General features: G+C 66.0%; 324 protein-coding genes, 5 tRNA genes, 4 pseudogenes, 3 riboswitches and 1 other annotated feature (1 of these 337 only partly in view). Of the genes and pseudogenes, 160 read left to right on the forward strand and 173 right to left on the reverse strand.

Going from position 1 to position 410135, the window contains the following annotated elements:
• A protein-coding gene (locus tag U1737_RS01810; protein WP_332795364.1) for an adenosylcobalamin-dependent ribonucleoside-diphosphate reductase crosses the window boundary here: on the reverse strand, nucleotides 1–879 show its start. The gene continues 1461 nt to the left of window position 1, outside the view; the window shows 879 of its 2340 coding nt (coding positions 1–879); the start codon lies at nucleotides 877–879; its stop codon lies off the left edge, out of view.
• Nucleotides 880–1214: 335 nt separating this feature from the next.
• On the opposite strand from U1737_RS01810, the gene U1737_RS01815 reads away from it, so the two are divergent.
• Entirely contained in the window at nucleotides 1215–2213 is a 999-nt protein-coding gene (locus U1737_RS01815) for a LacI family DNA-binding transcriptional regulator (RefSeq protein ID WP_332795365.1), read from the forward strand.
• Here the strand turns inward: U1737_RS01815 and U1737_RS01820 are convergent.
• The 3 genes from U1737_RS01820 to U1737_RS01830 all read right to left on the reverse strand — a co-directional run bounded on the left by U1737_RS01820 (nucleotide 2173) and on the right by U1737_RS01830 (nucleotide 6887).
• A complete protein-coding gene (locus tag U1737_RS01820; RefSeq protein ID WP_443027074.1) occupies nucleotides 2173–3318 on the reverse strand; it encodes an MFS transporter in 1146 nt (381 codons plus the stop codon). The two genes, U1737_RS01815 and U1737_RS01820, sit on opposite strands and share 41 nt — an antisense overlap.
• 89 nt (nucleotides 3319–3407) lie before the next feature.
• Nucleotides 3408–5699, reverse strand: a complete 2292-nt coding sequence (locus U1737_RS01825) for a TonB-dependent receptor (RefSeq protein WP_332795367.1) — start codon at nucleotides 5697–5699, stop codon at nucleotides 3408–3410.
• Nucleotides 5700–5798: 99 nt separating this feature from the next.
• Nucleotides 5799–6887: a Gfo/Idh/MocA family protein gene (locus U1737_RS01830; protein WP_332795368.1), complete on the reverse strand. Its 1089-nt coding sequence runs from the start codon at nucleotides 6885–6887 to the stop codon at nucleotides 5799–5801.
• 104 nt (nucleotides 6888–6991) lie between these two features.
• Between U1737_RS01830 and U1737_RS01835 the strand changes: the two genes are divergently transcribed.
• Nucleotides 6992–7822 carry an aldo/keto reductase gene (locus U1737_RS01835; RefSeq protein ID WP_332795369.1) on the forward strand — a complete coding sequence of 277 codons (831 nt, stop codon included), beginning with the start codon at nucleotides 6992–6994 and terminating at the stop codon, nucleotides 7820–7822.
• Nucleotides 7819–8892, forward strand: coding sequence for an LLM class flavin-dependent oxidoreductase (locus U1737_RS01840; RefSeq protein WP_332795370.1), 1074 nt, complete (start codon nucleotides 7819–7821; stop codon nucleotides 8890–8892). Before U1737_RS01835 ends, U1737_RS01840 begins: the two co-directional genes overlap by 4 nt.
• A 90-nt stretch (nucleotides 8893–8982) precedes the next feature.
• On the opposite strand, the gene U1737_RS01845 is transcribed toward U1737_RS01840, so the two are convergent.
• Complete coding sequence (locus U1737_RS01845; protein ID WP_332795633.1) at nucleotides 8983–10017, reverse strand: aldo/keto reductase; 1035 nt, start codon at nucleotides 10015–10017, stop codon at nucleotides 8983–8985.
• 86 nt (nucleotides 10018–10103) lie between these two features.
• Between U1737_RS01845 and U1737_RS01850 the strand changes: the two genes are divergently transcribed.
• Nucleotides 10104–11012: a LysR substrate-binding domain-containing protein gene (locus U1737_RS01850; RefSeq protein WP_332795371.1), complete on the forward strand. Its 909-nt coding sequence runs from the start codon at nucleotides 10104–10106 to the stop codon at nucleotides 11010–11012.
• Nucleotides 11013–11095: 83 nt separating this feature from the next.
• On the opposite strand, the gene U1737_RS01855 is transcribed toward U1737_RS01850, so the two are convergent.
• From U1737_RS01855 to U1737_RS01885, 7 genes are all read right to left on the reverse strand, one after another.
• A complete protein-coding gene (locus U1737_RS01855; RefSeq protein ID WP_332795372.1) occupies nucleotides 11096–12379 on the reverse strand; it encodes a DEAD/DEAH box helicase in 1284 nt (427 codons plus the stop codon).
• Nucleotides 12380–12560: 181 nt separating this feature from the next.
• Nucleotides 12561–13946, reverse strand: coding sequence for a M20/M25/M40 family metallo-hydrolase (locus U1737_RS01860; protein WP_332795373.1), 1386 nt, complete (start codon nucleotides 13944–13946; stop codon nucleotides 12561–12563).
• A gap of 63 nt (nucleotides 13947–14009) precedes the next feature.
• A complete protein-coding gene (locus U1737_RS01865) occupies nucleotides 14010–16547 on the reverse strand; it encodes a TonB-dependent receptor (RefSeq protein ID WP_332795374.1) in 2538 nt (845 codons plus the stop codon).
• A gap of 128 nt (nucleotides 16548–16675) precedes the next feature.
• A complete protein-coding gene (locus tag U1737_RS01870; protein ID WP_332795375.1) occupies nucleotides 16676–18241 on the reverse strand; it encodes a tetratricopeptide repeat-containing sulfotransferase family protein in 1566 nt (521 codons plus the stop codon).
• 80 nt (nucleotides 18242–18321) lie between these two features.
• The gene (locus U1737_RS01875) at nucleotides 18322–19521 is read right to left on the reverse strand and encodes an AMP-binding protein (protein ID WP_332795376.1); all 1200 of its coding nucleotides are present in this window, start codon (nucleotides 19519–19521) and stop codon (nucleotides 18322–18324) included.
• On the reverse strand, nucleotides 19518–20807 hold the full coding sequence (locus U1737_RS01880; RefSeq protein ID WP_332795377.1) for a sensor domain-containing diguanylate cyclase: 1290 nt from the start codon (nucleotides 20805–20807) through the stop codon (nucleotides 19518–19520). Before U1737_RS01880 ends, U1737_RS01875 begins: the two co-directional genes overlap by 4 nt.
• Nucleotides 20808–20817: 10 nt before the next feature.
• Entirely contained in the window at nucleotides 20818–21132 is a 315-nt protein-coding gene (locus U1737_RS01885; protein ID WP_332795378.1) for a phosphonate transporter, read from the reverse strand.
• 376 nt (nucleotides 21133–21508) lie between these two features.
• Between U1737_RS01885 and U1737_RS01890 the strand changes: the two genes are divergently transcribed.
• Together U1737_RS01890 and U1737_RS01895 are read left to right on the forward strand one after the other, a co-directional pair.
• Nucleotides 21509–23191 carry a chloride channel protein gene (locus U1737_RS01890; RefSeq protein ID WP_443027075.1) on the forward strand — a complete coding sequence of 561 codons (1683 nt, stop codon included), beginning with the start codon at nucleotides 21509–21511 and terminating at the stop codon, nucleotides 23189–23191.
• Between the two features lie 82 nt (nucleotides 23192–23273).
• Entirely contained in the window at nucleotides 23274–24632 is a 1359-nt protein-coding gene (locus U1737_RS01895) for a chloride channel protein (protein ID WP_332795380.1), read from the forward strand.
• A gap of 13 nt (nucleotides 24633–24645) precedes the next feature.
• On the opposite strand, the gene U1737_RS01900 is transcribed toward U1737_RS01895, so the two are convergent.
• Entirely contained in the window at nucleotides 24646–25554 is a 909-nt protein-coding gene (locus U1737_RS01900; protein WP_248520871.1) for a LysR family transcriptional regulator, read from the reverse strand.
• A 108-nt stretch (nucleotides 25555–25662) separates the two neighbouring features.
• On the opposite strand from U1737_RS01900, the gene U1737_RS01905 reads away from it, so the two are divergent.
• The 4 genes from U1737_RS01905 (at nucleotide 25663) to U1737_RS01920 (ending at nucleotide 30323) form a co-directional block, all read left to right on the forward strand.
• Nucleotides 25663–26868, forward strand: a complete 1206-nt coding sequence (locus U1737_RS01905; protein ID WP_332795381.1) for an MFS transporter — start codon at nucleotides 25663–25665, stop codon at nucleotides 26866–26868.
• Nucleotides 26868–27845 carry a TIGR03571 family LLM class oxidoreductase gene (locus U1737_RS01910; protein ID WP_332795382.1) on the forward strand — a complete coding sequence of 326 codons (978 nt, stop codon included), beginning with the start codon at nucleotides 26868–26870 and terminating at the stop codon, nucleotides 27843–27845. The genes U1737_RS01905 and U1737_RS01910 overlap by 1 nt, the downstream gene beginning before the upstream one ends.
• Before the next feature lie 26 nt (nucleotides 27846–27871).
• The gene (locus U1737_RS01915; RefSeq protein WP_248520868.1) at nucleotides 27872–28789 is read left to right on the forward strand and encodes an EthD domain-containing protein; all 918 of its coding nucleotides are present in this window, start codon (nucleotides 27872–27874) and stop codon (nucleotides 28787–28789) included.
• A 256-nt stretch (nucleotides 28790–29045) separates the two neighbouring features.
• The gene (locus tag U1737_RS01920) at nucleotides 29046–30323 is read left to right on the forward strand and encodes a histidine-type phosphatase (protein WP_332795383.1); all 1278 of its coding nucleotides are present in this window, start codon (nucleotides 29046–29048) and stop codon (nucleotides 30321–30323) included.
• Between the two features lie 133 nt (nucleotides 30324–30456).
• Here U1737_RS01920 and U1737_RS01925 read toward each other — a convergent pair whose 3' ends face one another.
• From U1737_RS01925 to U1737_RS02005, 17 genes are all read right to left on the reverse strand, one after another.
• Complete coding sequence (locus U1737_RS01925; RefSeq protein ID WP_332795384.1) at nucleotides 30457–33165, reverse strand: TonB-dependent receptor plug domain-containing protein; 2709 nt, start codon at nucleotides 33163–33165, stop codon at nucleotides 30457–30459.
• A 687-nt stretch (nucleotides 33166–33852) separates the two neighbouring features.
• On the reverse strand, nucleotides 33853–35289 hold the full coding sequence (locus tag U1737_RS01930) for an NAD-dependent succinate-semialdehyde dehydrogenase (protein WP_332795385.1): 1437 nt from the start codon (nucleotides 35287–35289) through the stop codon (nucleotides 33853–33855).
• Nucleotides 35290–35472: 183 nt separating this feature from the next.
• Nucleotides 35473–35946 (reverse strand): nuclear transport factor 2 family protein, encoded by a 474-nt coding sequence (locus U1737_RS01935; protein ID WP_332795386.1) that lies wholly within the window; start codon nucleotides 35944–35946, stop codon nucleotides 35473–35475.
• 82 nt (nucleotides 35947–36028) lie between these two features.
• On the reverse strand, nucleotides 36029–36739 hold the full coding sequence (locus U1737_RS01940; RefSeq protein WP_332795387.1) for a PIG-L deacetylase family protein: 711 nt from the start codon (nucleotides 36737–36739) through the stop codon (nucleotides 36029–36031).
• Between the two features lie 7 nt (nucleotides 36740–36746).
• Nucleotides 36747–37907 carry a glycosyltransferase family 4 protein gene (locus tag U1737_RS01945; protein WP_332795388.1) on the reverse strand — a complete coding sequence of 387 codons (1161 nt, stop codon included), beginning with the start codon at nucleotides 37905–37907 and terminating at the stop codon, nucleotides 36747–36749.
• 47 nt (nucleotides 37908–37954) lie between these two features.
• Nucleotides 37955–38782 carry a sugar phosphate isomerase/epimerase family protein gene (locus U1737_RS01950; protein WP_332795389.1) on the reverse strand — a complete coding sequence of 276 codons (828 nt, stop codon included), beginning with the start codon at nucleotides 38780–38782 and terminating at the stop codon, nucleotides 37955–37957.
• On the reverse strand, nucleotides 38779–40299 hold the full coding sequence (locus U1737_RS01955) for a YcaO-like family protein (RefSeq protein WP_332795390.1): 1521 nt from the start codon (nucleotides 40297–40299) through the stop codon (nucleotides 38779–38781). Before U1737_RS01955 ends, U1737_RS01950 begins: the two co-directional genes overlap by 4 nt.
• Nucleotides 40296–41111 (reverse strand): MBL fold metallo-hydrolase, encoded by an 816-nt coding sequence (locus U1737_RS01960; protein WP_332795391.1) that lies wholly within the window; start codon nucleotides 41109–41111, stop codon nucleotides 40296–40298. The genes U1737_RS01955 and U1737_RS01960 overlap by 4 nt, the downstream gene beginning before the upstream one ends.
• Complete coding sequence (locus U1737_RS01965) at nucleotides 41102–42097, reverse strand: Gfo/Idh/MocA family protein (protein WP_332795634.1); 996 nt, start codon at nucleotides 42095–42097, stop codon at nucleotides 41102–41104. The genes U1737_RS01960 and U1737_RS01965 overlap by 10 nt, the downstream gene beginning before the upstream one ends.
• A 2-nt stretch (nucleotides 42098–42099) precedes the next feature.
• Nucleotides 42100–43194, reverse strand: a complete 1095-nt coding sequence (locus U1737_RS01970; protein WP_332795392.1) for a class I SAM-dependent methyltransferase — start codon at nucleotides 43192–43194, stop codon at nucleotides 42100–42102.
• Nucleotides 43191–44084 carry a hypothetical protein gene (locus U1737_RS01975; RefSeq protein ID WP_332795393.1) on the reverse strand — a complete coding sequence of 298 codons (894 nt, stop codon included), beginning with the start codon at nucleotides 44082–44084 and terminating at the stop codon, nucleotides 43191–43193. The genes U1737_RS01970 and U1737_RS01975 overlap by 4 nt, the downstream gene beginning before the upstream one ends.
• The gene (locus U1737_RS01980) at nucleotides 44081–45259 is read right to left on the reverse strand and encodes an inositol-3-phosphate synthase (protein ID WP_248520856.1); all 1179 of its coding nucleotides are present in this window, start codon (nucleotides 45257–45259) and stop codon (nucleotides 44081–44083) included. Before U1737_RS01980 ends, U1737_RS01975 begins: the two co-directional genes overlap by 4 nt.
• Before the next feature lie 346 nt (nucleotides 45260–45605).
• Nucleotides 45606–45890 carry a hypothetical protein gene (locus U1737_RS01985; protein ID WP_248520855.1) on the reverse strand — a complete coding sequence of 95 codons (285 nt, stop codon included), beginning with the start codon at nucleotides 45888–45890 and terminating at the stop codon, nucleotides 45606–45608.
• Nucleotides 45887–46426, reverse strand: a complete 540-nt coding sequence (locus U1737_RS01990) for a metallophosphoesterase family protein (protein WP_248520854.1) — start codon at nucleotides 46424–46426, stop codon at nucleotides 45887–45889. The genes U1737_RS01985 and U1737_RS01990 overlap by 4 nt, the downstream gene beginning before the upstream one ends.
• A gap of 7 nt (nucleotides 46427–46433) precedes the next feature.
• Nucleotides 46434–47264 carry an aldo/keto reductase gene (locus tag U1737_RS01995; protein ID WP_332795394.1) on the reverse strand — a complete coding sequence of 277 codons (831 nt, stop codon included), beginning with the start codon at nucleotides 47262–47264 and terminating at the stop codon, nucleotides 46434–46436.
• 122 nt (nucleotides 47265–47386) lie between these two features.
• On the reverse strand, nucleotides 47387–49723 hold the full coding sequence (locus tag U1737_RS02000; protein ID WP_332795395.1) for a GH92 family glycosyl hydrolase: 2337 nt from the start codon (nucleotides 49721–49723) through the stop codon (nucleotides 47387–47389).
• Between the two features lie 84 nt (nucleotides 49724–49807).
• Nucleotides 49808–50815 carry a LacI family DNA-binding transcriptional regulator gene (locus tag U1737_RS02005; protein WP_332795396.1) on the reverse strand — a complete coding sequence of 336 codons (1008 nt, stop codon included), beginning with the start codon at nucleotides 50813–50815 and terminating at the stop codon, nucleotides 49808–49810.
• A 125-nt stretch (nucleotides 50816–50940) separates the two neighbouring features.
• Between U1737_RS02005 and U1737_RS02010 the strand changes: the two genes are divergently transcribed.
• The 9 genes from U1737_RS02010 (at nucleotide 50941) to U1737_RS02050 (ending at nucleotide 59725) form a co-directional block, all read left to right on the forward strand.
• On the forward strand, nucleotides 50941–52179 hold the full coding sequence (locus U1737_RS02010; RefSeq protein ID WP_332795397.1) for an MFS transporter: 1239 nt from the start codon (nucleotides 50941–50943) through the stop codon (nucleotides 52177–52179).
• Nucleotides 52176–53240 carry a sugar phosphate isomerase/epimerase family protein gene (locus tag U1737_RS02015; protein WP_332795398.1) on the forward strand — a complete coding sequence of 355 codons (1065 nt, stop codon included), beginning with the start codon at nucleotides 52176–52178 and terminating at the stop codon, nucleotides 53238–53240. Before U1737_RS02010 ends, U1737_RS02015 begins: the two co-directional genes overlap by 4 nt.
• Nucleotides 53237–54382: a Gfo/Idh/MocA family protein gene (locus U1737_RS02020; RefSeq protein WP_332795399.1), complete on the forward strand. Its 1146-nt coding sequence runs from the start codon at nucleotides 53237–53239 to the stop codon at nucleotides 54380–54382. The genes U1737_RS02015 and U1737_RS02020 overlap by 4 nt, the downstream gene beginning before the upstream one ends.
• Complete coding sequence (locus tag U1737_RS02025) at nucleotides 54379–54765, forward strand: c-type cytochrome (RefSeq protein WP_248520848.1); 387 nt, start codon at nucleotides 54379–54381, stop codon at nucleotides 54763–54765. The genes U1737_RS02020 and U1737_RS02025 overlap by 4 nt, the downstream gene beginning before the upstream one ends.
• Before the next feature lie 13 nt (nucleotides 54766–54778).
• Complete coding sequence (locus tag U1737_RS02030; RefSeq protein ID WP_248520847.1) at nucleotides 54779–55702, forward strand: hydroxypyruvate isomerase family protein; 924 nt, start codon at nucleotides 54779–54781, stop codon at nucleotides 55700–55702.
• 70 nt (nucleotides 55703–55772) lie between these two features.
• The gene (locus U1737_RS02035) at nucleotides 55773–56588 is read left to right on the forward strand and encodes a 3-keto-disaccharide hydrolase (RefSeq protein ID WP_332795635.1); all 816 of its coding nucleotides are present in this window, start codon (nucleotides 55773–55775) and stop codon (nucleotides 56586–56588) included.
• Nucleotides 56585–57166, forward strand: coding sequence for a gluconate 2-dehydrogenase subunit 3 family protein (locus U1737_RS02040; protein WP_332795400.1), 582 nt, complete (start codon nucleotides 56585–56587; stop codon nucleotides 57164–57166). The genes U1737_RS02035 and U1737_RS02040 overlap by 4 nt, the downstream gene beginning before the upstream one ends.
• On the forward strand, nucleotides 57163–57996 hold the full coding sequence (locus U1737_RS02045) for a sugar phosphate isomerase/epimerase family protein (RefSeq protein ID WP_187503239.1): 834 nt from the start codon (nucleotides 57163–57165) through the stop codon (nucleotides 57994–57996). The genes U1737_RS02040 and U1737_RS02045 overlap by 4 nt, the downstream gene beginning before the upstream one ends.
• Nucleotides 57997–58048: 52 nt before the next feature.
• The gene (locus U1737_RS02050) at nucleotides 58049–59725 is read left to right on the forward strand and encodes a GMC family oxidoreductase (RefSeq protein WP_332795401.1); all 1677 of its coding nucleotides are present in this window, start codon (nucleotides 58049–58051) and stop codon (nucleotides 59723–59725) included.
• Nucleotides 59726–59755: 30 nt separating this feature from the next.
• On the opposite strand, the gene U1737_RS02055 is transcribed toward U1737_RS02050, so the two are convergent.
• The 5 genes from U1737_RS02055 to U1737_RS02075 all read right to left on the reverse strand — a co-directional run bounded on the left by U1737_RS02055 (nucleotide 59756) and on the right by U1737_RS02075 (nucleotide 65495).
• The gene (locus U1737_RS02055; protein ID WP_332795402.1) at nucleotides 59756–60589 is read right to left on the reverse strand and encodes an NHL repeat-containing protein; all 834 of its coding nucleotides are present in this window, start codon (nucleotides 60587–60589) and stop codon (nucleotides 59756–59758) included.
• 427 nt (nucleotides 60590–61016) lie between these two features.
• Complete coding sequence (locus tag U1737_RS02060) at nucleotides 61017–61520, reverse strand: YciE/YciF ferroxidase family protein (protein ID WP_332795403.1); 504 nt, start codon at nucleotides 61518–61520, stop codon at nucleotides 61017–61019.
• Between the two features lie 330 nt (nucleotides 61521–61850).
• Entirely contained in the window at nucleotides 61851–62054 is a 204-nt protein-coding gene (locus tag U1737_RS02065) for a hypothetical protein (protein WP_332795404.1), read from the reverse strand.
• Between the two features lie 72 nt (nucleotides 62055–62126).
• On the reverse strand, nucleotides 62127–63299 hold the full coding sequence (locus U1737_RS02070; protein WP_332795405.1) for a zinc-dependent alcohol dehydrogenase: 1173 nt from the start codon (nucleotides 63297–63299) through the stop codon (nucleotides 62127–62129).
• Nucleotides 63300–64019: 720 nt separating this feature from the next.
• On the reverse strand, nucleotides 64020–65495 hold the full coding sequence (locus U1737_RS02075; RefSeq protein ID WP_332795406.1) for a PAS domain S-box protein: 1476 nt from the start codon (nucleotides 65493–65495) through the stop codon (nucleotides 64020–64022).
• A 170-nt stretch (nucleotides 65496–65665) separates the two neighbouring features.
• Here U1737_RS02075 and U1737_RS02080 point away from each other — a divergent pair, with 170 nt between their 5' ends.
• A complete protein-coding gene (locus U1737_RS02080) occupies nucleotides 65666–65935 on the forward strand; it encodes a GlsB/YeaQ/YmgE family stress response membrane protein (RefSeq protein ID WP_093400148.1) in 270 nt (89 codons plus the stop codon).
• 136 nt (nucleotides 65936–66071) lie between these two features.
• Nucleotides 66072–67883 (forward strand): DUF885 domain-containing protein, encoded by a 1812-nt coding sequence (locus tag U1737_RS02085; RefSeq protein WP_332795407.1) that lies wholly within the window; start codon nucleotides 66072–66074, stop codon nucleotides 67881–67883.
• 27 nt (nucleotides 67884–67910) lie between these two features.
• Here U1737_RS02085 and U1737_RS02090 read toward each other — a convergent pair whose 3' ends face one another.
• A complete protein-coding gene (locus U1737_RS02090; protein ID WP_332795408.1) occupies nucleotides 67911–68792 on the reverse strand; it encodes a polysaccharide deacetylase family protein in 882 nt (293 codons plus the stop codon).
• Between the two features lie 205 nt (nucleotides 68793–68997).
• On the opposite strand from U1737_RS02090, the pseudogene U1737_RS02095 reads away from it, so the two are divergent.
• From U1737_RS02095 to U1737_RS02110, 4 genes and pseudogenes are all read left to right on the forward strand, one after another.
• Nucleotides 68998–71229: pseudogene (locus U1737_RS02095) on the forward strand (TonB-dependent siderophore receptor).
• A gap of 22 nt (nucleotides 71230–71251) precedes the next feature.
• The gene (locus tag U1737_RS02100; protein WP_332795409.1) at nucleotides 71252–71566 is read left to right on the forward strand and encodes a hypothetical protein; all 315 of its coding nucleotides are present in this window, start codon (nucleotides 71252–71254) and stop codon (nucleotides 71564–71566) included.
• The gene (locus U1737_RS02105) at nucleotides 71563–73155 is read left to right on the forward strand and encodes a PepSY-associated TM helix domain-containing protein (protein ID WP_332795410.1); all 1593 of its coding nucleotides are present in this window, start codon (nucleotides 71563–71565) and stop codon (nucleotides 73153–73155) included. Before U1737_RS02100 ends, U1737_RS02105 begins: the two co-directional genes overlap by 4 nt.
• Before the next feature lie 31 nt (nucleotides 73156–73186).
• Nucleotides 73187–73471 carry a DUF3325 domain-containing protein gene (locus U1737_RS02110; RefSeq protein WP_248521459.1) on the forward strand — a complete coding sequence of 95 codons (285 nt, stop codon included), beginning with the start codon at nucleotides 73187–73189 and terminating at the stop codon, nucleotides 73469–73471.
• Between the two features lie 73 nt (nucleotides 73472–73544).
• Here U1737_RS02110 and U1737_RS02115 read toward each other — a convergent pair whose 3' ends face one another.
• The 6 genes from U1737_RS02115 to U1737_RS02140 all read right to left on the reverse strand — a co-directional run bounded on the left by U1737_RS02115 (nucleotide 73545) and on the right by U1737_RS02140 (nucleotide 81280).
• Nucleotides 73545–73991, reverse strand: a complete 447-nt coding sequence (locus U1737_RS02115; RefSeq protein ID WP_248520833.1) for a ferritin-like domain-containing protein — start codon at nucleotides 73989–73991, stop codon at nucleotides 73545–73547.
• Nucleotides 73992–74099: 108 nt separating this feature from the next.
• Nucleotides 74100–75587: a deoxyribodipyrimidine photo-lyase gene (locus U1737_RS02120; protein WP_332795411.1), complete on the reverse strand. Its 1488-nt coding sequence runs from the start codon at nucleotides 75585–75587 to the stop codon at nucleotides 74100–74102.
• Between the two features lie 108 nt (nucleotides 75588–75695).
• Nucleotides 75696–77027 (reverse strand): OmpP1/FadL family transporter, encoded by a 1332-nt coding sequence (locus U1737_RS02125; RefSeq protein ID WP_332795412.1) that lies wholly within the window; start codon nucleotides 77025–77027, stop codon nucleotides 75696–75698.
• 62 nt (nucleotides 77028–77089) lie between these two features.
• Complete coding sequence (locus U1737_RS02130) at nucleotides 77090–77500, reverse strand: DUF2147 domain-containing protein (protein WP_332795413.1); 411 nt, start codon at nucleotides 77498–77500, stop codon at nucleotides 77090–77092.
• A 325-nt stretch (nucleotides 77501–77825) separates the two neighbouring features.
• On the reverse strand, nucleotides 77826–80144 hold the full coding sequence (locus tag U1737_RS02135) for a 3-hydroxyacyl-CoA dehydrogenase/enoyl-CoA hydratase family protein (RefSeq protein WP_332795636.1): 2319 nt from the start codon (nucleotides 80142–80144) through the stop codon (nucleotides 77826–77828).
• Nucleotides 80144–81280 carry a thiolase family protein gene (locus U1737_RS02140; protein WP_332795414.1) on the reverse strand — a complete coding sequence of 379 codons (1137 nt, stop codon included), beginning with the start codon at nucleotides 81278–81280 and terminating at the stop codon, nucleotides 80144–80146. The genes U1737_RS02135 and U1737_RS02140 overlap by 1 nt, the downstream gene beginning before the upstream one ends.
• Before the next feature lie 131 nt (nucleotides 81281–81411).
• Here U1737_RS02140 and U1737_RS02145 point away from each other — a divergent pair, with 131 nt between their 5' ends.
• Both U1737_RS02145 and U1737_RS02150 read left to right on the forward strand, forming a co-directional pair.
• A complete protein-coding gene (locus U1737_RS02145) occupies nucleotides 81412–83097 on the forward strand; it encodes a long-chain-fatty-acid--CoA ligase (RefSeq protein WP_332795415.1) in 1686 nt (561 codons plus the stop codon).
• Complete coding sequence (locus U1737_RS02150) at nucleotides 83094–83486, forward strand: MerR family transcriptional regulator (protein ID WP_121885031.1); 393 nt, start codon at nucleotides 83094–83096, stop codon at nucleotides 83484–83486. Before U1737_RS02145 ends, U1737_RS02150 begins: the two co-directional genes overlap by 4 nt.
• Nucleotides 83487–83820: 334 nt before the next feature.
• Here the strand turns inward: U1737_RS02150 and U1737_RS02155 are convergent, their stop codons facing one another.
• Both U1737_RS02155 and U1737_RS02160 read right to left on the reverse strand, forming a co-directional pair.
• Nucleotides 83821–86295: a PhoX family protein gene (locus U1737_RS02155; protein ID WP_332795416.1), complete on the reverse strand. Its 2475-nt coding sequence runs from the start codon at nucleotides 86293–86295 to the stop codon at nucleotides 83821–83823.
• 49 nt (nucleotides 86296–86344) lie between these two features.
• On the reverse strand, nucleotides 86345–88732 hold the full coding sequence (locus U1737_RS02160; RefSeq protein ID WP_332795417.1) for a TonB-dependent receptor: 2388 nt from the start codon (nucleotides 88730–88732) through the stop codon (nucleotides 86345–86347).
• Nucleotides 88733–88901: 169 nt separating this feature from the next.
• On the opposite strand from U1737_RS02160, the gene U1737_RS02165 reads away from it, so the two are divergent.
• Nucleotides 88902–90581 carry an alkaline phosphatase D family protein gene (locus U1737_RS02165; protein WP_332795418.1) on the forward strand — a complete coding sequence of 560 codons (1680 nt, stop codon included), beginning with the start codon at nucleotides 88902–88904 and terminating at the stop codon, nucleotides 90579–90581.
• 275 nt (nucleotides 90582–90856) lie between these two features.
• Here the strand turns inward: U1737_RS02165 and U1737_RS02170 are convergent.
• Nucleotides 90857–90933 (reverse strand) — tRNA-Pro (locus U1737_RS02170).
• A gap of 303 nt (nucleotides 90934–91236) precedes the next feature.
• Here U1737_RS02170 and U1737_RS02175 point away from each other — a divergent pair.
• The 11 genes from U1737_RS02175 to U1737_RS02225 all read left to right on the forward strand — a co-directional run bounded on the left by U1737_RS02175 (nucleotide 91237) and on the right by U1737_RS02225 (nucleotide 104290).
• Nucleotides 91237–91521 carry a hypothetical protein gene (locus tag U1737_RS02175; RefSeq protein WP_332795419.1) on the forward strand — a complete coding sequence of 95 codons (285 nt, stop codon included), beginning with the start codon at nucleotides 91237–91239 and terminating at the stop codon, nucleotides 91519–91521.
• Nucleotides 91522–91525: 4 nt separating this feature from the next.
• Nucleotides 91526–92671, forward strand: coding sequence for a 2,5-dihydroxypyridine 5,6-dioxygenase NicX family protein (locus U1737_RS02180; protein ID WP_332795420.1), 1146 nt, complete (start codon nucleotides 91526–91528; stop codon nucleotides 92669–92671).
• Nucleotides 92668–93426: a class I SAM-dependent methyltransferase gene (locus U1737_RS02185; protein WP_332795421.1), complete on the forward strand. Its 759-nt coding sequence runs from the start codon at nucleotides 92668–92670 to the stop codon at nucleotides 93424–93426. Before U1737_RS02180 ends, U1737_RS02185 begins: the two co-directional genes overlap by 4 nt.
• A 56-nt stretch (nucleotides 93427–93482) precedes the next feature.
• Nucleotides 93483–95303, forward strand: coding sequence for a translation elongation factor 4 (gene lepA / locus U1737_RS02190; protein WP_332795422.1), 1821 nt, complete (start codon nucleotides 93483–93485; stop codon nucleotides 95301–95303).
• Nucleotides 95304–95445: 142 nt separating this feature from the next.
• Nucleotides 95446–95634, forward strand: coding sequence for a type II toxin-antitoxin system RelB family antitoxin (relB, locus tag U1737_RS02195; RefSeq protein WP_332795423.1), 189 nt, complete (start codon nucleotides 95446–95448; stop codon nucleotides 95632–95634).
• A gap of 2 nt (nucleotides 95635–95636) precedes the next feature.
• Nucleotides 95637–95903, forward strand: a complete 267-nt coding sequence (locus tag U1737_RS02200; protein WP_332795637.1) for a type II toxin-antitoxin system RelE/ParE family toxin — start codon at nucleotides 95637–95639, stop codon at nucleotides 95901–95903.
• Between the two features lie 213 nt (nucleotides 95904–96116).
• Nucleotides 96117–98399 carry a TonB-dependent receptor gene (locus U1737_RS02205; RefSeq protein WP_332795638.1) on the forward strand — a complete coding sequence of 761 codons (2283 nt, stop codon included), beginning with the start codon at nucleotides 96117–96119 and terminating at the stop codon, nucleotides 98397–98399.
• Between the two features lie 308 nt (nucleotides 98400–98707).
• Nucleotides 98708–102076, forward strand: a complete 3369-nt coding sequence (locus U1737_RS02210; protein ID WP_332795424.1) for a polysaccharide deacetylase family protein — start codon at nucleotides 98708–98710, stop codon at nucleotides 102074–102076.
• A gap of 182 nt (nucleotides 102077–102258) precedes the next feature.
• Nucleotides 102259–103011 carry a molybdate ABC transporter substrate-binding protein gene (gene modA / locus U1737_RS02215; RefSeq protein WP_332795425.1) on the forward strand — a complete coding sequence of 251 codons (753 nt, stop codon included), beginning with the start codon at nucleotides 102259–102261 and terminating at the stop codon, nucleotides 103009–103011.
• Nucleotides 103012–103701, forward strand: coding sequence for a molybdate ABC transporter permease subunit (modB, locus tag U1737_RS02220; protein ID WP_332795426.1), 690 nt, complete (start codon nucleotides 103012–103014; stop codon nucleotides 103699–103701).
• The gene (locus U1737_RS02225) at nucleotides 103691–104290 is read left to right on the forward strand and encodes an ATP-binding cassette domain-containing protein (RefSeq protein WP_332795427.1); all 600 of its coding nucleotides are present in this window, start codon (nucleotides 103691–103693) and stop codon (nucleotides 104288–104290) included. The genes modB and U1737_RS02225 overlap by 11 nt, the downstream gene beginning before the upstream one ends.
• A gap of 4 nt (nucleotides 104291–104294) precedes the next feature.
• On the opposite strand, the gene htpG is transcribed toward U1737_RS02225, so the two are convergent.
• Nucleotides 104295–106217: a molecular chaperone HtpG gene (gene htpG, locus U1737_RS02230; RefSeq protein ID WP_332795428.1), complete on the reverse strand. Its 1923-nt coding sequence runs from the start codon at nucleotides 106215–106217 to the stop codon at nucleotides 104295–104297.
• Nucleotides 106218–106393: 176 nt separating this feature from the next.
• On the opposite strand from htpG, the gene U1737_RS02235 reads away from it, so the two are divergent.
• Nucleotides 106394–107521, forward strand: a complete 1128-nt coding sequence (locus U1737_RS02235; protein WP_332795429.1) for a nucleoside hydrolase — start codon at nucleotides 106394–106396, stop codon at nucleotides 107519–107521.
• 175 nt (nucleotides 107522–107696) lie between these two features.
• Nucleotides 107697–109979, forward strand: a complete 2283-nt coding sequence (locus U1737_RS02240; protein ID WP_332795430.1) for a TonB-dependent receptor — start codon at nucleotides 107697–107699, stop codon at nucleotides 109977–109979.
• A 134-nt stretch (nucleotides 109980–110113) separates the two neighbouring features.
• On the opposite strand, the gene cobF is transcribed toward U1737_RS02240, so the two are convergent.
• The 6 genes from cobF to cbiE are packed head-to-tail and all read right to left on the reverse strand — an operon-like array spanning nucleotide 110114 to nucleotide 115247.
• The gene (cobF, locus tag U1737_RS02245) at nucleotides 110114–110875 is read right to left on the reverse strand and encodes a precorrin-6A synthase (deacetylating) (RefSeq protein WP_332795431.1); all 762 of its coding nucleotides are present in this window, start codon (nucleotides 110873–110875) and stop codon (nucleotides 110114–110116) included.
• Nucleotides 110872–111591, reverse strand: a complete 720-nt coding sequence (gene cobA, locus U1737_RS02250; protein ID WP_332795432.1) for a uroporphyrinogen-III C-methyltransferase — start codon at nucleotides 111589–111591, stop codon at nucleotides 110872–110874. The genes cobF and cobA overlap by 4 nt, the downstream gene beginning before the upstream one ends.
• The gene (locus U1737_RS02255) at nucleotides 111588–112895 is read right to left on the reverse strand and encodes a cobyrinic acid a,c-diamide synthase CobB (protein ID WP_332795433.1); all 1308 of its coding nucleotides are present in this window, start codon (nucleotides 112893–112895) and stop codon (nucleotides 111588–111590) included. Before U1737_RS02255 ends, cobA begins: the two co-directional genes overlap by 4 nt.
• Nucleotides 112892–113677: a precorrin-4 C(11)-methyltransferase gene (gene cobM, locus U1737_RS02260; RefSeq protein WP_332795434.1), complete on the reverse strand. Its 786-nt coding sequence runs from the start codon at nucleotides 113675–113677 to the stop codon at nucleotides 112892–112894. The genes U1737_RS02255 and cobM overlap by 4 nt, the downstream gene beginning before the upstream one ends.
• Nucleotides 113674–114051, reverse strand: a complete 378-nt coding sequence (locus U1737_RS02265; protein WP_332795435.1) for a cobalamin biosynthesis protein — start codon at nucleotides 114049–114051, stop codon at nucleotides 113674–113676. Before U1737_RS02265 ends, cobM begins: the two co-directional genes overlap by 4 nt.
• Entirely contained in the window at nucleotides 114048–115247 is a 1200-nt protein-coding gene (gene cbiE, locus U1737_RS02270; RefSeq protein ID WP_332795436.1) for a precorrin-6y C5,15-methyltransferase (decarboxylating) subunit CbiE, read from the reverse strand. The genes U1737_RS02265 and cbiE overlap by 4 nt, the downstream gene beginning before the upstream one ends.
• Here cbiE and U1737_RS02275 point away from each other — a divergent pair.
• Nucleotides 115246–115995, forward strand: coding sequence for a cobalt-precorrin-6A reductase (locus U1737_RS02275; protein ID WP_332795437.1), 750 nt, complete (start codon nucleotides 115246–115248; stop codon nucleotides 115993–115995). The two genes, cbiE and U1737_RS02275, sit on opposite strands and share 2 nt — an antisense overlap.
• On the opposite strand, the gene cobJ is transcribed toward U1737_RS02275, so the two are convergent.
• From cobJ to U1737_RS02325, 10 genes are all read right to left on the reverse strand, one after another.
• Nucleotides 115971–116720: a precorrin-3B C(17)-methyltransferase gene (cobJ, locus tag U1737_RS02280; protein WP_332795438.1), complete on the reverse strand. Its 750-nt coding sequence runs from the start codon at nucleotides 116718–116720 to the stop codon at nucleotides 115971–115973. The two genes, U1737_RS02275 and cobJ, sit on opposite strands and share 25 nt — an antisense overlap.
• A complete protein-coding gene (gene cobI / locus U1737_RS02285; protein WP_332795439.1) occupies nucleotides 116717–117454 on the reverse strand; it encodes a precorrin-2 C(20)-methyltransferase in 738 nt (245 codons plus the stop codon). Before cobI ends, cobJ begins: the two co-directional genes overlap by 4 nt.
• Nucleotides 117451–118080, reverse strand: a complete 630-nt coding sequence (locus U1737_RS02290) for a precorrin-8X methylmutase (protein WP_332795440.1) — start codon at nucleotides 118078–118080, stop codon at nucleotides 117451–117453. Before U1737_RS02290 ends, cobI begins: the two co-directional genes overlap by 4 nt.
• The gene (gene cobG, locus U1737_RS02295) at nucleotides 118081–119226 is read right to left on the reverse strand and encodes a precorrin-3B synthase (RefSeq protein ID WP_332795441.1); all 1146 of its coding nucleotides are present in this window, start codon (nucleotides 119224–119226) and stop codon (nucleotides 118081–118083) included.
• The gene (gene cobN, locus U1737_RS02300) at nucleotides 119223–122456 is read right to left on the reverse strand and encodes a cobaltochelatase subunit CobN (RefSeq protein WP_332795442.1); all 3234 of its coding nucleotides are present in this window, start codon (nucleotides 122454–122456) and stop codon (nucleotides 119223–119225) included. Before cobN ends, cobG begins: the two co-directional genes overlap by 4 nt.
• A gap of 8 nt (nucleotides 122457–122464) precedes the next feature.
• Complete coding sequence (gene cobW / locus U1737_RS02305) at nucleotides 122465–123502, reverse strand: cobalamin biosynthesis protein CobW (protein ID WP_332795443.1); 1038 nt, start codon at nucleotides 123500–123502, stop codon at nucleotides 122465–122467.
• Nucleotides 123503–123607: 105 nt separating this feature from the next.
• A riboswitch (cobalamin riboswitch) is annotated at nucleotides 123608–123824 on the reverse strand.
• Nucleotides 123825–123995: 171 nt separating this feature from the next.
• Nucleotides 123996–125045 (reverse strand): HoxN/HupN/NixA family nickel/cobalt transporter, encoded by a 1050-nt coding sequence (locus U1737_RS02310; protein WP_443027065.1) that lies wholly within the window; start codon nucleotides 125043–125045, stop codon nucleotides 123996–123998.
• 182 nt (nucleotides 125046–125227) lie between these two features.
• Nucleotides 125228–125446: riboswitch (cobalamin riboswitch) on the reverse strand.
• Nucleotides 125447–125476: 30 nt separating this feature from the next.
• Nucleotides 125477–126613: a PepSY-associated TM helix domain-containing protein gene (locus U1737_RS02315; protein ID WP_332795444.1), complete on the reverse strand. Its 1137-nt coding sequence runs from the start codon at nucleotides 126611–126613 to the stop codon at nucleotides 125477–125479.
• Nucleotides 126613–128667 (reverse strand): TonB-dependent receptor, encoded by a 2055-nt coding sequence (locus tag U1737_RS02320; protein ID WP_332795445.1) that lies wholly within the window; start codon nucleotides 128665–128667, stop codon nucleotides 126613–126615. The genes U1737_RS02315 and U1737_RS02320 overlap by 1 nt, the downstream gene beginning before the upstream one ends.
• An 87-nt stretch (nucleotides 128668–128754) precedes the next feature.
• Complete coding sequence (locus U1737_RS02325; RefSeq protein WP_248520797.1) at nucleotides 128755–129216, reverse strand: hypothetical protein; 462 nt, start codon at nucleotides 129214–129216, stop codon at nucleotides 128755–128757.
• Between the two features lie 179 nt (nucleotides 129217–129395).
• Here U1737_RS02325 and U1737_RS02330 point away from each other — a divergent pair, with 179 nt between their 5' ends.
• Nucleotides 129396–131462 (forward strand): catalase, encoded by a 2067-nt coding sequence (locus U1737_RS02330; RefSeq protein WP_332795446.1) that lies wholly within the window; start codon nucleotides 129396–129398, stop codon nucleotides 131460–131462.
• A gap of 372 nt (nucleotides 131463–131834) precedes the next feature.
• Complete coding sequence (locus U1737_RS02335) at nucleotides 131835–135149, forward strand: PAS-domain containing protein (RefSeq protein ID WP_332795447.1); 3315 nt, start codon at nucleotides 131835–131837, stop codon at nucleotides 135147–135149.
• A gap of 254 nt (nucleotides 135150–135403) precedes the next feature.
• On the opposite strand, the gene U1737_RS02340 is transcribed toward U1737_RS02335, so the two are convergent.
• Complete coding sequence (locus U1737_RS02340) at nucleotides 135404–136027, reverse strand: response regulator transcription factor (protein WP_332795448.1); 624 nt, start codon at nucleotides 136025–136027, stop codon at nucleotides 135404–135406.
• Complete coding sequence (gene acs, locus U1737_RS02345) at nucleotides 136024–137979, reverse strand: acetate--CoA ligase (RefSeq protein ID WP_332795449.1); 1956 nt, start codon at nucleotides 137977–137979, stop codon at nucleotides 136024–136026. The genes U1737_RS02340 and acs overlap by 4 nt, the downstream gene beginning before the upstream one ends.
• Nucleotides 137980–138133: 154 nt before the next feature.
• Between acs and U1737_RS02350 the strand changes: the two genes are divergently transcribed.
• Nucleotides 138134–139597 (forward strand): DcaP family trimeric outer membrane transporter, encoded by a 1464-nt coding sequence (locus tag U1737_RS02350; protein WP_332795450.1) that lies wholly within the window; start codon nucleotides 138134–138136, stop codon nucleotides 139595–139597.
• Between the two features lie 49 nt (nucleotides 139598–139646).
• Nucleotides 139647–141314 (forward strand): MFS transporter, encoded by a 1668-nt coding sequence (locus tag U1737_RS02355; RefSeq protein ID WP_332795451.1) that lies wholly within the window; start codon nucleotides 139647–139649, stop codon nucleotides 141312–141314.
• Between the two features lie 72 nt (nucleotides 141315–141386).
• On the opposite strand, the gene U1737_RS02360 is transcribed toward U1737_RS02355, so the two are convergent.
• The 3 genes from U1737_RS02360 to U1737_RS02370 are packed head-to-tail and all read right to left on the reverse strand — an operon-like array spanning nucleotide 141387 to nucleotide 145905.
• On the reverse strand, nucleotides 141387–142919 hold the full coding sequence (locus U1737_RS02360; RefSeq protein WP_332795452.1) for a tryptophan halogenase family protein: 1533 nt from the start codon (nucleotides 142917–142919) through the stop codon (nucleotides 141387–141389).
• Nucleotides 142916–144388 carry a tryptophan 7-halogenase gene (locus U1737_RS02365; RefSeq protein WP_332795453.1) on the reverse strand — a complete coding sequence of 491 codons (1473 nt, stop codon included), beginning with the start codon at nucleotides 144386–144388 and terminating at the stop codon, nucleotides 142916–142918. The genes U1737_RS02360 and U1737_RS02365 overlap by 4 nt, the downstream gene beginning before the upstream one ends.
• Entirely contained in the window at nucleotides 144385–145905 is a 1521-nt protein-coding gene (locus tag U1737_RS02370; RefSeq protein WP_332795454.1) for a tryptophan halogenase family protein, read from the reverse strand. The genes U1737_RS02365 and U1737_RS02370 overlap by 4 nt, the downstream gene beginning before the upstream one ends.
• A gap of 265 nt (nucleotides 145906–146170) precedes the next feature.
• Here U1737_RS02370 and U1737_RS02375 point away from each other — a divergent pair, with 265 nt between their 5' ends.
• The gene (locus U1737_RS02375; protein ID WP_332795455.1) at nucleotides 146171–149587 is read left to right on the forward strand and encodes a TonB-dependent receptor; all 3417 of its coding nucleotides are present in this window, start codon (nucleotides 146171–146173) and stop codon (nucleotides 149585–149587) included.
• 37 nt (nucleotides 149588–149624) lie between these two features.
• On the forward strand, nucleotides 149625–150641 hold the full coding sequence (locus U1737_RS02380; protein ID WP_332795456.1) for a cupin-like domain-containing protein: 1017 nt from the start codon (nucleotides 149625–149627) through the stop codon (nucleotides 150639–150641).
• 82 nt (nucleotides 150642–150723) lie between these two features.
• Here the strand turns inward: U1737_RS02380 and U1737_RS02385 are convergent, their stop codons facing one another.
• The 5 genes from U1737_RS02385 to U1737_RS02405 form a co-directional block, all read right to left on the reverse strand.
• Nucleotides 150724–152565, reverse strand: a complete 1842-nt coding sequence (locus U1737_RS02385; protein WP_332795457.1) for a glycoside hydrolase family 9 protein — start codon at nucleotides 152563–152565, stop codon at nucleotides 150724–150726.
• Nucleotides 152562–155111: a glycoside hydrolase family 3 protein gene (locus U1737_RS02390; protein ID WP_332795458.1), complete on the reverse strand. Its 2550-nt coding sequence runs from the start codon at nucleotides 155109–155111 to the stop codon at nucleotides 152562–152564. Before U1737_RS02390 ends, U1737_RS02385 begins: the two co-directional genes overlap by 4 nt.
• Before the next feature lie 87 nt (nucleotides 155112–155198).
• Nucleotides 155199–156314, reverse strand: a complete 1116-nt coding sequence (locus U1737_RS02395) for an SGNH/GDSL hydrolase family protein (protein WP_332795459.1) — start codon at nucleotides 156312–156314, stop codon at nucleotides 155199–155201.
• A complete protein-coding gene (locus tag U1737_RS02400) occupies nucleotides 156293–157300 on the reverse strand; it encodes a glycosyl hydrolase (protein WP_332795460.1) in 1008 nt (335 codons plus the stop codon). Before U1737_RS02400 ends, U1737_RS02395 begins: the two co-directional genes overlap by 22 nt.
• A complete protein-coding gene (locus tag U1737_RS02405) occupies nucleotides 157300–158652 on the reverse strand; it encodes a glycoside hydrolase 5 family protein (RefSeq protein ID WP_332795461.1) in 1353 nt (450 codons plus the stop codon). The genes U1737_RS02400 and U1737_RS02405 overlap by 1 nt, the downstream gene beginning before the upstream one ends.
• A 391-nt stretch (nucleotides 158653–159043) precedes the next feature.
• Between U1737_RS02405 and U1737_RS02410 the strand changes: the two genes are divergently transcribed.
• Nucleotides 159044–160087: a rod shape-determining protein gene (locus U1737_RS02410; protein ID WP_332795462.1), complete on the forward strand. Its 1044-nt coding sequence runs from the start codon at nucleotides 159044–159046 to the stop codon at nucleotides 160085–160087.
• Nucleotides 160088–160152: 65 nt separating this feature from the next.
• On the opposite strand, the gene U1737_RS02415 is transcribed toward U1737_RS02410, so the two are convergent.
• Nucleotides 160153–160626 (reverse strand): Lrp/AsnC family transcriptional regulator, encoded by a 474-nt coding sequence (locus U1737_RS02415; RefSeq protein ID WP_248520779.1) that lies wholly within the window; start codon nucleotides 160624–160626, stop codon nucleotides 160153–160155.
• A 117-nt stretch (nucleotides 160627–160743) separates the two neighbouring features.
• On the opposite strand from U1737_RS02415, the gene putA reads away from it, so the two are divergent.
• On the forward strand, nucleotides 160744–164352 hold the full coding sequence (gene putA, locus U1737_RS02420) for a trifunctional transcriptional regulator/proline dehydrogenase/L-glutamate gamma-semialdehyde dehydrogenase (RefSeq protein WP_332795463.1): 3609 nt from the start codon (nucleotides 160744–160746) through the stop codon (nucleotides 164350–164352).
• Nucleotides 164353–164415: 63 nt separating this feature from the next.
• Nucleotides 164416–166029 carry a M28 family peptidase gene (locus U1737_RS02425; RefSeq protein WP_332795464.1) on the forward strand — a complete coding sequence of 538 codons (1614 nt, stop codon included), beginning with the start codon at nucleotides 164416–164418 and terminating at the stop codon, nucleotides 166027–166029.
• A 30-nt stretch (nucleotides 166030–166059) separates the two neighbouring features.
• Here the strand turns inward: U1737_RS02425 and U1737_RS02430 are convergent, their stop codons facing one another.
• Both U1737_RS02430 and U1737_RS02435 read right to left on the reverse strand, forming a co-directional pair.
• Nucleotides 166060–166938, reverse strand: coding sequence for an exonuclease domain-containing protein (locus tag U1737_RS02430; RefSeq protein ID WP_332795465.1), 879 nt, complete (start codon nucleotides 166936–166938; stop codon nucleotides 166060–166062).
• A gap of 153 nt (nucleotides 166939–167091) precedes the next feature.
• Complete coding sequence (locus U1737_RS02435) at nucleotides 167092–167352, reverse strand: DksA/TraR family C4-type zinc finger protein (protein WP_332795466.1); 261 nt, start codon at nucleotides 167350–167352, stop codon at nucleotides 167092–167094.
• Nucleotides 167353–167499: 147 nt separating this feature from the next.
• Here U1737_RS02435 and U1737_RS02440 point away from each other — a divergent pair, with 147 nt between their 5' ends.
• The 3 genes from U1737_RS02440 (at nucleotide 167500) to U1737_RS02450 (ending at nucleotide 171740) form a co-directional block, all read left to right on the forward strand.
• Nucleotides 167500–168309, forward strand: a complete 810-nt coding sequence (locus tag U1737_RS02440) for a class I SAM-dependent methyltransferase (protein WP_332795467.1) — start codon at nucleotides 167500–167502, stop codon at nucleotides 168307–168309.
• An 82-nt stretch (nucleotides 168310–168391) separates the two neighbouring features.
• A complete protein-coding gene (locus U1737_RS02445) occupies nucleotides 168392–170206 on the forward strand; it encodes a DUF885 domain-containing protein (protein ID WP_443027076.1) in 1815 nt (604 codons plus the stop codon).
• A 301-nt stretch (nucleotides 170207–170507) separates the two neighbouring features.
• Nucleotides 170508–171740, forward strand: a complete 1233-nt coding sequence (locus tag U1737_RS02450) for an ROK family transcriptional regulator (RefSeq protein WP_332795469.1) — start codon at nucleotides 170508–170510, stop codon at nucleotides 171738–171740.
• Here the strand turns inward: U1737_RS02450 and U1737_RS02455 are convergent, their stop codons facing one another.
• From U1737_RS02455 to U1737_RS02470, 4 genes are read right to left on the reverse strand one after another with little or no spacing between them, the layout of a single operon-like run.
• Nucleotides 171741–173237: a carboxylesterase/lipase family protein gene (locus tag U1737_RS02455; protein ID WP_332795470.1), complete on the reverse strand. Its 1497-nt coding sequence runs from the start codon at nucleotides 173235–173237 to the stop codon at nucleotides 171741–171743.
• Entirely contained in the window at nucleotides 173234–173983 is a 750-nt protein-coding gene (locus U1737_RS02460; protein WP_332795471.1) for an SGNH/GDSL hydrolase family protein, read from the reverse strand. Before U1737_RS02460 ends, U1737_RS02455 begins: the two co-directional genes overlap by 4 nt.
• A complete protein-coding gene (locus U1737_RS02465) occupies nucleotides 173980–175935 on the reverse strand; it encodes a glycoside hydrolase family 97 protein (RefSeq protein WP_332795472.1) in 1956 nt (651 codons plus the stop codon). The genes U1737_RS02460 and U1737_RS02465 overlap by 4 nt, the downstream gene beginning before the upstream one ends.
• Nucleotides 175932–179345 carry a glycosyl hydrolase 2 galactose-binding domain-containing protein gene (locus U1737_RS02470; RefSeq protein ID WP_332795473.1) on the reverse strand — a complete coding sequence of 1138 codons (3414 nt, stop codon included), beginning with the start codon at nucleotides 179343–179345 and terminating at the stop codon, nucleotides 175932–175934. The genes U1737_RS02465 and U1737_RS02470 overlap by 4 nt, the downstream gene beginning before the upstream one ends.
• A 197-nt stretch (nucleotides 179346–179542) precedes the next feature.
• Between U1737_RS02470 and U1737_RS02475 the strand changes: the two genes are divergently transcribed.
• The 6 genes from U1737_RS02475 to U1737_RS02500 all read left to right on the forward strand — a co-directional run bounded on the left by U1737_RS02475 (nucleotide 179543) and on the right by U1737_RS02500 (nucleotide 187745).
• Nucleotides 179543–180307: an SDR family NAD(P)-dependent oxidoreductase gene (locus U1737_RS02475; RefSeq protein ID WP_332795474.1), complete on the forward strand. Its 765-nt coding sequence runs from the start codon at nucleotides 179543–179545 to the stop codon at nucleotides 180305–180307.
• A gap of 4 nt (nucleotides 180308–180311) precedes the next feature.
• Complete coding sequence (locus tag U1737_RS02480; RefSeq protein ID WP_332795475.1) at nucleotides 180312–181205, forward strand: glycoside hydrolase family 130 protein; 894 nt, start codon at nucleotides 180312–180314, stop codon at nucleotides 181203–181205.
• Between the two features lie 148 nt (nucleotides 181206–181353).
• Nucleotides 181354–182571: a metallophosphoesterase gene (locus U1737_RS02485; RefSeq protein ID WP_332795476.1), complete on the forward strand. Its 1218-nt coding sequence runs from the start codon at nucleotides 181354–181356 to the stop codon at nucleotides 182569–182571.
• 70 nt (nucleotides 182572–182641) lie between these two features.
• The gene (locus U1737_RS02490; RefSeq protein ID WP_248520764.1) at nucleotides 182642–184777 is read left to right on the forward strand and encodes a M3 family metallopeptidase; all 2136 of its coding nucleotides are present in this window, start codon (nucleotides 182642–182644) and stop codon (nucleotides 184775–184777) included.
• The gene (locus tag U1737_RS02495) at nucleotides 184777–186678 is read left to right on the forward strand and encodes a S9 family peptidase (protein WP_332795477.1); all 1902 of its coding nucleotides are present in this window, start codon (nucleotides 184777–184779) and stop codon (nucleotides 186676–186678) included. Before U1737_RS02490 ends, U1737_RS02495 begins: the two co-directional genes overlap by 1 nt.
• A gap of 59 nt (nucleotides 186679–186737) precedes the next feature.
• Nucleotides 186738–187745 carry a zinc-dependent alcohol dehydrogenase family protein gene (locus U1737_RS02500; protein ID WP_332795478.1) on the forward strand — a complete coding sequence of 336 codons (1008 nt, stop codon included), beginning with the start codon at nucleotides 186738–186740 and terminating at the stop codon, nucleotides 187743–187745.
• Nucleotides 187746–187803: 58 nt separating this feature from the next.
• Here U1737_RS02500 and U1737_RS02505 read toward each other — a convergent pair.
• Nucleotides 187804–187880, reverse strand: a tRNA-Pro gene (locus tag U1737_RS02505).
• Nucleotides 187881–188057: 177 nt separating this feature from the next.
• Between U1737_RS02505 and U1737_RS02510 the strand changes: the two genes are divergently transcribed.
• The 6 genes from U1737_RS02510 to U1737_RS02535 all read left to right on the forward strand — a co-directional run bounded on the left by U1737_RS02510 (nucleotide 188058) and on the right by U1737_RS02535 (nucleotide 194529).
• Complete coding sequence (locus tag U1737_RS02510; RefSeq protein ID WP_332795640.1) at nucleotides 188058–189104, forward strand: lytic murein transglycosylase; 1047 nt, start codon at nucleotides 188058–188060, stop codon at nucleotides 189102–189104.
• A 102-nt stretch (nucleotides 189105–189206) separates the two neighbouring features.
• Nucleotides 189207–190370, forward strand: coding sequence for a D-alanyl-D-alanine carboxypeptidase family protein (locus U1737_RS02515; RefSeq protein ID WP_332795479.1), 1164 nt, complete (start codon nucleotides 189207–189209; stop codon nucleotides 190368–190370).
• A 28-nt stretch (nucleotides 190371–190398) separates the two neighbouring features.
• Complete coding sequence (locus U1737_RS02520; RefSeq protein ID WP_248520760.1) at nucleotides 190399–191376, forward strand: DNA polymerase III delta subunit-related protein; 978 nt, start codon at nucleotides 190399–190401, stop codon at nucleotides 191374–191376.
• A 50-nt stretch (nucleotides 191377–191426) separates the two neighbouring features.
• Nucleotides 191427–192974 carry a methionine--tRNA ligase gene (gene metG, locus U1737_RS02525; protein ID WP_332795480.1) on the forward strand — a complete coding sequence of 516 codons (1548 nt, stop codon included), beginning with the start codon at nucleotides 191427–191429 and terminating at the stop codon, nucleotides 192972–192974.
• Nucleotides 192974–193768, forward strand: a complete 795-nt coding sequence (locus tag U1737_RS02530; protein WP_248520758.1) for a TatD family hydrolase — start codon at nucleotides 192974–192976, stop codon at nucleotides 193766–193768. The genes metG and U1737_RS02530 overlap by 1 nt, the downstream gene beginning before the upstream one ends.
• Nucleotides 193765–194529 (forward strand): MBL fold metallo-hydrolase, encoded by a 765-nt coding sequence (locus U1737_RS02535; RefSeq protein ID WP_332795481.1) that lies wholly within the window; start codon nucleotides 193765–193767, stop codon nucleotides 194527–194529. The genes U1737_RS02530 and U1737_RS02535 overlap by 4 nt, the downstream gene beginning before the upstream one ends.
• A gap of 25 nt (nucleotides 194530–194554) precedes the next feature.
• Here U1737_RS02535 and U1737_RS02540 read toward each other — a convergent pair.
• A pseudogene (locus U1737_RS02540) lies at nucleotides 194555–196965 on the reverse strand (TonB-dependent receptor).
• Nucleotides 196966–197292: 327 nt separating this feature from the next.
• Between U1737_RS02540 and U1737_RS02545 the strand changes: the two are divergent.
• Together U1737_RS02545 and U1737_RS02550 are read left to right on the forward strand one after the other, a co-directional pair.
• Nucleotides 197293–198162, forward strand: coding sequence for a thiamine pyrophosphate-binding protein (locus U1737_RS02545; protein WP_332795482.1), 870 nt, complete (start codon nucleotides 197293–197295; stop codon nucleotides 198160–198162).
• 87 nt (nucleotides 198163–198249) lie between these two features.
• The gene (locus tag U1737_RS02550; RefSeq protein ID WP_332795483.1) at nucleotides 198250–199032 is read left to right on the forward strand and encodes a thiamine pyrophosphate-dependent enzyme; all 783 of its coding nucleotides are present in this window, start codon (nucleotides 198250–198252) and stop codon (nucleotides 199030–199032) included.
• A 50-nt stretch (nucleotides 199033–199082) separates the two neighbouring features.
• Here U1737_RS02550 and U1737_RS02555 read toward each other — a convergent pair whose 3' ends face one another.
• Together U1737_RS02555 and U1737_RS02560 are read right to left on the reverse strand one after the other, a co-directional pair.
• Nucleotides 199083–199586, reverse strand: a complete 504-nt coding sequence (locus U1737_RS02555; protein WP_332795641.1) for a Ros/MucR family transcriptional regulator — start codon at nucleotides 199584–199586, stop codon at nucleotides 199083–199085.
• A 151-nt stretch (nucleotides 199587–199737) separates the two neighbouring features.
• Nucleotides 199738–199941: a DUF5818 domain-containing protein gene (locus U1737_RS02560; protein WP_248520754.1), complete on the reverse strand. Its 204-nt coding sequence runs from the start codon at nucleotides 199939–199941 to the stop codon at nucleotides 199738–199740.
• A 111-nt stretch (nucleotides 199942–200052) separates the two neighbouring features.
• Between U1737_RS02560 and U1737_RS02565 the strand changes: the two genes are divergently transcribed.
• Complete coding sequence (locus tag U1737_RS02565; RefSeq protein WP_332795484.1) at nucleotides 200053–200694, forward strand: glutathione S-transferase; 642 nt, start codon at nucleotides 200053–200055, stop codon at nucleotides 200692–200694.
• An 8-nt stretch (nucleotides 200695–200702) separates the two neighbouring features.
• Here U1737_RS02565 and U1737_RS02570 read toward each other — a convergent pair.
• A tRNA-Ser gene (locus U1737_RS02570) sits at nucleotides 200703–200792 on the reverse strand.
• Nucleotides 200793–200918: 126 nt separating this feature from the next.
• On the opposite strand from U1737_RS02570, the gene U1737_RS02575 reads away from it, so the two are divergent.
• The 4 genes from U1737_RS02575 to U1737_RS02590 all read left to right on the forward strand — a co-directional run bounded on the left by U1737_RS02575 (nucleotide 200919) and on the right by U1737_RS02590 (nucleotide 204753).
• A complete protein-coding gene (locus U1737_RS02575; RefSeq protein WP_248520752.1) occupies nucleotides 200919–201185 on the forward strand; it encodes a hypothetical protein in 267 nt (88 codons plus the stop codon).
• Between the two features lie 116 nt (nucleotides 201186–201301).
• Nucleotides 201302–202093 carry a glucose 1-dehydrogenase gene (locus U1737_RS02580; protein WP_332795485.1) on the forward strand — a complete coding sequence of 264 codons (792 nt, stop codon included), beginning with the start codon at nucleotides 201302–201304 and terminating at the stop codon, nucleotides 202091–202093.
• Nucleotides 202086–203921 carry a glycoside hydrolase family 15 protein gene (locus U1737_RS02585; protein ID WP_332795486.1) on the forward strand — a complete coding sequence of 612 codons (1836 nt, stop codon included), beginning with the start codon at nucleotides 202086–202088 and terminating at the stop codon, nucleotides 203919–203921. Before U1737_RS02580 ends, U1737_RS02585 begins: the two co-directional genes overlap by 8 nt.
• Nucleotides 203922–203949: 28 nt before the next feature.
• On the forward strand, nucleotides 203950–204753 hold the full coding sequence (locus U1737_RS02590) for an SDR family NAD(P)-dependent oxidoreductase (protein ID WP_248520749.1): 804 nt from the start codon (nucleotides 203950–203952) through the stop codon (nucleotides 204751–204753).
• A gap of 114 nt (nucleotides 204754–204867) precedes the next feature.
• Here the strand turns inward: U1737_RS02590 and U1737_RS02595 are convergent, their stop codons facing one another.
• On the reverse strand, nucleotides 204868–205971 hold the full coding sequence (locus U1737_RS02595; protein ID WP_332795487.1) for an NADH:flavin oxidoreductase/NADH oxidase: 1104 nt from the start codon (nucleotides 205969–205971) through the stop codon (nucleotides 204868–204870).
• Between the two features lie 184 nt (nucleotides 205972–206155).
• On the opposite strand from U1737_RS02595, the gene glgX reads away from it, so the two are divergent.
• The 4 genes from glgX to treY are packed head-to-tail and all read left to right on the forward strand — an operon-like array spanning nucleotide 206156 to nucleotide 214381.
• The gene (glgX, locus tag U1737_RS02600; RefSeq protein WP_332795488.1) at nucleotides 206156–208258 is read left to right on the forward strand and encodes a glycogen debranching protein GlgX; all 2103 of its coding nucleotides are present in this window, start codon (nucleotides 206156–206158) and stop codon (nucleotides 208256–208258) included.
• On the forward strand, nucleotides 208255–209961 hold the full coding sequence (gene treZ, locus U1737_RS02605) for a malto-oligosyltrehalose trehalohydrolase (protein WP_332795489.1): 1707 nt from the start codon (nucleotides 208255–208257) through the stop codon (nucleotides 209959–209961). Before glgX ends, treZ begins: the two co-directional genes overlap by 4 nt.
• Nucleotides 209958–211946, forward strand: coding sequence for a 4-alpha-glucanotransferase (gene malQ / locus U1737_RS02610; RefSeq protein ID WP_332795490.1), 1989 nt, complete (start codon nucleotides 209958–209960; stop codon nucleotides 211944–211946). Before treZ ends, malQ begins: the two co-directional genes overlap by 4 nt.
• Nucleotides 211943–214381, forward strand: coding sequence for a malto-oligosyltrehalose synthase (gene treY / locus U1737_RS02615; RefSeq protein WP_332795491.1), 2439 nt, complete (start codon nucleotides 211943–211945; stop codon nucleotides 214379–214381). The genes malQ and treY overlap by 4 nt, the downstream gene beginning before the upstream one ends.
• Nucleotides 214382–214385: 4 nt before the next feature.
• On the opposite strand, the gene U1737_RS02620 is transcribed toward treY, so the two are convergent.
• From U1737_RS02620 to aroQ, 12 genes are all read right to left on the reverse strand, one after another.
• Complete coding sequence (locus U1737_RS02620; protein WP_332795492.1) at nucleotides 214386–215414, reverse strand: c-type cytochrome; 1029 nt, start codon at nucleotides 215412–215414, stop codon at nucleotides 214386–214388.
• Nucleotides 215411–216031 carry a cytochrome c oxidase assembly protein gene (locus U1737_RS02625; protein WP_332795493.1) on the reverse strand — a complete coding sequence of 207 codons (621 nt, stop codon included), beginning with the start codon at nucleotides 216029–216031 and terminating at the stop codon, nucleotides 215411–215413. The genes U1737_RS02620 and U1737_RS02625 overlap by 4 nt, the downstream gene beginning before the upstream one ends.
• Nucleotides 216028–216411 carry a hypothetical protein gene (locus U1737_RS02630; protein WP_248520741.1) on the reverse strand — a complete coding sequence of 128 codons (384 nt, stop codon included), beginning with the start codon at nucleotides 216409–216411 and terminating at the stop codon, nucleotides 216028–216030. Before U1737_RS02630 ends, U1737_RS02625 begins: the two co-directional genes overlap by 4 nt.
• Nucleotides 216408–218954 (reverse strand): cytochrome c oxidase subunit I, encoded by a 2547-nt coding sequence (gene ctaD, locus U1737_RS02635; RefSeq protein WP_332795494.1) that lies wholly within the window; start codon nucleotides 218952–218954, stop codon nucleotides 216408–216410. Before ctaD ends, U1737_RS02630 begins: the two co-directional genes overlap by 4 nt.
• Entirely contained in the window at nucleotides 218951–219919 is a 969-nt protein-coding gene (locus U1737_RS02640) for a cytochrome c oxidase subunit II (RefSeq protein ID WP_248521451.1), read from the reverse strand. The genes ctaD and U1737_RS02640 overlap by 4 nt, the downstream gene beginning before the upstream one ends.
• A gap of 190 nt (nucleotides 219920–220109) precedes the next feature.
• Entirely contained in the window at nucleotides 220110–221705 is a 1596-nt protein-coding gene (locus tag U1737_RS02645) for an isocitrate lyase (protein ID WP_332795495.1), read from the reverse strand.
• A 297-nt stretch (nucleotides 221706–222002) separates the two neighbouring features.
• A complete protein-coding gene (gene glnA / locus U1737_RS02650) occupies nucleotides 222003–223415 on the reverse strand; it encodes a type I glutamate--ammonia ligase (RefSeq protein ID WP_248520738.1) in 1413 nt (470 codons plus the stop codon).
• A gap of 144 nt (nucleotides 223416–223559) precedes the next feature.
• Complete coding sequence (locus U1737_RS02655; protein ID WP_055875939.1) at nucleotides 223560–223898, reverse strand: P-II family nitrogen regulator; 339 nt, start codon at nucleotides 223896–223898, stop codon at nucleotides 223560–223562.
• A 184-nt stretch (nucleotides 223899–224082) separates the two neighbouring features.
• Entirely contained in the window at nucleotides 224083–224418 is a 336-nt protein-coding gene (locus U1737_RS02660; RefSeq protein WP_332795496.1) for an arsenate reductase family protein, read from the reverse strand.
• Nucleotides 224419–224624: 206 nt separating this feature from the next.
• The gene (gene accC, locus U1737_RS02665) at nucleotides 224625–225977 is read right to left on the reverse strand and encodes an acetyl-CoA carboxylase biotin carboxylase subunit (protein ID WP_332795497.1); all 1353 of its coding nucleotides are present in this window, start codon (nucleotides 225975–225977) and stop codon (nucleotides 224625–224627) included.
• Entirely contained in the window at nucleotides 225977–226462 is a 486-nt protein-coding gene (gene accB, locus U1737_RS02670; protein ID WP_332795498.1) for an acetyl-CoA carboxylase biotin carboxyl carrier protein, read from the reverse strand. Before accB ends, accC begins: the two co-directional genes overlap by 1 nt.
• A 14-nt stretch (nucleotides 226463–226476) precedes the next feature.
• Nucleotides 226477–226911 carry a type II 3-dehydroquinate dehydratase gene (gene aroQ / locus U1737_RS02675; protein WP_332795499.1) on the reverse strand — a complete coding sequence of 145 codons (435 nt, stop codon included), beginning with the start codon at nucleotides 226909–226911 and terminating at the stop codon, nucleotides 226477–226479.
• A gap of 122 nt (nucleotides 226912–227033) precedes the next feature.
• Between aroQ and thiS the strand changes: the two genes are divergently transcribed.
• The 3 genes from thiS (at nucleotide 227034) to U1737_RS02690 (ending at nucleotide 229244) form a co-directional block, all read left to right on the forward strand.
• Complete coding sequence (thiS, locus tag U1737_RS02680) at nucleotides 227034–228026, forward strand: sulfur carrier protein ThiS (RefSeq protein ID WP_332795500.1); 993 nt, start codon at nucleotides 227034–227036, stop codon at nucleotides 228024–228026.
• A 124-nt stretch (nucleotides 228027–228150) separates the two neighbouring features.
• Nucleotides 228151–228333, forward strand: a complete 183-nt coding sequence (locus U1737_RS02685; protein WP_056050734.1) for a CsbD family protein — start codon at nucleotides 228151–228153, stop codon at nucleotides 228331–228333.
• Between the two features lie 257 nt (nucleotides 228334–228590).
• A complete protein-coding gene (locus U1737_RS02690; protein WP_248520732.1) occupies nucleotides 228591–229244 on the forward strand; it encodes an HAD-IA family hydrolase in 654 nt (217 codons plus the stop codon).
• Nucleotides 229245–229384: 140 nt separating this feature from the next.
• On the opposite strand, the gene U1737_RS02695 is transcribed toward U1737_RS02690, so the two are convergent.
• Complete coding sequence (locus tag U1737_RS02695; protein WP_248520731.1) at nucleotides 229385–231055, reverse strand: formate--tetrahydrofolate ligase; 1671 nt, start codon at nucleotides 231053–231055, stop codon at nucleotides 229385–229387.
• An 83-nt stretch (nucleotides 231056–231138) separates the two neighbouring features.
• Between U1737_RS02695 and U1737_RS02700 the strand changes: the two genes are divergently transcribed.
• A complete protein-coding gene (locus U1737_RS02700) occupies nucleotides 231139–232356 on the forward strand; it encodes an MFS transporter (RefSeq protein WP_332795501.1) in 1218 nt (405 codons plus the stop codon).
• Here U1737_RS02700 and U1737_RS02705 read toward each other — a convergent pair.
• From U1737_RS02705 to U1737_RS02735, 7 genes and pseudogenes are all read right to left on the reverse strand, one after another.
• On the reverse strand, nucleotides 232332–233405 hold the full coding sequence (locus U1737_RS02705; protein ID WP_248520729.1) for a lipocalin-like domain-containing protein: 1074 nt from the start codon (nucleotides 233403–233405) through the stop codon (nucleotides 232332–232334). The two genes, U1737_RS02700 and U1737_RS02705, sit on opposite strands and share 25 nt — an antisense overlap.
• Complete coding sequence (locus tag U1737_RS02710; RefSeq protein ID WP_332795502.1) at nucleotides 233405–235912, reverse strand: FtsX-like permease family protein; 2508 nt, start codon at nucleotides 235910–235912, stop codon at nucleotides 233405–233407. The genes U1737_RS02705 and U1737_RS02710 overlap by 1 nt, the downstream gene beginning before the upstream one ends.
• Nucleotides 235909–236586: an ABC transporter ATP-binding protein gene (locus tag U1737_RS02715; protein ID WP_332795503.1), complete on the reverse strand. Its 678-nt coding sequence runs from the start codon at nucleotides 236584–236586 to the stop codon at nucleotides 235909–235911. The genes U1737_RS02710 and U1737_RS02715 overlap by 4 nt, the downstream gene beginning before the upstream one ends.
• A gap of 186 nt (nucleotides 236587–236772) precedes the next feature.
• Nucleotides 236773–237540: pseudogene (gene arsH / locus U1737_RS02720) on the reverse strand (arsenical resistance protein ArsH).
• A 37-nt stretch (nucleotides 237541–237577) separates the two neighbouring features.
• Nucleotides 237578–238864 carry an arsenic transporter gene (locus U1737_RS02725; RefSeq protein ID WP_332795504.1) on the reverse strand — a complete coding sequence of 429 codons (1287 nt, stop codon included), beginning with the start codon at nucleotides 238862–238864 and terminating at the stop codon, nucleotides 237578–237580.
• On the reverse strand, nucleotides 238864–239307 hold the full coding sequence (gene arsC, locus U1737_RS02730) for an arsenate reductase (glutaredoxin) (RefSeq protein ID WP_332795505.1): 444 nt from the start codon (nucleotides 239305–239307) through the stop codon (nucleotides 238864–238866). The genes U1737_RS02725 and arsC overlap by 1 nt, the downstream gene beginning before the upstream one ends.
• Before the next feature lie 34 nt (nucleotides 239308–239341).
• Entirely contained in the window at nucleotides 239342–239674 is a 333-nt protein-coding gene (locus tag U1737_RS02735; protein WP_332795506.1) for an ArsR/SmtB family transcription factor, read from the reverse strand.
• An 85-nt stretch (nucleotides 239675–239759) separates the two neighbouring features.
• Here U1737_RS02735 and mazG point away from each other — a divergent pair, with 85 nt between their 5' ends.
• Nucleotides 239760–240494 (forward strand): nucleoside triphosphate pyrophosphohydrolase, encoded by a 735-nt coding sequence (gene mazG / locus U1737_RS02740; RefSeq protein ID WP_332795507.1) that lies wholly within the window; start codon nucleotides 239760–239762, stop codon nucleotides 240492–240494.
• On the opposite strand, the gene hflX is transcribed toward mazG, so the two are convergent.
• The 7 genes from hflX to dusB form a co-directional block, all read right to left on the reverse strand.
• Nucleotides 240475–241767: a GTPase HflX gene (gene hflX, locus U1737_RS02745; protein WP_332795508.1), complete on the reverse strand. Its 1293-nt coding sequence runs from the start codon at nucleotides 241765–241767 to the stop codon at nucleotides 240475–240477. The two genes, mazG and hflX, sit on opposite strands and share 20 nt — an antisense overlap.
• Nucleotides 241764–242339 (reverse strand): RNA chaperone Hfq, encoded by a 576-nt coding sequence (gene hfq / locus U1737_RS02750; RefSeq protein WP_443027077.1) that lies wholly within the window; start codon nucleotides 242337–242339, stop codon nucleotides 241764–241766. Before hfq ends, hflX begins: the two co-directional genes overlap by 4 nt.
• Nucleotides 242340–242427: 88 nt before the next feature.
• Nucleotides 242428–243804, reverse strand: a complete 1377-nt coding sequence (gene ntrX / locus U1737_RS02755; protein WP_248520720.1) for a nitrogen assimilation response regulator NtrX — start codon at nucleotides 243802–243804, stop codon at nucleotides 242428–242430.
• Nucleotides 243805–243808: 4 nt separating this feature from the next.
• Nucleotides 243809–246079, reverse strand: coding sequence for a sensor histidine kinase (locus tag U1737_RS02760; protein WP_332795510.1), 2271 nt, complete (start codon nucleotides 246077–246079; stop codon nucleotides 243809–243811).
• A gap of 52 nt (nucleotides 246080–246131) precedes the next feature.
• Complete coding sequence (gene ntrC, locus U1737_RS02765; protein WP_332795511.1) at nucleotides 246132–247586, reverse strand: nitrogen regulation protein NR(I); 1455 nt, start codon at nucleotides 247584–247586, stop codon at nucleotides 246132–246134.
• Nucleotides 247583–248653, reverse strand: coding sequence for a two-component system sensor histidine kinase NtrB (locus U1737_RS02770; protein WP_332795512.1), 1071 nt, complete (start codon nucleotides 248651–248653; stop codon nucleotides 247583–247585). The genes ntrC and U1737_RS02770 overlap by 4 nt, the downstream gene beginning before the upstream one ends.
• Nucleotides 248634–249632: a tRNA dihydrouridine synthase DusB gene (gene dusB / locus U1737_RS02775; protein ID WP_332795513.1), complete on the reverse strand. Its 999-nt coding sequence runs from the start codon at nucleotides 249630–249632 to the stop codon at nucleotides 248634–248636. Before dusB ends, U1737_RS02770 begins: the two co-directional genes overlap by 20 nt.
• An 89-nt stretch (nucleotides 249633–249721) precedes the next feature.
• On the opposite strand from dusB, the gene U1737_RS02780 reads away from it, so the two are divergent.
• From U1737_RS02780 to U1737_RS02790, 3 genes are read left to right on the forward strand one after another with little or no spacing between them, the layout of a single operon-like run.
• Nucleotides 249722–250873, forward strand: coding sequence for a bifunctional 2-C-methyl-D-erythritol 4-phosphate cytidylyltransferase/2-C-methyl-D-erythritol 2,4-cyclodiphosphate synthase (locus U1737_RS02780; RefSeq protein WP_332795514.1), 1152 nt, complete (start codon nucleotides 249722–249724; stop codon nucleotides 250871–250873).
• Nucleotides 250870–251406 (forward strand): hypothetical protein, encoded by a 537-nt coding sequence (locus U1737_RS02785; protein WP_332795515.1) that lies wholly within the window; start codon nucleotides 250870–250872, stop codon nucleotides 251404–251406. Before U1737_RS02780 ends, U1737_RS02785 begins: the two co-directional genes overlap by 4 nt.
• Nucleotides 251406–251951 (forward strand): CinA family protein, encoded by a 546-nt coding sequence (locus U1737_RS02790; RefSeq protein WP_332795516.1) that lies wholly within the window; start codon nucleotides 251406–251408, stop codon nucleotides 251949–251951. The genes U1737_RS02785 and U1737_RS02790 overlap by 1 nt, the downstream gene beginning before the upstream one ends.
• Here the strand turns inward: U1737_RS02790 and U1737_RS02795 are convergent.
• Both U1737_RS02795 and lipA read right to left on the reverse strand, forming a co-directional pair.
• The gene (locus U1737_RS02795; RefSeq protein WP_332795517.1) at nucleotides 251867–252370 is read right to left on the reverse strand and encodes a type II toxin-antitoxin system RatA family toxin; all 504 of its coding nucleotides are present in this window, start codon (nucleotides 252368–252370) and stop codon (nucleotides 251867–251869) included. The two genes, U1737_RS02790 and U1737_RS02795, sit on opposite strands and share 85 nt — an antisense overlap.
• Nucleotides 252370–253293, reverse strand: a complete 924-nt coding sequence (gene lipA / locus U1737_RS02800; RefSeq protein WP_192144670.1) for a lipoyl synthase — start codon at nucleotides 253291–253293, stop codon at nucleotides 252370–252372. The genes U1737_RS02795 and lipA overlap by 1 nt, the downstream gene beginning before the upstream one ends.
• A gap of 174 nt (nucleotides 253294–253467) precedes the next feature.
• Here lipA and U1737_RS02805 point away from each other — a divergent pair, with 174 nt between their 5' ends.
• The gene (locus U1737_RS02805) at nucleotides 253468–254109 is read left to right on the forward strand and encodes a carbonic anhydrase (protein WP_248521447.1); all 642 of its coding nucleotides are present in this window, start codon (nucleotides 253468–253470) and stop codon (nucleotides 254107–254109) included.
• Nucleotides 254110–254113: 4 nt separating this feature from the next.
• On the opposite strand, the gene U1737_RS02810 is transcribed toward U1737_RS02805, so the two are convergent.
• Both U1737_RS02810 and aspS read right to left on the reverse strand, forming a co-directional pair.
• Nucleotides 254114–254890 (reverse strand): polyphosphate kinase 2 family protein, encoded by a 777-nt coding sequence (locus U1737_RS02810; protein WP_332795518.1) that lies wholly within the window; start codon nucleotides 254888–254890, stop codon nucleotides 254114–254116.
• A gap of 26 nt (nucleotides 254891–254916) precedes the next feature.
• The gene (aspS, locus tag U1737_RS02815; protein WP_332795519.1) at nucleotides 254917–256740 is read right to left on the reverse strand and encodes an aspartate--tRNA ligase; all 1824 of its coding nucleotides are present in this window, start codon (nucleotides 256738–256740) and stop codon (nucleotides 254917–254919) included.
• 171 nt (nucleotides 256741–256911) lie between these two features.
• On the opposite strand from aspS, the gene rnd reads away from it, so the two are divergent.
• Nucleotides 256912–258087: a ribonuclease D gene (gene rnd, locus U1737_RS02820; protein ID WP_332795520.1), complete on the forward strand. Its 1176-nt coding sequence runs from the start codon at nucleotides 256912–256914 to the stop codon at nucleotides 258085–258087.
• The gene (locus U1737_RS02825; RefSeq protein WP_332795521.1) at nucleotides 258084–258380 is read left to right on the forward strand and encodes an I78 family peptidase inhibitor; all 297 of its coding nucleotides are present in this window, start codon (nucleotides 258084–258086) and stop codon (nucleotides 258378–258380) included. Before rnd ends, U1737_RS02825 begins: the two co-directional genes overlap by 4 nt.
• Before the next feature lie 113 nt (nucleotides 258381–258493).
• On the opposite strand, the gene U1737_RS02830 is transcribed toward U1737_RS02825, so the two are convergent.
• From U1737_RS02830 to U1737_RS02845, 4 genes are read right to left on the reverse strand one after another with little or no spacing between them, the layout of a single operon-like run.
• Nucleotides 258494–260005 (reverse strand): Ppx/GppA phosphatase family protein, encoded by a 1512-nt coding sequence (locus U1737_RS02830; RefSeq protein ID WP_332795522.1) that lies wholly within the window; start codon nucleotides 260003–260005, stop codon nucleotides 258494–258496.
• Nucleotides 260002–262167: an RNA degradosome polyphosphate kinase gene (locus U1737_RS02835; protein ID WP_332795523.1), complete on the reverse strand. Its 2166-nt coding sequence runs from the start codon at nucleotides 262165–262167 to the stop codon at nucleotides 260002–260004. The genes U1737_RS02830 and U1737_RS02835 overlap by 4 nt, the downstream gene beginning before the upstream one ends.
• A 16-nt stretch (nucleotides 262168–262183) precedes the next feature.
• On the reverse strand, nucleotides 262184–262828 hold the full coding sequence (locus U1737_RS02840; RefSeq protein ID WP_332795524.1) for a P-loop NTPase family protein: 645 nt from the start codon (nucleotides 262826–262828) through the stop codon (nucleotides 262184–262186).
• An 11-nt stretch (nucleotides 262829–262839) separates the two neighbouring features.
• Entirely contained in the window at nucleotides 262840–264084 is a 1245-nt protein-coding gene (locus U1737_RS02845; RefSeq protein ID WP_332795525.1) for a heavy-metal-associated domain-containing protein, read from the reverse strand.
• 64 nt (nucleotides 264085–264148) lie between these two features.
• On the opposite strand from U1737_RS02845, the gene purM reads away from it, so the two are divergent.
• Genes purM through U1737_RS02865 form a run of 4 tightly spaced genes read left to right on the forward strand, consistent with a single transcriptional unit; the run spans nucleotide 264149 to nucleotide 266796 of the window.
• The gene (gene purM, locus U1737_RS02850; RefSeq protein WP_332795526.1) at nucleotides 264149–265264 is read left to right on the forward strand and encodes a phosphoribosylformylglycinamidine cyclo-ligase; all 1116 of its coding nucleotides are present in this window, start codon (nucleotides 264149–264151) and stop codon (nucleotides 265262–265264) included.
• Nucleotides 265257–265829: a phosphoribosylglycinamide formyltransferase gene (gene purN / locus U1737_RS02855; RefSeq protein ID WP_332795527.1), complete on the forward strand. Its 573-nt coding sequence runs from the start codon at nucleotides 265257–265259 to the stop codon at nucleotides 265827–265829. The genes purM and purN overlap by 8 nt, the downstream gene beginning before the upstream one ends.
• Nucleotides 265826–266191, forward strand: a complete 366-nt coding sequence (locus U1737_RS02860; RefSeq protein ID WP_332795528.1) for an MmcQ/YjbR family DNA-binding protein — start codon at nucleotides 265826–265828, stop codon at nucleotides 266189–266191. Before purN ends, U1737_RS02860 begins: the two co-directional genes overlap by 4 nt.
• Nucleotides 266188–266796: a hypothetical protein gene (locus tag U1737_RS02865; protein ID WP_332795529.1), complete on the forward strand. Its 609-nt coding sequence runs from the start codon at nucleotides 266188–266190 to the stop codon at nucleotides 266794–266796. Before U1737_RS02860 ends, U1737_RS02865 begins: the two co-directional genes overlap by 4 nt.
• 165 nt (nucleotides 266797–266961) lie before the next feature.
• Here U1737_RS02865 and U1737_RS02870 read toward each other — a convergent pair whose 3' ends face one another.
• The 4 genes from U1737_RS02870 to U1737_RS02885 form a co-directional block, all read right to left on the reverse strand.
• Entirely contained in the window at nucleotides 266962–267480 is a 519-nt protein-coding gene (locus tag U1737_RS02870) for a GNAT family N-acetyltransferase (protein WP_332795530.1), read from the reverse strand.
• Nucleotides 267480–267902, reverse strand: coding sequence for a nucleoside-diphosphate kinase (ndk, locus tag U1737_RS02875; RefSeq protein ID WP_332795642.1), 423 nt, complete (start codon nucleotides 267900–267902; stop codon nucleotides 267480–267482). The genes U1737_RS02870 and ndk overlap by 1 nt, the downstream gene beginning before the upstream one ends.
• 73 nt (nucleotides 267903–267975) lie before the next feature.
• Entirely contained in the window at nucleotides 267976–268422 is a 447-nt protein-coding gene (locus tag U1737_RS02880) for a DNA polymerase III subunit chi (protein ID WP_332795531.1), read from the reverse strand.
• A gap of 171 nt (nucleotides 268423–268593) precedes the next feature.
• Nucleotides 268594–270069, reverse strand: a complete 1476-nt coding sequence (locus tag U1737_RS02885; RefSeq protein ID WP_332795532.1) for a leucyl aminopeptidase — start codon at nucleotides 270067–270069, stop codon at nucleotides 268594–268596.
• A gap of 216 nt (nucleotides 270070–270285) precedes the next feature.
• On the opposite strand from U1737_RS02885, the gene U1737_RS02890 reads away from it, so the two are divergent.
• The 4 genes from U1737_RS02890 (at nucleotide 270286) to rsmA (ending at nucleotide 275913) form a co-directional block, all read left to right on the forward strand.
• Nucleotides 270286–272553: an LPS-assembly protein LptD gene (locus U1737_RS02890; RefSeq protein ID WP_443027066.1), complete on the forward strand. Its 2268-nt coding sequence runs from the start codon at nucleotides 270286–270288 to the stop codon at nucleotides 272551–272553.
• 82 nt (nucleotides 272554–272635) lie between these two features.
• Nucleotides 272636–274057 carry a peptidylprolyl isomerase gene (locus tag U1737_RS02895; RefSeq protein WP_443027067.1) on the forward strand — a complete coding sequence of 474 codons (1422 nt, stop codon included), beginning with the start codon at nucleotides 272636–272638 and terminating at the stop codon, nucleotides 274055–274057.
• A 21-nt stretch (nucleotides 274058–274078) separates the two neighbouring features.
• Nucleotides 274079–275089 carry a 4-hydroxythreonine-4-phosphate dehydrogenase PdxA gene (gene pdxA / locus U1737_RS02900; RefSeq protein WP_332795535.1) on the forward strand — a complete coding sequence of 337 codons (1011 nt, stop codon included), beginning with the start codon at nucleotides 274079–274081 and terminating at the stop codon, nucleotides 275087–275089.
• A complete protein-coding gene (gene rsmA, locus U1737_RS02905; RefSeq protein WP_332795536.1) occupies nucleotides 275086–275913 on the forward strand; it encodes a 16S rRNA (adenine(1518)-N(6)/adenine(1519)-N(6))-dimethyltransferase RsmA in 828 nt (275 codons plus the stop codon). The genes pdxA and rsmA overlap by 4 nt, the downstream gene beginning before the upstream one ends.
• Nucleotides 275914–276061: 148 nt before the next feature.
• Here the strand turns inward: rsmA and U1737_RS02910 are convergent, their stop codons facing one another.
• The 3 genes from U1737_RS02910 to guaB form a co-directional block, all read right to left on the reverse strand.
• Nucleotides 276062–276562: a tetratricopeptide repeat protein gene (locus tag U1737_RS02910; RefSeq protein ID WP_248520692.1), complete on the reverse strand. Its 501-nt coding sequence runs from the start codon at nucleotides 276560–276562 to the stop codon at nucleotides 276062–276064.
• 31 nt (nucleotides 276563–276593) lie between these two features.
• Nucleotides 276594–277781, reverse strand: a complete 1188-nt coding sequence (locus U1737_RS02915) for an RsmB/NOP family class I SAM-dependent RNA methyltransferase (protein ID WP_332795537.1) — start codon at nucleotides 277779–277781, stop codon at nucleotides 276594–276596.
• 404 nt (nucleotides 277782–278185) lie between these two features.
• On the reverse strand, nucleotides 278186–279643 hold the full coding sequence (gene guaB, locus U1737_RS02920) for an IMP dehydrogenase (protein WP_332795538.1): 1458 nt from the start codon (nucleotides 279641–279643) through the stop codon (nucleotides 278186–278188).
• Nucleotides 279644–279763: 120 nt separating this feature from the next.
• On the opposite strand from guaB, the gene U1737_RS02925 reads away from it, so the two are divergent.
• Nucleotides 279764–280750, forward strand: coding sequence for an SPFH domain-containing protein (locus U1737_RS02925; protein ID WP_332795539.1), 987 nt, complete (start codon nucleotides 279764–279766; stop codon nucleotides 280748–280750).
• Nucleotides 280750–281199, forward strand: coding sequence for an NfeD family protein (locus tag U1737_RS02930; RefSeq protein WP_248520688.1), 450 nt, complete (start codon nucleotides 280750–280752; stop codon nucleotides 281197–281199). The genes U1737_RS02925 and U1737_RS02930 overlap by 1 nt, the downstream gene beginning before the upstream one ends.
• Before the next feature lie 171 nt (nucleotides 281200–281370).
• On the opposite strand, the gene U1737_RS02935 is transcribed toward U1737_RS02930, so the two are convergent.
• On the reverse strand, nucleotides 281371–282981 hold the full coding sequence (locus U1737_RS02935; protein WP_332795540.1) for a phosphoenolpyruvate carboxykinase: 1611 nt from the start codon (nucleotides 282979–282981) through the stop codon (nucleotides 281371–281373).
• A gap of 178 nt (nucleotides 282982–283159) precedes the next feature.
• Here U1737_RS02935 and U1737_RS02940 point away from each other — a divergent pair, with 178 nt between their 5' ends.
• The 9 genes from U1737_RS02940 (at nucleotide 283160) to U1737_RS02980 (ending at nucleotide 290358) form a co-directional block, all read left to right on the forward strand.
• On the forward strand, nucleotides 283160–283867 hold the full coding sequence (locus tag U1737_RS02940) for a response regulator transcription factor (RefSeq protein WP_187504848.1): 708 nt from the start codon (nucleotides 283160–283162) through the stop codon (nucleotides 283865–283867).
• Nucleotides 283836–285419, forward strand: coding sequence for a sensor histidine kinase (locus U1737_RS02945; RefSeq protein ID WP_332795541.1), 1584 nt, complete (start codon nucleotides 283836–283838; stop codon nucleotides 285417–285419). Before U1737_RS02940 ends, U1737_RS02945 begins: the two co-directional genes overlap by 32 nt.
• Nucleotides 285420–285428: 9 nt before the next feature.
• Complete coding sequence (locus U1737_RS02950; RefSeq protein WP_332795542.1) at nucleotides 285429–285860, forward strand: HPr kinase/phosphorylase; 432 nt, start codon at nucleotides 285429–285431, stop codon at nucleotides 285858–285860.
• Entirely contained in the window at nucleotides 285857–286771 is a 915-nt protein-coding gene (gene rapZ / locus U1737_RS02955) for an RNase adapter RapZ (protein WP_248520684.1), read from the forward strand. Before U1737_RS02950 ends, rapZ begins: the two co-directional genes overlap by 4 nt.
• Nucleotides 286772–286786: 15 nt before the next feature.
• Nucleotides 286787–287194: a PTS sugar transporter subunit IIA gene (locus tag U1737_RS02960; RefSeq protein WP_056058662.1), complete on the forward strand. Its 408-nt coding sequence runs from the start codon at nucleotides 286787–286789 to the stop codon at nucleotides 287192–287194.
• Nucleotides 287191–287466: an HPr family phosphocarrier protein gene (locus U1737_RS02965; RefSeq protein WP_248520683.1), complete on the forward strand. Its 276-nt coding sequence runs from the start codon at nucleotides 287191–287193 to the stop codon at nucleotides 287464–287466. Before U1737_RS02960 ends, U1737_RS02965 begins: the two co-directional genes overlap by 4 nt.
• 107 nt (nucleotides 287467–287573) lie before the next feature.
• Nucleotides 287574–288383 carry a TrmH family RNA methyltransferase gene (locus tag U1737_RS02970; protein ID WP_332795543.1) on the forward strand — a complete coding sequence of 270 codons (810 nt, stop codon included), beginning with the start codon at nucleotides 287574–287576 and terminating at the stop codon, nucleotides 288381–288383.
• A gap of 150 nt (nucleotides 288384–288533) precedes the next feature.
• Nucleotides 288534–290012, forward strand: coding sequence for a L,D-transpeptidase family protein (locus U1737_RS02975; protein ID WP_443027078.1), 1479 nt, complete (start codon nucleotides 288534–288536; stop codon nucleotides 290010–290012).
• A 10-nt stretch (nucleotides 290013–290022) separates the two neighbouring features.
• Entirely contained in the window at nucleotides 290023–290358 is a 336-nt protein-coding gene (locus tag U1737_RS02980; protein WP_332795544.1) for a hypothetical protein, read from the forward strand.
• Nucleotides 290359–290501: 143 nt separating this feature from the next.
• Here U1737_RS02980 and U1737_RS02985 read toward each other — a convergent pair whose 3' ends face one another.
• The 5 genes from U1737_RS02985 to U1737_RS03005 all read right to left on the reverse strand — a co-directional run bounded on the left by U1737_RS02985 (nucleotide 290502) and on the right by U1737_RS03005 (nucleotide 296440).
• The gene (locus tag U1737_RS02985) at nucleotides 290502–291227 is read right to left on the reverse strand and encodes a 3'(2'),5'-bisphosphate nucleotidase CysQ (protein ID WP_443027079.1); all 726 of its coding nucleotides are present in this window, start codon (nucleotides 291225–291227) and stop codon (nucleotides 290502–290504) included.
• 5 nt (nucleotides 291228–291232) lie between these two features.
• Nucleotides 291233–293146 carry a sulfate adenylyltransferase subunit CysN gene (gene cysN / locus U1737_RS02990; RefSeq protein WP_332795546.1) on the reverse strand — a complete coding sequence of 638 codons (1914 nt, stop codon included), beginning with the start codon at nucleotides 293144–293146 and terminating at the stop codon, nucleotides 291233–291235.
• On the reverse strand, nucleotides 293146–294072 hold the full coding sequence (gene cysD / locus U1737_RS02995; protein WP_332795547.1) for a sulfate adenylyltransferase subunit CysD: 927 nt from the start codon (nucleotides 294070–294072) through the stop codon (nucleotides 293146–293148). The genes cysN and cysD overlap by 1 nt, the downstream gene beginning before the upstream one ends.
• 70 nt (nucleotides 294073–294142) lie before the next feature.
• Nucleotides 294143–295621 carry a SulP family inorganic anion transporter gene (locus U1737_RS03000; protein ID WP_332795548.1) on the reverse strand — a complete coding sequence of 493 codons (1479 nt, stop codon included), beginning with the start codon at nucleotides 295619–295621 and terminating at the stop codon, nucleotides 294143–294145.
• A gap of 68 nt (nucleotides 295622–295689) precedes the next feature.
• Nucleotides 295690–295745 (reverse strand) — a sequence feature (sul1 is cis-regulatory element that is thought to sense ions involved in sulfur or methionine metabolism; They are found in Alphaproteobacteria).
• Between the two features lie 245 nt (nucleotides 295746–295990).
• A complete protein-coding gene (locus U1737_RS03005; RefSeq protein ID WP_332795549.1) occupies nucleotides 295991–296440 on the reverse strand; it encodes a DUF488 domain-containing protein in 450 nt (149 codons plus the stop codon).
• Between the two features lie 73 nt (nucleotides 296441–296513).
• On the opposite strand from U1737_RS03005, the gene trmFO reads away from it, so the two are divergent.
• A complete protein-coding gene (gene trmFO / locus U1737_RS03010; RefSeq protein ID WP_332795644.1) occupies nucleotides 296514–297881 on the forward strand; it encodes a methylenetetrahydrofolate--tRNA-(uracil(54)-C(5))-methyltransferase (FADH(2)-oxidizing) TrmFO in 1368 nt (455 codons plus the stop codon).
• Here the strand turns inward: trmFO and U1737_RS03015 are convergent.
• Both U1737_RS03015 and U1737_RS03020 read right to left on the reverse strand, forming a co-directional pair.
• Nucleotides 297817–298317, reverse strand: coding sequence for an EF-hand domain-containing protein (locus U1737_RS03015; protein ID WP_443027068.1), 501 nt, complete (start codon nucleotides 298315–298317; stop codon nucleotides 297817–297819). The two genes, trmFO and U1737_RS03015, sit on opposite strands and share 65 nt — an antisense overlap.
• A 36-nt stretch (nucleotides 298318–298353) precedes the next feature.
• On the reverse strand, nucleotides 298354–299046 hold the full coding sequence (locus U1737_RS03020) for a squalene/phytoene synthase family protein (RefSeq protein WP_332795550.1): 693 nt from the start codon (nucleotides 299044–299046) through the stop codon (nucleotides 298354–298356).
• Nucleotides 299047–299151: 105 nt separating this feature from the next.
• Here U1737_RS03020 and U1737_RS03025 point away from each other — a divergent pair, with 105 nt between their 5' ends.
• The 3 genes from U1737_RS03025 to U1737_RS03035 are packed head-to-tail and all read left to right on the forward strand — an operon-like array spanning nucleotide 299152 to nucleotide 302206.
• Nucleotides 299152–300951, forward strand: a complete 1800-nt coding sequence (locus U1737_RS03025; RefSeq protein WP_248520674.1) for a TadE/TadG family type IV pilus assembly protein — start codon at nucleotides 299152–299154, stop codon at nucleotides 300949–300951.
• Nucleotides 300948–301562 carry a TadE/TadG family type IV pilus assembly protein gene (locus U1737_RS03030; RefSeq protein WP_248520673.1) on the forward strand — a complete coding sequence of 205 codons (615 nt, stop codon included), beginning with the start codon at nucleotides 300948–300950 and terminating at the stop codon, nucleotides 301560–301562. Before U1737_RS03025 ends, U1737_RS03030 begins: the two co-directional genes overlap by 4 nt.
• Nucleotides 301559–302206 carry a TadE/TadG family type IV pilus assembly protein gene (locus U1737_RS03035; RefSeq protein ID WP_332795551.1) on the forward strand — a complete coding sequence of 216 codons (648 nt, stop codon included), beginning with the start codon at nucleotides 301559–301561 and terminating at the stop codon, nucleotides 302204–302206. The genes U1737_RS03030 and U1737_RS03035 overlap by 4 nt, the downstream gene beginning before the upstream one ends.
• A 48-nt stretch (nucleotides 302207–302254) precedes the next feature.
• Here U1737_RS03035 and U1737_RS03040 read toward each other — a convergent pair whose 3' ends face one another.
• Together U1737_RS03040 and pdhA are read right to left on the reverse strand one after the other, a co-directional pair.
• Nucleotides 302255–303682 carry a pyruvate dehydrogenase complex E1 component subunit beta gene (locus tag U1737_RS03040; protein ID WP_332795552.1) on the reverse strand — a complete coding sequence of 476 codons (1428 nt, stop codon included), beginning with the start codon at nucleotides 303680–303682 and terminating at the stop codon, nucleotides 302255–302257.
• Nucleotides 303682–304734, reverse strand: coding sequence for a pyruvate dehydrogenase (acetyl-transferring) E1 component subunit alpha (gene pdhA, locus U1737_RS03045; RefSeq protein WP_332795553.1), 1053 nt, complete (start codon nucleotides 304732–304734; stop codon nucleotides 303682–303684). Before pdhA ends, U1737_RS03040 begins: the two co-directional genes overlap by 1 nt.
• Nucleotides 304735–305103: 369 nt before the next feature.
• On the opposite strand from pdhA, the gene U1737_RS03050 reads away from it, so the two are divergent.
• The 3 genes from U1737_RS03050 to U1737_RS03060 are packed head-to-tail and all read left to right on the forward strand — an operon-like array spanning nucleotide 305104 to nucleotide 308683.
• Nucleotides 305104–306456, forward strand: coding sequence for an MFS transporter (locus U1737_RS03050; protein ID WP_332795554.1), 1353 nt, complete (start codon nucleotides 305104–305106; stop codon nucleotides 306454–306456).
• Nucleotides 306453–307373, forward strand: a complete 921-nt coding sequence (gene cysK, locus U1737_RS03055; RefSeq protein WP_248520669.1) for a cysteine synthase A — start codon at nucleotides 306453–306455, stop codon at nucleotides 307371–307373. Before U1737_RS03050 ends, cysK begins: the two co-directional genes overlap by 4 nt.
• Nucleotides 307370–308683: a cell wall hydrolase gene (locus tag U1737_RS03060; RefSeq protein WP_332795555.1), complete on the forward strand. Its 1314-nt coding sequence runs from the start codon at nucleotides 307370–307372 to the stop codon at nucleotides 308681–308683. The genes cysK and U1737_RS03060 overlap by 4 nt, the downstream gene beginning before the upstream one ends.
• Nucleotides 308684–308812: 129 nt before the next feature.
• On the opposite strand, the gene U1737_RS03065 is transcribed toward U1737_RS03060, so the two are convergent.
• The 4 genes from U1737_RS03065 to hisI are packed head-to-tail and all read right to left on the reverse strand — an operon-like array spanning nucleotide 308813 to nucleotide 311945.
• Nucleotides 308813–310615 (reverse strand): acyl-CoA dehydrogenase C-terminal domain-containing protein, encoded by a 1803-nt coding sequence (locus U1737_RS03065; RefSeq protein WP_332795556.1) that lies wholly within the window; start codon nucleotides 310613–310615, stop codon nucleotides 308813–308815.
• Nucleotides 310616–310618: 3 nt separating this feature from the next.
• Nucleotides 310619–311068, reverse strand: a complete 450-nt coding sequence (locus U1737_RS03070; RefSeq protein WP_248520666.1) for a MerR family transcriptional regulator — start codon at nucleotides 311066–311068, stop codon at nucleotides 310619–310621.
• Between the two features lie 32 nt (nucleotides 311069–311100).
• Nucleotides 311101–311586: a hypothetical protein gene (locus U1737_RS03075; protein ID WP_332795557.1), complete on the reverse strand. Its 486-nt coding sequence runs from the start codon at nucleotides 311584–311586 to the stop codon at nucleotides 311101–311103.
• The gene (gene hisI / locus U1737_RS03080) at nucleotides 311583–311945 is read right to left on the reverse strand and encodes a phosphoribosyl-AMP cyclohydrolase (RefSeq protein WP_248520664.1); all 363 of its coding nucleotides are present in this window, start codon (nucleotides 311943–311945) and stop codon (nucleotides 311583–311585) included. The genes U1737_RS03075 and hisI overlap by 4 nt, the downstream gene beginning before the upstream one ends.
• 120 nt (nucleotides 311946–312065) lie before the next feature.
• On the opposite strand from hisI, the gene purF reads away from it, so the two are divergent.
• Both purF and U1737_RS03090 read left to right on the forward strand, forming a co-directional pair.
• Nucleotides 312066–313523 carry an amidophosphoribosyltransferase gene (purF, locus tag U1737_RS03085; RefSeq protein ID WP_332795558.1) on the forward strand — a complete coding sequence of 486 codons (1458 nt, stop codon included), beginning with the start codon at nucleotides 312066–312068 and terminating at the stop codon, nucleotides 313521–313523.
• A 16-nt stretch (nucleotides 313524–313539) separates the two neighbouring features.
• On the forward strand, nucleotides 313540–314250 hold the full coding sequence (locus U1737_RS03090) for an SDR family NAD(P)-dependent oxidoreductase (protein ID WP_332795559.1): 711 nt from the start codon (nucleotides 313540–313542) through the stop codon (nucleotides 314248–314250).
• 130 nt (nucleotides 314251–314380) lie between these two features.
• Here the strand turns inward: U1737_RS03090 and U1737_RS03095 are convergent, their stop codons facing one another.
• The 3 genes from U1737_RS03095 to U1737_RS03105 all read right to left on the reverse strand — a co-directional run bounded on the left by U1737_RS03095 (nucleotide 314381) and on the right by U1737_RS03105 (nucleotide 318120).
• On the reverse strand, nucleotides 314381–315625 hold the full coding sequence (locus U1737_RS03095; protein ID WP_332795560.1) for a class I SAM-dependent methyltransferase: 1245 nt from the start codon (nucleotides 315623–315625) through the stop codon (nucleotides 314381–314383).
• 195 nt (nucleotides 315626–315820) lie between these two features.
• The gene (locus U1737_RS03100; protein ID WP_248520660.1) at nucleotides 315821–317182 is read right to left on the reverse strand and encodes a cryptochrome/photolyase family protein; all 1362 of its coding nucleotides are present in this window, start codon (nucleotides 317180–317182) and stop codon (nucleotides 315821–315823) included.
• Nucleotides 317179–318120, reverse strand: a complete 942-nt coding sequence (locus U1737_RS03105; protein WP_248520659.1) for a histone deacetylase family protein — start codon at nucleotides 318118–318120, stop codon at nucleotides 317179–317181. Before U1737_RS03105 ends, U1737_RS03100 begins: the two co-directional genes overlap by 4 nt.
• Before the next feature lie 74 nt (nucleotides 318121–318194).
• On the opposite strand from U1737_RS03105, the gene U1737_RS03110 reads away from it, so the two are divergent.
• The 6 genes from U1737_RS03110 (at nucleotide 318195) to U1737_RS03135 (ending at nucleotide 323423) form a co-directional block, all read left to right on the forward strand.
• Nucleotides 318195–318689: an RNA pyrophosphohydrolase gene (locus tag U1737_RS03110; RefSeq protein WP_332795561.1), complete on the forward strand. Its 495-nt coding sequence runs from the start codon at nucleotides 318195–318197 to the stop codon at nucleotides 318687–318689.
• A gap of 33 nt (nucleotides 318690–318722) precedes the next feature.
• Nucleotides 318723–319631, forward strand: a complete 909-nt coding sequence (locus U1737_RS03115) for a DUF481 domain-containing protein (protein WP_332795562.1) — start codon at nucleotides 318723–318725, stop codon at nucleotides 319629–319631.
• Nucleotides 319632–319671: 40 nt separating this feature from the next.
• Nucleotides 319672–320877, forward strand: a complete 1206-nt coding sequence (locus tag U1737_RS03120) for a hydrolase (RefSeq protein ID WP_332795563.1) — start codon at nucleotides 319672–319674, stop codon at nucleotides 320875–320877.
• Nucleotides 320874–321890, forward strand: coding sequence for an arginine N-succinyltransferase (locus U1737_RS03125; RefSeq protein WP_332795564.1), 1017 nt, complete (start codon nucleotides 320874–320876; stop codon nucleotides 321888–321890). Before U1737_RS03120 ends, U1737_RS03125 begins: the two co-directional genes overlap by 4 nt.
• Nucleotides 321887–323128, forward strand: coding sequence for an N-succinylarginine dihydrolase (locus U1737_RS03130; RefSeq protein WP_332795565.1), 1242 nt, complete (start codon nucleotides 321887–321889; stop codon nucleotides 323126–323128). The genes U1737_RS03125 and U1737_RS03130 overlap by 4 nt, the downstream gene beginning before the upstream one ends.
• Before the next feature lie 76 nt (nucleotides 323129–323204).
• Entirely contained in the window at nucleotides 323205–323423 is a 219-nt protein-coding gene (locus U1737_RS03135; protein WP_248520653.1) for a hypothetical protein, read from the forward strand.
• Nucleotides 323424–323426: 3 nt separating this feature from the next.
• On the opposite strand, the gene U1737_RS03140 is transcribed toward U1737_RS03135, so the two are convergent.
• The 3 genes from U1737_RS03140 to cobU all read right to left on the reverse strand — a co-directional run bounded on the left by U1737_RS03140 (nucleotide 323427) and on the right by cobU (nucleotide 325344).
• Nucleotides 323427–324179 (reverse strand): Crp/Fnr family transcriptional regulator, encoded by a 753-nt coding sequence (locus U1737_RS03140; RefSeq protein WP_248520652.1) that lies wholly within the window; start codon nucleotides 324177–324179, stop codon nucleotides 323427–323429.
• 282 nt (nucleotides 324180–324461) lie between these two features.
• A complete protein-coding gene (locus U1737_RS03145; RefSeq protein WP_248520651.1) occupies nucleotides 324462–324641 on the reverse strand; it encodes a hypothetical protein in 180 nt (59 codons plus the stop codon).
• Nucleotides 324642–324786: 145 nt separating this feature from the next.
• Nucleotides 324787–325344: a bifunctional adenosylcobinamide kinase/adenosylcobinamide-phosphate guanylyltransferase gene (gene cobU / locus U1737_RS03150; RefSeq protein WP_332795566.1), complete on the reverse strand. Its 558-nt coding sequence runs from the start codon at nucleotides 325342–325344 to the stop codon at nucleotides 324787–324789.
• 72 nt (nucleotides 325345–325416) lie between these two features.
• Between cobU and U1737_RS03155 the strand changes: the two genes are divergently transcribed.
• Genes U1737_RS03155 through U1737_RS03165 form a run of 3 tightly spaced genes read left to right on the forward strand, consistent with a single transcriptional unit; the run spans nucleotide 325417 to nucleotide 328779 of the window.
• A complete protein-coding gene (locus U1737_RS03155) occupies nucleotides 325417–326391 on the forward strand; it encodes an aminotransferase class I/II-fold pyridoxal phosphate-dependent enzyme (protein ID WP_332795567.1) in 975 nt (324 codons plus the stop codon).
• Nucleotides 326384–327322 carry an adenosylcobinamide-phosphate synthase CbiB gene (gene cbiB, locus U1737_RS03160; protein WP_332795568.1) on the forward strand — a complete coding sequence of 313 codons (939 nt, stop codon included), beginning with the start codon at nucleotides 326384–326386 and terminating at the stop codon, nucleotides 327320–327322. Before U1737_RS03155 ends, cbiB begins: the two co-directional genes overlap by 8 nt.
• Nucleotides 327310–328779: a cobyric acid synthase gene (locus U1737_RS03165; protein WP_332795569.1), complete on the forward strand. Its 1470-nt coding sequence runs from the start codon at nucleotides 327310–327312 to the stop codon at nucleotides 328777–328779. The genes cbiB and U1737_RS03165 overlap by 13 nt, the downstream gene beginning before the upstream one ends.
• Here the strand turns inward: U1737_RS03165 and cobS are convergent.
• The 5 genes from cobS to cobO all read right to left on the reverse strand — a co-directional run bounded on the left by cobS (nucleotide 328744) and on the right by cobO (nucleotide 332616).
• A complete protein-coding gene (gene cobS / locus U1737_RS03170; RefSeq protein WP_332795570.1) occupies nucleotides 328744–329457 on the reverse strand; it encodes an adenosylcobinamide-GDP ribazoletransferase in 714 nt (237 codons plus the stop codon). The two genes, U1737_RS03165 and cobS, sit on opposite strands and share 36 nt — an antisense overlap.
• The gene (locus U1737_RS03175) at nucleotides 329454–330011 is read right to left on the reverse strand and encodes a histidine phosphatase family protein (protein ID WP_443027069.1); all 558 of its coding nucleotides are present in this window, start codon (nucleotides 330009–330011) and stop codon (nucleotides 329454–329456) included. The genes cobS and U1737_RS03175 overlap by 4 nt, the downstream gene beginning before the upstream one ends.
• 8 nt (nucleotides 330012–330019) lie before the next feature.
• Entirely contained in the window at nucleotides 330020–331033 is a 1014-nt protein-coding gene (cobT, locus tag U1737_RS03180; protein ID WP_332795572.1) for a nicotinate-nucleotide--dimethylbenzimidazole phosphoribosyltransferase, read from the reverse strand.
• Nucleotides 331030–331437, reverse strand: coding sequence for a DUF1636 domain-containing protein (locus U1737_RS03185; RefSeq protein WP_248520643.1), 408 nt, complete (start codon nucleotides 331435–331437; stop codon nucleotides 331030–331032). The genes cobT and U1737_RS03185 overlap by 4 nt, the downstream gene beginning before the upstream one ends.
• Nucleotides 331438–331609: 172 nt before the next feature.
• Nucleotides 331610–331804, reverse strand: a riboswitch (cobalamin riboswitch).
• A gap of 206 nt (nucleotides 331805–332010) precedes the next feature.
• Nucleotides 332011–332616: a cob(I)yrinic acid a,c-diamide adenosyltransferase gene (gene cobO / locus U1737_RS03190; RefSeq protein ID WP_332795573.1), complete on the reverse strand. Its 606-nt coding sequence runs from the start codon at nucleotides 332614–332616 to the stop codon at nucleotides 332011–332013.
• Nucleotides 332617–332670: 54 nt separating this feature from the next.
• On the opposite strand from cobO, the gene U1737_RS03195 reads away from it, so the two are divergent.
• A complete protein-coding gene (locus U1737_RS03195; protein ID WP_332795574.1) occupies nucleotides 332671–334287 on the forward strand; it encodes an NAD(P)/FAD-dependent oxidoreductase in 1617 nt (538 codons plus the stop codon).
• 160 nt (nucleotides 334288–334447) lie between these two features.
• Here U1737_RS03195 and U1737_RS03200 read toward each other — a convergent pair whose 3' ends face one another.
• From U1737_RS03200 to U1737_RS03245, 10 genes are all read right to left on the reverse strand, one after another.
• On the reverse strand, nucleotides 334448–335119 hold the full coding sequence (locus tag U1737_RS03200; protein WP_332795575.1) for a peptidylprolyl isomerase: 672 nt from the start codon (nucleotides 335117–335119) through the stop codon (nucleotides 334448–334450).
• A gap of 246 nt (nucleotides 335120–335365) precedes the next feature.
• Complete coding sequence (locus tag U1737_RS03205; RefSeq protein ID WP_332795646.1) at nucleotides 335366–335599, reverse strand: UBP-type zinc finger domain-containing protein; 234 nt, start codon at nucleotides 335597–335599, stop codon at nucleotides 335366–335368.
• A gap of 68 nt (nucleotides 335600–335667) precedes the next feature.
• Nucleotides 335668–337332, reverse strand: coding sequence for an FAD-dependent oxidoreductase (locus U1737_RS03210; RefSeq protein WP_332795576.1), 1665 nt, complete (start codon nucleotides 337330–337332; stop codon nucleotides 335668–335670).
• Nucleotides 337329–338711 (reverse strand): FAD-containing oxidoreductase, encoded by a 1383-nt coding sequence (locus U1737_RS03215; protein ID WP_332795577.1) that lies wholly within the window; start codon nucleotides 338709–338711, stop codon nucleotides 337329–337331. Before U1737_RS03215 ends, U1737_RS03210 begins: the two co-directional genes overlap by 4 nt.
• The gene (locus U1737_RS03220) at nucleotides 338708–339163 is read right to left on the reverse strand and encodes a DUF4126 family protein (protein ID WP_332795578.1); all 456 of its coding nucleotides are present in this window, start codon (nucleotides 339161–339163) and stop codon (nucleotides 338708–338710) included. The genes U1737_RS03215 and U1737_RS03220 overlap by 4 nt, the downstream gene beginning before the upstream one ends.
• A 322-nt stretch (nucleotides 339164–339485) precedes the next feature.
• Complete coding sequence (locus U1737_RS03225; protein ID WP_332795579.1) at nucleotides 339486–340469, reverse strand: DUF2891 domain-containing protein; 984 nt, start codon at nucleotides 340467–340469, stop codon at nucleotides 339486–339488.
• Nucleotides 340466–344008, reverse strand: a complete 3543-nt coding sequence (locus U1737_RS03230; protein ID WP_332795580.1) for a hydantoinase B/oxoprolinase family protein — start codon at nucleotides 344006–344008, stop codon at nucleotides 340466–340468. Before U1737_RS03230 ends, U1737_RS03225 begins: the two co-directional genes overlap by 4 nt.
• 7 nt (nucleotides 344009–344015) lie before the next feature.
• Nucleotides 344016–345077, reverse strand: a complete 1062-nt coding sequence (locus U1737_RS03235) for a PLP-dependent cysteine synthase family protein (protein WP_332795581.1) — start codon at nucleotides 345075–345077, stop codon at nucleotides 344016–344018.
• The gene (locus tag U1737_RS03240; protein WP_332795582.1) at nucleotides 345074–347110 is read right to left on the reverse strand and encodes a M3 family metallopeptidase; all 2037 of its coding nucleotides are present in this window, start codon (nucleotides 347108–347110) and stop codon (nucleotides 345074–345076) included. The genes U1737_RS03235 and U1737_RS03240 overlap by 4 nt, the downstream gene beginning before the upstream one ends.
• A 10-nt stretch (nucleotides 347111–347120) precedes the next feature.
• Entirely contained in the window at nucleotides 347121–348527 is a 1407-nt protein-coding gene (locus U1737_RS03245; RefSeq protein ID WP_332795583.1) for an L-serine ammonia-lyase, read from the reverse strand.
• 254 nt (nucleotides 348528–348781) lie between these two features.
• Here U1737_RS03245 and purC point away from each other — a divergent pair, with 254 nt between their 5' ends.
• From purC to purQ, 3 genes are read left to right on the forward strand one after another with little or no spacing between them, the layout of a single operon-like run.
• Entirely contained in the window at nucleotides 348782–349561 is a 780-nt protein-coding gene (purC, locus tag U1737_RS03250; protein ID WP_055876188.1) for a phosphoribosylaminoimidazolesuccinocarboxamide synthase, read from the forward strand.
• Nucleotides 349562–349792, forward strand: a complete 231-nt coding sequence (gene purS, locus U1737_RS03255) for a phosphoribosylformylglycinamidine synthase subunit PurS (RefSeq protein WP_248520631.1) — start codon at nucleotides 349562–349564, stop codon at nucleotides 349790–349792.
• Nucleotides 349789–350457 carry a phosphoribosylformylglycinamidine synthase subunit PurQ gene (purQ, locus tag U1737_RS03260; RefSeq protein WP_248520630.1) on the forward strand — a complete coding sequence of 223 codons (669 nt, stop codon included), beginning with the start codon at nucleotides 349789–349791 and terminating at the stop codon, nucleotides 350455–350457. Before purS ends, purQ begins: the two co-directional genes overlap by 4 nt.
• 117 nt (nucleotides 350458–350574) lie before the next feature.
• Here the strand turns inward: purQ and U1737_RS03265 are convergent, their stop codons facing one another.
• Nucleotides 350575–351330, reverse strand: coding sequence for a queuosine precursor transporter (locus U1737_RS03265; protein WP_248520629.1), 756 nt, complete (start codon nucleotides 351328–351330; stop codon nucleotides 350575–350577).
• A gap of 61 nt (nucleotides 351331–351391) precedes the next feature.
• On the opposite strand from U1737_RS03265, the gene U1737_RS03270 reads away from it, so the two are divergent.
• The 6 genes from U1737_RS03270 (at nucleotide 351392) to U1737_RS03295 (ending at nucleotide 355159) form a co-directional block, all read left to right on the forward strand.
• Nucleotides 351392–351468: transfer RNA gene (locus U1737_RS03270), tRNA-Arg, on the forward strand.
• A 168-nt stretch (nucleotides 351469–351636) separates the two neighbouring features.
• Complete coding sequence (locus U1737_RS03275) at nucleotides 351637–351804, forward strand: hypothetical protein (protein WP_248520628.1); 168 nt, start codon at nucleotides 351637–351639, stop codon at nucleotides 351802–351804.
• A 265-nt stretch (nucleotides 351805–352069) separates the two neighbouring features.
• Complete coding sequence (locus U1737_RS03280) at nucleotides 352070–352435, forward strand: CsbD family protein (RefSeq protein WP_332795584.1); 366 nt, start codon at nucleotides 352070–352072, stop codon at nucleotides 352433–352435.
• A 52-nt stretch (nucleotides 352436–352487) separates the two neighbouring features.
• Entirely contained in the window at nucleotides 352488–353966 is a 1479-nt protein-coding gene (locus tag U1737_RS03285; RefSeq protein ID WP_332795585.1) for a PAS domain S-box protein, read from the forward strand.
• Nucleotides 353963–354244 (forward strand): hypothetical protein, encoded by a 282-nt coding sequence (locus U1737_RS03290; protein ID WP_332795586.1) that lies wholly within the window; start codon nucleotides 353963–353965, stop codon nucleotides 354242–354244. The genes U1737_RS03285 and U1737_RS03290 overlap by 4 nt, the downstream gene beginning before the upstream one ends.
• A gap of 36 nt (nucleotides 354245–354280) precedes the next feature.
• Nucleotides 354281–355159, forward strand: coding sequence for a hypothetical protein (locus tag U1737_RS03295; protein ID WP_332795587.1), 879 nt, complete (start codon nucleotides 354281–354283; stop codon nucleotides 355157–355159).
• Nucleotides 355160–355312: 153 nt separating this feature from the next.
• Here the strand turns inward: U1737_RS03295 and mqo are convergent, their stop codons facing one another.
• From mqo to U1737_RS03315, 4 genes are all read right to left on the reverse strand, one after another.
• Entirely contained in the window at nucleotides 355313–357052 is a 1740-nt protein-coding gene (mqo, locus tag U1737_RS03300; protein ID WP_332795588.1) for a malate dehydrogenase (quinone), read from the reverse strand.
• Between the two features lie 483 nt (nucleotides 357053–357535).
• The gene (locus tag U1737_RS03305) at nucleotides 357536–359170 is read right to left on the reverse strand and encodes a DUF5597 domain-containing protein (RefSeq protein WP_248521440.1); all 1635 of its coding nucleotides are present in this window, start codon (nucleotides 359168–359170) and stop codon (nucleotides 357536–357538) included.
• Nucleotides 359171–359291: 121 nt separating this feature from the next.
• Nucleotides 359292–362216 carry a beta-galactosidase GalA gene (gene galA, locus U1737_RS03310; protein WP_332795589.1) on the reverse strand — a complete coding sequence of 975 codons (2925 nt, stop codon included), beginning with the start codon at nucleotides 362214–362216 and terminating at the stop codon, nucleotides 359292–359294.
• Nucleotides 362217–362373: 157 nt separating this feature from the next.
• Nucleotides 362374–365181 (reverse strand): TonB-dependent receptor, encoded by a 2808-nt coding sequence (locus U1737_RS03315; protein WP_332795590.1) that lies wholly within the window; start codon nucleotides 365179–365181, stop codon nucleotides 362374–362376.
• Nucleotides 365182–365571: 390 nt separating this feature from the next.
• On the opposite strand from U1737_RS03315, the gene U1737_RS03320 reads away from it, so the two are divergent.
• The 5 genes from U1737_RS03320 to U1737_RS03340 all read left to right on the forward strand — a co-directional run bounded on the left by U1737_RS03320 (nucleotide 365572) and on the right by U1737_RS03340 (nucleotide 374279).
• Nucleotides 365572–367131 (forward strand): alpha-L-fucosidase, encoded by a 1560-nt coding sequence (locus U1737_RS03320; protein ID WP_332795591.1) that lies wholly within the window; start codon nucleotides 365572–365574, stop codon nucleotides 367129–367131.
• A gap of 60 nt (nucleotides 367132–367191) precedes the next feature.
• Nucleotides 367192–369267 carry a beta-galactosidase gene (locus U1737_RS03325; protein ID WP_332795592.1) on the forward strand — a complete coding sequence of 692 codons (2076 nt, stop codon included), beginning with the start codon at nucleotides 367192–367194 and terminating at the stop codon, nucleotides 369265–369267.
• A 265-nt stretch (nucleotides 369268–369532) separates the two neighbouring features.
• A complete protein-coding gene (locus U1737_RS03330) occupies nucleotides 369533–371848 on the forward strand; it encodes a glycoside hydrolase family 31 protein (protein WP_332795647.1) in 2316 nt (771 codons plus the stop codon).
• Nucleotides 371848–372645 (forward strand): SGNH/GDSL hydrolase family protein, encoded by a 798-nt coding sequence (locus U1737_RS03335; RefSeq protein WP_332795593.1) that lies wholly within the window; start codon nucleotides 371848–371850, stop codon nucleotides 372643–372645. The genes U1737_RS03330 and U1737_RS03335 overlap by 1 nt, the downstream gene beginning before the upstream one ends.
• Before the next feature lie 2 nt (nucleotides 372646–372647).
• Nucleotides 372648–374279: an alpha-L-fucosidase gene (locus U1737_RS03340; protein ID WP_332795648.1), complete on the forward strand. Its 1632-nt coding sequence runs from the start codon at nucleotides 372648–372650 to the stop codon at nucleotides 374277–374279.
• Nucleotides 374280–374349: 70 nt separating this feature from the next.
• Here the strand turns inward: U1737_RS03340 and U1737_RS03345 are convergent, their stop codons facing one another.
• Together U1737_RS03345 and U1737_RS03350 are read right to left on the reverse strand one after the other, a co-directional pair.
• The gene (locus tag U1737_RS03345) at nucleotides 374350–375108 is read right to left on the reverse strand and encodes a FadR/GntR family transcriptional regulator (RefSeq protein ID WP_332795594.1); all 759 of its coding nucleotides are present in this window, start codon (nucleotides 375106–375108) and stop codon (nucleotides 374350–374352) included.
• 254 nt (nucleotides 375109–375362) lie between these two features.
• Nucleotides 375363–378119, reverse strand: a complete 2757-nt coding sequence (locus U1737_RS03350; protein ID WP_332795595.1) for a hybrid sensor histidine kinase/response regulator — start codon at nucleotides 378117–378119, stop codon at nucleotides 375363–375365.
• 292 nt (nucleotides 378120–378411) lie between these two features.
• Here U1737_RS03350 and U1737_RS03355 point away from each other — a divergent pair, with 292 nt between their 5' ends.
• Nucleotides 378412–378975, forward strand: a complete 564-nt coding sequence (locus U1737_RS03355) for a GNAT family N-acetyltransferase (protein ID WP_248520614.1) — start codon at nucleotides 378412–378414, stop codon at nucleotides 378973–378975.
• A 33-nt stretch (nucleotides 378976–379008) separates the two neighbouring features.
• Here the strand turns inward: U1737_RS03355 and U1737_RS03360 are convergent, their stop codons facing one another.
• Both U1737_RS03360 and U1737_RS03365 read right to left on the reverse strand, forming a co-directional pair.
• Complete coding sequence (locus U1737_RS03360; protein WP_332795596.1) at nucleotides 379009–381636, reverse strand: cation-translocating P-type ATPase; 2628 nt, start codon at nucleotides 381634–381636, stop codon at nucleotides 379009–379011.
• The gene (locus U1737_RS03365) at nucleotides 381633–382574 is read right to left on the reverse strand and encodes a L,D-transpeptidase (protein ID WP_332795597.1); all 942 of its coding nucleotides are present in this window, start codon (nucleotides 382572–382574) and stop codon (nucleotides 381633–381635) included. Before U1737_RS03365 ends, U1737_RS03360 begins: the two co-directional genes overlap by 4 nt.
• Before the next feature lie 213 nt (nucleotides 382575–382787).
• Here U1737_RS03365 and U1737_RS03370 point away from each other — a divergent pair, with 213 nt between their 5' ends.
• The 3 genes from U1737_RS03370 to U1737_RS03380 all read left to right on the forward strand — a co-directional run bounded on the left by U1737_RS03370 (nucleotide 382788) and on the right by U1737_RS03380 (nucleotide 383985).
• Nucleotides 382788–383288, forward strand: coding sequence for a peptide-methionine (S)-S-oxide reductase (locus tag U1737_RS03370; RefSeq protein ID WP_332795598.1), 501 nt, complete (start codon nucleotides 382788–382790; stop codon nucleotides 383286–383288).
• Nucleotides 383289–383413: 125 nt separating this feature from the next.
• On the forward strand, nucleotides 383414–383662 hold the full coding sequence (locus tag U1737_RS03375) for a hypothetical protein (protein ID WP_332795599.1): 249 nt from the start codon (nucleotides 383414–383416) through the stop codon (nucleotides 383660–383662).
• A 101-nt stretch (nucleotides 383663–383763) separates the two neighbouring features.
• The gene (locus U1737_RS03380) at nucleotides 383764–383985 is read left to right on the forward strand and encodes a hypothetical protein (protein ID WP_248520609.1); all 222 of its coding nucleotides are present in this window, start codon (nucleotides 383764–383766) and stop codon (nucleotides 383983–383985) included.
• 101 nt (nucleotides 383986–384086) lie between these two features.
• Here the strand turns inward: U1737_RS03380 and U1737_RS03385 are convergent, their stop codons facing one another.
• The gene (locus tag U1737_RS03385; RefSeq protein WP_332795600.1) at nucleotides 384087–384887 is read right to left on the reverse strand and encodes a transglutaminase family protein; all 801 of its coding nucleotides are present in this window, start codon (nucleotides 384885–384887) and stop codon (nucleotides 384087–384089) included.
• Nucleotides 384888–385373: 486 nt separating this feature from the next.
• Here U1737_RS03385 and U1737_RS03390 point away from each other — a divergent pair, with 486 nt between their 5' ends.
• The 5 genes from U1737_RS03390 (at nucleotide 385374) to U1737_RS03410 (ending at nucleotide 395807) form a co-directional block, all read left to right on the forward strand.
• On the forward strand, nucleotides 385374–386363 hold the full coding sequence (locus U1737_RS03390; protein ID WP_332795601.1) for an SDR family oxidoreductase: 990 nt from the start codon (nucleotides 385374–385376) through the stop codon (nucleotides 386361–386363).
• A 193-nt stretch (nucleotides 386364–386556) separates the two neighbouring features.
• The gene (locus U1737_RS03395) at nucleotides 386557–389004 is read left to right on the forward strand and encodes a S9 family peptidase (protein WP_332795602.1); all 2448 of its coding nucleotides are present in this window, start codon (nucleotides 386557–386559) and stop codon (nucleotides 389002–389004) included.
• A 283-nt stretch (nucleotides 389005–389287) separates the two neighbouring features.
• Complete coding sequence (locus U1737_RS03400) at nucleotides 389288–390841, forward strand: aldehyde dehydrogenase (NADP(+)) (protein WP_332795603.1); 1554 nt, start codon at nucleotides 389288–389290, stop codon at nucleotides 390839–390841.
• Between the two features lie 244 nt (nucleotides 390842–391085).
• Entirely contained in the window at nucleotides 391086–394229 is a 3144-nt protein-coding gene (locus U1737_RS03405) for a PAS domain-containing protein (protein ID WP_332795604.1), read from the forward strand.
• Between the two features lie 231 nt (nucleotides 394230–394460).
• Complete coding sequence (locus tag U1737_RS03410; RefSeq protein ID WP_248520603.1) at nucleotides 394461–395807, forward strand: ABC1 kinase family protein; 1347 nt, start codon at nucleotides 394461–394463, stop codon at nucleotides 395805–395807.
• 7 nt (nucleotides 395808–395814) lie between these two features.
• On the opposite strand, the gene U1737_RS03415 is transcribed toward U1737_RS03410, so the two are convergent.
• Nucleotides 395815–398073, reverse strand: a complete 2259-nt coding sequence (locus U1737_RS03415) for a hybrid sensor histidine kinase/response regulator (protein WP_332795605.1) — start codon at nucleotides 398071–398073, stop codon at nucleotides 395815–395817.
• A 317-nt stretch (nucleotides 398074–398390) separates the two neighbouring features.
• Here U1737_RS03415 and U1737_RS03420 point away from each other — a divergent pair, with 317 nt between their 5' ends.
• The 11 genes and pseudogenes from U1737_RS03420 to U1737_RS03470 form a co-directional block, all read left to right on the forward strand.
• Nucleotides 398391–399299: an ABC transporter ATP-binding protein gene (locus U1737_RS03420; protein ID WP_332795606.1), complete on the forward strand. Its 909-nt coding sequence runs from the start codon at nucleotides 398391–398393 to the stop codon at nucleotides 399297–399299.
• A complete protein-coding gene (locus tag U1737_RS03425) occupies nucleotides 399299–402889 on the forward strand; it encodes an ABC transporter permease/M1 family aminopeptidase (RefSeq protein WP_332795607.1) in 3591 nt (1196 codons plus the stop codon). Before U1737_RS03420 ends, U1737_RS03425 begins: the two co-directional genes overlap by 1 nt.
• A gap of 91 nt (nucleotides 402890–402980) precedes the next feature.
• Nucleotides 402981–403919 carry a D-2-hydroxyacid dehydrogenase gene (locus U1737_RS03430; protein WP_332795608.1) on the forward strand — a complete coding sequence of 313 codons (939 nt, stop codon included), beginning with the start codon at nucleotides 402981–402983 and terminating at the stop codon, nucleotides 403917–403919.
• 428 nt (nucleotides 403920–404347) lie between these two features.
• On the forward strand, nucleotides 404348–405721 hold the full coding sequence (locus U1737_RS03435; RefSeq protein ID WP_132741841.1) for a class II 3-deoxy-7-phosphoheptulonate synthase: 1374 nt from the start codon (nucleotides 404348–404350) through the stop codon (nucleotides 405719–405721).
• Nucleotides 405722–405804: 83 nt separating this feature from the next.
• Nucleotides 405805–405879: transfer RNA gene (locus tag U1737_RS03440), tRNA-Glu, on the forward strand.
• 86 nt (nucleotides 405880–405965) lie between these two features.
• Nucleotides 405966–407798 (forward strand): DUF6538 domain-containing protein, encoded by a 1833-nt coding sequence (locus U1737_RS03445; RefSeq protein ID WP_332795609.1) that lies wholly within the window; start codon nucleotides 405966–405968, stop codon nucleotides 407796–407798.
• Nucleotides 407795–408040 carry a hypothetical protein gene (locus tag U1737_RS03450; RefSeq protein WP_332795610.1) on the forward strand — a complete coding sequence of 82 codons (246 nt, stop codon included), beginning with the start codon at nucleotides 407795–407797 and terminating at the stop codon, nucleotides 408038–408040. Before U1737_RS03445 ends, U1737_RS03450 begins: the two co-directional genes overlap by 4 nt.
• A gap of 127 nt (nucleotides 408041–408167) precedes the next feature.
• Nucleotides 408168–408518, forward strand: a complete 351-nt coding sequence (locus U1737_RS03455; RefSeq protein ID WP_332795611.1) for a hypothetical protein — start codon at nucleotides 408168–408170, stop codon at nucleotides 408516–408518.
• Nucleotides 408519–408709: 191 nt separating this feature from the next.
• Nucleotides 408710–408955 (forward strand): annotated as a pseudogene (locus U1737_RS03460) (transposase); the annotation flags it as partial.
• A gap of 247 nt (nucleotides 408956–409202) precedes the next feature.
• Nucleotides 409203–409601 (forward strand): VOC family protein, encoded by a 399-nt coding sequence (locus U1737_RS03465; protein ID WP_332795612.1) that lies wholly within the window; start codon nucleotides 409203–409205, stop codon nucleotides 409599–409601.
• 169 nt (nucleotides 409602–409770) lie between these two features.
• Nucleotides 409771–410135: transposase (locus U1737_RS03470; RefSeq protein ID WP_332795649.1), on the forward strand; the 365-nt coding region annotated here is incomplete at its 3' end.

Below are 410135 nucleotides of genomic sequence, written 5' to 3' on the forward strand. Positions count from 1 at the left end.
GCCGCATGGGTTGGTGGCGGCGATCGTTTCGCAATAGTTCAGGTTGTTCAGCTTGTTGACGCGGTCGATGAAGATCACGCCGGGCTCGGCATAGTCATAGGTCGTCCGCGTGATCAGGTCGAACAACTCGGCGGCGGGCAACCGGCGATAGACGTACCAGGGACGGCCGACCTTTTCACCGACCGTGACATGCTCGCCGTCCGCGCGCGGCACGTGGAAGCCCAGATCCCAGTCCGAGCCAGCCTCCAGCGCCGCCATGAAGTCGTCGGTAACCGTGACCGAGACGTTGAAGTTCTTGAGAAAATCCTTGCGCGTCTTGGCGGCAATGAACGCCAGCACGTCGGGATGCCAGATTGGGAGCACACCCATCATCGCACCACGGCGCGATCCGCTCGACCGGATCGTGACGCACATGCCGTCCCACATCGCCATGAACGGGATCACGCCCGACGAAATCGATCCGGTCCTGCCGACCACGGCACCGTCCGGTCGTAGCGTGCCGAAGTCCATGCCGATGCCGCCGCCCTGCTGCTGCGTGAAGGCTGCGACGTTCAGCGCCGGCATGATCCCGACGCCCTCCAGTCCGGGCTCGCTATCCATCGAATCCTGGATGGTCGGGCTGACGAAGCAGTTGATCCACGTCACGCGCTTGGTCGTTCCGGCGCCGGCGAAAATGCGTCCGCCCGGCACCCAGTCGCGTGCCTCGAGGGCGGCAAGCGCCTCGGCTGCGTGAGCCGGATCATCATTGGCGTAGACCCCGCCGACGACGCGAGCGAACGTATCGGACGGCGTCGCCTCGCTTGCGTGACGGTATTTCTCGCGCCAGATGTGGACGGTGACAGGCTGGTCGAGCGGGCCCATTGCAGTATCGGAAGTCATAGACGAACCTCAAGTAACTATACGGGCCAGCGTTCGAAATCGCCCATTGTCGGAGCGGAAATGGCCTCCGGCCCGCTATGGGTCGCTGTGGTTGAAAGCGCAATATATAGTGTGATTGCTTTGTAACCTGCGCTATCGGTTGACTATGATCCGCTTGATCTCCGGCTGTCCCAGTTTGCCGGCCTAAGCGAAATATGCCCGACACTGGCCGGAAAATACATTTCAGGACGTGCATCGGGGTATGGCGATATTGGCATTACGTCGTCGCGGCGCCCAAGTAGGGGGACTGAGATGCGGGCGACGAGAGGGAACGTGTGCGGGCAACGATAAACGACGTGTCGCGGCTTGCCGGCGTTTCGATCAAGACGGTCTCGCGTGTGCTCAACAACGAGCCTCGTGTTTCGGAGGCGACGCGGGCGCGGGTAACGGCGGCGTTCGCGACGCTCAAATACCGGCCGAACATGGCCGCGCGGACGCTGGCGGGGCATCGCAGCTTCCAGATCGCGCTCGCCTGCGACAATCCCAGCCCCTATTACGTGTATGAGATGCAGTCCGGCATCCGCGACCGCTGTCTGCTCGACGGCGTGCGGATGATCGCGCAGCCCTACGACCATGACTCCGACCGGTTGATCGACGATATCGAGAGCCTGATCGACGGATCGGGTGTCGACGGACTGATCCTGACGCCACCGGCGACCGACTATCCCGAAATATTGGCGCTGATGGCGTGCCGAAAAATGCGGTTCGTCCGCGTCTCGCCAGGGACCGACCTAGATCTCACCGCATCGGTGTTCATCGACAATATCGGTGCTGCGACCGTGATGACGCGGCATCTGCTGACACTCGGCCACCGCCGCATCGGCTTCGTCTCGGGGCATGCGAGCTATGCGACCAGCGTGCAGCGACTTGCCGGATATCGCGCCGCGCTCGACGAAGCCGAGATCGCGTTCGATCCCGTCCTGGTACGGCCCGGCGACTATGACTTCGCATCGGGTGCCGACGCGGCCGAGGCGCTGCTGGCGCTCCGCCTGCCGCCGACCGCGATCTTCGCCTCGAACGACGACAGGGCAGCAGGCGTGCTCAGCGTCGCGCACCGCCGAGGGCTGTCGGTGCCGGCCGACCTGTCGATCGCCGGCTTTGGCGACGACGCGATCTCGCGGTTCGTGTGGCCCGCGCTGACGACGATCCGCCAGCCCACGCGGGAGCTCGGCTACAAGGCGGCCGACCTCTTGCTCGCCGCGGAGTTCGCCGTGAAGCGGATCGAAGTCCCGTTCGAACTGATCCGCCGCGACTCTACCGGGCCGGTTCGATCCGCGGGACGAGCAGCTGGATGAACCCCAGCGCCAGCAAATAGCTGCATGCACAGATCGCCAGCATCGGCGCATAACCGAAGCCGTGGCCGAGCGACCAGGCGGACAACTGGATCATGCCGATCGATCCCATGTTGCCGCAGAACGCCGCGATCCCGATCGTCGACCCGACCGACCGCGCGGGCATGACGTCGGTGGTCAGTGCAAAGACGTTGGTCGAAAACCCCTGATGCGCGAACAGCCCGAGGCCGAGCACCAACGCCGCGGTCCAAGGGCTTTGCAGCGACAACACGATCGGCACCGGTAGGATGAGCAGCGCATACAAGAGTAGCGTGGATTTCCGCGCACGGTCGAGGCTCCAGCCGCGCGCCATCAACCGCGTCGGCAACCAACCGCCGGTCAGCGCGCCGCACGCCGCGAGCGCATAGACGAGCGCGACGGGGAGCCCGACCTGACCCTGCGGCAGTCCGAACAGCCGGTGGAACAGATCGGGCAGCCATGAGAGCATGAAGAACCAGACCTGATCCGACAGCACTTTGGCGACTGCGATGGCGAGCGTCCGGCGATCCTTGAACAGGTCGATCCAGCGGATCGGCGCGGGGCCACCGGTCTCGGCGATCGCGGCGGGCATCTTGAACGCGAACCACGCGACGACCCACACCAGCCCGAGGCCGCCGGCGACGAGGAACGCCGCGCGCCAGCCGAACGCGATCGCCAGCGCCGGGATGACGAGCGGGGTGATGACCGCACCGACATTGGGCGCGGTGTTGCCGATCCCCAGCGCGATCGAGCGGTCCTTGGGACCGAAATAGGTCGCAGCGGATTTCACCGCGGCGGGCGTGCCGATCGACTCCGCCGCACCCAGCACGACGCGCGCGCCGATGAACCCGCTCACGCCGGACACGAATGCGTGCGCCATGCCTGCGAGGCTCCATACGAAGACCCCCGCCGCGAAGCCGATCCTCAGGCCGACCCGGTCGATAAACCATCCGGTCCCGAGAAACGCGACCGCGGCGGCGAACTGGAACGCCGACGCCATGTTGCCGTAATCCTGATCGGACCAGGCAAATTCCTGTTCCAGCGTCGGCTTTAGCAACGCCAGCATCTGCCGGTCGACGTAGTTCAGCATGATCGCAAAGAACACGAGCGCAACGACCACCCAGCGCGCCTTGGACTGGGCGGGGAAGGGGCCCGGCGATGGGCTCTGTACCGGATCCGTCAAAAGTTCAGCCTTGCGGTGATGCCGGCGTAGCGATCCGCCTCGCGCGGGATGATGTAGCGATAGGCGCCACCGGGCCCGCCGCTGGTGATTGCCGAGGCGAAACTGGTGTCGAGCAGGTTCTTCACTTGGAGCACGACCCTGAAGGCGTCCTTCGCGTCGATGATGCCCGCCGAGAGATCGAGCAGGCCGTATGCCTTGATCGTGGTCGCATCGCGGATCGCGGCGCTCGCGTCGAACTGGGAAATCTGGCTGGACTGGTATGAGCCTTGCGCGCCGACCGTGAAGTCGATGCTGCCGCCGGTGCGGATGCGATAGTCGCCGCCGAGCGATCCCTTCCACCGCGGCGCATAGCCGAGTTGCGTACCTGCGGGTACGACGCCGGTGGTCGAGCCGTTGGTCGGGATCTTGAACTGATCGACATGCGCGTCGGTATAGGCGAGGCCGCCCGAGATGTTGAGATCGCGGACCGGACGGTAGAGCAGGTCGAGTTCGCCGCCGCGTGTCGAGATGTCGCCCGCGTTGGTGAAGCGGGTGACGAGCACGCCCGCGACTACGTCGGGGTTGTTGGCCTGGAAGTTGTGGTATTTGGCGTAATAGGCGGCGAGGTTGATCACCAGCTTGCCGCCGAACAGCGTGTTCTTCAGGCCGATTTCATAGCTGTCGGCGGTCTCCGGATCGATCACGTTGGTGCCGGTCGCGCCGAGATTGTAGAAGATGTTGAACGCCGGCCCCTTATAGCCGCGCGAATAGGTCGCGTAGGCGGTCGATTGCGGTGCCAGGTCGAATTGCAGCCCGCCCTTGCCCGACCAGTTGGTGTTGGTGGTCTTGCCGGCGAACGGCCCGAAGCTGGGGTTGATACCTGGCCCGGCGAGCGTGGTGACGCGGCTGTGGAATACGTCGAGCTGGTCGCTCGTATAGCGGACGCCGGCGATCGCGCGGAACCGATCGGTCAGGTTGAAGACGCCCTGGCCGAAGAATGCGAGGTTCTTGAAGGTCGAGCCGAACACCGCGGTGCCGGTCGGCCGGGTCACCGTCGTGCCTGCGGTCGAGCAGGGGGTGAGCACGGTCGGCGTCGGCGTGGCGGTGCAGACGATGTCGTCGCGGCGGAACGTCCGCTCGGTTTCCGCGCGCGAGTAGAATGCGCCGACCACGTAGCTGAAGAACTGGTTCGACGGCGACGCGATCCGGACTTCCTGCGTGAAGGTGTTGCTGACCTGCGGCCCGAAATCATGGAGCTGGTTAGCACCGACATACGCGGTCGGCAGCCAGTCGCCGTCGCGGATCTCGGTATTGTCGTATTCGCGGTAGGAGCCGATGTACGTCACCGTCTGCGTGCCGAGCGTCGCGTCCGCCTGCAGCGAAACGCCCCAGCTCTTCTCGTCGGTATGCGTGATCAGGTCCTGGTTGACGGTGCGTGACTTGTTGCCGTTGCGGTCGGGCAGGACGCTGGCGGTGAGGCCCGTGGTCGGCGTGGTGCCGATGACCTCGGCGCAGCAATCGTCGTTGCTTCGGCGATAGTCGCCGATCAGCGTGAAGGTCAGGTCGGGGGTGGCGTCAGCGACGACCATGCCGCGAAAGCCGTAATGCTCGTACCCGTTCACGCGCCGGTTATCGTGCGCGATGTTGCGGATGTTGCCGGCGTAATTGCCGTAGAAGCCGGTGAAGCGGCTCTTGATCGTCTCGCTCAACGGAATGTCGAGCGAGGCGCGCGTGCGATATTCGTTGCCGTTGCCGGTGAAGAACGAGCCCTCGACCGAGCCGGCGAACACGTTGCCGGGACGCTGGGTGACGATGTTGATGACGCCGGCGCTCGTGTTCTTGCCGAACAGCGTACCCTGCGGTCCGCGCAGGACTTCGATCCGGTCGATGTCGATCAGGTCGCTGAACGCTTCGCCGGCGCGGCTGTAGACGACGCCGTCGACGACGGTGGAGATCGACGGTTCGCCCGCCACCGAGAAGGTCGAGGTGCCGACGCCGCGCAGGAACAGCGACTGGTTGATCGTCGTGCCCGATTTGCGGAAGTTGAGCGTCGGTACGAGGTACTGCGCACCTTCGAGGTTCACCGCACCCTGCGCGGCGATCTGCGCGCCCGAAATCACCGACACCGCGACCGGCACATCCTGCAGACGCTCAGAGCGTTTCTGCGCGGTGACGACGATTTCGCCTGGCACGGACGCATCGGGCGCGCTCGGGGCGGTGGCCTCCGGCTGTGCTGCGTCCTGAGCCCAAGCCGGTGCGCTCAACCCTGCGGCCAAGGCCACCCCCGACAGCAACCAATGCGTTTTCATGCGCGTCCCCTCCACAATTCCTACTTCAACGGTAGGTTAAACAGTGTCCTGCGCTGTCATACACGATTTCGCCTTGGGGCGCGCCAAGTATGGCTTCATTCAGAACCCCAGTTCGGTCATTTCTACCACGCGCTTCGTACACGCGCTGATCTCGGCGGCGGTGCCGATCGCGACCGCCATGAGCCCATCGCGAGCGCTGACCTCCACGCCGATTTCGCCGCGCACCGCAGCGATGAACTTCTGGTGCTGATAGAAGGTCGAGCCGTGATGGCTGCCGGCATCGAGCGCAGTCCGGTCGACCTCGATCACCTGCCGCTCGACCTGTTTCGGGTTGAGGAAGCCGGTGCGCGGGCTGAACACCAGCGCGCCCTCGGGGATCAGCACGTCGAGCCGGGCTGCGTCGCCGACCGCGGTGATCTCCTCCTGGTTCTCGGCGCCGTCCGCGAACATCGACAGGTCGAGCATCGCCCGCACGCCGTTGGCGAAATCCACCGTCGTATAACTGTTGTCGATGATGTCGGGCCGTTCGCCGTCATAGCGTTCGTCGACATGGTTCACGTCCATCGCGCCCGAACAATAGACGCGGACCGGTTCCGATCGGACGATCAGCCGCATCAGGTCGAAGAAGTGGCAGCATTTCTCGACCATCGTCCCGCCGGTGTTGCGGCTGAAGCGGTTCCAGTCACCGACCTTGGGCAGGAACGGGAAGCGGTGTTCGCGGATCGACAGCATTCGCAGCGCGCCGATCCGGCCGCCATGCACTTGTTCGATGAACGCTGCGGCGGGCGGCATGTAGCGATATTCCATCGCGGTCCAGAACGGCCGCGTCATCTGCGCAGCACGATCGACGACCCAGCGCGCGTCCTCCAACGTCGTCGCCAACGGCTTTTCGCAGAGGATCGCGACGTCCGCATCGAACAGCGGCGCCAGCACGTCGCGGTGCGTGTAGTTGGGGCTCGCGACGATCACCGCATCGACCAGCCCGCTGCGCGCGAGCGCCGCCGCATCGGCAAATTCCCGCACGCCGTCGCCGCGCGCACCCAGCGCGTCGCGCGCCCAGCCGAGCGAAATGCTCACCGGATCGGCGATCGCGGTCACCACCGCGCCAGGGGTGACCGCCAGGTTCTGGAGATGCTCGACCCCCATCATGCCGGTCCCGACCAAACCATAACGTACTTGCTCGACCAAGCGTATTACCCCTATTCGTGACAGCGATGTCGCACCTTGATCCTACACCCAAAGCCATTCCCCTCGGCAACAGCGGAATCCTTGTCAGCCCGATAGCCTGGGGCATGTGGCGGTTCGCCGGAGTCGGCGTCGCCGAAGGACGCGCGCTGATCGAGGCGGCGTTCGAGGCGGGCGTCACTCTGTTCGACACCGCCGACATCTATGGTTTCGATGGCGCCGGCGGGTTTGGCGATGCGGAGGTGCTGCTCGGCCACATCTTCGCGGACTCGCCCGGCCTGCGCGAGCGGATGATCCTCTCGACCAAGGGCGGCATCCTCCCGCCGCTGCCGTATGATTCGAGCCCGGCCTATCTGGCGAAGGCGCTCGATGCCTCGCTGACCCGGCTCGGGGTCGACCAGGTCGACCTCTACCAGATCCATCGCCCCGACATCCTCACGCACCCGCAGGAAGCGGCGCGCGCGCTCGAGGATATGGTAACGGCGGGTAAGGTGCGCGCGGTCGGCGTATCGAACTACACGCCCGCGCAGGCACAGGCGCTGGCATCATTCCTGACCATCCCGCTCGTCAGCCACCAGCCGGAATTCTCGCCGCTCCACCTCGAACCGCTCGAAAACGGGCTGTTCGACCAGGCGATGGAGCGCGACATGGCGGTGCTCGCTTGGTCGCCGCTCGGTGGTGGTCGGCTCGGCGTGCCCGCCGACGCGCGCAGCGCAGCGGTGGCGGCGGCGCTCGATCGCAAGGCCGCCGAAACCGGCGCGAGCCGGTCGGCTGCCGCGTATAGCTGGATCATGGCGCATCCGGTCCGCGCGATCCCGATCGTCGGCACGCAGAACCCGGCGCGGATCGCCGAACTGGCGCAGGCCTTCGCGATCACCTGGACCCGGCAGGACTGGTACGATGTCCTGATCGCGGCGCGCGGCGAGGCGCTGCCGTGACCAGATCCTGCGAAGTCAGCTGGTTCTCGGCGCTCTGCGACGACGACTACGAGTTTCTCGGCGTGCCCGATCCCCGGCTGCAATCGACGTGGGAGCATTGCCGCGACATCGTCCTCCAGGTGGAGACCGGCGGGTACGACAACATCCTGCTTCCCTCGGGCTATGCGCTAGGGCTCGACACGACCGCGTTCGCCGCAGCGATCGCGCCGATGCTCCGGCGGCTGGCACTGTTGATGGCGGTACGCGTCGGCGAAAGCTGGCCGCCGCAACTCGCGCGCCAGATCGCGACGATCGACCGGATGCTCGGCGGGCGGCTCAACATCAACATCATTTCGTCCGACCTCCCCGGCGAGACGCTGGCGTCCGGCCCGCGCTATGCCCGCACGGTCGAGCTGATGCGGATTCTGAAGACGCTGCTGAACGGCGGGCCGCTCGATCACGACGGCGAGTTCTGGAAGCTGAAGCTCGACCCGCCGCGGATCGGCACCGTCTCGGGCAAGGCGCCGTTGCTGTATTTCGGCGGGCTGTCGCCGGATGCGCGCGAGGCGGCGGCGAAGGAGTGCGACGTCTACCTGATGTGGCCCGACACGCGCGAGAAGGTCGCGGAGATCATCGCCGACATGACCGCACGCGCCGCCCGCCACGGCCGCACGCTGCGCTTCGGCTACCGCGCGCACGTCATCGTCCGCGAGACCGAGGACGAGGCGCGGGTGTACGCCGATCGCCTGCTCTCGAAGCTCGATGCCGAACAGGGCGCGGCGATCCGTGCAAAGTCGCTGGATTCGGGGTCTGCCGGCGTCGCCGCGCAGGCGGCACTTCGCGAGGGCGCATCGGCCGATGGCTATGCCGAGGACAATCTATGGACCGGCATCGGCCGCGCGCGATCGGGGTGCGGCGCGGCGATCGTCGGCGATCCCGATCAGGTGCTCGCCAAGCTCGCCATGTACCAGGACATGGGCATCGAGGCGTTCATCCTCTCGGGCTATCCGCACGCCGCGGAAGCCGACCTGTTCGCGCGTCACGTCCTGCCCCGGATGACGCACGCGCTCCTGTCTCCTTCGCGCAGGTAATCGGCGCGTCGACCGTCGAAGCCTGACCATCCAGGCAGGCCGTCACGGACAGGGCCAGCAGGCCGGGATTGAGTTTCATGATGGCGCTCCTCAAACCAGCGCGGGGTTCAGGCGGGCGAAGCCCTCCTGCTGCCGGTACGGCGTGTGCGGGTAGGGGGGCAGGACATCGCTGGCGGCATCGAGCGTGGCGACCTGATCCGCCGACAGCGCCCAACCGACCGCTCCGAGATTGTCACGCAACTGCTCTTCGGTGCGTGCGCCGATGATGACCGACGCCACGGTCGGACGCCGCAACAACCAGTTGATCGCGACCTGCGGCACGGTCTTGGCGGTGTCCGCTGCAACCGCCTCGAGCGCATCGATCACGCGGTACAGATGGTCGGTCTCGACCGGCGGCGCGAATTGCTCGGTATCGTGGAGGCGGCTGCCTGCGGGGATCGGCCGATCCCGCCCGATCCTGCCCGTCAGTCGGCCCCAGCCGAGCGGACTCCACACCAGCGCGCCGAGACCCTGGTCGGCCCCAAGCGGCATCAGATCGGCTTCATAGGCGCGGCCGATCAGCGAGTAATAGACCTGATGCGCGACGAGACGCGGCCAGCCGTACCGGTCGGCAATCGCCTGCGCCTTCATCACCTGCCAGCCCGGATAGTTGGAAACCCCCGCGTAGCGCACCTTGCCGGCGGCGATCAGTGTATCGAGCGTCCCCATCAGCTCCTCGGCCGGGGTGGACGCATCATAGGCGTGAACCTGCAGGATATCGACATGATCGGTGCCGAGACGTCGCAGCGACGCCTCGACCGCACGGATCAGACGCGCGCGGGACGTGCCCCAGTCGCCGGGCCCATCGCCCATCGGCAGTCCGGTCTTGGTCGACACGAGCACCTGATCGCGCCGACCCTTGATCGCAGCACCGAGTACCGTTTCCGACGCGCCGTTCGAATAGACGTCGGCGGTGTCGAACAAAGTGACGCCGGCGTCGAGGCAGATGTCGACCATGCGGCGTGCTTCCGTCTCGTCGCTGTGTCCCCAGGCGCCGAACAACGGCCCGGATCCGCCAAAAGTGGCCGTTCCGAAGCTGAGGGCCGGGACGCGAAGTCCCGAGGATCCCAATTGCCGATAGTCCATATCCATATCCCCGCTATTAACCTGATGCATAGATGGGTGGATCGAGGCGGCGCGATTAGCAGCCGCGTGCGCGAAGGATTTGTGAGATGAACGCAAAGATGGGTCTGGGGACTGATCGGGCGCGCGCGCTCGAACTGTTCGCGACGGTGATGCGCGAGGGCAGTTTCTCCGGCGCAGGCCGGGTGCTGGGGCTGACGCCATCGGCGGTCGCCCGGTCGCTCGATCGGATCGAGGCGCGTCTCGGGGTACGGCTGCTGCTCCGCTCCACCCGCGCGTTGACGGTAACCGCGGAAGGGCAGGCCTATCTGCAGATGGCCCGCCGGATCCTAGCCGATCTCGACGATGCCGAGCAACAGATCGCCGACCAGGGCGCACCGCGTGGACGGCTGCGGATCAGCGCTGCGCTGTCGCACGGGCGGTTGTGCATCGTGCCGCTACTCGGCGAATTCGCGCGGCTTTACCCGCATATTCTGGTGGACTTCGCGTTGACCGACACGATCGTCGACGTCGCCGCCGGCCAGGCGGACGTGGCGATCCGGTTCGGGCCGCTCGGTGACAGCCTGTTGACCGCGCGCAAGCTCGGGGAAAGCAGGCGGGTGATCGTCGCTGCGCCCGACTATCTGGCGAGATGCGGCACGCCGATGCGGGCCGAGGATCTGCACGCGCATAATTGCCTCAACTTCAACTTCCGCCGGGTCGAACCGGTCTGGCCGTTCCGCGTCGAGGGACGCGACGTCACCCTGTCGGTGAAGGGCAATATCGAAGCGAACAACGGCGAAACGCTCGGCCAGCTTGCCGCGGCGGGCGTCGGCATCGCGCGGGTCGGCGCGTTCAGCGTCGTCGACGATATCGCCGCTGGTCGGCTGATCGCCGTGTTGGAGGACTTGAACCCCGGCGATGTCGAGCTGATCCATGCGGTGTTCGTCGGCGGTGCCAACACGCCCGCGCGCGTCCGCGTGTTCGTAGATTTCCTCGCCGCCCGCCTCGCTCGATGAGCAGGGCCTGGTTGGGGCCGACGCACCGTGGTTGACCAAGGGGTGACCTAGCCTTTCACTCCGCCACCCCGTCCGACGTCGGTTCAGGCCGCCTGTGCGGCCATGCGCGCGGCGATCTTCTCTTCCTCGGTCCAGACCTTCCGCTCGCGCGGTGCCTTGGCCGGCTTGACCTGCTTGACCGGGCCGCCGCCCAGCACGGGCGCACGCTTGGTCGAGTGGCGCGCCACTTCGCAATGCCATTCATGATCGTCCTGCACGGTCAGCGTGCGACCGATCTCGCGCTCGACGTCGTGTAGCCATGCGCGCTGCTCGGCATCGCACAGCGTGATCGCAAAGCCGCTGCGGCCGGCGCGACCGGTGCGGCCGATCCGGTGGACATAGCTCTCGGGCAGGCTCGGCAAATCGTGGTTGAAGACGTGGGTGACGGTATCGACGTCGATGCCGCGCGCGGCGATATCGGTCGCGACCAGCACCTGCACGGTACCTGCCCGGAACGCGTCGAGTGCACGCTCGCGCTGGCCCTGCGACTTGTTCCCATGCAGCGCCTCCGCGGTGATCCCCGCCTCGCCGATGAACGCGCACACGTCGTTGGCGATGTTCTTCTGCAGTGTGAACACCACTGCCTGGCCCATGTTGGGCGTCTTGAGCAACGCGAGCAACGCCGCCTTCTTGTCGGCGGCGTCGAGGAACATCACCGACTGGTCGATCCGGTCGACGGTGGTCGATGGCGGTGCGATCTCGACCTTGGCGGGATCGCGCAACAGGCTCTCGGCCAGCGCGGCGATCGACTTCGGCATCGTCGCCGAGAACAGCAGGGTGTGCCGGTCCGTCGGCAGCGTCGCGACGAGCCGCTCGATCGGCTTGGCAAAACCCATGTCGAGCATCTGGTCCGCTTCATCTAACACCAGTGCTTCGAGCTGCGACAGGTCGCAAACGCCTTGATCGACCAGGTCGAGCAGGCGTCCCGGCGCGGCGACGATGATGTCGACGCCGGTTTCCAGCGCCTTGACCTGGTGGAACTGGCTGACGCCGCCGAAGATCGTCATCACGCTCGGCTTGAGATGCCGACCGAAGCTCTCGAAGCCGGCGGCGATCTGCGACACCAGCTCGCGTGTCGGCGCTAGGACGAGGATGCGCGCGCCGCCCTTGGGCGCCGGTCGCGGATCGGCGGCGAGGCGGTGGAGCAGCGGCAGCGCGAACGCCGCGGTCTTGCCGGTCCCGGTCTGCGCCATGCCGAGCATGTCGCGCCCCTGCAGCAGCATCGGAATCGATTGCGCCTGGATAGGGGTAGGGCTCACATAGCCTTCCTCCGCTAGCGCCTGCAGCAAAAACGGCGAGAGAGAGAGATCGGCAAAGGTCATGGTCATGGTAACGCGGCGCCTCCGGCGCTGGGCAAGCTGCGCCAAAGGGCTTAGCGTAGGGTGAGCGCGGGCAGCTAGAAGTGATGCTGCACTGCGTCAATGTAGAAAGCCGGGCGTCGGCATTTAATGCCCGGCTTCCCTCCCAATGTGGTGACGTCGCGAGAGGACCGCGCACCCTGTCAGCGCGCTACTGCGTCAGATCGGTCAGCAGCGAGCGGTAATAGGAGATCGCCAGCGGGATATTGTCGATCGGCGTACGCTCGTTCAGGCCGTGGCTGAAGTCGTCGGATTGCTTGATGAAGGTCGGGCTGACGCCGTAGCTCGGCACGCCGACCGAGCGATACCACATGGAATCGCTCGCGCCCGCCGACATGCTCGGGAAGATCGGCACGCCGGGACGGATCGCGCCCATCGCCTTCTTCACCGCACCGGTCAGGTCGGCGCGCAGCGGCGAGGCGTCGGTCGGGTTCGATCCTTCGGTAACGTCGCTGAACTTGACGCCGGGGTCCGCGGCGACCCTGGCGAGTTCGGCCATCACGGTCGCGGGCTTCACGCCGGGAAAGATCCGGCAGTTGATGTTGGCGGTGGCACGCTGCGGCAGCGCGTTGAGCGCATGCCCGCCGTTGATCATCGATGTGACGCAGGTCGTGCCGATCTGGCCGACATAGCCCGGGTTGGCGGCAAGCGTCTCGATCGCCTTCTGGTCCTTGGGATTGGCGGCGAAGGCGCGCATCGCCGCGCCGATCTCGGGCGTCTGGCGCGGTGCGACACCCTCGAAATAGCCCTTGGTGATCGGCGACAGCTGCGGTGTGAAGCGATAGTCGCCGATCCTGACCAGTGCTGCGGCAAGCTGGTTGATCGCGTTCACCTTCCGCGGCGCGGACGAGTGACCGCCGGCGCTGGTGGTTTCGAGCTGGAAGTCGGCATAGGTCTTCTCGGCCGCGCCGATCGTGAAATACTCGGCCTTGCCGTCTTCGCCGTACAGCCCGCCGCCACCATCGATGTTGAGCGCCATCTCGGCGGTCTTGAGCTGGTCGGCGAGCAGCGACGACGTCTTCATGACGGTTTCCTCGTCGCCCGACAGCGCGAGGACGATGCCGCGCTTGGGCGTGTACCCCGTCTTCTTCATGTCGAGCAGCGTGGCGATCGCGAGCGCGGCATCGAGCTTCATGTCGGTCGCGCCGCGGCCGTAGAGATAGCCGTTCTCGACCACCGGCGTGAACGGATCGCGTTCCCAGTCGGCGGGCTTGGCCTCGACGACGTCGATATGGCCGGAGAGGACGATCGGCTTCAACGCCGCGTCGCTGCCCTTCCACGTCGCGACCAGATAGGCGGTGTCGTCGACCGGCGTGACCGTCACGTCGCTCGCCGCAAAGCCGCCGCCGACCAGCACCGACTTCAGATATGCGGCGAGCTGCGGTGTCTGGTTGCCGGGACCGCGGACGCTGCGAAACGCGATCATCTTCTTGGCGATCTCGAGCCCGTTGGTCGCGGCGGTCTGCGCCTGAGCCGAGGCGGGCAGGGCGGTCATCACGGCGGTGCAGGCCAGGAGAAGCTTGAGCTTGGACGTCATCATCATCTTTCTTCGGAGAAAACTATCCTCCCCCTGGCGGGAGAGGATCGAAACGAGCCAGTCTTAGAATTTCGCCCCCGCTCGTAATCCGATCGTCCGGGGCGTGCTGGTGACGATGTAGGTGCGCTGCGAACACGTCCCGCATTGCTGGAACCGCGACAATTGCGCGCGTTCGTCCCATAGGTTCTGGACGAACAACTCGAGCGTATAGCCCGACAAGTCCGCGCCGATCGAGGCATTGGCGGTCGTGTAGGCCTTGAGCCGGCCAAAGCTCGCCGCCTGCGCGAGGCGGATATCCGCCGCCGCCGAACTCTGGTGCGCGACCAGCCCCTGAATATACGCCTTGGCCGTGCCGACCGGCACGCTGTAGCGCGCCGTCCCGCTCGCCTTGAAGCGCGGGGTGATCGGCAGGCGCGTACCCTTCGGCGCGAGCACGTCTGTGCCGTCGCCGCTACAGATCTGCGTCGCGCACAGGTCGTTGCGGGTCTTGGCATCGGTGTAGGATGCCGCCGCGGTCAGCGATAATCCGCCCGTCGAGATGTTCGCATCCGCCTCCACGCCCCTGATCCGCGCATTTGGCCCGTTCTGGATGATCGTGAAGCTGTTCAGCCCGAGGAACGAAAACTGGAACTTGTCCCACGCCTGTTGATAGATCGAGGCGTTGAGCCGCAGCCGATCGAACAGCGTGGTCTTCAGGCCGAGCTCGTAATTGGTCAGGAAATCCGCATCATACGGCGCGACGTCGCCGCGCCGGTTGATCCCGCCCGGCCGGAAACCCCGCGAGAAGGTGGCATAGGCGAGCACCGTGTCGGTGGGCTTGAACGTCAGGTTGAAGCGGTAGGTCGCGCCTTGTCCCTGCGTGCGCTTCGGGACCAACCCGGTGGTCGTGTAGGTCGCCAGATTGGTACAGGGCGATCCCGAAACCGCTGCGGGCAGCAACGCGGACGTATCGCCGCCGTTCAGATAGGCTTCGCGCAAGGTCTGGCCGTTCGCCAGATAACAGCCCGCAACGCCGGTCTGGCTGCTGCCCGCGGCGTTGAACGGCGTCGCGGTGTAGGGCCGGCCATCGTCGGGATCGACCGCGGGATTACGCCCGAACCCGTAGAAGCCGATCAGCGAATTGTCGTAGATATAGGCGCGGCCGCCCGCCGTCGCGGTCAGGTTCGGCAGGATGTCGAAGCTCGCCTCGCCGAACATCGCGTAATCCGTGTCGACGCGCTTCTGCTTGGTCAGCCACAAGGTGCCCGGCGAGCCGTTGACCGACACCGCGGTGCCGAGATTGGCGATCTGGTAGTCCTGGAAGATCGCGTTGGTCTGGCGCTGGTAGAAGGCACCGGCGACGAACCGGAACCGGTCCTCGACCGGCGACGCGACGCGCAGTTCCTGGCTGGTCTTCTTGAAATGGTCGGTGCCGATGATCTTCTGCCGCGGATCGATCGTCCGGCCCGCATTGTCCTGGTAATAGAAATAGCCGGCGAGACCCCCGACCGAGGAATAGGCCGAGTCATACGCCTCGGCATAATCGGTGTAATCGCTCGACGTGTACGTCTTGCGGTCGAGATACGCGCCGGCATAGGTGACGTCCCAATTGCCGACCTTGCCCTCGATCGTCAGCGCGCCCTGGATGAAGCGGTCCTTGCGGAATTCTGGGAAGAAATGCTGGACCTGGAGGTCGCCGACCTTGGGATCGTAGCCATAGGTGCCGTTGTTGCGCTGTTCCTGGTAGAGGATTGTCGGCGTGACGGTCCAGTTGCTGTCGAGGTCGACCTTCAGCGCCGCGCGGCCGCCATAGGTCTCGGTATCGTTGTAGTTCTTCTTCACGAACGCGGCATTGTCGACGACCACGCCGCCATTCGCCGAGGTGCACGAGGTCGCGGTCGGCTCAGGCAGATAGCTGCGACACCCGGCGACGTTGTCGATGAACCCCGCGTCGCGCTGATAGAAACCGACCACGCGCAGTGCCGCGGACTGCGACAGCGGCATGTTGAGCATGCCCTCGATCTTGCTGCCGATCCCGCCCGACTTGACGCTGTTCACCTGGCCATCGACGCGTCCGTAAAAGTCGCTCGTGTCGGGCTTGTTGGTGATGATCCGGATCGTGCCTGCTTCGGACGACGCGCCGTACAGCGTGCCCTGTGGCCCGGCCAGACTCTCGATCCGGGCGATGTCGTAGACATGGACGTCGAGCGTGCCGCCGATCGTCGTCACGGGCTGTTCGTCGAGATAGGTGCCGACCGACGGCAGCGGCCCGGAGTGGTTGCCGTCGCCGCCCGACGCGACACCGCGCATATAGACGACCGTCGAGCCCGGCTGCGTCGTCTGGAACGACACCGACGGCAACAGCTGGGTATATTGGTTGAAGTTCGAGATGTTCAGGTCGTCGAGCCGCTTGGTGCCGATCGCCTGGATGCTGATCGGGACGTTCTGGATATTCTGGTCGCGCTTCTGCGCGGTGACGACGATGTCGCCCTCATATTCGCCGGCCTGTGGCGCGGTCGCGTCCGGTGCTGCGGTTGCTACGGTTTGCGCAAACGCGGGAACGGCAACTGCCGACGACGCCAAGAGCGACGCGATCCACACGCGACGATCGAATATATGCATGCTGTTGCCCCCAACGACGAATTCTGTCCGCAGAGTGTGTTGCGGCGCAACAAACGTCAAACGATGCTTCGGGCGTTGGAGATTTTTGTGACGCATCCGTGACGTTTTCGCCACGGGTCAGCGGGTGGTCAGGGGGTGGCGGACAGTCCCAGGGCCGATCGCAGCGGTCCGAGCCACTGGTCATAGGGACGCCACGCATCGACTCCGTCGCGATTGATCGGCCGGCGGACCTGTTCGGAACTTGCGGTGCGGACCGCGCGCTCAGTCTCGTGGAAGGCGAGGCAGGCGGGCTCGAAATCCAGTCCGCAGGCCGCGAGCAACGCGCGGACTTCTGCCTCGGTATTATCGAGCAAAGCCTCGTGATCGACGCGATGGACGCGGCCCGGCAACACCGTGTCGACATGCGTCATCAGCCGGACATAGTCACGATAATAGCGGCCGACATCGTCGAGCGAATAGCTGAACGTCTGCCCCCGCGCGTAATGCTGCTTGAAGTTCGAAAAACAGCAATCGAGCGGATCGCGGCGCGCATCGATGATCCGCGCGTTGGGCAAGACGAGGTGGATCAGCGCGATATGCGCCCAGTTGTTGGGCAGCTTGTCGATGAAGAACGGGCGATCGGTGCGCCGCTGGATCGCGGCACGACGCAGATAGTCCTCGCCGATGTCGCGCAACGCGTCGGCAGATAGCGCCTCCAGGCCGTGCGGATAGTTGGCGATGCGACGCGCCAGCGCCGGCATGTCGGGCAGTTCGGTAGTCCCCTCGACCAAGCTGTGGCTGGCGAGGATCTGTTCGATCAGCGTCGAGCCTGCGCGCGGCATGCCGAGCACGAAGATTGGGTCTGGGGCGTCGCAGCCTTGGCCACGGCGCGTGTTCAGGAAATCGGGCGTCAGCAGCGTGATGCTGCGGTCGACGAAGGCGGTGGTCTCGTCGGCGTCGTAGACGATGCGCGTGCGGCGCAGCGCGTTGCCGGCCGCGTAATGCGCGAACGACCGCGCCGGATCGCGGCGGTCCTCAAACGCCTTGCCAAGCGCGAAGTCGAGGTGGAACCGGTCCTCGTCGTCCAGGTCGTCGCGTGCGAGGGCGGCCTTCATCGCCGCGATATCATTCTCGTCGAAACGCACCGTCTTGAGGTTGGCGAGGCTCCACCAGGCATCGCCCAGCGTCGGCAACAGCGACAGCGCGCGGCGATACGCGGCGATGCCGTCGTCGCGACGGCCGACGGTCTTGAGCATATGCCCATAGCTCAGCCACACGCGCGGCTGGCCCGGTGCGTCGCGCAGCACCTTTTCGTACAGCGCGATCGCGTCCTCGAACCCACCCAAACGGCCGAGTGCGGCGGCCTTCAGATTGGCGTGGCCGGGATTGTCCGGCTCGTCGGCGATCACCGCATCGAGCAACGTCAATGCCTCGGGCGCGCGGTTCTGGCGATACAGCACGAGCGCGAGGTTCGCGCGCGCCGCGGTAAAGCCCGGCGCTAGCTCGACCGCGCGCCGCAGCAACGCCTCCGCATCGCCGTACCGCCCGATCCGCCCGGCCAGTTCGGCCAGCATTCGGATCGCGCGCGCGTCGAACGGGTCCTGCTTGAGATACGCCTTGAGCAGCGGCTCGGCGACGTGAAGCTGGTTGTCGTGCAACGCCAGCGCGGCCTGCATGAGATCGTTCGGCCAGCGCGGGGTCGGAAGGGAAGCCATCGCCCCGGACAGTCGCGGCGCGACGGGTTGACGTCAAGCAGTCGTGATCCGGTTTCAACGTCGAGACCGGGGCGATCGGGTTATGTCCAGTCGCACAGCTTTCCCATCGCATCGCGCGGCAACGCAGGTCCGAACCGGATGGTCTTTGGCCGCTCGGGGCTAGCCAGCCGCTCCGCGATCGCCTGTTCGATCGACGCCGAGAGTTTTTCACGATCACGATCGTCGTGCGGGACGACGAAGGCCTTGAGCCGCCCGTCGATGTGCAATCGCACCGCGGCGTCGGCCACGCCATCGATGGTCCGCAGCAGATCGGCGATGCGCATGGGCCAGACATTGTTGCCACCGACCTGCACGGCGCCGTCGCGCCGACCGATCGGGCGCAGGCTGCGCTCACCGATCCGCTCGATATGATCGGGCAGATCGTATCGACCACCGCGATCGTCGCCGAGCTGCCACGCATCGTTCGCGTCATCGTGTCCGGACGGTACCAACTGCCACCGAGGCAAGAGCGCATACGCGGTCGCCGGCAGGTCGCGCATGGCAATGCCGCTCGTCTCCGAGGAGCCGTAGATATCCACCAGCCGGGCCAACCCGGCCGCGAGCAGGTCGGCCGCAAGCCGGCCGTCGAGCGGTCCGGCCGAGCTCACCCCGACGACGTCTGCGGGCAGGGCGCGTGTCAGGCGCAGGATCGCCCGCCACTGGTCCGGGACCGCGACGACAAGATCGCCCGCGATCAGGTCGAGCGGCGTCCCGAGGGCCCGGGCCACGACCGGCACGCCCAGCGCGGCCGGCAGCAACGCCGTCCAGATGATCCCGTACAGGTGATGCGCGGGGACCAGCGCCACGACGCGGCGACGGTCGGAAAACTGCGTCGCCAGGAACGCCGCCTCGCCCAGAAGGTCGGCGATCGCATGGCTGCAAGGCTTGGGACTGCCGGTCGAGCCGGACGTTCGCACCGTCATCCGGCCGTCGCCGGAAGCCTGTCCGCGCATGATCCAGTCGATCCAGTCGCCGACCGTGCATGGCGGCTCCCGCCCGAGCAGCGCGTCGTCCAGGCAGAACGTCTCCGCCAGGGTGCCGAGCGCACCCAATTGCTCCATCGAATCGAGTCCCAGCCCATCGTCGCCAATCGCCAGCACGTCGGACCAGTCGTTCGGTTCGGCGAGCGTTTGCCCGTTCCCGCGCCATCGCCGTACCTCCGCCGCGACGACGGCACAGGCAATTCTTCGGGAAGCGGCGCGCGACACGTCGGCGTCGCCAGACGGGGCGGCGGTGGTCACGCTGCGCGGGCAGCGGACCGATAGACCCGATTGCGTCCTTCGCGCTTGGCGGCATAGAGCCGCTTGTCGGCCAGCGCGATAAGCGCATCGATCGATCCGCCCGCTTCATCGAGGGTCGCGCAGCCGAGGCTTGCGGTCACCTTGAGTGGCCCACGCGGTGTTTCGAGTTGCATGGCGGCGATCGCCTTGCGCATGTCGTCGGCCAATCCGATCGCCTGATCGTGATCGAAGCGCGGCAGCAGCACCCCGAACTCCTCGCCACCCAGCCGCGCGAAGATGCCGCGCGGCGGTAGCAGCGCGATGCAAACCTCGGCGACGCGGCGGAGCAGGACGTCGCCGACCGGATGGCCATGCGTGTCGTTGACCGCCTTGAAATGATCGAGGTCGAGGACGATCAGCGACAGCGCATGCCGCAATTCGCGCCAGTGCGTCTGTTCGCGCTCGAGGTTCTGGCTGAAATGGCGGCGGTTCGACGCGCCGGTCAGGTAGTCGATGGTTAACAGGCGGCGCATGTCCTCGGCGGCCGCCTCGCGCCGCGGCACGTCGCGCAGCACGACCGAGAAACCGGTCAAACCGGGGCCATCGCCGTCGGATCGCGCGACGACGAGGCGCTGGCACCAATAGCGTCCGCCCTCGGCGCGCTGCTGCCACCCTTCCTGGAGGTGCCAGCCGTCCCGCGCGGCAATTTCCATCTGTTCGTCGAGCTGCAGGTCGCCGCCCGACGTGTCGGCCTCCAGCACGTCCGCCAGGTTGTGTCCCGTCACGGCAGCGCAATCGTGACCGGTCTGTTTCGTGAAACAGGCATTGGCCGACGCGATCCTGCCATCGGGCGTGATCGCGAGTGCGGCGTATTCATTGACCCCGTCCAGCAGCGTCGCGAACCAGGTATCCGCCTGGCGCAGCCGGACCTCCTGGACGACCTGCTGGCTGATATCGGCCAGCGTCACCATCAGGCGATCGGCGCCCAGCTTCACGAGCGTACACGCGAGCACCTTCGGTGCCTGCGCGCGCCGGCCCTGGCCCAGGTCGACGAAGATGCGATGCCCGTCGCAGATCTTGCCGGTCGCCGGCGCATAGTCCTCGACGATGCTCCGCAGTTCGGGAGCGTGTTGTTCGAGCGCGATGAACAGGTTGCCGGCATCGCGCGGCCCGGCGAGCGGCAGCAGATGCTGCATGGCGTGCGGGTTCATCAACGCGATGTCGCCGGCCAGATTGCATTCGATCAACCCGACGGGGCAGGCATACAGGAATTCCAGGAGCTGTTCTTCGCTCGACTTGTCGGTCATCGCCGCACCCTCATCGTTCGATCAGGATGTAGCGGCGTGGCATCTCGGCCTGCGCGAGCAGCCGCAGGCGAACCCTGGTCGGGCGCATCCGCAAGGTCAGCACATAGGGCACGATGTCGTCGATCTCGGGCTCGTCGTCGAACCGCTGCGCGACCATGAAGTTGTTCATGCACTGCGCGACGGCGTCGAAGAACGGCACGCCCATGACGGTCGCCGGGTCCAGCCCCGACATCCGCGCCTCCGTCGCATTGTAGGTCTGCACGATGGTGTCCGCCCCGAAGCCGACGACCCCGAACGGCAGTGCGTCGCGGTCTTCGTCGCGCATCGATTCGAGATCGTTCAGTGAAACGGCTTCAAAACTCGCAGGTGTCGACACGCGGTATAGCTCCCTTGGTCGTCGCATGATGCCCGAGGACCGTTAAACTTCGACTAAGACCATTGCCGCCCGCCTGACGAATCGGCCTGCCTCCTATGCGCCCCCATACGGCGCGCCTCGGCCCGGCCGAGCGACCATGTAACGCCGTTTCTGCTCGAACCGAGCGACCTTGCTCGGGCCGAACGATAGTACCGATAATATCGCTGTGTAGTCCGATCCTCGGGCGGTAGGACGCCGGCATCCCCCGCTGAGGCGATCGAACGTGCAAGTCCTTGTCCTGCTCAAATGACTTCGTCGCCGCGTCCGCGCGAGCGAGGCTGCGTTCATCGTTCTGGCGACGCTCGTCGGGGCGGCGGCGGGCCTGCTCAGCGTGGCGCAAGGCGCGGTTGCACGGACGCTGCAACACGACCTGTTCGGCCTGTCGTCGGCAGACCGTCTCAGCGCGTTGCCGTCGTTGCCGCCCGCGTCGCTCGTCGTGCTGCCGATCGGCGGGATCGTCCTTGCCGCATTCACCTGGGCGACCCGCGCCCGCAAACGCCGCATGCTCGATGCGGTCGAGGCCAACGCGCTCCACGGCGGCCGGATGTCGGTGCCGGACAGTCTCGTCATCTCCGGGCAAACGATGGTGTCGAACGGTTTCGGCGCTTCCGTCGGGCTGGAGGCGGCCTATGCGCAACTCGGCGGCGCGATCGGCTCGGTTGCGGGGGCCGTATTCAACCTGCGACGTGCGGACCTGCGCAATCTCGTCGGGGCTGGCACGGGGGCGGCGATCGCGGCGGCGTTCGGCGCGCCGCTTGCCGGGGCGTTCTATGCGTTCGAAATCGTCATCGGCGCCTATACGCCCGCCGCGCTGGCCCCGGTCGTTGCGGCGGCGCTCGCCGGCACGCTGGTCGCGCACCAGCTCGGGATCCAGCCCTATGTGATCGATGCCGTGTCGACGATGCCGATGGAGGCACATCATTATCTGAACTATCTGATCTACGCCGGTCTCGGCGCGCTCTGTGCGGGAATCGGGATTGCTTTGATGCGCGCGGTCGCGCTGGTCGAGATGGGCACGCGCCGCGCCAGGCTGCCGGAATGGGCCCGTCCGGCGATCGGCGGCCTGTTGCTGATCCCCGTCGCGCTAATCTCGCCGCAGGTCCTGTCGGCTGGGCATGGCGCGCTTCACGCCGATCTTGCCATCGGCGCACCACTGGCCTTCATCGCGACGATATTCCTGGCGAAGTGCGCGGCGTCGATCGTGTCGCTGGGTTTCGGCTTTCGCGGTGGACTGTTCTTCGCCTCGCTGTTCCTCGGCACGCTCGTCGGCCATATGTTCGCCGGCGGTCTGGAAGCGATCTTCGGCCAGACCGTGATCGATCCGCGCAACGCCGCCCTGGTCGGAATGGCGGCCCTGGCAGTCGCGGTGGTCGGCGGTCCCATGACGATGGCCATGCTCGTATTGGAGGCCACGCATGATTTCGCATTGACCGGCGCAGTGCTGGCGGCCGCCTTGGTCTCGTCGACGATCGTCCGCGAAACATTCGGCTACAGCTTCTCGACCTGGCGCCTTCATCTCCGGGGTGAGACCATCAAGAGCGCGCGCGATGTAGGCTGGGTCAAGACGCTCACCGCCGGCCGAATGATGCGACGCGAAACGAAGGCGCTGCCCGCGACGACGACGATCGCGGAGTTTCGGCGGCGCGTACCGCTCGGCGCGACCAGCCGGACCGTGCTGATCGATACGGACGACCGCTACGCCGGTATCGTCCAGACGCCGACCGCCTATGCCGAGGGACTCGAGCTGACGGCGCCCGTCGGCCAGCTTGCGGTCAATGGCGATGCGGCGCTGTCGCCGACGATGGACATCGCCGAGATCATGCGTCGCTTCGACGCGTCGGGCGCAGACGAGCTCGCCGTGCTCGACGACGATCGTGGCGTGCTGGGAATCCTGTCGGAGTCCTTCGTCCGCCGCCGCTATGCCGAAGAATTGGAGAAGGCGCAGCGCGACCTGTTCGGCGAACGGTGAGGTCGCCTCGCGCTGGATCGCCTTTCGGCACGCTTCGGGGTTTCGGGGTGACGCCGCCGGCTTCGTAATCTAGGTCGGTGTCATGGCTGCGTTCTTCGATCGTCTGATGCCGGCAAAGCGCTGGACTCCGTCACGCTATCGCGCGCTGCTTCTGGCACGTGGCCCTCGATCGGTGCAATTTCGGACGCGCGCCGCCATTCTCGTCGGGGCGATCCTCGTCGGTATCGTCGCGACGCTGTTCGCCGAGGTCGCGGACCGGGCGGCGGAGGCGTTCGCCGGCTTTGCCCGGATCTGGCGCTGGCTGCCGCTGCTGACGACCCCGTTGACGTTCATGGTCCTGGTCTGGCTCACGCGGCGATACGCACCGTTCGCGCGCGGTTCGGGTATCCCGCAGGTCATCGCCGCGCAGGCCGATCCGAACGCCGCAACCCGCACGCTCATCTCGCTGCGCACGGTCGCGGCCAAGGCGGTGCTGACGATCGGTGCGGTGCTGGGCGGCGCTTCGGTCGGTCGCGAAGGACCGACCGTCCAGCTTGCCGCTTCGGTGATGGGGCTTACGCACCGCCTCCTGCGCGTGCCATTGCGTGGCGGCGTGCTGATCGCCGGCGGTGCGGCAGGCGTTGCCGCCGCCTTCAATACGCCGCTTGCCGGGCTGATGTTCGCGATCGAGGAACTGGCGTCGGCGTATGAACAGCGGGTCACGCTGCTGGTGCTCGCCGCGATCGTGATCGCCGGGATGGTCGCGCAGTCCGTGCAGGGCGATTATATCTATTTCGGTGCGATCGGCGCGCACATGCCGTTGCTGTCGGCGCTGCTGGTCGCGCCGGTCGCGGGGATCGTCGGTGGCATGGCGGGCGGGCTGTTCTCGCGCATGCTGCTGGCCATGGCACTCGGACGCAACCGCGTGACGCAGTGGACCCGTGCCAATCCGATCAAGTTCGCGGGCGGCTGCGGGATGGTGGTCGCGGTTCTCGGCACGGCCACCGGGTTGACCTGGGGTACCGGCTATTCCGCGGCGCGCGCGATGATCGTCGGGGTCGATGCCCCCTTATGGTTCGGGCCGGCCAAGTTCCTGGCGACGGCCGCGACCGCGGTCGCAGGACTGCCGGGCGGGATCTTCGCGCCATCGCTCGCAGTCGGTGCAGGCGTCGGCAATCTGCTGCGGCAGGTGTTCCCCGGCGAGCCGGCGAGCGCGATCGTCATCCTCGGCATGGTCGCGTATTTCGCAGGCGTCGTCCGCGCGCCGCTGACCGCGGTCATCATCCTGTCAGAGACGACCGCGAGCCGGGGGCTGATGCTGCCGATGTTCGCGACCGCGTTCATCGCCGACGCCGCCAGCCAGTGGGTCTGCCGCGAGAAACTCTATCACGGACTGTCCAGGACGTTCGCCGTCCCGCCCGCCAACTCGCCGGTTATCCCGCCCGTCACCCCGGCGCGCTGACCGCCGCCGCCGGTCACTCGATCCGCAATCCCTCGGTCAGCGCTTCGAGCAGCGCGTCGACCTTGGGCGTAAGCTGGCGGCTTCTGCGCCAGACCAGATGCAGCGGTAGGCCGACCGTCGCCAGTTCCGGGAGGACCTCGACAAGCTCGCCGCGCTCGAGTTCGTCCTTGATCAGCCACGTCGCGAGCTGCGCGATCCCGAACCCGGCTTTTACCGCGCCGACCTGCGCTTCGGCGCTGCCGAGGACGATGCGGGCTTCCATCGGGTATTCCTCGATGCGCCCGGCGTCGCGCGCGAACCGCCAATTGGCCGTGCTGCCATCGCCGCGGCCGTAGAGGATGGAGTCGAACGCCGCGAGCGCATCGGCATTCGCAGGCATGCCCCGCCGCTCCAGATAGGCAGGGGCGGCGCAGATGATGACGCGCTCGCTGCCGAGGTAGCGGTGACCGAGATTGTCCGGCCAGGGTTCCCCCGCGCCGATCCGGATCGCGACGTCGACGCCCTCCTCGACGATGTCGATCTTGCGGTCGGTGAAGGTGATGCTCGGGCGCAGATTCGGGTGGCGTTCGGCAAAGGCGAGCAACAGCGGCATCGCCTGCATCCGCCCGAACGCGATCGGCACGTCGACCTTCAACCGCCCGACGATCTCCGATCGATGCGCTGCAAGCACCGCCTCGGCATCGGCAAGCTCGCCGAGCACCCGCACGCATGTTTCGTAGAAAGCGGCACCGACGTCGGTCAGCGTCAGGCGGCGGGTCGTGCGCTCGAACAGCCGACTGCCCAGCCGCGCCTCGAGCCGCGCGACACTCTTGCTGACCGCCGAATTGGTCAGGTTCAGCCGCGCCCCGGCGGCGGTAAAGCTGCCCGCATCGGCGGTGCAGACAAAGGCTTCGATACCCTTGAGACGTTCCGACGGGATCATGGCAGTGCATCCATTATGGAATAATTGTCGCTCTATGCACGAATTAATGCCGCACGACGTGCGTTTTCGTCGCGCGTAGAGAGGGCGCCATTCAGGAGTCCTTTGCCAATGTCGTCCCCCAGCCATCCTATCCACGCCGCCCCGCCGGGCACCAAGTCGGCGGGGCATGGCTTAGCCGTGCTGTTGCTGGCGATCTCCGCGTTCGTGATCGTCACCACCGAGTTCATCATCGTCGGACTGTTGCCGAGCCTCGCGCGCGATCTTGGCATCTCGATCACCGTCGCGGGGCAGCTCGTCACGCTGTTCGCCTTCACGGTCATGCTCGCAGGGCCGTTCCTGACCGCGATGCTCTCGCACTTCGAGCGCAAGCGACTGTTCGTCGTGATCCTCGTGATCTTCGCCGGTGCGAACGCGCTGGCCGCCGCGGCCCCCGATATCTGGGTCCTCGGCCTCGCACGGTTCCTGCCGGCGCTGGCACTACCGGTGTTCTGGGGCACCGCCAGCGAAACCGCAGGCGAACTCGCAGGTCCCGAAAAGGCCGGCAAGGCGGTCGCCAACGTCTATCTCGGGATTTCCGGCGCGATGGTGCTCGGCATTCCGCTCGGTACGCTCGCCTCGACCGCGTTCGGCTGGCGCGGGACGTTCTGGGGGCTGTCGGGCCTGTCGCTGCTGATGGCGGTGCTGTTGCTCGTCGTGATGCCGACGCTGGCACGCCCCGCGCGCGTCAGGCTCGCCGAACAGGCACGCATCCTCAAGGACCCGTATTTCCTCGGCAACGTCGTGCTGTCGGTCATCGTCTTCACCGCGATGTTCACCGCCTATACCTATCTCGCCGACACGCTCGAGCAGATCGCGCATATCCCGGCAGGGCAGGTCGGCTGGTGGCTGATGGGCTTCGGGATCGTCGGTCTCGCCGGCAATTGGCTGGGCGGGCAGTTCGTCGGCCGCGGGCCGCTGCTGGTGACGGCGATCACGGCGCTGGTGCTGGCGATCGGCATGGCCGCGACGACCCTGGTCGCTGGCTCGACCGTCTGGCTGGCGATCGCGCTCGCGGTCTGGGGCATCGCCAACACCGCGCTCTATCCGATCTGCCAGGTGCGCGTCATGCAGTCGGCGAGCCATGCGCAGGCGCTGGCGGGCACGCTCAACGTCTCGATGGCCAATGCCGGCATCGGCCTCGGCGCGATCATCGGCGGTTCGGTGATCCAACATATCGGGCTCGGCGCAGTCGGCTATGTTGCCGCCGCGATCGCGATCCTCGCGGTGCTGGTGACGCCGCTGGTGCATCGGCTGAAGGCCCGGAGCGTCAGCTGATGGACATGCCGGACGCACTGGCACCGGATCTGGCCGGACACGCCGCCTATGCGCGCGTGTTCCAGCCCGGCCGGCTGACGCTGGGCTTCATCGCCCCGCTCGAAGCGTGTCCGACCGCGCCGTGGCCGACGCTCGCCGATCACGCGGCACTGGCGCGGAAGGTCGACGCGCTCGACTTCGCGGCGATCTGGCTGCGAGACGTGCCATTCTACGATCCGAGCTTCGGCGATGTCGGGCAAGTCCTCGATCCGATGGTCTATGCCGGCTGGCTTGCCGCGCAGACGACGCGGATCGCGATCGGCACGGCGGGCATCGTCCTGCCGCTGCGCGATCCGCTGATCGTCGCCAAGCAGGCGGCGAGCGTCGACCAGTTGCTCGGCGGCCGCTTTCTGCTCGGGCTGTCGACCGGCGACCGACCGTCGGAGTTCGCGGCGTTCGACAGCAACCTCGACGATCGTCCCGAACGCTACCGCGATGCGATCGACGTCATCCGCGCCGCGACCGAACGGTCGTTCGCCCGGCATGCGTCTGCGTATTACGGCACGCTCGACGGCAGCATCGACATGGTCCCCAAACCGGTCGGACCGCGATTGCCGATCCTCGCGATCGGTCGGGCCGGGCAGACGCTGGACTGGCTCGGTGCGAACACCGATGGCTGGATCTGGCATCTCAGCGACGCGCGGCGCCTGCCCGACGTTCTCGCCCGGTGGCGAACGGCAACCGCCGACGGCCCGTACAAGCCGTACGGCTATGGCGCGATGTTCGACCTGCTCGCGGACCCGGATGCACCGCTGGCCTATGCCAGCGGCGGTATCCGTAGCGGTCGCAACGCGCTGATCGACCTCTGGAAGCGTCAGCGGGACGAGGGCGTGGCGCATGTCGCGCTCAACCCCAAGCCGTCGCGCCGCCCGTTTGCGGACGTGGCCGACGAACTCGCGACGTATGTCCTGCCGCATTTTCCGACCGACTCGCGTTAACCCCCCTCATCATCAGGATGTCACCCATGCCCAAGGTTTCCACCACGACCGATTACGCATCGCGCGACGCGAGTATCGCGATCAACAGCTACACGACCGTCCTGCGCCGCCCCCGCGTGCCGCACGACGTGTTCGCCACCTATTGGCGCGACGTCCACGGCCCGCTGTGTTCGCGCATCCCGGGTCTCGGCTGGTACGTCCAGAACCATCTGAACCGCGAGCAGGACGCGCATCTCTGGCCGGCTATCGACGGCATCGCGCCGTTCGCGGACTATGAACTCGACGGCGGGGTCGAGATCGGGTTCGCATCGAAAGCCGACCAAGACGTCTTCAACGCGGCGAGCCACATCCTGTTCGCCGACGAGCAGAACATGTTCGCGGCCACCGTCGCCTATGCGCTGCCCAACGGATCGCGCACGCTGGTCGACCGCATCGCCGACCCGATACCCAATGGCGATGACGGCTTCGACCGTATCCACGTTCACTTCGGCGCGGCCGACGGCGACGCCGGGACGTTCGCCACGTTCATGACCGAGTTTGCCGAAACGCTCGCCGCCGACGCCGCGGTGTTGAAGCTTCGTCTGCATGTGCCGGACCGCTACGACAATGCCGAACCCGCCCCGCCGGCACCCAATGTCGATCATCTGGTACCCCCGGAGCGTGCACGGATCGCGGTGATCGAACTCGCCTTCGAAAGCCCGCTGACCCGGCGTGCGTTCTTCGAATCCGACGCGTTCACCGCAACGCACGCCGCGCAAAAGGCGCATATCGCGTATGTCTCGGCCTTCGCGGTCAGCGGCGTCTACACCTATGTCCGCGACACGCAGCTCACCACCGCCGGGTTGCGCGGTAGCCGTCAGGCGCAGCTGATCGAGCGGCTCGGCGCCAACAATCAGGTGGCCGCCGACGTGCGCGGTCTGATGCAGACGGGCTCCGTCGACTAGCGATCGTTGACATCGCGGTGAGGGCGGATCGGGATCGGCGACGTCCGTGTCATTGATCCGACCCCGCGACGTCATCAAACTGTACCGCCACGCTCGTACCCGGTCGGGGGATGACCGCCGCCAACCTCACCGCGACCGATCCTGCGCCACGCGGTCGTCGCGGGCGGCGTCCAGTCGCACCATGTCCGCGACACCTAGTCTGTGGATATACCGATTGCGGGCGCACGTTCACGGCCGGCGTAGGGGCGAAGTTCTGATGCGGATCATATCCATCGCGGCGGGCCTCGCGCTGGCCCTCTCGACCATGGCGGGGCCGGTTGCGGCGCAGACCACGCCGCCGCCGTCACAGGACAAGCTCGAACGCGTCGTCATCGTCATGCGCCACGGCGTCCGCAGCGCGATGTCGAGCCCGGAAGACCTCGGCCGCTACAGCCGCCGCGCATGGCCGAAGTTCGCGGTGCCGCCGGGCCATCTGACCGCCAACGGCGCGACGCTCGTGACGATGCTCGGCGGCTGGTACCGCGCGCAGTACCGGCAGTTGGGGCTGCTCGGTGCGAACGACTGCGCAGTGTATTACTGGGCGAACCATACGCAGCGGACCGAGGCGACCGCCACCGCACTCGCCGCCGGCCTGACGCCGGGATGTGCAGCAACGATTTACCGGTCCGCCGCGGCCCCCGATCCGCTGTTCGAGGCACCGCAGACGCCGCTCGCCCCACTCGACCCGCAGCGGATGCTGGCGGCGATATCCGCGCGGGTCGACGGCGACCTCGCCGCATGGGACGCGCGGCAGGCCCCCGATCGCGACCGGTTCGAGGCGCTGTTGCTGCAATGTCGTCGCATTCCCTGCTCGGCGGGCGAGCGAAGCAAAGTGCAGCGCCGGCTCGGCGATACGCCCGTCGCGATGCGGATCGACGATGGCAAACCGGACCTGACGTCCCCCAGCCTGCAGGTCGCCGGGATCGCCGAGAGCCTGGTGATGGCCTATGCCGACGGGCTCGCCTTTCCCGGATGGCGCGGGATCGATGCGGCGACGATCGGCAAGGCGCTCGTCGTGCACGGCGCCGGCATCGACCTGCGCACCCGCACCCCGGAAGTCGGACGCCAGACCAGCAGCTACCTCGCGATGCGCCTGCTCGCCACGCTCCAGCGCGGTGGCGGCGCGACCGCCTTGGCCGACCCGATCGGCGACGCGGAGAAGATCGTCGTCCTCAGCGGGCACGACGGTACGGTGACGATGCTCGCCGGGCTGCTCGGCCTCGACTGGAAACTGCGCGACTATGGCGCGGGCGAAGCGGCACCGGGCGGCGGGCTGGTGTTCGAGGTCTGGCGGCAGGGCATGAGCGGCCAGCAGGTCGTCCGCACTCGCTATGTCGCGCAGGGCCTCGACCAGATGCGCCACCAGATCCCCTTATCGGAACGCACACCGCCGGACAGCGTCGCGCTGACGATACCCGATTGCCCCGAAACCTGCCCCCTGTCGGCGTTTGCCGGCCATGTCCTGAAGCAGGTGTCGACCGGTCCGCAACGCTGACACCCCGGACCAAATGGCTGTCCGCGGCGGTCTCAGATCGGACGTCTGGGCGGAGCACCCCAGCATGCTCCGCCTTGAACGCACCGATCCAGGCCGCGGGAACGCATGCCGCGACCCCGCGTCTCTGGCCGGATCAGTATTTGACCCGAAGGCGCGTGTAGTAGAACCCACCGTTGAACCCGAACGGTCCGCCGTTACGGGGATACACCTGACCGTCGGAGGTCCCGCCGGTCAGCGGATAGATCTGGACCGTGGATGTCGGTGCCAGCCGGTCGGGCCGTTCGTCGGTGAAGTTCTGTGCACCGATCGATAGCGTGACATGCTTGGCGAAGAGGTAGCTCAGTTCGATATCCGTCGTGAACTTCCCGCCGAACCGTTGATTGGCGTACCCCTCGGCCGGTGTCGTGGCGGTGGCCGCCTTGGTCACGGTCACCCCGTAATCCTGCGCGCTGGTCCACGAGCTGTAGTAGTTCTCACGGACGTTGAGGCTCAGATTGCGCAACGACCAGTTCGCGTTTGCCACGAGGCGATGCTTCGGCGCCAGATTTTCGGCATCGATCCGTTGGGCAAGCCCGATGACCTGCTGGTCGAACGATCGTAATTTGGTGTCGTTATAGTTGTAGGCCAGCGAGAAATTGAGCAGCGCCTCGCTCAGCGTGGTCCGATAGGTGCCGACGAAATCGACACCGCGCGTCCGCGTCTTGAAGCCGTTGGTGAAATATTGCACCTGGCCGTCGACGCCGACCGCCTGCAGCGCCGGCTGTGCCGCCACCGCAGCCGCGTCGACGATGAACGGCGATGTCAGGCCGATTCGGTTGCGCAGATCAATCTGATAGCCGTCGATCGTGATCGTCATGCCGCGGACCGGCTCGAGGATGACGCCCGCGCCATAGTTGGTCGATTTCTCCGGCGTCAGGGCCTCCGCGCCGTAATATTGCGCCGGTGCGCTGTCGACCGGATAGGTGCCCGCCTGGAACGCGTTGCCGTTGTTGAACGACGTCGTGACGATCGAGACGTTCGACTGACCCGGCGATGGCGCGTGGAAGCCGGTGCCGAAGCTGCCGCGGACCGAGAAGCCTTCGACGAGCTTGTAGAGCGCGTTGACCTTGCCGACCCAGGCGCTGCCGAACGTGTTGTAATGCTCGTAGCGACCGGCGGCACCGACCGTCAGCGCATCGGTCAGATCGGTTTCGAGACCGACATAGGCGGCATAGGCCTTCTGGTCGAACTTGCCCGCAGTCGCCTCGCTGGTGCCGGCATAGCCGCTGGCGCCGACGCCTTGCGCCGCCGTGGTGCCGGACGCCGTGTACACGCCCGGCGCAGTCAGCGTGAAGAGCTGTTGCGCGACCGCGTACGGACCGGCCGCATAGGATTGCAGGTCGCCCGCGGTCTGCTCGTAAGTCTCCTTGCGGAATTCGCCGCCCGCCGAAATCGTCAACGGCGCCGCCAATCCGACCTCCGCTGCATAGGTAAAGTCGGCGTTGAAGTTCACTTCCCGCTGGATCAGATCGCCGAAGTCGAAGCTCGTCTGCGTCGCCGGCCCGTAGGAGAAGTTGGCGGAGTCATACATCGACAACGACAGCGTGTTGCGCGCCAGCGTCCCCGACAGGTCGTAGCTGAAGTCGCCGCTGGTCCCCTTGTAGCCGAGCACGCCGTAGAGCTCCTGCGTCTTGCCGACGAAGCGCGGCGTGAAGCCGGCGGGGTAGAGCTGGTTGAACTTGAAGGTGTTGCCGTCCCGCACGAAGCCGCCCGATGGGCAGGTCGCGTTGCCGGCGGGGCAGGGGGTCAGGAAGAACGTGTTGTTGAACGCGCCATTGGCCCCCTGATTGCGCACGACGCCATTCGTATCGACTGCGGTGCTGCTGACCGAGGCACGATAGTTGAAGCTCTGATTGCCCTTGCTCTGGGCAAAGTTGCCGAAGAAATACAGCTTGCTGTCGGGGGTGACGTTGATCGCCGCGTTGAGCACCGACTTGAACCCGTGCGACGGCGAATTGCCCCAGATCTGCACGGGCAGCGGATAATTGGGCAGCAGCGACGCCTGTGCGGGGAAGTTCTGCGCGAAGTTCGCCGCCGACGGGCGCGTCCGGCCACGGCTGGTCTGGCCCTCGTCGACATATTCGCCGGTCGCGTTGATGAAGCCCCAGTCGCCCTTGATGCCGGCATTGCCCGCGATCTGATAGCTTTCGCCGTCGCCGGCATAATATTGACCGGTGCGACCGACCAGTTCGATACCCTGATCCTCGCGCAGCCCATAGTTCAGCACGCCGGCGATCGCATCGGAGCCATATTGCGCGGTGGCCCCTTCGCGGAGCACCTGCAGGTTGCCGATCGCGAGTGACGGGATTGCCGAGATATCGGGGCCCTGCGCACCACGGCCGAGCCCGGTGTCGCTGCCGCCATACACCTGCACCAGCGCCGAACGGTTATAGCGCTTGCCGTTCAGCATCACGAGGACCTGGTCGCCCGACAGGCCGCGCAGCGAGGGCGAGCGGACGAAGGTCGAGGCGTCCGAGATCGAATTCTGCCCGGCGTAGAACGAGGGCACGATGTTCTTGAGCGCATCGATCATGTTCGCGGCAGGCTGCGTCGTCAGGTCGGCCGAGCTGATGATGTCGACCGGCGACGCCGAGTTTGCCAGCGTTCGATCGGTTCGGCGCGTACCCAGCACGAGAATGTCGGCGGCGGGTTCGGCTTCGACGGGTGCGACGGCTTGCGGTGCCGTATCCTGTGTGGATTCCGGGACGGCGTCCTGCGGCGATGCGCGGCCGGCGGCATGAGCCGGGAATCCGGATATCAGTGCGGCCGCCATTGCGACGGTCGAGGTCGTGTACTTCATCATCCTAAGCCCCCTTGGAAAGTGGCTCTCAGGATCCGCCCCTAATGCATCCTCGCTTGGCGCCGCCGATTGCATCCGGCGTGATTGCGAGTGTCTTTGTGAAGGCTGCGACGCGCGCGGCACGGCGGCGCACGCGATGCGAAATGGTCGGGCAAAACCGGCGAACCGATCGAGAATCGTGCAGCGGTCGGGCGCCGATCGACGATCCGGACGTCGCGGCGTGATCCGCTGGCAGGCACGCGTTCGATGCGCGGGAAGGAAGCCACGGGCAGCGGTACTATCGAGCCACGATAAGCGGTTGCCCTCATACCGCGGCACTCACGCGACATCGCATCGGCGCGGTGACGGGAGAGCGGAGCGCATAGTGCAACACGGACCTCCCTCTCTGCCGAGCTCGCAGGGTGCAAAGACCCTGGACCGCGCCACTGGTTGAGAAACATTACCGTAATATTCGCCATAGCCCTGGCGCTTTGACAATAGAAAATGCGGCACTGCACAAACGTTTTGCCATTTTGTTGCAATTTTATCTCAATCGGTGTCCCTCGTGCTGCACGCTACGGGCGCGCAAGACTGAGTCCCGATCGGTCGATTTCACAAAAAACAGGGCTTTCCGTCGGCAAACGGAAAGCCCTGTCCGGTAGCGTAATGCCAGGGTCGTACGGGCGACGCGCAGACCGCGTCGCCCTTTGGTCAGCTGATATGCACCGCCTTCGTGATCAGATGCGCGGCGATGCCTTCGGGGCCATCCTCGGATCCATGGCCGCTATCCTTGACCCCGCCGAACGGGCTGTCGGGATAGCTGAGCCTGACAGTGTTGATCGCGACCATGCCCGCCTCGATCGCGTCGCCGAGCATGTTCTGGCGACGACCATTCTCGGTGAAGCAATAGGCCGCGAGCCCGAACGGCAGGCGGTTCGCCTCGGCAACCGCGTCCTCGTCGGACGCGAACCGGCTCAGCAACGCGAGCGGGCCGAACGGCTCCTCGTTCATCGCGCGCGCCGACAGCGGAACGTCGGCCAGCACCGTCGGCTGGAAGAAGAAGCCACCTTCGCCGCCATAGTCGCCACCGGCCAACAGCTTGGCACCGTTGCCGGTCGCGTCGCCCACGAGTTCGGCGATCGCATCGGGGCGACGGGCATTGGCCATCGGGCCCATCTGGCTCGCCGCATCCATGCCGTCGCCGATCTTAAGCGTGCGGGTCCGCTCTGCGAAGCCCGCAGCGAACCGGTCGTAGATACCGTCCTGAACGTGGAAGCGCGTCGGGGCGACGCAGACCTGGCCTGCGTTGCGAAACTTGTGCGCGACCAGCGTATCGAGCGTCTTCTCCAGATCGCAATCGTCGAACACCAGCACCGGGCCGTGGCCGCCAAGCTCCATCGTCGTCCGCATCATCGTATCCGCCGCCAGCTTCATCAGCGCCTTGCCGACCGGCACCGATCCGGTGAAGCTCAGCTTGCGCGTGATCGGCGAGGCGAGCAGCTGGCGCGACACCATGTCGGGCACGCCGAACACGCACTGCGCGACGTCGCCCGGCAGTCCGGCGTCCTGGAAACAGCGCATGACCTCGACCGCGCTACCGGCGGTTTCCTCCGATGGCTTGATGATGATCGAGCAGCCTGCCGCCACCGCGGGCGCGATCTTGCGCACGACGTTCATGATCGGGAAGTTCCACGCGCAGAAGGCCGCGACCGGACCGACCGGCTGATGCAGCACCAGGCTGCGCGTCCCCGACGGGCGCGGCAGGACGCGACCATAGATGCGTTGGGCTTCGGCCGCGTGGAATTCGAGCAGGGCCGCCGCAAACGCGACTTCGCCCTTCGCCTCGGCCTGGATCTTGCCTTGCTCCAGCGTGGCGATGCGGGCGATATGGTCGCCGCGCTCGCGCAACAGCTGCGCGGTCCGAACCAGGATCGCGGCGCGCTTTTCCGGGGGCGTCGCACGCCACGCGATGAAACCGCGCTGCGTCGCTTCGAGCGCGCGATCGAGATCCGCTGCACTGGCGAGCGGCAGCGCCGCCTGGCCCGCACCGGTCGCCGGATTGAGCACGTCGCGCGTATCGCGACCGTCGCCGCTCAGCCATTCGCCGGCGATATACAGGCCCAATTTGGTGTCATAGGCGGTGGTCATGCGTCGTCTCCTTGTTGGCGCTGCAGCTTGGCGATCATGTCGTTGGTGCCGGCGGCGGCTGTAAGTCCTCGCGATCCATCACGAGATCGCGCGTGGCAATCGCCGGACCGGTCGAGCGCGATCCCGCTCATATCCCGACCCGAGAACCGCGGCCGCGCGGTATCGTGGCGGTGACGCCGGGGCTCAGAGGCCGAGTTCCGTCAGGCCGGGATGATCCGCCGGTCGGACGCCGGTGCGTTCCCAGTGGAACAGCCGGTCGTTCGCCTCGATGGCGACGTCGTTGATGCTCGCATGCCGTTCGCGCATGAGCCCGTGGTCGTCGAACGCCCAATTCTCGTTGCCATAGGATCGGAACCACGTGCCGGCGCTGTCGTGCCATTCATAGGCGAAACGCACGGCGATCCGGTCGTCGGTGAACGCCCAAAGCTCCTTGATCAGGCGATACTCCTGCTCACGGGTCCATTTATCGGCCAGGAACGCCTCGATCGCCGCACGACCGGTGAGGAACACGTCGCGGTTTCGCCAGACGCTATCGATCGTATAGGCGGTGGCGACGCGTGCCGGATCGCGGCCGTTCCAGCCATCTTCGGCCGCGCGGACTTTCTGGGTCGCCGACGCGACGGTAAACGGTGGTACGGGTAGGCGGCTGGGTGTCATGACATGTCCAAACGGCTCGTTTCCGGCCACCGCTATATCCTGCCCGCGCGCGACGACAAACGCCGATCGGCGCGTATCGACGCTAGATCACCCCGCTCACAGGCCCCTGCAGCGCGTAATAGCGTTCCTCGGCGATCCGCCCGGTCCGCTCGATCATCGCCTCGACGCCACCGAACTGGAAGCCGAGTTGCGACGTGTAGGCGGCACAGGCGGCGATACGCCGTGCGCGCGTTTCGGGCGTGAGGCGTTCGATCACCGCCGGCTCGGCGGCAACCCGGGCTTCGCGATCGGCATAGGGCCAGTCTTCCCACAACAGCACGGCCTGCGCGGCGCAGGTCTGCCGGATCGCGTCCAGAACGACGTGGTGATCGACATGATTGCCGAGGCCCAATGGTCCGAGGACGAGATCCGGCCGTTCCGCGGCGAGCAGCCCGGTCAGTGCCGTCGCAACATCGTCGACGATCTGGTCGTCGGGCAGTCGCGCGGCGAACAGCATCGCGGTCGATGTATAGCCCCGGTGCGGCGCCTCGAGAAACGGCAGGTGGACCGCGCGTGCGCCCAGTGCCGCGCACGCCGCGTGATCCTCGGCCCGGCGCAGCGCCATGTAATCGACGTCGGCGCCCAGCCCCTTGTCGAGCTGGCACGCCAGCGCGAACCCGGTTGGCTGCGCGACGTTGCCCGTGAAGCACGTCGCGATCGTGACGTCCCACCCCTGGTCGACCCGCGACGCCAGCAGCCCGCCCGCGGAAAAGGCGGCGTCGTCGAGGTGGGGCGATATCGCGAGCAGCTTCATCGACCGGTCACAGCAGATGCGGCTCGCTGCGGAAGCGGCAGGGCGTCATCGGCAGCGCCGTTTCGAAGGCGGCTTGCGGACGGCTGCGCAGCCCACGGTAGATCCCGACGATCTGCTGCCCGACCGCGTCCCAGCTATACACGCGGCGGCATTCTGCCAAAGCAGCCGTCGCAAGGCGCGTGCGCAGGCCCGTATCGGTGATGACGCGGGTCAGCGAAGCCGCCAGCGCCGGCACGTCGCCGGGATCGGTCAGCAGGCCGTTCTCGTCGTCGCGGACGCAGTCGACGACCCCGACGGCGTGGCACGAGACGACCGCAAGGCCGCATGCCATCGCCTCGAGAATGGTGTTCGAGAACCCCTCGGCATAGGTCGGCGACACGAACACGTCGTGCGCGCGGTAGAGTTCGGGGACCGCGTCATAGTCCGCATAGCCGCTGAACGTCACGCGGTCGGTCAGCGAGAGGTCGGTCGCGAGCGCGTGGGCGGCCTCGACGTCGGGACCGATGCCGGAGATGGTCGCGTGCCACTCGCCGCGCACGTCGGGTAGCGCCTTGAGGAAGTCGAGCACGCCTTTGCGGCGGTCGACGCGGCCGTGATAGAGCAGCCGGACGGGACCTTCGGGCGCGGCATTCGATGCCGGCGTGAAATGGTCGGTATCGACCGCCCCCGGCACGATCGTGAACCGGTCGAGCGCGGTGCCCAGCCGGTCGTGGACCTCGCCCGCGAAACTGTTGCCGCCGATCAGCAGCGCGCCCGCATGGTCGAGCACGCGCACCATCGCGAGCCGGTGCGTCTCGCAGCACGAGCCGACCCAATGCCCGTCGCCGCCCTGGATCGACACGACGCAGGGCAGGCCGAGGCGCCGGGCTGCGATCATCGTCGCCCATCCGGTCGGATAGCCATATTGCGCGTGGAGCATGTCGAACGGATGCACCGCATGGTCAAAGGCGATGGCCTCGACGAGGGTGTCGATATCGCGTTCGAAATCACCACCAGCCTGTTCGCCCAGCGCCTCCAGGCCGACGACGCGCACGCCCGGCACCGGGGGCGGGGGACCGCCTCCATAAACGCGTGCCCGCGCCGGATCGCCGTAATATTGGCTGATCATCGTCACGTCGTGGCCCGCCGCGACGAGTTGCCGCAACAGGTTGATCGCGTAGATCGACATCCCCGATATCGCCGGGAAAAAACGCCGCGAGACGAAGCAGATCCGCATCAGCCGCACGCCCGAAGATAGGCGATCGACTCGGGAATGGCCTGGTGTGCGCGCGGGCTTTCCCGCGACAGTTCGACGCAGACGAGGCGGTCGAAGCCGATCGACTCCAACGCAGCCAGGATCGCCGGAATATCCATGTCGCCCTGGCCGAAGGGAAGGTGCGTGTGATCGCCGCGGCGCATGTCCTCGACCGCGACCGTACCGAGGCGGTCGGCATAGGCGCGTACCGCAGCATCGGGGGCGATATCCTGCGTGACGAGGCAGTGCCCGGTGTCGAGCGCGAGCCGCAGGTCGGGATGGCGAAGCGCCAGCCGCGCATAGTCCGCAACGGTCTCGATCAGCATACCGGGTTCGGGCTCCAGGCTGACGGGTATCCCGGTCCGCGCGGCATGCTCGACGATCCGGTCAAGCCCCGCGTCGAGCCAGTCGAGCGCATCCGCGTGGCGCACGTCGGGCTTCGGCACACCCGCCCAGAACGACACGGTTTCCGCGTTCAGGATCGCGGCGATCTCCAGCGCGCGGGCGAGGAACGCGACGCGCCGATCGCGACCGGCGGGATCGGCGGTGACCAGCGTCGGCTCATGCTTGTCGCGCGGGTCGAGCAGGTAGCGCGCACCGGTCTCGATCACCGACCCCAGCCCGAGCGACCGCAGCAACGCGCCGACGCGCGCCGCCTCGCGGGCCCAATCGTCGGCAAACGGGTCGAGGTGGTGGTGATCCAGCGTCAGCGCGACGCCGTCATACCCCGCATCCGCGATCAGGTGCAGCGCATCGTCGAGCCGGTGGTTGGCCGCACCGTTCGTATTATAGGCAAAGCGCAGCGTCATCGTGCCGCCTCGGTTTCAAGGCTCTGTTCCGACCAGACGACGTGATGTGCCTCGGGCTCGCGGTAGAGCGGGTAGAGCGGCCCGACGATCGCGTCTGCCAGCGCGGTGTCGAAGAAGGGCTGGCCTCCCAACCGGGCCATGGCCTCGTCGGTCAGGCGAACGGGGCGTCGCGTCGCGCTTTCCTCGCCGCCGAAGCTGACCAGCGGGCTGTCGAGCGCGACCAGCTTGGCGACGTTGCGCTCGCCGATCCGGTAATAGCTCATCGTCTCGACTTCCATGCCGGGCACGATCACCTTGACGACCGCGACGCTGGCGTCAGCGGGGGACATATCGACGTAGAGGATGTCGAACCCGGCCGCCTCGACCGCCTCCCTCGCAAGCTGCCCGCGCGCCCGTGCATCTGGCACGTCGGCGCGCGGCAGGTCGGCAAACGCGCGACGGCTGCGCTCGGAGAGCATCGTGTCGGCCAGCCATGCGCGCAGCGTCGCGGCATCGACATCGGTCCAGCGCCGCATCTCGGCAAAGGCGCGACCGTCGCTCGATTTGGCGGCACCGCCGGCCTGCGCCATGAACCGGTCGACATAGCCGCGCGGGGCGATCGACCTGGCGAGCGCCATCGGGCCGTGTGCGAACGCTTTGCGCGCGCGACTGGCGGCATATTCGGCGATCGCCTTGGCCAGTGCCTGCACCGCGTCGGGATGCGCCGCCTCGCCGCAAGCCGTCGCCATGATCGGTACGGCGGGCTCGCGCGCATCGACGCCGACGCAATAGACGTTCGCCATGCCGAACTCGTCGGTGGCGAATTTCGGGATCACGCGGATGCCGGCCGCGGCGAACCGGTTGATCAGGTCGCCGATCTCGCCGGGCAGACTCTCCGGCAGGTCGATCGCCACCCCGCGGTCGAGAGCGCGGAACAGCAGCCCGTTGCCGTCGCGCTGGAGGATTTCGCACAGCCCGTGGCCGATCGCCCAGTCGAGATCCGGCCCTGCGCCCATCCCGTTGGAGATGATGGTCGTGAACGGCACATAGCCGGGGTCGAGTTCCTTGGCCGAATAGGCGGCAAGGTCGATCGGCACGAGGACGCTCGATCCGTCCGCCCAGCGCCGGGCCTCGACCCAGTCGAGCGGCGTGTCGCGGCCGACCGGCGAACCGGCAGGCAGGCACAGCGTCAGCGGGTCGGCGATCCCGCGCACGCCGCGTTCGCGGACGAGGTCGGCATAGCTGCCCTGCGTCTTGCCGCGCGCCGACAGGGTGAGCGTCGGCCAGACCATCTCGGCGATCTCGCCCAGCGCGCCCAGGATCGCGGCCTCGTCGGTCGCGCCATAGCCCACGCCGTACGGCATGATGCCGTCGAGGTCGGCGGTCTCTGGGAACAGCGCGACCACCCAGACGGGTATGCCGACGCGGTCGATGCCGTCGATCGGAAACGCGACGATATCGCCGGCGGGGAACGCGTCGAGATACAGATGGCAGGCTGCACCGAGTTGCTCGGGAAGGCCGGTGATGCTGCGTGTCATAGCGGGATCCTCTTCACGCCCGGCGCGCGGGACAGCGCCTCGTCCAGCACCGCGACCGCGACGTCGCGGCCGACGTCGGGGGCATATTCGAACGGAGTCAGGACGGCGTCGAACGCCAGCGGAGCGATCACGTCTCGATACTGGCGGATCTCGCCATGCGTCAGCGGGATGTCCTTGTGGAACGCCTTGTGGCTCGAGATCGCGTGGCTGATGCCGGCCTCGTCCTGGTCGATCTTGAACATGTCGCCACAGAACAGGCGGCGGCCGACCGCGTCGTGGAGTGCTGCCTGGCCCTCGTAATGGCCACCGACGTGATGCAGCGTGTATCCCGGCGCGATCTCCAGCACGTCGTCATACGGCGTCGTGACCCGGAACGCCTTGGTCATGCCGAGGTCGTCCTTGTGGATCGCGAGCATCTCAGGCGCACACTCCCGCTGGAGCTGGAACAGCGCGCCATAGCCATGCGCGTGACTGGCCGCGAGATAGCGGATCCCGCCGAGCCGCGCGATCTGCGCGAGCATCGCGGCGGAGTAATAGGGCGCGGCTTCGAACGCGATGTTGCCGCCCTCGCGCACGATCAGCCAGCCGGTGCCGCCGAGCCCGAGCTGCGGCGTGGTGGTGAAGGCCCAGAGGTCGTCGGCCACCTGTCGCCAGCTGCCGTCGTGACTCGCGGCGACATTGCTTTCGGGGAGGAAGCACCAGCCGTCCTCGGGCAGATCGTTGCGCGTATCGTTGCATACCGGGCAATCGGCGGGCGCGAAATGGCGCTGCCAGAAGCCGCAATGCGCGCAGGCGTACCAGCTCAAAGGCATGATCGCGCCTCGGTATAGGCGGCGTCGAAAAGGCGCATCAGTGACAGGTCCCGGTCGATGGAAAAATCATGCGACTTGCCGCGGACCGCGGCGGCGAACGCGGCGGCCTGTGCGGCGAACGGCGACAGCGCGGCGTTGAAGGGCAGGGCGGTTTCCGCCCCGGTCCGCGCGCAACGGCGGATCACGGTGCCGCCCTCGGTCTGGCCCATCGTGTTCGTGGCGACCAGCAAGCCGTCCTCGCCGAGGATTTCCAGCCGGCGGCGGGGCAACACTTCGGGGCAGTTATAGGCGACGTGGCTCTGGACCAGCACGCCGCCTGCGGTGCGTCCCGACAGGATGCCGCCATCGTCGACCGGATAGTCGTGGATGCGCCGTTGCAGGTCGATATGCAGACGCGCGATCGGCTCGTCGACCAGCAGCGCCGCCAGATCGAGACCGTGCAGCGCGAGGTCGATGACTGCACCGCCGCCCGCCGCCGCCGGATCGGCGCGCCAGTTGCAGCCATCGCCTGCGTCGGACGGTGACCAGCTCGGGTCGACCCAACACGCATAGACGATCCGGACCGCGGTCGGGCGGCCGATCGCACCGTCGCGGATCGCCTGCGCCATCGCCCGGTGCGCGGGGTGGTGGCGCTGGTCGAACGCGGTGCCGTACAGGTGTCCCGCAACCGCCGCGCCGATCGCTTCGGCGTCGGCGAGCGTCGCGGCGATCGGCTTTTCGCATAGCACCGGCACGCCCGCCGCTACGGCGGCCCACACGGGATCGGCATGAAGATTGTTGGGCGTGGCGACGTAGATGCAGTCGAGCGCGGCATCGGCCAGCATCGCTTCGGCCGCATCATAAGCCAGAATGCCACCCGACATCGCGCTGGCCTGCGCCATCGGCGACGGGTCGGCGATCGCGACCAGAGTCCCGCCCGATGCCGCGATCCCCGGCGCCATGTAATCGCGCGCGACCCAGCCGAAGCCGACGATCCCCCATCGCATACTCACCACCGCGCCGGCAGGTCGAGCACGCGACGGTTCCGCGCGGCGTCGCCGTCGTCCGACAGCCATGTGCACGTATCGCCATATTCCGCCCGGTAGCGATCGGAGGGCCAGCGCGGGCTGTCGCCGTCGAGCAACGGATTCGGCTTCAGAACCGCATCGGCGACGGGCATCACCAGCCCGCCGCTCAGCGGGCGCGTGACGCCGCCATCCGCTTCGACAATCGACCACGCCTCGATAGCGGGATCGTCGGACCACCGGGTCGAGGCAGGCGCATCCGCGGCAAGCAGAGCTCGCCGCAACTCGCGCTCGTCATAAACGACCGCATCGGGGAACAGCGCCGCCCATTCGGCCCCGGTGCGCGCCGGTCCCATCGCACCGCCGGCGACCGCGGCGTTGTGGAGGTGGCTGACCGCGAGCACGCCGCCGGGCGCGACGGCGGTGCGCAGCAATCCGGCGACCCGCGGCTGATCGGGCAGGAAATACAGGGCGTCGTGGCATCCGACGAGGTCGAAGCGCTGCGTCTCGACCGGCCAGCGCGCGGCTGCGTCGAACACGACATAGTCGGCCTCGGGCGCGACCCAGTGCTTCGCCAGCCAACATTTCGAGAACACGACGTCCGCGCCGACGCACGCGATGCCGCGTGCAGTAAGCTCGCGCAGGTAATGGCCGATCCCGCAGGCCAGCTCGAACGCGGTATCCGGCCGCCGCCAGTGCGCTTCGACCAGCGCAAGCCCTGCCAGATAGGTCGGGTCGCTCCAGCGATGCGCGAAATAGTCGGCGACTGGCCCCATCCGCAGCAACGCCATCGCCGCGCGCAGCGACAGCGTATTGCGTTCGCGGACGAGGCGTTTCAGCTCGCGAAGATCGGTCGCCGGGCCGGTCCACCACGCATCCTGGTCGGTCAGCAGCGCAACCAGCGCATCGTCCGGACAGTCCGCATCGAGATGGTCGAGCGCCACCGCCACCAGCCCCTCGCTGTCGGTCCGCAGATACGGGATCCCGTCGACCACCGGCCAGCGCTCGCCGGGTGCGGCCAGCGAATGCGGTGTGTCGGCGACGAGCGGCCGTCCGGTCAGGGGAGAGCGATAGGTCACAACAGGCCGACATCCGCCAGCACGCGGTCGTGGAAGTCCTTCACGGGACCCGCATGCACGAGTTCGTAGGTGTGGAGGACCGTGTCCATCGTCGCCGAGGCGGCGCGCGTGTGCTGTTCGATCTCCAGCACGCGGTCGAGCACGTCGGCGGCATGGAACGCGCGCGCCGCCGGGGTCACGTCGCCGGCGATCGGCGCGATCGCCGCGCGGACCTGCGTTGCCACCGCCGGATCGAGCATCGCCATCGCCTGTTCGCGCGCACCGTCGATCACGCGGTCGAGCAGGTCGCCGAGCAGCACCTCGCCGGTGAACCCCGCATCGGGCATTGCCGCATTGTGGAAATGATGCGCCATCGATGCGAGGAACACCTCTGCGGGATCCGCGCCGTAAGAGGGCGCGGCGATCACACCGTACACCGCGACGACCAGGCAATGCTCGGCATGGTTCTCGGATGGCTGGAGCAACAGCCGCGGCCGCCCCGGACAGGTGACGCCTGCGCGCGGTTGCGCCGCGAGCTGGATAACGAACCGCGGTACCGGCCCGGCCGCCGGTGCGCCCTCGGCAAGCGCGCTGCGCAAATCGGCTGCCATCGCCGGGTCGATCTGCACCGCGACCTCGTCGAACCCGCGTTCGAGCACGACGCAGGCTTCGGCATCCGACAACCCAAGCTCGGCCAGCGTGGCGCGGTCCAGATCGCCCAGTCGTGCCGCGGCAAGCGCAGCGGCGACGGTCCGCCGCATCACCGTCTCCGGAACCTCGCCCGCCGCCAGCGCCGCCCAGCCGCGCGCGAACAGCCGTTCCGCGATCGACCCGTCGCGATCCGCCGACCGGATCCGCTTCAGGTCGCCAAGCTCGCGCAACAGCGGCAGGTGCGCCGCGCCAAACGTCACCGGCGATCGAGCCACGTATCGAGGATCAACTGCTGCTCGCCGAACGCGTGGATCGGCTCGCCGCCGTCGGCGGTCTGCGGCATTTTGAAGAAGATCCCCATCTGGTCCTGCACGCCGCCTTCGCCGCGCGTCTGCGCCAGCGCCAAACAGCGCGCTATCTCGATCGCGAGCGGGGCGGCCAGCACCGAATCCTTGCACAGGAAATTCAGCTTCAGCTGCATCTTCTGACCCAGGAAGCCGGTCAGGTCGATGTTGTCCCACGCTTCCTTGTTGTCGCCGCGCGGCTTGTAATAATGGATCATGATGATGTGATCCTCGACCGGATAGCCGAGGATCTGGTCGAGCACCGACTTCTTGGTGTCGACCTTGGAGGCGAGGCTCTTGGGATCGTCGAGCGCGAGGCCGTCCGAATTGCCGAGGATGTTGGTCGAGAACCAGCCATCGACGTGCAGCGCCCGATCGCGCAACGCCGGCGCGATCACGGTCTTCAGCAGCGTTTGGCCGGTCTTGCCGTCCTTGCCGGCGATCGGCACGCCGCGCTGGCGGGCGAGCTCGGCGAGCGGCGCGACGTCGGCGGCGACCGACGGCGTGAAATTGGCGTAGGGCGTGTCGCTGGCGATCGCGGCATAGGCATAGAGCATCGCCGGGCTGATCGCCGCGTCGTCGGTATCGAGACCGCGCTCGAAACCCTCGACGCTGGTCAGCGCATCGGCCCCCAGATCGGCCTTGCGCTCGGTCGAGGCGAGATTGATCATCACCACCCGGTCGAGATTCTGCTCGGTCTTGAAGCGCGCCAGATCATCCTGGATGTGCTGGACCGCCGCACGGTGGCCAGGCGCCGCGATCTTGTTGGCGCCGTCGATGTTCGCGCAGAAATCGGTCGATCCGACCGCAGGCCAGGGCCGCATGTCGGCGAGGCTGGACGCGCCGTTGGCAAGCTCGCTCTCGCTCAGCACGCCATGCTTCAGCGCGGCGGTGGCAAGGTCGTCATGGCTGAGGTCCCAACCGCCGAAATGGAGATCGCGGTAGGCCGCCATGCCCTCGACGTCGCGGCTGGCGAGCGGCAGGCCCGACAGGTCGTTCGACCCGGCGCGGATCATCGCGATCCCCGCCGCGGCGGTGGTGGCCACCGCGCCATTCAGTCCGATCACTGCGATCCCGACCCGTTCGCCCATAGCTGCGTCCTCTCAAAATAGAGGGCGTGGCTAGCCAACCGATAGGCAAAGTCCACAAATGTCTGCGTAAACCGACGCTAAAGTGCTCGGGCGATTACATATGTTTCCGTATTGCGCACACGATGATCGGTCGGCGGTTGGGGGCAAATGCGGTTGCAGTGCGAAGGCCGTTACGCCGCGCCACGTCTTGGCATTCGACGCGTCCCACCGGGCAAAACCGCGGCTATCCATCGCACCCTGATCCGAAACATGCACGGCACCCGCCCTTCGACTGGCAAAGTAATCTTTGTTACTTTGCGGGGCCGGTGGCGACCTTGTCTGCTTCTGCCAGCAGCAGCGAGATCGTCTAGAGACCCGCCAGCTCCAGCGCCGCGGCAATCTCGGGATCGAGCGCGACATCGGCGTTCGGGCTAAGCCGATTGAGGGCCGTATGGATCCGGCTTTGCGCGACCTGCAGCGTCTTGTGCCGGACCTGGCGGATCGCATTGGTGCGCCCTGATCGGCTTTCTCCCAGCAACGCCTCCCATTTCGCTTCTTCCGTTGCAAGAATGGCCAGAGCGAGCCGCAAGCCGTCGCGTCGGCCATGGGCATAGTCGTCCGTCGACGGTTGGCGCGGCAGAGGCGTCTTCATTCGATCGTGGTCCCTTGGCGCATCAGTAAGTCGCGTTTTCCCGTCGGCGTCGCACGCTCGCGTAGCATGTCGAGCGTCATCGGGCGAAAATCACACGGGTCGACGCCGACATCGAACTGGCGCAGCACCGGCTTGAGCGTGCCGTGGCTATGCCCGTGCAGATTGATCGACCGGCGATGCTGCCCGTTCCAGCGGCTGAACGGGTAATGGCACAGCACGAGCGCGGTCCCGTCGAGCGTCAGTTCGGCGTAATCCTGTACGCTGGCCCACCCTTCGGCCGCGCCGGTTGCGGGCGGATCGTTGTTCCCCCGGATCAGATGCTTGGTCCCGTGCAATTGTGCCAGCAGGTCGGATACGTACGACGGGCGGCGCGCGACATCGCCGAGATGCCACACCGTGTCCGCGGGACCAACGACCGCGTTCCAGCCGGTGACGATCGCAGCGTCCATTTCGGCGACGCTGGCAAACGGACGACGATGAATATTGAGCGTTCGATGATCGCCGAAATGCGTATCTGCCGTGAAATACACAGTCATCCGACGCTCACAGCATCTCGAGTGGACGACGCGTCCGTGGCGGTGCGAACGCGGTATCGAGCGCGGCCAGATCGTCCGGCGACAGCCGCAGGTCCGCCGCACCACGATTGTCCTGCACATGCGCCACCGTGCCGGCCTTCGGAATTGCGATGACGCCGTCATGGTTCAGCACCCAGGCGAGCGCGACCTGCGCCGGGCTCGCGCCGATCGTCCGCGCGATCCGCGCCAATGTCGGATCTGCGATCAACCGGCCCTGCTCGACCGGGCTATAGGCCATTACCGGGATGCCGTGCTCGGCCAGCCACGGCATCAGGTCGAGTTCGGGCCCGCGCCGCGAGAGATTGTAGAGGATCTGGTCGGTCGCACAGCGATCGCCGCCACCCTCGATCAGTTCGGCCATGTCGTCGGTATCGAGATTGCTCACGCCCCAATGGCGGATCTTGCCGGCCGCCTTGAGCGCTTCCATCGCCTCGACCGTCTCGGCGAGCGGCACCGATCCGCGCCAGTGCAGCAGGTACAGGTCGAGCCGGTCGGTCCCCAGCCGCTTGAGGCTCGCTTCGCACGCTGCCGCCAGCCGCTTGCGCGATGCGTTCTGCGGATACGCCTTGCTGACGAGGAACAGGTCGTCGCGCACGCTGCCCAGCGCTTCGCCGATCAGCGTCTCGGCCGCGCCATCGCCGTACATTTCCGCGGTGTCGATCAGCGTCATGCCTAGCTCTACGCCGTGGCGCAGCGCGGCGATCTCGTCGGCACGGTGCGCGGCGCGCTCACCCATCATCCAGCTACCCTGGCCAAGCGCCGGTATCGTTTCTCCGCCTGGAAGCGTCACGCTCTTCATGGTCTGTCTCTCGCGGTATCGGTTCCAGAGGATAACGCGGACGGCGCCGTTCGGGCGCATCGCTCCGCCCGGTCTCCGCGATGTCGACCCGCTCCGTCATAGGACGGACGCAGATCAGCAGATCAGTGGGGCAGGGCGGCAGTCGAGGACGAAAACGGCCGGGCCTTCGCACGCTTGCCCCAGAGCTTGTTCGGCCGCGCGCCCATCACGAACCGCAATTCTCCACCCTGCCGGATTTCGTCGTCGCGCAGATAGCTGCGGGTGAGGGGCGTGCCGTTCAGCGTGACCGACCGGATATACGGGCTCGCATCCGACAGATTGTCCGTCCGGATCGCGAACTGCTTGCCGCTGGGCAGCGCCAACGTCGCCTGCGACAGGAACGGGCGGCCGATGACATATTCGTTCGATCCAGGGGCAACCGGGTAGAAACCGAGCGCCGTAAAGACGAGCCATGCGGACATCTGGCCGAGGTCGTCGTTGCCGCTCAGCCCCTCGGGCTTGGCGCCGTATTGGCTCGCGACGATCTGCCCAAGCCGCTCCTGCGTTCGCCACGGCGCACCGGCGTAGTTGTAGAGATAGGCGACGTGGTGGCTCGGCTCGTTGCCGTGGATATATTGGCCGATCAGCCCGGCGATATCCTCCGCATGACTGTAATCGACCTTCGAATTGTCGAAGTCGAACATCGCGTCGAGCTTCTTCACGGTCTTCGCATCGCCGCCGAGCAGTCGGAACAGACCCGCCTGATCCTGCGGCACGAACCAGCTATATTGCCACGCATTGCCCTCGGTATAATCCGAGCCGTAGTTGATCGCGGTCGGATCGAACGGCGTGCGGAACGCGCCGTTCGCGAGCCTAGCGCGCAGCCAACCGGTTTTCGCGTCGAAGCTGTTGCGCCAATTGCCCGCGCGCTTTTCGAACCGCTCGGCGATGTCGGTCTTGCCCATCCGCCGCGCCATCCGCGCGATGGTCCAGTCGTCATAGGCATATTCGACGGTCTTCGAGGCCGCCTCCGGCTCCTTGTCGATCGGCACGTAGCCGCGCTGGATATACTCGCCGAGGCCGCCATAGGAGGCGTGGTCGGCACTCGCGACCATCGCCTGCAACGCGGCGTCCGCGTCGAAGCCGCCGATGCCCTTCATATACGCGTCGGCGATGACGGGGACGGCGTGATAACCGATCATCGTCCACGTCTCGCGCCCTGCGAACTGCCAGACCGGCAGGATTCCGTCGGGGCTATGCTGCTGGCTGGCGATCAGCGAGCGGACGATATCGGTGTTGGTCTTCTCCGGCTGGATCAGCGTCAGCAGCGGATGTTCGGCGCGGAACGTGTCCCATAGCGAAAAGGTCGAGCGGACCGTGAATCCGTCGGCCCGATGAACCTGATCGTCGGGCCCGCGATACCGCCCATCGCTATCGCTCCAGACGCTCGGCGCGAGCAGGCTGTGGTACAACGCGGTCGCGAAGATCCGGCGCATCGGGGCCGGGACCTCGAACTTGACCGCGCCCAGCGCAGTATCCCAGTCGCCCTGCGTCTTGGTGCGGACCGCGTCGAAGCCGCCGGGCTCGCTGTCCAGATTGGCGAGCGCTCCGGCCTCGTCGACCCCCGATATCCCGACCTTCACTTCGAGCGGAGCATCGAGCTGACCGAAATCGAGCCGCGCTTCGAGTGCCTGACCGAGTTTCTCCGCTAGCGTATCGCTGCCACGGCCCGGACCCTGGAAACCCTTGTACGCGATGTCCTTCTCACGGTTGACCAGCGCATGGCCGATCAGCGGCGCGGAGAACCGCATCGCGAAGTAGAGTTTGCGCCCGGGCGCCCAGCCGCGCGTCTCGCGGAAGCCGGTGAGCACGCCGTTGTCCCGCATGTGCAGCCCCGACCACAGGATCTTGCCGGGGTAATTATAGAGCGAAGACCGCAGATCGACCACGATATGCGCGGCCTTGCCCTTGGGAAAGCTGTAGCGATGCACGCCGATCCGCGTTCCCGCCGTCATTTCTGCACGCACGCCGGGACCGTCCAGCGTGACCGCGTAATAGCCCGGTTTGGCGACCTCGCTGGCGTGCGAAAAGCGTGAGCGATAGCCGGGCGCGGCGGGCGTGCCGGGGTCCATCGGCACGGTGTCGCCCGACACCGGCATGACGAGGATGTCGCCGAGATCGGAATGCCCTGCGCCCGAGAAATGCGTGTGGCTGAACCCCTCGATCGTCGGATCGTCGTAGCGATATCCTGCGGCGTGGCCGTAACAGGTGCGGATCACGCATGACGTATCGGTATCCGGGGACAACTGCACCATGCCGAACGGCGCGACCGCTCCCGGGAACGTATGGCCTTCGCCCCCCGTGCCGATGAACGGATCGACTGCATCGCTCGGTTTGGCCGCGTCCTGGGCGAAAGCGCTGGTGGAGAGAAACAAACCCAGTAAGGCGCCCGCAAGGCGTGATCGCTTGAAAACCGACATCTAGATCGCCCGTACGGAGGAAGGGATTGCCGCGGAATATTGCAGGCGATCGTCGATCTGAGAAGCGCCGCCCGATTTAATCGGTCAGCGAGCCGAAACTGGCTGTGCAGTGCTGCCGCGAACGATGAGTTCGTGATCGAGCGTGACCTGTCGCGACGGGCTGTCGATGCCGTGCAATATGTCGACGAGCAGTTCGACGGTGCGGCGGCCGATCATCGCCTTGGGCTGCGCGATGGTGGTCAGCGGCGGCTGAAAATAGCGCGCGAGCGGGAGGTCGTCGAAGCCGATGACGGAGACGTCCTTCGGGCATGACAGCCCTGCGTCGCCGATCGCGCTGAGCGCGCCCATTGCCATCTCGTCGCTGAAGCAGAAGATCGCGGTCACGTCCTGCGCGATCAGGTCGCGGGTATGGTCGATGGCCGAGCCGGCGGAATAGTCGCCGACGCGGATGTGCAGGCCGTCGCGCAGGCTGGCGCGGGTCGCGGCATCGATCGCCCCGGCAAGGCGGTCGCGGCTAATCGGGCTGATCTCGGGGCCGGTGACGACGCCGATCCTGCGGTGGCCGAGGCCGACGAGATGATCGATTGCATCGGCGCTCGCTGCGGCATTGTCGATGTGGACACTCGGGACACCCAGATCGGAGCTGTATTCACAGCCGTTGACGATCGGAGCGGCGGCACCCTTGCGCGCCATCAGCGAGGCGAGGCTGGTTGGCAGGCGGTGGCCTAGGAAGATCAGCCCGTCGACTTCGCGGCGGGAGAGCATGTCGGCATATTGGTCTTCAACGTACGGATCGTGCCGCGTGTCGCCGACCACGACCGAATATCCCGCGTCCCGTGCGGCCTCTTCGGCGCCGCGGATGACGCTGGCGAAGAACGCGTTCGAGATATCGGGGACGGTCAGCAGGATCTTCGCCGCGCGCAACGTCCGCAGGCTCCGCGCGGCGACGTTGGGCACGTAGCCCGATTCGCGGACCACCGCGAGCACCCGCAGGCGGGTATCCTCGGACACCTGTTCGGGCCGGCTCAATACGCGCGACACGGTTGCGGTAGAGACGCCCGCGAGTGCGGCCACTTCGATGATCGTCGGCATAAGGTCGTCATGGATCCGGTCGTCGGCACTGTCGATATATATCCGATGTAATCCTTTACATTCGTTTCGCGGCTCCGTAGCTTCATGTCCGACAAGCAGGCAAACTGCGAGCGGAGAGGTAACGAATGGCGCGTGCAGACACTCGGCCCCAGGCCACGACCGGCGGTCTGCTAACCGGCCGCCTGAGCGCCATGATGTTCATGCAGTTCTTCGTATGGGGCGCCTGGACCGTAACCCTCGGCCTGGTCATGCAGACCGTCGGCATCGGCAACCTGATCGGCAACGCGTTTTCGGTCGGCCCGATCGCGTCGATCGTCGGCTCGTTCCTGCTCGGCATGGCGGCGGCTCGGTACGTCAGCCCGCGGATGCTGATGGTGATCCTGCACCTGGTCGGCGGCGTGCTGCTGTTCGTGCTGCCATCGCTGGTGACGCCGGAGAATGGCCGGACCTTCGTCTGGCTGCTGCTCTGCTACATGATCCTCTACATGCCGACGGTCGGCCTCGCGAATACGATCGCGCTGAAGAGCTTCGGCGAGCGGACCGACAAATTCCCGTTCGTCCGCGCGTTCGGTACGCTCGGCTGGATCACGGCGGGGCTGATCATCGGCTGGGCGGGGCTGTCGGCGAGCCCTGAGATCTTCCGCGTCGCCGCAGTCGTCTCGATCGCGCTGGGCCTCTACAGCTTCACGCTGCCGAACGTCACCGCGGACGCGCCGCGTGACGAGAGCGTGCTGCGACAGGTGTTCTGCGTCGAGGCGTTCGGACTACTCAAGCAGCGCTCGTTCCTGATCTTCATGACGTGCGCGACTTTGATCTCGATCCCGCTGGCGATGTATTACGCCTATGCCTCGCCCTATGTCGGCGCGACCGGCATCAGCAATGTCGGCGGCACGCTGGCGATCGGGCAGATGTCCGAACTCGTGTTCATGTTCTCGATGCCGTGGCTGTATCGCCGGTTCGGCGTGAAGCCACTGCTGCTGGTCGGGATGGCCGCATGGGCGTTGCGCTACGCCTTGTTCGCGATCGGCGATGGCGGTTCGTCGATTTGGGCGGTGTATCTCGGCGTCGCGCTGCACGGCGTGTGCTATGATTTCTTCTTCGTCGCCGGCGCGATCTACACCGGCACGATCGCCACGCCCAAGGGCGTCAACGCGCAGGCGCAGGGCATGCTGACGCTGTTCACCTACGGCGTCGGCATGCTGCTCGGGTCGCAGATCGGCGCGCTTCTGTATGCGCAACTGCCAGCCTCGCCGACCATCGCCGACTGGCAGCATATGTGGTGGTATCCCGCGATCGCCGCGGCCGTGATCGCGCTGCTGTTCCAGTTCACCTTCCGCGACGACACCAGAAAGAGTGCAGCATGACCGGCATGAAGGGCCCCGGGATATTCCTCGCCCAGTTCCTCGGCGACGAGGCTCCGTTCGATACGCTCGACGCACTGGCCGAATGGGCGGCTGGGCTCGGTTATGTCGGCGTCCAGATCCCCTGCAACGCGCAGTTGATCGACCTGAAGCTCGCCGCCGAGAGCAAGACGTACTGCGACGATCTGCGCGGCCGCCTTGCCAAACACGGCATCGAGGTCACCGAACTGTCGACGCATCTGCAAGGCCAGCTCGTCGCCGTCCACCCGGCGTACGACACGCTGTTCGACGGCTTCGCGCCCCCTGAAGTCCACGGCAAGCCCGCCGAGCGCCAGCTTTGGGCGGTCGAGCAGGTTAAGCTCGCCGCGCGCGCCAGCGCCAATCTGGGCCTGTCCGCGCACGCCACCTTCTCTGGCGCACTGGCTTGGCCGTACGTGTATCCGTGGCCGCAACGCCCCGCCGGGTTGATCGAGGAGGCCTTTGCCGAACTCGCCCGCCGCTGGACCCCGATCCTCGACGTTTTCGAGGAATCCGGCGTCGATTGCGCGTTCGAGGTCCATCCCGGCGAAGACATTCATGACGGCGCGACCTGGGAACGCTTCCTCGCCGCGGTCGACAACCATTCGCGCGCGCGCCTGCTGTTCGATCCGTCGCATTTCGTGTTGCAGCAGCTCGATTATCTCGACTTCATCGACCGCTATCACGACCGGATCTCGTGCTTCCACGTCAAGGATGCCGAGTTCAACCCGACCGGCCGAACCGGCGTGTACGGCGGCTACGAGAACTGGGTCGACCGCGCCGGCCGCTTCCGCTCGCTGGGCGACGGGCAGGTCGATTTCTCCGCGATCTTCAGCAAGATGGCGCAATATGGCTATGACGGCTGGGCAGTGCTCGAATGGGAGTGCGCGCTGAAACGGTCCGATGATGGCGCGCGCGAAGGCGCACCGTTCATCCGCGACCACATGATCCGCCTGACCGAACGCCCATTCGACGATTTCGCCGCCAGCGGCATCGACCGCACCGCGATCCGCAAGCTGCTCGGGCTGTCGGAGGAGCAGGCATGAGCCGCCTCCGTCTCGGTATGGTCGGCGGCGGGGAAGGGGCCTTTATCGGCGCCGTCCACCGGATGGCAGCCGCGCTCGACGGCGACTGGGACCTCGTCGCGGGCGCGTTCAGCACCGACGCCGGCCGCAACACGCGCACCGGTATCCTGCTCAACCTCGATCCACAGCGCGTCTATCCGTCGGTCGACGCGATGATCGCAAACGAGCGAAACCTCACCGAAGACCAGCGCATCGACGCACTCGCGGTCGTCACGCCGAACCATCTCCACGCCCCGATGGCGATCGCCGCGCTGAACGCCGGGTTCCACGTGTTCTGCGAAAAGCCGATGGCGATGAGCGTCGTCGAGGCCGAGGCGATCGCCGCCGCCGCCAAGGCCAGCGGTCGCCACTTTGCGCTGGCGTTCACCTATAGCGGCTATCCGCTGATCGAAGAGGCGCGCGCGCGCGTCGAACGCGGCGATTTCGGCGCGATCCGCCTGGTCCAGGTCGAATATCTGCAAGGCTGGCTCAGCCAAGCGATCGACACCGACGGCAACAAGCAGGCCGAATGGCGCACCGATCCCGCCCGCGCCGGGCTCGGCGGCTGCCTCGGCGACATCGGCACGCATGCGTTCCAGCTCGCCGAGCATGTCTCCGGCCTGTCGGTACACTCGGTCTCCGCAGATCTGACGACGCATGTCGACGGTCGCCGGCTCGACGACGATGTCAGCGCGCTGCTCCGGTTCGAGGGCGGTGCCCGCGGCGTGCTCAAGGCGACGCAGGTCGCGGCAGGCGAGGAGAACGGGCTTCGACTGCGCATCCACGGCGAACGCGGCGGCTTGGACTGGTCGCAGATGGAACCCAACACGCTGACGCTCCGCTGGCTCGACCGCCCCGCCGAGACCGTGCGGACCGGTGGCCCCGGCATGCTCGACGCGACCGCCTCGCTGGTGCGTACACCTGCCGGTCATCCCGAGGGCTATATCGAGGCTTTCGGCAATCTTTACCGCGCGTTCGCCTCGGCGATCCGCGGCGATCAAGACGGCCGCTGGTTTCCGGGCGTGACCGATGGCCTGCGCACGATGCGCTTCATCGAGGCGGTGATCGCCAACGCCGGCGCAGACCAGAAATGGACTTTAGTAAATCCGGGAGAGAATGAATGAAGCTGCTCATGGCTCTGGTCGCGGGAAGTATCGCGGCAGTTGCGGCAGTCACGGTCTCAGCACCGACCACCGCGCAATCCACCGCTGCTGCACCGCCGGCCTTCGCCGCATGCCGCGCGTGCCACACCGTCGTGAAGGGCGGCAAGAATGGCATCGGCCCGAACCTGTACGGCGTGGTCGGCCGTGCCGCCGCCGCGACGCCCGGCTTCAACTACTCGCCCGCGATGAAGGCATCGAAGCTGCGCTGGGACGAGAAGACGCTCAACGACTATCTCGCCGCACCGCAGAAGAAGGTGCCGGGCACGCGCATGCCGATCGCGACGCCCGATGCCGCCAAGCGCGCGACGATCATCGCCTACCTCAAGGCCGAGGGCTCGAAATGACGGTAATGGTCGCATGACGCTCTCCCGCCGAAACCTGCTCGGGGCCGGGCTCGCGGCCGGCGCCGCCGCGTCGCTGGTGCCGGGCATGGCCGGGGGGCAACGCCGCAGCTCGAACGCCGCGCGCTTCTCGCTCGGCTACGCGCCGCACGAGGGCAGCTTCGCCAGCCGCGGCGGGCGGATCGAACAGATCGCCTACGCCGCCGATCAGGGCTTCACCGCCTGGGAGGACAACGAGGCGGCGACGCGGTCGGTGGCCGAGCAGGAGCAGATGGCCAAGGCGCTCGCGCAGCGCGGCATGACGATGGGCGTGTTCGTCGCCAGCATGCCCAAATGGTCGAAGTCGCGGCCGTTGCTGGGCGCGACCGACGGCGCCGAGCGCGAGGCGTTCCTCGCCGATATCCGCGCCTCGCTCGAGGTCGCCAAGCGACTGAATGCGAAGCGGATGACCGTTGTCACCGGGTTCATGGACCCGAAGGTTCCGGTGGATATCCAGACCGCGCGCGTGATCGACGTGATGCGCCGCGCCGGCGATATCGTCGCGCCATCGGGGGCGGCGATGGTGATGGAGCCGCTCAACACGCGGACCAACCATCCGGGCGTCTATATGCAGACGATCTCGCAGGGCTATGCGGTGGCGCGCGGTGCCAACAGCCCGGCGGTCAAGGTGCTCGCCGATCTGTATCACGAGCAGATCCAGTCGGGGAACCTGATCCCGACGCTCGACACGTGCTGGAACGAGATCGGCTATATCCAGTTCGGCGATAATCCGGGCCGTAACGAACCATCGACCGGCGAGATCAACTACGCCTCGATCGTGAAGTGGCTGCGGGCAAAGCGCTATTCGGGCGTGATCGGCATGGAACACGGCAATTCGATCGCCGGGCGAGCGGGCGAGGATCGCCTGATCGCCGCCTATCGCGAAATCGACTCGGTATGACGGCGATGGGCATGAAGCCGATCAGCAGGAAGGGGATAGGGATGAGGGGAAAAGCATGAAAACCTGTTTGATGGCGAGCGTCGCCACGGCGATGACGCTGATGGCGACGGGGTCGGTCGCGGCGCAGGAGAAGCCCGGCTTCAAGGACACGCCGATGCTGCCCGGTGGCCAGTGGCGCGTTCATGACGCCGACCGCCCTGCGCCGGTCGTCGTCGCACCGGCCGCGACCCCCGGTGGTCCGCCCGCCGATGCGGTCGTGCTGTTCGACGGGCGTTCGCTCGATGCATGGAAGCCCGATCGGATCGCCTGGCCGATCGCGGACGGTGCGCTGACGATCCCGTCGCGTGCGAAGAGCGGCGGTGAGAACAACCTCGTCTCGAAACAGAGCTTCGGCGACGTGCAGATGCATCTCGAATTCCGCTCGCCAAACCCGCCGACCAAGACCTCGCAGGATCGCGGCAACAGCGGCATCTGGTTCATGCAGCGCTACGAACTGCAGATCCTCGATGGCTCGCAGAACCCGACCTATGCCGATGGCACGGTCGGCGCGGTCTATGGCTGGAAGCCGCCACTGGTGAACGCCTCGCGTCGCCCCGGCGAATGGCAGACCTACGATATCGTGTTCGAGCGACCCCGCTTCGCCGCCGACGGTAGCCTGGTCCGCCCCGCCTATGTCACCGCGCTGCTGAACGGCGTGCTCGTCCAGAACCACCAGGCGATGCTCGGCACGACCATCTGGCGACAGGTCGCGAGTTACAAGGCGCACGCCGATGCCGCGCCGATCCAGCTTCAGGATCACGATTCGCCGGTGTCGTTCCGCAACATCTGGGTTCGTCCGTTGCCCGAGGCGGCGATCGCACAGGACCTGAAGAAGGACGGTAAATGATCGATCGTAGAACTGCACTCGCGGGCGTCGTCGCCATGTTCGGCACGGCCCTGTACGCGCCGATCGCGCGCGCCGCCGGCGTCGCGCAGGCGCCCGGCGCGGCCGCCGGCATCCCCGTCATCAGCGAGGGCCCGCCCAGCGTCGCGGTCTTCACGGCTCCCCAGCGCGCGCTGATGACCGCACTCAGCGAACGCGTGCTGCCGACCACCGATACGCCGGGCGCGATCGCCGCCGGCGTCCCGGCCTATATCGAGAAGCTGCTCGCCGATTGGGCCCTGCCGGCCGATCGCGTGCCGATCCTGGCCGGGCTCGACGCGATCGAGGCCCGCAGCCTGAAGGACTATAAGGTCGCCGGTGCGAAGGCGACGACCGCGCAGCAGGATGCGCTGCTCACGCTCGCGATGAACGACCAGATCCCGTCCGGCGGCGTCTTTTTCGAGGCGTTCCGGCAGCTCGTCGTCACCGGCTATTACACCTCCGAAATCGGCATGACGCAGGAGCGCGAATATCTGCCGGTGCCGGGCGAGTATAACGGCCAGTTCCCCTATTCCCAGGTCAGCAAGGTGTATTCCGCATGATCCTCAACCGTAGAAACCTGCTCGCGGGCTCCGGTGCGGTCGCAGCGCTCGCGTTCGTGCCCACCGCGTCGGCCGCCCAGTTGAAGGCGATCGGCCTGCAACTCTACACGATCCGCGAGATCTTCGCGAAGGACCCGGTCGGCACGCTCGGCAAGGTCGCGCAGATCGGCTACCGCGAAGTCGAGTTCGGCGGTGGCGGCTATGACGGCATGGACCATGCGATGCTGCGCCGGACGATGGACAAGCTCGGCCTGACCGCGCCCTCGGTACATATCGGCTACGACGCGCTGCTCAAGCAGTTCGACCAGTCGGTGACGATGGCCAAGACGCTCGGCGCGACCACGGTCGTGCTGCCGTACATGACCGCCGAGCATCGCAACGAGGCGGGCTGGAACGCGGCGCTGCCGAACTTCAACCGGTTCGCGACCGAACTGAAGAAGGCCGGGCTGGGCTTTGCCTATCACAACCATGATTTCGAGTTCACGACCAAGCCGGGCGGGGTCAGCCTGTACGACCGGTTGCTCAAGGAGACCGACCCCGCGCTCGTGAAGGTGGAACTCGATCTCTATTGGGCGCTGCATGCCGGCGAAAACCTGTCGACGCTGATCGAGCGCTTGGCGCCGCGGCTCTACGCCTATCACGTCAAGGACATGCGCCCCGACCGGAGCATGACCGCGGTCGGGCAGGGCACGATCGATTTCGGCGCGCTGTTCAAGCTGAAGGGCAGCGCTGGCGTGCGGCATTTCTATGTCGAGAACGACGAGGCTCCCGCGCCTTATCTGCCCGACATCACCACGAGTTTCCGGACACTGCGCGCGCTTCGTTTTTAAATGGGGGCGCTTCTGACGGGGCGTGTTTTCCGAGTTTTAGGAGAGAGAGATCATGGCTGAGACCAACAGGTTCGACGCGATCGTTATTGGATCGGGCGTAAGCGGTGGCTTCGCTGCGAAGGAACTGACCGAAAAGGGCCTCCGCGTCCTGATGCTGGACCGCGGCAAGATGGTCGAGCACGGCGAAGGCTACACTTATGACGGCAAGCCCGCTTATGAGGTGCCGGCGCGCAACATCATGCCCAAGCCGTTGCTCGACAGCGATTATTTCATCGGCAAGCACGGTTATGTCCAGCCCAGCAACCGCGAGTTCCACAATGACGACCGGCTGAACCCGTACGCCTATGACGAGGGCAGCAAATTCTACTGGATCCGGCCCGGCGCGGTCGGCGGCAAGTCGCTGATCTGGGGCCGCTGGTGCTTCCGTTGGAGCCCCGCGGATTTCGAGGCGAACAAGCGCGACGGCATCGATGGCGACTGGCCTATCCGCTATGACGACGTCGCGCCGTGGTACAGCTATGTCGAGAAATACATCGGCGTGTCGGGCTCGCGCGAGAATCTCGACTATCTGCCCGACAGCGAATTCCAGCCGCCGATGCCGATGAACGTCGCGGAGAAATGGCTCAAGCAGGGTCTCGAATCCAAGTTCCCCGGCCGGAAACTCATCAATACGCGTCTGTCGAACATGACCGAGGACAAGCCCGACCAGAACCGCACGAAATGCCAGTTCCGCAACCAGTGCGGCAATGGTTGCTCGTTCGGCGCGTATTTCTCGACCCAGGCCGTCACCTTGCCAGCCGCCCGCGCGACAGGTCGCCTGACGCTCAGGTCGGACTCGGTCGTCACCAACCTGGTGTACGACGCGGCGCGCAAGAAGGTGACCGGCGTCCGTTATATCGATGCGAAGACCGGCCAGGCGGAAACGGTGCAGGCCGATCTCGTCTTCCTCTGCGCCTCGGCGATCGCCTCGACGCAGATCATGCTGAACTCGCGCGCACCGGGCAGCGACCGCAGCTATTTCGACGAGAGCGGCACGCTCGGGCGCTATATCATGGACCATATCTTCCGGGTCGGCGTCGAGGGCGACATCCCCGGCATGGAGGAGTTCATCGAGTATGGCCGTCGTCCGGGCGGCGTCTACGTCCCCCGTTTCCGTAATATCGGCAAGGACGACGGCGTCGGCTTCAAGCGCGGCTATGGCTATCAGGGCAGCGCCTATCGCAACCCCGCCGCGCCGGTCGGTTTCGGCGCGTCGATGAAGCAGGGCATGCGCAAATACGCACCGTGGAAATTCAGCATGGGCGCGTTCGGCGAATGCCTGCCCTATGCCGATAACAGGGTGTTGCTGCACCAGACGAAGGTCGACCGGTTCGGGGTGCCGCTGGTGCGCTTCGACGTAACGTTCCGCGACAACGAGCTGAAGATGATGGCCGACGCCCGGACGCAGGGCGAGGCGATGTTGAAGGCCGCCGGCCTGACCAACGTCAAGAGCAGCGAGAAGGAGCACGTCCCCGGCGACGCGATCCACGAAATGGGCGGTGCCCGCATGGGCCGAGACCCGCGCACGTCGGTGCTCAACGAATGGAGCCAGACGCACGCCGCGTCCAACCTCTACGTCACCGACGGCGCACAGATGGCGTCGATCTCGTGCGTGAACCCCTCGCTGACGTTCATGGCGCTCACGGCTCGCGCCGCAGATCATGCCGTCAAGCAGATGAAGAAGGACTGACGACAATTCGGTGCGGTGGAGCCAGCGGCTTCACCGCATCGGGATTGCGGAGTCCGGCGCCGACCCAGTCCCGAAACCGCCGACGATTTTCCACGCGCGCAGATCGACGATCGCCACCCGGTCGCTCTGCAACGACGCATAGACCGTGTCGCCAATAATGGTCAGGCCCGGTGCCGCGGCTGGAAGCGGAAGATAGTCCTCCTCTGCCAATGTCGTCGGGTTCAGTCGCGACAAGCTCTTGTCCTGCGTATTCGAAACGATCAGCTTGCCATTGGTTTGGGTCACGATCCGGACGGCTTCACCGCGCATTGTGCGTTGCGAGCGTTGAGCCAGCGATGTCGCGTCGAGCGCATGTAACGTGCCGCTCGGACGATCGATGACGAACAGGGTCTCTTCGTCGACGCTCAACGTCATGGCTTCAGGAGCAACGCCGATATGCCGGCGTACCGGTGCGACGCCGGTGTCGTCCGGATCGACCATGATGACCGCGCCGCTCATGGTATCGGCAATATAGGCGCGATCCCCGTCGCGGCGGACAACCAGATAGTGGCTTCGCGTTCCGTTGACCGGGACCAGTCTCGAGGGTGCCTTGTCCGTCGCCGGTGTGTCGAAGCGCGCCAGGACGCTATCCTTTTCCGACAAGACGTATAGCCGGCCCTTCCTGTCCATTCTTACCGCGTGAAGTCGGCCGAAAGGGGATAGATCGATCGTTCGCGCCAATGTCCTCCGATCGAGATCGATGACCCAGATCTTATCGCCACCGACGCCTGCGGCTTTCCAGCTTTCGACGCCGTAATCGCCGACAAAGGCAAACCTACCCGCAGGGTCGGCGACGATCTCGTGCGGCTGGATCCCCAATGTCACCACGCCGACGCGTTTTCCCCCGGGGACGGCGTAAAACGCGACGCGCCCCTCATTTTTTCGACGACGGCAAGCGTCTGCACGCTCGTCTTGGACTTAGGAACGGTTTGCGCGATCCCGCGCGCGCCGATAGCCGTCGCGGCGACGACTCCCCCCGCGAGCGTCCAAAGACCTTGGCGACGGGTAATCAACGACATGGCAAAACTCCTATCGCTGTTGCAAAGCGATAGGCGGCAGGGAGGTTCCGCATGGTCCCCCATTCGCTTGATGACGGCGGGCTAGATCGCGGTGCAACAACCGATGTCGGTCGCCCGTGTCGACCGGGCGCATAGCCGTTTCGCTCGGACGAACACGCTCCGCTTCGTGCGGGAGGCACGCGCTCAAACGCGAGTTGTCGCCCGCTGAAGACAAACCAGCGGGCGATCGGTCTTTACGCGTCTTTGGCCTGAATGTTCACGCTCGTCTCGGCGAGCTTCGTCATATATTCGTCGCCGCCATATATGTCCTTGGTGGCCGCGCTCAGCGTCTTGTGGTCGCCCTTGAGGCCGAGCGCCTTGGCATAGGCCGCCGCCGTGCCGAACCCGGCGATACCGTAATGCGTCATGCGCTGATATTGCGCGATGATCATAACGTCCAGCAGCGGACCCTTGTCCGGTCCGTCCTCGAGGACATGCTTGGTCGCCTCGGCGGTCAGACCTTCCATGCCCTTGCAATGCTCCTTCGAGACCTTCTCGTCGTTCGATGCGATCAGGTCCTTCAGGATATCGGTGTGCTTCTCGATCCCAGCCTGCGATTTGGTCAGCATCGTCTTCAACGCTTCGTCGCTGGCCTTCGCGGTGATCTTCTTCAGAACCTTCTTCATCTGGTCGTTCGCCGACCAGAGGTCCTTCAGCTCGTCGGTATAGATGTCCTTGAGATCTTCGGGTGCCGACATGATGGAATCCTCTTTCTGCGCCGGGCGGCATGCCCGGTCTAATGTTGGAGATCAGATACGGCGGGAAAGTCAGCCAGAGCCGGAATGCTTCTGCTCGTCCTCGTAGCGGGCATCGGTGCCGATCTTGCCACCCGCCTCGGCTTCGGCGATGCCCGAGGTCTCGACGACATCGATCGAGCCGCCATCCCCTGCGAGGCCGCGTGAAGTACGATCCGCATCCGGGTCGGCGGCGATCGTCGATCCCGGATCGCTGTCCGATCCAGCGACGCCATTGGGCGCGCTGCCGCCGTCTTCGCCGGCCTGACCCCCACCGTGATAGGCGACGTCGCTCTAGCCGCCAGGCGCCATGAACCCGGTGTTGGTTGCGACCTTGCCGGCATGCGGATTGGGATAGGCGCCGCCGCCGCTTTCTCCGGCCGCGGACCGGCCGTGCACGTCCTCGCCGCTCTTGCCTGCAGGTGACGCGCCGACACCGTCGGGGGCGCCCTTGGTATCGGGATTGCCGCTTACCGGCATCAGGACTTTGTCGCTCATGGCGTATTCCTCACCGTATCGAGGGGGCAGGTAAGGGACGAACCGCCATGCGCGCTTCGTCCCCCGGGTTCATCACGGGCGCAGTACGACCTTGATGACGCCGTCCTGCTTGTCGCGGAACTTCTGGTACATCTCGGGCGCATCCTCGAGGCTGGCTGGATGCGTCACCACGAAGCTCGGGTCGATGTCGCCCGCCTCGATCCGCGCGAGCAGCGGCTTGGTATAGGCCTGGACGTGGGTCTGACCGGTCTTGATCGTCAGCCCCTTGTTCATCATCGCGCCAATCGGGATCTTGTCGCCCATCCCGACATAGACGCCGGGGATCGAGATCGTGCCGCCCATCCGGCAGCTCATGATCGCCTCGCGCAGCACATGCACGCGGTCGGTCGCGAGGAACGTCGCAGCCTTCACCTTGTCGATCACCGCGACGACGGCGCCGTGGCCCGAAGCCTCCGCACCCACCGCATCGATGCAGCTGTCGGGGCCGCGGCCCTTGGTGCGGGACTGGAGTTCGTCATAGACGCTGTCGACCTCCGCGAAGTTGATCGTCTCTGCGCCGCCGGCTTCGGCCATCGCGAGGCGCTCGGGAACCTCGTCGATCGCGATCACGCGACCGGCGCCAAGCATCAGCGCGGAGCGGATCGCGAACTGCCCGACCGGACCGCAGCCCCAGATCGCGACCGTATCGCCTTCTTCGATGTTCGCGTTTTCGGCGGCCATATAACCGGTTGGGAAGATGTCCGAGAGGAACAGCGCCTGGTCGTCGGTGACGTTGTCGGGCACCTTGATCGGCCCGATATCGGCCATCGGCACGCGCAGATACTCGGCCTGGCCGCCGCAATAGCCGCCCAGCATATGGCTGAACCCGAACAGGCCGGCGGGCGAATGGCCCATCGCCTTGATCGCCATCTCGGCGTTCGGATTGGTCCGCTCGCACGCCGAGAACAGTCCCTTGCGACAGAAGAAGCAGTCGCCGCAGCTGATCGTGAACGGCACGACGACGCGGTCGCCGATCTTCAGGTTGGTAACCTCTGAGCCGAGCGCGACGACGACGCCCATATTCTCATGACCGAGGATGTCGCCCGCCTGCATCGTCGGCTGATACCCGTCGAGCAGATGCAGATCGGACCCGCAGATCGCGCAGGCCGAGACCTTGATGATCGCATCGCGCGGATGCTTGATTTCGGGGTCGGCTACAGTATCGACGCGGACGTCGCCTTTGCCATGCCAAACGAGTGCACGCATGAAGATATCCTTTAACGTTATATAAGGAACGGAGGCGGTGATTCAGTGCTCGTCGAGCGGCTACGCAAGCGGAACGAATGTATCGAACAATGATATGAGCGGATAATAACGACCTAGTATCGATTAAAACATTATCGTGGATAGTATAGGTCAAGACGGATATTTATAGGTTTCGTCAATCTGTCATCAAAACCCAGATACTAACTGATGTTAAGGTCGTGATTTTCGATCGTCGAAATCACAGCGATCGAAGGCCTTACATCGTTCCTTGATGATCTATCTGATCTCTGAATTTCTTACTGATCAAGATTAACCATGAGATATTGACCTGAGATGCCGACTGTCTTTCTCTAAATGGTCCGATCGACCACAGTCCTATGTCTGATAATGATCATGACGACTTATGTCCCGATAAGTCACATTATCATAATGACTTAGTGGTGTGGGCCGGGGTGGCCGCTTTGCGGAGGAACTCTACCGGACCGAACGATGCTTGACCGTTTCCACGTTTCTCATGTTCTACCGGCTGACGGGCAATGGTCACGATAGCGGTGGGCCGCAGGTCGAGCCACCGTCCACCAACGAAGGTTCGGATGCACGCTCATACGACGCAGCGTCGCTAGCTAATTCAACGGGTCGATCGACTATGACTGGACGGTTGAGAGCGCCATCATAGCATGACCAATGCGCCGAACCCGAGTGTCGGATTAGCCTCGAACGTCAGGCGCCGACACCGCGTTCGTGCGCCCAGACGATCGCCGCGCTTCGGCGGTTCACGCCGATCTTCGCATACAGGCGTGCGACATGATTGCGTATGGTGTTGCGCGAAAGACCGAGCCGTTCCGCGATAGCCGCGTCGTCCATGTCCTGGCAGATCAGTTCGAGCACCTCGCGTTCGCGCTTGCTGAGATCGGCTGGCGGGGCGGATGCCTGCCCTGGTGCGCGCGGGTTTCGCAGCGTCGCCAGCTTATCCATGATCGAGCGGCTCAACCAGTTGGCATCGTTCATGACCGCGTCGATTGCCTCGACGAGCGCCAGTTCCCCGCGACGGCGCGCGGAGATATCCTGGTATAGCCACAGCACGCAGGGCGCTCCATCGATGCTGATCCGCTCGGCCGAAACGAGGCAATCGACCATTTCGCCGGTCTTGTGCAGCAGTTGGACATCATGACCACGGAAGCCGCCATGCTCGCTGATTTCAACCTCAAGCTCGTCGCGCTGCGCCGCATCGTTCCAGAGTTGCAGGTCGTCGGCGACGCGGCCGATTACGGCGCTCTCACTATGTCCAGTCAGCGCCTTGAACCCGGCATTGACCTGGACGATGCGGTTGTCCGCGCCGTCCGTCACGACCATCGCGACCGGTGCCATTTCGAATACCGAAGAGAAGTGACGTTCGCTTGCCTTCAACGCATGCTCCGCCCGCCGCCGCGGTTCGAGGTCGGCGAACGTAAATAGAAGACAGTCCTGATTGGAGATCTCGATCGGCTGGCCCGCAAGTATGACGAGCGTGGTTTCGCCATTCGCAAGCGGCAGTTCCGCTTCGAGCTGCGGGATCGTCTTGCCAGCGGAAATGCAGTCCTTGACGAAGGCCTTTCGGTCGACCTCCGCGAGAAAGTCCACATCGAACAGTGTCTTGCCGACGATCTGATCGCGGGTGTAGCCGGACAGATCGAGAAAGCCCTGATTGACGAGCACATAGCGCTGGTCGGCGACGCGGATGATAAGGGCAGGGGCCGGGTTGGCGTGGAACATCGCCTCGAACCGATCCTCCGCGTCGAAGCGCTCGGAGACGTCATTGATGACGAGCCCGAGGCAATCCGGCTCGCCGCCATCCTCGTCCATGACGATATCGCGCACCTGATGCACCCATCGCGGCTCGTCGGCGTCAACCGGCGCGACCTCGACGATCAGGTCGGGGAAGCTCTCGCCGGCGAGCAGCCGCATCAGAGGATATTCGCGTCGCGGCAGTTTGCGACGATCGCGATAGCGCAGCCGGAACCGAGTGGCGTACTCGTCGGCGGTTTGCCCGAGGTCCTTGACCGTGCGGACGCCGTGCATCCTCAGCGCAGCCGGGTTGGCGCTCAGGATCGTCCCTGTCGGATCCAGCAGGATCACGCCTTCGAGCAGCCCGGTCATCAACTGTTCGAGATGGTGCAGGGTCGGGGCGTGGAGCGGTTTGGCGGGGGTCTTGGTCATTGCGGTTCAGCGTCGCGCGGGGCTGTCGGTTCCCATCGTGGCGGCGCAAATATACCAATGGACCCAGTGCTTGGGCACCAACTTCGAAATCGTGGTGGCGCCCGCGATCTGAACGGATCGGTCGGTGAGACTGTTTAGTCACCTGTACCAATAGCATCCAGGAGCCTATCATGAACCTCATCATCCTTCTCGTCGTCGGCGGACTCATCGGCTGGGTCGCCAGCATGATCATGCGGACCGATGCGCAGCAGGGCGTCTTTCTCAACGTCGTCGTCGGCATCGTCGGCGCACTGCTGGCCGGCTTTCTCATCACGCCGCTGATCGGTGGCGCTTCGATCATGGACGGCGCGCTCAATATCCAGTCGATCCTGATTTCGCTGGTCGGCGCGGTGATCCTGCTCGCGATCGTCAACATGTTTCGTCGCGGCACGGTGCGCTGAGCGGACCGGAGGGCGGCGCTCGCGTGCCGCCCTCCACCATCCGTCATGATCCGGCTGCTGAAACCGCCGATTATGCCGTAACGCACGATTGCATTGCATCCGATGGCGCGCGACAAGAGCGTCGATCGGAGAATTCATGCGTCTAGCTATTGCCCTCATCCTGCTGCCGGCTGTTCCGCTCATGCAGGCCAATCTTGCGGCGCCGGAGGCCGTATCGACCTCGACCGCACGGGACGCGGCGTTGCTGGTTTTCCTCGACGGGGCGTATGACGAGCAACTCGCGCTCAGCCCGGAATCGCAGACGCAATTGGGCCTGAAAACCAATTACGGCCGGCTGGACGATTACACGGATGCCGCCGCGCTTCGTGCGGAAGCGCTGGCCGAGCGTCAACTGGCGGCGATGCGCGCGCAGTTCAAGCCGGCGCAACTCGGCGACAGTGCCCGTGTCAGCTACCGCCTGTTCGAGTACGAAGTCGAGCGCGGTCGACAGTCGTTGCAGTTCCGCAAGCTACGCTTTCCGGTCTCGACCAACGGCAGTCCGGCGGGTGACATCCCGGTCCTGCTCATCAACAACCACAAGGTCGACACGGTGGCCGATGCGACGGCGTACGTGGCGCGCCTTCGCGATACCGAGCGCGTCATGCGCGAGGTGTCCGCGACGATGCGGACGCAGGCAGCGGCGGGCATCATCCCGAACAAGGTCAATTTCGCCCCGGCGCGCGCCGATGCAAAGGCGATCATCACCGGCGCGCCGTTCGACACCGGTCCGGATTCAAGCGTCTGGTCGGATTTTCGCAAGAAGATTGCCGCACTGGCTGCGCCGGCGGCCGTGAAGACGAAGTTGCTGGCCGATGGCCGCGCTGCGCTGACCGGGCCGTTTCGCACGGGGTACGGCGTGCTGCTGACCGCTCTCGACGAAATCGAGCCACGGTCCAAAGGCAATTTTGGCGCATGGAGCCTGCCTAACGGTGCGGCTTATTACGCCGATCGACTGAAGAGTTCGACCACCACGGAACTGACCGCCGACCAGATCCACGAACTGGGTTTGAAGCAGGTTGCCGCGATCCGCCAGGAGATGGAGGCGATCAAACGCGAGGTGGGCTTCACCGGAACGCTGGAGGCGTTCTTCGATCAGATCCGTACCGATCCGAAGTTCAAATATCCGAATACGGCTGAAGGTCGCGAGCAATATCTCAGCGATGCGCGCGGCGTGATTGTGTCGGTCATGGTCGCGGCACCGCGCTATTTCCGGACGCTGCCCAAGGCGCCGCTCGAGGTTCGCGCGGTCGAGAAATGGCGCGAGGGCACGGCGTCGACCGCCTTCTACAATCCGCCATCGGCCGATGGTTCGCGTCCCGGTATCTACTATGTCAATCTGGTCGACATGAACCAGACGCAGAAGGTTCAGGTGGCTGGCATTGCCGCGCACGAGGGGGCGCCCGGCCACCACTTCCAGATCGCCCGACAGCAGGAACTGGCGGGTATCCCGAAGTTTCGCAAATTCGGCGGCTATGGCGCGTATGTCGAAGGTTGGGGACTGTATTCGGAGCGGCTTGCCAACGAGATGGGCGTCTACAAGACCCCGTATGACCGGTTCGGCATGCTGTCGCTCCAGGTCTGGCGTGCGATCCGCCTGGTGCTCGATACCGGTATCCATTCAAAGCGGTGGACGCGCGAACAGGCGGTTGCGTATTTCAAGGCGAACAGTTCGGTTTCGAACACCGACATCGGTCGCGAAGTCGACCGGTACTTCAACTGGCCGGGCCAGGCCACGAGCTATATGGTCGGGCAGCTCAAGATCACCGAATTGCGCGATCGGGCCAAGCGCGAACTCGGGGACCGCTTCGATATTCGCGACTTTCACGAAGCGATCCTGAGCCAGGGCGCATTGCCCCTGGATGTGCTCGACGAGCAGGTCGCCCGGTATATCGCGGACCGTCGCCGATAGGATCGCGGTGCTCGGCAATCGAGCGGCTCACACCGCGAGATCGTGCGTTTCGACATGCTCGGCGATGGCGCCCGTCGTCGTCCACCAGATCCGCGGATCGTTCGCCTCGCGGAGTTCCTCGAGAATTTTAGCAAGGGCCGGGACGCGGTGCGCCTGGCCCATGATATAGGGATGCAACGCGATCCCCAGGACCGAGGGGCGGCGGTCGGCCTCGGACAGTAGTTGGGCGACTGCGGCGCGGATCATCGTCGCGAAACCATCGGCCTCCTGATGACGTTGGATCACGGCGGGCAGATCGTTGATTTCCTGCGAATACGGTATCGACAACAGGCTTGAATGCGTGGTGGCGAGGCGCGTCGGCTGGTCGTCATGGGCCCAGTCCAGCACGTAGCGATATCCTTCCGCGGCCAGAAGGTCGGGTGTGATGGCGCTTTCCGAAATCCACGGGCCGAGCCAGCCCGTCGGGCGAATGCCCAGCGTTGCCAGTCGCTGCGTCACGTCGGCGATCATGCGGCGTTCACTGGTGTGGGACATGGTCGCCTGCGCGCGCGCATTCGTCCGTCCGTGCGCTGCGATCTCGTCGCCGCGGTCGCGACAGGCCTCGGCAAGGCCCGGACACCGATCGAGTATATCCGCGTTCAACAAGGCGGTCGTCCGCAGATCGAGCCTGTCGAACAGCTCGAACAAGCGCCATGCCCCGACTCTGTTCCCATAATCGCGCCAGGCGTAATTCATCACGTCGGGATCGGTCTGCGACGGCGCCAGTTCGGCACCCAAGCCACCGCCGAAATCGAAGACCTCGTGATTGACGCCGAGGTAGATCGCGAGCCGTTTGCCATCGGGCCAATCGTAATCGGGGCGGCCTATGATCGGCCGATACGGATAGCGGACAACAGATACGGGATTCATAGGGATGCAACGTATCGGCACACGATGCGATGCACGATGCTGGCGAATTACAGGCCGAAACAATCTTCCCGGTCAAAATGACAAAATGCTGATATTGATAGTGACTCGCAAAAGCGATCACGGTAGTGGACCTGCATAACGGGGGTTCAGCATGAGTGTAACGAGTTTTCTACTAGCCGGGGCGGCGTTCGTAGGTGCGCCCGAGATGGTTGCAGCGTCCGAGCCGGCGCGGGTCGGCAACGCTGCCGAAGCCGCCGACGACGCGCAGAAGTCGGACGAGATCCTTGTGCTCGGCAAAAGCTATGGTCGCGAAGTCGGCAAGACGGTCACGCCGCTGAAGGATACGCCGAACACCATCACCGTGATCGAGCGCGACCAGATCGAGGCGCAGAACCTGTTCACGCTGGAAGATGCGCTGACCGCGACCAACGGCATCACGGTCAATGGCGTCGGCAGCGAGGACCCTAGTTTTTTCTCGCGCGGTTTCGCGATCTCGAATTACCTGATCGACGGCGTGCCGAGCTTTGCGTTTAACTTTCCGTCGGCCGTCCCCGACCTGTTCTTCTACGATCGGTTGGAAGTGCTGCGCGGCCCCGCCGGACTGTTCAGTGGCTCGGGTAACCCCGCAGGCAGCATCAACATGATCCGCAAGCGCCCGCTCGACACGTTCAGGATGCAAGCGAGTGCCGGTTACGGCACCTATGACAATGCCCGGTTCGAACTCGACGTCTCGACGCCGATCGGTGCGAAGGCAGGCTTGCGTGTCGGCGCCATGGCGCAGGACCAGGACCAGTTCTTCGATACCGCGCACCGCAACCGGATCGGTGGCTTCGCGGTCGGTTCGCTAGAGATCGGCGATCGCACCACACTGACCATCGGCGGCAATTACGATCGCTTCCGTCCGGCGGTCCAGTCGGGACTGCCCGGCATCCTCGGTGGCCTCGACGGCAGCGATGGGCGATTGCTCGACGTGAAGCGGTCGACCTATCTCGGCGCCGACTGGAATCGGTTCAACGCGGAGACCTGGACAGGGTTCGCCGAGATCACGCACAAGATCAGCGATCGGTGGACGCTGCGCGCGACTGGCCTGTTCACCGATGTCGATCGTGTCGACATCTACAGCTATATCGGCAACCAGCCGGTCACCGTGACCAATGGTACGACCAGCCACATCGCGTATCGTGGCGACAGCAAGCAGCAGACGCGTTCGTTCGATTTCAACGGCATCGGCAGCTTCCCATTGTTCGGGCGCGACCAGGTTCTGATCCTCGGCGCGGATTATCAGGCGAGTTCGGGCACGTCGTATTTCACGCGCCTGTCCAATTACGCGCGGATCGACGTCTACAACCCGGTTTCGCCGCTCGAACCGCCGCTCGATCCGTACGCTGCGTCACCCTATTATCCGGTGCAGGGCAGTGGCGCGACGTGCCCCAACACCAGCACCGCGATCGTACCGGCGCCGGCCAATTGCGTGCTGCAAGTCTATGGTGGGTCGTCGACCGACGTCGAGCAATATGGTCTTTACGGGCAGATGCGCCTGAGTCCGGTGGACGGGGTGACGCTGATCGGTGGCGGGCGCCTGACGTGGTGGGACACGACGACGGCCACATTGCTGGCGCCGAGCGGCGTGCTGCCCGCGCCGACGCGCTATAGCATAGACAATCGCTTCACCCCCTATGCCGGGCTGGTCTAAGATGTGACGCCCGATCTGAACCTCTATGCCAGCTATGCGGACAGTTTCACGCCGCAGGCGGCACCGCTTGGAAGGACACGACCCGATGGCGAGCAGATCCAGCCGCTGATCGGCGCGCAATATGAGGCGGGAACCAAGCTGTCGCTGATGGACGATCGGCTGTTGCTGTCGGCGGCGGCGTATCAGATCACCCAGACCAACCGGTTGTTCAACGATCCCGACATCGCGACCGTCGTGCTCCAGACCGGCAAGGTCCGCGCGCGCGGCGTGGAGGCCGAGGCGTCGGGCGAGATCCTGCCCGGCTGGCGGATCAATGGCGGCTACACCTACACCAGGACCAAATATCTGGAGGACCAGACGACCGCGAACGAAGGTCTGCCGCTGGTCCCGATCATTCCGAAGCACATGGCGAAGGCGTTCACCAACTATGCGCCCACCGACGGCGCACTGGCAGGCGTCAGCGTCGGCGGCGGGGTGACGTGGTTCGGCAGCACCTACGGCGGCGTCGGCGCAGGAACGAACGCGAACGGATCGTTCCGTCCGTCGACGATCGTCCGGCAGGGGAGCTATGCCGTTGTCGATCTGCGGGCGGGCTACAAGCTGACCGAGCGGCTGGGCGTGTCGGTCAACGTCAACAACGTGCTCGACAAGACCTATTACGCGCGCATCGCCGCCACGGGTCGCGGCAATTATTACGGCAGCCCGCGCACCGCGTTCGCCACGCTTCGGTACACGTTCGAATGATCGCCGCGGGGGGGATGGGACGATGACGGCAGGGGACGGTCATGCGCGTGCACGCGGGGCGAGACGCGGGGATATTGCCCTGCGCATCGTCGCGGCCGTGCCGCTCGGCTACGCGACGTCAAGTCTGTGGGCGATGGCGATCGCGCGCATGCTGCCCGGCGATCGGGCGGAGGCGAGCGTGACCGCTTCGCTGATCGCGCTGGTGCTGTGCGCGGTGGCAGCCATGTGGTCGTTCGCGGCGCGTAGCGGCTGGCGCGCGATCTGGACGCTCGCTGCGGCCGGCGCGGCCGCAGGCGCGATCGCGTGGGGCTCGATCGACGCGACGGGGCGGCTATGAGCAAGGGGTTCCGACAGTCGCAGGCGTTTCTGCACACCTGGTCCGGGCTGTTGCTAGGCTGGATCCTGTTCCTCGTCTTCGTCGCGGGCACGATCGCGTTCTGGCGCGAAGGGCTCAATCGCTGGATGCGCCCCGAGCTTGCGCGCGTCGAACAGCCGATGCGGGTGCTGGCGGGCTCGCAGGCGTTCCTTGCCAGGAAGGCCCCCGATGCGAAGAGCTGGATCATCGCGGTGGCGACCGACCGGTCGCCGGGTGCGCAGCTATTCTGGGTCCCGCAGCCGAAACCCGGCGAGAAGGGCGGACGTGGCCGGCGCGGTCGCCGCGACACCCAGGCGCTGATCGGCGCCGACGGTCAGGTCGCGCAGGCGCGCGACACACGGGGTGGGGAGTTCTTTTACCGATTCCACTTCGATCTCCAGTATATGCCGGTGATCTGGGCGCGGTGGCTCGTCGGCTTTGCGACCATGATGATGCTGGTCGCCATCCTGAGCGGGATCGTCACGCACAAGAAGATTTTCAAGGATTTCTTCACGCTGCGGCGGGCCAAGGGCCAACGATCTTGGCTCGACGGCCATAATGCGACCGCGGTGCTGGCGCTGCCGTTCCACCTGATGATCACTTATACCGGGCTCGTCACGCTGATGGCGTTGCTGATGCCCTGGGCGGTCGTCGCGAATTACACCAACGAGCGCACCGTGTCGCAAACGCTGTTCCCGACCGCTGCCGTCGTCGAGCGCACCGGACGGCCCGCACCGCTCGTCGACTTGCGAGCGATCGCCGCCGATGCCGAACGTCGGCTCGGCGCGCCGGCGAGCTTTATCGAGGTCAGCGATCCCGGCGACGCGGCGGCCCGCATATCGGTCAGCCAGAGCGTCAATTCGATGCTGTCCTCGCGAACCCCCCGGCTGGCCTATGACGGTGTCTCAGGGGACCTCGTCTGGCGTTCGCCCCCGCCCGGCGCCGCGGCCGAGACTGCGGGGGCGATGATCGGCCTGCATGCCGGACGGTTCGCCGGTTATGGCGGGCGCTGGCTATATTTCCTGTTCGGTATCGCCGGTACGCTGATGGTAGCGAGCGGCCTCGTGTTATGGACCGTGAAACGGCGTGAGCGTCTGACCGACCCGAACCGGCCGCATCTTGGGTTTCGCCTGGTTGAGTGGCTCAACGTCGCGGTGATCGGCGGTTTTCCGCTTGGTATCGCCTGCTTCTTCTGGGCGAACCGCCTGCTGCCGTCGACCCTGGCAGGTCGGGCCGCCTGGGAGGTCCATGCGCTGTTCATCGCCTGGGGACTGGCCGCGCTGACCGCGTTCGTCGCCAAGTCATCGAAAGGCTGGCCGACGCTGTTCGCCATGACCGGGGTGCTGCTCGTCACCCTGCCGCTCTATGATATCGTCGCCACGGATCGCGGAATGGGGGCGATGATCGCGATCGGCGATGGCGTCATCGCCGGCGTCGACGCGACGTTGCTGGCATTCGGTGTCGCCTTCCTGATCCTGGCCAAAAGGGTCGCATTGCACCGCCCTCTCGTCAGACGGGATCGACCGTCACGACCACGCGCAGAGCGCAGCCTATTGCAGCCGGCCGAATGAAGGAGACGAGCGAATGAGTATCGTAGTGCCGATGTTGACCACGATCGCGTTCCTGCTTCTGGGCCTTGCCACCGATGCGCATCACCGTCGGTGGTTCGACGCGAGCGTTGGATTTGCACGACGCCGGATGTTGCGGATCAACGGATGGGCCATTCTGGTCGTCAGCGCAGCCCCGGCGATACTGATACGCGGCTGGATCTTTGGTCCGATCCTGTGGACGGCTGCACTCATGACGGGGGCCGGCTTGGCCTTCATGGTGCTCAATTTCGTTCCGGTGGGGAAAAATATGCGAAAGGTCGACCGTCGCTCGACATGATTGGCCAGCCCGGCGGTACCCGTTCCGTCTAAAACATGAAGGGCGGCCGGCCGGAACCGGCCGCCCCGATCGATCAGGCGATGCTGTGCTTGAGCGCGCTCATCTTGTCATGGCCTTCGCGGACCGATGCATAGCCGTCGGCGATCGCCTTCTGCGTGGCCGGCGACAATGCGGTGTCGTTCATCGCCGCTTCGTACTTCGCCTTGATGTGATCTTCGCCGCGCTCGACTTCCAAGATGATGGCCTTGTCGTCCTTGCCGGTCAGCGCCTGCTTCAGATCCATGAAGGTGCGGTGCGCCGCCGCCAGCATGCTCGAATCCATCTCCGGCTCGCCGCCGAGCGTGCGGACCTGGCCCTGAAGCTGCGTCGCGACCTGTGCGCGATCGCGCGCGAAGTCTGCGAACATCGTCGCATACTGCGTGCTCTCGGCGTCCTTGGCGGCGTCCTCATACCCCTTCATGCTGTCGAGGGTCGTCTTGATAAGGCCGTTCAGGACGGACACGTCGTTATCGTTGCTCATGGTAGCTCCTGTGATGAAGTCCGTTCAACGATCGCCGCGGTATTAAGTCGCGTTCAAAACGTCTTACGCCATGAATTTCGTCTGAGACCATATCGATACCCGACGCAATCAGATCGGCGTCTCGCCCGTCAGATAGAGCGTCATGGGCACGACGGCGGGAACCGATATTTCGGGGCGGGGACGTGCGGCGGCCGCCTGGATCCATGCCGGGCCATCGGGGCGGTGCCGGGTCGAACCGTCCGATCGTGTCGGCACCTTTCCGTATATGGCGGAACGATCCTGGCCGGGCGATCCTCCCCCGAACGACGCGGCGATATTGCCATAGGTCGAGGGATCGCGGCCATCCAGGCTGAGCCGGTCGTTCAAGTAACATGCCGTCGCCCAGGCCGTCGTCGGATCGGGTGTCATGGCGATGATCCGCTTGCCCCAGTACATCCGCAAATTGTTATGCATCCAGCCATCGACCAGGAACTGTCGTTGGCACGCGTTCCACGTTTCATCCCGTGTTTCGCCGTGAAGCAAGGCGTCGAGCGTCTCGAGGTCCGGTCGCGGATCCGGCGCATGCGCCTCTAGCGTCTCACGCGCCCATCCCGAAATCCGTGCGTAGCTTTCCGGTGCCGGCAGTGCACGGGCCTGATAATGAAACCATTCGCGCCACGTCAGCAATTCGTCGGCGAACTTCTCCTTGGCTCCGGCCGCGGCATCCGCCGCCTCGACGGTGGCCATGATCTCGCGCGGGCCGACGATCCCGAAATGCAGATAGGGAGACAGGCTGCTGGCGCCGATGGGATTGGTCGCGTCGTTGCGCGCGGTCGCATAGACCGGCAGCACGGTATCCATCAGGCGTTCGAGCTTCGTCAAAGCCCCCTCGCGACCAAGCGGGAACATCGCACTCGGCGGCACCGAATGGTCGATTGCGGCGGCAGCGACGAGCCGATCGATGTCGGCATCCGTGCTGGTGCCGAGTTGGTCGGGACTGAAGGGCAGAGGACTGTCATAGGCTTGCACTTCGGGTGTCAGGTCGGCGGTCGTCAGCCAGTCCCCCCGGGCGGGCTGATGGCGGCGGCGGAACGCGGTCGTCGAACCGATGTCGTCGCCGAGGACGGCAGGCGGTACGAGGCAGGCAGCGTTGACTGCAAAGACCGCGCGATCCACCCGCGCCGCGACACGCTCCGATTGCCAGCGCGCAACGAACGTCGGCTGATCCTCTATAACTACCGCAGCGCTGTCTGCCGCCAGCCGATAGACGAGCCCCTTTTCACGCTTTTCTGCCCGGTCGACATACTGGATGCAGGCGAGACCACGCTGCCTGCAGTCTCGCGCGAGATCGCGGCTTGCGCCCAGGATGAACCGATGCAGTCGATCCGACGCGTAAGGATAATCCTCGCGCAGGCCATGATAGACGAGCACGGGAAGACCCAGGTCATTCGCGAGGCAGATCGCCGCATCGATCACCGGGTTGTCGCGCGCGCGCAACGCCTGCTGCACCCAGCACAGGACGTAGCGTGCCTTGGGAAGGACATCGTGCCCATTCAGCGATCGAACGCGAGGCGCCTCGGACCAGGAGGCGAGAGCATCGGGAAGACGGGTGTTCATCGTTGCTCAACCCATGGATGACTCGGACGATCCCCGCCTTACGCGCCCCCAACGAGATCCGGCAAAGTCGGGATGCGCCGCCGGACCGGCAACGCACCCCGGGCGACGTCAGAACGTCATCCGGCCACCCAGCGACAGCACGACGGCGTGCGCGTTCTGCAACAGACCATTTGTGATGATCGGCGTCTGCACCGCGGTTCCTGCATACGCTGCCGTCACGCGGTCGATCGTCGTGTCGGAGAAGTCGACATATTGCGCCGCTGCGTCGAGAGCGATGTGCGACGTCAACTGGTACGAGCCACCCGCCGCATAGGTCCAGCGGTCGGCATCGGGCACGCGCGCATCGCGCAAGCCGTCCTGCGTCGGCGTCTTGGTGCGCTGGATACCGGCGCGGATCGTCGCCTTGGGCGTGACGTCGTAGTCGAGGCCACCGGCGAGGCTCCAGCTGTCGCGGTAGAATTCCGGGATCGCGGTGTTCAGCGGCGCGCCGAGATCGATCGTGTCGAACTTGCTCCAATTGTACGCCACGACCTGCGCATTGAGCGTCAGTGCATTCGTTGCACGGACGCGGCCCGCGACGATCACCTGACCGGGCGTGTTGAAGCTCGCCTTGGCGCCATCGATCGAGACGTTCGAACTGGCAAGCGGCCCGACCAGCCCGGTGATGTTCAGGCTGCCCTTCAGATTGTGGCGGATGCTCGACTTGTAGCTGACGCCGACGGTCGCGAAGTCGTTGTGCAACTGTACGCCTGCGGTCCAGCCGAAGTCCCAGCCATCGCCCTTCAACTCCTGGAACCCGTCCGGCAGCGCGGCGGACAGGTTGGGTAGCGCGTTGTTGAGCGTCGCATCGGTATATTCGACGTTCAGCGCAGCACCCACGCGCAGCCAGTCGGTCACCACGATACCGATCGACGGTTGCACGTCGATCGTCCGCAGTCGCGTCTTGTCGGCCGTGTACCGCGCCCAGCTGTTCGCCTCGTAATTGGTGGTGAAGCTGAATGGCGACGTCACCGAGACGCCGATCGCGATCCGGTCGGTCAGCGGATAGGCGATGGCACCCGACGGCACCACGCCTTTGTTGATCGGATCGCGCGAAGTGCCGTTGCCGCCGACCGGGGTGTAGTTGAGGCCGGTGGGCTGACCGGCTGTCGAGAAGGTCGGGCGACCGATGATCGTCCCGTTGTCGACCACGTCGCCCTTGGGCAGGATCGCGGTTGCGCTCAGCGTGACGCTGCCGTCGCGGATGCCGGCGATCGCCGCTGGGTTCCACCACAGGGATGCCGCGCCGGTGTCGGCGGCCTCGCCCGAGAATGCACGGCCTGCGCCGCGTGCGGACTGCGCCTGGAGATAGAAGGCGTCGGCATAGGCGGTGCTGGCGAACCCGAAGGCGGACACGAGCGCGGAAACCGCGAGGAGCGGGGCTTTGGTACGCAGAGACATGAACACGATCCTGAAAGCTGTACTGATTGGTCGGGGATTTGGTGGAGGTGGCGCGTCGCGTCTCAGCGCACGCGCGTCCAGGTCTGGGTCTTGCAGAGCGGGAAGAAGACGCAGCCGCGCAGCTTCAGCTGGTTGGCGCCAACGGGCGTGATCTTGCCGCTATAGGTCTTACCGTCCTCGGCATTGTAGACCTGGCCGCTGCTCCAGACGCCGTCCTTGTCGGCCTTGAAGCCGCTCAGCATCTGCATGCCCTGGATCGGGCGGTTGCGCAGCGCGGTGTTCGCGTTGTTCGCGTCCTTCATCGAAGGGTTCGCGCGCAACGCGTCGGAGGTGAGGATCTTGCCGCAGATCGACGGGCCGCAGCGGGCGATCTCGACGATGGCGTTGTGCGTCTCGGTCTTCCAGCGACCGATCACGGTCTCGGTCGTCGCGGAAGCGCCAGCGAGCAGCGCACCGATAATCAACAGGGACATCTTCTATCCTCTCCTTGTGTCGTTTGATGGCGCCGTATGTGTACGGTCACCGAATGTCTCGTCAGGCCGTCGACGTTACCGCGACCCTGTTGCCGTATACGGCAGCTATCGGTCTCGACTAGAATTGTACGAAGACAAGTCAAGCCTTCTTACCGATTCCAGCGGGTGAAAAAGTGTTCATGCACCCACTTCGTCACGAGGACTCCGTCATGCCGGGCTCGTTCCGGCATCCACCGTTCCGCACACCCGACGGCATCGAGTGGGCGGAACGGTGGACCCCGGAACCAGTCCGGGGTGACGGAGTGGATGGAGCGAGTGCTGTGCCTCAGTTCCGCAGCGGCTTGCCCGTCTGCAGCATGTGGACGACCCGAGCCTGGGTCCGCGGATCCTTGACGCTGGCCATGAACGCCGCGCGCTCGAGGTCCAGCAACTGGTCCTCGGTCACGGTGTCGACCAGATCGGCCTCGCCCCCCGTCAGCACTTCCGCAAGGCGATCCGCGACGACGAGGTCGTACTCGGTCGCCATGCCCTTCTTGTGGAAGTCCGCTACCGCCATGTTCAGACCCGTCCGGCCGCTCTCGCCGGCAAGGCGGAAGGTCGGCTTCTCCCGTGCCACATAGCCCTCGACCAGCGACAGCGCCTTGGCCTTCGCATCCGCCAGCAACCGGTCGCGGTTCATCGTGATGCCGTCGTCCTTGCGCAGGATCATCATCTCCTTCGCCTCCGCCGCCGACTTGGCGACGACCGCGGTCGAGATGCTCTGGAACACCTTGGTCAGCACGGGCATCGGGCCCTTGGGCACCATGCCCGACTTGGTCCAGCGGTCGAGCATCTCGCCATTGCCGCCCCAGCCGGGGACGAGACCGACGCCGCATTCGACGAGCCCCGCATAGGTCTCGGCATGCGCCTGCACCGCGTCAGAGTGGAGCAGGATCTCGCATCCACCGCCGAGCGCTAGGCCCGCCGGCGCGCTGACGACCGGGAAGGGCGCGTATTTGAGCGCCTTGTACGCCTGTTGCCCGCCCGAAACGCTGGCCTCGACCATGTCCCACAGGCCCGCCCCGACCGCGAACATCGCCGCGCCGAGGTTCGCACCAGCCGAGAAGTTCGACGCCTCGTTATACACCACCAGCGCCTTGAAACGCTCGCGGACGACCGGGATCGCCTCGTTGATCAACGTTACGACCTGATCGTCGAGCGCGTTCATCTTGGTGTGGAATTCCAGCGCCGCGACGCCGTCGCCGACATCCCAAAGCGATGCCGACAGGTTCTGGAGGATCGGCTGCGAGCGGAGCTTGATGTCCTCCAGCAGTTCGACACCGTCCGCACGCGGCACGTCGGCATACTCGCCGTCGGCCGTGAGATACTGACGCTGCCCGTTCTCGACACGGTAGAACGGACGATCGCCCGCGGTTGTCAGGATCGCGGGAACGTCGCGGCCTTCGTCGGCGAGGCGCGCGGCGAGCACGCCCGGCCCCATCCGGTCGATCAGTTCGAACGGTCCGTACTTCCAGTTATACCCGAGCTTCATCGCGTCATCGATCGCGACGACGTCATCCGCCGCCTCGCCGACGAGCATCGCCGCATAGAACAGCGTATTGCCGAGGATCGACCACGCGTAGGTGCCGATCTTGCCCGGTTCCGCAATCAGCGCGGCGAGGTCCTTGCCGGTCTTGCCGGGGAGGTCCGCGGGCTTCGCCTCGGGCCGATACTCGCCGGTCGCAAGATCGAGCGAGAGCTTGGTCCGGGTCGCCTTGTCGAAGCGGTAGAAGCCACCCTTGCCCTTGCGGCCGGTAAAGCCCTCCGCGATCATCTTGTCGACCAGTGGCAGCGGGCGGACCGTATCGAAATACGGATCGCCGGCGGGCAGCGTGGACGACAGGCTCTTGGACAGCAACGGCATCAGATCGACGCCGACGAGGTCGACCAACCCGAAGATGCCCGTCTTCGGCACGCCCATCGGACGGCCGCCGATCTGGTCGGCTTCCTCGACGGTCAGCCCCTGGTCCATCGCCGCATTGATCGCGATCGCCAGCCAGTAGGTGCCGATGCGGTTGGCGATGAAGCCAGGCGTATCCTTCGCCCGGACGATCCGCTTGCCCATGAAGCGATCGACGAAATCCTCGACCTTCTCGGCAACCGCGACGTCGGTGTGCTCGCCACGAACGATCTCGACCAGCCGCATGTAGCGCGGCGGGTTGAAGAAGTGCGTGATGAGGAAGTCGGCCTTGAACTGGTCCGAACGTCCCTCGACGAGGTTGCCCAGCGGGATCGTCGAGGTGTTCGACGACACCGCGGTGCCCGGACGCTTCAACGCCTCGAGCTTGGCGTACAGCGCCTGCTTGATATCGAGCCGCTCGACGATCGCCTCGACGATCCAGTCGCACTCGGCGACGCGGTCCAGGTGATCGTCGATGTTGCCCGTCTCGACCAGCTTGGCCGCACGCTTCGACATGAAGGGCGCGGGGTCGGTCTTGAGCATCTTCGCGACCGCGCCCTTGGCCACCGCATCGCGGTCATCACCCTCGCGGGGGAGGATGTCGAGCAGCAGCACGGGGATGCCGGCGTTCGCGACCTGAGCCGCGATACCTGCGCCCATGACGCCCGCGCCGATGACGCAGACCTTCTTGACCTGATCGACCATCATGCGCGCTCCAGCACCGTTGCGATGCCCTGACCGCCGCCGATGCACTGGGTCGCCAGCGCATAACGGCCGCCCTCGCGCGACAGCAGCGCGGCCGCCTTGCCGACGATCCGCGCGCCGGTCGCGCCGAGCGGATGACCGATCGCGATCGCGCCGCCATCGAGGTTGATCGTCTCGTCTTTCAGCCCGAGGTCGCGGATGCAGGCGATCGCCTGGCTCGCGAACGCCTCGTTGATCTCGACCACGTCGAGGTCGGCGACGGTGATGCCCGCACGCTCCAGCGCCTTCTTCGACGCGCCGATCGGGCCAAGCCCCATCGTCTCGGGCGCGCAACCCGACACGCCGATCGACTTGATCCGCGCGAGGATCCTCAGGCCGTGCTTCTTGGCGAACTCCTCGGATGTGACCAGCACCGCGGACGCACCATCGGTCAGCGGCGAGGACGTGCCGGCCGTCACAGACCCCTCCGCGCTGAACGCGGGCTTCAGACCGGCGAGCGCTTCGGTCGTCGTGCCGGCGCGGATCGTGCCGTCCTGGCTGACCGGGCCCGCCTTGGTCTGGATCGTCACGATCTCGTCGCTCAGGCGACCATCGGCGCGTGCGGCGGAAGCCTTGTCCTGGCTCTTGACCGCGAACGCGTCCTGCTCGGCGCGCGTGATCTGGTACTGCCGCGCGACGTTCTCTGCGGTCTCGCCCATGCCCATGTACGCCCCAGCGCTCTTCTTCGCGAGCGCGGGGTTGGGGAGGGGGTTGTAGCCGCCCATCGGCACGCGGCTCATCGACTCGAGACCCGCGCAGATGAACGCCTCGCCCGCACCGACCGCGATCTGGCCGTAGGCGATGTGGATCGCGCTCATCGACGAGCCGCAGAATCGGTTGACCGTCATGCCGCCGACCGAGATCGGCAGGTCGGCGATCTGCGCGATCAGCTTGGCGACGTTGAGGCCCTGCTCGCCCTCGGGGAAGGCGCAGCCGAGGATGATGTCCTCGATCTTGGCCGGATCGACGCCGGTCTTGTCGAGCAACCCGCGAATCGTCTGCGCGGCGAGATCGTCCGGACGGACGCGGGCGAGCTCGCCCTTGCCGGCGAGGTGGAACGGCGAACGGGCGTACCCGGCGATGACGACGTTGGTCACGATGATCCTCTCATATTGCGGTCGACCCGGTTAACGCTTGCGGGTTACCCTTAAGGTGCGATACCTCACCTTTACGTCAAGGTGAAGCGGCCGACAATATGGCTTACGCACACCATCTTATGGAGAGCGAGATGCAGGATAGTTCCGGGGGCAAAGCGATCGGTGTGCCGTTGCAGGGCGAGCCACGGCTGCTGGGCGACATGCTCGACACGTCGGTCCGCCGGTTCGGATCGCGCAACGTGCTCGACTTCATGGGCCGGACCCTGACCTATGCCGCGCTCGGCGAGTCGGTCGATCGGGCCGCCCGCGGGCTCCAGGATCTCGGCGTCGTGAAGGGCACGCGCGTGGCGCTCTGCCTGCCGAACACGCCCTATTACCCGATCCTGTTCTTCGCGATCCTCAAGGCCGGCGGCATCGTCGTCAACGTCAACCCGCTCTATGTCGAGCGCGAGCTGGCGCACCTGCTCGAAGATTCAGGCGCGACGATCATCGCCACCTGCGACATCGCCGAGATCCACGCGCGCGTCCTGAAGGTCGCGGGGCAGATGGGCGTGAAGCACGTCATCACCTGCCCAATCGCGGGTGCGCTGCCGACGCTGAAGTCGATCGCCTACCGCATCTTCAAGCGCGCCGAGATCGGTCACGCCCCGAGCGACGCGAGCCACTGCACGTTCGATTCGCTGCTGAAGGCGAAGGGCGCGCCGGTCCCGGTCGCGGTGTCGCCGGACGAGGTCGCGGTGCTGCAATATACCGGCGGCACCACCGGCGAGCCTAAGGCGGCGATGCTTAGCCACGCCAATCTCGTCGCGAACGCCGATGCGATGGTGACGTTCGTCGGCGGCGAACAGCCGCATCAGGACCGCGTGCTCGGTGCGCTGCCGCTGTTCCATGTTTTCGCGCTGACCACGGTGCTGACCTATTCGATCCGCACCGGCGCGGAGATGATCCTGCTGCCGCGCTTCGAATTGCAGCAACTGCTCAAGACGATCGACCGCACCAAGCCGAGCTACTTCCCCGCGGTGCCGACGATCTACGCCGCGATCACCACTGCGGCGGAAACGCAGAAGATCGACCTGTCCTCGATCCACGCCTGCATCTCGGGCGGCGCACCGCTCCCCGCCGAGGTCCGTGTGGCGTTCGAGACGGCGACCGGCGCAAAGCTCGTCGAAGGTTACGGCCTGTCCGAAGCCTCGCCGATCATCACCTGCAATCCGATCGACGGCCTGAACAAGCCGGGCTCGGCGGGCTTGCCGTTCCCCGGCACGACGATCGAGATCCGCGACCGCGAGGACCCGACCCGGCTGCTCCCGATCGGTGAAAATGGCGAGATCTGCGCGCGTGGGCCCCAGATCACGCAGGGCTATTGGCACAAGCCCGCCGCGACCGCGGAGCTGTTCGCGGATGGCGCACTGCGCACCGGCGACGTGGGCCATCTCGACGCGGACGGCTATCTGTTCATCGTCGACCGGATCAAGGACCTGATCCTCGCCGGCGGCTACAATGTCTATCCGCGCGTGATCGAGGAGGCGCTGTACGAACACCCCGCCGTATTCGAAGCGGTCGTCATCGGCGTGCCCGACAAATACCGCGGCCAGGCCCCCAAGGCGTTCGTCGTGCTGGCGGAAGGGGCAGTCGCTACCCCGCTCGAACTGCGCGATTTTCTCCGCGACAAGATCAGCAAGATCGAGCTTCCCCGCGAGGTCGAAATCCGCGACAGTCTCCCCAAGACGCTGATCGGCAAGCTATCCAAAAAGGAACTTGTCGCAGAAGAGGCCGCAAAGGCCGCAGCGGCGGAGGCGAGGGGAGTGAACGCGTGAACGACCGACAGGACGATCTGACCGGCATACAGGAGGTCTCGCGCATGCTCGGCGTGAGCGCGCGGACCTTGCGATTCTACGAGGACAAGGGGCTGATCGAGCCCTGCCGGATCGGCACGACGCGGGTCTACACCCGGCGCGAAGTGGCGCGGATGCAGCTGATTTTGCGCGGGAAGCGGCTTGGGTTCACGTTGCGCGACATCGAGGAGTTCCTCGACCTGTATGATGCCGACCCGCAGCATGTGGAACAGATGCGCGCGCTGGCGGAACGCTGTCGCCAGCGGATCGACCTGCTGGACGCGCAACGCGAGGCGATCGTCCAGACTCGGGACGAGCTGGAGAAGATCGAGCAGGAAGCGCTCGCGCGGATTCCGGCGGGATCGGTCTAGGAGTACGGGACGCCGCCGCCCTGCAATTGCACCAATCGCTCGAAACTGCACCACCCCGGCGAAGGCCGGGGCCCAGTTGGAGAGGTGGCAGTAACGAAGCGCAGCGCGGGTCAGCAACGTCCCCCAACTGGACCCCGGCCTCCGCCGGGGCGGGGCGGTACGGGCACGCCTTACGGGACGAGGAACGTTACAATCCTCCCCCGCCAGGGGGAGGTGGCTGGCACTTGCCAGACGGAGGGGGCGGTAAGCGACGACCGCTGTTCCGTGTCCTCCCCCTCCGTCACCTGCGGTGCCACCTCCCCCTTGCGGGGGAGGATCGCGAGGGACCCGAAGCTTAAAGCCCGACCACACCGCCATCGTTCTTCGTGATCACGATCGTCGACGACCGCGGCCGCGACGGCGGCGTCACCGCACCCGCCTGGTTCGCAGGCCAGCTGCTGGTGATGTTGGTCGGCCCGCCACCTTCGCCGGGATGCTGGATATTGACGAACAGCGACCGCCCGTCCGGCGTCGAGTAGATGCCGGTGATCTCGCACTCCTTCGGCCCCACCAGGAAGCGGCGCAGGGTCGCGCCCGGCGCCTTGCCGATCCGCGTCGTCACCGAGCCGGTCGCCGCGCCGACCGTGTTGGTCACCGTCCGCGTACCGCCGTCATTGACCTTGCCCGGCACCGAGGCGAGCAGCATGCAGTTGGTGACGTCGGTATACGCACCGTCGTCGGTCTCGATCCACATCACCGGCGCGATCGTCCCCGACGCATTGCTCGGCAGGCCGAACCACAGGCCGTCCGGCGACGAGAAGTCGTTGGTCGCATCAAGGCCCGACAGGTTGATGTTGGTCGCATCCAGATCGGAACCCGCGCCGAACGCATAGATGTCCCAGGCGAATGTCGTCGCCTCGGACGTGTCGTCCTTCTCGCGCAGACGGATGATGTGCCCGTTGGCGTTACCCGTAGTCTGGCCGCCGGTAGTCTTCGGATCGACATAGGCGCGCGGGTTGGACGCATCCGCCGTTGCCACGGTCCGCGACGAGTTGTTGGTCAGTGTGCAATACATCTCGCCGGTTGCCGGATTCACCGCGGTCCATTCCGGCCGATCCATCCGCGTGGCCCCCAGCGCATCCGCCGCCAGTCGCGTATTGATCAGCACATCCGCCTGGCTCGAAAACGAATAGGCGGCGTTGGCCGAGGTGAGGGGCCCCTGGCCGAATACCAGCGGCAACCACTGACCGCTCCCATCCGCCGCGAACTTCGCGACGTAAAGTGTTCCAGTATCGAGATACTTGTCGCCAATCGCCAACCGATTGGCGGCCGTGGCATCCGCCGCGGACCAAGGCGTGGCCGACACGAACTTGTAGATATACTCGTTCTGCGCATCGTCCCCCATGTAGAAGGCAGGCTTCACGCCCGGGATCGTCCGGCCGATCTCACAGCCCTCGTGGTTCATGCGCCCCAGCGCGGTCCGCTTGCGCGGCGTCGAGGCCGGATCGAACGGGTCGATCTCGACCACCCAGCCATATTGGAAGATCTCGTTGCGGAAATCGCCCGTACCATCGGCAGGTGCGCCGGCCTGCGCCGTGATGTTCCAGCGCGCATAGGCGGTGCTGGTCGTGTCGGCCGGTCTGACCGTCGACCATCCGTAATTGCCGCCGGTGTTGCTCTCGCCCTTGCCATAGCGCGCCAGCGACGTGTTCGCCTTGACGCCGGCTGCACCGGTCGCGGCACGCCGCGCGCCATCGCCGACCTCGCGGCGGAAATAGCCGACCCAGTTCTCTTCGTTCGTCAGGTACGTGTTCCAAGGCATTGTACCGTTGGCACAATTGTTGATCGTGCCACGCCCGGCCGTCGCGTCCGGCGAATAGCGCGTCTTGAGGCTGTCATTGCCGCGCACCGGCCCCGAAAAGCTCATCGGCGTCAGCGGGGTGATGCGCCGGTTGAACGACGAGGTCGGAACATAGGCCCAGTTCGCGGAGCGACTGACCTCGATCACCGACACGCCGTGGCACTCCATTTCCTTCAGCGCCTCGGCCTCGGGACGGACGCCGCCTGGATTGGTTGCACCGTTCGGATGCAGATAGGGCTGCGAGATATTCTCGTGGTTGAGTACCAGCAGCCCACGCGTGTTGCCGTTGGCATCGGGCGTTCCGCTCGCCGACAGCCCGAAATAGCTCATGCCGTCATGATGATCGCCCGCACGCTTCGAGAAATTCGTATCGGTGCCGTCGTTCGCATAGGCCGCGACCCCGCCCGCGATCGGATCGCCGAGCCGGTACAGCACCGTCACCACATATCCGGTTGGAACCGCAACGACGTCCGCGAGGCTCTTCGCAACCGCGGTGAACCCGAGCGAAGCCGCGCCCACCGTCACGCTGGTCGTGGCGTTCACCGATCCGCTCGCCGAGACGGCGGTGAACTGGAAGCTCAGCACCGTCCCCGCCGCCGCCCCCGGCACGACGAAGGTCGCGGTCGAGGTGGTCGCGCCGGCCAGCGTCACCGCCGGGCCCGCCGTCTGCGCCCAGCTTACGCTGTCCACCTGGCCGATCGCCGCGCCGGTCAGCGTCGCTACCCGCCCGGCGGACGAGCTGCCGCCCGCGGTCGCGGTGACGGTGACCGGGCTGCTGCCGTTGCCGTCGTCGTCATCGTCGCACCCGGTCAGCAGCATCCCGCCGAACACCGCCGCGGCGGTTGCCGACATGCCGCCCATCAACGTCTGGCGCCGCGAATAGCGCGTATCGATCAACTCGTTCAGATGCGGATTGGCGGTCGGATTGGTGTCGATATCGCCGTCGGTATAAATGGTGTCGATGGTCATGCGTGGTCCCCCCGGGGATGGTTGCTCGGTACGATAGCGATGCGTGGAATTAGAATTTCGCGCCCAGCTCGACGCCGTAGAAGCGTGGCTCGCCGGCTATGTAGGTCGGGATGCCGAAGCCCCCGCCGGTGTTGCCCGCGTCGATCAGATAGCGCTTGTTGGTCGCATTCCGGACGAACCCGCCGACGCTGTAGCGCCCCTGCGCGAACTCCAGACCGGCACGCAGGTTGACGAGCGTATAGCCCTGCTGGCTGATTGCCTCGGTATTGGGCAGTTCGAAGAAGACCTTCGATTTATACGTGACGCTGGGCGTCGCGTAGAGCGTCGCCCCGCCGATCGGCGCGCGCAGGATCGCGCCGGCCGATGCGGTGGTCTTGGGCTGAAGGCGGAATTGGTTGCCGGCATAGGGGCCGTTCGCCACGTCATCGCCGATACCGCCGTCGATATACGCAAACGTCCCGAATACCGATAGATACGATGCGAGCTTGAGATTGCCTTCGAGCTCGACGCCGACGCTGTTCGCCGAGTCCGCGCTGCGCACCGTCGTGACGCCGTTGTTCGTTACCGAGAACTGAAAGCCGTCATAGGTCTGGTAGAACACCGAGGCGGCGCCGCTGAACGGGCCCATCTGGCCTTTGATGCCGCCTTCGTAATTCCAGACCTTTTCCTCGGGAATGATCTGCAGGTTCGGACCGACACCGAACGCGGTGCGCTGTGCGGCAAGCTGCACGACTGGCGAGCGGCGGCCCTTGCTGATGGTTCCGTAGACGTTGACCGCGTCGCTGAGCTTCATCAGCGCATTGAAGCGCGGCAGGATCGCGGTGAAGCTCTTCTCGGCGACGAACTTGTTCCCATTGGTGTTCGCCGTCCCGAGCAGGCTGGTCTGGATATTGGCCGCGGCCAGGATCACCGAGTTCGGCTGGATCGACGAATAGCCCGACTGGCGGTCCTCGATCAGGATCCGCGCACCCGCGGTCAGTTCGAGTGCGGGGACCGGGATATAGGTCGCGTCGGCGAATACCGAATAGGTGTTGTTCCTGCCATAGTTCGTGAACTCTGCGGCATAAGGTATTGCGGTTGCACGCCCGCCGGTCAGGATCGACGTTGCGCGGGTGGCGGGGATCGTGCCATTGGCGGTGACGCAGCCGGTGCCGGTGGGAATGCCCGCCCCGTTCAGCGCCGTGCGGATCGGCGCATAGCCGGCGGCCACCGAGCAGGCGAGATACGTGCCCTCTTCGGTCGCGAACGGGACGCGCTGGAAGCCGTTCTCGAAGAACGCGTTCCAGCCGACCGAGGCGCGATATTTCGGCCCTTCGAAGGCGAAGCGGCTCTCATGGCTCCACTGGTCGCCCTTCGCATCCTCGGCGAATTCCAGATACGCGGCGGGGCCACCGTCCGCGTCGAAAATCTCCAGCGCGTCGAACCGGCGATAGCCGTTGACGGTGGTGAAGGTGATCCCCCGCGACAGGTCCGCGGTGATCGTCAAATTGGCGTCGTAGACGTTGCGGTCGAGCCCGAGTTTCCGCGCGCCGAGCACGGCCGCGCTGTACGGCGAGCCCGACAGTTCGGCATAGCCATAGTCGCCGGTCTGGCCGCCGGTCGGGGCGTGGGCACGACTCTTGAACGCGGTGCCGGGGTTGCGCTGGCCGTCATAGGTCAGGACGAGATCGGCGGTGATGCTGTCGTTGGGCGTAAAGCGAAGCGAGCCACGCACGCCGCGCTGGTCCTGGCCGTTCAGATCGTCCTGGTCCACGCCACCCTGGTTCTGGTTCGGCACGTTCGCGTCGCCGGCGATGTTGCGGACATAGCCGTCGCGGTATTTATAGGCGAACGCGATCCGTCCGGCGAGCACGTCGTTGCCGGCGTTGAGGAAGCCCGACACCTGCGTGCGGTTGAAATTGCCGTACGAGCCGTTGATCGCGCCCGACACGCCGGCTTGCGGTTTCGCCGAGATGACGCTGATCGCGCCGACCGCGGCGGCGGTGCCGAACAGCGTCGCCTGCGGGCCCTTCACGACTTCGATCCGCTCCAGATCGTATAGGTCCTGATACGCGCCGCGCGACCGGCTGATGTCGATGCCGTTGTAATACAGCGTGACGCGCGCGCCCTGTTGCGACGAGCCATTGTCCGAGGTGATGCCGCGGATCACGAAGCCCGGGTTGTTCGCGCTCTGCTCCTGGATCTGCAGGCCGGGGATATAGGCGGCGACCTCGGTCAGCGAATTGACGCCGATCGCCGCCATCCTGGCGCCGGTGACCGCGGTCACGGTGACGGGAACATCCGCGATCCGCTGTTCGCGCTTCTGCGCGGTGACGACGATCTCGTCGTTCAGCGTACCGGTCTGGACGTCGGCTTGGGTCGACGCCTGTGCGAGTGCGGCGGTCGAGCAGGTCGTTGCGAGCGTCGCAAGTGCGAGCCGCGTGAAGATACGTGTCATGAAGTCCCCCGTGTCGTTGGGGAGGCACTACGGGCGGCATGTGACGTTTCGACGTCGTGATGATGAAACGAATATGACGGTTCCGTAACGATGGTGTCACATCGTTGCCACCGCGCTGTCTTGGATCGCCGCTAGCAGCCGGACGACCCCGCTACGAAAGCCTCAGCCGATGACGATCAACCGCCGCGACGCCCTGAAGAATGCCCTGAAACTCGCCGGATCGGGCGCGACGCTGGCGCTGCCCGCGGTCGCGACGCAAGCCGCGGGTGCGGTCAAGAGCCGCTTCGATCACGGCGTCGCGAGCGGCGATCCCGCGGTCGACGGCGCAATCCTGTGGACCCGCGCGACGCCCGCCGACGACGCCCAGGCCGGCGATATCGCACTCACTTGGCACGTCGCCGAGACGGACGGCGGCAAGCCTCTCCGGTCAGGCAGCGTCAAGGCCCGCGCGGCACGCGACTTCACCGCAAAGGTCGAGGCGACCGGGCTCCAGCCGGGCCGCGAATATCGCTATTGGTTCGACGCCGCGGACGGCACGCGCTCGCCGGTCGGCCGGTTCCGTACGTTGCCGAAGGGCAAGATCGCCGACGTCGTCATGGCGGTGGTCTCGTGCCAGCTCTACGCGGGTGGGTTGTTCAACGCGTATGACGCGATCGCCAAGCTCGACCGGCTCGACGCGGTGCTGCATCTCGGCGATTACATCTACGAGTACGGCGTCGACGGCTATGGCGCGGACATTGCGAAGAAGATCGGCCGCCTCGTCGAGCCGCGCCATGAGATCGTCAGCCTCGCCGACTACCGGATGCGCCACGCGCAGGTGAAGCGCGACCCCGACATGCAGGCCGCGCATGCCCGCGCCGCGTTCATCTGCGTCTGGGACGATCACGAGGTCGCTAACGACGACTGGATGCACGGTGCCGAGAACCACGATCCCAAGACCGAAGGCGACTGGGACGCGCGCAAGGCGGCCGCGATGCAGGCCTATTTCGAATGGATGCCGATCCGCGATCCCAAGCCCGGCCAGCCCTGGGCGGCGATCAACCGCAGCTTCGATTTCGGCGATCTCGCGACGCTCGTGATGGTCGAGACGCGGCTGCTCGCGCGCAGTCATCAGGTCGTGTCGAAGGGCGAGGAGATCACGCCCGCCGAATATGCGGCGATGCTGGCGGAGCGTGCGCGGACGGACCGCGAACTGCTCGGCCCGGCGCAGCTCGCCTGGGTCGAGAAGACGATGGCGACCTCGGTCGCGGCGGGCAAGCCGTGGCAGGTGCTCGGCAATCAGGTGGTGATGGCCAAGGTCGCCGGCCCTGACATGGAACGACAGCTCGGTCCGGTTAAATTCGCCGAGACGATGGCGAAACTGCCGGCGATGTGGCGCGAGCGACTGACGGCGAGCATCGCCTCGTACCGCGCTGGCCTGCCGTTCGGGTTCGACAGCTGGGACGGCTATCCGCCCGCCCGCGAACGTCTGTATGCGGCATTCCAGCGCGCCAGGTCGCGGCCGATCGTGCTGTCCGGCGACAGTCATGCGGCCTGGGCGAACGACCTGCACGACGCGTCGGGCAAGCTGGTCGCAGCGGAGTTCGGCTGCACCGCGATCACCAGCCCGTCCTATGGTTCGTTGCTGCCCGGCATCGGCAGCCTGATCGCCGACGCCAACAAGGGCGAAGTCCGGTTCTGCGACCAGGACGGCAAGGGCTTCACGCTGCTGACCCTGACGCCGGACCACGCCACGGCGGATTCGGTGACGGTATCGACGGTGATGACCAAACCCTACACGCAAGCCACCGCCGCGCGGTTCCGGGCGCATGCGGATCGTCCCGATGCGCCGCTAGAAAAGATCGCCTGAACCGGGACAATTAATCCTGCAATCCTCCCCGCCAGGGGGAGGTGGCGCCGAAGGTGACGGAGGGGGCGGACACGGATCAGCGGTTTCCCTTTCCGCCCCCTCCGTCTGGCAAGTGCCAGCCACCTCCCCCTGGCGGGGGAGGATCGATAAGAGTTTTTGCTGGGTGATATCGATCAACGGGCGTCGCAAACCGGGTATCCGCCGGGGCCGGGCGACGCATCGATCGGAGTTTTCAGTTCGGGGAAGCGGGGCCAACACCCCTGAAAAACCGGCAATGGTCGGGGCGATAGGATTCGAACCTACGACCCCTGGACCCCGAGACCAGTGCGCTACCAGACTGCGCCACGCCCCGACAACATTGCCGGAGAGCGCCCTAGCCCCGACATTCCGGGCGATCAAGACAAATATCCGTGTCAGGCCCAGCGAGCGGCCGGTCTGGGGTCCGTTCGCCAGCAAAGCTGAACCGCCACGGCGGTAGTTTTATCGTGGTCAGCCCGACACCTGCCGCCGCGAGAGACGGCATCGAACCGTTTTGCCTCCGAAACGGATTTCGCCGCGATTGTCGCGTCCCGCCCGCTGGCGCAGCTTTATCGGGACGCAAAGGGACTTACTCACGACCAGCGTCGCGTTTCTTGCAATCATCAGGAGAGCAGACATGCCTAGCGAACAAGAAATCAACGACATCGTCACCCGCGTTTCTGCGCAGGTGTTGCGCGAAGTAAAAAGCAGCGAGCAGGTCTTCCGGATCGGCGACCTCAGCACGCACGTGATCGACCTCGGCAAGGGCGGCGACGCGGCCTGGACGATCTCCTACAGCACCGCAGCAGCAACGGTCGATGGCTCGACGCGCATCCGCGCGATCGACACGGTCGCGTGGACGATCAACTACAGCACCTCGAAGCCGACGCTCGCCGACCGCGGCATCGACGTTAAGAACTAGGGCGATGGACGGGAAGATCTGGCGCGGGGTTCAGTCCCTGCTGGACGCCTATGTCCGGATCGCCGGCGGCGACACTGCGGTTATCCTGTATACCAGCGATAGCCAACGGTCCGTCGCCCTCGTCTGCGCCGCGCTCGAGATGCGCGCCATCCCTGCCGTGCGGGTATGGATGGCACCGCTTGTCGACGAGACGTTCGAGGTGCGGTTGCGAGAGGCGCTGCCCGCGAGCGATGCGTTCACCGGACGGTTGATCCTGCTGTCGTTCGAGCGCGATACCTTTTCGCATACCGGTGCGCTGACCCGCGCGCTGGCGCGCTATCCCGCCGAGCGACTGAGGATCTTTCGGTCGATAAGCGCGAGCGACAGCCTGTTCGCGGACGCGCTGCTTGCGTCGCTTGACGAACTGTCACGGCGCAACGTCGCTATCCTCGAACGATTGACACGCGCGACGCAGCTGCGGATCACGACGCGGGGCGGCACCGATCTGGCGGTGACGCTGGATCCGAAGCATCGCTGGATCAGCAATCGCGGGCGCGCGCGAGACGGCGGCACCGTCATCCTGCCCGCCGGCGAGGTGGCGACGTTCCCGGCCGAGATCTCCGGCATCCACGTCGCCGACTTCGCGTACAACGTGAACGCGATCACCGACGACGATGTGCGGCTGGAGGCATTTCCGGTGACCATCGAGATCGAAGGCGGGCGGGTCGTGGCGCATCGCTGTGATGATGCACGGACGATGCGGTTCCTCGATTCCGCACTGACGACGCACTGCGCCTACAATGTCGGCGAGCTCGGGTTCGGGACCAATTTCTGTATCGGCGAGCCGATCGCGATGAACTCACACATCAACGAGCGTCGGCCGGGCGTGCATCTCGGGCTCGGCCAGCACAATCAGGATCCGGGCGTCGTCGGCTACCAGTGCGCGATCCACCTCGACCTGATCGCGCGCGGCGGGATCGTCGAAGTGGATGGTGGTAGCGACGTCATGGATCTCGAGCATCTGGTGCCGTCGGACTTGCCGCATCCAGAAAGCACGCGCGACGAGGATGTGTTCTCGCCCGATACGCTGCAGATCGAGGACGGCGATTGCTGCGGATTGTTGTCGGACGGCGTGCTGACGCCATGCCCAACGCCTTTGGTAGCCGCATGAACTACTGGACCGCCGCCAGCGGTATCGTCGATGCGTTCGTGCAGGATGAGGGGAAGAGTATCCCGCTCGAACTGACGATCCGTACGCTGCAGGCGGTATTGCCGACGGGACCGCTGCGCGTGGTCGATCTCGGTGGCGGCGATGCGGCGCTGGCCGTTCGGCTGGCGGCGGCGGGACATGACGTCGTCGCGCAGGATATCGACCCGCAGATGATCACGCTCGGCGAACAGCGACTGGCGAAGTCGCCGGCGACGATCCGCGACCGAGTCCGGCTGATTTGCGCGGACGGTGCGATGATGGCGGCGGACCAGACGGGCGTCGCCGATCTCGCCTGCTGCCACAGCGTGCTGATGTACGAGGATGATCCGGCGCCGTTGGTCCGAACCGCGGTCGCGCTGTGCAAGCCGGGCGGGCTGATCTCGATCGTCGCGATCAACCCTGCAGCGGCGGCGATGCGCGCGGGACTGGCGGGACGGTGGACCGAGGCGCGGATCGCGCTGGAGACGGGCGACGACGCGCATGGGCCTTATGCCGCCAGCCGCAATCACGCGCGCGCCACGATCGAGGCCCTGTTGGTCGATGCGGGCGCGGACATCGTCGAGTGGTCGGGAATCGGCATCTTCACCGATCATCATACCGGTCCGATCGTCGCGGACGATCCCGAGCAGGTGCTGCGGAGCGAATGGCTGGCAGGTCGGCAGGACCCGTATCGCCAGGTCGCGCGCTGTTATCATCTCATCGCGCGCAGGACCTGAGGCTACCGCCTATCGCCCGTCTATCCCCCGCGCGGCGTCGCTGCTAGGAGCGCGGCATGACTCCGCTCGACCGCATCCGCAATTTCTCCATCATCGCCCATATCGACCATGGCAAGTCGACGCTCGCCGACCGGCTGATCCAGGAAACTGGCGGCCTGACCGCGCGCGAAATGTCCGAGCAGGTGCTCGACAACATGGACATCGAGAAGGAACGCGGGATCACGATCAAGGCGCAGACCGTGCGCCTCGCGTATCATGCGAAGGACGGCGTGGATTACGTCCTGAACCTGATGGACACGCCGGGCCATGTCGATTTTGCTTATGAAGTGAGCCGCAGCCTCGCCGCGTGCGAAGGCGCGCTGCTGGTGGTCGATGCGGCGCAGGGCGTCGAGGCGCAGACCTTGGCGAACGTGTACCAGTCGATCGAGCACGACCACGAGATCGTGCCGGTCATCAACAAGATCGATCTGCCCGCCGCCGAGCCCGAGAAGGTCCGCAAGGAAATCGAGGACGTGATCGGCATCGACGCGTCCGAGGCGGTGCTCGCGTCGGCGAAGTCGGGAATCGGCATCGTCGAGATCCTCGAGGCGATCGTCACCAAGATCCCGCCGCCCAGCGGCGATCCCGAAGCGCCGCTGAAAGCGATGCTGGTCGACAGCTGGTACGACCCGTATCTCGGCGTCGTGATCCTGGTGCGGGTGATCGACGGGGTCCTGAAGAAGGGCCAGCAGATCAAGTTCATGCAGACCGGCACGATGCATCTCGTCGACCGGGTCGGCTGTTTCCGCCCGAAGATCGAGCAGCTGACCGAGCTCGGTACCGGCGAGATGGGCTTCATCACCGCGCAGATCAAAGAGGTCGCGCAAACGCGCGTCGGCGACACCATCACCGACGCCAAGCGGCCTGCGCTGGAGGCGCTGGCGGGCTTCAAGGAAGTCCAGCCGGTGGTGTTCTGCGGGATGTTCCCGGTCGATGCCGCCGAGTTCGAGAAGCTGCGCGAGAGTATCTCGAAGCTGCGGTTGAACGATGCGAGCTTCTCGTTCGAGATGGAAACGTCGGCAGCCCTCGGCTTCGGTTTCCGCTGCGGGTTCCTCGGGCTGCTGCATCTGGAGATCATCCAGGAACGCCTGACGCGCGAATATGATCTAGACCTGATCACCACCGCGCCTTCCGTCGTCTATGAGATCGAGCTGACCCACCCCGATCCGTCCGGTACGACGCATATCGAGCTGCACAACCCCGCCGATATGCCCGAGCCGAACAAGATCGCGACGATCAGCGAACCGTGGATCGAGGCGACGATCTACGTCCCCGACGAGTATCTCGGCAGCGTCCTCAAGCTCTGCCAGGACCGCCGCGGCATCCAGAAGAACCTCACCTATGTCGGCGGTCGCGCGCAGGCGACGTACGAACTGCCGCTCAACGAGGTCGTGTTCGATTTCTACGATCGTCTCAAATCGATGTCGAAGGGCTATGCCAGCTTCGATTATCACCAGATCGGCTACCGCGAGGGCGACCTCGTCAAGATGGGCATCCTGGTCAACGAGGAGCCGGTCGACGCGCTGAGCATGATCGTCCACCGCGGGACCGCCGAAGTCCGCGGTCGCGGGATGGTCGAGCGGCTGAAGGAACTGATCCCGCGTCATCTGTTCAAGATCCCGATCCAGGCGGCGATCGGCGGCAAGGTGATCGCGCGCGAGACGATCAGCGCGATGCGCAAGGACGTGACCGCCAAATGCTATGGCGGCGACGCGAGCCGCAAGAAGAAGCTTCTGGAGAAGCAGAAGAAGGGCAAGCTGAAGATGCGCGAATACGGCTCGGTCAGCATCCCGCAGGAGGCGTTTATTGCAGCGCTGCGGATGGGCGACGACGCCTGAGGCCAAGCTTTGCTTGGACGAGGACAAGCGTCTAGCCGGACGGCGACCGGCCGAGCTTGTCCTCGGCCGTGTCGTTCGACGATGCGGCTTTGCCGCGGCGCGGCTACATTGCTTTCGGCAGTAACAGGCCTAAGCTCGCCTAATGCCGCAAATCGCACCTAAACCCTCGGAGTCCGAGTCCTCGATCTCAGCGGAAGCCTATGATCGTTGGCTACGCGAAAAGGTTGCGCGGTCGTTGGCCGACCCCCGTCCGTCGGTCCAGCACGATGATGCCGTTGCCGCGATGAGATTGGTTTTGGACTCTGCCGATCGATCAGGCGGAGATCGCTGAAGCTGCTCTGGCGCCCTGAGGCGGTCGAGGATGCCACCACGATTCTAGATTACGTTGCCGACCGGAACAGGGGCGCAGCACTCCGCCTTGCGACATCGATCGAGGCATGCGCGCACCGGCTCGTCGATCATCCGTTCATGTACCGGCCGGGCAGGGCCGACGGCACGCGCGAAGCTGTCGTCCATCCCAACTATCTGCTGATCTATCGCCTCGTCTTGGACACGGTCGAGATAGTCAACGTCGTGCATGCGCGTCGGGATTACCCGTAATCTCCATCTCCAACTGTCATCATACCAACACAATCCCCGCCTAACCGCCGGCTTGGGGAGTGAGCGTCGCGAGGCGTCGTCGGGCCATCCGGGAAGGGCGGTCGATGGCGCGTAGCGGCGTTGCGTATTGGGATGTGCGGCCGGTCGTCAGGGACGGCGCCGCACGATTGGGGAATAAAAACTTTGAAGATTTCGGTCGTTAAGTCGGCGCTGATGCTCGGCGTCGCGTTGGGTTCCGTGCTGTGTGGTTCGGCGGCGTTCGCGCAGGACGCTGCGCCCGTCCAGACGCAGGCTGCACCCGAGGAAGGTCTCGGCGACATCGTCGTCACCGCCGAGCGTCGTTCCGAAAATCTCCAGAAGGTGCCGCTGTCGGTCGGCGTCGCGTCGGGCGATGCGCTGCGTACCTATACCTCGGGCGGGGACGACACGTTGCTCGCGCTGTCGGGCCGCGTCCCCGGGCTGTACGTCGAATCGACGACCGGCCGCATCTTCCCGCGCTTCTACATCCGCGGGCTCGGCAACATCGATTTCTACCTCGGCGCCTCGCAGCCGGTCACGATCATCCAGGACGACGTGATCCTCGAGCATGTCGTGCTGAAGTCGAACCCGGTCTATGACGTCCGGCAGGTCGAAGTGCTGCGCGGTCCGCAAGGCTCGCTGTTCGGGCGCAACACCACCGCCGGCATCATCAAGTTCGACACGATCAAGCCGAGCAATGATTTCGAGAGCCGCGCGTCCGCGTCGGTCGGTTCGTACAACAGCGTCAACCTGGACGCCGGCGTCGGTGGCCCGCTGATCAAGGACCTGTTGTCGATCCGCCTCTCGACGCTGATTCAGCACCGTGAGAATTACGTCGACAACCGGTTCGCGGGCGTAAGCGCCGACAACACCGCGACGCCGCGCAAGGACGCGATGGGCGGCTTCGACGACCGCAACGTCCGCGTCCAGCTCGCGCTGACGCCCGGCGAGCGTTTCACGCTGGACCTGTCGGGCCATGCCCGCTGGTATGACGGCACCTCGACTCTGTTCCACCGTGGCGCACTCAAGAAGGGCTCGAACGACGTATCGGCCGAGCCGCGCAACGTCGTCTCGTACGACGAAGCGAACGACAATCCGCAGAGCTACAACACCTATGGCGGCTCGGTCCGTGCGACCTACGACTTCGGTCCGGCCGCGCTGACCTCGATCACCGCGTACGAGACGACGTCGGGCTTCAGCCGCGGCGACACCGATGGCGGTGCGGCAGCGAACTTCCCGTTGGGCGGTCAGCCGAACGGCTTCGGCCAGTCGCAGGGCCAGATCCGCGATCTCGATCAGTGGTCGCAGGAAGTCCGACTTGCAGGCACCCCCGGCGGTCGTTTCAACTGGCAGGTCGGCGGCCTGTATTTCGACACGCGCGACATCACCGACTTCTACCAGCGCGGGTTCTTCCTGACGGGCACGGCACGCAACCCCAACAACTGGGTCCGGCTCCACAACGTCAACACGTCCTGGGCGGGTTTCGGTCAGGTCAGCTATGAGCTGGTCGACAAGCTGACGCTGACCGTCGGCGGTCGCATCACCGAGGACAAGAAGCGTACGCAGCTTCTCAAGACGGCGGACACGGCGGCAGGCGTCGTCACGTATCGCGGCCGTACCGACGTCACGCTGAAGGCGACCAAGCCTAGCTGGGATGCGAGCCTGTTGTACCAAGCTAACCCTGACGTCAGCCTCTATACGCGCGTCGCCGAGGGCTTCCGCGGGCCGACGATCCAGGGCCGCTCGGCGGTGTTCAATTCGGACTTCACGACCGCCAAGTCGGAGACGATCCTGTCGTGGGAGGGTGGCGTGAAGAGCCGCCTGCTGAACAACACGCTGAGCCTGAACGCGACGGTCTTCGCCTACCGCGTCAAGGACATCCAGCTCAACGGCAACGATGTGAACGGCAACGGGGTGCTCTTCAACGCCGACAAGGCGGATGCGTACGGCATGGAGGCCGAGGCGAACTGGAAGCCGGTGCCGAACCTGACGCTCGGCGCGGGGCTGAGCCTGTTGCACAGCAAGATCCGCGACAAGAACGTCTTCGCGCAGGTCTGCATCCTGAACGGCGTCGTGGTCTGCACGGTCGAGGATCCGACGATCAAGGTGGGCGCCAACACGTTCGCGCAGATCGATGGCAACCCGCTGCCGAACGCGCCGGAGTATAACGTCGACCTCACCGCGCGGTACGACCAGCCGCTCGGCAATGGCGGTCGCGCGTTCATCGCGGGGGACTTCAACATCCAGGGTTATACGCAGTTCGTGCTGTACAAGACCAAGGAGTTCACTGCGAACGGCAACTTCGAGGGTGGCCTGAAGATCGGCTATGCCGCGCCCGACGATGCGTATGAGTTCGCCGTGTTCGCGCGCAACATCACCGGCGAGAAGAACCTCAAGGGCGTGATCGAGAACTACATGGCGGCGGTGTTCAACGAACCGCGGATCATCGGCGTCTCGCTCAGCGGCAAGTTCCGCTGATCGGGTAGGGTGCCATCGATCCTCCCCCGCCAGGGGGAGGTAGCTGGCACTGGCCAGACGGAGGGGGAGGTAAGCGGCAACCGCCGCTCCGTGTCCTCCCCCTCCGTCACCTTCGGCGACACCTCCCCCTGGCGGGGGAGGATCGTTTCGAGCCACTATTCGACTGCCCGGTTCTAATAGCCGCGGTACGATCCAGTCTATTCCTAACGCCAGCGTGACGCATTTGTCAGAAGCGTCTGCGTGTCACGCGCTGTAGCGGCCTGAAATAGCAATTTGCCGTTTTCCTTCCGCCGGTTGATACTCTTCCCATGTCGCTCAATCCCGTCTTCTACGATGCTAGTGGCCGCCGGCGTCGGCGCTTTACCTTTGGCGTCGCGGCGTTCGTCGCGTTGCTGCTGCTGTCGATCGCGGTATTCGCGGTGTCGATCGGCGCGGTGCCGACCGCGCCGCTGCTGCCGATCGAGCCCGAGCACCCGGCGCTCCACAAGCTGCCGGCGCCACGGGGCGGTATCCTCCGCGAGACGCGGCGCGACATCAACTACTACGCCCGGCAATTGTTCGGGACGAGCGCGGCCAAGCCCGGGGTCGGTAACGGCGCCAACCCGTCGCTCGCAATCGCCTTCCACGTGCCGTGGGACGAGGCGAGCACGGCCAGCCTCGCGCGGCACGTCGAACAGCTCGACTGGCTGATCCCCGGCTGGGTTTCGATCACCGGCAAGGACCACAAGATCACCGTGTTTCGCGACCAGGCCGGCCGCGATATTCTCAACAAGGCCGTCCACCGCCCGGTGATCCTGCCGATGGTGCAGAACGCGGTGGACGGGAACTGGGACGGAGCCGGCAGCGCTGCGCTGTTCGCCGATCCGAAGGCGCGCGCTGCCTTCCTCGACAAGCTCGTGCCGTTCCTCAGCGCGAACCATGCCGGCGGCGTGTTCTACGATTTCGAGGACCTGCCCGCATCGGCGCAACCCAATTACCGCGCCTTCCTTGCCGAAACGCGCGCGCGGTTCGCGAGCAGCGGCTGGGTGGTCGCGATCGCTGCGCCGGTCGGCAACCCCGACTGGAACCTGCCCGCCTATGCCAAGGTGACCGACAAGGTCTTCCTGATGGCGTATGACGAGCACGAGACCAGCGGCGCGCCCGGCCCGATCGCCTCGCAACGCTGGTTCGCGCGCATGGTCGCCGACGCAGCGCGCGGTATCCCTCCCTCGAAGCTGGTCGTCGCCATCGGCTCTTATGCGTACGACTGGCACGCCGGCGCCGATGCGGGCAACGGCGATGCGATCGATGTCGAGGAAGCGTGGCAGAACGCCGCGGACTCGGGCACGATGCCGACCTTCGACAAGGCCAGCGGCAACAGCAGCTTCGCCTATTCCGAGGGCGGCGTGCAGCATCAGGTGTGGCTGCTCGACGCGGCGTCGGCGTACAACCAGATCGCATTCCTGCAAAAGGCAGGGCTGGGGAGCGTCGCGCTATGGCGTCTCGGCTCCGAGGATCCGGGACTCTGGTCGATCTGGGGCCGCGATCGCCGGAAACTGCCGGTCCCCGATTCGATCGACGCCATGCCGGCGGGCACCAACGTCGATATCGAGGGCAATGGCGAAATCCTGAAGATCGCCGCCGAGCCCGTCACCGGCATCCGCGATGCGGTGCCGGCCAAGGACGGTACGATCGCCGATGTCAACTTCACGCGGATGCCGTCGCCCTATGTCGTGGTGCGGACCGGCTATCGTCCGAAACAGCTCGCGCTGACCTTCGACGATGGTCCCGATCCCGAATGGACGCCGCAGATCCTCGACATCCTCAAGCGCGAGCATGCGCCGGCGACGTTCTTCGTGATCGGCGAGAATGCGTTGACGCAGCGGTCGCTGCTCGAACGGATGGTCGCCGAGGGGCATGAGATCGGCAGCCACACCTATACGCACCCCAACCTCGCCAACGTGTCGACGCGGCAGGTGAAGTACGAGCTCAACGCAACGCAGCGTTTGTTCCAGGCGTTTACCGGACGCTCGCTACGGCTGTTCCGCGCACCCTATTTCGGCGATGCCGAGCCGAGCACCGCGGACGAAATCCTGCCCGCGCTCGAGGCGCAGCAGCGCGGCTATATCTCGGTCGGCCTGCACGTCGATCCCGACGACTGGAAGCGGCCGGGCGTGCAGGCGATCATCGACCGGACGATCGCCGGCGTCGAGGCGGGCAATCCGGAGCGCAGCGGCAACATCATCCTGCTCCACGACGCCGGCGGCAATCGCGCGGAGACCGTCGCCGCGCTGCCGATCATCATCGAGCGGTTGCGCGCGATGGGCTACAGTTTCGTGCCCGTCTCGACGCTCGCGGGCCTGTCGCGCGATGCGGCGATGCCGGTGATCTCGTCGAGCGACCGCGTCGCCGCCGTCGCCGATCTGGCGCTGTTCAGCACGCTCGGCGGGATCGTCGTCGCGCTCCGCTGGATCTTCGGCATCGCGATCACGATCGGCATCCTGCGCGCCTTGGCCCTCTCCGCGCTCGCGCTGATCCAGGCGCGGCGCGAGTTGAAGACGGTGTTCCCGGCGATCGATCCGTCGCGGTTCGTCACGGTGATGATCCCGGCGTTCAACGAAGAGCGGGTGATCGTCCGCGCGGTGCAAGGCGTGCTGGCGTCGACCGACGTCGCGATCGAGGTGATCGTGATCGACGATGGCTCCAGCGACGGTACGAGCCGCGTGGTCTCCGAAGCGTTCGCGGGCGACGACCGCGTCCGCCTGCTGACGCTGGAAAATGGCGGCAAGGCGCGTGCGCTCAACCGCGGGCTCGAACTCGCGCGCGGCGAGATCGTGATCGCGCTCGATGCGGATACGCAGTTCGAGCCGATGACCATCGCGCGCCTCGCGCGGTGGTTCGACGATCCGAAGCTCGGCGCGGTCGCCGGCAATGCCAAGGTCGGCAACCGCGTCAATCTGATCACCAAGTGGCAGGCGCTGGAATACATCACCGCGCAGAACCTCGAACGGCGTGCGCTCGCGCGACTGAACGCGATGACCGTGGTGCCGGGTGCGGTGGGTGCATGGCGGCTGAAGGCGATCCGCAGCGTCGGCGGCTATCCCGACGATACGCTCGCCGAGGACCAGGACCTGACGATCGCGATCCAGCGGCACGGCTGGGCGGTGAAATACGACCAGTTCGCGATCGCCTGGACCGAGGCGCCGGAGACGATGCGCGCGCTGGCGAAACAGCGCTTCCGCTGGGCGTTCGGGACGTTGCAATGCCTGTACAAGCACCGCTCGGCGATCGGCAGTTCGCATCCGCGCGGGCTTGGCTGGGTCGGGTTGCCGCAGGCGATCGTGTTCCAGATCGTGCTCGCGTCGATCTCGCCGATCATCGATCTCGCGCTGCTGGTCAGCTTCGCCTCGACCTATTTGTCGGTGCAGGCGCATGGTTGGGAGCAGACCAGTCACGACGTCTACACCATGCTTGCATACTGGCTGATCTTCACGGCGATCGACCTGCTGGCGGCGACGATCGCGTTCGCACTTGAGCGCAAGGAACGCTGGCGGCTGCTCTGGCTGCTGATCCCGCAGCGGATCGGCTACCGTCAGGTTATGTATTACGTCGTGCTGAAGGCGATCGCGCAGGCGTTGCGCGGGCCGCTGGTCGGCTGGGGCAAGCTGGCGCGGACGGGGCGGGTGACGGCGAACTAGCGGTCCGCCCAGTCCCGACATCCTGACGAAAGTCAGGATCCAGAGTAACCGATCGCCGCCCTTCGTGACCCTGGATCCTGACTTTCGTCAGGATGACGGGCAGAAGGCGGCATCTTCGGTTTTCTATAGCGTTATGGTGGGCCGCTATATATCCGCTTGATCTAGCTCCGAGAGGTGAGAAAATGCGGTATCTTACGTTGGCGCTCATGGTGCCGCTGGCCTTGCCGGGCGGCGCACAGGCGCAGCGTCCGCCACTGGTCCTGGCCGCGGCGTCCTTGCAGGAGTCGATGACCGCCGCCGCCGATGCATGGGCCAAGAAAGGCCATGCCAAGCCGACCATCTCGTTTGCCGCGTCGTCGGCGCTCGCGCGACAGGTCGAGGCGGGGGCGCCGGCCGACCTGTTCGTCTCGGCGGACGAAGACTGGATGAACGCGCTTGCGGCCAAGACGCTGATCGTCGCTACGACGCGCGTCACGTTTCTCGGCAACCGGCTGGTGGTCGCGGCGCCGGCGGGCAGCAAGGTTCGGATCCCGGTGCGACCGCCAGCCGCGCTCGTCCGCGTATTGACCGCGGGGCCGTTGGCAATGGCGGATACCGCGGTGCCGGCGGGGAAATATGGGCAGGCGTCCTTGGAAAAGCTCGGCGTCTGGACGCGGGTGTCGCCCAAGGTGGTCCGCGCCGAGAACGTCCGCGCGACGCTTGCGCTGGTCGAGCGCGGGGCGGCGCCGCTCGGGATCGTCTATGCGACCGATGCAAAGGCCTCCGCCAAGGTCCGGATCGTGGGCGTTTTTCCTGAAAACACGCACCCTGCCATCACCTATCCGATCGCGCGGTTGAAGACGTCGACCAACCCCGAGGCCGAAGCATTCCGTCGCTTCCTTGTCTCACGCGCGGGCAAGGCGATCTTCGTCCGCTACGGATTCTCCGCGCGCTAGATGCTGAACGCGACCGAATGGGGGATCGTCGCGCTGTCGCTGAAGGTCGGCGGAGTGGCGATGCTGGTGACCCTGCCGGTCGCTTTCGGCCTGGCCTGGCTGCTCGCGCGCGTCCGGTTCCCCGGCAAGGTTATCGTCGATGCGGCGATCCATCTGCCGCTGGTGGTGCCGCCGGTGGTGACCGGGTGGCTGTTGCTGCTCGCCTTCGGGCCCAATGGGCCGATCGGCGGCTGGTTGCAGGATTGGTTCGGGATCACCGTCTTGTTCCGCTGGACCGGCGCGGCGATCGCGGCGGGGGTGATGGCTTTGCCGTTGATGGTGCGGGCGATGCGGATCTCGATCGAGGCGGTCGACAGGCGATTGGAGAACGCCGCACGGACGTTGGGGGCAGGGCCGTGGCGCGTGTTCTGGACGCTGACGCTGCCGCTCAGCATCCCCGGCGTGCTGGCGGGTGCGGTGCTGGGGTTCGCGCGATCGATCGGCGAGTTCGGCGCGACGATCACCTTCGTCTCCAACGTGCCCGGCGAGACGCAGACGCTGCCGCTGGCGATCTATTCGGCGTTGCAGCAACCGGGCGCGGACTCGATGGTCTGGCGATTGTCGTGTATCTCCGTAGGGTTGTCGTTGATCGCTCTAATCGCGTCCGAACTGCTGACGCGGCGCGCGGGACGGGGGCTGCATGTCCTTTGAGATCGATATCGAGAAGCGGCTGGGCGATGCGCACGTCGCGCTGACGCTGGACGCGGGCGATGGCGCGACGGTGCTGTTCGGCCCCTCGGGCATCGGCAAGTCCAGCGTGCTCAACATGGTCGCAGGGCTGCTCGCGCCCGATCGCGGGCGGATCGCGGTCGATGGCGATACGCTGTTCGGGGACGGCGTCGACGTGCCACCCGAACGCCGCCGCGCCGGCTATGTGTTTCAGGAAGCGCGGCTGTTCCCGCACATGCGAGTCCGCGCGAACCTGCTCTACGGCGCGGGCGACGAGACGGAGGGATTCGAGGACCGGATTGGATTCCTCGGGATCGGCCATCTGCTCGATCGCTGGCCGCGGACGCTGTCGGGCGGCGAGGCGCAACGCGTCGCGATCGGCCGCGCGCTGCTTAGCCGACCCCGCTTCCTGTTGCTGGACGAGCCGCTGTCCTCGCTAGACCGGGCGCGTCGCGAGGAGATCATGCGCGCGATCGAGCATGTCCGCGACGTGGTTAACCTGCCGATCCTGATGGTCACGCACGACCCGGGCGAAGCCGAACGCATCGGCACCCGGGTCGTGCGGATGTAGCCGATCAGCCGAGCGCGCGGTCGAACAGGCGCGAGAGACGAGCGGAGAAGGCGCGGGCGTCGAGCGGGCGCTCCCCATCGGCGATCTGTGCCTCGTCGAACAACAGGTGCGCGGCGTCCTCGCGCAGCGACGCCTCATCCTCGCCCAAGGCCGCGAGCTTGGCGACCAGCGGACTGCGCGGGTTGATCTCCAGCACCGGCTTGGCGGCGGGCATCGCCTGACCGCTGGCGGCGAGGATTCGTTCGAGTTGGCGGTCCATGCCGCTGTCCGCCGCGACGAGGCAGACCGCGCTGTCGGTCAGCCGCTCGGAGGCGCGAACCTCGGATACGGCATCGGCCAGCGTCGTCTTCACGAACGCGATGAAGTCGGCGACCTCCGGCGTTGCGTCGGCGGTCGGCGGCGCGGCGCCATCCGAGAGTGGGATCAGGCTCAGGTCGGCGGCACCCTGCGTGACCGACTTGAACGGCTTTCCGTCGGAATCGATGCCCGCCGTCACCCAGAAGCCGTCGACCGAGTCCGGCAGCAGCAGCACCTCGATCCCGCGTGCGCGGAACCCTTCGAGCTGCGGCGACGCTTCGAGCCGGTCGAGATCGGTGCCGACCGCATAGTAGATCGCGGTCTGGTTTTTCTTCATCGCCGCGACATAGTCCGCGACCGAACGCCAGGCGCCGCCCGAGGTCGTGGTCTTGAAGCGGGCAAGCTTGAGCAGCGCGTCGCGCCGTTCGAAATCCTCGTAAAGCCCTTCCTTCAGGACCGCGCCGAAATTCTCCCAGATCTTCGCATACGCCTCGGCATCGCGCGTCGCGAGCTTGTCGAGTTCGGCCAGCACGCGGCCGGTCACGCCCTTGCGGATCGCGGCGAGCATCGGGCTTTCCTGGATCATCTCGCGCGAGACGTTGAGCGGCAGGTCGGACGAATCCACCAACCCGCGCATGAAGCGAAGGTAGCGCGGCAGGACCTCGGCATCGTCGGTGATGAAGACGCGCTTCACGTACAGCTTCATGCGGCCGTTGCGGTCGGGATCGAACAGGTCGAACGGCTTGGCGCCTGGGACATAGGCGAGCACGGAATATTCGTGCAGCCCCTCGGCGCGGTAATGGAGCGTCAGCGCGGGGCCGTCGAACTGGCCGGATACGCTGCGGTAGAAATCGGCATAGTCTTCGGTGCTGATCTCGGACTTGGGCTTGGTCCAGAGCGCGGCGCCGTCGGCGATGTCGACCGGCTCGGCGTCGGGCTTTTCGCGCAGCGTGATCGGGACGGGGACGTGGCCCGACTGGTCCTTGATCAGACGCTCGACGGTATAGCGGTCGGTAAAGGAGGTCGCGTCATCGAGCAGATGCACCACGACACGGGTACCGCGCGACGGCGCTTCCGAGGGGTCGACAGGCGCGATCGTGTAGGTGCCGAGACCGTCCGACGACCACACCGACGCGGTGTCTGCACCGGCGCGGCGCGAGACGACGTCGACCTTTTCGGCCACCATGAATGCGGAATAGAAACCGACGCCGAACTGGCCGATCAGCTGTGCGCCCTCCGAGCCGGACGAGGCGGCGATCCGGTCCATGAACGCCTTGGTGCCCGACCGCGCGATTGTGCCGAGCGCCTCGCCCATGTCGTCGGTGGTCATGCCGATGCCGTTGTCCTCGATCGTCAGCGTCTTCGCGTCGGGATCGAGCGTGATCGCGATCTGCGAGCGGGTTTCGTCCCCGAGCAGATCCGGCGCGCTCAACGCCTCGTAGCGGAGTTTCTCGCAGGCATCGGCGGCGTTCGAGATCAACTCGCGCAGGAACACGGTCTTATCCGAATAGACCGAATGTACCATCATGTGCAGCAACCGCGAGACATCCGCCTCGAACGCATGTGTTTCGGGCGTGACGGTTTCGGGCGTGACGGTTTCGGGATCTATGGACGTGGTATCTGGATTCATGATGCGGAACGACCTTCGCTGTAAATTCGTGGCGGAGAGTTGGACGGGCGTCAGAACGAATTCAAGGGGCAGCAGCGCTTTGCGATTGACGGCCGGAAGGCTCGCGGCGGATGTGCGTACCGTCGGTCTGCAGTACGGTATCGATGCAGCAGCCCGGGCGTTGGGGGCAATATCGCGTGATCATACGAGAATCTTTTATCCTCGGCCTCGCGACGCTCGTCGCGCTGGGCATCCCCGTTGCCATCTCGGCCAGAGATGCACCCGCCACACGCCTCGTCCTGATCGACGACGACGTGGTGGGGCTGAACGGTGCACCCGCGCTGCTGCTCCAGGCGCCCGGCGTCGAGGTGCTCGGGATCACGACGACGAGCGGCTCGGTGTGGCGTGATACGGCGACGGCATATGCCCTGCGGACGGTCGAGATACTCGGGCGTCGCGATGTACCGGTGGTGCCGGGCGCGACCTATCCGCTGGTCAACAGCGAAACGGCGACAAAGCGGTGGGAGGGGCTGTACGGCCGGCTCGAGTTCAAGGGGGCATGGACCGAGCCTGCGCCCGGCGGCGCGAGCCCGGCGGGGTCCGAAAGGCCGTCGCCCGCGGTCGTGCCGAGCCTGCCGATCGGCGATCCGGTCACCAAGCCTTCCAGCGAGAGTGCCGCCGCGTTTCTAATCCGGATGGTGCGCGCGCACCCTCGTCAGATCACGCTGTTCGCGACCGGGCCGATGACCAACATCGCGATCGCGCAGAGCCTCGATCCGAGCTTTGCCGCGAACGTGAAGGAACTGGTCTACATGGGCGGCAGCCTCAATCCGCAGCAGACGCTCGACACGCCGGCGGCGGCGGAATTTGCGCGCGAGTTCGTCAATACGCCGCGGCGCGAGTTCAATATCCGCTGGGACCCGGAAGCGGCGCGGATCATGGCACGCGGTGCCTGGCCGAAGGTGACGATGGTGCCGATCGATCCGTCGACCGGAACGCAGTGGACCCGCGGTTTTCTAAACAGCTTGAAGCCTACGCATACCCTGCTCACCGATACCCTGCAGACCGGGCTCGAGCCGGGGTTTCCGATGTGGGACGAGATTGCGGCGATGGTCTGGCTGGAGCCGTCGATCGTCACGCGAGCGGAAACGCTCTACGTCGATTTCGACACGAACCAAACCGCTGGCTACGGCGATACGCTGTCATGGCATGACGCGTACCGCCCGCACCTGGGAGAACGCGCGCAGAGTGTCGTGCTTCGTGTCGACCGCGCGAAGATGGAGGCGGCAATGCGTGCGCTCTACATGCGGCCTTTGCCGCGCTGAACGTCGCCGCGTCGACCACGCCGACTGGGGCAAAGATGTCGCGGTGGTCGGCAAAAGCGCATCGAGCCCGATCCGCCCTATTGCCGCACGTTACAGCGGTGTTACCGATCGGTGACGGGTCCGGGGCACACGGATCGACGCAGGAGGATGCTCGAAACCCAAGGGGGGACCGTCCATGATTCGCTTGCCCGTTCGTACGTCTGCCATCGCCCGCCTGCTGGCCGCCAGCGCGCCGTTACTCGCTTTCGCCGTACCCGCCGCCGCACAGGACCAGGCCGCGACAGGCCAGGCCGTCGATGATCCGGCCAGCGATCAGGGTCTTAGCGAGATCGTCGTGACAGCGACCCGCCGGCAGGAATCGTCGAAGGACGTCCCGCTCGCGGTCACCGCGATCAGCGGCGAGAAGCTCGACGTGCTCAACTCGAGCGGCCTCGACATCCGGTTCCTCGCCGGCCGCACCCCGAGCCTTCAGGTGGAATCGTCGTTCGGCCGCACCTTCCCACGCTTCTACATCCGTGGTCTCGGCAACACCGATTTCGATCCCAACGCCGCGCAGCCCGTCTCGGTCGTTTACGACGATGTCGCGCTCGAAAATCCGATGCTGAAGTCTTTCCCGGTCTTCGATCTGCAGAGCGTCGAGGTTCTTCGTGGTCCGCAGGGCACGTTGTTTGGGCGCAACACGCCAGCGGGTGTCGTGAAGATCAATTCCGCCAAGCCCAACCCCGACAAGGTGTCGGGCTATGCGACCGGGTCCTGGGCGACCTACAACACTATCAACGGCGAGGCGGCGATCAATCTGCCGATCGGTAACGGCTTCGCGTTCCGCGCATCGGGTCTGATCCAGTCGCGCGACGATTGGGTTACGAACGACTCCCCCACGGGTAACGCCGACCGCAAGCTCGAAGGCTATCGCGACGTCGCCGGCCGCTTCCAGCTCGGCTACACCAGCAGCGATTTCAACGCGTTGCTGAACGTCCACGTCCGCGACCTGACGGGCTCGCCGCGCATCTTCCGTGCCGGGTTGTTCAAGCCGGGCACCAACGATTTCAACACCGGCTTCGACCCGAAACACGCTGCGCTCGACGGCTATACCAGCCAGAGCCTCACGCAATGGGGCACGAACCTCCGGCTCGACTATCACCTCGATGGCATCGGCACGTTCTACTCGGTCACCGGCTATGAACAGGCCAAGGTCGAGAGCACCGGCGATGTCGACGGCGGCAACAACTACACGTTCCTCGGCGGTACGATCGGCGCCATCAACGTCGGGCTGTTCCCGTCGAACACCGGCGGCCTCACCAAGCCGAAGGAATTCAGCCAGGAACTGCGCTACGCCAGCGAGGACATGAGCGGTATCCGCCTCCAGGGTGGTCTGTATTATTTCCACCAGACGCTGCGCTACAACCAGTACGACTATGCGTTCGGCGGTACCGGATCGCGCGCGACCGACCTGACGCAGGACATTTTCCACGACAACCGCAACGAGAATTACGGCGCCTTCGCGTCGATCGAGGCGAAGCCGACCGAACTGCTGACGTTGCGCGCGGGTGTCCGTTACTCGCACGATTACCGCAACGACCTCGTCACCGCGCCGATCCCCGGCACCGGGATCAGCGACACGTTGCCGGCACGGGCGGTCGTGCGCGGCTCGAACGTCACCTGGGATGCGAGCGCGACCTACGAACTGACGCCCGCGATCAACGTCTATTCGCGGCTCGCGACCGGTTATCAGGGCCCCGCGATCCAGGACCGCGTGACCTTCGGCAGCGTCCAGAGCACTGCGCCCAAGCAGACCACCTTCTCGGGCGAAAGCGGATTCAAGGGCACGCTGCTCGATCGCAAGGTGAACTTCTCGCTCGACGCCTATTGGTACAGCACCAAGGACCTGCAGATCACCGCAGTCGGGGGCAGCAGCAATTCGGCGCGGCTGATCAGCGCGAACAAGGCGATCGGCTACGGCGTCGAGGGCGAGTTCGAGGCGCGGCCATTGCCTGACCTGACGCTGACCGCGAGCGGCAGCTACAACTTCACCGAAATCCGCGATCCGAACATCGGTGTCGGGGTGTGCGCGACCTGCACGGTGCTCGATCCGATCGTCAACGGGTTCGCGATTATCGACGGCAACGACCTTCCCCAGGCGCCGCGCTGGATCGCCAACTGGACGGCACGCTATGGAATTCCGCTCGGCAACGGCGGCGAGGTGTATGCCTATACCGACTGGGTCTATCGCAGCAGCGTTAACTTCTTCCTGTACGAAGCCGTCGAATTCACCGGCAAGTCGTCGCTCGAAGGCGGCCTGAAGGTCGGCTACAAATCGCCGCGAGGGTACGAAGTCGGCGCATTCGTCCGCAATATCACCAACCAGTATCGCAGCATCAGCGCGATCGACTTCAACAACCTGACCGGCATGATCAACGAACCGCGGATCATCGGCGGCCAGTTCAAGGTCGCGTTCTGACCTGACGGGGGCGGATCATCGGGCGTATTGTCGGCATTCGATGATCCGGTCGGCGACCCGCTCTCCGGTGCCGCCGTACGTAGAGGCGCCGGTGCAGCGGCGTGCTGTTGAGGATCGGGGCGGCCTATGGTGTGTCACGCGCCAACCGGTGCTCGCCGCAGCAGGTAGATATCCATGATCCAGCCATGGGCCACGCGGAGTTCGGCGCGTCTGGTAACGATGTGTCGGGCGATATCTGCAAGCGCGCCGCTGGCGAGGGCTTCGTGCGGCATGCCGAGATAGGCGCCCCACCAGATCCGGACACCCGCAGGGTCCAGCGTCTCGAACGCGCAATGGCCGTCGAGCATCACGGCCAGCGTATCGACGCCGCTGGGCCAACCGCTTTCGCGCAGGCGACGGCCGGTCGTGATGAGCACCGGGGCGGCTAGCGTGTTGAGCGGGATAGCATGCGCGGCGGTGAGTGCCTGGAGACTGGTGATGCCGGGGACGACCGTGACCCTCATCGCCAACCCGCCGACGCGCAGCCGGTCCGCGATCCGCAGCGTGCTGTCGTACAGCGAGGGGTCACCCCAGACGAGCAGCGCGAGGCGCCCCCCGTCCGGAAGATGCATAGCGATCTGGGTGGCCCAGGCTGCGGCGATCGCGTCGTGCCACTCGTCGACGGCTTTGAGATACGGCGCGCGGGCGTCGCGTATGGGGAGGTCGAACTCGACCACGCGGGTCGAGCCGGTCAGGACGTCGGCGCAGATCGTGCGGCGCAGGTCGATCAGGTCGGACTTGGCGTCGCCCTTGCGGGGGAGAAGGATCAGGTCGGCGGCGTTCATCGCGATGATCGCGGCGCGCGTGAGGTGATCGGGGTTGCCGGTGCCGATGCCGATCAGATGGAAGTCGATCATTCGGCCTCCATGAGCGGTCCGTACAGGATCAGCGCGGGCTTGCTGGAAAAGCCTGCCTGCAACTGCTCTGCCAGGTTTGCGATCGTCGAGCGGGTCAGGGACTGGTCGGGGTGACCGATATTCTCCGCGATCAGCGCGGGCGTGTCCGGGGACAGGCCGTGCTCGATCAGCGAGGCGGCCAGCGCCGGGAAGGTGCGCTTGGGCATGAAGACCACCGTCGTCGCCTCGGGATCGGCCAGCGCGGCCATGTTGCGCTGTTCGGGAAGGTCGCCGGTGACGTCGTGGCCGGTGACGAACTGGACGCGACGGGCACTGAGCCGGCGGGTGAGCGGGATCTGCGCGGTGGCGGCGGCGGCCCTGGCGGCGCTGATCCCGGGGATGATCTCGAACGGGATACCTGCGGTCCTCAGCGCGACGATCTCTTCCTCGAGGCGGCCGAACATCCCTGCGTCGCCGGACTTGAGGCGGACCACGCGGATGCCGGTGCGGGCGTATTCGACCAGCAGTTGCGAGACGTGCGCCTGGGTCGGCGACGGGCGACCCGCGCGCTTGCCGACCGCGACGAGGTCGGCGCCCGGTCGGGCGTGGCCGAGGACTGCCGAGGACAGGTCGTCGAACAACACGGCGTCGGCGGATTGCAACCGTGCGACGGCTTTCAGCGTCAGCAGTTCGGGATCGCCGGGGCCTGAGCCGACGAACGAGACGAAACCGGTCATGATGGGCTCGCGATCATGTGGAAGAAGCTACCGGTGACGTGGCCGCGATGCGAGCCGGTTTCGGGGACCGAATTGCCCTCGGCATCGGTAACATGCGCGAGCGGCGCGTCCGGCTGGTCGATGATCGTCGAGTAATGGAACTCGTGGCCGGTGAGCGCGGCGCCCGCCGCGAAGCCGCCCATCGGCGCATGGAGCGTCGCATTGCGGTAGCCGAGGTGCATTTTCCGCTGGGCGTAGCTGGTGACCAGACCGAGTAGTCCTGCCATCCGGTGACGCGCGCCGTCGGCGTCGATCAGCCCTTCACCGAGTGTTATATAGCCGCCGCACTCGCCGTGGACGGCGCGCGTGCGTGCGTGTTCGCCGAGGGCTGCGTGGAAGTTGCGCGCGTCCGCGAGCTTGCCCGCGTGGAGTTCGGGATAGCCGCCGGGCAGCCAGACCAGATCGGCGTGCGCGGCCGGGGCTTCGTCGGCGAGCGGCGAGAACGGCATGATCTCGGCGCCCGCCCGTCGCCAGCCTTCGAGCACGTGCGCATAGGTGAACGAGAAGGCTGCGTCCTGGGCGAGCGCGATGCGCTGGGCGGGCGGCCGAATCCAGCTTTGCGCGCCTGCCGCCGGGGCGCCGGCTGAAGCGGCGTCGCGGAGTGCGGGAATGTCGACATGCGCGCGGAGGAACGTCGCATAGTCGTCGATGCGCGCGTCGAGATCAGGGTGCTCGGCGGCCTGAACCAACCCGAGGTGGCGCTCCGGCAGCTTCAGGTCGCCGCGCCTTGGCAGCGATCCGAACACGCGGATGCCGACTGCGTCCATGCCGCTGCGCGCCAGTCGATCGTGGCGGGGGCTGGCGACGCGGTTGAGAATGACGCCGGCGATCGGCACGCTGGGATCGTAGCGGCTGAAGCCGAGCGCGGTGGCGGCGGCGGACTGTGCCTGGCCCGAGACGTCGATCACGAGCACGACCGGCCAGCCCATCCTGCGGGCGATGTCGGCACTGGCGCCATTGCCGGTTGCGCCCGGCTTCGCAACCCCGTCGAAGAGCCCCATCGAGCCTTCCGCCAGCGCGAAGTCCGCGTCTTCGGCATTGGCGGCGAGCGTGTCGAGCATCGTGGCGGGCATCGACCAGCTGTCGAGATTGAACGACGCGCGGCCGCTGGCGGCACGGTGGAAGGCGGGGTCGATATAATCGGGACCGCTCTTGAATGGCTGGACCGCGAGGCCGTCGTCGCGGAGCGTGCGAAGGAGACCGAGCATGACGGTGGTCTTGCCGGTGCCCGAGGCGGGCGCGGCGATGAGCAGGCCGGGGGTCATGCGAGGTCTCCGGCGAACTTCGAGTCTGCGGATTGGGGACGGAAGCGGCGGTCATAACCGGTTGCGTAGAGGCTGCTTTCGACGATATTCTCCGCGGCCAGGGCTTTGCCGACGAGGATCAGCGCGGTGCGATCGGGTTTGCCTTCGATAGCCTGCGCGATCGTCGCGAGCGTGGCGCGCTCGATCTGTTGGTCGGGCCAACTCGCGCGCCACACGATCGCCACCGGGCATTCCGGGCCATAGGACGGCGTGAGGTCCGCGACGACCTGCGCCAGGTTGTGGACCGAGAGATGGATCGCGAGCGTCGCGCCGGTTGCTGCGAACGCGGTCAAGGTCTCGGCGACGGGCATCGTGCTGGCGCGGCCGGGCGTGCGGGTCAGCACCACCGACTGCACGAGTTCGGGGAGCGTCAGTTCGACCCCCAGCGCGGCGGCGGCGGCGGCGAAGGCGGGGACGCCGGGGGTGATCGTGAACGGGATATCGAGGTCGCGGAGGCGGCGCAGTTGCTCGCCCATCGCCGACCAGATCGACAGGTCGCCGGAATGGAGCCGCGCGACGTCCTGTCCGGCGTCGTGTGCGGTCTGGATCTCGGCGATGATCTGGTCGAGCGACAGCGGCGCGGTGTTGACGATGCGCGCGCCGGGGGGACAGTGATCGAGCATCGCCGTTGGGATCAGCGAGCCGGCGTAAAGGCAGACGGGCGATCCGGCGATCCGATCGCGACCGCGCAAGGTCAGCAGATCCGGCGCGCCGGGGCCTGCGCCGATGAAGTGGACGGTCATGCAGCGGGTCCTTCGACGCCCGATCGAGCAATGGCGCAGGTGGCCATCCGGTCGGACGAGATATGGCGGGTGGCGAGAAGCTGCGCGCCGGGGCCGGCAGCCGCGAGGGCCGAGGCTTCGGCGACGCTGCCCGTTTGTCGGGCTTCGAGGCTGGCGATCGACTGCGTCTGCGTTATCGGCACCCGCAACGCGTCGGGTGGTACGGCGATCACGGGTAGACCCAGCGCTGCCGCCAGTTCCGATACGAGCGCCAGCTTGTCGTGCGGTGACGCCAGAGCCTTCACGGGCGGGCACCCGTGCTGCGCCGCGGCGAGCGCAGTACGTAGCGCAGCGACGTTCGCGCCGGTGCGACATCCGAAGCCGGCGACGATCACGACACGACGCTCCACTGGACGACGGGATAGCTCGCGCGCCAACCCCGGCGTGTGCCGAGCGGAGCGGCGTCGGACAATTCTATCCGCATGAGCGTGCCGCCCTTCGCTGCGTGCCAGCCGGCCAAGAGCGCCTCGGATTCCAGCGTGACGGCGTTGGCGACTAGGCGGGTGCTGGCTGGAAGTGCTTTCCAGAGTGCGTCCAGCATCGCGTTCGAAAGCCCCCCGCCGATGAAGACGGCGTCGGGTATGGCCTGGTCTGCAAGGGCACCGGGTGCGCGGCCTTCGACGACTTGCAGCCGGTCGACGCCCAGGGCCGCGGCGTTGTTGCGGATGCGGTCGGCGCGGACGGGGTCGGCTTCGAATGCGATGGCGTTGGTGGATGGATGGGAAAGCAGCCATTCGATCCCGATCGAGCCCGAGCCTGCACCGATATCCCACAGCGTCTCACCGGGTTTCGGCGCGAGCGCGGACAGCGTCAGCGCGCGGACCGGGCGCTTGGTGATCTGTCCATCATGCTCGAACCACGCATCGGACAGGCCGGCGGTGCGCGGTAGCACCGTGCCGTCGCCGGCAAACGCGATGCCGATCGCGACGGGATGCGCGATGTCGTCAAACGCCAGCGTCGCGGCGGTCGCTTCGCGGATGCGTTCGCGGGGGCCGCCAAGGGCTTCGAGGATGTGGAGATGCGATGCGCCGAAGCCGAGATCGTTCAGATAACAAGCGAGTTTCGCCACGGCCTCGCCGTCGCGGAGCAGGACTAGGGCGCGGCGGTCTGGTGCTATGTGCCGGCGAAGGCGTGACAGGGGCGCGGCGTGGAGACCGAGGCAGGCGGTATCCTCGAGCGGCCAGCCGAGACGCGCGGCGGCAAGGCTGAACGTGGAGGGCGCGGGGTAAGCGACCCACTCGGTCGGTGCCAAGTGGCGTGTGACGGAGGTGCCTGCGCCGAACCAGAACGGATCGCCGGACACGAGCATCGCCACTTGCCGGCCGCGGTGCTCCAGCAGGCAGGAAATGCCTGCGTCGAACGGGACTGGCCAGGGCATGACCTCGCTCTTAAGGTCCGGAAGGAGGGCGAGGTGACGGGCTGCGCCGGTCACCAGGTCTGCCTCGGCGAGTGCTGCTTTTGCCGACAGGGACAGGCCGGCCGCGCCGTCTTCGCCTAATCCGATGATTGTCAGCCAGGGAGTGTCAGCCATGTCGAACATCCTGGTGCTGGGCGGCACGACCGAGGCCAGCGCGCTGGCTGCGATGCTGGCCGAGCGAGGCGATGCGGCCGTGTTGAGCTACGCCGGGCGCGTGGCGAACCCCAAGGTGCAGCCGATCCCGGTGCGAGTGGGCGGCTTTGGCGGTGTCGAGGGGCTGGTCGCGTATCTGCGAGCGCACGGCGTGACGCATCTGGTCGATGCGACACATCCGTTCGCGGCGCGAATGAGCGCGAATGCCGTCATGGCGGCAGCGCGTGCGGGGGTGGCGCACATCGCCTTGACGCGCCCCGCCTGGGTATCCGTCGAGGGCGATCGCTGGACACGCGTGAGCGATATCGCGGGTGCGGTCGCGGCGTTGGCTGGCCCCGCGCGGCGCGTGATGCTGGCGCTCGGGCGGATGCACGTCGATGCGTTCGCGGTGCAGCCTCAGCACGAGTATCTGCTGCGGTTCGTCGACGCGCCAGAGCAGACGCCCGGGTTGCCGCGGCATCATCTGGTGGTCGATCGCGGGCCGTTCGACGTCGATGGCGATCGGCGGTTGATGGCGGCGCACGGGATCGAGATCGTGGTCTGCAAGAACGCTGGCGGCACCGGCGCGCAGGCGAAGCTGGGCGCGGCGCGTGCCCTCGCGCTCCGCGTGATCATGATAGACCGGCCGGCCCTGCCCGCTCGGTTGGAGGTGCATGCGGCGGAGGACGTGCTGCACTGGCTCGATCATGGTGCCGACCGGGGCGTGTAGAGGATCGGGCCGGCCGGGCGCTCGATGATCCGGGTCAGGCTGGAGCCGATGATGATCATCGTTCGCATGTCGGCCATGTCCGCGCGGGCTTCGGTGAGGGGCAAGATGCGGAGGGTTTCCTCGGGCGTGGAGACGGCGCGGGCGAACAGCACCGGGCGGTCGTCGCGGCAGGTGTCGCGGAGGATCTCGAAGATGCGGATCAGGGCGTCGGGGCGCGCCTTCGATCGGGGATTGTAGAAGGCGATCGCGAAATCGGCTTCGGCCGCGAGGCGCACGCGGCGTTCGATCAGCGGCCAGGGCTTGAGATTGTCGGAGAGGTTGATCGCGCAGAAATCATGGCCGAGCGGGGCGCCGGCGCGGGCGCTCGCGGCGAGCATCGCGGTGATGCCGGGGAGTACGCGGATGTCGAGATCGCGCCATTCCGGCGGGCCGGCTTCGAGCGCTTCGAATACCGCGGCGGCCATGGCGAACACGCCGGGGTCGCCCGAGGACACGACGACCACCCGCTGGCCTTGAGCCGCGAGCTGGAGGGCGTGCGTGGCGCGGTCGAGTTCGACGCGGTTGTCGGTCGGGTGGAGCGTAAGGCCGTCGCGGGGGGCGACGCGCGCGACATAGGGGATGTAGCCGATGACGTCGGTCGCTTCGGCGAGCGCGGCGGTGACTTCGGGGGTCACGAGGTTTGGATCGCCGGGGCCGAGCCCTGCGATCGCGAGCCAGCCGGTCATGGACGGCGTCCTTGCCCGTGGATCAGCAGGATCGAGAAATAGGGCGTGATGGCGTCCGCCTCGCAGAGCCGCGTGACGCGCTGATCGGCCATCGCGGCGTATTCGACCAGCCATGCCTCGCTCTCGCGTCCGGCGGTGGCGACGGCGCGGCGGAGCTTGGCGAGGTGACGGCCGATCTTCATCACCACCAGCGCGTCGGTGTCGCGGATGCGGCGGACCAGATCCTCCTCGGGAAGCGTGCCCATCAGCACCGTGAGGACGTCATCACCCCAGGTGATCGGCGCGCCGCTGGCGGTCCAGGCGCCGGACATGCCGGTGATGCCGGGGACGACCCGGACCGGTGCGATCGTCTGGAGGCGGGTGTAGAGGTGCATGAACGAGCCGTAGAAGAACGGGTCGCCTTCGCAGAGCACGACGACGTCCTCGCCGGCGTTGGCTAGCGCCGCGAGGTGATCGATGCAGGTTTCGTAGAACGCCGACAGGCAGTCGTTGTAGCGCGGGTCCGAGACGGGGATTTCGGTGGTGACGGGGTATTCCATCGGGAATTCGACCACGTCGGCGCGGAGCATGCCGTCGACGATCTTCCGGGCCTGACCGGCGCGGCCGGCCTTGCGGAAATACGCGACGTGGCGCGCGCCGCGCACGAGGCGATCCGAGCGGACGCTCATGAGGTCCTGCGCGCCGGGGCCAAGGCCTACGCCGTGGATCGTGCCGCCGGTTCGCAAGGATGTCATTCGGTGCCGCTCGCCAGCGCGTTGATCGCGGCGACCGTAATCGCGCTGCCGCCCATCCGGCCTTCGACGACGACGCAGGGGACTGGCTGGTCGGTCCAGAGCGCTGCCTTCGATTCGACCGCGCCGACGAAGCCTACGGGGCAGCCGATGATCGCCGCCGGGCGCGGACAAGCGGGGTCTTCTAGCATGTTGAGCAGATGGAACAGCGCGGTGGGCGCATTGCCGATCGCGACGACGGCGCCGGCGAGATGCGGACGCCAGAGTTCGAGTGCGGCGGCGGATCGGGTGTTGCCCATCTCGCGCGCAAGCTCGGGCGTTTCGGGGGCGTGGAGCGTGCAGACGATGCGGTTGTCGGCGGGCAATCTGGCGCGGGTGATGCCTTCGGTGACCATGCGGGCGTCGCACAGGATCGGCGCACCGGCCTGCAGCGCGCGGCGGGCTTCGACCGCGAAGTTGGGCGAGAAGCGGAGGTGCTGGGCGAGGCCGACGAGCCCTGCTGCGTGGATCATGCGGACGGCGACCGGCTCTTCGTCGGGCGAGAACCGGGTGAGATCGGCCTCCGCGCGGATCATCGCGAAGGACTGGCGGTAGATCGCCGCGCCGTCGGTTTCATAGGCGTACGGCATTCAGGCGGCTCCGAACTGGGCGAGTATCTGCGCGATGTCGAGATCGGCGAGAGTGGGTGGCGCACCGGCGCGGGCGTCGAAGGCGAGGTCGTAGCGGCCTTCGCGCCCGGTGAGCGTCACGTCGGCGGGGCGCGCGCGCGCGCATCCCTTGGCGCATCCGGAGACGTGGAGGCGGCCGGTGACGTGGGGGGCTAGGCGGTGTGCGAGGCTGCGGGTTTCGACGGTAGCTTGCGGGCAGGCCGGTGCGCCTACGCAGGCATCCGTGCGTAGGATCGGCGAGGATGGATCGGTGATGAAGTCGGCGGGGTCCGGCTGCACGCGGAGCTTGGCAGCCGTTTCGCAGATCGCGATGTGCCAGGGTGTCAGGCGGATCGCCTCGACGGCAGTTTCGGCTTCAAGGAAGCGGGTCAGTGCCGTCGCCGAGACCCGGCCGAATGGCAGGCCGAGCGCGACGCCGAGAGGGTGCCTGCCGGGTTGGAGCCTGTGCGCCGATGGCGCGGGGGACGTGATGCCGGCAGCCAAATCGGGAAGCGGCGCGTCGTGTCGTGCCATGCGACCGCTCGCGGCGCCGCCGCTGTCCACGAACCATCGGGCTAGCGCGATCAGGTGGTCGACTTCGGTGCCGGGCGACAGCGGCGTGCCGCGCTCGCGACCGTCTGGGCGGAGGATCAATTGACCAGATGCGACGCGTTCGATGCGGAAGTCGGCGGGGGCGTCCTGCAGCGTCGGCGTGGCGCCGGCATCGATCGCGAAGCCGACTTTGCCGGGGAGGTCGGGCAGTTCGGACAGGCGGGCGCGCAACTCTTCGGCGATGCGGTGGGTGTCGTCGCCGGCGCGCCAGTCGGGTGCGACGAGGATGTTGGCGCGCGCCTCTCGGGTCTGGTCCCGGTCGATCAGGCCGAGATCGAGAAGCGCGTCGATCAGCGCGCGCCAGCTATCCTCGCGGACGCCGCGGATCTGGAGGTTCGCGCGGGTGGTGGCGTCGATCTGGCCGTTGCCGTGCCGCGTCGTGGCGTCGGCAAGGCCCAGAACCTGCGCGCGGGTCAGGCGACCGAGCGGGGGGCGGACGCGAACGAGCAGGCCGTCGCCGGCCATCATCGGGCGCCATGCGTCGGGGCACCAGCCTTTGACCTGGAATGCGCTCACGACGGCAAATCCAGGCGCGCGAGGATCGAGTTGCGGCGGGTCGGCCACAGGTCCGCGGCGTGGAGCGCGGCGAAGCGCGCCTGCATCGCCGCCAGCGCGCCGGGGTTCGCTTCGGCGAGGAAGGCGTGGACATCGTCGCGGCCGAGCGTGGCGTCGTAATAGAGGTCGATCAGTTCGGGGCGGACCGCGCTGGCGAGGTGGGCGAAGGCGCCGAGATGATCGAGCGTGGCGGCGATCTCCGCACCGCCGCGGAAGCCGTGGCGCATCATGCCGTCGACCCAGGCGGGGTTCGCCGCGCGGGCGTGGACGACGCGGGCTATTTCCTCCTTGAGCGGACGGGCCCTGGCTTGGGTCGGGTCTCTCGCGTCTAGATGGTAGAGGGTGGCGTTACCCCCGGCGACCGATTGCGCGGCAGCGAAGCCTGCTTCGTGGGCGGCGTAGTCGGCGGCGAGAAGGAGGTCGGTTTCGGGCAAATCCTGGGCGTGGACAAAGGCGTCGGCGGCAGCGACGCGGTCGCGGATGCCGGTCGGGTCGAAACTTTCTACGCCGTCGTCGAGCGCGTGGCTGGAGGCGGATAGCCACGCTTGGCCAGCTTCCAGTCGAGCCTCTGGCGTGTAGGTTTCGGCGGCGTCGCCCATGCTCAGGCCGTAGCGACCGGGTTCGGGACCATATACGCGAGCGCTGACCGGCTTGCCGACGAACGGGTTCCAATCGGCCGGTTCGTCGCGTGCGGCGAGCGCGCGGACGGCTTGGCCGAACATCGTGCAGAGCGTCGGGAAGGCGTCGCGGAACAGACCGGATACGCGCAGGGTGACGTCGATGCGGGGACGGTCGAAATTGGCGAGCGGGAGGATCTCGACGCCCGTCACGCGGTCGGACTGCATGTCCCAGACGGGCTCCGCCCCGAGCAGGTGGAGCGCCATCGCGAACTCCTCGCCGGCGGTCCGCATCGTTGCCGAGGCCCATAGGTCGACCACGAGATTGCGGGGGTAGTCGCCGTGGTCCTGTAGGTGACGGCGGACGAGTTCATCGGCGAGTTTGACGCCTTGGGTATGGGCGGCGCGGGAGGGGACTGCTCGGGGATCGGTGGTGTAGAGGTTGCGGCCGGTCGGTAGGACGTCTGCGCGGCCTCGCCACGGGGAGCCGGAGGGGCCGGACGCGATGCGTTTGCCCTGGAGCGCGGACTGGAGCCCGGCGCGTTCGGCTTCGCCTTGGTCGCCGCGGCCGTAGATGTGGAGGCCGTCGCCGTACTGGCTTTCCTTCACGTCGCAGACGAACGTGTCGATCCGGGTGATCGCGTCCGCCTGTGACTGTGCATCGTCGAGCCCTAGCGTGGCGGCGAGGCCGGTGGCGGTGGCTTCGTCGCGGATGTCGCGTTGCAGGCGGTCGCGGCGGGCGGGATCGAGGCCGTCGGCGTTGGAAAATTCGTCGAGCAGCGCTTCGAGACGGCCGAGGCCGGCGCCGGTACGGGTGCGTTCGAGTGGTGGCGGGACGTGGCCTAGAGTGACCGCGCCGATGCGGCGTTTGGCCTGGGCAGCTTCGCCGGGGTCGTTGACGATGAACGGGTAGATGACGGGCATCGCGCCGGTGAGCGCTTCGGGCCAGCAGGCGTCGGACAGCGCGACCGACTTACCGGGCAGCCATTCTAGCGTGCCGTGCGCGCCGACATGGACCAGCGCGTCGGTGCCGCGCGTGCGGAGCCAGAGGTAGAAGGCGACGTAGGCGTGACAAGGGCAGCGCGAGAGGTCGTGATACTCTTCCGCACGTTGCTCGATTCGGCCGCGTTCGGGCTGGAGGGCGACGAGTGCCCCGCCCTGGTCGATCGCGGTGAAAGCGAAGTCTTCGGTTGGATCGCCCCAGGTTTCCTGAAGGTCCTTTCGCAGAGCTTCGGGGAGGTGCGCGAGGGCTTTGCGGTACTCGGCGAGCGGCCAGTGAATGCGCGAGGTGGCCAGATCGGTTGCATCGGGCGTGATCGCGTAACCGGCCTGAGTAAGGTCGGCGAGGATCGCCTGCGTGGAGGCGAGCGCGTCGAGACCGACGGCGTGTGCCATCTGGTACGTCTTGCCGGGATAGGTCGAGAGGACGATCGCGATGCGGTGGTCGGCGATGGGTTTGCTGGCGAGGTTCGTCCAGGCTTCGATCCGCGCAGCGATCGCGGTGATGCGCGCGGGGTCGGCGCGGTGTTCGCGGCGGGTGTATTCGAGGTCGCCGTCCCTCGCGGCGGCTTCCTTGAAGCTGGCGACGCCGGCGAAGAGGCGGCCGTCCACTTCGGGAAGGACCACGTGCATGGCGAGGTCGGCGGGCGACAGGCCACGTGTGGCACCGGCCCAGGCGGCGCGGTCGGAGGTGGCCAGCGCGATCTGGAAGACGGGGACGTCGGCGTCGTCGAGTGGGGTCGTGTCGCTCGCGCCGCGTGCGGAGAAGGCGGTGGCGTTGACGATCGCGGCGGGTTTCAAAGCTCGGACCCAATGGCCCATCCAGCCGGCCGCATCCGGTGCCTTGAGCGAGGGCGCGAAGAGGCCGAGGACGTCGAAGCCTCGCGCGGTCAGTTCGGCGTGCAGGGCTTCGATCGGGTGGAGGTCGGCGGCGGTCAGGTAGGAGCGGTAGAATACGACCAGCACGCGGGGGCGGTGCGCGTTGAGCGCGAACGCGGCCGGGCACGTCACGCCGTCGTGCGGTTGCCAGCCGCCTACATCGGCGATCGCACGGACTCCGGTGACCGGGCCGGCATAGCAACCGGCGGCCAGCGCGAACTGCGCGAGTGCCGCCTGCGCCGCGACCGCGCCGCCGGTGTCGCAGAGGTGAGCCAGGCGGCGCAGCGTCGAGAGCGGGATCGTCGAAGCGGCGTCGAGGCGCGTGTCGATGCGACCGTCCGCGGCGAGAACAGCGAGCGCGATGCCCTTCTTGCGTGCGAGGTTTTCGACCTGTTGCAGGCCGTAGCTCCAATAGGAGCGGCCCCCGATCAGCCGGATCAGGATGCCCTTCGCGCCGGCCAACGTTTGCTCGACATAGGTGTCGACCGAGAGCGGGTGCTGGAGCGCGGTCAGGTTCGCGAGGCGTAGCGACGGAAGCCGACTTCCGGCAGCATCCGCACGTCTCCAACCCGCCGCGAATGCGCCGAGGTCACCGTCGGAGAAGGATAGGACGACGAGATCCGCAGGGGATTGGGCGAGGTCCTGCGGGACCGCGCTTTCCTCCACCCCGTGGGTCTCGCGGAAGACGACGTGCATCGTGGGCCTCAGCCGTCCAGCGCGGCCTTGATGCGGGCCTCGTCGATCCGGTCGTGCTCGGCGATCACCACGAGTTGCGTGCGGCGCGGTTCGCCCGCGCGCCAGGGGCGGTCGTACTGCGTCCGGACGCGCGCGCCGACGGCCTGGACGAGGAGGCGCATCGGCTTGCCGGTGACGGCGGCGTACCCTTTCACGCGGAGGATGTCGGCGCTGCGGGCGAGCGCCTCGATCTTCGCGGTCAGATCGGCGGGGTCGGCGATCTCGCCCAGCTCGACGACGACGCTGTCGAAATCGTCATGCTCGTGATCGTCCTCGCCGTCGTGATGCGAGGGGCGGCTGGCGATGTCGTCTTCGGCGGCGGCGTTGAGACCGAGGATCACGCGCGGGTCGATGATGCCGTCGGTGAGGTCGATGACCGGGAGCGGCCGTGCGGACTCTGCGGCGATCACCGCGCGCGCCTTGGCGACGCCTTCGGGTCCGGCGAGGTCGACCTTGGTCAGGAGTACGAGATCTGCGCAGGCGAGCTGGTCCTCGAACACTTCCGACAACGGCGTCTCGTGATCGACGCTGGGGTCGGCGGCGCGCTGCGCGTCGAGCGCGGCGACGTCTGGGGCGAAGCGACCCGCGGCGACCGCCTCGGCATCGGCGAGCGCGATGACGCCGTCGACGGTGATGCGCGAGCGGATCGCGGGCCAGTCGAATGCCTTCAGCAGCGGCTTGGGCAATGCGAGGCCGGAGGTCTCGATCAGGATGTGATCGGGGCGCGGGTCGAGTGCGAGCAAGGTCTCGACGGTCGGGATGAAGTCGTCGGCGACGGTGCAGCAGATGCAGCCATTGGCCAGCTCGACGACGTTTTCGGCCGGGCAATCGGGGATCGCGCAGCCCTTGAGGATGTCGCCGTCGATGCCGAGCGTGCCGAATTCGTTGACGACGACCGCAAGGCGGCGGCCGTTCGCGTTGCGGATCAGGTGGCTGATGAGCGTGGTCTTGCCCGCGCCCAGGAAGCCGGTGACGATGGTGACGGGGACCTTTGAAAGATCGGACATGATTATTTCCTCGACGTCTAAAAGCACGCACGCACGACCTTTCGGCCGCACGCGTTCGTCGCTCAGACGGAGTACCGTGCCGCGACCATCCCCTGGATCGTAGCAAGAGCGACCATTGCGCTGGCAGGTCTCCTGGCTCGCGGGTCGAAGCTCGACGTACGCCTTCCCAGGTTTTCACCCAGTGGCTGCCCTCCGAAACGAAGGGCGTGTGCGTCTCGCTCACCGCTTACAGTTGCAGGGACAGCTGCGGCATTGGGAGGACACCCTCCCGCACCGCATTCCCATTCAAGCCCCGAAGGGCACCGGCGCGATCTGTGAGGTTCGGTGAAACCGAGCCTCAGTGGTGGGTTAGAGGAATTTGGCGAGTGTGCCAATGCGCCTTGCGTTCGTCATGCCGGGCTCGTTCCGGCATCCACGGTTCCGCATACTCGATAGTTGTGAGTTTGCGGGACGGTGGACCCCGGAACAAGTCCGGGGTGACGGAGGGGGGCGGCTACCCGTGCCTCACCTCGATCTCGTCGAAGCGTTTCCAGCGGTAGATCGCGAAGCTCAGCACCCAGCAGAGGACGAACAGGCCGATGATCGCGAAGCCGAGGCCGTTGAAATTTTCGCCCAGTGCGGCCGCCAGATCCCAGATGCCGCCGGTCAAGCCCAGCTTTGCGCCAAGCAGCGCCAGTGTCTCGATCCCGCCGATTGCGATCGCGACGATTGCGGAGATCAGCGTGATGGTGATGTTGTAGTAGAGTTTGCGGATCGGCTTCACGAACGCCCATTCGTAAGCACCGAGCATGACGACGCCGTCCGCGGTGTCGACCAGCGCCATGCCGGTCGCGAACAGTACGGGAAGCACCAGCACGATGCCGATCGAGAGACCGTCGGCGGCCTGGCTTGCGGAAAGGCCGAGGATCGCGACTTCCGTAGCGGTGTCGAAGCCGAGCCCGAACAGGAAGCCGAGCGGGGCCATGTGCCAGCTTCGCGTGACGAGCCGGAACATCGGCCGGAACAGTCGCGCGAGCAGCCCGCGGTTGCCGAGCAGGAGGTCGAGATCCTCCTCGACATAGGTCCCGCCGCCGCGGACATGGCCGAAGGTGCGCCAGACCGAGCGCAGGATGATGAGGTTCATCGCGGCGATCGTGAAAAGGAACAGCGCGGAGATCGTCGTCGCGACGACGCCGCCGACCTGTTTGAACGCCTCGAACTGCGACAGCGCGCTGGCGGTGAGCGCGATCGCGACGGCGGCGATCAGGACGATCCCCGAATGGCCGATCGCGAACCAGAAGCCGACCGCGATCGGGCGATGGCCGTCCTGCATGAGCTTGCGCGTCACGTTGTCGATCGCGGCGATGTGGTCCGCATCGACTGCGTGCCGCAGGCCGAGGCCCCAGGCCAGCAAGGCCGTGCCGAGCATCAGCGGCTGCGCGTGGAACAGCGAGAACGCCCAGCACCACGCCGCGATGTTGGCCACGATCAGGCCTAAGAACATCCAGCCGATGCGCTTGCGTGTCGAAACCCGCGTCGGTCGCTCAATCGTCAAAGTCGTCATGCAATAGCCCCGCAGCGTCCGACGAGGACGGGGGCCTGCCGCGAACGGCCGGGTCATGCGACGACCGGACGCCATGAGCGGCCGACGCACGACACCGATGCGGACCCCGCCACATGGTCGTCGCTCAGCCAGTGTCACGCAGGCGGCGTTCACCGTGCCTCGGCCACCCCCTGGACCGGGACAAGAGCGACCAGACGCCGGCAGGTCTCCTGGCTCGCGGGTCAAGGCTCGGCGCCCACGCCTTCCCAGGCTTTTCGGCCCAGTGGCTGCCCTCGCGCAGAGGGCTCGTGCGCTTCGCTCGCCGCTTACAGTTGCAGGGACAGCCGCGGCATAGGACGGCGAACCGTCCGCACCGCATTCCCAATCAAGCCCTTCCGGGCACCGACGCGATCTAGCGAGCCACCGGTCGAACCGGCCGCTCGATCGTCGTGCTAGCCGGGTTCGTGCCGGGTGCCAATCGTCCTTCGCGGGTTTCGCCGTCGTTGCCAGCGCAGCAGTCCGGTCACGAACAGCGCGATCGGAACGATTCCGGCGACGAAGGCGAGGACGCGTCCTGCCAGTCCGAACGCCTCGCCGCCATGCAGCGGGTGGAGCCAGTTCATCATGATGTCGCCGCGTGTCTCGGCGAGTCCGTCGCGGGTCGCTAGGATGGCGCCGGTATGGGGATCGAGCCAGACGTTAGTGCGCGGAAAGCGGCGGCTTGGCTCGCCGTCCTGCGCGAGATTGATCCGCGTGGTGCCGGTAGGCGAGGCGGGGGTTTCGATCCAGGCGAGTGCGGCACCTGGAAAGCGGTGCTGGGCGACAGTGACCAGCTGGTCGACGGGAAGGCGGTCTCCGTTCGGAACGACCATCAGCGGCGGCATCTGATATAGCGGTGAGACGCGTCCGATTACGGAGCGCGTCTGGTCGGGGAGGTCGAGCATCACCCCGGTCGCGGTGACGACGAGCAGCAGGATCGCGCCGGCCAGGCCGATCAGCTTGTGCCAGTCGTAGAGCCGGCGAATTGGGGCGGCGTCGCGCTTGAAGCGGAGCGCGCGCCACCAGACGCCAGGGCGCGGCCACCACGCCCAGATCCCGCTGGCGATCATCAGCAGCATGACGATCCCCGCAATCCCCATGACGATGCCGCCGGGTTTCTCCAGCAACAGCCGGTAATGCAGGTCGTAGATCCAGGTGACGATGGTATCGCCCCAGAAGCCGGTGCGGATCGTCGTCAGCCGGACCGGGTCGATCCAGGCGAGCAGGGGCGCGAAGTCGCGACCGGCGGTTTCCTTCGGCCGGTAATAGCGGACCGAGATCGCGCCGCCGTCCGTCGTGACCTCGATCCGCCATGCGCCGGTGCGGGCGGGATGCTCGCGGTGGAGCGTGTCGACGACCGCCTGCCACGATACCGGCCGGGCGCCGTCCGGCACTGCGCGCAACGCCGGGCTGAGCGCTGCGTCGATCTCCGGATAGAAGACCAGGATGCTGCCGGTCAGCCCGGCGAACGCGAACAGCGCGCCGATCGACAGCCCCAGCCAGAGGTGGATACGCCGCACGATCACGCGCAGCGGCGGCCGGCGTGGCATCAGAGCGTCAACCGGACCGCGCCGAACAGCGATCGTGGATCCGCCGGCGCATGAAGCCGCTGCGTGCCGTCGTACCAGACATATTCGTACCGCGTGTTGGCGAGGTTCTTCAGTTGCCCGGAAATCTCGATCCTCGGCGTCAGCTTGTACGCCACGTCCGCGTTGAGCACGACGTAATCGCCGTATCGCCCCTGCGTATTGGCGGGGTTGAGTTCGTAACTCGACTGACCGTTGCCCCATAACGACAGCCGGAGCCTCGGATTGGGCGTGACGTCGAGCCCGCCCGAGAAGACGTTCTGCGGGACGTGGTCGATCGCGTTGCCGGCCTGCGACGGGGTGGCCGGGTCGGGCGTGACGATCCGCGCGGTCTGGTGCGAATAGCTGCCCCAGAGCGCGACGGTGCGGACCGGCTTCACGTCGAGCTGCAGATCGATGCCGCGCCGCCGCGTGCGGCCGAGATTGTCGACATCGCCCGACGGATCGTTCAGCCGCCGCTTCAGTTCGCCGCTCGCGGTCTGTTGCCACAGCGCGACGCGCGCTTCGAGCCAGCGGCCGCGGGTCAGCTTCAGGCCCGCCTCATAGCCTTCGTTGATCGAAGGCGAGACGTCGGTGGTTCGCGGCGCCACCAGATACGCACCCGAGCCCGCGCCAATCTGGAACGTGCGGCCGTAATTGGCATAGGCGGTCACGCCGGTCACGGGCGTGATCGCGATGCTCAGCTTGGGCTGGCTGATCGTGCCGTAGTCGTTGATCGGCGCGGTCGTGCCCGCCAGGCGGTTGGTGAAATCGCCGGTGACGCGATCGAGCCGCCAAGCGGGCGTGATCTTGAGCCAGTCGGTCGGCTCGATCACCGCCTGGAGATAGCCGCCATAGACGGTCAGCCCGAAATCCTGGTCGCGCGTCTGGCTGGTGAGCGTCCGGCGGTCGGTCAGCCAGCGCAGGCTTTTGTTGTCCTGCACCTGCACGTCGCCGCCCGCCTCGATCATCAGGCCGTGGAGGAAGTCGACCCGGGGATGGTAATGCAGCGCGGCGGTCGCGCCATATTGCCATTCCTCGGTCGACCGCCGCTGTTGCGGGACGCTGGCCGAGAAGCGGACATAGCGATCGTCGCGCAGGCTGTTGGCATAGCCCTTGGCGCTGAACGCAAGCGTGTCGGAGAGGTCGGAATCGAGATGCAGGCTGTATTGGCCGATCTTTCGCGTGCCGCCGTCGGAATCCGAGACCGCGTAGGAGCGGGTGCGGTCGGTATAGGCGTCGGCGTCGGTCAGATAGCCGGGTTCGTCGGCGGTCGCGGTCGAGTAGCGGACGATCGTGCCCAGGCGGGTCGTCCCGAAATCATAGAACCATTTGCCCGCCACGTTGAAGCGGTCGAGATCGGCATGGTCGCGATACGCATCGGTCCGACGGTATCCGACCAAATAGTTCTGGCTGAAGCCGCCGCGGTCGACCCCGGCGGAGACCTGTCCGTCGATCGTCCCGAACGCGCCGCCGATCAGTCGTGCGTCGAGGTAGGTGCCGCCGATCCGCGTCAGGATGTTGGCGCTGCCGGCGATCGCGTTCAGCCCCCAGCGCGGATCGGCGGTGCCGCGGACCAGTTCGATTCCGGCGATATCGAGCGGCGGGACGATGTCGATCCCGGTCATCCCCCCGGCATTGTCGTTGCTGGGGATGCCGTCGATCATCAGCTTGACCGCGTTGATCTCGCCTTCGCCGTTGAACCCGCGGATCGAGAAGCGGCCCGAGGTGGTGCCTTGGTTGAAGTCGGTCAGCACGACGCCGGGCAGCCGGGCGAACAGCTCCCACGTATTGTCGACCGACTGGCGCTGCGCGATGTCGCCGCCGAGGATGTCGACCGACGTAAGGATCGTCTCGGTCGACCGCGCCATGCTCCGCGCGGTGACGACGACCTCGCCGATCGTGAAGCGCGTGTCGGTCTCGGTAGGGGCGGGGGTAGGGGCGGTTGTCTGAGCGACCGCGGGAGGTGCGACAAGGCAGGCGGGAACGGCGAGGACGACGGCCATCGCTGCCCCGAATGGAGGCGGAGTACGGAACATATGCAGGAGCCTTCGACAGGCGCGCGACCGTGACGGCGCGCGCCGACAAATGTGGCGAGCCGCGTCCATCGGGACGGACGGCTCGGATCAGATGGTCGAGAGGACTATGGGTGGGCCGCGTAAAGGCGGGCGCAGATAGGACGCGCGGGCTGGCACCAATCGGCGGACGGGGCGGACGCCGATCGCCATGACGAACGCAATCGCCGCCACCAGCAGGGTCGCGTCGACACCCGCGAGCGCCTGCGCCGAGAGCCCGGAGAACGCGCAGGGCATCTCCATCTTGCCGTGGCTGGTGGAGGGATCCTGCTCCGGCATGACATGGCCAGACATGGCGTGATCGCCCATGACCATGTCCGGCGACGGAGCGTTCGATGCGCCAATTGTAGAATGGGCAGCCATCGACGGGGCGACACCCGAGCACAGGATGATCGCGACGCGGCCGCCTTCGCCGGAGATCATGTAGCCCGATGGCACCAGCAGCTTCAGCGCCAGCGCCGCCACGCACAGCCATCCCATCAGCAGCGGGCGGGACAGGATAAGGCGGCGCAAGGCTAACACGCCGTACCGGTAGACGGCATGCCCATTGCTGTCACTGTGACATCCTGTCCACGCGATCGGAAGCAATTGGGGCTGGCGACCCGGCCCGGAATTCTTTCGCATGCGTGGACCCAGGCTCTCGCAGCGTTCGTTAACTACCCAGAACTCCGACTAATAACCAAGGATTTGCAATGAGCGACCCCGCAGAGCGCAATCCCGGCAATGGTGGCGAAACCCATCAGCGCGCCGGTGGCGACGTGCCCGTGCTCACGACCAACCACGGCGTGCCCGTCTCCGACAACCAGAACAGCCTGAAGTCCGGCGCGCGTGGTCCAACGCTGCTCGAGGACTTCGTGCTGCGCGAGAAGATCTTCCACTTCGATCACGAGCGGATCCCCGAGCGTATCGTCCACGCGCGCGGCTCGGGCGCGCACGGTTATTTCGAGGCGACCGACGACATCTCGGACCTGACCAAGGCGGCGGTGTTCAAGAAGGGCACCAAGACCGAGCTGTTCACGCGCTTCTCGACGGTCGCCGGTGGCGCCGGTTCGGTCGACACCCCGCGCGACGTGCGCGGCTTCGCCGTCAAATTCTACACGACCGAGGGCAATTGGGATCTCGTTGGCAACAACATCCCGGTGTTCTTCATCCAGGACGCGATCAAGTTCCCCGACCTGATCCATTCGGTGAAGATGGAGGCCGATCGCGCCTATCCGCAAGCCGGCTCGGCGCATGACACGTTCTGGGACTGGGCGTCGCTGACCCCGGAATCGACGCACATGCAGATGTGGGCGATGTCCGACCGCACGCTGCCGCGCTCGTTGCGGATGATGGAAGGCTTCGGCGTCCACACCTTCCAGCTGGTCAACGACGAGGGCAAGTCGAGCTTCGTGAAGTTCCACTGGAAGCCCAAGCTCGGGCTCCAGTCGACGATCTGGGACGAGACGCTCAAGCTTCAGGCGGCAGACAACGACTATCACCGTCGCGACCTGTGGGAAGCGATCGATACCGGCGACTTCCCCGAGTGGGAGCTGGGCATCCAGGTGTTCGACAAGGCATTCGCCGAGGCGCAGCCCTATGACGTGCTCGATTCGACCAAGCTGATCCCGGAGGAGGACGTCCCCGTCCGGATTATCGGCCGGATGGTGCTCGACCGTAACGTCGACAATTTCTTCGCGGAAACCGAGCAGGTCGCGTTCCTGCCGACCAACATCGTGCCGGGGATCGATTTCTCGAACGATCCGCTGCTCCAGGGTCGTCTGTTCAGCTATCTCGATACGCAGAAGTCGCGTCTTGGGACGACCAACTTCCACCAAATTCCCGTCAACGCACCACGTAACGACGCGCAGAATTTCCAGCGCGATGGGATGATGCAGACCAAGGTGCCGAAGGGCCGGGCGAACTATGAGCCAAACAGCCTGTCGGTGGTCGGCGAGGATGGTGGTCCGCGCGAGTCGCCGAACGGCTTCGTGACGACGACCAATCCGACCGGGGCGGACGAGCAAGGCGAAAAGCTGCGGATGCGCGCCGAACTGTTCGGCGATCATTACAGCCAGGCGCGGCTGTTCTGGGTGTCGGCAACGGACAACGAGAAGGCGCATATCGCGTCGGCATTCACGTTCGAGCTGTCGAAGGTCGGCCTCGCGCATGTCCAGGAGCGCACCGTCGCCAACCTGCGCAACGTGAACGAGGAACTGGCCAAGCGCGTTGCCGATGGTCTTGGGATCGATCTGCCCAAGGCCAATCCTGCGTTCCGGGAGCCGGTCGACATGCCCGCCAGCGATGCGCTGTCGATCCAGAAGTCGATGAAGGAGACGCTTGAGGGTCGTCAGGTCGGTATTCTGATCGCCGACGGGTCGGATGGCGCCGAGATCGATGCGGTCGTCAAGGCGGTTGAGGGTGCGGGCGGCAAGGCCTTCCTGGTCGCGCCCAAGGTCGGTGGCGCCAAGCTTGCCGATGGCAGCAAGAAGAAGGCACACGGTCAGCTCGCGGGCAGCCCGTCGCAGATCTTCGACGCGGTCGCGGTCGTGTTGTCGGCGGATGGCTGCAAGACGCTGCTCAAGGAAGGCGCCGCGGTCCAGTGGGTCATGGATGCGTTCGGCCATCTGAAGGCGGTCGCGGCCAACGCGGCGTCGAAGCCGTTGCTCGACAAGGCCGGCGTCGAACCGGATGCTGGTGTCGTCGATCTCGGCAAGATCGCGACGGCGGGCACGAAGCGCTATTGGGACCGCGAACCCAACGTCCGCACGCTGGCCTGAGCGCCCGCGGAAGACCTAGACGCGTAAATAAAGACCGGGGGTGCAGACGATGCGCCTCCGGTTTTTCTATGAGTGGCGTAGTCGTTACGCCGGCTGCTTTCCGATCAGCCTGCGTAGGGCTTGCCGCCAGAGGGTGCGGTGGCCCGGCTGGTCGCAGATCGAGCGCCTTTCCTGCTAGGCACGGTTGGCGGATAGTGCGCCAAAAGCGGTATAGGACAGCATCGGCGGACTTCATCACGGCATTCTCCGACCGATTGCTTGCTTCTGACACCTCCAAGCCGGGTTACTGTCGCGGCTCGTTCGGAACGGCGCTATATCCGGCTGCGACACCGCGCTTCGGCGCCAGACCGGAGCCTATTCATCTTTCGACCCATGATCATCCTCGCCATTCTCGGCTATGGCGTCCTGCTGTTCGGGATCGCTTGGGTCGTGGACCGGCGGGGCCTGTCACAGAGACTGGGCCGGATCGCCTATCCGCTGTCGCTTGCGGTGTATTGCAGCAGCTGGACGTTCTTCGGTGGGGTCGGCACGGCGGCGACGCGGGGGTGGGATTACCTGGCCATCTATCTCGGGCCGGCGCTCGTGTTCCTGCTCGCGCCGAAGTTTCTGGCGCGGCTCGTGAGGCTCGCTCGGGAGGAGGGATCGAGTTCGATCTCCGACTTCATCTCAGCGCGCTATGGGCGCAGTCGAGGGACGGCGGCGATCGTTGCGGGGACGGCGTTGCTCGCGTCGGTGCCGTATATCGCGCTCCAGTTGCGGTCGGTGACGCTGAGCTTTGGCGCGATCGCTGGTGTCGGCAGTTCGGCGGAGGTCGGCGTGCTGGTTGCGCTGCTGCTCGCCGTGTTCGCGATCCTGTTCGGGGCGCGACGGTATGAGGTAGCGGGGCGCAACCCCGGGGTGATCGCGGCGATCGCGGCGGAGTCGTTGATCAAGCTGCTGTGCTTCGTGGTGCTCGGGGTGGTGACCGTGGCGCTTCTCGCCGACGTCCCGGCGGAGACGCTGGCGGCACCGCTGTCGCGGCTCGAGTCGGGCTTCACCTGGGGCGCGCTGACCTCCGACTTCTGGGTGCGCACCGTGTTGTCGGCGCTGGCGATCCTTTGTCTGCCGCGGCAATTCTATGTCGGGGTGATCGAGGCGCGCGGCCCCGATGCGGTGGCGCGGGCGCGCTGGCCGTTCATCGCCTACATGGTGGCGATCTCGCTGCTCGTACTGCCGCTGGCGCTTGCCGGGATGACGCTGTTGCCGGGCGATGTCGAGCCCGATCTGTACGTGCTCGCGGTACCGTTGCAGCAGGGTGAGCATCTGGTCGCGCTGATCGCGTTCATCGGCGGGTTCTCGGCCGCGACCGCGATGGTGGTGGTCGAGACGATCGCCCTGTCGACGATGGCGACCAACGATCTGCTCGCGCCGCTGCTGCTCCGGCGGCATGGCGAAGCGGGCGAAGGCGAGCTTGGCCGACGGATGCTGCGGGTGCGGCGGGTCATCATTGCGGCGATCGTCGCGGTCGCGCTGCTGTATGGGAGCAGTCTGGGTGCGGACCTGCCGCTGGCGTCGATCGGGTTGATCGCGTTCGCTGGCGTCGCGCAGTTCGCGCCTGCGCTGATCGCGACGGTCGGGTGGAACTTCGCCAATCATAGCGCGGCGCGGGCCGGACTGATCGGGGGTGTGGTCGTCTGGATCTACTGCCTGTTACTGCCGTCGATCGGCGAGGGTGTCGGCCCGGCCTTGGCGCACGTCACGCGCGGTTGGCTCGATCCCGATGCGTTGCTTGGCTGGCGGATCGGCTCGCCTTTGGTCAACGGCACGGTGTGGAGCCTCGGCGTCAACGTCGCGCTGATGGCCGGGCTGCACGCGCGCGAGCGGCACCGCGGCAACGCCGCGCTCGACCACGTCACGACGCTCGGCGAATTGCGTATGCTCGTCGCGCGGTTCGTCGGCGACGGCGAGGCGGACGCGATCGGCGTGGCATCGCCCGACCTGCGTGCGCCGATCGATGGCCCGGCGGCGCGTACCGCCGAGCGACTGATTGCGGGCGTGATCGGTGCCCCGTCGGCGCGGAAAATCGTCGCGTCGAGCATTGCTGGATCCGCAATCGACGTCAGCGACGTGGTTCGCCTGCTCGACCAGCGCGGGCGCTCGCTGCGGTTCTCGCGGACGTTGCTGTCGGCGACGCTGGAGACGATCGATCCGGGGGTCAGCGTGATCGATGCGGACCTCAGGCTGGTCGCGTGGAATCCGCGCTATGTCGAGATGTTCGACTATCCCGAGGGGTATGTCGTGGTCGGTCGTTCGATCGCCGACCTGATCCGCTACAATGCCGAGCGCGAGGGGGTCGGCGATATCGCGGCGCATGTCGGTCGGCGGGTGGCGCATCTCGCGCGCGGGACGCCGCACAGTTTCGAGCGGCAGCGGCCGTCGGGGCGGTGGATCAAGATGGTCGGGCGGCCGATGCCGGGCGGCGGGTACGTGCAGAGTTTCACCGACATCACGGCGGAGAAGGAGGCGCAGGCCGATCTAGAGGCACGCGTGGCGGCGCGGACGCAAGATCTGGCGCAGTCGAACGCGATGCTCGACGAGGCGCGCGCGGTGGCCGAGACCGCAACGCGTGACAAGACACGGTTTCTGGCGGCGGCGAGCCATGACCTGTTGCAGCCATTGCATGCCGCGCGACTGTTCTGTGCGGCATTGGACGAAGGAAAGGCGCCGCATCAGGGTGAGCTGGTGCGCGCGATCGATGGGGCGATCGGGTCTGCGGATACGTTGTTGCGGGCGTTGCTCGACGTGTCGCGGCTCGATGCGGGGGGCGTGGTGCCGAAGGTCGAGCGGTTCGCACTGGGGGCGCTGATCGAGGAGCTGGCGGTGCAGTTCGCGCCGTTGGCGGCGGAGCGGGAGCTGGTGCTGGCGGCGCATCCGGGCATTTTCAGCGTGGCGACCGATCGGTCGTTGCTGCGCTCGATACTGCAGAATTTCCTGTCGAACGCGGTGCGCTATTCGGCGGATGGGCGGATCTGGATCGGCGCGCGACGGCGGGGCGACGACGTGCTGATCGAGGTGCGCGACAACGGGCCAGGAATCGCGGCTGCCGACCGCGAGCGGATCTTCGAGGAGTTCGAGCGGCTGGAAAGCAAGGGGAGCGCGGGCGGCGGCGTTGGGCTTGGGCTGGCGATCGTCCGGCGGATCGCGCGTCTGCTCGGGGCGGCGGTGGAGTTGCGGTCGGAGCCGGGGCGGGGGACGACGTTTGCGGTCCGTGTGCCGCTTGCGCCCGCGGGTTTCGACGTGCCGCTGCCGACGCCCTCGGCGGCGCGCGCGCTGGTGCCGGGGCTGCGGGTGCTGTGCCTCGACAATGATGCAACGATTTTGGCAGCACTCGATGCGGCGTTGCGTGCGCGGCGCTGCGTGCCGCTGCTGGCCGCGACGATCGCCGGGGCGATGGAACTGGCAACGGACGAGGAGCCGGATGTGGCGCTGGTCGACTTCCACTTGGACGAAGCGGAGGATGGGCTCGACGTGGTCGCGCGGTTGCGGGCGATGACGCCGACCCCGGCGATCGCGCTGGTGACGGCGGACCGCGCGGTCGTGGAGGATGTGCGATGTGTGGGGCTTGTCGTGCTGACGAAGCCGGTGGTGCCGGCGGATCTGTGGCGGTTCATCGAGGAGGCCTCGGCCGCGGCAGCGCGGGGCAGTTGAGCCTCCTTGATCCTCCCCCGCTAGGGGGAGGTGGCTGGCTCTTGCCAGACGGAGGGGGAGGAAAGGGAACGGGCGTCGCGTGTTCCTCCCCCTCCGTCGCCTCCGGCGCCACCTCCCCCTGGCGCGGGAGGATTGAACGGCACGCGGGCACAGCACGTCATCCTGACGAAAGTCAGGACCCAGGATACCGCCCACACCGATCGTGGCTCTGGGTCCTGACGTTCGTCAGGATGACGGGGCGGCAGATGGCGCGGCTAGTCGGCGAAGTGGATGTCCATCGCCCTTGCCGCAAGCACCGCTTGGGTGCGGTTCTGCACCCCAAGTTTACGAAGGATGGCGGTCATATGCCCCTTTACCGTGCCCTCCGAGATGCCGAGGTCGAACGCGACTTGCTTGTTGAGGCGACCGGCCAGGACACCGAGCAGGACTTTCAGCTCGGTCGGGGTGAGGCTGGCGACGCGGGTGGACATCTCGTCGACGGGGGAGCCTTCGGTTGGCGCGTCGCGTTCGCCAGCGAGGGCTCGCGCCACCGCGTTTTCGAGCGTGGCGAGGTCGGCGGTTTTCGAGACGAAGCCGATCGCGCCATAGGCGCGCGCGCGCGGGGCGGCTTCGGCTTCGTCGGCCGAGGAAATCACCATGATCGGCGTGTCGGGACGCTCGGCGTGGAGCAGCGCTACCCCGGCGAACCCTTCCGATCCCGGCATGCGCAGGTCGAGCAGGATTAGGTCGAGCCGCTCGGCAACGCGCACCGCGTCGACCGCCTCGCAGAGCTGCCCAGCCTCAATCACCACCGCATCGGGCGCGGCACGGCTGACCGCCAGTTTGAGCGCCTGGCGGAACAGCGGGTGGTCGTCGGCGATAAGGATCGTGCGCGTCATGCCGGGACTGAAGTGGCCTCCTCGCGGCCGGCGATCAAGGCATCCACCACCGCAGGATCGGCGAGCGTCGAGGTGTCGCCAAGCTGGTCGAGCTGGTTCTCCGCGATCTTCCGCAAAATCCGCCGCATGATCTTCCCCGAACGTGTCTTGGGCAGTGCGGGGGCGAACTGGAGGATGTCCGGGGTCGCGATCGGCCCGATCTCGCGGCGGACCCACTGGACGAGTTCCTTGCGCAAGTCCTCGCTCGGCTCGGCGTTCGCGTTGAGCGTCACATAGGCGTAGATGCCCTGGCCCTTCACGTCGTGCGGCATCCCGACGACTGCCGCCTCGGCGACCTTCGAGTGGGCGACGAGTGCGCTCTCGACCTCGGCGGTACCCATGCGGTGGCCGCTGACGTTGATAACGTCGTCGACCCGGCCGGTGATCCAGTAATAGCCGTCTTCGTCGCGGCGGCAGCCGTCGCCGGTGAAATACTTGCCCGGATAGGTCGAGAAATAGGTCTGGAAGAAGCGGTCGTGATCGTTCCAAACGGTGCGCATCTGGCCGGGCCAGCTGTCGGCGATGACGAGGTTGCCCTCGACCGCGCCCTCAAGAACCTTGCCGTCCGCGTCGACCAGTTCGGGGAGAACGCCGAAAAGGGGCTTCGTTGCGCTGCCGGGTTTCAGTGCGGTTGCGCCGGGGAGGGGCGAGATCATGTGCCCACCCGTTTCGGTCTGCCACCAGGTATCGACGATCGGGCAACGGCCGTCGCCGACGACGTTATGGTACCAGTTCCACGCCTCCGGGTTGATCGGTTCGCCGACCGAGCCGAGCAGGCGGAGCGACTTGCGGCTGGTGCGCGTCACCCAGTCGTCGCCCTCGCGCATCAGCGACCGGAGCGCGGTCGGTGCGGTGTAGAGAATGTTGACCTGGTACTTATCGACGATCTGCCAGAACCGGCTGTGATCGGGATAGTTCGGCACGCCCTCGAACATCACCGTGGTCGCGCCGTTCGCGAGCGCGCCGTACAGCGAATAGGTGTGGCCGGTGACCCAGCCGACGTCGGCCGCGCACCAGAAGATCTCGCCGGGTCGGTAGTTGAAGACATATTCGTGCGTCATCGACGCCCACACCAGATAGCCGCCGGTCGAGTGCAGCACACCCTTGGGCTGGCCGGTCGAGCCGCTGGTGTAGAGGATGAACAGCGGGTCCTCGGCGTTCATCGGCTCGGGTGCGCAGTCGGTCGACTGGCCCTCGACGCACTCGTGATACCAATAGTCGCGGCCTTCGGTCATCGTGACCGTGCCGCCGGTGCGGCGGACGACGATGACCGCCTCGACCGCGAGATCGCCGTGGTCGAGCGCGGCGTCGACATTGGCCTTGAGTGGCACGGTCTTGCCGCCACGCAGGCCTTCGTCGGCCGTGAGGACGATTCGGCTGTCGCAGTCGTGGATGCGGTTGCACAGGCTCTCGGGCGAGAAGCCGCCGAAGACGACCGAATGGATCGCGCCGATCCGCGCGCAGGCGAGCATCGCGAACGCCGCCTCGGGGATCATCGGCAGGTAGATGGTGACGCGGTCGCCCTTCTCGACGCCGCGCGCCTTCAGGCAGTTGGCGAGTTTCAACACTTCGTCGCGCAGTTCGGCGTAGCTGATCTTGCGGGATTCATCGGGGTTGTCGCCTTCCCACAGGATCGCGGTCGCGTCGGGGCGGGCGTCGGCGTGGCGATCGACGCAGTTGGCGGCGACGTTGAGCTGCCCGTCCTCGAACCAGCGGATGTGGAAGTCGCTCTCGTCGAACGACGTATCCTTGATCTTGGTCGGGGCGACGATCCAGTCGAGCCGCTTGGCCTCCTTGGCCCAGAACGCGTCGGGATCGGTCGCGGCCTCGGCATACATCCGGTCATAGGCGGCGGCGTCGATCAGGGCGTCCTTCGCCCATTCTGCGGGGACGGGATAGCTGGCCTCGGTCATCTGGCTCTCCTTTTGCCGCGCTGTACGCGGTCGCGTTCGGGCGATCATCCCGCACCAAAGTAAGGGATGGCCCAGCGTTCGCAATGCGCCATGATCACGACGCTCATTCCACGCGTAAGACCAGTGGAAGAGCGCGGAGACGGGGATGACACCGATGGCATTCAAGACGAGGCTGGCCTTGACCGCGTTGCTTAGCGGTACTGCGCTGGTACCGGGTATGGCGCAGGCGCAGACGGCACGCGAGATCGAGCTCGAGACACGGTTGAAGGCGCTCGAAGCGGCGGTGCAGGATCTGCGCGGCGAGTTGACCGCGGCCCGCGCGACGGCTGCGGCACCGATCGCCTCGACCTCAACGAACGCGGCTCCGACGAGCGCGCCTCCCATGACCGCCAATCCCATGACCGCGTCGTCGATGAGCGCGGCATCCGCGTCGCCAGGCCGATCGCCCGGCGCGACCAATGTGGCCCAGGCCAAACCTGTCGCGGCAAACTCGGCACCGACCGACGGATTTCGCGTCGGCAACACGACGGTCAAGCTGGGCGGCTTCGTTCGCCTCAACGTCATTGCCAGCCGCTACAGCGATGGCGAGGTGGCGGTCGGCGGGCTGGGCAAGGAGTTCTTCCTGCCGCAGCAGATTCCGGTCGGTGGCGGGTTCTCCAGCCAGGACCTGCTGCTCTCCGCGCGCCAGACCCGCCTGCAGTTCAGTACCGCGACCCCGATGAACGGCACCGACATCAAGACGCTGGTGGAGTTCGATTTCGCGCTCGCGACGGCACCGGTCGGGGCGCAGCGCGCGACCAATCCCTACACGCCTACTTTCCGCCGTGGCTTCATCGAATATGGCAATTTGCTGGTCGGGCAGGAATGGTCGACCTTCCAGAACATCGCGGTGCTGCCGGAGACGACCGATTTCGTCGGTCCGCTGGATGGCACGGTGTTCAATCGACAGGCGCTGGTCCGTTATTCCATCCCCTTGCGACCCGGGCTGACGTTGCAGATCGCGGCCGAGAACCCCGAGACGGAAACCGCGCTTCCGGCCAATGCGGCGCTGGTCGACACGGACGACGATCGCCTGCCCGACGTGGTGGCACGCGTGAACTGGAAGCCGACATTCGGCGATTTCGCGCTGGCCGGCATCGCGCGCGAGCTGCGGACCGATACGCTGGGCAGTGGCGATACCGCCTTCGGCTGGGGCGTTTCCGGCTCCGGCAAGATTCCCATCGGCAAGCGTCACGACCTGCGCTTCATGGCGACCTACGGGCAAGGCATCGGCCGGTATCTGGGACTGGGATACGTCCCCGACGCGATCTACGGCGGCACCGCGACCCGGCTCGAGCGGATCGACAATTTCGCGGCCTTCGCGGCGCTCCGTATCGGCTGGACCGATGCGATCCACTCGACGGTCATGGGCAGCTACCAATCGGCCAATTATCCAGCCGGCGTGATCGTCACGGGACTGGCCAATGCCAAGTCCTATGGCGGCGCGGGCAACCTGTTCTGGTCGCCTGGTAAGGGCTTCGACATCGGCGTGGAATATCGCCACGCCGTCCGCGAGCTCGTCTCGGGTGACACCGGCGCGCTCGACCGCCTCGAATTCGCATTCAAATACGGGTTCTGATTGCCCCACGCTCCAGAATCTCCATCGCTCCACCTGAGAGGATACCGCCATGGCAACGACAACCGGGGACGCATCGCCCCTTGGTCACGTGAAGCAAAGCCAGCCGTTGATCATCATCGCATCTTCCTTGGGTGCGGTGTTCGAATGGTATGATTTCTACCTCTACGGCCTGCTCGCGACGATCATCACCGCGCAGTTCTTCTCGGGCGTCAACGAGACGACCGGGTTCATCTTCGCACTCGCGGCGTTCGCGGCCGGGTTCGCGGTACGGCCGTTCGGCGCGCTGGTGTTCGGGCGGATCGGCGATGTCGTCGGGCGCAAGAACACCTTCCTCGTGACGATGGCGATCATGGGGCTTTCGACGTTCCTGGTCGGACTGCTCCCGAGCTACGCGTCGGTCGGCGTCGCCGCGCCGATCGCGCTCGTGGTATTACGCCTGTTGCAGGGCCTCGCGCTCGGCGGCGAGTACGGCGGTGCCGCGACCTATGTCGCCGAGCATGCGCCCGACAAGAAGCGCGGCCTGTTCACCAGCTTCATCCAGACGACTGCTTCGCTCGGTCTGTTCGCGGCGCTGCTGATCGTGATCGGCGTGCGCACGCTCGTCGGCGAAGAAGCGTTCGCGGCATGGGGCTGGCGTATTCCGTTCATCGTCTCGATCGCGTTGCTCGCGGTGTCCTTGTGGATCCGCATGCAGCTCGAAGAGAGCCCGGTTTTCCAGAAGATGAAGGACGAGGGCAAGACCTCGAAGGCGCCGCTGACCGAGGCGTTCGGGCAGTGGAGCAACCTCAAGGTCGTGCTGATCGCGCTGTTCGGTGCGGTCGTCGGCCAGGGCGTCGTGTTCTACACCAGCCAGTTCTACGCGTTGTTCTTCCTCGAGAAGAACCTGCGCGTCGACGGGCCAACCACCAATATCCTGATCGCGATTGCACTGTTGATCGCCACGCCCGCGTTCATCTTCTTCGGCTGGCTTTCGGACAAGATCGGGCGGAAGTGGATCATCCTGACCGGCTGCGCGCTCGCGGCACTCACGTACATGCCGTTGTTCCATGCGCTGTCGAAGGCCGCCAACCCGGCGCTCTATGCGGCACAGGCCAATTCGCCGGTGACGGTTGTGGCCAACCCCGACGAGTGTTCGGTCCAGTTCGATCCGGTCGGCAAGAACAAGTTCGACAGCAGCTCGTGCGACATCGCCAAGTCGTATCTCGCAAAGGCGGGCATCTCGTACACCAACGTGATCGCACCCGCCGGCACCGTCGCGCAGATCAACATCGGCGGCGCGACCATCCCGGTCGTCAACCCGGCGGTGGTTTCGGGGCCCGAAAAGGCGGCGGCGATCAAGACGTTCGGTACCCAAGTGAAGACCGCTCTTACCGCGGTCGGATACCCCGAAAAGGCGGACCCGGCGCAGATCAACAAACCGCTGGTCGTCGCGATCCTCGTCATCCTGGTGCTGTACGTGACGATGGTCTACGGCCCGATCGCGGCGCTGCTGGTCGAGCTGTTCCCGACCAAGATCCGCTACACGTCGATGTCGTTGCCCTATCATATCGGCAATGGCTGGTTCGGTGGGTTCCTGCCGACCGCGGCATTCGCGATGGTCGCGGCGACCGGGGATATCTATTACGGGCTCTGGTATCCGATCGTCGCCTGCGCGGTAACGGCGCTGGTGGGCCTCGTGTTCCTGCCCGAGACGTTCCGCCGGTCGCTCCACAGCTGAGCGGCCGAACCACGTAATGGCTTGCCGGCCCCGAAGCGCATCAGGCGTGCTTCGGGGCCCTTTTTTTGGCTGTTAGGCGGTGCGCCGAGATGGCGTCGCTGGAACGCCCTGGAACCGTCCATGGCCCGCCACGAACTCGGCATGGCCCGGCAGTGCCTGCGCGCTGCGTAAGGTCGCGGCGCGGATCTGGCAGATCGCCTCCGCCACGCGGTCCGCATCGAGCGCGTCGACGATCGAATCATAGCCGGTCGGGATCACGTTCTGGCCGAGCAGCACCTGCACCCAGCTGGAAATCCCGAACAGTTCGTCGTCGTAGCGGAAGACGCGGCCCTTTTCGCGGAACAGCGCGATCTTGCGCGTCAGGCTGTCGGGGATCGGCATCGTCCGGACATGTCGCCAGAATGCGGAATCGTCGCGCCGGGTGGCGTGGTAGTGCAGGATGATGAAGTCGCGGACCGAGGTGTAGGCGTCGCCCATCAGGCGGTTATACTCGTCGCGTTCGACGTCGGCAAAACCGCGGTCGGGGAACAGCGCGAACAGCTTCGAGATGCCGGTCTGGATCAGGTGGATGCTGGTCGATTCGAGCGGTTCGAGAAACCCGCCGGCAAGCCCCAGTGCGACCACGTTGCCCTGCCACAGCTTTTCCCGGCGACCTGCCTTGAACCGCAACTGGCGCGGCTCGGCGGTCGGTCTGGAATCGAGGTTCGCGAGCAACGTAGCGGTAGCCTCGTCATCCGAGATGTGCGCGCTGGAATAGACATGCCCGTTGCCGGTGCGGTGTTGCAGGGGAATGCGCCATTGCCAGCCGGCAGTGCGTGCGGTCGCCCGTGTATACGGCAGCAGCGGCGTACTCGGTTCGGTTGGTACCGCGACCGCGCGATCGCACGGCAGCCAGTGCGACCAGTCCTCGAACGGCACGCCCATCGTTTCGCCGAGCAGGAGGCTGCGAAATCCCGAGCAGTCGATGAAGAGGTCGCCGTCGACCGATCGTCCATCCTCCAGCCGGACCGCGCTGACATGACCGGTGTCGGCATGGCGATCGGTGCCGGTGATACGCCCCTCGATCCGGGTAACCCCACCCGCCTCGGCGCGGCGGCGCAGGAACGCGGCATAGAAGCCGGCGTCGAAATGATAGGCGTAGGCGAGCGGTTGCTGGCCGTTGGGGAGGCCGAACTTGTGCAGATACGCGGCGACCGCGGAGGGCGCATACGCATCGAGGCCGCCGATGCCGGGTCGATCCCGCAGTTTCAGCCAGAGCTGGTGGAACGCCAGCCCCTGGATATCGCGGCCATGACCGCCGAACGCGTGCATGTAGCGATCCTGGCCGGTATCCCAGCCGACGAATTCGATTCCGAGCTTGAAGGTGGCACCGGTGGCGCGGAGGAAGTCGCGGTCGTCGACGCCGATGAGCGCGTTGAATCCCAAAATCGGCGGGATCGTCGCTTCGCCGACGCCGACAGTGCCGATCGCGTCGGACTCGATCAGGACGATCTGGCGCTGGCCATCGTCGAGATAGCGCGCAGCGGCGGCGGCGGCCATCCAGCCGGCGGTGCCGCCGCCGACGATCACGACCTTGCGGATCGGGCCAGGGTTCGGGTCGGTCATCGGGCACGCTCCAGTTGCGCGAGATAGGCGGGGTAGGGCGGCAGCCGCGCAGGCAGCGCGGCGGTCGCGTCGGCAAGCCGCCTCAGCGTCGCGGCAATCGGCTCGGGCGGGCTGGCCGACGCGATCGGGTCGGCGATGCGGGGGACCATGCCGAGCCCCAGCAGCAGGCCGTGCCAGTCGTCCTTGTCGAAGCTCTCGTCCTCGTAGAACGGCAGGCGACCGCGGTGCGCGAACTGCTCCAGCGTGTGCGCAAGGCTGTCGGGGCGGGCCAGGCGTGACGCCCTTTTCCAGAATGGCCCCCGCGTTCGTCCGGTCGGCAGATAATGCGCGGCCTGGAAGTCGCGGACGCGCGCGGCCTGGCGGTAACTGCGCTGGTTATATTCGGCGAGTTCGGTCGGCGCGCAATCGCGACCCGGCAGCAGGTCGATCGCGCGCAGAATGGCAGCGTGGGCGAGGTGCAGGTTGGCGTTGGCGAGCGGATCGAGCATGACCGCAGCGTCGCCCAGCGCGAGGACGTTGTGCTTCCAGGGTTCGGCACGGACGCCCGGCGCAATCGGAACGATCGTTTCACCTGCGCTCAGGATGCGGCGCGCGCTCGAATCCGACGTCTGATCGGCAGCAAAGGCCAGCCCGATCAAGGTCCGGTCGCGCAGGGGACTTTCAAACCGCCAGCCTGCGGGCATCGCGACCATTCCATCGGTGGGCGTAGGGGGCTGCGCAAGCGCCGTCCCCAGCAACAGTCGATCGACCGGAAGCCAGGACCGCCAATCCTCCCACTGCGTATCCAGCGCTGCGCGCAGCGGTGCGGCCGGGCCCGAACAGTCGAGATACAGATCGGCGACGACCCGGCGGCCGTCCGCGAGCGCCAGCGCCGAGACCCGCCCGTCTTCACCGCGCTCGACACCTGCAAGGGCGCCTGGAACCGGGACGATGCCGATATGGCGGGCAAGCGCGCGGAGCAGATCGCGGTAGCGGGGCGGATCGAGCCGTAGCGCAAAGTCGAAGCCCGAGATCGGCGAGGTCGGGTCGTCGGACGGATGGACGAATTTCTCGGCGGCGGCGAGGACCGCGGGCACCGAGAAGGCATCGAACGCCGCGACCTTGCCGTTGCGCCGCACGTTCAGCCAATGCTGGTAGAACGCGCCGGGTGCGATCGTCCCGCCGCGCTCGCCATGCGCCAGCACGACCGGCGTCCCGTCGGCGCTCCAGTCCGACAGCCGCGTGCCAAGCCGGTGCGTGGCACCTGCCGCGAGAAGATCGCGTTCGCGCAGCCCGATCCGGTCGTGAAATTCGGCGATCGTAGGCAGGGTGCCGGGCAGGCGATCCGTCAGCGCTGCGGGGCTTTCGGGAGTCTCGATCAGCGTCACGGCCAGCCCGGGCAGCGCACGCGCGAACGCGATCGCTGCGGACAGACCGACGATCCCGGCGCCGAGCACGGCAATGCTCGCGATCGGCGTTCGGCTCGTCACGCGGCGATCGTCGCGTTGCGTCGCGCGATGAACGCGGCATGGTCGGGCATCGCGGTGGCGGTGGCAGCGACATGATCGCGCAGGCTGGCGACCGCGCGGTCGAGACCGTCGAGGCCGGGGCGATCGGCGCGCTGGTCCCACGCCTGCGGGATAATTCCCTGGCCGAGATAGACCGCGATCCAGCTCGGTTCGAGGAACAGCCCCTCGCCATACTGAGTCACGCGACCGGCGCGGCGGAACAGCTCCATCTTCTCGGCGAGCGTATCGGGGACCTCCATCGTCCGGACATGGTTCCAGAAGTCCGAATCGTCGCGCTTGGTGGCGTGATAATGCAGGATCAGGAAGTCGCGGATGCGGTCATATTCCATATCGACCATGCGATTATACTCGGCGCGGTCGGTAGCGGAGATCCCCGCCGCCGCGGTATTTTGCGGGAACAGCTCGATCAGCTGCGTGATCGCCATCTGCGCGAGGTAGATGCTGGTCGATTCGAGCGGTTCGAGGAACCCCGAGGCGAGCCCGACCGCGACGACGTTGCCGACCCAGCTGTTGCGGCGGCGACCGGCGCGGAATTTGAGGAAGCGCGGGTCGGCAAGCGGCGCGCCCTCGACCGACGCGACCAACGCGTCCGCGGCCGCCTGGTCCGATATATGCGCGCTGGAATAGACATAGCCATTGCCGACACGGTGCTGGAGCGGGATCCGCCACTGCCACCCGGCCGATTTCGCCGTGGCTCTCGTATAGGGCTCGATCGGTCCCTCGGGCGACGTGCACGGCATCGCGACGGCACGATCGCAGGGCAGCCAGCGCGACCAGTCCTCCCACGGCTCGGCCATCGTGTCACCGAGCAGCAGACTGCGAAAGCCGGAACAGTCGACGAACAGGTCGCCCTCGATCGTATCTCCCGAATCCAGGCGGAGCGCCCGGACGTCGCCGCTCACCGCGTCCTGTTCGACCGACACGATCCGCGCTTCGGTGCGGCGCGCGCCGTGCGCTTCGGCAAAGCGGCGCAGATAGGGACCGAACAGCGTCGCATCGAACTGATAGGCATAGCCGAAGCTCGAGGCGAGGTCGTCCGCCGGACCGTCGGGGATCGCGAACCGGTGATTCTTGGCGGCGGCGACCGCGACCGAATAGTCGCCGATCGGTCCGGCGCGTCCTTCGGCGGCGAGGCGCAGCCAGTAGTGATGGAAGCCGACATCGTCGAGCGGCCGACCGAACGTCCCGAACGGGTGGATATAGCTTTCGCCGATCGCGCCGAAATCGCGGAAGTCGATGCCGAGTTTGAAGGTCGCATGCGTGGCGCGCATGAAGTCCGCCTCGTCGAGACCGAGCCGCTCCACGAACGCGCGGATATGCGGCAGGGTCGCCTCGCCGACGCCGACGATACCGATCTCTGCCGACTCGACCAGGTGGACCGTGCAGGCTGTCGGCAACAGCCGGACCAACGCCGCCGCCGTCATCCACCCCGCCGTCCCGCCGCCGACTACCACGACCCGCGTTGGCACCCTCTGCATCTCCGCCATCATCCTCTCACCAGCGCCGTTTACACAGCCTCTTATCATTTAGGACCGGTCCGAGCCTGTTACACTTTAGCAACACCTCCGCAATGTCCGACATATCTGTCTTTCAAATTGTCTTATTCATCTTGTGGTCCGTAATTTTGCTGCCTAACACCTTGGTAAGGCGAACGAAGGACGTTCGTCGATCTGGGGAAGCGCGATTAGATCGTCTGCTCGATGAGCGGCGGCGATAGCGCTGAAGGATGCTTAGGGGGTTATCATGGCTGGTGTTGCATCATCGCGGGCTATCGCTCGCGCGTCGCGTCTTGTCGGCGCAAGCGTTTCGGTTATCGCAATCGCCGTGATGGCGCCGTCTGCGTTCGCGCAGGTCGCCGATCCCGCCGCATCCGATCCTCAGGCGGTTCCGGCCCCCGCCGGCACGGGCGTCGCCAGCACGACGTCGGGCTCGGCCAGCCTGGATTCGGCGACGGCGGGTACGGCGCCGGGTTCGGCGAGCAACACCACGGGCACGTCGGGCGCGTCGCAGGACGCCGGCAACCCGACCCCCGATCCCGAGCGCGAAGAGATCGTCGTCACCGGCATTCGCCAGAGCCTGGCGAATGCGCAGAACATCAAGCGTAACTCGGACACGGTCGTCGACGCGATCACCGCGGAAGATATCGGCGCGCTCCCCGACCGGTCGGTCAACGAAGCGCTGCAGCGCGTGCCAGGCGTGTCGATCAGCCGCTTCGCAGCCCCCAGCGACTCCGCGCATTACTCGGCGCAAGGCTCGGGCGTCGTGATCCGCGGTCTCAGCTACGTGCGTGGCGAGTTCAACGGACGTGATGCGTTTGCAGCGGGCGGCGGTCGCGAGATCGGCTTCAACGACATCCCGGCGGAAATCGTCGGTTCGGTCGAGGTGTTCAAGAACCTCACCGCCGATCTCGTCGAGGGCGGCATCGCCGGCACCGTCAACATCAACACGCGCAAGCCGTTCGATTCGAAGAAGGACCTGCTGTTCCTGTCGGCGGGCATGAACCTCGGCGATCTGGAAAAGCGCGGCGCGCCGCAGTTCGTCGGGCTCGTCTCGAAGCAGTTCGACCTGGGCAGTGCAGGCCGGTTCGGGATCCTCGCCAGCGGCACTTACCAGAAGCTCTACAGCCGTTCGGACTCGGTGTTCGTCTCGTCGATGCTGCCGCGCTACAACGACGACACGAACGGCAACGGTGTCCAGGATGCCGGCGAAGGCCGCGTGTTGAACGCCGGGACGCCGTTCCAGTCGACGTTGTTCGATACCTTCCCGCTGCCGGCCGGTCGCAACGTCGTTTACGCTCCATTGGGTGCGGGCTCGCGTTCGCAGGATTTCAACCGTACGCGCATCGGCTATTCTGGGGCGGCACAGTATGAGACCGCTTCGGGCAATTTGCTGATCACCGGGCAGTTCGTTCGCGCCGAGTCGACCGACGACTGGCTCGAGCATACGGTCGAGCCGAACGTGTATTACGGCGATGTCAACACCGTCTTCCCGGTCGGTGGTTCGGATTTCACCTATGACGAAGACGGCGTCTTCACGAGCGGTACGCTCGGCAAGCGCAGCGGGCAGGTATTCGGCAACAATCCCGCCGGCTGCGGCACCAACGCCGATGGTTCGCTGGTAACCTATTGCCCGCTGACCCAGTTCGCGCCGAACGGCGTGTTCACGACCGAATCCAACCGTCACTTCTTTTCGAAGTCGATTTCGCAGGATCAGTCGATCAACATCAAGTTCGAGCCGATCGATCGCCTCCACCTGAACTTCGACGGTCAGTATGCGACGTCGAAGGTGAAGGTACGCGACGACATCCTCGACACCGCGACGTTCAGCCAGACCGCCATCGACCTGCGTGGCGGCATCCCGCAGATCACGTCGATCACGCCGGGCTTCGACACGACCAGCTATTTCGCCAACCCCAACTCGATCTATTTCCGCGACGCCTTCAATGGCCGCCAGGACAATAAGGGCCACGAGCTGGCGTTCCGCGGCGATGCGCAGTTCGATGTCAGCGACACCGCGTTCCTGCGCAACGTCCGGGTCGGCGGTCGGTACGCCGATCGCAAGCAGACGGTGAAGGCGGTCGACTACAACAACTGGGGCTATCTGTCGGAGACCTGGGCGGCGAACGGTCCCGTGACCTACGCCGCGCTCGAGCAGAACGAGCAGAGCCTGCACAACTTCACCAACTTCTTCCGCGGAAAGACCAACACGCCGCCGAGCGCGACGTTCGTCGCCGACGACATTCTGCGCGATCACGATGCGTTCACCGATCTGCTGCGCAAGATCACGGCGCTCGGCGGTGGCACCTACACGCCCGCGGAGGATCGTAAGACCTCGGACGGCAGCGCGCTGATCGACGGTGCCTATCTGCCGAACGAAGTGTATCGGAACCGCGAGCAGACCATGGCCGCCTATGCCCGCGCCGATTTCGGCGTCGAGGATTTTGGGAACGGCATGAGCCTGACGGGCAATGTCGGCCTGCGTTTCGTGCGCACGAAGGACAATTCGGACGGCGCGATCACCTTCCCGCAGCAGAATACGATCTTCGATCCAAGCAATCTGCCCGCCAACCCCAATGGCGGCACCTATCCGGCGACGCTGGCCGGCTTCTGTCAGTCGCAGCGCGACGTGCCGCCGACATCGGGATCGATCAACCCGATCTGCACCGTGCCGGCAGCGCAGCAGGCCGCGATCCTTGCCTATGCCAATGGATCGTCGACGCCCGATATCGCCAAGCAAAAGTTCAACTTCTGGTTGCCGAGCGCGAACGTGAAGCTTCAGGTGACGCCGACCCTGCTGTTCCGTGCGGCAGGCTCGAAGGCGATCTCGCGACCCAATTTCGGCGATCTGCGCAACTATGTCGGCGTCGGCGCGTCGGGCGGCAATACGGCCGGTAACTTCCAGTTCGCCGCGCAGTCGCGCAATCCGTTCCTGCGTCCGGTCGAGGCGCTCCAGTTCGACCTGACCAGCGAATGGTATTTCTCGAAGGTCGGCTCGCTGACCGCGACGGTGTTCCACAAGACGCTGTCGAACATCATCGTCGACAATCTCGGCTACACCCGCACGCTGACCAACAACGGCCAGACGTTCGACGTGCAGGTCAGCGGCCCCGCAAACGTCGACGGCAAGTCGCGGATCAAGGGTGCGGAAATCGCGTACCAGCAGACCTTCGACTTCCTGCCCGGCGCGCTCGGCGGCCTCGGCCTGCAGGCGAACTACACCTATGTGAAGGCGGGCAAGATCCCCAACCCGATCCCCGCCAACGGCGCCGCGGATGGCAGCCGTCCACCGCAGGACGTCGCCGGTCTGTACGATAACCTGCCGTTGCAGGGCCTGTCGAAGCATACCGTCAACCTCGCCGGCTTCTACGACAAGGGTCCGTTCTATGCCCGCGTCGCGTATAGCTGGCGGTCGAAGTTCCTGCTGACCAACCGCGATTGCTGCTTCCCGTTCCTGCCGGTCTACGCACTGCCGACCGGACAGCTCGATGCCTCGGCGTTCGTGACGGTGAACGAGCATTTCAAGCTCGGCGTGACCGCGTCGAACCTGCTCGACGAGACGACCAAGACCAACTTCCTGCTGAACGGTGCAGGGCTGGAAGCGCCGCGAAGCTTCTTCAAGAACGACCGGTCGTACACGCTCTCGGCGCGCATGACCTTCTGAGGTAGCGCGACGGAAGGCCGGGGATTACACGCACGCGATGAGTGAGATCCTTGGCCTTCCGGTTGCCGAAACCGGTGCGATCGACGCGGCGCGGTTCGAGGCCGAGATCGCGCACGGCTATCGACCGGTCGTCATGCGTGGACTTGCGGCGGACTGGCCAGCCGTTCGCGCCGCGCGAACCTCGGATCGTGCGATCGGCGAGCATATCGTGTCGTTCGATGGCGGGCGTTCTGCCGACGTCATGGTCGCGCAAAACGACGTACGCGGGCGGTTTTTCTACAGCGACGACTTGAGCGGCTTTAATTTCGAGCGTGCGAAGGCGCCGATCCCGACCTTGGTCGCGCAGCTGATCGCGCTTCAGGGCGTGGCGGGTGCACCGGCGATCTATGCAGGCGCTGCGGCGGCGGGAGAGTTCTTGCCGGGTTGGGCGGAGACGAACGTCCTGCCGCTGCCCACGCCCGATGCTGTGCCGCGCGTGTGGATCGGCAACGAGAGCCGGGTGTCGACGCATTACGACGTGTCGAGCAACGTCGCGGTGGTGGTCGCGGGGCGGCGGCGGTTCTGCCTGTTCCCGCCCGAGCAGGGGCCGAACCTGTACGTCGGGCCGCTCGATGTCACGATCGCCGGCCAGCCGGTGAGCTTGGTCGATCTCGAAGCGCCTGATTTGGAGCGGTATCCGCAATTTGCCGAGGCGCGTGCGCAGATGCAGGTGACGGTGCTGGAGCCGGGCGATGCGATCTTTATTCCGTCGATGTGGTGGCATGACGTCAAGGCGCTTGGGCGGTTCAACGTGCTGGTCAATTACTGGTGGGGGCAGGCGGGCGCGGCCTCGCCGTTTCCGGCGCTGGTCCACGCGATCTTGGCGATTCGTGACTTGCCCGAGGGCGAGCGTGCGGCGGTGCGCGGCTGGTTCGATCAATACGTGTTCGGGGATGAGGCGAAGGCTGCAGCCGCGCATCTGCCCGAGGCGATGCGCGGCGTGCTCGGCAGCCCGTCGCCGGAGCGGACCGACGCGATCCGTGGGTATCTCGCGCGGACGCTTGAGCGGCTGTAGCGAGACATTGTACGTCATCCTGACGAAAGTCAGGACCCAGAGCCGCGAATGCTCCGCTCGGTATCCTGGGTCCTGACTTTCGTCAGGATGACGGCAGGGCTGGATCGGAACGTGCGCGGGTCGCGTCCAGGAACGCTGTGGTCCACACCAGCGGGGCATTCCAGTTGATCGCGACTTCGTTGACGGTGAAGGCGCGGTAGTCGTCGATCCAGCAGGTTTGCGGCGCACAGCCCTTTAGCGGGCCGGGCTCTTTCGCGGCCGCCGAGTTAGGACCGCCTGAGAGCACGCCGGTGGGTGGCGCGGGGTAGCGCTTGTCTGCTGCGGCCGCCCAGAAGCGGTGATGCGGGTGCTGCATCGGGCGCGTGCCGATGCCAGTGACGTAGGACCGGTCGAGCGGGTTGCGGCCGAGGATATAGTCGAGGCTCGATACCACCGCGTCGCGGTAGGCGGGCTTGCGGTCGATCTGCCACGCGACGCCGAGCACGATCGCGCGGTTGAGGATCGAACTGCTCGAGCCCCAGGGGTAGTTGGTACCACCAAAGGGTATGCCATAGCCGCTGCGCTTGCCATCGGCGACGAAGCCGTCGGCGAGCGCGGTGATACGGCTGCGGAGCTTGGCGCGATCGTGCGCGGGCAGCGCGTCGGGCAGGGTCGCGAGCGTCAGCGCACCGGCCAGTTTCAGCGAGCCCCAGCCGATATCCGTACCGGGATCGGTGAAGAAGCCGTCACTGCGCAGGCGATCGAGAAACGCGGATTCGCGGGTCGTCGCGTAGAGCTGTGCCGCGGCAAAGGTGAATTCGTCGCGGACGTCGGGGTCGCCATAGCCGCCGCTTCCGGTGAAGTCCGAGCTGGTGAGCAGGTCGGGATGCCGCAGCGCCGCAGCCCAACCGCGGCGTGCGGCGGTGAGGCACCTGGCGGCAAAGCCGGGGTCGATCGTCCGCCAGACCCGCGCGCATTGTGCTGCGACCCCGACCATATTGAGCGTCGCCGCGGTCGAGGGCGGATAGAGGAATCGGGTCCGGCGGTCGTCGGCGGGCGCTGTCGGAAGCCCGGTCCAGTTCTCGTCGGCGATCTTGGTGTGGACCAGCCCGCTCGCGTCGATCATCGCGAACCGGGTGATGGTCTTGCCCGCGACGCCAGCGTCGGGCGCGACGGCTAGACGTGTCCCGTCTGGGATTTGCATTGCCAAGAGGAAGGCGACTTCGACGCGCGCTTCGTCGAGCAGGTCGTCCTTGCCGTTGGTGCGTTCGGGCAGCGCGAGGTGGCCGTCGGCGAACGCGGTGGCGTCTCCGAACGCGGCTAACCTTTCGTGAAGGTCGAGCAGGGTCCAGGTCGAGACGCCGCCGTTGACGACGTATTTGCCGTGGTCGCCGGCGTCGTACCAGCCGCCGGTCGCGTCGAGCTTGTAGTTGCACCCGGGCCATTGGACGCCCTTCTGGTCGACGCCGGCAAAGCAGGTGGCGATGTCGGGGGCATGGCCGGCGGGGCGGGCGAGGTCCTTGCGTTCGACGTACGCAGCCAGGATCGGAACGCCGCTGCGCTGCTGGTAGAAGAACGCCATTGCCGCGGTTGCCACGCGCGCGAACGGACGGTCGGCGATCGCGAAGGGGTGGCTGGCGTCCGTGCCGACGTGGAGGCGATAGCCGGTGCCGGGCGTGTGGAACGTGCCGAAGTCGATCCGGTGGACGCTTTCGACCGAGGCTGTATCGGGACCGACCGGTACCGTCTGCCCCGACGCGACGATCTTGCCGCGCGCGTCGGTGAGCGTCCATCCGAGCGGTTTCGTCTGCGCAGATGGCAGGACCGCGAGCTTGGGGCCGGTCGTCTCGAATCCGGCCTGGTCGATCCGGATCGGTGCGGGCGGGGCTTGCGTGGCGGCGGTCGTCAGCAGGACGGCCGCCGCACCCAGAAGGAGCCGGCTCAATCGCCGCACTTCGTCATCGGCACGGGCGCGGAGTCGATCTTCACGTCGGAGATCGACAGGCCGAGCTTGCCGTCGGTGGCGATCACGAACGGCGCGGTGACGTGCGCCATGTCGATGCCGCGCTTGGCGAAGCATTGCAGCGGGACGATCACCTGTTGCCAATCGCCGGGCTTGCCCGCCGCGAGCGTCTTGGTGATCGGCACCGTCACGGCCTTGCCGTCGTTGCTGACCATGCCGAGACCGACCGGTGCGCTGCCCGCGCGATCGACGCGGACGTCGACGACGATGCTCAGCTCGCCATTGCTCTCGCGCGTGAGGTCGAGCGGGCCCGAGGCCTCGACGCGGGCGTCCGCAGCGCCACCGGTCCAGACGAGCGAACGCGCGTCCTCCTGGCGACGGCGATCGACTGCGGAGGCGGTGAGGCGCTTGGTCGCGGTCGTCGCGTTAACGCCAAGCAGGCGGACCTTCGACTGGTCCTGCTCGACCAGGGTGAGCGACCAGCCCTCGGGAACGCGGCCCTTGCCGAAGATCGTGCCGTTCGACGATGCGGCCATGCCGGCAGGGCGGGTTTCGTCGAGCTTGGGGACGGTGCCCGGCTTGGCGTAGCTGAGGCGATAGCCGAATGCGAACAACGGGTCGTAGCCGGGATCGGAGCGGTTGAGGACATACTGGTCGGGGCGCTTCGGCCAGGAGAAACTGAGCTTGCCGCGGAAGTCGTTGGCGACGCTGCCGTCCTTCTTGCGGAACAGTACGTCGGCGACGCCGCCGCCTTCGCTGCCCGGCAGGAACGCCGCGACGAACGCATCGGAGGCGTTCAGTTCGGCGTTCACCCAGAGCGGGCGGCCCGACAGGAACACCGCCACGACCGGCACGCCTGCTGCCTTCAATTTGCGCAGGAGTTCGAGGTCGGACTTGTCCTCGGCGCTGTATTCGAGGTTCGGGCGGTCGCCCTTGAACTCAGCATAGGGTTGTTCGCCGAACACGACGATCGCCGCGTCGGGCTTCTTGGCGAAGCTGCCGTCCGCCGACAGCGTCGCGGTGCCGCCGGCGTCCTTGACCGCGGTGCTGATGCCGGACCAGATCGTCTCGGCATTGGGGAAGTTCGCGTTGGTGGTGCCGCCGCCCTGCCACGTCAGCGACCAGCCGCCGGCCTGTTGCGGAATGTTGTCCGCACCTCCGCCCGCGACGAGGATGTTGGCGGAGGGTTTCAGCGGGAGCAGGCCGCCTTCGTTCTTGAGCAGGACCATCGACTCGGCCACTGCACGCCGTGCGATTGCGCGGTGATCGGCGGCACCGATGAGGGTCATCTTGCCGGCGAGGGCGCGCGACGACGGGCGACCGCGATCGAACGTGCCGGCGCGGATTTTCACGCGGAGGATGCGGCGGACCGCGTCGTCGAGGCGTGCGGCGGGGATCTCGCCCGACTGCGCCTGCTTCAGCGTGTTGTCGTAGAGCGTCTTCCAGCCGGAGCCCGAATACATGAACATGTCGAGCCCGGCGTTGATCGCCGCGGCGCAACTCTCGTTGCTGCAGCCGTCGACCTGGCCGTGGCCGTTCCAGTCGCCGACCACAAAGCCATCGAAGTGCAGGCGGTCCTTGAGTACGCCGGTCAGCAGGCTCTTGTTGCCGTGCATCTTGGCGCCGTTCCAGCTCGAGAAGCTGGCCATCACCGATTGCGTGCCGGCCTCGATCGCGGCCGGGTAGCCGCCGAGGTGGATATCGCGCAGCGTGGTTTCGGGGATCAGCGCGTCGCCCTGGTCGCGACCGCCGGTGCCGCCGTCGCCAAGGAAATGCTTGGTGGTCGCGATGACGTGGTCCGGAGCGAGGAACTCCTTGGTGCCGACCTTGCCCTGGATGCCGTCGATCAGCGCACCGGCATAATCCGCCTGCACGGTCGGCTCTTCCGAATAACTCTCGTAAGTACGGCCCCAGCGGTCGTCGCGGACGACGGCGAGGGTGGGGGCGAAGGTCCAGTCGATGCCGGCGGCGGCGGTCTCGATCGCGGTGACGTGGCCGATCTCGCGCATCAGGTCGCGGTCGCGCGCAGCGCCGAGGCCGATGTTATGCGGGAAGAGCGTCGCGCCGGGGATGTTGTTGTTGCCGTGGACCGCGTCGGTGCCCCAGATCACCGGGATCGCGGGGCGGGCGTCGCTGCGGGCCATCGACGCGTCGTAGAAGGCGTCGGCGAGCTTCAGCCACTCGACGGGGGGCGCGAGATCATTGCCGCCGGGTCCTGCATTGCCGCCGTTGAGGATCGAGCCGAGCTTGTAGGTGCGCAGGTCGGAGGGCTCGATGCTGGCGATGTCGACCTGGATCAGCTGGCCGATCTTGTCCGCGACCGACATGCGTTTCATGATCGCATCGATCCGCGCCTCGACCTTCGGATCGCGCGAGGGACGCGCGGTGGCGGTCGGCCAAAGCTCGGGGTGCGCGACCGCCGACAGCTTGGCGGAGGCGGTAGGGGCAGGATTGGCCGGCGAAGGAAGGGGTGTGGCGGCCGATTGCAGCAACAGCGCGATCGTGAACGTGGAAAACCCTGCCGACATCATACTCTCCCCGAATGGTACGCGACCGCAGTCCGTACCTTGGCAGCCGTGCTACATGGTGGCGGTAACACGAAGCAAATCATTTGCTCATTTCTGCGACCACAGCGTCGGATGCGCGTCGATATACCCGGCGAGTGCGGTCGCGATCCGGGCGTCGTCCGCGGTCGACGGGTGGGCGTGGCAGCCGCTGAAGGCGAGGCCGGTGACGGGGATGAAAGCGATGTTGCGCTCGCCTTCGGCTTTCAGGCGCGCGGCGACCTTGCCGACCTCTGCCGCGATCTCGCCGTCCGCCATGTCGGTCGCCCAGAGGACGACATACGCGTCGGGATTGCGCGCGCGGAGCCGTTTCACGAAGTCGACGTAACGCTTTTCGTAAGCCGCGTGGAGCGCGTCGCGCGTCTTCCACGGTTCGGTGGCCTTCAGCGGGGTGGTGAAGTCGTTGGTGCCGAGCGCGATGATGAACAGGTTCGGGTGCCAGGCCGGGTCGGCGTAACGCTTGGCCTTGTCGAACAGCGTGAACGGGTAGGCGGTGGGGACGGTATCGCCCGGCGAGCCGTCGTAATTGCGGACGATGCCGCGACCCGAGATCGCGTTGACCTGGTAATCGGCGCCATAGCGGCGCGCGGTAAGCGCGGGCACCGCGAGCGAGGTGTCGGTGGTCGCCCAGACCTCGTCCTGCGTGCAGTCGCGCTTGGTGGCGATGTTGCCGTAGCCGACGGTGTGGGAGTCGCCGATGAATTCGATCTGGCGGGTACGGGCGCGGGCGGGGAGGGCACGTGTTCGCTGGTCGGCGTAGAAGCCGCCGAAGACGGTCGAGGCGGCCTGGCTTTCGCTGGCTACGTCGACGCGGATGCTATGGCGGCCGCGGCCAAGCCCGGCGATGCGGTAGGTGCCCGGCTTCGGCTTGACGAGTTTGGCGACCGTGGCGCCGTCGACCGAGACGCGGAGGATGACCTCGCCTTCGCCGATCTTCAGCATGACGGCGGGGCCGCTGAACGCCGCCTCGAAATAGGTACCCGGCCATTGGCGCGCGTAGCCACCGGCGGTGCGCTCGACGCGGCCGCCGATGTGGAGCGGGAGCGGGGCGCCCGGCTTTGTCACGACGAGCGCGATCGTTGCCGGCTGCGCGACCGCTGCACTTGCCGCCAGTAATGTTGCGCCGAGCAGCGCCAGGATCGTCTTCATGCCTTGACCTTCAGCCATGCGGGAAGCTCGTCCTTGGTGATGTAGCGTTTAGATGCGAAATCGCGGCGCAGTTGATCGGGCGTGTTCTGGTCGGTGCCGGTCAGCCAGCGCGTGTGCCAAGTCATGAACCAGAGCCAGTCGGACGTCGGGCCGAGCGATGCGGGGTCGGGGACGGGGCCGTTCTCGTGCAGGCAGATCGGCAGGGTGTCGCCGACGATGGCCTTAACCTGCGCGAACATCGGTGCGAGATTGCCGTGGTCTTTGGCGTAGATATCCGCGCCCGCGACATCGACCGTCGCGCGTCCCGGATACCAGGCGGGGTCGACATTCTGTCCGGCCCAGCCGAGCACCCAGATCAGATTGTCGAGACGGTGAACGCGGGTGAATTGGTCGTACATCAGCGCCCACAGGGCCTTGAACGCGTCGGGGCCGTGCTTGCCCCACCAGAACCAGTCGCCGCTGAATTCGTGGAACGGGCGCCACAGGACGGGCACGCCGCGGTCTTGCAGGACCTTCAACAGACGCGCGACCTCGGTCATGTCGCGCATCATCGCGACGTTCTGCGGCGTGCCGGGCCTTAGCGCGGCGACGACGTCGAAATCCTTCTTCGAATTCTCATAGCCGGTGCCGATGTCGGGGGCGCCCCAATGCCAGCACAGCGTGACGATGCCGCCCGACGACGCCCAGGCGATCGCGCGATCGTTCACCGCGGCGTTGTCGCGCGGGTCGATATAGTCGAGCCCGAGGATCGCCGGGAGCTTGCCGGTCACGCGCTTCAGATAGTCGAGTTCGCCGTTCGGATTGGTCGGGCCCGAGCCCTGCTCCTGCTGGCCGGTCAGCGTTTTCCTGCCGTATTGGCTCCAGAGATACGCGTAGAGCGTGCGTGCTGCGGGCGAGGCGTTCGGATTGCTCAGGCGGCGGTTCGGGATTGCTGCCAGCGCGGGGACGCCGTGGAGCAGGCCGAGCGCTGCGGTCATGCCCAGCGTTTCGCGTCGGTTGAGCATTACAGCTTGGCCATCGCGGCAGCGTGGGCGCGAATCACGGCCTGCGTCGACACGTCGCTTTCGAATACGCCATACCAGCCCTGCGGTTCGTGGGGGGGGTCACCCATATAGCCGAGGTCGCCGCGCTGGAACCGATGGTCGGCATGGCTGGTCCGCGCCTCGCCGTTCCACGCCCAGAAATTGGAGCCCGCGAGCGGCCCGCCAGCCTTCGCATTGGCTTCGACCGCGGCATAGATCTGGCGGTAGAAGCGGTCCTTGTATTCGGTCGCGATGAACGGATCATAGGCGGCCTGGCCGTCGCGCGGGTAGCCGAACTCCTCGATCACTAGCGGCTTGCCGAGCGTCGTGGCGAGCCGGATATGCGCGTCAATATAGTCGGCCACCTTCGCCGCGCCGGCGTCATAGGTGCCGGCGAGATTGCCCGCGTCCATCCAGGTCCAGTTGTTCGGCCAGATATGCGCGGTGAGGTAGTCGATCGACGGCGACTTGTGCGCGGCGAGCACGACGTCCTCGCGCTCGATCGAACCCTTCAGCCCTTCCGACCCGGTCGAGACGAGGTGGTTGGGATCGAGCGTCTTGATGTACCGTGCGGTCTCGTCGACCCAGCGGTAGAAGTGCGATAGGTTGGGCACCGCCACCTTGTCCGACCCGGCCGGGCGCGGTTCGTTGGCGAGCTGCCATGCCATGATCGTCGGGTCGGCGGAATACGCCATGCCGGTGACGCTGTTGGTCCGCGAGACGACCGCACGGATATAGTCGCGGTACATCGCCTGAGCCTGGCCGCTGGTGTAGAACGCGGCGTTCCAGTCGGCGAACTCGGGCCACGGATGTGCCGGGTCGTTCATGTTGATGTACTTGCCGCCGTTGACCCACGACAGATACGTCATCATCCCGCCCGACCATTCCCAGAAGTTGGTGAGGTAGATCACGCCGGTCATGTCGCGCTTAGCCATCTCGGCGAGCGTCCAGTCGAGGCCCTTGAGCAGATCCTCGTTATAGGTCGCGGTCTTGTCGCGGAAACCGGGGGTGATCGAGTTCTTGAGCGGTGACAATTCGGCCGAACCGAGAATGCGGAGGTTACGGACGCCAAGTGCCTTCAATCGGTCCAGCTCGCGCGCGAGCCGTGCACGGTTGCCGTACGCGGTATCCGCACCGAGCCACGCGCCGTACCAGATGTTCGCCCCGGCATAGCGATACGGCTTGCCGTCGCGTTCGAAGCCGTGTCCGACGACGGTCACGAAGGCCGAAGGGGGGCGAGGATCGCTGCGTTGCGGCACGGTCGCACAGGCGGCCAGAAGCGCGGCGCCGGTGATCGTCGCGGCGCCAGTAACGAGCGCCGTGCGCCGGTTCATAGTCATGTCATGCCCCCATCCATCTCACACCGTGTCTGCTGCACGCTGTTTGGTATTTGCCGAATCCAAAACGTGCGGTCCATGCGTATCATCGGGAAAACAAAAAATCATTTGGGTAATGTGTGCGTATGACGGCCGGCAGAGCTTCTTTGGCTCGGTCACTCGGCTGTAACGGGCTTTCGGCGTGGTCGGGAATGACGGGATGCAGTCGCGGGTCATGCCTTGGCGGGTACTGCGGATGCGCGCATGCGGTGGCGCGAACACATAACCGTCGTCCGGATCGCCCGGCCGGACGCAGACGGATTGACGCGGATCGCACGACGATCTCACGACGCCAGCATATGGCGACCGCGGCCCACCGCGCATGCCCCTGTTGCAGACTGTAATCCCGATGCGCCTTCCCCGTTTTTTCAGCCGTGCGTCCAGCGACATGGCAATCGATCTCGGTACGGTGAACACCGTCGTCTATCTGCGCGGGCAGGGGATCGTCCTGAACGAACCCTCGGTCGTTGCGATCGAATCCCGAGACGGCGTCCAGCAAGTTCGAGTGGTGGGCGCCGAGGCGAAGCTGATGATGGGCAAGACGCCCGACGGGATCGAGACCATCCGGCCGATGCGCGATGGCGTGATCGCCGATCTCGACGTCGCCGAGCAGATGATCAAGTTCTTCATCGACAAGGTCCATGGTGGGCACAGCCGGATGCCCCGCTACCCGGAAATCGCGATCTGCATTCCCTCGGGCGCGACTTTGGTCGAACGCCGCGCGATCCGGCAGGCGGCGTCCAACGCCGGCGCGCGGAAAGTATATCTGATCGAGGAGCCGATGGCCGCGGCGATCGGGGCGGGATTGCCCGTGACCGAACCTGTCGGTGCGATGGTGGTGGATATTGGCGGCGGCACGACGGAGGTTGCGGTGCTGTCGTTACGCGGGCTCGCCTACAGCACGTCGGCGCGCGTTGGCGGCGACAAGATGGACGATGCGATTGCGTCGATGATTCGCCGCAAGCACAACCTGGTGATCGGCGAGGCAACGGCGGAGCGCGTCAAGCTGGCCGCCGGGATGGCCCGCATGCCCGAGGACGGGATCGGCGAGACGATGCGCGTCAAAGGTCGCGATCTTCGCGCCGGGGTGCCGCGCGAGATCGAGGTTACCCAGGCCGATATTGCAGGCTCGCTCGCCGATCTGGTCGGTCAGATCGTCGAGACCGTGCTGACGGCGCTGGAAAAGACCGAGCCGGAGTTGGCGGCCGATATCTGTGAGCAGGGGATAGTGATGACCGGCGGTGGATCGCTGCTCGTGGGGCTCGACGCGGTTCTGTCCGACGCGACCGGCCTGCCCGTGATCGTGGCCGAGGACGCGTTGACCTGCGTCGCGATAGGCGCGGGAAGGGCGATGGAGGAACCGATCTTGCAGGGCGTGATGACCGAGGTTTGAGCGGGTCGGATGTGCGCGGCCAGTAGCAGGTCGAGGCGGGCTAGATCCCTGCCATGTGGGCCTGACTACATCGCGCCGTCGCGGATCGTCTCCATCGCGACGAAGGTCGAGGTGCTCGCGACGTGCGGCAGGCTCGAGATCCGCTCGCCCAGCACCTCGCGGTAGCGGCGGATGTCGGGCGTGCGGACCTTCAGCAGATAGTCGAAGCTGCTGGCGATCATGTGGCATTCCTCGACCTCGCGGATCGCGAGCACCGCACGGCGGAACGCGTCGAGCGCCGCCTCGCGCGTGTCGGACAGCTTCACCTCGGTGAAGGCGATGTGATCGACCCCGAGCTTGACCGGATCGAGCACCGCGCGGAACCCGCGGATATAGCCCTGATCGAGCAGGCGTTTGAGCCGGACCTGACAGGGCGTCTTCGACAATCCGACGCGACGCGCGAGTTCGGCGACGGACATCCGGCCGTCGTCGCGCAGAAGGTCGATGATGCGGCGGTCGAACTGGTCGATCTCACTGGCGTGATCCACTTTATCGGGCATTACGCCGCTCCTGACGTCTCAAAATGGTTGAACCGACCGATATAATGCCACCGATAAGGCGGATCGCCAATCGCGTCCATGCTACGGTCTGGTCAGGTTCTAGACGAGGCTCGCCGCATGCCGCACACATCTTCGCTTCCGCCATTGTTTGCCGATTTTGCCCCGCCGATCCGCACGCAGAGCGATTTCCGCCGCGCGATTACCGCCGCGTATCGACGGCCCGAAGCCGCATGCCTCGCACCGCTGCTCGATCAGGCGACGCTCGACGAAGCCACCGCGGCGGATGCGACGCGCACCGCGACCTCGCTGATCACCGCCTTGCGGGCGAAAAAGCGGGGCGGCGGGGTCGAGGGGATCGTTCAGGAATATGCGCTGTCAAGCCAGGAGGGCGTCGCGCTGATGTGCCTGGCGGAGGCGATGCTGCGGATTCCGGATGCGGAGACGCGTGATGCGTTGATCCGTGACAAGATCGCGGGCGGGGATTGGACGTCGCATCTGGCGGAGGGGCGATCGTTGTTCGTCAATGCGGCGACCTGGGGACTCGCGCTGACCGGCAAGCTGACCGGGAGCGTCGACGACAAGGGGCTGGGTGCGGCGCTCACCCGGCTGATCGCGCGCGCGGGCGAGCCCGTGATCCGCGGCGGCGTGGCGATGGCGATGCGGATGATGGGCGAGCAGTTCGTCGCCGGGCAGACGATCGCCGAGGCGCTCAAGCATGCCAAGGGCCCGGAGTCGGAGGGCTTCCAGTACAGCTACGACATGCTCGGCGAGGCAGCGACGACCGCGGAGGACGCGCGGCGCTATCACGGCGATTACGTCGCGGCGATCCATGCGATCGGCAAGGCATCCGCCGGGCGCGGGATCTATGGCGGGCCGGGGATCTCGATCAAGCTGTCGGCACTGCACCCGCGCTATGCCCGGTCGCAGGCGGATCGCGTGATGGCCGAGCTGCTGCCCGACGTGAAGGCGCTCGCGCTGCTGGCGAAGCGCTACCACATCGGCCTCAACATCGATGCGGAAGAGGCGGATCGCCTCGAACTGTCGCTCGACCTGCTCGAAAGCCTTGCGACCGACCCCGATCTGAGCGGTTGGAACGGGCTGGGCTTCGTGGTGCAGGCCTATGGCAAGCGCTGTCCGTTCGTGCTCGACTGGATCGTCGATCTCGCGCGGCGCGCCGATCGCCGGATTATGGTCCGGCTGGTCAAGGGCGCGTATTGGGACGCCGAGATCAAGCGCGCGCAGGTCGACGGGTTGGCCGACTTCCCGGTCTACACGCGGAAGGTGCATACCGACGTCGCGTATATTGCGTGCGCGCGGAAGCTGCTGGCGGCGGGGGATGCGGTGTTCCCGCAGTTCGCGACGCACAATGCGCAGACGCTGGCGACCATCCACGCGATGGCGGGACCCGACTTCATGATCGGCGATTACGAGTTCCAGTGCCTCTACGGGATGGGCGAGCCGCTGTATGAGGAGGTCGTTGGCGGCAATCGGTTGAACCGGCCGTGCCGGATATATGCGCCGGTCGGGACGCATGAGACGCTGCTGGCGTATCTGGTCCGGCGACTGCTCGAGAACGGGGCGAACTCATCGTTCGTCAACCGGATCGCCGACCCTGCGGTGGCGATCGCCGAACTGGTGGTGGATCCGGTCGCGACGGTGCGGGCGATGCCGGTGCCGGGCGCGCCGCATCCGGCGATTGCCCTGCCGCGCGACCTGTATGGGACGCGGCGCAATTCCGACGGCCTCGATGCGAGCGACGAGACCGTGCTCGCGACGCTGAGCGAGACGTTCCGCGGTGCGCTGGCGCCGGCGCGGGCGGGGACTGAGGGCGCCGAGCGGGCTGTGCTCAATCCGGCGGATCACCGCGACCAGGTCGGGACTGTCTGCGAACTGTCAACGGACGCTGCGCTGGCGCTGGCGCGGACGGCGGCAGAGGCGGCGCCGCGTTGGGCTGCGGTATCGGTGACGGAGCGCGCGGCGTGTTTCGACCGGGCGGCGGACCTGATGCAGGCGCGGATGCCCGTATTGCTGCCGCTGGTCATGCGCGAGGCGGGCAAGTCGCTGGCGAACGCGGTCGCCGAGGTGCGCGAGGCGATCGATTTCCTGCGCTATTATGCGCAGCAGGCGCGGTTGTTGCCGGCGGAGCAGGCGCCGCTCGGCGTCGTGACGTGCATCAGCCCGTGGAACTTCCCGCTCGCGATCTTCGCGGGGCAGGTCGCCGCGGCGCTGGTCGCGGGCAATGCGGTGCTGGCGAAGCCGGCGGAGGAAACGCCGCTGATCGCCGCGCAGGGTATCGCGATCCTGCATGAGGCGGGGATCCCAGCGGACGTGTTGCACCTGGTGCCGGGTGACGGCGCGATCGGTGCGGCGCTGGTCGCGGCGCACGAGACGATGGGGGTGATGTTCACAGGCTCGACCGAGGTCGCGCGGCTGATCCAGGCGGAACTCGCCAAGCGCGTGTCGCCGGCAGGGGCACCGATTCCGCTGATTGCCGAGACCGGCGGACAGAATGCGATGATCGTCGATTCCTCCGCGCTGGCCGAACAAGTGGTCGCGGACGTGGTCGCGTCGGCGTTCGATAGCGCGGGGCAACGGTGCTCGGCGCTGCGGATCCTGTGCCTGCAGGAGGACGTCGCCGACCGGACGCTGGCGATGCTCAAGGGCGCGCTGCGTGAGTTGCGGATCGGGCGGACCGATACGCTGGCGACCGATATCGGCCCGGTGATCTCGGCCGAGGCGAAGATGAACATCGAGGGGCATATCGAGCGGATGCGCGCGCTGGGGCGGCCGGTCGAGCAGATCGCGCCGGTCGGGGACATCACGCAGGGGACGTTCGTCTCGCCGACGATCATCGAACTCGACGACCTCGCCGATCTGGAGCGCGAGGTGTTCGGGCCGGTGCTGCACGTCGTGCGCTTCCGGCGCGCCGAGCTGGGGACGCTGATCGATCGGATCAACGCGACGGGGTACGGCCTGACGTTCGGGCTGCATACGCGGCTCGACGAGACGATCGCGTTCGTCACGCAGCGGGTGCAGGCGGGTAATCTGTATATCAACCGTAACGTGATCGGCGCGGTGGTCGGCGTGCAGCCGTTCGGCGGGCGCGGGCTGTCGGGGACCGGGCCGAAGGCAGGCGGGCCGCTGTATCTCGGGCGGCTGGTGACGGGGGCGGATGTCGGAGCGGCCGGTTCGGGCGATCCGGTGGTGACGGAGTTCGCGTCGTGGCTCGAGGGTCGCGGTGATACTGGCGCTGCGCAGGCCGTGCGGGATTGCGCGGCGGCGTCGCCGCTGGGCGGTGTGACGGAACTGGCCGGTCCGGTCGGCGAGACCAACGTCTATGCGATCCATCCGCGTGGCACCGTGTTGCTGCTGCCGGCAACGCGGGAGGGCCTGATCGCGCAGCTTGCGGCGGGGCTTGCGTCCGGAAACGATCTGGTTGTCGGCGATGTGGCGGCGTTGACGCTGGACCTTCCCAAGAGCGTTGCCGCCCGCGTGCGGTGGGTCGAGGATTGGGCGGCGGCGGGGCCTTATGCCGGCGCGCTGATCGAGGGCGATGCCGAGCGCGTCCGCGCGCTGAACCAGGCGATCGCGGCGCTGCCGGGGCCGATCGTGCTGACCCAGGCGGGAGCGGCAGGCTATCGGCTCGACTGGCTGGTCGAGGAAGTCTCGACCTCGATCAACACGACCGCGGCGGGCGGCAATGCCAGCCTGATGGCCATGGCGTAAGCGATACCCGAGCCACGTAAACAGCGGCTTGTTCCGGCGGGGTTTTCCGTTCACCCTGCCGGCATGAACCGCATCCTGCCCCTGCTCATGCTGCTGACCGCAGCGACCGATCCTGCCGCTCCGCTATTGTCGCCGGAGCGGATCAAGGCGGATGTCCGGACGCTCAGCGCCGACGACTTTCATGGACGGGGGCCGACGCAGATCGGCGAGCCGATCACGCTCGATTTCCTCGCGCGCCGGTTTGCGGATCTGAAGCTGCAACCGCTGGCCGACGGTGGGTATCGCCAGCGGGTACCGTTGCTGCGCTGGACGCGCGAAAAGGCGGCGTTCACGCTGCACCTCGGCGGGACATCGGTGCCGCTGAACCCCGGTGTCGAGATCGCGGCGTCGTCGCGGATGGTCGGGACGACCGCGCTCGACGGCGTGCCGATCGTGTTCGTCGGCTACGGGGTGGTCGAGCCGTCGCTCGGCTATGATCCGTACCGCGGCGTCGACGTGCGCGGCAAGATCGTGGTGGCGCTGGCGGGCGATCCCGACGTCGAGGCGGGGCGCGATCTCGGCTTTGGCGGTCGCGTGTCGAGCCCGGCGGCACGGACCAAGCTGACCGAAGCGCAGAAGCGCGGCGCTGCGGCGTTCCTGACGATCCACGAGACATTTCCTGCTAGCTATCCGTGGCTGCAAATCGCCAATGGCGACGCGGTGCCGGGCTATGCGCTCGATACCGGGACGATCCCGGCGGCGTTCGGCCTTCGCGGCAATTTGCGCAACGACATCGGCGTACGGCTGCTGCGGCAGGGCGGGATGGACTACAAGGCGGCCAAGATCGCCGCGCAGCGCGCGGATTTCCACGCGGTCGAGCTGAAGGGCGCGACGCTCTATGCGCAGGTCGACACGCGGCTGGATCGTGCCGAGAGCCACAATATCGTCGGCATCCTGCCGGGCACCGACCCGGCTGCGGGCAGCATCCTGTATGGCGCGCACTGGGATGCGTATGGCGAGAACGCGTTCGATCCGCCCGCCGACCGGATCCGCAACGGCGCGATCGACAACGGCACCGGCACCGCCACGCTGCTTGAGATCGCGCGTGCGTTCACGCAGGCCCCGCGGCCGCGACGCTCGGTCGTCTTCGCGCTGTGGACGGCAGAGGAGAAGGGGCTGCTCGGCGCAAGCTGGTATGCCGACCACCCGGTCCTGCCGCTTGCCACCACCGCAGCGCAGTTCAACCTAGATCCGCACGTCGTGCTCGGGCGGACCCGCGATCTCGAGCTGATCGGCGTGGGGCGCACGCCGATGGAGGCCGATCTCGCGCGGGTTGCGGGCGCGCAAGGCCTGCGGATCGTGGCCGAGCAGAATACCGAGGCCGGGTGGTATTACCGCTCCGATCATTATGCGTTCGCGCAGAAGGGTGTTCCGGGCGTGTACTTCCGGGCGGGACGCGATCTGGTGGCGGGCGGTGCCGCGGCAGGGGAGGCGAAGCGCGCTGCGTTCAACGCGCGCTGCTATCACCAGACCTGCGACGAATATGATGCGCGCTGGGACATGACCGGTGCGGCGCAGGAGGGCAGCGTGGCCTATGCGCTCGGTCGCGAAGTGGCGCAGGGGACCAACTGGCCCGGCTGGAACGCGAGCGAGCCGTTTGCGGTCGAGCGGGCGAAGACGGCTGCGGAACGGCGCTAGGCGCGGTCAGCGGCGGCGAAGCATCGCGGGTTAGGGCCGGAGCGCCGCCATCTTTCGCAACGCATCGCTCGCGACGATCCGGAGCGGTGCGCCATCGCGGCGCAGTTCCTCTGCCTTCAGGAACGCGGCACTCGACCGAACCGCGCGCCCGAACGGTTCGCGGCCGGCGACGACCAGCAGCGTCGTTGAACTGCCGACCCCGGTCATCACGCGCGCGCCCAGCCCGGCGGCCAGGTGCGCCAGCTTGCCGTCGCGGGGCTCGCCGAGGATCGCGACGCGTTCGCCTTTGAGGGGGCCATCGTCCGCGGCCCGCGGGGCAGGGCCGGCGACGCGCGGCGGGGCGAGCCAGTCGGCGAGCGACAGGCCGGTATGTTCGCATGCCTTGACGATCACCCAGCCGGCGGCGCGCGCGTCGCTGAGCGCGTCGTGATGCTTGTGGGTGATCCCGAGATAGCGGGCGAGGAGACCGAGGCGGTGGCTTTCGAGATCGGGCCAGGCGCGCTTGGCGACGCGGACGCTGTCGAGCCAGGTCGTCTCGATCATCGCGCGGTCATGGACGCGGCAGGCGGCCGCCAGCGCGCCCTTGTCGAAATAGGAATGGGCGACGGTGGTACGGCTGGTCAGATGGCCGTGGACGATCGCGTGGACGTCGGCGAAGGTCGGCTGGCCGACGACGTGATGTTCGGCGATGCCGTGGATGCGTGTGTTGAAGACCTCGAAGATGTCGCGCGGGTCGACCAGCGTCTCGTATTCGAAGATCTCGCGGCCGTTCTTGAAGCCGACGATGCCGATCTGGCAGATGCTGCTGACGCGCGAGCAGGCGGTCTCGACGTCGATCACGACGAAATCGGGGGCGTCGTTTTGTGGGGCGGGGCTTTGTGGGGCGGGGCTGTGCGTCACGTCGCTCATGGGTCTGCCCTGACGATCAAGCTGGGCCAAGTAAAGACGGGCCGATCCTCGCCCGGCAGGGGGAGGTCGAGGAAACATCTGCTCCGTGTCCTCCCCCTCCCTCTCGCTGCGCGATCCACCGCCCCCTGGCGGGGGAGGATCGCGGACTGTCCCCTATCGCAGCTGGCTGTCCTTGCTGCCGCGGCGGTTGAAGAGGGCGGAGACGGGGCGATCGCGACCGCTCTGGCAGGCGACGCAAGTGCGTACGCCAGGGATCGCCAGCCGACGTAATTCGGGGATGTCGTCGCCGCACTGCGCGCAATACGGCTCGCTGTCGCCGGTCGGCATGCGTGCACGCGCGACCAGCACGGCGTCCATCACCGTGTCGTCGATCTGATCCTGTACCGCGCCGTCGCGTGTCCAGCCGCCCGCCATTGCCTCGTCCTTTGCTCAACCTCTTCAAGAATATGGGTAATCCTGCTGTCCTTTTCCAGGCGCGGACGGGGCAGAGCTGTGGCTGTGGGCTTGTGGATCGGTCGCATTCGGGCCACGCTCGGGTCAGCTCATTCCGAAAGGTCGACGATGAACCGTTCTGTCCGTCTCATGCTTTGTGCCGCCCCAGCCTTGCTCGTCGCGAGCGAACCGACCGTCGCGAGTGCGCAACGCGTACCCGCGCCGATCGCCGCCGCGGTCGCAGGGTCGACGCGGACGCCGGCTAATGTCGCGCGCGACCGGTATCGCCACCCTGCGCAGACGCTCGCGTTCTTCGGGGTTAAGCCGACCGACACGGTCGTCGAGATCTGGCCGTCGGGCGGTTGGTATACCGAGATCCTCGCGCCGCTGACCGCGCGCGGCGGTGCCTATTACGCGGCGGGCCCTTGGGAGAAGGGCCTCAACGGCGTGCGCGCGATGCAGGCCAAGAATGCCGCGACCTATGGCAAGGTTCGGCTGGCGGCGTTCCCGGCCGAGGCGGGGAAGCCGGGCGTGCCCGATGGCAGCGCCGATGTCGTGCTGACGTTCCGCAACGTCCATAACTGGCGCTTCGGTGGCGCGGATCGGGCGCGCGCGATGTTCGCGGCGATGTTCAAGATGCTCAAGCCGGGCGGCACGCTGGGGGTCGTCGAACACCGGCTGCCCGAGGCGCGCGACGTCGCTGCCGAAGAGAAGAGCGGCTATATGAAGCCGAGTTCGGTGATCGGGTTCGCGACCGCGGCCGGGTTCAAGCTGGCGGGCAAGTCCGAGGTCAACGCGAACCCGAAGGACAGCGCGGACTGGCCGAGTGGCGTGTGGACGCTGCCCCCGAGCTATGCGCTGAAGGACGTCGACCGCGCGAAATATGCGGCGATCGGCGAGAGCGACCGGATGACGCTGAAGTTCGTCAAACCGCGGTAAAGCGTTGCTTGCAGCGGTTGGACGCCCGGCCTAACCCTCCCCGATAGCCGCGTGTTTGCGGTGGGGGAATTTGCCGGTGTCGATCAAGCTGCTGCTCGCTGCGTTTCTTGCAACCACCGGCGCGAGCGCGGCGGTCGGGCAGGCGTTGCCGCCACCGACCGCGCAGGCCGGCGACAGCGCCGAGGATACCAGGCTCAAGGCGCTGTTCTATGCGAGCGACGAGGCGAGCCTGAAGCGCAACCCGGTGTCGGCGATCTTCCGCGGCGACCTGCGCTACGCGGATCATCTCGGCGACTATCTGACCGACGCGTATACTGCGGCCGAGCGGGCGGCGGCGGAGGCCGATCTCGCCGCGCTGGGCCGGATCGATCGCGCGAAGCTATCGGCGGTCGATCAGATCGCCTATGACGTGTTCGAGACGAATACGCGGATCATGCTGCGCGGCTATGCGCCCGATTTGCTTAAGATCCAGCGCGACCTGCCGATGGATCATTTCTCGGGGTTCCAGACCTTCTATCCCGATTTCGCCTCAGGCCAGGGCGCCGCGCCGTTCAAGACGCTGGTCGATTACGAGAACAACCTGAAGCGTAATGCCGAATATGCCGCGGTGCTCGATCGCGCGATCGGGCTGTTCCGCGAGGGAATGAAGGACGGCATCGTCCAGCCGCGGCTGGTGGTCGACAACATGATCGGCCAGTTCGACAATCTGATCAAGGAGGGCGTCGAGCGCTCGACCTTCGCGGGGCCGCTCAAGACGTTCCCGGCGAGCGTCGGCGCGGCGGACCAGGTGCGGTTGCGGACCGCCTATGCCTCGCAGATCCGCGACGTGATCCTGCCCGCCGAACAGCGGATGCGCGATTTCCTCGCCAACGAATACCGCGCCAAGGCACGTGACAGCGTGGGCTTGTCGGCGATTCCGGGCGGGGCGAAGCTGTATGCGTATCTGATCGAGCAGAACACGACGCTGCCGTTGTCGGCGGACGCGGTCCACTCGTTGGGTCTGTCCGAGGTCGCGCGGCTGCTGAAGGACATGGAGACGCAGAAACGGGCGGTCGGCTTCAAGGGGACGTTGCCCGAGTTCTTCACCTATCTGCGGACCGATCCGAAGTTCGCGCCTGCGTCGGCCGAGAAGCTCCGCGAGGGCTATCAGGCGATCGAGACGAAGATCTATCAGCGGATCCCCGAGCAGTTCTCGCTGGTGCCCAAGACCAAGCTCGAGATCCGCGCGGTGCCGGCGTTCAAGGAGAAGACCGAGGCGGGTGGCTCGTACCAGGGCGGCACGCCCGACGGGACGCGGCCGGGCGTGTTCTATTACAACACCTATGACCTGCCCTCGCGCTACACCTGGGAGATGGAGACGCTATTCCTGCACGAGGGCGTGCCGGGGCATCATTTCCAGATCAGCCTCGCGCAGGAGAACACCGCGCTGCCGGCGTTCATGCGGTTCGGCGGGAATACCGCCTATGTCGAGGGCTGGGCGCTGTATTCGGAGAGCCTGTGGAAGGAACTCGGCGTCGAAACCGACTCGTATCAGCGGATGGGCGGGCTGAACGACGAGATGCTGCGCGCGATGCGGCTGGTCGTTGATAGCGGCATCCATGCCAAGGGTTGGACGCGCGACCAGGCGATCGCCTACATGCTCGCAAACTCGCCGATGGCGCGGACCGACGCGACCGCCGAGGTCGAGCGCTACATCGCGATTCCGGGGCAGGCGTTGGCGTACAAGGTCGGCCAGCTGACGATCGCGCGGACCAAGGCGAAGGCGCAGGCGGCGCTGGGTGCGAAGTTCGATCCGCGCGGCTTCCATGCGCAGGTGCTCGATACCGGCGCGCTGCCGATGCCGGTCCTGGAGAAGAAGATCGACCGCTGGATCGATACTAGCGGCAAAGCCGGGTGACGATGAAAGCCATCCGGTCAATGCCCGCCTAATGCTGTGAAGGGCTTGGCCGGCAGGAATTTTCTTGATCGATGTCGCCATCGATGTTGACTTGCCGGCGCGGGTCCGAGACCTTCGATAATACCAAACTATAATGTTTGGTGGTCGGCGTCGGGAGGGGAGAATGACTCATATTCCGGGGATTTCAAATGGCGAATGACCGTCGACAGCATATGCCGATTCACGCGCTCGCCCGAACTGGTAGTGACATAGGTTATACTTGCCTCCATAACTCGGACCGCGTCTTGGATCGGATACCAGGTTGAACTTTTCGGACTTCGAGCCGTCGATCCAGGGCGGGGTAACCGCAGACGAGCGTGCGGTGCGCCTGGGACCGAGCTTGTCCGGGACGAACCTCGAACGCGCCGGCGACTATAACCAGCGCGTCGTGCTGCAGGTGATACGCCGCAATCCGGACATCACGCGCAGCGAAATCGCGACGATGACGAACCTGACGTCGCCGACCATCGCCAATATTACCGGACGATTGTTCGATTCCGAGCTGATCGTCGACGCAGGTCGCCGGACGGGCGCACGGGGGCAACCCGCCGTGCGGCTACGGATCAACCCGGATGGGTGTTTCGCGATCGGTCTGAACATCGACCGCGATCACGTGACCCTCGTATCACTCGATCTCGCTGGTACCGTCCGGTCGCGGTTTACGCGTCAGATCGCGTTCGCAATGCCGGAAGACGTCGTCGAGATCGTCCGGGCGGGCATTGCCGAGATCTACCAGACCGACGTGATCCGCACCGACCGCGTGCTGGGAGTGGGGGTGGCATTGCCCGACGATCTCGGGCGGGTCGTGCTGCCGCATCGCCCCGAGGGATATGAACGGTGGGGCGAAGTCGACCTGCAGGCGCTGCTGGCCGACGTGGTGCCATGGTCGATCCATATCGACAATGATGCGGCCGCCGCCGCGATCGGGGAAGCAGAGTTCGGCAGCGGCCTCGACCATGCCAGTTTCTTCTATATCCTGGTCAGCGCAGGGCTTGGTGGCGGTATCGTGACCGATGGTACCTATTACCGCGGTGCCACCGCGCGCAGTGGCGAGATCGGGTTCCTGCCGCTGACCGGTGATCCCAAGCGGGTGCTGCAGGACGTCGTCTCGCTATCCGCGCTGACCGAGCGGCTCGACGCAGCGGGCATGCCGATGGCCGACTGGGACCCGACCCAGTCGCTGCCGGCGGCCTATGCCGCGCATCTCGCGGCCTGGCTCGACGACGCCTCGACCGCATTGGTGCCGGCACTGACCGCGATCAACTGCCTGCTGAACCCGGCAGCGATCCTGCTCGGCGGACGCCTTCCCGACGAACTTCTCGACCGGCTGGCGGGCGAGGCGCATCGCAAGCTGAGCGAGGCCGCACCGAACATCCCCGCGTCCGCACCGATCCGCCGTGCCACGCTGTCGCGCGACGCACCGGCGGTGGGTGCAGCGATCCTGCCGTTCCTCGATCGAATGCTGCCGTCCGATGCGATCCTGATCAAGTCCTGATCAGGGCGCGTCGCGCAACGCACAGATCGGGCCGCGAAGGTCCTTGCGGGCAACCGGGCCCGCTTGGTCGAACGCCAGATACCCGCGGGCACTATGCGAATAGAGCGGCCAGTGCGGCAGGCCGGCGCCGTTGGGATTGCCGGTCTTCACGAAGTTCGTCCAATAGGCCTGAAGCGGCGGCTCGCCGGGTTTGGCGGCATTGAAGACATAGCCGAGTTCGCTTGCGTGGCTGACGGTGCCGCCCGGTCGCGCATAATCGAACTGATACTGCCAGACCGGGACGCCGACCCGCGTCAACGCCTTCGAAAGCGCGACGGTGGGGCAGCGGAAGGTGAGGTCGTTGGCAAGCTGCACCGTGACGTCGCTGAGCCTCGGGTCGGTGACCGGGGTGCCGCCCGGCTGGAGCCCGTAGAGCGCCGCTGCACGATCGGCATTCGGTCCGAATTCACGGCGGATCGTCGCGGCCGCCGCAGGCAGGCCGCCATGCAGTGTCAGTTCGCGTGCGTTGACGCCGGCGATCAGCGGCGCGCGCGAGACCTTTCCGGTAGCGAGCAGATGCGCGGGTGTGTCGGTCAGGACGCGACCATCGACCACCGCCTGCAACCAGATGAAGCTGTCGTCGTCGAGATCGGGGACGTCCACCGCGTCCTGCGCGGCGAGGATAGAGTCCACGGGTAGCGTGCGGAGCTGGGCCGCGGTCGCCGCCGCGGGTAGTCCGGCGGTCGTGGCGATCAGCGCGCCGAGACGCTCGTTCTGTGCAAGGCTCCGGGGCGCGACCCCGAAGCCGGCGGTACCGCTTTCCTGGATCGCCTGCGCGAACAGCCTGCGCGAGGCTGGGGCGAGGCGGTGCAGCGCGACGTCCTGCGCGCCGGCGGATTCACCGGCGATCGTGACGCGACGGGGGTCGCCGCCGAACCGCGCGATGTTGCGCTGGACCCAGCCGAGTGCGGCCTGCTGGTCCATCAGGGCGTAGTTGCCCGAATGGCCGCCTTGTTCGCGGCTGAGCGCAGGGTGCGACAGGAAGCCGAGCGCGCCGAGCCGGTACTGGACGCTGACCAGGACGATGCCGGAATCGGTAATCTTCGACTCCACCGTGCCGCCGCCAGCGCCTGCCCGGTTCGCTCCGCCGTGGATCCAGACGAGGACGGGGAGGGGCTTGGCCGCTGTATCCGCATCGGCCAGCGTCGGCGTGCGGACGTCGAGGAATAGGCAGTCTTCGGAACTGGTCTGGGCGGCAGCGCGATTCCAGTCGCCATAGACCAGCTGCGCGCAGGCGGGGTGCTCGGCGATCGTGTCGACGGGCTTGGTCCAGGGTGCGGGGCGCTCGGGCGCCCGCCAGCGCAGCGGGCCGACCGGCGGTTTGGCGAACCGGATGCCACGAAACACTGCGCCGCCACCGGTGAGCGCGGCACCGTGGACCGGTCCGTCGTCGGTACGGACCACCGGGCCAGAAGCAGCCGGAGCAGCAGCGGCGGCGAGCGCGAGCGCGAGGATCACCGGGCGATCGCCTTAGGCGCAGGCTTGGCCAGTGCCGAGCGGATCGCGGCTTCGGCGACCGGGCCCATCACCGCATAGCCATCCTTGTTCGGATGGACGCCGTCATAGGTCAGGCTCGCGTGCAACGCCTTGCCGTCATGCAGCGCGGTCCAGTAATCGGCGTAGGTCGAGTTGGTCTGCGCGGCGTAGGTCTTGAGCCACGTATTCATCGCCGCGATCTTGTCGGCGGTTTCGAGACCCGGACGCCACGGGAAGTTCGCGGCAGGCGGGATCGAGGCGAGGATGACGCGGATACCGTGCGCGCGCGCGAGTTCGGCCATCGTCATGATGTTCGCCTTCGACTGATCAGGCGTCATCGGCCCGGTGTTGCCGGCGATGTCGTTGGTGCCTGCCATGATCTGTACCACCGCCGGCTTCAGGTCGATCACGTCCTGGCGAAAGCGCAGCACCATCTGCGGCGTGGTCTGCCCGCCGATCCCGCGACCGAAGCGGTTGTTGTCGGCAAAGAACGCCGGGACCATGTCGAACCAGCCTTGCGTGATCGAATCGCCGATGAAGACCACGCGCGGCTGTGCGCCCTTGGCGGGGACCGCTGCGTTGGCCTGTTGATAGCGGCCGAGCCAGGCCCAGTCGGTGTGCAGCCGCTCTTCGGCTTCGCGCGCCGCCTTGGCCTTGGCGTCTTCGGTCTGGGCGACGGCGGGCGTGGCCATGGCAACCAGCGAGAGGGCAACGAGCAGGGACTTCATCGTTCGGTCTCCAGGATTACCGCGGCGCCACCCGACGCGGCCAGTTCGAGGGTCAGGCTGTCCATCTTGGTCACGGTCGTCCGCCCGGTCACCAGGTCGGTCGGCGCGGTGCCATCGGTCCAGCGACGCGCGACATATCTGCCAGTGCCGAGGAAGCCGAGCGGGACCGTCACGGTGCGCGCGGCATCGGTCATGGCGCCGATATACCAGCGCTTTCCCTTGCGTCGCGCGATCGCGACATAGTCGCCGATGTCACCCGCCAGGAAGCGCGTCTCGTCCCAGGTCGCCGGCACGTCGCGGAGGAAATCGAGACCGGGCTGGCCGCGATACGCGTCGGGCGAGTCCGCGACGCTGCCGAGTGGGCTCTCATAGACTACGTACATGGCGAGGCCGGCGGCCCGCGTCGTCTGGACCTCGGGCGCGGTCGCGGTGATGCGGAACGTCGCGGGTGTGCGGTTGCGATACCCGCCCGGCGTATAGTCCATCGGCCCGGCGAGCATCCGCGTATAGGCGAGCGTGATGTTGTGCCGCGCGGTGATCCGCCGTGTCCATTTGTTGTATTCCGCGCCGAGCACGCCCTCCTGCGTGATGAAGTTCGGCCAGGTCCGCGTCATGCCCCATGGATGCGTCGCGCCGTGCAGGTCGAGCAGCAGGTGACGCCTGGCGGTCGCCGCGGCGAGACGGTGGTAGAAGCCGATCATGACCTGGTCGTCGCGGTTCATGAAGTCGACCTTGATCCCCTTGAGGCCCCATGCCGCAACCTGGTCGAGGATCCGGTCCATATCCTGGTCGAGCAGCTTCCAGTGGATCCAGACGATCAGGCCGACGCCGCGCTGACGTCCGTACGTGACGAGTCCGGGCAGGTCGATCGCGGCGATCGGCTTGGTCGGATCGGCACCGGGACGCAGCGTCGCGCCGTCGCCGCTGTTCGCGTACCAGCCATCGTCGATCATCATGTACGGCAGCGCGGTCTGCGCGGCGAAATCGATGAAGCGCTTGATCGTGGCGTCGTTGGTGCCGGCGTTGGGCACGCCCGCGAGGATCGGGCCGGACCACCAGTCCCAAGCGGTCTTGCCGGGCTTTACCCACGAGAAGTCGCCGACCGGCGCGGGGTTGAGGCTGGTGAGCAATGTGTTCTCGATCAGCGCACCGGGGTTTGCGCCGACCATGACGACCCGCCACGGCGAGCGCAGACCGGCGCCGACCGCGGCTTTCACCGCGATATCGGGATCGTCGGGGCGGCGGGCGAGCTTGGCGGCGACGCCAAGCGCGCCGGTCTCGGTGCCGGTCAGGTACATTGCGGGCCAGTCGGTGACGTCCGCTTCCGCAAAGGCCAGCGCGGGTCCGCCATTCCCCGTCGCGCAGACCAGCGGCAGTTCGTAGAGGTTGTGCGGGCGGATCGCCGAAGCACGCACCGGATCATATTCCCCTTCGTGGCTGGTGCCGAAGCTGCCGAGATTGAGACCGTGACAGGCATAATCGGCGGGGAAGGCGAACTGGCTCAGTTCGTTGGCGATCCGCACTGAGGTGAGGGTCGGCTGGCGCGGGATGGCGTAGCGGAACGCGATCCCGCTGTCGTAGGCGCGGAGGACGATATCGAGCTTGCGCCCGGTTGCGGCGGCCTCGGCATAATGGATGACGATCTCGTTATAGCGTTCGTCGACGCGCGCGACCTTGCCCGCGGGCATCGTGTAGCGATCGGTGCCCGACTGACGATCGATGGTCGCGACCTTCAGTCCGTTCGCGAGCTTGGCATAATGTTCGAACTCGAGCCCGAGCGTCGACGGTGACAGGAGCGTCTGCCCGGCGACATCGAGCCGGTAGGTCGGCTGGTCCTGGTCGTTGGTGCCCAAAGTCACGGTGATGCGGCCGTCCGGCGAGGCGAGCGAATGCGCTGAAGCCGTGGCCGAGACAGTCGACAGTAACGCTCCGGCGAGGATCAGGCCCTTCATCGTGCCACCACGCGCGAAGCGGCGACGTTCCAGCCGCGCAGCCTGACGCTGGGCGACGATGCCTTCGCGGTCGGGTAGCGGATCTCGATATCACGGGTCTCGCCGGGGAGCAGCGAGACGTAATTGTCGCTGAAATACGCCGGCAGGACCTGCGTGCCGTCGGCGTTCAGCACCGTCAGCTTGGTTTCGATCGCGGGGGTCGCGCTGGCGTTGGTCAGCGTCACCACCGCGACCGTCTCCGCGCCGTCGATCCGGGTGGTCGCGGTGCTGCCGAGCGTCACCGCGGCCAGCGTGTTGAGCGCCTGGAACGCGGCATCGTCCTTCGCCTGCCAGTAGAAGTTGGTCGACAGCCGCTTGCCGGCAGCATCGGTGGCTTCGAGCCGGACCAGCGCGACGCCCTGTTGCAGCAACGGCGCGAGATCGAGCGTGAAGGCATCGGTGGTCGCCTCGCGCGGGGCGGCGATCGTCACGGTGCGGTCGGCGAGCGTGCGGTTGTCGAGGCTGACGACCTTGGCGGTGACCTTGACGCCGCGCAGGTCGGCGAGCCGGTTGTTGACCAGCACCACCTTCCAGTCGGGCAGGTTCATCTGGACATGGATCGGCTCCGACGCCTTCTTGACGCCGTAGAACGAGGCTTGCGTGTCATAGTCCGACGAGAAGATCTGCCACGCCGAGGACGGCCAGCCGGGTTGCGTCATCCACAGCATCCGGCCGCTATGCTCGGTCCAGAGCCGCGCGTTCATCCCCTCGAAGATCGCGCGGTACGATTCATACTGCATCATCTGCGCCTTGCGCTCGAAATCGGCGAGACTGGTGCCCGCGCCGAAACGCGTGCCGAGCACGTCCATGTACGTCTTGACCGCGCCGTTCCCGGTCTGGTGCCAGTCGTGATAAGCCCAGCTGTCGCTGATCGGCCATTGGTCCGCCGCGGGGATCGCGCGCTGCCACGCCTCCAGCGTCGGCAGCGACGGCGTGCCGCTTTCGACCGAGAAGCCCTTGGCGTGCTCGGTGAAATACTCGACCGGCGGGCGCCAGTTATACGGGCCCGAATTCTGCAGGTTCACGCGGTTGGACGAGCCCATATATAGCCGCGTGCCGTCCTCCTTGTCGATCAGAGTCTCCAGCGCCTCGTTGAGGACCGGCTGCGGCACGCCCTCGTTGCGGCCGAACCAGGCGACGATCGACGGGTGGTTGCGATAGCGCTTCACGACGTCGGTCGCGTTGGTCATGAACAGCGCCGGATCCTGCGCCTCGAGATTGTAATCCTGCGTCGATTCCCAGAAATCGTTCAGGATCATCAGGCCGTATTCGTCCGCGAGGTCGTAGAAAGTGTCCTCCGTGTTCTGGCCGACCCAGTTGCGGATGATGTTGAGATGCGCGTCCTTATGGAGGCGGAAGAACGGCTCGAGGCGCGCGCGGTCGACGCGCTTCATGAAGTCGTCCATGCCGATATTGCCGCCCCGCGCCGCGATCTTCACGCCGTTGACGCGGATCACGAGATAGGGCGACAGGCCGTCCTGGCCCTTGATCGGGGTCACCGCGGGTGAATTCTCGGCGCCGGGGACGAGGCTCGCAGCCCAGCCGTTCGACACCTTGCGGATGCCGGTGTGCGTGCCGTCGACGATCCGCTCGCCACGCTGCCGTGCCTTCGAAAGGTCGATGCCGACGCGGTCGAGATCGCCGTCCTGATCCATAAGCGAGATGTCGTAGGTCACCTGGCGGATGCCGAAGCGGACATGCCTGATGTCGCTGGTCGTGCCGTCGACGGTTGCGGTCAAAGTCAGGTCGTGCAGCGCCGGGTCGCCGTACCCGTTGGGCCACCAAAGCTTGGGATTGCGGACCGTCAGCTGCGGAAAGTCGGCGGGCTTCATCACCACTGTCGTCGTCTGACCGGGGGCGAGCGTCACCGGCTTCTCGACCGAGACGCCGTCGAACGCCGCGCGGACGATCGCGGTGACGGCGCGGTCGGTGGGATTGGCGACCGGCACGCCGATCTCGATCTCCGCGATGCTGTTGTCCGTCTTGGGCAAGGTCGTGACGACCTGCGCATCGCCGAGCGTCGCCGCGCCGCTCGTGGTCAGCGTCACGCCGCGCCACATGCCGGTGTTGCGGTCGCGGATGCTCGGGATCCAGTCCCAGCCTTCGGTCGCGACGAAAGTCGGGCCGTCGAGCATCATCATGCCGCCATTCTCGCCGACCCCTGCGGTCAGCGATTCCTCGTGCGCGATGCCGGGATGCGGTGGCGGCGAGACCTTCACCGCGATCGCGTTCCGACCGGGGCGCAGCTTGCCGGTGACGTCGAACCGCCCGCGCACGAACGCGCCCTTCATCGTGCCGATCGGCGCGCCGTTGAGCCAGACTTCGGCGCTGTAGTTGACGCCGTCGAAGTTCAGCACCTGACGCTTGCCCGTGGTTTCGGCCGGCGCATCGAACTCGGTACGGTACCAATAATCCTGCCGCGCGAGGCGTTCGGGGATCGTCATGTTGTTGAGACCGTAGGCGGGGTCGGCATAGACGCCGCGGTCGACCAGGGTCGTCAGCACCGTGCCCGGCACCGTCGCGACATACCAGCGCGAGGCATCGAACCCGGCGCGGCTGAGCGTCGTGCCCGGCGCGGTCACCTTGGGTGCCTCGGCCAGCTTCCAGCCGGCGACGGTCCATTCGCCGGGACGGACCGCGACGATCGCGGGGCCGGTCGGCAGCGGCTTGGCGACCGGCGCGGGGAAGGGCGCCTTCGAGACGGGGCGCGTCCACGCATCCTGCTGGACGGTCTGGCCGAGCGACTGGCGGACCTGCACCGGCCAGTCGGGGCTGCCGTTCTGATACAGCGTCAGCGCGGGATCGGGCGTCGCGCCCGCCTGCGTACGTACCGCCGCGGCATCGAGCGCGCCGACCCGTAGCGCGAACCCGGCGACGCGGCCTGCGAAGACCGGACCGGCCCCCTGCGGCGCGATCGTCGCGACCGGGGCGACCGGCGCGACCGTCAGGCGACGCTGCGCCACCTGCCGCCCGTCGACGAACATCCGCGCCTGCGTGCCGTCGAAGGTCGCGGCGACGTGATGCCATGTGCCCGCCGTGATGCGGCTCTTGGCGGTCAGTATGCCGGCTTCGGTGACGAGGCTCGGGCGACCCTGATCGAGCGCCAGATAGCGGCGCGCGCCGGTGGTGGCGTCGCCAAATCCTGCAACCAGAGCGGTACCGTTCGGGATCGCTTTCGCTTCGAGCCAGATCGACATCGTCCAGCTCTGCGCATCGATCGCGACGGCACGATCGCCGCCGATCGCGGTCCTGACGCTGTCCCCGCCCGCGGGTGCGACGACGTTGAAAGGGCCATAGGTCTGCGACGTCGCAGCCGTGGCGCCGCACAAGGCCAGCATCGAAATCGTGCTTGCGAACAGACGGTTGCGCATTCCTATCCTCCCAGAAGCGGGATCTTGGTCGCCCCGCCGAACTGCGTCGTATCAAGCACAGGCTTCGTAAAAAGCCAAATTGAATTACAGATTGTCGGAGGGCGGCATCATGTCATTGCCCTGACAGCAAAATCATTTGCACCGCGCCGCGGTTAAGCGCTTGCGACGGACTGAGAAAACGGACGTCAGGAATAGCCATGTTCGAGCAACGGGTCGCGATCGTCACGGGTGGGGAATCGGGGATCGGCGCGGCCTGCGCCAAGGCGTTGGGCGATGCCGGTGCGCGCGTCGTGATCACCTATTTCAAGGATGTCGCGGCGGCGAACGCGGTCTGCGCGTCGATCGGTGAGGGTCGCGCGATCGCAGTGCAGACCAATGTCGGCGACGAGGCGGCGGTCGAAGCGCTGTTCGCAGCAGCCGAAAAGGCGTTCGGCACGGTCGACCTGCTGGTGAATTCGGCGGGGCTCAACATGACCGGGGTCAATCTGGTCGACATGGAGTTGGCGCAGTTCGACCGCGTGATCCGCTCGGATCTGTACGGGCCGTTCCTCACCTGCCGGCGGATGGTGCGCGCGCTGGAGGCGAAGGCGGCGAAGGGGCGGATCGTCAACATCTCGTCGATCCACGAACGCGCGCCGCGGCCCGGCGGGGTCGATTACGATTCGGCCAAGGGTGGACTGTCGCAGCTGACCGCGACGCTCGCGCTCGAACTCGCGCCGAAGGGGATCGCGGTCAACGGCGTCGCGCCGGGGATGATCCTGACGCCGATGAACCAGTCCGCGCTCGATCATCCGGAGGAATTGGCGGCGAAGGAAGCGGCGATCCCGTGGAAGCGTGCGGGGCGGCCCGACGAGGTCGCTGCGCTGGTCGTGTTCCTGCTGTCGCCGGCGGCGGACTATATCACCGGTACGACGGTGACGATCGACGGTGCGCTGTCGCTGACCGTCGCACAGGGGGCCTGATCCGATGCTGAGTTATGTCGTCGAGCAGCTCGACACCGTGACGATCTCGGCGGCGTCGCCGATCGACGGGATGGACCTGATGAGTCCGTTCGTGTGGAAGGAAGGCGAGCTGTACCGCGTGATGATCCGCGGGGTGCCGCATCCGCTTGGGGCGCATGATCCGACCGGGATCATCGCTGGTGGGGCGAGCAGGGACGGGCTGCATTTCCAGATGGATCCGGGGCTGGCGATCGTGCCGGGACCGGGGCCGGCCGATCTCGGCGGGTGCGAGGACCCGACCGTGCTCGTCACCGACCGCGAATATCTGGTCTATTATACCGGCGTCGATGCGGCGCGTGCGCAGGGCTCGATGATCCTCGCGGCGGGGCGCGAGCTCACCGCGCTGGCGAAGGAGGATCTGGTGCTCAAGGCGCCACCGGGCGAGGGCAACATCAAGGAGGCGACGCTGGCGCAGACCTCGGTGGGCGACTGGCGGCTGTTCTACGAATATGCCGCGAACGAGGCGTCGCGGATCGGCATGGCCAGCGCACCGACCGCAAAGGGCCCGTGGACCGTGCTGCCCGATCCGTTCGGGATCCGCGAAGACAGCTGGGACAATTGGCATCTATCGACCGGGCCGATCATTAAGGTCGGCGACCGCGACCCGGTGATGTTCTACAACGGCGCGACGCACGATGCGCGCTGGCGGATCGGCTGGATCAGCTTCGATTCCGCGTTCACGCGCGTGACCGGGCGCGGGATCGAGCCGATGCTGGTGCCGCCGCCCGCGCTCAGCCGCGAGGCGACCGATATCGCCTTTGCCGCGTCGACGGTGATCGAGGGTGACCGGATCGCGCTGTATTTCTCGCTGGAGGATCGGATGCTGCGGCGTGCGCTGATCGGGGTGTATTCTCGGTAGTGTCTTCATCCTCCCCCGCTAGGGGGAGGTGGCTGGCGCTTGCCAGACGGAGGGGGCGGTAAGGGTTTACCGCTGTTCCGTGTCCTCCCCCTCCGTCGCCTACGGCGCCACCTCCCCCTGGCGGGGGAGGATCGAGCGAACCGGCTTCATGACGAAAGTTGCAGCGAAGGCGGCTCTGCGGCGTTATCGAGGCGCGCTGTCCTCGGTCCACGGGGAGCGCCGCCAAAGGACCAATCCGATCTTCCAGCTGATCTTTTCGCTGCCGTGCCTGTACGTGATCGGCCGATGGCTCTGGCCGCTATCGCTGGCGATCCCGGTCGAGCTAGGCATTTCGGTGCTTTTGCTGCTCGCGTCGCAATATCATTCGTGGAGCCGGCTCTCGTCGGGATCGGTGTTCGCACCCGAGTTTCCGCGCGCGATCGTCATCGCGTTCAACTGGGCGTTCGGGGCGATCCTGTTGCTCGCGATCCTGCAGATCCCCGTCGATCTCGGTACGCTGGCGATGCTGATCGTGCAGCGCGGCACGGTCGTCCCGGACGGCGTGCGCTATGCGATCGCTGCACTCGCCGCGTTGCTCGCCGCGATCGGCGTGGCCAATGCGATCCGCGTACCGCCGGTGGTGGATGTCGAGGTCGCGATCCGCGACCTGCCGCCGCAGTTCGACGGCTATCGGCTGTTGCAGCTTACCGATTTGCATATCAGCCGGCTGTTTCCGGCGGCGTGGGCACGGAAAGTCGTCGATCGCGCGAATGCGTCGGGGGTCGATCTGATCGTGGTGACGGGCGACTTCATCGACGGATCGGTGGCGATGCGGCGGGAGGACGTCGCGCCGCTCGCCGATCTGCGCGCGCCCGACGGCGTCTACGCGATCCCCGGCAATCACGAATATTTCTTCGATTATGCGGCGTGGATGCGGCATCTGACGGGGATGGGCATCCGCATGCTGCCCAACGCGCATGTGCTGCTCGCGCGCGGCGATGCGCGGCTGGTGCTCGCCGGCGTGACCGATCTGTCCGCGCCCGCGGTCGGGCAGGCGGGACCCGACCTCGGCGCCGCATTGGCTGGCGCTCCCAAGTCCGCCCCGGTCGTGCTGCTAGACCACCAGCCCAAGATGGCGCGGCAGGCGGCGGCCCGCGGCGTCGCGCTGCAATTGTCGGGGCACACGCATGGCGGGATGATCCGCGGCTTCGATCGGATCTTCGCGCTCGCCAATGGGGGCTTCGTCTCGGGCCGCTACGATGTCGACGGCATGACGCTGTACGTCAGCAACGGCACCGGCTTGTGGCCGGGCTTCGCGCTGCGGCTCGGCCGCCCGCCCGAAATGACGCGGATCACGCTGCGTCGCGCGCTGCCGCACGATCAATAATGAGACATTGTAACGCGTTGGCGCTCCATGCAACAAGAGCGTCATCACTCCTGCCATTGTGAGTCTGAAGATGCCGCGTTCCAGCCTGCTCCGTTCCGCCGCCATCCTGTGCTGTCTGGCCAGCCCCGCAACCGTCCAGGCGGCGCCCGATACCGGTCGCGTCAATCCGCTGACAATCCCCAGCACGCTGCCGTTCCAGGCGCCGCGGTTCGACCAGATCGCCGACGCCGATTACCAGCCCGCGCTCGAACAGGGCATGGCCGAGCAGATCGCCGAAATGCGGAAGATCGCCGACAACCCGGCCGCGCCGACCTTCGCCAACACGATCGAGGCGATGGAGCGCTCCGGCCGGACGCTCGACCGTGCGAGCCAGGCGTTCTTCGGCGTGTCGCAGGCGAACACCAACGATGCGCTCGACAAGGTCCGCAGCATCGAGGCACCAAAGCTCGCCCAGCACAGCGACGCGATCTACCTCGACCCGAAGCTCTTCGCGCGCGTCCAGGCGCTGTACGCGAAGAAGGATTCGCTCGGTCTCGACGCCGAACAGAAGCAGGTGCTGGAAATCTACCACAGTGATTTCCTCCACGCCGGCGCGCAGTTGAACGACGCCGACAAGGCCAAGCTGCGGTTGCTCAACACGCAGATCTCGACCGCGACCACCGACTTCCAGCAGAAGCTGCTCGCCGGCACCAAGGCAGGCGCGCTGGTCGTCGACGACAAGGCCAGGCTCGCCGGCCTCAGCGACGCCGAGATCGCCGCCGCTGCGCAAGGTGCGAAGGAGCGGGGGATGCCGGGCAAATACGTCCTGTCGCTCCAGAACACGACGCAGCAGCCCGCGCTCGCCTCGCTGTCCGATCGTGCAACCCGCGCGGCGCTGTTCGAGAAGAGCTGGAACCGGTCGCAGCGCGGCGACGCCAACGATACGCGCGCCCTGATCCGGACGATCGCGCAGTTGCGCGCGCAGAAGGCGCAGTTGCTCGGCTATCCGAACTATGCCGCCTATTCGCTGTACGACCAGATGGCGAAGACCCCGGCGGCGGCAAAGGGCTTCATGACTCAGCTCGTCCCGGCGACCGCCGCGGAACAGCGCCGCGAGGCCGCCGAATTGCAGAAGACGATCGACGCGACCGGCACATCCTTCCCGCTCGCCCCGTCCGATTGGGATTTCTATTCGGACAAGGTGCGGAAAGCCAAGTACGACCTCGACCAGAACGAGCTGAAGCCGTATTTCGAGATCGGTCGCGTGCTGACCGACGGCGTGTTCTTCGCCGCCAACCAGCTCTACGGCGTCACCTTCAAGGAACGCCGCGATATCCCGACCTACCAGCCGGACATCCGCGTGTTCACCGTCTACGACAAGGACGGCTCCGAACTCGGCCTGATGTATTTCGATTACTGGAAGCGCGACAACAAGGCGGGCGGCGCGTGGATGTCGAACTTCGTCGGCCAGTCGAAGCTGCTCAAGACCAAGCCGGTCGTCTACAACGTCGGCAACTTCACCAAGCCCGCACCGGGCCAGCCCGCGCTGATTACGTTCGACGACGTGACGACGATGTTCCACGAGTTCGGCCATGCGCTGCACGGCCTGTTCGCGAACCAGACCTATCCGCTGGTGTCGGGGACCAACACCGCGCGCGACTGGGTCGAGTTCCCGTCGCAGTTCAACGAGCATTGGGCGCTCGATCCGAAGGTTTTCGCGAACTATGCCAAGGATTACCGCACCGGCGCGGTGATGCCGCAGGCGCTCGTCACCAAGATCAAGAACGCGGCGAAGTTCAACCAGGGCTATGAACTGGGCGAACTGGTCGCCGCCGCGACGCTCGACCAGGATTGGCATTCGCTGTCGGCCTCGGCGGGGCCGCAGGATGTCAATGCGTTCGAGACCAAGGCGCTCAACTCGATGGGCCTCGACACGAAGGACGTGCCGCCGCGCTACCGCACCAGCTATTTCGCGCACATCTGGGCGGGCGGCTATGCGGCGGGATACTATGCGTATCTGTGGACGCAGATGCTCGATAACGATGCGTATGCGTGGTTCATGGCGCATGGCGGCCTGACGCGCGCGAACGGCCAGCGTTTCCGCGACATGATCCTGTCGAAGGGGCATACCGAGGATTACGGCCCGATGTTCAAGGCGTTCTACGGCAAGGACCCGGACATCGGTCCGATGCTCGAAGACCGCGGCCTGACGGCGGGCGGCAAGTGATGCGCAGGTTTGCCATCGCGGCGCTGCTCGTCACGATCCCGTCGACCGCGTTCGCGCAACAAGCGCCGGTGCATCAATATGGCGCGCTCGCGCTCTCGCCGAAGGGCGACCGTACCGCTAGTATCGAAACCGTTGCACCCACGCATTCGGCGATCGTCGTACGGCGCGTGGCGGATGGCGGCATTGCGCAGACGATCGACGTCTGTTCGACGTGCAGCTACGGCGGCCCGACATTCGCCAGCGACGGCCGTATCGCCTTTGTCACCCGCAAGCCTGACGAGCCTCGCGCGCTGGTGATGGTCGCGGATGCAGGCGGCGCGCGGCAGGTTGCAGCGATCGACGGCATCGCCTCGACGCCGCGCTTCTCGCCCGACGGGAAACGGCTGGCGCTGCTCGCGACGTTCGGCGCGGCCAAGGAAGCCGGCGCGACGCAGGCCGGCGTGCGTCAGGTCGGCGAGATCGGCGAGACCAGTGACGAGCAACGTCTCGCGATCGTCGATCTCGCGGCGGGCACGGTCAAGCCGCTGTCGCCGGCTGACCGCTATATCTACGAATATGACTGGACCCCCGACGGCCGCGGCTTCGTGGTGACGAGCGCGCTCGGCAATGGCGACAACAATTGGTGGGTGGCGACGCTCGACGCGGTCGATGCGACGACTGGCGCGGTCCGCACGATCGCCAAGCCGACGACGCAACTCAACATGCCGCGCGTCTCGCCCGATGGCCGCACGGTCGCGTATATCGGTGGGCTGATGAGCGATTTCGGCGCGATCGGCGGCGATGTCTGGACCGTGCCGATCGCGGGTGGCGTGCCGGTCAACCGGACCGCGGGCGCCAAGGCGACGGTGACCTCGATCGACTGGACGCAGGGCGGGTTGCGCGCAGTCCGCCTCCGCAGCGACGCGGCCGAGATCGCGACGCTCGATCCCCTCGGCAAGACGACCGTGACCTGGAGCCGCCCGGCAAGCTTTGCCGCAGGCGACGGCCGCGTTGCCTATAGCGCCGATGGCCGCACGATGGCGACGGCGGTGCAGGATTTCACGCACGCCCCGGCGATCTATGCGGGCCCGATCGCCGCGCCGCGCCAGATCACGTACGATAATGATGCGCTCGCGTCCGGCGTTACGGCACGCAGCGTGACGTGGCGGAGCGACGGGTTCGACGTGCAGGGCTGGCTGCTCGCGCCGAAGACCGCCGATCCGGCGCGCAAGGCTGCAATGGTAACTATCGTCCATGGCGGCCCGTCATCGGCGAGCACGCCAAGCTATATCGCCGGCGGCTCGGGGCCGGCGGCGCTGCTCGATGCGGGCTATTACGTGTTCATGCCCAATCCGCGCGGTAGTTTCGGACAGGGCGAGGCGTTTACCGCGGCCAACCGCCGCGACTTCGGCGGCGGCGATCTGCGCGATATCCTCGCCGGGATCGACGCGGTCGAGACGATCGCGCCGGTCGACGATGCGAGGCTCGGGCTTACCGGCGGCAGCTATGGCGGGTTCATGTCGATGTGGGCGAACACCCAGACCAATCGCTTCAAGGCGATCGTCGCGGGCGCCGGGCTGTCGAACTGGATCAGCTATTACGGCACCAACGGGATCGACCAGTGGGTGATCCCGTTCTTTGGCAAGTCCGCCTATGACGATCCCGAAGCCTATCGCGCGGTCTCGGCGATCAGCTTCATCAAGCAGGCGAAGACCCCGACCTTCATCTATGTCGGCGAGCGCGACATCGAGGTGCCGCCGACCCAGTCGATCGAATATTGGCACGCGCTGAAGGAGCTGGGCGTGCCGACCAGCCTGGTGATCTATCCCGACGAGGGGCATGCGATCCGGGCGCCGGGCAATGCGGCCGATGTCCGCAAGCGATCGATCGCTTGGTTCGACCGGTATCTGAAGGCGCAGTAAGCCCGGACGGGGCAATTTGGGGAACCGAGGCGTTGTGATCGGCAGATGAGGAGTTTGCGATGAAGGTCATGACGCTTCGGTCCCCGGTGGGCCTCGATACGCTCCAGCCCGAAGAGCGCGCCGATCCGGGCGATCCCGGCCCCGGCATGATCCGGGTGGCGATCCACGGCAGCTCGCTCAATTTCCACGATCTCGGCGTCGTCACCGGCAAGATGCCGAGCGAGGACGGCCGCGTGCCGCTGTCCGACGGGGCCGGCATCGTCGAGCGCGTCGGTGACGGCGTGACCGAGTTCGCGGTCGGTGATCACGTCGTGTCGTGCTTCTTCCCCGACTGGCAGGCCGGTCCGCCGACGATCGGCGACTTCAGCCGCACGCCGGGCGATGGGATCGACGGGTTCGCGCAAGAGCATGTCGTCCTCCCCGCGACCGCGTTCACGCATGCGCCGCGCGGCTATGACGCGGTCGAGGCGGCGACGATCACCACCGCGGGGCTGACGGCCTGGCGCGCGCTGGTCGTCGACGGCGGGTTGAAGGCAGGCGACACGGTGTTGCTGCTCGGCACCGGCGGCGTCTCGATCTGGGCGTTGCAGATCGCCAAGGCGATGGGCGCGATCGTCGCGATCACCTCGTCGTCGGACGCCAAGCTGGCGCGGGCCAAGGCACTCGGCGCCGACTTCACGCTCAACTACCGCGAGAACCAGGATTGGGGGCACAAGGTCGCCGCGTGGACCGGTGGCCGCGGGGTCGATCACGTGGTCGAGGTCGGTGGCCCGGCAACGCTGGCGCAATCGATCGCGGCGGTACGGATCGGCGGGCATATCTCGTTGATCGGCGTGCTGACCGGGCGTGGCGGCGAGGTGCCGACCGCGGCATTGATGGCGAAGCAGGCGCGATTGCAGGGGCTGATCGTCGGCAGTCGCGCCGATCAACAGGCGTTCGTCCGCGCACTCGATGCGACCGGTATCCGCCCGGTCGTCGACCGTCGCTTCCCGCTCGATCAACTCGCGGACGCCTTCGCGTTCGAGATGAGCGGCGAGCATTTCGGCAAGATCGGTGTCGAATGGTGAGGGTGTCGATGTAAGGTCCCGAGATCCATACCGGTGCGGTCGAAACCGCACCGGCAGATGGTCGGGGAGACAGGATTCGAACCTGCGACCCCCTGGTCCCAAACCAGGTGCGCTACCAGCCTGCGCCACTCCCCGACTGCGACGGCCCTTAGCCGCAGCCTTCGCCGGATGGCAAGCGGCATCGTGTTTCGGGCGGCAAAAGCCGATCCTTCCGGAGCGTGAACATCCGCAGCGGCGTGCGTACGGTCGTACGTGCGATGCGCGCGACGATGCGAGGTTCCGATCGTGGCGGGTCTGTGGCAGAGCCTGCCAATGGGCGGGACATCGACAGCAACAGCGCGGCTGCGCAGGATCGTGATCGGCTTCGTTGCCGTGCTGGCTGGGGCGAGCCCGGCGCTTGCGCAGGACGACGCGGGCTTTCAGGCGTATATGACGACGCTTCGTCAGCAGGCGCTGGCGGACGGGGTGAGCAGGCGGACGGCCGATGCGGTGTTTCCGGGGCTGACGCTCAACCAGCGGGTCATCGACCTCGACCGGCAGCAGCCCGGTGCGACCAGCAGCAGCGCGATCCCAGCCTTCGCACCCTACCGTGCACAGCATGTCGACGCGGCGCGGATCGCACGCGGTCGCCAGACCTATCAGGCGCAACGCTCGCGTTTGCAGCGGATCGAACAGAGCACCGGCGTACCGGAATCGATCATGGTCGCGATCTGGGGGCACGAGACGAATTACGGCAGCTATACCGGCAACTTCGACCTGCTGCGATCGCTGGCCAGCCTCGCGTACGAGGGTCGGCGGCGGTCGCTGTTCGCGGGCGAGTTCATCGCCGGGCTGAAGATGCTCGATCGCGGGGTGACGCGCGACCAGTTGAAGGGGAGCTGGGCGGGCGCGACCGGCAATCCGCAGTTCCTGCCGTCGATCTATCTGCGCCTGGCGCGCGACGGCGATGGCGACGGGCGCGCGGACATCTGGAACAGCCCGGCGGATACGCTGGCGTCGATCGGCAATTATTTCGTCGATGCGGGTTGGCGTGCGGGCCAGCCCTGGGGTGTCGCGGTCAACGTGCCCGCCGGGTTCGACCGGTCGCAAGTGCGTAACCGGCTCGTCTCGCCGCGCTGCCCGCGCGTGTTCGAGCGACATAGCGGCTGGCGGACGATCGCCGAATGGCGCGCGCTGGGGATCTCGCCCCAGGGTCGCAGCCTGCCCGCCGACAGCGTGATGGCGACGTTGCTCGAGCCGGACGGGCAGGGGGCGACTGCGTATCTGCTGACCAGCAACTACCGCGTGATCCTCGATTACAACTGCTCGAATTTCTACGCGCTCTCGGTCGGGCTGCTTGCCGACGCGGTCGAGCGCTAGGCCGAATTTGCACGCAACGGATACGTGACGCGGTCGCCGGGCGCGGCTATGACCTGCATCACATCCTGCCCACCGACCGCCCTTTTGCTCACGGAATACCCCATGAAGAAGCTGATCGTCGCACCGCTCGTCGCCATCGCGCTGGCGCACCCCTCCATTGCCGCTGCGCCGCAGTTCCAGACCGCCGCGCCGATCGCGTATATGGAGGACCTGTCGTCGGGCGCGGTGCTGTTCGAGCGTGACGCGAACCGCCGCATGCCGCCGGCTTCGCTCGCCAAGATGATGACCGTCTATGTCGCGTTCGACATGGTCAAGAAGGGCGAGCTGAAGCTCGACCAGATGATGCCGGTGCGACCCGAGACATGGGCGAAATGGCATGGTCCGGCAGCGGGTTCGACGATGTTCCTGTCGTCGGGTGAGAATGTCAGCGTCGCCAATCTTCTCTACGGCATCGTCACGCTGTCGGGCAACGACGCGTGCATCGTGCTCGCCGAGGGTATTTCGGGCTCCGAGCAGGCGTTCACCGAGCGGATGAACCGCAAGGCCGCCGAACTCGGCCTCAAGGACAGTCATTTCGGTACCGCGAACGGGTGGCCCGACAACGGCGTCACCTATGTGACGGCGCATGATCTCGCCAAGCTCGCCGCGGCGACGATCACCAACTATCCCGATCTCTACAAGCAATTCTACTCGAAGCGCGATTTCACCTGGGGCAAGACGATGGGCGGCAGCGCCATCACCCAGGCGAACCGCGACCCGATCCTCGGCCGCGTCGCTGGCGCAGATGGCCTGAAGACCGGTCACACCGAGGAGGCCGGCTACGGCTTCACGGGGTCCGCCGTGCAGAATGGCCGCCGCTTGGTCATGGTCGTCGCCGGCCTGACGAGTTCGGGCCAGCGCGCCGAGGAATCGGTACGCTTCATGGAATGGGGCTTCCGTGCTTGGCAATCGAAGCCGATCGTCGCGAAGGGCAAGAAGGTCGAAACCGCTTCGGTCCAGCTCGGCGATTCGTCGTCGGTCGGGCTGGTAGCGCCCAAGGCCCTGACCGTGACACTGCCCGCGGGCACCTCGCCCAATATGACCGCGAAGGTCGTGTATGACGGCCCGATCAAGGCGCCGATCAAGGCCGGCCAGCATATCGCCGATCTCGTCGTCACCACGTCCGACGGGCTGCAGCAGACCATGCCGCTGGTCGCCGAGAAGGACGTCGCGGAAGCCGGTTTCTTCGGTCGCGCATGGGCAGGACTGACCGGCTTCTTCGGCTGATGACCCCGGCGCCGATGACCTTTCGGGCATGACGTCGATCATCGGCAACACCGCCGCGCAGGCCGCCTTCATGGCGGCGATGCGCGGCGGTTCGTTGCATCACGCATGGCTGATCGCCGGGCCGCAGGGTGTCGGCAAGGCGAGCTTCGCACGCGCCGCAGCCATGCGGATGCTGGCGGATGCGGCCGATCCCGATAGCGGGGCGACCGGGTTGGAGGTTCCCGAGGGGAACCGGACGCGGTCGCTGATGGAGGCCGGGTCGCACCCCGATTTTCGCGTGCTCGCGCGGTTGCCGAAGGACGTCGACAAGCCCGACCAGGATCTCGCGCGGAGCATCACGATCGCGCAGGTGCGGACGCTGCAACCGCTGTTCGCGACCACGCCGTCGATGAGCCCGCGGCGCGTCGTGGTGATCGACGCGATCGACGATCTGGAGCGGGGCGGGGCGAATGCGCTGCTCAAGAACCTCGAGGAACCGCCGGCGGGGACGATCTTCCTGCTCGTCAGCCATGCACCGGGCCGGTTGCTGCCGACGATCCGGTCGCGGTGTCGGTTGTTGCGGTTCGAGGCGCTCAGCGACGACGAGGTCGCGACGGCGATCCGGACGTTGCAACCTGATGCCGACGAGGGCGAGGTCGCCTCGCTGGTTCGCGCGAGCGACGGTGCGCCCGGCCGCGCGCTTCGCTACGCCGGGCTCGACATCGCCGCGATCGACGATGCCATCGCTTCGATCGCGCAGGATGGGGACCGGGATAACGGACGCCGGTTGAAGCTCGCCAAGGCGCTCGGGCTCAAGGCCGCGCAACCGCGCTACGAGGCGTTTCTCGATCGTGCGCCTGCGTTTATCGCAGACGCCGCACGGACCCGCTCGGGGCCAGCGCTGCGATCCGCGCTCGATGCGCATGCCGCGGCACGCGAGCTGGCGGGTGCGGCGATCGGGCTGTCGCTAGATGCGCAGGCCACGGTGTTCGAGATGGCGGGGATCATCGCGACATTACGCCGGTGATCGGCCCGCACAGGCTTCACCTGATCGGGGTGATGCTCTAGGAGCGCGGCATGGCCGATCCTTTCTATGTCACCACCGCAATCCACTATCCCAACGGCCGTCCGCATATCGGTCACGCCTACGAGATGGTCGCCGCCGACGCGATCGCGCGGTTCCAGCGCCAGGCGGGCCGCGACGTGCTGTTCCAGACCGGGACCGACGAGCATGGCCTCAAGATGGTCCAGGCGGCGCGCGACCGCGACATGCCCGTGCGCGACCTCGCCAATGAAATGTCGTCGTATTTCCATGCGATGGCGGATCGTCTTGGCATCTCCTATGATCGCTTCATCCGCACCGTCGACGAGGATCATTACGCCGCGAGCTCGGCGATCTGGCAGGCGATGGCAGATGCGGGCGATCTGTATCTCGATCGCTACGAGGGCTGGTATTCGGTCCGCGACGAGGCGTTCTACGACGAATCCGAGCTGACCGGGGAGGGCGACGATCGCCGCTCACCGCAGGGTACGCCGGTCGAATGGACCGCCGAGGAGACCTGGTTCTTCCGCCTCTCCAAATATCAGCAGCCGCTGCTCGACCTCTTCGCCGCCAACCCCGATTTCATCCGCCCCGAGAGCCGCCGCAACGAGGTGATGCGCTTCGTCGAGGGTGGGCTGAAGGATCTGTCGGTCTCACGCACCAGCTTCGACTGGGGCGTGCCGGTGCCGGGCAGTCCTGGGCACGTCATGTATGTGTGGGTCGACGCGCTCACCAATTACCTGACCGGGATCGGCTATCCCGACATGAACGGCGACAAGGTGAAATACTGGCCAGCGGATATCCATCTGATCGGCAAGGACATCGTCCGTTTTCACGCGGTCTACTGGCCGGCGTTCCTGCTGTCGGCCGGCATCCCGCTGCCGAAGAGCGTGTTCGGCCACGGCTTTCTGCTGACTCGCGGCGAGAAGATGTCGAAGTCGGTTGGCAACGTCGTCGATCCGATGGCGCTGGCGGATGCGTTCGGCGTCGATGCGCTGCGCTATTTCTTCTTGCGCGAGGTGAGCTTCGGCCAGGACGGCAGCTACTCGCCCGAGGCTATCGTGATGCGCGTGAATGCCGAGCTGGCGAACAGCTTCGGCAACCTTGCGCAGCGGACCTTGTCGTTTATCGCCAAGAACTTGGGGGGCGAGTTTCCCACCGCGGGTACGGTGCAGGATGCCGACGGCATGCTGATCGAGGAGGTCGTCGTCGCCTGCTCCGGGTTCAAATCGGGCTTCACCGATCTCGCTTTGTCGCAGGGGATCGAGGCATGGATGCGCGGCGTGTTCGCGTGCAACCAGTATATCGACGCGCAGGCGCCCTGGGCGTTGCGCAAGACCGATCCCGAGCGGATGAACGCGGTGCTCCGCACGCTGGTCCGCGCGATCCGCATGCTCGCGATCGCGATCCTCCCGGTCGTACCCGAGTCCGCTGGCAAGGTGCTCGACCAGATCGGCGCGACCGAGCGCGACCATGCCGCGATCGACGATGATGGCTGGTACGACCGGATCGCCGCATCGGACTTCCGGATCGCGCCGCCATCGCCCGTGTTTCCCCGTCTCGAAATGCCCGCGGAGGCGTGATGCTCGCCGACAGCCATTGCCACCTGAACTACAAGGGCCTCGTCGAGGACCAGCAGGCGGTGCTCGAACGCGCGCGGGCCCGCGGTGTGACGGCGATGCTCAACATCTCGACGCGCGAGAGCGAGTGGGACGATATCGTCGCCACCGCCGAGCGCGAGCCGGACGTCTGGGCGACGATCGGCATCCATCCGAACGAGGCGGATACCTATCCCGACGTCGATGCGGCCAAGTTGATCGCCCGCGCGGCGCACCCGCGGGTCGTCGGCTTGGGCGAAAGCGGCCTCGACTATTTCCGCGACACCTCCGACCGCGCGCGCCAGCAGGCGAGCTTCCGCGCACACATTGCGGCGTCGCGCGAGACCGGACTGCCGATCGTCGTCCACACCCGCGATGCCGAGGACGATACCGCCGCGATCATGGCCGAGGAGATGGCGAAGGGGGCCTATCCGGGCGTCATCCACTGCTTCACGGCGAGTGGAGCTTTCGCCGACAAGGCGTTGGATATGGGGCTTTATATCTCGATATCCGGGATCGTGACGTTCAAGAACGCGCGTGATCTCCAGGAAACCGCGGCACGGCTGCCGATCGAGCGGCTGCTGATCGAGACCGACGCGCCGTTCCTCGCGCCGGTGCCGCATCGGGGCAAGACTGGAGAGCCCGGCTTCGTCGCCGACACAGCGCAGTTCCTCGCCGACCTGCGCGGGGAGAATGTCGAGGAATTGTCGCGTCGTACGGCCGAGAACTTCCACGCGCTGTTCGCCAAGACGCGAGCGTCGGGAGCCGTCGCAGCATGAAGATCACGATCCTCGGTTCGGGCACATCCTCGGGGGTGCCGAGGATCGGCAACGACTGGGGCGAGTGCGACCCGACCGAGCCGCGCAACCGACGCACGCGTGCGTCCGCGCTGGTCGAGCATGACGGCACCCGGATCCTGATCGACACCAGCCCCGACATGCGCGAGCAGTTGCTGGCGGCCGATATCGACCGGGTCGATGCGATACTCTGGACGCACGACCATGCCGATCATTGCCACGGCATCGACGACGTGCGGCAACTCTTCCACGCGATGGGAACGCCGGTCCGCGGCTATGCGCGGCCGTTCACGCTGGCGGCGCTCGATGCGCGCTTTACCTACGCCTTTCATGGTCGCCCCGGCTATCCGCCGACGATCGCGGCCGAGGTCTTGCCGGACCGATTGAGGATCGGGGGGATCGACATCCGCGTGACCGATCAGCCGCACGGCAGCATCCACGCCGCCGGCCTGCGGTTCGATGCCGACAACACGTCGATTGGATATGCGACCGATTTCAATGTGATGACGGACGATATGGCCAGCCAGTATCAGGATCTGGATATCTGGGTGGTGGATGCACTTCGCCGGCGACCGCATCCGACGCATATGGAATTGTCGGCGGTGCTCGGCTGGGTGGACCGCTTCACGCCGACGCGGACCGCGCTGATCCATATGGATAACACGATGGATTACGCGACGTTGCGCGATGAACTGCCCAGCGGGGTCGAGCCCGGTTATGACGGGCTCGTGCTGACCGCCTGACGGCCGCACGAGCCCGCCCGCCTACTTAGAAGCCCTTCTTCAACGACACGAAGAACTGCCGCGGCGCGCCGGCGAGCAGCGTCTGGTTGTCGCCGCTTGCATGAAGCCGTTCGAGCCGACCGTCGCGATGTACTTCTTGTTGGTCAGGTTGGTGACGTTGCCCTCGATCGCGACGCCGTGCAGCGGGCCATCACCCTCGAACCGATAGCCGATGCTGGCGTCAACTAGCACACGGCTCGGTACCGACTGGTCGTTGAGGTAGGTGAAGTAGCGCTTGCTCATGTAATCCGCGCCGACCCGGCCGGTGAAGCCGGACTGTTCGAGCACGATCTCGCCCTTGACCATGTGCTTGGGGGTATCGACGACCGTATCGCCCTTGCGGACCTGGACCGAACCCGAGGCGTCAGTGACCGTGTCCTGATATTCCGCGTTGGTGTAGGAATAGCTGGCGAACAGCGAGAGCGGGCGGAACACGCGGTAGTTGGCCGAGACTTCGGCGCCGTAGGTCCGCACGCTACCCGCGTTGTTGAGCGTCGGCGCGTTGCCGAGGATGCCGACGCCGTTGGCAAAGGCGAGCAGGCGGTTCGAGAAGTCGACATAATAGCCGACTGCCGAGGCCTGGAACGGTCCGCTGTGCAGGCGGACGCCGCCCTCCGCGGTCTTCGAGCGCTCGGGCTTGAGGCGACCGCGGACGGCGTTGAAGCCCGCTTGAGTCGCCGCGAAGGGCCCGGTCGTTGCCGACGAGACGAACGCGCGCATGTTCTCGGTATAGTCCGCAAAGATTTCCGCCGCCGGGGTTAGCTTGAACAGGATACCCGCCTGTGGCTGGAACCAGTCCTTCGCCGAGATCCGACCGACCGCGAGCGGGGAGGTCGTGTCGGGAAGCATCGTCGCGCTGTTGACGACATACGCGCCCTTCCACCCGGCGTTGAGGACCAGCCGGTCGTCGACCAGCTTCAGCGTATCCTCGACGTGATACTGCATCGTGTCGGTGCCGTATTTGCCGTCCCACTGCGTCGCATAGGGGTTCTTCTGGAACTCCAGCACGTCGCGGTTCGGCGTCGCGCTGTCGGTCATCCCGTAGAAGCGCCGCGCCTGGGTGAAGGTGTTGGTTTCTAGCCAGCCGCCGACCTCGAAGGTGTTCGCGCCCGTCTCATAAGCAAGGTTGCTGAGCGCCCCGCCGCGCTTGATGCTGTATTCCGTCGTGCGGAAGCTCAGCGGGCTGGTCGCGGAGATCGCACTGCCGTCCTGGTCGAGCGCGCCGGCTGGAGTCTGCGAATAGGGCGTGATCCACGATCCCTGGCCCTTGTTGTCGTGGTAATAGCCGGTCGTGACCATCGTCAGTTCGGGCGTCAGGTTCGCATTCAGCGTGACACCGCCGAGATAATCGCGGCGTACGCCACCGGCATCGAAATAGGCGTCGTCGACCGTGCCGAACCCGGTCGGGAAGGTCGTGCCGACCCCCGCCCAGGGTGCGACGAAGCCGACCGACGAGCCGTTGTTCGCCTTTGTGTAGGAGGCCAGCGCCGCCTGGTTCTGGTAGGTCTTGCCGATCTGCAGCGCGAGCGGGTAGTTATCGGCGATGTTGTCGTTACGCAGGCCACGACGGCGGATGATGTCGTAGCTGAGATCCTGATAATCCTGCTCGCGACGATCCGAGAAGTTCACGAACGCCGACAGGCTGCCGAAGCTGCCCAGATCCTTGACGATCTTGCCGTTCGCCTGGCGCTGGACGCCGTCGCCCTTCCACTTGTCGGTGGTGAGGTAGCCATAGCTCAGATAACCTTTCAGGCCGCCGCCGAGATCGCCGGTGTCGAGGCGGGCATAGCCGCGGTACGTGCTGTCCGAGCCATAGGTGCCGCCGCCGGTGACGTTGAGCGTGTCCCTCGGCTTGTCGCTGAAGAACTGGATCGTGCCGCCGAGGTTGCTGGTCGAGGCGGTGCCGAGTGCACCAGCGCCCTGCGCGACTTCGGTGCGCGCGACGTTCTCGGAGATGATCGCGCGGCTGATATGCAGGCCGTTGACGTTGCCGTAGCTCATGTCGCCGAGCGGTACGCCGTCGAGCGTGAAGCCGAGCTGGTTCTGGTTGAACCCGCGCAGCGATATGCGGACCGCCCATTCATACGCACCGAACGGGTCGGACGCCTGGAAGTTGACGCCGGGCAGCTTCTGGATCGCCTTCAATGGACTCGAACCGGGCGTGAGCCGCGCAAGATCGACCGCGCTGACGCTCTGCACTTGGCGGCTCTGACCGAAACCGAGCACGACGATGTCCGCGGGGGTGCCCTGCGAATCGTCGGCGCCCGCGCTATCGGCCAGCACCGCCTGATCGGCTTGCGCGGCCGGAGCCGGGGCATCGGAGGTGGTCTGGGCGACGGCAGGTGCGGCGATCGCGAGCACGGCAACACTGGCGAGAAGGCCGGATAGACGGTTCATAATGGTCCCCTGCGCTGCCATGACGCAGCGCTCTCAGCGCCCATCGACGCGGCCGGTTCCCGGGCAGCGACGTTTCAGTGACGGTTTGATGTCTAGCCGGTAATTCCGGGTCGGCCCCTTTCGACAGGTCGATTTAGCGATCTCCGCGTGTCCGTTTCGCAACACTCAAGGTCATGGGGCGACGCTGCGGGTCTTGCGCTAGGTTAGATCCGGGCTGGCACGGAACCGATCGCGTTGGCGACGCTTTGCGTTGATGACCACCGCATAGGCCCGTCGACGAGCGGTCGCGGAAAAGCCTGCGGACCATCACATGGGAAACAGCGCGCAATGGCTCATACGATCGCGGATATCATGGCACTCACGCTGGCTGACGCCGGTGTGAAGCGGATTTGGGGAGTCACCGGGGATAGCCTCAACGGCTTGAACGAGACGCTGCGGAAGATGGGCCGGATCGACTGGATGATGACCCGGCATGAGGAGGTCGCAGCCTTTGCAGCCGGCGCGGAGGCGGCGCTTACCGGAGAGCTCGCGGTCTGTGCGGGGAGTTGCGGACCAGGCAATCTGCATCTCATCAACGGCCTGTTCGACTGCCACCGGAACCACGTGCCGGTGCTGGCGATCGCCGCGCATATCCCGTCGTCGGAGATCGGCCTCGGCTATTTTCAGGAGACACATCCGCAGGAACTCTTCCGCGAATGCAGCCACTTCGTCGAGCTTGTTACCAACCCCGCGCAGATGCCCGAGGTGATGCACCGGGCGATGCGCGCGGCGATCGGCAAGCGCGGAGTCGCGGTGATCGTCGTCCCCGGCGACGTCGCGCTGCTCGAGGCACCGAAGGGAGCGACCGGGACATTCCCTCGGCTCAATCCACCGCGGATCGTGCCCAATGCGGACGATATCGATACGCTGGTGACGTTGCTCGACGAGGCCAAGACGGTGACGATCTTGACCGGTGCGGGCTGTGCCGGGCAGCATGACGCCGTCGTCGCGTTGGCGGATACGCTCGGTGCGCCCGTGGTCCATGCCCTGCGCGGCAAGGAGCATGTCGAGTGGGACAATCCGTTCGACGTCGGCATGACCGGTCTGATCGGCTTCGCATCGGGCTATCAGGCGATGGAGAATGGCGATTTGTTGCTGATGCTCGGCACCGACTTTCCGTATCGCAACTTCTATCCGAAGGACGCGAAGATCGTTTAAGTCGACCGCGATCCGTCGCAACTCGGCAAGCGCGCGCAGCTGGCGCTCGGGATCGTCGGCGATGTCGGCGAGACGCTGGCCGCGCTGTTGCCGCGGCTGACGCGACGGACCGATCGTACCTTCATCGAGGCGGCGCGGAAACATTATGCCAGCGCTCGCAAGGGGCTCGACGATCTCGCGACGCCGTCCAAGCCGGGGCGCCCGATCCATCCGCAATATCTTGCCAAGGTCTTGAGCGACCTGGCGGCGGACGACGCTGTCATCTCCGCCGATGTCGGCACGCCGACCGCCTGGGCGTGTCGCTACATCACCGTCAACGGCCAGCGTCGGCTGCTGTTTCCCGCCAATCACGGATCGATGGCGAACGCGCTGGCGCAGGCGATCGGCGCGCAGGCGGCGTGTCCCGGCCGTCAGGTGATCTCGCTGTCGGGCGATGGCGGGTTCGAGATGTCGATGGGCGACTTGCTGACGTTGAAGCAACTCAATCTGCCGGTGAAGATCGTGATCGTCGACAATGGCGAACTCGGCTTCGTCGCGCTCGAGCAGAAGGCCGGCGGCTTCCTCGACGTCAACATCAAACTCGAAAATCCGGATTTCGCGATGATCGCGCAGGCCTCCGGCATTCTCGGGATCGCCGTGACGGAGTCATCCGATCTCGAAGGCGCGTTGCGCGAGGCGCTTGCCCATGCCGGGCCGGCGCTCGTGTCGGTCAAGACGGCAGCCTATGAATTGCTGATGCCCCCGTCGATCAAGGCGGAGCAGGCAAAGGGGTTCAGTCTCTATATGGCCAAGGCGATCCTGAACGGTCGTGGCGACGAAGTGATCGAGCTTGCCAAGACCAATTTGCGGATGGCTCTGCCTGGCCTGTAACATGCTTCGGGCGTGACGGGGGAAGGTCTCCGACCTTCCCCCGTCGACGATCATTCGTCGCTGCCGAGCGTCTTCTTTGCGGCATCGAGTGCCGACTTGCCGCTCTTGCGCACGGTCTTCACCGCCGTGTCGGCAGCTTTTTCGACGGTGCTGCCGGCCTTGCGACCGAGTCCGATCGACTTCGCCATCGCGCGACGCGCTTCCGAATAGTTCGCAGCGACCATCGGATAGTCGGGCTTGAGGTTAAAGCGCTCGCGATACTGCTCCGGCGTCAGACCGTTGGTGGTCAAATGGCGGCGCAGCGTCTTGTACTTCTTGCCGTCCAGCATCGAGATGATGTGGTCGGGCGACGCGAGCGACTTGCGGGCGCTGACGGCCGGCTCGTACGTCTGTGCGGGTGCGGACTCATCTTCGGCGTCGGCGCCGGTGGTAAGCTTGATGACGGCGGCATGCATCGACACCAGGAACGCCGGAACGTCGTCCGCCGACGTACGGGTGTTGGGATTGGCAAGCCACGCTGCGGTCAGTTCCGCGGCTAGTTCCACGGCGTTCATTGTATCGGTCACACTCAGTCCTCGTTTCTACGGCCCCCCGGCGCGGGCGTGACTACAACGCGCTCAACAGAATGAAAAGCCACGACGTTATTAAATAGTCGTCACTATTCGGGACAGGATGTGGTGGCAAAATTCTTTCGATCAGTGGCGATCAAGCGCTCGATACACCGTCGACCTCGATCAAATCCGGCGCGATCGCCACGCCGATTATCCGGACCCGTTTCTGGACATGGTCGACCGGCATTCGCGCCAGTTGCAGCTGGTAACGGCCGCCCGAATCCCGCTGCAATACAAAACCACCCCCCTCGCGGATCAGTGTTCCGGTTTCGTCTACTATAGGGCCTGTACGTATCATGGACCGACAACGCCTGAACCGTCATCCGGATCATCCGCGGATGCGTGAATCGAGATCGAGTGCTGAAACCTTGGCCGTGATCGACGCGACAAGATCGGGTAGGCGCGGGCAATGACGGTACCGATTCTCTACAGTTTTCGACGGTGCCCCTATGCGATGCGCGCACGCCTGTCCTTGCTCAGGGTCGACGCCGTGGTCGAACTTCGCGAAGTCGCGTTGCGCGCCAAACCGGCGGCGATGGTGGATGTATCGCCAAAGGCTACCGTGCCGGTGCTCGTGCTTTCCGACGGTCGCGTGATCGACGAAAGCCTGGACATCATGCGGTGGGCGCAGTCGCAACACGGTCATGACAGTGATTGGATGGCACCGGACGACGAAGCGCTGGTTGCCGTTAACGACGGGGCATTCAAACACCATCTGGACCGCTACAAATACGCAGATCGCTTTCCCGACGACTCGATCGACCATCGGGCCGAAGCGACCGATTTTCTTCGGGAGCTGGACACCCGACTAGCTGGACCCGTTGCGCTCGGAGGAGATCGGTTGTCGATCGCCGACCTTGCGATCTTGCCGTTCGTCCGCCAGTTCGCGGAAACCGACCGGCGCTATTTCGACGCGCTGCCCCTGGTCGACCTGCAGCGTTGGCTGGCAGACTTCCTCGCTTCCGCGCTGTTCGAGCGTGCCATGGCAAAGTTCGCGCCATGGCAGCCGGAGGACCCACCGGTCATGTTTCCCGCGCAATCGTCTCGGTAGCGCTGACTTGGCGGAAGAGGTGGGATTCGAACCCACGGAGGGCTTGCACCCTCGCTGGTTTTCAAGACCAGTTCCTTAAACCACTCGGACACTCTTCCAAGTCAGTCGGTCAGCGCATCTAGGCGGTGCACGCCGCGTTCGCAACACTTCCGGTACCGTATGCGGCGGGCGTGCCAGTCGCTCTCCCTGTTGCGCGTCGGCGCCACGGTCCGCATGGAGATCGGATGGACCTCGACGCAATCTCTCGCCATTTTTTCGGCACGACCGACATCGACACGCTGGAGCCAGCGTCGCTGGAAGCGGGGCGAGATCGCCTGTCGCTCGCGTTGGGCACGGAGCGGGAATCCGGTCGGCGGTTTGCGCTATGGGCCGTCCTTCGGGCAACCGGCGAGGCGCCCGAGCCTTACCTCGCGTTCAAAGACCCACGCGAGCAACGCGCAGCCGAGGTCTATGCAACCATGTTGAGGCTGTCCGACCCGTCAGGGGACTAGGCGTCAGGCAGCACGCGGGTCTGAAGAGCATGTCGGCGGACGGCTAAGGGATAAACTTGCGGCGGGGCGCGTTGAGCCAGCGATATCCCCGTGAAATCCCAAGCGAAAGACCAGCCATGCACATCGACCTGACGGGTCAGGCCGCGATCGTCACCGGCGCGAGTTCCGGGCTCGGCCGCGCCTCCGCCATCGCCTTTGCCAAGGCCGGCGCGAAGGTCGCGGTCAACTACAACAGCAGCGCGGACAAAGCTCGCGAGGTGGTCGAGGCGATCGAGCAGGCGGGCGGCGAGGCGTTCGCGTGCGAAGCGGATACGTCGGACGAGGCGGCGGTGTTGAAACTGTTCGACGAGACGGTCGAGCGCTTCGGCGGCGTCGACATCGTCTTCGCCAACGCCGGCATGCAGAAGGATGCGGCCTATGCCGACCTGACGCTCGAAGACTGGAAGCGCGTCATCGACGTCAACCTGACCGGCCAGTTCCTCGTCTCGCGCGAAGCCGTGCGCCGCTTTCGCAAGCAGGGCGACCGCGGCGTCAGCCGGTCGATCGGGAAAATCCTGTTCATGAGTTCGGTGCACGAGGTCATCCCCTGGGCGGGCCACGCCAACTACGCCGCGTCGAAGGGCGGCAGTGGGATGCTGATGCGGGCGCTCGCGCAGGAGATCGCCGGCGACCGCATCCGCGTGAACGGCATCGCCCCCGGCGCGATCGCGACCGAGATCAACGCGGACGCGACCGCCGACCAGGACAAGCTGCTCGAACTGATCCCCTATGGCCGGATCGGCGACCCCGAGGACGTCGCGCGCGCCGCGCTGTTCCTCGTGTCCGATGCCGCGGACTATATCGTCGGCTCGACGCTCACCATCGACGGCGGCATGAGCCTGTATCCCGGCTTCCGCGATAATGGGTGAGCGTGGGGATAAGCCCGCCATATCGATCGCGGACCACGGTGCGATCGGCAATCTGGAGACGATCGCGCTCGTCGATACGGCGGGAACGATCGACTATCTCTGCTGGCCGTGCCTCGACAGCGCCTCGGTCTTTGCGCGGCTGCTCGACGGCGAGAAGGGCGGGCATTTCTCGGTCGAGCCCGACCTGCCCGATGCGAACATCGTCCAGATGTACCTGCCCGAGACCAACATCCTGCTGACCCGCTGGATGGCGAATGCGGCCAGCGTCGATCTGGTCGACCTTATGCCGGTCGGCAACGATGCCGATGACGCGCCGTCGCGGCTGGTCCGTCGGCTGACCTGCACGCGTGGGGCGGCGACGGTCCGCGTCCGCTGTGCGCCGCGGTTCGATTATGGCGTAATGGGACGCAAGGCTTCCGTCACGACTACTGAGGCGGACGTATCGCGAGGGCGGTTCGATCACGAAAGCGGCCTCGCGCTCGCGGTTCACGGCGCAGCGACTATCATAGCGGATGGTTGCGACCTGACCGCCGAGATCCACCTGAACGAAGGCGACACCGTCTCGCTGATCCTCAGCAACCCCGACGACGTATCGCTCGACACCGCGGCGCTGGATGCGATCGTCGAGAAGGACATCGCCTATTGGCGGACCTGGAGCCGCAAGTCGCGCTACCGCGGCCGCTGGCGCGAGACGGTCGAGCGCTCGGCGATGGCGCTGAAACTGCTGACCTCGCGCAAGCACGGCTCGATCGCCGCCGCCGCGACGTTCGGCCTGCCCGAAGCGCCCGGCGGCGTGCGCAACTGGGATTACCGCGCGACGTGGATCCGCGATTCGTCGTTCACCGTCTACGCACTTCTCCGTCTCGGCTATCAAGGCGAGGCGGTCGGCTTCCTCCACTGGGCGATGGACCGCGCGCAAGCGTGTTCGAAGGGTCATCTCGGCGTGATGTACGCGCTCGACGGCGGCGAGATCGCCGACGAACGCAAATTGGACCTCGCCGGGTTCGAGGGCGCGACCCCAATCGTCGTCGGCAACGAGGCGAAGGACCAGACGCAGCACGATATCTACGGTGCGCTGCTCGACGCGACCTATCTCGGCAGCAAATACGGCGAGCCGATCGCGCATGACTCGTGGGTCGCGATCTCGCGGATCGTCGACCAGGTCTGCGAGACATGGGACACGCCGGACTCGGGGATCTGGGAGGTCCGCGGGCCGAAGAAGCATTATCTCCACTCGCGCCTGATGAGCTGGGTCGCGGTCGATCGCGCGGTGCGGCTAGCGCAGAAGCGTTCGCTCCCCGCGCCGCTGGTCCGCTGGTCCGAGACGCGGACGGCGATCCACGACGATATCTGGGCGAACTTCTGGAACGAGGATCTCGGCCGCTTCGTCCGCGCGATCGGCGATGCGCCCGAGGATCTGGCGGTCGACGGCGCGTTGCTGATGATGCCGCTGGTCCGCTTCGTCGGCGCGACCGATCCCAAGTGGCTCGCGACGCTGGAGGCGATCGGGAACGACCTGTCCGACGACGGGCAGGTCTATCGCTACCGGATCGACGACGGTTTGCCGGGGCAGGAGGGGACGTTCGTCGCCTGCTCGTTCTGGTACGTCGAATGTCTCGCGCGGGCGGGGCGGCTCGACGAGGCACGGCTGAACTTCGAGAAGCTGCTCGCGCACGGCAACCATCTCGGCCTGTTCGCCGAGGAGATCGCGCAGGACGGCAGCTTCCTCGGCAATTTCCCGCAAGGCTTCAGCCACTTGGCGCTCATCAGCGCCGCCTTCTACCTTGACCGCGCACTCGACAGCGATGGTCCGCGCGAATGGGCATGACCTTTTTCACTGACGTAAGGACGACAACATGAACCTCGATATCGCAGGCAAGATCGCGCTGGTGACCGGCGCGGATAGCGGCATGGGCAAGGAAACCGCCCGGATGCTGCTGCAGGAAGGTGTCCGCGTCGCGATCACCGACCAACCCGGCGGCGATCTTGACTCCAGCGTGGAGGAGCTGAAGGCACACGGCGAGGTGATCGCGGTCGAGGCCGACCTGACCAAGCTCGATGACGTAGAGGCGCTGTTCGCCAAGGTCCGCGACCAGCTTGGCGAGCCCGACATACTGGTCAACTGCGCAGGCGTGACCGGCTCCACCGGCGACTTTCTCGACGTCGACGATGCCGGTTGGCAGTCGACGCTCGACATCAACCTGATGGGCGCGGTGCGCGTCTGCCGCGAGGCGATCCCGGCGATGCGCGCCGCGAAATGGGGCCGCATCGTGTTGATGAGCTCGGAGGACGCGGTGCAGCCCTATGTCGACGAACTCGCCTATTGCGCGTCGAAGGCGGGGATTTCGAGCCTGTCGAAGGGGCTGTCCAAGGCTTACGGGTGCGACAACGTGCTGGTGAACACTGTGTCGCCCGCGTTCATCGCCACGCCGATGACCGACACGATGATGCAGAAGCGCGCCGACGAAAAGGGCACGAGCTTCGACGAGGCGATCGAGACGTTCCTTGAGGAAGAGCGCCCCGGCATGACGCTCAAGCGCCGCGGGACGTCTGAAGAGGTCGCATCGGCGATCGTGTTCCTGTGCTCGGAGCGGGCGAGCTTCATCAACGGCGCGGATATTCGCGTGGATTCGGGCTCGGTGATGACCGTCGCGGGTTGAGCCGCCACCATCCGTCATGCCGGGCTTGTTCCGGCATCCACCGTTCCGCACACTCGCCGATGGTCGGTTCGCGGAACGGTGGACCCCGGAACAAGTCCGGGGTGACAGAGAAGCCTACCCCTCAAACAAATCCTTAAACTGCCTCGGCTGCGACCGGAGATACTGGTTCGGCGCCTTCACCTTCCCCCCAAGATGCGCTGCCGCATGCCAAGGCCAGCGCGGATCGTACAAAATCGTCCGAGCCAGCGCGATCATGTCCGCATCGCCCGTCCCTACGATCGCCTCGGCCTGCTCGAAATCGGTGATCAGCCCCACCGCGACGACCGGGATCGACACCGCCTGCTTCACCGCGCGGGCCAGCGGCACCTGATAGCTCGGCCCGACCGGGATCTGCTGGGCCGGCGTCGTGCCCCCACTCGAGACGTGGATCGCGCTACACCCGCGCGCCTCGAGCGCTTTCGCGAACGCTACGGTCTGGTCCGAATCCCAGCCGCCCTCGGCCCAATCGGTCCCCGACACCCGCATCGTCACCGCACGCTCGGCTGGGAACGCAGCCCGAACCGCATCGAACACCTCGAGCGGGAAGCGCATCCGGTTTTCGAGACTGCCGCCATACTCGTCCTCGCGCCGGTTCGACAGCGGCGACAGGAACTCGTGCAACAGATAGCCATGCGCCGCATGCAATTGCACCGCGTCGATCCCGAGCCGAGCAGCCCGCACCGTCGCTGCCACGAACGCATCGCGCACCCGCGCCAGTCCTTCGGCATCGAGCGCGACCGGTGCGTTCTCCTCGGGCAGGAACGGGACCGTCGAAGGCCCCTCGGTCTGCCAGCCGTTCGGCTCACCCGGCGCGATTTGGAGCCCGCCCTTCCAAGGCACTTCGCACGACGCCTTGCGCCCGGCATGCGACAACTGGATCGCGATCGGCATGTCGGACCAGCGTCGCACGCTCTCGATGACCCCCGCCATCGCCGCCTCGGTCGCATCGTCGTACAGCCCGACGTCACCATGCGTGATCCGTCCTTCGGGCAGCACCGCGCTCGCCTCGATCGTCAGCAATGCAGCCCCCGACAGCGCGAGCTGGCCGAGATGGATCTGGTGCCAGTCGTTCATGCAGCCGTTTTCCGCCGAATACTGGCACATCGGCGCAATCACGATCCGGTTGGCGAGCGTCAGATTGCCGACCGTGAGCGGCTCGAACAGTTTCGGGCCGCTCATGCGGGGATCGATCGAATGGGAAAAGGCATAGGGATGTCCCTTGAAATCTGAGAACGTGCGGCGAAAACTCGCTGCTGCGAGCGGAACATAGGAACCGGCGGACGGGTTTCACGGCAAGGAATGCTGCACCGCGGTAAAGCCGCGCGCGCAGCGAGACGATTACGACACGAAAAGGGTCTTCGCATTGCATCTACTGCCCGACACGCTCGACGCCGGCTCGGCATACCCCCTCGGCGCGACCTTTGACGGCCTCGGCGTCAACTTCGCAGTCTATTCCGCCAATGCCGAGAAGATCGAACTGTGTGTTTATGACGAAACCGGCCGCCGCGAGCTGAAGCGCTATGCGCTTCCCGAGTGGACCGACGAGGTCTGGCACGGCTACCTCCCCGACGCGCAGCCCGGCCTCGTCTACGGCTATCGCGCCCACGGCCGGTACGCGCCGGAAGAAGGCCACCGCTTCAATCCCAACAAGCTGCTGCTCGATCCCTACGCCAAGCAGATGATCGGCGAACTCCGCTGGACCGACGCGATGTACGGATACCAAGTCAAGTCGCCGCGCGCGGACCTGAGCTTCGACAAGCGCGACAGCGCGCTGACGATGCCCAAGGGCGTCGTGACCGACAGCCATTTCGACTGGTCGCGCGACGTGCGCCCGAATACGCCCTGGTCCGAGACGGTGATCTACGAGGCGCATACCAAGGGCCTGACCAAGCTGTTCGAGGAGGTCCAGCCCTCCGAGCGCGGCACCTTCGCGGCGCTCGGCAACCCCAAGGTCATCGATCACCTCAAGCGCCTCGGGGTCACCGCGCTCGAGCTGCTGCCGATCCACACCTATATCCAGGACCGCTTCCTCCAGGAGAAGGGCCTGCGCAATTACTGGGGCTATAACACCCTCAACTTCTTCACGCCCGAGCGCTCGTTCTTCGCGACCGACAGCCACAACGAACTCCGCCGTTCGATCCGCCGGCTGCATGCGGCCGGGATCGAGGTGATTCTGGACGTCGTCTACAACCACACCTGCGAAGGCTCCGAACAGGGCCCGACGCTCTCCTGGCGCGGGCTCGACAACGCCAGCTACTACCGGCTCGTCAAGGACGACCCGCGCTATTCGATCAACGACACCGGCACCGGCAACACGTTGAACCTGACCAAGGCGCGCGTGATCCAGATGGTCGCGGACTCGCTGCGCTACTGGGCGACCAGCTTCGGCATCGACGGCTTCCGCTTCGATCTCGGCCTGACGCTCGGGCGGACGGACACCGGCTTCGATCCCGGCGCGGGCTTTTTCGACGTTCTCCGGCAGGATCCCGTGCTCGGCCGTCTAAAGCTGATCACCGAGCCGTGGGACATCGGCCCCGGCGGGTATCAGCTCGGCAACTTCCCCCCCGGTTTCGCCGAGTGGAACGACAAATACCGCGACACCGTGCGCAAATTCTGGCGCGGCGACCACGCGCAGCGCGCCGATCTCGCCGCGCGCCTGACAGGCTCGGCCGATCTGTTCGACCGCCGGGCGCGCCGCCCCTGGGCGAGCGTAAACCTGCTCGGCGCTCATGACGGCTACACGCTCGCCGACACCGTCGCCTACGAGGAACGCCACAACGAGGCGAATGGCGAGGACAACAACGACGGCCATTCGAACAATTGCTCCCGCAACTGGGGCGTCGAAGGGCCGACCGAGGATCCCGCGATCCTCGAAACCCGGTCGCGCGTGATGCGCTCGATGCTGACGACGTTGTTCTCGTCGCTCGGCACGCCGATGCTGGTCGCCGGCGACGAGTTCGGCCGCACGCAGCACGGCAACAACAACGCCTATTGCCAGGACAACGAGATCAGCTGGCTCGATTGGGAGAAGGCGAAGTCCCCCGAAGGCGAGGCGCTGATCGACTTCACCGCTCGCCTTATCGCGTTGCGCCGCGAATACGGCATGCTGCGTGCCGGTAACTTCCTCTACGGCGACGACACGCCGGCCGAAGGGCTGAAGGACATCGAATGGTGGGACGAGCGCGGCCAGCAACTCACGGCGGAGGATTGGGACAACACCAACGGCCGCGCACTGGTGATGCGGCGCGCGTGCGAGATGGAATCGGGTGAGATCCAGGTGATCTCGCTGTTCCTCAACGCCTCGGAGGGGCCGCTGACCTTCCACATGCCACCCCCCGAAGAGGTGGAGCGCACCGTGCTGATCGACAGCAGCAAGCCCGAGCAGGGGCCGACGCCGATCAAGGATAGCTACGAGCTTCCCCCCCAGGGCGCGGCGTTGCTCGCGTGGACGATCGCAGCGGCATGAATTGGGGACCGACGCTTGGCGAAGACGGGACGACGTTCCGCCTTTGGGCTCCCGACCGCGAAGTCGTGACTCTGGAGATCGCGGATGGCGATGCGGTTCCCATGATCCGCAACGCCGACGGCTGGTTCAGCACCTCGGCGCCCGTAGGGCCGGGTACCCGATACCGGTTCCGGCTGGCCGATGATCTGACGGTCCCCGACCCGGCCTCGCGAGCACAATCGGGCGGCGTCCATGGGTGGAGCATCGTCGTCGATCACGCCGCCTATGACTGGCGCACGACAGACTGGCGCGGCCGTCCGTGGGAAGAGATGGTCATCCAGGAAGTCCATGTCGGCACGCTCGGCGGCTTCGCGGGCGTCGCGGATCACCTCCCGGCAATCGCCGCGCTCGGCGTGACGGCGATCGAACTCATGCCGGTCAACGCGTTCGGCGGTACCCGAAACTGGGGCTATGACGGCGTGCTGCCCTACGCCCCGGCCGAAAGCTATGGCAGGCCCGACGACCTGAAGGCGCTCGTCGACCGCGCGCACGAACTCGGCCTCGCGGTGTTCCTCGACGTCGTCTACAATCACTTCGGTCCCGACGGAAACTATCTCGGCGCCTATGCGAAGGACTTCTTCCACGCCGAAGTCGATACCCCTTGGGGCGGCGCGGTGGCGGTCGACCAGCCGCCGGTCCACCGCTATTTCGTCGACAATGCGCTGATGTGGCTGAACGAATACCGCTTCGACGGCCTCCGCTTCGACGCGGTCCACGCGATCGCAAACGACGATTTCCTCGATGCGATGGCCGCCGAACTCCGCGAAAATACTGCGGCCCGGCACGTCCATCTCGTCCTTGAGAACGAGGGGAACGACGCCGAGCGTCTTCACTCGGCCGCGTTCGACGCGCAGTGGAACGACGACTTCCACAACGTCCTCCATGTGCTGCTGACCGGCGAAACCAGCGCCTATTATGCTGACTTTTCAGACCGTCCGGCCGAACGCCTCGCACGCTGCCTGGGCGAAGGCTTCATCTACCAGGGGGAGGGCTCGCCCAACCACGACGGCAAACCGCGCGGGAAGCCGAGCGCACATCTGTCGCCGACCGCGTTCGTCGCGTTCCTGCAAAACCACGACCAGATCGGTAATCGCGCGATGGGCGAACGCCTGACGCTGCTCGCCGATCGCCAGAAGCTGCGCGCCGCCACCGCCTTGCTCCTGCTCGGCCCGCAGATCCCGTTGCTGTTCATGGGCGACGAGCATGGCAGCGAAAGCCCGTTCCTGTTCTTCACCGATTTCCACGACGATCTCGCCGATGCGGTGCGCGAAGGCCGCCGCAGGGAATTCGCTAAGTTCGCCGCATTCGCCGATCCCGAAGCGCGCGAGGCGATCCCCGATCCGAACGCGCACAAGACCTTTCATCGGTCGCGCGCAGAACCTGGCCCGGATGCGACCAAGTGGCAAGACCTGTTCCGTAACCTGCTGAAAATCCGCTACGACGCGATCATCCCTCGCCTCCGTGGCACGACCGCGATCGGCGCCGAAGCGATCGGGAAGGGGGCGGTCGTCGCACGCTGGACGATGGGCGATGGCGCGGTGCTAACGATCGCGCTGAACCTCGGGGACGAGGCCGTGTCGTTCCCCGAGATCGACGCTGCACCGATCTTCGCGGATGGCGGACTCGGCCAGTCCGGCAGCGTCGCAGTCTGGCTGGAACGATGAGCAGCCTGCAAACGCTGGCGACCGTGGCGGGGCTGCAACTCGAATGGCAGGATGCCGCCGGTCGACGCCAGACGGTGTCGGACGAGGCATTGCGAGCGATCCTCGATCGCCTCGGCCACCCGTCCGCCAGCACCACGCAAATCGCCGACAGCCTCGCTGCTATCGCAGTCAGGGCTGCGCGAGCGCCTCGCTTCCTGTCGGTCGATGTCGGCGATCCCATCCAGCTTGCGACGACGCTGTCGGGCGAGGCCGAACTCACCCTAGAAAACGGGATACGGACGTCGGTTGCGATCGACCGAGGCGCGTTGAAGCCAATCGAGCACACCGGCTATCATCGTCTCGAAATCGGCGACGACGTGATCGACCTGCTCGTCGCCCCCCGACGCTGCTTCACCATCGCCGATGCCATACCGGGGCGCAAAATTTGGGCGCCCGCGGTCCAGATCCCGAGCCTGCGCAGCGAGACTGCCAAGGCATTTGGCGACTTCGGCACGCTCGCCGACGCCGCCCGAGCGTTCGGGGAGCACGGTGCCGACGCACTCGCCATCAGTCCCACGCATGCGCTTTTTCCCGCGGACGCCAGTCGTTACAGCCCTTACGCACCGTCGAGCCGGCAATTCCTCAACGGCCTGTATGCCGATGCGTCCGCGTTCGCCGGGACGTTGGACGACCCCGCGCCTGACTTGCCCGCGCCCGACTTGATAGACTGGCAGCGCGCAATTCCTGCCAAGCTCGCACGCCTTCGTAAGACCTTCGACCAAGATGCTCGGCAACTTGGCAAAACTCTCGACGCATTCAGGCGGGAGGGCGGAGACGACCTCGAACGTCACGCCGAGTTCGATGCTCTCCACGCGCATTTCTTCGCGACAACCGGCGCGCGAGGCTGGCAGCAATGGCCGGCCGAGTATCATGATCCTGCCAGCCCAGCCGTCCGCCGCTTCGTCACCGAGCATGCCGATGACGTTACCTTCTACGTCTTCCTCCAATGGCTCTCCCGTCGCGATCTCGACGCCGCACAGACCGCCGCGAAGGATGCAGGCATGGCGGTCGGCCTCATCGCCGACCTCGCCGTTGGCATGGACCCCGGCGGCAGCCACGGCTGGAGCCGTCGCGGCGACCTGCTGACCGGCTTGTCGATCGGCGCACCACCCGATCCACTAGGTCCGGACGGGCAGAGCTGGGGGATTACCGGCTTCGATCCGCACGCGCTCCGCGAAACCGGGTTCGCTTCGTTCATCGCCACAATTCGCGCCGCCCTCGCGCATGCCGGCGGTATCCGCATCGACCACGCGTTCGGCCTGCGCCGCCTCTGGGTTGTGCCCGAAGGCGCATCGGCAGCAGAGGGCGCGTACCTCGACATGCCGTTCGACGACATGATGCGGATCGTCGCGATGGAATCACAGCGCGCGAAGGCGATCGTCATCGGCGAAGACCTCGGCACCGTCCCCGACGGCTTTCGCGAGGCGATGGATGCGCGGGCCATGCTCGGTATGCGCGTACTCTGGTTCGAGCGCGACGTGGACGGCTTCGTGCCCCCCGCGAGATGGTCTCCCGACGCGGTGGCGATGACCGGTACGCACGATCTCGCGACGGTCGCGGGCTGGTGGAGCGGCCGCGACATCGACTGGACGTGGGACCTCGGTCGCAAGTCCGACGCGGTCGACGAGCCCGCAGACCGGGCAGCCCGCGCCGATGATCGCGCGGCGCTCTGGTCCGCTTTCGACACGGGTGCCAAGCGATCATCGCCCGACGATACCGGCCCGGTCGTCGACGCTGCGATCGCGCATGTCGCCGGCACGCCCTGCGCGCTGGCGATCATACCCATCGAGGATCTGGCCGGGGTGATCGAGCAGCCGAACCTCCCCGGCACGATCGACGAACATCCCAATTGGCGCCGCCGCCTGCCCGACACGACCGAGGCACTGCTCCAACGCCCCGCTGTCGCCGCCCGCATCGCCACGCTCAACGCCACGAGACCTGCATGATCCCCCCCACGACACCGCGCGCAACCTACCGTTTCCAGTTCCACAAGGACTTCACCTTTGCCGATGCGGAGGCGCTGGTGCCGTATCTCGACGACCTGGGGATCAGCCACCTCTACGCCTCGCCGATCACAACTGCCCGCAGCGGGTCCACCCACGGCTACGACGTCGTCGATCCGACCCGGATCAATCCCGAACTCGGCGGCGAAGAGGCCTTTCGCACCCTGGTTGCAGCACTCCGCGCGCGCGACATGGGCGTCATCATCGACATCGTCCCCAACCACATGGGGGTTGCAGGTGGTGAGAACGCGTGGTGGAATGACGTCTTAGCACACGGTGAGGCTAGCGAATTTGCGCGCTACTTCGACATCGACTGGCGCGAGAAGCTGGTGCTCCCGATCCTCGGTGATCCGCTTGCCAAGACGCTCGCGAATGGTGCGCTCAAGGTCGAGCAGATCGACGGTCGGTATGTCCTCGAAGCCTATGGCGAACATCGCCTGCCGATCCGCGACGAGGATCAGGCGACCGCCGAGACCGACGACATCGCCGCGCTGGTCGACCGCCAGCATTACCGCCTCGCCTCGTGGCGCGTCGCCAACGACGAGCTCAACTGGCGGCGGTTCTTCACGATCAACGATCTCGCCGGCCTCCGCGCCGAAGACCCGGTCGTGTTCGAGGCCACGCACGCGCTCTATTTCCGCCTCTACGCCGAGGGCTTGATCGACGGCGTCCGGGTCGATCATGTCGACGGGCTGACCGACCCCGCCGGCTATTGCCGCCAGCTCCGGGCAAGGTTCGATGCGATCGAGCGTCCCGCCGATGCGCCGCCCGGTCGCGCGTACATCGTCATCGAGAAAATCCTGGCCGAAGGCGAACCGCTCAGCACCGACTGGGGCGTCGACGGCACCAGTGGGTACGACTTCATGGAGCAGGTGACGGCCCTGCTCCACGCGCCCGCCGGTGCCGAACCGCTCGCCGAACTCTGGGCGGACATCAGTGGCCGCTCCCCCGACTTTGCGCCCGAGGAACTGCGCGCGCGGCAGGAATTGCTCGCGTGGCAGTTCCACGCGCAGCACCGTGGCTGCATCGAGGCCTTCGTCGCACTCGCCCGCTCGACGCCCGAATGTAATGGCCTGACGCGTGGCATGCTCGACCGCGCGATCGAGCGCCTGTTGCGGGTCTTCCCGGTCTATCGCACCTACGGAACAGGCGATGCCGCCCCGGCAGCGGATGCTGCGATCCGCGAGACGGTCCGCCAGCGCGTGGCTCAGTTCGTGCCACCGGGCGAGGAGGCGGTGGTCGAGCGGATCCTCGCGTGGCTGGCAGGCGAAGGGCCTGGGGATGCAAAGCTCGCCGCCGAGGCGGTGCGGAAATTCCAGCAACTCTCTGCGCCGATTGCGGCCAAGGCGGTCGAGGACACCGCCTTCTATCGCTACGCCCGCCTGCTCTCGCGCAATGACGTCGGGTTCGACGCGGCTCGCATGTCGCTCGATATCGACGAGTTCCACGCGGCCATGGTCGAGCGCGCCCGCGATTGGCCGGCGGCCATGCTTGCGACGGCGACTCATGACCACAAGCGGGGCGAAGACGTCCGCGCAAGGCTCGCGGTGTTGAGCGAACTGCCCGACCTCTGGGGCGCGCGCGTGGAACGATGGCGCGAACTCGCCGCGCCGTTTGCCGACGGGGTCGATCCCGCCGACGCCTATATGCTGCTCCAGACGCTGTTCGGCGCTTGGCCCGAGGGCCTGACTGCAGCGGATACAAAAGGACTGTCGGACTTTGCCAGGCGGATCGTCGCGTGGCAGGAAAAGGCGTTGCGCGAGGCGAAGCTGCGCTCGTCCTGGGAGGCGCCGGACGAGGCTTATGAGAGCCGCTGCCACGATCTGGCACGCGCGCTGCTCGATCCTGAGCGGTCGCAGGCTTTCCTCGACGACATAACTGCGTTCGTCGCTCGGATCGCACCCGCGGCGGCGGCGAACGGCCTTGCGCAAGTCGCGCTGCGCTATACCGTTCCCGGCGTCCCCGATCTGTATCAGGGCAGGGAGATTGCAGATCTAAGTCTGGTCGATCCCGACAACCGCCGGCCGGTGGATTACGCGTACCTTCAGGCGTCGCTAGCCGTCGATACGCCAGCAAAGATGGCGCTGATCCGACAGCTTCTCACGCTGCGACGGACGCATCCGACGGTGTTCTCGGAGGGATATTACGAGCCCATCGCGTTAAGCGGTATCCGCGCCGACCAGGCCATTGCATTTCGCCGGATCGGTCCGGACGCAATTATGCTTTGTGTGATCCCGCTACGCTGTGCCGAGCGATATCTCGACCGGATCGACGCGCGCGACTGGTGGGGCGACACCGCCCTCGCATCCGGTGAACCGCTCGCCGATCTGCTCGGCGAGCGTTCCGTGTCGATCGAGATGCTGCCCGCGAACGGCTAAGCGATCAGCGGCCTGCGAGATAGCGCGCGAGCGGGTCGATCATGTCCTCGGGGATACGGCGGGCGATGACCGGCATCGTCGCCTGCGATTTTCGCGCGTCGACCACCGTCTCGTCGCCGCGCCAGTTGCGGAGGCGTTGGGCGATGTAGCTGGCACGCTGGCCGGCAAGGACGGGGTAGGGCTTGCCGGGGGCGTGGCAGCTCGCACAGGGAGGGAGCTGGACCTTCGGCAGCCCTTCGCGGTCGATCTTGGCAGCCTCGGCCGAGCCCGACGGCGTGACGCTGCCGATACCCGGCATCGCTGCGAAGTGATCCGCCAACCGCGTCATCTCTGCCGGCGTCAGCGTCGCGGCGGCGTTCACCATGACCGCGCTCTGGCGCTTGCCGGTCGCATAGGCCTCCAGTGCTGCACGGAGATACGCCGGGCTCTGGCCGCCGAGTACCGGCATGTCGGGCTGGTTGCGACCTCGCCCATCCGCGCCGTGACAACCGGCGCAGGTCGCGATCTTGGCATCGGCGATGCCCGGCACTTCGGTCAGCGAGCGATAGGTCGCGGGCGACATCTCGGGCAGCAGTCGGACGAAGGCGACCATGCGGCGGACTTCGTCGTCGCGGTCCTTCGCCGCCCAGCCGGGCATGCCGGTGTATTTCACGCCGTGCTTGAGGATCCAGAAGATCTGCTTGTCGGTCCATTCTCGCGCGTTGACCGACAGGTCGGGAGCAGGGGGCGTCGCGGCCTGCATCACCGGGAGCGGACGCACGCCGGGCGCGCCGTGGCACGAAGCGCAGCTGGCCTTGAACAGGCCGGCGGCGCTGACGAGGCCTTCCTTCGCCTTGGGATCGTCGGGGGCGGTGACGGCGGCGTAGGTGCGGACCGAGTTGCGCATCGTCCAGTGGAGGAACCAGTCGGTGATCTTCCAATGGCCCGACGACGCGGCGATGTTGAATACGCCCGACCACGCGAACAACAGCCCGGCGAGCGCCAGTCCGACGATGGCGGCGGCGGCGCGCGCCCAGGTGATCCGGATCGTCATGCGGTCGCGCTCCGTGTCTTCAACAGTCCGCCGAGCATGGCTAGCCCGCCGAGGAAATAGCTCGCAGCGCCGACCATCAGCATGACGACGCCGCCGAGTTGCTGGTCTTCGAGTGCGTCGAGACCGTGCGTTGCCGGGTGCATGGCCATCATCGCGTAGAGCGGTCGCGGGGCGAGGCCGATCAGTGCGCCGAGCAATGTCATGTGCATCGAAGTGAGCAACATCGCCGCGACACCCGACGCCCGTCGATCGCTCGCGCCGCCGGTGCGCGTCCCGAGCACAGCGCTCCACAGGAGGACGCCGGCCGCAAGAAAGCTTGCCTGTTCGACTAGCAAGGCTGCGGGCTGCATGTCGACGCGCAGTCTCAGCGCGGGGAGGTGCCAGAGCCACACCACGACCAGCTCGACCAGCGACATCGCCAAGGGTGTCACGATCGCGGGCCAGCGCTCGGCCGGATCCCAGCGCGAACCGGCGATCCCGTACGCGAGGAACAGTGCGGCGACCGCGACCGCGATCATGTGGCCCGCCATATGCCCGACCATGCCCAGTGGTGCAGCCGCAAACGCCCAGCCGAGCGGGACGAGCACGACGCCCAGCGCGAGGCTCGCGCGTCTCATCGGCAATCGCCGAACATGATGACGGGTAGCGCGGTGAAGATGACCGCGACGAAGCTCAGTCCCGCCAGCAAACGTGTCGACAGCGCGAGGAAGCGCAGCCGGTCGATTGCCGTGCCCTGTTCGTGGGGGGCGGGATCGCCCGGCGTCTCGGACTGGACGCGCGCGATATAGCCTGCCGCGACGATCCCCAGCAGCGCCACGATCGTCGCGATCAGCGTCGCCAGCGGGAAGCCGTTCAACGCCGTCCCCGGCGCGGACGATTTCGCGCACGTTACCGCCACCCACAAATAGCAGAACAGAAAATGCGCGGCCCAGATCGTCGGCGGCACGATCAGCGTCCACAGCGTGACCTTCAGGTCGCGCGCCCAATGCTTCTTCATGCGACCCCCGGGAACAGGCCGATCGTGCAGAATGTCACGATGCCCGTCAGCGCGAGGAAGTGGTGGTACACGGTGATGTTGCGCAGGTCCGCGTCATAGACCGGCGTCATCTTGCTGGCGAGGCTACGCGCCAATGTATAGCCCTGCATGATGACCCCGATCGCGGCATGCACCGCGGTCCAGATCGCCAGCGTCCAGACGATCGCGGGATAGACGTGGAGTTCGGGGTCTAACCCCGAATACCATGGTCCGGCGAGCCCGGCGAAGAGGCTCGCCAGCGTCGCGATGATCCCGACCACCAGCAGCGCGCGGCCGGCGGCGACGTTGCCGCGGCGATGGACTTCGCGTGCGCCGACGGTGGCGGCCCAGCCCGCTAGGGTCAGCGCTAGCGCGACCATCGGCCAGAACACGCCCGGCCCGTTCAGCCCGACGCCGCTCGGCGGGAAATCATTGTGGATCGTCCAGAAGAAGAAATAGCCGAACACCAGCCCCGAGAACGCGGTCGCGTCCGCCATCATCGTGATGAACATCGCCCACCAGCCCGGTGCCGACGGGCCGGAGGTATAGAGCGGCACCTCGATGCCGTGGCCGATATGCTTGGTCGGCTTTTCGGGGATCTCGGCGGTCCCGGTCCACAGCCACCACAGCACGCAGGCGAGCGTCGCCACGCCGCTGACCGCCGACCAGATATAGAGGTGGTAGGTCGTCAGGATGAACACGCCCGCCAGCGCGACCGCGGTCATCATCGGCTTCACGCTCGGCGTACCGAGGCGGATCACCTGCACCGGGCGCGCGTCGAGCACGGAGGTGACGATCGACTCGCGCCGCATCTCCTCCGCGTCGGGCAGGAAGAAGCGGCCCTCGTCGACCTTCTGGACGAAGTTCTTCTGGTCCCAGATCGGATAGCGGCTTTCGATCAGCGGCACCGAGCGGATGCCCCAATCCTCGTCGTCGGGCAGCGCGAGCCATTCGAGCGTTCCCGCATTCCACGGATTGCGCGGCGCCTTGGGGCGGCGCGGCGACAGCGCGAGGTCGATGCAGACGATCAGTACGCCCGTCGCGAACATGTACGAGCCGATCGTCGAGGCAAGGTTGAGCCCGCCGATTCCGAGTTCCTCCGGATAAGTGAACACACGCCGCGGCATCCCGAGCAGGCCGGACAGGTGCATCGGAAAGAACGTCACGTTCATCCCCACGAACATGATCCAGAACGCGATCCGCCCGAGCCTGTCGCTGAGCTTCTTGCCGGTAATCAGCGGCCAGTAATAATAGAGCCCGGCGAAAAGCGGTAGCAGCGTGCCACCGATCAGCACGTAATGCAGATGCGCGACGATGAAATAGGTGTCGTGCGCCTGCCAGTCGAACGGCGCGACCGCGACCATCACGCCGCTCAGGCCGCCGATCACGAACACGGCCAGGCTTCCGCTCGCGTAGAGCAAAGGCGTCGATTTCTTGACGTTGCCCGCCCACAGCGTCGCGATGAACACGAAGATCTGCACGCCGGTCGGGATCGCCACCGCTTCCGATGCCGCTGCGAAGAAGGCGAGACTGATCTTCGGCAGGCCGGTCGTGAACATGTGGTGGACCCACAGCCCGAAGCTCAGGAACGCCGTCCCGACCGCAGCCAGCACGATCCACGGATAGCCGAGCAAATGGCGTTGCGCGAAGGTCGGGATCAGCATTGCGAACAGCGCAATCGACGGCAGGAAGACGATGTAGACTTCCGGGTGGCCGAAGATCCAGAACAGATGCTGCCACAGCAGCGGGTCGCCGCCCTTCTCCGCGTTGAAGAACGGCCAGTTCAGCAGCCGCTCCATCTCGAACAGCACGTCGCCCGCGATCAGCGGCGGGAACGCGAACAGTATCATCACCGCGACGACCAGGATGTACCAGGCGTAGAGCGGCATCAGGTTGAGCCGCATGCCTGGCGGACGGCATTTCAGCACGCCGACGATCAGCTCGACCGCCGCCGCCACCGACGACACCTCGATGAAGCTCAAGCCCAGCATCCAGATGTCGGCGCCGAGCCCGCTCAGATCGGTCCGCGTCGTCAGCGGCGGGTACATGAACCAGCCGCCATCGGGCGCCGCGTCGAAGAAGATCGAGCCCGACACGAACACGCCGCCAATCAGGAAGCTCCAGTATCCGAACGACGACAGCCGCGGAAACGGCAGGTCGCGCGCGCCGAGCAGCTGCGGCAGGAGGATGATCGAGACCGCCTCGAACATCGGCACCGCGAACAAGAACATCATCATCGAGCCGTGCAGCGTGAACAGCTGGTTGAACGTGTTCGCGGTGACGAGGTCGTTGTTCGGCACCGCGAGCTGCGTGCGCATGATCAGCGCGAGCACGCCCGCGAACAGCATGAAGCCGAACGCGGTCAGCGTATACCACACGCCGATCCGGTTGTTGTTGACGTCGGTCCAGCGGAAGAACCAGCCCGAGGGCGGCTTCCATACCTCGCGAAGACGGTCCTCCTGGCCCTTACGGACCGCGGGATCATTCTGGTCGGGCGCGACATACGGGGTGCTCTCGGTGGTCATTTGAGCCCCTGAAGGTAGCTTGCGATCTGGTCGGCTTCGGCAGCCGACATCTGCGGGAAGGCGGGCATCCGCACGCCGGGCTTGGTCTTGCCCGGATCGCGCACGAAACCGGCGATGTTGGCGCGGGTCATCGGCAGCACACCTGCGGCGAGTGTCGGACGCGAGCCGAAGTGAGTCAGGTCGGGGCCGATCTTCGCGACGGGCCCGACGCCGCGGACGCTGTGGCAGCCGCTACAGCCGTAGCTTGCGAACAGGCGCGCGCCGGGCGATGCGGTGACGGTGGCGGGCCTGGCCTGCGCGGCGAGCCAGCTCGCGAACGCGGCGGGCTCCATCGCGATGACATCGAACGCCATCAGCGCATGGCCGAGCCCGCAGAACTCGGCACAGACGCCGCGGTACGTCCCCGCCTTGGTCGCACGAACGACGAGGCGGTTGGTGCGGCCGGGGATCATGTCCATCTTGCCAGCGAGGCCGGGCACCCAGAAGCTGTGGATGACGTCGGGGCTGCGCAGCGACAGTTCGACGGTGCGGCCGACGGGCAGGCGGAGTTCGTTGGCCGCCTCGACCACCGATCCGCCCGGCGGCGCATAGCGGACGCGCCACCAGAATTGTTCGCCCTCGACACCGATCCGGAGATCGCCGTTCGCAACCTCGCGCGGGCGCATCGCGGGCAGGGCGTAGAGTAGCAGCGCAAGCAGCAGGATCGAAGGCCCAATGCCGCCGAGCCACAGCACCAGCTTCATGCCGCCCTTGTGTGTCAGCCGACCCTCAGGTGCGCGCATCGCATGGCGCATCAACAATGCCAGACCGCCCGCAAGAATGATCGCGCCGATGACCAGGACGATGGTGATCGAGAGGACCTTGTCCGCTTCCTCGCCGAACGGCGCGAGCGTCGACTGGTGACGGTTGCACGCCGTCAACAGCGACAGGCACACCCCCACGGAAAGAAAAATAGCCTTCCGCATCATCACCTTGCCACCCTTTAGAAGGACTTCTCCTAGCGGCCAGGGCGGGGCGGCGTAAACCCGAAAATGACATATGTTTCATGTTGGGGGTGAAGCACTGTCCCTATCTCCGATCTCGATATGCGATCCGACACCGCAGCGGACCGTCAGGCAAGGTGCACGCCGGAACATGCGCTCCGGCGTGTGCAGATCAGGCGGCGAACTGGTTCATCGTGTTGTGTGCGCCACCGGCCTTCAACGCCGCCTCGCCCGCGAAATACTCCTTGTGGTCGTCGCCCAAGTCCGAGCCGGACATGTTCTGGTGCTTCACGCAGGCGATGCCCTCGCGGATCTCCTTGCGCTGGACGCCCTTCACATAACCGAGCATCCCCGCATCGCCAAAATACTCCTTGGCGAGATTGTCGGTCGAGAGCGCGGCGGTGTGATAGGTCGGCAGCGTGATGAGGTGATGGAAGATGCCCGCGCGCTTGGCCGAATCCGCCTGGAAGGTGCGGATGCGCTCGTCGGCTTCGTCGGCCAGCGCGGTGCCGTCATAGTCGACGCTCATCAGGCGCGCGCGGTCATAGGCGGAAACGTCCTTATCCTCGGCGGCCCAGGCGTCGAACACCTGCTGGCGGAAGTTCAGCGTCCAGTTGAAGCTTGGCGAGTTGTTGTAGACCAGCTTCGCGTTCGGGACGACTTCGCGGATGCGGTCGACCATGCCGGCGATCTGCTCGATGTGCGGCTTCTCCGTCTCGATCCAGAGCAGGTCAGCGCCGTTTTGAAGTGACGCGATGCAATCCATGACGCAGCGGTCTTCTCCCGTGCCGGCGCGGAACTGGAACAAGTTGGAGGGCAGGCGTTTTGGACGGAGCAGCTTGCCGTCGCGGTTCAAGATCACGTCGCCGTTGCGCGCGGTCGTGGGATCAATCTCCTCGCAATCGAGGTAGGAGTTATACTGGTCGCCGAGGTCGCCCGCTTCCTTGCTGACCGCGATCTGCTTCGTGAGGCCGGCGCCGAGCGAGTCGGTGCGCGTGACGATGATGCCGTCCTCGACGCCGAGTTCGAGGAACGCGTAACGGCAGGCGCGGACCTTCGCGAGGAAGTCCTCGTGCGGCACCGTGACCTTGCCGTCCTGGTGGCCGCACTGCTTCTCGTCACTGACCTGGTTCTCGATATGGAGCGCGCAGGCCCCCGCCTCGATCATTTTTCGCGCAAGCAGGTACGTAGCCTCTGCGTTGCCGAAGCCCGCGTCGATATCGGCGATGATCGGCACGACGTGAGTCTGGTGGTTCTCGATCGCGTTGAGCAGGCGCTGTTCCTCGATCGCATTGCCGGCAGCGCGGGCCGCGTCGACCTCGCGGAACATCATGCCGAGTTCGCGGGCATCGGCCTGGCGGAGGAAGGTGTAGAGCTCCTCGATCAGCGCGGGGACGCTGGTCTTTTCGTGCATCGACTGGTCGGGCAGCGGGCCGAACTCGCTCCGCATCGCCGCGACCATCCAGCCGGATAGGTACAAATACCGCCGGTCGGTCGTGCCGAAATGCTTCTTGATGCTGATCATCTTCTGCTGCGCGATGAACCCGTGCCAGCAGCCGAGCGACTGCGTGTAGTTCGCCGGGTCGGCGTCATAGGCGGCCATGTCCTTGCGCATGATCGCGGCGGTGTAGCGGGCGATGTCGAGCCCCGTGGCGAAACGGTTCTGGAGCCGCATCCGCGCGACCGATTCGGGTGAGATCGCGTCCCAGGTGCCGTTCTGGTCGGCGATGAGGTTGGTGATCCGGGCGATATGCGTCTGGTAGGTCACGGGCGATCCTTCGCTGCTGCGTTGATCGCTGTGTAGGGTTGTTGACAGGGTTTTTGTTGGGAATGCGGTTGGCGATGAGGTGTGGATGTCACTGGCGGCGCGCGCGTCGTGTCGTTGTGTAAAAAAGATTACAGGATAGGTTAGGCAGGTGCGATACGAAAAAGGGCGCACGGATTGCTCCGGGCGCCCTTTCTCAGTTCAGCGACGTGGCGAAGCCACGCCGTCGGTCGTCGCTACTCGCGACGCCGGCCGACAGCGGCTGTGCGCTCTCGCGCACCGCCATGCGGCCCGCACGGCTCAGCCGCTGTAGTACATGTCATACTCGACCGGGCTAGGCGTCATCTCCCAGCGCGCGACCTCGGCGTACTTGATCTCGACATAGCTCTCGATCTGGTCCTTCGAGAACACGTCGCCCTTCAGCAGGAAGTCGTGATCGGCGAGCAGGCACTCGAGCGCCTCGCGGAGCGAACCCGCGACGGTCGGGACCTGCGCGAGCTCTGCGGGTGGCAGGTCGTACAGGTTCTTGTCCATCGCCTCGCCCGGGTGGATCTTGTTGAGGATGCCGTCCATGCCAGCCATCATCAGCGCCGCATAAGCGAGATACGGGTTGGCCAGTGCGTCCGGGAAACGCACTTCGACGCGCTTCGCCTTGGGGCCGGTGCCGTACGGAATGCGGCACGATGCCGAGCGGTTGCGCGCCGAATAGGCGAGCAGCACCGGGGCTTCGTAGCCGGGGACGAGGCGCTTGTAGCTGTTGGTCGACGGGTTGGTGAACGCGTTGACTGCTTTCGCATGCTTGATGATGCCGCCGATGAAATACAGGCACATGTCGCTGAGGCCTGCATAGCCGTTGCCGGCGAACAGCGGCGTCTTGCCTTCCCAGATCGAGAAGTGCGTGTGCATCCCCGAGCCGTTGTCCTCCTTGATCGGCTTCGGCATGAACGTCGCCGTCTTGCCGTACGCATGCGCGACCTGGTGGACGACGTACTTGTAGATCTGCATGCGATCCGCGGTCTGCGTCAGCGTACCGAAGGTCAGGCCCAGCTCATGCTGTGCGGCGGCGACCTCGTGGTGATGCTTGTCGCACGGCAGGCCCATCTCGATCATCGTCGAGACCATCTCGCCGCGGATGTCGACGGCGCTGTCGACCGGTGCGACCGGGAAATAGCCGCCCTTCGCGCGCGGACGATGGCCCATGTTGCCACCCTCGTATTCGCGACCCGAATTGCCCGGCAGCTCGATGTCGTCGATCTTGTAGTAGCTGCTCGAGTACGTGTTTTCGAAGCGGACGTCGTCGAACATGAAGAATTCGGCTTCGGGGCCGACATACACGGTGTCGCCGACGCCGGTGGTCAGCAGATACGCCTCGGCGCGCTTTGCGGTCGAGCGGGGATCGCGCGCGTACAACTCGCCGGTGACCGGATCGGCGATATCGCAGATCAGGATCATCATCGGCGTCGCCGAGAACGGATCGATGTAGATTGCATCGAGATCGGGCTTGAGCGTCATGTCGCTCTCGTTGATCGCCTTCCAGCCCTCGATCGACGAGCCGTCGAACATCAGGCCGTCGGTCAGCTCGTCTTCGCCGATCAGGCTGGCGACCATCGTCAGATGCTGCCACTTACCCTTTGGATCGGTGAACCGCAGATCGACCCACTCGATCTCCTGGTCCTTGATCATATTGAGAACGTCGGAGGCCGAATTCGCCATGATGCTTGCCCTTCGTTTTTGAGATATCCGCCGCCTCATGCGGGGAATCTAATTGCGGTATGGATTGAGATTTCCACACAATGTTGCGCCGCGTCAAATGACGATGTCGTTACCTGCCGTCAACGCCCCATGCGTGGGTTTGAACTAGATTGCGTCGTCGTCGCGCTCGCCGGTGCGGATGCGAAGCGCACTCTCAACCGGAATGACGAAGATTTTCCCATCGCCGATCCGGCCGGTCTGCGCGGCCGCGGCGATCGCCTCGACGACGCGCTGCGCGAGCCCGTCCTCGACGACGACCTCGAGCTTCACCTTGGGCAGGAAGTCGACGACATATTCCGCGCCGCGATACAGTTCTGTGTGGCCCTTCTGCCGGCCGAAGCCCTTGGCTTCAGTCACGGTGATGCCGCTCACGCCGATCTCGTGCAGCGCTTCCTTCACCTCATCCAGCTTGAACGGCTTGATGATGGCTTCGATCTTTTTCACAGGTACGCCCCCGATTGTCGTTGAAACCCTCGCCCTCGCGAGCGAGCCGTCCGCCCTGAAGGGCGCCTTGCACCAAGCGTGCCAGCCGAGGCGCCCTCGGGCAACCGCGGAATATGTTTGATTTCACTGCCCGAAATTGCGGCACCTAGGCGGTGCGTGCGCAATGCAAGGGCAGGGGAGCCGATCACAGGATCTCGCGCAGCCGTGCGATCGGGCGACCGAGCCGGACGCCCTTGTCGGTCTCGACCAGCGGGCGTTCGATCAGCAGCGGGTCGATCATCATCGCGTCGAGGATCGCTTCGGAGTCGCCGTGCTTCACGGCCTTTGCGCCGTCCTCGGCCATGCGCAGGCCCTGGCGCGGAGTCATGCCGGCGCGGTCGTAGAGGCGGACGAGTTCCGCGCGGGTGGGCGGCGTCTTCAGATATTCGACGATCGTGACGTCTGCGCCTGCCTCCTGCAGCAGGGCAAGCGCCTCGCGGGATTTGGAGCAGCGCGGGTTGTGGTAGATCGTCGCCTTCACGCATGCTCCGTTATCATCTGACACCCCGTCATCCCAGCAAAAGCTGGGATCCCCGCTGCCCACCCCGTCATCTCAGGGAAAGCTAAGAGCTCCCGCTGCCCCAATCCGTCATTCCAGCTAAAGCTGGGATATTCCGCTTGGTTTGCGATGCGACCCGAACGGGGAGATCCCAGCTTTCGCTGGGATGACGGGGGGTGAGGCGGCCGTTAAGCCCCCTGTTTGGCCAACCACTCTTCCAGCCACTTGATCGTGTACGCGCCCTCCTGGAACTCGGGATCGTCGAGCAGCGCACGGTGCAGCGGGATCGTCGTCGTGACACCCTCGATCACCATCTCCTCGAGCGCACGCCGCAACCGCCGCAACGCACCCTGCCGGGTCGTCCCGTAGACGATCAGCTTGGCGATCATCGAGTCGTAGTAAGGCGGCACGCGATACCCGGCATACAGCCCACTATCGACGCGCACATGCATCCCGCCCGGCGCGTGATACACCTTCACCAGCCCCGGCGACGGCGCGAACGTGCGCGGGTCCTCGGCGTTGATGCGGCATTCGATCGCATGGCCGCGGAACTGGACGTCTTCCTGGCGCAGCGTCAGCGGATGACCCTCGGTCACGCGGATCTGCTCGCGCACGAGGTCCAGCCCGGTGATCATCTCGGTCACCGGATGCTCGACCTGGAGCCGGGTGTTCATCTCGATGAAGTAGAATTCGCCCGCTTCCCACAGGAACTCGATCGTCCCCGCGCCGCGATAGCCCATGTCGGCCATCGCCTTGGCGACGATCCCGCCCATCCGCTCGCGCTCTTCGGCGGTGATGATCGGCGAAGGAGCTTCCTCGAGCACCTTCTGGTGGCGGCGCTGGAGCGAGCAGTCGCGCTCGCCCAAGTGGATCGCGTTGCCGTTGCCATCGCCGAAGATCTGGAATTCGATATGCCGCGGATTGCCGAGGTATTTTTCCATGTAGACGGTGGCGTCGCCGAACGCCGCCTTCGCCTCGCTGCCGGCTTGCTGCATCTGCGTCTCGAGATCGTCGGCGTCGTTGACGACCTTCATCCCGCGACCACCGCCGCCGGAAGCCGCCTTGATGATCACCGGATAGCCGATCGATTCGGCGATCGCCTTGGCCTCGGCGATGTCGCTGATCGCGCCGTCCGAACCGGGGACGAGCGGCAGCCCCAGAGCGCCCGCGGTGCGCTTGGCCTGAACCTTGTCGCCCATCGTCCGGATATGTTCGGGCTTCGGACCCACGAACAGGATGTTGTGAAGCTCGACGATCTCGGCGAACTGCGCGTTCTCGCTGAGGAAGCCGTAGCCGGGATGGATCGCGTCCGCCCCCGAGATTTCGGCGGCCGAGATGATGTTCGGGATGTTCAGATAGCTGTCCGCGGCGGACGGCGGTCCGATGCAGATCGCCTCGTCCGCGAGCCGCACGTGCATCGCGTCGGCGTCGGCGGTCGAGTGCACCGCGACCGTCTTGATGCCCATCTCATGGCAGGCGCGGTGGATCCGCAGCGCGATCTCGCCGCGATTCGCAATGAGTAGCTTCTTGATTTGCGGCATTATTCGACCACGACGAGGGGCTGGTCGAACTCGACCGGCTGGCCGTTCTCGACCAGGATCGCGGTCACGGTGCCGGCCGATGGCGCGACGATCGTGTTCATCACCTTCATCGCCTCGATGATCAGCAGCGTGTCGCCGGCATTGACCTTCTGGCCGACGGTCGAGAACGGCTTAGCCTCGGGGTTGGCGGCGAGATAGACGGTGCCGACCATCGGCGACTTGACCGCGCTCGCGCTGATCGCGGGGGCGGACGCGCCGACCTCGGCCTGCGGGATCGACAGCGGTGCTGAGACGGGGGCCGGGGCGGGCGGCGCATAATGCGCGACGGGGGCTGCCTGGGCCGCCTTGCGCGCGACGCGAATCCGGCGCGAGCCGTCCTCGACTTCGATCTCGGTCAGCTGCGTGGTGTCGAGCAGTTCGGCGAGCTGGCGCACCAGGGTCACGTCGACCTGCATTGCGCCTGTGTTTTCGGTTGTATCGGTCATGGCGGGGCCTCCTGTCAGAACCGTGCGACGGCTTCAAGCGCGAGCACATACGAAAGCGCGCCGAAACCCGCGATCGTACCCTTCGCCGCCTGGCCGACCAGGCTCACATGCCTGAACGATTCGCGCGTGTGGGGGTTGGAAAGATGCACTTCGATCACCGGCGTCTTCACGCCCTTGATCGCATCGTGCACCGCGACCGAGGTATGCGTGAATGCGCCCGCGTTGAGGATGACGGCCTTCGCACCGCGCGCCTGCGCCTCCTGGATCCAGTCGACGAGGTGGCCCTCGTGATTCGACTGGCGCATGTCGATCTCCAGGCCCAACTCGCGCGCGCGGTCCTCCAGCATCCCGGCGATATCGTCGAGCGTCTCGTCGCCATAGATCTCCGGCTCGCGCGTTCCCAGCAGGTTGAGGTTGGGGCCGTTCAGGACGAAAACGGTATCTGGCAAGAGCGATAGCCTTTCGGTTGCGGGGCCGGCGAAGCGATCCCTATATGCGCGTCACGCCATTCCTTACAGGCACGGCTCGCGACAAGTCGAGCCGTGCCGTCGCTATAGTGGACCACGCACCCATGCCCCATTCCGACGGCACCGTCTCGATCACCGTCAACGGCGAGCACAAGCGCGTCTCGGCTGGGCTGTCGCTGGCAGCGCTCGCAACCGAACTCGGCCTGGTGCCAGAGAAGATCGCGGTCGAGCGGAACATGGAGGTCGTACCGCGGTCGACGCTGGCGGACGTGATGGTCCAGGACGGCGACGACCTCGAGATCGTGCATTTCGTCGGCGGCGGCGATCACGAGGACAGCTGGACCGTCGCGGGCAAGACGTTCAAGTCGCGGCTGATCGTCGGCACCGGCAAGTACAAGGATTTCGCGCAGAACGCCGCCGCGGTCGAGGCGTCGGGCGCGGAGATCGTCACCGTCGCCGTCCGCCGCGTCAACGTGGCGGATCGCAACGCGCCGATGCTGACCGACTTCATCGACCCGAAGAAGATCACCTACCTGCCCAACACCGCTGGCTGCTTCGACGCCGAATCGGCGATTCGCACGCTGCGACTGGCGCGCGAGGCGGGTGGCTGGGAGCTGGTGAAGCTCGAAGTGCTCGGCGAGGCGAAGACCCTGTACCCCGACATGGTCGAGACGCTGCGCGCGACCGAGATCCTGGCGAACGAAGGCTTCAAGCCGATGGTCTATTGCGTCGACGATCCGATCGCCACCAAGCGCCTCGAGAACGCCGGCGCGGTGGCGATCATGCCGCTGGGCGCACCGATCGGCTCTGGCCTCGGGATCCAGAACCGCGTGACGATCCGGCTGATCGTGGAGGGTGCAGGGGTGCCCGTGCTGGTCGATGCCGGCGTCGGCACCGCGTCGGATGCCGCAGTGGCGATGGAACTCGGCTGCGATGGCGTGCTGATGAACACGGCCATTGCAGAGGCGAAGGACCCGCTGTTGATGGCGGCAGCGATGAAGGCTGCGGTCGAATCGGGGCGGCTCGCCTACCGTGCCGGGCGGATGGGGCAGCGTCGCTATGCCGATCCGTCGAGCCCATTGGCGGGCTTGATCTGATTCGCCTGATCGCAAACGGGGTCATGACGCAAACGTCACGGAACCCACGGTAAAGACGGCCGTTATACTCTTGCAAGTTCAAGCGGCCCGGTTGGCGGGTCCGCAAAAGCAAGTGGAGGCTCTGATGGGCGAGTTCACCGACAAGGTCGCAGCAGCAGGCAACAAGGTTGCAGGCAACGTCAAGGAAGCCGTCGGCAAGGCGACCGACAACGAGAAGCTGGTAGCTGAAGGCGAAGCGCAGCAGGCCAAGGGCACTGCGCAGAACGTCAAGGGCAGCGTCAAGGGCGCACTCGGCGACGACATCTAAGCTTTGGCTTGATGTGAGAATACAGGCCGCTTCGGGAAACCGGAGCGGCCTTTTCTTTGCGTGGCAGGGTTTTGGTGCCGCTACTATCAGAACTGCCACCACCCCGGCGAAGGCCGGGGCCCAATTGGCATGTCCATGGTAACCACGTGCCGCCCTTAATCAGAACCGTCTCCCAATTGGGCCCCGGCCTTTGCCGGGGTGGTGCAGAGAAACAAACCGCCTTGCCCAACCCGCCAACCTCCCTAACGAGCATCCGCATGACTCTCCCCACTCGCACCTACGCCGCGTTCCTGTTCGACATGGACGGCACGATCCTCACCTCGATCGCGTCGGCCGAGCGCACCTGGACCAAATGGGCGATCGTCCACGGGCTCGATGCCGCGACGTTCGTGCCGACGATCCACGGCGTGCAGTCGGTCGAGACGGTCCGCCGCCTGAACCTCCCCGGCGTCGACCCGGTCGCCGAAGCCGCTGCGATTACTGCGGCCGAGATGGAGGATGTCGGCGATATCGAACCGATCGCCGGGGCTGCTGCGTTTCTGGCCAGCCTGCCACCCGAACGCTGGACGATCGTCACATCGGCCCCGCGCGCATTAGCCGAGGTCCGGTTGAAGGCTGCCGGCCTGCCGATCCCCGCAACGATGATTGCGGCCGACGACATCCCCAACGGCAAACCCGCACCCGATTGTTTCCTGGTCGCGGCCGAACGGCTCGGCGTTGCGGCGGGCGATTGCCTCGTGTTCGAGGATGCCGCCGCTGGGATCGCGGCGGGTGAAGCGGCGGGGGCGGATGTGCTGGTAATCACCGCCACGCATTCGCACGGGGTGAAGACGTCGCATCCTACGGTGGCCGATTATATCGGGCTGTCGGTGGTGGCGCGTGCGGACGGGCTTGCGCTCACGCGAGACTGATACGCCCCCGCCCGTCATCTACACCCCGCCCGTCATCCTGACGAAAGTCAGGACCCAGGATACCAGATGCCGCGCATCGCGGCTCTGGGTCCTGACTTTCGTCAGGATGACGGGAGCGTGGGGGAGCTTCTACCCTGCTTCTAGAACAGCCCCTCGATCAGCCCTTCCTCGTTCAAATGGATGGCCTCCGCCGCCGGCACGCGTGGCAAACCCGGCATCGTCATGATCTCGCCGCAGATCGCCACGACAAACCCCGCACCAGCGGCAAGGCGGACTTCGCGGACGGGCACAATGTGTCCGGTTGGGGCGCCCAGCAGCGCCGGGTCGGTCGAGAAGCTGTACTGGGTCTTGGCAAGGCACACGGGCAAGTGGCCGTAGCCCGCATCCTCCCAGCGCTTGAGTTGCGCCAGCACGCTCGGCTCGGCGACCGCATGCTCCGCACGATAGATGCGCCGCGCGACGGTATCGATCTTGTCGAACAGCGAGAGTTCGTCGCCATAGATCGGTGCGAACCCGCCGCCATGCGTCTCGCAGATTTCGGCGACCGCGTCTGCCAGTTCGACCGCGCCAGCACCACCCTCGGCCCAATGCCGGCAGAGGATCGCGCGCGAGCCGTGTTGCGCTGCCGCCTCGACGATCGCCGCGATCTCGGCATCGCTGTCGGTGTAGAAATGGTTGATCGCGACGATCGCGGGGACGCCGAACTGGCGGATGTTTTCGATATGGCGGACGAGGTTGACCGCACCCTTGCGGACCGCGTCGACGTTCTCGTGCGCGAGGTCGGCCTTCGCAACGCCGCCGTTCATCTTCAGCGCACGCGCCGTCGCGACGATCACGACCGCATCGGGAGCGAGGCCCGCTTGGCGGCATTTGATGTCGAAGAACTTCTCCGCGCCCAAGTCCGCGCCGAAGCCCGCTTCGGTGACGACGTAATCGCCCAACGACAAGGCGGCGCGCGTGGCGATCACCGAGTTGCAGCCATGCGCGATGTTGGCGAACGGGCCGCCGTGGAGGAACGCGGGCGTGCCTTCGAGCGACTGGACGAGGTTGGGCTTGATCGCCTCGGCCAGCAGCACCGCCATCGCGCCGTCAGCCTTCAGGTCGCGCGCGGTGATCGGCTTGCGGTCGCGGGTATAGGCGACGACGATATCGCCGAGCCGGCGTTCCATGTCGGCGAGGTCGTCGGCGAGGCAGAGGATCGCCATCACTTCGGAGGCGACGGTGATGTCGAACCCCGATTCGCGTGGATATCCGTTGGCGACGCCGCCGATCGACTGGACGATGTCGCGCAGCGCGCGGTCGTTCATGTCGAGCACGCGGCGCCAGACCACGCGGCGGACGTCGATCTGGAGCGCATTGCCCCAGTGGATGTGGTTGTCGATCATCGCCGCGAGCAGGTTGTGCGCCGCGGTAATTGCGTGAAAATCGCCGGTGAAGTGGAGGTTGATGTCCTCCATCGGCGCGACCTGCGCGCGCCCGCCGCCGGTCGCGCCGCCCTTCGTACCGAAACACGGCCCGAGCGAGGGTTCACGTAACGCCAGCACCGCCTTACGCCCGGTGTGGCGCAGTGCATCGGCTAGGCCGATCGAGGTGGTGGTCTTGCCTTCGCCAGCCGGAGTCGGGTTGATCGCCGTGACGAGGATCAGCCGGCCCTTGGCGCCCGATTTACGCGTTTCGAGCCAGTCGAGCGCGATCTTTGCCTTGAAGCGGCCGTAAGGCTCGATCGCCGCGTCGGGGATGCCGAGGCCGTCCGCGATGGTGGCGATGGGGCGCAGCGCGACGCTGCGGGCGATGGCGATATCGGTGTCCATGCGGATCGGCCTAGCGAGGGTCGCGACAGGTTTCCAGATGCTAAGCTGGCGCGGGCGACGGCATTTCCGTAAACGCGACCGCAATGACGGATACCGACAGCAAGACGCCCGAGACTTCCTCCGGAATGACGCCCGCTTTGACCACCGTGTTCGCGGTCGCGTGCGGGATGATGGTGGCCAACCTCTATTACGCACAGGCGCTGATCGGCGAGATCGCGCCGGCGCTAGGGCTTCACGGCAGCACCGCAGGGCTGATCGTGACGCTGACCCAGCTCGGCTATGGCGCGGGTCTGCTGCTGATCGTGTCGCTCGCCGACCTGGTCGAGAATCGCCGGCTGATCCTTATGATGGTCGCCGGGACGACGGTCGGCCTGATCGGCGTGGTGTTCTCGACCGGCGCGATGAGTTTCCTGCTATTCTCATTCGTGACTGGATTCTGTTCGGTCGGTGCGCAGATCATGGTGCCGCTCTCCGCGCATCTGGCGCCAGATGCCAAGCGCGGTCAGGTGATCGGCAACATCATGGCGGGGTTGATCACCGGGATCATGCTGGCACGGCCGCTGGCGAGCGGACTCGCGTCGGTCGCCGGATGGCGCGCGATCTTTGCCGTGTCGGCGGTGGCGATGGTCGCCCTCGCGCTGTTGCTGGCCAAGATGCTGCCCGAGCGACGACCGAGCCCGGGTCTCGGCTACGGCCAGATCCTCGCGTCGAGCTTCCGCCTGCTCGCGCGGACGCCCGCGATCCGGCGGCGGACGGCGTATCAGGCTACGATGTTCGCGATCTTTAACCTGTTCTGGACCGCGGTGCCGCTGGTCCTGGCGCGCCAGTTCGGTCTGGGACAAGTCGGTATCGCTCTGTTCGCGCTGGCGGGAGCGGGCGGTGCGCTGACCGCGCCGATCGCCGGCCGGTTGGGGGACCGCGGCTATATCCGGATGGGGACCGGGATCGCGCTGGGGAGTGCGATCGTCGCCTGCCTGGTCGCGGGCTGGGCGGGTGCGGCGCACATGCTGATCGTGCTGGCGCTCGCGGCGGTGCTGCTCGATGCCGCGACGCAGTTGAACCAGGTGCTCGGCCAGCGCGTGATCTACTCGATCGCGCCCGAGGCGCGCGGGCGGATCAATGCGATCTACATGACCGTCGTGTTCCTCGGCGGGGCGGCGGGATCGATGCTGGCGTCGTTCAGCTTGTATCATGGCGGCTGGACCGCGACGATGGCGGTTGGCAGCGTGCTGGCGGTGGCGGCGTTCGCGCTTTTCCTGACCGAGCCGCGCGGCGATCACATCCTGAGCGGATCCGCATAACCGGTCAGCTCGAGATAGCCGCTGCCGCCGGCGGTGCGGACCGCGCCCTCCCAATAGACCGGCATGCCGCTGCGGCGCGCGTCGAGTTCCTGATCGGCGAACAGCGGGGTCAGGTCGAACCGGCGGACACCTTCTGGCAGGCGGATGCTGAGCCGTTGCGTAACGGGGTAGAGTGCGCCGGTGCGCGGCGAGCGCCATTGCCTGAGCGGATCGAAGCGGACGTCGCCGGGCGCAAACCGGACGACGCCCCCGTCTGCGCGCCGGAGCGAGCCGCCAGCCCAGACCTGTTTGCCGCCAGCCCCTCGGATCCGAAACGCCATCAGCGCGCCGCCATCGTCGAGGTTCAGCCCCGTCCAGTCCCAGCCGACCGCACCGCCGCCGAGATAATCCGACGACCATTCGCGATCGAGCCATGCCTGGCCGGTGACCGGCTGCGCCTTCCTGTCGCGCGTGAGGCTTCCGGTGACGGCGAGGTGCGGGACCGAGTAGTAATAGCTCGCCTGCTCGGGGCGGGGGCCCTTCTGGCTGTAGCCGTCCTTACCTTCGAGCAGCGGGGGCTGGCGTGGAGTGAGCGTCAGCGCGAGTGAAAAGTCGCGGGTAGCGACATTGGTGACGAAGCGACCGTCGGGGAGGCGGTGGATCCGCCAGTCGCGCAAGGTCACGTCGGTGTCGCCGATCCGCGCCTGGGCGAGACCGAAGCCGGCGCGCGCGGCGCGTTCGCCGTGGAGCAGGTGGCCGATGCTCGGGTCCGATAGGGCTGCGTGGGCGAACAGGATCTGCTTCGGCGCGAACCGGCTCGGGTTGGCGGAGTCGGTTTTGGGTGTGGTGCGGAAGAAGGTGATCTGGAAGCCGAGATCACGGCCGTCTCGCGTTTTCAGCAGGCCGGTGACGTACCACCATTCGGTACGGAATGCGGGGTGGGCGCCGTGCTCGCGCGGGAAGACGAAGCGCGCGCCGGGGCGGACGACGGGATAGTCGGTCGCGGCAGGCATCGCCGCGGTCAGCGCGAGCGCGGCGACGGTGAGAACGGATTTGACCAAGCGCCGCATCACCAATCTTCCCTGACCATGCGGACCGCGTCGGCGGCAATCGCGCGGCGTCCGGCGAGCGTGGCGGTGCCGGCGGCGGCAATGACCAGTGCGCCTGCGACGCTGGCGACGATGCCCCAGGGCACCCGCGTCGCCATCGTCCAGTTGAACGACTGCGGATTGATCACATGGACGAGAACCTGCGCCATGATGCCGCCGAGCGCTATGCCGGCGATCCCGCCGACCAGCCCGAGCAGCGCGCCTTCGCTTGCCAGCATCGCGATGATCTGGCGTTTCGAGACGCCGATGTGGCGGAGCATGCCGAACTCGCGCGTGCGGGCGATGGTCTGCGCGGACATCGTCGCGGCGACGCCGGCCAGCCCGACGAGGATCGCAACCGCCTCGAGCAGATAGGTGACGGCGAAGCTGCGGTCGAACAGCTCGAGCGCGTAGCGGCGCAATGTCGCCGGCTGGGCGATCGAGATCAGGCTGGCGAGCGTGCGGGGGGAGCGGGCGGCGAGCGCGCGTTGGACTTCACGGGAATTGGCGCCGGGACGAAGCGTGATTGCCGCCTCGGTGCGGGTAAGGTCACCCGTTGCCTTCGCATAGTCGGTGTCGCGGATGACGATCGCTCCCTGCTGTCGGGCATAGTCGCGCCAGATGCCGGCGACCGCATAGCGACCGGCGAGCGGCAGCGTGACGGATGCGCCGACCTTCCAGCCATAAAGCCGGGCGGCAGGTTCGGAGAGCCAGATCGGTGTCGTGCCGGCGGGGAGGCGCTCGGCCTTGTCGAGCAATACCAGTGTCGGATCCTCGCCGTCAGCGACGGGACGGGCGATCAGCGTCACGGGCGGACGATCGGCGCGAAGCGTAAGCGGCACCTGACGGCTGAACGCGATGCGGGCCACGCCGGGCGTCGCGCGGAGGACCGCCTGCGCGGCGGGATCGTAGCCGGTGCCACCCTCGACCCGCAGATACAGGTCGTCCGACAGGATCTGGCCGAGCCATTCGTCGACCGCGCCGCGGAAGCTGGTGACCATTACCGCCATCGCGATCATCAGCGCGGTACTGGCGACGATCCCGCACAGCGCGGTGGCGGCCTGGCCGGGCGCGCCGTGAAGATGACGGATCGCGAGGCCTGTCGCGACGTTGCGGTCAGGGCGGCGGGCGAGGGGGCTCAGCAACGTCCGTGCGAGCCAGGGCATGCCGGCGATGCCGCCTGCAAGGATCAGCGCCATGCTCGCAAACCCGAACAATGGCAGTCCGCCGATCGCCGGAAGCAGCGCCGCGACGCCGCCGACCGCGATCAGGACCGCGGCAGGGATCCAGGGGACCGGCGTGCGCGGGTCGATCACTTCGCCCGCATTGCGCAGCGCCGCAGCAGGCGCGGCGCGGGCGGCGATGCGCGCCGGGAGCACGCTGCCCGCGACCGCCGCGAGCAGGCCGAGCGAGAAGAAGCCGACTGCGGCGGCTGGGGCGAAGGTCAGCCTGACGCTGCCATCGGCGAAATAGCCTGCGCCGAGATCGCCACCAAACCGGGTCAGCGCGGCATAGGCGAGCGCATAACCGAGCAGCAGTCCGAGGCTTGCCCCGATCACGCCGATCGCGAGACCTTCGAGTGCGACGGTGGCGACGATCCCGTTACGCGGCAGGCCGAGCGTGCGGATCAGCGCGAAGGCCCGCAGGCGGCGCGCGACCGACAGCGACTGCGCCGAGAACACCAGAAAGCCGCCGGTCAGCAACGCGACGAGCGCGAGCATGTCGAGGTTAACGCGATAGGCACGCGACAGCGCGGCGCTGCGCGAGGCGTCGCTGGCGCTGGTCCCGATGGTAGCGTCGCGCGGCAGGATCGTGGCGAGCGCGGCTGTCGACGCCCCCTCGACCTGCTTGACGTCGATCCGGTCGAGCCGGCCCAGCCTGCCGAACCGCCACTGCGCGGTGGCGATGTCGACGACGCCGATCGCCTGGCCTTCCGCGACGCCCGGTAGGGCACCGGCGACTCGCAATGGCGTGGCCCGACCGTTCGCGGCGACGGTCAGCCTGTCGCCAGGCTTGGTGCCGATCGCGCGCATTGCCGCCGACGACAGGAACAGCGCCTGGTCGTCGAATGCGGCATCGGTCCGACGGTCGATCCCGGCGGGGGCGATGCCGACCAGCGAGGGCGTAACCTGTGCCGCGCGAATAACGTCGAGACCCAGCAACGTGAATCGCGTCTTGCCGACCGTGGCGCGTAGCACGACGACCGGACTTGCGTCGGCGACGCCGGACGCTGTCGAGACGCTGGCGTACAGCGCCTCGTCGAAGCCCAGCGGTGTGGTCGCGTTGACCTGGACGTCCGCGCTGCCGTTGACGGTCCGCAGCGCGCCTTCGAACGACGACAGCGCCGATCCGTTGACCAAGTGGACGGCGAACCCAAGCGCGACGCCGATCGCGATCGCGATCGCCGTGAGGGCAAGTCGGGCAGGGTGCGCGCGCCATTCCCCGCCGATCAGCCAGCCCAGCGCAAGCCGCGCCGACACCAGGCTCACGCGCGGCGTTCCAGACCGGTCGCGGTGAGCGTCAGGACGACGTCGGCGATTCCGGCGGCTGCCTGGGAATGCGTGACGATAATCGCAGCGACGCCGTCCTCACGGACCGCTTTCGAAAACAGATCGAGTATCTTCGCCGCAGTCTCCGGATCGAGATTGCCCGTGGGTTCGTCGGCGAGGATGATTGCCGGGCGATGGACGAACGCACGGGCGATCGCGATGCGTTGCAGCTCTCCGCCCGACAGATCGCGCGCATACCCATCGCCGCGCGCTCCCAAGCCGACCCGATCGAGCATAGCGTCTGCCCGAGCGTCGATCGTCTGCCGGTCCGCCGAGACCAGCGCGAGCGGCAGAGCGACGTTCTGGCGCAACGTAAGATAGGGTAAAACGTGAAATGCCTGAAAGACGAACCCGATGCGGGTCGCGCGGATCCTGGTCAGCGCAGCCTCGTCGAGCGCATGAAGATCGATGTCTTCGATTGCGACGCGGCCTGAGTCGGGTTCGTCAAGGCCGGCTAGAATATTAAGCAACGTCGACTTGCCGACGCCGCTCTCACCGACGATGGCGATGAGTTGTCCAGGCTTCGCCGTCAGGTCGAGGCCCCGGAAGAGTTCTCTACCGCCGGGAACCGACTTTGCCAGGCCAGTGACGCTAAGAAGGGCGCAGTCGTGCATCCGCAAACCATGCCACGCACGTCGCTGCGATGACAGCCATCTGCATTGCCTTGGATTTCTTTCGGACCCGTACGCTGGGTGGTAGGCGGAAAGTAGCGAACATCGCTCGCTTGGAGCCGACCACGCCCGCACAAAATAACGGCTTATTTAACATAATGTATATTATCGATCTTGATGATACGTCGCTTAGCGGCCGGCAGTCTGGCTCCTGCTATCTGGCGCGGTTGCAACACCCGAGAGATCGATCGACGTCGCGATCGGTAAGTCAGCCTCCCTTCGTTCGGAGTAGCGGTCTACCATCCGGGCCGCGTGGGGACGCAGCAAGACCGTAAAGCGCACCAGTTCTTCCATAACGTCTACGATCCGATCGTAATAGCTGGACGGCCGCATCCTGCCCGCGTCGTCAAACTCTTCGAACGCCTTGGCGACGCTCGACTGGTTGGGAATGGTCACCATGCGCATCCAGCGGCCCAGGAGGCGCAGTGTATTGACGCTATTGAACGACTGTTACCCGGCCGACACCTGCATCACCGCAAGCGTGCGGCCCTGCGTCGGGCGCATTCCGCCTATCGCCAGAGGCAGGTGATCGACCTGCAGCTTCATGATGCCGGTAATCTGCCCGTGCCGTTCGGGACTGCACCACACCTGCCCTTCCGACCATAGCGACAATTCGCGCAGTTCGTGAACCGCGGGGTGATCGTCTCCGATCACCTGATCAGGCAGTGGCAAGGTGGACGGATCGAAAATGCGCGTCTCGCATCCGAAGAATTGCAGCAGGCGGGCGGCTTCCTCGACGCACAATCGCGAAAAGGATCGCTCACGCAGCGATCCGTAGAGCAACAGGATACGCGGCGGTGGATCACAAGGGCCCAATTCGATGGCAGGCCGGTTGCCGGCGTAACGCCGATCGAGCGCCGGCAGGTAATCGGGCTCAGGAAGCGTGCGGAGGGGCATTGGACGAGACTCCATCGTGATCGGGTAAGTGGCAAAGTCAGCCCAAGCTGATCCGCAGTGCGAGCGCCGCGAGCGTCACAAACAGCACGGGAATCGTCAGCGTCGCACCAACCTTGAAGTAGTAACCCCAGCCGATGCGGATACCTTTCTGGCCAAGAACGTGAAGCCACAGCAGCGTCGCCAGCGAGCCGATCGGGGTGATCTTGGGACCAAGGTCGCAGCCGATCACGTTGGCGTAGATCATCGCCTCCTTGACCGCCCCCGTGGTGTGGGTCGCATCGATAGACAGCGCGCCGACCAGGACCGTTGGCATGTTGTTCATCACGGACGATAGCAGCGCAGCAATAATGCCGGATCCGAACACGGCACCCCATACGCCACCCTGCGCAGTAAGATCGAGCAGGCCCGCAAGCAGGTCGGTCAGACCCGCATTCCGCAGACCGTAAACGACCAGATACATCCCTAGCGAAAAGATAACGACTTGCCACGGCGCGCCGGCCAGCACCGTGCGGGTCTTGATCACGTTGCCGCGCGCCGCAATCGCGAACAACAGACCCGCACCCGCAGCGGCCACGGCGCTGACCGGCACGCCGATAGGTTCGAGCACGAAGAAGCCGGCGAGCAGCAGGGCGAGAACGACCCAGCCCGCCTTGAACGTGGCATGGTCGCGGATCGCCTGCGCAGGCGCGCGGGGCTGCGCCACATCGTAACTTGCCGGTATGTCGCGCCGGAAGAACAGCAGCAGCGCGAGCAGTGTCGCGGCGATCGACGCCAGATCGACCGGCACCATCACCGAGGCATACTCGGCGAAGCCGATCCGGAAGAAGTCGGCCGACACGATGTTGACGAGGTTGGAGACGATCAGCGGCAGGCTGGCGGTATCGGCGATGAACCCCGCCGCCATCACGAACGCCAGCGTCGCCTTGTCCTTGTATCCCAGCGCACGCAGCATCGCGATGACGATCGGCGTCAGGATCAGCGCCGCGCCATCATTGGCGAACAGCGCCGACACCGCCGCGCCGAGCAGCACGATCAGTACGAACAGCCGGCGCCCATGCCCCCCGCCCCAGCGCGCGACGTGGAGCGCCGCCCATTCGAAGAACCCGGCTTCATCGAGCAACAGGCTGACGATGATGATCGCGACGAACGTCGCGGTCGCGTTCCAGACGATCCCCCACACCACCGGCACGTCGGAGAGCGAGACGACCCCGACGAGCAGCGCTACGGCCGCACCGCCCATCGCGCTCCATCCGATTCCGAGGCCCTTGGGCTGCCAGATGACGAGCGTGATCGTGACGATGAAGATAGCGAGCGCGAGCAGCATCAGGCGATGCGCTGACCTGGGATGCGCTCGCCTTGGGCGTCCACGACCCGTTCGCCGTCCTCCTTGGCAAACGCGCGCTGTTGCGGCGCGGGCAGCAGATCGAGGACCTCTTCGGACGGTCGACACAGCTTCACGCCGAGCGGCGAGACGACTAGCGGTCGGTTGATGAGGACCGGATGCGCCATCATCGCGTCCACCAGCGCGTCGTCGGACAGCGACGTGTCGCCCAGGCCCAATTCCACATAGGGCGTGCCCTTTTCACGCAGCAGATCGCGAGGCGTGATCTCGGCGCGATCGATCAGTTCGACCAGCAAGGCGCGCGAGGGCGGCGTCTTCAGGTATTCAACCACATGCGGCTCGATGCCGGCATTGCGTATCATCGCCAGTGTGTTGCGCGACGTGCCACATTCGGGGTTGTGATAGATCACGATATCGACGGCCATGGCGCGTCCTTTCAGCAGCAGGGGGGTGAGGCTTTCAGCAGCAGGGGGTAAGGTCGGTCAAAAGTGACGCGCAGAGGTCGGGCGAGCCGGCGCAGCAGTCCTTGACCAGGAACAGCATGAGCGCCCGCAGACCGTCGAGCTCGGCGCGATAGACGATCGATCGACTGTGACGTTCGGATCGTACGACCCCGGCACGCGCGAGAACAGCCAGATGCGCCGACATCGTATTCTGCGGCACGTCGAGCGTGCGCGCGATTTCGCCCGCCGCCATGCCGTCCGGCTCGTGCCGTACCAGAAGACGGAACACGTCGAGGCGCGTCCCCTGCCCCAGCGCTCCCAGAACTGCGATCGCACCCACACTATCCACATATCCAGCATAGTCGATATATCGATTTGCACAAGTCGGTTCATTCCGCGATATGCGAAGGGCTGCTTTTTATCGAGAACGCTCAATGATCGAACGGCTCACTGCCATCATGGCGCGGTTGCGCGATCCGATCGACGGATGCGAATGGGATCGCGTCCAGACCTGGTCGACGATCGCGCCGTACACGATCGAGGAGGCGTATGAGGTTGCCGACGCGATCGCGCGCGACGATCCCGCCGATCTCAAGGACGAGCTTGGCGACCTGCTGCTCCAGGTCGTGTTCCACAGCCGGATCGCCGAAGAGGCTGGCGCATTCACCCTTGCCGATGTCGTCGCCGCGATCAGCGACAAGATGGAACGCCGACACCCGCACATCTTCGGCGATGCCGGTGCCTCGCCGGGCTGGGAAACGATCAAGGCCGCCGAGCGCGCGGAGAAATCCGATCCGAGTGCGCTTGCCGGCGTTGCGATCGGCCTGCCCGCCTTATCCCGTGCCGAGAAGCTGCAAAAGCGCGCCGCGCGTACCGGGTTCGACTGGCCCGATGTCGAAGGTCCGCTCGCGAAGGTTTTCGAGGAAATCGAGGAGATTCGCGAAGCCAGCTCGGATACGGTAGCAGAAGAAGTCGGCGACCTGCTGTTCGCAGTAACGAACTGGGCGCGCCATCTCGGCATCGATCCCGAGGCCGCCTTGCGCGCTGGCAATGCCAAATTCGAGGCGCGCTTTCGGGCGATCGAGGCCGATGGCGGTGACGCATTCGCCGCCATGACACTCGATCAGAAGGAAGCCCTGTGGCAGGCGGTCAAGCGTCGCGACGGATGAACCGGTCGTAATCGGTTTCCGACAAGCGCACGTCGTACGTGGTCTCGAGTTCGTCGTCCAAGCTGCCGAGCACCTCGCCGTGCGCATGCAGCCACGCCGCCCCGGCGCCATCGGTCGCGTCGAGCGTGATGCTGTAGCGACGATGCGCGCCGGTCAACTTGGCGGCAACCTGGTGGATCAACTCATCCACCCCTTCCCCACTCAACGCCGAGATGGCGACGACGTCGTCCCGGTGCGCGGCCTGCGCGGCAATCTCGTCATGCGTATCGGCATCGAGCAGATCGAGCTTGTTCCAGACCTCGAACCGCGGCGTGTTCTCATCCACGCCGATCTCGGCCAGCACGGTCTCGACGTCGGTCCGCTGCGCCTCGGTATCGGGATGCGCGATATCACGGATGTGGACGAGCAGATCGGCGGACACGACCTCCTCGAGCGTCGCCTTGAACGCAGCAACCAGCTGCGTCGGCAGGTCCGAGACAAACCCCACCGTGTCGGACAGGATCGCCTTGTCGATGCCGGGTAGCTGGATCTGCCGCAACGTCGGATCGAGCGTCGCGAACAGCAGGTCCTCCGCCATCACGTCGGCGCCCGTGAGCCGATTGAACAGCGTCGACTTGCCGGCATTGGTGTAGCCGACCAGCGCGATTACCGGCCATGGCGCGCGCTGGCGCCGCTCGCGGTGAAGCCCCCGCGTGCGGCTGACCTGCTCGAGCTCGCGCTTCAGCCTGGCCATCCGGTCGCGGATCAGGCGGCGATCCGCCTCGATCTGGGTCTCGCCCGGACCGCCGAGGAAGCCGAAGCCGCCGCGCTGGCGTTCGAGATGGGTCCAGCTGCGGACCAGCCGGCCGGCCTGATAATCGAGATGTGCCAGCTCGACCTGCAAGCGCCCCTCGGCGGTCGCCGCGCGCTCGCCGAAGATCTCGAGGATCAGGCCGGTGCGATCGATGACCTTGGTTTCGAGCGCCTTTTCGAGATTGCGCTGCTGGACCGGGCTGAGGATCGCGTCGAACACGACGAGACCTGCGTCTTCCATCCGAACCTGCGCCGCGAGCATCTCCACCTGGCCGCTACCGATGAGTGTGGCCGGCTTGGGCTGGCGGACACGGTAGGCGATCCGTTCGACGACCTCGACACCGATCGCGGCCGCAAGGCCCGCGGTTTCCTCGAGACGTGCGTCGACGTCGCGCGAAGCATCGCCCTGGTCGGGAAGGACGACGATCGCACGCGCACCGCGTGCGAACTCGTCCCGGTCGCGTTCGAAACCGCTACTCAATCGACGTGGTCCGCATCATCTGCGTCATCCGCATCATCCGTATCGGTGGGTTCCTCGGCGAGGTTCAGCGGGCGCGCCGGCTGGATCGTCGAGACCGCATGCTTGTAGACGAGCTGCGCCATGCCCTCGCGCTGGAGCAGCATGCAGAACAGGTCGAAGCCTGCGATCTGGCCCTGCAGCATGACGCCGTTGATCAGGAACATCGTCACGCTGTCTTCGGATTTCCGCACCGCGTTGAGGAAAATATCCTGCAACAGCGGGTGCTTCTTCTGGTTCTCTCCGACCGCGTCGACGATCGCCGACACGTCCATCGGTCCGGCGGGCATGATCGTCGAGATCGCATGCTTATAGATCAGCTGCGACTGGCCATCGCGACGGAGCAGGACGGAAAAATTATCGAACCATGTTACGATGCCCTGGAGCTTCACGCCCTTGACGAGGAACATCGTGACCGGCGTCTTGGAGCGCCGGAGTGCGTTCAGGAAGAGGTCCTGAAGCGAGCCTGGTTTATCGGCCAATGGGATAACCCTTTGTTTTTGGCGGGACTTTGCCCGCAAGGCGCTGTTTCCCAGCGTCGGAGATGCGCCCGGTTACCGGATGCAGGATATGATCTATGATCGATACGGGCATAGTTCCAGAGGGCGGCGAAATTGCGGCGTGCTATTCGTCGCGTGTTTCGGTGATTCCGAGCAGCTTGAGTTTCCGGTGCAAGGCCGAGCGTTCCATTCCGATGAAGCTCGCCGTCCGCGAGATGTTGCCCGAGAAGCGTCGGATCTGGACGCGTAGATATTCGCGCTCGAACGTCTCGCGCGCCTCCCGCAAGGGCGATCCCATGATCGCGGTGCCACCTGCCGCCCCCATCTCGCCCTGATCGCCGAGCACTTCGGCGGGCAACAGGTCGATATCGATCCGGCCGATGCGATCCCCCGGCGCAAGAATGATCGTCCGCTCGACGACGTTGCGCAGCTGGCGGACGTTACCGGGCCAGTCATAGGATTGCAGCGCGACCATCGCATCGGGGGCGATCTCGGGCGTCGGCACACGGCGTTCGGACGCATAATGCGCGATGAAATGCTGGACCAGCGCCGGGATATCCTCGCGGCGATCGGACAGCGGCGGAATCGTCACGGGGACGACGTTGAGACGGTAGTAGAGATCTTCGCGAAAGCGCCCCTCGGCGATCTCGAATACGAGGTCGCGCGCCGTCGCCGAGACAACGCGAACGTCGACCTTCACGACCCGCGTGCCACCAACCCGCGTGAAACTCTGGTCGGTCAGCGCGCGCAGGATCCGCGCCTGCGTCGTGATCGGCATATCGGCGATCTCGTCGAGGAACAACGTGCCGCCATGTGCCTGCTCAAACAGGCCGGGACGGACGAGATCGCCCGCCTCCTCGACCCCGAACAGTTCCTCGTCGACCCGCTCGGGCGTCATTCTTGCGGCGCTGACGACGATGAACGGGGCATCGGTGCGCTGGCTCCAGCCATGCAGCAGCCGCGCGGCGACTTCCTTGCCGACGCCTGCGCCGCCCATCACGAGCACGCGGCTACCGGTTGCCGCGACCCGCTTCAACGTCGCGCGAACGCCGTTGATTGCGCCAGAACTGCCGGTGAGATCGGTCTCGCGGCCGACCGTCGCGCGCAGGGTCGCGACTTCGCGCCGCAGCCGTTCGGTCTCGGTCGCACGCGCCACCATGAGCAGCAGACGCTCCGCCTCGAACGGCTTTTCGATGAAGTCGGACGCGCCACGCCGGATCGCGGCGACCGCGGTATCCAAATTGCCGTGGCCCGAGATGACGAGCACGGGGATCGACGGGTCGCGACGCTTGATCTCGTCGAGCAGTTCGAGCCCGTCGAGCCGCGAGCCTTGCAGCCAGACGTCGAGCAGCACCAGCGACGGACGCCGTGCGGCGATCGCCTCCAGCGCGGAATCGCTGTCGCCGGCATCGCGCGTGTCATAGCCTTCGTCTTCGAGGACGCCGGCGACCAGTTCGCGAATGTCACGTTCGTCGTCCACGACGAGAATATCGAGCGCCATCAAATCATGTCCGGTTACGAGTCATGGTGGCGAGTTGGCCATCCCCTGCCCCCTCGGGTAGCGGCCCTCTTGCGTCGAGGCCCACTTGGTTCAGGCCCCCCTGGTCCAGTGATGCCAGAGCCCTGGTATCAAAGATCATCGTGACGATCGTGCCGCCACCCGGCCGGTCGGAGAACCCGATCGTACCGCAATGCTCCTCAATGATCTTCTTGACGATGGCAAGCCCGAGGCCCGTGCCGCGCGCCCGGGTCGTGACATAGGGCTCCATGATCCGGTCGCGATCGGCGGGCAGGCCGACGCCGGTATCGGCGACCGCGATCGTCACGCTCCGGCCGACCTCCTGGCTGAGTGTCATCGTCACCGATCCACCGGGTTCGCCTCGTGTTTCAATGGCTTCGACCGCATTCTTGACGATGTTCGTGAGGGCTTGGCCGATCTGGCGACGATCGCAGACCAGCGCCAAGCCGGGATCATCGTTGACGAGGTGGAAGCCGATCGAAGGGTGCGCCACCTCGTGCAGGAAAAGCGCCTGGCGGGCGGCATCGACCAGCGACTCCTCGCGGAAGACGGGCTTGGGCATGCGTGCGAACGACGAGAATTCGTCGACCATGCGGCGCAGGTCGCCGACCTGGCGGATGATCGTGTCGGTGAGCCGCGAGAACGTGCCGTCCTGCATCTCGGCCTTCGCGCCGTAGCGCCGTTGCAGGCGTTCGGCGGCGAGCTGGATCGGGGTCAGCGGGTTCTTGATCTCGTGCGCGATCCGTCGTGCGACGTCGGACCAGGCCGCGCGGCGCTGATCGAGCAGTTGCTGCGTGATGTCGTCGAAGGTGAGGATCGGACCGGTCGCCGGGCGGGCGATGCGGACCGCCAGCGTGCGGACGTCGCCGCCCTGCCCCACCTCGACGATCGCCTCGCGGTCGCCGCCATCGAGCATCGCGTCGAGCTCAGGCGCGACATCGACAAGCCGACGGCCGACCAACCCGCCAGCATCGGTTCCGAGCAGCGTGACCGCGGAATCATTGGCGATCGTTATCGTGCGCTCGCGTCCGGTCGCGACGACGCCTGCCGAGACGCCGGCCATTACCGCCTCGATCAGCGCGCGCCGGTTTTCGAGCTGGCCATTGGCGGTGACGAGCTCGGTATTCTGTTCCTCGAGCTGCCCGGTCATCTGGTTGAAGGCGTTGGCGAGCGTTCCGACCTCATCGCGGCTGCGCGGGTCCGGCACGCGCGCGGTCAGGTCGCCTGCGGCAACCCGGCGAGCCGCATCGACCAGCTCGCCGACCGGCCGCACGAGGCGATCCGCGACAGCCAGCGCGATCCAGACCGCGATCCCCACGATCAGCAGAGAAATCAACAGCAGGGCCGCATTGAACTGCAGCTGCAGGCTACGCGCTCTTGCCAGCAGCGATCGATAACTCGTCAGGACTTCGTTCGCGCGCGCCGTCTGTTCGGACAGTAATTTCGTATCCTCGACGCGCCCTGCATATAAAAATAGCTCGTCGGATCCCGGCAGCATCGTGATGGTCTGGATCCGGTCGCCGGTGACGGCGACGACCGCGCTCTTGCCCGACCGGAGTTCGGCGATCGCGGACGGCGTCACGCGGCGCGTGAAGTCGATCTCGTACGGATTGACGATCGCGAGGGTCTGGATCCCCTGCTGAGGGGACAGCTTGAACAACGCAGCTTCCGAGAGGCTGCGAAAATAGACCTGTTGGAGGAACCAGCCGGAAAAATCCGGGCTCTGCAGCGAGCGTTCGCGGAGATAGGCGGACATATCGCTCGCCATCGTCACGGTGGCTTCCTGCCATCTGTTGAGCTGACGTGCGTAGGACGATTGGGCAAGCCCGGTCGCATTCTCAAGCATCCCGCGCGCCTGGTCGGAATACCAGAACTGGACGCCGTACTGGAACAGCAGCGACGCAAAGATCGTCACGAGCAGCATCGGCACCGCCGCAACGATCGAGAACAGTGCGACGAGGCGAACGTGGAGGCGCCCCCCGCCACCGACCGGCGAGCGCGCTGCACGCCGCATCGCCACACGCCGCCCCAGCAGCATGAGCAGGGCGATCCCCGGCACAAGATTGGCGACGAGCAGCAGCGCGACGAGCGGTGGGGCTAACAGTCGGTGCGGTTGGTCGGAGCCGGTAATGACGAAATAGCTGGCCACGGCGATCGCGATCGCGACGCCCAGCACAAGCGCTTCAACCGCAGGCGTCACCGCGAACCGGTGTGCGGGCCCGTCATCATCCATCGGTAGCGTCGCGGAAGCGATCATCGTTGCCCCGATACAACGTCAACCGTTGCCGGGAAACCACATAATGACAGATTCAGCGTCGTTCCGTCTCTTCGAGGCGTTGGGACTCGCTGCCGCCATGGCCGATATCGATGCCGAGCGTGTCGAGGCGTTTGCGCAGCGTATTGCGGTTGATCCCCATCGCGCGGGCGGCGCGGAGCTGGTTCTGGCCGTGGCGCGCCAGCATCGCTTCGATCAACGGGCGTTCGACTTCGCCGATGACACGATCGTACAGCGTACCGTCGTCGAGCGCGGCGGGGTTTTCGCGCGCGATCCGCTCGATCATTGCGCGGACGGCGTGGCCGATCTCGATATCGGCGGGTTCGCCGATTATCGCGTGTGTGCCGATCATCGTGCGGATCGCGTCGGCGCCGATTACTTCGTCCCGCGCCAGCACCGCCAGCCTGCGCATCAGATTTTCGAGTTCGCGGACGTTGCCCGGCCAGTCGTGCGCGCCGAGTTCGGTGAGCGCGTCGCTGCCGAGCTGGCGACGGGGCAGCCCCTGCATGGCGGCATGGTCGAGGAAATGACGGGCGAGCAACGCGATGTCCTGGCGACGCTCGCGGAGTGGCGGCAGCGTGATCGGGACGACGTTGAGACGGTAGAACAGGTCTTCGCGGAAATGCCCCGCGGCGACCTGCGCGTTGAGTTCGCGGTTGGTCGCGGCGACGATCCGGACGTCGACGCGGATCGTCCGCGCGCCGCCGACGCTGGTGAACTCGCCCGACTGGAGCACGCGCAACAAGCGGGTCTGCGCCTCCATCGGCATGTCGCCGATCTCGTCGAGGAACAATGTGCCGCCCGACGCCTGTTCGAACCGCCCGGCGTTACGCGTCGCCGCACCGGTGAACGCGCCGCGCTCATGCCCGAACAGTTCGGCCTCGATCAGCTCGCGCGGGATCGCGGCCATGTTGATCGCCACGAACGGCGCGGCGTTGCGTGGGCCCAGATCGTGGATCGCGCGCGCGACGAGTTCCTTGCCGGTGCCCGACTCGCCCGAGATCAGCACCGTCAGGTCGTTCGAGACGACCCGCGCGATGATCCGGTACACGTCCTGCATCGCCGCCGATCGCCCGATCAGCGGCAGTGCGCGATCCTCGTCGTGGAGCGCGTCCTCCGAAACCATTCCGCCGCGTGCGAGCGCACCGGCGACCGTGCGGGCCAGCACGTCGAGGTCGAACGGCTTGGGCAGATACTCATACGCGCCGACCTCGGCCGCGCGGACCGCGGTGGTCAGCGTGTTCTGCGCCGAGAGGACGATGATCGGCAGCAGCGGAAAGCGCGCGGCAACGCTGCGCACGTGATCGATACCGTCGCCATCGGGAAGAATGACGTCGGTGACGAGGACATCGGGGAGCGATGCGGCGAGCGCGCGTTCGAGTTGCGCGAGGCTGTCGGCCACCGACACCTCATGCCCGGCACGGCGGAGCGCCTGCGCAACGACGGTCCGGATCGCGGCGTCGTCGTCGACGACCAGAACCTTACTCATGATGCGGCTCGCGGGAGCAACAGGCGGAGGACGGTCATCTCGGGATTTCCTTCGCGGGCATATTGGACGATCCCGCCCATGTCGCGCGTGAGCTTGTCGACCAGCGCGAGACCGAGCCCCTGCCCTTCGCGACGCCCGGAGACGAAGGGATCGAACAGATGGTCGGCGATATCGGCGGGCGCACCGGGACCATTATCGAACACGCAGATCTCGATCGGGAGCGGCAGGCGTGGCTTGCCCGGGGCCGAACTGACGGTGATGCCGTGGCGGTAGGCGGTTGTCATCACGAGCCGGGGTTCGCGTTCGTTTCGAACGGCTTCGCGTGCGTTCTTGAGCAAGTTTATGACGATCTGGAGCAATGCGTCGCGGTTGATCTGCGCGGGCGGGAGCGAGGGATCGAAACGTTCCTCGATCGAGATACCGCGCGCGAACCCGGCGAGCGCCAGCCGACGCGCATGGCCGAGCAGCGGATAGATGTTTTCGCTGGCGAGCGGCAGCGGACGCGTGTCGCTGAAATCCTGCATCCGGTCGATCAACGCCGCGATCCGGTCGACTTCGGTCACGATCAGCGTCGTCAGTTCGCCCGCACCGAGCAACTGCGCGGCGCCGCGGATGCCGGATAGCGGGTTCTTGATCTCGTGCGCGAGCATCGCCGCCGCACCGACAGCCGCACGCGCGCCGGCCGCGCGGTCGGCGGAATGGCCGAGCCGCCGCGAAGTTGCCGCGGAATGCAGCGTGATCGCACGCCAGCCCGGGTAGTCGGCAATCTGCGTCTCGGCGAAATCGACCCGGATCTTGCCACCCCGCGCGGTCGACATCTCGGTGTCGTAAACCGCGAGACCGTGCCCGTCGCGATTGCGCGGATCGTCGGGCGGCGGGATGATCGCGTCGAGCGGCTGGCCGATCATCAGCCGCTCCGACAGGTTCAGCAGTTGCTCGGCGAGCGCGTTGGCATGCGCGACGCGCTGATTCGGATCGACCACGACGACGGCGACCGGGAGCGCCGCGAACAACTCCGCAAAACCCGGCCGTACCCGAGAGTGCGTGTCAGGCCGCTGCAAGGTCACGCCAGGGAGCGTAGAACTCGGCGAGCATCGCCTTGACCTGCTTGGGATCGGGAACCTGGTTCACCTTGTTGCGGAACTCGGCCGATCCGGGCAGTCCCTTGGTGTACCAGCCGATGTGCTTGCGCGCCATGTTGACGCCGGTCTCGATCCCGTAATGTTCGAGCATCGCTTCATAATGGCCTGCGATCGCGTCATATTGCTCGGTGATCGACGGGTCTTCGATGCGCCGGCCGGTAGCGAACCACTCCATGACCTGACCGAGCACCCACGGGCGACCATAGCTGCCGCGACCGATCATCAGCCCATCGGCGCCCGACTGGTCCATCGCGGCTTCGGCGTCCTCGATCGTGCAGATATCGCCGTTGACGATCACCGGCACGCTCACCGCGTCCTTGACCTTCCGGACGAAGCCCCAGTCGGCGTTGCCCTTGTACATCTGGTTGCGCGTGCGGCCGTGGACGGTGATCAGCTTGACGCCAAGGTCCTCGGCGATCCGCGCGAGGTCGGGCGCGTTGAGGCTGTCATGGCACCAGCCCATCCGCATTTTCAGCGTCACGGGGACGTCGACCGCCTTCACGGTGGCCTCGATGATCGCGCTTGCGAGCTTGGTGTCGCGCATCAGCGCCGAGCCCGCGTCGCCGTTGACGACTTTGCGCACGGGGCAGCCCATGTTGATGTCGATGATCGCCGCGCCGCGATCCCGGCTGAGCTTTGCGGCCTCGCCCATCTCGTACGGGGTGCAGCCGATCAGCTGCATCGACACCGGCTCCTCCAGTCTGTCCCACGCCGCCTTCTGCAACGACTGGCGCGTTTCGCGGATCGCCGCCTGGCTCGCGACCATCTCGGTCACGTTGAGGCCCGAGCCATAGCGTCGCACGAGCGTGCGGAACGGCATGTCGGTGACACCGGTCATCGGCGCGAGCACGACGGGGCTTTCGATCCGGACGGGACCGATCTGGATGGGAGATAGATTACGCATGGATGTGCCTGAAAAAGAGGCATCCCTACCCTACCGCGCGCTCGGTCGCAAGACTGGCGAGCCTCCGGACGAACCGCTAGGTCGCGACGATGACACAAGCACACCGTATCGTTGCGATCATCGTCGCCGCCGGAACCGGCGTGCGCGCCGGGGGATCGGTTCCCAAGCAGTTCGCGCCGATCTCCGGGCGTCCGATGGTCGCCTATTCCTACGACGCGTTTTCCGCGCATCCGGCGATTGCCGAGACGATCGTCATCATCGGTGACGGGCAGCAGGCTCTTGCCGCCGAGTCGCTCGGCAGCGACGTAAGAACCGTCATCGGTGGAGCCACGCGCCGCCAGTCGGTAGCGAACGGACTCGCGGCGATCGATGACGCGACGCACGTGATGATCCACGACGCGGCCCGCCCGTTCCTCTCCGCCGAGGTCATCGATTCGCTCGTCTTAGCCTTGAAGACCCGGGACGCGGCCGTTCCTGTCCTCCCGGTGACCGATACATTCGCTCGCGGCTCCGTCCTGCTTGGGGACATCGTCCCCCGCGCGGACCTCAACCGCGTGCAGACTCCGCAGGCGTTTTCCGTCGAAGCTTTACGCGCCGCGCACGCCGTCTGGCCCGAAGACGAGGAAGCAACAGACGACGCGCAGATGGTGCGGCGGCTTGGCGTCGGCGTCGCGTTGGTGCAGGGCTCGGCGATGCTCGAGAAAGTCACCCACCCCGAAGATTTCGCGGCCGCCGAGGCGCGTGTCGCGTATGAAACCCGCACCGCGATGGGCTTCGACGTCCACCGCCTCGAAACCGGCGAGGAACTCTGGCTCGGCGGCGTCCTGATCCCGCACAACAAGGGCCTGTCCGGGCATAGCGATGCCGACGTCGCGCTCCACGCGATGACCGACGCGCTGCTGGGCACGATCGCAGCCGGCGATATCGGCACGCATTTCCCGCCGAGTGACCCGCAATGGAAGGGTGCCGACTCCGCGCAGTTCCTCCAGCATGCGGCCAAGCTGATCGCCGACAAGCGTGGCCGAATCGATTTCGTCGACCTGACGATCATGTGCGAGGCGCCGAAGATCGGACCGCACCGCGCCGCGATGACCGCGCGGATCGCCGACCTGCTCGGGCTCACGCTCGACCGGGTCAGCGTCAAGGCAACCACGACCGAGCGGCTCGGCTTTACCGGCCGCGGCGAAGGCATCGCCGCACAGGCTGTCGCGACCGTCCGCGTACCCGGAGCGCCGGTATGAAGGCCCGCATGAGGATCGGCGCCGCGCTGGCCGCCGTCGCGCTTCTCGCGAGCCCGGCGGTTGCGCAACCCCGCTGCATCACCGGACCCGAGGCAGAATCGCTGACGCTGGTCGCGATGCCTGACATCCTCCGCGAAACCGGTCGCGTCTGCGCGGCGCAACTCCCGGCCGCCAGCCTGATCCGGCGGCAGTCGAGTGCGCTGATCGATCGCTATCAGATCGAATCCGACCGCGCCTGGCCGTCCGCTCGCGCGGCGATCGTCAAGCTGAGCGATCCTGCGGTCGACGCGATGCTCGATTCGGACTTTGCGCGGCCATTGCTGACGACGTTGCTGGTGCCGCAGATCGTCGGGCGGATCGCGACGCGCGATTGCGGGACGATCGATCGGATGTTGACGCTGCTGCAACCCTTGCCGCCCCGCAACACCGCGGCCATCGTCGTGGAAACGTTGCGGTACCTGAAATCGCAGAAGCCGCGCGGCGGTGATATCGCCGCGGTGGCGATGCTGCTGTGCCCGGTGGAGACTCGCTGATGGATACCATCCTTCCCGCCGAACTGGTCGACGCCGCGCGTAAGGTCGTCGAGCAGAACCGTGCGATTGGACGCCGGGTCGCGGTCGCCGAGAGCTGCACCGGTGGCCTCGTCGCTGCTGCGTTGACGGAAATTCCCGGATCGTCCGACGTGTTCGAAGTCGGCTTCGTCACCTATTCGAACGAGGCCAAGCTCGGCGTGCTGAAAATCAGCTCGGACGTGCTCGAAACGTTCGGCGCGGTCTCGATCGCGGTCGCGTGGAGCATGGCACAGGCCGCGTTGAAGCAGTCGGGCGCGGACATCGCCGTCGCGATCACGGGCGTAGCGGGCCCCGGCGGCGGATCGCTCAAGAAGCCGGTCGGGACGGTCGTGTTCGGTCGCGCGGAAAAGGGGCGCGATCCGTCCGACGTTCATGCCGATCGCAAGGATTTCGGCGATCTCGGTCGTGGCGGGATCCGGCTTCAGGCCGCGTTGTGTGCGCTCGAACTCTTGCTGCCGGACGCACCGGCCCCGGAAGACTCGGCCGCGGAAGATTTGGCGCCGTAAAGCTCGGCGGCGCGAGTCTCGAACGCACCGATCATCTTGCGCAGGGCAGCGCCGAAGACCTGACCGGCAATCATCTCGAACATCCGGTTCTTGAACGCGAAGTCGACGGTGAAATCGACCGCGCAGCCTTGCGGCTCGGGCCGGAAATGCCATTCGTTGCGCAGATACTTGAGCGGCCCATCGACATAATCGACGTTCAGTTCGCTCGGGCGCACCTTCTGCACGCGCGAGGTGAACGTCTCACGCAGGCCCTTGAAGCCGACGATCATGTCGGCGAGCGTCTCGGTCTCGCTGTTGGAGCGCACCCGCATCGCACTGACCCAGGGCAGGAACTCGGCATAGCGACCGACATCGGCCACCAGGTCGAACATCTGCTCAGGCGTGTACGGCAAATGACGCGTTTCGGAATGCTTCGGCATCAGATGCGCGCGACGCCCAGCTTCGCGTCACGATTTGCGCGCAACCGCTCGAAATCGTCGCCGGCGTGATAGCTCGACCGGGTCAGCGGCGACGAGGCGACCAGCAGGAACCCCTTTGCGCGCGCGATCGAGGCATAGGCGTCGAATGCCTTGGGCGGCACGAACTCGGCGACCTTGGCGTGGCGCGGGGTGGGCTGGAGATACTGGCCCATCGTCAGGAAATCGATATCGGCGCAGCGCATGTCATCCATCACCTGATGGATCTCCAGACGCTCCTCGCCGAGCCCGAGCATCACACCGGACTTGGTGAAGATCGACGGATCGTGCTTCTTGACGCTCTCCAGCAGGCGCAGCGACGCATAGTAGCGCGCACCCGGGCGGATCGTCGGATAGAGCCGCGGGACGGTCTCCAGATTGTGATTGTAGACGTCGGGACGCGCCTCGACGATCGACTCGATAGCGGCCTGCGCCTTGTTGCGGAAGTCGGGGGTCAGGATCTCGATCGTCGTCGTCGGGTTCGACGCGCGGATCGCCTGGATCACCTTGACGAACTGCGATGCGCCACCGTCCGGCAGGTCGTCACGATCGACCGAGGTGATGACGATGTGGTTCAGCCCCATCTGCGCCGCGGCATCGGCCACGTTCTGCGGCTCCATCCGGTCGACTGCGCGCGGCATGCCGGTCTTCACGTTGCAGAATGCGCACGCCCGCGTGCAGGTGTCGCCGAGGATCATCACCGTCGCATGCTTCTTCGACCAGCATTCGCCGATATTCGGGCACGCCGCCTCTTCGCACACCGTCGTGAGGCTTTTCGAGCGCATCAACTCGCGGGTTTTTGCGAAGCCAGCGGAGGTCGGCGCCTTGACGCGGATCCAATCGGGCTTGCGGGCACGCGGGACGGCGATCGGGGTCATCTCGTTCATGGACGCCAGATAGCCCCGCCCTGCCGTCGAGACAATGGCGGCGGATCAGGTCGGCCGGTTGGAACGGCTGGAAAAACGGGATAAAATGATGGAACCAGTTTCAACATGACAAGTTTGTCATGTTGCAGTGCAAACGTCCATGAAAGGCTAACCGTGCCAACTCACTTTCCGGAAATGATCGAAGGCTATCACCGCTTCAAGGAGGGCCCTTGGGAGGAGCAGCGCGAGCGCTGGAAGGAACTGCAGGACGGCCAAAGCCCGAAGGTCATGATCATCGCGTGCTCCGACAGCCGCGTCGAGCCTGCGCAGATCTTCGACACGCTGCCGGGCGAGGTGTTCGTCGTTCGTAACGTCGCCAACCTCGTACCGCCGTTCGAAACCGGTGGCGGCTATCATGGTGTCTCCGCCGCGATCGAGTTCGCCGTCACCCAGCTGAAGGTCGAAGAGATCGTCGTGATGGGCCATGAGAAATGCGGTGGCTGCAAGGCCGCGCTGACCCAGGCATTCGCCGATGCCGACCATGGTGCCGGCGGTTTCGTTTCCGACTGGGTCAGCCTGCTCGACGGCGCGCGCGAGAAGGTCATCGCGAAGTTCGGCGAAGGGGCTGAGGCTGGTCGCGAGATGGAGCTCGAGTCGGTCCGCACCTCGATCGCCAATTTGCGCACGTTCCCGTTCGTGACCGACGCCGAAGCCGCCGGCACGCTGGCGCTTCGCGGTGCCTATTTCGGCATCGACAAGGGCCAGATGCTGCTCCTCAACGCGGATGACGAGTTCATCCAGGCCGAGTCGGCCGAGGCAAAGTCCGCGCAAGCCTAACGGGTCAGCGAAGGCCCAGCGCCTTCTCCGCCACGCGCTTGACCTTCGGGTCGAGCGGTGGCGGGACCATCGACACGCCGGCTTCGAGGCGGTCCGCGATCAGAGTCAGCGCTGCGATGCGGGCCGCCTTCTTGTCGTTGCCGTCGATCACCGTCCACGGTGCGGTCGCGGTATCGGTGCGCGCGAACATCTCGGCCATCGCCTCGAGATACTCGGTCCGACGCGACCGGTTGTGGTAATCGTCAAGGCCGGTCTTCCAGTGCTTCCACGGGTCGTCGAGCCTGGCTTTCAGGCGACGGTCCTGTTCCTTCTGCGTGGTGTGGACGAACAGCTTGATCAGCGTCGTGCCGCTCTCGACCTGCTGTGCCTCGAACGCGTTGATCTCGTCGTAACCATCGCGCCACTGCGTTTCGCTGGCGAACCCCTCGACGCGTTCGACGAGGACACGGCCATACCAGCTGCGATCGAACACCGCGATGTTGCCGTCGGCGGGTAACCGGTTCCAGAACCGCCAGAGGAAATGATGTGCCTTCTCGTCCGCGGTCGGCGCGGCGATCGGCCAGACCTTGTAGTTGCGCGGGTCCCATTCGGCGGAGAGGCGCTGGATGATGCCGCCCTTGCCCGCCGCGTCCCAGCCTTCGAACATGACGATCGCGCGCGTACCGCCGACGATATGCGCGACTTGGATATGCTCCAGCCGCTTCTGGAGCGCAGCGAGGTCATGCTTGTACTTGCCGTCATACGCGTCGCCGGCTTCGTAGTCGGCCAGGTGTATCGTCATGCGCTGCGCTCCATCACCGGTTTCGATCAGCCTGCGTTCGGCGCGACCGCCTTCGTCACGTCCTTCGGACCATCGACCGTCAGGCGGATGTTGAGTTCCTTGAGCTGCTTGGCACTGACCGGGCTCGGTGCGCCCATCATCAGGTCCTCGGCCTTCTGGTTCATCGGGAACAGCACGACCTCGCGGATGTTCGGCTCGCCCGCGATCAGCATCACCATCCGGTCGATCCCCGGTGCCGAGCCACCATGCGGCGGCGCGCCGACCTTGAACGCGTTGATCATGCCGGCGAAGTTCGTGTCGACATCCGCCTGCGTGTAGCCGGCGATCTCGAACGCCTTGTACATGATCTCCGGACGGTGGTTCCGGATCGCGCCAGACGACAGCTCGACGCCGTTGCAGACGATATCGTACTGATACGCCAGGATATCGAGCGGATCCTTGGTATCCAGCGCCTCCATTTCGCCCTGCGGCATCGAGAACGGGTTGTGGCTGAAATCGACCTTCTTGGCGTCCTCGTCGTACTCGAACATTGGGAAGTCGACGATCCAGCAGAACTCGAACCGGTTCTCGTCGATCAGGCCGAGATCGGCACCGATACGCGCACGCGCAGCACCCGCGAGCTTGGAGGCGGGCAGTTCCTTGCCGGCGGCGAAGAAGATGCCGTCGTTCGGGCCGAGGCCCATCTCGGCGATCAGCTTGCGGGTGGCTTCTTCGCCGTGGTTCTTGGCGATCGGGCCGCCGAGTTCGCCGTTCTTCTGCGTGATGTAGCCGAGCCCGGCATGACCCTCGGCGCGCGCCCAGTCGTTCATGTCGGTGAAGAATTTGCGGCTCTTGTCCGCGGTGTTCGGTGCGGGGATCGCGCGGACCACGTCACCGCCGGCGACGATCCCGGCGAACAGGCCGAAGCCCGAATCGACGAAGTGATGGCCGACGTCGTGGATCAGGATCGGGTTGCGCAGGTCGGGCTTGTCGCTGCCATACTTGAGCATCGATTCGCGGTAGGGGATGCGCTTGAACGGGAGGGCGGAAACCTGACGCCCCTTGCCCTGCCAGTCGGCGAATTCCTCGAAGACGCCGTGGAGGACTGGCTCGATGGCATTGAACACGTCGTCCTGCGTGACGAAGCTCATCTCGAAATCGAGCTGGTAGAACTCGCCCGGCGAACGATCGGCGCGCGCGTCCTCGTCGCGGAAGCACGGTGCGATCTGGAAATAGCGATCGAAGCCGGCGACCATCAGCAGCTGCTTGAACATCTGCGGCGCCTGCGGGAGCGCATAGAACTTGCCCGGATGGACGCGGCTCGGCACCAGATAATCGCGCGCACCCTCGGGCGACGACGCGGTCAGGATCGGCGTCTGGAATTCGGTGAAGCCCTGCCCGTTCATGCGGTTGCGCAGCGAAGTGATCACCTGGCTGCGGAGCATGATGTTCGCATGAAGCCGCTCGCGGCGCAGATCGAGGTAGCGATAGCGCAGGCGGATATCCTCGGGATACTCGGCCTCGCCCGCGACCGGCATCGGCAGTTCGCCCGCCATCGACTGGACGGTCGCGGCGGTCGCACGGATTTCGATCCCGCCGGTCGGCAGGTTCGGGTTCACGGCTTCGGGTGCGCGAGCGGTCACCTTGCCGGTGATCGTGACGACGCTTTCGCTCTTCAGGCCCTCGATGACCTTGAAGACCGGGCCGCTGACGTCGGTAACGATCTGCGTGATACCGTAGTGATCGCGCAGATCGATGAAGACGAGGTCGCCGTGATCGCGCTTCTTGTGGACCCAGCCGGAGACGCGGACCTCTTCGCCGACCTGTTCGGGGCGGAGGGCGGCGCAATTGTGGGTGCGATAGGCGTGCATGTGTCTCGTCTCTCATGCGTCGTCCCAGCGAAAGCCGGGATCTCGTGCGGCAAGGGTGGGCCCTGCGACGGGAGATCCCAGCTTTCGCTGGGATGACGGGAATTGGATGCCTCGCGCTTCCCTTCCTCACCCGCCTTTGTCAAGGCGGACACGCCTCGCTATGGACGGTCCATGCATATCCACCCGCTTATCTCCGACAGTGCCACGCTCGCCAATCTGTGTGCGCGCATGGCCGACGCCGACTATGTGTGCGTCGACACCGAATTCATGCGCGAGAGCACCTATTATCCGGAGCTCTGCCTGATCCAGATCGCCGACGACAAGGAAGCGGCGGCGATCGATCCGATGGCGCCGGGCATCGACCTGAAGCCGCTGCTCGACCTGCTCGTCGAGAATCACGACGTGCTGAAAGTCGTCCATGCCGGCGGGCAGGACATCGAGATCGTCTATAACCTCACCGGCAAGACCCCCTTCCCGCTGTTCGATACGCAGGTCGCGGCGATGGCGCTCGGCCAGGGCGAGCAGATCGGCTATTCGAACCTGGTCGACAGCTGGCTCGGAATCGCGGTCGACAAGGGCGCGCGGTTTACTGACTGGGCGCGCCGGCCGCTCGATGCCCGGCAGATCGAATATGCGATCGGCGACGTCACGCATCTGTCGAAGATCTTCCCGAAGATGCTCGAGCGGTTGCGCAAGACCGGGCGTGGGGTGTGGCTCGACCAGGAGATGGAGCGGCTTGGCGACATTGCCAATTATGCGAACGATCCGGATCTGGCGTGGAAGCGCGTGCGGATTTCGGGGCGCAAGCCTGATGTTTTGGGGCGCCTGAAGGCGCTCGCGCGCTGGCGTGAACTCGAAGCGCAGGCGAAGGACCTGCCGCGCGGGCGGATCGTCAAGGACGAGACGCTGGGCGACATGGCGGGTCATCCGCCGCGGAAGCAGGCGGACCTGGCGCGGGTGCGTGGGTTGTCGGCGACGTGGGCGGGCAACGATATTGGTGGCCGCTTGATGGCCGCGATCGAGGGCGCGCAAACGCTGAGCGACGACGAGATGCCGCCGCGCGACGATCGTAAGCCGGGGCTCGGGAAGGAGGGGTCGCTGGTCGCAGACCTCCTCAAGCTGTTGCTCAAGATTCGCTCGCGAGACATTGATGTCGCATCGAAATTGCTCGCGCGGACCGATGAACTCGAGGCTTTGGCGGCGGGCGTGCGGACCGGGCTGCCGATGCTCGAAGGCTGGCGGTTCGATCAGTTCGGGCGTGATGCGCTCGATTTGGTCGAGGGGCGACTGGCGTTTGCGGTCATCGGCGGGAAGCTCAAGATGACGCGTACGGAGGATGCAGCATGAGGTTCGTTCTGGTCACAGCCTTGCTCGCCTCTGCGGCGTGCACGCCGGTCGAGATGCGCGGCGAGACGCCTGCCGCTGCACCGGTCGCTACCGCGTGCAATGCCGACTCGTTGGGCGATCTGGTCGGCAAGCGCGCTAGCGATGCTCGGGCGGACGTCATGCAGACCCGGTCGGGATCGCGCACGCTGCGCTGGATCGCACCGAATACCGCAGTGACGATGGATTTCCGGCCCGACCGGCTGAATGTCTACGTCGATGCGAAGGGCCGGATCGAACGCTTCACCTGCGCCTGATCACTTTGAAGGGGAGGTGGCTGGCTCGCCAGACGGAGGGGTGACACCCTCTCGATAGCGCGTCACCCCTCCGTCAGCCCAATGGGCTGCCACCTCCCCTTGCAGGGGAGGAACTACGCGAGAGCCAACACAGGTTTGCGGCCTAACGCCGTTGCCAGAGCGGCATGGCGACGTTCTACCGCCTCTCCGTAAAGCCCGCAATCGTCCGAGCGGAGCGTCAGCGTCAGGGAGACACCGTCGTCCGCGAGGCTGGAGCGTTTCAGCGGTCCGGCGAGGCCGCCGCTCATGCGCTGGCCGAGGCGCATCGCCAGCCCCCACGCGGTCGCGCTCTTTACCGCCGCTGGACTCGCCAGGCGGCCCACCGGATCCGCGGCTGCCAAGTCGCCGCCGAGGCTCGTGTAAAGCGCCTGCGCCAACATGCCCCGGCCTGGGGCGTCGATCGCCACCCAATTGCCGTGCAACGCGACCTCCACGCCACGTTCGGCGCGGAACTCCGGATTGGCCCGCCAGCCAACGTCCGCGAGCAGGCATGCGGTATGGCGGAGTCGTGCCATTGCAGGCGGCTCGGTCGTGAATAACGGCGCGAGCCAGCGATCGAGCAGGTCGCCGTGCTCGGGAAACCGGCCAAGCAGGCGGCCTTCTTCGCGAGCCGCAACGATCAGCGGGTCGAGCGTGCGGTCTGCGGGCTTCAGATGTTCGTAGAGCAGCCCTTCGCGCAGGCCGTAGGCCGATACGACCGTCGTCTTGCTGCCAAGCTGGCGCATCAGCACGCCGAGCAATGCGGCGGCGTCGGCCAGCGTCGCGGTACGGCCCGACGACAAGCCGGGGATCGCCTTCAAGCGGGGCTTCGAAAGCTGCGGGATCGTTCGGCTCAACCGCGTGATGGTCGCGGCGGTCATCGAATATTGATGGATGATCGGCAGCGGATAGTCCGCCAGCTCCATGTCGAGACGCGCCAGCGCACGCCACGATCCGCCGACGAGATAGAGCGGCAGCCCCTGCCCCTTGGCCGTCCAGCCAGCCTCGCGGACCAACCTCGCCACATAGCGTTCGAGCACCTTGCCGCGCTTGGCACGGAGCGGGCCGATGCGGAGTACGCCCAAGGGAAACGAAACGCGATCCTCGATCTTGCCGCGACGGACGCGGACGAGTTCGAGACTGCCGCCCCCGAGGTCGCCGACGATGCCATCCGCGTCCGGGATTGCCGAGAGCACGCCGTAGCCGGCCGCGCTGGCTTCCTGCTCCCCGGAGAGCGTCTCGACTTTCAAGCCGAGTTGCTCAGCCGTTGCAATAAGTTCGCCGCCGTTCTTCGCATCGCGTACCGCCGCCGTCGCGACCGTGCGGAGTGTCGAACATTCCATCTCGCGTGCTACCGCTGCGAATCGCGCAAGTGCCACCCGCGCCGTTTTTAGCGCGGATTTCTCGATCGATCCGGTTGCGGCCAACCCTCGACCAAGCCCCGCGAGCACCTTCTCGTTGAACCGGATCGCGGGCAGCCGTGGTGGCCCTTGATACACCACTAGACGGATCGAGTTCGAGCCGATGTCGATGATCCCGGTGCGCGGGTGATCATCTGTCTCCGCCTTGGGGGGCGAATTGCCGAACAGGACGCTGGTGACGCTCATCGTTTTCGGCGGAGCGACAAGGTCGGTACGGCATTGCTGGTCGCGAGCGAGGCGCCGCGGCCGGAGAGCGAAGGATTCGTCATGAAATACCGATGCAGGTTGAACGGGCGGTCGCCGGGATCGACGCGGGCATATTCGCCATCGGGGCCTAGCTCCCAACTCTGCTCGTTGTCGATCAGGTTCGCGACCATCACCTGATCGAGGATCTGGTCGTGGACCGTCGGATTGAGGATCGGCAGCATATATTCGACACGGCGATCGAAGTTGCGCGGCATCCAGTCGGCCGACGAGATGAACAGCTTGGCGCCGTCATTGGGGAGCGCCTTGCCGTTGCCGAACGCCCAGATGCGGCTGTGCTCGAGGAACCGGCCGATCACCGACTTGACGCGGATCGTTTCCGACAATCCGGGAACGCCGGGGCGCAGGCAGCAGATGCCGCGGATGATCAGGTCGATCTCGACCCCTGCCCCGCTCGCCTCGTACAGCTTCTCGATCACCGCGGGGTCGACCAGCGAGTTCATTTTTGCCCAGACTCCGGCGGGCTTGCCGGCGCGCGCATTGGCGATCTCGACGTCGATCAGGTTCATCAGGTTCTGGCGCAGGTCACGCGGGCTCAGGCTGACGCGCGCCATGTCGGTCGGTTCGACATAGCCGGTGATGTAGTTGAACATCTGCGCCGCATCGCGCCCGACCGCGGCGTCGGCGGTGAAGAAGCTGATGTCGGTGTAAATCTTGGCGGTGACCGGGTGATAATTGCCCGTGCCGAAATGGCAGTAGGTGCGGAATGCAGAGCCTTCGCGACGGACGACCAGCGACACTTTGGCGTGCGTCTTCCAGTCGATGAAGCCATAGACGACCTGCACGCCTGCGCGTTCCAGTGCGGAGGCCCAGACCATGTTCTGTTCTTCGTCGAACCGCGCCTTCAGCTCGACGACGGCAGTGACGGACTTGCCCGCCTCGGCCGCGGCGATCAGCGCGTTGATGACCGCAGGCTGCTTGCCGGCGCGGTAAAGCGTCTGCTTGATCGCCACCACGTCGGGGTCGTTCGCCGCCTGTTTGAGGAAGGCGAGCACCACCTCGAACGTCTCGTACGGGTGGTGGACGACGATGTCCTTCGCCTTGATCGCGGCAAAGCAGTCGCCGCCGAATTCGCGGATGCGTTCGGGGAAGCGCGGCGTGAACGGCGGGAACTTCAGGTCGGGGCGATCTTCGTCGACCAGCCCGTCGAGGTCGACGATGCCGAGGAGATTGCCGCTCTCGGTGATGATCGCGTCGGCGCCGCCGAGTTCGTCCTTGAGGACCGCGGCGAGCACGTCGGGGATACCGGTTTCAAGTTCGAGGCGGATCACGCGGCCGCGACGGCGGCGCTTGATCGCGTTGGCGAAGTAGCGGACGAGATCCTCCGCCTCCTCCTCGATCTCCATATCGCTGTCGCGCAGGACACGGAAACTGGCGGCGGCGAGGACTTCGTAGCCGGGGAACAGGACCGGCGCGAACCGCTTGAGGATCGATTCGATCGAGATGTAGCGCGCGGGCTCGCCGGGGAGGCGAACGAACCGCGTCATCGTGTGCGGGAGCATGACCAGTTCGCGGACCGGCTCGTTATCGGAGCGGCGGACGAGGTCGAAGATCACCGACAGGCCGCGGTTCGGGATGAACGGGAATGGGTGCGCGGGATCGAGGGCCTGCGGAGTCAGGATCGGGAAGATCTGATCGCGGAAATGCGTTTCGAGCCACTCGTCGGCTTCGCCCTCGACCGCGTCGCGCCGCAGGACGAACAAGCCGGCCTCGTCGAGCAGCACGCGCAGGTCGCCCCACACCGCCTGCTGGCTCGCCATCAGTTCGTCCGCCTCGCGGACGATCGCAGTCAGCTGCTGGCCCGCGGTCAGGCCATCGGCCGAGCGCCGGTCGACGTCCTGCGTCTGCTGCCCCTTCAAGCCGGCGACGCGGACCATGAAGAACTCGTCGAGGTTCGAGCCCGAAATCGACAGGAAGCGGAGCCGCTCGAGCAGCGGATGCGCAGGATTGCACGCCTCCTCCAGCACACGACGATTGAACGCCAGCCAGGAGAGTTCTCGGTTGAAGAACCGGTCGTTCGGCTCTGCGCCGATGGGATCGTCGTCGTCTTCCGATTGGCGGACGATATGGGCTGGACGGTTCATCGGGCCTCTTGGGGGCTTATGGTGGCGTAAAAAGCGGAAGGTCGAGAGCGAGTTGCGGTCGGAGGATCAGCCCGGCTTCGGTGAGTGTGGTTCGTGCAAGATTAATCGACAAGCGCTTGCGACGTTCCATCGCCTCCTGATCGAGCGCATCGACGGTTCGCGTTACGGTAATATGACTTCGCTCGATTCTCGTGGCCAGCCAGTCGATCAGATCGGGCCGCGCATCGAGGCTGCGACGCTCGAACAGATGCGCGAGCAGCAGCCGCATGAGTTCGTCATCGGGCGCACCGATCGCCGCGATCGGGCTGGCGGCGATCCGCGAGCGGAGATCGGGCAGCTTGACCTTCCATTCGGGCGGCGCTGCGTCGGCAACGATGAGCAGCGGCTTGTGCTCTTCCTGCGCGCGGTTCCAGGCGTGGAACAGCTGCGCCTCGGGCACGCGCTCGGCATCGTCGATGATCGTGCCGCCGCTCTTCGCCGCGAAAATCCGGGCGAGCAGGCTGCGGCCCGATTTGCGCGGGCCGGTGAGGATGGCGGTCATCACGGGCCAGGTCGACCAGTGCTCGAGCGTATGGACGGCCCGCGAGTTGGATGGGGTAACCAGAAAGGCGTCGTCGCGAGGGTCCGCCGGCCACCCAAGTGGCAGCGCGATTTGAGTCATCTTGGTCGCGCTCACCCTGTCGTCACGGTATCCGCGGGAAGGTCCGGCGGAAGAAGTTGGGAAACCCGGCGGATGCGGATCGTCTGGCCGGAGCCGAATACCTGGTAGCCGCGCGCTTCGAGCGCGGTCTTGAGCGCCGCCGGATCGCCGTCATAGGCGACCCGCATCAGCGAGACGCCGCCGAGCGCGAGACTGGTGGTCGCGGCCGACCGGACACCGGGGATCGCGCGGAGTGCGGCTTCGGTCGACGATACGGCCGTGGCTGCTGGCGTGTCGAACTGAACGGTGATCGAGATGCCTTCGCCACCGGTCAGCACCGCGATGTTGGCGTCGGCGGTCTCGTCGCTCGGCAGGTCGTCGGTTACCGCGGCTTCGGGCGTTGGCGGCGGCGACAGGCTGTAGTCGACACGGAGCGAACCATTGCGACGCGCCTGCTGATACAGGTCGTCGATCCGCTTGACGCCGGTATCGAGCAGTTGCGGCAGGCCGTCGGACGTTCCGACACGGAGCGTGAAGCGGCCGATCAGGTCGTTGTCGGGACCGTGGCGCGCTTCGAACACGCCGATCACCGGGCCGCCGGGCCATTGGCGATAGAGCTTCACGACCGGGGACAGCACGTCGCTCGCGCCATATTGGTCGAGGATCGTCCGCCACCAGCCGCGGCCGGGACGCTGCGTCTGGCCGACGTTGAGCAGGAGCGCGTCGGGGCCGGAGCCGGACGAGCGAACATAATCGATGCTGCTGTTGCCGGTACGATAGCGCGCCCAGGCCTGCTGCCACTGCGTGCTCTGCTCGAAGGATTGGCCGACTCCGCCCGAATATTGGATCGGGATAACGAGCATCGGCTGCGAGCGGTCGGCGTAGGTGGATATCCCGAGGACGGAGCCCGCGCGGGTGCGGTTGAACAGCACGCCGAGCTTGGCGATGTAGCGCTGCGGGCCGATCTGTTCGTTCTCGACGACGATCCCGGAAACCAGCGAATCGAGCGTGCCGTCGGAGACTAGGCCACCACCACCGCCGAGACGGTTCGACAATTGCACCCAGGCTTTGCGCTGGGCGAGCCGCCAGCCGCTGTAGCGCGCGGCGTCGGCGGTCTTGCCCGCGACGTCGACGGTGACGCCGCTGACCTCGTAGGCGCTGCCGCTGTCGACCGGGGCTGCGCCTCGGCTGCCACCCTCGATCTGCGCGAGCACGGCTCCGCCGCTGAGCAGCAGCGCGGCGCCAGCAAGCGCGGTGGGAAGGGTACGGATACGCATCAAGCGGGCCTTTTGGCGAAGCAGACGTGGAAATCCAAGCGCGATGTGGCTAGCAGCACCGATCATGACCGATACGCCAGACTCCGCCGCTCCCGCCACGGGCTCCTATACCTACGCTCAAGCGGGCGTTTCGATCGCCGCAGGCAACGCGTTGGTGCGCGCGATCGCCCCGCTCGCGCGCTCGACGCGGCGGCCGGGTGCAGACGCGGATCTTGGCGGGTTCGGCGGGATGTTCGACCTGAAGGCGGCAGGGTTCGTTGACCCTCTGCTGGTCGCGGCGAACGACGGGGTCGGCACCAAGCTGAAGCTGGCGATCGAATGGGATCGCCATGAAGGCGTCGGCGTCGACCTGGTCGCGATGTGCGTCAACGACCTGATCGTGCAGGGCGCCGAGCCGCTGTTTTTTCTCGATTATTATGCCAGCGGGAAGCTCGACGCGGCGGTTGCCGAGCGTGTCGTCGCGTCGATCGCGGAAGGGTGCAAGACCGCGGGTTGCGCGTTGATCGGTGGCGAGACCGCCGAGATGCCGGGCATGTATGCGGACGGCGATTACGACCTCGCGGGCTTCTGCGTCGGCGCGGTCGAGCGGACCAACGTGCTCACTGGGCGCGAGATCGCGGCGGGCGACGTGATGCTCGGGCTGGCGTCGTCGGGGGTGCATTCGAACGGGTTCTCGCTGGTTCGCAGGCTGGCGACGGATCGCGGTTGGAAGCTCGATCGGCCTGCGCTGTTCGATCAGGAAAGGTTGCTGATCGATCACCTGATGGCGCCGACTCGCATTTACGTAGCGAGCCTGCTGCCGTTGCTGCGCGAGCGGCGGATCAAGGGACTGGCGCATATCACCGGTGGTGGCCTGCTGGAGAACATTCCGCGCGTGCTGCCTGAGGGCATGCATGCGGTGGTCGATGCCGATGCGTGGGAGCAGTCGCGGTTGATGGCGTTCCTCCAGGCGCAGGGCGCGATCGAGCCGGAGGAGATGGCGCGGACGTTCAACTGCGGCATCGGCATGGTCGTGATCGTAAGCGCCGACGAGGCCGAGGCGGTGACTTCGGCACTGGAGGCGGCGGACGAGACGGTGTTCACCATCGGGCGAATCGAGACCGGGGCGCATGGCTGCACGGTTCGCGGGTCGGCGGGCACCTGGAGTGCGCGCGAGGACTGGACCGCGACGCATGGCTGAGAAGACGCGGGTCGGCGTGCTGATCTCGGGGCGCGGATCCAACATGATGGCGCTGGTGGCTGCGTCGCGCGCGGCCGAGAGTCCGTATGAGATCGCGTTGGTGGCTTCGGACAAGCCGGATGCGGCTGGGCTCGAATGGGCGCGGTCGCAGGGTCTGGCGACGTTTGCGCTTTCACCCAAGGGTTTAGGGAAGCCTGCTTACGAGGCGGCGATCGATGCGGCGTTGCGTGAGGCTGGCGTCGAGGTCGTTGCGCTGGCCGGGTATATGCGGTTGCTGTCGGACGGTTTCGTCGCGGCGTGGCGTGGCCGGATCGTCAACATTCACCCGTCGCTGCTGCCCAAGTACAAGGGGCTCGACACGCACGCGCGGGCGATCGCGGCGGGGGATGCGGCCGGCGGGTGTTCGGTGCATGTCGTGACCGAGGAACTCGATGGAGGCGTGGTGCTGGGCCAAGCCGAGGTGCCGATCCTTGCGGATGACGATGCGGATGCGCTTGCGGAGCGCGTGCTTGCGGCCGAACATGCGCTGTATTCCAAGACCTTGGCGGAGTTCGTGACGCGATGACCGATCTGTCCCCTCTCGACCGCGTTCGTGCGGCGGCGTTGGCGTTGCCGGAGACCGAAGAGACGGTGTCGCATGGGCAGCCGACGTTCTTCGTCGCGGGCAAGCAGTTTGCGCAGTTCCGTGCGGACCATCATGGTGATGGGACGACGGTTGTGTGCGTGAAGACGGGTGAGGCCGACGAGCAGGCGATGCTGATCGAGGCGAACCCAGATGTGTATTCGCGGCCGGCGTATCTTGGTGCGACCGGGTGGGTCGGCGTGAACCTTGCGGGCGATCCGGACTGGGCGCTGGTCGAGGACCGGATCGCGCGGAGTTGGGAACTGGCGGCCCCTGCCCGGTTGCTGGAGGCTGGCGGGCGATGAGCGGCGAGACGCCGACCGAACGGCGCGAGGCTGCGGCAACGCGGCGGCGCTGGGTCACGTTGGCGGAAGTCGTGGCGGTTGCAGGCGTGCTGATCGCCGCGCTGACGTTGTGGACGAACTGGTCGGATCACCGGGCTAACGAGGCGGACAAGCTTGCCGCGCAGTCGAGTGCTGCGCGCGAGCGGACCAAGATCGATCTGTCGGCGATCGTGCAGGATGGCGGCGATACGCTGTTGCTGAAGGATGCGCGGCATGACCTTCAGGACGTGACGATCACCTTCCCCCGTGCGCTGGGCGTATCGCCGCAGCGGCCACCGGCGGAACCGGTCATCGACAAATCCTGGTTCTCTAAACCGCTTCTGAAGTTGACCGATGGCGGCGCGGACAACCGAGCAGGCCGATTGCCGGTTCTGGTTAGCGTCCAATATTTTGATGGCGACACGACCCGGTCGGCGAGCGGCATCTATGAAGTGATCTGGAAGACCGAAGCCGGCTTGCCCTTGATGGGTCGGTCACTGAAGCTCGAGGGCTTGCGCGTTCGCCAGCGCGGCGGTGATCAGGCGAAGCTTGATGCGATCTGGGCGAGAGAGAAGCCCGCGACGTGATTGCCTACCTCTAAACGGCACCACCCCGGCGGAGGCCGGGGTCCAATTGGGGAACGTTGCTAACGGAGGGCAGCGGTCCGTTACTGCGACCTTTCCAATTGGGCCCCGGCCTTCGCCGGGGTGGTGGCGCTGCTGTGCAGTGCGGCGCGCTTCCGCCGGGGAACCTCAGACCGCCCTGGCGTAGACCGGGTCTTCGTGGAGGGTGGTGCCTACTGTGAACTGGCGGGCGCCGATTACCTTGAAGCCGTGACGTTCGTAGAAGGCTCGGGCGCGGGTGTTCTGGTCCCATACGCCTAGCAGGACGCGGGTTCGGCCTGCCACGGAGGCGTCTTCCAAGGCGCGCATCATTAGCGCGGCGCCCAGGCCTGTGCCTTGCGCGTGCTTCATCAGGTAGATGCGGCGGAGTTCTGTGTCCGCGGGGCCTGGTTCGATCGGGAAATCCGGCGCGGTCAAAACCGTATAGCCGATCGGCGCGTGGCCGGGTTCGTGCTCGGCGAGCGTCACGATCGTCGAGGGATCGGCCAGCCACGTCTCGAACGTGGCGATGTTATTCTTCATCGTGCAGTGGGCGACGATGTCCGCCCCGGTCAGCACGGTCGCATAAGTATCGAGGAACGTGGCGGATGCGACGAGCGACAGCATGGGCGCGTCGCCCGGCCCTGCCCGTCGCAACCGCCAGGTCATCAGCCGACGATTTCTTCGGGCTTGAAGAAGTACGCGATCTCGATCTCGGCGTTCTCGTCCGAATCCGAACCGTGCACCGAGTTCGCTTCGATCGTCTCGGCGAGTTCCTTGCGGATCGTGCCGGGCTCTGCGTTGGCGGGGTTGGTGGCGCCCATGATGTCGCGGTTGCGCTGCATCGCGTTCTCGCCTTCGAGAACCTGGACGACGACCGGGCCAGAGATCATGAACGAGACGAGCTCGCCGAAGAACGGACGCTCCTTGTGGACCGCGTAGAAGCCCTCGGCCTGCTCGCGGGTCATCTGGATGCGCTTCGAAGCGACGACGCGCAGGCCGGCTTCCTCGAGCATCTTGGTGACCGCACCGGTCAGGTTGCGGCGGGTTGCGTCGGGCTTGATGATCGAAAAGGTACGGTTCGCGGCCATGATGGTCACGGGCTCCTGTGATAAAGCTTTGGAAAAGTGGCGCCGCCCTAGAGCCGGGGCGGTCCGAATGCAACTAGGCGGCCTGTTCCCAACGCCCGGCGTCGTTCTGTTTCCAGTAGCGGCGTTCGACGTCTTCGCGGTCGGCGAGTGCCTTCCAGGCGAGGCGGGCTTCGCGGATGGCTTCGTCGTCGAAGATGTGGAAGGCGCGGTCGAAGGTCAGGGTCAGGTCCCGCCACCGACCGTCTACCACCGCGACGTTGCGGGCGGCGTTGGCCGGGGCGGTTTCGAGTATGTCGTCGGCGATCAGAATGGGTTGCTCTGCATCGTCGTTGCTGCCGGCCTGGGCGTGGGGGAGAAAGCTCTCCGGGGCGTAGGACCAGAGCAGGCGGTCGAGGGCGGTGCGTTGTTCCTGGGGTTCGGCGACTATGAGGAGACGGCCGCCGGTTGCGACAACGCGCTCGGCGATGCGCGGGAGGACGCGGTCGAGGGGGGCTGTTAGGTGGTAGAAATCGACCTGCATTGGTTTCCCTTGCTCTACCACAACCGCTCCGTCATCCTGACGCAGGTCAGGACCCAGAGCCTCAGAGAGCATCGCTTGGTATCCTGGGTCCTGACTTTCGTCAGGATGACGGGAGGGGTTAAGTTTCCCCTCCCCTAACCCCTCCCGCAAGCGGGAGGGGAATTCTTGCGTTCAGCCCTCGAAATTGTCGGCGACGAACTGGTCGAGCAACCGCACGCCGTAGCCGGTTGCGCCCTTGTCGTGGTTCGTTCCCGGCTTGTCGGACCAGACCATGCCGGCGATGTCGAGATGCGCCCACTTCACGCCTTCGTCGACGAAGCGCTTGATGAACTGGGCGGCGGTGATCGAGCCGGCGCCGCGGGGGCCGACGTTCTTCATGTCGGCGATCGGCGAATCGATCAGCTTGTCGTAGGCAGGCGACAGCGGGAAGCGCCAGAGCGTGTCGCCGGTGGTCTTGCCGGCCGCAATCAACTGATCGGCAAGCGCGTCGTCATTGGCGAAGATGCCGCCATTCTCGGTGCCGAGCGCGACGATCATCGCCCCCGTGAGCGTGGCGAGATCGATGATCGTGGTCGGCTTGTGCGCCTGCTGCACCCACGTGACGCAATCGCACAGCACGAGACGACCCTCGGCGTCGGTGTTGAGCACTTCGATCGTCTGGCCGGACATCGAGGTGATGACGTCGCTCGGGCGCAGTGCGGCCCCGTCGGGCATGTTCTCGACCAGGCCCATCACACCGACGACGTTCGCCTTCGCCTTGCGGCTGGCCAGCGCCTTCATCGCGCCGGCGACGGCGCCAGCGCCGCCCATGTCCCACTTCATGTCTTCCATGCCCGCGCCGGGTTTGATCGAGATACCGCCCGAATCGAACGTCACGCCCTTGCCGACGAACGCGAGCGTCGGCGCGTCGGCGCCAGCCCCGTCCCACTTGAGCGCAAGGATGCGTGCTTCACGGCGCGAGCCCTGGCTGACGCCAAGCAACGAGCCCATGCCGAGTTCGGTCATCTGTGCCTCGTCGAGCACGGTGATCTCGAGCCCGAGGCCCTCGACCTCCTTCGTCACCTTCTCGACGAAGCTCTCGGGATAGACGACGTTCGGCGGCGAGGTGACCAGCCAACGCGTCAGGTCGAGACCGCCGGTGACCGCGGACTGCTCAGCCCAGGCAGCGTCGGTGCCGTCGGGCGCGCCAGCGATGGTGATCTCCGTCAGCGTCGGCTTCGACTTCTCGGCCAGCTTGGTACGGTACGTGTCGTAGCGCCATGCGCGCTGGGCGGCGGCGGCGGCGAAGTGCGCGGCGGCCTTCGGGGTCGGCGTGGCACCGGCGGAGAGATCGGCGGCGACCGACGTCGCGCCCGAGGTCAGCAGGCGTGCGGTGATCGCGCCGCCGGCCTTCTCCCAATCGGCGTTCTCGCCCGTGCCGACGCCGATGAGCAGGACCTGGCGGACTGCACCGTCGACGGGCACGAACAGCTCGACGACCGAGCCTGCCTCGCCCGCGAACCGCGCGGCCGCCGCTGCGCCGGTCGCCACCGCCTCGACATCGCCGCCGATCGCGCTCCACTTGGTCTGCGCCACGCCGTCCTTTGCGACGGGGACGGCCAGGATCTGGGCGTTGGCGGGTACGGTCGGGGCGAAGACGATCTGCATGAAGAAACCTCGGGAAGCTTTTGAACGGATGTACGTGCCCCATAAGTTGATGCCGCGGGTCCGGCAAAGCAAGGTGGAGCCCGTCGACGCGCGATGATTGCAGCGACGTGCCTGCAAGCGGGTGCGGGATGCGATTGCAGCGAAGGGCCGGTGGTGCGATAGGCGGGCGATATGGCGGCAAACGGCTGCCCAGTGCCAAAGGGGTTGGTTCGGATCGTGTTGCGTATCGACCTTTTGACGGGTTGTGCCGTTTCGCTCGCGCTGGCGTGCGGACTGGCAAGCTCGCCCGTGCAGGCCCAGGATTTCCAGAACCGTCCGGTCGCGCCACCGGTGCAGGACCCGCCGGTCGCCAATGCGTCAACGGCGACGCCGGCCGAAGACCAGGTGCAGTTCAGCTCCACGGCGCTGGAATACAACACCAACACCGATATCGTCACCGCGACCGGTGAAGTCCGGATGTTCCGCCAGGGCAGCCGCCTGCGCGCCGACAAGGTCGTGTGGGACCGCAAGACCGGCAAGGTCGTCGCGACCGGCAACATCGCGGTCACCAATCCCGAAGGCGACATCGCGTACGGCGACGAGATCAACCTGACCGATTCGCTGAAGGACGGCGTGGTCGACAACATGCTGGTCGTGCTCGAACAGGGCGGCCGCCTCGCCGCCGAGCAGGGCACGCGCGACGCCGACGGCACGGTCAATTTGAAGACGGCGGCCTACACGCCGTGCGGCGTCACCAATTCCGCCGGTTGCCCGAAGGAACCGACGTGGAAGATCACCGCGGTCCGCGTCACCTATCGTCCGGAGCGGAAGCGCATCTTCTACAAGGGCGCGCGCCTGCACCTGTTCGGCCTGCCGAGCCTGCCGCTACCCGAATTCTCCAATCCGGTCGGTGGCGGGAGCGACAGTGGGTTGCTCTCGCCGAACGGCGGATACAGCCGCGTCAACGGCGTCGAAGTCAGCGTTCCCTATTACTGGAAGCTTGCCCCCAACCAGGGGCTGGTCATCACCCCGCACATCTACAGCAGCGTGCTGCCAATGGCGCAGGTCGATTATTCCGCGCTCAATTCGAAGGGCGCATTCAAAGTGCGCGCCTATGCGACTGAAAGCCGGCGCAGCGACGACCTGACGACAGCCAACCCGACCGACACGAGCATGGCGTTCCGCGGCTATATAGACGGCGTGGGGCGCTATCAGCTGTCGCCGAACTGGACCGCGAGCGGATCGCTGCGCCTGACGACCGACCGGACGTTCCTGCGCCGCTACGACATCTCGCGCGATGATCGCCTGCGCACCACGGCGAGCCTGGAGCGGATCGACGACAGCAGCTATTTCTCGCTGAGTGGCTGGTATGCGCAGACGTTGAGGGTCGCCGACAGGCAGGGGGATCAGCCGATCGCGCTGCCCGAGATCGACTATCGCAAGCGGTTCGACGACGGACTGGTCGGCGGCCGCTTCCAGCTCCAGCTGAACACGCTCGCGCTGACCCGCACCGATGGCCAGGACACGCAGCGCGCGTTCGCCAGCCTCCAATGGGACCTGCGCCGCTTCACCAACTGGGGCCAGGAGGTCACGTTCACGGCGTTCGCCCGCGGCGACCTGTATAATACCAACAATACCGACGCGACGACCAACATCAGCTATCGTGGGCTAGAGGGCTTTCACCAGCGTGCGATCGGTGCGGTTGCGGTCGACGTGAAATGGCCTTTCATCGGCACGTTCCTCGGCGGCACGCAGCGTTTCACCCCGCGGGTCCAGTTCGTTGCGGCGCCGAAGGTCGCGAACATCACCTTGCCGAACGAGGATTCCCGCGCGGTCGATCTCGACGACACCAACCTGTTCTCGCTGAACCGGTTCGCCGGCTATGACCGGTTCGAGGATTCGTCGCGCATGACCTATGGCGGCGAATGGGCGCTCGACCTGCCGGGCATCAGCTTCACCACCAATGTCGGTCAGAGCTATCGGCTGGATCTGCGTCCGACCATCCTGCCGGATGGTACCGGCCTCAGCGATCGGTTCTCCGACATCGTCGGGCGCAGCGAGCTTCGGTTCCGCGACTTCGTCTCGATCGTCCACCGCTATCGACTCGACAAGGACGGCTTTGCGATCCGCCGCAACGAGGTCGACGCGACAATCGGCTCGCGGGCGACCTATGTGCTGGTCGGATATCTGAAGCTCAACCGCAACATCGACGCCTCGATCGAGGATCTCCGCGACCGCGAGGAGGCCCGCGTCGCGGGCCGCGTCCAGTTCGCACGGTTCTGGTCGGCGTTCGGCTCGGGCGTCCTCGATCTCACCAACGCGTCGGAAGACCCACTGTCGCGCAGCGACGGCTTCACGCCGATTCGCCACCGTATCGGCATCCAGTACGAGGACGACTGCCTGCGCTTCGGCGGGACCTGGCGGCGGACCTACAACGACACGGGCGACGCGCGTAAGGGGAACAGCTTCCTGTTGACGCTGGCCTTCACCAACCTCGGCCGCTAAGCCCGCGTTCAGCTAGTTTGGAGCAAACCGCGCCAGATACGCGCCGTCATCGCAATGACGGTGCGATGTACGGCGTGCGATGATGGGATACCGACACTTGAAGCATGATGTTCGACTGGCGGCGCGTAGCAGCCGTGTGATCGGGGCGGTGGTTCTGGCCGCGCTGGCGGCAAGTGCGATCGCGCAGAGCGCTCCTCCGCAGGGTGCCGCGGGCCAGGCCGGCGCCGGTCAGACGGTCCAGGATCAGAGCGTGCCGGACAATACAGGTCTCGACATCCCGACCAACCTGCAGATCTTCGGTAAGCTCGACCCCAACGTCCGCAAGCCGACCGCGATCGTCAACGACACGGTGATCACCGGCACCGACGTCGACCAGCGCGTGGCGCTGGTGGCGATGGCGAACGAAGCGAAGCTGTCGCCGGAGGATCGCGAGCGGCTGAAGCTTCAGGTGCTGCGCCAGCTGATCGACGAGACGCTGCAGATCCAGGAGGCGAAGACCGCCGACGTAGTCATCACGCAGCCCGAGCTGACGCAGAGCTACGATGCCGTGTCGAAGCGGTTCAATCGGACGCCGGACGCGATGCGCGCCTATCTGCGCGAATCCGGCTCGTCGGAACGCTCGCTCAAGCGCCAGATCGAGGGCGAGCTGGCATGGCAGCGGTATCTCCGCAAGCGCGTCGAGCCGTTCGTCAACGTCGGCGACGAGGAAGTGAAGTCGATCATCGACCGTCTCCAGGCGGCCAAGGGCACCGACGAGTTCAACCTCAAGGAAATCTATCTCGCGGCGACGCCGGCGAACGGCCAGCAGGTCTATGCCAACGCCAAGCAGATCCTGGCCGAGATCCAGAAGGGCGCGCAGCCGTTCGAATATTACGCGCGTCAGTTCTCCGAAGCGTCGACCCGTGCGGTCGGCGGCGATCTCGGCTGGATTCGCGCCGCGACGCTGCCGGCGCAGCTCGCCGAAGCGGCAACGACGATGCAGGTCGGCCAGGTCGCGGGGCCGATCGAGGTCTCGGGCGGCTATTCGATCCTGTATCTGACCGACAAACGCCAGGTGCTGACGGCCGATCCCCGTGACGCGAAGCTCAGCCTCAAGCAGCTGACGCTGAAGTTCCCGCCGAACACCAATCAGGTGCAGGCTGCGGCGCGTGCCCAGGCCTTCGCCAAGGCGACGCAGGAATTGCGCGGCTGCGGCACCGTCGAGAAGGTTGCGGCTGGGATCGGCGCGGAAGTGGTCGACAACGACACGGTCCGCATCCGCGACCTGCCGCCCCAGCTTCAGGAGATCATGCTGAAGCTTCAGGTCGGTCAGTCGACGCCGCCGTTCGGCTCTGCGGAACAGGGCGTGCGCGCGCTGGTGCTGTGCGGACGCGACGATGCGCAGGCCGGGTCGGTGCCGAACTCGGAGCAGATCCAGGGCCAGCTCGAACAGCAGCGCGTCAACCTGCGCGCCCAGCAGAAGCTGCGCGATCTGCGGCGCGATGCCGTGGTCGACTATCGGTGATCGCGACATGGTAACCGGGGCGTGACGCGCGTCCACCCGCTCGCGGTATCGATGGGCGATCCTGCGGGGATCGGGCCCGAGATCATCGCCAAGGCGTGGGACGCGCGGGCGACGCATGGCCTGCCGCCGTTCGTGGCGGTCGGCGATGCGCGCGCGATCGAGCGGGTCTGGACCGGCCCGATCGCGCGGGTCGCGGATATGAACGAAGCCGGCGCGGTGTTCGCCGATGCGCTGCCGGTGCTGACCGTGGGCGACGCCGGGACGATCGTTCCCGGGCACCCGGACGCCGATGGCGCGCGATGTGCGCTGCATTCGCTGGAGCTGGCGGTGGGGCTTGTCCGTACCGGGGCGGCGCGCGCGCTGGTGACGGGGCCGGTGTCGAAGTCACAACTATATGCGATCGGCTTCAGTCATCCGGGGCAGACCGAGTTCGTTGCCGAACGCTATGGCGTGGCGGGTGACAATGCGGTGATGATGCTGGCCGGACCCTCGCTGAAGGTGGTGCCGATGACCACGCATATTCCGCTGAACGCCGTGTCGAGCGCGCTGTCGATCGAACTGATCGTGGCGAAATCTCGCGCGACGGCGCGGGGGCTGCTGCGGAATTTCGGGATCGAGAACCCGCGGCTCGCCTTTGCGGGCTTCAATCCGCATGCCGGCGAACAGGGTGCGCTCGGGCGCGAGGAGATCGAAATCATCGCGCCGGCGATCGCGATCCTGCGGGACGAAGGCATCGATGCGACCGGGCCGTTTGCGGCGGACACGATGTTTCACCCGCGGGCGCGTGCCACGTATGACGTCGTGATGTGCTGTTATCACGACCAGGCGCTGGTGCCGCTCAAGACGATCCATTTTGACGAGGGCGTCAACATGACGCTGGGTCTGCCGATCGTGCGGACCTCGCCCGATCACGGCACTGCATTTGCGATCGCCGGCAAGAACCTCGCCGAGCCGGGTGCGATGATCGCGGCGATCGCGATGGCGGGCGACGCGGCCGACCGGCGCGCGCAGACCGCAGCCTGCAAGTCGTGAGCGATGCGGTAACGGCGCTGCCCCCGCTGCGCGAGGTCATTGCGCGGTACGGTTTGAACGCGAGCAAGGCGCTCGGGCAGAATTTCCTGTTCGACATGCAGTTGCTCAAGCGGATCGCGGCGGTCCCGGGCGATCTGCGTGGTGCGGAAGTGCTGGAAGTCGGGCCTGGACCTGGTGGCCTGACGCGCGCGCTGCTTGCGGCGGGGGCTCGGGTGACGGCGATCGAGCGTGACCGGCGGTGTATCCCGGCGCTGGCCGAACTCGGCGAGGCATATCCGGGCAGGCTGCGCGTGATCGAGGGCGACGCGATGGCAATCGATGCGCCAACGCTGTTCGAGGGCAAGCCGCATATCGTGTCGAACCTGCCCTATAATATCGGCACGGCGTTGCTGGTCGGGTGGCTATCGGCGGCGTGGCTGCCGTGGTGGCAGTCGTGCACGCTGATGTTCCAGAAGGAAGTCGCCGAGCGGATCGTCGCCAAGACCAATGACGATCATTATGGGCGGCTGGCGGTGCTGGCGCAGTGGCGCTCGACTGCGCGGATCGCGATGCCGGTGCACCGATCGGCTTTCACGCCGCCGCCCAAGGTGATGTCCGCGGTGGTGCACCTGGTGCCGGTGGACGCGCCCGAGGGGGTGAACTTCGCGGTGCTCGAGCGGCTGACGGGGGCGGCGTTCGGGCAGCGGCGGAAGATGTTGCGGCAGAGTTTGAAGGGCGTGCCGGGGGCGCTCGATGCGCTGGAACGGATCGGGGTGGAGGCTACGCGGCGGGCGGAAACGCTGTCGGTGGCGGATTTTACGGCGTTGGCGAAAGCGGTCGGGTGAACTTGACGATCCTCCCCCGCAAGGGGGAGGTGTCGCCGAAGGTGACGGAGGGGGAGGACACGGAACGGCGGTTTCGCTTGCCTCCCCCTCCGTCAGCCTAAGATGGCTGCCACCTCCCCCTGGCGGGGGAGGATCAATGCAAGAAGCGTCAGTCCTTGGCGGCGACCGGGGTCTTCTCGACCTGCGCGGTTGTGACTGGCGGCCCCTTGGCGATCACCGCCGCGAGCTGCGTCGCCTCGGGGCATACACCCTTGCAGAGCGTGCGGATCTTCACGAGGTTGTCCTTCGCGCGGACCACGGCGCCCTTTGCCACCAGTGCCTCGCCCTGCCCCTTCAACGCCGCAACGTCGTTCGGTTCGAGCAGCAACGCCTCGCGGTACAGGCGGATCGCCTTGCCCGGCAGGTCGCGCGTCTCGGCGACCTTGGCGAGCAGGAGGAACGACGCCCGATTGCGCGGATCGACTGCGACCGACGTCTCCAGAACATCGGTCGCAGCGTCGAGATTACCCGCCGCCACCAACGACCGGCCTTGCGCCAGAAGCTGCATCGAGCGGGCATCGATCTGCGCGTCGGGGCGCTGCCCGCTGAGCGAGGTCGATACGCACACGATGGTCAGCGTGGCGGCAAGGGCAACGGACGAAAAACGCATGATCGTCTCCAGGCGGGTCATTGGCGGCTGGCTAGCACGCAGCCCGGAGGCGCGCGACAAAAAAGCCGTCGGTGCCGTCGCGGCCGGGTTCGAGGCGGACGCCGTGGCCGTGTTTCGCGCCGGCGGGGAGTGTCAGGGGCTCGGTCGTCCAGCCGGGATGCGCGTTCAGGAACCAGGTGACCTGATCGGTGCCCTCGGCGTCGAGCAGCGAGCAGACGATGTAGACGAGCGCGCCGCCGGGCTTGACCAGCGTGGCGGCGACCGAGAGCACCTGCTGCTGCGTCGATTGCAGCCGCGAAACACGGTCGGGGGTGAGCCTCCAGCGCGCCTCGGGATTGCGCCGCCACGTGCCGGTGCCCGAACACGGTGCGTCGACGAGTACGCCGTCAGCGCGACCGGCCCATTCGCTGAGCGCCTCGATCTCGCGCGTCGGGTTGAGCAGGCGGCTCTCGACGATCATCGCGCCGGCGCGGGTTGCGCGGGGAGCGAGGCGCGAGAGGCGATTGCGATCGGTGTCGCACGCGAGGATGACGCCTTCGTTCTTCATCGTCGCGGCGAGCGCGAGCGTCTTGCCGCCTGCGCCTGCGCAGAGATCGACGATCCGCTCGCCCGGTTTCGCCTGCATCGCGAGGCCGACAAGCTGGCTGCCCTCGTCCTGCACTTCGAGCGCGCCTTCGTTGAAGAGCGGGAGCGCTTCGACGTTGGTGCCGGTCGGGAGGCGGATGCCGTCGGGAGCGTGGGGGGTGGCTTCGGCTTCCGGGAGCGCGGCGAGGACGGTCGCGCGGTCCGAGATCAGCGTGTTGACGCGGAGATCTAGCGTGGCGCGGCCGGCGAGGTCGGTCAGCGCGGCGCCGTCCAGGCCGGATGCGCGGAGGGCTTTGGTCAGCCACTGCGGGGCGACACCGGCGCGGGCGCGGGGTTCGTCCTTGGCGATCGGGGCCGGGGCGTGGGTCGAGCCGTCGAAGGTCGCGGCCAGTTCCGGGTCGGCGTCGGCGACGAGCAGCATCGCGGTTCGGCCGTTTTCGGGGCGGTCACCGGCCTTGCGGATCGCGGCGTAGACGAGTTCGCGGACGGCGCGGCGGTCCTTGGAGCCGGCGTAGCGGCGGGTCTGGAAATAGCGGGCGATCAGCGTGTCGGCGGCGGCGCCGGACTCGCGGGCGGCGGCGATGATCTGGTCGAGGAGTTCGATCGCGGCCTGGGTGCGTGCTGGGGGAGTCACGTGTTGGCTCCCGAATTCGTGTGGGTTCGGGGGGAGGTTTGGTACGGGGTGTTCGTCATCATCCCCTCCCCTAGCCCCTCCCGCGGGCGGGAGGGGAATAATTTCGGGTCGGCCGCCACGCCGCAGCGCATACCCCCCGTTCACCCGTTCACCCGTCATCCCCTTCCCCGTCATCCCGGCGGACGCCGGGACCCATGGTTGCGGTTTGGGTAATGGTTGCGCGCTTCGCTGGGTCCGCCGTGTCCGTGGGTCCCGGCGTTCGCCGGGATGACGGAATATTGGAGTGCCGTTCGAGCCGAGCGCGCAAAGCCTGTTTCCCCGCGAAGGCGGGGATCCAGACTGGGCTTCCGCCTTCGCGGGAGACAGCGAGGCGCCTAGCCGAGCCCTCACCGATCACCCAAGCCTCACCGCGTGGGGTAGTTCGGCGCTTCGCGCGTGATCGTCACGTCGTGGACATGGCTCTCCATCAGCCCGGCTCCGGTGATCTGGACGAACTCCGCGCGCGCCTGGAGATCGGGAATCGTCGCGGAACCCGTATACCCCATCGCCGCCTTGATGCCGCCGACGAGCTGGTGAACGACATCCCTTGCCGGGCCCTTGTACGCGACCTGTCCCTCGATACCCTCGGGCACGAGCTTCAGCTGGTCCTTGATGTCGCCCTGGAAGTAACGATCCGCTGACCCGCGGCCCATCGCGCCGACCGAGCCCATGCCGCGGTACGACTTGTAAGCACGGCCCTGGTACAGGAACGTCTCTCCAGGGGCCTCGTCGGTGCCTGCGAGCAGCGAGCCGATCATGACGGTCGATGCGCCGGCCGCGAGCGCCTTGGCCATGTCGCCTGAGGTGCGGATGCCGCCGTCGGCGATCACGGGCACGCCGGCCTTGTGACCGGCCTCGGCGCAATCCATCACCGCGGTCAGCTGCGGCACGCCGACGCCGGCAACCACCCGTGTCGTGCAGATCGAGCCGGGGCCGATGCCGACCTTGATCCCGTCCGCGCCTGCACCGATCAGCGCGCGCGTCGCTTCGCCGGTCGCGACGTTGCCGGCCACCACCTGGACCGAATTGGACAGCTTCTTCACGCGCTCGACCGCGCGGCCGACGTCACGGTTGTGGCCGTGCGCGGTGTCGATCACGATCAGGTCGCAGCCGGCGTCGACCAGCTGCTCGGTCCGGTCGAAGCCCTTGTCTCCGACCGTCGTCGCGGCCGCCACGCGCAAGCGGCCCGCCTCGTCCTTGGTCGCATCCGGGAACATCACTGCCTTCTCGATGTCCTTGACGGTGATCAGGCCGACGCAACGATACTGTGCGTCGACCACCAGCAATTTCTCGATCCGGCGGGCGTGGAGCAGGCGGCGCGCCTCTTCCTTGCCGACTTCGGTCGAGACGGTGGCGAGGTTCTCGTGCGTCATGAGTTCGCTGACCGGCTGCTTCGGATCGCCCGCGAACCGCACGTCGCGGTTGGTGAGGATACCGACGAGCTTGCCGTCCGCCTCGACCACCGGGATGCCGCTGATCCGGTGCCCGGACATCAGCGCCTGCGCCTCGCCAAGCGTCGCGGTCGGCCTGATCGTGATCGGGTTGACCACCATGCCCGATTCGAAGCGCTTGACCTGGCGCACGGCCACCACCTGCTCCTCGATCGTCAGATTGCGGTGGAGCACGCCGATGCCGCCGAGCTGCGCCATGACGATCGCCATGTCGGCTTCGGTGACGGTGTCCATCGCGGAGGATAGGATCGGGATGTTGAGCGCGATGCCGCGCGTCACCTGCGTCCGGGTATCGGCCTGGCTTGGCAGCACGTCCGATTCCCCCGGATACAGGAGGACGTCGTCGAATGTGAGGCCGAGGCGGATATCCATGAGAGCTGCCGTTCCTGGGTGTGAGGTGGCGCGCCATGTAACCAAACGCGCGGCGTACGGCTAGGCCTCTCCTTCGGCGGCGTGCTATAGCGGTGCGATACACGGATGGGGGATTGTTCGATGGGCCTGATCGTTGCCGCGCTCCTGCTGGCGCTGGTGCTGCTGTACCTCTTCACCAGCATCAAGATCGTCCACCAGGGCTATCAATACACGATCGAGCATTTCGGCCGGTTCACGACGGTCGCGCGACCCGGCTTCAACTTCTACCCCGCGTTCTTCTACCGGGTGGGGCGGAAAGTGAACATGATGGAGCAGGTGATCGACATCCCAGGGCAGGAGATCATCACCAAGGACAACGCGATGATCTCGACCGACGGGGTCGTCTTCTTCCAGGTGCTCGACTCGGCGAAGGCGGCATACGAGGTGTCGGACCTGTACCAGGCGTTGTTGCAGCTAACGACGACGAACCTGCGCACGGTGATGGGGTCGATGGACCTCGACGAGACTCTGTCGAAGCGCGACGAGATCAATGCGCGGCTGCTGAACGTGGTCGATCATGCGACGACGCCGTGGGGCGTGAAGATCACGCGGGTCGAGATCAAGGACATCCGTCCGCCGGCCGACATCGTCAACGCGATGGGACGGCAGATGAAGGCCGAGCGCGAGAAGCGGGCGAATATTCTGGATGCGGAGGGTTCGCGGGCTTCGGAAATCCTGCGCGCCGAGGGGCAGAAGCAGGCACGGATCCTTGAGTCCGAGGGGCGAAAGGAGTCGGCGTTCCGTGACGCGGAGGCGCGTGAGCGGGCGGCGGTGGCGGAGGCTTCGGCGACGCGGGCGGTATCGCAGGCGATCGAGGAGGGCGGCGCGCAGGCGATCAACTACTTCATCGCGCAGAAATATGTGGAGGCGATCGGGAAGTTTGCCACGTCTCCGAATGCGAAGACGATCCTGTTTCCGGTCGAGGCTACACAGTTGATGGGGACGCTTGGCGGGATTGGCGAGTTGGCGAAGGATGCGTTGCGCGATGCGGTCGCGCCGCCGCCGGCCAAGCCTGCCGCTCGCGGGCCGTTCGAGTTGTCTGGGTCGACTGAGCTTCCGAAAAGCTGATGGATGCGATTGGGGCGGCTGGCGCGTGGCTGATCGCGGCGCTCGTGCTGGGGATCGCCGAGCTTGTGGTGCCGGGGGTGTTCCTGGTGTTCCTGGCGATCGCTGCGGCGGTGACCGGGGTCGCGGTGTTCGCGTTGCCGGACTTGCCGGTGGCGGCGCAATTGGCCGCGTTTGCGATGTGGAGTGCGGTGACGGTGCTGATCGGGAAGCGCTGGTACCGGGATTATCCGGTCGAGGGCGGGGATCCGATGTTGAACGATCGGTCGGCGCGGTTGGTGGGGCAGGTCGTGGTGGTGGAGACGGCGCTGGTCGGGGGGCGTGGTCGGGTGCTGGTGGGGGACGGGAGTTGGCCGGCTCGTGGTGAGAATGCGGGCGTTGGGACGCGGGTTCGGATTGCGGCGGTTGTCGGCGGTGAAGTCGTGGTGGAGCCCCTCGACCCGTCATCCTGACGAAAGTCAGGACCCAGAGCCACGAGACGCAACGCCTGGTACTCTGGGTCCTGACTTTCGTCAGGATGACGAATGGGGAAAGGGCAAGCCAAGCAGGACCGTGCCCTCACCTTCCCACCCGACTGCGTCGTGCGGGCCCCTTCCTCTCCCCGAGGGGAGAGGAGTTTTAAGTTACGCCGTCTCCCGCACCTTCGGCGCCGCCTGCCGCACGCCTTCGTCGACATGCTCGGCGAACTGGGCGAAGTTCTCGACGAACAGGTCGACCAGCTTGGCCGCCGTCGCGTCATACGCGTCCTTGTCCGCCCAGGTCGTGCGCGGGTCCAGGATCGCGCTGTCTACGCCCGGTACGCTCACCGGCACCTGGAACCCGAAGTTCGGGTCCGTCCGGAACTCGGCGTCGTTCAAGCTCCCGTCTAGCGCCGCGTTCAGCAACGCCCGCGTCGCCTTGATCGGCATGCGGTTGCCGACGCCGTATTTGCCGCCGGTCCAGCCGGTGTTGACCAGCCAGCAATCGACGCCGCCCTTCGCGATCCGCTCCTTGAGCAGATTGCCGTAGACCGAGGGATGCCGCGGCATGAACGGCGCGCCGAAGCAGGTCGAGAAGGTCGCATCGGGCTCGGTCACGCCGATCTCGGTCCCGGCGACGCGTGCGGTGTAGCCCGATAGGAAATGGTACATCGCCTGGTCGGGCGTCAGCTTGGCGATCGGCGGCAGCACGCCGTAGGCGTCCGCGGTCAGCATCACGATGTTGCGCGGCACCGGCCCCATGTTCTCGGCGGACGCATTCGGGATGAAGTCGATCGGATATGCGCCGCGGCTGTTTTCGGCCAGCGTGTGGTCGTTAAGGTCGAGCAGGCGCGTCGCTGGGTCCATCACGACGTTCTCGAGCACCGTGCCGAACCGCTTGGTGGTCGCGAAGATCTCTGGTTCGGCATCCTGCGACAAGCGGATCATCTTGGCGTAGCACCCGCCCTCGAAATTGAAGACGGCCGTATCCGACCAGCCATGCTCGTCGTCGCCGATCAGCGTCCGGCTCGCGTCCGCCGAGAGCGTCGTCTTGCCAGTGCCCGACAGGCCGAAGAACACCGCGGTATCGCCGTTCACGCCCATGTTGGCGGAGCAATGCATCGGCATCACGCCGGTCGGCGGGAGCAGATAATTGAGCAGGCCGAACACCGACTTCTTCATCTCGCCGGCATATTTGGTGCCACCGATCAGGATCAGCTTGTCGGTAAAGTTGACCGCGATCACCGTCTCGCTGCGACAGCCGTGGCGCGCAGGATCGGCGCGGAAACTCGGCAGGTCGACGATCGTGTAGTCCGCGACAAAGTCCTTCAACGCAGCCTGTTCCGGCCGCACCAGCATCGTACGGATGAATAGGTTATGCCACGCCAGTTCCGTAACGACGCGGACCTGCACGCGGTGGTCGACCTGCGATCCGCCGTACAGATCCTGCACGAACAGTTCGTCCTTGGCGGCCAGCGCGGCGAAGAAATCCTCCTTCAGCGCGGCGAAATGCGCGGGCTCCATCGCCTTGTTGCTCTTGCCCCACCAGACGGTCGTCTCGGTCTCGGCATCGCGGACGATGAACTTGTCCTGCGCCGAGCGCCCGGTATGCGCGCCGGTCTCGACAACCAATGGACCATCGGCGGACAGTGTTCCCTCGCCGCGCTCGAGCGCGGCTTCGACAAGCTGCGCGGTGACCAGGTTCCAATGCAGGGTGGCGTGGGTTTCTATCCCCTGCGCGGCTAGGCCGCCGGCAGGAATACGTTCGTTGGACAAGGCATCTCTCCAGATATTGTTCGCATACGTATGTATGTCGTTGCGGGCGGCTGTACGGGGCGCGTTTCGACGGGTCAAATACGCTGATCGATGACGCTGTCCCGATACGGTCTTAGTTGAGTGCGGTCGCGGATTGGCCTACGCCGATACGCCAACGACCGAGGCAGGCGACCCAGTAATGACGGCAACGATCGCGCTGGTCGACGACGACCGCAACATCCTGACCTCCGTGTCGATCGCGCTGCAGACCGAGGGCTTCGTCACGCGCGTCTATTCGGACGGCGAGACCGCGTTGAAGGCGCTGACCGACAACCCGCCCGACCTCGCGATCTTCGACATTAAGATGCCGCGTATGGATGGGCTCGAACTGCTCCGCCGGCTACGCGAGAAGAGCCAGATCCCGGTGATCTTCCTGACCAGCAAGGACGACGAGCTCGACGAGGCGCTGGGGCTCGCGATGGGCGCCGACGACTATATCGCCAAGCCGTTCTCGCAGCGGCTGTTGATCGCCCGCATTCGCGCGATCCTGCGCCGGACCGAACTCGCGCAGTCGCCGGGTACCGAGACCGAAGCGGAAGCCGCCGGACCACTCGCGCGCGGCCGGCTCAGCATGGATCCGGCGCGGCATCGGACTTTGTGGGGCGGCGAGCCGGTGACGCTGACGGTCACCGAGTTCATGATCCTCGAAACGCTTGCGCAACGACCCGGCATCGTCAAGACGCGCAACCAGTTGATGGATGCGGCCTATCAGGACGACATCTACGTCGACGACCGGACCATCGACAGCCACATAAAGCGACTCCGCCGCAAGTTCAGGCAGGTCGATCCCGCGTTCGACGCAATCGAGACATTATATGGTGCCGGGTATCGATTTTCTGAGGAATGAGCTCGGCGACGACGGCCGCGATCTCACGCTGCGCTGGTCGGGACAGATCTCGCTCACGCGGCGCATCCTGGCGGTCAACATCTTCGCGTTGCTGCTGCTCGCAGGCGGGTTCTTCTATCTCGATTCCTATCGCAGCCGGATCGTCGACAGCCGCGTCGCACAGACCGCGCGCGAGGCGCGGCTGATCGGCGAGGCGATCTCGTCGGTCGATCCTGCGCAGCGCAACCCGCTGGTGCTGAGATTGGCTGCCGATACCGGTTCGCGAATCCGCGTGTTCGACCCTGGCAGCACGACGATCGTCGACAGTCGGTCGCTCGGGCTACGCAATTTCGTCTTGCAGGACCCCGACAAGGAGGACCGCGACCAGGTCATTGCGCGGTTTCTCGACGCGGTGATCGACGTCGTCGTCATGGCGCCGCGGCCACCACTCTACCGCGAGCGGAACGAGGGCCCGCGCTGGCCCGATGTCGCCACCGCACAGGCACGACGCCGGGTTGCGACGACGGTCTGGCGCGCGCCCGATCGGACGCCGGTCATCACCGCCGCCGCGCCGCTTCGCGCCGGCGGGGTCGTGATGACGACGGTGAACGCGCGCGACATCACCCGGACGGTGCGGATCGAGCGGTTCCGGCTCAGCATGGTGCTGCTCGGCGTGTCGATCGTGTCGATCCTGCTGTCGTTGTTCCTCGCGCGGACGATCGTCCGGCCGCTGCGGCGCCTCGCGCGGGCGGCGGTGAGGGTGCGGCTCGGGCGGGCGCGGGAGGTCGTGGTGCCCCGCCTCCCCTCGCGCCGCGACGAACTCGGCATGCTCGCGCGGGCGCTGTCGGATATGAGCCTTGCGCTGAGGGCGCGGATCGACGCGACCGAGGCGTTCGCTGCCGACGTGACGCACGAGATGAAGAACCCGCTCGCCTCGCTCCGGTCCGCGGTCGAGGGCCTGTCGCGCGTGAAGGACCCGGCGCTCCAGGCGCAGTTGCTCGCGATCGTCCGCGACGACGTCCAGCGGCTGGACCGGTTGTTGTCCGATATCTCCGAGGCTTCGCGACTCGACGCCCAGCTGAGCCGCGCCAAGTTCGAGCCGGTCGATATCGCCGCGATGATCGACGGGCTGGTCGCGCAACGCGACGCACGCGGGATCGAGCGTGGGATCCGCGTCCTGTTCGACCGCAATCCCGACGACCGCACGATCGTCCTCGGCGAAGGTGCACGGCTCGAACGTGTGTTCGAGAATTTGATCGACAACGCGCTCTCCTTCTCGCCCGACGGCGGCCTGATCGCGATCTCCGCGATCCCCGACCGCGACGAACTCGTCATCCGCGTCGAGGATGAGGGCCCGGGCGTACCCGACGAAGCACGCGAGGACGTGTTCAAGCGGTTCCACTCGGTCCGTCCGGACAGCGAGACGTTCGGCCAGCATTCGGGCCTGGGGCTCGCGATCGCGCGGACCATCGTCGACGGGCACCAGGGCGCGATCTTCGTCGAATCGCGAGAGGACCGGATCGGCGGCGCGCGCTTCGTCGTGCGACTACCGCTCGCCGAAATGCCGATGTAAGAGCCGCACGTGGCAGTCCCCTCCTCCGATCGGCTACACGCCACCACGGTCGCGATCGACGGGCTTGCCGTGCTGATCGAGGGCGCGTCGGGATCGGGCAAGTCCGACCTCGCGCTGCGCCTGATCGACCGTGGCGCGATCCTCGTCAGCGACGACCAGACGCTCGTGGTACGCTCGGGCAAGATCCTCCTCGCGCGGGCACCGACGACGATCGCCGGGCGGATCGAAGTCCGCGGCATCGGCATCCTCGCCATGCCGCATGTAGACGACGTTCCGGTGGGCCTGCTCGTCCGGGTCGACGGCGCGATCGAGCGGATGCCGGAACGCCGTGCCCGGAAGATCGCGGGGATCGACGTCCGCCAGTTCGCGGTCGATCCCTTCGAAGCGTCCGCCCCGATCAAGGTCGAACTCGCATTGCGCAATCCGGAGCCTTTAAAATGACCCGTCCGAAGGACATCCTTCTCGTCACCGGCATGTCGGGGGCCGGCAAATCGACCGTCCTCAAGACGCTGGAGGATCTCGGCTGGGAGGTCGTCGACAACCTGCCTCTGCTGTTGCTCGACCGATTGCTCGATGCGCCCCTCCCCGAGGGTTCGCCCGACGATTCGCAGCCGCTCGCGATCGGCATCGGCGCGCGTACCCGCGATTTCGACCCCGAGCGGATCGTTCGCCGGATTCGCGAATTCCGCGATCGTCACGGTCTCGAAATTGGCACGCTGTTCCTCGATTGCTCGGCCGCCGAACTCGAGCGGCGATATTCCGAGACGCGGCGGCGCCATCCGCTCGCGCTGGACCGGCCCGCGATAGACGGCATCGGCCGCGAGCGCGATCTGCTCGCGCCGCTGCGCGACTGGGCGAACCGGCTGATCGACACGACCGAGATGTCGGCTAACGAACTCGCGCAACAGATCCGCGCCAATTTCTCTGGCGATCGTCTCGGCGAGCCGACGTTGTCGATCCGCTCGTTCGGCTTCGCGCGCGGCCTGCCGCGCAACGCCGACCTGGTGTTCGACATGCGGTTTCTGCGCAACCCGCACTGGGATGCCACGCTGCGTCCCGGTACCGGGCTCGACGGTGACGTGTCCGCCTACATCATGGCCGATCCCGCGTACGAGGCGGCGGTGAGTCGGATCGAGGAGCTGCTGATGCTGTTGCTCCCGCGCTACAGGGCGGAAGGCAAGTCGTACGTGACGGTCGCGATTGGGTGTACCGGAGGGAGACACCGGTCGGTTCATGTCGCCGAACGGATCGGCCGACGGTTGCGCGAAGCGGGTTTTTCCCCCAGTGTCGACCACCGCGACCTAGGGGCCGCACCGCAGGATGCGCTCGAGGGATCACCGGTCGTCTTATGAGTATGAAACGCTGACATGATCGGCCTTGTTCTGGTAACGCACGGTCGATTGGCCGAAGAATTCGTTCGCGCGATGATCCACGTCGTCGGCCCGCAGGAGCGCGTCGCGCCGATCGCGATCGGTCCCGATGACGACATGGAGGAGCGGCGTGCGGATATCGCCGCCGCGATCCAGGCGGTCGACGTCGGGCGGGGCGTGATCGTGCTGACCGACCTGTTCGGCGGCACCCCCTCCAACCTCGCAATCTCGCTGATGGAGCGCGGCCGGATCGAGGTGATCGCGGGGATGAACCTGCCGATGCTGATCCGGCTCGGGTCGGCGCGCAAGTCGATGACCGTCGTCGCCGCCGTCGCGGCTGCCCGTGAGGCGGGTCGCAAATATATTTCGGTAGCCTCCGAGGTTCTCGGCGAGGCTGCGGCGTGAGCGAGGTTTCGCGCACCGTCCAGATCACCAACCGCCGCGGGCTCCACGCGCGGGCCAGTGCCAAGTTCGTGACGCTCGCCTCGACGCATAGTGTCGAGGTGCGCGTGACCAAGGACGGGTCGGATCACGTCACCGGCACCTCGATCATGGGGCTGATGATGCTCGGCGCGGCGATGGGCGACGCGATCACGATCAGCGCGAGTGGCGACGGTGCGGAGCATACCGTGGCTGCGCTCGCCGAACTGGTCGAGGCGAAGTTCGGCGAGGATTGACGTTCTTCCCCCCCTTCCGCTTGCGGGAGGGGTCGGGGGAGGGCATGAGCGGCGGCGTGTTTACAAACCCCTCCCCCAACCCCTCCCGCAAACGGAAGGGGAGCTAAATGCCCCGCGAGATAACCGCCTTTTCCAACCCGCTGATCAAGTATGTCCGCGACTTGCGCGACAAGCGCCATCGGCGTGCGGCCAAGCAGTTCCTGGCGGAGGGCCTGCGCATCCTCACCGAGGCGCGCGAGACGGGCCGCCTGCCCCGCACCCTGTTCTACGCGGCGGCCAGCGCGAACCATCCGCTGGTCCATGCTTTGTCGATGGACGTCGAGGAGGCGGGCGGCGAGTCGATCCAGACGACGCCGGACATTCTTTCGAAGCTGTCGGGCAAGGACAACCCGCAAGCCGTGGTCGGCGTGTTCGACGAGTTCGACGCCAGGCTCGAAGACCTCGACCGCAACAGCGCCGGCATCTGGCTGGTCGCGGAGCGGCTGCGCGATCCCGGCAATCTGGGCACGATCCTGCGCACCGGCGACGCGGTCGGCGCGGGCGGGCTGATCCTGATCGGCGAGTCGGTCGATCCCTTCTCCGTCGAGGCGGTGCGCGCGAGCATGGGTGCGCTGTTCACGATCCCCGTCGTCAAGACGGAGTGGGAGCCGTTTCACGCGTGGCTGCGCGCCGGGCCCGGTCAGTTGGTCGGGCTCAGCCTCGATACGGATACCGACTACCGCTCGGCCACCTATACCGGCCCGACCTTCCTGCTCACCGGCAACGAAGCGCAGGGCATGCCGCCCGAGATGGCCGAATCCTGCGACGTGCTGGTCAAGATCCCGATGCTCGGCAAGGCGGACAGCCTCAACGCGGCCGTCGCGACCGCGGTGATGGCGTATGAGGTTCTCGCCCGGCAGGAAAAATCCGCGGCTTAGGCTCGAACCGACGAAATCGGCCCGATTGGCGATGCTTAGCGACTCCGGTTCAGCTAAGGGAGAGCTACGTCGTGCGAAAGCGTCGACGAGATACGGTTAGACAGGATGAGTATGGCGCGCGGTTTGGATGATGGACGAGTGAAGGCCGGTATGATCCGGTCGGCGATCGCGGTTGCCGCGACAGCGACCGCGATGCCGCTGCTCATGGCAACGCCGCTGGCCGCGCAACAGGTTACGCCCCCACCGGTGGCGCCGACGGTCGCCCCGGCCAGCCCGATGGCTGCGCCCATGCTTGCCCCGCCGGTCATCACCGTGCCGCCGCTGAGCGATGCGCAGGCGACGTTGCTCGACAAGCTGCTCAACAGCGACATCGTCGCGCAGGGCCTCAAGTCCGCCGCGACCGCGTCGACCACCGCGCCGACCAAGGAGGAACTCGTCCGCGCCGCGCTCGACCATGCGCGCGCGGTCCATGCGGGTCGGCTCAGCGAGGCCGATTTCCAGCGGGACTGGGGCCTGCGCCCGCCCGCATACGATCCGACCCCGGCGTTCGCCGACGCGATCCGGCTCGACCGGATCGCGGCGTGGTTCGCGTCGTTGCCGCCGCCCTATGCAGGCTATGACGGGCTTCGCAAGGGGCTCCAGAACTACCGTTCGATCGCCGCTGCCGGTGGCTGGTCGCCGCTCGCCTCGGGGCCGGACTTCACGCTCGGTGCTACAGGCCCGCGGGTGATCGCGCTCCGCAAGCGGCTTGCGGCCGAAGACAAGGACGTCTCGACCAGCGGCGACACGTTCGACGCGGGCCTGCTCGATGCGGTCCGTCGCGCCCAGCGCCGCTACGGGCTCAACCCCAGCGGCATCGTCTCGACCCAGACGCTCGCCGCGCTGAACGTGTCGGCGAAAGATCGCGTGCGCCAGATCATGGCGAACATGGAGCGCTGGCGCTGGCTCCCGCAGGATCTGCCGCGTGATCGCATTCAGGTAAACATCGCTGCGGCCGTGCTCACCGTGTTCGACGGCGACACCCCGGTGCAGTCGATGCGCGCGGTGACCGGTCGGCCGGGCGACGAGACGCCGATGCTCTCCTCGACGATCCACAGCATCGTCATCAATCCGCCGTGGAACGTGCCGACCTCGATCGCGACGAAGGAGTTGTGGCCGAAAGAGCGCGCGAACCCCGGTTACTTCAAGCGCAACGGCTTCAAGGTGATTGATGGTAAGCGGTTGCAGCAGCAGGCCGGCGACCAGAGCGCGCTCGGCCGCTTCAAGTTCGATTTCGCCAATGAATATTCAGTGTACCTCCATGACACGCCGAGCCGTGCCAAGTTCGCGAGCTTCAGTCGGCTTTCGAGCCATGGCTGCGTACGCCTTGAAAAGCCGGGCGAACTTGCCGACCTGCTGCTCAAGGGCGATCCCGCCTGGACGCCCGAGACGGTCGACGCCGCGGTCGCAAAGGGTGACACGGTGCGTGCGCGCCTCGTGAAGCCGGTGTCGGTTTACCTGCTCTACTGGACCGCGTTTGCCAGCGGCAACGGCCAGATGAACTTCCGCGCCGATCCCTATGACTGGGACGGCATCCTCGCTTCCAAGATCGAGGCGCGCACCGCACGCCAGACGATCGCCGCTCGCTGAGAGAAACGCCATGACGATGTCCACCCGTACCCGTACCGCCATCGCCGGCGGCCTGCTTGCCGCGATGGCGCTAGCCGGCTGTTCGAGCTCCGAGCCCGAGCAGCCGCCGACGGATACCAACATGGTCGAGGATACCGGCGTGACCGAGTCCGAGGCAGCCCCTGCCCCGGTCGAGGCTGCACCGGTCGAAGCGGCCACGCCTGCGCCAGCCGTGGTCGAACCGCCGCGCGAAAAGCCAATCGCGCCGGACGAGCAGATGCTCGACGATGCGGATGCGACGGGGATGACGGCGCGCGTGACGCGCGATGAAGTACCGGTGGAGAACGACGCCGAACCGCAGCAGTAAGGTATTTACGATCCTCCCCCGCCAGGGGGAGGTGGCAGGTGTAGCCTGACGGAGGGGGAGGACACGCAACAGCGGTTTTCCTTCCCTCCCCCTCGTCACCTTCGGTGCCACCTCCCCCTGGCGGGGGAAGATCGTACGGACGTTTACGCCGCCATCGCTGCCATCACCCGGTCGCGCAGCGGGACGGGGCAGATCAGCAAGTCGGGCATGTAGACATCCCGACAATTATACACCAATGGCGAGCCGTCGATCCGGCTGCAATGCAGCCCGAATGCCGTCGCGACCGCGACCGGCGCGGCGGAATCCCATTCATACTGACCGCCCGAGTGGAGGTAGATATCCGCTTCGCCGCGGACCACCGCCATCGCCTTTGCGCCCGCCGAGCCCATCGGGATCAGCGTCGCGCCGAGCACCTCCGCGACCTTCACCGCCTCGGGCGCGGGTCGCGTCCGGCTGACGACCATCCGTAGCGGATAGCCCGGTGGCGGCACCGGTACGGGCCGGTCCGAGCGCAGGACCAAGCCCAGTCCCGGTAGCGCGACCGCGCCGACCGTCGCGACACCATCGATCGCGAGCGCGACGTGCACCGCCCAGTCGTCGCGCGCTTCGCCATATTCGCGCGTGCCGTCGACCGGATCGACGATCCACACGCGCGACATCGAATTGCGCGTGCCGTCGCATTTGCGCTCCTCGGACAACAGCCCGTCGTCCGGCCGCGCGTCCTGAAGCGCATGGACGAGGAACGCGTTCGCGGTCTCGTCGCCTGCCTTGCCGAGTGCGCCCGGCGAGAACACGCCCGACCGCCGCACTTCGAGCAGCAACCGCCCCGCCGTCTCCGCCAGATGCGCGGCGAGTTCGCCGTCGGTCATCGCACTCATGGGATCAACATCGCGACGATCGCGTCGGCCGCCTCTTCCGGGGTCATGCCGGTCGTGTCGATGCGGATCTCCGGGTTCGCCGGCGCTTCATAGGGCGAATCGATACCGGTGAAGTTGGCCAGCTTGCCCGCCCGCGCCTTCGCATACAGCCCCTTCACATCGCGCCGTTCGGCCTCGGCGAGGGACGTATCGATATGTACCTCTATGAACTCGCCCGGCGCCATCATCTGCCGCACCATCTCGCGCTCGGCGCGGAACGGCGAGATGAACGCGGTGATGACGATCAGCCCGGCGTCGGTCATAAGCTTGGCGACTTCGCCGACACGCCGGATATTCTCGACCCGGTCCGCATCGGTGAAGCCAAGATCGCGGTTCAGGCCGTGGCGGACATTGTCGCCGTCGAGCAGGAACGTGTGCCGGTTCATTCGCGCGAGCTTCATCTCGACGAGATTGGCGATCGTCGACTTGCCCGCGCCCGACAGCCCGGTGAACCACAGCACCGCCGCCTTCTGGTTCTTCAACGCCGCGTGCGCCTCACGGCCAATGTCGGTCGCCTGCCAATGCACGTTCTGCGCACGCCGGAGGGAGAAGTGCAGCATCCCCGCCGCGACGGTCGCGTTGGTGATCTTGTCGACCAGGATGAACCCGCCAAGCTGGCGATTGTCCGCATAGGGCTCGAACACCAGCGGCCGGTCGGTCGAGAGGTTCGCAATCCCGATCGCATTCAGTTCGAGCGTCTTGGCAGCAAGCCGCTCCATCGTGTTGACATTGATCTGGTATTTCGGCTGCTGGACCGTCGCAGTCACGGTCTGCGTGGCGAGCTTCAGCCAGTAGGGCCGTCCCGGCAGCATCTCCTCGTCCGCCATCCACACGACCGTCGCCTCGAACTGATCGGCAGCCTCGGGCGGCGAGTCCGCAGCCACGATCACGTCGCCGCGTGAGCAATCGATCTCGTCCGCGAGCGTCAGCGTCACCGACTGCCCGGCGACCGCGCTCGGCAGATCACCGCCCAACGCGACGACGCGGGCGATCGTCGAGGTGCGTCCGCCCGGCAGGATGCGCACAGCGTCGCCCGGCGCGATCGATCCGCTCGCGACCAGCCCCGAGAAGCCGCGAAAATCGAGGTTGGGACGATTGACCCACTGCACAGGCATCCGGAACGCGCCCGCCTGATCTCCGCTGACGTCGAGCGTCACCGTGTCGAGGTGATCGATCAGCGTCGGCCCCTCGTACCAGGGCGTGTTCACGCTCGGGGCGGTGATGTTGTCGCCCTTGAAGCCGGAGATCGGCATCGGCGTGAAGCCGGCGATCCCGATCGACTCCGCGAACGCCGCATAGTCCGCGACGATCCGGTCGTAGGTCGCCTGGTCGTAGCCGACGAGGTCCATCTTGTTCACGGCTAGCACGAGGTGCTGGATGCCGATCAGATGCGCCAGATAGCTGTGCCGCTTGGTCTGCGTCAGTATGCCCTTGCGCGCATCGACCAGGATCACTGCCAGATCGGCGGTCGACGCGCCGGTGATCATGTTGCGCGTATATTGCTCGTGCCCCGGCGTATCGGCGACGATGAACTTGCGCTTCTCGGTCAAGAAATAGCGATAGGCGACGTCGATCGTGATGCCCTGCTCGCGCTCGGCGGCAAGCCCGTCGACCAACAAGGCGAAGTCGATCTCCTGGCCTTGCGTGCCGACCTTCTTCGAATCGCTCTCCAATGCGGCAAGCTGATCCTCGAAGATCATCTTAGAATCGTACAGCAAGCGCCCTATAAGTGTGGACTTTCCGTCATCGACGGACCCGCAGGTGATGAAGCGGAGCAGGCTCTTATGCTGGTGCTGGAGCAGATAGGCATCGATGTCCTCGGCGATGATGTCCTGCACTTGGTAGGCAGATTCCTGCGTGCGCGTAGCCATCAGAAATAGCCCTCCTGCTTCTTCTTCTCCATGCTCGCCGAGCCCGCGTCGCGGTCGATCGCGCGGCCCTGCCGTTCGCTGGTGGTCGTCAGCAGCATCTCCTGGATCACCGCGGACAGGCTGGCCGCCTCGCTCTCGACGGCACCGGTCAGGGGATAGCAGCCGAGCGTGCGGAAGCGGATCGAGCGCTGGACCGGCACCTCGCCCGGCTCCAGGCGGAAGCGATCGTCGTCGACCATCAGCAGCATCCCGTCGCGCTCGACGGTCGGGCGCGGCGCGGCAAAATACAGCGGGACGATCGGGATGTCCTCGAGCTGGATATATTGCCAGACATCGAGTTCGGTCCAGTTGGAGATCGGGAATATGCGGATGCTCTCGCCCTTCGCCTTCCGCGCATTGTAGAGGTTCCACAGTTCGGGGCGCTGCTGCTTCGGGTCCCAGCGGTGATGCGCCGCGCGGAACGAGAAGACGCGTTCCTTCGCGCGGCTCTTCTCCTCGTCGCGGCGCGCGCCGCCGAACGCCGCATCGAACCCGTGCAGATCGAGCGCCTGCTTGAGCCCCTCGGTCTTCCACATATCGGTGTGCAACGCGCCATGATCGAACGGGTTGATCCCGCGCGCCTCGGCCTCGGGGTTCTTGTAGACGAGCAGCTCCATGCCACTCTCCGCCGCCATCCGGTCGCGCAGATCGTACATTGCCTTGAACTTCCACGTCGTATCGACGTGCAGCAGCGGAAATGGCGGCGGCGACGGGTGGAAGGCCTTCCGCGCGAGATGCAGCATCACCGCGGAGTCCTTGCCGACGCTGTAGAGCATCACCGGGCGCTCGCACTCGGCGACCACCTCGCGCAAGATATGGATGCTCTCCGCCTCGAGCCGCTGGAGATGCGTGAGCGACACGGGGCCGGTATCTGGAAGTTTCGTCATCCCCCTCGACGTAGGGCGTCGGGGCGGCGCGTACAGCATCGTATTTCTCGCCCGCCCCAAAGATCGAGCACTAGCCCCCGATCGGGTCCATCATCAGCGGGGCATGCCGATCGACCAGCGTGGCACTCGCCGTGTTGAGGCCGATGACCTCGACCTCGCGGCCGTGGCGGCGCAGTTTGCCGACCACATCTTCGAGCGCGGCGACCGCCGTGACGTCCCAGAGATGCGCGTTGGTCAGGTCGATACGGACGGCGCGGGCCGTCTCGCGGAGGTCGAAGCGATCGGCGAAAATGTCGGCGCTGGCGAAGAAGATCTGTCCGCTTACCCGGTAGATGCGCGTGTCGCTTGCCACGTCGTGATCGATCGCGACGTCCATCAGCCGGGTGACCTTCCAAGCGAAGAACACGCCGCTGAGCAGCACGCCGACGCCGACGCCGAGCGACAGATCGTGAGTCGCGACGGTGACGACGACGGTCGCGACCATCACCACGCTCGACATCTTGGGGTGCCGTGCGAGGTCGCGGAGCGAGCCCCAGGAAAAGGTGCTGATCGACACCATGATCATGATCGCGACCAGCGCCGCGACCGGCACCTGCGCGACCCACGGCCGCAGCGGGACCATGACGATCAAAAGGAACACGCCCGCGACCATCGTCGAGAGCCGCCCGGTGCCGCCGTAGCGGACATTGCCGACGGTCTGACCGATCATCCCGCACCCAGCGATGCCGCCGAACGCACCCGCCGCGATGTTGGCAAGGCCGAGCCCGGTGCACTCGCGTGCCTTCGAGCTGGTCGTCTCGGTGAGTTCGTCGACCACGCTGGCGGTCATCATCGATTCGAGCAGGCCGACTGCGGCCATCGCGAATGCGTAAGGGGCGACGATCCGCAGCGTGTCCCAATTGAAGGGCACGTTGGGCAGACCGAACGACGGCAGTGAATCCGGCAAGCGGCCGAGATCGCCAACGGTCTTGAGCGGCATCGGGACCCACATCGCGATCGCGGTGAGGACGACGATGCAGATCAGCGGCGAGGGGATCGCGCTGGAGATGCGTGGCACGAGGTAGATGATCGCGAGGCCGCCGGCGATCATCGCATAGGCCTGCCAGCTGACGCCGACCATCTGCGGCACCTGCGCCGAGAAGATCAGGATCGCGAGCGCGTTGACGAAGCCGGCATAGACCGACTTCGACACGAACCGCATCAGGATGTCGAGCTTGGCGAGGCCGAATGCGATCTGGAGCACGCCCGCGAGGATCGTCGCGACGAGCAGATATTGCAGGCCGTATGCGTGGACGAGCGCAGCGGCGACGAGTGCGACGGACCCTGCCGCGCCGGAGATCATCGCCGGGCGCCCGCCGGCGAATGCGATGACGATGCCGATGACGAAAGAGGCGAACAGGCCGACTTCGGGATCGATGCCGGCGACGAACGAGAAGGCGATGACCTCTGGGATCAGTGCGAAGGTGCCGACCATGCCGGCGAGAACGTCACGGCGCGCGGCCGTGGGGCCGCTGAACCATTCGGCCCGGTAACGAGAGAGTGATGTCATGTGTGTATCCGCATAGGACGCGAGAACCGCGGCGATTGCGCGGGCGGTTCGTGATAAAGGCGTCGGTGCGTTGTCCGGCGGATCGGCGGCCGGAATAGCCACCCGGAATTGCACCGGGTCCAAGCGAGTGGGGGTGCGTTAGCGGAGAGTGTGCTGTGTTGCAACAATTGCCTGTATTACCCTGTCGGCATAATCCTCAATCGCGACTTTGCGCATGCCCCCACCTAGTAACCGTCACCCCAGCGAAAGCTGGGGTATCTCTCCAGGCAGATGCAGCGCGCCAAACAGCGATACCCCAGCTTTCGCTGGGGTGACGGATAGCGGACGAGGCGGCGTGGCGGGGTTTTACGAAATGACAGCGAGCGTTGCCTATGTGAACAGATCCACGACCTCGCCCCCCTCGCCCACCGCCACCGCCCGCAACAACAGCGTCCGGTGGCAATGACACGGGTCGCGCTCGTAACACAGCAGCGCACTCGGCTTCTCCGCGGCCAACCCGAGCATGATCGCCGCCTGTGCCTGAGCCTCGGGCAACTCCAGCTGCTCGTCATACACCGCGGTCAGCGTTGCCACGTCGCCCTTCTTCGCCGCATCGCGTCCGCGCTTCGGCGTTCCCAACGCCTTCAGGTGGACGTAGTCGATCTCGACCTCGCGCAACGACGCCGCCAGCGACGTCTTCGAGAACCCAGGCCGCCGCGATAACGGGAGCGCGCGGACGTCGATTACCCGCTCCACCCCCGCCGCCTTCAGCGCGCTGAGGAAATCAGCCATCGTCGTGGCCTCGTAGCCGATCGTGAAGATCTTCGCGGGGTGGGTCATGAAGGCGAAGTGGGATGGCACCGCCGACACGACAACCGCTGACAGGACAGCTGTCCCGCGCTATCTGACCGGAATGACCCACGATATTCATGTCATCGGCGGCGGCCTCGCCGGTTCCGAAGCCGCCTGGCAGCTTGCCGAGGCCGGCCTCAAGGTGCGCCTTTCCGAAATGCGCGGCAGCGGGGAAGGCACGCCCGCGCACCAGACCGACGGGCTTGCCGAACTCGTCTGCTCGAACAGCTTCCGCTCGGACGATGCGGAGAGCAACGCGGTCGGCCTGCTCCACCAGGAGCTGCGCACGCTCGGCTCCTTGATCATGCGGCAGGCCGATATCCACCGCGTTCCCGCAGGCTCAGCGCTCGCCGTCGATCGCGACAATTTCTCGAACAGCGTGACGGAGGCGATCGACCAGCATCCGAACATCACGCTGGTCCGCGAACGCGTCGATGCCCTGCCCGCCGGCCCGACGATCATCGCCACCGGTCCGCTCACCGCCGCCTCGCTCGCCGCCGGGATCGGGGCAGAGACCGGGCGCGAGGCGCTGGCGTTCTTCGACGCGCTCGCGCCGATCGTCCACCGCGATTCGATCGACATGGATACCGCGTGGTTCGCGTCGCGCTGGGACAAGGGTGAGGGCAAGGATTACATCAACTGCCCGATGGACAAGGACCAGTATCTGGCCTTCCACCAGGGGCTGGTCGACGGCGAGAAGACCCCATTCAAGGAGTGGGAGAAGGACACGCCCTATTTCGACGGCTGCATGCCGATCGAGGTGATGGCCGAACGCGGCGTCGATACGCTGCGCTATGGCCCGATGAAGCCGGTGGGCCTCGACAATCCCAAGACCGGCCGCTGGCCGCACGCCGTCGTCCAACTCCGCCAGGACAACGCGCAAGGCACGCTGTGGAACATCGTCGGCTTCCAGACCAAGCTGAAGCACGCTGACCAGGTGCGGCTGTTCCGCACCATTCCCGGCCTGGAAAATGCGGAGTTCGCGCGCCTCGGCGGGCTGCACCGCAACACGTTCATCCGCTCGCCAGAGTTGCTCGACGAGACGCTGCGACTGAAGTCGCGCCCGAACATCCGCTTCGCTGGCCAGATCACCGGGTGCGAGGGGTATATCGAAAGCTGCGGGATCGGCATGCTCGCTGGGCTGTTCGCGGCGGCCGAACTCACCGGCAAGACGTTGACGCCGCCTCCGTACGCGACCGCGCTCGGCGCACTTCTCGGGCATATCACCGGGGGCGCGGAGGCCGAGACGTATCAACCGATGAACGTGAACTTCGGGCTGTTCCCGCCGATCCCCGGCCGGACGAAGAAGACCGATCGCAAGCGGATGTATACCGACCGGGGCCGTGCGGCGCTCGCAGAGTGGCTCAACTCTCCTCGGCAACAGCCTGAACCGGTGGACAATTCAGCCGAGCTGGCCCCTTCCGCTTGACCCCGGTCGTGGCAAATTCAGGCGCGGTCATCGTGCCCGATTTGTCACGGTCCGCGTCGGCGAACTTGGTCGTCGCCTTCACCGCCCATTCGTCGAACGACAGTTTCCCGTCGCCGTCCACGTCGAGCCGCGCGTAAGCCTTGCGCCGCTGGACGAGATATTCCTCGCGCGTGATCTGCGCATCGCGGTCCTTGTCGTAGCGATCGAAGCGCTTCTGTTCGCGCGTCTTGGCTGTCGCCTCAGGGGCGGCATCGGGTAGCGGATCGGTTGGGACCGCCGCGCTGCCCGCTTGCGACATCGGTTGTGCAGGCAGCAGGGGCCGGGGCCGCGCGTTTCCGCTGAACAGCATGAACCCCGCGACGATCAATGCGATCACCGCCGCCCCGCCCGCCAGATACCGCCACATCGCCGCCACCCCCATTGCCCAAGCCTGCACGCTAGGCCCCGGATGCGACGATCCCCATCCGATTGGTCAGTATCCGGTCAGTCTGTGCCACGCCAACCGCCCGACCCGCTTCGGGCTGCCGGGTGGCGGCGGTGAATCCGACACGTCGAACCGCGCCGATAGCGCCATCGCCCCGAGCGCCCGTGCCCTGCCCGGCCAGCGACCCCGCAATGCCGCGTCGAGCGCTTCGACTGCCCGCGCGTGCGCCAACGCACGGCTCGGCGCGTCGGTCAGCCGCTGAGACAGATCGGCCATCGCCCAACCCTCGCCTGCCAGCCCAACGCGCGCATCGGTCACCGACAGCAATGTGCCGGCCAGTTCGAACACTCTGCGCCCCCGATCGCGCGCGAACCGTTCCACGGCCGCGGCATCGAGCACCGGCTCCAGCAGAGCCTCCCACCCATCGGTCATCGCCGCCAGCATGGTCCCCGATACGCCAGCCGGCAGCACGCACGCCTGGAGCGCGGTCAGCACGGGCTCGGCGGGCGCTGGCGCAATGTCCAGCCGCCCCAGCGCCTCATACCACCACGTCAGTCGCATCTGGCCAACCAACGGCTCCCGCGTCGTCCGCAGGATCGCACCCAGCGTATCGTCGAGCGCGAATAGGGCTTCGAGAGCCGGGCGTGCGACGGGATCGGCATAGCTCAGCGAAAGACTTCGCTCGGGCGCCCGACCTCGACCACGATCGATCACGTGTTCGGTTTCCGACGCCTTAACCATGTTGCTTGTACTGCCTTTATCGGTCGGGGCCCCAAGGATGCAGCCTCATCATCATCCGCGGGGTCGGCAGTGTCCAATAAAGCGAAACGGGAAAGGAGCAACGGCATGCGCAGTTTTGCGTGGCTTCCTCTACTGTGTCGTTTCCTCGGGCACACCGGCGGCAATACGCTGATGATCGCCGCGGCAGCGCTGATACCACTGACCGGCATGGTTGGCGGTGCGATGGACATGAGCCGGCTCTGGCTGACCAAGACGCGGATGCAGCACGCGTGCGATGCAGCCGTGCTTGCGGGGCGCAAGCAAATGGGTGGCGGCACATGGGGCGCGACCAGTAACGCCGCAGCGAACCAGTTTTTCACCGCCAATTTCGCCGATGGCGCGTATGGCAGCACCGGCCTTACCAAAAGCTTTTCCGAGAGCGGCGGCAAGGTGTCGGGCGTGGTCGGTGCGGTCCTGCCGATGACACTGATGAAGGTGATGGGGTTCGACAGCAGGGCGCTGACCGTCACCTGCGACGCCGAGATGCGATTGCCCAACACCGACGTGATGTTCGTGCTCGATACGACCGGTTCGATGGCGCAGAAGGCCGTCAACACCGATCCACAGACCAAGATCCAAGGCCTGCGGAGCGCGGTAAAGTGCTTCTACGAAATTCTTGCCAAGCTCCCTACCGATGCAGTCTGCGCGGCGAGCAAGCCAACTGGAGGGACCACCGGGGTACAGATCCGCTTTGGATTCGTGCCTTACGCGACCAACGTCAACGTCGGATATCTTCTTCCGACCAACTTCGTCGCGAATTCTTGGCCTTACCAATCTCGAACCGTTAACTCGACAAGTTCCGGATTTGGTCCCACTATACAATACGACCAGCAGTTCTATCTCGGTAGCACCAACTGTCCTGCGGCTCCGGCATCAACGGCCACCCGTCAATATTCGGTCGTTAAGGGCTCCGCATACTTCATCTATACGAGCTGTACGTATTATTATCAGGACAGGGTCAACACGGTAACTTGGCGCTATGGCCAAATTACCCATGACATTTCCGGACTGAAGAACGGATCAACCTGGAACACCAGCTTTACGTTGCCCATCGGTAATAACGGGACCGCCAAGACGATCGACTGGGATGGATGCATTGAGGAACGGGCGACCGTGTCCGGGACGAATTTTACCCCGATACCGGCTGGCGCGAAAGATCTCGATATAGACAGTGCGCCCGTTCCCGGCGACGCCTCGACATTATGGGCTCCTGCCCTCCCCGACGTGATCTACACCCGGCAGAGCAACGGGAACAGTACCGGCGGGTGGAACCGGAACTCGGTTACCACCACGGACGAATACGGCAACGGCTCCTATTACGCGTGCCCACGTCCAGCCCGGAAGCTTCAGGCCTGGGGCGATCCTGCAGTGTTCGACGATTATGTCGACAAGTTGACGCCGGAGGGCAACACCTATCACGACATCGGTATCCTGTGGGGTGCGCGCCTCATGTCGCCGACCGGCATCTTCAAGTCCGAGAACGCGACTACTCAGCAGGGCGGCGATATCGAGCGACATATGATCTTCATGACCGATGGCGACACCGCGACCCGTCTCAACGACTACGGCGCTTACGGCGTACCATGGTTCGACAAGCGCAACGTGGCGAACCCGGGCGCTACCACCGACAGTTACAACGATGAGATCAACGCCCGCTTCGCTGCGCTGTGCACGGCCGTGAAGAACAAGAACATCACGCTATGGGTTATCTCGTTCGGCGACGGATCGAACTCCACGACGGAGAGCCGCCTGCAAACCTGCGCGACCTCAAGCAGCTATTATTTCAAGGCATCGAGCTCGGCCGCGTTGCAGACTGCATTCAGCAGCATAGCGAATCAGATCTCGCAATTGCGGCTTACGAAGTGAGGTGGCGTCGCGCCTCGACATCGCTCGCCGGCGATCGACGCGGGGTGGCGCTCGTCGAGTTCGCCCTTGTCGCGCCCGTACTCGTGCTGTTCCTCGTCGGCGCGTTCGACATCGCGCATACGCTCTACATGCAGTCGGTACTGCGTGGCATCGTCCAAAAGACGGGACGCGATTCGGCATTGGAAGACGCCGGATCGACGGCACGGCAAGCCGTCATCGACGCCGACGTCACGAGCCAGGTCCGGCTGCTGTACAACAGCGCGGCGGTGAAGTTCACGCGGCGCTCGTTCACCACCTATACGCAAGCAGCCGCGAAGATTCCGGAGGCCTATACCGATACGAACGATAACAAGACCTGCGACGCCGGCGAGCCGTATATCGATGCTAACAACAACAGCGCCTGGGACCCCGATGGCGGCGGCGCGGGTCAGGGCGGCGCGAAGGACCGCGTGATCTATACGGTCACCGCGACCTACCCCTCTATCCTGCCGCTGTATAAATATGCGGGTGGAACGGCGACTCGGACGGTGTCCGCCACCACGATCCTGCAGAACCAGCCGTATTCGGACCAGCAGGTCACGACCGGTACTGCAACCAGGTATTGCCCATGATCACGGTCCGACGACTGATCCGCAGCGCAGGACGGCTCCGCCACGATCGATCGGGGCTGGCGTTGCTCGAATTTGCGATCGTCTTCCCGGTGCTCCTCACGCTCTCGTTGACGGGAGCGGAAATCACCAATTTCATCACGACCAAGATGCAGGTCAGCCAGCTCGCGCTGATGCTGGCCGACAATGCCGCGCGGATGGGGATCGGTTCGCCGCTGGCCGCCAAGACGATCAGCGAGGTCGATATCAACGACCTGTTCGTCGGCGCCAATCTCCAGTCGGGCTCGCTCGACCTGCGCACGAACGGTCGCGTAATCCTGTCGGATATCGAGCAGGATCCGGCCAATGCCAATAAATTCCAGATAAAGTGGCAGCGCTGCTACGGCCTGAAGACGAATCATGGCTCGACATACGGCACGGCACCGTCGAGCAACCTGCCCGGCGTGGGACCCGCCGGGCGCCAGATCACAGCGCAGGACAATAGTGCGACGATGTTCGTCGAGGTTTATTACGTCTACAAACCGCTGGTAAGCGCGTCGCTCGTGCCATCGGCCACGATTACCGAGATCGCCTCGATGGCTGTGCGCGAGCGGCGCGATCTTTCCACCATCGTCAAACCGACAGGGGTGATCGCGTCGACCTGCTGAACCGAATGGCAGTGGGCAGGGCAGCCTTGGTCCCCTGCCCACTGCCAATTACTTGTAGGTCACCTTCTTCGCCGCCGTCACGACCTTCGCAACGTCGACCAGCATCAGCTTTTCGAGGTTCGCCGCATAGGGCATCGGCACGTCCTCGTTGGTCACGCGCAGCACCGGCGCGTCGAGGTCGTCGAAGCCGTGCTCCATCACCACCGACACGATCTCCGAAGCGATCGAACAGGTCGCCCAATTCTCTTCGACGATGATCATTCGGTTGGTCTTGGCGAGGCTATTCAGGACCGTCTCGGTGTCGAGCGGGCGCAGCGTGCGCAGGTCGATGACCTCCGCGTCGATGCCTTCTTCGGCAAGCTTCTCGGCGGCTTCGAGCGAAATCCCGACGCCGATCGAGTAGCTGACGATCGTCACGTCCTTGCCCTCGCGGACGATCCGCGCCTTGCCGATCGGCAGGACGTGGTTGTCGAGCTTGGGGACGTCGAAGCTGCGACCGTACATCAGCTCGTTCTCGAGGAACACGACCGGATCCTCGGTACGGATCGCTGCCTTGAGCAGACCCTTCGCATCCGCCGCATCATACGGCGCGATCACGATCAGGCCGGGGACGCTCGCATACCACGCCGCGAAATTGTGCGAATGCTGCGCACCCACGCGCGACGCGGCGCCGTTGGGACCACGGAACACGATCGGGCAGCGCATCTGGCCACCCGACATGTAGTTGGTCTTGGCGGCCGAGTTGATGATGTGGTCGATCGCCTGCAACGCGAAGTTGAAGGTCATGAACTCCACGATCGGACGCAAGCCGCCCATCGCCGCGCCCGCACCGATACCGGCAAAACCGTATTCGGTGATCGGCGTGTCGATCACGCGACGGTCGCCGAACTCGTCGAGCAGGCCCTGTGTGACCTTGTACGCGCCCTGATACTGCGCGACTTCCTCGCCCATCACGAAGACGCGGTCGTCCTCGCGCATTTCCTCGGCCATCGCGTCGCGAAGCGCCTCGCGGACGGTCGTCTTGACCATCTCGGTGCCCTCGGGGATCGCGGGGTCGGAGATGCCGACCTTCTCCGCCGAGGCGACGAGCTGCTGCGTGCCGCTCTCGGCCTTCGCAGGCGAAGCACCTTCGGGAACCGGCGGTGCCTTGTCGTCCGACGGCGTTTCCTTCGGCGCGGCGTTGGCCGCATCGCCGGAGCGTGCCTCGGCCGGCTTCTGGTCGCTCGCGCTCTCGCCCTCTTCGAGGATCGTCGCGATGACGGTGCCGACCTTCACGTTGTCGGTGCCCTCAGGCACGGCGATCGAACCGATCGTGCCTTCGTCGATCGCCTCGAACTCCATAGTCGCCTTGTCGGTCTCGATCTCGGCGAGGATGTCGCCCGACTTGACGCTGTCGCCTTCCTTGACGAGCCACTTGGCCAGCGTGCCCTCTTCCATCGTCGGGGAGAGCGCGGGCATCTTGATCTCGATCGCCATCAGTACGTCTCCACCAGAACGTCGGTGTAGAGCTCGGCAGCATCCGGCTCCGGGGTCTGCTCGGCGAAATCGGCGGCTTCGTTCACGATTTTCCTGATTTCCTGTTCAAGGGACTTGAGGTCCGCCTCGGTCACGCCCTGCGCGTCGAGCAGCTTCTTCATGTGATCGATCGGATCCGACTTGTCGCGAACCGCCTGGACCTCGTCACGCGTGCGGTACTTGGCCGGATCGGACATCGAGTGGCCACGATAGCGATAGGTCTTCATCTCGAGGATGACCGGACCCTTGCCCGCACGGACCCACGCCAGCGCTTCCTCGGCGGCACCGCGGCAGGCCAGCACGTCCATGCCGTCGACCTGGATGCCGGGAATGCGGAAGCTCTCGCCGCGGCGATACAACTGGTCCTCGGCGGAAGCCCGGTTGACGCTCGTGCCCATCGCGTACTGGTTGTTCTCGATCACGAAGATGATCGGCAGCTTCCACAGCTCGGCCATGTTGAAGCTCTCGTACACCTGGCCCTGGTTTGCGGCGCCGTCGCCGAAATAGGCCATGCAGATGCCGCCGTCGTTCGAGTATTTATGCTTGAACGCGAGGCCGGTGCCGAGCGACACCTGCGCACCGACGATGCCGTGGCCGCCGTAGAATTTATGCTCGGTCGAGAACATGTGCATCGACCCGCCCTTGCCCTTCGAGATACCCGAATTGCGTCCGGTCAGCTCGGCCATGATCACCTTCGGGTCGATCCCGTAGGCGAGCATGTGGCCGTGATCGCGGTAGCCGGTGATCACCGAATCGGTCTCGCCGTTGAGCGCGGACTGCAGCCCGACCGCGACGGCTTCCTGGCCGATATACAGATGGCAGAAGCCACCGATCAGACCCAAGCCATAGAGCTGGCCCGCTTTTTCTTCGAAACGACGGATCAGCAGCATCTGCCGATACATTTCGAGCAGTTCGTCCTTCGACGCCTCGTACGGTTTCGGTTCTGCCGGTCGTTCGCGGTTGGTGATCGGCGGTTCGGCGATGGCGCGTACTGGTGGGGGGGTCTTGGCCACGATGTGGGAAACCTCGTTTTCCGTAGGGGAGTTGAGGGAGCCTATAGGCGCGGACGGGGCGGAACATCAATTCCCGTCTAAGGTATGTTCGTTTTGGGGGAGCGGGATGGGGGCGGAGGGTCCGCGCTGCCCTATGCCTCAGTCATCCGACTCGCCTAGTAATGCTCACCCACAGCCGTCATCCTGACGAAAGTCAGGACCCAGAGTAACGAAACGCTGTCCTTAGTAATCCTGGGTCCTGACTTTCGTCAGGATGACGGCGGGTATACGGCGGCGCGGGTGATCCGACGGTTCAGCCACGCCACTATCCCCACCCCAAGCAAAGCTCCGGTTGCCCTCCCTGCGAGCCACCGCCTAAAGCCAGCCGCAATGGCTCCCACGACAGACCCCCACCAGCATCCCTTACGGATCGCCAATTTCCGCGCCTATTGGCTGTCTCGCTTCACCGGCACGATCGCGGTCAGCGCGATGTCGATCGTGATCGGGTGGCAGGTCTACAACATCGCCCGCGAGACGATGGACATCCGCCAAGCGGCCTTCATGCTCGGTATGATCGGGTTCGCTCAGTTCGTGCCGCTGTTCCTGCTGACCCCGATCACCGGCCTTATCGCGGACAGCTTCGACCGCCGCTGGATCGTCCGGGGCACGACGACGCTGCTGGTGCTCACGGCCGCGACATTGTGGTTGCTGACGTGGACCGGCCACCTCACGCTTGGCGTCCTGTCCGTCGCCGCGGTGGCTTTCGGCGTCGCGCGAGCGTTCTCGGGGCCCGCCTACTCCGCCCTAGCCCCCAACCTAGTCCCCCGCGCGGTTCTCCCGACAGCGATCGCGATCAGTTCGATCGCGTGGCAGGTCGGCACGATCGCCGGCCCTAGCGTCGGCGGGCTGCTGTATGCGATCCACCCGGAGGTCGCTTACGGTGTGGCGACGATCCTGTTCCTCGCCGCGCTCGTTTTCATGTTCATGATCGGCCCGGTACCGCAGCCCGCGACGCAGACCGATCACCGCCCGCTTGCCCGGATCATTGAGGGCTTCACCTATGTCCGCCGCAACCGCCTCGTCCTCGCGACCATCACGCTCGACCTGTTCGCGGTGCTGCTCGCCGGCGCAACGTCGCTGCTGCCGGTCTATTCGCGCGACATCCTGCACGTCGGCTCGCAAGGGCTGGGCGTGCTCGCAGCGGGCATGGGCATCGGCGCGGCGATCACGGCCGTGTGGTTCTCGGTCCGGCCGATGAGCACCAATGTCGGCGTGAAGATGCTGATCGCCGTCGTCGTGTTCGGCCTCGCGATCCTCACCTTCGGCGTCGCCACGCCGATCGTCGATCTGCTCGGCATCGCGCCCGGCACGATCGCCGGCATCCCGGTCCAGCCCGCCTTCGTCCTCAGCCTCGTTGCGCTGATCGTCGCGGGCGGCGCAGACATGATCTCGGTCTATGTCCGCCAGTCGCTGATCCAGCTCCACACGCCAGATGCCATGCGCGGCCGTGTCAGCGCAGTGTCGCAGCTCACCATTTCCGCCTCGAACGAGCTCGGCGAATTCGAGAGCGGCGTGATGGCATCGCTGCTCGGCCCGGTCGGCGCAGTGGTGTTCGGCGGTGTCGGTGCTATTGCGATCACGATCGGCTGGGCGCGACTATTCCCGGAACTAGGCCGCGCGAAAACCTTTGATCCCCCAGAGATCCTGGAAACCGAACCTCAGCACGGAGAAGCCAAGCCATGAAGGCCAACTCGATCCTGGACACGATCGGCAACACGCCGCACGTCCGCCTGTCGAAGCTGTTCCCAGAATCCGAAGTCTGGGTGAAGTCCGAGCGCTCGAACCCCGGCGGCTCGATCAAGGACCGCATCGCGCTCGCGATGATCGAGGCGGCGGAGAAGGACGGCCATCTCAAGCCCGGCGGCACGATCATCGAGCCGACCAGCGGCAACACCGGCATCGGCCTGGCGCTCGTCGCCGCGGTAAAGGGGTACAAGATCGTCCTCGTCATGCCCGAGAGCATGTCGATCGAACGCCGTCGCCTGATGCTGGCCTATGGCGCAACGTTCGATCTGACCCCGCGCGAGAAGGGCATGAAAGGCGCGATCGAGCGCGCGAAGGAACTGGTCGAGCAGACGCCCGGTTCGTGGATGCCGCAGCAGTTCGAAAACCCTGCGAACATCGCCGTGCATGTCGCTACGACAGCGCAGGAAATCCTCGCCGACTTCCGCGACACGCCGATCGACGTGATCATCACCGGCGTCGGCACCGGTGGCCACATTACCGGCGTCGCCGAGGCGTTGAAGAAGGAATGGCCGTCGCTGAAGGTCTACGCGGTCGAACCCGCCGCCTCACCGGTGATCGCCGGCGGGCAGCCCGGCCCGCACCCAATCCAGGGCATCGGCGCGGGCTTTATTCCGGTGAACCTCCACACGCAGGCGCTCGACGGCGTGATCGAGGTCGACGCCGGTGTGGCAAAGGACATGGCGCGCCGCTCGGCGACCGAAGAAGGCATGCTGGTCGGCATCAGCTCGGGCGCGACGCTCGCGGCGATCCTCCAGAAGCTGCCCGATCTGCCTGACAACGTGCGCGTTCTCGGCTTCAACTACGACACCGGTGAGCGCTATCTGTCGGTCCCGGACTTCCTGCCCGAACAGTGAGGACCGATCTCTCCGCGCGCGGCACCCGGGTGCTGCGCGCCACCCTCGTCGGCATCTCCGCGCTGGCAATCGTCGGGCCTGCGCTGGTCGTCGCCAACGCGCCCACCATCGTCCACGTCTCGAAGCGGGTGAAGCTCCCGCCGGGCCGGGTTGTGCCCCAAGCCGAAGTCCCGAAGGTCGAACCCGTCAAGTTCGTCGACCTCAGTCTTGAAGATGCGCGCGCGTTCAACGCGACGGTGCCGTTCTCGACGGCGCCCAACCCGGCCGCCCGCCCGTTCCGCTTTGCCGGCGGGCCGGAGGATCTGGCACGTGCGACCGATTGCATGGCGGCGGGAGTCCTCTACGAGGCCGGCGACGATACGCTGGGCGAACGCGCCGTCGCGCAGGTCGTGCTCAACCGCCTCCGCCATCCGGCGTTTCCGAAGACCGTGTGCGGCGTGGTGTTCGAGGGGCAGGACCGGTCGACCGGGTGCCAGTTCAGCTTCAGCTGCGACGGCGCGATCACCCGCTGGCATCCCACCGACGATGCCTGGCGCCGTGCGCGCGAGGTCGCCGCTGCATCGCTGTCCGGCGCGGTATTCAAGCAGGTCGGCTATGCCACGCATTACCATACCGACTGGGTCGTGCCCTATTGGCAGTCGAGCCTCGACAAGATCACCGCGGTCAAGACGCATCTATTCTTCCGCTGGTCCGGCTGGTGGGGCACGCCGCCGGCGTTCGGCCGCCATCCCGAGACGATCGAGCCCGCAATCGCGCAACTCGCCGCCCTGTCCGACGCGCACAGGACCGGCGCCGTACTGGCCGAGGCGGACGCCGCACTGGCGGAGGCGTCGATCGCGATGGGGTTCGGTGCGGCCGCCGAGGCGGCGTCTGCGCCCGTGATGCCGCTGGATAGCGACACGATTTTCATGACGCTGCCGCGCAACCAGAGCGCCGACGGCCTCACTGCGCTTGCGGTCCAGGCGTGCGGGGACAAACCCTTTTGTCGGTATATGGCGTGGACCGACGGGACGAAGACGGCGACTGCAATTCCGCTGGAGCCAGCGCAGACCGCCGCGCTGAGTTTCAGCTATCTGCGCGATCGGGGGAGCGACTACGAACGATCGCTGTGGAACTGCCGCCAGTTCAAGCGCGCTGATGCGGACCAGTGCATGGTGACGCGGGCGGCAATGACCGCCGCATCGCCGCCACCCGCCGCTGCGCCGAACGCGCCTGCTGCGGCGGTCGAACTGAACGGTGTGCGGCGCAGACCGAACGCCATGTCGGCGTCCATAGCGACGCCCGCGCCGACTGCGCCGGTCACGAAGTAGGAAAACCCCGCTCCCCTGCCTGGATGGGAGGGGAGCGGGGTGGGTAGACTAGATTAGGTCACAGGGGCTCGGACTCACTGGACGCGCGCTCGTTCGAGGGGAGCGAACTGTAGCCCACCCCCTCCCCGATCAGGCCGCCATGAACATCTCGGGCGGCAGCGCCATCAGCGACTCCGCACCGCCCTCGATCTTGCGGCGCAGTGCGCCTGCATCCGGCAGGATCCGCTCGGCATAGAAGCGTGCGGTGACCAGCTTGGCGTCGAGAAACGCGGCCTCGCCCTCGCCTGCTGCCTGCAGCTTGGCCGCAGCGACCGCCATCCGCAGCCACATCACGCCAACCGCGACGATTCCCATCAGATGCATATAGCTGACCGCACCCGCACCGACGTTCTCCGGGTTTTTCATGCCGTTCGCCATGAACCACATCGTCGCCGCCTGGAGCTGGCCGTTCGCCTTATCCAGCGCCTCGGCGAACGCCGCCGTCGCCGGATCGCCCTTCGCCGCGGCGACGTCGTCCGCCACCAGCTTGAAGAACGCCTGGATCCCGCGGCCGCCATTCTGCGCGAGCTTGCGTCCGACCAGATCCATCGCCTGGACGCCGTTGGTGCCCTCGTAGATCATCGCGATCCGCGCATCGCGGACATATTGCTCCATGCCCCATTCGGCGATGTAGCCGTGCCCGCCATAGACCTGCTGCGCGTTGGTCGCGATCGCATAGCCCATGTCGGTGCCGTATCCCTTGATGACCGGGGTCAGCAGCGAGATCAGGTCGCCGGCGAGCTGGCGCTCTTCCTCGCTCTCGGCATGATGCTCGAGATCGGCCTGGAGCGCGGTCCACAGGATCAGCGCGCGCAGGCCCTCGGTCAGCGACTTGCCCTCCATCAGCATGCGGCGGATGTCAGGATGGACGAACAGCGTATCTGCCTTCTCCTGCGGCTCCTTCGGCCCGGTCAGTGCGCGACCCTGGCGGCGGTCCTGCGCGTACTGGACGGCATTCTGGTAGGCGACTTCGGCTACACCAAGACCCTGAAGCCCGACGCCGAGACGCGCGGCGTTCATCATAATGAACATCGCGGCGAGGCCCTTCGTCTCCTCGCCAACCAGCCAACCGGTCGCCGAATCATAGTTCATCACGCACGTCGAATTTGCGTGAATTCCCATCTTGTGCTCGATCGACCCGCAGGTGACGCCGTTGCGCGCGCCGAGCGAACCGTCCTCGTTGACGAGGACCTTCGGCACCACGAACAGCGAAATGCCCTTCACGTTGTCCGGCGCGCCCGGCGTCTTGGCGAGTACGAGGTGGATGATATTGTCGGTCAGATCATGCTCACCGCTCGAGATGAAGATCTTCGTCCCGGTGATCGCGTACGAACCATCCGCCTGCGGCTCGGCCTTGGTGCGGATCAGGCCCAGGTCGGTGCCGCACTGCGGCTCGGTCAGGTTCATCGTCCCGCCCCATTCGCCGGACACCATCTTCGGCACGTACATCGCCTTCTGCGCGTCTGAACCCTTGGCGATCAGCGCGGCGATCGCGCCGTGCGTCAGGCCAGGATACATCGCGAACGCCATGTTCGACGAGATCATGTATTCCTGGAACGCGGTCGACACGACGTGCGGCATGCCCTGCCCGCCATACTCCGGCTGGTTGCCGAGCGTCGCCCAGCCGCTCTCGACGTACTGCTTATACGCTTCCTTGAAGCCGTCCGGCGTCGTCACCGAGCCGTCCTCATGCCGTGTGCAACCCTGCTGATCGCCCGACAGGTTGAGCGGGAACAGCACTTCGGCGACGAACTTGCCGCCCTCCTCAAGCACTGCATCGACGACGTCGGGCGAGGCCGCATCGAAGCCGGGGAGATTGGAATAGCGTGGCAGGCCAACGACATGCTCGAGGACGAAACGTGTGTCGCGGACGGGGGGCGTATACTGGGGCATGATTTATCCTTGGTTGTCTTGGGCGCGGCTGGCTTCGAGAAGGGCCACGAAACTGGTGAGTTCGTCGATGGCGAGATCGATGTCGCGCTTCTGCGCCGTCAACAGCGCGATCCGCGCCTGGCTGCGCTCGATCACGACCTGGCGCTGCGCACGCCGGCCGTCGCCGAGATCGTAGAGGTCGATCATCTCGCGGATTTCGCCGAGGCTGAACCCGACGCGCTTGCCACGCAGGATCCAGGCGAGGCGCGCGCGGTCGCGGTGCGAATAGATGCGCTGCGTCCCACGACGCTCGGGCGCGATCAGGCCTTCGTCCTCGTAGAACCGCAAAGCTCGCGCGGTGACGTCGAACTCGGCGGAGAGGTCGGAGATCGTGAAGCTCTCGCGATCATGCCGCGGTTCGATCACCGCGTAGGATTCGGGAGAGACCGGGGAAGGAGATGCTCGTGTCGCCATCCCCGACGAGATAACTCTCGTTTACGTCAACGTCAATTAGCGCAGAGCAACTTCCCGGCAGATGATCTCAGCGTTGAGGCCTCCGAGCGCGATCCACTGATCCGATCGACGGTAAGCGCGGCGAGCGATGCGCGACCGGTGCAGAGCGACTCGCAGGCCTGCGTCATGTCGGCCGGAAAGATGATCCGGTCGCCGTCGAACTTCGCGTCGAATTTGCACATGCCGAACGCGACCTTGAGTGCGTCGCCGGAGCGCTCGACCGTGCCGGACGCGGTACAGCCCTGGGCCTCGCCATAATCGACGCTGACCCCGATCCGGGCAATCTTGTCCGTCCCGACGACGCAGACCCGGTCGGTATCGCGCGCCCAGGATCCTTGCAGCGGCGCGTTCGGGTCCGGCACGATGCCCGCCGTCTCGGCAGCGGCTTCCAGCCGAGCCCCCGCACTGTCCGCCACGACGTTGGACGGCTCTCGCCCACATCCGCCCAACATTAAAGCGAGCAGCAGCGCCCGCCTCATTCGGCCGGTACCAGTCCGCCCCCCTCGATCCGCCGGAAGAAGCAGGTCCGCTCGCCGGTGTGGCACGCCGGCCCCGCCGCGTCCGCGATCACCCACACCGCATCCTGATCGCAGTCGATCCGAAGCTCGGCGACGCGCAGCACGTTCCCCGACGTCTCGCCCTTCTTCCACAGCTTCTCACGGCTACGCGACCAGAAATGGGCCTCGCCGGTCGCCTGCGTCTGCGCCAGCGCCTCCGCATTCATATGCGCGACCATCAGCACGTCGCCCGACACGCGATCGGTGACGACCGCGGTCAAAAGCCCGGCGGAATCGAATTTCGGATCGAGCGTCAGGCCCGTGTCGCGGCTGTGTGTCATAACCCGGATATACCCGAAACCCGCCCCGATGCGACCAGCAGCACGCAATGTTATTACAAACAGGCGACAAGACGGCGAACCGCTCGTATAGGGCAGCTTCCGCACGACGTGAGATCCGGCATGCTGACGACAAACCCTTATGACGACGACAAACTTCGCGAAGAGTGCGGGGTGTTTGGCGTCTCGGCCACCGAAGGCGCGGCCGCGCTGGTCGCGCTCGGCCTCCACGCTTTGCAGCACCGCGGGCAGGAAGCGGCCGGGATAACCACCTTCGACGGGGCCAATTTCCACACGCACCGCGCAATGGGCCATGTCGCCGGGAACTTCGACCGCGACGACGTGATCCGCGCCCTCCCCGGCACCGTCGCCTGCGGCCATGTCCGCTATTCGACGACCGGCGAGACAGCCTTGCGCAACGTCCAGCCGCTCTATGCCGAACTGTCGACCGGTGGCTTTGCGATCGCGCATAACGGCAATATTTCCAACGCGATGCGGCTGCGTCGTGAACTCGTCCGGCGCGGCTCGATCTTCCAGTCGACGAGCGATACCGAGACGATCATCCACCTCGTCGCGACCTCGAACTACCGGACCCTGCTCGACCGCTTCATCGACGCGCTGAAGCAGATCGAGGGCGCGTATTCGCTGATCGTGATGACACCCGAGGGCATGATCGCCTGCCGCGATCCATTGGGCATACGTCCTCTGGTCATGGGCAAGCTCGGCGATGCGGTGATCTTCGCCTCCGAGACGGTCGCGCTCGACGTCGTCGGCGCCACCTTCGTCCGCGCGATCGAGCCGGGCGAACTCGTCATCGTCCAGGGTTCGGAGATCCGCTCGATCCGTCCGTTCGCACCGATGGCGGCGCGGCCGTGCATCTTCGAATGGGTATATTTCTCGCGCCCCGATTCGATCGTCGACGATCACTCGATCTATTCGGTCCGCAAGGCGATCGGCGCGCAGCTCGCGATCGAATCGCCGGTCGATGCCGATCTCGTCATCCCCGTTCCCGATTCGGGCACGCCAGCGGCGATCGGCTATGCGCAGCAGTCGGGCATCCCTTTCGAGCTCGGCATCATCCGATCGCATTATGTCGGCCGCACGTTCATCTCGCCGGGCGACAAGGTCCGCCACCTCGGCGTGAAGCTGAAGCACAACGCCAACCGTGCGCTGATCAAGGGCAAGCGGGTCATCCTCGTCGACGATTCGATCGTCCGCGGCACGACCTCGCTGAAGATCGTCGAGATGATGCGCGAGGCCGGCGCGGCTGAAGTGCATATGCGGATCGCCAGCCCGCCGACGCGGCACTCGTGCTTCTACGGCGTCGACACGCCCGAGCGCGAGAAGCTGCTCGCGGCCAAGCTCGATCTCGGCGGCATGACCGGCTTCATCCATGCCGACAGTCTGAACTTCATCTCGATCGACGGGCTCTACAAGGCGCTCGGCGAGGCGAAGCGCGCGGATGTCCGTCCGAAATACTGCGATGCGTGCTTCACCGGCGATTACCCGACCACGCTGACCGACCATGACGAAGGCTCGGAAGTCGATCAGTTCGCGATGCTCGCCGAACGCGTCATCTGATAATCCCGGAGCGATTATGACGGACAAGCCTCTCGAAGGCCGGCTGGCGCTGGTCACCGGTGCCAGCCGCGGCATCGGCGCTGCGACTGCGATCGCGCTGGCGGCGAAGGGCGCACATGTCGTCCTGACGGCGCGCACTCCAGGCGGTCTCGAAGAGGTCGAGGCGACGATCCACGCGGCCGGCGGTTCGGCGACGATCGCCCCGCTCGATCTGGCGGAGAGTGAAGCCATCGGGCGCTTGGCGACCGCGATCGGCGACCGCTGGGATGCGCTCGACATTCTGGTACTCAACGCTGGCATGCTCGGCTCGCTGTCGTCGGTCCCGGCGATCGACCCGAAGGAAATGGCGCAGGTTCTGACGCTCAACGTCAGCGCGCAGGCGGCGCTGATCGCGGCATTCGACACGATGCTGAAGAAGGCCAAGTCGGCCCGCGTGATCGGCGTGACCTCCAGCGTCGGCCGCAAACCGCGCGCCTATTGGGGCCTTTATGGTGCTTCGAAGGCTGCCTTCGAAACCCTTCTCGGCGCCTATGGCGACGAGATGGCGGAGATCAGCGCGATCCGCACGGCGATCGTCGATCCCGGTGCGACCCGCACCAAGATGCGCGCGCGCGCCTATCCGGGCGAAGATCCGAATTCGGTCAAGGAACCGACGGTGGTGGCTGACCGGATCGTGGCGCTGGCAATCGAAGGCTTCGAACCCGGCCATTTCGAGCGGGTGAACTAAAGGAATCCTCCCCCGCCAGGGGGAGGTGGCTGGCGCTTGCCAGACGGAGGGGGAGGTAAGCGACCACGTAGCTTCCGTGTCCTCCCCCTCCGTCGCCTTTGGCGCCACCTCCCCCTGGCGGGGGAGGATTCTAGCGCTTCACCAGCGTAACCTGCGCGACATCGATCCCGCCGCCGAGAAACCCGCCCTCGCAGTACATCAGATAGTATCGCCACAACGCCACGAACCGCGCATCGAACCGCGCCGGCAACCGCCCCTCGGCCACCGCGGCATCGAACGCCACCCGCCACCGCCGCAACGTCTCGGCATAGTGTAGCCCGAACCCGCGCCGGTCCTCCCACGTCAGCCCGCGCGCCTCCGCCAGCGCGCGAAACCGCGGCTCGGACAACAGCATCCCGCCCGGGAACACGTAACGCTGGATGAAGTCGACACTCCGCGAATAGGCATCGAAGATCGTGTCGTCGATCGAGATATACTGCAACGCCGCGCGCCCACCCGGCTTCAGCGCGCGCGCGATCGCGTCGAGATACACCGGCCAATATTCCTCGCCGACCGCCTCGACCATCTCGATGCTCGCCACCGCGTCATAGGTCCCGGTGACGTCGCGGTAATCGGTCAGCGCCACGCACACGCCATCGAGCCCCGCCGCGGCGATCCGGTCGTCGACCTGCCGCTTCTGCTCGGTCGACAGCGTGAGCGCATGTACGCCGACCCCCGCCCGCGCCGCCAGCTCCGCAAACGATCCCCAGCCGCAGCCGATCTCCAGGATCGTATCACCAGCCCGCACGCCGGTTCGGTCAAGGATCGCGCGCAACTTGGTCGTCTGCCCCGCCACATGCGGCTCGGCATCGTCGAAGGGCTCTTCAAAGATCGCGCTCGAATAGGTCAGGCTCGGATCGAGCCACGTCTCGTAGAAATCGTTGCCGAGGTCGTAATGCGCGGCGATGTTCTTCCGCGAGCCAGTCGGGTCGTTCCGCCGCATTCTGTGCCACGCCCGCGCCGCCAACCGCACTACGCCCCCCGACCGCGCCGCGCCCCCCAGCGACCGCCGGTTGCGCATGAAAAGGTCGAACAGCGGGACCGGATCGGGGCTCGACCAGTCGCCTGCCGCCCAGCCCTCGTACCAGCCGACCGACCCCGCCGTCGCCAACCGCACCAACGCACGCCAGCGATGCACGGTCACCACCGGCAAAGGCCCCGGCGCGCGCCCGCCGATCAGCCTTCGCGTGCCGTCCGGTAGCCGTGCGTCGATCCCGCCGCTCTCAAGCCCCGCATCGATCCGGTCTAGCAAGCGGTGGAAAATCGGCGCGACGAGACGCGCGACCGGGGAAACTTGCGCGGCAGGCACATCGTCGAAAGCGGGAACGGCAGTCATCGCGGCGCTCCATGCAACAGGGGGGCGAGCTAGGAAAGAGGAAGGCGTTAAACAGTAGTCTATGTCGGTGGATAGACGACGGACGTCTCCTATCGTCATCCTGACGAAAGTCAGGATCCAGAGCCAAAAAGGTCGCCGCCTGTTACTCTGGATCCTGACTTCCGTCAGGATGACGGGTGTGCGTTTGGCAGTATATTAACGCGCGTGGCGCCCGGCTTCGAGCGCCCGCTCGCGCCCTTCGCGATGCCCGACGATCTTCGCCGGATATGCCTTTGGCCGACACCCCGACTCGTCCGGATCATGGATCGCCGCCCCCGACACCTTCGCCAGTTCCGGCACCCACTCGCGGATATAGTCCCCCGCGTCGAACTTCTCCGACTGCGACAACGGCGCCATGATGCGTCCGAACATGTTCGAATCCACGCCCGTCCCGGCCACCCACTGCCAGTTCACCGCGTTATTCCCGTAATCCGCGTCGACCAGGCAATCCCAGAACCAGCGCTCGCCTTCCCGCCAATCGATCAGCAGGTGCTTCACCAGGAAGCTCGCCGTGATCATCCGCACGCGATTATGCATCCACCCCGTCGCCCAAAGCTGGCGCATGCCCGCATCGACGATCGGATACCCGGTCTTGCCCTCCTGCCACGCCTTCAAGTCCGCATCGGACTCCTTGCCGGATCGCCAGGGGAGCTTATCGAACTTGGGCCGCCCGTTCGTGTCGCCGTAATCCGGCATCGTCAGCACGACGCCATCGGTGAAATCCCGCCACGCCAGTTCCTTGCGGAACGTGGTCGCATCGCCGTGCCCGTCGACCGCATGCCACACCGCACGCGGCGAAATCTCGCCGAAATGCAGATGCGGGGACAGGCGCGACGTGCCCTCGATCGACGGCATGTTGCGATCGACGTCATAAGCCTCGACGATCGGGGCCATTGCCTTCGCGTTCTTCAACGCATGCGCCTCGCCCGGCGTCCAGTCCTTGAACCCCGTCGACCAGTCCGGCTTGGTCGGCAGCAAATCCCAGTCCGCGAGCTTTTCGGTCTTCGGCCACGTCGACGGCGCCGGGACCGTCCGCGGTACAGGCTCGGGCTCGCCCGGCGGCATCATCTGGTTGAGCGCCTTCCAGAACGAGGAATACACCTTGAACTGCCCACCTGAGCCCGTCTTTACGTCCTCGACGCGCGCGAGATGATTGCCATCATGCAGGCACAATCGATCGCCGAGCGCTGCCTCGGCCTTGCGCCACCACGGCTCATAATGCCGGATCGCATGGACCTGCCCGGCGCCGGTTTCCTCCATCAGCGCCGTCAGCACCTCGACCGCATCGCCGCGCCGCAGGATCAGCCTCGAGCCCTTGTCGGCCAGCGACGTCCCGAACGCGTCGAGCGTGTGATGCAGCCACCAGCGCTGCGCCCCGCCCATCTTCCATTTCCCCGGCGCATCGTCGTCGAGGACGTAGACCGGAATTACCGGCCCCGCATGCGCGGCGGCGATCAGCGCGGGTTGATCGTGAAGGCGGAGGTCCTGGCGCAGCCAGAGCAAAGAAGGTGTCGTCATCGCGCGTTCAATGCACCAACCCGCAGTCCGGCGTCACCTGCGGCGGCAAAAGTTTCGCCCAGCGTCATGATCGCGGCGACGTGCCGCTCGGCGATCGCGAGCGCATCCTCGCCGTACCCGCCGCCGACCGTGCTCGCGAGCGGCACGCCTCGGTCGATCGCAAGGCCAGCGACCAGCCGCTCGCGCCGCGCCAAACCGTCCATGGTCAGCGACAACCGCCCCAGCCGATCGCCCTCGAACGGGTCCACCCCCGCCTGATACAAGATCAACTCCGGCCGAAACTCGTCGAGTAACGGCACCAGCGTCGCCCCTAGAATCGCCAGATAAGCTTCGTCGCGGACCTTGTCCGGCAGCGGCACGTCGATCGTCGACCGCGCCTTCCGTACCGGAAAATTCTTCTCAGCGTGGATCGAATAGGTCGCGATCTCCGGCCGTCCCGCGAGCAGCGCCGCGGTCCCGTCGCCCTGATGCACGTCACAATCGACCACGAGAACACGCGCCACCCGCCCCTCGTCGATCAGCCGCGCCGCCGCAACCGCCAGATCGTTGAACACGCAGAACCCCGCGCCGGTGTTTGCCAGCGCATGATGGCTCCCCCCCGCCGTATTTGCAGCAAATCCATGTTTCAGCGCGAGACACGCCGCCATCCACGTCCCGTGCGGCACGATCACCGCGCGCGACGCCACGGCCGCCGTCACCGGAAACCCGATCCGCCGCTCCTTCTCCTTCGGGACCTCCGCACGAAGCACCTCGGCGACGTAATCCTCGTCATGCACCGCCTCCAACCATGCGGTCGGCGTCGCCTCGGCGCGGTGCCATGCCACGGCATCGCCCTTTTCAAGCAGCAGGTCGCGAATCAGCCCGTTCTTGTTCCAGCGATAAGTCGAGCGCGCGGGCGCCGGCGTGATATAGTCGGGATGGTGGACGACATGGATCATGCTCCGTAGGTAGGAACGCGCTGCTCGACCCCCAAGCCATCCGAGCGCCAAGCACCTGCGTTGCGGAGACTATTTTGACCGACACTTCGCCCCTCCCGTATCGTCCGTGCGCAGGGATCATGCTGATGAACGCCGACGGCAAGATCTTCGTCGGCCAGCGCAACGATTCGCCGCTCGATGCGTGGCAGATGCCGCAGGGTGGGATCGATCCCGGCGAGGACGCCGAGGCCGCCGCACTGCGCGAACTCGGCGAGGAAACCGGCGTGATGCCGGACAAGGTCGAACTGATCGCGGCGGCCCCCGGCGAATTCGTCTACGACCTCCCACCCGAACTGCTCGGCAAGGTGTGGAAGGGTAAGTGGCGCGGGCAGACGCAGCGCTGGTTCCTCTACCGCTTCCACGGCACCGACGCCGATATCAACATCGCCACAGAGCACGAGGAATTCAGTGCATGGCGCTGGAGCGATCCTGCCGATCTCCCGCGGCTGATCGTGCCGTTCAAGAAGGCGCTATACGAACAGGTACTCGCCGCCTTCGCGCCACATCTCGGCGCAACGGGTACGCGCTGAGCAGTTCCCATTCCGCTACGCTGCCGTTACGGCATGGCTGTGCGCCGCTTATATCTTATCTTTACCGCTCCGCTGCTGTTGGCGAACGCGCCCGATCCGCAATCGGTGATGATCCCCGAAACGATCCGCGCGATGCTCGATGCGGCGCTGGAGTCGGGGAACGAGGCGGACGTCAACACGGTTGCCAAATATGCTCGCGCCGCCGATCCGCTCAGCGGCGACGCGGTGCTGGCGATTGCCGAAAAGTGGAAGGCCGATCGCGCCGCGCAGCGCACGCAGGTCATCCGGCAGGCGAGCTTCCTCGATCTCTGGAGCGGCAAGGCGGAGGTTGGCGGCTATCTGACGACCGGCAATTCCGATACCGCTGGCGGCACCGCGGTGCTGGATTTGAACCGCGAGGGCCTTCGCTGGCGACAGAAATTCCATGCGCAGGCCGATTACCAATCCAACCTCAACGTCACGACGCGCGAGCATTACCTTGCGTCTTACGAACCGAACTACAAGATCGACGACCGGGCGTATATCTATGGCGTCGCGCAGTATGAAGGCGACCGGTTCCTGGGGTATTTCAACCGCTATTCTACGTCCGTCGGTGCCGGCTACAGCCTGATCAAGACCGCCGGCACCAAGCTCGATCTCGAACTCGGACCGGCCTATCGTTATACCGAATTCACCGACGACACCGAGCAGAGCAGCATCGCCGCGCGTGGGACGGCAAATTTCAGCATCCGTATTCTCAGCGGGCTGTCGGTGAGTCAGGTCGCATCCGCCTATGTCCAACGCTATAACAGTACGCTCAGCGGCACGACGTCGCTCAACGCAAAGTTGATCGGACCACTCTCCGCTGCGCTGTCGTACAGCGTCCAGTATGAAAGCGAACCGCCGATCGGCTCGGTCTCGACCGACACGACCAGCCGCGCATCGCTCGTCTACAGCTTCTGAGCCTGTTCCCACCCGCGCCCGGCCTCGCTAGGGTTGCGCGATGAGGGGACTTTCAACTGTAGAGCGCGATGCCGTCGACACGGCGGGCGCTGCACCGATGCTGGCGCAGGTCCAAACCTGGGCGGCGATCAATAGTGGCACGCGCAACCTCGTGGGCCTGGCGACGATGGCCGGGTTGCTCGGCGATGCGTTCGCGACCCTGCCGGGCGATATCACGCTGGTCGAGCCAACCCCGGTCGACAGCGTCGGTGCGAACGGCCTGGTCTCGGCGATCGAGCACGGCAAGCACCTGCATCTCGTCGTGCGGCCGGACGCGCCGGTGCGGATGCTGTTCACCGGACACATGGATACGGTCTACCCGATCGGTCACGCATTCCAGTCGCTGCAGTGGCTCGACGACGGCCGACTGAACGGCCCCGGCGTGGCGGATATGAAAGGGGGGCTCGCCGTCATGCTCGCGGCGCTCCGGGCGGTCGAAACCAGCCCGCTCGCCGCCGGGATCGGCTATGACGTCGTCGTCAACTCCGACGAGGAAACCGGCTCTTTCTCGTCCGCCGCGCTGCTGGCCCGCGCCGCGCACGGCAAGGTCGCAGCCCTGACCTACGAACCCGCGCTTGCCGACGGTACGCTCGCCGGTGCGCGCGGCGGCACGGGAAACTTCTCGATCATCGTCCATGGCCGCAGCGCGCACGCCGGTCGCAACCCGGACGACGGCCGCAACGCGCTGGTCGCCGCGGCCGACATCGCGGTGCGCCTGTCGAAGGTGCGCGGCCCGCGTCTTGCCGTGAACCCGGCGCGGATCGAGGGCGGCGGTCCGAACAACGTCGTGCCCGACCTCGCCATTCTTCGGATCAACTTCCGCCCCGCGACGCTCGACGAGATCACGCGCGCGCAGTCGCATATCGACTCCGCCGTCGCGATGGTCGCTGCCGAGCATGACGTCCGCATAGAGGTTCATGGCAGCTTCAACCGCCCCCCTAAACCGATCGACCCGGGCGCGGCGCGGCTGTTCGACCTGGTCAAGGCATCGGGTGCGGACCTCGGGCTCGACATCGCCTGGAAGGCGACCGGCGGCGTCTGCGACGGCAACAACATCGCAGCCGCCGGCGTGCCAGTCATCGACACGATGGGCGTTCGCGGCGGCGCGATCCATTCGACCGACGAATTCATGATCCCCGACAGTCTGGCCGAGCGCGCGGCGCTGTCGGCCGTCACCATATTGCGTATTGCGGAGGGCCGCTTGTGAGCTTCAGGATCCGCGCGGCGGTCGATGCCGATCTCCAGCATCTCTATGAAATGGCAAAGCTCACCGGGGGCGGCTTCACCAACCTGCCGCCCGACCGACGCGCGCTGACCGCCAAGCTCGAGCGCAGCCACGCCGCCTTCGCGCGTACCGACGGCCCGGTCCAGGACGAGCTGTTCGTACTCATCCTCGAAAACATCGAGACGCAGGAGGTGCGCGGCACCTGCCAGATCTTCACGCAGGTGGGACAAAGCTACCCGTTCTACAGCTACCGGATCGGCCAGCTCACGCAGCACAGCAAGGAGCTGAACCGCACCTTCCGCGCCGATATGCTTTCGCTCGCCACCGATCTCGAAGGCGCGAGCGAAGTCGGCGGGCTGTTCCTCCATCCCGGCGAACGCGCCGGCGGTCTTGGCCTGCTGCTCGCACGCAGCCGCTATCTGTTCATCAAGATGCACCGCGCACGCTTCGCGGACCGGATCCTCGCCGAACTGCGCGGCGTGATCGACGAGGCCGGCGGCTCGCCGTTCTGGGACGGCCTTGCGGGTCGCTTCTTCGGGATGAATTTCCAGGATGCGGATCAGTTCAATGCGATCAATGGCCATCAGTTCATCGCCGACCTGATGCCCAAACACCCGATCTATACCGCGATGCTGACCGAGAGTGCACGCGCGGCCATCGGCCTGCCGCACCCTTCGGGTCGCGCGGCGATGCGGATGCTGGAGAACGAAGGCTTCGCGTTCGAGAATTACGTCGACATCTTCGATGGCGGCCCGACGATGACCGCCCGCACCGACCAGGTCCGCTCTATCGCCGATGCGCGCGATAGCACCGTCGTGGCGATCGGCGGCGACGATGGCAAGGATGCCCTGATTGCGACCGGCCGGCTCGCGGACTTTCGCGCGGCATTCGGGCGCGTCCGCGACATCGAGGGCGGCATCGGCCTGTCGGAGGATGCCGCTCAAGCCCTCGACATCGCCCGGAACGACGGCGTTACACACGTGGCACGGCTATGACTTTGGTCGAGATCAACTTCGACGGACTGATCGGTCCTAGCCACAATTTCGCCGGTCTCAGCCCCGGCAATCTCGCCGCAACCCGCCATGCCGGTCACGTAGCGCACCCGCGCGCGGCGGCATTACAGGGCATTGCCAAGATGCGGGCGAACCTCGATCTCGGGTTAGTTCAGGGGATCCTATTTCCGCTGGCTCGACCGGATCACGCCTGGCTGAAGACGCTGTCCACGAGCTATCGCGCTGCGCCCTATCACCTGAAAGCGCAGGCGCTCTCGGCGTCGGCGATGTGGGCGGCGAACGCGGCGACCGTTTCGCCTGCTCCCGATACGCGCGATGGCCGCTGTCACCTGACGGTCGCGAATCTTGGGACGATGCCGCACCGCAGCCATGAGCCACACGGCACGCTTGCCCAACTTCGGATGGCGTTCGCAAACCCCGCTTTCGCCGTCCATCCTCCCATCCCCGCACCGTTCGGCGACGAAGGCGCGGCGAACCACATGCGCCTCTGCGCGAGTCATGATGTGCCCGGTGTCGAGGTCTTCGTCTACGGCCTGCCCGGTGGCCCATTCCCCGCGCGCCAGCACTGCGACGCGAGCGAAGCCGTCGCGCGATCCCATGGCCTCGATGTCGCGCAAACGCTTTTCGTCCAGCAATCCGACGCGGCGATCGCCGCGGGAGCGTTCCACAACGACGTCGTCGCGGTCGCAAACGAACGCGTGTTGTTCGCACATGAACATGCGTTTGCCGACAAGCACCGGTTCTACACGAGCCTCCGTGCCCTGATGCCCGAAGTAGAAATCGTCGAAGTCCCGGCCGACCGCGTAAGCCTGGCGGATGCGATTGCGTCTTATCTGTTCAATGCGCAACTCGTGTCGGTCGCCGACGGTATGGCTCTGGTTCTTCCCGAGGAAGCGCGCGCTAACCCCGCGGTCTGGTCGTGGCTTCAGGCGCATGTCGCGAGCAACGGGCCGATCCGGCATCTGCACGTCGTGGATGTCCGGGAATCGATGAGCAATGGTGGCGGTCCGGCCTGCCTTCGCCTGCGCGTCGTCGCCGACCCAACCACGGTCGATCCCCGCTTCCTGGTCGACCACGACACGCTCAACCGCATCGAAGCCATTGTCGAAACGCACTGGCCGGAGACCATCGATCCCGCTGAGATCGCCGATCCCGCGTTGATCGCCCAGATCGAAACGGCGCGGCACACGCTTGTGACCGCCCTCACCTTGTCGGGTTAATTGACAGTTAACCACAAAGGTTAGGGAATAATTGGCCGCAATTCGCCGTTGGCACGCTTTTTGCTTGGCTTGCCCCATGTGGACTCGCCTTACCCGCCTTTTCATCATCAAAACAAAATTCGAGGCCTTTCTCGTCATTTACGGCCTTGGCGTGGGCGCGGTCGAGCGCGGCATGCACTATCTCCAGCAATATCCAGGCTATGGCGGCTGGATGCTGTTTGCCGTCTGCCCGATTGCGGTTTTCATGGCTGGCGGACGGATCATAGACTCGGTCGATCACGCCCGCGGGCGATAGACGTTACGCCTTCTGCTGCGTCAGATGCAGATAGCGGCTGGAAAAATCCGCCAATTCGCGCAGCGCATCCCAGCGCGGGAAGCTGATCCGACGTCGGTTGCGCGATATCAGCCCGTCGGCCTCGAGCGACTTGATGGTCCGGTTGACATGCACTGCGGTGAGCCCGAGCGCGTCGCCGAGCTGTTCCTGGCTCATCGGCAACTCGTAGCCGTTGGCATCGACCAAGCCCTGCATATCGAGCCGGATCGCAAACTCGCACAGGAAATGCGCCAGCCGCGACCGCGCATCACGCCGGCCGATATTGAGGATCCACTCGCGAAAAATCGATGCCTCGACCAGCGTGTTGACGAAGATCGCATTGCCGATCGACGCACGCGTCCGCGCCAGTTCGCGCAAGGCGGATCGCGATATCGTGGCGACCTCCGCGCGGGTCAGCGTCTGGACATTATGATCCGCGACATCGAGAAAAAGGTGCTGAAAATCGAGCGCTTCACCTGGGATGTGCAACGAAACGATCTGGCGCATGCCCGATCCGGTCAACTTCTGGCGGTACGCGAAACCGGACAGCAACACGGCGCATTGCTCGGGCGCATCGCCCTCCCGCACGAGATAGGACGACGGTTCATAGGTACGCAAAGTATAGGGCAAGGCAAGCAGGGCACGCCGATCGGCGTCGTTCAGGACCGCATGCGTCTCAAGCTTTCGCACCATCAAAGCCAGCGGAGCGAGCGGCGAAATCACGGCATTATGGTCCATCAGAATATCGTTCAACTGCGTTCTCCCGCACAAATCGGGGCGGGAGCACATGCCTCTCTCGGCCGTCAGCGCCCAAGGATCGGCTGTCGGTAAAAGACGATAACATATTCGGACCAAGCTGATCGCAACATATGGTCGATCGTTGAAATAAACATGAATTAAAGATCGAGGTCGAAGGTCGCACCCGTATCTTTGACGATATTTGCCTCAGTGTAGCAGATACTGGCCCGATCCGAGAGTTGTTTTGTCGATCGACCGAATAGATCGCTCAAAATCGTCTGTTTACGATCGAGACGAAGACCCGGGGGCAATCTCATCCAGCGCGCTTTGCAGGCAGTCGATACAGTCGCTCAGCTTGGCGCCGAACAAGGGATTGTCGCCCTGATCCGCAATCCGCATCGCTTCCTCGATCAAAAAGACCATCGATTTTAACCGTGCGATCGCCTGCGGTTCGTTGTGCATTCCGGCCCCCTTCGCACATGGTGATCGCTCCTACCAGAGCCCCGCCAGATCCGTGCAAGCGACAGCGATTAACCAATTCCGGTACCGACAGGCAAGGTTGCTGGCTCTGCTCGACGAAGCGATTCCTGAACACGGCGTGGTCGCTCTACATCGGCTGCTTCCAATGTTGGACGAGGCCCGCCATCAGAACGTCGACGGAGTCGACCTGCGCCGCCAGCCTCTGATGCAATATCCCTGCCGCGTCGCGAAAACGCCGCGCAAGCGCATTGTCGGGGACGATACCGAGCCCGACCTCGTTCGAGACGAGGATCGTGCGCGCCTGCATCGTGCGCAGGGTCGCGAGAAGGCGGTCCACCTCGCGGTTGATATCCGCATCGCCGAGCAGCAGGTTGGACAGCCACAAGGTCAGGCAATCAACCAGCACGATGACGTTGGTGCCGTCCGCGCCGCGCAAAGCCGCTGCGAGTTCGGTCGGAGCTTCGATGGTCTGCCACCGCGCATCGCGGTCGTCGCGATGGCGCTTGATCCGGTCGCGCATTTCATCATCGAAGGCCTGTGCCGTCGCGATATAGATCAACGATCCGTTAAGCGGCACCGCTGCGGTCTCGGCGACAAGCTGCGCATGGCGACTCTTGCCGGACCGCGCTCCGCCGAGCACGAACAGGCTCTTGCCGAACGATGGTCTGGTTCCCTGTAACGGCATGCTTTCTCCTACACCCTTGCAGCACGCCTCCGGAATGACGATGGACGACGGAAGATCAAGCGAAAGGATAGCATGACGGGGTTGCATACGCATGGCGGGAGGGTCGATCTCGCCGCCATCCTGTACCCTGACGCACCGACCCCGTGGATAGATCTGTCGACCGGGATCAATCCCCATGCGTGGCGATCCGACCCGCTGCCGCCCGTGAATCTTGCCGCACTCCCCTCGCCCGCATCGGTTGCCGCGCTCGAAGCGGCGGCCGCGGCGATGTTCGGAACGGATCCCGATCGCGTCATCGCGGTTCCGGGAAGCGAAATCGGACTACGCCTGTTGGCCGGTCTCGATCTCCCTCGGCCTGCCCGGTTCGTAACGCCCGGTTACGGCACCCACGCCGACGTGTTCGACGATGCCGATCGGCTGGCGCGGGCGGATATCGATACGCTCGCGGCAGGCACACTGCTGCTGGCGAACCCGAACAATCCGGACGGGCTGCTCGATGCACCCGATCGACTGCTGACTCTGATGCGACGCGGCCTATGGCTCGTCATCGACGAAGCCTTCGTCGATCTGCTCCCGTCGTTCAGCATCGTTCCGCACCTCGGCCCGTCCGATCGCGCGATAGTTTTCCGGTCGTTCGGCAAGACGTTCGGCCTTCCCGGGATCCGGCTCGGGTTCATGATCGCGCCACCGATATATGTCGCTGCTATTCGCCACCGGCTGGGCAGCTGGCCGATCTCGGCATGCGCCGTGGCCTATGGCACGGCCGCGTACCGCGATACCACGTGGATCGAGGCAACCCGCATCGCAAGCGTTCACCGGGCCGGGCGGCTCGATGCGGTCCTAGCCCGTTACGGGCTATGCGGCGTTGGCGCATGCCCGCTGTTCCGCCTGATCGAAAGCGACGCCGCCGCCACGATATTCGAGCGACTGGCACACGCCGGGATCCTGACACGTACATTCGACTATCAGCCACGGTGGCTGCGGATCGGCCTGCCGGCAGACGACGTCGCGTTCGATCGCCTGGACAGGGCGTTAGCGCATGGTTGAGCCGGTCGCGCTCGTCGCGCTCCTGGTCGACGCCGCGATCGGGTGGCCGGCGGCAGTCTATGCAAGGATTGGACATCCCGTAGGCGGCTTCGCGCGGCTGATCGGCCTGGCGGAGGCCCGCTGGAACGTTCGAGAATCATCGGCTGCAGCGCGGCGGGCGGCAGGCATTCTGACAATGCTCCTGCTGGTCGGTGTCGTGGTGATCGTCGCGCTGGCGCTCGACACGGCCTTGCGGACAGTGTTCGGATCCGTCGGCTGGATCGCGATCGGCGTGTTCGCTGCACCTGGTCTTGCTATCCGCAGTCTCCATGATCACGTCGTTCCGGTTGCGCACGCGCTCAAGGCGGGTGATCTCGCCACCGCCCGCACGCGCGTCGCGATGATCGTCGGCCGTGACGTCACGTCGCTCGACGAAGCCGGCGTCGCGCGTGCGGCGATCGAGAGCCTTGCCGAGAGCGTGTGCGACGGCGTCGTCGCGCCGCTGTTCTGGTTGGTTGTCGCTGGGTTGCCGGGACTGTGGGCGTATAAGGCGATCAACACGGCCGACAGTCTGATCGGGCACCGCGAGGAGCGTTGGCGCGCATTCGGTTGGGCGGCGGCGCGGACCGATGACGTGGCGAACCTGATCCCGGCGCGGATCAGCGGCGTGCTGCTGTGCCTTGCCGGGCTCGGCGGATGGCGGACGATGTGGCGCGACGCGGGCAATCACGCGTCGCCCAACGCCGGCTGGCCCGAAGCCGCGATGGCCGGTGCGCTTGATCTCAAGCTTGCGGGGCTGATCGCATATGACGGGGTGAGCGTCGCCAAGCCGTATATCGGCGATGGCCGCGCGGACGCGACCGCCACCGACCTTCACGCCGCGCTCGGCATCTATCGCCGGGCGTGTGTGCTGCTGTTCGTCATCGCCGGAGGGATCGCATGGGCGCTCTGATGCTTCAAGGGACCGGCTCGGACGTCGGCAAGTCGGTGCTGGTCGCGGGGCTATGCCGCGCGTTCGCCAATCGCGGGCTGTCTGTCCGTCCGTTCAAGCCCCAGAACATGTCGAATAACGCCGCGGTCACCGCCGATGGCGGCGAGATCGGCCGCGCGCAGGCCACCCAGGCGATCGCCTGTCGTGTCGAACCCAGCGTCAACATGAACCCGGTGCTGCTGAAACCGCAGGGCGACCGCACCTCGCAACTGATCGTCCGCGGGCAGGTGCGCGGGACGCTCGCCGCGGCACGCTGGCGCGAGGGCCGCGAAGGACTGCTGGTCGATGTGCTCGACAGCTTCGAGCGACTGTCGGCAGGCTGCGACCTCGTCGTCGTCGAAGGTGCGGGCAGCCCGGCGGAGATCAACCTGCGCGCCGGCGACATCGCCAACATGGGCTTCGCACGCGCTGCCGACTTGCCCGTGGTGCTGGTCGGCGATATCGACCGCGGCGGCGTGATCGCAGCGATCGTCGGCACGCGCGCGGTGATCGATCCGGCCGACGCGGCGATGATCCACGGGTTCCTGATCAATAAGTTCCGCGGCGACCCGGCGCTGTTCGACGACGGCTATCGCGCGATCGAAGCGCGGAGCGGGTGGCGCGGTTACGGCGTCGTGCCGTGGCTTGCAGACGCGGTACGGTTGCCGAGCGAGGACGCGGTAATCCTCGAACGCCCGCTCGCCAGTACTCAGCGCCGCGTCACGATCGCCTGTCCGATCACGCCGCGGATCGCCAATTTCGACGACCTCGATCCGCTTCGGCTCGAACCCGGCGTGACGCTGGTGATGGTGCCGCCGGGCTCGCCGATCCCGGACGTTGACATGATCGTGCTCGCCGGATCGAAGGCGACGATCCCCGACCTCGCCTTTGTCCGCGCGCAGGGCTGGGACATCGACATCCACGCGCATCACCGCCGTGGAAAGCCGGTGCTCGGGCTCTGCGGCGGCTATCAAATGCTCGGTCGCAGCATCGCCGATCCTGACGGGATCGAGGGACCGGCACGCTACGTCGACGGGCTCGGGTTGCTCGACGTCGACACGGTCCTCACCGGCCGCAAGACGCTGGAGCAGGTGCGAGGCAGGGCGCAGGGCGCGGCATTCGAGGGCTATGAGATGCACATGGGCGCGACCACCGGACCCTCAACTGCCCGTCCCGTAGGCCACCGCGCCGATGGCAGTCCCGAAGGCGCCACGAGTGCGGACGGGCTGGTGTCGGGCAGTTACGTCCACGGCCTGCTGGGGCTTGCGGAGCAACGCGCGGTGTGGCTTGCGCGGCTCGGCGTCGCCGCCATCGGGCCCGATCATGGCGCGTCGATCGATGCCGCGCTCGATGCGATCGCCGCGACGCTCGAACGGCATGTCGATCTCGATGCGCTGCTGGCGCTAAGCGAGCGCGCCGGCCACCGCGAGCGCGACTAGCAGACCGGTCTCGACGATCTCGATCCCGGCGCCATGCGCGTCGCCCGTCACGCCGCCAAGCGTCCGCCGGAACCATGTCGCGATGCCGAGCACGAGCAGCGGGAGAGCGATGAGCGCCGGCACCGCAACCGCGGCGAACGCGAGCAGCAGGCCCCATCCCAGCAGATCGCGCGCGCGTACCGCACCAGCAACCGCTGCGCCGAGCCCACCGGCCCGCAGTGGCGGCAACAATTTCGCCCATGCGAGCGGCCCCATCCTCGCCGCAAACGGAACGAGGATCAGTGCCCAGTTCATGCCTATCGCATGCAGCAGCACGAGTTTGGCGAGCATCTGACCGACGATCGCGACGACGCCGAAGCTCCCGATATGAGGATCGGCCATGACCGCGAGCAGGCGCGTTCGATCGCCATGCGCCGCGCCCAGCCCGTCGGCGAGGTCGGCAAGCCCGTCGAGATGCAGCGCCCCCGTCACCGCGATCCAGGTCAGCAGGGCAGCACAGGCCCCCATCCACGGATCGACCAGCGCACCCAGCCATCCGACCGCCGCGACGATCATGCCGATCACGAGACCGACGGCAGGGTAGCACCGGATCGCCGCAGCGAAATCAGTCGAGGTCACCTCGACGCGCGGCATCGGCAGGCGGGTCAGAAAGCCGAACGCGACGATCAACTGTTTCACGTCGCCAGCCCGACGATCTGCACGGTTCGCGTCGGGCGCGGCCAGATGCGCAGCGAGACGAGCGCGGCATAGGGGAGGTCGAACGCCCAGATCTGCCGTCGATCGAACCCGCACAATTCCGCGAGCGCCGCCCGGATCGCGCCGCCATGCGTCACCACCAATGTCGATACCGGTGGCATAGCGGCCACTGCCTGCGCGACCCGATCCTGCAACGTGGACCAGCGTTCGCCATCCGGCGGTGGTGACGCATCGGGATCGTCGTAGAATGCGGCCAATTCGGCAGGATCGATTGCCGCCGGGTCCAGCCCGTCCCATGCCCCGAAATCGAGTTCGCGCCAGCGTGGGTCGACCTCAACCGTAACGCCTCGCGGTTCACCGATCGCCGCCGCACAGGCGCGTGCGCGGATCAGATCGGAGGCCTCGATCCGTTCGATCGCGATGCCCTTCGCGCGTGCGACACAGGCGGCGATCCCCGCCTCGGTTGCCGGGTTGTCGGTCCGTCCGAGCATTCGCTCCGCCACCTCGGGCGCCCCGTGCCGCATCAGGTGCAGCATGTACGCGCTCACGCCGCCGAAACGCCCGCCTCGGCGAACGTCGCCATCTCGGCATGCACGGCCAGCGCGGCTCGAACCAGCAACGTCGCAGTCGCAGAGCCGCTGCCCTCGCCCAGCCGCATCCCAAGCGAGAGCAATGGTTCGATGCCCATTCGCTCAAGCAGAACACGGTGCCCCGGCTCGGCCGAGACATGGCCCGCAAGGCAATGCGCGAGAATGTCGGGACACGCCGCCGCCAACGGCGCGATCGCCGCACAGCAGATGAACCCATCGAGCATCACCGGCACGCCCGCCTGCCGTGCGGCAACCACCGCGCCTGCGATCGCCGCCAACTCGCGCCCACCAAGCCGCCGCAAGATCTCGAACGGCGTGGCCAGCGCGTCGCGGTGCAACGCGACCCCGGCTTCGACCACCGCGATCTTCCGCGCGATGCCCTCATCATCGACCCCCGTACCCGGCCCTACCCAGTCGCTCGCCGACCCGCCGAAGCTCGCCAGGCACAGCGCCGCGGCGGTCGTCGAATTGCCGATCCCCATCTCGCCGAGCACGACCAAGTCCGGCACATCCGCGACCGCCGCCGCGCCAGCGTTCAACGCGGCAAGGCACTCGTCCTCCGACATCGCCGGCGCTTGCGTGAAATCCGCGGTCGGGCGATCGAGGTCGAGCGACACGATCTTCAGCTTGAGGCCCGCCGCTCGCGACAGCGCGTTGATCGCCGCGCCGCCAGCCTCGAAATTGGAGACCATCTGCGCGGTGACCGAGGCCGGAAACGCGCTCACACCGCGCGCGACGATGCCGTGGTTGCCCGCGAACACGACCGCGCTACCGCGATCGAGCCGCGGCAGCGGGTTGCCCTGCCACCCGGCCATGAAGACCGCGATATCCTCCAGCCGCCCGAGCGACGCAGTTGGCTTGGTCAGTTGGCCTTGCCGGGCGACCGCAGCGGAGCGCGCCGTAGCATCCGCCTGCGGCAAGCCGTGCAACGCCGCGAGAAACGCGGCGGGCGTCGCGAACGCGGTCATTCGACGACGAAGCCCGCGGGCGGCGTGCGGGTGATGAAATGGCCTTTCACGCCCTGCGGCCATTGCTTGAACGGCACCTGCCCGAACGCGCTTTCGCCGTAGAGCTTCGCGTAATCGAGGATCGCGCGTGCGGAATCCTCGGTCGGTTCGAACCGGCCGAGCACATAACCGACCTTGGCGGGTGCGCGCAGGTGGATGGTGCAGAAATCCTGGCATGCGAACAGGCACGGCATCTCCTGCACCGCAACGTCGGCATAGGCGGGATCGCTTGCCTGCACCGCTTTCAGCGCGCTCACCAGCCTTGCGCCGCCGCGCTGGCCCTGCTCGTCGTCGCGCGCATCGGCGGAATGGCGGCACGTGTTGCACGCAACCACCGCGACGCCGTCTTCGACCGGCTTCAGCATGTCCGTTCCCGGACGATCTCAGAACGATTTATACTAGGCATAGGAACCCCTTCGGACAGTCGGACCCGCACCGCACGAAGGGCGAAAGGCGCACGCCTCCGGCCTCCGCGAAACGCGAAGCGATGTCGTCGCTCGGGGTGTTACCCGTTCGTTCGGCGCACCCTGGCCGGACGAAAGACGACCGCGACGGGCAGGTCTCCTGGCTCGCGGGTCAACGCCGTCCGCGCCGCCTTCTCGGGAGTATCCCAATGGCATGTGGCACGATGGCTCGCCGCGTACAGTTGCAGGGGCAGCCGGGTGTTTCCCGTTCCCATTTCATTTCCCTAAGCGTTGCCGCCTCGGGAAAACCTGTCGCGGGTCGAGCGATACGCGGGAGGCTTGGGGGACGCAAGATAGCGGCGCGCGTTAGGTGCTCTCGCCAGCAGTTCCACCAATCCGCTCGTCATCCTGACGAAAGTCAGGACCCAGGGTAACGGGCGGCGACCTTCGTGGCTCTGGGTCCTGACTTTCGTCAGGATGACGGAGCGTTTTTGGCTAGCGCCGTGACCTGCAGAACGTTCGCGTGAGATCGGCCTAAAACTCCACGCCAGCCTGGGCCTTCACCCCCGATCGGAACGGATGCTTCACCTGAGTCATCTCGGTGACCAGATCCGCCACCTCGATCAGCGCATCCGGCGCGTTCCGCCCGGTCACCACGACATGCGTCATCTCGGGCTTCGCCGCCAACACCGCCAGCACCTCGTCGACCGGCAGATACTCATACCGCAACACGATGTTCAGCTCGTCCGCCACTACCATCGCATAGGATGGGTCGGCGATCATCCGCTTCACCTCGTCCCAGGCCTCGCGCGCCACCGCGATGTCGCGCGCGCGGTCCTGCGTATCCCAGGTGAAGCCCTCCCCCATCGGCTTGAATTCGCACAGGTCCGGGAACGCATCGAAGATCGCCTTCTCGCCGGTCGCCATCGCGCCCTTGACGAACTGCACCACACCGACTTTCCGCCCATGCCCGATCATCCGCACCGCCATGCCGAACGCGGCGGTCGACTTGCCCTTGCCCTTGCCGGTGTGGACGATGATCAGGCCCTTCTCGATCGTCTTGCTCGCGACGATCCGGTCATGGACCTCCTTTCGCTTCGCACTCTTGGCATTCTGCTCGTCGTCGGTCCGCATGATCATATCCTCTCGTCCTCCCGATGGCGGATCGCGCCGCGCGGCGCTAGAGGACCGAGCATGCTCCGCATCACCGACCTCAAGCTCCCGCTCAACCACGCCGACGAAGCGCTCCCCGCCGCGATCCGCGACCGTCTGCGCGTCACCCCGCGCGACCTGATCCGCTACACCATCGCTCGCCGCGCACATGACGCACGCGACAAGATGGACATCCACCTGGTCTATTCGGTCGACGTCACGCTGAAGAACGAGGACACGGTCCTCACGCGGTTCCGCAAGGATCGCCACGTCCAGCGCACACCGGATACAGGGTACCGCTTCGTCACGAAAACCGGTCCGAGCTACAAGGGCCTGCGCCCGGTGGTCGTCGGCGCGGGACCTTGCGGATTGTTCGCCGGCCTGATCCTCGCGCAGATGGGGCTGCGGCCGATAATCCTCGATCGCGGCAAAGTCGTCCGCGAGCGCACCAAGGACACCTGGGGCCTCTGGCGGAAAAGCGTCCTCAACCCCGAATCCAACGTCCAGTTCGGCGAAGGCGGTGCCGGCACCTTCTCCGACGGCAAGCTCTGGAGCCAGATCAAGGACCCGCGCCATCTCGGCCGGAAAGTCCTGACCGAGTTCGTCAAAGCCGGCGCGCCGCCCGAAATCCTGACCGAAGCGCACCCGCATATCGGCACCTTCCGCCTCGTCACGATGGTCGAGAGCATGCGCGAGACGATCGAGGCGCTGGGCGGCGAATACCGCTTCTCCACCCGCGTCGACGGTCTCGACATCATCGAGCAGGCCGGTACGCGCCAACTTCGCGGCCTCCACCTTAGCACCGGCGACTATCTCGAAGCCAACCACGTCGTCTTCGCGGTCGGCCACAGCGCGCGCGACACGTTCGAGATGCTCCATGCCAAGGGCGTTTACGTCGAGGCGAAGCCGTTCTCGATCGGCGTCCGCATCGAGCATCCGCAGTCCTGGATCGACGAGGCCCGCTTCGGCCCCTGCGCGGGCCATCCCGTTCTCGGCGCGGCGGCGTACAGCCTGTCGCACCACTGCAAGAACGGGCGGACCGTCTACAGCTTCTGCATGTGCCCGGGTGGCACCGTCGTCGCCGCGACCTCGGAAGAAGGCCGCGTCGCGACCAACGGCATGAGCCAATATTCGCGCAACGAACGCAACGCGAACTCGGGGATCGTGATCGGCATCGATCCCGAGCGCGACTATCCCGGCCACCCGCTCGCCGGGATCGAGTTGCAACGCCATTGGGAATCGCGCGCCTATGTCGCCGGTGGCTCGAACTACAAGGCGCCCGCGCAACGCATCGGCGACTTGCTCGCTGGGCGACCCTCGACCGCGCTGGGCTCAGTGATCCCGTCGTACAAGCCCGGCGTGCACATGACCGACCTCTCCGAATGCCTGCCCGAGTTCGCGATCACCGCACTGCGCGAGGCGCTACCGGCGTTCGGCCGCGAGATTCCAGGTTACGATCATCCCGACGCCGTGCTGACCGGCGTAGAGACGCGCACCTCGTCTCCGGTGAGGATTACGCGCGGCGACGATTTCGTCAGCCTTAATACCGCCGGGCTGTTCCCGGCAGGCGAAGGCGCTGGCTATGCAGGCGGCATCCTCTCGGCAGCGGTCGACGGCATCAAGGTCGCGGAGGCGGTCGCGCTCAGCCTGACCGCGTGACCCTCCGTCATGCAAGTAAGACTTGTTTCCCCGCGAAGGCGGGGATCCAGTCTGTGCTCCCGCCTTCGCGGGAGAACAAGGAAGGGCGTGGTACCGTACGACTGTCGACGGCAATTTTTCGAAGCGGATAGGCGCCGGATCGTACGGGGTGACGAAGGGCTTACTTCCTCCGGTCAGGCCTCGTCTTGATCAGCCACGCCCGCGGCAACCCCGTCGGCTTCGCCACCCCGTCCAATCGTCGCGCGCTGACCAGCGTGACGCGCTTCAGGATCATCTGGTCCTTGAACGCGTCCATTCCACCGCCGGTCGGCTTAGCGAGGATGCGTTTCACCACGTCCATCCCCCCGACGACGTGCCCGAACGCCGCATAGCCCGGGTAGCCCGCGCGCGCGTCCATCGCCGGCGCCGGGCCGACCGTGATGAAGAAATTGCCGCCCGCCGACGCCGGGGTCATCCCGCGCGCCATCGAGATCGTCGCGTCGAGATGCTTGATCCCGGTCGTAGCGGTCGTCTCGAGCGGGAACGGCGGCAGGATGCGGCGGGCGTCGGTGCGGATCCCCCCCTGGATGAAGCCAAGCTTCGGCGACGATTTCTGACGGCTCGCGCGGTAGAAGTCGGTCCCGTCGAACCGCCCGTCATCGACATAAGCCAGGAAATTCGCGGTCGTCTTCGGCGCATGGCGGGTGTCCAGCGCCAGCAGTATCGGCCCCTCTGAGGTCACGAAGCGAACGCGTACGATGCCGGGTTTCGGTCCTGCGCGGTTCGGCTTTTGCGCAGATCCCGCCGTAGCGAGCGCCGCAACGGTCAAAAGCCCGATCGTCCAATGCCGCATTTTCGCTTACTCACGCCTTTACCGATCGATGCCGGCTAGCGGTCGGTATCCGACGACGCAAGCGTCGACCCCTCGATCCCCCCCGCCAGGGGGAGGTGGCAGGCGTCAGCCTGACGGAGGGGGCGGAACGGGAAACGCCCGTTTCGCAATCCTCCCCCTCCGTCGCCTTCGGCGCCACCTCCCCCTGGCGGGGGAGGATCGAACACTTAGGCCGCGCGCTCCATCTCCGGCGCGCACAGTCTTGCGCTAGACAAACCACGGGACAGGCCCCCATTGCGCCGTCTGATCGGGCAGGTCGACCATCGTCTCGTCGATGAAACACCAACCCCATCCCTCGGGCGGATCATAGCCCTCGATGATCGGATGCCGCGTCGCATGAAAGTGCGCGGTCGCATGGCGGTGCGGGGAATCGTCGCAGCAGCCGACATGCCCGCACGCCCGACACAGCCGCAGATGCACCCATTCGCTGCCGATCCGCAGGCAGTCCTCACACCCCTAGGCGCTCGGTGTGACCGACCGGATCGTATCCCTATACGTGCAGCCGTAACTCATGACGCCTCCCGTTCGGCCATGTCGGCCAGCGCGACATGGACCTGCGCGACCACCGCCGCGCCCTCGCCGACTGCCGCCGCGACCCGCTTGGTCGAGCCTGCGCGCACGTCGCCGATCGCGAAGACACGCGCCCGGCTCGTCTGCAACGCAAGGGCGGCCGTGCCCGTGACGATGAACCCCTTGTCGTCGGTATCGACGCAGCCCTGCAGCCAGCCGGCATTGGGATCGGCGCCGATGAACAGGAACAGGTGACGCATTGCGCAGGGCTTTATCGCGCCATCCGGCTGGCGAAACACCGCCCCGGTCAGTCCGGTCGCGCGGTCGCCTTCCAGGCCGACGATCTCCGTGCCGACATGCAGGGTGACGTTGGGCAGCGCCGCGATCCGGTCGATCAGGTACTTCGACATCGTCGCCGCGAGTGGCCGTCGCACGATCAGATGGATGTGTTTCACGCGGGGGGCGAGGAAGACCACGGCCTGTCCCGCCGAATTGCCGCCGCCGACCAGCGCGACCTCCTCGCCCTCGCACAGCCGCGCCTCGATCGGCGATGCCCAATAGGACACGCCTGCGCCCTCGAAAATCGCCAGATCGGGGATGTCGGGACGGCGATAGCGCGCGCCCGTCGCGACGATCACGGTCCGCGACCGGACCCGCTTGTCGCCGGTCAGCGCGAGCACCAGCGGATCGTCCGCCGGCCGCGCGTCATCGCAGTCGAGCCGCGCGACCTCCAGCGGCACCGCGATCTCCGCCCCGAACTTCAGCACCTGGTTGAAGGCACGGCCCGCCAGCGCCTGCCCGGAGATACCGGTCGGAAACCCCAGATAATTCTCGATCCGCGCGGACGCCCCCGCCTGCCCGCCGATCGCGCGCTCGTCGAGTACGACCACCGACAGTCCCTCGGACGCCGCATACACCGCCGCCGCCAGCCCCGCCGGCCCCGCCCCGACGATCGCGACGTCGTACACTATGTCCGGATCGAGATCGGGCGTGATCCCCAGGCACGCCGCGACCTCGACGTCCGTCGGCCGCTTGAGCACCGTCCCGTTCGGACAGACCACCAGCGGCAGATCGCCGCGCAGCACGCCGATCCGGTCGACCAGGGCGCGGCCTTCCTCGTCCGACGCCGCATCGAGCACGATGTTGGGATAGCCCGATCGCGTGAGGAAGCCCTGCAGCCGGACGATGTCCGGACTGCCGGGCACGCCGACGATCACCGTGCCACCGCTGCCCTGCTCGATCAGCCCGACGCGGCGGAGGATCAACGCGCGCATCACGATCTCGCCGACATCCGCCGAACCGACCATCAACGCCCGCAGATGCGCCGGATCGAACGGCAGCGCGGTGCAGCCATCGGGGCCGGCGCGCCCGCCGGCGATCGACGGGCGACCGGCGAGCTGATTGACCTCGCCGGTCAGTTGCCCCGGACAATGCGTGGTGATTGGTGCCTCGTGGCTCAGCCCGTCACGCCGGATGACCTTGATCGATCCCGCGAGCACCAACCACGCCGGCACAGCCTGTTCACCGATTGCGTAGATCTGCGCGCCGGGCGCAAAGGTTCTTGCCGGACCGCTCGCGAACCGCTTTGCCGTTTCAACCTGCTCGGCGTCCAGCACCGGAAACATTTGATGCTCGCGCGACGCGACGCTGTCGTCCGGGGTCATCGCGGCGCCACCGGTTCGAGGCCGAGCAACAGCGTCGGGATCAGTTCGGACACGGTCGGGTGGATCGGCACCGCCCAGCGCAGCGCCGACACCGGCTGGTCCGCGTTCATCATGTCGAGGATGCCGTGGATCGCCTCGTCGCCGCCCGTGCCGAGGATCGCCGCGCCGAGAATTCGCTGCGTCTCCGCATCCGCGACGATCTTCATGAAACCCTTGGTCTCGCCCTTCTCGATAGCGCGCCCCACACGCGACATCGACCGCTTCGAGACGAGGATAGCGCGCCCGGTCTGCTCCGCCTGCGCCTGCGTCATCCCCACTCGGCCGAGCGGCGGATCGATATAAAGCGCATAGCCGACCAGCCGCTGGCTCAGCGTCCGATCGTCGCCGTCGAGCAGGTTCGCGGCGACAATTTCGAAGTCGTTATACGCGGTATGCGTGAACGCGCCGCGCCCGTTGCAGTCGCCCAGCGCCCATATTCCCGGCACGTTGGTCTGGAGCAGCTCGTCGACGATGATGTACCCCTTCGCATCGGTTGCGATCCCGGCCAGCTCAAGCCCGAGATCGTCGGTATTGGGCCGCCGACCGACCGCGAGCAGGACGTGACTGCCGACCACGACCGGCTCCCCCGCATGGCAATCGACCGATACCGCGACCCCCGCGCCGTGCGCTGCGAAGGCAATGCAGTTCGCCCCGGTCCGCACCGTTACGCCCTCCTCCTCCAGGATCGCGCGGACCGCTTCGGAGACGTCGGCATCCTCGTGCGCGATCAGCCGCTCGCCGCGCTCGACCACCGTCACCGCCGCGCCGAACCGGCGATACATCTGCGCGAATTCCAGCCCGATATAGCTTCCACCAACGACAACGAGATGCTCGGGTACCGCCTGCAGCGCGACCATGTCGGTGTTGTCGAGATGGGGAACGTCGCCGACGCCGGGCATGTCGGGCACGCTCGCCCGCCCGCCGACGTTGAGGAAGATGCGCGGTGCGGTGAGTTCCTCGCCATCGACCGCGATCGTCCCCGGGCCGGTAAACCGCGCATGGCCGCGCAGGAGCGTAAGCCCCGCCATCCCCTCCAGCCACGTCTCGTTCCCGGTTCGCGCGTCCATGACGACCTTTCGCGCACGCGCCGCCACCGCCTGCATGTCGATGCCGACTTCACCGGTCCGCACGCCGAACTCCGCAGCCCGGCGCGCCAGATGCGCGGCGTACGCGCTGGCGACGAGCGTCTTGGTGGGCATGCAGCCGGTGTTGACGCAGGTACCCCCGACCAACTTGCGCTCGATCAGTGCCACCGTCATTCCCGCCGCCGTCAATCGTCCCGCCAGCGGCGGTCCGGCCTGCCCGGCGCCGACGATGATCGCATCGAGCCGCCGCATCACAACAGCGCGACGACCAGGACTGCGAGGCCGATCGCGAGCGCATCCTCGATCGAGGCAGCAGATCGATCGCTTCCGAGCGACGCCGCCAACCGTGCCCTCAACCTCGCACCGCCAAGCGTCCCCAGGACGGCACCGATGATACCGAGCACCATGCCGAACAGCGGTGAAGCGGACGCGTAACCGACCGCGGCACCCGATACGCCGCCCGAGACGATCCGCACGCCGAACTGCACCGGCACCGTCCGACTTGGCGTCGACGGCAGCTGGTCGGTGACGAGTTCGGCGACCGCAAGGATCGACAGCACCCAGGGCGTGAACCGCCATCCCAGAAAGGCCAGCCACGTTCCTTGCAAGGGTATCAGGCCCATCGAGGCGGCCCACGCGACTGCTGCGGGGGCGATCATGGCGCGCAATCCGGCGACGATGCCGAGAACCAGAGCGAGAACTAGCATGGCCGCCTCCTGCAACATTCCTTGGACGGACGCTTTCATGCTCGCCTCTAGCGGTCAATCGCCGATCGCTCTCCCCGTAAGCCAGTGTTCAAACCGGAGAATGCACAGCTTGGCGCTCGGGAAGGAAAGACCGCGGCCGAAGTCGTTGCCACGGCATGACAAACCCGGATCCGGCGGACCAGATCACCTATGCCATTGCAGATCGGCCAACGATGGCGAACGTAATGAAGATCAGTCCATTTCGAGTGCGAAACGATTATGGTCGCCTAAAAATACTGGTGACCCGACGATTCGCCGGTTGGTCGGTAAGCATGACTGCGCATTACGCGGCCAATGCGAGCAAGGCGAACGTCGCGAGCCAATGCTCGCCCATATAGTCGTCCGCGAGATGCGGCAGTGCCTCGGCCAGATGATCGTCCGCCACCGACCGCGCACGCGCCGGGTCGGGCAATGTGTCGGCGATCGACCGCCATCCCCAGGCGCGCGACAAATTCACACCGTCGAGATGCGCAAGCCGTCCGTCCGACCGATCGCTAACGATTGCGGGGGTTCGCAAACACGTGATTGTGGGGCCGAAAGGATCCGGCATGAACGCCGTCAACCAGGCAGCGAACTCACTGCCGAGCACGTCGCGCATCAGCACCGCCTCGCACAGGGTGGCGGACAGGAAATCCTCACCGCTAGGTTCCCAGGGGCGGCAGTCGCGGTCTGCTCTGTACCAGTCGCGCGACCGGGTTTCGATCAGCGTCGCCAGCGCGGGGTCATGCGTCCGTGCCCATTGCAGCGCATGAACCAGCGCGAACGCCGTGCAGTCGTGCTTACCGCTGCGAACCGGATAGACCAGCTTCGGGAGATACGCGGTGAACCGCGCGGCAAAAGCACGCGCCAACGGCTCGAGTGCCGCTGCCCACGGACGGTCTGCCCGCACTGCGAGTTCGTCGTGCAACGCGAGCAGCCATCCCCATCCATAGGGCCGTTCGAAACTTCCGGTCGTCGGGCGTGACAGATAGGCCAGTTCGCCTGCTACCAGGTCAGGCACGAGCATCCGGTCCGCCAGCGCCTCGATCGCCGCGGCCTCCGGCATGGCTGGGAACAGGCGTGCCAAGCGCATCACCTGCCACCAGCCGTGCACGCAGCTATGCCAGTCGAAACTGCCGTGAAAGATCGGATGCAGCGTCTTGGGCAAGGCAAGATCGCCCGGACCGCCCAGCGTCTGGTCAAGCTTGTACGGCCATTCGCGGGTCAGATGTCCCAATGTCAGCGTCGCGAACCGCGCCGCGGTCGCCTGGTCGATCCCATGCCTCATTCGACTCTCCCAAACCCGCCCCCGCCGGGCGTTTCGATCACGAACACGTCGCCTGCGTGCATGTCGACCTTCGCGGTGGAGCCGAGCGGCTCGACACGGCCATCGGCGCGCTCGACCGTCGCAGAGCCGAGCCCGCCGCCTTCGCCGCCCGCCATCCCGAACGGCGGCACGCGACGGCGGTTGGCGAGGATGCAGGCGGTCATGTCCTCAAGAAAGCGCACGCGCCGTGTCGCCCCGTCGCCGCCAGGGTGCGCGCCGGCCCCGCCCGAGCCGCGGCGGATCGAGAATTCCTCCAGCAGTACCGGAAAGCGCGTTTCGAAGATTTCCGGGTCGGTCAGCCGGCTGTTGGTCATGTGCGTCTGGATCACCGACGCGCCGTCGAAGCCGGGGCCCGCGCCTGCGCCCCCCGCGATGGTCTCGTAATATTGGTGCGTGGCGTTGCCGAAGGTGAAGTTGTTCATCGTCCCCTGGCTCGCCGCCATCGCGCCGAGCGCGCCGAACAGCGCGTCGGTGACGACCTGACTGGTCTCGACGTTGCCCGCGACGACCGCGGCGGGATAGCGCGGGTTCAACATCGAGCCTTCCGGCACGCGGATCCTGACGCCGCGCAGGCAGCCGTCGTTGAGCGGCACGGCCTCGTCGATCAGCGCGCGGACGACATAGAGCACGGCCGCGCGGACGATCGAGACGGGGGCGTTGAAGTTGGTCGGGCGCTGGTCGCTGGTACCGGCGAAATCGACGTCCATGGTCGCGGCGGCACGGTCGACGCGAACGGCCACGCGGACCACCGCGCCGTCGTCCATCTCGTACGCGAAATCGCCGTCGTCGAGCGTCGCAATCAAGCGGCGGACGGCGGCGTCTGCGTTGGCCTGGACGTGCTCCATGTAGGCTGCGACGACGTCCGCGCCGTACTCGCCGGCCAGCCGGACGAGGCCGGTCGCGCCCCTCGTGCAGGCCGCGAGCTGGGCGGCGAGATCGGCGATGTTCTGGTCGATGTTGCGGGCGGGATAGGGCCCGCCAGCGAACAGCGCACGCATGTCCGCTTCGAGGAAGCGTCCTTCGTCGACCACCAGCACGTCGTCGAGCAGCACGCCCTCTTCCTCGACCGAGCGGCTTTCGGGCGGCATCGAACCGGGCGTGATCCCGCCGACGTCTGCGTGATGCCCGCGCGCCGCGACGAAGAAGGCGGCAGCTTCGGCGTCATCGGCGAAGACCGGCATGATGACGGTGATGTCGGGCAGATGCGTGCCGCCGCGATAAGGGGCGTTGAGCGCATAGGCGTCGCCGCGACGGATACCACGCCCGTCCGCGCCGCCACCGCGCGCGTCGATGACCGTGCGGATGCTCTCGCCCATCGAGCCCAGATGGACCGGGATGTGCGGCGCGTTGGCGACGAGGTTGCCGCGCGCGTCGAACAGCGCGCAACTGAAGTCGAGGCGTTCGCGGATGTTGACCGAGGCGGCAGAGCGCTGGAGCGCGGCCCCCATTTCCTCGGCGATACTCATGAACAAGCCGGCAAAGATCGCCAGCCGGACGGGATCGGACTCGGTGCCGATGCTGGCGCCGACGCGCGGTGCGATACGGTCGAGGATCAGGTTGCCGACCGTGTGGACGCGCGCACGCCAACCGGGCTCGACGATCGTGGTGGAGACGCTGTCGAGGATCAGCGCGGGACCGTCGACGCCGTGCCCGACGGGGAGGCCTTCGCGCGCCAGTACCGGCGTGTCGTGCCACGCGCCGGCCATGCAGACGGGGGTAATGGATAGCGGCACGGCCGGCTCGTCCGGGAACGTGACCAGCGCGGCTTCGATCGGCGGGCTCTCGGCGATCGCCTCTGCAACGATCCGGTCGGCGACCAACGGTGCCTCGCTGGCGAAACCGAACTGCGCGATGTGGGCGGCGTCGAATGCGGCGATCATCGCTGGCGGTTCGTCAAGATCGAGTTCGATGGTGTGGTCGATCTGGCCTCGCCGCAGATGCACGCGCCGCTCGATCCGAACGTCGCTGGCAGTGACGCCCTGCGCTACGAGCGCTTCGCGCGCGGTCTCCGCCAGCCTGTCCAACGCTTTGACGATCTCAGCGTAATTCGTGAACGCCGCGCCTGACGTTGCCTCGCGCAGCACGCGGCGATCGGCGAGCCCCATGCCGTATGCCGACAGCACGCCGGCCAGCGGGTGGATCATCACCCGGTCCATCGCCAGCGCATCGGCGACGAGGCACGCATGCTGCCCCCCAGCACCACCAAAGCACGCGAGCGTATAGCGCGTCACGTCATGCCCGCGCGCGACGGAAATCGTCCGGATCGCATTCGCCATGTTCGCCACCGCGACCGCGACGAACCCTTCCGCCGCGACCTGCGGATCGAGCGGCAATTCCGCGAACCGCGCTGCCACCGCCTCGGCGTCGAGCGGCTCGTCGCCGGCCGGTCCGAACAGCGCGGGGAAGAATTCGGGGCGCACTTTGCCCAGCATCAAGTTGCAATCGGTGACGGTGAGCGGTCCGCCACGGCGATAGCATGCCGGCCCCGGCACCGCGCCCGCGCTCTCGGGGCCGACGATCAGCCGCTCGCCATCGAACCGGCAGATCGAGCCGCCACCTGCCGCGACGGTATGGATCCGCAGCATCGGCGCACGGATGCGGGCGCCGGCGATCAGCGTCTCCGTGTCACGTTCGTACGTGCCGGCGTAGTGCGAGACGTCGGTCGAGGTGCCGCCCATGTCGAAGCCGATGACGTGCTCGAACCCGGCCTCACGCGCGGTCGCGGCCATGCCGACGATGCCGCCAGCCGGACCCGACAGGATCGCGTCCTTGCCGCGAAAGCCTGCGCCGTCGACCAGTCCGCCCGACGACTGCATGAACAGCGCGCCCTGCCCCAGCGCGTCGTTCAGGCCTGCGACATAGCGACCGACGACCGGCGACAGATACGCATCGACGACGGTCGTATCGCCGCGCCCGATCAGCTTGATCAACGGCGCGACGCGGTGGCTGACCGAGATTTGGGTGAAGCCGATCTCGGCAGCGATTGCCGCCAGCGCTTCCTCATGCGCGGTGAAGCGATAGCCGTGCATGAGGACGATCGCGACTGCGCGCAGCCCGCTCTCGAATGCCGCCTGCAAGCCTGCGCGGGCCGCCTCCGCATCGAACGGACGAAGCACATCGCCGTCCGCGCCGACCCGCTCGTCGATCTCCACGACATGCGCGAACAAAGGCGGCGGCCGGTTCACGTCGCGCGCGAAAATATCGGACCGTTCCTGGTGACCAATCAACAGCGCATCGCTGAACCCGCGTGTGATCGCTAGGCAGGTCGGCTCCCCCTTGCGCTCGAGCAGTGCGTTGGTCGCGACCGTCGTGCCGATCCGCAGTTCGAGGGGTACGTCCGCGCCGTCGGTCAGCCGCCGAATCGCCTCGACCGCCGCGTCATCATAGCGTTCGGGATCTTCCGACAGCAGCTTGGCGGTGACGATCCGCCCGTCGGGTTGCCGCGCGACGACGTCGGTGAACGTGCCGCCGCGGTCGATCCAGAACTGCCATGCGGTCATCGGTCAATCAGCCCAGAAACTGCGTCATCCGCGCCGCCGCATCGGTCCACGCGACGTTGCGCTCGTCAAGCCACGCGTCGTGATAATAGGTGCAGCCATAGCGCTCGCCGCCGTCGCACAACAGGGTGACGATGCTCCCCGTCTGCCCCGCCGCTGCCATCTCCTCGATCAGCTGCGCGCAGGCCCAGAGGTTGGTGCCGGTCGAACCGCCAACCCGCCGCCCGAGCCGGTCCGACAGCGCGCGCATCGCGCCGATGCTGTCGCTGTCCTCGACCGCGATCATCCGGTCGATCACCGAGGGCAAAAAGCTCGGCTCGACGCGCGGGCGACCGATCCCTTCGATCCGCGACGCGCACCCCTCGGGCAGCGCGGTAACCGAGCGATCCGCGAAATGGCGGTGGAAGACTGAGTGGACCGGATCGGCGACGCATAATCTGGTGTCGTGCCGGCAATAGCGGATGAAGCGCCCAATCGTCGCTGACGTGCCGCCCGTCCCCGCGCCGCACACGATCCAGGACGGGCAGGGATGCTCCTCCTCGGCCATCTGCGCGAAGATGCTTTCGGCGATGTTGTTGTTTCCGCGCCAGTCGGTCGCGCGCTCGGCATAGGTGAACTGGTCGAGATAATGCCCGCCGGTCTCCGCCGCCAAACGGTGCGAGACCGCGTAGACGGTGCGCGGATCGTCGACCATGTGGATCTCGCCGCCGTGGAAGCGGATCGCGTCGAGCTTCGGCGCCGCGGTCGTCGCGGGCACCACCGCAATGAAGCGCAGCCCCACCATCCTGGCGAAATACGCCTCCGACACCGCGGTCGATCCCGACGAGGATTCGATCACCGTCGTGTCGGGCCCGATCCACTCGTTGCACAACGCATACAGAAATAGCGACCGCGCGAGCCGGTGCTTGAGGCTGCCGGTCGGATGCGAACTCTCGTCCTTCAGGTACAGCACGATGCCGGGGTACCGCGGCAAATCGACGCGGATCAGATGCGTGTCGGCGGACCGGTTATAGTCCGCCTCGATCCGCCGCACCGCGTCCGACAACCAGCGCCGGTCGACGCGTTTCGTCATCCTTGCAGCCCGTGACGGACCAGCATCGCGGTCGGCTCGGGATCACGCCCGCGGAACGCACGGAAGCTTTCCGCAGCCGGCCGCGTCGCGCCGCGCGCGAGCACTTCCTCGCGGAACCGGTCACCGGTCTTGCGATCGACGAGGCCAGCCTCCGCAAACGCCTCGAAGCCGTCCGCCGCCAGCAATTCGGCATAAAGATAGCTGTAATAGCCCGATGCATAGCCGCCCGCGAAAATGTGGCTGAACGCGTGCGGGAAGCGGTGCCATGCGGGCGGGCGGATCACCGCCACCTCGTCGCGCACCGCCTCGATCACCTCGATCGGATCGCTGCCCATCGTGCCGAGATGGAGGAGCAGGTCGAACAGCGCGAACTCGACCTGGCGCAGGATGAACATCCCCGCCTGGAAATGCCGCGCCTTCACCATCCGCTCGAACAGGTCGGCGGGCAGCATCTCACCGGTCTTGTAGTGGCCCGACATGCCGGTCAGCACGGCCTTGTCCCAGGCGAAATCCTCCATCAGCTGGCTCGGCAGCTCGATCGCGTCCCACTCGAAGCCATTGGTGCCGGCGATGCTCGGGCGGTTCACCTTGGTGAAGAGCAGGTGGATGCAATGCCCGGTCTCGTGCAGCAGCGTCGTCACGTCGTTGTGGCTCAGCAGCGACGGCGTCTCGCCGCCATCCGGCGCGAAATTGCAGACGAGATACGCGACCGGCACCGCCACGGTATTACCGTCGTGCAACCGCGGCCGCGCCTGCGCCATCCATGCGCCACCACGCTTGCCGGTACGCGCGTGGAGGTCGAGATAGAGTCCCGCGAACACCGTCCCGCTCTCGTCCACCACGTCGAAGAACCGCGCATCGTCGTGATACAGCGAAACGTCGTCGCGCTCGACGAGCGTGATGCCGAACAGCCGCTGCATCAGCGTCTGCCAGCCTTCCATGACGCGCTCGACCGGGAAATACGCCTTCACCACCTGTGCATCGACCGCGTAGCGATCCTGCCGCAACCGGTTCGACACGAAGCCTGCATCCCAAGGCTCGAAATCAGCGATCCCGAGCTGCTCAGCGGCAAACGTCTTCAGTTCGGCCAAGTCACGCTCTGCCGCCGGCTTCGCACGCCGCGCCAGATCGCGCAGGAACGCGATCACCTCGGCGCCGTTCGGAGCCATCTTGGTCTCCAGCGACCACGCGACCGGATCGGTGAAGCCGAGCAGCTTGGCGCCCTCATGCCGCAGTTCGAGGATCCGCGCGATCCGGGCGCTGTTGTCGAACTCGCCCGCGTTCGGCCCCTGGTCCGACGCCCGCGTCGCGAACGCGCGGTACACGCGCGCGCGCAACTCACGGTTCTCGGCGAAGGTCAGCACCGCGTTGACGCTCGGCTGCTGCAAAGTGACCAGCCAGCCTTCCAGCCCCTTCGCCTTGGCGGCATCCGCGAACATCGCCTTGTCCGCGTCCGAGACTCCGGCAAGATCCGCCTCGTCCGTCACCAGTTCCGACCAGGCATCGGTCGCATCCAGCACCGCGCTGCCGAACTCGTTCGACAGGCCCGACAGCTCGACCGAAATCTCGCTGAATCGTTCGCGCGCCTCCGGCTCCAGCGCCACGCCCGACAATTTGAAGTCGCGGATCGTCTGCTCGACCGCGACCCGGTCCTCATCCGACAACGAAGCGAACTCAGGCGACACGCTCAACGCCACGAACACGTCGTACAGATCGCGGTTCTGCCCGACCTTCAAGTCGTTCTCGACGAGCCGTTTCTGCCCCTCCGAATACGCCGCGCGCAGCTCTGGCGTGTCCGCCACCCCGTGCAGATGCGACACCGCCGACCAGATCGCGCCGATCTCGGTATTCCCGCGCTCGTACGGCAGCCACGCGCCCGCGAAATCGGTCGGCCGCGCGGTGGTCAACGCCTCGACCATCGCCTCATGCCGCGCGATCGCCTCGTCGAGCGCAGGCGCGATCTGATCGGGCGACAGTTCCGCGAAACGGGGCAGCGAAAGCGTATCGAGCAGCGGGTTCGTCGGGGCAGTCATGGGAAATCCTTCAGCATTCGACGACGTTGACGGCCAGGCCTCCAAGCGACGTCTCCTTATATTGCGAGCGCATGTCCTCACCGGTCTGGCGCATCGTCTCGATCACCGCATCGAGGCTGACGATATGGCGACCGTCGCCGCGCAGCGCCAGATACGCGGCGTTGATCGCCTTGATCGCGCCCATCGTGTTGCGCTCGATGCACGGAATTTGCACAAGTCCGCCGATCGGATCGCAGGTCAGGCCGAGATTATGCTCCATGCCGATCTCGGCCGCATTCTCGATCTGTTCGTTGGTGCCGCCGAGCGCCGCGACCAGCGCGCCAGCCGCCATCGAACAGGCGACGCCGACCTCGCCCTGGCACCCCATCTCCGCCGCCGAGATCGACGCGCGCTTCTTGTAGAGGAAGCCGATCGCCGCCGCGGTCAGCAGGAAGTCGTGTGCGCCCTTCGGTGTCGGATCCTTGGTGAACGTCTCGTAGAACCGCAGCACCGCCGGCAGCACGCCCGCCGCGCCATTGGTCGGCGCAGTAACGACGCGGCCGCCCGCGGCGTTCTCCTCGTTCACCGCCAGCGCGTACAGGCTCACCCATTCGAACACCGCGGACGGGTCGGCGGCGGTATCGCGTGCCTGCAATCCTTCGAACAGCGCCTTTGCCCGGCGTGGCACCTTCAGCCCGCCCGGCAATATGCCGCCCTGCCGACACCCGCGATCGATCGACGCGAACATCGCGGCGCGAACCGCGTCGAGGAACGCATCGGTCTCGCTATCCGGCCGCCACGCGATTTCGTTCTCGCGGACGATCTCGGCGATCGTCATGCCCGTGGCGTCACCCGTCGCGAGCAGCTCCGCGCCCGACGAGAACGGCCGCGGCAGGAGGATGTTCGCCTTGACCGGCCCCGACCCCGCCTCGACGATCGCCCCGCCGCCGATCGAGAAATAGGTGCGCTCGACGCTCCGCCCGTCGCCGAACGAGGCGGTGAAGGTCACCGCATTCGGATGCCCAGGCAGGAAGGTCTGCGCGTGGAACAGCAGGTGCTGGCTCTCCTCGAAGCCGATCTTGACCCGGTCGGCGAGCATCATCCGCCCGCTCGAGCGGATCGCGGCGAGGCGCACCGGGATCAGGTCGGGATCGATCGTCTCGGGCTGAGCACCGCTCAGCCCCAGCATCACCGCGCTATCGGTCGCATGCCCGCGGCCCGTCAGCGCCAGCGATCCATAAAGATCGACCCGCACCGCGACGGGCTGATCGTCCGCGACGAGATCGGCGAACAGCCACGCGGCGCGCATCGGCCCGACGGTGTGCGAACTCGACGGCCCGATCCCGATCGTGAACAGATCGAGGATGCTGATCGCCTGATGGCAATCGGGTCGAGCGCGCGTTTGCTCGTCTTGGCGATCGCGAATGAGTGGCTCCATCCCTTTGTCCCTATCGGCTTGATCCTGCGGAGGAAAGCAGCGGCGATCCATTCCTTGCCATCGGCCTTCCCAAAAAGAGCGCGTCGCGCGCCCCGGGTTCGAATTTCCTTTGGTTCTGCAAGGCACACCGATCCGATTGCACCCCCCGCACCCTTCGCCTATAGGCGCGGCCTATTCCGGCCTCGGCTTCGCGAACCGTTTCGCGTAGGCTGGGGCCGCTCGATTTTCACCGCTCGATTTCCAGGGGACCGCGCATGGCTCGCCGCCGCCAGATCTACGAAGGCAAGGCCAAGATCCTCTACGAGGGTCCCGAGCCGGGCACGCTGATCCAGTATTTCAAGGACGACGCGACCGCGTTCAACGCCCAGAAAAAGGGCACGATCAACGGCAAGGGCGTGCTCAACAACCGGATTTCCGAGCACATCTTCACGCTGCTCGATCATATCGGCGTGCCGACGCACTTCATCCGCCGTCTCAACATGCGCGAGCAGCTGATCCGCCAGGTCGAGATCGTCCCGATCGAAGTCGTCGTGCGCAACGTCGCCGCAGGCTCGATCTCGACGCGCCTCGGGATCGAGGAGGGCACCAAACTGCCCCGCACGATCATCGAATATTACTACAAGGACGATGCGCTTGGCGATCCGATGATCTCCGACGAACACATCGCCGCGTTCGGCTGGGCCAGCCAGGAGGAGATGCACGACATCGCCGACCTCGCGATCCGCGTGAACGATTTCCTGTGCGGACTGTTCGCCGGCGTCGGCATCCGCCTGGTCGACTTCAAGCTCGAATTCGGCCGCATCTTCGACAACGATTTCGGCCGCATCATCCTCGCCGACGAGATCAGCCCCGATGGCTGCCGCCTGTGGGACATGGAAACCAACGAGAAGATGGACAAGGATCGCTTCCGTCGCGATCTCGGCGGCGAAGTCGAGGCCTATCAGGAGGTTGCACGGCGTCTGGGGCTGCTGCCCGAAGGCGGCGACAATTCGGTCCTCGACCTCGAAAAGCATCGCAAGAACCGGGGCAAGTAAATGAAACTCAAGGTTTTCGTGACATTGAAGCCCGGCGTACTCGATCCGCAGGGCCGGGCGATCCACCACGCGCTCGGCAGCCTCGGCTTCGACGGCGTGCAGGACGTCCGCCAGGGCAAGCTGATCGAACTGGAAGTCGCCGACGATACCGACGACGCGACGATCGACGGCATGTGCCGCAAGCTGCTCGCCAACACGGTGATCGAGAATTACCGGATCGAGCGCGCATGAAAACTGCGGTCATCGTCTTCCCCGGCTCCAACTGCGACCGGGACATCGCCGTCGCGCTGGAGGCGGTGACCGGCATCAAGCCGCTCATGGTCTGGCACGCGGATGCTGACTTGCCGGCGGATATTGGCCTGGTCGCAGTCCCCGGCGGCTTCTCCTACGGCGATTACCTGCGCTCGGGCGCGATCGCCGCGCGGTCGCCGATTATGCGCGCGGTCGTCGAGCAGGCTGGCAAGGGCTTGCCCGTGCTCGGCATCTGCAACGGCTTCCAGGTGCTGACCGAAGCAGGTCTCCTCCCCGGCGCGCTGATGCGTAACGAGGGCCTGAACTTCGTCTGCCGCGACGTCGCGCTGACGGTCGAGACCGCAAGCTCGACCTTCACGTCGGGCTACACGGCCGGCGAGCGCGTGTCCTTCCCGGTCGCGCATCACGACGGCAATTATTTTGCCGACAGCGAGACGCTCGACCGCCTCGAAGGCGAAGGCCGCGTCGCGTTTCGATATGCCGAGAGCGTCAACGGTTCGGCGCGCAACATTGCCGGGTTGCTCAGCGACAAGGGTAACGTGCTCGGCATGATGCCGCATCCGGAGCGTCGTATTGAAGCTGCACATGGCGGCACCGACGGCCGGCGCCTGTTCGAGGGCCTGCTCGAAGTGGTCAACGCCTAAATCGTCACCTGAATCGTCACCTGAATCGTCATCCTGGGCTCGACCCAGGATCCAGAGCCACGAACGCATCCGCCTTTGGCTCTGCATCTCAGCGTTCGCTTGGATGACGGAGCCCCTCTAGACCCGCGTCCGAAACGGTGAAAAGTCCGTCCCCCGGTCGTAAACATCGACCCCCTCGCGACGCTTCAACCACCCCACCGCCACATACGTCAGCGGCGTCAGCAAAACCTCCCAAGACACCTTCAGCAAGAACTGGCTGACCATCACCATCAGCATTGCCTCGACGGGCCAGTCCGGCGCGCCGTAGAACGCGAGCGGATAGAAGATCAGGCTGTCGAACGCCTGCCCCACCACCGTGCTGCCGATCGTCCGCGTCCACAGCATCCGCCCTTGCGTCCAGATCTTCATCCGCGCGAGCACGAAGCTGTTGGCGAACTCCCCCACCCAGAACGCACAGATCGACGCGAACACGATCCGCGGCACCTGCCCGAACACCGATTCGTACGCCGCCTGCCCGGTCCACCCCTTGTCGGGCGGCAACGCGACGACGATCGCCGACATGAACACCATGAACAGCATCGCGCCGAACCCCGCCCAGATGCAGCGGCGCGCCCGCGCGTATCCGTACACCTCGGTCAGGACGTCGCCGATCACATAGCTGACCGGGAAGAACAGGATTCCCGCGCCGAACGGCCACGCGCCGACGAACGGCAGGTCGATCACCGCCCGCTTGCCCGCGCCGATCACGTTCGACAGCAGCAGGATCGTGACGAACGCCGCCATCACGAAGTCGTAATAGCGGAAATGCCCGCCGCTCACCGCGTTCGCGGCTACCAGTTCGAGCCCCCGCTCCCCATTCCCGTCAATATCCATCTCATGGGTTATGATCGAGGTTCCAAGCCCGCACAATCCGCGCTAGTCGTCGCCGCAGCGCGCGCCCGTAGCTCAGCTGGATAGAGCAAGGAGCTTCTACCTCCTCGGTCGGGGGTTCGAACCCCTCCGGGCGCGCCAACCCCGCTGTCGCATCAAGGCCACGTTGGACACCGATACCTTTGGTACCCCGAGGTATCAAACTTTCCCACCGCCGCTGAGTATTCTACTGAATCAACTAGTCTTTTCGGATCACTCGCCGCTCGTCGCACGCCGTATAAAGAGCGATAGTCAATGAGAGTGCGATGCGTGACGCAAGATGAAACCCGCTGGATCGAGTCTTCGAACGAGGACAAGAGCTACTTCCTTATCCGCGCGCAGTGGCACGAAACCCGTGCGCAGCTGGCAGTCGACTCCAGCACGCAGAAGCTTCATCTGCGATTTGCCAAGATGTATCAGACGCGGGCGCTGGCCTGAGCTAGACGGCCTGATCTGGTACATTTAACCTAGGAAGTTCGTCAGAAATACCAGGAACATAGTCGGCAGGGCTGGGTTTATGCGTCCAGACCGGACGTATTGAAACGGACGGTTCTCGCGGAACCCCGACGATGATTTGTGCCAGCGCCGATACTCTTACGACCGTCGTTGCCGCAGCAAGTGCGTCGCGCCTGTCGGCGTTTGTCATGTCACCGCCGAGCGGGTCGGTTCCGGACGATAAGAACTCAAGCGAAGGTAAAAGATCGTGAACAAGGACGAATTTCAGGGCGGCGCACGCTATGTCGGTGGCAAGGTCGAGAAGGGCATCGGCGATGTCGTCGGCAGCCGCGATTGGCAGGTCGACGGCGTTGTCGACCAGGTCGCGGGCGGCGCCCAGAACCTCTACGGCCGTGCCAAGTCGGCAGTCGACGATCTGGTCGACGGTGCCCCGGAGCTTGCCGACAAGCTGAACCACGATGCACGCCACGCGGCCGATCGGGCAACCGAAGCCGCACGTCGCGGCGCGTTGGCCGCGCAGGATTCTGCTAAGGACGCGCCCTTGCTTTGGGCAGCCGGCGCCGCAGCAATCGGCTACGGTCTGGCCTGGCTCGTCCACGGTTCGCGCGACTAAACCCTTGGCTACGCGGACTGTCCTGAAGTCGCTTCGTGACTCGGCTGATCTGATGCATCTGCGTCAGATCATCGCCGGGCTCGATGAAGGCGTCATTCTGATCGACCCGGATCAGAGCATCCTGTGGGCCAATACGGCCGCACTGGGGATGCACGGAGTCGAGTCGATGGCCGAGCTCGGGGAAACGGTCGACGAGTATCGCGACCGTTTCCAGCTGCGATATCGCAATAACCACCGGCTCGATTCCGCAGATTATCCGATCGAGCGTGTCGTGTCCGGCGAGGCGTTCTCCGAAGTCGTCGTCGAAGTGGCGGTCGCAGGCGAAGCCGATCCACGTTGGGTGCATCAGGTCCGCAGCCTTGTCCTGACCGACGACAAGGACGAGCCGGAATGCCTGGTGATGATCATTCAGGACGTATCGGCGCGGTTCGAAGCCGAAGACCGGTTCGAGCAATCCTTCAACGCCAATCCAGCCCCGGCCGTGATCTGTCGCTTGTGCGACCTGCGCTTCGTCAAGGTGAACCAGGGCTTCGTCGACATGACCGGCCATGACCGCGATGGGGTCTTGGCGCGGACGCTGTACGATATCGACGTGCTCGACCGGGCCGAAAAGCGCAAGCTGGCGAAGGAACGTCTGGCCGAAGGTCGAACGATACCGCAGATGGAGGCTGAACTCGCGCTCCCCGATGGCACGACCAAGCTGGTCATCGTCGCCGGTCAGCCGATCGACATGGGCGATCAGCCATGCATGCTGTTCACGTTCGCGGATCTCGAACCGCGCCGCAAGGCAGAGACGGAACTGCGCCACAGCGAAGAGCGCTTCATGCGGACCTTTTCGCTGGCACCGGTGGCGTTGGCGATCGGTACGCTTGACGGCCACCGACTGTGCGACGTTAACGAAGCGTTTACCGCGCTGACCGGCTATGCGGCATCGGAAATCACGAACCGGCCGCTCGGCGAGATCGAGTTGTGGGAAACGGCAGCGGTGCGTCACGACCTCGAAGCCGAGATCGAAGCCGAACGACCGATCCGCGATCGCGAAGTCCGCATCAGGCTGAAGGACGACTCGGTGCTCGACTGCATCGTTTCGACCGAACCGATCACGCTCGAAAACGAGGCCTGCGTCTTGTGGGCGATGCGCGACATCACGACGCGCAAGGCATCGGAGCGCGAACTGGTCAATGCGATCGAGGCGGTGATGCAGGATACCAGCTGGCTCAGCAGGTCGATCATGGAAAAGCTGGCGCGCATCCGGACCCCCCAGTCGGAGCCGACCGGGGTCGGCCTTGCCGAGCTTACTCACCGTGAGCGTGAGGTGTTGGCACTGATCTGCCGTGGCCTCGACGACAAGTCGATCGCGCGGACACTCGACGTCTCGTCCAATACCGTGCGCAACCACGTCGCGCGGATCTATTCCAAGATCGGCGTCAACCGTCGGAACGCTGCAGCGGCCTGGGCGCGGGCACGCGGTTTCGATGGTGACTCGGTCGTCATCTCCACCGACCAGACTGCCAGAGAGATCGCCGCATGAACCAGAAATCCGATAAGGGCCGCGCCCGCGAGGCGAAGGGTTCCGTGCAGGAAGCGATCGGCAAACTGATCGGCGACGTGCTGGTTGCCCAGCAGGGCGCGAGCGAAAGCGAGGCCGGCGCCCGCGACATCGATGCCGCCGGGGCCGGGGAGAGCGCCAAGTCGGGGTCCAAGTCGACCGCCCCACGCACGCAGGTTTCCCCGAAGTCCAGGTCTGCAGCACCTGCAAAGCCAAGCTCAGTGACCAAGGACGGCGGGCACAAGGACGGCGAAGACTGACGCTGTCGACCAATTACCGTATCAACAGGAGCGACTATGACCACCAACGTTACCCCCGGCTATGTGCCGGCCGACGACGCGCGTTATGCGAAGACCGTCACCCGCGTCTCGTGGGGTGCGATCTTTGCCGGCGTCGTTATCGCGATCGCCGTCCAGCTCGTGCTTGGCATCCTCGGCACGGGTATCGGCCTCAGCTTGGTCGACCCGGTAGAGGGCACCACGCCAGGCGCAGCCGGATTCGGCATCGGCGCCGGTATCTACTGGCTGATTACCACAGTAATCGCACTTGGTGCCGGTGGCTATGCGGCCGCCCGCGTTGCCGGCGTACGTGACCGCTTCGACGGTCTCGTCCACGGTCTTGTCGTCTGGGGCGTTACACTTATCCTCACTTTATATCTGCTCACGTCGGCAGTGGGCGGCATCATCGGTGGCGCGTTCCGCACCGTCGGGTCGGTCGCATCCGCCGCTGGTACGGGTATCGGCGCAGCAGCCCCCAAGGTTACCGATGTGGCCGGGGTCGACGTCACTGACGTTCGCGAAGAGGCCGCCCAGTATCTTGCGACCGCTCCCTCGGACCCTGCCCAGATGACTCCCGAGCAGGCTCAGAAGGAAATCGCCCAGGAACTGCCGGCGCTTGCTGCTGGTGGACAGGAAGGCGCTCAGGCTGAAAGCCGCATCGTCGACATCGTCGCCGCCCAGCGCAAGATCAGCCGTCCGGAGGCCCAGGCCCAGGTGACGCGCGCCAAGGCACAGTTCGTCCAGACGAAGAACAAGGCTGTCGCGACGGCCAAGACCGCGACTGACAAGGCCGCAGGTGCCGCCGCCGGTACGTCGTTCACGCTCGTGATCGCACTGCTCATCGGCGCCGCAGCCGCAGCGTTCGGTGCAACGGCAGCAACGCGCCGCCGCATTTGAGCGGGACAAAATCGGGTAGCGGCTAGCCGCTACCCGCTAGCCACGACCGACATGAATAAGGGCGCTGCCGAATCGATCGGCGGCGCCCTTTTTCTATCCGCCATCTGACGTCTATCGAGGATGCGGAGGCGTCTCGATGGGTCGTCGCCCAGCTTACAGCGCAAGATCCGGGCTGCGATCCACCTTGACGCGCGTTGCCGCGGGCTTCGGCTGGGTGGCGACCTGTACCGCAGGCGAAGGTACGGTCAGTTGCAACGTCTCCGCCGTCGATGCCCAGGTCGGCGCGATCGCGTCCGGGTTATCGTTGAGCAGGGTGCCATAGCTCGGCACGATCTCCCGGATCTTCGCCTGCCACGCTGGCGTCGCCAGATGGTTCGCAAACACCTTCTTCAAAAGATCGAGCATGATCGACGGTGCCGTCGATGCCCCCGGCGACGCGCCCAGTAATGCGGCGATCGAGCCGTCCTTCGACGCGACGATCTCGGTGCCGAGCTTGAGCACGCCGCCCTTCTCGGGATCACGCTTGATGATCTGCACGCGCTGACCCGCCTGCCACAGTCGCCAATCGCCATTCTTGGCACCGGGAAAATATTCGCGCAGCGCGGTCATCCGATCGGCATCCGACATGATGAGCTGCCCGGCAAGGTATTCCACTAGGTCGAAATCGTCCCAGCCGACCGCGATCATCGGCCGGAAATTGTCGAGCGTCACCGACGCCGGCAGGTCGAAATACGAGCCTTCCTTCAGGAATTTGGTCGAGAACGTCGCGAACGGCCCAAATAGCAGCGCCTGCTTGCCATCGAGATAGCGGGTGTCGAGATGCGGCACCGACATCGGCGGCGATCCGACCGCAGCCTTGCCGTACACCTTTGCCATATGGCGCGTCGCGACTGCGGGCTTGTCGGTGACGAGGAACGAGCCGCCGACGGGGAAGCCGGCATAGTCGTCGGCTTCGGGAATCCCGGACTTCTGCAGGATCGGCAGGGCGCCGCCGCCGGCACCGGCAAACACGAACCGCGCATTGATGATCCGCTTCTCGTCGCTCTTCATGTCGCGTGCGGTCACCCGCCAGCGCTTGTCCTGGCTGCGCTCCAACGACCGGACTTCATGTCCGGTCGTCAGCGTGAAGCCGGGTTGCTTGGCCATCGTGGCGATATATTGGCGGGTGACTTCACCCCAGTTGCAGTCGGTCCCGAGCGGCGAGCGGGTCGCGGCGAGCTTCATGGTCGGGTCGCGGCCCTGCATCATCAGCGGCACCCACTGCGCGATCTGCTTGGGGTCGGTCGAAAACTCCATGCCCGAGAACAGCGGGCTGGCCTGCAACGCGGCGTGCCGCTTGCGGAGGAACTCAACGTTCGCATCGCCCCAGACGAGATTCATGTGCGGGGTCGAATTGATGAACGACCGCGGGTTGGCCAACATCCCCGCCTTGACCTGATGGCTCATGAACTGGCGCGTGACCTGGAACTGCTCGTTGATCTCGATCGCCTTCTTGATCTCGACCAGACCATCGGCGCTGTTGACCGGCGTGTAGTTGAGTTCACACAGCGCGGAATGGCCCGTACCGGCGTTGTTCCAGCCATTCGAGCTTTCCTCGGCGACCTTGTCCAGCCGCTCGACCAGTTCGATCGTCCAGCTTGGCTCGAGCTGGCGCAGCAGTACCGCGAGCGTCGCGCTCATAATGCCGCCGCCGACCAGCAGTACGTCGACATTGCGCTCGGTTGCCGCGGCATCGGCGTGCAACGGCATCATCGCCGCCGTGCCGACCACACCGGCGCCGATCGCGGATCCGAGCAGGTTACGCCGTGTCACGCCGCCCGAGGCACTGGTCGGCTTGGGGGTCGGGATGGTCTCGAAAAATGTCGTATCGTCGTTGATGTCGCGCGGCACCATGCTACCTTTTCGTTGCGGCCTGGGCTCGCGCACCTCCCCCCTCAAGCGGCGAAAAGGCGATCGTCCATCACCTGGTTGTCGTAAGGAGCGCATGCGAGGCGGCACGACAGCACGAGGCCGACGACCGAGCACAGCTACTGCTCCAAGTCCTCGCCTAATCTGTCGTCGGAATTTATGGGTGTCGCCATGTCTATGGTAAGCGGCGACTATCCGAGCCGGATATGGCAGTCTTGGCCGCTTCACGCAAGGTTGTCGGCCTCGACATCGCGCCTCCCACAGGGGCGCATCCTCGTCTCGACCCCACCGGCACTCGAATGAGGGGCGCCATACCGGCCTTGCCTGCGTTCGCCGGCAAACCTTGCTTTGTCGGATCTCACGCGCGCAGTCGTCTGAGTCAGGATACTGCCCACACCATGGGCAGTATCCTGAAACCGTTAGGGTTCAGCGTCCGCCCTGCCCGAATGCCGGACGTGCTTACTGTCGTTACTTGTAACGGCCCATCGTCACCTTCAGAATGACCGGGGTGAGCAGGTTGATCCCGTAATCGGTCTGATCGCCGTTCCAAATGCGGCTTATCACCCAGCGCCCATCGACCACGCGGCCTTCCTCGACGCGGAATACCGAACCGTTCGCGGGGCCACCCTTTGCCGTCCCGAAGTTCAGCCGGACGTGATCGCCGACCACCAGGAATTCGTTCGGCGACAGATGCGCGACCGCGACACCGCCGACCGGCTCCTTCGCCCAGACCGGGGGCTCGGACTTGATCCACGTCCAGTCCTTCTGCCCGAACTGCCACTCGCCATAGCTGGTGCCGATCGTCCAGTCGCCCATCGTGACCGACTGGGCCACGGACTGCCCCGCGCTTTCGTCGGGCTTGGCAACACCCCAGGTCTGATGTTCGAACGCGATCTTCGCCCAGTCGCGCGCCATCGTCGACAGCGCGGCGTATTTCAGCCCGATCGCATCGACGGTCTCGTCATCGAGCGCCTTCGCCCCCAGCGGGTAATTGAAATAGCCGGTGTCATCCATCCCGAAGGGCGCATAGCCGATCGCGCCGCGGCCGAGCGCTGCGTAGAAGAACCGCGCGAACTCCTTCGCATTGCCGATCTCGGGCACCATCAGCGCGTTGTCCGGCCGGGCATAGGCATCGAGATATAGCGCGACGTGCCCGGCATCGCGGTCGTAGATATCAGGCGCCTGGAAATCGATCGCAGGCGCCGCCGCCTTCCAGATATCCAGCACGTCCTGCTGCGGCCCACCGCTCGCCACGCCGGTCGGATCGGGCACGTTCGACGGTCCGGCGAGCGACGCGTTGACGTACATCGGCAACGGCTTGATCGCCTTCCCCGCCGCGGCGATCTCATCGACGAAACGCGCGGTATGCCAGGTGTTGAACGCGCGGTCGGCCTGCGCGCCGAACATCTGCGTCCAGCTTCCGGCCGGCTTCTTCAGCGCCTTCGCCAGTTCGGCGGGCACCGGCTTGGCAAACACCGCATTGGCCTGCGCGCCGTAATCGCGCGGCGAACGATAGCTGCCGACCTCGTTCTCCGGCTGCACCATGATCACCGTGTTCTGAGGGTCATGCGCCTTGAGGTACTTCATCACCTCGACGAACGCGCGCTTGTCCGCCTCCAGCGTCGCGCGGAACATCGGCGAATGGACATAATGGTCGGTGCCGTCCTTCAGCTTCATCCGCGGAAAACGGCGGTTGTCCGCCTTGAACCAGTCGGGCGTGTAGCCGGGCGACGTGTTCTTCCACGTCCCGAACCACAACAGCACGACGCGTTTGTCGTGCGCGCGCGCCTGATCGAGCAGTGTCTGCAAAAACGACAGGTCGAACTTGCCCTCGACCGGCTCGACCTGTTGCCATGCGATCGGGATCTCGACGGTGTTCGCATGCATCCGGTCGAGCATCGGCCAGATCTGCGGCAGCGCGGACGCATAGTTGCTGCTGTTGTTGACCTGCGCGCCGAGCATCAGGAACGGCGCACCATCGACCATCAGCGCATGGCGGCCGTCCTTGGTGACGATCCGCGGAACCTCGGTCGTCGTCTGTGCCGAAGCGACTCCGGCGATCAACGAAGCGGACAGAGCCAAGCCCGCGACCATCTTATTCATACGAACCATGACTGAATCCTTTTCTGACGATGCGGGACCGACCGGGAATACACTGCCGATCGGTACGGAAATACTTGCGTTCCGCACCGGCTAGCGGTGTGGTGCATGCGCGAGGAACACGTCATTCCTCGACGAATACGATGCCGCCCAACCCCTGCGCTTGCGCGCCGTCGCTTTCCAGCAACACGGAGACGATCCGTTCGCCTTCGCCGGGGGGCATCGGCACGATCAGCGTCGCGGGCGCGAACCTCGCTTTCGTCCCGACGCGTTTGCCGTCGATCCAGACCTCGCCACGACCGACGACTCCCTGCAAGACCAGTTTCCCGCCGCGCTCCCGCACCGGCCGACGCGGCGTGACCTTGGCACGCAACACGCTCCAGGTCCCTCGACCCTGGGCCGCCTGGATTTCGCCAGCGCGCACGAACAACCAGCTGTTCATGTCGTTGTCCGCCAGCACGATGTCGGGCGACGGCCGGGTCGCGGACGCGGGGGATTGTCGCCAGTCCTGCACCAGGAGCGTCGCCGCGGTAGTCGGCACGCTCGGCCGGGGTGCGGTTGCGAGCAGGCGGACCATCGTCGTCGCGCCGCGCAGGTTGGCCGACGTCGCCTTGAGCGACAGCGTGCGCGCGCCTTGCTCGGCACGAACGATGACCTGTGCCAGCCCGTTGAACAGCGCGCGCCTGTCGCCCTGTTCGGCTTCGTGGCTGATCGGATCGCCGTTGCCGAGGCCGATGATCGTCCCCCCGGTCACGGCGAATGCGACGGGAAGATTGGCGGTCGGCACATGGCGTCCGCGCGCATCGACCGCATCGATCGTAAACGGCTGAACGTCCTCGCCGTCGGCAGCCATGACGCTGCGATCGGGCGTGATCCGAAGCGCGACCGGCGCGCCGGTCGTCTCGACCACGCTGCGCACGACCTCGCGCCCACCGCGATAGCCGATCGCCTCCAGCCGCCCCGGCGCATAGGAAACCTGCCACTGCGGCATGGTGAAGCGATCGACCGCCTGCTCGCCGATCACCGTGCCGTTCAGCAGCAGCCGCACCGTATCGACATTGGTCAGCGCCATCACCTTGACCGGCTGGCCCTCGCGGCCCGACCAGTTCCAGTGCGGCATCAGGTCGAGCAGCGGTACGTCGTCGATCCACTGCGCGCGGTGGAGATAATAGGCCATCTTGGGGAACCCGCACAGGTCCATGATCCCGAAATAGCTGCTCACCGACGGCCATTCGAACGGTGTCGGTTCGCCGTGATAGTCGAACCCGGTCCACACGAACGTCCCGCCGACGAAGGGGCGCTCGGCGATCGATTTCCAGCCGGCGCGGTGCGTACTGCCCCAGTCGGCCGGCTCCTCGTCATCGGATGCCATGACATGGGCGGCACGGTCGGTCGTCCATGCGCCGCGCGTCATGAAGCTCGACGTGTCCTCCGAACTGATCATCGGCAGCGTCGGATTGGCGGCGTGGAACCGATCATACTGGTCGCGCTGGTAGTTGAAGCCGACCAGGTCGACCGCCTGGCTGACGTTGACTGGAGCGAACATCCCGCTGTTCATCGCCGCGGTCACCGGACGGCTGTCGTCGAGCGCCTTGACGGTCCGCGACATGCGCCGGACCATTTCATAGCCGGCGGGCGTGCCCTGCATCGGCTCTTCGTTGAAGACCGACCACATGATGACGCTGGGCCGGTTGCGATCACGCCGCACCAGCCATTCCAGCTGCGCGATATAATCGGGGCTGGTGTTGAAGTTGCGGTTCTCGCTCATCAACAGGAAGCCGAGGCGATCGCACGCGTCGAGGACCTCGGTCGCGATCGCATTGTGCGAAAACCGGATCGCGTTGCAGCCGAGATCCTTCAGACGCCGGAGCCGCCATTCCCACAACGCATCGGGCACGGCGACACCGACGCCCGCATGATCCTGGTGGTTGCACGTCCCCTTGATCTTCAGCGGGCGGTCGTTGAGGTAAAACCCGGTCGCGGCATCGAACCGCAGCGTCCGGAAGCCGATCCTGAGCGTCCGCTCGTCGACGGTCTTTCCCGCGCGGATCAGCCTGGTCCGCAGCGTGTAGAGCGTCGGCGCCTCGACCGACCACAGTCGGGGAGTCGCGACCGGGAGAGTAAGCGAAACGTCGGCCGGCTCGAGCGACGGTACCGTCCCGCCCGCGGTTTGCGTCGCGATCACGCGCCCGTCGGGATCGATCAGCGTCGCTTCGATCGTGACCGCGGCCGCGTCCTTGCCGACATTGCCGAGCGTCGCGGTCACCGGGACGGACCATGCGCCGTCGGGTCCGCGCCGCGGATCGGCGTGGATACCATCGGTGGCGATGTAGGTGGCATCGCGCTTCACAAGCCAGACGTGGCGGTACAGCCCTGCGCCCTCGTACCACCAGCCTTCCATCGTCTGCGCATCGACGCGCACGACGATCGTGTTCAGGTCGTCGCCATAGCGCGCGAGATCGGTGATATCGACATACACCGAGTTGTAGCCACTCCAGTTGTGCGCGACGACCGATCCGTTGAACCAGGTCGTCGCGTTCGTCGCGATCCCGCCGAACTGGATTTCGAGATAGCGCCCGCGATCCTGCGGATCGAGCCGCAGCGCCCGCCGGTACCAGCCGAAACCGCGGCGGCGATAGCCTTGTGAGACGTTGGCGCTTTCGGCGACGGGCATCGCCATGGCCCAGTCGTGCGGCAATACGACCTCGGGCCAGTCCGAGTCGTCATAATACATGGCCGCGGCACCCTGTGCCTGTCCGGCCTTCGCGCTGTTGTAGGACCAGCCATGCCCGCGAATCTCGGGCATCGGTATGTCGCCGAGATGAAACCGCCAGCCGCTGTCGAGTAGCAGCCGGCCGGGATCCTCGACCGGCGCGCGTAGCGGCAGAGCATCGCGCGTCGCCGGCATCGGCAGCGCCCCCGCACCGGGTTCGGCGGAACGCACTGCAGCGCGCGCGACCTGAGCCGGACCTACCGCCGCGCCAAGCGCTGCACCATTCGCAAGAAACAGGCGTCGGCTGATCCGGGTCGTCGGCTGATCCTGCTTCATCGTTTCCCCCTCCGAAGCGCGCATATAGCGGCCATGCTTTACGCTTGCGTATCCGAAGCCAGCGGCTCTGTCACAACAGTGTCCGCCATTCCCTGCCCGCCAGGGGCTGAGCCCGATCCGAAGATCGAGCCCAGCCCTGACGTCCAGCGTTGCCGGATCAGAAGGTAATGCGCGCCACGCCGCTGATCTGCCGGTCGCTCATGATCGAATCGCGCGGCCGGCTGGTGATGCCGTAATAGGTCGACCGCACCGTGTTGGTGAGGTTGGTCCCGTTCAGCGTCAGCGACAGATGCGGGGTCACGTTGGCGGTGATCGACGCATCGAGCTGCCCCGACGCCTTCTGGAACTGCGGCAGATTGCCGGTGCCGTTAGCCGATGTCGTCACCAGGAACTCGCTGCGCCAGTTATAGGCGACGCGGGCGGAGACGATCCCGCGCTCGTAGATGCCGATCAGGTTGTAGTTGTACTTCGACAGCCCTTCGAGCGACAATTGCGTCACCGGACCGTCGCTGGCCGGGCTTGGCGCCTCGGAGTCGACATAAGTGAAGTTCGCCTGCACGCCCAGGCCGGCGAGCGGCCCCGGCAGGAAGTCGAAGAACTGCTGATACGCGACTTCCGCACCCTTCACCTTGGCCTTGGCGGCGTTGCTGTAGGTGGTGACGTCGTAGGTCGCGGTGACGCCGTCAGTAAAGGTGACATCGCGCGGCGTGATGACCGTCTGGATGTAGTTCGAGATATCCTTGTAGAATCCCGCGACCGTCAGCGATCCGCTCTTGGCGAAATACCATTCGAGCGAGGCATCGAAATTGGTCGACTTCATCGGCTTGAGATAGGGATTGCCGGTCGACGTGACGTGCTGCTGGTCGATCTGCGCGGTGCCGGGCTCGGTGATCGTCAGGCTCGGATTGAGCTGGTTGAAGTTCGGGCGCGAGATATTCTTCGACGCGGCAAAACGCAGCTGGAGCCGGTCGGTCAGGCGCCCACGGACGTTGAGGCTCGGCAGGACCGACGTGTACTTGGTCGCCTCGTTTACCTCGGTGAAGGTCGGAGCCGCGGTCGACTGGGTGCCGTCGGGCGCGGTGATCAGGTCGACCTGCTGGTAGAAGCCCGAGACCGCGACCTTGCTCTGGACCACGCGCACGCCGATGTTGCCGTCGATCGGCACCGGCAGGTCGTCCGCCTTGAAGAACGCCGCGGCATAGCCGGTGTAGGTCTTCTGCGCCTGCGTGTTGGTCCCGCTCGGGACATAGCTCGGCGTAGTCGCGATGCCGAGCGACGCCCGCGTGGCGTCGTAGTCGAGGACGGTCGGCAGCGAGAACGCCTGGATGTCGCCAAACAGGTCGGCCTGGCCGCGGAAGAAGCCGCCGAGGTCGACATAACGGAGATTGGTCGCAGCGCCGGTCAGCCCGGTATAGCGATAGCCCGTATCGCTGGTGCGGTTACGACGATCCGCGAACCGGAAGCCAGCCTTGATCGCGCTCAGGATACCTCCGTCGAAGCGATATTCGCCGTCGAGGCGGCCGACCTTGTCGGTACCCTTCGAGTTGTTGAGGTTATCCAGGTAGAAGCCGTTGCTGTAGGTCGCGGGGTTCGCGAGGCCATCGGCGGACGCGATCTGGAACGACGGGATCTCGCCGGAAATATCCTGCGTCAGCGTTGTGGCGACGCCGCTCAGCCCGACGATCGAGTTCAGGTTGTCGGTCTTGGAATCGACATATTGGAGATCGCCGGTGATCGTCAGGTTGGCGGTCGGCTTCCACTTGCCGTTGAGCGAATAATCCGTCGTCACCGAATGCCGCGAACCGAGCGAGGTGTTGTTGCCGATCGGGACGTTGGTGAACGTGCCGCTCTGGAAATCGCCGTTCGGTGCATAGGTGAACGGCGCGCCGGCCAGCGGCGTGATCGACGCTCCGCTGGTGTACGCGAAATAGCTGTAGCCATAGGAGCGCAGCTTGTAATCGTTGCGGAAGACCTCGCCGGTGAACTCAAGCGTGTCGGTCGGGCGCCACTGGAGCGACACGTCGATGCCGAGGCGACGGCGGTCGCCGAACACTTCGCCGATCCCGGTGCCATGCGGCAGCGTCGTAGTCTGGCCGGTCCGCCCGAGCAGCGCGGCGGTCGCGGCGTCACCGGGATTGCTTTCGTCGAGCGTGTAGAACGGCTCGGTCGAGATCGTGTCCTGGCGGAAATTGGTTTTCTGATACGACGCGCTTGCAAGGATGCCGATTTCGCCGATGCCGGTATTCCAGCGGTCGCTGACGAGCAGCGAGGCGGCCGGCTGGCTCTTCTTGATCAGGTCGTAATAGGTGTTGGTCGCCGAACCCGAGATCTTGAAGCCATCGAAGTCGAACGGCTTGCGCGTGCGGAAGTTGATCGTGCCGCTGAGCTGATCCTCGATCAGGTCCGCCGACGGGTTCTTGTAAACGTCGATCCCGGCGAGCAGCTCGGATGGCACGTCCTCGAGGCTCAGCGCGTTGCTCGAGCCGCTCGCGGTGAAGATGTCGCGACCGTTCAGCTCGGTGCGGACCTGCGTGAGCCCTCGGATCGCAACCGAGCTGCCCTCGCCGAAATTGCGCTGGATCTGGATGCCCGAGATGCGCTGCAGGGCTTCGGCGATGTTGCGGTCGGGCAATTTGCCGATGTCTTCGGCGACGATCGAGTCGACGATCTGCGCCGAATTGCGCTTGATGTTCTGGGCGGACTGAAGGCTCGCACGGACGCCGGTCACGACGATGTCGTCGCCCGCCTCTGCGGCGACGGGTGCGGTATCGACTGCTTGGCCCTGATCGGCGCTCGGGGCGGCAGTACCGCTGGTCTGCTGAGCATCCGCAACCGGCGCGGGCGCGCCATCCTGCGGTGCTGCGACCTGCGCCTGCGCTACCGAACCGACTATCACGAGTGCTAGCAGCGACACGGTCGTGCTCAGACCCTTGATGCTGCCAACGCTAATCTTGGAACGCTTCATCACACTCTCCTCCAGCGGGTCTGATCCTTACGGACCGCCCGCGGTTCACTCTTGGATATCGTGCGCGGCCACGCCGCTACCGTATCGTCAGCGGCGCCTAGCGAATGATTTAGATCATTTATATGCTAATTCGATTTACGCGGACAATTCATCCGGTATGATGGCAAAAATGTCGCACATGGAATGACGATACTTGGGGTGGGTTCGTCAAATCACGGTAATATCTGACCAAATCGGTCCTAAACTGACTTGCGGTGCTAGTGTAGGCTTCAAGCAAGGTAGCGTATCAAATTGTAATTGTAGGACTTAAACCTCGACCTTCGTAATAATGGCGTCAATTCCATCGACGCTCTTTCCGGACTGTCGAAACCGCGTGTGGGGAGAAGCGTAATGACGTTCAGCAAACGGGAGATACTGGGAGCACCGCTGGCAGCTACGTTGGGTTTGGGCGGGCTGTCGCGTGCCGCCGCATCGGCAGCGGCGACGAAACCGTCGCCGCCTGCCAGCCGCGCCATAACGCCCGGCCGGTTCGATTCCACCGCACAGTCGCTCGCCGGCTATCGCGCCCCCGACTGGTTTCGCGACGCCAAGTTCGGGATCTGGGCTCATTGGGGACCACAGGCGGTGCCGAGCCAGGGCGACTGGTACGCACGCTTCATGTACGTGCCCGGCCACGCGCATTACGACCATCACGTCAAGACCTACGGCCACCCCTCCAAGGTGGGCTACAAGGACATCATCCCCCTGTGGCGCGCGGAAAAGTTCGATCCCGACGCACTCGCCGCGCGCTATGCCGCCGCCGGCGCGCGCTACCTCGTCTCGATGGGCGTGCATCACGACAATTTCGACCTGTGGCGGTCGAAGCATCACCGCTGGAACGCGGTGGCGATGGGCCCGAAGCGCGACATCGTCGGCGAATGGAAGGCGGCCGCCACGCGGCGCGGGCTTCGCTTCGGCGTGTCCGAGCATCTCGGCGCAAGCTATAGCTGGTGGTATCCCAACCACCTCTACGATCAGTTCTGGCCCAAGCTCGGGGTCGCCTATGACGGCGCCGATCCGCGCTATGCCGATCTCTATCACACCAACCGCGACGAGCCGTTCATCAACACCCCCGCCAGCTGGTACACGACCAACCCCAAATATCACGCGATGTGGTTCGACCGTATCCGCGACCTGATCGACAGCTATCAGCCCGACCTGCTCTATTCGGACGGCGGCCTGCCGTTCGGCGAGGTCGGACGCTCGCTGCTCGCGCATTTCTTCAACAGTAGCATGGCGCACACCGGAAAGCTGGACGCCGTCTACAACTGCAAGGATACGGGCTCGGGCGCGTTCAGCACGGACTGGGCGGTGCAGGACGTCGAGCGCGGCGTCCTCAAGGGTATCAACCCACACGCCTGGCAGACCGACACCTCGAACGGCGACTGGTTCTTCAACCGGACCGACACCTACAAGACCACCGACGAGGTCGTCGCGATGCTCGCCGACGTCGTCAGCAAGAACGGCAACCTGCTGCTGAACGTCGTAATGCGCGGCGACGGCAGCCTGCCCGCGGAGTCCGACCGGTTGCTGAGCGATCTGGCGCCGTGGATGGCCGCCAATGGCGAAGCGATCCACGGCACGCGTCCGTGGAAGATTCATGGCGAGGGTCCGACCACTACCGTCGCTGGCGCGTTTGCGGAAAAGACGAGTTACACCCCGCAGGACATCCGCTTCACGACCAAGGGCGAGACGCTGTACGCGATCACGCTCGGCACGCCTCGGGGGCAGACCGTAATCACGTCGCTGGCCCAGCCCAACCCGCACGAACGACGCCGGGTACGCGGGGTGCGCCTGCTCGGCCGCCCCAGGGACATCGCGTTTCGCCAGACCGGACAGGCTCTGGTGATCGACCTGCCCGCGACCTTGCCGACGCGTCACGCGAGCGCGTTCGCGATCGATTTCGCCTGACCGAAAATACCGCGCGTGCACGATGTGCGCGTCGATCGAACACGAGCTTGGAGAGGCTATTTGAAACACCCCCTGATCCGCGCCCTGCGGTTTGCGATGCTGGCCGCGGCAACGCTGTCGGTACCGCTTGCCGGCATCGCTCCGGCGCAGGCGCAGACCGCCGTCGGGCATCCCGACTGGCCGGGCCGCGGCGACCTGTTCGTCGGCGCCTGCTACCAGCCGATCGACCGTTCGCCCGAGCAGATCCGCCAGGATATCGCCATAATGAAGAAGGCCGGCTTCACCATGGTCCGGATGGGCGACCTGTCGTGGGATTCGTTCGAGCCGCAGGAAGGCCACTTCACGTTCGAATGGTTCGACGCGATCCTCGACCAGATGCATGCCGCCGGGATCAAGGTGCTCGTGGATATTCCCGGCCAGCCGGCGCCGACATGGCTGCACAAGACATATCCCGGCGTCGATCTCGTCACGCAGGACGGCGTCCGGCGCAATGCGGCGACACGCTATTGGGACAATATCAGCGACCCCGACTATCGCCGCTTGGTCCGGCGGCTCGCCGAGCAGATGCTCAGGCGCTACGCCCATAACCCCGCGGTGATCGCGGTCGGCTACACCAACGAGATCGGCAACGGCCAGATGTCGTATTCGCCGGCTGATCGGCAACGCTTCGTCGGCTGGCTGCAGAAGAAATACGGGACGATCGCGGCGCTCAACACCGCCTGGGCGACGCAGCGCTGGTCGCGTCGGATCAACAGCTGGGACGAGGTCGACCTGCCCTATGGCAATGGCCCGGGGCCGAACGAGCGCAATCTCGACCTCCGGCGCTTCTGGTCCGACGACACGATCGGCGCGCTCACCGACCTCGAAGCGGTGCGGAAACAATACGCGCCCAACCTGCCCGTCGCGTCGAATTTCTGGCCCGACGCCTGGACCAAGGGGTTCGATTATTTAAGGTCATGGGACAAGGTCTCGACCTATGGCGGCCAGGGCTTCTATCCGGGCGAGCCGCTCGGCGCGGCGCTAGACGTGTCGCGCAACCGCGCCGGGCACGATACGCCGATGTGGCTGAACGAGTTCACCGCCGGCGGTGGCGGCTATTACGGCACGCCGGGCCGGTCGCGGATGTGGGCCTATTTCGGGCTGATCTACTACGCGCAGACGTTCCTTGCCTGGACCTTCAACTCGCATAGCGGTGGCGAGGAACAGGGGTTGTTCGGGCTGGTCGATCATGACGGTCGCCCGTCGTGGAAGGTCGGCGAGTTCGGGCAGATCGCCAGCGAATTCGCCAAGCTGAAGACGATGGGCTTCCCGCGCTATCGCAAGCCCGAGGCGGCGATCGCCTATTCGTTCCAGACCAACTGGCTGACCTCGCCCCCGCCGGGGCCGAACACGATGCAGGAATATTTCAAGACCAACTACCCCGATCAGGCCAAGGCCGCGCTCGAACCGCTGTTCGCCGACAACATCGACACCGCGGTGATCGACATCGGCCACGACGCGATCGACCGCTACAAGCTCGTGATCCTGCCCAGCGCGTACATGATGGACAAGGAAACCGCCGAGGCCGTGCGGCGCTATGTCGCGAACGGTGGCACGGTGATCATGACCGGCTATTCCGCCAAGGTCGACGAAACCGGCAAATGGTTCGAGACGCCCCTGCCCGGTCGGCTAACCGATGTGTTCGGCGTGCGGACCAATGAATTCTACCGCGCCGAGCAGCCGCTGAAGGTTATGTTCGACGGCAAGGAGCAGACTGGTAGCGATCCCTATTACGAAGTGCTCGAACCGAGCACGGCCAAACCGCTGGCGATGTTCACCAATACGCCCAAGCCAAGCCCGGCGATCACCATCAACCGCTTCGGCAAGGGCCGGGCGATCTACCTCGCGACCGCCGCGCAAGCAGCTTTTCTCGATCCGCTGGTCCGCTCGCTCTACGCCGAACTCGGGATCGAGCGCGGCCCTGTCACCCCGCCAGGGGTAGTCGCGCGCGTCGTCGACGGGCGGACGCTGTACGTCAACACGAACGCTGCGCCAGCCCGCGTCACCCTGCCAGGCGAGCAACACGATACGCTGACCGGCAAAGCCTATACCGACCGGCTCGACCTTCCGCCGTACGGCGTGGCGCTGCTAAGGTGAGGCCGGGGGGCGACCAGATTGGCGGGGCGGCCAGATTGCTGTTTTTCGTGTCGCCTGAACACGAATACGGTTGACCCGTATGCCCTGTCTGAAATTATACGACAAAATTACCGCTTCGCCCAAGATAGCGTTACCGTAAGGGCATAAGCCCGTGGAGAGGATTTCGATGCACAGTTTCCCAGCCGATATCGTTGTGCAGTCGCTCGACCGGTCCCGCATCACGGCGCGATTGGGCTGGTCGTCGCGGCTGGTCGCGCGGTTGGCCATGGGCGTTTCGCTGGCGACGCTCGGCTCAGCCGCAATCGCCGCACCGATCGCGACGGTCGATCGCAATGGCAGCCTCGTCTCGGTCGAGGCCTATGCCCCCAACATCGTCCGCGTGACGATCTCGACCGACCGCGGACAGGTCGATGCACCCCCGGGCGACGGCCCCAACGCAAAGCCCGATGCCGCCGGCTGGACGCACCGTAACGACGCCGGCGCCGATGTTTTCGCCTCTTCCGCACTGTCGCTCTCGGTCGATGCGAAGCCCTGGCCCAAGGCGCCGACGCAGATGGAGCGCTATTTCGCGCCGTCGCTGCCGCCCGTATCGCTGACGATCCGCAAGCCGGACGGCATGATGCTGACGCAGATGACCGGGTGGGAAATGGCGCCGCACACCGTCAACGGCGAGAAGACGTTCCGCGTCGGGGCCAGCTTCGCCTCGCCCGCCGACGAGCATTATTACGGGCTCGGCCAGAACCAGGAGGGCAAGCTCGACCTGCGCGGCCGCACGATCGACTGCCGCCATAATTACGACGCGCCGGCGGGCGAGACGGTCTGCGTACCCTTCATGGTCACCAACAAGGGCTATGGCATCGTCTGGGACAATCCGTCCGCGACGATCGTTTCCCCCGGCCTGCACAGTTCGACGCACTGGCAGTCGGAGGTCGGTGAGCGCGTCTCGTTCTTCGTGATCACCGGCGCCACCACGGACGAGATCTATGCCGGCTACGCGACGCTGACCGGCACCACGCAGCTGCCGCCCAAGGCCGCGTTCGGCCTCATCCAGAGCAAGGCGCGGTACGAGACCGACAAGGAACTGCTCGGTATCGCCGAGGGGTATCGCAGCCGCGGCCTGCCGCTCGATATCATGGTGCTCGACTGGTTCTACTGGTCGCGGATGGGTCAGCTCGACATCGATCGGAAGTATTTCCCCGATCCCAGGGGCATGAACGACAAGCTGAATTCGATGGGGATGCGTTCGATCATCAGCGTCTGGCCGCGCTTCGAAAAGGAATCGCGGTATTTCGACCTGCTGTCGAGCAAGGGCTGGTTTCTGAAGGACAAGGACGGCAACGCTGTCGACGGCCTCCCGATCCGATCCGATCGCGCGGGCGCGTTGCTCGACAGCACCAACCCCGATGCGCGCCAGTGGTTCTGGGAGCGGATCCGCGACAACATCGCCAGCCAGGGCTTCGACTGGTTCTGGCTCGACGAGACCGAGCCGGATCTGGTGCCCGACGGCAACTTCTATTCGATCGGCTCGGGTGACCGCTATCGCAACGTCTTCCCGCTGCTCCACACGATGAGCGTGGCGGACGGGTCGGCGAAGGATCGTCCCACCATGCGCAACCTGATCCTGTCGCGCGCCGCCTATCTGGGCGCCCAGCGCAACGGCGGGCTGTTCTGGTCGTCGGACATCAAGTCGACCTGGGAGGCGCTCCAACGGCAGGTGCCGGCCGGGCTCGGCTTCACCGCAAGCGGCCTGGCCTATTGGGGCAGTGACATCGGCGGCTGGCAGTGGCCGAACGGGCCAAAGGCGACGCGTCCGGTGCTGCTCGATCCGGCGGGCGCAACCGCGATGGCGCCCGATTACACGGATTATCCCGAGCTGTTCACGCGCTGGTTCGGGTACAGCGTGTTCACGCCGACCTTGCGCATCCACGGTCAGCGCCCGGCCACCGCGCTCTGGGAATATGGCACCGCGGCCGAGCCGGTTCTCGCGAACTTTCTGAAGCTGCGCTATTCGCTGATGCCGTACATCTACTCGCTCGGTCGTCGCACCTATGAGAGCAATGCGCCGATGATGCGCGCGTTGTTTATGGACTTCCCGAACGATCCCAACGTCGCCGACATGGGCGATGAATACATGTTCGGCCCCGCCTTCCTGGTCGCCCCCGTCACAGAACAAGGCAAGACCAGCCGCCAGGTCTATCTCCCGACGGGTGCCGACTGGTATGACTACTGGACCAACCAGCGCTTCACCGGCGGCCAGACGGTCACCGCGAATGCGCCGATCGACAAGATCCCGCTGTTCGTGCGCGCCGGGTCGATCATCCCGATGGGCGTCCAGGTGCCGAGCACCGCTACGGCGCAGGCGCTCGAGAGCATCCGGGTCTATCCCGGCGCGGATGCGAGTTTCGCGCTGTACGACGATGACGGCGTGACCAACGACTATCGGACCAAGGGCGGGCGCCAGGCGGTGCTGCGCTGGGACGACAAGACCCGGCGGCTGACCGCGTCGGGCAAGCTGCCGACCGGGCAGGAGGCCGCATCGCTGGTCCAGATCGTGGCCGCCCCGATCGGCTCCGCGAAGTGATGCGCGCTATCGCCGTCGCCGCACTGTCGCTGCTTGCCATGCCAGCGGCAGCGCAGACCAACGTCCCGGGCGATCCTTATGCCGGCGATCCGGTCGGGATCGTCGCGGCGCCCTGCCCCACCCATCCGTCGCCGACCGACGGTGCCGGATGGGAAACGTGGAAGCTGCATTCGCTCACGCGCGACTTCGGCCAGCTGTGCCGCTATCGTGCGCAGAACGAACAGCTGAAGGCGTCGCGCGCGCCGGTTCGCGTGGTCTTCATGGGCGATTCGATCACCGACAACTGGATCGGTGCGGACGCCGGGCTGTTCACCGGCGGACTGGTCGATCGCGGGATCAGCGGGCAGACCACGCCGCAGATGCTGGTGCGCTTCCGCGAGGACGTGATCGCGCTGAAACCGCGCGCGGTCCATATCATGGCGGGCACCAACGACATCGCCGGCAACACCGGCGCCTCGACGATGGAAATCGTCCAGGGCAACATCGCCAGCATGGCCGACCTGGCGCGCACGAACGGCATCAAGGTCATCCTCGCCTCGACCCCGCCCGCTGCCGCCTTCCCGTGGAGCAAGGACAAGCAGCCGGTGCCGCAGATCCGCGCGCTCAATGGCTGGTTGAAAGCCTATGCGGCGAAGAACGGCTTCACCTATGTCGATTATTACACCGCGCTCGCCACGGCCGAGGGCGCGATGAAGCCGGGTCTGGCAAGCGACGGCGTCCACCCGACCCCCGCCGGCTATGCGGTGATGCGCCCGCTCGCCCTCGCCGCGATCCGCCGAACCGTCGCAGCCAAGTGAGCATCGATCTCAGCCGCCGTTCGGTTCTCGCCGGAATCGCCGCACTGGGTCCGGCAACGCACGCGCTCGCGCAGAGCCCGATGGGGCTGGCGCGCGGTCCGGTGCAACCGACCTGGCAATCGCTGGTCGATCACTATCGCTACCCCGAGTGGTTTCGTGACGCGAAGCTCGGCCTGTGGTCGCATTGGGGCCCGCAGTCGGTGCCAGAGCAAGGCGACTGGTACGGCCGCTTCATGTATATGCAGGGCCATCCGGCCTACGAACATCACCTCAAGACCTATGGCCATCCGACCAAGACCGGGATGATGGAGGTGATGAACCGCTGGACCGCGGAGCGCTGGGATCCCGACGCGCTGATCGCCCGCTATGCCAAGGCCGGGGCGAAATATTTCGTCTCGCTTGCCAATCATCACGACAATCTCGACTGCTACGACAGCCGCTATCACGCGTGGAACTCGCTCCGCGTCGGGCCGAAACGCGATGTCGTCGGCACCTGGGAAAAGGCGGCTCGCAAGGCGGGGCTGAAGTTCGGCGTCTCGAACCACGCCGCGCATAGCTGGCACTGGTATCAGACCGCCTATGGCTATGACCCGACCGGGCCGCTGAAGGGCCAGCGATACGACGCATTCAAACTGCGCACCGCCGATGGCCACGGCACATGGTGGGACGGCCTCGATCCGCAACAGCTCTACACCGGTGCACACGCGGTCCTGCCGAACGGCATCGATACGATCGCGGCGATGAACGCATGGCACGACGCGAACAATGGCCAGTGGATCGAGACGCCCCCGCCGAACGATCCGGGCTACGCCGCGAAATGGCTGCTGCGGCAGACCGACCTGATCGACAAGTACAAGCCCGACTTCTGCTATTTCGACGATTACGAACTGCCGTTCGGGCCGATCGGGCTCCAGGCAGCGGCGGATTACTACAACCGCTCGATCGCGTGGCACGGCAAGATCGACGTCGTGCTGACCGCCAAGCAGTTGAAGCCCTATGCGCGGTTCGGGCTGGTGCAGGACGTCGAGCGCGGCTTCACCGACCATCTGTGGGACGAGCCGTGGCAGACCGACACCTGCATCGGCGACTGGTTCTACAACGTCGCCAGGCTCAACGACAAAAGCTACAAGACCGCCGAGCAGGTCATCCAGCGGCTCGCCGACGTCGTGTCGAAGAACGGCAATCTGCTGCTCTCGATACCGCAGCCCGGCGACGGTTCGATCGACGGCGAGGAGGAAAAGATCCTCGACGGCATGAGCCGCTGGATCGCGGTCAACGACGAGGCGATCTTCGGCTCCCGGCCATGGCGGATCTACGGCGAAGGCCCGACCAAGCTGCAGGCCGGGATGCAGAACGAGCAGTCGTCGGGCGTGTTCACACCGCGCGACGTGCGCTTCACCACCAACAAGGGCGCACTCTACGCGCTGTTCCTGGGCTGGCCTCAGGGCGAGGTGACGATCGACGCCTTGGGACGCAACCGCTTCGCCGATGGGGTGGTCGAGCGCGTGACGTTGCTCGGCGGCGGCAGCGTGGCGCACCGCCGCGATGCGCGCGGCCTGCACCTGACGATGCCCGCCAACCCCGGCAACGGGTTCGTCCCTGTCCTGAAGATCGAAGGTCGCGGCCTGGCTTAGCTTGCCGTGCCTCGTAACCAGCCCTCAAGGATATCGAGCGCGCTCGACGGTAACCGATCGGACGGGCCGCTCAGCCCAAGAGGGCCCCGCTGCGATCGACCACGGCACCCTCACCCTCGGCTTGGCGGATCAGGACCATGACGTCCTCGATGATAGATCGGATCGTAGCGCTGGCGGACTCGGGGTCGTGCGCGGCGATGGCTTCGAGCACGGCCTTATGTGCCGGCAGGCTCGCGCTACGGCCCTTGAACCGGTTGGTAAAGCGGATCGATGTTCGTAACGCGGTCGAGACGAGTTCTTCGAACTGCGCGAAGAACGGGTTGTCGCAGGCACGCAGGATCGCGACGTGGAAGACTATGTCCGCCTCGAGCGCATCGTCATCGCCCCGCTCCGCGGCCTCCATGCGCGCATAGCCCGCCGCAATCATCGCGATGCCCTGCGGCGTCGCGTGAAGCGCCGCAAGCTGGGCTGCCATCGGCTCGACGGCCAGACGCAACTCGTTGAAGCTGCGGAGCAGCGGCAGCGTGAACTGACGTTCCAGCAACCAGCGAAGCACGTCGGTGTCGAACAGGTTCCAGGCGGAGTTGGGCTGGATGATGGTCCCCTGTCGCGGACGCGCGGAGAGCAGGCCCTTCGCGGTCAGCATCTTGACGGCCTCGCGAGTGACCGAACGGCTCACATTATGCTGCATCGCCAGTTCCGCCTCGGTGGGAAACCGTTTTCCATCATAGTGGCCCGTGACGATCGCGCGCCCCACGGCATCGAGCATGCCGTAGGTAAGGTTGCGCCCCAGCGCGGTGCGGACCTTGGTGGGCTTGAGTTCGGTCATGGGGCTTGGTCGCTCAAATTTAGGACCGCTACAAGCCCGTTTCCATATCGGAGTGGGTAGTGCCGCTCGCCAATACGAACGGGGCAGGAACGGCGCTTTTAGGACCCCGCAGGCGGCGTTTCATCCATTAGTTGCAGCGTCTTGGATGCGTCTTACCCCGGCGCGAACGCACTCGCTATCCGGGCAACACCACGACGGCGACACCGCGCGCGCCGACTCAGCCGGGCCTTGCACACAGTGTCGCGCCGTAGATCTCAAGCCGGCGCCCGAAGCATGTCTGCAACCTTGCTACCGAGTGCCGCCATCGTGAACGGCTTGGTCAACAATTCCATTCCCGGTTCGAGATGCCCGTTACCGACTGCCGCATTTTCCGCATATCCGGTAATGAACAATATCTTCAGGCCTGGCCGAAGTGACCGGGCCGCATCCGCGACCTGCCGGCCGTTCAGTCCGTTCGGCAGTCCGACATCGGTAATGAGCAGTTCGATCCGGGCGCCGGATTGAAGCACCTTCAACCCGGCCGCACCATCGGCCGCACCGATGACGGTGTAGCCGAGATCTTCCAGGACCTCATCGACCAGATGCCGGATGGTGGCTTCGTCATCGACGATCAGAACGGTCTGGCCCTGTGCCCCATCCGGGCGGACCGGGCTGGCGTCTACCTCCACGATCTCGGCGTCGCCATGATGCCGCGGCAGATAGATGCATATCGTGGTACCGGTTCCAACCTCGGAATAGATGCGCACGTGGCCACCCGACTGCCGTGCAAACCCGTAGATCATCGAGAGACCGAGGCCGGTGCCCTGCCCGATCGGCTTGGTCGTGAAGAACGGCTCGAAGGCACGTTCGATCGTCTCGGCAGGCATGCCCGTGCCGGTATCGGTGACGCAGATCGACAGATATTGCCCGGGCGCGAGATCGCGCTCCTCGGCGGCGCGGTCATCGAGCCATTTGTTTGCCGTCTCGATCGTCAGCCGCCCGCCATCGGGCATCGCGTCGCGCGCATTGATGCACAGATTGAGCAAGGCATTCTCAAGCTGCCCGGCGTCGATGTTCGCTGTCCACAGGCCCCCTGCGCCCACGACCTCGATCGTGTTGGTCGATCCTACGGTACGCCGAAGCAGGTCCTCCATGCCCGCGACAAGCCGGTTCACATCGGTCGGCTTGGGATCGAGCGTCTGACGGCGCGAGAATGCGAGCAGGCGTTGGGTGAGCGAGGCGGCCCTGCGGCCAGCGCCCTGCGCGGCGAGGATGAACCGCTCCACGTCATCCAGTCGACCACGTGCGAGCCGCATCTGGAGCAACTCCAGATTGCCCATCATGCCCGTGAGCAGGTTGTTGAAGTCGTGTGCGAGCCCCCCGGTCAGCTGGCCGACGGCCTCCATCTTCTGCGATTGGCGCAACGCCTCCTCGACCAACTGGCGCTCGGCAATGGCGTCCAGGACCCGCTGCTCCAAGGTCCGATTGAGCTCACGGACCGCAGCTTCCGCGCGCTTGATGCGGGTGATGTCCACCGAAGATCCGACCAGACCGATAACCGACCCGTCCTCGTCCAACAGCGGCGCCTTGGTCGAAAGCCATGTCACCGGCGTGCCGTCCGGCAGTCTGACATCTTCCTCTATCTGTTCCTCGACGCCGGTCTCCATGATCCGACGATCGGTGGCCATGAGCTGTTCGGCTTCTTTCTGGTCCTCGAGGACGTCGGCGTCGGTCTTCCCGATATAAGCCTCGGGCGGCTTGCCGAGCAGTTCGGTCGTTCCGCGATTTGCCACCAAAAACCGCCCCGCGCGGTCCTTCGCATAGATGACGCCGGGTACCGCTTCGGTGAACGTGTGCAGCAGGGCTGCCACCCGGTCCCGCTCTGCTTCTGCCTCGCGGCGCGCGTCGATAGCTAGAAGTATTCCCGAAAACCTGAGCGCATTGCCACGGGCGTCGAGCTCGACGCGCCCATTCGCTTCGATCCATCGGTAGACCCCGTCGCGTTGCGATACCCGATATTCGCAGCGATACGGCCCCCCCCGGACGAGCGCGGCCTGGATCTGCTCGGCGACGCGGGGCTGGTCGTCGGCGTGGATCGAAGCGGTGACCCGGTCGAGCGGAAGCCCTGACCGGCAGAGTTCCGGGCACAGTCCGAACGACTCGGCGAAACGGTCGTCCGCGATGAACGTGTCCGCGGGCACGTCCCACACCCAGGTCCCGACGATTGCCCCCGCATCCAGCGCGAGCTTCAATCGCTCGGACGCGTCGCGTTCATCGGTAACGGGCAAGAACGTGCAGATCGCGCCCTGGTGCTCGCCCCCGCTGACGATCGGGATCACGCGGTAATCGACCAATTGCGGCGGGCTGCCGTCGACCGGGAAGAACAGTTCATCCCGCACATGCGCAGCGTTACCGCCCCGCGCGCATCGGTTGATGGGACAATCGGCCTCGTCATAATGCGATCCATCGGGGTGGTGGTGATGGATCAGCCCGTGAAGGTTGCGACCGATCGCCTCGCTTTCGTGCGTGAAGCCCATGTGCCGAACGAACGCCGCGTTGCACAGGGTGGTCACGCCCGAGGTATCGACCGCATAAAAGCCCTCGATCATGGAATCGAGCAGCAGGCGGATGTTGGTCTGGCTGCCGCGTAGACCCTCCGTCGCCAGCTTTTGCTCGGTCCTGTCCCGCAGCACCTTCACAAACCCGATGGCCTGACCCGCATCGTCGCGCAGCACCGTCATCTGACCGTTGGCCCAAAAGCGCTCGCCGGTCCTGCGCAGGTGCCACCGCTCATCGTTTCCCACGCCGATGGTGAGAGCCTCGTGCATTTCGGTCTCGGGGCGACCGGTCGCATTGTCGTCCGGCGTAAAGATTCGCGCGACCGCCTGGCCGAGCATATCGGCTTCGCTCCACCCGGTTATCAGTCTTGCCCCTTCGTTCCAGGCCGTCACCTTACCCCAGCGGTCCGTCGCGATGATCGCAAAGTCGGTAGCGCTGTCTATGATCCAGCGATTCAAGGCATTTTTCGGCACGGCAGGATCCATTTGGAAGTAAGGCCATGTGCGCTTTGCCAACCGGTCGCTGGAAAGCAAGTTCGGAAAAGCATAGACTCCGGACGACTTCGCATCGTTCCGGACTGGGTTCCGGTCCGGGTTCCGGACCGGGCCGGCATGACTGCATGGGAAAATTCTGCACAGGGCGCCGATCGCCGGATAACGCGAGCATCGGAAACTACGTGTTTCCCGACGCTGCGGGAGTGATGGCTTTGCGACTAGTCACAGAGTGCGTCGCCATCGGCGATGGCCAGTCGCAAAGGATATCAAGATGATCGACCTCGTCAGCGAACGTGCGGGTGCTACGCATGCACCATCGGCGGCATGGCCAGCGACCGATCTAAGGACCCGCGGCGGTTATGTCTTTCACGTGCGCCCGGCATCCCCCGCCGACAAACCCGCGCTTGGTGAGTTCTTCGACCATGTCGACAAGGAGGATCTCCGGTTCCGCTTTCTCAGCGCAATCCACAAGGTTGGCGACGACCAGCTTCGTGCGCTGGTCACGGTCGATCACGAGCATACCGAGAATTTCCTCGCCTTCGATCCCGCGACCAACCGGATCGTCGCGACCGCGATGCTGGCGGCCGACGACAGCCTCTCCCGCGCCGAAGTCGCCATCGCGATCCGCGCCGATTTCAAACGCCGCGGCATCAGTTGGACCCTGCTCGACCATGTCGCGACCTTCGCGCGGACCAAAGGGATCGCGACGCTTGAATCGATCGAGAGCCGCGACAATCACCAGGCGATCGACCTCGAACGCGAACGCGGCTGGGTCGCATCCGCCTGTCCGGGCGATCCGTCTTCGATGATGCTGCGACTCACGCTGTCAGCCTGATGCCGACATCGCCAGTGCCGCGGCGCTGGCGATCTACCGAAGGCGCTGCCAAGTTGCGACCGCAAGTTTGGTCACTTCGGTGACGACTATCGTCCCGACTACCGCAGCGGCGCAGAACCGCACCGTCGCGGCTGAAACCGGTGCTGTACCGAGCACTCCGCCCAGCAGCGGCCACGCCATCGCGGTCACCTGCAACGCCAGCGCGATGCCGACGCCCAAGAGCAGCCACGCATTCGACAATACCGGCTCGCGGAAGATCGACCGTCGCTCGCTCCGCATGCACAGCACGTAAACGTTCTGGAACAGCACAGTCATTAATAACACTGCGTTCTGAATTTCAGCAAGCGGGCGCCCCTCACCGCGCATCTGCGACACCAGATACAGCGCGAGCCCGGTCATCAACAGCGCCGGCGGGATCATCAGCGCGATCGCGCTCCGGTCGAGGATCGGCGCGCTCGGCGGACGTGGCGGCTGGCGCAGTTCGTCGCCCTCGCCGCGGCCGAAGCCGAGCATCACGTCCTGCGCGCCGTTGGTGACGAGATTGAGCCACAACAGCTGCACCGCGGTCAGCGGCATCGGCAGGCCGAGCATCACCGCGCCGATGAACATGCCGATCTCGGCGATCCCGGTGGCGAGCAGAATGATGACGATCCGCCGGACGTTGGCATAGGTCACGCGCCCCTCCTCGACCCCGGCGACGATCGACGCGAAATTGTCGTCGGCGAGCACGAGGTCGGCGGCGCCGCGCGCGACGTCGGTGCCGGCGACGCCCATCGCCACGCCGATATGCGCAGCCTGGAGTGCGGGCGCATCGTTGACGCCGTCGCCGGTGACCGCAACCAGTTCACCGCTGGCGGCCAGGATGCGGACGATCTCGAGCTTCTGCACCGGCTCGATCCGCGCGAACACGCGGCCGCCGAGCACCAGCGCGGCGAGTTGCTCGGGCTGGCCCGCGAGATCGGTCATCTGCGCGCCGGTGACGACCTGCTCCTCGGTGACCTCGAGCCCGAGCCCGCGGGCGATCGTCAGGGCCGTGCCGGGATGATCGCCGGTGACCATCCGCACGCCGATCCCCGCCTCGGCACAGCGCGCGACCGCGGCGGGAACTTCGGGACGGACCGGGTCGATCAGCCCGATCCAGCCGAGCAGCACGAGATCGGTCGGCGCGGTCGGATCGGTGGTCGTCGCGCCCGCCGACGCGGCGACTGCGATAACGCGATAGCCTTCGTCGGCCATCGCCAGCGCGGCGGCGAACGCGCCGGGGTCGATCGTACGACACATCTGCCGGATGATCTCGGGCGCACCCTTGGCGAACACGCGGACGCCCTGCCCGTCGGCCACCGCGACGGTCGAGAATTTGCGGACCGGTTCGTAAGGCAGCGCCGCGGTCCGCTTGACCGCATGCAGCGCGGCCAAATCCTCGCCGCCATCGCCCGCGAACCGCAGCAACGCGACGTCGACCGAATCCCCAACCGGCGTACCGTCGGGGCCGATCGATGCCTCGTTGCACAGCGCAGCGGCGCGGCGCATCTCCGCCAGACTGTCCGCAGGCCAGTCTGCGCTCGCGAAAACCCGTCCGTCGGCGAGCAGTATCTTCTCCACCGAGAGGATATTCCGCGTCAGCGTGCCCGTCTTGTCGCTGGCGATGATCGTGCACGCGCCCAGTCCCTCGACCGCGGGCAGCGAGCGGACGATCACCTTCCGCGCCGCCATCCGCCGGGTCCCCGCCGCCAGCGCGACGGTCACCGCGATCGATAGGCCTTCGGGGATCGCCGACACCGCCAGCGCAACCGCGAGCAGCAGGATCTGGTCGCCCGGCCGGCCCTGCATCACCAGGACGAGCGCGAACGGAATAATCAGCACGATGGTCGCGATGCTGATCTGCCGCGCCAGCCGGTCGAGCCGGACGACGAGCGGCGGCGGCGTCGCCTTGGCGGTCCGCAACGACGCGTCGATCGCGCCGAGCGCGGTATCCGCTCCGGTCGCGACGACGATTCCTACGCCGCGCCCCTGCTCGATCATCGTGCCGGCGAGCACCATCGTCGTGCGCTCACCGGGCGGCGTGGCGGCGGGCAACACCGCCGTCTGGTCCTTCGCGACCGCCACGGATTCACCGGTGAAGGTCGACTGGTCGACGCGCAGCGCGCTGCTCGACGACAGGCGAATATCGGCGGGCACGGCCATGCCGCTCTCCAAGGCTACGACATCACCGACGACGATCGCTCGCGCGTCGACGACCGATACCGCGCCGCCGCGCAGGACGGTCGCGGTCTGGCCGATCATCCGGCCGAGCGCGGCGAGGCTGTCCGCCGCCTTGCTCTCCTGCACCGTGCCGATCGCCGCGTTGACGAGCAGCACGACACCGATGAACCCCGCATCGGTGCGGTGGCCGAGCCCGAGCGAGATCGCCGCCGCCGCGATCAACAGGTAGATCAGCGGACTGTTGAACTGCCGCGCGAACAGCAGCAGCGTCGAGGGCGCCGGCGGTGGCGCAAGTTCGTTCGGCCCGTCCCGAAGCAGGCGCGCGGCGGCGTCCTTCGTGTTCAGTCCCTCTGCGCTGGTATCGAGCAGCGCCATCACGCGTGCTGCAGGCGTCGCATGCCATGCCCGCGGGACGGGCGTCTGGTCGTGCCGCTGGTCGATCGGGCGCTCGGCGATCATTGTCCGGTCGCTTCGATGATCGTGACGGGAGTACCGGTGCCGGCACTCGCCAACGTCTCGCGCGTCACCAGCAGGGTCGTACCAGGCGTCGTCACGGTCGCCAGCGCGGCGCGGAACCCCTCCGCCAGATGCCCCTTGGCACGATCCTCGGCGGTCAGTTCGCCGGTTCTCGGATCGCCGGGCAACGGCAGGCGCAGCCAATGCTCGCCCGCCGCATCGATCGATTGCAGCGTGAACGCGGCAGTCCGCTCGATCGGCGCATCGAACGCGATCGCGCCGGAGCCGATCTCGATCCCGTTGCGCAGCACGACCACCCGCTTGTCGCGCCCGCTGATCACGATCGAGACCGGCCCCTTCGGCGACAGCGCCGGGTTCCACACGAAGTCCCCGCCCGCCGATCCCGCCGACGTCAGCATGCCCGGCTTGGCGGCCACCACCGGAACGCGCGCGTCCTGCGTGATGACGACGGTGATCCCGAGCCGGGTGATCCCGAACAGCAGTTTGGCGAACGCAGGCGGCAGGCGGATGCAGCCATGCGACGCCGGATAGCCCGGCAGATTGCCCGCATGCATCGCGATCCCGCCCCAGGTCAGCCGCTGCATGAACGGCATCGCTGCGTCCTTGTAGAGGTTCGACACGTGATCCACGTCCTTCTGGAGCACGGTGAAGACCCCGGTCGGCGTCGCATGGCCATCGCTGCCGGTCGACACGGTCGAAACCCCGATCGCCACGCCGTTGCGATAGGCATAGGCCTTTTGCGTGGCGAGGCTGACGATCACCGTCACCGGTCCGGCGGGCGCGATCTCGGGTGCCCAGAGATATTCGCCGGGCTTGAGTTGCTCGATCCGGCCGTCGACGCTCGACGGCGTTTGCGCCGAAGCGGTGGTAGCGAAAATAAGGGCGAGCGCGAGGCTGTACGTCAGGCGGCGCGTCGTCATGGTGGATTCCGATCGAAGAGGTTTCGCCGAACACGGCGGTCGACCAGACGCTATCGATCGCGTCGTGCCGGCATCACCGTCGGAAACTACGCAGGATGGTACGCATAAGACCGTGTTACCGATGACGAGCGTGATAGTGCCTGTCGATGGCGGTCTGTTGGCGCGACGCTTGCCGGGACGGTATCACCAGACGGTTCGCACGAGGAGTTGACGGTGGAAAGGATCGGTTTCGGCGGTGGCTGCCATTGGTGTACCGAAGCGGTCTTCCAGGCGTTGCGCGGCGTCGTCCACGTCGATCAGGGCTTCATCCGGTCCGAGGCTCCTTCGGACCGCTGGGCGGAGGGCGTGATCGTGCAGTTCGACCTGGCGATCATCGATCTGCCAACACTGGCCGAGGTCCACCTCCGCACGCATTCGGCGAACGGAACCTACTCGCCCGGGGGACGGTATCGCAGCGCGATCTATGTCTTCGACGCGGACCAGCGCGATAAGGCGGCACGAACGCTCGCACACTTCGCCAAAGAGTCCGGCATGCCTGCCCGGACGATGGTGCTTCCGTTCGTCGGCTTCAAACCGTCCGAGGCACGCTACAGAAACTATTGTCTGACCGATTCCAACCGGCCGTTCTGCCGCCGCTACATCGATCCGAAGCTGGCGTATATCCAGCGCCATTTCGCGAGCATCGCAGGGCGCAAGACCACCGACGGTCCCTAGGACGCCGCCGGCCACGGTGACGGTGGCGCCCGGACTCGAAACTTGGGCGTATTGCGCCACGTCAATTTCGATTTTCGGACGAGATGCTAAACTCCCGGCCTGACTGTGTCTTGGGAGGGGGTAATATGGGCATCCCGTGGAGCGAGCTGGCGACGTTGATCCGCGTCACCGACCGAACATCGGAAATAGGGGCAAGCCGCGAGATCTTGCAGGAAGGTCCGCTCCACCGCGTGGTGGAGACGGTCGCGGCAATGCCGCGGGAAGCACGCCGTGGCCTGTCCGTATCGTTGCCCGACCGTCGCGTCCGCCCGCACACGTTCGACCGGCACGAGATCGATGCTTTGATCATGGACCTTGGCCGCTCGCGGCAATGACACGTCGACGAACCTGTATAAGATGGTACGCACGCGCAAAGTCCATGTTGCCCGACGGCCGCGTCCGCTAGGCTCGTGACGATCCACCCGAGAGACGCCTTATGACCGCAACCATCATTACCCCCAGTGGCCCCGGCGCAATGGAAGCCGGCCTCGTCCTCGACGAGGAAGGCGGCCGCTTCGTCGTGCTCACGTTCAAGGAGCCAAAAGGCGAGCCGACGCTCGTCACCTTCACGGTTCCGATATTCCAGAACTATGTCGAGCATCTCGTCCGCACCGCCAAGGCAGCGGACGAAGAGGCCAATTGGGGTATTCCCGGCTAGCGCCGGACCACGCGTGCGGCGGTCACGCGACACATCTCATGGAAAGCCTCGGTCGCCACCGCCTGGACGCCCGAGTGGCCCCGCGTTTTCGCCTGAAGGGATCACGCCTGTAGCGAGGTCAATATACTCGAAACCTTGGCGCGCAGTTCGGGCTCGCGGGTGACTTCCAGCATCGCGCTGAGGCTCATGCGCGTGCCGGCGACGTTGCCTCCGATGAGTTCGAGACGCGCGCGCTCCCACCAGCCATGACCCGACCCCGGCGCCACCACGGTCATGCGCTGATACAGGGTGAGTGCGCGCCGCCCCTCCCCCCCGGCTTCGGCCCGCGTTGCCGCATTCAGGAGCAGACGAAGCAGGATTGCCCGGTTCGACATGGTCGCGACGTGGCTGGTCGCCGCAACCCGCCCGGGGTCCATCGTCTGCAGCAGCACGACAAGCTGGTCGCGATCGACGAATTCACCGCCGCGAAACGGATCGATCATCACCGGAACCACATCCTCGCCCACCAACACGAGGACGTGCCCCGGAACGTCCAGCATATTTGCCGTCCAGCCCAACCGCCGCGCAGCCGCGACGTAGAGAATGGACAGGGTCACGGGCAAGCCTTGGCGACGCTCGATGACGCGGACCATGTCGCTATTGGCGGGGTCGTCATACGTGACCCGGTCACCGATAAAACCGAATTCGCTGCCCAGCACCTGGGCGAGGAGCAGGGCCTGCGACCTGGCGTCTCTAGCGTCGGCGCCAATCGTCGCCAGCCTGTCCGCGATCGCCCGGAATACGCCTAGGCAGAAGTCGCGGCTGGTTTCCGGATGGTCGAGCAAAGCCAACGCCAGCGCGGCCTCGTCTAGAACGACGTCTTCCTCGTCGATAAGGCCAAGATGGATCAGATCGTCGTGCATTACGCCAACATGGTGGCGCCGTCACCGTCCGCAACGCTTGCAGGGCTCCGAACGAATAACTATTCTTGAGTCCTCTTGCGGATGCCGATGCTTCGCGGTGTTGTCGTTTGGTGCAACCATGAGGTTTTCGGACCGCCCGGCCAGTCTTCGGCCAAATAACGGCCAATAATGGTCGCCGACTTTTCGCAGGGCAACCCTTGCAATAACTGAGGACCAACGGACGAATTGCAACGTGACGCCCTCGCCGGTTCACGACGTGCGACCCGACGCTCGCTCAACCATGCGTACGCCCCGGCTCTGGGTGTCATCCCGTCTGCCCCAGCCCCTCCAGTCGGACCGGCCATGTCGGTCTGGCGAGCAGTTCGCTGTCGATGGGTAGCGCGCGGCGACTGACGACAAGGTGGATACTTCCCCAAACAGGAAAGACTTTGGAACAGACTCCACCGGTTAGCGCTTGGTCTGTCGATCACCCCGGGAGCTATGACCATGACCGATACGACACGGCGCAATTTCGTGACGGGCGCTGCGATAACCGCAGGCGCGGTCGTCGCGACGACGGCTCACGCCGCTGCACAGGATGGCGGCAAACCCGCCGCGACGACACCGGCGGCGGCTGCCTATCCGAAACCACCCTATCCCGTGCAGCGCCAGCCCTGGCCCGGTCTCGCATCGAAGATGACGCCGCGGCCGGATCACGGCGAGACGAGTTACAAGGGATCGGGAAAGCTTGCCGGCAAGCGCGCGCTGATTACCGGCGGCGACAGTGGGATCGGTCGTGCCGCCGCGATCGCCTATGCCCGTGAAGGGGCGGACGTCGCGATCAACTATCTGCCTGCGGAAGAACCGGACGCGCGCGAAGTCATCGCCCTGATCCGGGCCGAAGGCCGCAAGGCGGTTGCGATCCCCGGCGATCTCCGCGACGAACGATTTTGCCGCCGACTGGTCCAGCAGGCGGCAGAGCAGCTTGGCGGGCTCGACATCCTGGTCAACAATGCCGCGCGCCAGCAGACCCGTCCGGGTATCGCCGACATATCCAGCCAGGATTTCGACGATACGATGAAGACCAACGTCTACGCGCCGTTCTGGCTGACGAAGGCGGCGCTCGAGCGGATGGGTGCCGGCGCAGTGATCGTGAATACGTCCTCCGAGCAGGCCGGCAACCCCTCCCCCGACATCGTCGATTATGCCCTGACGCGGGCCGCCGTGCTGAACTTCACCAAGAGCATGGCGAAGCAGGTGGCGAGCCGCGGTATCCGGGTGAACGCGGTTGCGCCGGGTCCGTTCTGGACGCCGTTGCAGGTCAGCGGCGGCGCTACGCCCGAAAAGCTACGAAGTTTCGGCGGCGACTCACCGATGGCCCGCGCGGGTCAGCCTGCGGAAATCGCAGCACTGTACGTGGCGGCAGCCGATCCGTCGCTGAGTTACTCGACCGGCCAGATCTTCGGATCGACCGGTGGCAACGGTCAACCCGCCTGACCAACCCGCGCCGCAATCCCTCACCCGGTTGCGGCGCGACCGGGCGTATCGCTCTCGGACCGGTCAGCGGGCACCCATCCCCCATCCCCTCTGACTATAACCTCTGAATAGAGATCGTACTGCGGGGAGTTCGATCTGGTGTCCGATTGACCGCCATGCCAAACAACCGCGCATATCGAACAAGGGGATATCAATGCGCGCCGGTGCCTGTCTGATCGCTCTGCTCCTTGCCACCACCGCCACGGCCCAGACGCCCGGCACCCCGTATCACCGAGCCCCGGATGCGATCGCAAAAGCGCTCGAAACGCCGCCGACGCCCGGTGTCGCGATCAGCCCGGACCACCGTACCGTCGCGATTCTCGGTCGGGAAAGCTTGCCGTCGATCGTCAATTTGTCGAAACCCATTCTGCGTCTTGGCGGATATCGCATCGACCCAGCGACAAACGGGCAGGCCGAGGTCCGCGTGCAGTGGCTGAATTCACTTAGCTTCAAGGACGTGGCGAGCGGCAGGACCGTGACCGTAAAGCTGCCCGCCGGATTGCGGTTCGCCGCGCCCGACTGGTCGCCCGACGGCCGCCGCCTGGCCTTCTACGCGCAGGAACCGCAGGGCTTGTCGCTGTGGATCGCCGATCGTGACGGTACCGCGCGTCCGGTCGCCAAGGGCCTCAACGGAAGTTTCGGCACGCCGTTCGCCTGGATGCCCGACAGCGCCGCATTGATCGCCTACACCGTTCCCGCCGGCCGCGGTGCGGCGCCCGCCGCCAGCATCGCCCCGACCGGCCCGATCGTACAGGAAAGCGCCGGTCGGACATCGGCTGCGCGCACCTATGAAGACCTGCTCGGCGATGCGCATGACGAGGCGCTGTTCGACCATTATTTTACCGGCCAGCTCGTCCGGGTCGATCTGGCCGGCACTACTCGGCCGATCGGGACGCCGGCGCTGATCACCGACTTCAGCGTCTCGCCTGATGGCCGCTACTTGCTGACCGAACGGCTCAAGCGGCCCTATTCGTATCTCCTTCCTGCGCGCTTCTTCCCGACCGAGATCGCCGTCTCGACGATCGACGGCCAGCCGGTGAAGACGTTGGTCGACCGCCCGCTCGCCGACGATCTGCCGGTCGACTTCGACGCCACCGTCAAGGGTCCGCGCGAGGCGACATGGCGGTCGGATGCACCGGCGACGCTGGTCTGGGCCGAAGCGCTCGACGGCGGCAATCCCCGCGCGAAGATTGCGTTCCACGACAAGGTCATGATGCAGGCCGCGCCGTTCGATGCGGCTCCCGTCGAACTGGCGATGACCCCGGCCCGCTATGCGGAGACCTTTTGGGGTGACGACGGCTTCGCGATGATCATCGATCGCGAATGGCGGTCGCGCACCGAGCATCGCCTCGCCGTCGCACCATCGCGCCCGGGCCAGACTCGGACCGTGTCGACGCGCAATTACCAGGATCAATATGGTAATCCCGGCGATCCGATGCTCGAGGACAATGCCGCGGGTAAGCCGGTGATGCGCTTCAAGCCCGCGCATGACGGCATCTACGTCACCGGCGAGGGAGCGACCAAGGCAGGCGCCTTCCCGTTCCTCGCGACGATGCCGTTGACGGGCGGCGAGCAGACCCGGCTATGGACCGCCAAGGCGCCCTATTACGAGACGGTCGTCGCGTTGCTCGACGACAAGGCGCAGCGCATCCTGACCCGGCGCGAGAGCGCTAAGCTCGCGCCCAACTACATGATCCGCAGCGTGAAGGGCGGCAGCGCCAAGCCGATCACCGCGTTCGCCGATCCCGCCCCGGTGTTTGCCGGCGTGACGCAGCGCACGATCACCTACGCCCGGACCGACGGGCTCCCGCTGTCCGGTTCCTTGTATCTGCCCGCCGGCTATGACGCGAAGCGCGACGGGCCGCTGCCGACTTTGCTCTGGGCCTATCCGGGTGAGTTCACCGACGCGAAGGTCGCGGGACAGACCGTCGACCAGGGTAATCGCTTCGTCCGTCCACGCGGCATCAGCCATCTGTTCCTGCTGACCCAGGGCTACGCGATCCTCGATAATCCGGCGATGCCGATCATCGGCGAAGGCGGCGCGGAAGCCAACGACACCTATATCAAGCAACTCCAGCTGGACGCGCAGGCCGCGGTCGATGCGGTGGTCAAACTGGGTGTCGGCGACCGCACCCGGATGGCTGTCGGCGGGCACAGCTATGGCGCGTTCATGACCGCCAATCTGCTCGCGCATACCGATCTGTTCCGGGCCGGCATTGCCCGCTCGGGCGCGTATAACCGCACATTGACCCCGTTCGGGTTTCAGGCCGAACAGCGCACCTATTGGCAGGCGACGCCGACCTATACGGAGATGAGCCCGTTCACCTATGCCGACCGGATCAAGGCGCCCATCCTGCTGATCCACGGCGGCGCGGACGACAATAGTGGCACTTTCCCGATCCAGTCCGAACGCATGTACGCCGCGCTTAAGGGTAATGGCGCGACCGTCCGTTATGTCGTCCTGCCGAACGAGCCGCATGGCTATCGCGCGCTGGAGTCGACCCAGGAAACGCTGTGGCAGATGACCGACTGGCTGAACCGCTACGTCAAGCCGAAGCCGTCTTCTGGAGCGGTCGCGCAGTCGACGTCCGATGCCAAATGAAACACTGCGCTGACGGCTGAAGCAGCGCGACATAGCGCCCATGCGTCGGCCGCTATGCTACTGAAATCGCGATAACTCGCCCGGGATCGCGACGGAGTGGCCCCGTTGCAGGAGCGCGGTCGCGTGGCTGCGAGCGTATGGCTGGCTCGACTATTCGGCACCGCACTGATGTCGCGGGTCGGCCTTGCGCTTGCGTGTTACCGCTCCCACTAATATTGCTTGCGCGTCGCGCGCCGCCCCCTGATGACGATGCGGCGCGCCCGGACTGACCTGGAGACTTGATATGGACGGCACCTTCCCGATCGGCGCGCGCGCCGTGAGCAGCGACGTCACCTTCCTGGCGATCGATCCCTCGACCGACGCGAAGATCGAACCCGCCTTCGCGGTATCGAGCGAGGCGGACGTCGCCGACGCGTGCAAGCTCGCCGAAGCCGCGTTCGACACCTTCCGCGAGATCGATCCCGAGGCCCGCGCGGTCTTCCTCGAGACGATCGCCGACGAGATCGAGGCGATCCACGAGCCACTCGTCGCGCGCGCGATCCAGGAGAGCGGCCTGCCTCGCCCGCGTCTCGAGGGTGAGCGCGGTCGTACCACCGGCCAGCTTCGCCTGTTCGCCAAGCATCTCCGCGCCGGCACCTGGGCCTCGGTCGTGATCGATCAGGCGCAGCCCGATCGCAAGCCGATGCCGCGTTCCGACCTCCGCCAGCGCCGGATTGCGGTCGGTCCGGTCGCGGTGTTCGGTGCGTCGAACTTCCCGCTCGCCTTCTCGGTCGCGGGCGGCGACACCGCCTCCGCGCTCGCCGCCGGTTGCCCGGTCGTAGTCAAGGGCCACCCCGCGCATCCCGGTACGTCGGTGATGGTCGGCAAGGCGATCCAGGCTGCCGTCGCCAAGTGCGGCCTGCCCGAGGGCGTGTTCTCGCTCGTTCAGGGCCCTGCCAACGAACTCGGCGCCGCGCTCGTCACCGATCCGCGGATCAAGGCGGTCGGATTCACCGGTTCGCGTGGCGGTGGCCTTGCGCTGGTGGCGCTCGCCGCGGCGCGCCCCGAGCCGATCCCGGTCTATGCCGAGATGAGCAGCATCAACCCGGTGATCCTCTTCCCGGCGGCGCTCGCGGCACGCGGCGAGGCGCTTGGCAAGGCGTATGTCGGGTCGCTGACGATGGGCTCGGGCCAGTTCTGCACCAACCCCGGCATCGTCGTTGCGGTCGACAGACCGGATCTGGACGTGTTCGTTGCTGCGGCTGCCGCCGCGCTGGGCGAGGCAGCGCCGCAGGTGATGCTCACCCCCGGCATCCACGCCAGCTATGACAAGGGCGTCGCCGCGCTTGCCGGCAACGGTGCGGTCGAAACGCTCGCCCGCGGCACCGAAGCCGAAGGCGCCAACCGCGGCCGGGCGGCGTTGTTCTCGACCACCGGCAAGGCGTTCGTCGCCGACCCCGCGCTGTCGCACGAAGTGTTCGGGGCTGCCTCGATCATCGTCCGCTGCGCCGATCTCGCCGAGGTCCGCAGCGTGATCGAGAAGATCGAGGGGCAGCTGACGATCACGCTGCAGATCGACGAGGGCGATCATGCCGATGCGGCCGCGCTGCTGCCGGTGCTGGAGCGCAAGGCCGGTCGCATTCTCGCCAATGGTTGGCCGACCGGTGTCGAGGTCGCCCCGGCGATGGTGCATGGCGGGCCGTTCCCGGCGACGTCGGACCCGCGCACGACCTCGGTCGGCACCGCGGCGATCGAGCGCTTCCTGCGCCCGGTCTGCTACCAGGACCTGCCCGACGCGCTGCTGCCCAAGGCGGTCAAGCACGGCAACCCACTGGGCCTGCCGCGTACCGAGGGCTGACCGGCCCGAGATCGGGAGCTGCAGTCTCGAACGGCAGCTCCCCCTTGTTTTCCTGCAATACCGAACGCCGCCCCTTCGAACATCCGTCACCCCAGCGAAAGCTGGAGTATCCCCGTGATGAGCGATCCGTACGCCCAATCTGATACCCCAGCTTTCGCTGGGGTGACGGGTGCTGCACGGGGCATGTCCCCCCTAACCACGCGTATTCATTGACACGCGTGCCCCACAAACCCACTAGTCCGGCATGACAAATCCAGGCTCGTCGCTCCTCTCGTCGCGCACCGTCTCCCTGCCCTCCGACATCGGCAGCTACATCGACGAACTCGCCGCCGCCGGCCACGGCGACGCCACCGCGATCGTCCGCACCGCGCTCGAGCAGATGCGCGCGCGTGACGCCCTGCAGAAGCCAGCCGAAATCCTGATCGGCGGCGGCGAATGCGGCATGCTGGTCCGCCAGCGCGACTGGGCCGCGACCGCGCTCGGCCCGATCGACTCGTGGCCCGCCGAGCTGCGAGTCACGCTCGCCAACATCCTCAACTCGCCCGTCGCCAAGGTCGTGATGTGGGGGCCCGAGCACATCATGCTCTACAACGACAGCTACCGCGCGGTCGCCGGCGATCGCCACCCCGCCGCACTCGGCAGCCCGGTCGTGACCGCGTTCCCCGAAGTCTGGGACTGGAACCGCGCCGTCCTCGAAGCGGGCTTCCGCGGCGAGACCGTCGCCTATCGCGACCAGCCGATCCTGTTCCAGCGCAACGACGGTCCCGAGCTGCTGACGCTCGACCTGTTCTACACGCCCATCTATTGCGCCGGCGGCACGGTCGGCGGCGTCCTGTGCACGATGGTGGACAATAGCGGCCGAGTCGAAGCCGAGCACCGCCTCGTCGCTAGCGAAGCCGAACTGCGCCGCATCACCGATGCGGTGCCCATGCTGATTGCATACGTCGATCGCGACCATGTCTATCGCCTCGCCAACGCGCACTACGACGAGTGGCTCGGCGTCGTGCCTGAGTCGATGATCGGCAAGCCCGTTCGCGAGGTACTTGGCGACACGGTATATCAGGATCGCCGTCCCTCGTTCGAGCGCGCGCTGGCGGGCGAAAGCTTCATCGCGCAGACCGTCTTCCCGCACCGCGACGGGCGTCCCCGCCGCGCCGAATTCCGCTACGTACCGCACACCGCCGCGGACGGCTCGATACCCGGCATCTACGTGCTCGGCATCGACGTCGAGGAGCGTGCCGAACGCGAGGCCGAACTCGGCATCAGCAACGGCCGCTTCCGCACCGCGATGGACGCGGTCCACGGTGTGCTATGGACCAACAGCCCGGACGGCCGGATGATCGGCGAGCAACCCGGCTGGGCGACGCTCACCGGCCAGTCGATCGACGAATACCAGAATTTCGGCTGGGCCGACGCAATCCATCCCGACGACGTCGCCTCGACGATCAAGGCCTGGACCGCCGCCGTCCTGAGCAAGTCGATGTTCGTTTTCGAACACCGCGTCCGTCGCCATTGCGGCACGTGGCGCACGTTTGCGGTGCGCGGCCTGCCGATCCTCGACGACGCGGGCGAGGTGCTCGAATGGGTCGGCGTCCACACCGACATCACCCACCAGCGCGCTGCCGAAGCCGCCTTGCGCGACCAGGCCGAGGCGCTCGCCCGCCAGGTCCGCCACCGCGAGCGCGCCGAGGATCAGCTCCGCCAGCTCAACGAGACGCTCGAAGCCCGCGTCATCCGCGAGATCGACGAGCGTCGCCAGGCCGAGGCCAAGCTCGCCCAGTCGCAGAAAATGGAGACGGTCGGCAAGCTCACCGGCGGCGTCGCGCACGACTTCAACAACCTGCTCCAGGTCGTCTCCGGCAACCTCCAGCTGCTCGGCAAGAATCTCGAAGGCAATGAGCGCGCCGAACGCTGGGTCGCCAACGCGATGGCCGGCGTCACGCGCGGATCGAAGCTCGCCGCGCAACTGCTAGCGTTCGGGCGTCGCCAGGCGCTCGAGCCTAAGGTCGTCAACGTCACGCGGTTCGTGCGTGGAATGGGCGACATGCTGCGTCGCGCGATCGGCGAAGGCGTCGAGATCGAGACCGTGGTCGGCGGCGGACTGTGGAACACCTTCATCGACCCCGCGCAGATCGAGAACGCGCTGCTCAACCTCGCGATCAATGCGCGCGATGCGATGGAGGGCCAGGGGAAGCTGACGATCGAACTCGGCAACGCCCATCTCGACGACAGCTACGCGCAGGGCCATGACGAGGTCGAAGCCGGCCAATATGTGATGCTAGCGGTGTCCGACACCGGCACCGGCATGAGCCCGGAGATCATCGAAAAGGTCTTCGAACCGTTCTTCTCGACCAAGGGCGAAGGCAAGGGCTCCGGCCTCGGCCTGTCGATGGTCTACGGCTTCGTCAAACAGTCCGGCGGCCATGTGAAGATCTATTCCGAGGTCGGCGAAGGCACCACGATCAAGCTCTATCTGCCCCGCGCGATGGAGAGCGAGGATGTCGAGGTCGTCGCCGATGCCAGCCCGATCTCCGGCGGCACCGAGACCGTGCTGGTGGTCGAGGACGATGACGAGGTCCGCGGCACCGTCGTCGAGCTGCTCACCGATCTCGGCTACAGCGTGTTGAAGGCGGTCGACGCGGCCAGTGCGCTGAACGTGGTCGAGAGCGGCGTGCCGATCGATATCCTGTTCACCGATGTCGTGATGCCCGGCACGCTGAAAAGCCCGGAACTCGCGCGAAAAGCCAAGGAACGGCTGCCCGATCTCGCGGTGCTGTTCACGTCGGGCTATACCGAGAACTCGATCGTCCATGGCGGCAAGCTCGATGCGGGGCTCGACCTGCTGTCGAAGCCGTACACGCGCGAGGCGCTCGCCCGGAAATTCCGTCAGGTGCTCGCCAACCGCCAGCGTGCGGGCAGCCCCGCCGCGAAGGCCGCGCGCGATGCCCGGATCGACGCCGACCGCCGCCTCGACACCCCCGCCCGCCGCACCGTCCTGCTGGTCGAGGACGACGCGCTGATCCGCGCCAACACCGCCGAGATGTTGCAGGGTAGCGGCTTCGTCGTGGTCGACGCGGCAAGCGCGGAGGACGCGATGACGGCGCTCCAAACCGTGCCGATCGATGCGCTGGTGACCGACGTGAACCTGCCTGGCGTGTCCGGACCGGATTTCGCGCGCACGGCACGGGCGCTCAGGCCGGGGGTCGGCATTGTCTTCGCGACCGGCGATACGGCATCGGTCGCCGACGAAACCGACGCGATCATGCTGGAGAAGCCGTACGGCCTCGACGCGCTCGCCGCGGCCGTGCTGGCCTCGCTGGGCGAAACGATACTTGCGGATCCGCTCCAGGCCGCCCCACCGACAAACCGCCTGACCGACGCCGAGTAGAGCGTCGGAGCGATCCTCCCTCGCCAGGGGGAGGTGGCGCCGAAGGCGACGGAGGGGGAGGACACGCAACGTACGTTCCTCCTCCCTCCCCTCCGTCAGGCGGCGCCTGCCACCTCCCCCTGAAGGGGGAGGATCGAGACCTTATCGATCCGCGGTGACTCACATCAATTGCACCCCGTTCTCCTCGCCCCATATGATACGCGAGCAATTCCACCCCGCGAAGGATCTGATTTGACCGAGGACCGCGGCAGCAAAGCCAGCGCAGGACGCGCGATTCCTAGTGGCCGCCTCGCCCGTCTCGGCGTCTTCGGACGTCTCGCCGGTGGTGTAGCGGGCGGTGTGGTAGCCGAGGGCGCCCGACGTCTGGCCAGCGGTGAGCGGCCGAGCATGGGCGACCTGTTGCTGACGCCCGCCAACGCCACGCGCGTCGCCGACCAGCTATCGCACTTGCGCGGTGCGGCGATGAAGCTTGGCCAGATGATCTCGATGGACGCGGGCGACATGCTGCCCCCCGAACTCGCGACCATCCTCGCCAAGCTGCGCAACAACGCGCACCACATGCCGCCGCAGCAACTCGACCGTGTGCTCGCCACCGAATGGGGCAAGGATTGGCGGCGGCGGTTCGCGCATTTCCAGGCGCATCCGGTCGCCGCCGCATCGATCGGCCAGGTCCACCGCGCACGGTTGCCCGACGGATCGGAGTTGGCAATCAAGGTCCAGTATCCGGGCGTGAAGGACAGCATCGATGCCGATGTCGACAATGTCGCCACGCTGCTACGCGTGTCGGGGCTGTTGCCCAAGACGCTCGACATCGCGCCTTTGCTGAACGAGGCGAAGCGCCAGCTTCACGAGGAGGCCGACTATCTGCGCGAGGCGTCGATGCTGGCGCGCTATGGCGATCTGCTCGCAGGCGAAACCACCTTCGTGGTACCATCGCTGGTCGCCGACCTGACGACGCCGGGCGTGCTGGCGATGAGCTTCGTCACCGGCGTTCCGGTAGAGACGCTTGAAACCGCCCCCCAGGAGGTGCGCGACCGCGTGGTGCGCGATCTGATATCGCTGGTTCTGCGCGAACTGTTCGACTGGCGGCTGATGCAGACCGATCCGAACTTCGCCAATTATCGCTGGCAACCCGATACCGAAAAGCTCGTGCTGCTCGATTTCGGCGCGGCCCGCCCCCTCCCCGCCGAGACCGGCGAAGGCTATCGCCGCCTGCTCGCTGCCGCACTGGCGGGCGACCGCGATGCGGTTCGCGAGGCTGCGATCGCCGCGGGCTTCCTCGGCGAGGCGGCGGTCGCCCGGCATCGCGCGCTGGTCGACCGGATGATCGACGTGATCCTGGGTGAACTCGCCAAGCCCGGCCCGTTCGATTTCGGCGACCGCGCGTTCGTCGGCGTGCTCCGCGAACAGGGCACCGAGATCGCCCGCGACCGCGAGACATGGCATCTCCCGCCGATCGACACGCTGTTCGTTCAGCGCAAGATCAGCGGCACCGCGTTGCTGGCCGCCAGGCTGAAGGCGCGGGTCGATATTCGGTCGATGGTCGCGGCTTATTGCACCGACCTTGCCAGCGGATGACCGGCCGCTAGGCGTCCGCTGCGCCTGCCGTGGCAGCGGCCGCCATCGGCGTCGTCACGTTACGGATGGCCGCAGCAAGCTCTTCCATCGAATAGGGTTTGCGTAGCAGCTCGAACCCGTACGCCCCCTCCTTCGATATGATCTCGCTATAGCCGCTGGTCAGCAGGATCGCCGTTTCGGGAAATCGTTGGCGGATCTCGAGCGCCAGTTCGATCCCGTTCATGCCCGGCATCATCACGTCTGAAAACACGATGTCGACCGGCGGCGCGAGATCTTCGAGCGTGGCCAGCGCCTCCTCGGCGTCGCGGGCGAAGACGATGTCATGGCCCAGATCGCCGAGTGCCGCGATCGCAAATGCACCGACGTCCGGGTTGTCCTCGACCACCAGGATACGGACGGGCGCCTGTTCGGGATAGACCATGCGCGCCGGGTCGGTGGCGATCGGCGCTTCGCTGCGTTCGCGCGGAAGATACAAGGTGAACGTCGCGCCCTTGCCGGGCCGGCTGTCGACGATCACCTCGCCGCCCGACTGTTTTACGAACCCGAACACCTGCGACAGCCCCAGCCCGGTGCCGTGGCCGACCGCCTTGGAGGTGAAGAACGGCTCGAAGATGTGATCGATATGGCTGGGGTCGATCCCGGTGCCGGTGTCGCGGATGGCGATCGCGACGAAATCGCCGTCCCGTGCCGGATGGCCGCGTACCGCCGGGATACGATCCGCTTCGCCGACGTCGATCGTCAGCCGGCCTCGGTGGTTCATGGCATCGCGTGCATTGACCGCGAGATTGACGATCGCCGTTTCCAGCTGGCTCGCATCCGCATTGACGCGGCACGGCTCGTCCGGCAGCCGCAACGATACCTCGATGAACGCCCCCGACAAGGTCGTGAGCATGTCGTTCATCCCGCACACGATCATCCGCGCATCGAGCACTTCGGGCGTCAGCGAAGACCGTCGTGCGAACGCCAATAGCTGGTTGGTGAGCTTGGTCGCACGGTCCGCGGTATCGGCAATCGCCGTGATATAGCGCGTCCGGCGATTCTCGCTTAGATCGGGCCGCTTCAACAGGTCGGTCGATCCTCGGATCACCGTCAGCAAATTGTTGAAGTCATGCGCGATGCCGCCGGTCAGTTGACCGAGCGTTTCCATTTTCTGCGCCTGCCGCAACGCCTCATGCGCCTGCGTCAGCTCCGCGGTGCGTTCCGCGACGCGGTTCTCCAAGGTGTCGTTGATGGTCTGGACGGCCTTGAACAGTCGCGCATTGTCGATCGCGATCGCCGCCTGCGCGGCAACGCCGACGAGCAGGCGTTCGTGCCGCTCGGTGAATTGCCCTATCTCGGAATGGCCGAACAACAGGCCGCCGAGCACCTTGCCCGATCGTGACGCGACCGGCACCGACAAATAGCTCCGCACCGGCAAATGGCCCTTGGGCATCCCGTAATGCGGCGCACTGCGACCGTAGCGCGGGTCGGCAAGGATATCATCGGACCGGATGACGCCCTCGTTGCGGAAGGTCGGGCCGAACACAGCCGTCGCGCGCGGACGCCCGAGCGCCTCGAATGCCGCACGCTCGGCCCCTGCCAGCGTAAAGAGATGGAGCCTCTCGCCGGTCTCATCCATCAGGTTATGGAAATACGCCCCGAACTGCGCGCCGGTGAGCTTGACGCCGGCATCCGTCACCATCTGGATCAGCGGCTCCAGTTCCAGCTCGGCGGCGAGCGCTGCGCCGGTAACGTTGAGGGTCTCCAGCGTATGGGTCTCGCCGTGAAAGCTGCGTTCGGCGAGCACGGCATCGGTGGTTTCAACGACGATCGCCAGCGCCCCCACGGGCACGCCCCGCTCATCGAGAACCGGCGAGTAATTGAGGTCGAGAAAGACGGCATCGTCGCGGGTCGGGAGATAGGATGTCATATCGCGACGCGCGAACGACAAGGTTTCGCCCGCCACCAGGCACACGTCCAGAACATGCCTGTTGAACGCGCTCGCTTCCGGCCAGGCCTCCTCGACGGGAGCGCCGAGCGTGGCGGGGTGGCGCGCACCGATGATGCCCGCGAACGCGTCGTTGTAGAGCATGATGCCGTCCGCACCCCACAGCAAGGCCATCGGCACCGGCGCGCACAGCATGATCGACGTCGCGGTCTTCAGGGGCTGCGGCCAGGTCTCGATCGGCCCGAGCTCGGTCGACGACCAGTCGAACGCTCCGATGAGCGTCGCCAGTTCACCCCCGCCCCTACCGCTACCGCCGCCCAAGAATGCGAACGTCCCCACAGCATTTCTACCTTTTCCACGCACCGCGGCGATGGTCCGATGTTCCGTCGAGTGCCCGGCTTAAGGCATTGGCTCAACGGTTTGCACCCCGATCCTGTACCGCAGCCTGCCAGCCAAGCAATGGCCGAGACGCCGTTCCCCCCTGACTTTCGCGCCGGGTATCGCTCTCGATCATCATCGTGGTCGGGCACCGCGGCCCCAGGCGGACACCGCGCCGTTTCGGTGCGATCACGACGATAAGCGCACGCGCCGACGTGGTACTGCTTTACATTGGCAATACACTTGATACGTTGCCCTCCGAAACGAACGGGGGTTCCATGCTCGACCTGATCAATGTCTCGCACGTCTATGCCAATGGTACGCGCGCGCTCGACGACGTAACCCTCAGCATTCCCAACGGGATGTTCGGACTGCTCGGGCCGAACGGCGCGGGCAAGTCGACGTTGATGCGGACGGTGGCGACATTGCAGACCCCGACCGCCGGCGCGATTCGATTCGGCGACATCGACGTGATCGCCAATCCGGAGGCGCTGCGCGAGACGCTCGGGTATCTCCCGCAGGATTTCGGCGTGTATCCGCGGGTCTCGGCCTATGACATGCTCGATCACATGGCGGTCCTGAAAGGGATCGCCTCGGCGCGCGAGCGTAAGGAGACGGTCGAGACGCTGCTCAACCAGACCAATTTGTGGTCGGTCCGCAAAAAGGCGATCGCGGGCTTTTCTGGTGGTATGCGCCAGCGGTTCGGCATCGCGCAGGCGCTGATCGGCAACCCCGCGCTGATCATCGTCGACGAGCCGACCGCAGGCCTTGACCCGGAGGAACGCAACCGCTTTCTCAACCTCCTCGCAGAGATCGGCGAGAACGTCGTGGTCATCCTGTCGACCCACATCGTCGAGGACGTCGCCGATCTGTGCCCCCGGATGGCCGTGCTGGCCGCGGGCCGGATACAGCTCGAAGGTGCTCCCCTCGACCTCATCCAGCGGACCCGCGGCCATGTATGGGCGAAGACGATCGGTCGCGACGAGCTCGACGAGGCGAAGCGACGCTACGAAGTCATATCGACGCGCCTGTTTGCCGGGCGGACGATCATCCACATCCTGTCGACCGACGATCCCGGCGACGGCTTTGCAGCAGCGCATGGCGGTCTGGAGGACGTTTATTTCTCGACCTTGGCCCGGTCGCGCCGCAATCGTTCCGCGGCGCCCGCGCAGAGCGTCGCCGCCTGATGTTCGGTCAAATCGCCCGCTTCGAACTACGCTATCAGCTCCGCAATCCGGTCTTCTGGACCGTGGCGATCCTGTTCTTCCTGCTGAGCTTCGGATCGATGACGATCGAGCAGATTCAGATCGGCAGCGGCGCGAACATCCACAAGAACGCCCCGGTCGCGATCGCGCAGGTCCATCTGATCATGTCGCTCTTCTTCATGTTCGTGACGACCGCGTTCGTCGCCAACGTGATCGTCCGCGATGACGAGAGCGGGTTCGGACCGATGGTGCGATCGACCCGCGTCTCCAAGTTCGATTACCTGACAGCACGCTTTCTCGGCGCATTCGGCGCCGCGGCGGTGGCGTTCGCGGCGATCCCGCTGGCGATCTGGCTCGGGTCGCTGATGCCGTGGGTCGATGCCGAGCGGCTCGGGCCGAACCATCTTGGCGACTATGCCTACGCCTATTTCCTGCTGGCGCTGCCGAGCGTGTTCATGACGTCGGCGATCTTCTTCGCCGTCGCGACGATCACGCGGTCGATGATGTACAGCTATCTCGGCGTCATCGTCTTCCTGGTCCTGTACCTCGCGATCAACGCGGTGCTGCGCGCGAAGCCGGAATGGCGCGTGGTCGGAAGCTATCTCGAACCGTTCGGGCTTGGCGCGTTCGGCACCACGACGCGCTATTTCACCGCCAGCGAGGCGAATGCCGGGCTGCCGCCCTTCGCCGGCGTACTCGTGTGGAACCGGCTGTTCGCGATCCTGATCGGCTTCGTTGCGATCGGCATCGCCTATGCGCGCTTTTCGTTCGCCGAGCGCGGCGTCTCGAAACGCGCGCTGCGCAAGCAACGGCGCACCACCGCGAAGCTCGCCGCGACCCCGCCGATGTTGGTCGACCGCCTGCCCCCCGCACGCCCGGATGCCGCCGCGTGGACGCGCCTGCGCGAACGCTGCCGGTTCGAGATGGCGCTGGTATTCCGCAGCCCGGCGTTCCTCGTGCTCATGCTGATCGGCATCTTCAACGCACTCGCCGCGCTGCTGTCGTCCAACGAGATGTACGGCACCGCGATCCGCCCGCTGACCTTCGCGGTCATCGGGGCCTTGGAGGGCGCGTTCAGTATCATCCCGATCATCATCGCGATCTACTATTCGGGCGAGCTCGTCTGGCGCGACCGCGAGCGCGGGATGCACGAGATCGTCGATGCGACATCGCTGCCCAACTGGGCGTATCTGGTGCCCAAGATCCTGGCGATCACCGGCGTGCTGTTCGCGACCTCCGTCGTGGCGGTCGTCACCGCCTGCATCGTCCAGCTCGCCCAAGGCCAGATGACGCTCGCGCTCGGCGAATATTTCGCCTGGTGGGTGCTGCCGATGACCGTAAACGCAGTGATCCTCGCGGTGCTGGCGGTGCTCGTCCAGGCGCTCAGCCCGAACAAATATATCGGCTGGGCGATCATGGTCGTCTATCTGGTCGCGACCATCACGCTGGCGAACCTCGGGTTCGAACATCCGCTCTACGATTACGGTAGCACCGGGGCGGTCCAGCTGTCCGATATGAACGGTGCCGAGATCGGTGGCCCGCGTGCTTGGTGGCTGCGACTCTATTGGGGCTCGATCGCGGTCGGTCTGTGCGTTTTCGCACACCTGCTGTGGCGACGCGGGACCGAGACGCGGCTTCGTGTTCGACTGGCGCAGATGCCGCGCCGCTTGCTCGGCACGCCGGGCGTCGTTCTCGCCGGCGCGCTGCTCGTCGCGGTCGCGACCGGCGCCTTTCTCTATCACCAGATAGACGTCATCGGCACCTATCGCACCACCGAGGACGGAGAGGCTCGGCAGGCGGCGTACGAAAAGAAGTATCTGCGCTATTTCGGCGTCAAGCAGCCCTCGGTCACCGATATCAGACTCGATGTCGCGCTCTATCCCGACCAGCGCCGACTGGAGGCCGATGGCACCTATGCGTTCGTCAACGATACCGGCGCGCCGGTCCACGACCTCCACGTCCGCTTGCGCGACGAGAAGACGCGGCTGGGCGCGGTCGTCATCCCCGGTGCGACGCTGGTGATGAACGATGCCGATTTGCAATACCGGATCTATCGGTTCGCGACGCCGCTGGCGCCCGGCGCTCGTGGGACGTTGACGTTCCACGCGACCCGCTGGCAACGCGGGCTTGTCGCGAACGGCGAAGACACCCGCGTAGTCGGCAACGGGACATTTCTCCAGAACGCCGAATTCTCCCCGCAACTCGGCATGAGCAAGGACGGTCTTCTCCAGGACCGGTCCAAGCGTAGGAAATACGGATTGTCCCCAGAGCTTCGTCCCGCCAAGCTTGAAGACCGAAGCGCGCAGGATCGAAACCTGCTCGACAATGCACCATGGGTCCGGTCCGACATCACCGTCTCGACGCTGGCGGGCCAGGTGCCGGTCGCCCCCGGGCGAAAAGTCTCCGATAGCGTCGTCGATGGTCGTCGCACCGCGCGGTTCGTTTCGACCGTCCCGATCCTCGCCTTCTTCTCGGTCCAGTCCGCTGCCTACGCGCAAAAGACCCGGATCGCCGACGCTACCGCATTGACCGTATTCTACGACCCGCAGCATGCCTTCAACGTCGACCGCATGCTCGATGCGATGCAGCGATCGCTGCGCTATTACCGCGCCAATTTCGGACCCTATCAGTTCGACTATGCCCGCATCCTCGAATATCCGGGCTATGCGAGCTACGCACAGGCATTCGCTGGCACGATCCCCTATTCCGAACGGATCGGCTTCATCGCCGACAACCGTGATCCGACCAAGATCGACTATATCAGCTACGTCACGGCGCATGAACTCGGCCATCAATATTGGGGCCATCAGTTGATCAGCGCCGACATGCAAGGCGGCTCGATGCTGATCGAGACGATGGCGCAATATTCGGCGCTGATGGTGATGAAACACCAATATGGCGACGACAAGATACGCCGGTTCCTGAAGTACGAGCTCGACAGCTATCTCCGCTCGCGGGGCGGCGAAGTCGTCGAGGAAGTCCCGCTCGATCGGGTCGAGAACCAGGGCTATATCCATTACCGCAAGGGCTCGCTGGTGATGTATCTGCTCCAGGATCGGCTCGGCGAGGCTCGGGTGAACACGATGCTCCGCGGGTTGCTCGCGCGCTACCGGTTCAAGAACAAGCCGTATCCGCGCTCGCTCGATCTGGTCGACGGCTTCCTCTCGCTGGCACGGACCCCGGCCGAAACGGAACTCGTGCTGGATCTCCTCGACCGGATCACCGTGTATGATCTCAAGACCAAGGCGGCGGTGACGCGCAAGCGGTCCGACGGACTGTACGAGACCGTTTTGACGATCGACGCTGCGAAATTCTACGCCAATGGCGTCGGCGCCGAGAAGCCGGCGCGGCTCGACGACACGATCGACGTCGGTGTCTTCGACCAGCGCCCGGGCCTTGGCAGCTTCGCCGCCAACGACGTCATATTGAAGGAACGTCGTCAGGTCCGCTCCGGCGAACAGGCGATCCGCATCATCACGAAACGCAAGCCAGCCTTTGCGGGGGTCGACCCCTATAATCTCTACGTCGACCGCAACGGCGACGACAATGTCGCCGCGGTGACGGGCGGGTGACCGCCCGACAGATGCTCCGCGCGCGGTGTGATCGCGCGCCGCCGTTGCGCGCAGTGCTTGACAGGGCGCGTCGCGGGCCGATGTTTGACCTATGAAAGCCGTTCTACCCGCCGCCGCCCGCCCGCTCCTCGAACCGCATCTTCCCCCCGCGCTCGATGTCGCGTGGTTTTCGACGCCCGCCGAGGCCAACGCGATGATCGCCGATGCCGACATCGCCTGGGTGGACATGCAGCCGACCCACCTCGTGACCGAAGCGATCCGTGCTGCCGGACCGCGCTTGAAATGGGTTTCGACGATCTATGCGGGACTGGACGCCTTCCCGCTCGACTTTCTCAAGACCAACGGCGTTACCCTGACGAACGGTGCCGGCATCAATGCGGTAACCGTTGCGGAATACGCGGTGATGGGCGTGTTGGTCGCGGCCAAGCGGTTCGATACGGTCTTGCGCGCGCACGACCGCCACGAATGGCTCAAGGATGCGCCGGGCAAGGTCGAACTCGACGGCACGAAGGCACTGATCATCGGCTATGGCACGATCGGCAGGTTGATCGGCGATCGCCTTGCCGCGTTCGGCGTCGACGTCATCGGCGTCACGCGGACCGGTCGCGACGGTACGACGACAGCGGACGCCTGGCGCGGCCAGCTCGGCACGTTCGACTGGGTCGTTCTTGCGGCCCCGTCGACCGGCGCGACTCAGGCTATGATCGGCAAGGCCGAGCTTGAGAGCATGAAGAACTCGGCATGGTTGATCAACATCGCACGCGGCGAGATGATCGATGACGCGGCATTGTGCTCGGCGCTTGCGGATGGATCGATCGCCGGCGCGTTTCTCGATCCGACCCATCCCGAACCGCTGCCCGCCGATCATCCCTTATGGTCAGCACCGAACGCGATCGTCACCATGCACCTTTCCGGCCGGAGCCAGACGACGATGTTCAAGCGCGGCGCGACGCTGTTCCTCCAAAATCTCGACGCGTTTCGGTCAGGAGCGCCGATGAGGAACGTAGCCGATCTGAGCGAAGGCTATTGATCGTTCGACGATGGTCCGACCGACGAGGCGCGGGGGATGCGGTTATAGCTTTTGATACCACGCCGCCGCAGTTTGTCTGCCTGGCGGCGACGAGCGAGCATCACGAGAACAGGTACACCGACCACGACGCTGGCGGCGATAATTGAAAACGCGACTATTAAGCGTAACGGCATATCCATCTCGGGTTAATGCCAAAAGGGCAGCCCCCACGCCATATCTAATTTGTCCGATTATGACGAGGGATGCCACGCCGACTTTATCGCCAGACCGAGGTGGTCGTTCCGCATTGGTCGTTGCGGGTCGCTGGGCCAGTGCTACGCCGGTGCCGAGAATGTCTAAGGTAGAACGGCTACAAGCTTTACTTCATTGCGCGAAAAGGCGTTTTCGCGCATGGCCAGCCGCACAATTCACCATCCGGACGACATGATATGGCCGCGAACTGGGCCCCCGACAGCTGGACGCGTCACGAAGCACGGCAGCTCCCCACCTATCCCGATGCCGCAGCGCTGACCGCGGCGACCGATCAGCTCGCGACCTTCCCGCCGCTGGTCTTCGCCGGCGAAGCGCGCAACCTGACCGCGTCGCTTGCCGAGGTCGCCGCCGGCAAGGCGTTCCTGCTCCAGGGCGGTGACTGCGCCGAATCGTTCGCCGAGCATAGCGCGAACAATATCCGCGACACCTTCCGCGTCATCCTTCAGATGGCCGTCGTCCTGACCTTCGCGTCGAAGCTCCCGGTCGTGAAGCTCGGCCGCATGGCCGGGCAGTTCGCCAAGCCGCGCTCGACCGACACCGAGACGATCGGCGGCGTCGAGCTGCCATCCTACCGTGGCGACAACGTCAACGACATCGCCTTCACCGCCGAGGCACGCGCGCCCGATCCGCAGCGCATGATCCGCGCCTATTCGCAGTCCGCCGCGACACTCAACCTGCTGCGCGCGTTCGCGCAGGGCGGCTACGCGAACCTCCACCAGGTCCACCGCTGGACGCACGACTTCATGGGCCGCAGCCCGTGGTCGAAGAAATATGCCGAGACCGCGGACCGGATCGGCGAGGCATTGGAGTTCATGGCCGCCTGCGGGATCGATCCCGAGACCGTGCCGCAGCTCGCGCAGACGCATTTCTACACCAGCCACGAGGCGCTTCTGCTCCAGTACGAGCAGGCGCTAACCCGGCAGGATTCGCTGACCGGCGACTGGTACGACACCAGCGCACATTTCCTGTGGATCGGCGATCGCACGCGGTTCGAGGGGTCTTCGCATGTCGAATACCTCCGCGGCATCGGCAACCCGATCGGCATCAAATGTGGGCCTAGCTTGGAGCCCGACGCCCTGCTGAGGATGCTCGACACGCTCAATCCCGGCCGCGTACCCGGCCGGATGACGCTGATCACGCGCTACGGCTATGACAAGATCGAGGCGAACCTGCCCCGCCTCGTCCGCGCCGTCACCCGCGAAGGCCATCCGGTGGTCTGGAGCTGCGACCCGATGCACGGCAACGTCGTCAAGGCCGCCAATGGCTACAAGACGCGTCCGTTCGACCGCATCCTCGCCGAGGTCCGCGGCTTCTTCGCGGTCCACCGCGCGGAGGGTACGCACGCCGGCGGCATCCATGCCGAAATGACCGGCCAGAACGTGACCGAATGCACCGGCGGCGCGGTCGACGTGACCGAGCAATCGCTTGCCGATCGCTACCACACGCACTGCGACCCGCGCCTCAACGCCAGCCAGAGCCTGGAGCTCGCGTTCCTGCTGGCCGAAATGCTCAACGAGGAAATGGCCGAGCGGAAGAAGGTCGCCGCCTAATAAAATGCGCGGGCGTCGCAAGAATTGTCGGTGACCGTCTTGACGGCTACCGACCCATTCCGTAGACGCCCGCATCTGCTAACGGCCCCTTCGTCTAGCGGTTAGGACGACGCCCTCTCACGGCGTAAGCACGAGTTCGATTCTCGTAGGGGTCACCAGCTTCGGTCAAGTCGCGGAAACCGCGGATTTACGGCACTTTCATCCTCCGCAGGTATAGCGGACAGGTATAGAAAGGCCGTTGTCAGTGCGAATCTCCACCCCCTGGCGGAAGCCCGATACGGGCATCTACTATCTCAACCGTGCCGTTCCCGAGCGGCTCCATGCCGAGATCGGCCGGAAGTTCGTCCGGAAGTCGCTGGGCACCCGCGACCTGGCTGAGGCGCAGCGCCTCATCCTCGACGCCTATCTTGACTCGCAGCGCGAATTTGACGCGGCCGATGCGCGCCTGGCGGCGCGCGCCGCCGCCGACGAGATCACGGCCGAACGCGCGCAGCTGGCGGTCGCCCGCCATCTCGCCGTTACGACACGTCCCGGCGACCTGAACGCGAGGTGGCCGACGTTCGGGCTCACGTACTGGCTCGAGCAGGCCGTGCAGCAGGTCTTCGGCATCCCGTCCGGGATGCCTCCCATGAGCAGCCTCGACGATGCGGCGACCCGCAGCGAGTACGTCAACCGCCGCCTGTGCGGCGACAGCTGGCTCCAGACCGTGCGCCAGCAGCCCCGCTCGAAGTGGATGGAGCTCGCGGATACCGTGCTCGTGCCGGTCTACGAGTCGGCCGATCCGCCGATCTCCAGGCTGCCGGCCAACGACCACGCCATCGCGGATGCGTGGAACGTCCGGCTCGTCGAGGACAACGCACGGTTCCATGCCTTCGTGGAGGAGCCCTACCGGGCGGGATCCAAACCTCGGCTACGCCCCGAATTGCGCTTCGTCGAGCTTCTGGGCCTGTGGAAGGAGAAGCGGAAGCCGCGGCCCCAGAGCTGCGCCGAGGCGGAGCGCGCGGTGCTCGACCTGCTCGACTATGTCGGAAACATCCCCGTCGGAAGGCTCACGTCGGATGCACTCATGGACTACCGCGACGAGGCGGAGAAGCTGCCGGTCGCCATGTCGCGCGAGGATCGTGCCCTGCCCTTCCGCCAGCGTGTCGAACGGCTGTCCGACGGTCCGGGCCCACGCGTCAGTGGCGTGACGGTGAAGAAGCGCGTCGGCGCCATTCAGGACCTCCTCGGCTTCGCCTTCCAAGAACGCTGGATACCGGAGAACGTCGGCGTCGGCCTTAAGGTCGAACGGGCCTCCCGCACCGCCCGCACCCGGCGCAGCTTCCGCAGCGACGAGCTCGCGACGCTGTTCGCCGGCGACCTTTTCCTCCGTCCGGACCTTCTGCTGCGCAGGCGCACGACGGTCAGCGACGTGACGCTCTACTGGCTCTTCGTGCTCGGGACGACATCGGGAGGACGCATCGAGGAGGTCGGACAGGCGCGCGTGGCCGACGTGAAGATCGATGCTGGCATCATCTACATCGACATCGACGATGCGACCGACCCGGCGGAAGCGGGCACCGAGCATACCAAGAGCGTGAAAAACGACGGTTCGCGCCGGATCGTGCCCGTGCATGATCGCGCACTTTCGCTCGGGTTCGCCTATTACGTCGAATGCCTACGGAGGATGGGCCAGACTATGCTGTTTCCGGATCTCCAGGCCAACCGGTTCGGAAAGGTGACGCAGAACGCTAGTCAGCGCTGCAACCGTGTCATCAACAATACGGTCGCCAAGGATCCGAGACTGGTGTTCCACTCGCTCCGTCACCGATTCAAGGACGTGGGCCGCGAGGCGGGCGTGCAGGAGCGCGTGCTCGATCAGCTCTGCGGCCACATGCCGACTTCGGTCGGCGGAAGGTATGGCGACGGCGCCAGCATCGTTCCGCTCAAGGCAGCTCTCGACCGGATGACGTTCGACGCGATCGACTGGCAGGGGGTGCTGCGGAGCAACCGCCTGATCGACTGGCAGGCCGCCACCGCGGAGGTTGTTCGGCGCGTCGCGGAACGGACCGGGCCAAAGCCGGCGGTCGCGGCATGATCCGGCCCGTCTATGCGCTCCTGGACAGCTGCACGAACGAGCTCGTCCGCATCGCATGGAGCATACACGGAGCCGTTATCGACGCCGTCGTCGAAAATCCAGATCTCGTATTCGACGACGGCAGTCCGCTCGACCTGGCCGGCCTCGAGGAGCGGCTGAGCGTGGCGTCGATGGTGCACTTCTACGTCCACGGGGACCCGAACCCCGTCGGACGGGTCGAACGGCATCAGGTGGGGGCGTAGCGCACGCATCCGCAGTATTCGTGAAGTGGAATCCCGCATGAGATATCCCAAGGTCCGATACACTCGCCTTCGAGGCGACTATCTGGAACTCTCTTCGTACGACGGTACCCGACGAGGAGTGGCGTTCGTGAACGAGGCGGCAGCCTCCGCGGCGGTCGACCTCGACCGGGCCGCCATCGACCTGACCGCCATCGGCTCCGGCTTCCTCCCGCGCGGCGCCGTCATGGTCTCAAGGGCGGGCAGCGGCGACGTCGACAGCATCCTGGACGAAGTCGACCAAGGCGATCGGCGCGATCCGCTCGCGACTGTCCGGCTCAGGTTCTCGATCGATCTGCTCGTCAGGGCGAGTGAATGGATCGACAAAGAGCGGGACCGGGAGGCGAGGCGGAGGGATCCCACAGCCGCCCGTCGCTACGAGGGCATCGTGGACGAACTGGTGGCATTCGGCTTCAGGTCGGGGGAGCCGGGGGAGCCCTGACGTTCCGGCTTTCCCGACCCCGAACGGACCGGGGGCGGCGATCCAACTCGGGTACGCAGGACCCGGCAGGCCTCTGCCGGAACTCGGGCGACTGGTACGCCGGCGGGATCCTGAGCTGCCCGGTCGGCTAGGATCAGGACCCATTGATCTGAGAGGCACGATCTGATTCAGGCTCCGTGAGGAGACCGCGCATGAGCGACCTGTACTGGCTGACCGACGAGCAGATGGCGCGGCTCGAGCCATATTTCCCAAAGAGCCACGGCAAGCCGCGAGTTGATGACCGGCGGGTGCTGAGCGGCATCGTTTTCGTCAACCGTAACGGACTGCGCTGGTGCGATGCACCCCAGGAGTATGGCCCCCACAAGACGCTCTACAACCGGTGGAAACGGTGGGGCGAAAGGGGTGTCTTCGTCCGCATAATGGAGGGGCTGGCTGCCGCGAGCGCCACGAGCCCGAAACCCTTGGTGCGAAGAAGTACGAAATCGCCTGCACCGTGGCGCCCGGCAAGCATGATCCGGATGGCGCCTTTTAAGCCCTGTAGCGTCCGTTTGTCAGCAGGCCCAACCAGGGCGCCTACGCCCAAATAGCGGACACTCCACGGGCCGGGGTGACTGCGGATCACCCGCCGGCTAGGTGAGACTGCTAATAGCGATCGGAAGTCGATCAGTCTTCAGGAGAGTGCCTGTGCTTTTTCACACCATGGTCGGATCGAATGACATTGAACGGTCCAAGCGCTTCTACGACACGGTGCTCGGCACCTTGGGTGCAGGGGAAGGGACGCGGAACATCGCCGACAGCGGCCATACACGTCTGATATACAATAACGGCAAAGGAACGAACTTCATCGTCAGCCAGCCGATCAACGACGAACCGGCAAGCGTCGCCAACGGCAGCACCGTCGCATTTTCATGCGACTCGCCCGAACAGGTGAAGCAGCTTCACGATGCCGCCGTTGCCGCTGGCGGGACATCGATCGAAGCTCCGCCCGGACCGCGCGAAACTGCTTCAATGGGCACCATCGAGCTGGCCTATTTCCGTGACCCCGACGGCAACAAATTGTGCGGAATTCATTTTCCTGCCTGATCTGTCCGACACGGGTCCGCTTCTGATTGTAGCGGACCCCGATCACGCGATCTCGCGAATGTCCGCTTTCCTGCCCATCCCGGACATTCCTGATGCAAAAATAAAACAGAGCGTGTGGAAACCCGGTCTGAGGATTCCCGTGGATCGGGGCGTATGGTATGTTTTTGCCATGGCGCATCTGTCTGGAACGGACCGCTCGCAGCTCCTGCTGCTGCCTGAAGCGGTGGATGATTATGTCGGGCCGGACAATCCGGTCCGGTTCGTCGAAGCCTTTGTCGACGGGCTCGACCTTGGTGCGGCTGGGTTCGTCCGCGTGCAACCAAAGACGACGGGGCGCCCGGGCTACGATCCGGCTGATCTGCTCAAGCTGTACATCTATGGCTACCTGAACCGGATCCGGTCGAGCCGGCGCCTGGAAACCGAGACCCACCGCAATATCGAGGTCATCTGGCTGCTCCGGCACCTCAAGCCAGATTTCAAGACCATCGCGGACTTCCGCCGCGACAACCGTGCCGCTTTCAAGACGGTGTTCCG

Source organism: Sphingomonas fucosidasi, from assembly GCF_036663855.1.
GTDB lineage: Bacteria > Pseudomonadota > Alphaproteobacteria > Sphingomonadales > Sphingomonadaceae > Sphingomonas > Sphingomonas faeni_B.

Coding starts and splice junctions, on each gene's coding strand:
- modB (WP_332795426.1), top strand. CDS start 103,012: ATGCTGAACGCGACCGAATGGGGGATCGTCGCGCTGTCGCTGAAGGTC.
- U1737_RS03090 (WP_332795559.1), top strand. CDS start 313,540: ATGACGGACAAGCCTCTCGAAGGCCGGCTGGCGCTGGTCACCGGTGCC.
- U1737_RS03020 (WP_332795550.1), bottom strand. CDS start 299,046: ATGGTTAAGGCGTCGGAAACCGAACACGTGATCGATCGTGGTCGAGGT.
- acs (WP_332795449.1), bottom strand. CDS start 137,979: ATGACCGAGGCCAGCTATCCCGTCCCCGCAGAATGGGCGAAGGACGCC.
- U1737_RS02145 (WP_332795415.1), top strand. CDS start 81,412: ATGCAGGATAGTTCCGGGGGCAAAGCGATCGGTGTGCCGTTGCAGGGC.
- U1737_RS02390 (WP_332795458.1), bottom strand. CDS start 155,111: ATGTCGGCAGGGTTTTCCACGTTCACGATCGCGCTGTTGCTGCAATCG.
- U1737_RS03450 (WP_332795610.1), top strand. CDS start 407,795: ATGATCCGGCCCGTCTATGCGCTCCTGGACAGCTGCACGAACGAGCTC.
- U1737_RS02410 (WP_332795462.1), top strand. CDS start 159,044: ATGCGCCTTCCCCGTTTTTTCAGCCGTGCGTCCAGCGACATGGCAATC.
- U1737_RS03375 (WP_332795599.1), top strand. CDS start 383,414: ATGGGCATCCCGTGGAGCGAGCTGGCGACGTTGATCCGCGTCACCGAC.
- U1737_RS03195 (WP_332795574.1), top strand. CDS start 332,671: ATGCTCCGCATCACCGACCTCAAGCTCCCGCTCAACCACGCCGACGAA.
- purN (WP_332795527.1), top strand. CDS start 265,257: ATGGCTGAGAAGACGCGGGTCGGCGTGCTGATCTCGGGGCGCGGATCC.
- U1737_RS02275 (WP_332795437.1), top strand. CDS start 115,246: ATGTCGAACATCCTGGTGCTGGGCGGCACGACCGAGGCCAGCGCGCTG.
- U1737_RS03100 (WP_248520660.1), bottom strand. CDS start 317,182: ATGACGACACCTTCTTTGCTCTGGCTGCGCCAGGACCTCCGCCTTCAC.
- U1737_RS01980 (WP_248520856.1), bottom strand. CDS start 45,259: ATGGGCGAACGGGTCGGGATCGCAGTGATCGGACTGAATGGCGCGGTG.
- U1737_RS03050 (WP_332795554.1), top strand. CDS start 305,104: ATGGCTCCCACGACAGACCCCCACCAGCATCCCTTACGGATCGCCAAT.
- U1737_RS02290 (WP_332795440.1), bottom strand. CDS start 118,080: ATGCCGTACGCCTATGAAACCGACGGCGCGGCGATCTACCGCCAGTCC.
- U1737_RS02085 (WP_332795407.1), top strand. CDS start 66,072: ATGCGTCTAGCTATTGCCCTCATCCTGCTGCCGGCTGTTCCGCTCATG.
- U1737_RS01955 (WP_332795390.1), bottom strand. CDS start 40,299: ATGACACGCAGCATCACCGGCCTTCCCGAGCAACTCGGTGCAGCCTGC.
- U1737_RS03220 (WP_332795578.1), bottom strand. CDS start 339,163: ATGCTAGTTCTCGCTCTGGTTCTCGGCATCGTCGCCGGATTGCGCGCC.
- U1737_RS01960 (WP_332795391.1), bottom strand. CDS start 41,111: ATGCCTTTGAGCTGGTACGCCTGCGCGCATTGCGGCTTCTGGCAGCGC.
- U1737_RS03245 (WP_332795583.1), bottom strand. CDS start 348,527: ATGGAGCCACTCATTCGCGATCGCCAAGACGAGCAAACGCGCGCTCGA.
- treY (WP_332795491.1), top strand. CDS start 211,943: ATGATCCCCCCCACGACACCGCGCGCAACCTACCGTTTCCAGTTCCAC.
- U1737_RS01940 (WP_332795387.1), bottom strand. CDS start 36,739: ATGAAGCTGCTCGCGATATCGCCCCACCTCGACGACGCCGCCTTTTCC.
- U1737_RS02640 (WP_248521451.1), bottom strand. CDS start 219,919: ATGCGGAAGGCTATTTTTCTTTCCGTGGGGGTGTGCCTGTCGCTGTTG.
- U1737_RS02030 (WP_248520847.1), top strand. CDS start 54,779: ATGACGCTCTCCCGCCGAAACCTGCTCGGGGCCGGGCTCGCGGCCGGC.
- U1737_RS02620 (WP_332795492.1), bottom strand. CDS start 215,414: ATGACGATCCGGATCACCTGGGCGCGCGCCGCCGCCGCCATCGTCGGA.
- lipA (WP_192144670.1), bottom strand. CDS start 253,293: ATGAACGAGATGACCCCGATCGCCGTCCCGCGTGCCCGCAAGCCCGAT.
- U1737_RS03290 (WP_332795586.1), top strand. CDS start 353,963: ATGAACCAGAAATCCGATAAGGGCCGCGCCCGCGAGGCGAAGGGTTCC.
- U1737_RS02860 (WP_332795528.1), top strand. CDS start 265,826: ATGACCGATCTGTCCCCTCTCGACCGCGTTCGTGCGGCGGCGTTGGCG.
- cobA (WP_332795432.1), bottom strand. CDS start 111,591: ATGACCGGTTTCGTCTCGTTCGTCGGCTCAGGCCCCGGCGATCCCGAA.
- U1737_RS03425 (WP_332795607.1), top strand. CDS start 399,299: ATGTTCGGTCAAATCGCCCGCTTCGAACTACGCTATCAGCTCCGCAAT.
- U1737_RS02910 (WP_248520692.1), bottom strand. CDS start 276,562: ATGCGTTTTTCGTCCGTTGCCCTTGCCGCCACGCTGACCATCGTGTGC.
- U1737_RS02810 (WP_332795518.1), bottom strand. CDS start 254,890: ATGACGATACACCTGGCCGACTACGAAGCCGGCGACGCGTATGACGGC.
- U1737_RS02785 (WP_332795515.1), top strand. CDS start 250,870: ATGAAGGCCCGCATGAGGATCGGCGCCGCGCTGGCCGCCGTCGCGCTT.
- U1737_RS02130 (WP_332795413.1), bottom strand. CDS start 77,500: ATGTCCCTGTTGATTATCGGTGCGCTGCTCGCTGGCGCTTCCGCGACG.
- U1737_RS02405 (WP_332795461.1), bottom strand. CDS start 158,652: ATGAACCGGCGCACGGCGCTCGTTACTGGCGCCGCGACGATCACCGGC.
- U1737_RS03175 (WP_443027069.1), bottom strand. CDS start 330,011: ATGCTGCACCTGATGCGGCACGGGGCGCCCGAGGTGGCGGAGCGAATG.
- purF (WP_332795558.1), top strand. CDS start 312,066: ATGCTGACGACAAACCCTTATGACGACGACAAACTTCGCGAAGAGTGC.
- U1737_RS02940 (WP_187504848.1), top strand. CDS start 283,160: ATGACGGCAACGATCGCGCTGGTCGACGACGACCGCAACATCCTGACC.
- U1737_RS03360 (WP_332795596.1), bottom strand. CDS start 381,636: ATGATCGCCGAGCGCCCGATCGACCAGCGGCACGACCAGACGCCCGTC.
- U1737_RS02330 (WP_332795446.1), top strand. CDS start 129,396: ATGAGCGACCCCGCAGAGCGCAATCCCGGCAATGGTGGCGAAACCCAT.
- cysK (WP_248520669.1), top strand. CDS start 306,453: ATGAAGGCCAACTCGATCCTGGACACGATCGGCAACACGCCGCACGTC.
- U1737_RS03240 (WP_332795582.1), bottom strand. CDS start 347,110: ATGACTGCCCCGACGAACCCGCTGCTCGATACGCTTTCGCTGCCCCGT.
- U1737_RS02125 (WP_332795412.1), bottom strand. CDS start 77,027: ATGTCTCTGCGTACCAAAGCCCCGCTCCTCGCGGTTTCCGCGCTCGTG.
- cobF (WP_332795431.1), bottom strand. CDS start 110,875: ATGATCGACTTCCATCTGATCGGCATCGGCACCGGCAACCCCGATCAC.
- cobJ (WP_332795438.1), bottom strand. CDS start 116,720: ATGACCGGCTGGCTCGCGATCGCAGGGCTCGGCCCCGGCGATCCAAAC.
- U1737_RS03335 (WP_332795593.1), top strand. CDS start 371,848: ATGCGCGCTATCGCCGTCGCCGCACTGTCGCTGCTTGCCATGCCAGCG.
- U1737_RS02240 (WP_332795430.1), top strand. CDS start 107,697: ATGATTCGCTTGCCCGTTCGTACGTCTGCCATCGCCCGCCTGCTGGCC.
- thiS (WP_332795500.1), top strand. CDS start 227,034: ATGCCCCATTCCGACGGCACCGTCTCGATCACCGTCAACGGCGAGCAC.
- U1737_RS02825 (WP_332795521.1), top strand. CDS start 258,084: ATGAGGTTCGTTCTGGTCACAGCCTTGCTCGCCTCTGCGGCGTGCACG.
- U1737_RS02545 (WP_332795482.1), top strand. CDS start 197,293: ATGGCTCATACGATCGCGGATATCATGGCACTCACGCTGGCTGACGCC.
- U1737_RS02865 (WP_332795529.1), top strand. CDS start 266,188: ATGAGCGGCGAGACGCCGACCGAACGGCGCGAGGCTGCGGCAACGCGG.
- U1737_RS03070 (WP_248520666.1), bottom strand. CDS start 311,068: ATGGCGACACGAGCATCTCCTTCCCCGGTCTCTCCCGAATCCTACGCG.
- U1737_RS01855 (WP_332795372.1), bottom strand. CDS start 12,379: ATGACCATGACCTTTGCCGATCTCTCTCTCTCGCCGTTTTTGCTGCAG.
- U1737_RS03165 (WP_332795569.1), top strand. CDS start 327,310: ATGGGCGCTCTGATGCTTCAAGGGACCGGCTCGGACGTCGGCAAGTCG.
- U1737_RS02430 (WP_332795465.1), bottom strand. CDS start 166,938: ATGAGCGACGTGACGCACAGCCCCGCCCCACAAAGCCCCGCCCCACAA.
- U1737_RS01825 (WP_332795367.1), bottom strand. CDS start 5,699: ATGAAAACGCATTGGTTGCTGTCGGGGGTGGCCTTGGCCGCAGGGTTG.
- cobT (WP_332795572.1), bottom strand. CDS start 331,033: ATGACCGCGTTCGCGACGCCCGCCGCGTTTCTCGCGGCGTTGCACGGC.
- U1737_RS01900 (WP_248520871.1), bottom strand. CDS start 25,554: ATGATCCCGTCGGAACGTCTCAAGGGTATCGAAGCCTTTGTCTGCACC.
- U1737_RS03005 (WP_332795549.1), bottom strand. CDS start 296,440: ATGACCCACCCCGCGAAGATCTTCACGATCGGCTACGAGGCCACGACG.
- U1737_RS01885 (WP_332795378.1), bottom strand. CDS start 21,132: ATGCGCGACGAAGACCGCGACGCACTGCCGTTCGGGGTCGTCGGCTTC.
- lepA (WP_332795422.1), top strand. CDS start 93,483: ATGACTCCGCTCGACCGCATCCGCAATTTCTCCATCATCGCCCATATC.
- U1737_RS02465 (WP_332795472.1), bottom strand. CDS start 175,935: ATGAAGGGCCTGATCCTCGCCGGAGCGTTACTGTCGACTGTCTCGGCC.
- purQ (WP_248520630.1), top strand. CDS start 349,789: ATGAAAACTGCGGTCATCGTCTTCCCCGGCTCCAACTGCGACCGGGAC.
- U1737_RS02945 (WP_332795541.1), top strand. CDS start 283,836: ATGGTGCCGGGTATCGATTTTCTGAGGAATGAGCTCGGCGACGACGGC.
- cobM (WP_332795434.1), bottom strand. CDS start 113,677: ATGACCGTCCACTTCATCGGCGCAGGCCCCGGCGCGCCGGATCTGCTG.
- U1737_RS01910 (WP_332795382.1), top strand. CDS start 26,868: ATGGACATGCCGGACGCACTGGCACCGGATCTGGCCGGACACGCCGCC.
- U1737_RS02370 (WP_332795454.1), bottom strand. CDS start 145,905: ATGCAGAGGGTGCCAACGCGGGTCGTGGTAGTCGGCGGCGGGACGGCG.
- U1737_RS02705 (WP_248520729.1), bottom strand. CDS start 233,405: ATGCGGCGCTTGGTCAAATCCGTTCTCACCGTCGCCGCGCTCGCGCTG.
- U1737_RS01835 (WP_332795369.1), top strand. CDS start 6,992: ATGTGGCGGTTCGCCGGAGTCGGCGTCGCCGAAGGACGCGCGCTGATC.
- U1737_RS03140 (WP_248520652.1), bottom strand. CDS start 324,179: ATGGACCATAATGCCGTGATTTCGCCGCTCGCTCCGCTGGCTTTGATG.
- U1737_RS02880 (WP_332795531.1), bottom strand. CDS start 268,422: ATGCAGGTCGATTTCTACCACCTAACAGCCCCCCTCGACCGCGTCCTC.
- cbiB (WP_332795568.1), top strand. CDS start 326,384: ATGGTTGAGCCGGTCGCGCTCGTCGCGCTCCTGGTCGACGCCGCGATC.
- mqo (WP_332795588.1), bottom strand. CDS start 357,052: ATGGTGCCGCGCGACATCAACGACGATACGACATTTTTCGAGACCATC.
- U1737_RS02925 (WP_332795539.1), top strand. CDS start 279,764: ATGGGCCTGATCGTTGCCGCGCTCCTGCTGGCGCTGGTGCTGCTGTAC.
- U1737_RS02180 (WP_332795420.1), top strand. CDS start 91,526: ATGGACGGGAAGATCTGGCGCGGGGTTCAGTCCCTGCTGGACGCCTAT.
- U1737_RS03285 (WP_332795585.1), top strand. CDS start 352,488: ATGCATCTGCGTCAGATCATCGCCGGGCTCGATGAAGGCGTCATTCTG.
- U1737_RS02535 (WP_332795481.1), top strand. CDS start 193,765: ATGAAGATCACGATCCTCGGTTCGGGCACATCCTCGGGGGTGCCGAGG.
- U1737_RS02980 (WP_332795544.1), top strand. CDS start 290,023: ATGACGATGTCCACCCGTACCCGTACCGCCATCGCCGGCGGCCTGCTT.
- U1737_RS02630 (WP_248520741.1), bottom strand. CDS start 216,411: ATGAAGAAGCATTGGGCGCGCGACCTGAAGGTCACGCTGTGGACGCTG.
- U1737_RS02115 (WP_248520833.1), bottom strand. CDS start 73,991: ATGAGCAACGATAACGACGTGTCCGTCCTGAACGGCCTTATCAAGACG.
- U1737_RS03265 (WP_248520629.1), bottom strand. CDS start 351,330: ATGGATATTGACGGGAATGGGGAGCGGGGGCTCGAACTGGTAGCCGCG.
- cobW (WP_332795443.1), bottom strand. CDS start 123,502: ATGTCCGATCTTTCAAAGGTCCCCGTCACCATCGTCACCGGCTTCCTG.
- ntrX (WP_248520720.1), bottom strand. CDS start 243,804: ATGGCGCTCGATATTCTCGTCGTGGACGACGAACGTGACATTCGCGAA.
- U1737_RS02020 (WP_332795399.1), top strand. CDS start 53,237: ATGAGCCGCCTCCGTCTCGGTATGGTCGGCGGCGGGGAAGGGGCCTTT.
- U1737_RS03115 (WP_332795562.1), top strand. CDS start 318,723: ATGGCTGTGCGCCGCTTATATCTTATCTTTACCGCTCCGCTGCTGTTG.
- U1737_RS02210 (WP_332795424.1), top strand. CDS start 98,708: ATGTCGCTCAATCCCGTCTTCTACGATGCTAGTGGCCGCCGGCGTCGG.
- U1737_RS02400 (WP_332795460.1), bottom strand. CDS start 157,300: ATGCTCAACCGACGCGAAACGCTGGGCATGACCGCAGCGCTCGGCCTG.
- U1737_RS03430 (WP_332795608.1), top strand. CDS start 402,981: ATGAAAGCCGTTCTACCCGCCGCCGCCCGCCCGCTCCTCGAACCGCAT.
- rapZ (WP_248520684.1), top strand. CDS start 285,857: ATGACCCGTCCGAAGGACATCCTTCTCGTCACCGGCATGTCGGGGGCC.
- U1737_RS01905 (WP_332795381.1), top strand. CDS start 25,663: ATGTCGTCCCCCAGCCATCCTATCCACGCCGCCCCGCCGGGCACCAAG.
- U1737_RS01845 (WP_332795633.1), bottom strand. CDS start 10,017: ATGGACTATCGGCAATTGGGATCCTCGGGACTTCGCGTCCCGGCCCTC.
- U1737_RS02695 (WP_248520731.1), bottom strand. CDS start 231,055: ATGGACACCGATATCGCCATCGCCCGCAGCGTCGCGCTGCGCCCCATC.
- ndk (WP_332795642.1), bottom strand. CDS start 267,902: ATGGCCGCGAACCGTACCTTTTCGATCATCAAGCCCGACGCAACCCGC.
- U1737_RS02135 (WP_332795636.1), bottom strand. CDS start 80,144: ATGGTCGATCAGGTCAAGAAGGTCTGCGTCATCGGCGCGGGCGTCATG.
- U1737_RS02360 (WP_332795452.1), bottom strand. CDS start 142,919: ATGACCGACCCGAACCCTGGCCCGATCCGCAAGGTCGTGATCGTCGGC.
- trmFO (WP_332795644.1), top strand. CDS start 296,514: ATGACCCACGATATTCATGTCATCGGCGGCGGCCTCGCCGGTTCCGAA.
- U1737_RS02495 (WP_332795477.1), top strand. CDS start 184,777: ATGCGCAGGTTTGCCATCGCGGCGCTGCTCGTCACGATCCCGTCGACC.
- U1737_RS01985 (WP_248520855.1), bottom strand. CDS start 45,890: ATGAAGACGCCTCTGCCGCGCCAACCGTCGACGGACGACTATGCCCAT.
- U1737_RS03145 (WP_248520651.1), bottom strand. CDS start 324,641: ATGCACAACGAACCGCAGGCGATCGCACGGTTAAAATCGATGGTCTTT.
- U1737_RS02335 (WP_332795447.1), top strand. CDS start 131,835: ATGATCATCCTCGCCATTCTCGGCTATGGCGTCCTGCTGTTCGGGATC.
- U1737_RS01945 (WP_332795388.1), bottom strand. CDS start 37,907: ATGTCGATCTACGCGATCAACCTGTTGCGGCAACTCGTCGCGGCGGGC.
- U1737_RS01990 (WP_248520854.1), bottom strand. CDS start 46,426: ATGACTGTGTATTTCACGGCAGATACGCATTTCGGCGATCATCGAACG.
- U1737_RS02440 (WP_332795467.1), top strand. CDS start 167,500: ATGAACCGTTCTGTCCGTCTCATGCTTTGTGCCGCCCCAGCCTTGCTC.
- U1737_RS02895 (WP_443027067.1), top strand. CDS start 272,636: ATGGGATACCGACACTTGAAGCATGATGTTCGACTGGCGGCGCGTAGC.
- purS (WP_248520631.1), top strand. CDS start 349,562: ATGAAACTCAAGGTTTTCGTGACATTGAAGCCCGGCGTACTCGATCCG.
- U1737_RS02380 (WP_332795456.1), top strand. CDS start 149,625: ATGAGTGAGATCCTTGGCCTTCCGGTTGCCGAAACCGGTGCGATCGAC.
- U1737_RS02480 (WP_332795475.1), top strand. CDS start 180,312: ATGCTGAGTTATGTCGTCGAGCAGCTCGACACCGTGACGATCTCGGCG.
- U1737_RS02700 (WP_332795501.1), top strand. CDS start 231,139: ATGACGGATACCGACAGCAAGACGCCCGAGACTTCCTCCGGAATGACG.
- U1737_RS02555 (WP_332795641.1), bottom strand. CDS start 199,586: ATGAACGCCGTGGAACTAGCCGCGGAACTGACCGCAGCGTGGCTTGCC.
- U1737_RS02625 (WP_332795493.1), bottom strand. CDS start 216,031: ATGAGACGCGCGAGCCTCGCGCTGGGCGTCGTGCTCGTCCCGCTCGGC.
- cysD (WP_332795547.1), bottom strand. CDS start 294,072: ATGACGAAACTTCCAGATACCGGCCCCGTGTCGCTCACGCATCTCCAG.
- U1737_RS02355 (WP_332795451.1), top strand. CDS start 139,647: ATGGCAACGACAACCGGGGACGCATCGCCCCTTGGTCACGTGAAGCAA.
- U1737_RS03420 (WP_332795606.1), top strand. CDS start 398,391: ATGCTCGACCTGATCAATGTCTCGCACGTCTATGCCAATGGTACGCGC.
- U1737_RS03185 (WP_248520643.1), bottom strand. CDS start 331,437: ATGCTGAAGCCGGTCGAAGACGGCGTCGCGGTGGTTGCGTGCAACACG.
- U1737_RS02320 (WP_332795445.1), bottom strand. CDS start 128,667: ATGTTCCGTACTCCGCCTCCATTCGGGGCAGCGATGGCCGTCGTCCTC.
- U1737_RS03130 (WP_332795565.1), top strand. CDS start 321,887: ATGACTTTGGTCGAGATCAACTTCGACGGACTGATCGGTCCTAGCCAC.
- U1737_RS03225 (WP_332795579.1), bottom strand. CDS start 340,469: ATGAGGCATGGGATCGACCAGGCGACCGCGGCGCGGTTCGCGACGCTG.
- htpG (WP_332795428.1), bottom strand. CDS start 106,217: ATGAATCCAGATACCACGTCCATAGATCCCGAAACCGTCACGCCCGAA.
- U1737_RS02475 (WP_332795474.1), top strand. CDS start 179,543: ATGTTCGAGCAACGGGTCGCGATCGTCACGGGTGGGGAATCGGGGATC.
- U1737_RS01930 (WP_332795385.1), bottom strand. CDS start 35,289: ATGACCACCGCCTATGACACCAAATTGGGCCTGTATATCGCCGGCGAA.
- treZ (WP_332795489.1), top strand. CDS start 208,255: ATGAATTGGGGACCGACGCTTGGCGAAGACGGGACGACGTTCCGCCTT.
- cobO (WP_332795573.1), bottom strand. CDS start 332,616: ATGATCATGCGGACCGACGACGAGCAGAATGCCAAGAGTGCGAAGCGA.
- U1737_RS03355 (WP_248520614.1), top strand. CDS start 378,412: ATGATCGACCTCGTCAGCGAACGTGCGGGTGCTACGCATGCACCATCG.
- U1737_RS02575 (WP_248520752.1), top strand. CDS start 200,919: ATGGACCTCGACGCAATCTCTCGCCATTTTTTCGGCACGACCGACATC.
- U1737_RS03390 (WP_332795601.1), top strand. CDS start 385,374: ATGACCGATACGACACGGCGCAATTTCGTGACGGGCGCTGCGATAACC.
- U1737_RS02985 (WP_443027079.1), bottom strand. CDS start 291,227: ATGACCGACGGCGAACTCGCCGCGCATCTGGCGGAGACGGCGGGGCGG.
- malQ (WP_332795490.1), top strand. CDS start 209,958: ATGAGCAGCCTGCAAACGCTGGCGACCGTGGCGGGGCTGCAACTCGAA.
- U1737_RS01880 (WP_332795377.1), bottom strand. CDS start 20,807: ATGACCGACAAGTCGAGCGAAGAACAGCTCCTGGAATTCCTGTATGCC.
- metG (WP_332795480.1), top strand. CDS start 191,427: ATGGCCGATCCTTTCTATGTCACCACCGCAATCCACTATCCCAACGGC.
- U1737_RS01965 (WP_332795634.1), bottom strand. CDS start 42,097: ATGCGATGGGGGATCGTCGGCTTCGGCTGGGTCGCGCGCGATTACATG.
- U1737_RS03365 (WP_332795597.1), bottom strand. CDS start 382,574: ATGACGACGCGCCGCCTGACGTACAGCCTCGCGCTCGCCCTTATTTTC.
- U1737_RS02830 (WP_332795522.1), bottom strand. CDS start 260,005: ATGAGCGTCACCAGCGTCCTGTTCGGCAATTCGCCCCCCAAGGCGGAG.
- accC (WP_332795497.1), bottom strand. CDS start 225,977: ATGCCGCAAATCAAGAAGCTACTCATTGCGAATCGCGGCGAGATCGCG.
- U1737_RS02520 (WP_248520760.1), top strand. CDS start 190,399: ATGACGTCGATCATCGGCAACACCGCCGCGCAGGCCGCCTTCATGGCG.
- U1737_RS02160 (WP_332795417.1), bottom strand. CDS start 88,732: ATGACACGTATCTTCACGCGGCTCGCACTTGCGACGCTCGCAACGACC.
- U1737_RS03135 (WP_248520653.1), top strand. CDS start 323,205: ATGTGGACTCGCCTTACCCGCCTTTTCATCATCAAAACAAAATTCGAG.
- glnA (WP_248520738.1), bottom strand. CDS start 223,415: ATGGCGAATTCGGCCTCCGACGTTCTCAATATGATCAAGGACCAGGAG.
- U1737_RS01870 (WP_332795375.1), bottom strand. CDS start 18,241: ATGGCTTCCCTTCCGACCCCGCGCTGGCCGAACGATCTCATGCAGGCC.
- relB (WP_332795423.1), top strand. CDS start 95,446: ATGCCGCAAATCGCACCTAAACCCTCGGAGTCCGAGTCCTCGATCTCA.
- U1737_RS02565 (WP_332795484.1), top strand. CDS start 200,053: ATGACGGTACCGATTCTCTACAGTTTTCGACGGTGCCCCTATGCGATG.
- U1737_RS03095 (WP_332795560.1), bottom strand. CDS start 315,625: ATGACTGCCGTTCCCGCTTTCGACGATGTGCCTGCCGCGCAAGTTTCC.
- U1737_RS02035 (WP_332795635.1), top strand. CDS start 55,773: ATGGCGAGCGTCGCCACGGCGATGACGCTGATGGCGACGGGGTCGGTC.
- U1737_RS02315 (WP_332795444.1), bottom strand. CDS start 126,613: ATGCCACGCCGGCCGCCGCTGCGCGTGATCGTGCGGCGTATCCACCTC.
- U1737_RS01935 (WP_332795386.1), bottom strand. CDS start 35,946: ATGACACCCAGCCGCCTACCCGTACCACCGTTTACCGTCGCGTCGGCG.
- U1737_RS02005 (WP_332795396.1), bottom strand. CDS start 50,815: ATGCCGACGATCATCGAAGTGGCCGCACTCGCGGGCGTCTCTACCGCA.
- U1737_RS02310 (WP_443027065.1), bottom strand. CDS start 125,045: ATGACGACTTTGACGATTGAGCGACCGACGCGGGTTTCGACACGCAAG.
- U1737_RS02490 (WP_248520764.1), top strand. CDS start 182,642: ATGCCGCGTTCCAGCCTGCTCCGTTCCGCCGCCATCCTGTGCTGTCTG.
- U1737_RS02105 (WP_332795410.1), top strand. CDS start 71,563: ATGAGCAAGGGGTTCCGACAGTCGCAGGCGTTTCTGCACACCTGGTCC.
- cobI (WP_332795439.1), bottom strand. CDS start 117,454: ATGACATCCTTGCGAACCGGCGGCACGATCCACGGCGTAGGCCTTGGC.
- hisI (WP_248520664.1), bottom strand. CDS start 311,945: ATGACACACAGCCGCGACACGGGCCTGACGCTCGATCCGAAATTCGAT.
- U1737_RS02930 (WP_248520688.1), top strand. CDS start 280,750: ATGGATGCGATTGGGGCGGCTGGCGCGTGGCTGATCGCGGCGCTCGTG.
- U1737_RS02090 (WP_332795408.1), bottom strand. CDS start 68,792: ATGAATCCCGTATCTGTTGTCCGCTATCCGTATCGGCCGATCATAGGC.
- U1737_RS01915 (WP_248520868.1), top strand. CDS start 27,872: ATGCCCAAGGTTTCCACCACGACCGATTACGCATCGCGCGACGCGAGT.
- U1737_RS02435 (WP_332795466.1), bottom strand. CDS start 167,352: ATGGCGGGCGGCTGGACACGCGACGGCGCGGTACAGGATCAGATCGAC.
- modA (WP_332795425.1), top strand. CDS start 102,259: ATGCGGTATCTTACGTTGGCGCTCATGGTGCCGCTGGCCTTGCCGGGC.
- U1737_RS02870 (WP_332795530.1), bottom strand. CDS start 267,480: ATGACCTGGCGGTTGCGACGGGCAGGGCCGGGCGACGCGCCCATGCTG.
- putA (WP_332795463.1), top strand. CDS start 160,744: ATGCCGCACACATCTTCGCTTCCGCCATTGTTTGCCGATTTTGCCCCG.
- U1737_RS02425 (WP_332795464.1), top strand. CDS start 164,416: ATGAACCGCATCCTGCCCCTGCTCATGCTGCTGACCGCAGCGACCGAT.
- U1737_RS03380 (WP_248520609.1), top strand. CDS start 383,764: ATGACCGCAACCATCATTACCCCCAGTGGCCCCGGCGCAATGGAAGCC.
- U1737_RS01925 (WP_332795384.1), bottom strand. CDS start 33,165: ATGATGAAGTACACGACCTCGACCGTCGCAATGGCGGCCGCACTGATA.
- accB (WP_332795498.1), bottom strand. CDS start 226,462: ATGACCGATACAACCGAAAACACAGGCGCAATGCAGGTCGACGTGACC.
- U1737_RS02050 (WP_332795401.1), top strand. CDS start 58,049: ATGGCTGAGACCAACAGGTTCGACGCGATCGTTATTGGATCGGGCGTA.
- U1737_RS02205 (WP_332795638.1), top strand. CDS start 96,117: ATGCTCGGCGTCGCGTTGGGTTCCGTGCTGTGTGGTTCGGCGGCGTTC.
- U1737_RS02080 (WP_093400148.1), top strand. CDS start 65,666: ATGAACCTCATCATCCTTCTCGTCGTCGGCGGACTCATCGGCTGGGTC.
- U1737_RS02840 (WP_332795524.1), bottom strand. CDS start 262,828: ATGACTCAAATCGCGCTGCCACTTGGGTGGCCGGCGGACCCTCGCGAC.
- U1737_RS02470 (WP_332795473.1), bottom strand. CDS start 179,345: ATGCGCAACCGTCTGTTCGCAAGCACGATTTCGATGCTGGCCTTGTGC.
- U1737_RS03405 (WP_332795604.1), top strand. CDS start 391,086: ATGACAAATCCAGGCTCGTCGCTCCTCTCGTCGCGCACCGTCTCCCTG.
- U1737_RS02580 (WP_332795485.1), top strand. CDS start 201,302: ATGCACATCGACCTGACGGGTCAGGCCGCGATCGTCACCGGCGCGAGT.
- U1737_RS02120 (WP_332795411.1), bottom strand. CDS start 75,587: ATGAACACCCGTCTTCCCGATGCTCTCGCCTCCTGGTCCGAGGCGCCT.
- ntrC (WP_332795511.1), bottom strand. CDS start 247,586: ATGAGTAAGGTTCTGGTCGTCGACGACGACGCCGCGATCCGGACCGTC.
- U1737_RS02760 (WP_332795510.1), bottom strand. CDS start 246,079: ATGATCGCTTCCGCGACGCTACCGATGGATGATGACGGGCCCGCACAC.
- U1737_RS02835 (WP_332795523.1), bottom strand. CDS start 262,167: ATGAACCGTCCAGCCCATATCGTCCGCCAATCGGAAGACGACGACGAT.
- U1737_RS02780 (WP_332795514.1), top strand. CDS start 249,722: ATGACACAAGCACACCGTATCGTTGCGATCATCGTCGCCGCCGGAACC.
- U1737_RS02885 (WP_332795532.1), bottom strand. CDS start 270,069: ATGCAGATCGTCTTCGCCCCGACCGTACCCGCCAACGCCCAGATCCTG.
- U1737_RS02585 (WP_332795486.1), top strand. CDS start 202,086: ATGGGTGAGCGTGGGGATAAGCCCGCCATATCGATCGCGGACCACGGT.
- U1737_RS02075 (WP_332795406.1), bottom strand. CDS start 65,495: ATGACCAAGACCCCCGCCAAACCGCTCCACGCCCCGACCCTGCACCAT.
- U1737_RS01920 (WP_332795383.1), top strand. CDS start 29,046: ATGCGGATCATATCCATCGCGGCGGGCCTCGCGCTGGCCCTCTCGACC.
- U1737_RS02040 (WP_332795400.1), top strand. CDS start 56,585: ATGATCGATCGTAGAACTGCACTCGCGGGCGTCGTCGCCATGTTCGGC.
- U1737_RS02185 (WP_332795421.1), top strand. CDS start 92,668: ATGAACTACTGGACCGCCGCCAGCGGTATCGTCGATGCGTTCGTGCAG.
- galA (WP_332795589.1), bottom strand. CDS start 362,216: ATGAAGCAGGATCAGCCGACGACCCGGATCAGCCGACGCCTGTTTCTT.
- U1737_RS02970 (WP_332795543.1), top strand. CDS start 287,574: ATGCCCCGCGAGATAACCGCCTTTTCCAACCCGCTGATCAAGTATGTC.
- U1737_RS02100 (WP_332795409.1), top strand. CDS start 71,252: ATGACGGCAGGGGACGGTCATGCGCGTGCACGCGGGGCGAGACGCGGG.
- U1737_RS02960 (WP_056058662.1), top strand. CDS start 286,787: ATGATCGGCCTTGTTCTGGTAACGCACGGTCGATTGGCCGAAGAATTC.
- U1737_RS02530 (WP_248520758.1), top strand. CDS start 192,974: ATGCTCGCCGACAGCCATTGCCACCTGAACTACAAGGGCCTCGTCGAG.
- U1737_RS03305 (WP_248521440.1), bottom strand. CDS start 359,170: ATGAATAAGATGGTCGCGGGCTTGGCTCTGTCCGCTTCGTTGATCGCC.
- U1737_RS03155 (WP_332795567.1), top strand. CDS start 325,417: ATGACGGGGTTGCATACGCATGGCGGGAGGGTCGATCTCGCCGCCATC.
- purM (WP_332795526.1), top strand. CDS start 264,149: ATGACCGATACGCCAGACTCCGCCGCTCCCGCCACGGGCTCCTATACC.
- U1737_RS02175 (WP_332795419.1), top strand. CDS start 91,237: ATGCCTAGCGAACAAGAAATCAACGACATCGTCACCCGCGTTTCTGCG.
- U1737_RS01995 (WP_332795394.1), bottom strand. CDS start 47,264: ATGAAGAGCGTGACGCTTCCAGGCGGAGAAACGATACCGGCGCTTGGC.
- U1737_RS03025 (WP_248520674.1), top strand. CDS start 299,152: ATGCGCAGTTTTGCGTGGCTTCCTCTACTGTGTCGTTTCCTCGGGCAC.
- cobN (WP_332795442.1), bottom strand. CDS start 122,456: ATGCACGTCGTCTTCCGCGAGACCCACGGGGTGGAGGAAAGCGCGGTC.
- U1737_RS02460 (WP_332795471.1), bottom strand. CDS start 173,983: ATGAAGTCCCTGCTCGTTGCCCTCTCGCTGGTTGCCATGGCCACGCCC.
- U1737_RS02165 (WP_332795418.1), top strand. CDS start 88,902: ATGACGATCAACCGCCGCGACGCCCTGAAGAATGCCCTGAAACTCGCC.
- U1737_RS02255 (WP_332795433.1), bottom strand. CDS start 112,895: ATGACCCCCGGCCTGCTCATCGCCGCGCCCGCCTCGGGCACCGGCAAG.
- U1737_RS02805 (WP_248521447.1), top strand. CDS start 253,468: ATGATCGAAGGCTATCACCGCTTCAAGGAGGGCCCTTGGGAGGAGCAG.
- U1737_RS02350 (WP_332795450.1), top strand. CDS start 138,134: ATGGCATTCAAGACGAGGCTGGCCTTGACCGCGTTGCTTAGCGGTACT.
- U1737_RS01950 (WP_332795389.1), bottom strand. CDS start 38,782: ATGACGCTGCGCTTTGCCTATAATACGAACGGTGCGGCCAACCACCGG.
- U1737_RS02010 (WP_332795397.1), top strand. CDS start 50,941: ATGGCGCGTGCAGACACTCGGCCCCAGGCCACGACCGGCGGTCTGCTA.
- U1737_RS02975 (WP_443027078.1), top strand. CDS start 288,534: ATGATCCGGTCGGCGATCGCGGTTGCCGCGACAGCGACCGCGATGCCG.
- U1737_RS03235 (WP_332795581.1), bottom strand. CDS start 345,077: ATGACGAAACGCGTCGACCGGCGCTGGTTGTCGGACGCGGTGCGGCGG.
- U1737_RS03400 (WP_332795603.1), top strand. CDS start 389,288: ATGGACGGCACCTTCCCGATCGGCGCGCGCGCCGTGAGCAGCGACGTC.
- U1737_RS02715 (WP_332795503.1), bottom strand. CDS start 236,586: ATGCACGACTGCGCCCTTCTTAGCGTCACTGGCCTGGCAAAGTCGGTT.
- U1737_RS02025 (WP_248520848.1), top strand. CDS start 54,379: ATGAAGCTGCTCATGGCTCTGGTCGCGGGAAGTATCGCGGCAGTTGCG.
- U1737_RS02060 (WP_332795403.1), bottom strand. CDS start 61,520: ATGTCGGCACCCGAAGATCTCAAGGACATCTATACCGACGAGCTGAAG.
- U1737_RS02560 (WP_248520754.1), bottom strand. CDS start 199,941: ATGATACGTACAGGCCCTATAGTAGACGAAACCGGAACACTGATCCGC.
- U1737_RS01820 (WP_443027074.1), bottom strand. CDS start 3,318: ATGCTGAACTACGTCGACCGGCAGATGCTGGCGTTGCTAAAGCCGACG.
- dusB (WP_332795513.1), bottom strand. CDS start 249,632: ATGCGTAATCTATCTCCCATCCAGATCGGTCCCGTCCGGATCGAAAGC.
- U1737_RS01850 (WP_332795371.1), top strand. CDS start 10,104: ATGAACGCAAAGATGGGTCTGGGGACTGATCGGGCGCGCGCGCTCGAA.
- U1737_RS03065 (WP_332795556.1), bottom strand. CDS start 310,615: ATGCCCCAGTATACGCCCCCCGTCCGCGACACACGTTTCGTCCTCGAG.
- arsC (WP_332795505.1), bottom strand. CDS start 239,307: ATGGCCGTCGATATCGTGATCTATCACAACCCCGAATGTGGCACGTCG.
- aspS (WP_332795519.1), bottom strand. CDS start 256,740: ATGCACGCCTATCGCACCCACAATTGCGCCGCCCTCCGCCCCGAACAG.
- U1737_RS03035 (WP_332795551.1), top strand. CDS start 301,559: ATGATCACGGTCCGACGACTGATCCGCAGCGCAGGACGGCTCCGCCAC.
- U1737_RS02375 (WP_332795455.1), top strand. CDS start 146,171: ATGGCTGGTGTTGCATCATCGCGGGCTATCGCTCGCGCGTCGCGTCTT.
- U1737_RS02690 (WP_248520732.1), top strand. CDS start 228,591: ATGACTCTCCCCACTCGCACCTACGCCGCGTTCCTGTTCGACATGGAC.
- U1737_RS02595 (WP_332795487.1), bottom strand. CDS start 205,971: ATGAGCGGCCCGAAACTGTTCGAGCCGCTCACGGTCGGCAATCTGACG.
- mazG (WP_332795507.1), top strand. CDS start 239,760: ATGATCGAACGGCTCACTGCCATCATGGCGCGGTTGCGCGATCCGATC.
- U1737_RS03230 (WP_332795580.1), bottom strand. CDS start 344,008: ATGACCGCATGGCAGTTCTGGATCGACCGCGGCGGCACGTTCACCGAC.
- U1737_RS02485 (WP_332795476.1), top strand. CDS start 181,354: ATGACGAAAGTTGCAGCGAAGGCGGCTCTGCGGCGTTATCGAGGCGCG.
- U1737_RS02340 (WP_332795448.1), bottom strand. CDS start 136,027: ATGACGCGCACGATCCTTATCGCCGACGACCACCCGCTGTTCCGCCAG.
- U1737_RS02395 (WP_332795459.1), bottom strand. CDS start 156,314: ATGGCTGAAGGTCAAGGCATGAAGACGATCCTGGCGCTGCTCGGCGCA.
- U1737_RS03345 (WP_332795594.1), bottom strand. CDS start 375,108: ATGACCGAACTCAAGCCCACCAAGGTCCGCACCGCGCTGGGGCGCAAC.
- U1737_RS03210 (WP_332795576.1), bottom strand. CDS start 337,332: ATGACCCCGGACGACAGCGTCGCGTCGCGCGAGCATCAAATGTTTCCG.
- U1737_RS02590 (WP_248520749.1), top strand. CDS start 203,950: ATGAACCTCGATATCGCAGGCAAGATCGCGCTGGTGACCGGCGCGGAT.
- U1737_RS03040 (WP_332795552.1), bottom strand. CDS start 303,682: ATGGCGATCGAGATCAAGATGCCCGCGCTCTCCCCGACGATGGAAGAG.
- U1737_RS02110 (WP_248521459.1), top strand. CDS start 73,187: ATGTTGACCACGATCGCGTTCCTGCTTCTGGGCCTTGCCACCGATGCG.
- U1737_RS02500 (WP_332795478.1), top strand. CDS start 186,738: ATGAAGGTCATGACGCTTCGGTCCCCGGTGGGCCTCGATACGCTCCAG.
- U1737_RS03120 (WP_332795563.1), top strand. CDS start 319,672: ATGAGGGGACTTTCAACTGTAGAGCGCGATGCCGTCGACACGGCGGGC.
- U1737_RS02155 (WP_332795416.1), bottom strand. CDS start 86,295: ATGACCATCGACACCATTTATACCGACGGCGATATCGACACCAATCCG.
- U1737_RS02070 (WP_332795405.1), bottom strand. CDS start 63,299: ATGCGTGCACTCGTTTGGCATGGCAAAGGCGACGTCCGCGTCGATACT.
- U1737_RS03075 (WP_332795557.1), bottom strand. CDS start 311,586: ATGAGGCGGGCGCTGCTGCTCGCTTTAATGTTGGGCGGATGTGGGCGA.
- U1737_RS02415 (WP_248520779.1), bottom strand. CDS start 160,626: ATGCCCGATAAAGTGGATCACGCCAGTGAGATCGACCAGTTCGACCGC.
- U1737_RS02065 (WP_332795404.1), bottom strand. CDS start 62,054: ATGAGCGACAAAGTCCTGATGCCGGTAAGCGGCAATCCCGATACCAAG.
- U1737_RS03320 (WP_332795591.1), top strand. CDS start 365,572: ATGACGTTCAGCAAACGGGAGATACTGGGAGCACCGCTGGCAGCTACG.
- U1737_RS03395 (WP_332795602.1), top strand. CDS start 386,557: ATGCGCGCCGGTGCCTGTCTGATCGCTCTGCTCCTTGCCACCACCGCC.
- U1737_RS02515 (WP_332795479.1), top strand. CDS start 189,207: ATGAAGAAGCTGATCGTCGCACCGCTCGTCGCCATCGCGCTGGCGCAC.
- cobU (WP_332795566.1), bottom strand. CDS start 325,344: ATGCCGTTACAGGGAACCAGACCATCGTTCGGCAAGAGCCTGTTCGTG.
- cysN (WP_332795546.1), bottom strand. CDS start 293,146: ATGGCTACGCGCACGCAGGAATCTGCCTACCAAGTGCAGGACATCATC.
- U1737_RS01860 (WP_332795373.1), bottom strand. CDS start 13,946: ATGACGTCCAAGCTCAAGCTTCTCCTGGCCTGCACCGCCGTGATGACC.
- U1737_RS01865 (WP_332795374.1), bottom strand. CDS start 16,547: ATGCATATATTCGATCGTCGCGTGTGGATCGCGTCGCTCTTGGCGTCG.
- U1737_RS03200 (WP_332795575.1), bottom strand. CDS start 335,119: ATGCGGCATTGGACGATCGGGCTTTTGACCGTTGCGGCGCTCGCTACG.
- U1737_RS01895 (WP_332795380.1), top strand. CDS start 23,274: ATGGCTGCGTTCTTCGATCGTCTGATGCCGGCAAAGCGCTGGACTCCG.
- purC (WP_055876188.1), top strand. CDS start 348,782: ATGGCTCGCCGCCGCCAGATCTACGAAGGCAAGGCCAAGATCCTCTAC.
- U1737_RS02845 (WP_332795525.1), bottom strand. CDS start 264,084: ATGCGTATCCGTACCCTTCCCACCGCGCTTGCTGGCGCCGCGCTGCTG.
- guaB (WP_332795538.1), bottom strand. CDS start 279,643: ATGGATATCCGCCTCGGCCTCACATTCGACGACGTCCTCCTGTATCCG.
- U1737_RS03435 (WP_132741841.1), top strand. CDS start 404,348: ATGGCCGCGAACTGGGCCCCCGACAGCTGGACGCGTCACGAAGCACGG.
- U1737_RS03000 (WP_332795548.1), bottom strand. CDS start 295,621: ATGACATCACTCTCTCGTTACCGGGCCGAATGGTTCAGCGGCCCCACG.
- U1737_RS02510 (WP_332795640.1), top strand. CDS start 188,058: ATGGGCGGGACATCGACAGCAACAGCGCGGCTGCGCAGGATCGTGATC.
- U1737_RS03385 (WP_332795600.1), bottom strand. CDS start 384,887: ATGCACGACGATCTGATCCATCTTGGCCTTATCGACGAGGAAGACGTC.
- U1737_RS02790 (WP_332795516.1), top strand. CDS start 251,406: ATGGATACCATCCTTCCCGCCGAACTGGTCGACGCCGCGCGTAAGGTC.
- U1737_RS02000 (WP_332795395.1), bottom strand. CDS start 49,723: ATGTCGGTTTTCAAGCGATCACGCCTTGCGGGCGCCTTACTGGGTTTG.
- U1737_RS02015 (WP_332795398.1), top strand. CDS start 52,176: ATGACCGGCATGAAGGGCCCCGGGATATTCCTCGCCCAGTTCCTCGGC.
- U1737_RS02225 (WP_332795427.1), top strand. CDS start 103,691: ATGTCCTTTGAGATCGATATCGAGAAGCGGCTGGGCGATGCGCACGTC.
- U1737_RS03105 (WP_248520659.1), bottom strand. CDS start 318,120: ATGATCCATGTCGTCCACCATCCCGACTATATCACGCCGGCGCCCGCG.
- U1737_RS03330 (WP_332795647.1), top strand. CDS start 369,533: ATGGGCGTTTCGCTGGCGACGCTCGGCTCAGCCGCAATCGCCGCACCG.
- U1737_RS02725 (WP_332795504.1), bottom strand. CDS start 238,864: ATGCTGCTCGCGCTCGCTATCTTCATCGTCACGATCACGCTCGTCATC.
- U1737_RS02685 (WP_056050734.1), top strand. CDS start 228,151: ATGGGCGAGTTCACCGACAAGGTCGCAGCAGCAGGCAACAAGGTTGCA.
- U1737_RS02795 (WP_332795517.1), bottom strand. CDS start 252,370: ATGCCGAAGCATTCCGAAACGCGTCATTTGCCGTACACGCCTGAGCAG.
- cbiE (WP_332795436.1), bottom strand. CDS start 115,247: ATGGCTGACACTCCCTGGCTGACAATCATCGGATTAGGCGAAGACGGC.
- rnd (WP_332795520.1), top strand. CDS start 256,912: ATGCATATCCACCCGCTTATCTCCGACAGTGCCACGCTCGCCAATCTG.
- ctaD (WP_332795494.1), bottom strand. CDS start 218,954: ATGACCACCGAGAGCACCCCGTATGTCGCGCCCGACCAGAATGATCCC.
- U1737_RS03295 (WP_332795587.1), top strand. CDS start 354,281: ATGACCACCAACGTTACCCCCGGCTATGTGCCGGCCGACGACGCGCGT.
- U1737_RS03315 (WP_332795590.1), bottom strand. CDS start 365,181: ATGAAGCGTTCCAAGATTAGCGTTGGCAGCATCAAGGGTCTGAGCACG.
- U1737_RS02045 (WP_187503239.1), top strand. CDS start 57,163: ATGATCCTCAACCGTAGAAACCTGCTCGCGGGCTCCGGTGCGGTCGCA.